At 72.7% G+C, this 453,528-nt stretch carries 391 protein-coding genes, 3 tRNA genes, 1 other RNA gene, 5 pseudogenes and 2 riboswitches (2 of these 402 running past the window's edge); of the genes and pseudogenes, 207 read left to right on the forward strand and 193 right to left on the reverse strand.

Features of this window, described 5'->3' with window-relative positions; translation table 11 throughout:
* The 4 genes from MMF93_RS08905 to ctaC form a co-directional block, all read right to left on the reverse strand.
* Nucleotides 1–1,239, reverse strand: the 5' portion of a protein-coding gene (locus tag MMF93_RS08905; protein WP_242750655.1) for a L,D-transpeptidase. 63 nt of this gene lie to the left of the window's left edge; 1,239 of the gene's 1,302 nt are visible here — the first part of the coding sequence; the start codon lies at nt 1,237–1,239; its stop codon lies off the left edge, out of view.
* Nucleotides 1,240–1,364: 125 nt separating this feature from the next.
* Nucleotides 1,365–1,763 carry a cytochrome c oxidase subunit 4 gene (locus MMF93_RS08910; protein WP_114021087.1) on the reverse strand — a complete coding sequence of 133 codons (399 nt, stop codon included), beginning with the start codon at nt 1,761–1,763 and terminating at the stop codon, nt 1,365–1,367.
* On the reverse strand, nt 1,760–3,490 hold the full coding sequence (gene ctaD, locus MMF93_RS08915; RefSeq protein WP_114017234.1) for an aa3-type cytochrome oxidase subunit I: 1,731 nt from the start codon (nt 3,488–3,490) through the stop codon (nt 1,760–1,762). The genes MMF93_RS08910 and ctaD overlap by 4 nt, the downstream gene beginning before the upstream one ends.
* A complete protein-coding gene (gene ctaC / locus MMF93_RS08920) occupies nt 3,487–4,497 on the reverse strand; it encodes an aa3-type cytochrome oxidase subunit II (RefSeq protein WP_423835379.1) in 1,011 nt (336 codons plus the stop codon). The genes ctaD and ctaC overlap by 4 nt, the downstream gene beginning before the upstream one ends.
* A gap of 351 nt (nt 4,498–4,848) precedes the next feature.
* Here ctaC and MMF93_RS08925 point away from each other — a divergent pair, with 351 nt between their 5' ends.
* A complete protein-coding gene (locus MMF93_RS08925) occupies nt 4,849–6,237 on the forward strand; it encodes a cysteine desulfurase/sulfurtransferase TusA family protein (protein ID WP_242750656.1) in 1,389 nt (462 codons plus the stop codon).
* Between the two features lie 172 nt (nt 6,238–6,409).
* Here the strand turns inward: MMF93_RS08925 and MMF93_RS08930 are convergent, their stop codons facing one another.
* Nucleotides 6,410–7,384, reverse strand: a complete 975-nt coding sequence (locus tag MMF93_RS08930) for a carbohydrate kinase family protein (RefSeq protein WP_242750657.1) — start codon at nt 7,382–7,384, stop codon at nt 6,410–6,412.
* A 335-nt stretch (nt 7,385–7,719) separates the two neighbouring features.
* Here MMF93_RS08930 and MMF93_RS08935 point away from each other — a divergent pair, with 335 nt between their 5' ends.
* A complete protein-coding gene (locus tag MMF93_RS08935) occupies nt 7,720–9,156 on the forward strand; it encodes a hypothetical protein (RefSeq protein WP_242750658.1) in 1,437 nt (478 codons plus the stop codon).
* A 108-nt stretch (nt 9,157–9,264) separates the two neighbouring features.
* On the opposite strand, the gene MMF93_RS08940 is transcribed toward MMF93_RS08935, so the two are convergent.
* Entirely contained in the window at nt 9,265–9,618 is a 354-nt protein-coding gene (locus MMF93_RS08940; RefSeq protein ID WP_114017239.1) for a HesB/IscA family protein, read from the reverse strand.
* 256 nt (nt 9,619–9,874) lie between these two features.
* On the opposite strand from MMF93_RS08940, the gene nadA reads away from it, so the two are divergent.
* Both nadA and MMF93_RS08950 read left to right on the forward strand, forming a co-directional pair.
* Entirely contained in the window at nt 9,875–11,062 is a 1,188-nt protein-coding gene (nadA, locus tag MMF93_RS08945; RefSeq protein WP_242750659.1) for a quinolinate synthase NadA, read from the forward strand.
* 10 nt (nt 11,063–11,072) lie between these two features.
* Nucleotides 11,073–11,954, forward strand: a complete 882-nt coding sequence (locus tag MMF93_RS08950; protein WP_242750660.1) for a GNAT family N-acetyltransferase — start codon at nt 11,073–11,075, stop codon at nt 11,952–11,954.
* Between the two features lie 540 nt (nt 11,955–12,494).
* Here MMF93_RS08950 and MMF93_RS08955 read toward each other — a convergent pair.
* The 5 genes from MMF93_RS08955 to MMF93_RS08975 all read right to left on the reverse strand — a co-directional run bounded on the left by MMF93_RS08955 (nt 12,495) and on the right by MMF93_RS08975 (nt 19,036).
* Nucleotides 12,495–15,632: an efflux RND transporter permease subunit gene (locus MMF93_RS08955; protein WP_242750661.1), complete on the reverse strand. Its 3,138-nt coding sequence runs from the start codon at nt 15,630–15,632 to the stop codon at nt 12,495–12,497.
* A 220-nt stretch (nt 15,633–15,852) separates the two neighbouring features.
* On the reverse strand, nt 15,853–16,554 hold the full coding sequence (locus MMF93_RS08960; RefSeq protein ID WP_242750662.1) for a response regulator: 702 nt from the start codon (nt 16,552–16,554) through the stop codon (nt 15,853–15,855).
* Entirely contained in the window at nt 16,551–17,858 is a 1,308-nt protein-coding gene (locus MMF93_RS08965; protein WP_242750663.1) for a sensor histidine kinase, read from the reverse strand. The genes MMF93_RS08960 and MMF93_RS08965 overlap by 4 nt, the downstream gene beginning before the upstream one ends.
* Before the next feature lie 47 nt (nt 17,859–17,905).
* Nucleotides 17,906–18,184 carry a PspA-associated protein PspAA gene (gene pspAA, locus MMF93_RS08970; protein WP_242750664.1) on the reverse strand — a complete coding sequence of 93 codons (279 nt, stop codon included), beginning with the start codon at nt 18,182–18,184 and terminating at the stop codon, nt 17,906–17,908.
* Between the two features lie 45 nt (nt 18,185–18,229).
* Nucleotides 18,230–19,036: a PspA/IM30 family protein gene (locus MMF93_RS08975; protein WP_242750665.1), complete on the reverse strand. Its 807-nt coding sequence runs from the start codon at nt 19,034–19,036 to the stop codon at nt 18,230–18,232.
* 241 nt (nt 19,037–19,277) lie between these two features.
* Between MMF93_RS08975 and MMF93_RS08980 the strand changes: the two genes are divergently transcribed.
* Together MMF93_RS08980 and MMF93_RS08985 are read left to right on the forward strand one after the other, a co-directional pair.
* Nucleotides 19,278–19,874, forward strand: a complete 597-nt coding sequence (locus MMF93_RS08980; protein ID WP_423835380.1) for a DUF3043 domain-containing protein — start codon at nt 19,278–19,280, stop codon at nt 19,872–19,874.
* A 56-nt stretch (nt 19,875–19,930) separates the two neighbouring features.
* A complete protein-coding gene (locus MMF93_RS08985; protein ID WP_242750667.1) occupies nt 19,931–20,614 on the forward strand; it encodes a class I SAM-dependent methyltransferase in 684 nt (227 codons plus the stop codon).
* A gap of 183 nt (nt 20,615–20,797) precedes the next feature.
* On the opposite strand, the gene MMF93_RS08990 is transcribed toward MMF93_RS08985, so the two are convergent.
* The gene (locus MMF93_RS08990) at nt 20,798–21,235 is read right to left on the reverse strand and encodes a hypothetical protein (protein ID WP_242750668.1); all 438 of its coding nucleotides are present in this window, start codon (nt 21,233–21,235) and stop codon (nt 20,798–20,800) included.
* 209 nt (nt 21,236–21,444) lie between these two features.
* Nucleotides 21,445–21,714 carry a hypothetical protein gene (locus tag MMF93_RS08995; RefSeq protein ID WP_242750669.1) on the reverse strand — a complete coding sequence of 90 codons (270 nt, stop codon included), beginning with the start codon at nt 21,712–21,714 and terminating at the stop codon, nt 21,445–21,447.
* A gap of 84 nt (nt 21,715–21,798) precedes the next feature.
* Here MMF93_RS08995 and MMF93_RS09000 point away from each other — a divergent pair, with 84 nt between their 5' ends.
* The 8 genes from MMF93_RS09000 to aceE (MMF93_RS09035) all read left to right on the forward strand — a co-directional run bounded on the left by MMF93_RS09000 (nt 21,799) and on the right by aceE (MMF93_RS09035) (nt 34,166).
* Nucleotides 21,799–23,013, forward strand: a complete 1,215-nt coding sequence (locus MMF93_RS09000) for a bifunctional adenosylcobinamide kinase/adenosylcobinamide-phosphate guanylyltransferase (RefSeq protein WP_242750670.1) — start codon at nt 21,799–21,801, stop codon at nt 23,011–23,013.
* Nucleotides 23,014–23,111: 98 nt separating this feature from the next.
* Nucleotides 23,112–24,212, forward strand: a complete 1,101-nt coding sequence (locus tag MMF93_RS09005) for a nicotinate-nucleotide--dimethylbenzimidazole phosphoribosyltransferase (protein WP_242750671.1) — start codon at nt 23,112–23,114, stop codon at nt 24,210–24,212.
* A gap of 86 nt (nt 24,213–24,298) precedes the next feature.
* The gene (locus tag MMF93_RS09010) at nt 24,299–25,072 is read left to right on the forward strand and encodes an adenosylcobinamide-GDP ribazoletransferase (protein WP_242750672.1); all 774 of its coding nucleotides are present in this window, start codon (nt 24,299–24,301) and stop codon (nt 25,070–25,072) included.
* 181 nt (nt 25,073–25,253) lie between these two features.
* Complete coding sequence (locus tag MMF93_RS09015) at nt 25,254–26,807, forward strand: leucyl aminopeptidase (RefSeq protein ID WP_242750673.1); 1,554 nt, start codon at nt 25,254–25,256, stop codon at nt 26,805–26,807.
* 247 nt (nt 26,808–27,054) lie between these two features.
* Nucleotides 27,055–28,461, forward strand: coding sequence for a dihydrolipoyl dehydrogenase (gene lpdA, locus MMF93_RS09020; RefSeq protein WP_242750674.1), 1,407 nt, complete (start codon nt 27,055–27,057; stop codon nt 28,459–28,461).
* Nucleotides 28,462–28,524: 63 nt separating this feature from the next.
* A complete protein-coding gene (gene sucB, locus MMF93_RS09025) occupies nt 28,525–30,339 on the forward strand; it encodes a 2-oxoglutarate dehydrogenase, E2 component, dihydrolipoamide succinyltransferase (RefSeq protein ID WP_242750675.1) in 1,815 nt (604 codons plus the stop codon).
* Between the two features lie 180 nt (nt 30,340–30,519).
* Entirely contained in the window at nt 30,520–31,146 is a 627-nt protein-coding gene (locus tag MMF93_RS09030) for a GntR family transcriptional regulator (protein WP_114021066.1), read from the forward strand.
* Nucleotides 31,147–31,469: 323 nt separating this feature from the next.
* Complete coding sequence (aceE, locus tag MMF93_RS09035) at nt 31,470–34,166, forward strand: pyruvate dehydrogenase (acetyl-transferring), homodimeric type (protein ID WP_242750676.1); 2,697 nt, start codon at nt 31,470–31,472, stop codon at nt 34,164–34,166.
* Between the two features lie 294 nt (nt 34,167–34,460).
* Here aceE (MMF93_RS09035) and MMF93_RS09040 read toward each other — a convergent pair whose 3' ends face one another.
* Together MMF93_RS09040 and MMF93_RS09045 are read right to left on the reverse strand one after the other, a co-directional pair.
* On the reverse strand, nt 34,461–34,565 hold the full coding sequence (locus tag MMF93_RS09040) for a methionine/alanine import family NSS transporter small subunit (protein ID WP_242750677.1): 105 nt from the start codon (nt 34,563–34,565) through the stop codon (nt 34,461–34,463).
* The gene (locus MMF93_RS09045) at nt 34,565–36,073 is read right to left on the reverse strand and encodes a sodium-dependent transporter (protein ID WP_242750678.1); all 1,509 of its coding nucleotides are present in this window, start codon (nt 36,071–36,073) and stop codon (nt 34,565–34,567) included. Before MMF93_RS09045 ends, MMF93_RS09040 begins: the two co-directional genes overlap by 1 nt.
* 74 nt (nt 36,074–36,147) lie before the next feature.
* Between MMF93_RS09045 and MMF93_RS09050 the strand changes: the two genes are divergently transcribed.
* On the forward strand, nt 36,148–37,197 hold the full coding sequence (locus MMF93_RS09050; protein WP_242750679.1) for a helix-turn-helix transcriptional regulator: 1,050 nt from the start codon (nt 36,148–36,150) through the stop codon (nt 37,195–37,197).
* Nucleotides 37,198–37,200: 3 nt separating this feature from the next.
* Here the strand turns inward: MMF93_RS09050 and MMF93_RS09055 are convergent, their stop codons facing one another.
* Nucleotides 37,201–38,151: an SDR family oxidoreductase gene (locus MMF93_RS09055; RefSeq protein WP_242750680.1), complete on the reverse strand. Its 951-nt coding sequence runs from the start codon at nt 38,149–38,151 to the stop codon at nt 37,201–37,203.
* A gap of 247 nt (nt 38,152–38,398) precedes the next feature.
* Here MMF93_RS09055 and MMF93_RS09060 point away from each other — a divergent pair, with 247 nt between their 5' ends.
* From MMF93_RS09060 to MMF93_RS09080, 5 genes are all read left to right on the forward strand, one after another.
* Complete coding sequence (locus tag MMF93_RS09060; protein WP_242757393.1) at nt 38,399–38,920, forward strand: DUF4240 domain-containing protein; 522 nt, start codon at nt 38,399–38,401, stop codon at nt 38,918–38,920.
* A 58-nt stretch (nt 38,921–38,978) separates the two neighbouring features.
* Nucleotides 38,979–39,866, forward strand: a complete 888-nt coding sequence (locus MMF93_RS09065; RefSeq protein ID WP_341483240.1) for a TIGR01777 family oxidoreductase — start codon at nt 38,979–38,981, stop codon at nt 39,864–39,866.
* Nucleotides 39,867–39,992: 126 nt separating this feature from the next.
* Nucleotides 39,993–41,603 (forward strand): FAD-dependent oxidoreductase, encoded by a 1,611-nt coding sequence (locus tag MMF93_RS09070; RefSeq protein WP_423835381.1) that lies wholly within the window; start codon nt 39,993–39,995, stop codon nt 41,601–41,603.
* Between the two features lie 192 nt (nt 41,604–41,795).
* Nucleotides 41,796–42,032, forward strand: a complete 237-nt coding sequence (locus tag MMF93_RS09075; RefSeq protein WP_242757397.1) for a hypothetical protein — start codon at nt 41,796–41,798, stop codon at nt 42,030–42,032.
* A 141-nt stretch (nt 42,033–42,173) separates the two neighbouring features.
* On the forward strand, nt 42,174–43,256 hold the full coding sequence (locus MMF93_RS09080) for a DMT family transporter (protein ID WP_242750682.1): 1,083 nt from the start codon (nt 42,174–42,176) through the stop codon (nt 43,254–43,256).
* Here the strand turns inward: MMF93_RS09080 and MMF93_RS09085 are convergent.
* Entirely contained in the window at nt 43,151–45,409 is a 2,259-nt protein-coding gene (locus MMF93_RS09085) for a terpene synthase family protein (protein ID WP_242750683.1), read from the reverse strand. The genes MMF93_RS09080 and MMF93_RS09085 overlap by 106 nt on opposite strands.
* 169 nt (nt 45,410–45,578) lie before the next feature.
* On the opposite strand from MMF93_RS09085, the gene MMF93_RS09090 reads away from it, so the two are divergent.
* From MMF93_RS09090 to MMF93_RS09125, 8 genes are all read left to right on the forward strand, one after another.
* A complete protein-coding gene (locus MMF93_RS09090; protein ID WP_242750684.1) occupies nt 45,579–46,310 on the forward strand; it encodes a DUF7873 family protein in 732 nt (243 codons plus the stop codon).
* A gap of 490 nt (nt 46,311–46,800) precedes the next feature.
* Nucleotides 46,801–46,980, forward strand: a riboswitch (cobalamin riboswitch).
* 67 nt (nt 46,981–47,047) lie between these two features.
* Nucleotides 47,048–48,106: an ABC transporter substrate-binding protein gene (locus MMF93_RS09095; protein WP_242750685.1), complete on the forward strand. Its 1,059-nt coding sequence runs from the start codon at nt 47,048–47,050 to the stop codon at nt 48,104–48,106.
* A 65-nt stretch (nt 48,107–48,171) separates the two neighbouring features.
* Nucleotides 48,172–49,221 (forward strand): FecCD family ABC transporter permease, encoded by a 1,050-nt coding sequence (locus tag MMF93_RS09100; RefSeq protein ID WP_242757399.1) that lies wholly within the window; start codon nt 48,172–48,174, stop codon nt 49,219–49,221.
* Nucleotides 49,218–50,021 (forward strand): ABC transporter ATP-binding protein, encoded by an 804-nt coding sequence (locus MMF93_RS09105; RefSeq protein ID WP_242750686.1) that lies wholly within the window; start codon nt 49,218–49,220, stop codon nt 50,019–50,021. Before MMF93_RS09100 ends, MMF93_RS09105 begins: the two co-directional genes overlap by 4 nt.
* Nucleotides 50,018–51,052, forward strand: a complete 1,035-nt coding sequence (locus MMF93_RS09110; RefSeq protein WP_242750687.1) for an ABC transporter substrate-binding protein — start codon at nt 50,018–50,020, stop codon at nt 51,050–51,052. Before MMF93_RS09105 ends, MMF93_RS09110 begins: the two co-directional genes overlap by 4 nt.
* A gap of 4 nt (nt 51,053–51,056) precedes the next feature.
* Nucleotides 51,057–52,073: a FecCD family ABC transporter permease gene (locus tag MMF93_RS09115; protein ID WP_242750688.1), complete on the forward strand. Its 1,017-nt coding sequence runs from the start codon at nt 51,057–51,059 to the stop codon at nt 52,071–52,073.
* Complete coding sequence (locus MMF93_RS09120) at nt 52,070–52,870, forward strand: ABC transporter ATP-binding protein (RefSeq protein WP_242750689.1); 801 nt, start codon at nt 52,070–52,072, stop codon at nt 52,868–52,870. Before MMF93_RS09115 ends, MMF93_RS09120 begins: the two co-directional genes overlap by 4 nt.
* On the forward strand, nt 52,867–53,760 hold the full coding sequence (locus MMF93_RS09125) for a (2Fe-2S)-binding protein (RefSeq protein ID WP_242750690.1): 894 nt from the start codon (nt 52,867–52,869) through the stop codon (nt 53,758–53,760). Before MMF93_RS09120 ends, MMF93_RS09125 begins: the two co-directional genes overlap by 4 nt.
* Nucleotides 53,761–53,830: 70 nt before the next feature.
* On the opposite strand, the gene MMF93_RS09130 is transcribed toward MMF93_RS09125, so the two are convergent.
* From MMF93_RS09130 to MMF93_RS09140, 3 genes are all read right to left on the reverse strand, one after another.
* Nucleotides 53,831–54,235 (reverse strand): hypothetical protein, encoded by a 405-nt coding sequence (locus MMF93_RS09130; protein ID WP_242750691.1) that lies wholly within the window; start codon nt 54,233–54,235, stop codon nt 53,831–53,833.
* 29 nt (nt 54,236–54,264) lie between these two features.
* Entirely contained in the window at nt 54,265–55,500 is a 1,236-nt protein-coding gene (thrS, locus tag MMF93_RS09135; protein WP_242750692.1) for a threonine--tRNA ligase, read from the reverse strand.
* A 229-nt stretch (nt 55,501–55,729) separates the two neighbouring features.
* Nucleotides 55,730–56,092, reverse strand: a complete 363-nt coding sequence (locus MMF93_RS09140) for a hypothetical protein (RefSeq protein WP_242750693.1) — start codon at nt 56,090–56,092, stop codon at nt 55,730–55,732.
* 147 nt (nt 56,093–56,239) lie between these two features.
* Between MMF93_RS09140 and MMF93_RS09145 the strand changes: the two genes are divergently transcribed.
* A complete protein-coding gene (locus MMF93_RS09145; protein ID WP_242750694.1) occupies nt 56,240–57,601 on the forward strand; it encodes a DUF5685 family protein in 1,362 nt (453 codons plus the stop codon).
* A 115-nt stretch (nt 57,602–57,716) separates the two neighbouring features.
* Nucleotides 57,717–58,583, forward strand: a complete 867-nt coding sequence (locus MMF93_RS09150; RefSeq protein WP_423835382.1) for a DUF1206 domain-containing protein — start codon at nt 57,717–57,719, stop codon at nt 58,581–58,583.
* A gap of 87 nt (nt 58,584–58,670) precedes the next feature.
* On the opposite strand, the gene MMF93_RS09155 is transcribed toward MMF93_RS09150, so the two are convergent.
* Nucleotides 58,671–60,890, reverse strand: coding sequence for an NADP-dependent isocitrate dehydrogenase (locus MMF93_RS09155; protein ID WP_242750695.1), 2,220 nt, complete (start codon nt 60,888–60,890; stop codon nt 58,671–58,673).
* A 404-nt stretch (nt 60,891–61,294) separates the two neighbouring features.
* The gene (locus tag MMF93_RS09160) at nt 61,295–62,749 is read right to left on the reverse strand and encodes a glyceraldehyde-3-phosphate dehydrogenase (protein WP_242750696.1); all 1,455 of its coding nucleotides are present in this window, start codon (nt 62,747–62,749) and stop codon (nt 61,295–61,297) included.
* Nucleotides 62,750–62,838: 89 nt separating this feature from the next.
* On the opposite strand from MMF93_RS09160, the gene MMF93_RS09165 reads away from it, so the two are divergent.
* From MMF93_RS09165 to MMF93_RS09185, 5 genes are all read left to right on the forward strand, one after another.
* Nucleotides 62,839–63,651, forward strand: a complete 813-nt coding sequence (locus tag MMF93_RS09165; RefSeq protein ID WP_242750697.1) for a thioesterase family protein — start codon at nt 62,839–62,841, stop codon at nt 63,649–63,651.
* Nucleotides 63,652–63,875: 224 nt separating this feature from the next.
* A complete protein-coding gene (locus tag MMF93_RS09170; protein ID WP_242750698.1) occupies nt 63,876–65,000 on the forward strand; it encodes a tetratricopeptide repeat protein in 1,125 nt (374 codons plus the stop codon).
* A gap of 160 nt (nt 65,001–65,160) precedes the next feature.
* On the forward strand, nt 65,161–65,931 hold the full coding sequence (locus MMF93_RS09175) for an ABC transporter ATP-binding protein (RefSeq protein ID WP_242750699.1): 771 nt from the start codon (nt 65,161–65,163) through the stop codon (nt 65,929–65,931).
* A 10-nt stretch (nt 65,932–65,941) separates the two neighbouring features.
* Entirely contained in the window at nt 65,942–68,542 is a 2,601-nt protein-coding gene (locus MMF93_RS09180; protein ID WP_242750700.1) for an ABC transporter permease, read from the forward strand.
* Nucleotides 68,543–68,804: 262 nt separating this feature from the next.
* Nucleotides 68,805–69,584, forward strand: a complete 780-nt coding sequence (locus MMF93_RS09185) for an NAD(P)-binding domain-containing protein (protein WP_242750701.1) — start codon at nt 68,805–68,807, stop codon at nt 69,582–69,584.
* Between the two features lie 324 nt (nt 69,585–69,908).
* Here MMF93_RS09185 and glnA (MMF93_RS09190) read toward each other — a convergent pair whose 3' ends face one another.
* Complete coding sequence (gene glnA / locus MMF93_RS09190; protein WP_114021046.1) at nt 69,909–71,324, reverse strand: type I glutamate--ammonia ligase; 1,416 nt, start codon at nt 71,322–71,324, stop codon at nt 69,909–69,911.
* Between the two features lie 336 nt (nt 71,325–71,660).
* Here glnA (MMF93_RS09190) and MMF93_RS09195 point away from each other — a divergent pair, with 336 nt between their 5' ends.
* Nucleotides 71,661–72,131, forward strand: coding sequence for an RDD family protein (locus MMF93_RS09195; protein WP_242750702.1), 471 nt, complete (start codon nt 71,661–71,663; stop codon nt 72,129–72,131).
* A gap of 258 nt (nt 72,132–72,389) precedes the next feature.
* Here MMF93_RS09195 and MMF93_RS09200 read toward each other — a convergent pair whose 3' ends face one another.
* From MMF93_RS09200 to lipB, 4 genes are all read right to left on the reverse strand, one after another.
* Nucleotides 72,390–73,079, reverse strand: coding sequence for a DUF4191 domain-containing protein (locus MMF93_RS09200; protein ID WP_242750703.1), 690 nt, complete (start codon nt 73,077–73,079; stop codon nt 72,390–72,392).
* Nucleotides 73,080–73,225: 146 nt separating this feature from the next.
* On the reverse strand, nt 73,226–73,453 hold the full coding sequence (locus tag MMF93_RS09205; RefSeq protein ID WP_242750704.1) for a hypothetical protein: 228 nt from the start codon (nt 73,451–73,453) through the stop codon (nt 73,226–73,228).
* A 248-nt stretch (nt 73,454–73,701) separates the two neighbouring features.
* Nucleotides 73,702–74,649, reverse strand: a complete 948-nt coding sequence (gene lipA / locus MMF93_RS09210; protein ID WP_114018596.1) for a lipoyl synthase — start codon at nt 74,647–74,649, stop codon at nt 73,702–73,704.
* Nucleotides 74,650–74,763: 114 nt separating this feature from the next.
* A complete protein-coding gene (lipB, locus tag MMF93_RS09215; protein ID WP_242750705.1) occupies nt 74,764–75,582 on the reverse strand; it encodes a lipoyl(octanoyl) transferase LipB in 819 nt (272 codons plus the stop codon).
* 231 nt (nt 75,583–75,813) lie between these two features.
* On the opposite strand from lipB, the gene MMF93_RS09220 reads away from it, so the two are divergent.
* Nucleotides 75,814–77,523 carry an NsdA family TPR-like regulatory protein gene (locus MMF93_RS09220; RefSeq protein WP_242750706.1) on the forward strand — a complete coding sequence of 570 codons (1,710 nt, stop codon included), beginning with the start codon at nt 75,814–75,816 and terminating at the stop codon, nt 77,521–77,523.
* A gap of 111 nt (nt 77,524–77,634) precedes the next feature.
* Here MMF93_RS09220 and MMF93_RS09225 read toward each other — a convergent pair whose 3' ends face one another.
* On the reverse strand, nt 77,635–78,963 hold the full coding sequence (locus tag MMF93_RS09225) for a sensor histidine kinase (RefSeq protein WP_423835383.1): 1,329 nt from the start codon (nt 78,961–78,963) through the stop codon (nt 77,635–77,637).
* A 489-nt stretch (nt 78,964–79,452) separates the two neighbouring features.
* On the opposite strand from MMF93_RS09225, the gene MMF93_RS09230 reads away from it, so the two are divergent.
* Nucleotides 79,453–81,732, forward strand: a complete 2,280-nt coding sequence (locus tag MMF93_RS09230) for an MMPL family transporter (protein WP_423835384.1) — start codon at nt 79,453–79,455, stop codon at nt 81,730–81,732.
* A 79-nt stretch (nt 81,733–81,811) separates the two neighbouring features.
* On the opposite strand, the gene MMF93_RS09235 is transcribed toward MMF93_RS09230, so the two are convergent.
* From MMF93_RS09235 to MMF93_RS09245, 3 genes are read right to left on the reverse strand one after another with little or no spacing between them, the layout of a single operon-like run.
* Nucleotides 81,812–83,299 (reverse strand): APC family permease, encoded by a 1,488-nt coding sequence (locus MMF93_RS09235; RefSeq protein WP_242750707.1) that lies wholly within the window; start codon nt 83,297–83,299, stop codon nt 81,812–81,814.
* Entirely contained in the window at nt 83,299–84,849 is a 1,551-nt protein-coding gene (locus MMF93_RS09240) for a GMC family oxidoreductase (RefSeq protein ID WP_242750708.1), read from the reverse strand. Before MMF93_RS09240 ends, MMF93_RS09235 begins: the two co-directional genes overlap by 1 nt.
* Nucleotides 84,850–84,877: 28 nt before the next feature.
* Nucleotides 84,878–86,344, reverse strand: a complete 1,467-nt coding sequence (locus tag MMF93_RS09245; protein ID WP_242750709.1) for an aldehyde dehydrogenase family protein — start codon at nt 86,342–86,344, stop codon at nt 84,878–84,880.
* Between the two features lie 312 nt (nt 86,345–86,656).
* Between MMF93_RS09245 and MMF93_RS09250 the strand changes: the two genes are divergently transcribed.
* A complete protein-coding gene (locus MMF93_RS09250) occupies nt 86,657–87,574 on the forward strand; it encodes a Gfo/Idh/MocA family protein (RefSeq protein WP_242750710.1) in 918 nt (305 codons plus the stop codon).
* A 99-nt stretch (nt 87,575–87,673) separates the two neighbouring features.
* Here the strand turns inward: MMF93_RS09250 and MMF93_RS09255 are convergent, their stop codons facing one another.
* Nucleotides 87,674–88,507, reverse strand: coding sequence for a putative protein N(5)-glutamine methyltransferase (locus tag MMF93_RS09255; protein WP_242750711.1), 834 nt, complete (start codon nt 88,505–88,507; stop codon nt 87,674–87,676).
* Between the two features lie 644 nt (nt 88,508–89,151).
* Here MMF93_RS09255 and MMF93_RS09260 point away from each other — a divergent pair.
* The 6 genes from MMF93_RS09260 (at nt 89,152) to MMF93_RS09285 (ending at nt 98,553) form a co-directional block, all read left to right on the forward strand.
* Nucleotides 89,152–89,973, forward strand: coding sequence for a S1 family peptidase (locus MMF93_RS09260; protein WP_242750712.1), 822 nt, complete (start codon nt 89,152–89,154; stop codon nt 89,971–89,973).
* A gap of 256 nt (nt 89,974–90,229) precedes the next feature.
* On the forward strand, nt 90,230–90,877 hold the full coding sequence (locus MMF93_RS09265) for a LuxR C-terminal-related transcriptional regulator (protein ID WP_114021037.1): 648 nt from the start codon (nt 90,230–90,232) through the stop codon (nt 90,875–90,877).
* Nucleotides 90,878–90,954: 77 nt separating this feature from the next.
* Entirely contained in the window at nt 90,955–94,167 is a 3,213-nt protein-coding gene (locus MMF93_RS09270) for an alpha-N-acetylglucosaminidase (protein ID WP_242750713.1), read from the forward strand.
* Nucleotides 94,168–94,231: 64 nt separating this feature from the next.
* The gene (locus MMF93_RS09275; protein WP_242750714.1) at nt 94,232–95,353 is read left to right on the forward strand and encodes a sensor histidine kinase; all 1,122 of its coding nucleotides are present in this window, start codon (nt 94,232–94,234) and stop codon (nt 95,351–95,353) included.
* 1,140 nt (nt 95,354–96,493) lie between these two features.
* The gene (locus tag MMF93_RS09280; protein ID WP_242750715.1) at nt 96,494–97,789 is read left to right on the forward strand and encodes a hypothetical protein; all 1,296 of its coding nucleotides are present in this window, start codon (nt 96,494–96,496) and stop codon (nt 97,787–97,789) included.
* Nucleotides 97,790–97,848: 59 nt separating this feature from the next.
* Nucleotides 97,849–98,553: a response regulator gene (locus tag MMF93_RS09285; RefSeq protein ID WP_242750716.1), complete on the forward strand. Its 705-nt coding sequence runs from the start codon at nt 97,849–97,851 to the stop codon at nt 98,551–98,553.
* A 10-nt stretch (nt 98,554–98,563) separates the two neighbouring features.
* On the opposite strand, the gene MMF93_RS09290 is transcribed toward MMF93_RS09285, so the two are convergent.
* The 5 genes from MMF93_RS09290 to MMF93_RS09310 form a co-directional block, all read right to left on the reverse strand.
* Nucleotides 98,564–99,583, reverse strand: a complete 1,020-nt coding sequence (locus MMF93_RS09290; protein ID WP_242750717.1) for a LacI family DNA-binding transcriptional regulator — start codon at nt 99,581–99,583, stop codon at nt 98,564–98,566.
* Nucleotides 99,580–101,226, reverse strand: coding sequence for a glycoside hydrolase family 13 protein (locus MMF93_RS09295; RefSeq protein ID WP_242750718.1), 1,647 nt, complete (start codon nt 101,224–101,226; stop codon nt 99,580–99,582). Before MMF93_RS09295 ends, MMF93_RS09290 begins: the two co-directional genes overlap by 4 nt.
* 117 nt (nt 101,227–101,343) lie before the next feature.
* On the reverse strand, nt 101,344–102,273 hold the full coding sequence (locus MMF93_RS09300) for a sugar ABC transporter permease (protein ID WP_423835385.1): 930 nt from the start codon (nt 102,271–102,273) through the stop codon (nt 101,344–101,346).
* A 2-nt stretch (nt 102,274–102,275) separates the two neighbouring features.
* Nucleotides 102,276–103,202: a carbohydrate ABC transporter permease gene (locus MMF93_RS09305; protein WP_242750720.1), complete on the reverse strand. Its 927-nt coding sequence runs from the start codon at nt 103,200–103,202 to the stop codon at nt 102,276–102,278.
* Nucleotides 103,203–103,260: 58 nt separating this feature from the next.
* On the reverse strand, nt 103,261–104,532 hold the full coding sequence (locus MMF93_RS09310; RefSeq protein WP_242750721.1) for an extracellular solute-binding protein: 1,272 nt from the start codon (nt 104,530–104,532) through the stop codon (nt 103,261–103,263).
* A 243-nt stretch (nt 104,533–104,775) separates the two neighbouring features.
* Here MMF93_RS09310 and MMF93_RS09315 point away from each other — a divergent pair, with 243 nt between their 5' ends.
* From MMF93_RS09315 to MMF93_RS09325, 3 genes are all read left to right on the forward strand, one after another.
* A complete protein-coding gene (locus tag MMF93_RS09315) occupies nt 104,776–106,500 on the forward strand; it encodes a glycoside hydrolase family 13 protein (protein WP_242750722.1) in 1,725 nt (574 codons plus the stop codon).
* A gap of 25 nt (nt 106,501–106,525) precedes the next feature.
* On the forward strand, nt 106,526–107,536 hold the full coding sequence (locus MMF93_RS09320) for a LacI family DNA-binding transcriptional regulator (protein ID WP_274709439.1): 1,011 nt from the start codon (nt 106,526–106,528) through the stop codon (nt 107,534–107,536).
* A 103-nt stretch (nt 107,537–107,639) separates the two neighbouring features.
* The gene (locus tag MMF93_RS09325; protein WP_242750724.1) at nt 107,640–108,506 is read left to right on the forward strand and encodes a phosphatase PAP2 family protein; all 867 of its coding nucleotides are present in this window, start codon (nt 107,640–107,642) and stop codon (nt 108,504–108,506) included.
* Between the two features lie 16 nt (nt 108,507–108,522).
* On the opposite strand, the gene MMF93_RS09330 is transcribed toward MMF93_RS09325, so the two are convergent.
* From MMF93_RS09330 to MMF93_RS09345, 4 genes are all read right to left on the reverse strand, one after another.
* Nucleotides 108,523–111,522 carry a bifunctional [glutamine synthetase] adenylyltransferase/[glutamine synthetase]-adenylyl-L-tyrosine phosphorylase gene (locus MMF93_RS09330; RefSeq protein WP_242750725.1) on the reverse strand — a complete coding sequence of 1,000 codons (3,000 nt, stop codon included), beginning with the start codon at nt 111,520–111,522 and terminating at the stop codon, nt 108,523–108,525.
* 302 nt (nt 111,523–111,824) lie between these two features.
* The gene (glnA, locus tag MMF93_RS09335; RefSeq protein ID WP_114018578.1) at nt 111,825–113,186 is read right to left on the reverse strand and encodes a type I glutamate--ammonia ligase; all 1,362 of its coding nucleotides are present in this window, start codon (nt 113,184–113,186) and stop codon (nt 111,825–111,827) included.
* A gap of 204 nt (nt 113,187–113,390) precedes the next feature.
* Nucleotides 113,391–114,662 carry a M20 family metallopeptidase gene (locus MMF93_RS09340; RefSeq protein ID WP_242750726.1) on the reverse strand — a complete coding sequence of 424 codons (1,272 nt, stop codon included), beginning with the start codon at nt 114,660–114,662 and terminating at the stop codon, nt 113,391–113,393.
* Between the two features lie 53 nt (nt 114,663–114,715).
* Nucleotides 114,716–115,738, reverse strand: a complete 1,023-nt coding sequence (locus tag MMF93_RS09345; protein WP_242750727.1) for a LacI family DNA-binding transcriptional regulator — start codon at nt 115,736–115,738, stop codon at nt 114,716–114,718.
* Between the two features lie 153 nt (nt 115,739–115,891).
* Here MMF93_RS09345 and MMF93_RS09350 point away from each other — a divergent pair, with 153 nt between their 5' ends.
* The 6 genes from MMF93_RS09350 (at nt 115,892) to MMF93_RS09375 (ending at nt 122,575) form a co-directional block, all read left to right on the forward strand.
* The gene (locus MMF93_RS09350) at nt 115,892–116,644 is read left to right on the forward strand and encodes a glutamine amidotransferase (RefSeq protein WP_242750728.1); all 753 of its coding nucleotides are present in this window, start codon (nt 115,892–115,894) and stop codon (nt 116,642–116,644) included.
* Nucleotides 116,645–116,888: 244 nt separating this feature from the next.
* The gene (locus MMF93_RS09355) at nt 116,889–118,274 is read left to right on the forward strand and encodes a DMT family transporter (RefSeq protein ID WP_242750729.1); all 1,386 of its coding nucleotides are present in this window, start codon (nt 116,889–116,891) and stop codon (nt 118,272–118,274) included.
* Nucleotides 118,271–119,353, forward strand: coding sequence for a phosphotriesterase family protein (locus MMF93_RS09360; RefSeq protein ID WP_242750730.1), 1,083 nt, complete (start codon nt 118,271–118,273; stop codon nt 119,351–119,353). Before MMF93_RS09355 ends, MMF93_RS09360 begins: the two co-directional genes overlap by 4 nt.
* 177 nt (nt 119,354–119,530) lie before the next feature.
* Nucleotides 119,531–120,682 carry an LLM class flavin-dependent oxidoreductase gene (locus tag MMF93_RS09365; protein ID WP_242750731.1) on the forward strand — a complete coding sequence of 384 codons (1,152 nt, stop codon included), beginning with the start codon at nt 119,531–119,533 and terminating at the stop codon, nt 120,680–120,682.
* Nucleotides 120,679–121,314 carry an FMN reductase gene (locus tag MMF93_RS09370; RefSeq protein WP_242750732.1) on the forward strand — a complete coding sequence of 212 codons (636 nt, stop codon included), beginning with the start codon at nt 120,679–120,681 and terminating at the stop codon, nt 121,312–121,314. Before MMF93_RS09365 ends, MMF93_RS09370 begins: the two co-directional genes overlap by 4 nt.
* 463 nt (nt 121,315–121,777) lie before the next feature.
* Entirely contained in the window at nt 121,778–122,575 is a 798-nt protein-coding gene (locus MMF93_RS09375) for an endonuclease/exonuclease/phosphatase family protein (protein ID WP_242750733.1), read from the forward strand.
* 55 nt (nt 122,576–122,630) lie between these two features.
* On the opposite strand, the gene MMF93_RS09380 is transcribed toward MMF93_RS09375, so the two are convergent.
* The 3 genes and pseudogenes from MMF93_RS09380 to MMF93_RS09390 all read right to left on the reverse strand — a co-directional run bounded on the left by MMF93_RS09380 (nt 122,631) and on the right by MMF93_RS09390 (nt 123,867).
* A complete protein-coding gene (locus MMF93_RS09380; RefSeq protein WP_479685622.1) occupies nt 122,631–122,813 on the reverse strand; it encodes a DUF397 domain-containing protein in 183 nt (60 codons plus the stop codon).
* A 42-nt stretch (nt 122,814–122,855) separates the two neighbouring features.
* A pseudogene (locus MMF93_RS09385) lies at nt 122,856–122,984 on the reverse strand (DUF397 domain-containing protein); the annotation flags it as partial.
* Nucleotides 122,938–123,867: a helix-turn-helix domain-containing protein gene (locus MMF93_RS09390; protein ID WP_341483241.1), complete on the reverse strand. Its 930-nt coding sequence runs from the start codon at nt 123,865–123,867 to the stop codon at nt 122,938–122,940. The pseudogene MMF93_RS09385 and the gene MMF93_RS09390, both read right to left, overlap by 47 nt.
* Nucleotides 123,868–124,008: 141 nt before the next feature.
* Between MMF93_RS09390 and MMF93_RS09395 the strand changes: the two genes are divergently transcribed.
* Nucleotides 124,009–124,200, forward strand: coding sequence for a hypothetical protein (locus MMF93_RS09395; RefSeq protein ID WP_242750735.1), 192 nt, complete (start codon nt 124,009–124,011; stop codon nt 124,198–124,200).
* A gap of 169 nt (nt 124,201–124,369) precedes the next feature.
* Here MMF93_RS09395 and MMF93_RS09400 read toward each other — a convergent pair whose 3' ends face one another.
* Nucleotides 124,370–124,969 carry a TetR/AcrR family transcriptional regulator gene (locus tag MMF93_RS09400; protein ID WP_242750736.1) on the reverse strand — a complete coding sequence of 200 codons (600 nt, stop codon included), beginning with the start codon at nt 124,967–124,969 and terminating at the stop codon, nt 124,370–124,372.
* 81 nt (nt 124,970–125,050) lie between these two features.
* On the opposite strand from MMF93_RS09400, the gene MMF93_RS09405 reads away from it, so the two are divergent.
* Nucleotides 125,051–126,016: an aldo/keto reductase gene (locus MMF93_RS09405; protein ID WP_242750737.1), complete on the forward strand. Its 966-nt coding sequence runs from the start codon at nt 125,051–125,053 to the stop codon at nt 126,014–126,016.
* Nucleotides 126,017–126,051: 35 nt separating this feature from the next.
* Here the strand turns inward: MMF93_RS09405 and MMF93_RS09410 are convergent, their stop codons facing one another.
* Nucleotides 126,052–126,450 (reverse strand): VOC family protein, encoded by a 399-nt coding sequence (locus tag MMF93_RS09410; protein ID WP_242750738.1) that lies wholly within the window; start codon nt 126,448–126,450, stop codon nt 126,052–126,054.
* Between the two features lie 107 nt (nt 126,451–126,557).
* On the opposite strand from MMF93_RS09410, the gene MMF93_RS09415 reads away from it, so the two are divergent.
* Entirely contained in the window at nt 126,558–127,628 is a 1,071-nt protein-coding gene (locus MMF93_RS09415) for a helix-turn-helix transcriptional regulator (RefSeq protein WP_242750739.1), read from the forward strand.
* Between the two features lie 104 nt (nt 127,629–127,732).
* Here the strand turns inward: MMF93_RS09415 and MMF93_RS09420 are convergent, their stop codons facing one another.
* Entirely contained in the window at nt 127,733–128,947 is a 1,215-nt protein-coding gene (locus MMF93_RS09420) for a S8 family peptidase (RefSeq protein WP_242750740.1), read from the reverse strand.
* 228 nt (nt 128,948–129,175) lie between these two features.
* Entirely contained in the window at nt 129,176–130,252 is a 1,077-nt protein-coding gene (locus MMF93_RS09425; protein WP_242750741.1) for a helix-turn-helix transcriptional regulator, read from the reverse strand.
* A 134-nt stretch (nt 130,253–130,386) separates the two neighbouring features.
* Between MMF93_RS09425 and MMF93_RS09430 the strand changes: the two genes are divergently transcribed.
* The 3 genes from MMF93_RS09430 (at nt 130,387) to MMF93_RS09440 (ending at nt 134,586) form a co-directional block, all read left to right on the forward strand.
* On the forward strand, nt 130,387–130,980 hold the full coding sequence (locus tag MMF93_RS09430; RefSeq protein WP_242750742.1) for a hypothetical protein: 594 nt from the start codon (nt 130,387–130,389) through the stop codon (nt 130,978–130,980).
* Nucleotides 130,981–131,118: 138 nt separating this feature from the next.
* A complete protein-coding gene (locus tag MMF93_RS09435) occupies nt 131,119–132,759 on the forward strand; it encodes a multicopper oxidase family protein (RefSeq protein ID WP_242750743.1) in 1,641 nt (546 codons plus the stop codon).
* Between the two features lie 75 nt (nt 132,760–132,834).
* On the forward strand, nt 132,835–134,586 hold the full coding sequence (locus MMF93_RS09440; RefSeq protein ID WP_242750744.1) for an NAD+ synthase: 1,752 nt from the start codon (nt 132,835–132,837) through the stop codon (nt 134,584–134,586).
* A 57-nt stretch (nt 134,587–134,643) separates the two neighbouring features.
* Here MMF93_RS09440 and MMF93_RS09445 read toward each other — a convergent pair whose 3' ends face one another.
* The 3 genes from MMF93_RS09445 to MMF93_RS09455 form a co-directional block, all read right to left on the reverse strand.
* Nucleotides 134,644–134,916, reverse strand: a complete 273-nt coding sequence (locus MMF93_RS09445) for a hypothetical protein (RefSeq protein WP_242750745.1) — start codon at nt 134,914–134,916, stop codon at nt 134,644–134,646.
* 414 nt (nt 134,917–135,330) lie between these two features.
* Complete coding sequence (locus MMF93_RS09450) at nt 135,331–136,530, reverse strand: MFS transporter (RefSeq protein ID WP_242750746.1); 1,200 nt, start codon at nt 136,528–136,530, stop codon at nt 135,331–135,333.
* A gap of 298 nt (nt 136,531–136,828) precedes the next feature.
* Nucleotides 136,829–137,887 carry an endonuclease/exonuclease/phosphatase family protein gene (locus MMF93_RS09455; RefSeq protein ID WP_242750747.1) on the reverse strand — a complete coding sequence of 353 codons (1,059 nt, stop codon included), beginning with the start codon at nt 137,885–137,887 and terminating at the stop codon, nt 136,829–136,831.
* Nucleotides 137,888–138,376: 489 nt separating this feature from the next.
* Between MMF93_RS09455 and panB the strand changes: the two genes are divergently transcribed.
* The 3 genes from panB (at nt 138,377) to MMF93_RS09470 (ending at nt 141,216) form a co-directional block, all read left to right on the forward strand.
* A complete protein-coding gene (gene panB / locus MMF93_RS09460; RefSeq protein WP_242750748.1) occupies nt 138,377–139,204 on the forward strand; it encodes a 3-methyl-2-oxobutanoate hydroxymethyltransferase in 828 nt (275 codons plus the stop codon).
* A gap of 132 nt (nt 139,205–139,336) precedes the next feature.
* On the forward strand, nt 139,337–140,338 hold the full coding sequence (locus tag MMF93_RS09465) for an ATP-binding cassette domain-containing protein (RefSeq protein ID WP_242750749.1): 1,002 nt from the start codon (nt 139,337–139,339) through the stop codon (nt 140,336–140,338).
* Nucleotides 140,335–141,216 carry an ABC transporter permease gene (locus tag MMF93_RS09470; RefSeq protein WP_423835386.1) on the forward strand — a complete coding sequence of 294 codons (882 nt, stop codon included), beginning with the start codon at nt 140,335–140,337 and terminating at the stop codon, nt 141,214–141,216. The genes MMF93_RS09465 and MMF93_RS09470 overlap by 4 nt, the downstream gene beginning before the upstream one ends.
* A gap of 42 nt (nt 141,217–141,258) precedes the next feature.
* On the opposite strand, the gene MMF93_RS09475 is transcribed toward MMF93_RS09470, so the two are convergent.
* The gene (locus tag MMF93_RS09475) at nt 141,259–144,696 is read right to left on the reverse strand and encodes an AfsR/SARP family transcriptional regulator (RefSeq protein ID WP_242750750.1); all 3,438 of its coding nucleotides are present in this window, start codon (nt 144,694–144,696) and stop codon (nt 141,259–141,261) included.
* A 210-nt stretch (nt 144,697–144,906) separates the two neighbouring features.
* Between MMF93_RS09475 and MMF93_RS09480 the strand changes: the two genes are divergently transcribed.
* Nucleotides 144,907–145,311 carry a ChaB family protein gene (locus MMF93_RS09480; RefSeq protein WP_242750751.1) on the forward strand — a complete coding sequence of 135 codons (405 nt, stop codon included), beginning with the start codon at nt 144,907–144,909 and terminating at the stop codon, nt 145,309–145,311.
* A 218-nt stretch (nt 145,312–145,529) separates the two neighbouring features.
* Here the strand turns inward: MMF93_RS09480 and MMF93_RS09485 are convergent, their stop codons facing one another.
* Both MMF93_RS09485 and MMF93_RS09490 read right to left on the reverse strand, forming a co-directional pair.
* On the reverse strand, nt 145,530–145,895 hold the full coding sequence (locus tag MMF93_RS09485) for a hypothetical protein (protein ID WP_242750752.1): 366 nt from the start codon (nt 145,893–145,895) through the stop codon (nt 145,530–145,532).
* Nucleotides 145,896–146,035: 140 nt separating this feature from the next.
* Entirely contained in the window at nt 146,036–147,055 is a 1,020-nt protein-coding gene (locus tag MMF93_RS09490; RefSeq protein WP_242750753.1) for a LysR family transcriptional regulator, read from the reverse strand.
* A 205-nt stretch (nt 147,056–147,260) separates the two neighbouring features.
* Here MMF93_RS09490 and MMF93_RS09495 point away from each other — a divergent pair, with 205 nt between their 5' ends.
* Nucleotides 147,261–148,226, forward strand: a complete 966-nt coding sequence (locus MMF93_RS09495) for an EamA family transporter (protein ID WP_242757408.1) — start codon at nt 147,261–147,263, stop codon at nt 148,224–148,226.
* Nucleotides 148,227–148,345: 119 nt separating this feature from the next.
* The gene (locus MMF93_RS09500) at nt 148,346–149,143 is read left to right on the forward strand and encodes a site-2 protease family protein (protein WP_242750754.1); all 798 of its coding nucleotides are present in this window, start codon (nt 148,346–148,348) and stop codon (nt 149,141–149,143) included.
* A gap of 62 nt (nt 149,144–149,205) precedes the next feature.
* Here MMF93_RS09500 and MMF93_RS09505 read toward each other — a convergent pair whose 3' ends face one another.
* The 4 genes from MMF93_RS09505 to npdG form a co-directional block, all read right to left on the reverse strand.
* Complete coding sequence (locus MMF93_RS09505; protein ID WP_242750755.1) at nt 149,206–149,415, reverse strand: hypothetical protein; 210 nt, start codon at nt 149,413–149,415, stop codon at nt 149,206–149,208.
* Nucleotides 149,416–149,460: 45 nt separating this feature from the next.
* Nucleotides 149,461–151,002 (reverse strand): MFS transporter, encoded by a 1,542-nt coding sequence (locus MMF93_RS09510; protein WP_242750756.1) that lies wholly within the window; start codon nt 151,000–151,002, stop codon nt 149,461–149,463.
* Nucleotides 151,003–151,233: 231 nt separating this feature from the next.
* A complete protein-coding gene (locus MMF93_RS33335) occupies nt 151,234–151,920 on the reverse strand; it encodes a hypothetical protein (protein ID WP_274709440.1) in 687 nt (228 codons plus the stop codon).
* Between the two features lie 81 nt (nt 151,921–152,001).
* Entirely contained in the window at nt 152,002–152,715 is a 714-nt protein-coding gene (npdG, locus tag MMF93_RS09520) for an NADPH-dependent F420 reductase (protein WP_423835387.1), read from the reverse strand.
* A 294-nt stretch (nt 152,716–153,009) separates the two neighbouring features.
* Here npdG and MMF93_RS09525 point away from each other — a divergent pair, with 294 nt between their 5' ends.
* Complete coding sequence (locus tag MMF93_RS09525; RefSeq protein ID WP_242750758.1) at nt 153,010–153,405, forward strand: VOC family protein; 396 nt, start codon at nt 153,010–153,012, stop codon at nt 153,403–153,405.
* A 261-nt stretch (nt 153,406–153,666) separates the two neighbouring features.
* Here MMF93_RS09525 and MMF93_RS09530 read toward each other — a convergent pair whose 3' ends face one another.
* The 5 genes from MMF93_RS09530 to MMF93_RS09550 form a co-directional block, all read right to left on the reverse strand.
* Nucleotides 153,667–154,230: a hypothetical protein gene (locus MMF93_RS09530; protein ID WP_242750759.1), complete on the reverse strand. Its 564-nt coding sequence runs from the start codon at nt 154,228–154,230 to the stop codon at nt 153,667–153,669.
* 43 nt (nt 154,231–154,273) lie between these two features.
* Nucleotides 154,274–156,676 carry a DUF6571 family protein gene (locus MMF93_RS09535; RefSeq protein ID WP_242750760.1) on the reverse strand — a complete coding sequence of 801 codons (2,403 nt, stop codon included), beginning with the start codon at nt 156,674–156,676 and terminating at the stop codon, nt 154,274–154,276.
* Between the two features lie 10 nt (nt 156,677–156,686).
* On the reverse strand, nt 156,687–157,193 hold the full coding sequence (locus MMF93_RS09540) for a hypothetical protein (RefSeq protein WP_242750761.1): 507 nt from the start codon (nt 157,191–157,193) through the stop codon (nt 156,687–156,689).
* 82 nt (nt 157,194–157,275) lie between these two features.
* Nucleotides 157,276–158,103: a TrmH family RNA methyltransferase gene (locus tag MMF93_RS09545; protein ID WP_242750762.1), complete on the reverse strand. Its 828-nt coding sequence runs from the start codon at nt 158,101–158,103 to the stop codon at nt 157,276–157,278.
* Nucleotides 158,104–159,066: 963 nt separating this feature from the next.
* Complete coding sequence (locus MMF93_RS09550; RefSeq protein WP_242750763.1) at nt 159,067–160,167, reverse strand: sialidase family protein; 1,101 nt, start codon at nt 160,165–160,167, stop codon at nt 159,067–159,069.
* Between the two features lie 332 nt (nt 160,168–160,499).
* On the opposite strand from MMF93_RS09550, the gene MMF93_RS09555 reads away from it, so the two are divergent.
* From MMF93_RS09555 to MMF93_RS09600, 10 genes are all read left to right on the forward strand, one after another.
* Nucleotides 160,500–160,694 carry a hypothetical protein gene (locus tag MMF93_RS09555; RefSeq protein ID WP_242750764.1) on the forward strand — a complete coding sequence of 65 codons (195 nt, stop codon included), beginning with the start codon at nt 160,500–160,502 and terminating at the stop codon, nt 160,692–160,694.
* A 214-nt stretch (nt 160,695–160,908) separates the two neighbouring features.
* A complete protein-coding gene (locus MMF93_RS09560; RefSeq protein WP_242750765.1) occupies nt 160,909–161,715 on the forward strand; it encodes a biotin/lipoyl-containing protein in 807 nt (268 codons plus the stop codon).
* 164 nt (nt 161,716–161,879) lie between these two features.
* A complete protein-coding gene (locus MMF93_RS09565) occupies nt 161,880–163,997 on the forward strand; it encodes an NHLP family bacteriocin export ABC transporter peptidase/permease/ATPase subunit (RefSeq protein WP_242757410.1) in 2,118 nt (705 codons plus the stop codon).
* 122 nt (nt 163,998–164,119) lie between these two features.
* The gene (locus MMF93_RS09570) at nt 164,120–166,918 is read left to right on the forward strand and encodes an NHLP bacteriocin export ABC transporter permease/ATPase subunit (RefSeq protein ID WP_242757411.1); all 2,799 of its coding nucleotides are present in this window, start codon (nt 164,120–164,122) and stop codon (nt 166,916–166,918) included.
* 206 nt (nt 166,919–167,124) lie between these two features.
* Nucleotides 167,125–168,255 (forward strand): substrate-binding domain-containing protein, encoded by a 1,131-nt coding sequence (locus MMF93_RS09575; RefSeq protein ID WP_242750766.1) that lies wholly within the window; start codon nt 167,125–167,127, stop codon nt 168,253–168,255.
* Nucleotides 168,256–168,410: 155 nt separating this feature from the next.
* Nucleotides 168,411–169,778 carry an ABC transporter substrate-binding protein gene (locus MMF93_RS09580; protein WP_242750767.1) on the forward strand — a complete coding sequence of 456 codons (1,368 nt, stop codon included), beginning with the start codon at nt 168,411–168,413 and terminating at the stop codon, nt 169,776–169,778.
* The gene (locus MMF93_RS09585; RefSeq protein ID WP_242750768.1) at nt 169,775–170,776 is read left to right on the forward strand and encodes a carbohydrate ABC transporter permease; all 1,002 of its coding nucleotides are present in this window, start codon (nt 169,775–169,777) and stop codon (nt 170,774–170,776) included. Before MMF93_RS09580 ends, MMF93_RS09585 begins: the two co-directional genes overlap by 4 nt.
* Nucleotides 170,773–171,720, forward strand: coding sequence for a carbohydrate ABC transporter permease (locus MMF93_RS09590; RefSeq protein WP_242750769.1), 948 nt, complete (start codon nt 170,773–170,775; stop codon nt 171,718–171,720). Before MMF93_RS09585 ends, MMF93_RS09590 begins: the two co-directional genes overlap by 4 nt.
* A 161-nt stretch (nt 171,721–171,881) precedes the next feature.
* Nucleotides 171,882–172,859, forward strand: a complete 978-nt coding sequence (locus MMF93_RS09595) for a hydroxyacid dehydrogenase (protein WP_242757413.1) — start codon at nt 171,882–171,884, stop codon at nt 172,857–172,859.
* Between the two features lie 68 nt (nt 172,860–172,927).
* Nucleotides 172,928–174,862 (forward strand): DUF2264 domain-containing protein, encoded by a 1,935-nt coding sequence (locus MMF93_RS09600; RefSeq protein WP_242757415.1) that lies wholly within the window; start codon nt 172,928–172,930, stop codon nt 174,860–174,862.
* A 165-nt stretch (nt 174,863–175,027) separates the two neighbouring features.
* Here MMF93_RS09600 and MMF93_RS09605 read toward each other — a convergent pair whose 3' ends face one another.
* Together MMF93_RS09605 and MMF93_RS09610 are read right to left on the reverse strand one after the other, a co-directional pair.
* A complete protein-coding gene (locus tag MMF93_RS09605; protein WP_423835388.1) occupies nt 175,028–175,816 on the reverse strand; it encodes a LysM peptidoglycan-binding domain-containing protein in 789 nt (262 codons plus the stop codon).
* Nucleotides 175,817–175,820: 4 nt separating this feature from the next.
* A riboswitch (cyclic di-AMP (ydaO/yuaA leader) is annotated at nt 175,821–175,995 on the reverse strand.
* A 496-nt stretch (nt 175,996–176,491) separates the two neighbouring features.
* Nucleotides 176,492–176,725 (reverse strand): hypothetical protein, encoded by a 234-nt coding sequence (locus MMF93_RS09610; protein WP_242750771.1) that lies wholly within the window; start codon nt 176,723–176,725, stop codon nt 176,492–176,494.
* Nucleotides 176,726–176,788: 63 nt separating this feature from the next.
* Between MMF93_RS09610 and map the strand changes: the two genes are divergently transcribed.
* Nucleotides 176,789–177,646 (forward strand): type I methionyl aminopeptidase, encoded by an 858-nt coding sequence (gene map / locus MMF93_RS09615; protein WP_242750772.1) that lies wholly within the window; start codon nt 176,789–176,791, stop codon nt 177,644–177,646.
* Between the two features lie 162 nt (nt 177,647–177,808).
* The gene (locus tag MMF93_RS09620; protein ID WP_242750773.1) at nt 177,809–178,516 is read left to right on the forward strand and encodes a biliverdin-producing heme oxygenase; all 708 of its coding nucleotides are present in this window, start codon (nt 177,809–177,811) and stop codon (nt 178,514–178,516) included.
* Nucleotides 178,517–178,562: 46 nt separating this feature from the next.
* Here MMF93_RS09620 and MMF93_RS09625 read toward each other — a convergent pair whose 3' ends face one another.
* From MMF93_RS09625 to MMF93_RS09640, 4 genes are read right to left on the reverse strand one after another with little or no spacing between them, the layout of a single operon-like run.
* Nucleotides 178,563–179,120, reverse strand: coding sequence for a hypothetical protein (locus MMF93_RS09625; protein WP_242750774.1), 558 nt, complete (start codon nt 179,118–179,120; stop codon nt 178,563–178,565).
* A gap of 18 nt (nt 179,121–179,138) precedes the next feature.
* On the reverse strand, nt 179,139–179,690 hold the full coding sequence (locus MMF93_RS09630) for a hypothetical protein (RefSeq protein WP_242750775.1): 552 nt from the start codon (nt 179,688–179,690) through the stop codon (nt 179,139–179,141).
* A complete protein-coding gene (locus MMF93_RS09635; protein ID WP_242750776.1) occupies nt 179,687–181,846 on the reverse strand; it encodes a hypothetical protein in 2,160 nt (719 codons plus the stop codon). Before MMF93_RS09635 ends, MMF93_RS09630 begins: the two co-directional genes overlap by 4 nt.
* Before the next feature lie 15 nt (nt 181,847–181,861).
* The gene (locus MMF93_RS09640; protein ID WP_242750777.1) at nt 181,862–182,311 is read right to left on the reverse strand and encodes a hypothetical protein; all 450 of its coding nucleotides are present in this window, start codon (nt 182,309–182,311) and stop codon (nt 181,862–181,864) included.
* Between the two features lie 290 nt (nt 182,312–182,601).
* On the opposite strand from MMF93_RS09640, the gene MMF93_RS09645 reads away from it, so the two are divergent.
* Nucleotides 182,602–183,795, forward strand: coding sequence for an RtcB family protein (locus MMF93_RS09645; protein WP_242750778.1), 1,194 nt, complete (start codon nt 182,602–182,604; stop codon nt 183,793–183,795).
* Nucleotides 183,796–184,034: 239 nt separating this feature from the next.
* Here the strand turns inward: MMF93_RS09645 and MMF93_RS09650 are convergent, their stop codons facing one another.
* Nucleotides 184,035–184,403, reverse strand: coding sequence for a MerR family DNA-binding transcriptional regulator (locus MMF93_RS09650; protein WP_242750779.1), 369 nt, complete (start codon nt 184,401–184,403; stop codon nt 184,035–184,037).
* 56 nt (nt 184,404–184,459) lie between these two features.
* Nucleotides 184,460–185,257 carry an SDR family NAD(P)-dependent oxidoreductase gene (locus MMF93_RS09655; RefSeq protein WP_242750780.1) on the reverse strand — a complete coding sequence of 266 codons (798 nt, stop codon included), beginning with the start codon at nt 185,255–185,257 and terminating at the stop codon, nt 184,460–184,462.
* A gap of 341 nt (nt 185,258–185,598) precedes the next feature.
* On the opposite strand from MMF93_RS09655, the gene MMF93_RS09660 reads away from it, so the two are divergent.
* Nucleotides 185,599–187,209, forward strand: coding sequence for a sugar transferase (locus tag MMF93_RS09660; protein WP_242750781.1), 1,611 nt, complete (start codon nt 185,599–185,601; stop codon nt 187,207–187,209).
* Nucleotides 187,210–187,269: 60 nt separating this feature from the next.
* Here MMF93_RS09660 and MMF93_RS09665 read toward each other — a convergent pair whose 3' ends face one another.
* A complete protein-coding gene (locus MMF93_RS09665; protein WP_274709441.1) occupies nt 187,270–188,421 on the reverse strand; it encodes a GDP-L-fucose synthase family protein in 1,152 nt (383 codons plus the stop codon).
* A 156-nt stretch (nt 188,422–188,577) separates the two neighbouring features.
* On the opposite strand from MMF93_RS09665, the gene gmd reads away from it, so the two are divergent.
* From gmd to MMF93_RS09685, 4 genes are all read left to right on the forward strand, one after another.
* On the forward strand, nt 188,578–189,666 hold the full coding sequence (gene gmd, locus MMF93_RS09670) for a GDP-mannose 4,6-dehydratase (protein ID WP_242750782.1): 1,089 nt from the start codon (nt 188,578–188,580) through the stop codon (nt 189,664–189,666).
* 142 nt (nt 189,667–189,808) lie between these two features.
* Entirely contained in the window at nt 189,809–191,863 is a 2,055-nt protein-coding gene (locus MMF93_RS09675) for a CBM96 family carbohydrate-binding protein (protein WP_423835389.1), read from the forward strand.
* Nucleotides 191,860–192,351 (forward strand): hypothetical protein, encoded by a 492-nt coding sequence (locus tag MMF93_RS09680; RefSeq protein ID WP_242750783.1) that lies wholly within the window; start codon nt 191,860–191,862, stop codon nt 192,349–192,351. Before MMF93_RS09675 ends, MMF93_RS09680 begins: the two co-directional genes overlap by 4 nt.
* 47 nt (nt 192,352–192,398) lie before the next feature.
* Nucleotides 192,399–193,271, forward strand: coding sequence for a glycosyltransferase family 2 protein (locus MMF93_RS09685; protein WP_242757419.1), 873 nt, complete (start codon nt 192,399–192,401; stop codon nt 193,269–193,271).
* Here MMF93_RS09685 and MMF93_RS09690 read toward each other — a convergent pair.
* Nucleotides 193,204–194,433 (reverse strand): glycosyltransferase, encoded by a 1,230-nt coding sequence (locus MMF93_RS09690; protein ID WP_242750784.1) that lies wholly within the window; start codon nt 194,431–194,433, stop codon nt 193,204–193,206. The two genes, MMF93_RS09685 and MMF93_RS09690, sit on opposite strands and share 68 nt — an antisense overlap.
* 150 nt (nt 194,434–194,583) lie before the next feature.
* Here MMF93_RS09690 and MMF93_RS09695 point away from each other — a divergent pair, with 150 nt between their 5' ends.
* Nucleotides 194,584–196,116: a hypothetical protein gene (locus MMF93_RS09695; protein WP_242750785.1), complete on the forward strand. Its 1,533-nt coding sequence runs from the start codon at nt 194,584–194,586 to the stop codon at nt 196,114–196,116.
* Here the strand turns inward: MMF93_RS09695 and MMF93_RS09700 are convergent.
* The 3 genes from MMF93_RS09700 to MMF93_RS09710 form a co-directional block, all read right to left on the reverse strand.
* Nucleotides 196,070–197,290 carry an MATE family efflux transporter gene (locus MMF93_RS09700; protein WP_242750786.1) on the reverse strand — a complete coding sequence of 407 codons (1,221 nt, stop codon included), beginning with the start codon at nt 197,288–197,290 and terminating at the stop codon, nt 196,070–196,072. The genes MMF93_RS09695 and MMF93_RS09700 overlap by 47 nt on opposite strands.
* A 161-nt stretch (nt 197,291–197,451) precedes the next feature.
* The gene (locus MMF93_RS09705; protein WP_242750787.1) at nt 197,452–199,131 is read right to left on the reverse strand and encodes a lipopolysaccharide biosynthesis protein; all 1,680 of its coding nucleotides are present in this window, start codon (nt 199,129–199,131) and stop codon (nt 197,452–197,454) included.
* Nucleotides 199,128–200,459, reverse strand: coding sequence for a glycosyltransferase (locus MMF93_RS09710; RefSeq protein WP_242750788.1), 1,332 nt, complete (start codon nt 200,457–200,459; stop codon nt 199,128–199,130). Before MMF93_RS09710 ends, MMF93_RS09705 begins: the two co-directional genes overlap by 4 nt.
* Nucleotides 200,460–200,702: 243 nt before the next feature.
* On the opposite strand from MMF93_RS09710, the gene MMF93_RS09715 reads away from it, so the two are divergent.
* Nucleotides 200,703–201,164, forward strand: coding sequence for an FAD synthase family protein (locus MMF93_RS09715; protein ID WP_242750789.1), 462 nt, complete (start codon nt 200,703–200,705; stop codon nt 201,162–201,164).
* Here the strand turns inward: MMF93_RS09715 and MMF93_RS09720 are convergent.
* Complete coding sequence (locus MMF93_RS09720) at nt 201,133–201,879, reverse strand: CDP-alcohol phosphatidyltransferase family protein (protein ID WP_242750790.1); 747 nt, start codon at nt 201,877–201,879, stop codon at nt 201,133–201,135. The two genes, MMF93_RS09715 and MMF93_RS09720, sit on opposite strands and share 32 nt — an antisense overlap.
* A gap of 110 nt (nt 201,880–201,989) precedes the next feature.
* Here MMF93_RS09720 and MMF93_RS09725 point away from each other — a divergent pair, with 110 nt between their 5' ends.
* Nucleotides 201,990–202,988: an SCO2278 family lipoprotein gene (locus MMF93_RS09725; RefSeq protein WP_479685623.1), complete on the forward strand. Its 999-nt coding sequence runs from the start codon at nt 201,990–201,992 to the stop codon at nt 202,986–202,988.
* 62 nt (nt 202,989–203,050) lie between these two features.
* On the opposite strand, the gene MMF93_RS09730 is transcribed toward MMF93_RS09725, so the two are convergent.
* Nucleotides 203,051–203,986: a bifunctional DNA primase/polymerase gene (locus MMF93_RS09730; RefSeq protein WP_242750792.1), complete on the reverse strand. Its 936-nt coding sequence runs from the start codon at nt 203,984–203,986 to the stop codon at nt 203,051–203,053.
* 396 nt (nt 203,987–204,382) lie between these two features.
* Here MMF93_RS09730 and MMF93_RS09735 point away from each other — a divergent pair, with 396 nt between their 5' ends.
* Nucleotides 204,383–205,198, forward strand: coding sequence for a glycerophosphodiester phosphodiesterase (locus MMF93_RS09735; RefSeq protein WP_242750793.1), 816 nt, complete (start codon nt 204,383–204,385; stop codon nt 205,196–205,198).
* A gap of 22 nt (nt 205,199–205,220) precedes the next feature.
* Here MMF93_RS09735 and MMF93_RS09740 read toward each other — a convergent pair whose 3' ends face one another.
* Nucleotides 205,221–205,829, reverse strand: a complete 609-nt coding sequence (locus MMF93_RS09740; protein WP_242750794.1) for a TetR/AcrR family transcriptional regulator — start codon at nt 205,827–205,829, stop codon at nt 205,221–205,223.
* A 153-nt stretch (nt 205,830–205,982) separates the two neighbouring features.
* On the opposite strand from MMF93_RS09740, the gene MMF93_RS09745 reads away from it, so the two are divergent.
* From MMF93_RS09745 to MMF93_RS09755, 3 genes are all read left to right on the forward strand, one after another.
* Nucleotides 205,983–206,156, forward strand: coding sequence for a DUF6243 family protein (locus MMF93_RS09745; protein ID WP_242750795.1), 174 nt, complete (start codon nt 205,983–205,985; stop codon nt 206,154–206,156).
* 135 nt (nt 206,157–206,291) lie between these two features.
* Nucleotides 206,292–207,098: a dimethylargininase gene (gene ddaH, locus MMF93_RS09750; RefSeq protein WP_242750796.1), complete on the forward strand. Its 807-nt coding sequence runs from the start codon at nt 206,292–206,294 to the stop codon at nt 207,096–207,098.
* A gap of 148 nt (nt 207,099–207,246) precedes the next feature.
* A complete protein-coding gene (locus tag MMF93_RS09755; RefSeq protein WP_242750797.1) occupies nt 207,247–207,705 on the forward strand; it encodes a carboxymuconolactone decarboxylase family protein in 459 nt (152 codons plus the stop codon).
* 150 nt (nt 207,706–207,855) lie between these two features.
* On the opposite strand, the gene MMF93_RS09760 is transcribed toward MMF93_RS09755, so the two are convergent.
* Entirely contained in the window at nt 207,856–208,893 is a 1,038-nt protein-coding gene (locus MMF93_RS09760) for an ABC transporter permease subunit (protein ID WP_242750798.1), read from the reverse strand.
* Nucleotides 208,890–209,912 (reverse strand): ABC transporter ATP-binding protein, encoded by a 1,023-nt coding sequence (locus MMF93_RS09765; RefSeq protein ID WP_242750799.1) that lies wholly within the window; start codon nt 209,910–209,912, stop codon nt 208,890–208,892. The genes MMF93_RS09760 and MMF93_RS09765 overlap by 4 nt, the downstream gene beginning before the upstream one ends.
* A gap of 309 nt (nt 209,913–210,221) precedes the next feature.
* Between MMF93_RS09765 and MMF93_RS09770 the strand changes: the two genes are divergently transcribed.
* The 3 genes from MMF93_RS09770 (at nt 210,222) to MMF93_RS09780 (ending at nt 212,859) form a co-directional block, all read left to right on the forward strand.
* The gene (locus MMF93_RS09770) at nt 210,222–211,454 is read left to right on the forward strand and encodes a sensor histidine kinase (RefSeq protein ID WP_242757421.1); all 1,233 of its coding nucleotides are present in this window, start codon (nt 210,222–210,224) and stop codon (nt 211,452–211,454) included.
* The gene (locus tag MMF93_RS09775) at nt 211,451–212,107 is read left to right on the forward strand and encodes a response regulator (RefSeq protein ID WP_274709442.1); all 657 of its coding nucleotides are present in this window, start codon (nt 211,451–211,453) and stop codon (nt 212,105–212,107) included. The genes MMF93_RS09770 and MMF93_RS09775 overlap by 4 nt, the downstream gene beginning before the upstream one ends.
* Nucleotides 212,108–212,292: 185 nt before the next feature.
* Entirely contained in the window at nt 212,293–212,859 is a 567-nt protein-coding gene (locus MMF93_RS09780; protein WP_242750800.1) for a GNAT family N-acetyltransferase, read from the forward strand.
* 28 nt (nt 212,860–212,887) lie between these two features.
* Here MMF93_RS09780 and MMF93_RS09785 read toward each other — a convergent pair whose 3' ends face one another.
* From MMF93_RS09785 to MMF93_RS09795, 3 genes are all read right to left on the reverse strand, one after another.
* A complete protein-coding gene (locus MMF93_RS09785; protein WP_242757425.1) occupies nt 212,888–213,880 on the reverse strand; it encodes a small ribosomal subunit Rsm22 family protein in 993 nt (330 codons plus the stop codon).
* A 124-nt stretch (nt 213,881–214,004) separates the two neighbouring features.
* On the reverse strand, nt 214,005–215,264 hold the full coding sequence (locus tag MMF93_RS09790) for a serine hydrolase domain-containing protein (RefSeq protein WP_242750801.1): 1,260 nt from the start codon (nt 215,262–215,264) through the stop codon (nt 214,005–214,007).
* Nucleotides 215,246–216,619 (reverse strand): multidrug effflux MFS transporter, encoded by a 1,374-nt coding sequence (locus MMF93_RS09795; protein ID WP_242750802.1) that lies wholly within the window; start codon nt 216,617–216,619, stop codon nt 215,246–215,248. The genes MMF93_RS09790 and MMF93_RS09795 overlap by 19 nt, the downstream gene beginning before the upstream one ends.
* A 175-nt stretch (nt 216,620–216,794) precedes the next feature.
* Between MMF93_RS09795 and MMF93_RS09800 the strand changes: the two genes are divergently transcribed.
* From MMF93_RS09800 to rnpB, 3 genes are all read left to right on the forward strand, one after another.
* Nucleotides 216,795–217,598, forward strand: a complete 804-nt coding sequence (locus MMF93_RS09800; protein WP_242750803.1) for an SDR family oxidoreductase — start codon at nt 216,795–216,797, stop codon at nt 217,596–217,598.
* A gap of 220 nt (nt 217,599–217,818) precedes the next feature.
* Nucleotides 217,819–218,973 carry an alpha-hydroxy-acid oxidizing protein gene (locus MMF93_RS09805; protein WP_242757427.1) on the forward strand — a complete coding sequence of 385 codons (1,155 nt, stop codon included), beginning with the start codon at nt 217,819–217,821 and terminating at the stop codon, nt 218,971–218,973.
* 81 nt (nt 218,974–219,054) lie between these two features.
* An RNA gene (gene rnpB / locus MMF93_RS09810) (RNase P RNA component class A) lies at nt 219,055–219,467 on the forward strand.
* Nucleotides 219,468–219,817: 350 nt separating this feature from the next.
* On the opposite strand, the gene MMF93_RS09815 is transcribed toward rnpB, so the two are convergent.
* The 3 genes from MMF93_RS09815 to MMF93_RS09825 all read right to left on the reverse strand — a co-directional run bounded on the left by MMF93_RS09815 (nt 219,818) and on the right by MMF93_RS09825 (nt 221,917).
* The gene (locus MMF93_RS09815) at nt 219,818–220,345 is read right to left on the reverse strand and encodes a carboxymuconolactone decarboxylase family protein (RefSeq protein WP_242750804.1); all 528 of its coding nucleotides are present in this window, start codon (nt 220,343–220,345) and stop codon (nt 219,818–219,820) included.
* A 386-nt stretch (nt 220,346–220,731) separates the two neighbouring features.
* Nucleotides 220,732–220,896 carry a hypothetical protein gene (locus MMF93_RS09820; RefSeq protein WP_242750805.1) on the reverse strand — a complete coding sequence of 55 codons (165 nt, stop codon included), beginning with the start codon at nt 220,894–220,896 and terminating at the stop codon, nt 220,732–220,734.
* A gap of 130 nt (nt 220,897–221,026) precedes the next feature.
* Nucleotides 221,027–221,917, reverse strand: a complete 891-nt coding sequence (locus tag MMF93_RS09825; protein WP_242750806.1) for a LysR family transcriptional regulator — start codon at nt 221,915–221,917, stop codon at nt 221,027–221,029.
* A 171-nt stretch (nt 221,918–222,088) separates the two neighbouring features.
* Between MMF93_RS09825 and MMF93_RS09830 the strand changes: the two genes are divergently transcribed.
* A complete protein-coding gene (locus MMF93_RS09830) occupies nt 222,089–223,408 on the forward strand; it encodes an MFS transporter (RefSeq protein WP_242750807.1) in 1,320 nt (439 codons plus the stop codon).
* 211 nt (nt 223,409–223,619) lie between these two features.
* Here the strand turns inward: MMF93_RS09830 and MMF93_RS09835 are convergent, their stop codons facing one another.
* Nucleotides 223,620–224,348, reverse strand: a complete 729-nt coding sequence (locus tag MMF93_RS09835; RefSeq protein ID WP_242750808.1) for a TetR/AcrR family transcriptional regulator — start codon at nt 224,346–224,348, stop codon at nt 223,620–223,622.
* 88 nt (nt 224,349–224,436) lie between these two features.
* Here MMF93_RS09835 and MMF93_RS09840 point away from each other — a divergent pair, with 88 nt between their 5' ends.
* Nucleotides 224,437–225,297, forward strand: coding sequence for an SDR family oxidoreductase (locus MMF93_RS09840; RefSeq protein WP_242750809.1), 861 nt, complete (start codon nt 224,437–224,439; stop codon nt 225,295–225,297).
* A gap of 261 nt (nt 225,298–225,558) precedes the next feature.
* Here the strand turns inward: MMF93_RS09840 and MMF93_RS09845 are convergent, their stop codons facing one another.
* Entirely contained in the window at nt 225,559–226,587 is a 1,029-nt protein-coding gene (locus MMF93_RS09845; RefSeq protein ID WP_242750810.1) for a CPBP family intramembrane glutamic endopeptidase, read from the reverse strand.
* Nucleotides 226,588–226,641: 54 nt separating this feature from the next.
* On the reverse strand, nt 226,642–227,346 hold the full coding sequence (locus tag MMF93_RS09850) for a response regulator (protein WP_242750811.1): 705 nt from the start codon (nt 227,344–227,346) through the stop codon (nt 226,642–226,644).
* 847 nt (nt 227,347–228,193) lie between these two features.
* Between MMF93_RS09850 and MMF93_RS09855 the strand changes: the two genes are divergently transcribed.
* On the forward strand, nt 228,194–229,387 hold the full coding sequence (locus MMF93_RS09855) for a sensor histidine kinase (RefSeq protein WP_242750812.1): 1,194 nt from the start codon (nt 228,194–228,196) through the stop codon (nt 229,385–229,387).
* Nucleotides 229,388–229,816: 429 nt separating this feature from the next.
* Here the strand turns inward: MMF93_RS09855 and MMF93_RS09860 are convergent, their stop codons facing one another.
* On the reverse strand, nt 229,817–230,557 hold the full coding sequence (locus MMF93_RS09860) for an SDR family oxidoreductase (protein ID WP_242750813.1): 741 nt from the start codon (nt 230,555–230,557) through the stop codon (nt 229,817–229,819).
* 144 nt (nt 230,558–230,701) lie between these two features.
* Here MMF93_RS09860 and MMF93_RS09865 point away from each other — a divergent pair, with 144 nt between their 5' ends.
* Nucleotides 230,702–231,274 (forward strand): TetR/AcrR family transcriptional regulator, encoded by a 573-nt coding sequence (locus MMF93_RS09865; RefSeq protein WP_242750814.1) that lies wholly within the window; start codon nt 230,702–230,704, stop codon nt 231,272–231,274.
* A 312-nt stretch (nt 231,275–231,586) separates the two neighbouring features.
* Here MMF93_RS09865 and MMF93_RS09870 read toward each other — a convergent pair whose 3' ends face one another.
* From MMF93_RS09870 to MMF93_RS09880, 3 genes are all read right to left on the reverse strand, one after another.
* Entirely contained in the window at nt 231,587–232,288 is a 702-nt protein-coding gene (locus MMF93_RS09870; RefSeq protein ID WP_242750815.1) for a hypothetical protein, read from the reverse strand.
* 42 nt (nt 232,289–232,330) lie between these two features.
* Complete coding sequence (locus tag MMF93_RS09875; protein WP_242750816.1) at nt 232,331–232,699, reverse strand: DUF4190 domain-containing protein; 369 nt, start codon at nt 232,697–232,699, stop codon at nt 232,331–232,333.
* A gap of 231 nt (nt 232,700–232,930) precedes the next feature.
* Nucleotides 232,931–234,433 (reverse strand): SulP family inorganic anion transporter, encoded by a 1,503-nt coding sequence (locus tag MMF93_RS09880; RefSeq protein ID WP_242750817.1) that lies wholly within the window; start codon nt 234,431–234,433, stop codon nt 232,931–232,933.
* A 411-nt stretch (nt 234,434–234,844) separates the two neighbouring features.
* On the opposite strand from MMF93_RS09880, the gene MMF93_RS09885 reads away from it, so the two are divergent.
* Nucleotides 234,845–235,246 (forward strand): MerR family transcriptional regulator, encoded by a 402-nt coding sequence (locus tag MMF93_RS09885; protein WP_242750818.1) that lies wholly within the window; start codon nt 234,845–234,847, stop codon nt 235,244–235,246.
* A 298-nt stretch (nt 235,247–235,544) separates the two neighbouring features.
* Here the strand turns inward: MMF93_RS09885 and MMF93_RS09890 are convergent, their stop codons facing one another.
* The 6 genes from MMF93_RS09890 to MMF93_RS09915 all read right to left on the reverse strand — a co-directional run bounded on the left by MMF93_RS09890 (nt 235,545) and on the right by MMF93_RS09915 (nt 240,239).
* Nucleotides 235,545–235,961, reverse strand: coding sequence for a Dabb family protein (locus MMF93_RS09890; protein ID WP_242750819.1), 417 nt, complete (start codon nt 235,959–235,961; stop codon nt 235,545–235,547).
* 284 nt (nt 235,962–236,245) lie between these two features.
* Nucleotides 236,246–236,839: a TetR/AcrR family transcriptional regulator gene (locus MMF93_RS09895; protein WP_423835391.1), complete on the reverse strand. Its 594-nt coding sequence runs from the start codon at nt 236,837–236,839 to the stop codon at nt 236,246–236,248.
* A 42-nt stretch (nt 236,840–236,881) separates the two neighbouring features.
* Nucleotides 236,882–237,739 carry a class I SAM-dependent methyltransferase gene (locus MMF93_RS09900; RefSeq protein WP_242750821.1) on the reverse strand — a complete coding sequence of 286 codons (858 nt, stop codon included), beginning with the start codon at nt 237,737–237,739 and terminating at the stop codon, nt 236,882–236,884.
* Between the two features lie 93 nt (nt 237,740–237,832).
* The gene (locus MMF93_RS09905) at nt 237,833–238,243 is read right to left on the reverse strand and encodes a nitroreductase/quinone reductase family protein (protein ID WP_242750822.1); all 411 of its coding nucleotides are present in this window, start codon (nt 238,241–238,243) and stop codon (nt 237,833–237,835) included.
* Nucleotides 238,244–238,485: 242 nt separating this feature from the next.
* Entirely contained in the window at nt 238,486–239,283 is a 798-nt protein-coding gene (erm, locus tag MMF93_RS09910) for a 23S ribosomal RNA methyltransferase Erm (protein WP_242750823.1), read from the reverse strand.
* Nucleotides 239,284–239,696: 413 nt separating this feature from the next.
* Nucleotides 239,697–240,239 carry a hypothetical protein gene (locus tag MMF93_RS09915; protein ID WP_242750824.1) on the reverse strand — a complete coding sequence of 181 codons (543 nt, stop codon included), beginning with the start codon at nt 240,237–240,239 and terminating at the stop codon, nt 239,697–239,699.
* Nucleotides 240,240–240,482: 243 nt separating this feature from the next.
* Between MMF93_RS09915 and MMF93_RS09920 the strand changes: the two genes are divergently transcribed.
* The gene (locus MMF93_RS09920; RefSeq protein ID WP_242750825.1) at nt 240,483–240,686 is read left to right on the forward strand and encodes a hypothetical protein; all 204 of its coding nucleotides are present in this window, start codon (nt 240,483–240,485) and stop codon (nt 240,684–240,686) included.
* A 160-nt stretch (nt 240,687–240,846) separates the two neighbouring features.
* Complete coding sequence (locus MMF93_RS09925; RefSeq protein WP_242757429.1) at nt 240,847–242,223, forward strand: radical SAM protein; 1,377 nt, start codon at nt 240,847–240,849, stop codon at nt 242,221–242,223.
* 127 nt (nt 242,224–242,350) lie between these two features.
* On the opposite strand, the gene MMF93_RS09930 is transcribed toward MMF93_RS09925, so the two are convergent.
* Nucleotides 242,351–242,869 (reverse strand): DinB family protein, encoded by a 519-nt coding sequence (locus MMF93_RS09930; RefSeq protein ID WP_242750826.1) that lies wholly within the window; start codon nt 242,867–242,869, stop codon nt 242,351–242,353.
* Nucleotides 242,870–243,013: 144 nt separating this feature from the next.
* Between MMF93_RS09930 and MMF93_RS09935 the strand changes: the two genes are divergently transcribed.
* The 3 genes from MMF93_RS09935 to eda all read left to right on the forward strand — a co-directional run bounded on the left by MMF93_RS09935 (nt 243,014) and on the right by eda (nt 246,173).
* A complete protein-coding gene (locus tag MMF93_RS09935; protein WP_242750827.1) occupies nt 243,014–244,534 on the forward strand; it encodes an FAD-binding oxidoreductase in 1,521 nt (506 codons plus the stop codon).
* A gap of 135 nt (nt 244,535–244,669) precedes the next feature.
* Nucleotides 244,670–245,470: a peroxide stress protein YaaA gene (yaaA, locus tag MMF93_RS09940; protein ID WP_242750828.1), complete on the forward strand. Its 801-nt coding sequence runs from the start codon at nt 244,670–244,672 to the stop codon at nt 245,468–245,470.
* Between the two features lie 70 nt (nt 245,471–245,540).
* Nucleotides 245,541–246,173: a bifunctional 4-hydroxy-2-oxoglutarate aldolase/2-dehydro-3-deoxy-phosphogluconate aldolase gene (eda, locus tag MMF93_RS09945; protein WP_242750829.1), complete on the forward strand. Its 633-nt coding sequence runs from the start codon at nt 245,541–245,543 to the stop codon at nt 246,171–246,173.
* Between the two features lie 45 nt (nt 246,174–246,218).
* Here eda and MMF93_RS09950 read toward each other — a convergent pair whose 3' ends face one another.
* From MMF93_RS09950 to MMF93_RS09960, 3 genes are read right to left on the reverse strand one after another with little or no spacing between them, the layout of a single operon-like run.
* Nucleotides 246,219–247,499, reverse strand: coding sequence for a bifunctional RNase H/acid phosphatase (locus tag MMF93_RS09950; protein WP_242750830.1), 1,281 nt, complete (start codon nt 247,497–247,499; stop codon nt 246,219–246,221).
* Nucleotides 247,496–248,239: a zinc ribbon domain-containing protein gene (locus MMF93_RS09955; RefSeq protein ID WP_242757431.1), complete on the reverse strand. Its 744-nt coding sequence runs from the start codon at nt 248,237–248,239 to the stop codon at nt 247,496–247,498. The genes MMF93_RS09950 and MMF93_RS09955 overlap by 4 nt, the downstream gene beginning before the upstream one ends.
* A complete protein-coding gene (locus MMF93_RS09960; protein WP_242750831.1) occupies nt 248,236–249,165 on the reverse strand; it encodes a Nif3-like dinuclear metal center hexameric protein in 930 nt (309 codons plus the stop codon). Before MMF93_RS09960 ends, MMF93_RS09955 begins: the two co-directional genes overlap by 4 nt.
* 318 nt (nt 249,166–249,483) lie before the next feature.
* Here MMF93_RS09960 and MMF93_RS09965 point away from each other — a divergent pair, with 318 nt between their 5' ends.
* Nucleotides 249,484–251,055, forward strand: a complete 1,572-nt coding sequence (locus MMF93_RS09965) for a hypothetical protein (protein ID WP_242750832.1) — start codon at nt 249,484–249,486, stop codon at nt 251,053–251,055.
* 344 nt (nt 251,056–251,399) lie between these two features.
* On the opposite strand, the gene MMF93_RS09970 is transcribed toward MMF93_RS09965, so the two are convergent.
* The 3 genes from MMF93_RS09970 to MMF93_RS09980 are packed head-to-tail and all read right to left on the reverse strand — an operon-like array spanning nt 251,400 to nt 254,349.
* Complete coding sequence (locus MMF93_RS09970) at nt 251,400–252,344, reverse strand: 3-oxoacyl-ACP reductase (RefSeq protein WP_242750833.1); 945 nt, start codon at nt 252,342–252,344, stop codon at nt 251,400–251,402.
* Between the two features lie 31 nt (nt 252,345–252,375).
* Entirely contained in the window at nt 252,376–253,458 is a 1,083-nt protein-coding gene (locus tag MMF93_RS09975; RefSeq protein WP_242750834.1) for a Zn-dependent alcohol dehydrogenase, read from the reverse strand.
* A 33-nt stretch (nt 253,459–253,491) separates the two neighbouring features.
* On the reverse strand, nt 253,492–254,349 hold the full coding sequence (locus tag MMF93_RS09980) for a MaoC/PaaZ C-terminal domain-containing protein (protein WP_242750835.1): 858 nt from the start codon (nt 254,347–254,349) through the stop codon (nt 253,492–253,494).
* Between the two features lie 281 nt (nt 254,350–254,630).
* Between MMF93_RS09980 and MMF93_RS09985 the strand changes: the two genes are divergently transcribed.
* Together MMF93_RS09985 and MMF93_RS09990 are read left to right on the forward strand one after the other, a co-directional pair.
* Nucleotides 254,631–255,956: a sensor histidine kinase gene (locus tag MMF93_RS09985; RefSeq protein ID WP_242750836.1), complete on the forward strand. Its 1,326-nt coding sequence runs from the start codon at nt 254,631–254,633 to the stop codon at nt 255,954–255,956.
* The gene (locus MMF93_RS09990) at nt 255,953–256,558 is read left to right on the forward strand and encodes a response regulator transcription factor (RefSeq protein ID WP_242750837.1); all 606 of its coding nucleotides are present in this window, start codon (nt 255,953–255,955) and stop codon (nt 256,556–256,558) included. The genes MMF93_RS09985 and MMF93_RS09990 overlap by 4 nt, the downstream gene beginning before the upstream one ends.
* A 31-nt stretch (nt 256,559–256,589) precedes the next feature.
* Here the strand turns inward: MMF93_RS09990 and MMF93_RS09995 are convergent, their stop codons facing one another.
* The 3 genes from MMF93_RS09995 to MMF93_RS10005 form a co-directional block, all read right to left on the reverse strand.
* On the reverse strand, nt 256,590–258,023 hold the full coding sequence (locus MMF93_RS09995) for an MFS transporter (RefSeq protein ID WP_242750838.1): 1,434 nt from the start codon (nt 258,021–258,023) through the stop codon (nt 256,590–256,592).
* An 85-nt stretch (nt 258,024–258,108) separates the two neighbouring features.
* Complete coding sequence (locus MMF93_RS10000) at nt 258,109–259,302, reverse strand: lipid-transfer protein (protein WP_242750839.1); 1,194 nt, start codon at nt 259,300–259,302, stop codon at nt 258,109–258,111.
* Nucleotides 259,303–259,383: 81 nt separating this feature from the next.
* Nucleotides 259,384–261,708, reverse strand: coding sequence for an acyl-CoA dehydrogenase family protein (locus MMF93_RS10005; RefSeq protein ID WP_242750840.1), 2,325 nt, complete (start codon nt 261,706–261,708; stop codon nt 259,384–259,386).
* Nucleotides 261,709–261,909: 201 nt separating this feature from the next.
* On the opposite strand from MMF93_RS10005, the gene MMF93_RS10010 reads away from it, so the two are divergent.
* From MMF93_RS10010 to MMF93_RS10025, 4 genes are all read left to right on the forward strand, one after another.
* Nucleotides 261,910–262,572 (forward strand): class I SAM-dependent methyltransferase, encoded by a 663-nt coding sequence (locus MMF93_RS10010; RefSeq protein ID WP_242750841.1) that lies wholly within the window; start codon nt 261,910–261,912, stop codon nt 262,570–262,572.
* A 123-nt stretch (nt 262,573–262,695) separates the two neighbouring features.
* Nucleotides 262,696–263,577 (forward strand): N-acetylmuramoyl-L-alanine amidase, encoded by an 882-nt coding sequence (locus tag MMF93_RS10015; RefSeq protein ID WP_242750842.1) that lies wholly within the window; start codon nt 262,696–262,698, stop codon nt 263,575–263,577.
* Between the two features lie 104 nt (nt 263,578–263,681).
* The gene (locus MMF93_RS10020) at nt 263,682–264,560 is read left to right on the forward strand and encodes a DUF5336 domain-containing protein (protein ID WP_242750843.1); all 879 of its coding nucleotides are present in this window, start codon (nt 263,682–263,684) and stop codon (nt 264,558–264,560) included.
* A gap of 126 nt (nt 264,561–264,686) precedes the next feature.
* Nucleotides 264,687–265,697: an LLM class F420-dependent oxidoreductase gene (locus tag MMF93_RS10025; protein WP_242750844.1), complete on the forward strand. Its 1,011-nt coding sequence runs from the start codon at nt 264,687–264,689 to the stop codon at nt 265,695–265,697.
* 33 nt (nt 265,698–265,730) lie between these two features.
* Here the strand turns inward: MMF93_RS10025 and MMF93_RS10030 are convergent, their stop codons facing one another.
* The 3 genes from MMF93_RS10030 to MMF93_RS10040 all read right to left on the reverse strand — a co-directional run bounded on the left by MMF93_RS10030 (nt 265,731) and on the right by MMF93_RS10040 (nt 269,045).
* The gene (locus tag MMF93_RS10030; RefSeq protein WP_242750845.1) at nt 265,731–266,798 is read right to left on the reverse strand and encodes a prenyltransferase/squalene oxidase repeat-containing protein; all 1,068 of its coding nucleotides are present in this window, start codon (nt 266,796–266,798) and stop codon (nt 265,731–265,733) included.
* Complete coding sequence (locus tag MMF93_RS10035; protein WP_242750846.1) at nt 266,795–267,583, reverse strand: class I SAM-dependent methyltransferase; 789 nt, start codon at nt 267,581–267,583, stop codon at nt 266,795–266,797. The genes MMF93_RS10030 and MMF93_RS10035 overlap by 4 nt, the downstream gene beginning before the upstream one ends.
* 76 nt (nt 267,584–267,659) lie before the next feature.
* The gene (locus MMF93_RS10040; RefSeq protein ID WP_242750847.1) at nt 267,660–269,045 is read right to left on the reverse strand and encodes a glycosyltransferase family 4 protein; all 1,386 of its coding nucleotides are present in this window, start codon (nt 269,043–269,045) and stop codon (nt 267,660–267,662) included.
* Nucleotides 269,046–269,304: 259 nt separating this feature from the next.
* On the opposite strand from MMF93_RS10040, the gene MMF93_RS10045 reads away from it, so the two are divergent.
* On the forward strand, nt 269,305–270,015 hold the full coding sequence (locus tag MMF93_RS10045; protein ID WP_242750848.1) for a TetR family transcriptional regulator: 711 nt from the start codon (nt 269,305–269,307) through the stop codon (nt 270,013–270,015).
* Between the two features lie 11 nt (nt 270,016–270,026).
* Here the strand turns inward: MMF93_RS10045 and MMF93_RS10050 are convergent, their stop codons facing one another.
* The 3 genes from MMF93_RS10050 to MMF93_RS10060 all read right to left on the reverse strand — a co-directional run bounded on the left by MMF93_RS10050 (nt 270,027) and on the right by MMF93_RS10060 (nt 272,432).
* Nucleotides 270,027–270,896, reverse strand: coding sequence for a 5-oxoprolinase subunit C family protein (locus MMF93_RS10050; RefSeq protein WP_242750849.1), 870 nt, complete (start codon nt 270,894–270,896; stop codon nt 270,027–270,029).
* Nucleotides 270,889–271,572, reverse strand: coding sequence for a 5-oxoprolinase subunit B family protein (locus MMF93_RS10055; protein ID WP_242757433.1), 684 nt, complete (start codon nt 271,570–271,572; stop codon nt 270,889–270,891). The genes MMF93_RS10050 and MMF93_RS10055 overlap by 8 nt, the downstream gene beginning before the upstream one ends.
* Before the next feature lie 89 nt (nt 271,573–271,661).
* Nucleotides 271,662–272,432, reverse strand: coding sequence for a LamB/YcsF family protein (locus MMF93_RS10060; protein WP_242757435.1), 771 nt, complete (start codon nt 272,430–272,432; stop codon nt 271,662–271,664).
* Between the two features lie 143 nt (nt 272,433–272,575).
* On the opposite strand from MMF93_RS10060, the gene MMF93_RS10065 reads away from it, so the two are divergent.
* From MMF93_RS10065 to MMF93_RS10085, 5 genes are all read left to right on the forward strand, one after another.
* Complete coding sequence (locus tag MMF93_RS10065) at nt 272,576–273,274, forward strand: GntR family transcriptional regulator (protein WP_242750850.1); 699 nt, start codon at nt 272,576–272,578, stop codon at nt 273,272–273,274.
* A gap of 162 nt (nt 273,275–273,436) precedes the next feature.
* Complete coding sequence (locus MMF93_RS10070; RefSeq protein WP_242750851.1) at nt 273,437–274,195, forward strand: DUF969 domain-containing protein; 759 nt, start codon at nt 273,437–273,439, stop codon at nt 274,193–274,195.
* On the forward strand, nt 274,192–275,160 hold the full coding sequence (locus tag MMF93_RS10075) for a DUF979 domain-containing protein (RefSeq protein WP_242750852.1): 969 nt from the start codon (nt 274,192–274,194) through the stop codon (nt 275,158–275,160). Before MMF93_RS10070 ends, MMF93_RS10075 begins: the two co-directional genes overlap by 4 nt.
* An 11-nt stretch (nt 275,161–275,171) precedes the next feature.
* On the forward strand, nt 275,172–275,867 hold the full coding sequence (gene pcp, locus MMF93_RS10080; protein WP_242750853.1) for a pyroglutamyl-peptidase I: 696 nt from the start codon (nt 275,172–275,174) through the stop codon (nt 275,865–275,867).
* Between the two features lie 86 nt (nt 275,868–275,953).
* Complete coding sequence (locus MMF93_RS10085; RefSeq protein WP_242757437.1) at nt 275,954–277,072, forward strand: DUF2891 domain-containing protein; 1,119 nt, start codon at nt 275,954–275,956, stop codon at nt 277,070–277,072.
* A gap of 17 nt (nt 277,073–277,089) precedes the next feature.
* On the opposite strand, the gene MMF93_RS10090 is transcribed toward MMF93_RS10085, so the two are convergent.
* The 6 genes from MMF93_RS10090 to MMF93_RS10115 all read right to left on the reverse strand — a co-directional run bounded on the left by MMF93_RS10090 (nt 277,090) and on the right by MMF93_RS10115 (nt 282,835).
* A complete protein-coding gene (locus MMF93_RS10090) occupies nt 277,090–277,971 on the reverse strand; it encodes an LLM class flavin-dependent oxidoreductase (RefSeq protein WP_242750854.1) in 882 nt (293 codons plus the stop codon).
* A gap of 81 nt (nt 277,972–278,052) precedes the next feature.
* Nucleotides 278,053–278,733 carry a response regulator gene (locus tag MMF93_RS10095; RefSeq protein ID WP_242750855.1) on the reverse strand — a complete coding sequence of 227 codons (681 nt, stop codon included), beginning with the start codon at nt 278,731–278,733 and terminating at the stop codon, nt 278,053–278,055.
* Nucleotides 278,730–279,896, reverse strand: coding sequence for a sensor histidine kinase (locus tag MMF93_RS10100; protein ID WP_242750856.1), 1,167 nt, complete (start codon nt 279,894–279,896; stop codon nt 278,730–278,732). Before MMF93_RS10100 ends, MMF93_RS10095 begins: the two co-directional genes overlap by 4 nt.
* Nucleotides 279,893–280,708 (reverse strand): hypothetical protein, encoded by an 816-nt coding sequence (locus MMF93_RS10105; RefSeq protein ID WP_242750857.1) that lies wholly within the window; start codon nt 280,706–280,708, stop codon nt 279,893–279,895. The genes MMF93_RS10100 and MMF93_RS10105 overlap by 4 nt, the downstream gene beginning before the upstream one ends.
* 278 nt (nt 280,709–280,986) lie before the next feature.
* Nucleotides 280,987–281,226 carry a ferredoxin gene (locus MMF93_RS10110; RefSeq protein WP_242750858.1) on the reverse strand — a complete coding sequence of 80 codons (240 nt, stop codon included), beginning with the start codon at nt 281,224–281,226 and terminating at the stop codon, nt 280,987–280,989.
* Nucleotides 281,227–281,383: 157 nt separating this feature from the next.
* Complete coding sequence (locus tag MMF93_RS10115; RefSeq protein ID WP_242750859.1) at nt 281,384–282,835, reverse strand: aldehyde dehydrogenase; 1,452 nt, start codon at nt 282,833–282,835, stop codon at nt 281,384–281,386.
* 201 nt (nt 282,836–283,036) lie between these two features.
* Between MMF93_RS10115 and MMF93_RS10120 the strand changes: the two genes are divergently transcribed.
* The 7 genes from MMF93_RS10120 (at nt 283,037) to MMF93_RS10150 (ending at nt 292,338) form a co-directional block, all read left to right on the forward strand.
* Nucleotides 283,037–284,257 (forward strand): Strvi_7410 family MBL fold metallo-hydrolase, encoded by a 1,221-nt coding sequence (locus MMF93_RS10120; protein ID WP_242750860.1) that lies wholly within the window; start codon nt 283,037–283,039, stop codon nt 284,255–284,257.
* Nucleotides 284,258–284,776: 519 nt separating this feature from the next.
* Nucleotides 284,777–286,159, forward strand: a complete 1,383-nt coding sequence (locus MMF93_RS10125) for an SCO2321 family membrane protein (protein WP_242750861.1) — start codon at nt 284,777–284,779, stop codon at nt 286,157–286,159.
* A gap of 152 nt (nt 286,160–286,311) precedes the next feature.
* Nucleotides 286,312–287,007: an SCO2322 family protein gene (locus MMF93_RS10130; protein ID WP_479685629.1), complete on the forward strand. Its 696-nt coding sequence runs from the start codon at nt 286,312–286,314 to the stop codon at nt 287,005–287,007.
* 3 nt (nt 287,008–287,010) lie between these two features.
* Nucleotides 287,011–288,354: an energy-coupling factor transporter transmembrane component T gene (locus tag MMF93_RS10135; protein ID WP_242750863.1), complete on the forward strand. Its 1,344-nt coding sequence runs from the start codon at nt 287,011–287,013 to the stop codon at nt 288,352–288,354.
* Entirely contained in the window at nt 288,351–290,003 is a 1,653-nt protein-coding gene (locus MMF93_RS10140; RefSeq protein ID WP_242750864.1) for an ABC transporter ATP-binding protein, read from the forward strand. Before MMF93_RS10135 ends, MMF93_RS10140 begins: the two co-directional genes overlap by 4 nt.
* Before the next feature lie 200 nt (nt 290,004–290,203).
* Nucleotides 290,204–291,037: an ECF transporter S component gene (locus MMF93_RS10145; RefSeq protein ID WP_242757440.1), complete on the forward strand. Its 834-nt coding sequence runs from the start codon at nt 290,204–290,206 to the stop codon at nt 291,035–291,037.
* Nucleotides 291,038–291,678: 641 nt separating this feature from the next.
* Nucleotides 291,679–292,338, forward strand: a complete 660-nt coding sequence (locus tag MMF93_RS10150) for a TetR/AcrR family transcriptional regulator (RefSeq protein WP_242750865.1) — start codon at nt 291,679–291,681, stop codon at nt 292,336–292,338.
* Nucleotides 292,339–292,444: 106 nt separating this feature from the next.
* On the opposite strand, the gene MMF93_RS10155 is transcribed toward MMF93_RS10150, so the two are convergent.
* Nucleotides 292,445–292,885, reverse strand: a complete 441-nt coding sequence (locus tag MMF93_RS10155) for a hypothetical protein (RefSeq protein ID WP_242750866.1) — start codon at nt 292,883–292,885, stop codon at nt 292,445–292,447.
* A gap of 150 nt (nt 292,886–293,035) precedes the next feature.
* Here MMF93_RS10155 and MMF93_RS10160 point away from each other — a divergent pair, with 150 nt between their 5' ends.
* Together MMF93_RS10160 and MMF93_RS10165 are read left to right on the forward strand one after the other, a co-directional pair.
* Entirely contained in the window at nt 293,036–294,295 is a 1,260-nt protein-coding gene (locus MMF93_RS10160) for a sensor histidine kinase (protein ID WP_242750867.1), read from the forward strand.
* On the forward strand, nt 294,280–294,927 hold the full coding sequence (locus tag MMF93_RS10165; protein ID WP_242750868.1) for a response regulator transcription factor: 648 nt from the start codon (nt 294,280–294,282) through the stop codon (nt 294,925–294,927). Before MMF93_RS10160 ends, MMF93_RS10165 begins: the two co-directional genes overlap by 16 nt.
* A gap of 90 nt (nt 294,928–295,017) precedes the next feature.
* Here MMF93_RS10165 and MMF93_RS10170 read toward each other — a convergent pair whose 3' ends face one another.
* Nucleotides 295,018–296,187, reverse strand: coding sequence for a steroid 3-ketoacyl-CoA thiolase (locus MMF93_RS10170; RefSeq protein WP_242750869.1), 1,170 nt, complete (start codon nt 296,185–296,187; stop codon nt 295,018–295,020).
* A 343-nt stretch (nt 296,188–296,530) separates the two neighbouring features.
* On the opposite strand from MMF93_RS10170, the gene MMF93_RS10175 reads away from it, so the two are divergent.
* Complete coding sequence (locus tag MMF93_RS10175; protein WP_242750870.1) at nt 296,531–297,778, forward strand: cytochrome P450; 1,248 nt, start codon at nt 296,531–296,533, stop codon at nt 297,776–297,778.
* Nucleotides 297,779–297,793: 15 nt separating this feature from the next.
* Here the strand turns inward: MMF93_RS10175 and MMF93_RS10180 are convergent, their stop codons facing one another.
* Nucleotides 297,794–298,654 (reverse strand): AraC family transcriptional regulator, encoded by an 861-nt coding sequence (locus MMF93_RS10180; RefSeq protein ID WP_242750871.1) that lies wholly within the window; start codon nt 298,652–298,654, stop codon nt 297,794–297,796.
* Nucleotides 298,655–298,765: 111 nt separating this feature from the next.
* Between MMF93_RS10180 and MMF93_RS10185 the strand changes: the two genes are divergently transcribed.
* Nucleotides 298,766–299,176: a DUF2000 family protein gene (locus MMF93_RS10185; RefSeq protein ID WP_242750872.1), complete on the forward strand. Its 411-nt coding sequence runs from the start codon at nt 298,766–298,768 to the stop codon at nt 299,174–299,176.
* A 195-nt stretch (nt 299,177–299,371) separates the two neighbouring features.
* Here the strand turns inward: MMF93_RS10185 and MMF93_RS10190 are convergent, their stop codons facing one another.
* Entirely contained in the window at nt 299,372–301,660 is a 2,289-nt protein-coding gene (locus MMF93_RS10190) for a bifunctional glycosyltransferase 87/phosphatase PAP2 family protein (RefSeq protein WP_423835392.1), read from the reverse strand.
* Nucleotides 301,661–301,916: 256 nt separating this feature from the next.
* Here MMF93_RS10190 and MMF93_RS10195 point away from each other — a divergent pair, with 256 nt between their 5' ends.
* On the forward strand, nt 301,917–302,273 hold the full coding sequence (locus MMF93_RS10195; protein ID WP_242750873.1) for an antibiotic biosynthesis monooxygenase family protein: 357 nt from the start codon (nt 301,917–301,919) through the stop codon (nt 302,271–302,273).
* A 212-nt stretch (nt 302,274–302,485) separates the two neighbouring features.
* Here MMF93_RS10195 and MMF93_RS10200 read toward each other — a convergent pair whose 3' ends face one another.
* From MMF93_RS10200 to MMF93_RS10215, 4 genes are all read right to left on the reverse strand, one after another.
* The gene (locus MMF93_RS10200; protein WP_242750874.1) at nt 302,486–303,154 is read right to left on the reverse strand and encodes an HAD-IA family hydrolase; all 669 of its coding nucleotides are present in this window, start codon (nt 303,152–303,154) and stop codon (nt 302,486–302,488) included.
* Nucleotides 303,155–303,344: 190 nt separating this feature from the next.
* A complete protein-coding gene (locus tag MMF93_RS10205) occupies nt 303,345–304,325 on the reverse strand; it encodes a peptidoglycan-binding protein (protein ID WP_242750875.1) in 981 nt (326 codons plus the stop codon).
* 440 nt (nt 304,326–304,765) lie between these two features.
* Nucleotides 304,766–306,766, reverse strand: coding sequence for an MDR family MFS transporter (locus tag MMF93_RS10210; protein ID WP_242750876.1), 2,001 nt, complete (start codon nt 306,764–306,766; stop codon nt 304,766–304,768).
* A 233-nt stretch (nt 306,767–306,999) separates the two neighbouring features.
* Nucleotides 307,000–307,581: a TMEM165/GDT1 family protein gene (locus MMF93_RS10215; RefSeq protein ID WP_242750877.1), complete on the reverse strand. Its 582-nt coding sequence runs from the start codon at nt 307,579–307,581 to the stop codon at nt 307,000–307,002.
* 594 nt (nt 307,582–308,175) lie between these two features.
* Between MMF93_RS10215 and MMF93_RS10220 the strand changes: the two genes are divergently transcribed.
* Entirely contained in the window at nt 308,176–308,856 is a 681-nt protein-coding gene (locus MMF93_RS10220) for an HNH endonuclease family protein (protein WP_242750878.1), read from the forward strand.
* A 201-nt stretch (nt 308,857–309,057) separates the two neighbouring features.
* Nucleotides 309,058–310,776 carry an alkaline phosphatase D family protein gene (locus MMF93_RS10225; protein ID WP_242750879.1) on the forward strand — a complete coding sequence of 573 codons (1,719 nt, stop codon included), beginning with the start codon at nt 309,058–309,060 and terminating at the stop codon, nt 310,774–310,776.
* Between the two features lie 105 nt (nt 310,777–310,881).
* Here the strand turns inward: MMF93_RS10225 and MMF93_RS10230 are convergent, their stop codons facing one another.
* Nucleotides 310,882–311,886 carry a superoxide dismutase family protein gene (locus MMF93_RS10230; RefSeq protein WP_242750880.1) on the reverse strand — a complete coding sequence of 335 codons (1,005 nt, stop codon included), beginning with the start codon at nt 311,884–311,886 and terminating at the stop codon, nt 310,882–310,884.
* A 181-nt stretch (nt 311,887–312,067) separates the two neighbouring features.
* On the opposite strand from MMF93_RS10230, the pseudogene MMF93_RS10235 reads away from it, so the two are divergent.
* A pseudogene (locus tag MMF93_RS10235) lies at nt 312,068–312,739 on the forward strand (DedA family protein); the annotation flags it as partial.
* Between the two features lie 343 nt (nt 312,740–313,082).
* Here the strand turns inward: MMF93_RS10235 and MMF93_RS10240 are convergent.
* A complete protein-coding gene (locus MMF93_RS10240; protein ID WP_242750881.1) occupies nt 313,083–314,084 on the reverse strand; it encodes a chitinase in 1,002 nt (333 codons plus the stop codon).
* 207 nt (nt 314,085–314,291) lie between these two features.
* Complete coding sequence (locus tag MMF93_RS10245; RefSeq protein WP_242750882.1) at nt 314,292–314,840, reverse strand: DinB family protein; 549 nt, start codon at nt 314,838–314,840, stop codon at nt 314,292–314,294.
* A 461-nt stretch (nt 314,841–315,301) separates the two neighbouring features.
* On the opposite strand from MMF93_RS10245, the gene MMF93_RS10250 reads away from it, so the two are divergent.
* Nucleotides 315,302–315,697: a peptidase inhibitor family I36 protein gene (locus MMF93_RS10250; RefSeq protein ID WP_242750883.1), complete on the forward strand. Its 396-nt coding sequence runs from the start codon at nt 315,302–315,304 to the stop codon at nt 315,695–315,697.
* 519 nt (nt 315,698–316,216) lie between these two features.
* Here the strand turns inward: MMF93_RS10250 and MMF93_RS10255 are convergent.
* Complete coding sequence (locus MMF93_RS10255; RefSeq protein WP_242750884.1) at nt 316,217–316,390, reverse strand: hypothetical protein; 174 nt, start codon at nt 316,388–316,390, stop codon at nt 316,217–316,219.
* 162 nt (nt 316,391–316,552) lie between these two features.
* A tRNA-Val gene (locus tag MMF93_RS10260) sits at nt 316,553–316,624 on the reverse strand.
* Between the two features lie 173 nt (nt 316,625–316,797).
* Between MMF93_RS10260 and MMF93_RS10265 the strand changes: the two genes are divergently transcribed.
* Both MMF93_RS10265 and MMF93_RS10270 read left to right on the forward strand, forming a co-directional pair.
* Nucleotides 316,798–318,054, forward strand: coding sequence for a coiled-coil domain-containing protein (locus MMF93_RS10265; protein ID WP_423835588.1), 1,257 nt, complete (start codon nt 316,798–316,800; stop codon nt 318,052–318,054).
* Nucleotides 318,055–318,280: 226 nt separating this feature from the next.
* The gene (locus tag MMF93_RS10270; protein WP_242757444.1) at nt 318,281–318,931 is read left to right on the forward strand and encodes a DUF4383 domain-containing protein; all 651 of its coding nucleotides are present in this window, start codon (nt 318,281–318,283) and stop codon (nt 318,929–318,931) included.
* Nucleotides 318,932–318,962: 31 nt separating this feature from the next.
* Here the strand turns inward: MMF93_RS10270 and MMF93_RS10275 are convergent, their stop codons facing one another.
* From MMF93_RS10275 to MMF93_RS10285, 3 genes are all read right to left on the reverse strand, one after another.
* Entirely contained in the window at nt 318,963–319,724 is a 762-nt protein-coding gene (locus MMF93_RS10275; RefSeq protein ID WP_242757446.1) for an HAD family hydrolase, read from the reverse strand.
* 74 nt (nt 319,725–319,798) lie between these two features.
* The gene (locus tag MMF93_RS10280) at nt 319,799–322,255 is read right to left on the reverse strand and encodes a phosphoribosyltransferase (RefSeq protein ID WP_242757448.1); all 2,457 of its coding nucleotides are present in this window, start codon (nt 322,253–322,255) and stop codon (nt 319,799–319,801) included.
* A 26-nt stretch (nt 322,256–322,281) separates the two neighbouring features.
* Nucleotides 322,282–323,448 carry an HpcH/HpaI aldolase/citrate lyase family protein gene (locus tag MMF93_RS10285; protein ID WP_242750886.1) on the reverse strand — a complete coding sequence of 389 codons (1,167 nt, stop codon included), beginning with the start codon at nt 323,446–323,448 and terminating at the stop codon, nt 322,282–322,284.
* Nucleotides 323,449–323,676: 228 nt separating this feature from the next.
* Here MMF93_RS10285 and MMF93_RS10290 point away from each other — a divergent pair, with 228 nt between their 5' ends.
* Nucleotides 323,677–324,918 (forward strand): TerD family protein, encoded by a 1,242-nt coding sequence (locus MMF93_RS10290; protein WP_242750887.1) that lies wholly within the window; start codon nt 323,677–323,679, stop codon nt 324,916–324,918.
* A gap of 174 nt (nt 324,919–325,092) precedes the next feature.
* Here MMF93_RS10290 and MMF93_RS10295 read toward each other — a convergent pair whose 3' ends face one another.
* The 6 genes from MMF93_RS10295 to MMF93_RS10320 form a co-directional block, all read right to left on the reverse strand.
* The gene (locus tag MMF93_RS10295; RefSeq protein ID WP_242750888.1) at nt 325,093–325,851 is read right to left on the reverse strand and encodes a TerD family protein; all 759 of its coding nucleotides are present in this window, start codon (nt 325,849–325,851) and stop codon (nt 325,093–325,095) included.
* A 129-nt stretch (nt 325,852–325,980) separates the two neighbouring features.
* Entirely contained in the window at nt 325,981–327,135 is a 1,155-nt protein-coding gene (locus tag MMF93_RS10300) for a DUF475 domain-containing protein (RefSeq protein ID WP_242750890.1), read from the reverse strand.
* A 153-nt stretch (nt 327,136–327,288) separates the two neighbouring features.
* A complete protein-coding gene (locus MMF93_RS10305; protein ID WP_114018375.1) occupies nt 327,289–327,867 on the reverse strand; it encodes a TerD family protein in 579 nt (192 codons plus the stop codon).
* Nucleotides 327,868–328,309: 442 nt separating this feature from the next.
* Nucleotides 328,310–328,885: a TerD family protein gene (locus tag MMF93_RS10310; RefSeq protein ID WP_114018374.1), complete on the reverse strand. Its 576-nt coding sequence runs from the start codon at nt 328,883–328,885 to the stop codon at nt 328,310–328,312.
* A 207-nt stretch (nt 328,886–329,092) separates the two neighbouring features.
* On the reverse strand, nt 329,093–329,551 hold the full coding sequence (locus MMF93_RS10315; protein WP_242750891.1) for a peroxiredoxin: 459 nt from the start codon (nt 329,549–329,551) through the stop codon (nt 329,093–329,095).
* A 1,493-nt stretch (nt 329,552–331,044) separates the two neighbouring features.
* On the reverse strand, nt 331,045–331,482 hold the full coding sequence (locus tag MMF93_RS10320) for a DUF3052 domain-containing protein (RefSeq protein ID WP_114018372.1): 438 nt from the start codon (nt 331,480–331,482) through the stop codon (nt 331,045–331,047).
* 507 nt (nt 331,483–331,989) lie between these two features.
* Here MMF93_RS10320 and aceE (MMF93_RS10325) point away from each other — a divergent pair.
* Complete coding sequence (gene aceE / locus MMF93_RS10325) at nt 331,990–334,737, forward strand: pyruvate dehydrogenase (acetyl-transferring), homodimeric type (RefSeq protein WP_242750893.1); 2,748 nt, start codon at nt 331,990–331,992, stop codon at nt 334,735–334,737.
* Between the two features lie 142 nt (nt 334,738–334,879).
* Here aceE (MMF93_RS10325) and MMF93_RS10330 read toward each other — a convergent pair whose 3' ends face one another.
* Together MMF93_RS10330 and MMF93_RS10335 are read right to left on the reverse strand one after the other, a co-directional pair.
* The gene (locus MMF93_RS10330; RefSeq protein WP_423835393.1) at nt 334,880–335,386 is read right to left on the reverse strand and encodes a peptidase inhibitor family I36 protein; all 507 of its coding nucleotides are present in this window, start codon (nt 335,384–335,386) and stop codon (nt 334,880–334,882) included.
* Nucleotides 335,387–335,730: 344 nt separating this feature from the next.
* Nucleotides 335,731–337,263 (reverse strand): MFS transporter, encoded by a 1,533-nt coding sequence (locus tag MMF93_RS10335; protein ID WP_423835589.1) that lies wholly within the window; start codon nt 337,261–337,263, stop codon nt 335,731–335,733.
* Between the two features lie 275 nt (nt 337,264–337,538).
* Between MMF93_RS10335 and MMF93_RS10340 the strand changes: the two genes are divergently transcribed.
* The 6 genes from MMF93_RS10340 (at nt 337,539) to MMF93_RS10365 (ending at nt 344,466) form a co-directional block, all read left to right on the forward strand.
* On the forward strand, nt 337,539–338,123 hold the full coding sequence (locus MMF93_RS10340; RefSeq protein WP_341483242.1) for a TetR family transcriptional regulator: 585 nt from the start codon (nt 337,539–337,541) through the stop codon (nt 338,121–338,123).
* A gap of 155 nt (nt 338,124–338,278) precedes the next feature.
* Entirely contained in the window at nt 338,279–339,538 is a 1,260-nt protein-coding gene (locus MMF93_RS10345) for an alpha/beta hydrolase (RefSeq protein WP_242750899.1), read from the forward strand.
* 134 nt (nt 339,539–339,672) lie between these two features.
* A complete protein-coding gene (locus MMF93_RS10350; RefSeq protein WP_242750901.1) occupies nt 339,673–340,554 on the forward strand; it encodes a DUF4429 domain-containing protein in 882 nt (293 codons plus the stop codon).
* On the forward strand, nt 340,551–342,206 hold the full coding sequence (locus tag MMF93_RS10355) for a sensor histidine kinase (protein ID WP_242750903.1): 1,656 nt from the start codon (nt 340,551–340,553) through the stop codon (nt 342,204–342,206). The genes MMF93_RS10350 and MMF93_RS10355 overlap by 4 nt, the downstream gene beginning before the upstream one ends.
* Entirely contained in the window at nt 342,203–342,937 is a 735-nt protein-coding gene (locus MMF93_RS10360; RefSeq protein ID WP_242750904.1) for a response regulator, read from the forward strand. Before MMF93_RS10355 ends, MMF93_RS10360 begins: the two co-directional genes overlap by 4 nt.
* A 341-nt stretch (nt 342,938–343,278) precedes the next feature.
* Nucleotides 343,279–344,466 (forward strand): alpha/beta hydrolase, encoded by a 1,188-nt coding sequence (locus MMF93_RS10365; protein WP_242750905.1) that lies wholly within the window; start codon nt 343,279–343,281, stop codon nt 344,464–344,466.
* Nucleotides 344,467–344,733: 267 nt separating this feature from the next.
* Here MMF93_RS10365 and MMF93_RS10370 read toward each other — a convergent pair.
* Nucleotides 344,734–345,183: pseudogene (locus MMF93_RS10370) on the reverse strand (MerR family transcriptional regulator); the annotation flags it as partial.
* 90 nt (nt 345,184–345,273) lie between these two features.
* Here MMF93_RS10370 and MMF93_RS10375 point away from each other — a divergent pair.
* Nucleotides 345,274–346,089 carry a serine hydrolase domain-containing protein gene (locus tag MMF93_RS10375; RefSeq protein ID WP_242750906.1) on the forward strand — a complete coding sequence of 272 codons (816 nt, stop codon included), beginning with the start codon at nt 345,274–345,276 and terminating at the stop codon, nt 346,087–346,089.
* 37 nt (nt 346,090–346,126) lie between these two features.
* On the opposite strand, the gene MMF93_RS10380 is transcribed toward MMF93_RS10375, so the two are convergent.
* Nucleotides 346,127–346,807, reverse strand: a complete 681-nt coding sequence (locus MMF93_RS10380) for a pirin family protein (RefSeq protein ID WP_242750908.1) — start codon at nt 346,805–346,807, stop codon at nt 346,127–346,129.
* 91 nt (nt 346,808–346,898) lie between these two features.
* On the opposite strand from MMF93_RS10380, the gene MMF93_RS10385 reads away from it, so the two are divergent.
* The 5 genes from MMF93_RS10385 (at nt 346,899) to MMF93_RS10405 (ending at nt 351,904) form a co-directional block, all read left to right on the forward strand.
* A complete protein-coding gene (locus tag MMF93_RS10385; RefSeq protein ID WP_242750910.1) occupies nt 346,899–348,083 on the forward strand; it encodes a PucR family transcriptional regulator in 1,185 nt (394 codons plus the stop codon).
* A gap of 100 nt (nt 348,084–348,183) precedes the next feature.
* Complete coding sequence (locus MMF93_RS10390) at nt 348,184–349,125, forward strand: ACP S-malonyltransferase (protein WP_242750911.1); 942 nt, start codon at nt 348,184–348,186, stop codon at nt 349,123–349,125.
* A 26-nt stretch (nt 349,126–349,151) separates the two neighbouring features.
* Nucleotides 349,152–350,189 carry a ketoacyl-ACP synthase III gene (locus MMF93_RS10395; RefSeq protein ID WP_242750913.1) on the forward strand — a complete coding sequence of 346 codons (1,038 nt, stop codon included), beginning with the start codon at nt 349,152–349,154 and terminating at the stop codon, nt 350,187–350,189.
* A 72-nt stretch (nt 350,190–350,261) separates the two neighbouring features.
* Nucleotides 350,262–350,507, forward strand: coding sequence for an acyl carrier protein (locus MMF93_RS10400; protein ID WP_242750914.1), 246 nt, complete (start codon nt 350,262–350,264; stop codon nt 350,505–350,507).
* A gap of 131 nt (nt 350,508–350,638) precedes the next feature.
* Nucleotides 350,639–351,904 carry a beta-ketoacyl-[acyl-carrier-protein] synthase family protein gene (locus tag MMF93_RS10405; protein ID WP_114021849.1) on the forward strand — a complete coding sequence of 422 codons (1,266 nt, stop codon included), beginning with the start codon at nt 350,639–350,641 and terminating at the stop codon, nt 351,902–351,904.
* A 122-nt stretch (nt 351,905–352,026) separates the two neighbouring features.
* Here MMF93_RS10405 and MMF93_RS10410 read toward each other — a convergent pair whose 3' ends face one another.
* Together MMF93_RS10410 and MMF93_RS10415 are read right to left on the reverse strand one after the other, a co-directional pair.
* The gene (locus MMF93_RS10410; RefSeq protein ID WP_242750916.1) at nt 352,027–352,944 is read right to left on the reverse strand and encodes an NAD(P)-dependent oxidoreductase; all 918 of its coding nucleotides are present in this window, start codon (nt 352,942–352,944) and stop codon (nt 352,027–352,029) included.
* Nucleotides 352,945–353,088: 144 nt separating this feature from the next.
* Nucleotides 353,089–353,583: a DUF3145 domain-containing protein gene (locus tag MMF93_RS10415; protein ID WP_114021851.1), complete on the reverse strand. Its 495-nt coding sequence runs from the start codon at nt 353,581–353,583 to the stop codon at nt 353,089–353,091.
* 306 nt (nt 353,584–353,889) lie between these two features.
* Here MMF93_RS10415 and MMF93_RS10420 point away from each other — a divergent pair, with 306 nt between their 5' ends.
* Nucleotides 353,890–354,858 carry an SGNH/GDSL hydrolase family protein gene (locus MMF93_RS10420; RefSeq protein WP_242750918.1) on the forward strand — a complete coding sequence of 323 codons (969 nt, stop codon included), beginning with the start codon at nt 353,890–353,892 and terminating at the stop codon, nt 354,856–354,858.
* A gap of 137 nt (nt 354,859–354,995) precedes the next feature.
* Here MMF93_RS10420 and MMF93_RS10425 read toward each other — a convergent pair whose 3' ends face one another.
* Nucleotides 354,996–355,424 carry an organic hydroperoxide resistance protein gene (locus MMF93_RS10425; RefSeq protein WP_114021853.1) on the reverse strand — a complete coding sequence of 143 codons (429 nt, stop codon included), beginning with the start codon at nt 355,422–355,424 and terminating at the stop codon, nt 354,996–354,998.
* A 186-nt stretch (nt 355,425–355,610) separates the two neighbouring features.
* A complete protein-coding gene (locus MMF93_RS10430; protein ID WP_242750919.1) occupies nt 355,611–356,660 on the reverse strand; it encodes an NADP-dependent oxidoreductase in 1,050 nt (349 codons plus the stop codon).
* Between the two features lie 88 nt (nt 356,661–356,748).
* Here MMF93_RS10430 and MMF93_RS10435 point away from each other — a divergent pair, with 88 nt between their 5' ends.
* A complete protein-coding gene (locus tag MMF93_RS10435) occupies nt 356,749–357,255 on the forward strand; it encodes a MarR family winged helix-turn-helix transcriptional regulator (protein ID WP_242750921.1) in 507 nt (168 codons plus the stop codon).
* A 67-nt stretch (nt 357,256–357,322) separates the two neighbouring features.
* On the opposite strand, the gene MMF93_RS10440 is transcribed toward MMF93_RS10435, so the two are convergent.
* Both MMF93_RS10440 and MMF93_RS10445 read right to left on the reverse strand, forming a co-directional pair.
* Nucleotides 357,323–358,549, reverse strand: coding sequence for a PucR-like N-terminal domain-containing protein (locus MMF93_RS10440; RefSeq protein ID WP_242750923.1), 1,227 nt, complete (start codon nt 358,547–358,549; stop codon nt 357,323–357,325).
* 4 nt (nt 358,550–358,553) lie between these two features.
* Entirely contained in the window at nt 358,554–358,883 is a 330-nt protein-coding gene (locus MMF93_RS10445; protein WP_242750925.1) for a hypothetical protein, read from the reverse strand.
* A gap of 383 nt (nt 358,884–359,266) precedes the next feature.
* Here MMF93_RS10445 and pgfA point away from each other — a divergent pair, with 383 nt between their 5' ends.
* The 9 genes from pgfA (at nt 359,267) to MMF93_RS10490 (ending at nt 371,443) form a co-directional block, all read left to right on the forward strand.
* Nucleotides 359,267–360,241 (forward strand): cell envelope lipid trafficking protein PgfA, encoded by a 975-nt coding sequence (pgfA, locus tag MMF93_RS10450; protein WP_242750927.1) that lies wholly within the window; start codon nt 359,267–359,269, stop codon nt 360,239–360,241.
* 287 nt (nt 360,242–360,528) lie between these two features.
* Nucleotides 360,529–361,839, forward strand: coding sequence for a glycosyltransferase family 4 protein (locus MMF93_RS10455; RefSeq protein ID WP_242750929.1), 1,311 nt, complete (start codon nt 360,529–360,531; stop codon nt 361,837–361,839).
* Between the two features lie 8 nt (nt 361,840–361,847).
* A complete protein-coding gene (locus tag MMF93_RS10460; RefSeq protein ID WP_242750930.1) occupies nt 361,848–362,576 on the forward strand; it encodes a class I SAM-dependent methyltransferase in 729 nt (242 codons plus the stop codon).
* Entirely contained in the window at nt 362,573–367,060 is a 4,488-nt protein-coding gene (locus MMF93_RS10465) for an alpha-(1->3)-arabinofuranosyltransferase domain-containing protein (RefSeq protein WP_242750932.1), read from the forward strand. Before MMF93_RS10460 ends, MMF93_RS10465 begins: the two co-directional genes overlap by 4 nt.
* Complete coding sequence (locus MMF93_RS10470; protein ID WP_242750933.1) at nt 367,057–368,559, forward strand: condensation protein; 1,503 nt, start codon at nt 367,057–367,059, stop codon at nt 368,557–368,559. The genes MMF93_RS10465 and MMF93_RS10470 overlap by 4 nt, the downstream gene beginning before the upstream one ends.
* 13 nt (nt 368,560–368,572) lie before the next feature.
* Nucleotides 368,573–369,391, forward strand: coding sequence for a class I SAM-dependent methyltransferase (locus MMF93_RS10475; RefSeq protein WP_242750935.1), 819 nt, complete (start codon nt 368,573–368,575; stop codon nt 369,389–369,391).
* Complete coding sequence (locus tag MMF93_RS10480) at nt 369,391–370,440, forward strand: DMT family transporter (RefSeq protein WP_242750937.1); 1,050 nt, start codon at nt 369,391–369,393, stop codon at nt 370,438–370,440. The genes MMF93_RS10475 and MMF93_RS10480 overlap by 1 nt, the downstream gene beginning before the upstream one ends.
* 2 nt (nt 370,441–370,442) lie before the next feature.
* Nucleotides 370,443–370,679, forward strand: a complete 237-nt coding sequence (locus MMF93_RS10485) for a Trm112 family protein (RefSeq protein ID WP_242757452.1) — start codon at nt 370,443–370,445, stop codon at nt 370,677–370,679.
* Complete coding sequence (locus MMF93_RS10490) at nt 370,676–371,443, forward strand: FkbM family methyltransferase (protein ID WP_242750939.1); 768 nt, start codon at nt 370,676–370,678, stop codon at nt 371,441–371,443. The genes MMF93_RS10485 and MMF93_RS10490 overlap by 4 nt, the downstream gene beginning before the upstream one ends.
* A gap of 56 nt (nt 371,444–371,499) precedes the next feature.
* Here MMF93_RS10490 and ku read toward each other — a convergent pair whose 3' ends face one another.
* Entirely contained in the window at nt 371,500–372,570 is a 1,071-nt protein-coding gene (ku, locus tag MMF93_RS10495) for a non-homologous end joining protein Ku (protein ID WP_242750940.1), read from the reverse strand.
* A 30-nt stretch (nt 372,571–372,600) separates the two neighbouring features.
* On the opposite strand from ku, the gene ligD reads away from it, so the two are divergent.
* A complete protein-coding gene (gene ligD, locus MMF93_RS10500) occupies nt 372,601–373,512 on the forward strand; it encodes a non-homologous end-joining DNA ligase (RefSeq protein WP_242750942.1) in 912 nt (303 codons plus the stop codon).
* A gap of 103 nt (nt 373,513–373,615) precedes the next feature.
* On the opposite strand, the gene MMF93_RS10505 is transcribed toward ligD, so the two are convergent.
* On the reverse strand, nt 373,616–373,903 hold the full coding sequence (locus tag MMF93_RS10505) for a YtxH domain-containing protein (protein WP_242750943.1): 288 nt from the start codon (nt 373,901–373,903) through the stop codon (nt 373,616–373,618).
* 191 nt (nt 373,904–374,094) lie between these two features.
* Here MMF93_RS10505 and MMF93_RS10510 point away from each other — a divergent pair.
* The 6 genes from MMF93_RS10510 (at nt 374,095) to MMF93_RS10535 (ending at nt 377,228) form a co-directional block, all read left to right on the forward strand.
* Nucleotides 374,095–374,167 (forward strand) — tRNA-Asn (locus tag MMF93_RS10510).
* Between the two features lie 278 nt (nt 374,168–374,445).
* Nucleotides 374,446–374,519 (forward strand) — tRNA-Ile (locus tag MMF93_RS10515).
* Nucleotides 374,520–374,940: 421 nt separating this feature from the next.
* Nucleotides 374,941–375,174 carry a hypothetical protein gene (locus MMF93_RS10520; RefSeq protein WP_242750945.1) on the forward strand — a complete coding sequence of 78 codons (234 nt, stop codon included), beginning with the start codon at nt 374,941–374,943 and terminating at the stop codon, nt 375,172–375,174.
* A 5-nt stretch (nt 375,175–375,179) separates the two neighbouring features.
* Nucleotides 375,180–375,794, forward strand: coding sequence for a Clp protease N-terminal domain-containing protein (locus MMF93_RS10525; protein ID WP_242750946.1), 615 nt, complete (start codon nt 375,180–375,182; stop codon nt 375,792–375,794).
* A 190-nt stretch (nt 375,795–375,984) separates the two neighbouring features.
* Complete coding sequence (locus MMF93_RS10530) at nt 375,985–376,515, forward strand: hypothetical protein (protein ID WP_242750948.1); 531 nt, start codon at nt 375,985–375,987, stop codon at nt 376,513–376,515.
* A gap of 179 nt (nt 376,516–376,694) precedes the next feature.
* A complete protein-coding gene (locus MMF93_RS10535) occupies nt 376,695–377,228 on the forward strand; it encodes a hypothetical protein (RefSeq protein WP_242750950.1) in 534 nt (177 codons plus the stop codon).
* 125 nt (nt 377,229–377,353) lie between these two features.
* Here MMF93_RS10535 and MMF93_RS10540 read toward each other — a convergent pair whose 3' ends face one another.
* Complete coding sequence (locus MMF93_RS10540; protein WP_242757454.1) at nt 377,354–378,442, reverse strand: MalY/PatB family protein; 1,089 nt, start codon at nt 378,440–378,442, stop codon at nt 377,354–377,356.
* 381 nt (nt 378,443–378,823) lie between these two features.
* On the opposite strand from MMF93_RS10540, the gene MMF93_RS10545 reads away from it, so the two are divergent.
* From MMF93_RS10545 to MMF93_RS10555, 3 genes are all read left to right on the forward strand, one after another.
* On the forward strand, nt 378,824–380,230 hold the full coding sequence (locus MMF93_RS10545) for an FGGY family carbohydrate kinase (RefSeq protein ID WP_242750951.1): 1,407 nt from the start codon (nt 378,824–378,826) through the stop codon (nt 380,228–380,230).
* A gap of 264 nt (nt 380,231–380,494) precedes the next feature.
* Nucleotides 380,495–382,228 (forward strand): ABC transporter ATP-binding protein, encoded by a 1,734-nt coding sequence (locus MMF93_RS10550; protein ID WP_242750954.1) that lies wholly within the window; start codon nt 380,495–380,497, stop codon nt 382,226–382,228.
* Nucleotides 382,228–384,147, forward strand: coding sequence for an ABC transporter ATP-binding protein (locus MMF93_RS10555; RefSeq protein WP_242750956.1), 1,920 nt, complete (start codon nt 382,228–382,230; stop codon nt 384,145–384,147). Before MMF93_RS10550 ends, MMF93_RS10555 begins: the two co-directional genes overlap by 1 nt.
* 210 nt (nt 384,148–384,357) lie before the next feature.
* Here the strand turns inward: MMF93_RS10555 and MMF93_RS10560 are convergent, their stop codons facing one another.
* From MMF93_RS10560 to cutA, 7 genes are all read right to left on the reverse strand, one after another.
* Nucleotides 384,358–385,149: a S1 family peptidase gene (locus tag MMF93_RS10560; protein ID WP_423835394.1), complete on the reverse strand. Its 792-nt coding sequence runs from the start codon at nt 385,147–385,149 to the stop codon at nt 384,358–384,360.
* A gap of 178 nt (nt 385,150–385,327) precedes the next feature.
* Nucleotides 385,328–386,587, reverse strand: a complete 1,260-nt coding sequence (locus tag MMF93_RS10565; RefSeq protein ID WP_242750958.1) for an RNA polymerase sigma factor — start codon at nt 386,585–386,587, stop codon at nt 385,328–385,330.
* A 225-nt stretch (nt 386,588–386,812) separates the two neighbouring features.
* Nucleotides 386,813–388,726: a DNA primase gene (dnaG, locus tag MMF93_RS10570; protein WP_242750960.1), complete on the reverse strand. Its 1,914-nt coding sequence runs from the start codon at nt 388,724–388,726 to the stop codon at nt 386,813–386,815.
* 63 nt (nt 388,727–388,789) lie between these two features.
* Complete coding sequence (locus MMF93_RS10575) at nt 388,790–390,532, reverse strand: pyruvate dehydrogenase (protein WP_242750962.1); 1,743 nt, start codon at nt 390,530–390,532, stop codon at nt 388,790–388,792.
* A 194-nt stretch (nt 390,533–390,726) separates the two neighbouring features.
* Entirely contained in the window at nt 390,727–391,992 is a 1,266-nt protein-coding gene (locus MMF93_RS10580) for an NAD(P)/FAD-dependent oxidoreductase (RefSeq protein ID WP_242750964.1), read from the reverse strand.
* Between the two features lie 180 nt (nt 391,993–392,172).
* Nucleotides 392,173–393,507 carry a deoxyguanosinetriphosphate triphosphohydrolase gene (locus MMF93_RS10585; protein ID WP_242750965.1) on the reverse strand — a complete coding sequence of 445 codons (1,335 nt, stop codon included), beginning with the start codon at nt 393,505–393,507 and terminating at the stop codon, nt 392,173–392,175.
* Between the two features lie 48 nt (nt 393,508–393,555).
* Entirely contained in the window at nt 393,556–393,906 is a 351-nt protein-coding gene (gene cutA / locus MMF93_RS10590) for a divalent-cation tolerance protein CutA (RefSeq protein WP_242750967.1), read from the reverse strand.
* Between the two features lie 149 nt (nt 393,907–394,055).
* Between cutA and MMF93_RS10595 the strand changes: the two are divergent.
* Nucleotides 394,056–394,205, forward strand: a pseudogene (locus tag MMF93_RS10595) (VOC family protein); the annotation flags it as partial.
* 298 nt (nt 394,206–394,503) lie between these two features.
* Here MMF93_RS10595 and MMF93_RS10605 read toward each other — a convergent pair.
* Nucleotides 394,504–395,502 carry an AraC family transcriptional regulator gene (locus MMF93_RS10605; RefSeq protein WP_423835590.1) on the reverse strand — a complete coding sequence of 333 codons (999 nt, stop codon included), beginning with the start codon at nt 395,500–395,502 and terminating at the stop codon, nt 394,504–394,506.
* Between the two features lie 152 nt (nt 395,503–395,654).
* Between MMF93_RS10605 and MMF93_RS10610 the strand changes: the two genes are divergently transcribed.
* Both MMF93_RS10610 and MMF93_RS10615 read left to right on the forward strand, forming a co-directional pair.
* Nucleotides 395,655–395,795: a hypothetical protein gene (locus tag MMF93_RS10610; protein WP_341483243.1), complete on the forward strand. Its 141-nt coding sequence runs from the start codon at nt 395,655–395,657 to the stop codon at nt 395,793–395,795.
* 127 nt (nt 395,796–395,922) lie between these two features.
* Nucleotides 395,923–396,246, forward strand: coding sequence for a cupin domain-containing protein (locus tag MMF93_RS10615; RefSeq protein WP_242750969.1), 324 nt, complete (start codon nt 395,923–395,925; stop codon nt 396,244–396,246).
* A 108-nt stretch (nt 396,247–396,354) separates the two neighbouring features.
* On the opposite strand, the gene aroQ is transcribed toward MMF93_RS10615, so the two are convergent.
* A complete protein-coding gene (gene aroQ, locus MMF93_RS10620; protein ID WP_242750970.1) occupies nt 396,355–396,870 on the reverse strand; it encodes a type II 3-dehydroquinate dehydratase in 516 nt (171 codons plus the stop codon).
* Nucleotides 396,871–397,049: 179 nt separating this feature from the next.
* Between aroQ and MMF93_RS10625 the strand changes: the two genes are divergently transcribed.
* Together MMF93_RS10625 and MMF93_RS10630 are read left to right on the forward strand one after the other, a co-directional pair.
* Nucleotides 397,050–397,970: an oxidoreductase gene (locus MMF93_RS10625; RefSeq protein WP_242750972.1), complete on the forward strand. Its 921-nt coding sequence runs from the start codon at nt 397,050–397,052 to the stop codon at nt 397,968–397,970.
* Nucleotides 397,967–398,770, forward strand: coding sequence for a response regulator transcription factor (locus MMF93_RS10630; protein WP_242750974.1), 804 nt, complete (start codon nt 397,967–397,969; stop codon nt 398,768–398,770). Before MMF93_RS10625 ends, MMF93_RS10630 begins: the two co-directional genes overlap by 4 nt.
* Nucleotides 398,771–398,807: 37 nt before the next feature.
* Here MMF93_RS10630 and MMF93_RS10635 read toward each other — a convergent pair whose 3' ends face one another.
* Nucleotides 398,808–400,373 (reverse strand): glycoside hydrolase family 20 zincin-like fold domain-containing protein, encoded by a 1,566-nt coding sequence (locus MMF93_RS10635; protein ID WP_242750976.1) that lies wholly within the window; start codon nt 400,371–400,373, stop codon nt 398,808–398,810.
* Nucleotides 400,374–400,620: 247 nt separating this feature from the next.
* Between MMF93_RS10635 and MMF93_RS10640 the strand changes: the two genes are divergently transcribed.
* Both MMF93_RS10640 and trxA read left to right on the forward strand, forming a co-directional pair.
* On the forward strand, nt 400,621–401,145 hold the full coding sequence (locus MMF93_RS10640; protein ID WP_242750977.1) for a MerR family transcriptional regulator: 525 nt from the start codon (nt 400,621–400,623) through the stop codon (nt 401,143–401,145).
* Nucleotides 401,145–401,486, forward strand: a complete 342-nt coding sequence (gene trxA, locus MMF93_RS10645; RefSeq protein ID WP_274709443.1) for a thioredoxin — start codon at nt 401,145–401,147, stop codon at nt 401,484–401,486. The genes MMF93_RS10640 and trxA overlap by 1 nt, the downstream gene beginning before the upstream one ends.
* 169 nt (nt 401,487–401,655) lie before the next feature.
* Here trxA and ppdK read toward each other — a convergent pair whose 3' ends face one another.
* Entirely contained in the window at nt 401,656–404,400 is a 2,745-nt protein-coding gene (gene ppdK, locus MMF93_RS10650) for a pyruvate, phosphate dikinase (protein ID WP_242750979.1), read from the reverse strand.
* A gap of 412 nt (nt 404,401–404,812) precedes the next feature.
* On the opposite strand from ppdK, the gene MMF93_RS10655 reads away from it, so the two are divergent.
* Nucleotides 404,813–405,322 (forward strand): gamma-glutamylcyclotransferase family protein, encoded by a 510-nt coding sequence (locus tag MMF93_RS10655; RefSeq protein WP_242750980.1) that lies wholly within the window; start codon nt 404,813–404,815, stop codon nt 405,320–405,322.
* Nucleotides 405,323–405,376: 54 nt separating this feature from the next.
* On the opposite strand, the gene dusB is transcribed toward MMF93_RS10655, so the two are convergent.
* Both dusB and MMF93_RS10665 read right to left on the reverse strand, forming a co-directional pair.
* Nucleotides 405,377–406,528, reverse strand: coding sequence for a tRNA dihydrouridine synthase DusB (gene dusB, locus MMF93_RS10660; RefSeq protein ID WP_242750982.1), 1,152 nt, complete (start codon nt 406,526–406,528; stop codon nt 405,377–405,379).
* A gap of 146 nt (nt 406,529–406,674) precedes the next feature.
* Complete coding sequence (locus MMF93_RS10665; protein ID WP_242750984.1) at nt 406,675–407,517, reverse strand: helix-turn-helix transcriptional regulator; 843 nt, start codon at nt 407,515–407,517, stop codon at nt 406,675–406,677.
* Nucleotides 407,518–407,620: 103 nt separating this feature from the next.
* Here MMF93_RS10665 and MMF93_RS10670 point away from each other — a divergent pair, with 103 nt between their 5' ends.
* Nucleotides 407,621–409,090, forward strand: a complete 1,470-nt coding sequence (locus MMF93_RS10670; RefSeq protein WP_242750986.1) for an MFS transporter — start codon at nt 407,621–407,623, stop codon at nt 409,088–409,090.
* 115 nt (nt 409,091–409,205) lie between these two features.
* Here the strand turns inward: MMF93_RS10670 and MMF93_RS10675 are convergent, their stop codons facing one another.
* Both MMF93_RS10675 and MMF93_RS10680 read right to left on the reverse strand, forming a co-directional pair.
* A complete protein-coding gene (locus MMF93_RS10675; RefSeq protein WP_242750988.1) occupies nt 409,206–409,895 on the reverse strand; it encodes an MOSC domain-containing protein in 690 nt (229 codons plus the stop codon).
* Nucleotides 409,895–411,709: a GNAT family N-acetyltransferase gene (locus MMF93_RS10680; protein ID WP_242750990.1), complete on the reverse strand. Its 1,815-nt coding sequence runs from the start codon at nt 411,707–411,709 to the stop codon at nt 409,895–409,897. The genes MMF93_RS10675 and MMF93_RS10680 overlap by 1 nt, the downstream gene beginning before the upstream one ends.
* 242 nt (nt 411,710–411,951) lie before the next feature.
* Between MMF93_RS10680 and MMF93_RS10685 the strand changes: the two genes are divergently transcribed.
* Nucleotides 411,952–412,521 carry a hypothetical protein gene (locus MMF93_RS10685; RefSeq protein WP_242750992.1) on the forward strand — a complete coding sequence of 190 codons (570 nt, stop codon included), beginning with the start codon at nt 411,952–411,954 and terminating at the stop codon, nt 412,519–412,521.
* A 294-nt stretch (nt 412,522–412,815) separates the two neighbouring features.
* On the opposite strand, the gene MMF93_RS10690 is transcribed toward MMF93_RS10685, so the two are convergent.
* Nucleotides 412,816–413,916: an NADH:flavin oxidoreductase/NADH oxidase gene (locus MMF93_RS10690; RefSeq protein ID WP_242750995.1), complete on the reverse strand. Its 1,101-nt coding sequence runs from the start codon at nt 413,914–413,916 to the stop codon at nt 412,816–412,818.
* Nucleotides 413,917–414,014: 98 nt separating this feature from the next.
* Here MMF93_RS10690 and MMF93_RS10695 point away from each other — a divergent pair, with 98 nt between their 5' ends.
* The 3 genes from MMF93_RS10695 (at nt 414,015) to MMF93_RS10705 (ending at nt 415,901) form a co-directional block, all read left to right on the forward strand.
* Nucleotides 414,015–414,359 (forward strand): ArsR/SmtB family transcription factor, encoded by a 345-nt coding sequence (locus MMF93_RS10695; protein ID WP_242750997.1) that lies wholly within the window; start codon nt 414,015–414,017, stop codon nt 414,357–414,359.
* A gap of 105 nt (nt 414,360–414,464) precedes the next feature.
* The gene (locus tag MMF93_RS10700) at nt 414,465–415,133 is read left to right on the forward strand and encodes a Uma2 family endonuclease (RefSeq protein ID WP_341483244.1); all 669 of its coding nucleotides are present in this window, start codon (nt 414,465–414,467) and stop codon (nt 415,131–415,133) included.
* A 30-nt stretch (nt 415,134–415,163) separates the two neighbouring features.
* Nucleotides 415,164–415,901: an SAM-dependent methyltransferase gene (locus MMF93_RS10705; protein WP_242751001.1), complete on the forward strand. Its 738-nt coding sequence runs from the start codon at nt 415,164–415,166 to the stop codon at nt 415,899–415,901.
* 87 nt (nt 415,902–415,988) lie between these two features.
* Here the strand turns inward: MMF93_RS10705 and MMF93_RS10710 are convergent, their stop codons facing one another.
* Nucleotides 415,989–417,371, reverse strand: coding sequence for a glycine--tRNA ligase (locus MMF93_RS10710; protein WP_242751003.1), 1,383 nt, complete (start codon nt 417,369–417,371; stop codon nt 415,989–415,991).
* A gap of 193 nt (nt 417,372–417,564) precedes the next feature.
* On the opposite strand from MMF93_RS10710, the gene MMF93_RS10715 reads away from it, so the two are divergent.
* From MMF93_RS10715 to MMF93_RS10730, 4 genes are all read left to right on the forward strand, one after another.
* Nucleotides 417,565–418,572, forward strand: coding sequence for a metal ABC transporter substrate-binding protein (locus tag MMF93_RS10715; RefSeq protein WP_242751006.1), 1,008 nt, complete (start codon nt 417,565–417,567; stop codon nt 418,570–418,572).
* 12 nt (nt 418,573–418,584) lie between these two features.
* On the forward strand, nt 418,585–419,385 hold the full coding sequence (locus tag MMF93_RS10720) for a metal ABC transporter ATP-binding protein (protein ID WP_242751008.1): 801 nt from the start codon (nt 418,585–418,587) through the stop codon (nt 419,383–419,385).
* Nucleotides 419,382–420,362, forward strand: a complete 981-nt coding sequence (locus MMF93_RS10725; RefSeq protein ID WP_242751010.1) for a metal ABC transporter permease — start codon at nt 419,382–419,384, stop codon at nt 420,360–420,362. Before MMF93_RS10720 ends, MMF93_RS10725 begins: the two co-directional genes overlap by 4 nt.
* 109 nt (nt 420,363–420,471) lie before the next feature.
* Nucleotides 420,472–420,885, forward strand: coding sequence for a Fur family transcriptional regulator (locus tag MMF93_RS10730; RefSeq protein WP_242751012.1), 414 nt, complete (start codon nt 420,472–420,474; stop codon nt 420,883–420,885).
* Nucleotides 420,886–420,971: 86 nt separating this feature from the next.
* Here MMF93_RS10730 and MMF93_RS10735 read toward each other — a convergent pair whose 3' ends face one another.
* Nucleotides 420,972–421,742, reverse strand: coding sequence for a TetR/AcrR family transcriptional regulator (locus tag MMF93_RS10735; protein ID WP_242751015.1), 771 nt, complete (start codon nt 421,740–421,742; stop codon nt 420,972–420,974).
* A 109-nt stretch (nt 421,743–421,851) separates the two neighbouring features.
* Between MMF93_RS10735 and MMF93_RS10740 the strand changes: the two genes are divergently transcribed.
* Nucleotides 421,852–422,802: an ATP-binding cassette domain-containing protein gene (locus MMF93_RS10740; RefSeq protein WP_242751017.1), complete on the forward strand. Its 951-nt coding sequence runs from the start codon at nt 421,852–421,854 to the stop codon at nt 422,800–422,802.
* Entirely contained in the window at nt 422,795–423,541 is a 747-nt protein-coding gene (locus tag MMF93_RS10745) for an ABC transporter permease (RefSeq protein ID WP_242751024.1), read from the forward strand. Before MMF93_RS10740 ends, MMF93_RS10745 begins: the two co-directional genes overlap by 8 nt.
* Before the next feature lie 45 nt (nt 423,542–423,586).
* On the opposite strand, the gene MMF93_RS10750 is transcribed toward MMF93_RS10745, so the two are convergent.
* On the reverse strand, nt 423,587–424,234 hold the full coding sequence (locus MMF93_RS10750) for a TetR family transcriptional regulator (RefSeq protein WP_242751025.1): 648 nt from the start codon (nt 424,232–424,234) through the stop codon (nt 423,587–423,589).
* A gap of 116 nt (nt 424,235–424,350) precedes the next feature.
* On the opposite strand from MMF93_RS10750, the gene MMF93_RS10755 reads away from it, so the two are divergent.
* Nucleotides 424,351–424,512 carry a hypothetical protein gene (locus MMF93_RS10755; RefSeq protein ID WP_181860889.1) on the forward strand — a complete coding sequence of 54 codons (162 nt, stop codon included), beginning with the start codon at nt 424,351–424,353 and terminating at the stop codon, nt 424,510–424,512.
* A gap of 83 nt (nt 424,513–424,595) precedes the next feature.
* Entirely contained in the window at nt 424,596–424,883 is a 288-nt protein-coding gene (locus tag MMF93_RS10760; RefSeq protein WP_242751028.1) for a DUF4190 domain-containing protein, read from the forward strand.
* A gap of 28 nt (nt 424,884–424,911) precedes the next feature.
* Here MMF93_RS10760 and MMF93_RS10765 read toward each other — a convergent pair whose 3' ends face one another.
* From MMF93_RS10765 to leuA, 7 genes are all read right to left on the reverse strand, one after another.
* A complete protein-coding gene (locus MMF93_RS10765) occupies nt 424,912–425,745 on the reverse strand; it encodes an isoprenyl transferase (protein ID WP_242751031.1) in 834 nt (277 codons plus the stop codon).
* Nucleotides 425,746–425,796: 51 nt separating this feature from the next.
* On the reverse strand, nt 425,797–426,555 hold the full coding sequence (gene recO, locus MMF93_RS10770) for a DNA repair protein RecO (RefSeq protein WP_114021914.1): 759 nt from the start codon (nt 426,553–426,555) through the stop codon (nt 425,797–425,799).
* A 57-nt stretch (nt 426,556–426,612) separates the two neighbouring features.
* Nucleotides 426,613–427,257, reverse strand: a complete 645-nt coding sequence (locus tag MMF93_RS10775; RefSeq protein ID WP_242757460.1) for a response regulator — start codon at nt 427,255–427,257, stop codon at nt 426,613–426,615.
* Between the two features lie 176 nt (nt 427,258–427,433).
* Nucleotides 427,434–428,726, reverse strand: coding sequence for a sensor histidine kinase (locus MMF93_RS10780; protein WP_423835591.1), 1,293 nt, complete (start codon nt 428,724–428,726; stop codon nt 427,434–427,436).
* A gap of 185 nt (nt 428,727–428,911) precedes the next feature.
* Nucleotides 428,912–430,279: a GH1 family beta-glucosidase gene (locus tag MMF93_RS10785; protein ID WP_242751032.1), complete on the reverse strand. Its 1,368-nt coding sequence runs from the start codon at nt 430,277–430,279 to the stop codon at nt 428,912–428,914.
* Nucleotides 430,280–430,379: 100 nt separating this feature from the next.
* Nucleotides 430,380–431,048: a TerB family tellurite resistance protein gene (locus tag MMF93_RS10790; RefSeq protein ID WP_242751035.1), complete on the reverse strand. Its 669-nt coding sequence runs from the start codon at nt 431,046–431,048 to the stop codon at nt 430,380–430,382.
* A 195-nt stretch (nt 431,049–431,243) separates the two neighbouring features.
* Nucleotides 431,244–433,043: a 2-isopropylmalate synthase gene (gene leuA, locus MMF93_RS10795; RefSeq protein ID WP_242751038.1), complete on the reverse strand. Its 1,800-nt coding sequence runs from the start codon at nt 433,041–433,043 to the stop codon at nt 431,244–431,246.
* A gap of 382 nt (nt 433,044–433,425) precedes the next feature.
* Here leuA and MMF93_RS10800 point away from each other — a divergent pair, with 382 nt between their 5' ends.
* Together MMF93_RS10800 and MMF93_RS10805 are read left to right on the forward strand one after the other, a co-directional pair.
* Nucleotides 433,426–434,523 carry a M4 family metallopeptidase gene (locus MMF93_RS10800; RefSeq protein ID WP_242751041.1) on the forward strand — a complete coding sequence of 366 codons (1,098 nt, stop codon included), beginning with the start codon at nt 433,426–433,428 and terminating at the stop codon, nt 434,521–434,523.
* Nucleotides 434,524–434,589: 66 nt separating this feature from the next.
* Nucleotides 434,590–434,865, forward strand: a complete 276-nt coding sequence (locus tag MMF93_RS10805) for a protealysin inhibitor emfourin (RefSeq protein ID WP_242751043.1) — start codon at nt 434,590–434,592, stop codon at nt 434,863–434,865.
* Nucleotides 434,866–434,907: 42 nt separating this feature from the next.
* On the opposite strand, the gene MMF93_RS10810 is transcribed toward MMF93_RS10805, so the two are convergent.
* Nucleotides 434,908–435,714, reverse strand: coding sequence for an HAD family acid phosphatase (locus tag MMF93_RS10810; RefSeq protein ID WP_242751046.1), 807 nt, complete (start codon nt 435,712–435,714; stop codon nt 434,908–434,910).
* A 616-nt stretch (nt 435,715–436,330) separates the two neighbouring features.
* On the reverse strand, nt 436,331–437,575 hold the full coding sequence (locus MMF93_RS10815; protein WP_242751049.1) for an MFS transporter: 1,245 nt from the start codon (nt 437,573–437,575) through the stop codon (nt 436,331–436,333).
* 143 nt (nt 437,576–437,718) lie between these two features.
* On the opposite strand from MMF93_RS10815, the pseudogene MMF93_RS10820 reads away from it, so the two are divergent.
* Nucleotides 437,719–438,325 (forward strand): annotated as a pseudogene (locus MMF93_RS10820) (LysR family transcriptional regulator); the annotation flags it as partial.
* Between the two features lie 327 nt (nt 438,326–438,652).
* Here the strand turns inward: MMF93_RS10820 and MMF93_RS10825 are convergent.
* The gene (locus MMF93_RS10825) at nt 438,653–438,943 is read right to left on the reverse strand and encodes a hypothetical protein (RefSeq protein ID WP_242757891.1); all 291 of its coding nucleotides are present in this window, start codon (nt 438,941–438,943) and stop codon (nt 438,653–438,655) included.
* On the opposite strand from MMF93_RS10825, the gene MMF93_RS10830 reads away from it, so the two are divergent.
* The 9 genes from MMF93_RS10830 to MMF93_RS10870 all read left to right on the forward strand — a co-directional run bounded on the left by MMF93_RS10830 (nt 438,860) and on the right by MMF93_RS10870 (nt 447,457).
* The gene (locus MMF93_RS10830; protein ID WP_423835396.1) at nt 438,860–440,098 is read left to right on the forward strand and encodes a carbohydrate kinase family protein; all 1,239 of its coding nucleotides are present in this window, start codon (nt 438,860–438,862) and stop codon (nt 440,096–440,098) included. The two genes, MMF93_RS10825 and MMF93_RS10830, sit on opposite strands and share 84 nt — an antisense overlap.
* A 263-nt stretch (nt 440,099–440,361) precedes the next feature.
* Nucleotides 440,362–441,426, forward strand: coding sequence for a PhoH family protein (locus tag MMF93_RS10835; protein ID WP_242751052.1), 1,065 nt, complete (start codon nt 440,362–440,364; stop codon nt 441,424–441,426).
* A gap of 12 nt (nt 441,427–441,438) precedes the next feature.
* Complete coding sequence (gene ybeY / locus MMF93_RS10840; protein ID WP_114021925.1) at nt 441,439–441,939, forward strand: rRNA maturation RNase YbeY; 501 nt, start codon at nt 441,439–441,441, stop codon at nt 441,937–441,939.
* Nucleotides 441,936–443,273: a hemolysin family protein gene (locus tag MMF93_RS10845; protein ID WP_242751055.1), complete on the forward strand. Its 1,338-nt coding sequence runs from the start codon at nt 441,936–441,938 to the stop codon at nt 443,271–443,273. The genes ybeY and MMF93_RS10845 overlap by 4 nt, the downstream gene beginning before the upstream one ends.
* Nucleotides 443,274–443,363: 90 nt before the next feature.
* On the forward strand, nt 443,364–443,726 hold the full coding sequence (locus tag MMF93_RS10850; protein ID WP_242751057.1) for an MmcQ/YjbR family DNA-binding protein: 363 nt from the start codon (nt 443,364–443,366) through the stop codon (nt 443,724–443,726).
* Between the two features lie 175 nt (nt 443,727–443,901).
* Nucleotides 443,902–444,666, forward strand: coding sequence for a hypothetical protein (locus MMF93_RS10855; RefSeq protein ID WP_242751059.1), 765 nt, complete (start codon nt 443,902–443,904; stop codon nt 444,664–444,666).
* A 280-nt stretch (nt 444,667–444,946) separates the two neighbouring features.
* Entirely contained in the window at nt 444,947–445,321 is a 375-nt protein-coding gene (locus tag MMF93_RS10860) for a cytidine deaminase (protein WP_242757466.1), read from the forward strand.
* A gap of 66 nt (nt 445,322–445,387) precedes the next feature.
* On the forward strand, nt 445,388–446,359 hold the full coding sequence (gene era / locus MMF93_RS10865) for a GTPase Era (RefSeq protein ID WP_242751060.1): 972 nt from the start codon (nt 445,388–445,390) through the stop codon (nt 446,357–446,359).
* A 96-nt stretch (nt 446,360–446,455) separates the two neighbouring features.
* Nucleotides 446,456–447,457, forward strand: coding sequence for a pyridoxal-phosphate dependent enzyme (locus MMF93_RS10870; protein ID WP_242751062.1), 1,002 nt, complete (start codon nt 446,456–446,458; stop codon nt 447,455–447,457).
* A gap of 156 nt (nt 447,458–447,613) precedes the next feature.
* On the opposite strand, the gene MMF93_RS10875 is transcribed toward MMF93_RS10870, so the two are convergent.
* The 7 genes from MMF93_RS10875 to hrcA form a co-directional block, all read right to left on the reverse strand.
* Nucleotides 447,614–448,582: a hypothetical protein gene (locus MMF93_RS10875; protein WP_242751064.1), complete on the reverse strand. Its 969-nt coding sequence runs from the start codon at nt 448,580–448,582 to the stop codon at nt 447,614–447,616.
* A 235-nt stretch (nt 448,583–448,817) separates the two neighbouring features.
* On the reverse strand, nt 448,818–449,738 hold the full coding sequence (locus tag MMF93_RS10880) for a ribonuclease Z (RefSeq protein ID WP_242751065.1): 921 nt from the start codon (nt 449,736–449,738) through the stop codon (nt 448,818–448,820).
* 46 nt (nt 449,739–449,784) lie between these two features.
* Nucleotides 449,785–450,171, reverse strand: coding sequence for a histidine triad nucleotide-binding protein (locus MMF93_RS10885; protein WP_242751067.1), 387 nt, complete (start codon nt 450,169–450,171; stop codon nt 449,785–449,787).
* A 116-nt stretch (nt 450,172–450,287) separates the two neighbouring features.
* Nucleotides 450,288–451,025 carry a 16S rRNA (uracil(1498)-N(3))-methyltransferase gene (locus MMF93_RS10890; RefSeq protein WP_242751070.1) on the reverse strand — a complete coding sequence of 246 codons (738 nt, stop codon included), beginning with the start codon at nt 451,023–451,025 and terminating at the stop codon, nt 450,288–450,290.
* The gene (locus MMF93_RS10895) at nt 451,022–452,113 is read right to left on the reverse strand and encodes a nitronate monooxygenase (protein WP_242751072.1); all 1,092 of its coding nucleotides are present in this window, start codon (nt 452,111–452,113) and stop codon (nt 451,022–451,024) included. The genes MMF93_RS10890 and MMF93_RS10895 overlap by 4 nt, the downstream gene beginning before the upstream one ends.
* A gap of 135 nt (nt 452,114–452,248) precedes the next feature.
* Nucleotides 452,249–453,379, reverse strand: coding sequence for a molecular chaperone DnaJ (gene dnaJ / locus MMF93_RS10900; RefSeq protein WP_242751075.1), 1,131 nt, complete (start codon nt 453,377–453,379; stop codon nt 452,249–452,251).
* 1 nt (nt 453,380) lies between these two features.
* A protein-coding gene (gene hrcA / locus MMF93_RS10905; RefSeq protein ID WP_114018276.1) for a heat-inducible transcriptional repressor HrcA crosses the window boundary here: on the reverse strand, nt 453,381–453,528 show its final stretch. It continues 869 nt past the right edge of the window; 148 of the gene's 1,017 nt are visible here — the last part of the coding sequence; its start codon lies beyond the right edge, outside the window — the gene reads right to left on this strand; its stop codon occupies nt 453,381–453,383.

Genomic DNA, 453,528 nt, shown 5'->3' on the forward strand with positions numbered 1-453,528 from the left:
GACGGCGCTGCCGGCGCGCCACTTCTTCCAGTCCATGTTCCAGTCCCCGAAGCCGTTGCCGAAGGGGGCCATGGTCTCGCCCGAGGTGTTGACGTGCTGGACGATGTCGCCCTCGTTGACGAGGTCGAAGAACCACTTGGCGTTCGAGCTGCTCATGCCCGTGCAGCCGTGGCTGGTGTTGGAGACGCCCTGGGACCCCACCGACCAGGGGGCCCCGTGCACGTACTCGCCGCTGTTGGTCAGCCGTGTGGCCCAGTGGACGCCGAGGTCGTAGAAGTCGCCGGCGCCGATGCTGGCGCTGGTCATCCGCACGTACGGCTCCTTGGTGAGGATCACCTTGATGCCGTTGCGGGTCTCGTAGCCCGATTTTCCGGTGGTGATGGGCACCGAACGGATGGTTTTGCCGTTCTTCTTGACCGTCATCTCCAGCGAGGAGGCGTCCGCGACCGCGACTATTCGGTCCCCGGTCTTCATCCGGACGGGTTTCGACTTACCGCCGTAGAGCCCCTCACGCACCTTCAGCCCTTTGAGTGAGGAGCGCAGCGTGATGCTGGCGTGCGCGGGCCAGTAGGAGCGCGGCCGGTAGTGGAGCTCCTTGCTGTTCACCCAGTGCCATGAGCCCTCCACGTGGGGCTTGGAGTCCACTCTGAGGGCCCGCTCGACCATCTCGCGCTGCGCGGGCTTCTTGACGGGGTGGCTGAGCTCGGCCGTGAGGGGCATGCCGACGCCGTAGGTGCCGTTGGAAGGGCCGAGCTTGACGTCGAGGTGCTTGGCCTCGGCGGCCTTGGTCCCGAAGCGCAGGGAGCGCCGTCCCGGGGCGCCGTCCTGGTTCTCCGTGCTGACCTGGAGGGTGTAGCGGGCGCCGGCGGCCAGCGGGCCGGTGCTGTGCCAGCTCTTCCCGTCGGCGGACAGTTCGCCGGGCACCACGCGCCCCGAGGCGTCGGTGGCGAAGACGTCGGTGAGGGTGTCGCCGTGCTCGGCGGTGACCTTCAGCGGCTTGTCGGGGTCGACGTCGGTGCTGTCGGCCGCGGCGCTGACGGACACGGCGTCGGTGGCGTCGTAGGGGGCCGAGGCGAGCGAGCCGTCGCTGCTGTCCCCGGTGCCGCAGGCGGCGAGCCCGACGGTCAGGGGCGCCAGCAGCAGGGCGCAGCTGCGCACCATGCGGCGCTTGTGCTTGCGGGTCAGGGTTCTGGGGGCGAGCGCCCCTCGGGATATCGCGGTGTGCGGCCTGTGACTCATAGGCCCAAAATATGAATAATCGTCACTTCGGGCGCGCGGAGTGCGTACAAACGGGTCGGCCCCCCGGCGTGTCGGGGGGCCGATCCTTGTTCTTCGTCTGTCGCCGTGCTGGGCGGCCGCGCTACCTACTGGGTGCGGTTCTGCCCGTGGTAGTACTCGAACACCCAGCCGAACAGGCCGATCAGCAGCAGCGGTGCCGAGAAGTACACCAGCCACCAGCCGACGGCCACGCCCAGGAAGGCGAAGGCTCCGCCGAGGCCGAGCGCGAGCGGCTGCCAGCTCCACGGGGAGAAGAAGCCCAGCTCACCGGCGTCATCCGCGACATCGGCGTCCTGCCGGTCCTGCGCCCCGGTGTCCACCCGGCGCGCGGTGAACGCCAGGTAGTAACCGATCATGATCGACAGGCCGAAGGCCAGGAAGAGGCCGACCGTGCCGACCGGCTCCTTCGACCAGACGCCGTAGGTGATGGCGACCGCCAGCAGGAAGACCGACAGCCACAGGAACATCTTGCCCTGGATCTTCACTTCCCGGCCTCCTTGCTGCCGGCGAGCGCCTTCTCGTCCCGGTCCACGTTCTCCAGCTCATCGAGCGCGGCGATCTCCGGGTGGTGCAGGTCGAACGCCGGGGCCTCGGAGCGGATGCGCGGCAGGGTGAGGAAGTTGTGCCGCGGGGGCGGGCAGCTGGTCGCCCATTCGAGCGAACGGCCGTAGCCCCACGGGTCGTCGACCTCGATCTTCTTGCCGTACTTGTGCGTCTTCCACACGTTGTAGAAGAACGGCAGCATCGACATGCCCAGCAGGAACGAGCTGATCGTGGAGATGGTGTTCAGCGCGGTGAAGCCGTCGGCCGCCAGGTAGTCGGCGTACCGGCGCGGCATGCCCTCGGCGCCCAGCCAGTGCTGCACGAGGAAGGTGCCGTGGAAGCCGACGAACAGCGTCCAGAACGTGATCTTGCCGAGCCGCTCGTCCAGCATCTTGCCGGTGAACTTGGGCCACCAGAAGTGGAAGCCGGCGAACATCGCGAAGACCACGGTGCCGAAGACGACGTAGTGGAAGTGCGCGACGACGAAGTACGAGTCCGAGACGTGGAAGTCCATCGGCGGCGAGGCGAGGATGACGCCGGTGAGGCCGCCGAAGAGGAAGGTGATCAGGAAGCCGATCGTCCACAGCATCGGTGTCTCGAAGGACAGTGAGCCCTTCCACATCGTGCCGACCCAGTTGAAGAACTTCACGCCCGTTGGTACGGCGATCAGGAACGTCATGAACGAGAAGAACGGCAACAACACGCCGCCCGTGACGTACATGTGGTGGGCCCAGACCGTCACGGACAGGCCCGCGATGGCGATGGTGGCGCCGATCAGGCCGACGTAGCCGAACATGGGCTTGCGGCTGAAGACCGGGATGACCTCGGAGACGATGCCGAAGAACGGCAGCGCGATGATGTACACCTCGGGATGGCCGAAGAACCAGAACAGGTGTTGCCACAACAAGGCTCCGCCGTTGGCCGCGTCGAAGACGTGCGCCCCGAATTTGCGGTCCGCCTCCAGGGCGAACAGCGCGGCGGCCAGCACCGGGAAGGCGAGCAGCACCAGCACACCGGTGAGCAGCACGTTCCAGGTGAAGATCGGCATGCGGAACATCGTCATGCCGGGTGCGCGCATGCAGATGATCGTGGTGATGAAGTTGACCGAGCCGAGGATCGTACCGAAGCCGGACAGCGCCAGGCCCATGATCCACATGTCGGCGCCGACGCCCGGCGAGCGGACCGCGTCCGAGAGCGGCGAGTAGGCGAACCACCCGAAGTCGGCGGCACCCTGCGGGGTGAGGAAACCGCCCACGGCGATGAGCGAGCCGAAGAGGTAGAGCCAGTAGGCGAACATGTTCAGCCGCGGGAAGGCCACATCGGGCGAGCCGATCTGGAGCGGCATGATCCAGTTCGCGAAGCCGCTGAACAGCGGGGTGGCGAACATCAGCAGCATGACGGTGCCATGCATGGTGAACGCCTGGTTGAACTGCTCGTTCGACATGATCTGCGTGCCCGGACGGGCGAGTTCGGCACGCATGAACAGCGCCATGACGCCGCCGATGATGAAGAAGACGAACGACGTGATCAGGTAGAGGCTGCCGATCGTCTTGTGGTCCGTGGTCGTCAGCCACGAGACCACGACGTTGCCGGGTCGCTTACGGCGTGTCGGCGATGCCGCCTCGGCCGTCGCGGCGGCGGCACCCTGGGGTTCGTTGAGGATGCTCACGGGTTATTCGTCTCCGCATTCTTGGCGCCGCCCGTGGTGGCGGTGCCCGCCGGGATGTAGCCGGTCTGGCCCTTCTTCGCCAGGTCCTCCAGGTGCTTCTGGTAGCGCTCCGGGGAGACGATCTTCACGTTGAAGAGCATCCGGGAGTGGTCGACGCCGCACAGCTCGGCGCACTTGCCCCGGTAGGTGCCCTCCTTGCTGGGGGTCACCTCGAAGCGGTTGACATGGCCCGGGATGACGTCCTGCTTCATCAGGAACGGCAGCACCCAGAAGTCGTGGATGACGTCGCGGGAGGTCAGGATGAACTGGACCTTCTCACCCTTGGGCAGCCACAGAGTCGGACCCGGGTTGCCGTTCTGCGGATTCCGCTCGCCCGGCGTGCCCGCCTCGTACACACCCTCGGCGCCCTTGGGGAAGCCCTTGGTCATCCGGTCCGGGATGGCGCTGAGCTCCTTGTGGAGGCTGTCCTTGGTGTTGACGTCGGTCTTCGGATCGCCGTCCACGTCCTCGACGTAGTTGAAGCCCCAGCTCCACTGGTACCCCACGACGTTGACGACGTGGGTGGGCTTCTTCGAGGTCGCCATGAGCTTGGTCTCATCCCGGGCGGTGAAGTAGAACAGCACCGCGACGATGATGATGGGGACCACGGTGTACAGCGCCTCGATGGGCATGTTGTACCGGGTCTGGGCGGGGATTTCGACCTTGGTCCTGGAGCGCCTGTGGAAGATGACGCTCCAGATGATCAGACCCCACACCAGCACGCCCACGGCGAGCGCGGCCGCCCAGGAGCCCTGCCACAGGGAGAGGACGCGCGGCGCCTCGTCCGTGACGGGAGTGGGCATTCCGAGGCGGGGGAAATCCTTTGACGTGCAACCGGTCGCGGTCGCCAGGACCAGGCCAGCGGCCAGCGCCTGCGGTAGCGTCCGCCGCATCGGGCGCCGCGATGTGGGGGTACCACCCGCGGCCGTCCTGCGGCCGTGGGGGAGGTCGGAGCCGTTGGGACTCACGTAGCGCCTTCCCGAGAGTCTCGCCCGCGTCGCGGTCGGGCGCGGCCCTCTTACGTGGTCGGGCGCCGGCCCAGCGCGGGCAGGGTTTGGATGTTTATGCGGACCAAACCCTAGCCGACGCCATTTGGGGTCGCGCGGGGAGGGGGCGTAACGCGCCGCTCACCCCCCCGATGGGGTGGGAGAGCGCCTGAGCGCGCCGGAACTGACGCACCGACGCCTGCGGGGTCAAAGGCCGCGCGGTGCGGCGGAAGGCGCCCCACGATCCGCCGCGACAGGCGGAACGGCGCCCGGTGCCGGGGGCCGTTCGCTCGCCGCCCGGGCTCCCCGGGGCCTCGGCGGTAGCGTACGCGGGTGTCCTATTTCGATGCCGCTTCCTCGCTCCCGCTCCACCCCGTCGCGCGGCAGGCGCTGCTGGCGTCGCTGGACGAGGGCTGGGCCGATCCCGCGCGGCTGCACCGTGAGGGGCGCCGGGCCCGGATGCTGCTGGACGCGGCGCGGCAGAGCGCCGCCGAGGCCGTCGGATGCCGTCCCGACGAGCTCCACTTCACCCCTTCGGGTACGCACGCGCTGCACGCGGGGATCGCGGGCGCGCTCACCGGGCGGCGGCGGACGGGCCGGCGGCTGGTCGTCTCCGCGGTCGAACACTCCGCCGTCCTCCATGCGGCCGAGGCACACGAGAGAGACGGGGGCACCGTCCACCGCGTCGATGTCGACCGCACGGGCCGGGTCGACGTACAGGAGTGGGGAGAGGCGCTCGGTGCGGACTGCGCGCTGGCCTGCCTCCAGTCCGCCAACCACGAGGTGGGGACCGTCCAGCCGGTGGCCGAGGCGGCCTCTCTGTGTGCGCGGACGGGGGTTCCGCTGCTGGTGGACGCCGCGCAGTCACTGCCCTGGGAACCGGTGCCGGGCGACTGGTCGCTGCTGACGGGGAGCGCGCACAAGTGGGGCGGGCCTCCCGGCGTCGGTCTGCTGGTCGTTCGCAAGGGTGTGCGGTTCGCGCCGGCCGGTCCTGCCGACGAGCGCGAAGCCGGCCGCGCGCCCGGCTTCGAGAACATTCCCGCCGTCGTCGCCGCCGCCGCCTCACTGCGCGCCGTACGCGCCGAAGCGGACGCCGAGGCCGCCAGGCTGCGGGCGCTCGTGGACCGGATCAGGGCGCGCGTGCCCGCACTGGTGCCCGACACGGAGATGGTCGGCGATCCGCTGCGGCGGCTGCCGCACCTGGTGACCTTCTCCTGCCTGTACGTGGACGGCGAGGCGCTGCTGCACGCGCTCGACACCGCCGGGTTCTCCGTCTCCTCCGGCTCCTCCTGCACCTCCGGCACCCTGACTCCGAGCCACGTCCTGCGGGCCATGGGCGTGCTGTCCGAGGGCAACGTGCGCATCTCGCTGCCCGCGGGGACGGGGGATGAGGAGGTCGAACGGTTCCTCGACGCACTGCCCGGCGTCGTGGAGGGCGTACGGGCTCAGGTGGAGGCTCCGCCCGCCGCTGCCGCCACTGCCGCCACGTCCGTCGCGGAGACCGCTGACGAGGTCACCGTCGACGCGCGGGGCAAGCTCTGCCCGGTCCCCGTGATCGAGCTCGCGAAGGCCATCGGCGAGGTGCCCGCGGGCGGCGTCGTGCGGGTGCTCGCCGACGACGAGGCCGCGCGGCTCGACATCCCGGCCTGGTGCGAGATGACGGGCCACACGTTCGAGGGGGCCGCGGGGGTCGTTTTCCGGGTGCGGCGGGCCGGGGGCTGACGCGAGCGGCATGCGCCCTTGCCGCTCTTCCGGACTCCTCCCCCAGCCTTCGGCCGGGCGGTGCCCCCGGACCCCCGGTCCTCAAATGCCGGACGGGCTGATTTCAGCCCGTCCGGCGTTTGAGGTCGAGCGGAGCGACGCAGCGGGATGCGGGGCACTCCCCGAGAAAGGGTCAGCTCAGGTGGGCTTCCACCTCGGTGGCGGCGTCGTGGCCGTAGGCCTTGGTGAACCGCTCCATGAAGTGGACGCGCCGCAGCTCGTACTCCTGGGTGCCGACCGTCTCGACGACGAGCGTGGCCAGCATGCAGCCGACCTGCGCCGCGCGCTCCAGCCCCACGCCCCAGCTCAGCCCGGACAGGAAGCCCGCGCGGAAGGCGTCGCCGACGCCCGTGGGGTCGGCCTTCGTACGCTCCTCGGCGACGCCGACGACGATGGGCTCCTCGCCCGCACGGTCGATGCGCGCGCCGCGCTTGCCGAGCGTGGTGACGCGCGTGCCGACCTTCTGGAGGACCTCCTCGTCGCTCCATCCGGTCTTGGTCTCGATGAGTTCCTTCTCGTACTCGTTCGAGAACAGGTAGGTGGCGCCCTCGGTCAGCTGCCTGATGCCCTCGCCGTCCATGCGGGCGATCTGCTGGGAGTAGTCGGCGGCGAAGGGGATGCCGCGGGTACGGCACTCCTCGGTGTGGCGGATCATGCCCTCGGGGTCGTCGGCCCCGATGAGGACGAGGTCGAGGCGGCCCGCACGGTCGGCGACGTGCTGGAGCTCGATGTGCCGGGCCTCGCTCATGGCACCGGTGTAGAACGAGCCGATCTGGTTATTGTCCGCGTCCGTGGTGCAGACGAAGCGTGCCGTGTGCGCGACCTCGGAGATGCGGACGGAGTCGGTGTCCACGCCGTGGCGTTCGAGCCAGACGCGGTACTCGTCGAAGTCCTCCCCCGCCGCGCCGACAAGGACTGGGCGGGCCCCCAGCTGGCCCATGCCGAACGCGATGTTGGCACCGACACCGCCGCGGCGGATCTCCAGGCGGTCGACGAGGAAGGAGAGCGAGACCGTGTGCAACTGGTCGGCGACCAGTTGGTCGGAGAAGCGCCCCGGGAAGGTCATCAGGTGGTCGTTTGCGATGGAGCCGCAGACTGCGATACGCACGACGAATTCTGCTCCTGAGAGACATCGGGTACCCCCGTACGCCCAGCGCACGAGGGAAAGGCGCCAGTAACGCTACCCGCTGGGGTCGCCGAGTCGAACAGGACACAATCACCTCATAGCACGGCTTTCCCGGCAGACCGCCGAAGCGATGGCGCTCCCGGCACCGCCGCGAGCGCCCCGCCGCCGGCCGCGCGGCGCCGTCGGACAGGCGCGATCATCGGCAGTGCGGCACGGCGGTGGAACCGTCCACTCATCCATCCCGTCCCACTCATGTCCCCCGCATGAGGGGACCGCCTGGCAGGACGCTCAAGAACGCGGAGCCAAAGGAGTTTTCGGTGAGTACAGACCAGTCCCCCCAGAAAGAGGACCGGCCGGCACCCCGGAGCAGGCGACGGCAGCTGGCGGTCGTCTCCGTGGCAGCCGCTGTCCTGGTGGCCGGCGGCGGCGGCGCGTACTGGGCCTCCACCGCCTCTTCCGACAACGCGGACGGCTCGGACAGCGCCGCGCCCGCCGGGAGCCCCCCGAAACTGGCGCTGGACGGCACCGCCGCCTCCGCGCACGACGACGAGGGCATCGCCCCCGGCGAGCCGATGGGCCCGCGCGGCTACCGCGCCGAGGGCGAGCTGCCCGGCGGCCCCGACTCCGCCGCCGTCCGCCGGACGGGCCACGAGGTGCACAGGGACCAGGTGGCGAAGCTGGCCGAGGCGCTGGAGATCAAGGGCGGCGTCAAGGCCGAAGACGGCCGCTGGCGGGCGGGCGGAGACCAGCAGGGCAAGGGCCCCAGGCTGACCGTCGACCGCGGCGAGGACGGCGGCGCCTGGACGTACCAGAACGGCGACACCGTGCCGCTGGACGCCGACGCCTCCCCCGAAGCCGACCCCGCGCCCGACGGGAAGCCGCTCTCGCCGAAGGAGGCCGAGGAGGCCGTGAAGCCGGCGCTGCGCGCCCTCGGGCTCCAGGACTCCGGACTCAAGGCCGGCTCGTCCGTCGGCGGCACCCGCACGGTGACCGCCTCCCCGAAGGTGGACGGCCTGCCGACGCACGGCTGGGACAGCACCTTCGTGGTGGACGACGACGGCGCCGTCACCCGCGCCCAGGGCAGCTGGAAGGCGACCCGCAAGGGCGAGACCTACCCCGTCATGAGCGCCACCGCGACGCTCGACCAGCTGAACAAGGCGAGCCAGTCGCGGGGCGGCCACGGCGCCGGGGCCGGGAAGAAGGACGAGCCGACCGCCGTGGGGGACGCCACCTTCGGCCTGTCGCTGGAGCGCTCGCACGGCGAGCCGCTACTCGTCCCGGCGTGGATCTACGAGGTGAAGCGGCCCGGCGGCGGCGACATGGAGGTCACCCACCCGGCGCTGGACCCCAAGTACCTCAAGCCGGCCAAGACCTCGGGGCACCAGCCCTCGCAGCCGGGCAAGGACCCCTCGAAGCCGGGCGAGGCACCCTCGAAGCCGGGCAGGGAAGAGGGCAAGGGCGACGTCGGCACGGGCGCGGGCAAGGGGCCGGCGCAGGCGGTGGAGTCGTACTCGGCCGACGGGCGCACCCTGAAGCTGCGCTTCTGGGGCGGGGTGTGCGACACCTACAAGGCGACGGCCGACGAGTCCGCGTCCTCGGTGAAGGTCAAGATCGACGCGAAGCCGAAGAAGAAGGACCAGGTCTGCGTGAAGATCGCCAAGCGGCAGACGGTCGAGGTGGAGCTCGACAAGAAGCTGGGCGACCGCAAGGTCCTCGACGCGCGGGACGGCGAGAAGCTGCCCCGCAAGGAGTGAGCGGCGGCTGCCGCCCGTGAACCGACAAGGGCGGCGGACTCCTGGTGGGGGGAGTCCGCCGCCCTTGTCATGCCCGGTGCGGCCGCACGAGCGATACGGCCGACGGGATCAGTTGAAGGAGTCGCCGCAGGCGCAGGAGCCCGTGGCGTTCGGGTTGTCGATGGTGAAGCCCTGCTTCTCGATGGTGTCGACGAAGTCGATGGAGGCGCCGCCGAGGTAGGGGGCGCTCATCCGGTCGGTGACGACCTTGACGCCGTCGAAGTCCTTGACCACGTCGCCGTCGAGCGAGCGCTCGTCGAAGAAGAGCTGGTACCGCAGGCCCGAGCAGCCACCCGGCTGGACGGCGACGCGCAACGCCAGATCGTCGCGGCCCTCCTGCTCCAGCAGGCTCTTGACCTTCGCGGCGGCGGCGTCGGACAGGATGATGCCCTCGCTTACAGCGGTCTCGTCCGAAACGGACATCTGCTTCTCTCCCGGGTTGTACGGACTGCTCTCTTACCGTCGGCTCAACCGACGGCATCCCGGATTCATTCCAGGAGTGGTCACTTCATGCTCGCACACCGCCGAAGCGATCGGGAATGCGTCACATCGACGCGATCGGCATCGTCAAAGTGACGTGAAGCGGCTATGATAGATAACGTCACATAGACGAGAAGCCTGTCCGTCCCGGCTTCCCCGTGGCACCCAACGACGCTCGACAACAGAAAGGGCAGGTCCTGTGAGTGCCGCCCAGCCGCTGGACGTACAGCCGACCCCGCTCGCGCTGCTGCTGCTCGGCCGCGAGGCCGACCCGACGAGCGAGCGCGGAGTCGAGTGCCCCGGCGACCTCCCCGCCCCGTCGGACCCCGGCCTCGTCGCACGCGCCCGCGCCGCCAAGGAGAAGCTCGGCGACCGCGTCTTCGTCCTCGGCCACCACTACCAGCGCGACGAGGTCATCGCGTTCGCCGACGTGACCGGCGACTCCTTCAAGCTCGCCAGGGAAGCGGCGGCCCGCCCCGAGGCCGAGTACATCGTCTTCTGCGGCGTGCACTTCATGGCCGAGTCCGCCGACATCCTCACCCACGCCGCCCAGCAGGTCGTCCTGCCCGACCTGGCCGCGGGCTGCTCCATGGCCGACATGGCCGGGGCCGAACAGGTCGCCGAGTGCTGGGACGTACTGACCGACGCCGGCGTCGCCGAGACGACCGTGCCCGTCTCCTACATGAACTCCTCCGCCGACATCAAAGCCTTCACCGGCGCACACGGCGGCACCATCTGCACCTCCTCCAACGCCAAGCGCGCCCTGGAGTGGGCCCTGGAGAAGGGCGAGAAGGTCCTCTTCCTCCCCGACCAGCACCTGGGCCGCAACACCGCCGTCCGCGACCTGGGCCTGTCCCTCGACGACTGCGTCGTCTACAACCCGCACAAGCCAGGCGGCGGTCTGACCCCCGAACAGCTCCGCGCCGCCACGATGATCCTGTGGCGCGGCCACTGCTCCGTACACGGCCGCTTCTCGCTCGACTCCGTCAACGAGGTCCGCGCGCGCATACCCGGCGTCAACGTCCTGGTCCACCCCGAGTGCAAGCACGAGGTCGTCGCCGCGGCCGACCAGGTGGGCTCAACCGAGCACATCATCCGGGCCCTTCAGGACGCGCCCCCCGGCTCCAAGTGGGCCATCGGTACGGAGCTCAACCTCGTCCGCCGGCTGGCCCACCGCTTCGCCGCCGAGTCCGAGGGCGGCAAGGAGATCGTCTTCCTCGACCGCACCGTCTGCTTCTGCTCCACCATGAACCGCATCGACCTCCCCCACCTCGTCTGGGCCCTCGAATCGCTGGCCGGCGGCACCGTCGTCAACCGCATCGAGGTCGACACCGAGACCCAGAAGTACGCCCAACTCGCCCTGGAGCGGATGCTCGCCCTGCCGTAATCTGCGGCGAATGCTGCTGCGACCGGTCAGGGACACCGAAGAGGACGCCGAAACCGTACGGAGACTCGCCGAAGCGGCCTTCGGGGAGTCGCACGCGCTCAAGGGCGAGGCGCCCGGCGGGCCGGTCCCCGCCGCGCGCGCGGCCCGCAGCCGCGAGAAGATCCGGCACCTGACCCGGCACGACCCCGCAGGCAGCTGGATCGCCGAGGACGGCAGCGGGCAGGCCGTCGGCGCCGCCCAGTCCTCCCTCCGCGAAGGCACCTGGGGGCTCGGCCTCCTCGTCGTCGCGCCCGGCGCCCAGGGAAAGGGCGTCGGGCGCGCCCTGCTCCAGCGCACGCTGGAGTACGGGCGCGGCTGCCTGCGCGGCATCATCTGCTGCTCGCGGCACCCGGCCGCCGCACGCGTGTACCGGCAGGCCGGGTTCGCGCTGCACCCGACCATCCGGATGCGCGGCATCGTCGACCGCGACCGGCTCGGCCCCGTCGACGGCCCCGCGGTCGAGGGCACCCCGCGCGACCAGGACCTCCTCGACTCCGTCGACCGCCGCCTGCGGGGCGGCGCCCACGGCCCCGACCACGCCTACCTGATGCGCCACAACCGGCTCGTCGTCGCGGACGATCTCGCCGGAAGCGGCTACTGCTACATCGGCGCGGACGGCAAGGTCGCCCTGCTGGCAGCGACGTCACGCCGGCTGGCATCCCGCGTCCTGCGCGCCGCCCTCCTCGGCGGCGAGGAGGGCGGGGTGGTGGAGGTGCACGATGTCACCGCGGAGCAGCAGTGGGCTGTCGACGTGGGCCTTGCGGCGGGGTTGGAGCTTCACTCCGAGGGCTTCGTCTGCTTCCGGGGCATGCGGCCCCCCACCCCCTACATCCCTTCCGGGGCCTTCCTCTAGGCCCCAGCACCTGGGGCGGGCCCCCAGACCTCCCCCTCTTCCTGTGGGGCCAGCCCACCCCCGAAGGGCTGCTCTCTCCCTGAGGGGCTCCGCCCCCAGACCCCCGGCCCCTCGCCGGGGAGGCTTTGGGGCGGCTCCTCCCCCAGACTCCGTCCGGGGGGACCCCCACCCCAAAGGCCCCCCGCTACGGGGGCTCCGCCCCCTAGGAACCCCCGCCAAGGGGCTCCGCCCCCTGGACCCCCACGCCAGAGAGCACCACAGAACCTCAGTGCTGGGCCGACTCACGCAAGAGAGGGACCGACGCTCCTCCAGGGGGCTCCTAGGGGGGACGGAGTCCCCCGTAGCGGGGGGCCGTTGGGGGGCGGAGCCGCCCCAACGCCCGGCCGGCGAGGCCACGGGGGTATGGGGGCGGAGCCCCCACCACGGCCGAGGGCACCTCAGAGCAAGAAGGGGAAGACCATGGGGGGCCAGGGGCGCAGCCCCGAGGAGGGGGGCCGGGGCCCGGCGTGACCCCCCACGGGTCACCCGGGCCCCAGCCGCTCAAGAGGAGGCGGAGCTCTCCGCCATCTCGCGCTCCCGCACATCGACGGAGCCCCCATCCACCGGCGCGCCACCGCGCCGCTTCGCGGCGCGCCGCTCCTTACGGAGCTCGACCATGGCGTACAGCGTGGGCACCAACAGCAGCGTCAGCAGCGTGGAGGTGATCAGCCCGCCGATCACGACGACCGCCAGCGGCTGTGAGATGAACCCGCCGTCGCCGGTGACGGCGAGTGCCATCGGTGTCAGCGCGCAGATGGTGGCCAGTGCCGTCATGAGGATGGGCCGCAGCCGGTGCCTACCGCCCTCGATGACGGCGTCGATGACGCCGTACCCCTGCCGCCGGTACTGGTTGATCAGGTCGATCAGCACGATGGCGTTGGTGACGACGATTCCGATGAGCATCAGCATGCCGATCATGGCGGGGACGCCCATGGGGGTGCCGGTCGCCACGAGCAGCCCCAGCGCACCTGTGGCGGCGAAGGGGATGGAGACCAGCAGGATCAGCGGCTGGATCAGCGACCTGAAGGTCGCCACCAGGAGCAGGAAGACGACCGCGATGGCCGCCAGCATGGCGAGGCCGAGCGAGGCGAAGGCCTCGTCCTGGTCCTGGGAGAGGCCGCCGATCTCGGCGGTGGCGCCCTCGGGCAGGTCGAGGGCATCGATCTCGGTCTGCAGCGCGGTGCTGACCGCTCCGGTGTTGTCCCCCGTCGGCTTGGCCGTGATCGTCGCGGCGCGGGCGCCGTCGATGCGGGTCATCTGGACGGGTCCGTCGACGGTCGCGACGTCGGCGACCTCGCCGAGCGTCGCCTTGCCGACCGGCAGCTTCTTCAGTTCGGCGACGGTCTCGGCGGGCCGCGGCGAGCGCACGACGACGTCGCGCTCGGTGTCGTCGAGCACCGCGGTGCCGGACTTGGTGCCGCTGACGGCCTGCGCGACGGCCTGGCCGAGGGCGGCGTCCGAGAGACCGTACGCGGCCGCCTCGGGCTTGGCCCGGACGGAGACGCGGGGCACGGACTGGGAGAGGTCGGACTGGACGTCGGTGACGTCGTCGAGCTTGGCGACCTTGGCCCGCACCTGTTCGGAGGCCTTCTTGAGGACGTCCTGGTCGCCGGCCTTGACGACGACGCTGAGGTCCTGGCCGCCGAAGCTGTCGCCGGCGCTGACGGTGGTGTCGCCGATGCCGGAGCCGAGCTTGTCGAGTCCGTCGTTGACGGCGTTCTCGACCGCGGAGCTGTCGGCGGACTCCTCCAGTTTGATCTGGTAGGAGGCCTGGTTGGCGTCGGTGCCGCCGCCGAAGGCCGCCATGAGGCCCGCGGAGCCGACGGTGACCTGGTAGTCCTCGATGCCGTCGACGCCGGAGAGCATCTTCTCGACCTTCTTGGCCTGCTCGTCGGCGGCGCCGAGGCTGCTGCCCGGCGGGAGTTCCTGCTTGATGGCCAGCTGCTGGGCGTCGCCCTGGTCGAAGAAGTTGGTCTTGAGCAGCGGCGCCATGCCGAAGGTGGCGACGAGCACGACGACCGCGATCAGCAGGCTGGTGAGGCGGCGGCGGGTGGCGAAGCGGAGGATGGGCACGTACAGCTTCTGCAGCGGGCTGCCGGCCTCTTTCTCCTCGGACCTGCGGCGCTGTTCGGCGGGGTCGAGCCCGCGCAGGGACTTGGGCGCGCGCAGGAACCAGTAGGAGAGCACCGGCACCACCGTCAGGGACACCAGCAGCGAGGCGAGCAGCGCGACGGTGATGGTGAGGGAGAAGCCGCCGAAGAGGGCGCCGACCATGCCGCCGACGAACGCCATCGGCAGGAAGACGGCGACGGTCGTCAGTGTGGAGGAGGTGATCGCGCCTGAGACCTCCTTGACGGCGTCGAGGATGGCGGTGGTGCGCTCCTTGCCGTAGGCCAGGTGTCGCTTGATGTTCTCCAGGACGACGATGGAGTCGTCCACCACCCGGCCGATGGCGATGGTCAGGGCGCCCAGCGTGAGCATGTTGAGCGACAGGTCCTGGGTCCACAGCACGATCAGCGTCAGCACGACGGACAGCGGGATGGAGACCGCGGTGACCAGGGTGGAGCGCAGCGACAGCAGGAAGAGCAGGATGACGACGACGGCGAAGATCAGGCCGAGCAGGCCCTCGGTGGTCAGCGAGCTGATCGAGTCGGAGACCTGGGGGCCCTGGTCGGCGACGACGGTCAGCTCGGCGTCCTTGCCGAGGTCGGCGCGGAGCTGGGGCAGTTCGTCCTTGACGGCGTCGGAGATGTCCACGGCGCTGCCGTCGTTGTCCATGGTGACGGCGACGGAGAGGCTGCGCTCGCCGTTGGTGCGGGTCAGCGAGGTGGCCTTCTCGGGGCGCTCCTCGACGGTGGCGACATCGCCGAGAGTGACGGGTTTCCCGGCTCCGCCCTTGCCGGGGATGGCCAGCTCCTCGATCTCCTTGAGGGAGGTGAAGCCGTCGCCGACCTGGACGGTTTTGCTCTCGCCGCCCTCGTCGAAGGATCCGGCGGGCACCGAGGCGCCGCCCGCCTCCAGCGCCTTGGACAGGTCGGCGGGGGTCAGCTTGGCCGCGGCCAGCTTCTTGGCGTCGGGTGTGACGGCGACCTGGAGGTCCTGCACGCCGTCGACGGTGACCTGGCTGACGCCGTCGATGTCCTTCAGGACGGGCACCACCGAGGTATCCAGCGCGTCGGCGAGCGCCTGCTGGTCCTTGTTCTTCGCGGAGGCGGCGAGCACGACCGTGGGAATGTCGTCGGTGCCGCCGGAGACGACCTGCGGGTCCACCCCGTCGGGCAGTTCGGCGCGGGCCCGGTTGACGGCCTGCTGGACGTCGGCGATGGTCTGCTCGGAGCCGTCGCCGTAGTCGAACTGGGCCATGACGACGGCGGAGCCCTCGCTGGCGGTGGAGTTGACGCCGGTGACGCCGTCGACGCCCTGGATGTTCTCCTCCAGGGGCTCGACGACCTGCTTCTCGACCACGTCGGGAGAAGCGCCCTGGTACGGCGCGATGACCGAGACCATGGGCAGGTCGATGGAGGGCAGCAGCTGCTGTTTGAGCTGCGGGACGGCGATGGCGCCGAAGACGACGGCGACGAGCGCCATCAGACCTATCAGCCCACGCTGAACGAGGCTGAGGCGGGACAGCCAGGACATGGTTGCCGGGTCTCTCTCTCGGGAAAGGATGGAGCGGGCGCCGCCTTCGTGCGGGCAGACACCGGTGCCGTCTATACCTTCGCCCAGGATCGGCGCCGGTTTGTCCCCCGCAGGTCCCCTTCTGCCGAAGGCCGCGTACTCCGGCCGTAGTACGCCGCCGCCCCCGCTCTCCACCGAGGGGATACGCCGTCCCCTCCGGGTCCGCCGCCGAGCGGCGCCCTCACGCTCCCGGCTCTGAGCCGTAGGGCCGCACCAGGCCGCTCTCGTAGGCGGCCACCACCAACTGCGCCCGGTCGCGGGCCCCCAGCTTGGCCATCGTGCGGTTGACGTGGGTCTTGATGGTGAGCGGGCTGACGTCGAGCCGGTCGGCGATCTCGTCGTTGGACAGGCCGGCCGCGACCTGGGTCAGCACCTCGCGTTCGCGTGCGGTCAGCGCCGCGAGCCGGGACGACTCGGCGCCGGCTCCCGGCAGGTCGCCGCCGGACCCGCCGTCGCCCTGGGCGAGGAACCTGGCTATCAGTCCCTTGGTCGCCGCGGGCGACAGCAGCGCCTCGCCCTGCGCCGCCGTCCGTATCGCCGAGAGCAGTTCGCCCGGCTCCGCGCCCTTGCCCAGGAACCCGGAGGCGCCCGCGCGCAGCGCACCGACGACGTACTCGTCCGCCTCGAACGTGGTGAGGATGACGACGTGGACGTCGGTCAGTTCCGGGTCGGTGCTGAGGGCGCGCGTGGCGGCCAGGCCGTCGGTGCCGGGCATCCTGATGTCCATCAGCACCACGTCGGCGCCGTGTTCGCGCACCAGCGCCACGGCCTCGTCGCCGTCGGCCGCCTCGCCCACGACCTCCATGTCGGCCTCGGAGTCGACCAGCACCCGGAACGCGCTGCGCAACAGCGCCTGGTCGTCGGCGAGTACGACACGGATCATGCGGGGGTCTCCTTGCGTGGCGCCGTCGTGCGAAGCGGCAACCGTACGTGGACGCGGAAGCCGCCACCGGACAGCGGCCCCGTCTCGCACGCGCCGTGCAGCGCCGCCGCCCGCTCCCGCATGCCGACCAGACCGTGCCCGCCGCCGGCCTCGCCGCCGCCGGTGGGCGCTGGGGCGTCGGACGCGTCCGGCTCCCGCTCCACCGCGCCGCCGCCCGCGCCGTCGTCGACGACGCTGATGTCCAGCACCTCCGCGTCGCGCCGGATGCGCACCTGGGCGAAGGCGCCGGTGCCCGCGTGCTTCTGCACGTTGGTGAGCGCCTCCTGGACGACCCGGTAGGCCGTCAGATCCACCGCGGAGGACAGCGGGGCGGTCCCGGGGGCGAGCGCGGGCGCGGCCACCGAGACGGAGAGCCCCGCGCGCCGGAAGCCTTCCACCAGCTCCTCCAGCACCTCCAGACCCGGCGCCGGCTCGGTGGGGGCGATGCTCTCCCCCGACTGGCGCAGCAGCCCGACGGTGGTCTGGAGCTCGGCCAGCGCGTGCCGGCTGGCGTCCCTGACGTGGGCGAGGGCCTGCTTGGCCTGGTCGGGCCGTTTGTCCATGACGTGCGAGGCCACACCGGCCTGCACGTTGACCAGCGCGATGTGGTGCGCGACCACGTCGTGCAGCTCCCGGGCGATGCGCATGCGCTCCTCCGCCACGCGGCGCCGCGCCTCCTCCTCGCGGGTGCGCTCGGCCCGCTCGGCGCGCTCCCGGATCGCGTCGACGAAGGCGCGCCGGTTGCGGACCGCCTCGCCGACGGCGGCGGCCAGCGCCGTCCAGGCCAGGACGCCGAGGTTCTCCTGCGCGTACCAGGGCCGGGCGCCGAAGATCATGGCCACGGCGGTGAGCGCGCCGACCGTGACCGCGCCGACCTGCCAGCTGGTGCGCCGGTCGGTGGTGTTGCTGACGGTGTAGAGCGCGATGACCGGGGCCACCACCAGCGAGGCCTGGCGGTCCGAGCTGGAGGCGGATCCCGGGCTGCCGGCGATCAGGGCGACGACCGAGACCAGGCTGGTCAGCAGCAGCACCGGCATCGGGGCGCGGCGGCGCAGCGCCAGCACCCCGCAGGAGAGCGCGGCCGACAGCGCGGTCTGCGCCGTGACGTCACGCTCCGCGAAGCGGGGCTGGCCGTCGGGCCCGTGCGGCTCGGTGGCGGCGCCGAGGAGGATGCAGACCAGCGCCCCCGCGGCGATGAGGGCGTCGACCGCGTAGGGGTGCGCCCGCAGGCGCTCGCGGATCTCGCGCAGTGTCACGGCAGGCACCGTCAGGCCCGGCTCTCCTGGTCTCTTCTTGTGCGCGGGGGCGCTGGTCAGCCGGGGATGAGTCCGTCGTCGCCCAGCATCTCCCGCACCTCTTCGAGAGTGGCGTCCGGGGCCGGCAGGATCAGCTCGGAGGGCTCCAGCGCGTCGTCGGGCAGCGGGCTGCCCAGCCTGCGTACCGCGTCCAGCAGCGCGCCGAGAGTGCGGCGGAAGCCCGCCTCGTCGCCGTTCTCCATCTCCTCCAGGAGCTCGTCGTCCAGCTTGTTCAGCTCGACGAAGTGCCTGTCGTCCAGCTGCACCTGGCCTTCGCCCATGATCCGCACGATCATGTCGCTCTCCTCCTCGGGCTGCGGGGGATGCCGCTCACGCCCGGCTCAGTCCTTGTTGAACCGGGGCGTGTCCTGCTGCTGGGCGCTGCTCGCCTGGCCCCCCTCGCCCTGGCCGCCTTCGAGGGCCTGCCGGCCGCCTTCGCTGCTGCCGCCGGCCAGCTCGGCCTTCATCCGCTGGAGCTCCAGCTCCACGTCGCTGCCGCCGGAGAGGCGGTCGAGCTCGGCGGTGATGTCGTCCTTGGCCGTCCCCGACTGGTCGTCCAGAGCGCCGGAGGCCAGCAGCTCGTCGATGGCACCGGAGCGGGCCTGGAGCTGTGCCGTCTTGTCCTCGGCACGCTGGATGGCCATGCCGACGTCGCCCATCTCCTCGGAGATGCCCGAGAAGGCCTCGCCGATCCGGGTCTGGGCCTGGGCGGCCGTGTAGGTGGCCTTGATCGTCTCCTTCTTGGTGCGGAACGCGTCGACCTTGGCCTGGAGCCGCTGCGCCGCCAGCGTCAGCTTCTCCTCCTCGCCCTGGAGGGTCTGGTGCTGCCCCTCCAGATCCGTGACCTGCTGCTGGAGCGCCGACTTGCGGGACAGCGCCTCCCTGGCCAGATCCTCACGCCCCAGAGCCAGGGCCTTCTTGCCCTGCTCCTCCAGCTTCGAGGACTGCCCCTGCAACTGGGTCATCTGCAGCTCGAGGCGCTTGCGGGAGGTCGCGACGTCGGCGACGCCCCTGCGCACCTTCTGCAACAGCTCCAGCTGTTTCTGGTACGAGTAGTCGAGCGTCTCGCGCGGGTCCTCAGCCCGGTCCAGGGCCTTGTTGGCCTTCGCGCGGAAGATCATCCCCATACGCTTCATGACACCGCTCATGGGCCTCGCGCGCCCCCTTCGTAACGGACTCAAACCCTCGGCAGATCTACTGGTCCCCAGAGTACGGGGCCCTCTTCCATTACCGCACCGTTCGGGCACTGATGCGCTCCTCCTGGAGGACGATCAGTTGCGTGTCCTCTCCGGCGCAGGGAGTAGATGTCTCCCAGCGGCGGGGACCGGTCTCCTCCGGTCTCCCCCCAGGGGCTGGGGGACACTCACCCGCACACCGTACTCTTGAGGTGTGTTCCGTAGCCGTTCGAAAGAAGGGCAGGCCGTGAAGTCCCCCGAGGACCGGGCCGAGCCCAGACAGCCCCGCGACCCGCAGGCCCCCAAGGGCCGGCCGACCCCCAAGCGCAACGAGGCGCGCGGGCCGCGCCGCCCCATGTCCAGTGGCCCGATGACCCGCAAGGACGCCGCCAAGCGGCAGCGGGAGGCCCGCAGGGCCGACGCGGTCAAGCAGCGTGAGGCGCTGGCGGGGGGTGACGAGCGCTATCTGCCCGCCAGGGACAAGGGCCCGGTGCGGCGGCTGGCGCGCGACTTCGTCGACTCGCGCTACAGCGTGGCCGAGTTCTTCCTGCCCCTGGCCGTGCTCATCCTGGTGCTGAGCATGCTGCCCTCGCCGCAGCTGCGGAGCATCTCGCTGCTGCTGTGGCTCGTGGTGATCATCCTGATCGTCCTCGACTCGATCGGCATCGCCGTCCGGCTGAAGAAGAAGATCGCCGAGCGTCACCCGCAGGAGAACCGCAGGGGCGCCGTCGCCTACGCGCTGATGCGGACCCTCCAGATGCGCCGCATGCGCCTGCCCAAGCCGCAGGTCAAACGCGGCGAGAAGCCCTGATCAGGCACGAGCTGGTCGCCCGGCAGCTCGAGGAGCGGATCGCGACGCACTTCGAGGTGGGGCGCCGGCTGCGGGTGCTGGACGTCGCTCTCGGCGACGGCGCGCAGGCGCTGCGGCTGGCCCGCGGCGGACACCAGGTGACGGGTCTCGAATCCGATCCGGGGCGGCTGGCCGCGTTCGCCTCCGCGCTGGAGGCGGAGCCCGAGGGCATACGGGCGCGCTTCCGCGCGCTGGCGGGCAGCGGCCAGGACACCGGGGCGCACTTCCTGCCCGGCACGTTCGACGTGGTGCTCTGCCACGGCGTGCTCGACCGGGCGAAGGACCCGGACAGCACACTGGCCGGGCTCGCCCGGGTGCTGGACACCGGGGGGCTGCTGTCGCTGGTGATCCCGAACACGGCGGCCCGCGCGATGCGCCCCGGGCTCGCCGGGGACTGGCGGGCGGCTCGGGCGGCGCTCGTGGCCCAGCCCGAGGAGAGCGACCGCTTCCTGCGGCTGGAGGCCCTGACCTCGTTCCTGGCGCGGATCGGGGTGCCGATGGAGTGCTGGTACGGCGTGGGCGTCTTCGCGGCGGACGGCTCCCACGGGGGCGCCGGACCGGCGGCCGGGCGCGAGCAGGCCGCCGACGGGGCCGACGAGGCCGCTGCCGAGGCGGCTGCCGCCGTGGAGGAGCTCGCCTGCCGGATGGACCCCTACCGGGGCGTCGCCCCGTCACTGCATATGTTCGGCGTACGCGGCTGAGACGGCCTCCGGCGTACGCGGCCCGGACAGCCGGCGGGGACAGCCTGTCCGGGCACGCGGGCCGAGACAGGCAGTGGGGGTACCCCCGGCCGGGTGTGCCCCCCGGCGGCGCGCGTCAGGAGCCCGTGTCCGCTCTCCTGCCGCAGGCGAGCGGACAACCGGGCGGGGCGGGCCGCTCCGGGCTCAGACCGCCGGGAGCCGGCTCTCCGGCGGCTCGCGGAGCTCTATGTCGGCGACGTCGATGCCCTGCTCGCGTGCCAGGTGCGCCAGCGTCTCGGCCCGGGCCTCCTCGGGAGCCTCCGTGTCGATGAAGGCCCCCAGCCACTCCCCCGTCCGCCGGTTGTAGGCGAGGCGGCGGGACGCGGCCGCGCTGCTGATGGTGCCGGTCTCCTCCACCGCGAAGTCCGTGCCGATGAGCGCCTTGCCGACATGGGACGCGCAGACGTCCATGAAGCGGGGGCTGGGACGCTCGTCGCCGCCGTAGAAGAATGCCTCGATATGCTCGGGCCCGCGCACGGACCGCTCGGCGAAGATCCCCGCCTTCTTCAGCGTCGTCAGAGCCTTCTCGCGTTTGTCGGCCGGGCCCCGCAGGACCACGTAAACAGCGCCACGTACGTTCATGCGCACCGAGGGTAGCGGCTCGGTGCGGGTTTCCGCGCAACGCGTCGCGGGCGCACGGAAGTTGACGGGCGCACGGCGCCGCTGCCCCCAGCACGGCGCCGCGCCCCACAGCACCGGGCGGCGGTCCGCAGCACCGGGCCGCGGTCACGCAGCGCAGGGCCGCGGCCCTGCGCACCGGGCGGCGCGCGCGTGGCGCCGCCCGGCGTGGCTCACTCCTCGGCGGCGTCCCCGTCCTCGCCGTCCTCGCCGTCCTGGCCGTCCTGGCCGTCCGCGCCGGAGGCGTCGTGCAGGCTCATCGGACCGTAGACCGTGGAGCCGTCCTCTTGGAGGGTCACCTGATCGGTGCCGCCCTCCAGCAGCTCCCGCCAGACCTCGCCGATCCACGACTCGGCGTCCGACTGGGTGGGGAACTCCTCGGGCTCGACCGCGGGTTCCGTCTGCGAACCGTCGGCCTTCTCGAACCGCCACGTCCACGCCATCGATGCCTCCGTCAGATCGGCAGTTGCTCCCGGAAGCGTAGTCCCCTGTGCGCGTCCGGCGGCAGGTCAGGAGACGATCGGGGGGTGGAACTCACTCTGCTCGGCACCGGCTCACCCGCAGGACTCCCCGTACCCGGCTGCCCCTGCGCGCGCTGCGCCGCCGCGAGCGGCGACCGGGCGCGCGCCGCGACCGCGCTGCTGGTGGACGGCACGCTGCTGCTCGACCTCACCCCCGGGCCCGCCTTCGCCGCCGCCCGCGCCGGAGCGTCGCTCAGCGGCGTACGCCAGGTGCTGCTGACGCACCCGCACGACGGGCCCGCGCTGGAGGTGCCCGCGGGGCTGCCCTCGCCCGTACGGGTGCCCGAACGGCAGGAACTGGCGCTGATCAGCGGACACCGCGTCCAGGCGCTCGCCCTGGACACGCCCGGCACCGGCTACCTGGTCACGGGCCCCGACGCCCGCAGGCTGCTGTATCTGCCGCCGGGCGCCGCGCCCGCGGGCGCGGGCACCCCGCACGTGTACGGCGCACCCTGCGACCTGGTGCTGCTGGACGTCCTGGGCCGGCCCGACGCGCTGGCCGCGCTGCGGGACGCCGGAGCCGTCGGCCCCGCCACGGACGTGCTGGCCGTCCACCTCGGGCACGACGTGCCGCCCGGGGACGAACTGCACCGGCGGCTGGCGGCGGCGGGCGCCCACACCGTGCCCGACGGTACGACGCTCGCCGTCGGCGAGTACGACAGCGCCCTGGACCTGCCCCAGGTCCCCCGGCGCACCCTCGTACTGGGGGGAGCCCGCTCGGGCAAGTCCGTGGAGGCCGAACGGCGGCTGGCCTCCTACCCCGGCGTGGTCTACGTGGCCACCGGCGGCAGCCGCGACGGCGACCCCGAATGGGGCGCGCGGGTGGCCGAACACCGCGAGCGCCGCCCCACCTCGTGGCGCACCGAGGAGACCTGCGACCTGGTGCCCCTGCTCGCCGATCCGGGACCGCCGCTGCTGATCGACTGCCTGTCGCTGTGGCTGACCCGCACGATGGACGAGATCGAGGCCTGGGACGACACCCTGTGGGCGCGCGGCGGCGCCACCGCGCTGGCCGAGCGGGTGGCGGCGCTGGTGGCGGCGGTCAGAGCGACCCCGCGGCGGCTGGTCGCGGTCAGCAACGAGGTCGGCTCCGGGGTGGTGCCCGCCACCCCAGCGGGGCGCCGCTTCCGCGACGAACTCGGCCGCCTCAACGCCCGGTTCGCCGACGAGTGCGAGCACGTCCTGCTGACCGTCGCCGGCGTGCCCGTGCCCCTGCGGTGAGCCCGCCGGCGGCCCGGGGAACGGCGCCTGACCCCGCCCGGATCCCCGCGCCGGCCGAGGGATGAAGCGTGCGAGGGACTCACGTACGCTCCCAGATCATGAGCGAGCGCAGCCTGGACCTTGACGACTTCTCCGACCTCATCGAGCGGCCGCACGGCGCCCTGCGGCGGCAGGCCGAGGAGCGGCGGACCCGGACCGGGCTGCCCCCGCAGGCGCTCGGCCGCCTCGATGACCTGGGCGAATGGCTCAGCTCCGCGCAGGCCCAGGTTCCGGTACGGCCCGTCGCCAACCCCCGGCTCGTCGTGTTCGCCGGCGACCACGGCGTCGCCGAGCTCGGCGTCTCCACGCGCGAGGCGGGCACCGCAGGCCACCTCGTGCGCGCGCTGCTCGACGGCGCCTCCCCCGCCGCCGTACTGGCGCGGCGCTTCGAGGTGCCGGTGCGCGTCGTCGACATGGCGCTGGACTGCGACCCGGCCGAGCTGCCCGCCGAGGTCACCCGGCACCGGGTCCGCCGCTCCTCGGGGCGGCTCGATGCCGAGGACACCCTCACGCTCCCGGAAGCGGAGGAGGCCTTCCGCGCCGGAATGGCCGTCGCGGACGAGGAAGCCGACGCGGGATGCGACCTCGTCGTCCTCGGCGACCTCAGCGTCGGCGGGACCACCGCAGCCGGCGCCCTGGTCGCCGCCCTGTGCGGCACCGACGCCTCCGTCGTGACGGGGCGCGGCGGCGGCCGCATCGACGATCTGACGTGGATGCGCAAGTGCGCCGCCATCCGGGACGGGCTGCGCAGGGCCCGCCCCGTGCTGGGCGACCAGCTCCAGCTGCTGGCCACCGTCGGCGGCGCCGACCTGACCGCCATGACCGGCTTCCTCCTCCAGTGCGCGGTGCGCCACACCCCCGTCATCCTCGACGGCGTCGTCTCCGCGGCCTGCGCGCTGGTCGGCCAGCGGGTGGCCTTCCGCGCGCCCGACTGGTGGCTCGCCGGGCAGCTGGGCGGCGAGCCGGCCCACGCCAAGGCGCTCGACCGGCTCGCCGCCGACCCGCTCCTGGAACAGGGCGTCGCCGTCGGCGGCGGCACCGGGGCGCTGCTGGCCCTGCCGCTGGTTCGGGCCGCCGCCGCGCTGGCAGCCGAGCTGCCCGTAGACGAGAGCGAGCCTGCGGCCTCCCCCACCGAGCAGAGCGCTCTCGACGCCACCTGAGCCCTGCCGTACGGGCACCGGCCCTCACGCGTGTGCGGGACTGGTGGACCCGCCCCTGTGTGGCGGGCCCGGTAACGTGCTCGGCCATGGATCGTTCCCCCACACCCGGCGACGGCATACGGTTCGCTCTCGGCACCTTGACGGTGCTGCCCGTGCGGGTCACCCGCTGGGACCGGGCAGCGGCCCGTGCGGGCATGGCCTGCGCGCCGCTGGCCGGCGCGGTGGTCGGTCTGGCGGCCGCCGCGGTGGGCGGCGTACTCCTGGCGTGCGGCGCGTCCGCGCTTCTCGCGGCCGTCGCCACCGTGGCGACCGGCGCCGTGCTGACCCGCGGTCTCCACCTGGACGGCCTCGCCGACGTCGCCGACGGACTGGGCAGCGCGAAGCCGGCGGACGAAGCCCTGCGGATCATGAAGCGGTCGGACATCGGCCCGTTCGGCGTCGTCACCCTCGTGTTCGTGCTGCTGGCCCAGATCGCCTCCGTGGCGCGGTTGTTCGGCGTGAGCTGGACCGTGGGGGCCGCCGCCGTGGTGATGTCCGCGCTGGTGGCGCGCGGCGCGCTCACGCTCGCCTCGCGCGAGGGCGTCGCCGCCGCGCGGCCCGAGGGCCTGGGCGCCGCGGTCGCCGGCACGGTGCCGCGGGGCACCGCGTGGGGTGTCGCCGTCCTGGTGGTGGCCGCGGCCGTGGTGGCCGGGCTCGCCGGGCCCCTCGCGGTGTTCGCGGTGGGCGCCGTAGCGGGGCTGTGCGCCGCCGAGTTGCTGCTGCGGCACTGCGTGCGGCGGTTCGGCGGGGTGACGGGTGACGTGTTCGGCGCGCTGGCCGAGGCGGCGGCGACGTGCGCGCTGGTGGTGGCCGCGCTCTGAGGCGTGCTGTGTGACGGGCTCACAGTGTGCGACGGGTCCGGAGGCCGGTGTGTGACGGGTTGGGTGCAAGTGCCAACCGTCCCCGGTCCGGCGGAGGGGGCGGGCATACCATGCCCGGAGCGTCCTGAGCCGGAGGCGGCTTCGCACTCCGCGCCCTGTCAAGGAAGAAGGTCTCTCCCACGTGTCTGCACTGACTCTCAGCTCCTCGTCCGCGGCGACCCTGCGCGCGGACGCTGTCGTCGTCGGCGTCGCCACAAGCGGCTCCGCCGGCAAGGCGGGCAAGAAGGCCTCGCTCGTCCTCGCGCCCGGCGCGGAGGCCGTCGACAAGGCGTACGACGGCAAGCTCGCCGCGACGCTGGAGACGCTCGGCGCGAGCGGCGGCGAGGGAGAGGTCACCAAGCTCCCGGCGCCGGCTGCCGGGGTGAAGGCTCCGGTCGTGGTGGCCGTCGGTCTCGGCGAGGCGACGGACCGCAAGGAGCCCGTCGAGCCGGAGGTGCTGCGGCGCGCGGCGGGTGCGGCGGCCCGGGCGCTGGCGGGCACCAAGAAGGCGGCCTTCGCGCTGCCGGTCCAGGACCCGGAGGCCGTCGCCGCGGTCGCCGAGGGCGCGCTGCTGGGCGCCTACTCCTTCACCTCGTACAAGGGCAAGGACAGCAGCGCGAAGAAGGACGCCAAGAGTGCGCCGCTGGCGGAGATCGCGCTGGTCGGCGCGAAGGCGCGGGACAAGGCGCACAAGGCGGCCGCCGAGCGTGCCGTGGTGGTCGCCGAGGAGGTGCACCGCGCCCGGGACCTGATCAACACCCCGGCGAACGGTCTGGACCCGAAGGGGTTCGCCGCCGAGGTCCGTGCCGCGGCCAAGGAGTACGGCCTCACCATCGAGGTGCTGGACGAGAAGGCGCTGACCAAGGGCGGCTACGGCGGCATCCTGGGCGTCGGCAACGGGTCGACGCAGCCGCCGCGCCTGGTGCGGGTCGGCTGGTCGCACCCGAAGGCGAAGAAGTCCCTGGCGCTGATCGGCAAGGGCATCACCTACGACTCGGGCGGCATCTCGCTCAAGCCCGCCGGTCACAACGAGACGATGAAGTGCGACATGAGCGGCGCCGCCGCCGTCTTCTCGACCGTCGTGGCGGCGGCCAGGATGGGGCTGCGCGCCAACGTGACCGGCTGGCTGGCGCTGGCCGAGAACATGCCGTCGGGCTCGGCCACCCGTCCGGGTGATGTGCTGACCATGTACAGCGGCAAGACCGTGGAGGTGCTCAACACCGACGCCGAGGGCCGTCTGGTGATGGCGGACGCGCTGGCCAGGGCCGGTGAGGAGCAGCCGGACGCGCTGGTGGACGTGGCGACGCTGACCGGCGCCATGATGGTGGCACTGGGTGCCCGGACGTTCGGGATCATGGCGAACGACGACGCCTTCCGCACCGCCGTGCACGAGGCGGCCGGTGAGGCGGGCGAGGACGCCTGGCCGATGCCGATGCCCGCCCACCTGCGCAAGGGCATCGACTCGCCGGTCGCCGACATCGCCAACGTGGGCGACCGGATGGGCGGCGGCCTGCTGGCCGGGGTGTTCCTGAAGGAGTTCGTGCCCGAGGACATCCCCTGGGCGCACCTGGACATCGCCGGTCCGGCCTTCAACGAGGCGGCGCCGTTCGGCTACACGCCCAAGGGCGGCACGGGCTCGGCGGTCCGTACGCTGGTCCGACTCGTGGAGCGCACGGCGGACGGCGACCTGGGCTGAGACGTCCGCCACATCGCCGACGGGCGTGTGGGCCCCGCTCGCCGCGGCGAGCGGGGCCCGCGGCTCGCGGCCGTACCTTCAGGTAACCGGCCCCGCGTCCCGGTTTCCGTCAACAAGTGCGAAGATGGGTCACTGGCAGGACAGGGCCCCGCACGGCTTGACAGAAGCCGACTGACAAAGGGCCGAGCAGACACAAGCGGCCGAACCTGAAGCCGCCCGGTCACAGGAGACCGGCTACGGCGTACCCATGCATGGAGGACGTGACGTGGCGAACGACGCCAGCACCGTTTTCGACCTAGTGATTCTCGGAGGCGGTAGCGGCGGTTATGCCGCTGCCCTTCGCGCCGCACAGCTCGGTCTGGATGTCGCTCTCATCGAGAAGGACAAGCTGGGCGGTACCTGCCTGCACCGCGGCTGCATCCCGACCAAGGCGCTGCTGCACGCCGGCGAGGTGGCCGACCAGTCGCGTGAGAGCGCCGAGTTCGGTGTCAAGACCTCGTTCGAGGGCATCGACATGGCCGGCGTCCACAAGTACAAGGACGGCGTGATCTCCGGCCTCTACAAGGGCCTGCAGGGGCTGGTCGCCTCCCGCAAGGTCACCTACGTGGAGGGCTCCGGCTACCTCTCCTCGCCGACCTCCGTGGAGGTGAACGGCCAGCGCTACGAGGGCCGCCACATCCTGCTGGCGACCGGTTCGGTGCCCAAGACGCTGCCGGGCCTGACCATCGACAACGACCGGATCATCAGCTCGGACGACGCCCTGGTCATGGACCGGGTGCCGAAGTCCGCGATCATCCTGGGCGGCGGCGTCATCGGCGTCGAGTTCGCCTCCGCGTGGAAGTCCTTCGGCGCGGACGTCACCGTGATCGAGGGTCTCAAGCACCTGGTGCCGGTCGAGGACGAGAACAGCTCCAAGCTGCTGGAGCGCGCCTTCCGCAAGCGCGGCATCAAGTTCAACCTGGGCACCTTCTTCGACAAGGCCGAGTACACGAACGACGGCGTCAAGGTCACCCTCGCCGACGGCAAGGAGTACGAGGCCGAGGTGCTGCTGGTCGCCATCGGCCGCGGCCCGGTCTCGCAGAACCTGGGCTACGAGGAGGCCGGGGTCGCCATGGACCGCGGCTTCGTCACGGTGGACGAGTACTGCCGCACCAGCGTGCCCACCATCTCCGCCGTCGGCGACCTGATTCCCACGCTCCAGCTCGCGCACGTCGGCTTCGCCGAGGGCATCATGGTCGCGGAGCGGCTGGCCGGGCTGAACCCGGTGCCGGTCGACTACGCCGGTGTCCCCCGCGTGACCTACTGCAACCCGGAGGTGGCCTCCGTCGGCCTCACCGAGGAGCAGGCCAAGGAGCGGTACGGCGCGGACAAGGTCGTCACCCTGAAGTACAACCTCGCGGGCAACGGCAAGAGCAAGATTCTCAAGACGTCGGGCGAGGTCAAGCTCGTCCAGGTCCGCGACGGTGCCGTGGTCGGCGTCCACATGGTCGGTGACCGCATGGGTGAGCAGGTGGCCGAGGCCCAGCTCATCTACAACTGGGAGGCGCTGCCCGCCGAGGTGGCCCAGCTCATCCACGCCCACCCGACGCAGACGGAGGCGCTCGGCGAGGCGCACCTGGCGCTGGCCGGCAAGCCGCTGCACTCCCACGACTGACCGCCGAGCAGTCACTCAAGGGCGCGACCCATCCGCACAGTTCGTTAAGGAGCAACAGGAACCATGGCGGTTTCCGTAACCCTGCCGGCGCTCGGCGAGAGCGTGACCGAGGGCACCGTCACCCGCTGGCTGAAGGCCGAGGGTGAACAGATCGAGGCCGACGAGCCGCTGCTCGAGGTCTCCACCGACAAGGTCGACACCGAGATCCCCGCACCGGCCTCCGGGACGCTGTCCTCCATCAAGGTCGCCGAGGACGAGACGGTGGAGGTCGGCGCCGAGCTGGCCGTCATCGACGACGGCTCCGGCGCCCCCGCTGCGGCCGAGCCGGCCGCCGCCCAGCCCGAGCCCGCGCAGCCCGAGCCCGCGCAGGCCCCGGCGCAGGAAGAGCCCGCCCAGGCCGAGGCGCAGCCCGAGCCCGCCGCGGCCCCGTCCGGCGGCGGCTCCGCCGAGGGCACCGACGTGACGCTGCCCGCGCTGGGCGAGTCCGTCACCGAGGGCACCGTCACCCGCTGGCTCAAGCAGGTCGGCGACGAGGTGGAGGCCGACGAGCCGCTGCTGGAGGTCTCCACCGACAAGGTCGACACCGAGATCCCCGCACCGACCTCCGGCACGCTGCTGGAGATCGCCGTGGGCGAGGACGAGACCGCTGAGGTCGGCGCCAAGCTGGCCGTCATCGGTGCGGCCGGTGCCGCTCCCGCCGCCGCCACTCCGGCGCCGTCGGCCCCGGGCAAGCCCGCCGAGTCGGCGCCCGCCCAGCCCGCTCAGGAAGCCCCGCAGGCCCCGGCTGCCCCGGCGCAGCCGGCGGCACCGCAGACGCCTCCGGAGCCCTCGCAGGCCCAGCCCGCGCCCGCACAGCCCGCCGCTCCGGCCCAGCCTGCTCCGGCGCAGCCCGCCCCCGCGGCGCAGGCTCCGGCTGCTCCGGCTGCCGCGCCGGAGAGCGACGGCGCCTACGTGACGCCGCTGGTGCGCAAGCTGGCGGCCGAGCAGGGCGTGGACCTCACCTCGGTGCGCGGCACCGGTGTGGGCGGCCGCATCCGCAAGCAGGACGTCATCGAGGCGGCCGAAGCGCGAAAGGCCCAGCAGGCCCAGCAGGCTCCGGCCGCCTCGGGCGCCGCCGCCTCGGCGGCGCCGAAGTCGCCGAAGCTGGAGGCCTCGCCGCTGCGCGGCCAGACGGTGAAGATGCCGCGCATCCGCAAGGTCATCGCCGAGAACATGATGAAGGCGCTGCACAACCAGGCGCAGCTGTCCACGGTCGTCGAGGTGGACGTCACCCGCATCATGAAGCTGCGGGCGGCGGCGAAGAGCTCCTTCGCCGCGCGGGAGGGCGTCAAGCTCTCCCCGATGCCGTTCTTCGTGCAGGCGGCAGCCGAGGCGCTGAAGGCCCACCCGGCCGTCAACGCCCGCCTGAACGACGACGGCACCATCACCTACCACGACGTCGAGAACATCGGCATCGCGGTGGACTCCGAGAAGGGGCTGATGGTCCCGGTCATCAAGGAGGCCGGAAACCTCAACCTGGCGGGCATCGCCCGCAAGACCGCCGAGCTGGCCAAGAAGGTCCGCGAGGGCGGCCTGGGTCCCGACGACATGTCCGGCGGCACGTTCACGATCAGCAACACCGGGTCGCGGGGCGCGCTCTTCGACACCATCATCGTGAACTACCCGCAGGTCGCGGAGCTGGGCATCGGTGCGACGGTCCGTCGTCCGATGGTCATCGACCACCCGGAGCTGGGCGAGACGATCGCGATCCGCGACATGGTCTACCTGACCCTCTCCTACGACCACCAGCTCGTGGACGGCGCCGACGCCGCCCGCTACCTGGCCGACGTCAAGGCCCGCCTGGAAGCCGGCGAGTTCGAGGGCGAGCTGGGGCTGTAACCCCTCGGCCACCTGGTCCGGAAACGGTGCCCCCGCCACGGGTGTGGCGGGGGCACCGTCGCGTCGCGGCACGTGCCCTCCGGGGCGGTGACGGATCCCTCACGGACCGCAGTGGCACCGCGTGCCTGCCCACGCCGTATCGTCTAGGGGCCCCACCCCCTCGTTGCGAGGAGCATTCTCATGACGCCGCCCGTCGTCCAGTCGCTGCGCGAGCAGATCCGGGAGCACATCGTCGAGGGGATCGTCAGCGGGCGCTGGAAGCCGGGCGAGCGGATCGTGGAGCGGCGGATCGCGGTGGAGCTGGAGGTGAGCCAGACGCCCGTGCGGGAGGCGCTGCGCGAGCTGGAGGCGCTGCGGCTGATCGAGTCGGCGCAGAACAAGGGCGCGCGGGTGCGGGAGCTGTCGCCCGCCGACCTCGAGGAGATCTATCCCGTGCGGGCCGGCCTGGAGCAGATCGCCGCGGAGCTGGCGGTGGCCCGGTTGGCGGGGGACGTCTCCGCGCTGCGACCGCACGTGGAGGCGCTGTATGAGGCGGACCGGCTGGGGGACGGAGAAGCGCAGGTGCGGCATACGGTGGCCTTCCACAGGGAGCTGGTGCGCGCCGCCGGCAACAGCGTGCTGCTGCACACCTGGGAGGGGCTGGGCATCGAGGTGTGGACGGCGCTGTCGATCCGCTGGCTGGGCACGGTGCAGCAGTCGTATGCGGAGGAGCATGACGCGGTGCTCGCCGCGATCGAGCGGTGTGATCCGGAGATCGGTCCGTTGGTGAAGGAGCACGTGTTGGGGTGCGCGCCGGCGCCCCGATAGCACCCGCTGCTGGGCGGCAGCCCACCGTTGCGGCGGCGGAAGCGGCCGTGTGCGGGTCCGTTGTGGCTGGTCGCGCAGTTCCCCGCGCCCCTTCGGGCCGACCCCTGCGCCTGGCATTCCGTGCCTTGTTTCGAGGCACGGAATGCCAATTTCGGGTCGTGGGCGGTTTTTACCTTCCGATCCTTTGATCGATCATCGATCACGGGCGTAGAGTCCTTGTGTTGGGTGCCCCCTGTCCTGCCCGTTCAGGGTTGCAAAGCCCACTCGCACAACCGCCCTCCCGACCCGTTTGGAGGGGCCTACACGTCCGGAAGGTGGCCACCATGCCCGACCCCGTACGCCCGCCGCATCCGAGCGAGCTCGACCAGCTCCCGGACCGCGATCCGCAGGAGACCGGCGAATGGCGTGAGTCGCTCGACGCCGTCTCCTCGCACGCGGGCGGCGAACGAGCCGCGTACCTGGTGCGTCGCACCGTCGAGCACGCCCAGCACAGCGGCCTGGCCGTGCCAGGGCTGCTGGAGACGGAGTACGTCAACACCATCCCCACCTCGGCCGAGCCGGCCTTCCCCGGCGACGAGGCGATGGAGTCCCGCATCACCGCGTGGAACCGCTGGAACGCCGCCGCCATGGTCACCCGCGGCAGCCGCTACGGCCTCGGCGGCCACATCGCGACGTTCGCGTCGGCGGCGTGGCTCTACGAGACCGGCTTCGAGCACTTCTTCAAGGGCAAGGAGGGTGCGGACGGGGGCTCGGGCGACCAGCTCTACGTCCAGGGCCACGCCTCCCCCGGCGTCTACGCCCGCGCGTTCCTCGACGGGCGGCTCACCGAGGACCACCTCGACCGCTTCCGCCAGGAGTCCGGCGGTGACGGGCTGCCGTCCTACCCGCACCCGCGCCGCCTGCCGTGGCTGTGGGAGTTCCCCACGGTCTCCATGGGCCTGGGCCCGATCTCCGCGATCTACCAGGCACGCTTCAACAACTACCTGACGAACCGGGGCATCAAGGACACCTCCGCCTCGCACGTGTGGGCCTTCCTCGGCGACGGCGAGATGGACGAGCCCGAGTCGACCGCAGCCCTCGCCCTGGCCGGACGCGAGCAGCTGGACAACCTCACCTTCGTCATCAACTGCAACCTCCAGCGCCTCGACGGCCCCGTCCGCGCGAACTTCAAGATCGTGCAGGAGCTGGAGGCCCAGTTCCGCGCCGCTGGATGGAACGTCATCAAGTCCCTGTGGGGCTCCGCGTGGGACGAGGTCTTCGCGCTGGACACCACAGGAGCGCTCACCCGCAGGCTGCGCGAGGTGCCGGACGCCCAGTTCCAGACGTACGCCACCCGGGACGCGGCCTACATCCGCGAGCACTTCTTCGGCGCCTCCCCGGCGCTGGCCGAGATCGGCAAGCTGCTGGGTGACGACAAGATCACCGAGCTGTTCAAGACCTCGCGCGCGGGGCACGAGCCGCGCAAGGTGTACGCGGCGTACAAGGCGGCCGTCGAGCACAAGGGCGCGCCGACGGTGATCCTGGCGCAGACGGTCAAGGGCTGGACCCTGGGCCCGGGCTTCGAGTCCCGCAACGCCAACCACCAGATGAAGAAGCTCACCGGCAAGGAGTTCCGCGCCATGCGGGACCTGCTGGAGCTGCCGATTCCGGACAGCAAGCTGGACGACGAGCTGGTGCCCTACGTGCACCCGGGCGCCGACTCGCCCGAGGTGCGCTACCTCCAGGAGCGCCGCGCCGAGCTGGGCGGCCCCGCGCCGGCCCGCCGCGTCCACGCGGTCGGCCTGCCGGCACCCGCCGACAAGCCGTTCGAGGCGCTCAAGAAGGGCTCGGGCTCGCAGGAGATCGCCACCACCATGGCGTTCGTCCGCCTGGTCAAGGACCTGATGCGGGAGAAGGAGACCGGCAAGCGCTGGGTGCCGATCGTCCCCGACGAGGCCCGCACCTTCGGCATGGAGTCGCTCTTCCCCTCCGCCGGCATCTACTCGCCGCTGGGCCAGAACTACGACCCGGTCGACCGCGACCAGCTCCTGTACTACAAGGAGGCCGAGAACGGCCAGATCCTCAACGAGGGGATCACCGAGGCGGGTTCGCTGGCGGACTTCACCGCGGCCGCCACGTCGTACGCGACGCACAGCGAGCCGATGATCCCGTTCTACATCTTCTACTCGATGTTCGGGTTCCAGCGGACCGCCGACCAGTTCTGGGCGCTCGCCGACCAGCTCGGCCGCGGCTTCGTCATCGGCGCCACCGCCGGCCGTACGACGATGACCGGCGAAGGCCTCCAGCACGCCGACGGCCACTCCCACCTGCTGGCCTCCACCAACCCCGCGGCGCTCTCCTACGACCCGGCGTTCGCCTATGAGGTCGGCGTCATCGTCAAGGAGGGCCTGCGCCGGATGTACGGTCCGGAAGCGGACCAGCAGGAGGACGTCTTCTACTACCTCACGGTCTACAACGAGACCAAGGTCCAGCCGCCCATGCCGGAAGGCGACGGCGTGGAGGAGGGCATCCTCAAGGGGCTCTACCGCTTCCGCGAGGCGGACAGCGCCCCCAAGGACGCCCCGCGCCTCCAGCTGCTCGCCTCCGGCACCGCCATCCACTGGGCCCTCGACGCGCAGAAGATCCTCGCCGATCAGTGGGGTGTGGCCGCCGACGTGTGGTCGGCGCCGTCCTGGACCGAGCTGCGGCGTGAGGCCATGGAGTGCGACGCGGCGGCGCTGCGCGGTGAGGAGCGCGTGCCGTACGTGACCCGCGCGCTGGAGGGTGCGCCAGGACCCGTGCTGGCCGTCAGCGACTGGATGCGGGCCGTGCCCGACCAGATCAGCCAGTGGGTCGAGCAGGACTGGTCCTCGCTCGGCACCGACGGGTTCGGCCTCTCCGACACCCGCGAGGGCGCCCGCCGCCACTTCGGTGTCGACCCGGAGTCCGTGGTCGTCGCCGCGCTCTCGCGTCTGGCACGGCGCGGCGAGGTCAAGTCGGAGGACGTCCGCAAGGCTGCCGAGAAGTACGGCCTGGCGTAAGGACATCCGTCCGCGCCCGACGGGCAGACAAGGGGCCTCCGCCACGCGGCGGAGGCCCCTTTCCGCGTGGGGTGCCCCGGGGGCCGGATGTTTCAGGTCCGCAGCGCCCCAGCCGCCGGCCGCCGTCCCCGTCGGCCCTGACGCCGGCCACCGTCCCCGTCGGCCCTGCCGCGGGTTGCGGCGCCGCACGCCCGGGTCCTGGAGCAGCTCGGCTGCCGGGGCGCCCCGGAACACGGCGCAGGGCCCGCCGCGGACGACGCGGCGAGCCCTGCGCTGCACTTGGTTCCGGCCGTGCTACTCCGGGTCCGGGTGCCGCCGCAGACGCAGCACGGCGGCGATCAGGCCTCCCCACACGATGAGGATGGCGGCGGCCATCATCACCACGGCTCCTGCCGACATCAGCGCACCTCCTCCCGCTCGGCTCGCGGCGCGGTGCGCCAGGGGACGAGGGCGATCAGGACGCCGACCACCAGCGCACCGCCGGCGATCCCCCATCCCGCCCAGGCCAGGAACGAGGTCGGGTATCCGCCGTAGTTCTCGTCGAACTCGGCGCGCAGGCTGTCGACCATCATCCAGCCGAGTACCAGCGGGGTGACCACTCCGAGGCAGACGCGCCACCACAGGCCCAGCCGGATCGCGGAGGTCTCGTCCGCGTGGGCCTGGAAGGCCGGCAGCCGCCGCAGTACCCAGCCCATGACGACGAGGAAGACGAGCGCGGCCAGCGCGATGCCGTACTGGTTGATGAAGTGGTCGGCCGAGTCGAGCAGGGCCAGACCCGCGTCCGTCGGGAACAGCAGCAGCGAGACGACGGCGACCAGGCCGCCGACGCCCCACACGGCGGGCAGCCGCCGCATGCCGGTGCGGTCCTGCACCGCGGAGATGATCACCTGCACGATGCTGACCAGTGAGGTGATGCCCGCGATGGCCAGGGAGGCGAAGAAGAGGAAGCCGAAGAGGCCGCCCATCGGCATCTGGGAGATCACGGCGGGGAAGGCGATGAAGGCGAGGCCGACCCCGTCGGTGACGACCTCGCCGACGGCGACGCCGTTGGCCTGCGCCATGAAGCCGAGGGTGGCGAACACCCCGATGCCCGCCAGGATTTCGAAGGAGCTGTTGGCGAAGCCGGCCACCAGCGCGGAGCCCGTCAGGTCAGAGCGGCGCCCCAGGTAGGAGGCGTAGGTGACCATGATGCCGAAGCCGATGGACAGGGAGAAGAAGATCTGCCCGTAGGCGGCGACCCAGACGCTTCCGTCGGTGAGCGCTCCCCAGTCGGGTGAGAAGAGCGCGTCGAGGCCCTCGGCCGCGCCGTCGAGGGTGACGGCGCGGATCACCAGGACGACGAAGAAGACCACCAGCAGAGGGATGAAGACCTGGTTGGAGCGCTCGATGCCGCGGCGTACGCCCAGGGCCAGGATGAGCAGGACGACGAGCCACACGGCCAGCAGCGGCCAGAAGACGCCGCCGACCCAGCTGGTGGGCAGCCCCGGCTCGGATCCCGCGTGCAGGAAGTCCGCGGAGAAGAACGTCTCGGGGTCCTTGCCCCAGTCCTTGCCGAAGGAGAAGCCCGCATACCGTAGGGCCCAGGCGACGATCACGGCGTAGTAGCTGGCGATGACGAAGCAGATGGCGACCTGCCACCAGCCGATGACGGAGGCGGGCTTGGATATCTGCCGGAAGGCGACGGGCGGTGACTTCCGGTACTTCCTGCCCACCGAGTACTCGAGGATGAGCAGGGGCAGGCCCGCGGTGAGCAACGCGACGAGATACGGCAGGAGGAAGGCCCCGCCACCGTTCTTGTACGCCTCCGCGGGGAAGCGCCAGATGTTGCCCAGTCCGATGGCGGAGCCGATGGCGGCCATCAGAAATCCGGTTCGCGAGCCCCACTGTTCGCGAGTTTGCTGAGACATGACCGATTCCTTGTTCGCTGTATAACTGGCGGAACGTTAACAGCGGGACAAAGACCGCGGGAGGGGTATTCACCATGCGGGCAGCGCGGCTGATCAAAATGGTGCTGCTGCTGCAGGCGCGCAGGGAGATGACCGGCGGCGAGCTGGCCGCCGAGCTGGAGGTCTCCGAACGCACGGTCGCGCGGGATGTCCTCGCCCTGTCCGAGGCAGGCGTGCCGGTGTACGCGGACCGGGGGCGCGCGGGGGGCTACCGGCTGGTCGGCGGCTACCGCACGCGGCTGACGGGGATGGGCCGCAGCGAGGCGGAGGCGCTGTTCCTGTCCGGGGTGCCCTCGGCGCTGCGTGACCTGGGTCTGGAGGACGCGGCCTCGGCGGCGCGGCTGAAGGTCTCCGCCGCGCTCGATCCCGCGCTGCGGGACGTGCACGAGGGGTCTGCGCAGCGCTTTCACCTGGACGCGCCCGGCTGGTGGCAGGCGCCCGGGGCACTGCCGCTGCTGCCCGCGCTGGCCGACGCCGTGTGGTCGGACCGGCGGGCCGCGGTGCGCTACCGGCGCAAGGACGAGCGCGGCGGCGGCGAGGTGGAGCGGGAGCTGGAGCCCTACGGGGTGGTGCTGAAGGCGGGGCGGTGGTATCTGGCGGCCCGGGTGCCGGCCGACGCGGCGCACCCGGGCCGCGAGGCCTGGCGGGTGTACCGCGTCGACCGGTTCACCGAGGTCGCCGTGCGGGACGCGCACTTCGTCCGCGAGCCCGCCTTCGACCTGGCGGCGTTCTGGGCGGAGCGCGCGGCGTCGTTCGCGCGCTCCCTGCTGCGCTCCCAGGTGACGCTGCGGCTCACCGCGGCGGGCACCCGGCAGCTGCGGCACGTCACCGACAGGGCCGCGGCCGACGAGGCGCTGGCGGCCGGCACAAGCGAGGCGGACGGGCGTACGACGGTGGCGCTGCGGGTGGAGAGCCAGGAGGTCGCCTTCGGCCAGCTCTCCGGCCTCGGCCCGGAGTGCGAGGTGCTGGCGCCGCCGTCGCTGCGCGCCAGGTTCGCCGCGGCGGCGCGCCGCGCTGCGGCGCTGTACGGGGACCTGCCGGCGGCCGGGGACCTGCCGCGAGGCCGGGATCTGCCGCCGGCTTGACGGTCAGCGGTAACCGGTCACGTCGGCCGGTTTCCCCGCGAACTGCACCTCGGCCAGGTAGCGCCAGGCGTCCGGCGCGGAGCCGTCCGCGTCGGTGAAGCCGTAGACCTGGGCGAGTCCGCCGCTGGAGAGGGACTGCCCGTTCCAGCGCGCCACGTCAGGGTCGGCGGCGAGGGCTGCCACGGCGCGGCCGACGAAGGCCGGGGTCTCGGAGATGGCGAAGTGCGGGTCGGTGGCGCAGCCGTCGCGCCAGTTCTCCTCCGTCACGTGGAAGTAGGTGTCGAGCATCGCCTCCGAGCGCAGCCAGCCCGGGGTCAGGCACACCGCGGTGGTGCCGTACTCGGCCGTCTCCTGGGCGAGCGCGCGGGCCATCCTCAGGGGCGCGGCCTTGGCCAGGTCGTAGGAGAGGGGCTCGCGGTAGTTCCGGTTGGACTCCTCGGTGCCGTCGGTGACCTCGATCAGCAGCCCGCCGGGGCGTCGGGTCAGCAGGGGAAGCGCGCAGGCGCTGGTGATCAGATGGCTGTCGATGCCCAGCCGCAGGACGCGGAGCGTATCGGCCAGATCGTGCTCCCACAGCTTCTTGCCGAAGCCGACGAGGTGGTCGCCGCCCCACAGGTCGTTGACGAGGATGTCGAGCCTGCCCTGCTCACGGTCGATACGGGCGATCAGGTCGCGCACCTGTTCGGCTTCGAGGTGGTCGACGGCGACGGCGATGCCCGTGCCCCCTCCTTCCTCGCGGCCCGCCTCGGTCGCCAGTTCGGCCGTCTCCTCGATCGTCTCGCTCGCCCGGCCGACCTCGCTGGTCCGCTTCCTGGTCGTCCTCCCGGTCGCGTAGACGGTGGCCCCCGCGCGGCACAGCTCCACGGCCATGGCCCGCCCCGCTCCCCTGGTCGCCCCCGCCACCAGGGCGACCTTGCCGGCCAGCCGGCCGCGGGCGCTGTTCGTCTCCGGCACCTGTTCCTCCTCGCGTCACGGACGCACGCGCGATCGGCACGTGCGAGGGATACGGCGACCACGCTGACAGCGATACCTGACATCCCCTGTCGGATATGCCGACAGCGCGCCGAGGAGCGGCACACACAACGAGCGCGCACGGCGAGCGCGCACGGCGAGCGCCGAGAACGAGCGCGCATAACGACACAGCCGCATCTGGCGTACTCCGCGTGCGCTGCGGCCGCGCAGGCCCGATGCTGGGGGCGTGATGGACGAGACGGAGTTCTGGGCGCTGATCGACTCCACACGCCGGGAGGCGGACGGCGACCCCGAGGAACAGGCCGACCTGCTCGTCGAGCGGCTCACCCAGCTCGACCCCGACGCCGTGACCTACTTCGCCCGCCACTTCGAGTCCCGCTACAGCCGCGCCTACCAGTGGGACCTGTGGGCCGCCGCATGGATCCTGCTCGACGGGGCGAGCGACGACGTCTTCGACGGGTTCCGCTGCTGGCTGATCGGCCAGGGCAGAGAGGTCTTCGAGGGCGCGGCGCACGACGCGGACGCCCTCGCCGGGCTGCTGGCCGACTTCGACGAGGAGTTGGACGGGGACGGCGAGGAACTGGGCTTCGCCGCCGACGAGGCGTACGAGCAGCTGACCGGCACCGTCCTGCCCGAACTGGGCCTTCCCGAGGCGCCGGCCGACCCCGCGGGCGTCCCCCTCGACCTGGAGAACCCCACCGCGCTGGCCGAGCGTCTGCCGAAGCTGTGGGACCGCTTCCGGAACGACTGACGGGCCGCGAGGGGCCCGGCGCCCGGGCCCGCGCGGGGGCATGCGCCAGGATGGGCCCATGCGAATCGCGGTCACCGGTTCCACCGGACTCATCGGCACTGCGCTCACCCGGTCGCTGCGCGCCGAGGGACACGACGTCCTCCGGCTCGTGCGGCGCCCCGCCTCCGCCGCCGACGAGGTCACCTGGCATCCACAGGAGGGCCACGTCGAGACCGCGGGACTCGTCGGCTGCGAAGCCGTCGTCCACCTCGCGGGCGCCGGCGTCGGCGACCGCCGCTGGACGGAGGCGTACAAGCGCGAACTCCGCGACAGCCGGGTGCGGGGCACCCGCACGCTGGCCACCGCCCTCGCCACGCTGGAGAACCCGCCGCACACCCTGCTGCTCGGTACGGCGATCGGGTACTACGGCGACACCGGGAACCGCGCCGTCGACGAGTCGGCAGGGCCCGGCGACGGCTTCCTCGCCGACCTGTGCCAGGACTGGGAGGCCGCGGCCAGGCCGGCGACGGACGCGGGCATCCGCACCGTGTCGGCACGCACCGGCCTGGTCGTCGCCCGCGGCGGCGGCGCGTGGGGACGGCTCTTCCCGCTCTTCCGCGCCGGGCTCGGCGGGCGCCTCGGCACGGGCCGCCAGTACTGGAGCCACATCGCCCTGCACGACCACGTGGCGGCCCTCCGCTTCCTGCTCAACCACGCCGACCTCTCCGGTCCCGTCAACCTGACGGCCCCCCACCCCGCCACCAACCGGGAGGTCACCGCCGCCATGGGTCGCGTACTGCACCGCCCCACTCCCTTCGCGGTGCCCGCGCCCGCCCTGCGGTTCGCGCTCGGCGAGTTCGCCGGGGACGTGCTCGGCAGCCAGCGGGTGCTGCCCCGCAGGCTGCTCGACGCCGGTTTCCGGTTCGCCTTCCCCGACGTGACCGCGGCCATCAGGGCAGCGCTGTGACCCTCCCGTCCTCCCGGGCGCCCGCGGCCATGCATCCGGGCGCCCCCCGCGCGACGTACCGCGCACGCTGTTCCCACACCAACCCTCGAACACGGGTATGAGCCACGCGCACCGGGGCATCAGGCAATGAGCAACCGGACCCGCACGCCGTCGACGTCGGGAGGGACAGTGCCGATCAGCAGCGCACAGACGAACCGCGCAGGCACGGGTGGTGGGCCTCGGGCGGACGAAGTCGGCCGGGAGCAGACCGCGGACGTGGTCGTCGTGGGTGCCGGCCTGGCCGGGCTGACGGCCGCCTACCGGCTGACCCGCGCGGGCCTGCGCGTCGTCGTCCTGGAGGCGGCGCCCCGGGCCGGGGGACGGCTCGCGACCGACGTGGTGGACGGCTACCGCCTCGACCGCACGCCCGGGGTGCTGGACCTGGCCCAGGACGGTGCGGCGTTCGCTGGGCTGCCCGCGCTGGACGCGCTCGACCTGCGCCCGTTCGCGCCGGGCGCGCTGCTGCACTGCCAGGACCGTACGCACCGGGTCGCGGCACGGCCCTGGCCGCGCGGCGCAGGGCGCGCACCGGACGGCGAGGGCCCGTATCCTCCGCAGGGCCCGCGAGGGGGCGAGGGTCAGGACTGCGCGCCCCGTACCGCGCGCCTCGACCGGCGCACGAGGGGCGCACAGAGTGCGCGAGGCGCGCTGTCGACCGCCCGCGCACTTGGCGGCGCGCGCAGCCGCGCCGACATGTCCGACGCGTTCGGGCTGGCACGGCTGCGCGGGGCGCTGGGCCGCTTCGCTTCGGCCCCCGCGCAGGGGCTGCTGCTGCGCCCCGAACTGACGGCAGCCCAGGCGCTGTCCGCGCGCGGGCTGCCGTCCCGGGCGGCGCGGACGCTGATGCGTCCGCTGCTGACGGCGCTGCTGTCCGACCCGGAGCTGACGACCTCCAGCCGGGTCGCCGACCTGACACTGCACGGCTTCGTCCGCGGCGGCCTGGGCGTCCCCGCGGGCGGTCAGGCCCAGGTCTGCGCACTGCTGGCCGCGGCGCTGCCACCGGGCACGGTACGCACAGGTGTCCGGGTGACCTCGGTGAGCACGCACGCCGTCGGGACCGAGCGGCACGGCACGTATCCGTGCGAGGCGGCGCTGGTGGCCACCGGTGCCCGGTCGGCCGCCGGCCTGCTGCCGGGGCTCAGGGTGCCGGACTTCCACCCGGTGACGGTGTTGCACCACGCCGTGGAGGAACGGCTGCCGACCGGCGCGGCGGGCGCCTCCTTCACGGTGTGCGCGCAGCGGCGGGGCGGTGCGGGGTCGGGCGCGGGGGAAGCCGGGGCCGAGACCGATCCGGTGAGCCACACCTGGGTGGCGTCGGCCGTGGACCCCTCGCGCGCCGGTCACGGGCGCACGCTCGTCACGTCGGTGGTGCTGGGCGAGCGGTCGGCCTCCCCCGCCGCGGCGCTGGACAAGGCGGCACGCGCGCAACTGGCGGGCGTCTACGGCACGTCCACGGACCGGTGGGAGCTGCTGGCGGCGTACCACGACCCGGAGGCGGTCGTGGCGATGCCGGCCCCGCACGATCCCCGGCGTCCCGTGCGGGTGCTGTCGGGCCTCTACGTGTGCGGAGAGCACCGGGACACCAGTACGCCGCGTGGCGCGGTCGGTTCGGCGCAGCGCGCGACGGAGCAGATCCTGCGCGACTTCCGGCTGCCGGCGCCGCCGCCGGGAGCGGCGCAGGAAGAGACCGCAGCCTAATCGAACAGGCGTCCCGAACTCCGGGGTGACCAGCGGGTTTTGTCAGTGGGGGCGGGTAGAATTCAAGGAGTTGCCAGGGAGCGCACCGACGCATCGAAGGAGCCGTCGATGACTGCTGTCCGTACCCGTACCTCCCGTTCCCACACCCGCCCCACCGGCCGCCCGCGGCACCAGCAGCCGCAGCTGCCGGCCATGTCCACGCTGCCGACTCTGCCGAAGAAGCCGCTGCCGGCAGGGCGGCCGCGCGCGTGGTACGTGGCGCACAACCGCCAACTGAAGGCCATGCGCATCGCCATAGCCCTGCTCGACACCGGCGTCTACACCGCCGAGCAAGCCTGCGACCACACCATCCACGCGACGGCGCAGCGCATCGGCGTGCACCCGCCGTCGCCCGTCACCTGCCGCCTGGTCCGCTCGTTGCTGCCCTGAACACCGCTGCCCGCCCCGGAGAGCCCCCGGGGCGGGCCCGCAGGACGCCGTCGCAAAACCGCTGGCGTCACTACCATCCATGACTTACGGTCCTGACACGGACGAGCGGGCAGGGCCCGTGAGCCACGGAGGGAGCCTGGAATGGGGGCAGGGACGGTGGCGGGGAAGACGAGATGCGAGGCCGCGGCGCTGGCGGCGGCAGCGGTCACGGTCGTGCTGTGGGCCTCCGCGTTCGTCTCCATACGGAGCGCGGGCGAGCACTACTCCCCCGGCGCCATGGCCCTGGGCCGGCTCGGCGCCGGAGCCCTCGTGCTGTGCGCGGCGCTGCTGCTGCGGCGCGAGGGGCTACCGCCGCGGGCCGCGTGGCCCGGCATCGCCACCTCGGGCGTGCTGTGGTTCGGCGGCTACATGGTCGCTCTCAACTGGGGCGAACGCCTGGTCGACGCGGGGACGGCCGCGATGGTCGTCAACGTCGGCCCCATCCTGATGGCGCTGCTGGCCGGCCGGTTCCTCAAGGAGGGGTTCCCGCCCCGGCTGATGGCCGGCATCGCGGTCTCGTTCGCGGGCGCCGTGACCGTGGGCCTGTCCGTGTCGCAGGGCGGCGACTCCTCCCCGCTGGGAGTGGTGCTGTGCCTGCTGGCCGCCATCGCCTACGCCATCGGTGTCGTCAGCCAGAAGCCGGCCCTGCGGCACGCCTCACCACTCCAGGTCACCGCGTTCGGCTGCCTCATCGGGTTCGTCGCCTGCCTGCCCTTCAGCGGCCAACTCCTCACGCAGGCCGGCGACGCGCCGCTGCCGGCGACGCTCAACGTCGTCTATCTGGGCCTCTTCCCGACCGCACTGGCCTTCTCCACCTGGGCCTTCGCGCTCTCCCGCACCACCGCGGGCCGCATGGGCTCCACGACCTACGTGGTCCCCGTCCTCGTCGTGCTGATGTCGTGGCTCGCCCTGGACGAGGTGCCCGCCCTGATCACGCTCGCGGGCGGCCTACTGTGCCTGGCCGGAGTGGCGGTCTCCCGCTCGGGCCGCACCTCCCCCACCGCCCGGCGCCCCGAAGGGGCGCGGGGAACGGCGCGAGAAGCCACAACCGGCCCGCGGACCGCACACGGCGAACGGTCTCACCCCCGTGCCGGAACAGGCCCCCCGGAAGAAGCGCCGAGCGCGGGCCTGGCCGCCGACGTGCCCAGCCCCGCGGGGCCGTCGAACGGCCAGCCCGGCGCGTAGTGCCGCCGCAGGTCGCTCTCGGTGTAGCGGCGGCAGTCGCGGTGCCACACGAGGATGCCCGACATCCAGTTCTCCAGCTCGCGCACGTACCCGTCCAGCGCGGCCCGGCCGTCCTCGTCCAGGGCGAAGTCGTCGTAGAGCACGGGGAACTCGTGCGCCGCCACGTGCTGGAACTGCCTGATGCGGGAGGTCATCAGGTCGTCGACGATGCGCAGCGCCGTCGGGTAGTCGCAGTCGAAGAAGTCGCGGACGACGAGCAGCCCGTTGTGGATCTCCCCCTCGTACTCGATCTCCTTCTGGTACGAGAAGACGTCGTTGAGCAGGCAGGCGTAGTCGGCCGCCGCGTTCTCCAGCGACTTCATGGGGCCGCTGCGGTAGATCTCCGCGGGGATGCTGTCCGGATGGGCCAGCCGGCACAGGCTCATCGTCAGGTCGGAGCCGAAGGTCCTGCGCCGCATCTCGACGTAGTCGACGGGGTCGGGGATGCGGTTGGCCGCCTGGTTGCCCAGCTCCCACAGCCAGCTCTCCGCCATGGTCTCGATGGCCGCGCGGAAGCGGCGGCGCTTGGCCACGGACATCGGGCCCGCCGTGCGCGCCCACAGGTCGGCCAGCGAACGCTCCAGCGGGCCGGCGGGTGGCGGAGCGGGCTCGCCCTCGACGGGCATGAACAGCGACAGGCGCTCGGTGCACTCCTTGGCGCCCGCCAGGTCGCGGGTGCGGCCGAAGCGGACCGGATAGTAGTCGTCGCCCCACGTGCCCCAGGCCAGCCAGGCGGAGGAGAGGTCGAGTTGGTCCCGGGTGGCGTCGGGGTGAATGCCGGCGGCGCACAGCGGCAGGTCGTTGTCGCGGATCAGCTCCTCGTCCCACACCCGGCCGCCCGGCACGTCAGGCTGCCAGTCCAGCAGCCCCATCGCGCGGGCCCAGGTGACGACCCGTTCGCGCGCGCCGTCCAGGTGGGGGCTGAGCTGAGGCGTGAAGGGCATCTCGAAGGCGGGCAGCACCGAGGGGCCCGTGCGCTCGTGCGGTACGTGGGTGAAGGAGCGGACGCGCTGCGGGGCGGTGCGCGCGATGCTGGCGAGGATGTCCGTCGCGGAGGTGCCCAGACCCTCGGGGACGAACGGCAGGCGGGCGGCTGCCGGGCCCGTGTCCCCGGCGGCGGCCGCGCCGCCGTTCATGTAGCGGCTGGAGCGCATGTGCCACTCGTGGCCGCCGGACTGCCAGTCCTGGAGCCCCTTGACGTACGCGGCGACGGCGGCCTGCTCCGCCGGGTCGAGGCCCTTGTCGGCGCAGAGCGCGGGCAGTTCGGTCAGTGCGGTGTGCTCGAACTGCTGGAGGCGGGAGGTCAGCAGGTCGTTGACCGCCTCGGCCGACTCCTGGGTGGTGCAGTCCAGGAACGTCTCCAGGACGAGGACGCCGTTGGACAGCTCGCCCTCGTCCCCGATCTCGCGCTCGTAGGAGAACAGGTCGTTGCGCAGGTGGACGGCGTCGGAGAAGGTGTCGCGCAGCACGCACAGCGGGCGGGATCCCGCGACGGCGGCGGGCACCTCGGCGTGCGCGGCGAACTCCACGAGCCCCGCCGACCAGGGGGCGCCGCCGACCTTGCGGCGCATCTCGATGTACTCGACCGGGTTCGGCACCCGGCCGATGTTGATGTTGGACAGCTCCCACAGCGACTCGTTGAGCAGGTTCTCGGTGCTCACGGCGAACCGGGCGCGCCAGTCACGGGACATCGACGGCACGGTGCGCGCCCACAGGTCGGCCAGCCCGGCCTCGACCGGGTTGGTGGCCTCGGGCACCGCCGCGGTGTCCTCCAGCGGCATGAACAGCGGGAGCCGGTCCAGGTACGCCTTGCCGCCCGCGCGGTCCTGGGTGCGCTTGAACATCTCCAGGAAGTGGTCGTCGAAGAAGAAGACCCACACGTACCAGTCGGTGACCAGCGCCAGGTCGTCCTCGCTCGCGTCCGGGTGCGTGTAGGCGCACAGCAGCGCGTAGTCGTGCGCGTCCAGGTCCGCGGTGTCCCATACCCCGGAGCCCTCCAGCATCCCCTGCCGCGCCGCCCACTCGCGGGAGTGGGCCCGTGCCGCTTCCAGGTGCGGGTTGAGGCGGGCCGGGTACGGCACGTAGAAGTCGGGCAGTTCGAAGGGTTGCGACAACGTCCGGTCCCCCAGTCGCTCGATTGGCTGGCGGACTTGGCCTACCCGGGGCGAAGCGATCGACATCCTTTTTCACCCGGACGTGGGACACGGCGCGGACAGTGCCGTGACGAGGCTGTCGAACAAATCCCGTGGTGGGCGGGGAGGTTGGGCTGCTAGGTTCGCGAACGTGGCGAAGCTGAATCAGATCATCGCAGTCGAGAAGGGCGTCAAGTCCAAGGTGGCCCAGGACCTGGCGCAGGCGCAGCACGGGCTGGGGAAGCCGCAGATGCTCGCCGGTATCTCGCGTACGTACCAGCCCAAGGACGAAGAGGGCGAGCAGCTTCCGCCGGAGTCGACGCGGGTGCAGGTCAAGGCCGAGGATGTGCTGAAGGAAACGGCGAAGATCCTCACGCGGCTGTTCGACGTGACGGCGACGAAGGACTGGTCGAACCTCACGGCCCGCGCGGACATCGCCGTCGACGGGCGCACCGTGCTCGCCGAGGTGCCGGTCTCCTACCTGCTCTTCCTGGAGAAGCAGCTCGGCGAACTGGGCACCTTCCTGCGCAGGCTGCCCGTGCTGGACGGCGCGGAGGCCTGGGAGCGGGACCCGTCCACGGACTGGTGGAAGACCGAGCAGGTCCGTACGGTCCGTACCAAGAAGGTGCCGCGCAACCACGTGAAGGCGGAGGCCACCGAGAAGCACCCGGCCCAGGTCGAGGTCTACTACGAGGACATCCCCGTCGGGTACTGGACGACGGTCAAGTACTCCGGCGCCCTTCCCGCGCGGCGCGTCAACGAGCTGCTGGAGCGGCTGGAGAAGCTCTCCGCCGCGGTGAAGTTCGCCCGCGAGGAGGCCAACGCCACGGAGGTGACCGACCAGCGCGTCGGAGACGCCGTCTTCGGCTACCTCTTCTCCTGAGCACTTCTCCTGACCGCTCAGGTGTGCCGAGCGCGCACCGACACCCTCAGACTCCCCGGGCAAAGATTCAGACTCTTGCCGCCCGGGGTGCGCCAGGAGCGCAAAGCTGAAACTGAAGCTGATGTGTGAACCCCCGGCGGCACTGCCACAGTCAGGCCCCGGTCAGTCTCAACCTCTCGCTCCACGCTCAGCATCGCCGTTCATCGTCCGGCAACCGGGGCGGTGACGACCTCGAGACGCCGGTTCGAACCCGGCCGGCCGTTCTTCGTGCGGCCGTGGTGGAGTGGCTCCACGCGAGGACATCGCCGAACGATCCGCCCATCAACCGCTGGGGACGTGCGAACGAACGGCACCCAGGACCCCGGGGCCGGGCAAAGCCCCGGGGTCCCTTCTGTCACTTCTCCCCCCTTCCTCCCCCTAGCGCCCCCTAGCACCCCCTAGCACCCCCTAGCTCCCCCTAGCTCCCCCTGACTCCGGTCCGCTGACCGCGTGGTACGTTGCAGCCGCCAGTCAAACCCTTGAACGGGTCAGGGAATCCGGTGCGAATCCGGAGCTGACGCGCAGCGGTGTGGGACTGGGGTGTGCACGAGGCCACTGGGGCGCGGTCCCTGGGAAGGCGCACACTCCGAGAGTCCCGAGTCCGAAAACCTGCTGGCACCCGCACTCCGGGACCTCGGAGGCGGTGGCACGCCGGGCTCCGCGACTGAGCCTTACGACGGAGAAGGACACAGCTGGCCATGCGCCGAACGCGCCGTGGGGCCCTGCGGGCCGCGGTTCCCGCCCTCGCCCTCACCCTCCTGCCGGCCGTCGCGGGCTGCGGAACGGCGCCCCCGCCGGGAACCGCCGCGGACAAGGCCGGGCAAGCGGGCTCTCCGCGCACCCTGCACAACTGCGGGCACGAGGTCGCCCTCAAGCACCGCCCCCAGCGCGCCGTCTCGCTCGACCAGGGCTCGACGGAGATCCTGCTGGCCCTCGGCCTCGCCGACCGCATGGCGGGCACCGGCACCTGGACCGACCCGGTGATGAAGGGGCTGGAGAAGGAGAACGCGAAGGTGGAGCGGCTGGCCGACGGCTACCCGGCCATGGAGAAGGTGCTCTCCGAAGAACCCGACCTGGTGACCGCCTCGTTCTCCGCCACCCTCGACAAGGGCGGGGTCGCCCCGCGGGAGAAGTTCGCCGGCCTGGGCGTGCCCACCTACCTCTCCCCCGCCGACTGCGCCAAGAAGTCCGGGTCGAACGGCGACGGAGCGCGCCGCGCGCCGCTGACCATGGACACCGTCTACGGCGAGGTCCGCGACCTGGCGAAGGCGTTCGGTGTCCAGGAGCGCGGTGAAAGGCTCGTCGCGGACCTCCGGGCCAGGATGCGGAAGGCTACGGAGGGCGTGGACGCGCACGGCACCTCCGTCATGTACTGGTTCGCCAACTCCGAGTCCCCCTACGTGGCCGGCTGCTGCGGGGCGCCGGGCGTCATCACGCGGGCGGTCGGCGCCGAGAACGCCTTCGCCGGCACGCACGACGAGTGGCCGCAGGTCGGCTGGGAGGCCGTGGCAGACCGCGACCCCGACGTCATCGTGCTGGGCGACCTGACCCGCGAGAACCAGACCGCCGAGACGGCGAAGGCCAAGATCGAGAAGCTGGAGTCCGACCCGGTCACCCGCCACATGACGGCGGTGCGCCACAAGCGGTACGTGCTGCTGCCAGGGGCGGCGATGAACCCCTCGATCCGCACCGTCGAGGGGGTGGAGAAGGTCGCACGCGGTCTGCGGGACCTCCACCTCACGGAGCACGCGAAGTGACCGCAGGGCCCATCCTGCGGTCGGCCGCGCCAGGTGCGGGGCGCTCCCGGCGGTGGACGCTCGCGCTGCGCAGCGGGCGGGGCACCGCCGTCGTGTGCGTGCTCGGGGTGGCGGCCTGCGCGGTGTCGGTCGCGCTGGTCATCACCGTCGGGCAGGCGGGGATCGGCGTGGCCGACGTGTGGCGCGTCGTCGTCGCGCGGCTGGGCGGAGCGGACGCCGGGCTCACCCCGATCCGCGAGGGCATCGTGTGGGAACTGCGGCTGCCGCGCGCGCTGCTGGCCGCCGTGTGCGGTGCCGGTCTCGGGCTGTGCGGTGCGGTGCTCCAGTCCTTGCTGCGCAACCCGCTCGCCGACCCGTTCGTGCTGGGCGTCTCCTCCGGCGCCTCGACGGGCGCGGTGAGCGTGGTCGTCCTCGGCGTCGGCGGCGGGGCGCTCTCCCTGTCGGCCGGCGCCTTCGCCGGCGCCGCCCTCTCCTTCGCGCTGGTGCTGCTGCTCGCGCACACCTCGGGCGGTACGACGGACCGCGTACTGCTGTCGGGTATCGCCGCCATGCAGCTCTTCTCGGCGCTGACCTCGCTGATCGTCTTCCTCTCCGCCGACGCCGAGCAGACCCGCGGGGTGCTGTTCTGGCTGCTGGGCTCGCTCGGTTCCGCGGGCTGGGGCGAGGTGGCCGTGGGCTGCGGGGCGCTGGCGCTCGCCCTGGTGGTGTGCCTGGCGCGGGCCCACGCGCTGGACGCCTTCGCCTTCGGGCCCGAGGCGGCGGCCGCGCTGGGTGTGCGGGTGCGGCGGCTGCGGCTGACGCTGCTGCTGGTGACAGCACTGCTGACGGCCGTCCTGGTCAGTTCGGCGGGCGCCATCGGCTTCGTCGGGCTGGTGCTGCCGCACGCGGCGCGCGCACTGACCGGGCCCGCACACCGGCGGCTGCTGCCGGTCACCGCGCTGCTGGGCGCCGTGTTCCTGGTCTGGGTGGACACCGCGGCGCGCACCCTGCTGGCCCCGCGCGAGCTGCCCGTCGGAGTGGCGACCTCGCTGCTCGGCGTGCCGGCTTTCGTGCTGATCCTGCACCGGGGGCGGCGCGGCCGCAGCACCCACGACGCGGCGGGGGCGGGCCTGTGAGCCTGAGCGCACAGAACGTCTCGTGGCGGGCCGGCGGACGGCTCGTCGTCGACGGGGTGAGCCTGGACCCGTGCCCCGGGCAGACCGTGGGGCTGCTGGGCCCCAACGGGTCGGGCAAGTCGACGCTGCTGCGGCTGCTGGCCGGCATCAGGGCCACCGCCTCCGGAGTGGTCGCCCTCGACGGCAGGCCGCTGCGCGAGGTCGGCCGCAAGGCCGTGGCGCGGCGGGTCGCGGTGGTCGAGCAGCACGCCGAGACGGGTGTCGAGCTGACCGTCGGGGACGTGGTGCGACTGGGCCGCATCCCGCACCCCGGCGCCTGGACGGGGCCACGGGCCGAGGACGAGGCGGCCGTACGGGAAGCGGTGGAGCGCACCCGGCTGGCCGACCGGCTCGACCAGCCCTGGCACAGCCTCTCGGGCGGCGAGCGGCAGCGGGTGCAGATCGCCCGCGCGCTGGCTCAGCGGCCGAGCGAGCTGCTGCTGGACGAGCCCACCAACCACCTGGACGTGCGCCACCAGTTGGAGCTGCTGGCCCTCGTCGCCCGCAGCCCGGTCACCAGTGTGGTCGCGCTGCACGATCTGAACCTGGCGGCGATGTTCTGCGACCACCTGGTGGTGCTGCGCCGGGGCCGGGTGGAGGCGGCGGGCCCGCCGGGCGAGGTGCTGACCCGGGAGCTGATCGCCCAGGTGTACGGGGTGCGCTCGGTGGTGACCGCCGAAGGCCCGGGCGGGCGGCCCTCGGTGCGGTTCCTGCCCGAGGAGGAGACGGAACCGGGGAACACTGCGGAGGAGGCCTCATGATCCGGACCAGACGGGCGGATACGGCACGCGCCGCGACCAGGCGGGCCGGTGCGGGACGCGCCGTGCGCGGGCTGCTCACCGCGCTGCTGCTGATACCGCTGGCCGCGTGCGGGAGCGGCACCCGTGCCGACGGCGCCACGGGCGAGGGCGCGCCCGAAGGGTTCCCTTACACGGTCACCAACTGCGGTGTGAAGACGACCTTCACGGCGCCGCCCGAGCGGGCCGTGACCATGAACCAGCACGTCACCGAGGTCCTGCTCGCCCTCGGCCTGCAGGACAGGATGGCCGGCACCGCCTACCTGGACGACGCGATCCTCCCCCGCTACCGCAAGGCGTACGAGGGCGTGAAGGTGCTGGCCGGCAAGTACCCCTCCAAGGAGGTGCTGCTGGCCGCCAACCCCGACTTCGTCTACGGCGGATACGCCAGCGCCTTCGACAAGACGGAGGGCCGCGACCGGGCCGCGCTCGAAGACGGCGGCGTCTCCACGCGCCTGAACCTGGAGGCGTGCACCGACCACACGGACATCGCCACCCTCCACAAGGAGATCCGCCAGGTGGCCCGCGTCTTCGGAGTGCCCGAGCGCGGCGAGGCCCTCATCGCGGCGCAGGACAAGCAGTTGGCCGCCACCGCGAAGCGGCTCGAGGACACCGGGAAGACGCGGGTCTTCGTCTACGACAGCGGCGAGGGCTCGGCGTTCACCGCGGGCGGCACCGGCATCGGCAACGAGATCCTGCGCAGAGCCGGTGCCCGCAACGTCTTCGCCGACGTCGACAAGCCCTTCGCCGACGTCTCCTGGGAGAAGGTCGTGCAGCGCGCGCCGGACGTCGTGGTGCTCTACGACTACGGCGGGACGACTCTCGCCCAGAAGAAGAAGCGGCTGCTTCAGGATCCGGCGCTGGCCGACGTGCCCGCCATCAAGCACCGGCGGTTCGCGGTACTGCCGCTCTCCTCCGCTGTGCTGGGCCCGCGCGTCCCCGAAGCGGTGGACGACCTGGCACGCCAACTCCACCCGCGACACAACGGTGCCTGAGCCCGTGCCCCGCACCTCACCGCTGCGGCGCACCCTGGTGTGCGCCGCGCTGGCCGCCGTGCTGCTCGCCGGCGCCGTCGCCGGACTGGCCCTCGGCTCGGCGCGCATCCCCGTCAGCGAGGTGCTGGCCGCGTTGACGGGCCGCTCAGGTCCTTCGCCCTTCACCACGATCGTGCTGGACGTGCGGCTGCCCCGGGTGCTGCTGGCCGCCGTCGTCGGCGCCGGACTCGCCCTGGTGGGCGCGGTGTTGCAGGCACTGGTGCGCAACCCGGTGGCCGATCCCTACCTGCTGGGCATCTCCTCCGGCGCCTCGACGGGCGCCGCGCTCGTCGTCGTGTTCGGGATCGGCGCCGTCTCGATGTCCGCGGGCGCGTTCGCCGGGGCGATGGTGGCGCTGCTCGTCGTGTACGCCATGGCGCGGCGCGGCGGCACGATGACGACGGGACGGCTGGTGCTGGCCGGGGTCGCGGTGCAGTACGTGCTCTCCGCGCTGACGAGCCTGGTGCTGGTGACCTCCTCCGAGAAGGAACACCTGCGCGCCCTCCTCTTCTGGACTCTCGGCGGGCTCGGCCAGGCCCGCTGGGACACCCTGGCGCTGCCCGCGCTGGTGCTGCTGGCAGGGCTGGCACTGCTGCTGGCGCTGGCCAGGCCGCTGGACCTGCTGCTGGCCGGCGAGGAGGGCGCCACCACGCTCGGCCTGGAGGTGGGCCGCTTCCGCGCCGCCGCGTTCGTCCTGGCGTCCCTGGTCACCGCGGTGCTGGTGACGGCGAGCGGCTCCATCGGGTTCGTCGGCCTGATGGTGCCGCACGCGGCCCGGATGGTCGTCGGCGCCGCGCACCGCGCCCTGCTGCCCGTCGCCGCGCTGGGCGGAGCCGCCTTCCTGGTGCTGGCCGACCTGGCCGCCCGCACGGTCGCGGCCCCGCAGGAGATTCCCGTCGGCGTGCTGACGGCGCTGACCGGCGGCCCGTTCTTCCTGTGGCTGCTGCGCCGCTCCCAGCGCGGCGAGGGGGCGTGGGCATGACGCGCGCCTGCGCGCTGCGCGCCGAGGAGGTCACCTACGAGGTGGAGCAGGGGCGCGCCCTCCTCCAGGAGGTGACGCTCCAGGCGCGGCCCGGCGAGACCGTCGGGATCGTGGGCCCCAACGGCAGCGGCAAGACCACCCTGCTGCGGTGCGTCTACGGCACCCTGCGCCCCACACGGGGCAGGATCCTGCTCGACGGCGACGACGGCGCGGCACTGAGCGCCAAGGCACGGGCCCGCAAGGTGGCGGTCGTACCGCAGGACGGTGGCGGCGGATTCGGGCTGACCGCGCGGCAGGTCGTGGCGATGGGCCGCTCCCCGCACAAGCGGTTCTGGGAGGGCGACACCGCGCGGGACGCCGCCCAGGTGGCCGAGGCGCTGGAGCACGCGGGCGCCGCCGCGCTGGCCGCCCGCCCGTTCGAATCGCTGTCCGGCGGCGAGCGGCAACGCGTCCTGGTGGCCCGCGCGCTGGTCCAGGGCCCGGGGCTGCTCGCCCTGGACGAACCGACCAACCACCTGGACGTGCGCTACCAGTGGGAGCTGCTGACGCTCGTACGGGACCTGCCCGCCACGGGGCTCCTCGCCCTGCACGACCTCAACCTCGCCGCCTACTTCTGCGACCGGCTGTACGTGCTGGACGCCGGGCGGACGGTGGCGTCGGGGCCGCCCGGCGAGGTGCTGACCGAGGAGCTGCTGGCCCGGGTGTACGGGGTGCGTGCCGAAGTGCGCGTGCACCCCCGTACCGGCGCGCCGACCGTGGTCTACCTGCCGCCGGACCTGGAGGACGTACGCCGATGAGCGCCCCGTACGAGCCCGTGCTCGTGGACGAGTTGACCGCGCTGTCCGCCCTGACCGACCTGGCGTCCACGTACGGCCCGCGCTACCACATGCTGCCGGGCGAACCGACCGGGCCCGAGGCCCGGTCGGAGACCTGGCTGCCCGCCGACCGGCTGCTGGCCCCTTACGCCGACGGGGGCGCTCGGGGGTGCGGCGGCGGTGGCGCCCGGGGGCGCGCCGACGGGGGCGCTCGGGGGTGCGGTGCCGGGGTGGGCGGCGGCGGGGAGCTGTCGCGGCTGCTCGGCGCCGAGTGGCGGGGCAGCGGCCACCGCACCGCGCACGCGGCGGCCCTCACCCTCGTCGCCGTCTACGCGGGGCGGGTGACGGCGGCGGCGATGCTGGGCTGGGTGCTGCACGGCGGCGTGTGGGACGTACGGCCGCACAACGTGCTGGTGCGTCCCGGCAGCCACGGCATCACGGGGGTGCGGCTGCGTGAGCCGCGGCTGCTCGCCGCCCCTGCCCGGGAGCGGGCCGCCACTTTGCCCGCGCTCCACGAGGCGGTGCTGAACACCCACCTGCTGCCGCTCGCCCGCGCGCTGCACGGCGCCACCAGAGCGGGGCTGCGGCAGCTGTACGGCGGCGTCGCACACGGCTGTGCGACGGCGCTGAGCGCGGCGGCTCCCCGGCCGAGCGCGGAACTGGCCGCGCTCTGGGCGAAGTTCGTCCGGCCCCTCCCCGGGCTCGCCCGGCTCGGTGACCTCGCCGAGGTCACCCACCGCGACGGCAGCCGCCGCCTCCACTACCTGCGCAACACCTGCTGCCTCTACTACACCAGCGCCGAGGCGGTCCGCTGCGCCAGCTGCTGCCTCACCCCGCGTGCGGAACGCCTACGGGCGTACGCGGCCCGGTGACCCCCGGGCGCCGCAGACCGCCCGGGGGGGCTCGCCCGCCCCCGGGCGGTCTGCGGCGCCCGGAAGCTGCTCAGGGCAGGTCGGTGCGCCCCAGCCAGGCCGGTTTCACCGGCACCCCGTCGGTGTACCGCTCCGGCGAGGGGGCGGGCGTCGGTTCGGGCTCCGGTGCGCTCCGGTCCGGGGCCGCCGTCTCCTGTGGTGCGTCGGAGTCCTCGACCAGTTCCGCGATCGAGTACCGCGTGCAGAAGGACTCCCAGGACCCCGTCACCACCAGCAGGTAGCCGTCCCGCTCCCTGAACAGCCGACGGCGCTTGGGGTTCCACGGGCGCGACGGCTCGTAGCGCCGCGCGCGGCTCCGCAACTCGGCCAGCGCCTCCTCGCGGGTCCCGTCGAAGTGTCCGAGCAGCTCCGGCATCAGGTACTTGTGCTGCCCCGCCCCCCTGCTCGCCTCCCTCATGAGGCCCCATGTCGGCATGTGTTCCCCTCCCGTGGCTCACGGCCAGCCTAGGGCTGGTCCCACAGCCCGGTGCTGCGGGCCCCGACGCGCCCTGACAGCCGCGCGACCGCCTCGTCGGCCGGCATCGGGGCCAGGCGCCGACCGTCGCGCAGGCGCAGGGCGACGGCGTGGGCAGCGGCCTCGCGCTCCCCGATGACCGCCTGGTACGGAACGAGCCGGTCCGCGCGGATCCTGGCCGAGAGACTCCCCGCCTCAGGTCCTGCGACCCTGGCCCGCAACCCCGCGTCGTCACAGCGGCGTACGACGTCCTCGGCCTCGCCGAGCTGCCCGTCGGCGACCGGCAGAGCGACCACCTGCACGGGGGCCAGCCACGCGGGGAACGCTCCCCCGTGCACCTCGATCAGCTGGGCGACGGCGCGCTCGATGCTGCCGATGACGGCGCGGTGCACCATGACGGGCCGGTGCCGGGCGCCGTCGGCGCCGACGTAGCGCAGGTCGAAGCGTTCGGGCTGGTGGAAGTCGACCTGGACGGTGGAGAGGGTCGCCTCACGGCCCGCCGCGTCGGCGACCTGCACGTCGATCTTCGGCCCGTAGAAGGCGGCCTCGCCCTCGACCGCCTCGTACGGCAGCCCCGTCCGCTCCAGCACGTCGGCCAGCACAGCGGTGGACCGCCGCCACCCCTCGGGCGCCGCCACGTACTTGCCGCCGGGCCCCGGCAGTGAGAGGCGGTAGCGGGCGGCGGAGATGCCCAGCGCACGGTAGGCGTCGCGGATCATCTCCAGCGCGGCATGCGCCTCGTCGGCGACCTGGTCGAGAGTGCAGAAGATGTGCGCGTCGTTGAGCTGGATCGCCCGTACGCGGGTGAGCCCGCCCAGCACCCCGGACAGCTCGGAGCGGTACATGCCGCCGAGTTCGGCGAACCGCAACGGCAGCTCACGGTAGCTGTGAGCGCGGGAGCGGTAGAGAACGGCGTGGTGCGGGCACAGGCTGGGCCGCAGCACCACCTGTTCGCCGTCGCCCAGCTCCATGGGCGGGAACATGGCGTCGGCGTAGTGCGACCAGTGCCCGGAGGTCTCGTAGAGTTCGCGTTTGCCCAGCACCGGTGAGTACACGTGGCGGTATCCGGCGCGGCGTTCGGCCTCCGTGATGTACTCCTCCACGGCGTGCCGGACGGCCGCACCGTCCGGCAGCCAGTACGGCAGTCCCGCGCCGATGAGCGGGTCGGTGTCGAAGAGGGCCAACTCGCGGCCCAGGCGGCGGTGATCGTGCTGTGCGGTGTTCATCCGGGCTCCCTGGTTCTTCGGGGCCGGGCCGCCACGTGGGCCGCCACCACGACGAAGCCCCGGGCGCTCGGCCCGGGGCTTCGTCGTTCAGTACGTCACTCAGCGCGCCGGGGCCTGCTCCGGCGTCGTCGTCAGGGCAATGCGTGCGTCGGCACTGCGCGGGGCGCGGTTCATGCCGTCGAACGTAACAGCGGGGCGGGCGGCGCGCACCCGGTTTCCGGCCGCACCGTCAGGGTGCGGCCGGAAGCCGGCGCCGGGCCGCCTCGAAGGTGTCGCCGACACCGGAGTTGAAGGCCAGGGCCGCACCGGGAGCGTGTTCGCGGACCAGGTTGACGACCTGCTCGAAGAAGAGCAGCGCGCCTTCCGGCTTGCGGATGCCGCCCCCGATGACGACCACGTCCCACTCCCGCTCGGTCAGCGCGGCCACCGCCACCGAGACGGCCGACGCGTCGGCGGGCAGCAGCGTCACCGACGCGTCGAGTGCGTGGTCGGCGAACCGGGCCAACTCCCCATCGAGCGCCACCCGGAGTGGCGCACCGTCCGTACCGGGTACCGCGTGCGGATCGAATCCGAGAATGAGCACACTGGACATGCGCACCATGGTGCACCAGCGGTGTGAGGGCCGGGGCCGGGTTTCGTGCACAGGTGCGGGACAGGATGGACGGCCGTGCCGGGCGGCTGGGTACGATCGGCGCACTGCCCGAGCACCACGGCAGGAGTCACATGTACGGGGGATCTCGTGTTCGGAATCGTCAGGCCGTGTCAGCACCGGCTGTCCGAGGGGCTGCGGGCCGAGTGGATGGCGCACCTGTGCGGGCTGTGCCTGGCACTGCGGGGTGACCACGGGCAGTTCGCACGGGTGGTGACCAACTACGACGGCCTCCTCGTCTCCGTCCTCACCGACGCGCAGACCGGCCGCGCCGACGCGGCCCGCCGCACCGCGGGGCCCTGCCCCCTGCGCGGCATGCGCACGGCGTCCGTCGCGCAGGGCGAGGGCGCGCGGCTGGCCGCCTCCGTCTCCCTGGTGCTGGCCTCGGCGAAGGTGCGGGACCACATAGCCGACCGGAACGGGATGCTGCGCCGCCGTCCCGTGGCCGCCGCCGCCCGTCGGATAGCGGCGGGCTGGGACAGGGCCGGCGCCCGCGCGGGCGGGACCCTCGGCTTCGACACCGCGGTCCTGGTGGACGCCGTTGACCGGCAGACCGGTATCGAGCACGCCTCGGGCCCCGGCACGCCGCTGACGACGGTGACCGAGCCGACCGAGACCGCGACCGCGGCGGCGTTCGCGCACACCGCGATCCTCGCGGGCAAGCCGGGCAACGCCGCGCCGCTGGCCGAGGCGGGCCGCCTCTTCGGACGCCTGGCCCACCTCCTGGACGCCGTTGAGGACCGCTACCAGGACGCGGCCGAAGGCGCCTGGAACCCCCTGACGGCGACCGGCGCGACGGTGGCCGAGGCGCGGCGCCTGTGCGACGACGCCCTGCACGGCATCCGACTGGCCCTGCGCGACGTGGACTTCGCCGAGGCCAAGCTGGCCCACGTGCTGCTGGTGCACGAACTGCCGCGCGCGGTCGACCGCGCGTTCGGCACCACCCGGTGCGCCCACCCGGGCCCGGGCCAGGCACCGGGCCCGTACGACGGCAGCGGCAACCCGTACCACCAGAACCCGTACGGCCCCGGCCCCGGCCCCCACGGCCCGTACAGCCAGAACCCGTACGCGCAGAACCCGTACGGGGCCAACCCTTACGGCCAGGCACCGTACGGTCAGACGCCGCAGGGTCCGGGCGGGCGGCAGCACCCGCACCGGGGCGGCGGCGAGGTGCCGCCCGGCGGCGGAGGCGACGGCTGGGGCGGTTGGGGCGGCGGCGGCCCGGACGGCCCCGACGGCTCGGGCACCCCCGGCGGGCACCAGGGCCGCAAGCCCCCGCGTGGCTTCTGGGCCGGCTGCGCCGCCTTCATCGGCCTGTGCTGCACCTGCAAGCTGTGCTGCGCCGACGAGTACGAGGGCCCCTGGTCCCGCAAGAAGCGCGCGGGCTGCTGCGAGAAGTGCGAGTGCTGCGAATGCTGTGAGTGCTGCAGCTGCTGCGACTGCGGCCTCTGACTCCCGTCCCCCCCTGAGCCGGTGACGCCCGAATCGCCCAGCCCTCACACGCCGCCTCGTTCCGTTCGCCGGGAAACGGGGCACCCGCTCGGCAGGAGCGAACAGGGAGGGTCCGATGGACATGTCCGTATCCGGTGTCCGAGGACGCGGCGGCGCGCGGAAGGCGACCGTGCGGGCGAAGGCGCGGGCGCGGCCCGTGTTGGGCTGGGCGGCGCGGGCCGGGTTCGTGGGGCGCGGGTTCATCTATCTGCTGGTCGGCGTGCTGGCGCTGCAGGTGGCGTTCGCCGACGGGAAGAAGGGCGGCGGGCAGGCGGACCGCGGCGGGGCGCTGCAGGAGGTGGCCGGCAGGCCGTTCGGGGCGTTCGTACTGTGGGCGTTGGGGCTGGCGCTGGCGGGCATGGCGCTGTGGCGGCTGGCGGAAGCCGCCTGGGGTGTCAGCGAACCCGAGGGGCACAGGGTGCACAAGCGGCTGCTGTCGGCGGCGCGCGGGGTCTTCTACGGGTTCGTGGCCTACTCGGTGCTGGCGTTCGCCGTCGGCGACCGCGGCAGCGGCAGCGGCGCCTCCGACAAACAGTCGAGGGACGTGACGGCCGAGGTGCTGGGGCTGCCCGCCGGGCAGTGGCTGATGGGCGCGGTGGGCGCCGGCGTGGTCGTCGCCGGGGTGGTGATGGCCGGGCGCGCGGCACTGCGCACCTACCACGACCAGCTGCGGACGGGGCGGATGCCGCGCCGCGAGCGCAGGTTCGTCGACGTGACGGGTATCGCGGGCGGGGTGGCGCGCGGTCTGGTGTTCGCCGCCGCGGGCGTCTTCCTCCTGCGGGCCGCCTACGCGTACGAGCCGGAGAAGGCCAGGGGCATGGACGACACCCTGCGCTCGTTCACCGAGACTCCGGCGGGGCCCTGGCTGCTGGTCGCCGTCGCGGTGGGGCTGGGACTCTTCGGCCTCTACTCCTTCGGCGTCGCACGCTGGCGCAGGACCTGAGCCCACCGGTCGGAGCGGGCGAGGGCCCCGGGGGCGGCGTGGTGCCGCACCCCCGGGGCCCTCCGAAGCGCCGGGCGGTCGGGCGCCTCAGCTCAGCGTCGCCAGCGCCTCGTTGAGGGTCTTCGACGGCCGCATGACGGCCGACGCCTTCTGCGGGGCCGGCTGGTAGTAGCCGCCGATGTCGGCGGGCGAGCCCTGGACGGCCGCCAGTTCGTCGACGATCGTCTGCTCCTGCTCGGTCAGCGTCTTGGCCAGGCCGGCGAACGCCTCGGCGAGCTGGGTGTCCTCGGTCTGCCCGGCCAGCTCCTGTGCCCAGTACAGGGCGAGGTAGAAGTGGCTGCCGCGGTTGTCGAGGCCACCGATCCGGCGGGTCGGGGACTTGTTCTCGGTCAGGAACGTGCCGGTGGCGCGGTCGAGGGTGTCCGCCAGGATCCGGGCGCGCGCGTTGTCCGTCTTGAGCGCCAGGTGTTCGAAGCTGACGGCCAGCGCGAGGAACTCGCCCAGGCTGTCCCAGCGCAGGTAGTTCTCCTTGACGAGCTGCTGCACGTGCTTGGGCGCCGAACCGCCGGCCCCCGTCTCGAACAGCCCGCCGCCGTTGATCAGCGGCACGACCGACAGCATCTTGGCGCTGGTGCCCAGCTCCAGGATCGGGAAGAGGTCGGTCAGGTAGTCGCGCAGCACGTTGCCGGTGACGGAGATGGTGTTCTCACCGCGGCGGATGCGCTCCAGGGAGAAGGTCATCGCCTCGGCCGGGGACATGATCTCGATGCGCAGGCCCTCGGTGTCGTGCAGCGGCAGGTACTCGCGCACCTTGGCGATGAGGTTCCTGTCGTGGGCGCGGGTCTCGTCCAGCCAGAAGACCGCCGGGTCGCCGGTGGCGCGGGCGCGGGTGACGGCGAGCTTGACCCAGTCCTGGATCGGCACGTCCTTGGTCTGGCACATCCGGAAGATGTCGCCCTCGCCGACGGCCTGCTCCAGTACCAGGGTGCCCTCGCCGTCCAGCACGCGGACGGTGCCGGTCGCCGGGATTTCGAACGTCTTGTCGTGGCTGCCGTACTCCTCGGCCTTCTGCGCCATCAGACCGACGTTGGGAACGGAACCCATGGTGGCCGGGTCGAAGGCGCCGTTGGCCTTGCAGTCGTCGATGACGGCCTGGTAGATGCCCGCGTAGCTGCTGTCGGGGATGACCGCGAGGGTGTCCTGCTCCTGGTCGTCCTTGTTCCACATGTGGCCGGAGGTGCGGATCATCGCGGGCATGGAGGCGTCCACGATGACGTCGCTGGGCACGTGCAGGTTGGTGATGCCGCGGTGCGAGTCGACCATCGCCAGGTCGGGGCCCTGGGCGAGCTCGGCGTCGAACGAGGCCTTGATCTGCTCGCCCTCCGGCAGCGACTCCAGGCCCTTGAAGATGCCGCCGAGACCGTCGTTCGGGGTCAGGCCCGCGGCGGCGAGCTTGTCGCCGTAGGCGGCGAAGGTCCGCGGGAAGAAGGCCCGCACGACGTGCCCGAAGATGATCGGGTCGGAGACCTTCATCATCGTCGCCTTCAGGTGCACCGAGAACAGCACGCCCTCGGACTTGGCCCGCTCGACCTGCGCCGTGAGGAACTCGCGCAGGACGGCGACGCGCATCACCGAGGCGTCCACGACCTCACCGGCCTTGACCGGCACCGACTCGCGCAGCACCGTCTTGGAGCCGTCGTCGCCGTGCAGCTCGATGCGCAGGGCGCCGTCCTCGGCCAGCACGACGGACTTCTCCGTGGAGCGGAAGTCGTCGTCGTCCATGTGGGCGACGTTGGTCTTCGAGGTGGCCTTCCACTCGCCCATGCGGTGCGGGTTGGCCTTGGCGTAGTTCTTGACCGAGGCAGGCGCGCGGCGGTCCGAGTTGCCCTCGCGCAGTACCGGGTTCACGGCGCTGCCCTTGACCTTGTCGTAGCGGGCGCGGACCTCGCGCTCCTCGTCGGTCTGCGGGTCGTCCGGGTAGTCCGGCAGCGCGTAGCCCTGCTCCTGGAGCTCGGCGATGGCCGCCTTGAGCTGCGGGATGGACGCCGAGATGTTCGGCAGCTTGATGATGTTGGCCTCGGGGGTCTTGGCCAGCTCGCCGAGCTGTGCCAGGGCGTCCTCGACGCGCTGGTTCTGAGCCAGGCGCTCGGGGAAGCCGGCGATGATCCGTCCGGCCAGGGAGATGTCGCGGGTCTCGACAGCGACACCGGCCGTCGAGGCGTAGGCCTCGACGACGGGCAGGAAGGAATAGGTCGCCAGGGCCGGGGCCTCGTCAGTGTGCGTATAAATGATGGTCGAGTCAGTCACCGCTACTCCGCTTCGCGTCTGCGCGTCTCGCGTTTACATCGTCTCGATATCAAGATATCCCGTCCGGCCGCGCGGGGGCACAGCGGCCCGCGTGTGGCCGCGGCAACGGCTCTTCCCTCTACCCGACCCCGGAAAACCCCTGGTCGGAGGCCGTCCCCTCACACGGCGTCCGCCCGTGGCGCGGGCTGCCCGCCCGTGGGCCGAGACACGCGGCCACCGCGTGTCACCCCGGCTGACTCCCCGTGCCGCTCCCGCCGCCACGTGACGGACTCCGTGGAGCAGCACCGGGATCTGCCCGCCTGACGGGCTGACGGGCGGGCGCGGCAGGTCCCGTCAGCGGGTCGGCCACCCCGCCCTCCGGGCACGTGACCGCCGTCAGGTTCCCGGACGTGGCGTGCGCGTCGTCAGGCCACCGGAGCCGGGTACGTCGGGTACTCGGTGCCGGAGACGTACTGGACGACGCGGACGACCTGGCAGGAGTAGCCGAACTCGTTGTCGTACCACAGGTAGAGGATGGCGTTGTCGCCGTCGACCTTGGTGGCGCCCGCGTCGACGATCGAGGCGTGGCGCGAGCCGATGAAGTCGTTGGAGACGGCGTCGGGCGCGCTGGTGAAGTCGATCTGACGCTTGAGCGGCGAGGTGAGCGAGACGTCGCGGAGGTGGTCGAGGACCTCCCTGCGGTCGGTCTCGCGGGCGAGTTGGAGGTTGAGGATGGCGAGGGAGACGTCGGGCACGGGCACCCGGATCGAGCTGCCGGTGATCTTCGCGTCCAGGTCGGGCAGCGCCTTGGCGACGGCGGAGGCCGCGCCCGTCTCGGTGAGGACCATGTTGAGCGGCGCCGAGCGCCCGCGGCGGTCCGACTTGTGGTAGTTGTCCAGCAGGTTCTGGTCGTTGGTGAAGGAGTGGACCGTCTCCACGTGGCCGCGCACCACTCCGAACTCGTCCGCCATCGCCTTCAGCGGCGGCACGATCGCGTTGGTGGTGCAGGAGGCGCACGAGATGATCTGCTCGTCCGGCTTGATCATGTCGTGGTTGACGCCGTGCACGACGTTGGGGACGTCGCCCTTGCCCGGTGCGGTCAGCACGACCTTGTCGATGCCGGGGCGCAGGTGCTGGGAGAGCCCCTCGCGGTCCCGCCACCTGCCGGTGTTGTCGATGAGGACGGCGTCGTTGATGCCGTAGCCCGTGTAGTCCACCGACGCCGGGTCGTCGGAGTAGATCACCTTGATCTCGTTGCCGTTGGCGACGAGGGTGCTGTTGGCCTCGTCGACGGTGATGGTGCCCTGGAACTGGCCGTGGATGGAGTCACGGCGCAGCAGCGAGGCCCGCTTGACCAGGTCCTGCGCCGGCCGGCCCGCGGCCTCGCGTACGACGATGGCCCGCAGCCGCAGGCCGTTGCCTGAGCCCGCCTTCTCGATCAGCAGACGGGCCAGGAGGCGGCCGATACGCCCGAACCCGTAGAGGACCACGTCCCGCGCCTGGCGGCGGTCGATCTTGTTGGCGCCCGTCGCCCCCGCCACGGCCTCGGCGGTGAACTCGGCCACCGACAGGCCGCGGTCGTCGGCCCTGTGGGTGGCGGCGAGCATGCCGATGTCGATCTGCGCAGGGCCCAGGTCGAGCGCGGTCAGGGCCTGCAGGAACGGCAGCGTCTCGGTGACCGACAGCTCCGCGCCGGCGATCTGCCGGGCGAACCTGTGGGTCTTGAGGATGCTGATCACCGACTTGTTCACCAGTGAGCGGCTGTGCAGCAGAACGGTGACGTCCCGCTCGCGGTGCAGCTTCCCGATGATCGGGATCATCGACTCCGCGATCTCCTCGCGGTGCTTCCAGTTGGTGAACGCGTCCTCGTTGACAGTCACAGTTCTTATCTTTCGAGCTAGGCGGTGCTCATATGCTAACCCCCGCCATCCCGATCATGTGATCGGCCCGTCCCCGAGGAGACACCCCGTTGCAGTCCGGCACGCCGACCCCCGACAGCTACTACGAACCCGTCGACGAGCACCGCTACAAGCCCACCGCGCACGCGAGCGGAGCGTGGAACACCGAGGAGCAGCACTTCAGCCCGCTCGGCGGCCTGATCGTCCACGCCATGGACCGCCACCTGGCGGCCCGCCCCGGCACCGGACTGCTCCCCGCACGGATCAGCTTCGACATCCTGGGCCGCCTGGCCCTCGACGAGTGTGAGATCCGGGTGGAGAGCATCCGCCCGGGCCGCACCATCGAACTGCTCGAGGCCGTCGTCCTCATCGCCGACCGCCCGGTGGTACGCGCCCGCGCCTGGCTTCTGGCCGCGGCCGACACCACGGCCGTCGCCGGCGGCGGCGCCGCCACGCTCACCCCGCCCGAAGAGCTCGCGCCCTGGCCGCTCGACTCCGTGTGGCCCGGCGGCTACATCGCCTCACTGGACATCCGGCCGCTCGCGCCGCCGCAGCCCGGCCGCACCACCGCCTGGATCTCCACCGGGGTCGACCTCGTGGCGGGCCGGCCCAGCAGCCCGCTGGCTTCCTTCGTCGCCCTGGTCGACACCGCCAACGGCATCGCCGTACGCCAGTCGCCCACGGACTGGATGTTCCCCAACGTCGACCTCACCCTCCACCTCCACCGTCAGCCCGAAGGCCCCTGGACAGGCCTGGACACCACCGTCGTCTTCGGGCCCACGGGCCAGGGGCTCACCAGCACCGTCCTGCACGACCTGAGCGGCCCGGTCGGCCAGGCCCAGCAACTCCTGACCGTGCGCCCCCTGCCGGCCACCGGCGGATAGCGGGCTTCGGGCGCCGCGGGCAGGCAGCGGGCGCCACGGCCACCGGCAGGCAGCGGGCGGCGCTCGTCCCGTACGTCTCGCTCGGGAGTGGGCGCCCGCGCGTAGCACTCAGGTATGACCCGTTGACCAGCGCGGAGACGGATTCGGCGGCCCCCGCCACGCTCATAGCGTCGAACCGGCAAGGACGAAGGACGGACGAGCGATGGAGCGTGGCGGTGCGGCACATGACACGGACGACGCGGCAGGACCCGACGCGGACCCACCCGGCGGGGGCCAAGGCGTTCGCCCCCGAGTACCAGGGCGCCCTGGGCGCCCTGGGCGCACTGTCCGTCAACTCGTCCCTGTCCGACGTACTGGTCCAGGGGGCGACCCAGCTGCGGGCAGCCGAGCAGGCCGGGGAGGAGAAGGAGATGGCGCACTGCGGGCTCGCCGTCGCGGAGGCCCACCGGCGCCTCGGAAACGTCACCGAAGCCGACCGGGCGTGGAAGGCGAGTTACCGGGCGGCCCGCTCGGCGAGGGACGTCGGGGCCATGGCATGGGCCCTGTGGAGCGGCGGCACCCTCGCCCGCCAGCGCGGCGCACTCCCGCTCGCCTACCGGCTGCTGCGGCGCGCGGCCGACCTGGGCGAACGCGGCGACGACGTGCTGGCCCGCGGCTACTCGCTGGCCGGGCTGGCGGAGACCGGCCGGATCCAGGGCGACTACGAGGCCGTCGGCGCGATCCACGACCAGCTCCTGACCGAGGCCCGCAGCCGCGGCGAGGTGCGGCACACGGTGTGGGCGCTGGAGGGCATAGCGCAGATGCACCGCAACACCGGCTCCTACGACAGGGCGCTGGAGCTGTTCGAGGAGGCCGCCCGCACCGCCGCGGCGGGTGACGACCGCAGGGGGCGGGCCTGGGCGCTGAGGGGCATCGCGGACGTGGTGTCCGTACGCGACGAGGACACCGAGCGCGCCCTCGCGCTGCTTTCCGAAGCCGAGGCCGACTGCCGCGGGATGCACCTGTCGAGCGCTCTGGCCTACAACCACAAGATGCGCGGCAACGTTCTCTACCGCGCCGGCCGGTACACGGAAGCCCGCGACATCTACCGGCAGGCGCTGGGGCAGTTCGCCGCGATGGACGAGCAGCGGGGGACGGCGCTGTCCCGGCTCGGCCTCGCCAAGTCCCTGGCCCGCCTGGGCAGGCCCCGGTCCGCGACCAGCGCGGAGCTGGCCGGACTGCGCGACACGTTCGCCCGCATCGGGCTGCACCACGCGCGCGCCATGGTCGAGAGGGCCGCCACCGAACTGGGCACTGGGCCTCTGCCCGACACCTCGGCCTCACGCGCGCACGCCCCCTCACACCCCTGACGCACAGCGGGAGGTGAACCGGTACGGACCCCGCGCCGTGGAGTGCGCAGCACCGTGATGGTGTAGCAGGCACCACCATCGATACGGGATCCAGGGCGTTCGTGGCCCCGTCGGCGGTCTCATACGGTGAAGCTGCCGACAACCGGAAAGGGCAAGGAAAATGACATCGGAATGGGGAGCGTCCGCAGCCGCGGTGGCGACGCGGGCAGCGGCCATGAGGCTGGACTCCGTCACGAAAACGTACGGCACAGGGGAGAATGCCGTGACCGCGCTGCGGGGAATCTCCCTGGATGTGCCGCGCGGCACCTTCACCGCTGTCATGGGCCCCTCGGGTTCCGGCAAGAGCACCTTCCTGCACTGCGTCGCGGGACTCGACCAGCCGACCACCGGCCACGTCTACCTCGGTGACACGCAGCTGTCCGGCCTCAAGGAGGCGGCGCTGACGGCCATCCGCCGCGAGCGGATCGGCTACGTCTTCCAGGCCTACAACCTGATGTCGGCGCTGACGGTGAGACAGAACGTCACGCTCGTCGCGCGGCTGGCGGACATGGCCGTGGACGAGGCCTGGCTGCAGGAGGTGCTGACCAGGGTGGGGATGAACCAGCACGTCGACCGCCGGCCCAACCAGCTCTCCGGCGGCCAGCAGCAGCGCGTCGCGATCGCCCGCGCGCTGGTGACCCGGCCCGACGCGCTGTTGGCCGACGAGCCGACCGGCGCGCTGGACACCCGCACCAGCCAGGAGGTCCTCAAGCTGTTCCGGCAGATCGTGGACGAGATAGGCCAGACGGTGCTGATGGTGACCCACGACCCGGTCGCCGCCTCCTACGCCGACACGGTGCTCTTCCTCGCCGACGGGCAGCTCGCGGGCCACCTGAACCGGCCCTCGCCGGCCCAGGTCGCCGAGCACATGACGCACCTCGGCGACTGGTGAGGCAGAGCTCGTGTTCGACATAGCCTGGAGCACCATCAAGAACCGCAAGGGCGGCTTCATCGCGGCGTTCATCGCCGTGATCTGCGGCTCGGCCGTCATCACCGCCTGCGGCGTACTGCTCATGTCAGGACTGCTCTCGGGCGTCGCCCCCGAGCGGTACGCCGGCGCGACCGTGATGGTCGGCGGGAAGCAGACCAAGGACGTCAAGGAGAACTTCGACCCGCACTTCCCCGATCGCGTCACCGTCCCCGCGTCGACGGCCGAGCAGGTCTCCCGCGTCGACGGCGTCGAGAAGGTCGTGCGCGACCGCACGGTCGAGATGAACCTGCACAAGGACAACGGCAGCGCACGGGGTGAGCCCGTGCGGCTCGACCAGCCGCTGTACGGCCACGGCTGGTCCTCCACCGCGCTCGGCCCCTTCGAACTGACCGAGGGCAGCAGGCCCAGCAGCGCCCGGGAGACCGTGCTGGACGCCGGCCTCGCCCGCAGCGCCGGACTCAAGGTCGGCGACACCGCGCGGCTCTCAATCGGCACGACACCGCACGTCTACCGGATCGTCGGCCTGGTCGACGCGCCCGCGAACGGCCTGGACCGGCAGTCGGCCGCGTTCTTCACCGACGCGCAGGCCACCGCTCTCTCCCCGCGCCCCGACCGGCTGACGGCGATCGGCGTCCTGGGCGAGGACGGGGCCGACGCGGACGACCTCGCCGGGAAGATCGAGGACGCCCTCAGCGGCGCGGACGCCGCCACCGGGGCGCATGCCGACCCGGGGGCGCACATCGTCACCTACACCGGTGACGGGATCGGCGACCTGGAGTTCCTGGACGTCGGCGCCTCCCGCGGCTTCCTCGTCCCGCTGTCCGCCTCGTTCGGCGGCACGGCGCTCGGCGTCGTCATCTTCGTCGTCTCCTCCACCCTCGGCCTGGTCGTCCACCAGCGCCGCCGGGAACTGGCGATGCTGCGCGCCATCGCGGCGACACCGCGCCAGGTGCACAAGCTGATCGGCAGCGAGGTGCTGCTGGTGGGGGTCGCCGGGGCGGTGCTGGGCGCGGCGCCCGGCTTCCTGGCCGCCGGGCTGCTGCGGGACGCGTTCGCGCACGCCGGCGTGTTGCCGCAGGACTTCGAGCTGTCGTTCAACCCGCTGCCTGCCGTCGCCGCCGTGCTGCTGACCGTGCTGGGTGCCCGGCTGGCGGGGTTCATCGCCGCGTTCCGCATCGCGCGGATCCAGCCGGTGGAAGCGCTGAGCGAGTCCGAGGCGGAGCAGGAGGAGTTGGGCAGCACCCGCAAGACCGTCGGTGTGAGCCTGCTGCTGCTCGGCCTGGTGGCGTCGATCGTGGCGCCGCTGGTCATCCCGGGCCAGGTGGCGATCGCCGGGGCCGGCGGAGCGCTGGTGGTACTCATGGTGGGCAGCGCGCTGATCTCCCCCATCCTGGTGCAGGCGGCGACCCGGATGCTGACGCCACTGTTCAAACGCTCCCGCGTGAGTGGCTTCTTGGCCAGTGCCAACAGCAGTGCCAACGCCCGCCGCCTCAGCAGCGCGGTCGTGCCCCTGGCGCTGGGCACCGCGATGGCGCTGATGCAGCTGTCCATGCTCAACACCGTCGAGGCGACGGCCCAGGAACAGGCGGCGACCGGTGTCGTCTCCGACTACGTGATCACCAGCGACACCACGGGGCTGTCCACCGGCCTGGCCGGGAAGGTCCGCGCCCTCGACGGCGTCGAGACCGTCACCCCGGTGACCCGCTCGCAGGTACTGCTCAACTACATCGAGATCGACAAGCCCGCCTCCAACCCCTTCAGCGCCCAGGGCCTGGACGGGCGCGACCTGGAGAGCACGCTCGACCTGGACGTGCGCGAAGGCAGCATGGACAAGCTGACCGGCGACACGGTGGCGCTCAGCTGGATGGCCGCCGACACGGCGCGGGTGGACGTCGGTGACACCGCCGACATCAACCTCGGCGACGGAGTGCACAAGAAGCTGAAGGTCGTCGCCGTCTACGGCAACGGCCTCGGCTTCGGCGACATCACCCTCCCGCACCGGATGCTGACCGAACACACCGCCAACCAGCAGGACACGGCACTGCTCGTCAGCGCCGGCAGCGGCGGCGCGTCCCCGCAGGTGGAGGCCGGTCTGGAGAAACTGGCCGAGCACACGCCCGGCCTCGCGGTGCAGAGCCCGCAGGAGTTCAGCGCCGTCCAGCAGGGCCAGTTCGCCCAGCAGTCCTGGACGAACCTGATCGCCAACGGGCTGCTGATGCTCTACGTCCTCATCGCCGTGGTGAACACCCTGGTCATGGCAACGACGGGCCGCAGCCGCGAGTTCGCCATGCTGCGACTGATCGGCACGAGCAAGCGGCAGACACGGCGGATGATGTTCCTGGAATCCTGGGTCGTGATCGTCACCGCCGTCCTCATCGGCGTGGCCATCGCCATCCCGCCCGCCGTGGGCTGCGCCCTGGGCCTGACAGGCCAGCCGATCCCCCACATCCAGCCGCTGGCCTGGATCGGCATCATCGCCTTCGTGACCCTGCTGGGCTGGCTCTCCATCAGCCTGCCGACCCGCTCGGCGCTCCGCAGCCGCCCCATCGAGGCGGTGTACGCGGGAGAGTGACGGCTGCCGCCGTGCACGCGGCGCGGTGACCACCCGGAGCGCCAACAGCTCACGGGCGGTCACCGCCGTCTCACGACGGCCGGCGCCGCCGACGCCGACGGTGCGAGGGGACGTCAGTCCCTCTCACCAACCGGGCCACCGCCCTGTCGTGGCGAAGGAAGTGCTCCTCCGGCGGTTGCCGACGGAGTCACGGCACCCTCGTCACTGACTCACCGGCCCGGACCAGCACCATGGAGCAGCGCGACCACCCCGCACCGCGGACATGGAGGAACGCACAGTGGAGCGCATCGGCATCATCGGAGTGGGCGAGATCGGGCGGGCCCTCGTGCTGGGGCTGTACCACGGAGGCGACGAGTCACCGCAGGTGTTCCTCTCTCCCCGCGGAGCCCGCACGGCCGCTGAACTGTCCTCGCGCTACGAGGGCGTACAGGTCTGCGCCACCAACCAGGAGGTGGTGGACCGCTCCGAGGCGGTGCTCATCGCCGTACGCCGCCAGGACCGCCACGAGGCACTGAGGGGCCTGCGGGTGGACGACGACAAACTGGTGGTCAACGTGATGGCCGGCGTCGCCAACGACGACCTGCGCCGGACACTCGGCACCGACGCCCCGCTGGTACGGGCCATCCCGCTGCCTTCCGTACGCGAACGCCGCTCCGTCACGGTGACGTTCCCGTCGCACCCGGACGCCGACGCGCTCTTCGCACGCCTGGGCGGGGTGCTGCCGGTCGCGGACGAGGCGGCCTTCAACGTCTTCTCCGCACTGACGGGCACGTTGACCACCCACTACGCGTATCTCGCCACGCTCACGTCGTGGGCCACCGCTCAGGGCACCGCCCCCGAAGACGCCGACCGCTACGTCCGCGGCCTCTTCCAGGGCGTCGGCCGCGCGTTGAGCGACGAAACCCGCTCCCTGCACCAACTCGCCGCCGACCACGAAACCCCCAACGGCAACAACGAGCGCATCCGCACCACCTGGTTCGACTCCCCCAACTCCGCAGCCCTCCACAAGGCCCTCGACAACCTCCTCACCGACCTCCAGTAACCCCGGCCACCTCACGGCCACACTCCGGGTACCTGTGTGCAGTCGTCACCAGCTCAAAGGGTGACGACCCCGCACGGGCCACCCCGTTCCCTTCACCGGAGCACGGAGCGCCCACTCAGGAGGAGCGGGCAGGGAACCCGGTGCCCGGGGACGTGGCGGTGACCACCGGGCAGCCGACCGCCCGGGACAGATGCCACACCTCGCACCGACACGAATCCGTCGGCCAGGGGTCGGTCCAACAGCCGTGGGCTGTGCCTCCCGACGAAGGAGAACACGGCCCACGGAACGTCTACCGTCACAGCGCCACATGACGCCGTGCGCTTTTTAAAGATCGAAGTACAGCTCGAACTCGTGCGGGTGGGGGCGCAGCTGCATGGGGGCGATTTCGTTGGTGCGCTTGTAGTCGATCCAGGTCTCGATGAGGTCGGAGGTGAAGACGCCGCCGGCCTGGAGGTACTCGTTGTCGGCCTCGAGGGCGTCGAGGACGGCCGGGAGGGAGGTGGGGACCTGGGGGACGCCGGCGTGCTCCTCGGGGGCGAGCTCGTAGAGGTCCTTGTCGATGGGCTCGGCCGGTTCGATCTTGTTCTTGATGCCGTCCAAGCCCGCGAGCAGCAGCGCCGAGAAGGCGAGGTACGGGTTGGAGGACGGGTCGGGGGCGCGGAACTCGACGCGCTTGGCCTTCGGGTTGGAGCCCGTGATCGGGATCCGCATCGCGGCGGAGCGGTTGCGCTGCGAGTAGACCAGGTTGACCGGGGCCTCGAAGCCGGGGACCAGGCGGTGGTAGGAGTTCACCGTCGGGTTGGTGAAGGCGAGCAGCGAGGGGGCGTGGCGCAGGATGCCGCCGATGTAGTAGCGGGCGGTGTCGGAGAGGCCCGCGTAGCCCTGCTCGTCGTGGAAGAGGGGCTCGCCGCCGGTCCACAGCGACTGGTGGACGTGCATGCCGGAGCCGTTGTCGCCGAAGATCGGCTTGGGCATGAAGGTGGCGGTCTTGCCGTTGCGCCAGGCGGTGTTCTTGACGATGTACTTGAAGAGCATCAGGTCGTCGGCGGCGGCCAGCAGCGTGTTGAACTTGTAGTTGATCTCCGCCTGGCCCGCGGTGCCGACCTCGTGGTGTTGGCGCTCGACCTCCAGGCCCGCCTTGGTCAGCTCCAGGGAGATCTCGGCGCGGAGGTCGGCGAAGTGGTCGACCGGCGGGGCCGGGAAGTAGCCGCCCTTGTAGCGGACCTTGTAGCCGCGGTTGCCGCCGGACTCGATGGCGCCGGTGTTCCAGGCGCCCGCCTCGGAGTCGATGTGGTAGTAGCCGGCGTTCGCCTTCGTCTCGAAGCGGACGTCGTCGAAGACGTAGAACTCGGCCTCCGGGCCGAAGAAGGCGGTGTCGGCGATGCCGGAGGAGGCGAGGTAGGCCTCGGCCTTCTTCGCCACGTTCCGCGGGTCACGGCTGTACTGCTCGCCGGTGATCGGGTCGTGGATGAAGAAGTTGATGTTGAGGTGCTTCTCGGAGCGGAACGGGTCCAGGCGCGCGGTGGACAGGTCGGGGACGAGGGCCATGTCGGACTCGTGGATCGCCTGGAAGCCGCGGATCGACGAGCCGTCGAACATCAGGCTCTCGGTCGGGTCGAAGGTATCCGCCGGTACGGCGAAGTGCTGCATGACGCCGGGCAGGTCGCAGAACCGGACATCGATGAACTTGATGTCGTTGTCCGCGATGTACTTCTTGGCCTCGTCGGCGTTCTGGAACATCCATCCTCCTAGTCCCGCCGCGTCGGGACGGGCTTGCTCCGGCTCCGGCTGCGGCACGGGGCCGCTCGCCTGGCACCGACCCTAGGCAGGGGCCATTTCTCCAGCATGACTCATTTGTTTCGCCGATGTTAATCGCCGGGCGACCTCTCCGACCCTCACCATGCGGAGTTCCGCGCTCACGATCAGCAGTGCGGCCCGACACCGTGCGGCCCGACACCATGCGGCCCGACACCGTGCAGCCCGACACCGTGCAGCCCGACGCCATGCGGCCCGACGCCGAGCAACCCGGCGTCGGCCGGAAACGGCGGCCGGAAATCGGCGCGATACCGTTGACGGGTGGACAACAGGGAAGCAATCGGGTCGTGGCTGTCAGGACCGCGGGCGGCGGCAGCGGACATGGGGGCCGACTTCGGCTACCGCGGCAAGCGGCTCGGCCTGCCCGAGGAGGGGCCCGGTTCCCTCGCTCCGGTCGGCCGCCGGATCGGTGCCCTCTTCATCGACTGGGCACTCTGCGCACTCATCGCCTTCGCTCTGCTGGCCGGCCGGAAGCTGGAGGGCACCAGCGACTGGGCGCTGGTGGTCTTCGTCGTCATGAGCGTGCTGACGGTCGGTACGGTCGGCAGCACCCCGGGCAAGCGGCTGCTGGGGTTGCGCGTCGTGGCTCTCGACGGGCTCGGCAAGCTGCCGGTGTGGCGCACGGTGGTGCGGACGGTGCTGCTCGGCATCGCCATCCCCGCGCTCATCTGGGACCGCGACAACCGGGGCCTCCACGACCGGCTCTCGGGGTCCGTGCAGGTACGCGGCTGACAGCGCAGTCGCGCACGCTCGCGGTCCGGCCCACCCGGCGCGTGCCCGTGTACGAGCCCGTGTACCAGTATCCGGCAGGCACGACAGCGTCCGGGCAGGCACGACAGCGTCCGGGCAGGCACGACGGGGGGCGGGGACCGCGCGGTGCGCGGTCCCCGCCCCCCGTCGTGGCAGTCGCCGTAGGACTCGGTCGTCGGACTCGCCGTAGGGCTCCGTCGTGGAACTCGCTGGGGAAGCCCACCGTCGGGTGGGGCCCCGTCAGCGGCCCTGCGGGCCCTTCGGGAGCTTCATGCCCTTGGGCATCGGCCCCTTCGGGATGGGCATGTTGCTCATGAGGTCGCCGAGCGCGCGAAGCCGGTCGTTGATCTGGGTGACCTGCTGGCCCTGGAGCGTGCGGGGCAGCTTCATCATCTTCACGCGGAGCTTCTTGAGCTCGACCTGGTCCTCACCGTCGCCGACGACCATCGTGTGCACCGGCACGTCGCCGACCACGCGGTTCATCTTCTTCTTCTCGGACGCCAGCAGACCGCGCAGCCGGTTCGGGTTGCCCTCGCCCACCAGGACGATGCCGGCCTTGCCGACGGCCCGGTGGACGATGTCCTGGCTGCGGTTCATCGCCACGGCCGGGGTGACCTGCCAGCCCCTGCCGATGTTCTCCAGCACGGCGGCCGCGGCCCCCGGCTGGCCCTCCATCTGTCCGAAAGCGGCCCGCTCGGCACGGCGTCCGAAGACGATCGCGCACGCCAGCAGGCCGAGGAGCACGCCCACGATGCCCAGGTAGACCGGGTGACCGATCAGGAAGCCGATCGCGAGGAGTACACCGAAGGTGACAAGCCCCACGCCGGCCAGGATCCAACCGATCTTCCGGTCCACGCGCCGGGTCATCTTGTACGTCTGGGCGATCTGCTTGAGCCGCCCAGGGTTCTCGGTGTTGTCCTTCCTCGCCATGCGGTGAAGTTTACGTGGGGCCGCGGGTGGTGTGCCGCGCGGCCGGGGGTACGGGGGCCGCCGTACCCCTCCGTGCAGGTACGGGCGCCGGTGGCGGGGTCGGCACCGGGGCCGGAGTTCCGGGGTCAGCCCCGGGAGGCCGCGGCTCAGCCCCGGGAGGCCGCGGGCGCCGGGCGGTCGGCCGCCGCGTGCACCACCGCCTCCGCTTCCAGGGCGGCCGCCGCCGCGTTCCGTACCGACTCCGCTTCCAGCCGGGACCTCGCCCTGTCGCGGTCCTCCAGGACCGCCGTCCACGCGTTGCGGCACGCGACCCGCCGGCCGCTGCCGAACAGGATGTGCTCCAGACCTTCCAGTGCCCACAGGGTGGTCCGCACTGTGCCCCTCCGTCAGTCCTCGCCTCGTTCGAACCGTGCGCGGTGCGCGGTGACAGCGTCACGCAACGGTGTTACCAGGCGGTGGCCGGGGGGTCAAAGCCGGAAGAAGCATGTGCGGCGAAGCTCACTGACCGCTTCGCCGCACAGCGCTCTCAGCCCGCCCGGAGGACGCCCGCCGAGCGCTCCCGCGGACGCCGCCAGGCGTCAGGCGCTAAGGCGCCAGGCGTCAGGCGCCAAGGCGCCAGGCGCTAGGCCGCGGAGGTGTTCCCCGTCCTGCGGGCCTCGATCGCCTGCTTGTAGAGGCGTCCGGCGCGGTACGAGGAGCGCACCAGCGGGCCGGACATGACGCCGGCGTAGCCGATCTCGTCGGCCTCGTCCTTGAGCTCGACGAACTCCTGGGGCTTGACCCAGCGCTCCACGGGATGGTGGCGGGGGGTGGGCCGCAGGTACTGGGTGATGGTGATCAGCTCGCAGCCGGCCTCGTGCAGGTCGCGCAGGGCCTCGCTGATCTCCTCGCGGGTCTCGCCGAGGCCGAGGATGAGGTTGGACTTGACGACGAGGCCGTCCTCGCGGGCGCGGGTGAGGACCTCCAGCGAGCGCTCGTAGCGGAAGCCGGGGCGGATGCGCTTGAAGATGCGGGGCACCGTCTCGACGTTGTGGGCCAGCACCTCGGGGCGGGAGGAGAAGACCTCGGCGAGCTGGTCGGGCTCGGCGTTGAAGTCGGGGATCAGCAGTTCGACGCCGGTGTCGGGCATCAGGTCGTGGATCTGGCGCACCGTCTCGGCGTAGAGCCAGGCGCCGCCGTCGTCGAGGTCGTCGCGGGCGACCCCGGTGATCGTCGCGTAGCGCAGCTCCATCGTGCGCACGGACTCGGCGACGCGGCGGGGCTCGTCGCGGTCGAGCTCGGCGGGCTTGCCGGTGTCGATCTGGCAGAAGTCGCAGCGACGGGTGCACTGCTCACCGCCGATGAGGAAGGTCGCCTCGCGGTCCTCCCAGCATTCGAAGATGTTGGGGCAGCCGGCCTCCTGGCAGACCGTGTGCAGGCCCTCGCTCTTGACCAGGTTCTGGAGGGCGTTGTACTCGGGGCCCATTTTCGCCCGGGTCTTGATCCATTCGGGCTTGCGCTCGATGGGGGTCTGGCTGTTGCGGACCTCCAGGCGGAGCATCTTGCGACCGTCGGGTGCGACAGCGGACACGTCCGGCTCCCTACGTACTTTCGATTCAGCGGCGGGTATCAGGCTACGCCTGCGGTTGTGAGCTTCCGAACCGGCCGGAACCTGTCGAAGAGCTCCGGCCCGTGGCGGAAGGGGTCAGACCGCGCGGGGCAGGGGCGTCGAGGACTCCAGCACCTCGCGCAGGTGCTTCTCCATGAGGGGAAGCACCTCGGAGACGGGAACATTCCTGCCCAGCTCCTGGGAGAGCGAGGTGACGCCCGCGTCCCGGATGCCACAGGGGATGATCTGGTCGAAACCGGTCGTGTCCGGGTCGCAGTTGAACGAGAAGCCGTGCATGGTCACGCCCTTGGCGACCCGGATGCCGATCTGCGCCATCTTGCGGTCCACCCCGCGCTGGCCCGCGTTGGAGGGCGCGTACTCGGGGCCCATCAGGCGCGGGTCGTACTCGTCCTGGTTGAGCCGGGGGTCGAGGTCGAGCGCGAGCCCGGTGGCGGCGGGCCCGGACGCCCTGCCGAGGTCGTCGCCGAGTACCCACACTCCGCTGCGGCCCTCGACGCGGGTGGTCTCGACGCCCAGCTCGGTGCACACCCGGATCATGGCCTCCTCGAGGCGGCGCACGTGCGCGACCACGTCCACGGGGCGGGGGAGCTTCAGGATCGGGTAGCCGACGAGCTGCCCTGGGCCGTGCCAGGTGATCTTGCCGCCGCGGTCGACGTCCACGACGGGGGTGCCGTCAAGCGGGCGCTCGCTGTCCTCGGTGCGCCGCCCGGCGGTGTAGACCGGGGGGTGCTCCAGCATCAGGCAGGTGTCGGGGATCTCGTCGGCGAACCGCGCGGCGTGCACCCGCTTCTGTTCCTGCCAGGCGTCGAGGTAGTCGACCGCGTTGTCGCCGAAGCCCAGGTGGACGAAGCGCAGCTCGCCCTCCACCGGACCGTCCAGCCGGGGTTCTCCCATGCCTCATGTCTCCTTCGTCACGCCCGCGGTGGCGGGCTGCTCCGCGCTCGCGCCCGCCGCCACTCTACGGCGGTCACCCAGTGTCGTCGCAGGTGGTCACCTACTCACACGTACGGATGAATACACGACGAAGGGGGCGAACGAGGTACGGCGGACCGTTACATTCGCGCCGTTCCAGCAGGGCGCCCCGGCGTCTGACACAAGCCGTGAGGGCAGGAGACCGTGAAGCCGATGACGATGGAACGATCTGGGGAGTCGGTGAACGACACGACCCAGCCATCCCAGCAGCGCATCCCCAACCGTCAGCTCGCCGCGCTGATCGCCGAGGCGGGCTTCTCCAACGCCGGTCTGGCCAGGCGCGTCGACCAGCTCGGCCTCGAACACGGTCTCGACCTGCGTTACGACAAGACGTCGGTGACGCGCTGGCTGCGCGGTCAGCAGCCGCGGGGCACCACACCCGCGCTGATCGCCGAGGTCTTCACCCGGCGCCTCGGGCGGCGGCTGACGGCGCAGGACCTGGGGCTGGACGCGTGTGCGCCCGTCTACGCGGGTCTGGAGTTCGCGGCGACGCCCGCCGAGGCGGTCGACATCGTCAGCGGTCTGTGGCGCAAGGACTCGGGCAGCCACGCCGAGCTGCGGAAGATCGCCTTCACCCCGGCGGGGCTCGTGGTGCCGAGCCGGGACTGGCTGATCGGCAGGGCCGACGAACGGGTGGCGCGCGGCCCCGAGCCCGACGGGCCGCTGAGCCCTCCGCCCGGCGGCGCGGGCCCCGGCGCCCTCGCCGGCACAGGGCCGCTCGCCGCGGGGCTCGGGGCCGGCACAGGACCGGCCCGCGGGCCCGGCGCCGGGCCGGGGCGCGGTGCCCCTCCGGGGCCGGCCGCCGGGCGCGGAGCCGTGGGCGGGTCCGTGGGCGGCGCGTCCCCCGGCGGCGGCCTGCGGGTCCCGGCGCAGTCCCGGATCGGCGGCGGGACAGGCGTCGCCACCAGGCCGCCGTCGCTGGCCGCCGCGCGCCTCGACCGGGTCGAGCGGGGCCCGGGCCAGCGGGTCTCGGGCGGCGACGTGGCGGCGCTGCGCTCGGTGTGCGAGCTCTTCCGCGCTCTCGACCACGCCTACGGCGGCGGCCACGCCCGGCAGGCTCTGGTGCGGTATCTGGAACACGAGGCCGAGCCGATGCTCCGCGGTGTCTACAGCGAGCAGCTCGGCAGACGCCTCTTCGGCGCGGCCGCGGACCTGACCAGGCTGGCGGGCTGGACCTCCTACGACATCGCCGCGCACGGCCTGGCCCAGCGCTACTTCGTGCAGGCGCTGCGGCTGACGCAGGCCGCGGGCGACCGCGCCTTCGGCGCCTACGTGCTGGTGACGATGAGCAGGCAGGCCGTCTACCTGGGGCACGGCAGGGAGGCGGTGCAGCTCGCGCGGGTCGCCCAGCAGGGCGTGGGCACCTCGGTGCCGCCCGTCGTGCAGGCGCTGCTGCACGCGGCGGAGGCGCGCGGGCACGGTGTGCTGGGTGAGGTGCGGGCCTGCGCGGCGTCACTGGCCCGCGCGGAGCGCGCCCTGGAGGCAGCGCGCCCCAGCGAGGACGTACCCGTCTGGGCGCGCTTCTTCGACGACGCGCAGCTCGCCGACGAGTTCGGCCACTGCCACCGGGACCTCCAGCAGTACCGGGCCGCCGCGCAGCACGCCGAGCGCTCCCTCCAGCTGCGCGGGGCCGGGTTCGCGCGCAGCAGGCTCTTCTGCCGGGTGGTGCTGGCCACGGCCCGGCTGGGGCTCGGCGAGATCGAGCAGGCCTGCCAGCTCGCCGCCGAGGCGGCCCACCAGGCGGCGGAGATGCGCTCGGTACGGGCCCACGAGTACGTACGGGACTTCGAACGCCGCCTGGAACCGTACCGGGACGCGGCGCCGGTCCGGCAGTACCGGGAAAAGGTCTCGGCCCTGGTGTGATCCCGAGGCGCACCGCGCCTGACAACGGAACGGAGCCCGCACCGCCGCCGCCCGCGCCCGGCGGGCGCTGCCGCCCCGGCCCCGGCGAGGGGCGTGTGCCCGGCGCTCGTGTCACGGGCGCCGGGTCAGTGGTCGGCAGGGGATTTCCATGGTGACCATGGTGGGCCCGCCAGGGGGGCTGGTGAGGGCGAGGACGCCGTCGAACTGGCCGAGGCGGCGTTCGATGCCCGCGATGCCGGAGCCGCGGGAGACGTCGGCGCCGCCCTGCCCGTCGTCGGTGACGGCGATCCGCAGCATGCCGCCGTCGAGTTCTGTGTGGTGGATGTCGACCCAGATGTGGTCGGCGTCCGCGTGCTTGGCCGCGTTGGTGAGGATCTCGCTGAGGGAGAAGTAGGCCGCGGACTCGACGGGCTCGGGGAAGCGCCCCGGCAGGTCGATGTCGACGTCGACGGGCATCCCCATCCGCAGGGCGAGGGCCTTGGCGGCGTCCCCGAGACCGCGTTCGGCCAGTACCGGCGGGTGGATACCGCGCACCAGGTCGCGCAGTTCGGTCAGGGCCTCGGCGGAGGTCTCCCTGGCGTGGGCGAGGAGTTTCTTGGCCTGTGCGGGGTCGTGTTCGACGAGGGCTTCGACGGCGCCGAGGCTCATGCCCATGGAGACCAGCCTGGCCTGTGCGCCGTCGTGCAGGTCCCGTTCGATGCGGCGCAGCTGAGCGGCCGAGGTGTCGACGGCGTCGTGCCGGGTCTCGTACAGCCGCTCGACGCGCTGGGCGAGCTGGGCGCCCCTGGTGGGGGAGAGCAGGGCGCGGGCGAGCTGGAAGTGGCCGTCGATCAGGTACGGGTTGGCGTGGAGGCCGATCAGCAGGACGAAGGTGCCGAGCGCGGCGGCCGCCAGCGCGTCGCCGAAGGTGTCGATGTGGATGAAGCCGTACCAGTAGTCACCGGCGACGGCGTGCCACAGGCCCGCGAGCAGTACCCACCCTTCCAGGCTCCAGGCGATCAGCGCCGCCGGCAGGAGGGCGAGGAGGAAGCCCGCCACGGCGTCGCAGAGCAGCCAGGCGAGGTCCCGCCAGGTGGCCGGGTCCTTGAGCATCAGCACCGTGCGTTCGACGTGCCCGGTGATCCCCGAGGGGCCGGGTGGCAGCGGCCTGTAGGGGTCCAGGATGCGCAGGCCCGCCCAGTGGCCGGCGAGTGCGCGGCGCTGGTTGGCGTGGATGCGTACGGCGTGCACGACCCAGGGGGTGGTGAAGAAGCCGATGCCCAGCAGCAGGAAGACGACCGACAGCACCGTCACGATGAACAGGGCGAGGGAGAAGCCGAGGGAGAGCAGCATCAGCGGGATGCCGCGTACGGCGGCGAGCAGTGCGCTCGCCGCGCGGCCCCTCCGTGCTCGGGCGGGCCCCGGCGCCCCCGCCCGCTCCATGCCGTCCTGCGGTGTCATGCCCGTTCCCCTCTTCTCGGCCACCGCCCGCCCGGCCCCGTGCCCGGGCGGTGCTGGATGCCCACTTTCCGGGCACGGTGACCAGTCTGCGCGCGGCGGCCCTTCCGCACACTCGTCTCCGCGCCCGTCTGCGGGGTGCACCTAGCACCACCTCCCGGGTCTCGTTTCGTCCCCTCCTGCTGGGGGTTTCGGCGGCTGGGGCGCGCGGTCGCGCGCTTCTAGCGTCGTTTCCGCTCGATCCAGGTACGTCCGACCGACACCTCCGAGATCAGAAGCGGGGATCCCGTGACCAGACCACCGACCGGCTCACCGACCAGACCGCCCACCGCGCCCGAGACCGGCGGACCGGCCGGACCGCCGGCCTCGGGCACCACTCCCCGCCCGCCCCGCCCGCCCCGCTCGACACGCCCGCCCCGTCCAGCGGGCGGGGCCCGCCCGGGGCTGGCCGCGCGGCTCGGCGGGTGGAGCACCCGGCACCGGAAGACGGCGGTGTTCGGCTGGCTGCTGTTCGTGGTGCTGACCGCGACGCTCGGCGGGATGGCCGGGCTGACGGAGCCCACCGGCGCGGAGCAGTCCGTGCGGGACTCGGCCCGCGCGACCGCGATCCTGGAGGAGGCGGGTATTGAGGAGCCGCCCGCCGAGTCGGTGATGGTGGCGAGCCGGACCGAGGGCGGCTGGCGGGCGGCCGCGGCGGATGTCGTACGTGCCGTCGAGGACACCGGCCGGGTCAAGGACGTGCGCGAGCCGCTGCCGTCCGCGGACGGCAGGGCGGCCCTGGTCGGGTTCCGGATGCGGGGCGCGGGGGACTCGACGGACGAGAAGCCGATCACCGAGGTCCTGGACGCGGTCGAGAAGGTCCGCGAGGGGCACCGCGGCGAGGGCGTCGAGATCCACCAGTACGGCGAGGCCAGCGCGGGCAAGTGGCTGAACGAGATCCTCGGTGACGACTTCGCCAAGGCGGAGTGGACGGCCGTGCCGCTGGCCCTGGGCATCCTGCTGGTGGCGTTCGGTGCGCTGGTGGCGGCGCTGCTGCCGGTCGCGCTGGCGATCACCGCGTTCCTGGCCGCGAACGGCATCCTCGCGCTGGTCTCCAGCCGGTTGCACATCGACGAGCAGACCAACTCCGTGATGCTGCTGATGGGGCTCGCGGTCGGCGTCGACTACTGCCTGTTCTATCTGCGCAGGGAGCGCGACGAGCGGGCAGCGGGCCGGGACGCGCAGACGGCCCTGCGGATCGCCGCCGCCACCAGCGGGCGCGCGGTCCTCGTCTCGGGCCTGACGGTGATGGTGGCGATGGCGGGCATGTTCCTGTCGGGGCTGCTGCTGTTCCAGGGGTTCGCGGTGGCCACGATCCTGGTCGTCTTCATCGCGATGCTCGGCTCGGTCACGATCCTGCCCGCCGCGCTCTCCTGGCTGGGTGACCGGGTGGAGAAGGGCAGGCCGCGCCTGTTCGGCAGGCGCGGCGGCGGCCGCGCGCGCATGCGGGCAGCCGGAGGGGCCGGGCAGCCAGGAGTGGCCGGACAGGCCGGGTCCACGGGGCGGCGCGCGCCCGGTGGGCGGATCTCCGGCGCGCTGCTGCGGCCGGTGCTGGCGGCGCCCGGGCTGTTCGCCGTCCTCGCCGCCGTGGCGATGCTCGCGCTGGCCGCGCCCGCGCTCGGCATGAAGACCGAACAGCTCTCCCTGGAGCAGCAGATGTCCGAGGACGCCGAGCTGCGGGTCAGCGCCGAGAAGATCAGCGAGACCTTCCCCGGTGGTCCTTCCCCGGCGCGTGTCGTGCTCAAGGCCGACGATGTGCGCTCCGCGAAGACCCGCACCGCGCTGGCGGACTTCCGCAGCGCCCTGCGTGAGGAGGGCGCCCGGTTCGGCAAGGGCGTCGAGACGCGGGTGTACGCCGACTCCGGCGTCGCCGTGATCGACGTGCCGCTGGCGGGGAACGGGACGGACGAGACCTCGCTCGCCGCGCTGGACACCCTGCGCGACCGGCTCGTCCCCGACGTCCTGGAGCCGGCCGCAGCCGACGGCCAGGCGTACGTCACGGGCGAGCTGGCGAGCTCGACGGACTTCAACGACCAGTTGCGGGACGGCATCGTGCCGGTGTTCGCGTTCATCACGGCCGTCACCTTCCTGCTGATGCTCGTCTGCTTCCGCTCGCTGCCCATCGCGCTCGCCTCGGTCGTGCTGAACCTCTTGTCGGTCGGCGCGGCGTACGGGGTGATGACGGCGGTCTTCCAGCACGGCTGGGGCGACAGCCTCTTCAGCACGCAGGCGGTGGGCGCCATCGAGTCGTGGATGCCGCTGTTCGTGCTGGTGGTGCTGTTCGGACTGTCGATGGACTACCACGTCTTCGTGGTCTCCCGGATCCGCGAGGCCAAGGACCGGGGCGCGGCCACGCGGGAGGCCATCCGTGAGGGCGTGCGGGCCACGGCCCCGGCGGTGACGGGGGCGGCCGTCATCATGATCGCTGTCTTCGCGGTGTTCGCGACGCTGTCGATGCAGGACATGAAGCAGATGGGCGTGGGCCTGGCCGTCGCCGTCCTGCTGGACGCCACGCTGGTACGGATGGTGCTGCTGCCCGCGGTGATGATGCTGCTGGGCGAGCGCAACTGGTACCTGCCCTCGTGGCTGCGGTGGCTGCCCCGCGTGGAGCACGGGGAGGCGGACTCCGCGCAGGGAGAGCACGTGGAGGGGGCGACGGGGTCCGTGGTGGTGGCGCCGGCCGTCGAGGACGAGACCCCCGGCGGCGGCCGCGACCGGCAGCACGTGGGGTGAGGCACGACCGGCGGCGCGTCGGGTGAGCGCGACGGTGGTGCCCGCCGGGTGCGGCGGGCACCACCGTCGTGGCGTGGTGTCAGCGGGCGCCGTGCGGCTGCGGGATCGCGTCGCCCGAGGGGGCGTCGCCGCGCCCGTAGTGGTGGGTGGTGAACATGTACAGCAGGCCTGTGCCCACGACGATGCCGCCGCACAGCAGCACGATGTAGTTGGAGTACCAGGGCTCTTCGGGCGTGCGGGCCCAGCAGATGTTGACGATGGCGAAGATGCCGTAGGCCAGGGCCGCGCTGTTGACCAGCAGGCCCCAGCGGCCGAGCGTGAACTCGCCGGTGGCGCGCCAGCCTTTGACGCGGGCGCGCAGCGCGGCGAGGACGACCATCTGGAAGGCGCCGTAGATGCCCAGGATCGCGAAGGACACGATCTTGGTGAGGGCGTCGGCGGAGATCAGCGAGCCGAAGGCGATGAGTCCGGGGATGACGGCGGCCACCAGGAGCGCCACCTCGGGCACGGCCCGCTTGTGGGAGAAGCGGCGCAGCAGCCGGTGTCCGACGACCATGCGGTCGCGGGCGTAGGAGTAGATGAGGCGTCCGGCGGCGGCCTGGAGGCTGATGGTGCAGGAAAGGAAGGAGATGAGGACGACGGCCATCACCAGGCGCGCGCCCACGGTGCCCAGCGCGTCGAAGAGGAGGTTGACCACGGGGTCGGAGTTCTCACCGGAGATCACCGCGCCGTAGTCGGTGACCGACAGCAGCAGCGAACCGCAGGTGAAGGTGGCGGCGGCGCCGCCCACGTAGATCGTGCGGCGCATGGCCTTGGGGATGACGCGGCCGGGGTGGGCGACCTCCTCGGCGGTGTCGCCGCACGCCTCGAAGCCGTAGTACTGGTAGAAGCCGATGATGGCCGCGGCCAGGAAGACCGGCGCGTAGGAGCCGCTGCCCTGGGTGTCGTAGGTGTCGAAGATGACGCCGAGCCCGTGCATGCGGTGCGTGGACAGCAGGTAGACGCCGACGATGAGGGCGCCGACCAGCTCGGCGCCGAAGCCGATGAGGGCGGCCCAGGACAGCGCCCTGGTCCCGGCGTAGTTGATGAGCGCGGCGACGACGATGAGGATGACGGTGCAGATCACCGTGGTGTGCACGCTGGCGTCGAAGCCGAACAGGATGGCGACGTAGGGGCCCGCGCCGTACGCCACGCTGGTGATGGTCACCAGCAGCGCCCACATGTAGACCCAGCCCGTCATCCACGCGTACCGCATGCCCCACAGGCGCCGCGCCCACGGATAGACGCCGCCCGCGATGGGGTACTGGGCCACGATCTCCCCGAACACGAGGGAGACCAGGAACTGCCCGCAGCCCGCCAGCAGGAACGCCCAGATCATCGGCGGCCCGCCCTCGGCCAGCGCGGAGCCGAAGAGGGTGTAGGTGCTCACGACGGGCGAGAGGTAGGTGAAGCCGAGGGCGAAGTTGGCCCAAGGCCCCATCTCCTTGCGGAACTCCGTGCCGTGCTCGCCGTGGCCCCCGCTTCCCGCGTCGCCGCCGGAGGCGGGCGCGGCGGCGGCGCCGGCCATCAGCGTTCGCTCCCGTCCGGTTCGGGCCCCGGGCGCCCGGTGAGCAGGTCGGCGGCGCGCTCGGCGGCGAGCAGCACGGTCACCATCGGGTTGACGGAGGGCATGGTCGGGAAGACGGACGCGTCGACGACGCGGACGCCCTCCTGGCCGCGCAGCCGCAGTTCGGGGTCGACGACGGCCCACGGGTCGTCTGCCGCGCCCATCCGGCAGGTGCCCGCCGGGTGGTAGACGGTGTGCGCGGCGCGCCGCCCGTACTCCGACAGCTCCTCGTCGGTGACCAGGCCCAGGCCCGGCGCGACCTCCCGGAACAGCCAGTCGCGCAACGGCGCGGTGGCCGCCACCTCGCGGGCCATGCGCAGCCCGTCGACGAGGGTGCGCTCGTCGTGGCCCTCAGGGTCGGTGAAGTAGCGGAAGTCCAGGGCCGGGTGCGCGGCCGGGTCGGCGCTGCGCAGCCACATCCGCCCTCTGGAGCGGGCGCGCGGCACGTTCGGCGTCATGCACACGCCGTGCGGGACGGCGGGGTAGCCGAGGCGTTCGGTGTTGACGGTGAACGGCACCTGGTAGAAGTGCCACATCAGGTCGGGTCTGGGCCGGCCGGTGTCCCGGCGGACGAACAGCCCGGCGTCGGAGTCCATCGCGGAGTTCGGCGGCAGCGGCTCTCTGGTCTCCCACACGATCACCGACTCGGGGTGGTCGAGCAGGTTCTCGCCCACCCCCGGCAGGTCGGCGCGGACGTCGATGCCGAGGGCGCGCAGTTCGTCGGCGGGTCCGATCCCGGACAGGAGCAGCAGCCTGGGCGTGTCGATGGCGCCCGCGCACAGCAGCAGTTCGCGCGCGGCGTGCACGGTGCCGGTGGAGCCGTCCTCGTACCGGACGGCGACGCGGGTGAGCCGTCCGGCCGCGTCGGGCTCCAGCTTGTACGCCCACGTGCACAGCTTCAGCGTCAGGTTGGGCCGGTCCATGACGGGGTGCAGGTAGGCCACCGAGGCCGAGGAACGCTTGTTCGTGGCCGGGTCGTAGGCGAGGGAGAAGAATCCGGCGCCCTCGGGGAAGGGCGCGCGGTTGAAGTCCTCGATGACGGGCACGTGCAGCGCCTCGGCGGCGGCCGTCACGAAGTCCCGGGCGATCGGGTTACGGTCCTCCTCGCCGACGGGCACGATGGTGTTCTTGAGCCGGTGCCGGTAGGGCAGGATCGTCACCGGGTCCCAGCCCGCGCACCCCTTGGCCACCCACTCGTCCAGGTCCTGGGGGAAGGGCAGGAAGCTGATGAGGGTGTTGTGCGAGGAGCAGCCGCCCAGCACCCGGGCGCGCGAGTGGACGATGTGCGAGTTGCCGCGCGGCTGCTCGGTGGTGGTGTAGCCGTAGTCGTAGTCGGTCTCCAGCAGGTTGATCCAGTTGCGCAGCCGCAGCACGTTCTCGTCGCCGACGTCGCTGGGGCCGCCCTCGATGACGCAGACCCGGCAGTCGGGGTCCTCGGTCAGCCGCGCCGCCAGCACGCAGCCCGCGGTGCCGCCGCCGACGATGACGTAGTCGTACGCGCTCTCGCTCATCAGGTGCTCCTCGTCCACCCGGCGCCCCTCAGCCCTTGAACCAGCCGGAGGGGACCGGCCTGAGGTTCTGGTAGATGTGCTTGGCCTCCTGGTACTCGCGCAGCCCCGTGGGGCCCAGCTCGCGGCCGATGCCCGAGCGGCCGAAGCCGCCCCACTCGGCCTGCGGCACGTACGGGTGGAAGTCGTTGATCCACACCGTGCCGTGCCGCAGCCGGTTCGCGACGCGCTGGGCGCGGCTCGCGTCGCTGGTCCACACCCCGCCCGCCAGGCCGTAGCGGGTGTCGTTGGCCAGCTCGACGGCCTCGTCCTCGGTGCGGAACCGCTCGACGGTGACGACGGGCCCGAACACCTCCTCCTGGACGACGCGCATCGAGCGGTCGCAGTCGGCGAAGACGGTCGGCAGCAGGAAGAAGCCGTCGGCGAGTTCGGGGTCGTCGGGGCGGCGGCCCCCCGTGACCAGCCTGGCCCCCTCCTCGCGGGCGATCTCCAGATAGCCCTCCACCTTGGCCCGGTGCTCGGCCGAGGACAGCGGCCCCGACTCGGTCATCGGCTCAAGGCCGTTGCCCAGCCGGATGGCGGCGGCCCTGGCGCCCAGCTCCTCCACGAACCTGTCGTGCAGGCCTTCCTGCACGATCAGCCGGGAGCCGGCCGAGCAGACCTGGCCGGAGTGCAGGAACGCGGCGTCCAGCGCGTAGTCGAGCGCCGCGTCGAAGTCGGCGTCCTCGAAGACCACGTTCGGGTTCTTGCCGCCCAGCTCCAGCGCCAGGTTCTTCACGTCGGGCGCCACGCTCTCCATGATCCGCCGCCCGGTGGACAGCCCGCCGGTGAAGGAGACCAGGTCCACCTCGGGGTGCGCGGTCATCGCCGCGCCCACGCTCGCGCCCGAGCCCAGCACCAGGTTGGCGACCCCGGGCGGGGCGCCCGCCTCCGCGATGAGGCGGACCATGGCGAGCGTGGACAGCGGCGTCGTCTCGCTCGGCTTGAGGACGAAGGTGTTGCCCGCGGCCAGCGCGGGGGCGACCTTCCAGGACGCCTGGAGCAGCGGGTAGTTCCACGGCGCGATCAGCGCGCACACCCCGACCGGGTGGTAGACGACGCGGCTGAGCACGTCGGGCCCGACGTCCACCACCCGGCCGCCGTCCTTGCCCGCGAGCTCCGCGAAGTAGCGGAAGGCGTTGGCCACGTCCTCGATGTCGATGCGGGCCTCGGCCAGCGTCTTGCCCGTGTCGAGGGTCTCGGTGCGGGCGATCTCCTCCTGGTCGCGCAGGAGGAGATCGTGGACGCGGTGGAGCACGTCGGCGCGGCGCCGGGTGGGGGCGCCGGCCCACTCCTCCCGCTCGAAGGCCCGCTTGGCGGCCCGTACCGCCATGTCGACGTCGGTCTCGTCCGCCTCGTCGACCGTCGTGATCACGGAGGCGTCGAACGGGTTGACCACCTCCCGCCGCCCGCCCGCCGCGGCCTGCCGCCACTCCCCGTCGATGAACAGCTCCGCCATGACGTCCGTCTCCCTCGCTCGGACCCGGCCGCTACCGGCCGGGCGTCGTACGTCCCCGGCCGTTCCCGGCCGGGTGTCGGCCCCGGCTTCCGTTCCCGACCGGGGAGGGGACCGGTCCCGGCCGGGCGTCACCATGACGCGGGGCGGCGCCGACGGCCACGGGACGCACCGGACGTGCACACGGGAGAGGCGATAGTCGGCTCTGATGGGGCAATGCGGTGATCCCCCGTACGGACGCGGCCCCACCGCGTGCGAGGGCCCCGCCGCCGACGCCCTCTCCCCCACGCGGCCGGCCTCTCCTACGCTGCGGGCATGAAGTTCGGACTCCTCGGCACCGGGCCATGGGCACAGCGCACCCACGGGCCCGCCCTCGCCGCTCACCAGGACGTGGACCTCGTCGGCGTCTGGGGACGCCGCGCGGAGCCCACCGGCGCCCTCGCCCAGCAGCTCGGCACCCGGGCCTACGCCGACATCGACGCGCTGTTCACGGACTGCGACGCGGTGGCCGTCGCCCTGCCACCCGACGTGCAGGCGCCCCTCGCCGTACGCGCCGCCGAGGCCGGCTGCCACCTGCTGCTCGACAAACCCGTCGCCACGACACCCGAGGCGGCGCGCGCGGTGACCGAGGCGGTGGAGCGGGGCGGTGTCGGCTGCGTCGTCTTCTTCACCCTGCACTTCTCCGACACGACCGGCGACTGGCTGCGCGAGACGGCCCGGCGCGGAGAGGCCTCCCGCGCACAGTCCACGGGAGACTGGCAGGTGGGGCGCGCCGACTGGCTCTCCCCCGTCTTCGGCGGCGCCGACTCCCCCTACACGGCCTCGCCCTGGCGCCGCGAGAAGGGCGCGCTGTGGGACGTCGGCCCCCACGCGCTGTCCGTACTGCTGCCGCTGCTCGGCGAGGCCGAGAGCGTGACCGCTGCCCGCGGCGGGATCGGCGACACCGTGCACCTGGTGCTGCGGCACGCCTCCGGCGCCTCCAGCACGTGCACGCTCAGCCACTCGGTGACCCCTGCGGCGGCCGGGGTCACCGCCGAGGTGCGGGGCGGAGCGGGGATCGCCGAACTCCCGCTCCGCGAGGAGGACCCTGCCGTCTCCTTCGGCCGCGCCCTCGACGCGCTGCTGGAGACGGCCCGCGCGGGCGGCGACCGCGACCACCCGTGCGGGGCGCGCTTCGCGGAGGCGGTCACCTCGGTCCTGTACCGGGCCCAGGAGCAGCTGACGGGCGGGTGAGCGTCCGGTGTCCTGACCGCCTGTTCCCGTGCCCTGCGGGCGGCCGGAGGCGGCGTACCGCCGGTGGGAGGAGAAGGGTCGCCCGGGGTTGGGCCGGGCTCACTCGCGGCGCCGGGCCGTGAGGACCGTCGCGTACAGGTCGGGGTCCTCGGCGACGGTCGGCGTCAGCCCTGCCGCCGTCAGCAGGTGGGCGGCCGGCTCGGCCTGCCGGGTGCTGGTCTCGGTCAGCAGCGCTCCGCCCGGGGCGAGCCATGCGGCGGCCTCGGCGGCGACGCGGCGCAGCAGGGCCAGCCCGTCGGGGCCGCCGTCGAGGGCGGGGCGGGGCTCGTGGTCGCGGGCCTCGGGCGGGAGGAGTGGTATCTCGTCGGTCGGCACGTAGGGCACGTTGGCCGTCAGCACGTGCACCCGGCCGCGCAGCGCGGTCGGCAGCGCGGCGAACAGGTCGCCCTGGTGGACGTGTCCGCCGGCCCCCGCGAGGTTGCGGCGGGCGCAGCGCACGGCCGCCGGATCGATGTCGGCTGCGTGCAGTTCGCCGCGGTCCGGCAGCGCCGCGTAGACCGCCGCGCCCACCGCGCCCGTGCCGCAGCACAGGTCCACGACGAGGGGCGGCGTCCCGGTGGGGACGGCGTCGGCCGCGCACCGTGCCGCGCACCGTACGAGGAACTCCGTACGGCGCCGGGGGACGAAGACGCCGAGTTCGACGGCGACGCGCAGGCCGGCGAACTCGGCCCAGCCCAGTACGTGTTCGAGGGGGTGCCCGGCGATGCGCCGGGCGGCCATGGCGTCGAGTTCGGCCGCGTCACGTGCGGTCTCCCTCAGCAGGCGGGCCTCGTCCTCGGCGAAGACGCAGCCCGCGGTGCGGAGCCGTACGACGAGGTCGGCCTCCGCGCGGGAGGGGTCGGCGAGGGGGAAGTCGTCGGATCGAGCGTGCATGGGAGCCTTTCCGGTTCTCAGCGCTCCCGCTGTCCCCGGCGTCCGCTCAGCGCGTCGCGGGCCGCCCGGTACGGGGCGAGAGCACCTTGCCTGTCACAGCGGAAATGCTTCTCACCTCCCTCTCTCCGCGTCGCTCGGACGTTCGGTACTGGTCGGCAAGCCTACCCGACGGCGGCCCCGCGCACGGCGTGAACCCGGGCTCTCGCGCCGGTCGGCGGAGCCCGGAGCCGGGGCAGGACGACACCGGCGCCCGGACCGCCGCGCCGGTGCGCGAACGATGAGCCGCCGATGCGCCGCCGAGGGGCCGCCGATGCGTCGCCGATGCGTCGCCGAGAGGCCGTCAGCAGGTCAAAAAGCTCCGGACACAGACAAGTTGAGGGCGGTGAGATGGGAGCGCCACATCTGACGGGGAGATGCTTGTGTCATCTGGTGAGGCGAACGGCATCGAAGGTGCTCGAGGGGGCCGGGCGCCGCGCGCGCCCTTGTCGTCCCCGGGCGGCCCCGCGCCCATCCCCAGCCCCCGCCGGAGTCGGAGCAGCGGCGGCTGCCCCCAGACGGCGGCGGGCCGAAGAGGAAGCAGAAGGGACAAGCTCATCAGGTACAGCAAGCACGCCTTCACGAGCCGCCTCGCGCGCACGGTGCTGGTGCCGGCTCTCTCCCTGGGGCTCGCAGCGGCGGGCACGTCCGCCTACGCGGCCCAGGTCTCGGACACGCCCGGGGACCCGGGAGACCAGACGAAGATCATCGGTGGCCACGAGTCGACCGAGGCGTACTCGTTCATCGCCTCCCTCCAAAAGCAGCGCGGCGACGATCCGGACGGCCACTACTGCGGCGGCACCCTGATCGCCGCCGACTGGGTCCTGACGGCCGCGCACTGCGTCACCACCGACACGCCCCAGGACCCGAGCGCCTACCACGTGCGGATCGGCTCCCTGGACCGCACCAAGGGCGGCGAGGTCGCCCAGGTGAAGAAGTTCGTGGTGCACCCGGACTACCGCTACGCGGACGAGGAGGGCAGCGCGCACGACCTCGCGCTGGTCCAGCTCTCCTCCGAGGTCTCCAAGGAGCCCGCCCCGCTGGCCTCGCAGACCCCGGCGGCCGGTGACACCGTCAGGGCCACCGGATGGGGTTACACCAAGGCGACGGGGAACGACCCCTCGCAGCTGCCCGTCAAGCACCGCGAGATCGACCTTCCTGTGCTCTCCCCCGACACGCCCAAGTGCGCCTCCAACGAGACGGACGGGGACGCCTGGGGCATCCGCGAGGGTGACTTCTGCACCGACAATCCGGACGGCGAGGCCGGGACGTGCGGAGGCGACTCCGGCGCGCCGGCGCTCACCAGGGCGGCGGGCCGCTGGCAGCTGGCCGGTGTGACGAGCCGGTCGGTCGGTGACTGCGCCTCGACGCCCGACATCTACCCGAGCGTCGCCGAGCACGCCGACTGGATACGCGAGGTCACCGGCTGATCCCGCCGCCGAGCCCACCGCACCGGCTGCTGAGCCGCTTGGGCCGCTGAGGCGGGCCACTGAGGCCGCTGAGGCTTCTGAGGCCGCTGAGCCTCTGAGGCCGCTGAGCCGCGACTCGGCAGCTGGTGGTGCGCCGCACCGCGCCGCGCGAGGGGCCCCCGCTCCGACCGGACCTGGGGCCCCGACGGGCCCGTACGGGTAGATTCATGGCTCCACCGCCATACGGCCCAGCCGGCCACCGTGTTTGGAGATTCCCGTGCGTGTCGTCATCGCTGAGGACCTCTTCCTGCTCAGGGACGGGCTCGTCCGCATGCTGGAGGCGTTCGACTTCGAGATCGCGGCGGCGGTCGACAACGGCCCCGAACTGAGCCGGGCGCTCGCCCGGCTGGAGCCCGACGTGGCCGTGGTGGACGTACGGCTGCCGCCCTCGTTCACCGACGAGGGGTTGCAGTGCGCGCTGGAGGCGCGCCGCAAGCGTCCTGGGCTGCCGGTGCTGGTCCTCTCCCAGCACGTCGAGCAGCTGTACGCGCGCGAGCTGCTGGCGGACGGGAACGGCGGCGTGGGCTACCTGCTCAAGGACCGGGTCTTCGACGCCGACCAGTTCGTGGACGCCGTACGGCGGGTCTCCGCGGGCGGTACGGCGATGGACCCGCAGGTGATCCAGCAGCTGCTGACGCGGCGCTCGCAGGACGCGCCGATGGGGAACCTGACGGCACGGGAGAAGGAGGTGATGGAGCTGATGGCGCAGGGCAGGTCGAACGCGGCCATCGCGGCGCAGCTGGTCGTCACCGAGCGGGCCGTCGCCAAGCACACCTCGAACATCTTCGGAAAGCTGGACCTGCCGCCCTCCGACGACGACAACCGGCGCGTACTCGCCGTGCTCGCCTACCTCGACCGAGGCTGACCGCTTCGTTACCGTGCCTCACCGTACGTGTCTTTGGTCACATACGGCAGAACACCCCTCAGGTGGAGGCGCCCCCCATGCACGAGCCGATCGACGAGCGCAGAAGATACGACGAATACGAGCAGTCCGGTGAATCCGCGGTGCCGTCGGCCCGCGCACCCCTCGACAGGCGGGCCGTGCTGGGCACGACGGGCGCGCTCGGCGCGGGTCTCGCGCTCTGTGGCGGGTACGTCCCCGCCATGGCGGCTCAGCGGACGGACGGGCAGCGCACCGGCACGGCACGGGCCAAGGCGCCGGGCATCGACGCGGCGCAGCAGGCGCTCCAGCGGCTGCTGCCGCAGCACGCAGGGCAGGTCACCTTCCAGCAGATCGGCGGACCCGAGCGGTTCAAGGTCACCGGCAAGGCGGGCGGCGTGCGGGTGGCGGGCACGGGCCCCGTGGCCATGCTCATGGGCCTGCACTGGTACCTCAAGTACAGCTGCGACGCCCACGTCTCCTGGTCGGGCAGCCAGCTCGACCTCCCCGCGACGCTGCCCGCGCCCCGGGCGCAGCACGCGCAGAAGGCCACCGTCGCCCACAGGTTCGCCCTCAACGACACCCACGACGGCTACACGGCCCCCTACGCCGACTGGGAGCACTGGGAGCGCTTCCTCGACGTGCTGGCCCTGCACGGCTTCAACGAGGTGCTGGTCACCGCGGGTCAGGAGGCCGTCTACCACCGGGTGCTCCAGGACTTCGGGTACAGCGAGGCCCAGGCGCGCGCCTGGATCCCGGCGCCCACGCACCAGCCCTGGTGGCTGCTGCAGAACATGGCCGAGTACGGCGGGCCGATCAGCACCGCGCTGCTGAAGACCCGGACCGACCTGGGCAAGCGCATCCTCGCCCGGATGCGCGAGCTGGGCATGAAGCCCGTGCTGCCCGGCTACTTCGGCACCGTCCCCGCCGACTTCGCCAAGCGCAACAAGGGCGCCCGCACCGTGCCGCAGGGCAAGTGGAACGGGCTGGACAGGCCGCCGTGGCTGGACCCGCGCACGGACGCCTTCCGCAAGGTGGCCGCCTCCTTCTACCAGCACCAGCGGAAACTCTTCGGCGACGTCGGCCACTTCAAGATGGACCTGCTGCACGAGGGCGGCGACCCCGGCGACGTGCCGGTACCGGAGGCGTCGCGGGCCGTGGAGAAGGCCCTGCACACCGCGCGGCCCGGCGCCACCTGGGTGATTCTCGGCTGGCAGGAGAACCCCCGCAAGGAGCTGCTGGACGGGCTCACCGCCAAGGACAAGATGCTCGTCGTCGACGGCCTCTCCGACCTGGACAAGGTCACCGACCGGGAGAAGGACTGGGGCGGGGTGCCCTACGCGTTCGGCTGCATCCCCAACTTCGGCGGCCGCACCACCATCGGCGCCAAGACCCACATGTGGGCCGAGCGCTTCACGGCCTGGCGGGACAAGTCGGGCTCCAAGCTGGTGGGCACCTGCTACATGCCGGAGGCCACGCACCGCGACGCGGCGGCACTGGAGCTGTTCAGCGAGCTGGCGTGGCGCGAGAAGGCCGTGGACCGGGGCGGCTGGTTCATCGGGTACGCGAAGCTGCGCTACGGCGGCCAGGACGCCAAGGCGGAGGAGGCGATGCGGGCGCTGCGGGAGACCGCGTACCGGATCAGCAGCAAGGACGGGCGCCCGCACGACAGCGTCTTCGCCGCCCGGCCCAGCCTCTCGGCGCGCTCCGGCGCCTACTACGCCACCCACACGCCCGCCTTCGACCTGCCCGCCTTCGACGGCGCCTTCTCGGCGCTGCTCGGCGTCGGCGAGGGGCTGCGCTCCAGCGACGCCTACCGGTACGACCTGACCGACATCGGCCGCCAGGTCCTCGCCAACCGCTCCTGGACGCTGATCCCGCAGCTGGAGGACGCCTACAACAACAAGGACGCGGCCACCTTCAAGAAGCTGGCCGCGCTGTGGCTGAAGCTGCTGGAGCTGTCCGACGACATGTCGGGCGGCCACCGGGCCTTCCTGCTGGGCCCCTGGCTCCAGGCCGCCCGCGGTGCGGGAAGCTCGACGAAGGAGGACGCGCAGCTGGAGCACACGGCCCGCGCCCTGGTCACCACCTGGGCCGACCGCCCCACGGCCGACGGCGGCCACCTGGCCAACTACGCCAACCGCGACTGGCACGGCCTCATCCGCGACTTCCACCTCCCGCAGTGGAAGGCGTTCCTCGACGACCTCACCGACGCCCTCGAACAGGACCGCGCGCCCAAGAAGTTCGACTGGTACGCGCGAGAGGAGCCCTGGACGCGGAAGACGAACGACTATCCGACGCGGGCGGCGAATGACCCGTACGCCACCGCGACCCGCGTGCGTGACGTGCTGGCCAAGGCCCCGTACCAGGCGTCGCTGAAGGTCATCGCCGAGCCCCGCGCCGTCCCGCCGGGCGAGCCGTGCACCGTACGGGCCGAGTACCGCAACGAGAACGGGCTGAGCGCCACCGGGAACGTCGAGGTGACGCTGCGCGGCCTCGACGGCGCCGAGGCCCAGGACCCGACCTCCCACCGCGCCATCGAGCCAGGCGGCAGAGCCACCGTCCGCTGGCGGGTCCCCCCGGGGGCGAAGCGGGCGCTGCGCGACCCGCTCGACGCGCTGGAGTACACGGTGGAGGTCCTCTCGGGGCCCTCGGGCCAGGACAGGGTGGCCACCAGCAGATCCGACCGCTTCTACCGGGCCGGCCCGCTGCCCGACGACGTGCGGACGGTGACGACCAACGACGCCGTCTTCGGGCACCTCGACGGCCGGTGGGCCATCGACGGCGCGGGCGCCGACCTGTGGAAGGCGACCGCCGAGTTCGGCGCCCTCTACCGGCCAGGGGCGCTGGCGGACGGCTCCACGGTGACGTTGAAGGTCGTCTCCCAGGAGAACAGCGGCCCGTGGGCACGCGCCGGCATCGTCGTGCGCAACCGGCTGGCCGACGCGGCCTCCGGCGGCTTCGTGAACCTGGCGGCCACCCCCGCGAGCGGCGTCGTGCTCTCCTGGGACAGCAACGGCGACGGCACCCTCGACACCTACCGGCGGATCACCGGCGTCACGGCCCCCGTCACCCTGCGGCTCTCCCGCTCGGGGGGCTCCTTCACCGGGGAGCTGTCCACCGACGACGGAAAGAGCTGGCGTACCGTCTCAACCGTCGAGGTGCCCGGTGCGTCAGGCAGTCAGGACGCCGGCGCGTTCATGACGGCGACCAACGGCGGCGGCACGGCCCGCGGACTCGCCGAGTTCGCCGGCTGGAAGACGGGCAAGCGCTAGCCGCGCGGCCGCGGGCGGTGGGCCCGCGGCGCGGGCGAGGGGCAGTACGGGGAGGGAACGGGACGTGACGGACGAGCGACCGCGGGCCGCGGTACAGACGCACGAGCTGATGCTGGCGCTCGTGAGGGGGCCCGCGCTCGCCGTCGTCACGCTCCCGCTCTCCATCCTGCTGTTCGTGCTGTCCCTCGTCTCGCTCGCGCTGCTGCCCATCGGGGTGGGCGTCGTCACCTTCCCACCCGTCCAGCACGCCCTCCGCCGCTACGCCAACCAGCGGCGGAGGCTCGTCCGCCGGTGGGGCGGCATCGAGGTGCCCGAACCGTACCGGCCCCGGCCGCGTCGACGCGGCGGCGGCGTCGTCGGCTGGGTGGAGCAGTGCGTGTGGCTGCTGAAGGACCCCGCGACCTGGCGGGACATCTCCTGGCTGCCCGCCGACATGACGGCCGGCTTCACCACGGCGCTGCTGCCTCCGATGCTGCCGCTCAACCACCAGCTGACCGCGCGGATGCTGGAGCCCACCCGCGAGATGCTGCTCTCCCGCCGCGTCGCGGAGCTGTACGAGACCCGGCACGACGCGGTGGACTCCTCCGCGGCCGAGCTGCGCCGCATCGAACGCGACCTGCACGACGGCGCGCAGGCCCGGCTGGTCGCCATGGGCATGAGCCTGGGCACCATCGAAGCCCTCGTCGAGCGCGACCCCGCCAAGGCCAAGGCGCTGATCGCCCAGGCGCGGGAGAACAGCGCCGAGGCGCTGACGGAACTGCGCGACCTGGTGCGCGGCATCCACCCGCCAGTCCTGGCCGAACGCGGCCTCCCCGACGCCCTGCGCGCACTGGCCCTGCGCATGCAGATCCCGGTGGAGGCCGACATCGACCTGCCGGGACGCTTCGACGAGCCCGTCGAGACGGCCGTCTACTTCGCGGTGAGCGAGGTGCTGACCAACGCCGCCAAGCACGCCGACGCCTCCCGGGTGTGGCTCGACGTGCTCTACACCCAGGACACCCCCGACTCGGGCGCCGTGCGCGTCACCGTGACCGACGACGGCAAGGGCGGCGCCTCCCTCGACACCGGCTCCGGACTGCGGGGCGTACAGCGGCGGCTGGCCCAGTTCGACGGCGTACTGGCACTCAGCAGCCCGGCCGACGGACCGACGATGGTGACACTGGAAGTCCCCGCGCAGCCGGCCTGACACCCCCGGTAGCACGGACGGGTGGGCCGCCACCCACGCGGTGGACAGTGGTGACTCCTTCGACGGGTGCCTCGTTCACGGAGTGTGAGTGAGCGGCCCGCGACGCTGGATGTCGAGCAGGCCGAGGCTGCCCTCCTGCGGCACTACCCTCGGCTGGTCCGGCTCGCCTACGGGATGCTGGGCGGGGCGCCGCGGCGAGCGGTCACGGCGCACGAGGTGACGCGGAACGCACTGCCGCGGCGGTGCACGTCCACGGCGAGGCTGCCGTTGACCGGGGCGGGGGGCGAGGACCCGGTGTACGTGTGGCTGAGGTTGCGTGTGGTGCGCGCGGTGCTGGAGCGGCCGTGGTGGCCGCGCGGCCTTCCCCGCGCCGAGGCCCCCGCCCGCGTTGCGCACGCGCTCCGCCACCTGGAGGGCCTGACCGACCCCGCCATCCGCCAACTCCTGGCCGCCGCCCGGGTACGCGACCCGGACACGGCACTGGCACACGCCGAATCGGGGGCGCACACCGGAGCCCCGGCATGCGCCGAATCGGCGGGGCCTCCCCTGGCGGGGCCTCCCCTGGCGGGGGGCCGCCCCGAACCGGGAGCCCACGCCGAAGCGGAAGGTCACCTCACGGCGGGGAGCCACCCCGAAGCGAGGGCCCACCCAGAAGCGGAAGGCCGGCCCGCGACGGCGAGCCGCACCGAAGCGGAAAGCCACCCCGAAGCGGCGGCCCGCGTCGGAGCGGGGGGCGCGGCGGCCGAGGCCGGTGCGGCGGGGCGGTACGGCTCCGGCGGATCGGCGCGGCCGAGCGGATGTGGTGCCGCCACGCGTCCGGAAGGCTCCGCGCCGGCGCCATCCGGGGGCGAACGCGGCGCGGCCGACCGCCGGTTCGTACCGGCCCCTGGCCCAGCGCCCGGGGCCGGGCAGGCGCCCGGGGAAGGGCGGACGTCCCGGGCCGGACACGCACCCGGGGGCGGGCAGGCGTCCGGGGCCGGGCAGGTAGCCGGAGGCGGGCAGGCGCCCGGGCGCGGGTCCGGGTGTGCTCTGTGTGCTGTCGGGGCGCCGGAGCCCGTTGTCGTCGTTCGGCGGCGGCGGCGGGCGCGGGCGGCGGCGGCCGCGGTGGGGGCGGCGTTGGCGTGCTGTGGTCTGCTGGGGGTGCCGGGGGACACCTGGGGGCCCGACGCGGCGACGCGGGCCCCCCTCGTGCGGGGCACCGACGCGCAGCGGGCGCTCGATCCGGGCGCGTTGGTCCGCGTCGGGGCGGACACCTGGCGGCTGGCCTCCCGTGTGGATCTGGGCACGTGGCCCGCGCGCGGCGCCCTGACGGGCGACGAATCGTTGCTGCGCCGTGCCCTGGTCACCTGGGCACGGCCACGCGCGGACGTGCGGGTCAGCGCCACGCCCGGTACCGCGACGGGTCCGCCTCCGGGGCCGCCCCACCTGCTGTACGCGGGCCGGCTGGACGGTACGGCGGTGGTGGTGCTGTACGACGGGCTGCGGGTGGCGCGGTACACCGAGCCGTGGGACGCCCGGGACGGCTCGCGGGCGGCGCGCGACGGCGTCTCGCTGGAGCTGGCGCGGACGGCGGGCGCGGGCGCGGGCGCCGCGGCGTCCGGGGCGTTGGCCGTCTCCCGTACGGAGGGCGAGGTCCGCTATCTGACGGCGCCGTGGGTCGCCGACGTGGCCCGGGTGGATCTTCTCGATCCGGCCGACCGGGAGGGCCGTGTGCTGTCCAGGGACGAGGCGGGGGTCACCGCACGGGTGCCGCTGCCGGTCACCCAGCCGGGCCACTGCGAGAGCTGGCCGGGGCTGACGCTGGTCGGCAGCCGCGGCGTGGCGGAGGACGTCCAGCTCTACACGGACTTGGGCGAGCCGCTGCCGGCGCGGCTGACAGACGGGAAACGCCGGGATCCGGCGACCGGCGCGGCGGCCCGGCGCCGGCTGGCGCACGTGGTGTGCCGACTGCCGGCGGTGCTCGACGGCGGCGTCGAGACCGTCAACACCTGGGAGTTCGCCCGGCAGCGGCTGCCGGACGGCGCGGGTGAGGCGGCGTGGGTGTGCACGAGGGCGGAGACGTGGCGGGGCACGGGCGCGCGGGTGCTGACCGGGCTCCAGCCGCTCGCGGCGGCTCCGGGACGCCGAGGAGCCCTCTCCTCGCGGGCACGGGACACCCACGCGTGCGGCCCGCGCTCCCACGAGGTCCTCGCCGGCGTGCTGTGGAAGTCGCGGAAGGGCGACTGGTACGTGCTGGCCGCGGCCGACGCGGGGGTGACGCGCCTGCGGGCGCGCGGTCACGGGCTGGCGGAGGGGCCCGTCGCGGTGGCGGGGCACACGCTGGCCGCCCGCGTCGGGGGCGGCGACGCCTCGGTCCGGCTGTCGGGTGAGCGCGCGGACGGCTCCACGGAGCACACCAGGCACGGTTGGGTTAGCGTGACCGGGATACGTGGCTGACACTGCCGACACGGCCTACACGGCCTCGTGCACGGGGCGGGAGCGGGGAGACGGGGACGATGATCCGGGTACTGCTGGCGGACGACGAGGCCATGATCAGGGCCGGGGTGCGGGCGATCCTGGCCTCGGCCGGGGATCTGGAGGTGGTCGCCGAGGCGGGTGACGGCCACGAGGCCGTCGACCTGGCGCAGCGGCACCGCCCGGACGTGTGCCTGCTCGACATCCGGATGCCGCGTCTCGACGGGCTGCGCGCCGCCGCCGAGTTGCGCCGCACGTGCCCGCAGAGTGCCCTGATGATGCTGACGACGTTCAGCGAGGACGAGTACATCGCCACGGCGCTCGGTTCCGGCGTCGCCGGTTTCGTCCTCAAGTCGGGTGACCCGCAGGAGTTGCTGGCCGGTGTGCGTGCCGTCCACGGGGGCGGCGCCTACCTCTCCCCCACGGTCGCCCAGCGCGTCATCGCGCACCTGGACACGGGCGCGCTGAGCCGCCGTACGGACGCGCGGGCGCGCACGGCGGAGCTGACGCCGCGGGAGCGCGAGGTGCTGGGTCTGGTCGGTGCGGGCCTCTCGAACGCCGACATCGCCGCCCGGCTGCACGTGGTCGAGGGCACGGTGAAGACCTATGTGAGCCAGATCCTCGCCCGGCTGGGCATGCGCAACCGCGTCCAGGCGGCGATCCTCGCCCACGAGGCGGGCCTGGTCCCCGCGCCCGGGAACGCGGGGAACGCCGGGCACGCGGGGAACGCCGGGGACCGAGCCTGAGAGCCGCTCGTCAGGGGGGCGGCGCCTGCGCCGTGGAGCCGCGGACGACGAGTTCCGGCTGGAAGACGAACTCCGTGTCGGCCATCGGGCTTCCGCCCATCGGCTCCAGCAGGGCACCCACGGCGGCGTCGGCCATCGCGCGGACCGGCTGGCGGACGGTGGTCAGTGGCGGGTCGGTGAACGCGTTCAGCTCCGAGTCGTCGTAGCCGACCACCGACACCTCGTCCGGCACGGCCGCGCCCCTCTCCCGCGCTGCCCGTACCGCGCCGAGTGCCATCAGGTCGCTGCCGCACACCAACCCCGTACACCCCTCTTCCAGCAGCGCCCCGGCGGCGGCGTGTCCGCCCTCGACCGTGAAGAGGCTGTGCCGGATCGCCGGGGTGATCTCCCCGGGGGCCTCGGCCACCGCCTGCCGGAAGCCCTCCACCTTGCGGCGGGTGGGCACGAACCTGTCGGGGCCGACGGCGAGCCCGATGCGCCGGTGCCCCAACTGGCGCAGGTGGCTGACGGCCAGGGCGGCGGCCGCGCGGTCGTCGGGGGAGACGAAGGGCGCGCTGATGTCGGTGTTGTAGCCGTTGATCAGGACGAACGGCACGCCCCGTGCGGCCAGTCGTGTGTAGCGTGCGGGGTCAGCGGTCAGGTCGGCGTGCAGTCCTGAGAGGAAGATGATGCCGGACACGTCGCGTTCGACGAGCTGGCCGACCAGTTCGTCCTCGGTCGCGCCGCCCAGCATCCGGGTCCCCAGCACGGGCGTGTACCCGTAGCCCGACAGGCACTGCTCGATGACCTGGGCGAACGCGGGGAAGATCGGGTTGGTCAGCTCCGGGATGACCAGCCCGACCAGGCCCGCGCTGCGCTGCCGCACCCGGGCGGGGCGCTCGTAGCCGAGGAGGTCTACCGCGGCCAGCACCCGCTGCCGGGTGGCGGCCGCCACGCCCGGTCTGCCGTTGAGCACGCGGCTGGCCGTCGCCTCGCTGACCTCGGCCTGGGCTGCGATGTCGGCGAGGCGCGCGGTCAGGGCCGTGCTCACCCGCGGACCCACCAGGCGGTGGTGTCCCCGGGCAGCACGGTCTCGCCCGGCGCAGCACCGGTGTCCAGGCCGCCGCTGGCCAGCAGCAGCTCGCCGGTCGCCAGGTCGAGCCGTACGGGGTCGGGGGTGGTGTTGGCCGCGCACACGAACGCGCCGCGCCGGAACGCCAGTACCCCCTCGGGCGCGGGCAGCCACTCCAGGGGGCGGCCGTCGCCCAGTTCGGGCCGCTCGCGCCGCAGCCGCAGCGCGGTGCGGTAGAGCTCCAGGGTGGAGTCGGGGTCGCCGGTCTGCGCGGCGACCGACAGCGCGCCCCAGCCGGCCGGCTGGGGCAGCCAGCTTCCGCCGCCGCCGAACCCGTAGGAGCTGCCCGCCGCCGCGTTCTCCTCCTCGTCCCAGGGCAGCGGCACGCGGCATCCGTCGCGCAGCCCGTCCTGTCCGTTGGCGCGGAAGAAGGAGGGGTCCTGGCGTGCGTCGTCGGGCAGTTCTGTGACCTCGGGCAGCCCGAGTTCCTCACCCTGGTAGACGTAGGCGGAGCCGGGCAGCGCGAGCATCAGCAGCGAGGCGGCGCGGCCGCGTGCGTGTCCGCCGCCCAGCCGGGTGCGGTGGCGTACGACGTCGTGGTTGGACAGGACCCAGGTCGCGGGTGCGCCGACCGCGCCGAGCGAGGTGAGGGAGGCGTCGATGACGGTGCGCAGCGCCTCGGCGTCCCATGCCGTGTTCAGGTAGTGGAAGTTGAACGCCTGGTGGAGTTCGTCCTCGCGTACGTACAGCGCGGTGCGCTCGGCGGTGGGCGTCCACGCCTCGGCCACTCCGACGCGCTCTCCCGGGTACTCGTCGAGCACGGTCCGCCAGGAGCGGTAGATCTCGTGGACCCCGTCCTGGTCGAAGAACGGCAGCTCGGCGGTGCCCAGGAGCCGCAGTTGTCCGCTGCTGCCCATGTCGGGCAGTCCGGCGGCCTTGACGAGTCCGTGCGCCACGTCGATGCGGAACCCGTCGACGCCCTTGTCCAGCCAGAAGCGCAGTACGGAGCGGAACTCGTCGTGGACGGCCGGGTTCTCCCAGTTGAAGTCGGGCTGTTCGGGTGCGAACAGGTGCAGGTACCACTGGCCCGGCTCGCCCGGCACCGGGCTCCAGGCGGGCCCGCCGAAGACGGACTCCCAGTCGTTCGGCGGCTGCTGGCCTCCGGGGCCCTTGCCGGGTGCGAAGTGGTAGCGGCGGCGGGCTGCCGGGTCTCCGGCGAGCGCCCGCCTGAACCACTCGTGCCGGTCGGAGGAGTGGTTGGGGACGACGTCGATGATGACGCGCAGCCCGAGCGCGTGGGCCTCCTCGATGAGGGCCTCGGCGTCGCGCAGCGTGCCGAACATCGGGTCGATGGAGCGGTAGTCGGCCACGTCGTAGCCCGCGTCGGCCTGCGGGGACGCGTAGAAGGGGCTCAGCCACACGGCGTCGACGCCCAGCCTCGCCAGGTGGGGCAGGCGCTCGCGGGCGCCCACCAGGTCGCCCATGCCGTCGCCGTCGCCGTCGGCGAAGGAGCGCGGATAGATCTGGTAGATCACCGCGTCCCGCCACCACCGGGAGGCGGCGGGCGCCCTTTCGGCCCGTGCTGCCGTCTGGAGCGCGGGCGCGTTGCTGTGCTGGTCCATCAGTTCCCAATCGTTGCCCCGCCACCGCGGGGAGGAGGAGGTAACCGGAGCGGGCGGGCGCCGGGTGGGCACCGGCGTCCCGGCCGGGTCACGGAGAGCGGGTAGGCGCGGCGCGGACTAGGCCTTCGTCGCTCCGGCGGTCAGTCCGGAGACCAGGTGGCGCTGTGCGAAGCCGAAGACGAGGCCGGCCGGGACGGCGACGATCACGGCTGCCGCCGTCATGGAGCCCCAGTCCGTGCCGTAGCGGTTGACGAAGTTCTGCAGACCGCCCGCGAGCGTCTGGTTCTCCTCGCCCGTCATGAACGCCGTCGCGTAGGCGACCTCGGCCCAGGCCGTGACGAAGGAGTAGAACCCGGTGACGGCGATGCCCGGCTTGGCCAGCGGCAGGATCAGCCGCCAGAAGGTGCCGAACGGGTTGAGCCCGTCCACCCGCCCCGACTCGTCGATGTCGACGGGGATCGTGTCGAAGAACCCCTTCATCATCCACGCGCAGAAGGGCACGGCCACCGTCAAATACGTGATGATCAGGCCGGCGGGCTGGTTGAGCAGGCCCAGGTTGGCCATGGTGTTGTACAGGGGCACGATGAGGACCGCCATCGGGAACATCTGTGTGATGAGCAGGATCCACATCAGCGGGCGCATGCCGGGAAAGCGGAACCGGCTGAGGGCGTAGCCCGTGGTCGCCGCGATGAATACCCCGATGACGGTGGTGCCGACGACCACGATCAGTGAGTTGCCGAACCACGACAGGAAGTGGGTGTCGGCGACGACGTGCCGGTAGTTGCCGAGGGTGAAGTCCTTGACCAGCGCGGTGGTGAACGACTCGCTCTTCGGCTTGAACGAGGTGACCAGCAGCCACAGCGGGGGGAACAGCGCGCAGACCGTGCCGGTCAGCAGCCCGGCATGCAGCCCTACGGAGGCCGCCGGTGTCCTCGTCCGGCGACGCGGCCCTCCACTGTGCGGTCTCCCGCCGCGCGGGCTCGCCTCGCGCGGGCTGCCGCCCTCCGGCTCCCGGGTGCGTGCCTTGGCGGTTCGCGACGTCGTCATCGTCACCACGCCTCCCCCTGGCGGCGCAGCGCCCGCCGATAGACGACCGTGAACAGCGAGAGCAGCAGCAGGATGAGCACGCCCCAGGCGGCCGAGGTGGCGAAGTCGCGGGGGCTGTTCACGAAGGACAGCCGGAAGGCGTAGGTCACCAGGATCTCCGTCGAGTCCCCGGGGCCGCCCTTGGTGAGCAGGTAGATCACCGGGAACATGTTGAACGTCCAGATGGTGCTGAGCAGGACCACCGTGCTGCTGACCGCGCGTACCCCCGGCAGCGTGATGGTGCGGAACCGCTGCCAGGGCCCGGCGCCGTCCATCTGGGCCGCCTCGTACAGCTCGCCGGGTATCGCCTGGAGCGCCCCCAGCATCGCCACGATCATGAACGGCACGCCCAGCCACACGTTGACCGCGACCACCGACAGCTTCGCCCAGGTCGGGTCGCCCAGCCACGGGACCGCGTCGATCCCGCCGCCCTCCAGCACCTTGTTCAGCAGCCCGTTCTTCTCGTTGAACAGCATCTTCCAGGCGAAGACGGAGACGAACGCGGGAATGCCCCACGGCACGATCATCGCCACCCGGTAGAAGGTGCGGCCCTTCACGCGCCGGTTCAGCATGTTCGCGAGCGTCAGCCCCAGCGCGAAGGTGACGCCGACGCACGCCGCCGTCCACACCGCCGTCCAGCCGAGCCGGTCCCAGAAGACGCTGTCGGACAGGATCGTGCGGTAGTTCTCCAGGCCGATGAAGTCGTAGGTGGCCGGGATGTCGTTCACGCCGATGTGGCGCTCGACGTTGGCCTCGTCGGCGTCGGTGAGGGAGAGGTAGACACCGCGGGTGAGGGGGTAGCCGATGATCAGTCCGATGACCAGGATCACCGGGGCCACCATGGCCCACGCGTACCAGTGTCTCGCCGACAGGGCGATGATCCGCTTCATGTTCCTTCGCTTCCCTTCTCCGCGGGGCGGCCCGTTTCCGGCCCCCGGGAGTGGCCCCTTACTTGTAGTCCTTCAGGAGCTTGCGGAACTCGTCCCCGACGTCCCGCGCGGCCTTGTGGGGCGACCTGCCGCCGGCGAGGACCCCGTCGACGCCGACCCTGATGGGCTCGAACAGCGCGTTGCCCTGGGCGATCCACGGCCGCTGCACCGCCTTGTCGACCGCGGGCCGGAAGAACTCGACCATCTCGTTGCCGCGCACCGCGGGCTTGGCGTACACGGACTTGCGCGTGGGCAGGAGTGACAGCTCCTTCGTGGTGCGGGCCTGCACCTCGGCGCTGCTCATGTACTTGACGAACTCCTGCGAGGCCCGCATGTTCTCGGTGCCGGCGTAGACGGACAGGTTCCAGCCGCCCTGCGGCGCACCCTGCGCCTTGCTGCCGGCCGGGACGGCCGCCACCCCGAGGTTGTCCTTCTTGCCGCCCTTGAACTCCTTGCCCTGGCGGGCGAGGGCGAGGTCCCAAGGGCCGTCGATGATCATGGCGACCTTGCCGTCCTGGAAGGCCTTCATGCCGTTCTCCTGGCCGTCGCTGGTGTCGGTGACCGCCGCACCGGAGTCGACGAGGTCCTTCATGGTGGCGAAGGCGCGCACACCGGGTTCGTCGTCGACGGTGACCTTCTTGTGCCGGGGATCGAGGAGGTCGCCGCCCTCGCCGTAGAGGTAGGGCAGGAACCAGTAGGGGTCGTCGCCGCGCAGGTAGAGCGCGGTGGCGCCGGTCTCGTCCTTGATCTTCTCGGCGTTCTTCTTCAGCTGCGCGAAGGAGGTGGGCACCTTCACGCCCGCCTCTTTCAGCAGCCGCTTGTTGTAGAAGAGCCCGAGGGTGTCGGTGACCTGCGGGACGGCGTACGTCTTGCCCTCGAACTTCGTGGAGCCCGCCGCCGTCTTGAGGTAGTCGTCCTCGTCGTGCAGGGCCGGGGTGCCGTCGAGGGGGGCGAGGTAGCCGAGGTTGGCGAAGTCGGCGACCCAGGCGACCTCGGTGCGCATCACGTCGGGGGCGCCGGAGTTGCCGCCTGCGGCGTTCTTGAACTTCTGGTTGGCGTCACCGAAGTTGACGTGCACGTACTTCACGTCCACCTTCGGGTGTTTCTTCTCGAAGTCCTCGGCGATCTTCTTGTAGGTGTCCTTCTCGCCCTCGTTCGAGGTGTCCCAGAAGGTGACGGTCCCTTCGATCGCGCCGCTGGAGGCGTTGCCGCCGTCCGCGTCGCCGCCGCAAGCCGTTGCCGCAAGAGCCAGTCCCGCTATCAGCGCGGTGGCGCCTATGCCACGCCGCATGTCCGATCCCTCCGCCAGGTGAGAGCGCGCGCCGTGAGCGGCGCTCGGCTGCGGAGGAACGTAACAGCGGCGCCCCGCGATTGAAAGAGCTTGCGGCAAATTTCTGCAAGGGAACGGGTGGGCTGCCGCGCGTGCACGCGGACCACGTAACTCCGGGCACCTGTCCGCGTTGTGACCCTTGACACCGGCTTGCCACACTTCGCCCCCCGCCTCGGCCCCGGTCGCACCCGAAGGGGAACACCCGTGCCCCAGCACGCCACCAACCGGCACACCGACCCGCAGCACACCGGCTCCCAGCACGCCGACTCCCAACGCACCGACTCCCAGCACGCCGTCGACGCGGGTCCCGCGCACGCGGACCACGCCCACACGCGCCCGCGCGGCTGGTGGCGCGACGCCGTCATCTACCAGGTCTACGTCCGCTCGTTCGCCGACAGCGACGGCGACGGGGTCGGCGACCTGCCGGGCGTACGGCAGCGGTTGCCGCACCTGGCCGGGCTCGGCGTGGACGCGCTGTGGCTGACACCGTTCTACGCCTCGCCGCAGATCGACGGCGGCTACGACGTGTCCGACTACCGCGCCGTCGACCCGCGCTCCGGCTCCCTGGACGACGCCAGGCAACTGGTCTCCGAGGCCCACACGCTCGGGCTGCGCGTCCTGCTGGATCTCGTGCCCAACCACACCTCCGACGCGCACCCGTGGTTCAGGCGGGCGCTCGCGGGCGACGCCGGGGCGCGGGCCTGCTACCACTTCGTGCGCGGCAGGGGCACGGCGGGCCAGGAGCCCCCGAACGACTGGGAGTCCCTGTTCGGCGGCCCCGCGTGGAGCCGGGTGCCGGGCGAGGAGGGGCTGTGGTACCTGCATCTGTTCTCCGCCCACCAGCCCGACCTCGACTGGCGCGCACCGCGCGTCCACGAGGAGTTCGACTCGGTGCTGCGGTTCTGGCTGGACACGGGGGTGGACGGGTTCCGCATCGACGTGGCGCACGGCATGGTCAAGGCCGAGGGACTGCCCGACGTCGGCGCGGGCGAGCAGGCCCGCATGATCGGCACCCGGGTGCTGCCGTTCTTCGACCAGGACGGCGTCCACGCCATCCACCGGGCCTGGCGCAGGCTGCTGGAGTCCTACGGGCCCGACCGGATCTGCGTCGCCGAGGCGTGGGCGCCCACGGCGGAACGCCTGGCACGGTACGTGCGCCCCGACGAGTGCCATCAGGCGTTCAACTTACACTTTCTGCAAGCCGGCTGGGACGCGGAGGAGGTGCGCCGCGTCATCGAGGAGTCCATGGCCGCGGCCACCACCGTCGGCGCCCCCACGACCTGGGTCCTGTCCAACCACGACGTGGTGCGCCACCGCACCCGCCTGGGCTCGCTCGCCAGGGCGCGCGCCGCCGCGCTGCTGATGCTCGCGCTGCCCGGATCCGCCTACCTCTACCAGGGGGAGGAGCTGGGCTTGCCCGAGGTGCGGGACCTGCCCGACGAGGCGCGCAGGGACCCCGCCTTCTCCCGCGGCGCCGAGGGCGCCGTCACCGACGGGCAGGAGGGGATGCGGGACGGCTGCCGGGTCCCCATGCCGTGGACGGCCGAAGGCCCCTCGCTGGGCTTCGGCCCGGACGGCGGCTGGCTGCCCCAGCCGGAGGAGTGGCGGTCGCTGTCCGTCGAGGCGCAGACCGGCGACCCGCTCTCCACGCTGGAGCTGTACCGCACGGCGCTGCGGCTGCGGCGGCTGCGGCCGGGGCTCGGTGACAGCGCGATGGAGTGGCTGACCGCACCGGAGGGTGTGCTCGCCCTCTCCCGTCCCGGACTGGTGTGCGTCCTGAACACCCGCGACGAGGCGGTGGAGGCGGCCGCGCCCGGCGAGCTGCTGCTGTGCTCGGCGCCCGGGGAGTCGCGGGAGTCCATGGAGGCCGGGGCGGGTGCGGGGCGGCTGCGGATCCCGGCGAATTCCTGCACCTGGTGGGCAGCGTGAGGCGCTGCCGGTAAGGTCCAGTCCTGTGACCGCACGGCTAGCTGACATCGCAGCGCAGGCGGGGGTCAGCGAAGCCACGGTCAGCCGGGTCCTCAACGGCAAGCCCGGCGTCGCCGCGGCCACCCGCGAATCCGTCCTGGCCGCGCTCGACGTCCTGGGCTACGAGCGCCCCGTCAAGCTGCGCCGCCGCAGCGAGGGCCTGGTGGGACTGATCACGCCCGAGCTGGAGAACCCGATATTCCCGGCCTTCGCGCAGGTGATCGCGCAGGGCCTCACCAGGCAGGGCTACACGCCCGTGCTCGCCACCCAGACGCCCGGCGGCTCCACCGAGGACGAGCTGACGGAGATGCTGGTCGACCGGGGCGTGGCCGGGATCATCTTCGTCTCGGGGCTGCACGCCGACACCACGGCCGACACCGGACGGTACGAGAGGCTGCACGGCCAGGGCGTCCCCTTCGTCCTGGTCAACGGCTACTCCGCGGGCGTGCGCGCCCCCTTCGTCTCCCCCGACGACCGGGCCGCCATGCGGCTGGCCGTCACCCACCTGGCCTCCCTCGGCCACGAGCGCATCGGCCTCGCGCTCGGCCCCGAGCGCTTCGTCCCCGTCCAGCGGAAGATCGAGGGCTTCACCCGGACCATGCGCGAGCGCTTCGCGACGGACTGCGCGCCACTGATCCAGCACTCCCTCTACACGCTGGAGGGCGGCCAGGCCGCCACGGGCGAGCTGCTGGCGCGCGGGTGCACCGCCGTCGTGTGCGCCAGCGACATGATGGCGCTCGGCGCGATCCGCGCCGCCCGGCAGCGCGGGCTCGCCGTTCCCGACGACGTCTCCGTCATCGGGTTCGACGACTCCCCCCTCATCGCCTTCACCGACCCGCCCCTGACGACGATCCGGCAGCCGGTGACCGCGATGGGGCAGGCCGCCGTCCGCACCCTGCTGGAGGAGATCGGCGGCACCCCCGCACCGCACACCGAGTTCGTCTTCCTGCCTGAGCTGGTGGTACGCGGATCCACCGCGTCCCGCAGGCATCCCTGAGAACCCTTCCACGCGCGCCTCCACCGCGGGGTGGAGGCGCGTGGGCCAAGACCCGACCGCAGGATGATCGGCCGGTTCACCCCGTCTGGCAGACTGTCGCTCTATGGGGGTACCGACCACGAGGACCGAAGAAGACACCCGGCACGAGACAGACGAAGCCGCGGCGCAGCACACCCCTGCGCGCTCGGGGACGAGCGAGGACGCCCGCCCCCGCAGAAGCGCCCTGGCCAGGTGGCGCTCCCCCCGGCACCCTCGCCTGTGGTTCGAGATCGCCCTCATCGCGATCAGCTACTGGACGTACTCCCTGATCCGCAACGCCGTCCCGGAGCAGCGTGCCGAAGCGCTGCGGAACGCCGACTGGATCTGGCGCACCGAACACACCCTCGGCATCGCCGTCGAGGCCTCCGTCAACCACGCCATAGGCGGGGTGACGTGGCTGATCGTCTCGATGAACTACTACTACGCCACGTTGCACTTCGTGGTGACCATCGGCGTGCTGGTGTGGCTCTACCGCGCCCACCCCGGGCGGTACGCCGCGACCCGGCTGGTCCTCTTCGCCACGACGGGGTCGGCGCTGCTCGGCTACTACCTCTTCCCGCTGGCGCCGCCGCGGCTGATGGGCGGCGGGCACTTCATCGACACGGTGAACGTCCACGAGACGTGGGGCTCCATGGCCTCGGGGAACCTGGCGCAGATGTCGAACCAGTACGCGGCCATGCCCTCCATGCACATAGGGTGGTCCGTCTGGTGCGGCATCACCATCGCCATGCTGGCGCGGCCCGTCTGGGTCAAGGTGCTGGGCGCCCTGTATCCGGCGACGACCCTGCTGGTCATCGTGAGCACCGCCAACCACTTCTGGCTCGACGCGGTCGGCGGCCTCCTCTGCCTCGCCCTCGGCTTCGCCCTCTCCTTCGCGTGGTACGGCCGCGTCTCCTACCGCCTGCCGAGGTGGGCCGCCGCCCCCGCGTGAGCCTGCCCCGGCGTGGTCACTCCGCGTCGTAGAAGAGGCGGTCGACCACCGCGCGGGCGCGGCGCGTGACGCGGCGGTAGTCGTCGAGCATCTCTCCCACGTGGCCGGGCTCGTAGCCGAGGTAACGGCCGACGGCGGCCAGCTCCCGCGACTCGGAGGGGAAGGTGTCACCCGGCCTCCCGCGCACGAGCATCACCGCGTTGCGCACCCGGGAGGCCAGCACCCACGCCTCGTCGAGCACCTCGGCATCGTCCGCCCCGATCAGCCCGGCCTCCCGGGCCGCGGCCAGCGCCTCCCGCGTCCGGGGGGTCCGCAGCCCGGGCACCTCGGCCCCGTGCCGCAACTGCGTCAGCTGCACCGTCCACTCCACGTCGGTGAGCCCGCCGCGCCCCAGCTTGGCGTGGGTCGTCGGGTCGGCGCCGCGCGGCAGCCGCTCGCTCTCCATCCGGGCCTTGAGGCGGCGGATCTCCCGTACGGAGTCGTCGCCGAGCCCGCCCGCCGGGTAGCGGAGCGGGTCGATCAGCTCCACGAACCGCTCCCCGAGCCCGGCGTCGCCCGCCACGAACTCGGCCCGCAGCAGCGCCTGGCTCTCCCACACCACCGACCAGCGCTCGTAGTAGGCGGCGTACGAACTCAGCGACCTGGCCAGGGCTCCGGACTTGCCCTCGGGGCGCAGATCGGCGTCGATCACCAGCGGCGGATCGGTGCTGGGCAGCTGGAGGAGCCGCCGCATCTCGGTGGCGACCGCGAACGCCGCCTTGCCCGCCTCGTGCTCGCTCACGCCCTCGCGCGGCTCGTGCACGAACAGGACGTCGGCGTCGGAGCCGTAGCCCATCTCGTGGCCGCCGAAGCGGCCGACGCCGATGACGGCGAACCGGGCGGGCAGCTCGTCACCCCACTGCGCGCGTACGGCCGCGCGCAAGGCGCCGGCGAGCGTGGCCGCGTTGAGGTCGGTGAGCGCGTCGCCGACCCGGTCCAAAGCGGCGCCCGGCTCCTGCTGGGCCACACCCTCCGTGCCGTAGGCGCCGATCAGGTCGCCGGCGGCCGTACGGAACAGCTCCCTGCGGCGGACACCGCGCGCCGCCGCGACGGCCGCCTCCGCCCCTTCCGCACGGCCCACCGCGGCCAGCGTCTCCTGGAAGAGCGCGTCCCGGGAGCGGGGCCGCAGCCCGTTCTCGTCCCCCAGCAGAGCGACGGCCTCGGGGGCGCGCAACAGCAGGTCGGGGGCGAAACGCCCGGCGGACAGCACGCGCGCCAGGTTCTCGGCGGCGGCCCCCTCGTCGCGCAGCAGCCGCAGGTACCACGGCGACTTGCCGAGCGCGTCGGAGACCTTGCGGAAGCCGAGCAGACCCGCGTCCGGGTCGGCGGAGTCGGCGAACCAGCCCAGCAGCACCGGCAGCAGGGTGCGCTGGATGGCGGCCTTGCGGCTGACGCCCGAGGCCAGCGCCTCCAGGTGGCGCAGCGCCGAGGCCGGGTCCGCGTATCCGAGGGCCTCCATGCGCTGGCGGGCCGCCCGGGCCGACAGCCGCTCCTCACCGGCCTCCAGCTGGGCGACCGCGTCCAGCAGCGGCCGGTAGAACAGCTTCTCGTGCAGCCGCCGCACCGCCGAGGCGTGCCGCCGCCACGCCTTGTGAAGCTCGGTGACGGGCTCGCTGCGGTAGCCGAGGGAGCGGCCCAGCCGCCGCTGGTCCGCCTCGGAGTCGGGCATCAGGTGGGTACGGCGCAGCTGGTAGAGCTGGATGCGGTGCTCCATGGTGCGCAGGAAGCGGTAGGCCGCGTCGAGCGCCGCCGCGTCCTGCCGCCCCACGTAGCCCCCGGCGGCCAGCGCGTCGAGCGCGTCGAGCGTGTTGGGGCTGCGCAGCGTCGTGTCGCTGCGGCCGTGCACCAACTGCAGCAGCTGCACGGCGAACTCCACGTCCCGCAGGCCGCCGGGCCCCAGCTTCAGCTCCCGCTCCACCTGCGCGGCGGGGATGCTGGCGACGACACGGCGGCGCATCTGCTGTACGTCGGTGACGAAGTTCTCCCGCTCGGCCGCCTGCCACACCAGCGGCGTCACCGCGTCCACGTACTCGTAGCCCAGCTGCGCGTCGCCCGCCATCGGCCGGGCCTTGAGCAGCGCCTGGAACTCCCACGTCTTCGCCCAGCGCTGGTAGTAGGCCAGGTGGCTGCTGAGGGTCCGCACGAGAGGCCCGTTCCTGCCCTCGGGACGCAGGTTCGCGTCCACCGGCCAGATCGTGCCCTCACCGGTCGTGTCCGAACAGATCCGCATCATGTTCGCCGCGACCCGCGTAGCCGCCCTGAGCGCCTCCGCCTCGTCTCGGACACCGCCCGTACCGCACGGCTCCGCCACGAAGATGACGTCCACGTCCGAGACGTAGTTCAGCTCGTTGCCGCCCGCCTTGCCCATGCCGACGACGGCCAGCCGGCAGGCCGCCGCGTCCTCGGGCGCCGCCCCCCGCGCCAGCGCCAGCGCCCTGCGCAACGTGGCCGTGGCCAGGTCGGCGAGTTGCGCGGCGGTGTGCGCCAGATCGTTGGTGCCGCACACGTCGCGGGCCGCGATGCCCAGCAGCGCCCTGCGGTACGCGACGCGCAGCGTGTCGCGGTCACCGGCCTGACGCAGCGCCGCCTCGAACTCCTCGATGCCCGGGTGCAGATCGGCGGACTCGTACGTCGCCAGCGCCTGCCAGTCGTGCGGGTGACGCGCCAGGTGATCGGCCAGCGCGTCCGAGGCCCCGAGCACACCGAGGAGCCGGTCACGCAACGGTTTCGCGGTCAGAAGCGTACCCAGAAGAACCTGCGGGTCCTCCTCCGCCTCCAGCGCCTCGACGAGCCGGAGCAGCCCCAGCAGCGCCAGATCCGGATCGGCCGTGGCCCCCAGCGCGTCCAGAAAAAGAGCGTCGTCGCGCACGGACGCCAACGACGGACTGTCCAACAGCCGCGTGGCCGCGGCGGGATCCGTGAACCCACGCCGCAACAGCCGCCCATAAGCCGTGGGCCTCCGCCCACCTTGTGCCACGCTCACTCCTCGACACCTCTCACCCTGGGTGACCTATTGTTTCCCCCTCCCCAAGAGCCCACCACCCGCCCACAACCACCGCCCCACCTCACTCAAGAGGGAGCCGGCTCTCCCCCAGGGGGCTCCTAGGGGGGGCGGAGCCCCCCGTAGCGGGGGGCAGTTGGGGGGCGGAGCCGCCCCAACGCCCGGCCGGCGAGGCCCCGGGGGTTTGGGGGCGGAGCGCCCCAACCACGGCCGAGGGCACCCTCACGAAAGAAGGGGAAGACCATGGGGCCAGGGGCGCAGCCCCGAAAAGGGCAAACTCACAACACGGGGAGCGACTTGCGGAGCTCGAACGCAGTGACCTCAGACCGATACTCCTCCCACTCCTGCTTCTTGTTCCGCAAAAAGAAATCAAACACGTGCTCCCCCAACGTCTGAGCGACCAGCTCACTCCGCTCCATGGCACTGATGGCCTCGCCCAGATTCTGCGGCAGCGGCTCGATCCCCATGGCGCGCCGCTCCGCGTCGGACAGCGCCCACACGTCGTCGTCGGCCCCGGCGGGCAGCTCGTAGTCCTCCTCGATGCCCTTGAGCCCGGCGGCGAGCAGCACCGCGTAGGCGAGGTAGGGGTTGGCTCCGGAGTCCAGCGACCGCATCTCGACGCGGGTCGAGCCCGTCTTGCCGGGCTTGTACATGGGCACGCGCACCAGCGCGGAGCGGTTGTTGTGGCCCCAGCAGATGTAGGAGGGCGACTCCCCGCCCTCGCCCGCCGTCCGGTTCGCCCCGCCCCAGATGCGCTTGTAGGAGTTGACCCACTGGTTGGTGACGGCGGAGATCTCGCCGGCGTGCTTGAGGAGGCCGGCGATGAAGGAGCGGCCGACCTTGGAGAGCTGGTATTCGGCACCTGACTCGTAGAAGGCGTTGCGGTCGCCCTCGAAGAGGGAGAGGTGGGTGTGCATGCCGGAGCCGGGGTATTCGGAGAACGGCTTGGGCATGAAGGTGGCCTGGACGCCCTGTTCCAGCGCGACCTGCTTCATGACGAGGCGGAAGGTCATGATGTTGTCGGCGGTCGAGAGCGCGTCGGCGTAGCGCAGGTCGATCTCCTGCTGGCCCGGTGCCCCCTCGTGGTGGGAGAACTCGACGGAGATGCCCATGGACTCCAGCATGGTGATGGCCTGGCGGCGGAAGTCCATGCCGACGTTCTGCGGGGTGTGGTCGAAGTATCCGGAGGAGTCGGCGGGGACGGGCCGGGTGCCGTCGACGGGCTTCTCCTTGAGCAGGTAGAACTCGATCTCGGGGTGGGTGTAGAAGGTGAAGCCAAGGTCGGAGGCCTTGGCGAGGGCGCGTTTGAGGACGTAGCGGGGGTCGGCGTAGGAGGGTGAACCGTCGGGCATGAGGATGTCGCAGAACATCCGGGCGGTCCCGGGGGCCTCGGCGCGCCACGGCAGTATCTGGAAGGTGCCGGGGTCGGGCTTGGCGATCATGTCGGATTCGTAGACGCGGGCGAAGCCTTCGATGGCGGAGCCGTCGAAGCCCATCCCCTCGTCGAACGCCTGCTCCAGCTCGGCGGGCGCGACCGCCACCGATTTCAGGAAGCCGAGGACGTCGGTGAACCAGAGCCGGACGAACCGGATGTCCCGCTCCTCCAGCGTGCGGAGCACGAACTCCTGCTGCTTGTCCATCGGCAATCACCCATCCTCGCTGGTCCGGTCAGCCTCCCCGGTCCGTATGGCCGAGGTTGCGTCGGTGACACCTCCTAGCGTCCCGCCGCACAGTTTCCCGCAGGTTGCACACGTGTTGACGGTGCCCCACGCCCATTGCACCAGACACCGGCGTTCCGGGCCGCCGCCGCGTCGCGTCCCGGGTGCTCTACGCGCCGGAGACGCTCAGGCGGCGGGCTGCTCGCGCCACGCGGCGAGCAGCCGGCGGTAGGCGTCGGTCGCCGCGTGGAGCTTGTCCACCGAGCAGGTCTCGTCGGTGGTGTGGGCCTGTTCGGGGTCGCCGGGACCGTGCAGGAGTACCGCAGGTGAGCCGAGCTTCCCGGCGAGCACGGACGCGTCGGTGAAGTAGGTGGCGTAGTCCGCCACCGGCACCCGCCCGTCACGCCCGTCACGGCCACCTGCGTCACCGGCGCCCTCGGCGCCACCTGCGCCGCCCGCACCCGCCGCCGTGCCGTGCAGCGCCGTGCCGTGCAGCGCGGTGGCGAGCCGTGCGACGAGTGGGCCGGACGGGTCGGTGGCGATACTGGGCAGGTCGAGGAGACGCTCGATGCGGGTGCCGGGTGCGGCGAGTGCGCCGACCTTCGCGAGCGCGTCCTCGGTGCCGAAGCCGGGAACGGTGCGGATGTCGAGGTCGAGTTCCGCGTGGTCGGGCACCAGATTGGGCTGCACTCCGGCGCGGAAGGCGCCGGGGTTGACGGTGACCGGGCCGTGCGTGGGGCTGACGGGCCAGGCGTCGTGCGTGTGCAGACGGGTCGCGGTGGCGGCGAGCGCCACCAGCGCGTTCTCGCCCAGCTCGGGGCGGGAGCCGTGGGCGCTGCGCCCGTGCGCGGTGAGCCGCAGCCACAGGGCGCCTTTGTGCCCGAGGACGAGCCGGTTGCCGGTGGGTTCGGCCACCAGCAGCGCGGGGCTGGGCGCCAGGTCCGTCAGGTGCCGCGCCCCGTCGCAGCCGGTCTCCTCACCGAAGGTGAAGACGAGCTGGAGCGCGGCGGCCCGCGCCCCGGCGTGCCCGGCCCCCTCCGGGGCCCCGGCCCCGGCCACGTGATCGAGCGCGGCGCAGACGAGGGCGGCGACCCCGGCCTTCATGTCGCTGCTGCCCCGGCCCCGCAGCCGGTCGCCGTGCACCTGGCCGCTGAGCGGGTCGAAGGACCAGCCGGCGGGGTCGGCGGGCACCGTGTCCAGGTGTCCGGTCAGGGTGAGCGGGGTGCCCGTTCCGTACCGGGCGACGAGGTTGGCCCGGCCGGGCTCCGGTTCGTCGAGGCGCACGGCGAAGCCCGCGTCGTCCAGCAGCGTGGCGAGCAGGGTCGCGGCGGGCTTCTCGTTGCCGCCCCGGGTGTCCAGGGTGATCAGGCGCCGGGCGAGCGCGAGCGGCTCGCGGGGCGGGTCGGCGGAGAGCGCGGCTATGGACTGGGACGGGTGGGGCGGCCGGGTGTCGGGCATGCGGGGCTCCCTTGTCGGTACCGAGGGGGACGGGTGCCGCGGCGGGCCGGCCGTCAGGCGCCGGGCGCCGTGGCCGAGCCGCGGATGACCAGGTGCAGCGGGAAGACGCGGGTGACGCGCTCTCCCGCCCGGTTCTCGACCCTGGCCTGGACGAGGTCGAGCGCGGAGCGGGCGAGGTCGGCGACGGGCTGCTGGAGGGTGGTGAGCTTGGGCCGCAGCCACTCGCCGACGCGGATGCCGTCGCAGCCGACGACGGACAGGTCCTCGGGGATGCGCAACCCGTGCAGTTCGGCGGCCGAGAGCATGCCGACGGCGACGATGTCGCTGCCCGCGAAGACGGCGGTGGGCGGTTCGGCGGCTCCGGTCAGGTAGGGGAAGGTGCTGGCGCCGAACTGTTCGGTGTAGGGGCCGTGCAGGACGAGGGAGTCGTCCACCGGCAGGTCCGCGTGCCGCATCGCGTCGCGGAAGCCGCGCAGCCGGTCGCGGCTGGTGGACAGCTCCGGCGGGCCCGCGACGTGCGCGATGCGGCGGTGTCCGAGCTGGGCGAGGTAGGCGGTGGCCTGGTAGGCGCCGCCGTAGTTGTCCACGGAGATGGCGTCGGCCTGCGAGGTGTCGGCGATCTCCTCGTCCAGGACGACGACGGGCAGTCCGCCGCTGATGGCCTTGACGAGCCGCGGGTTACGGCGGTGGATGCCGACGTAGATCATGCCGTCCACCGCGTCGGTGCGCGCGACGAGTTCGCTCAGACCGGCCTCGCGGCGGGACTGCCGGCCGGTGACCCCGACGACGAGCGAGATCCCGCCGGCGGCGGCCGTGGCGGCGATCTCCTCGGCCAGCTCGGCGAAGAACGGGTTGACGAGGTCGGGCACGATCAGCGCGATGACGGGGCTCGCGGCGGGGGCGGGGGCCTGTGCGGGCTCCGGGGCCGCGGCGGGCGGCGCCTCGTATCCCAGGTCGCGGACCGCGGCGTCGATGCGTCCGGCGGTCTCGGGGTTCACCTTCAGCTGCCCGCGCAGGTACCGGGACACCGTGGACGCCGAGACGTGTGCGTGTTGCGCAACACGGGCCAGGGTCACGCTCTCCTCCTCTTCGCCGGTGTGCGCATGTGGCTCCAGAGTGTACCGACTGTCTTTCTTCCTCCACCCATTGACTGCGCACAACGGCAGTCCTAACGTTGCGCAACAACAAGCAAGACGGCACAAATTTTGCGCAACACCTAGGAGACAAGCATGGCCCGCGTCCTGCTCGCAGGCGAGTCCTGGATCAACGCCTCGACCGACTTCAAGGGCTACGACGCCTTCCCCCACGCCCAGCTCGAAATCGGCGCCACCCCGCTCATCGAGGCGCTGGAGGCCGAGGGGCACCAGGTCACGCACCTGCCCTCGCACGCGGTGGCGACCGACTTCCCCGAGACGCTGGAGAAGCTCGGTGCCTACGACGTCGTGATCCTCTCCGACATCGGCGCCAACTCCCTGCTGCTGCCTCCGCAGGTCTTCGCGCAGGGGCGGCCCTTCCCCAACCGCCTCAAGCTGCTCGCGGAGTGGGTGCGCCGGGGCGGCGGGCTGGCGATGGCCGGCGGCTACCTGAGCTTCCAGGGCTTCCAGGCCAAGGCCAACTACCACGACACCCCCGTCGAGGCCGTGCTGCCCGTCTCGATCCTCCCCTACGACGACCGCGTGGAGTGCCCCGAAGGGGTCACCGGCGAACTGTCCGGCGAGGAGCACCCCGTCACCGCCGGGCTCGACGCCACCTGGCCCCTCCTGCTCGGCTACCAGAAGCTGACCGCCAAGCCGGACGCGCGGGTGCTGGCCACCGTCGAGTCCCGCCCGCTGCTGGCCGTACGGGACGAGGGCGCGGGACGCACGCTCGCCTTCGCCTCCGACATCTCCCCGCACTGGGCCCCCACCGAGTTCATCGAGTGGGCGGGCTACCGGCGGCTGTTCCACCAGGCCGTGAGCTGGCTCGCCGGAAGCACGGAGTGACCCCCCATGGCGCCCACGCGGGGCACGGTGGCGGGCCTCCCCGGGGTGGCCGTGCGGCCGAACACCGCGCGGCCACCCCGTACCGCCTGGCCACCCCGTACCGCCTGGCTACCCCGTACCGCGCGGCCACCCCGTACCGGAGGAACGAGCACGCTCCGTAACGGGGAGGCGAGCGCACCCGGCGGCCCAGAGACGGCCCCGCCGCTGGAAGGCGCGCACACCGCGCGGCACAGAGGCGGTCGCGGTGCCGGCGGACACCGCGCGGCGGACCCGTACGCTGTCCCCGGAAGGGGATCTCGTCGCCCTGGAAGCCGACGGCTGCGCGGTACTGCCGCGCGGCGCCGAGCGGACCGTCCACGGCGCAGCCCGTACCGGCGCCCCTGCCCGCACCGGCCCGGCCGGGGCCACCGCCACGGCCAGTAACAGCTTCGGCACCGCGCCGGCGGACGCGCCGCCCGACAGCGCCGCCCCGCCCGACGCGGGGCCCCCTGGGCGAGCGCCGTGGTCGCGGTCACCCCCTCCGGCAGGGCGCCGCGAGCTCCCCGCCGGCCCCCTCGGACATCCCCGGGTCCCCTTCCAGAACGCAGCGCGAAAGGGCGGCGACACGATGACCCACCTGACTCCCCCGGCCCCGGCCCCCGCCGTGGCCCCCGAACCCCGGCAGCGCACGCCCCGCGGCGCGACCACCGCCCTCCTCGTGGTCGCGACCGTGCTGGCCGGCACCCTCAGCCCGCTCCAGTCCACCGTCAACGGTGCCCTCGGCAAGGAGATCGACGACGGCAACGGTGCCGCCGTCATCTCCTTCGGCAGCGGTCTGATCCTGATGGCCGTCCTCGTCTTCGCCCGGCCCGCCACCCGCCGCCAGGCCCTGGCGCTGCCCCGGCTGATCCGCGGCGGCGAGGTCGGCTGGTGGAACTACCTGGCGGGCCTGTGCGGCGGCGCCGTGGTCCTGTCCGAGGGGATCGCCGTCGGCGCTCTCGGGGTCGCCGTCTTCCAGATCGCCCTGATCTGCGGCATGGTCATCTCCGGCGTGATCTGCGACCGGTTCGGGGTCACCTCCGAGGTCAAGCAGCCCGTCTCGGCGCCCCGGCTGCTGGGCGCCGTGCTCGCCGTCGGCGCCACCACCCTCGCCATCTCCCCCGCCCTGCACGTGCCAGGCGCGGTCGTGATGGCCGTGCTGCCGTTCGCCGCCGGGCTGCTGGCCGGCTGGCAGCCCGCGGGCAACGCGGCCGTCGCCCGCTCCAGCGGCTCCGTGCTGGTCTCGATCGGCTTCAACTTCCTGGTCGGCTTCACGGTGCTGCTGATCGGCTACCTGATCCGGCTGGGCACCGGGTCCGGGCACTTCGCGCTGCCGGACACCTGGTGGATGTACACCGGCGGCGCCCTCGGGCTGCTGTCGATCGCCTTCATGGCGCTGCTCGTACGCGGCCTGGGGCTGCTCCTCCTCGGGCTCTCCTCGGTGGCGGGCCAGCTGCTGGGCTCCCTGATCCTCGGTGCCATCAGCCCGTCCCTGGGGGAAGAGATCCACCTGGCGACCATCGGCGGTACGGTGCTGGCGCTCGTCGCCGCGGGGATCGCGATGATCCCCTCCCGCGCCCCGCGCGGCACGCACGTCGCGGAGCAGTCATGACCACCCCCGCGAGCACAGCCCCGCAGCCCCCGTACGGGCCGGTCGTCCAAACGGTCTCGGGCCCCGTCCCCGCCGACCGGCTCGGACTCGTCCTGCCGCACGAGCACCTGTTCAACGACCTGTCCGGAGTGCGGAACCCGCCCTCCTACGGCTTCACCGAGAAGCTGCCCGAGCGGCCGGTGAGCGCCTCGGTGGCCTGGGCGCTGCGGCACGACCCGTACTGCAACCGCGACAACGTCGCCCCCAAGCCCCTGGCCGACGTGGTGCGGGAGATCGACGCGTTCCGCGACTGCGGCGGCGGGACCCTGGTCGATGTCACCTGCTCCGCGGCGATCGGGCGGAACCCGGAGCTGTTGCGGCAGGCGGCCGAGCGCGGCGGCGTCCATGTCGTGATGGGGTGCGGCGCGTATCTGGAGCGGTTCGAGGGCGGGCGGATCGCCGCCGCGGCCGAGGAGCAGGCGGCGCGGATCGTCGCGGAGCTGGACCACGGCGTCGGCCCGCACGCGGTACGGCCCGGCATCATCGGGGAGATCGGGGTCTCCCCCGCGTTCACCGAGGCGGAGCGCGCCTCGGTGCGGGCGGCCGCGCTGGCGCAGCTGGATCGGCCGCACGTCCCGCTGATGCTGCACCTGCCGGGCTGGCAGCGCCGGGCGCACGAGGTGCTCGACCTGGTGCTCGACGAGGTCGGGGTGGCGCCAGGGCGGGTCGTGCTGGCCCACATGGACCCCTCAGGACACGACGCCGCCTACCAGGAGTCGGTGGCGGCACGCGGGGTGTGGCTGGAGTTCGACATGATCGGCATGGAGGTCGCCTTCCCCGGGGAGGGGGCCGCCCCGTCGGCTCCGCAGACGGCCGAGGCGGTCGCCCGGCTCGTCCGGCGCGGGCATGCGGGGCAGCTCCTGCTCAGCCACGATCTGTTCCTGAAGCAGATGTGGACCCAGCACGGTGGCAACGGGTTCACCTTCGTGCCCACCGTCTTCGGGGAGATGCTGGCCGGCCGGGGGCTGGACCGGGCCTTGATCACCCGCCTGACCCACGGCAATCCCGCCCGCATGCTGGCCCCCGGGGCGGCCGGCTGACCGCACACGGTCACCGCGGGGTCGGGGCCCCCTGGTCAGCAGGGCCTCGGAGGGCGTTCTCACTGGTCGGCAGGGCCTCTCCGGCACGGGGAATGCACACTGGTCCGAGAGCATTGACGAGGATGTAGTTCAACAATCAACTACTTCATCGACGAGCGCACGAGGACGGCGAGCACCATGACGGCCACGGCCACCACCCCCACGCAGTTCGGGATCTTCACCGTCGGCGACGTGACACCCGACCCCACCACGGGCCGGACGCCGACCGAGCACGAGCGGATCACGGCGATGCTGACCATCGCCCGCAAGGCCGAGGAGGTCGGACTCGACGTCTTCGCCACCGGCGAGCACCACAACCCCCCGTTCGTGCCGTCCTCGCCGACGACCATGCTCGGCTGGATCGCCGCCCGCACCGAGCGGCTGATCCTGTCCACCTCCACCACGCTGATCACCACCAACGACCCGGTCAAGATCGCCGAGGACTTCGCGATGCTCCAGCACATCGCCGAAGGCCGCGTCGACGTGATGATGGGCCGCGGCAACACCGGACCCGTCTACCCCTGGTTCGGACAGGACATCCGCCAGGGCATCCCGCTCGCGATCGAGAACTACGCGCTGCTGCGCCGGCTGTGGACCGAGGACGTCGTCGACTGGCAGGGCCGCTTCCGCACCCCCCTCCAGGGCTTCACCTCCACCCCGCGCCCCCTGGACGGCGTCCCGCCCTTCGTGTGGCACGGCTCCATCCGCAGCCCCGAGATCGCCGAGCAGGCCGCCTACTACGGCGACGGCTTCTTCGCCAACAACATCTTCTGGCCCAAGGACCACTTCACGCGCCTGATCAACCTCTACCGCGACCGCTTCGAGCACTACGGACACGGAACGCGACAGCAGGCGTACGTCGGTCTCGGCGGCCAGGTCTTCATGCGCCGGCGCTCGCAGGACGCGGTGAACGAGTTCCGGCCCTACTTCGACAACGCACCCGTCTACGGGCACGGGCCGAGCCTGGAGGAGTTCACCGACCAGACGCCGCTGACCGTCGGCAGCCCGCAGGAGGTCATCGACAAGACCCTGACCTTCCGCGAGTCCTTCGGCGACTACCAGCGCCAGCTGTTCCTGATGGACCACGCGGGGCTCCCCCTCAAGACCGTACTGGAGCAGCTCGACCTGCTGGGCGAGGAGGTCGTGCCGGTGCTGCGCAAGGAGATGGCCGCCGGGCGCCCCGCCGGTACGGCGGACGCCCCCACGCACGCGGCGCGGGTGGCCGCGCACGCGGCGCACGTGGCGCGCACGGGCGCGCGCCACGACGAGCAGAAGGGAGCCGCCGTATGAGGCCCGTGAAACTGGCCGTCGTCTCGGCCGGACTGAGCGAACCGTCCTCCACCCGGCTGCTGGCCGACCGGCTGGCCGAGGCGACCCGCGTCGCCCTGGCCGACCAGGACGCCGAGGCGGAGATCACGACGGTCGAGCTGCGGGACGTCGCCACCGAGATCGCCCACAACTTCACCACGGGGTTCGCCGGCGGGGCGTTGCGCGAGGCGATCGAGCGGGTGACGGAGGCGGACGGCCTGATCGCCGTCACGCCCGTCTTCTCCGCGTCCTACAGCGGCCTGTTCAAATCGTTCTTCGACGTGCTCGACAACGACGCGCTGACCGGCAAGCCGGTGCTTCTCGGTGCCACGGGCGGCACCCCGCGCCACTCCCTGGTACTGGAGCACGCCATGCGCCCGCTCTTCTCCTACCTGCGAACGGTGACGGCACCGACGGCCGTCTACGCGGCGACGGACGACTGGGCCGCGGCGGACGACGGCATCACGCCGTCACTCCCCCGGCGGGTCGCCCGCGCGGGCGGCGAGCTGGCGGGACTGGTCGCACCCCGCACCTCTGACGGACCCCGGCCACAGCAAGAAGAGGTCATCCCCTTCGAGCAACAGCTCGCCGCCCTGCGGGTGGAGGAAGACTGAACGAAGGCCGGGCCCGAGGCGCCTCGGGCCCGGCCCGGCCTTTTCTGAGCCCTGGGCGGTGACCGTGCGAGGGGCCGGAGGCTGATGCCTCCGGCCCCTCGTCCGTCTACGCCCGGGGGAGACGTCACAGTTCCCTTTCGGACGCGTTTTCGCCGTCTCGCCTCGCCGCCGGGCGCGCTCAGCGAGAGGGACCCAGGTGGGTCGGCGTCCGAAACTCTTCGTTCACACTTCTACGAACCTTGCTTCGTGTACATGCCACTGATTACATCGGGGCGCTTCGCACAGCACACGACGAAACGGGGGGATCATGAACACATTCACCAAACGGGGCAAAGCGTTAGGCGGGGCGTTCGCGGCCCTGGCGCTGGCTGCGGCCGCCACGCCGGCCGTAGCCGGCGAGACGGGCACCAACGACGCCTCGAGAAACCACACGTCGTCGCGGGTGCAGTCAATCCCGACAGACGTGCGCGCCATCACCTGGAACATCTGCGGTGCCTCCAAGACCGCGTGCTGGGACTGGTCCTTCGGCGACCGCTACGGGAAAGTCGGCGAACTGGCCGGCTGGGTGCAGCGGGACCCGCGAGTCTCCGTCGTCATGATGAACGAGAGCTGCAAGGCGTACTACGGCAACTACCTCAAGAAGCAGCTCAACGCCACGGGCACCGGCAACTGGCGCGTCAACCACGTCAACGGGCTCGACCTCGAGAAGAAGACGCCGTTCACCTGCGACCCCGACATCAACCAGCCCAAGGACGCCGGGGTGACCATCGCCGTCAAGCAGTTCCCCGGCGGAGACCCGAAGCCCCTCACCCTCACCTTCCCCAGCACCAACGGGCGCCCGGAAGGAACGCAACGGGCCGCCTGCTTCAAGGACGGTCCGAACAAGTTCCTGGCCTGCACGGTGCATCTGCCCGCCGGCGGCGCCGACCCCGACGGACGCCAGCGCGCGGCCACCGTGCAAAGCCTGCACGACCAACTGCTGGCATACCAGGAGAAGGGCTACCGCACCATCGTGGGCGGGGACTTCAACCTCAAGCCCGACGACTCCGAAATCAAGCCCATGTACGAGGACAACTTCGAGGCGGACCCGCAGCACGGGGACACCCAGAAGACGGGAAAGATCGACTACATGTTCTTCTCGGACTACGGGTGGGACCTTCTCAACGGCAACCCGATCCTCACCGGCGGCTCGGACCAGTACAACCAGCACCGCCTGAGCGACCACTGGATGATGCAGGGGACGGTACGGGTCGAGAAATAGCGCGCTACTCCCCGTGCGGTGGCCCCGGAGGCGTCGCCTCCGGGGCCACCGTGGCTCAGCGGCCGGTCCGCTTCACCCCGTTGACGAACGCGGTCCACGCGGACGGAGAGAACGCCAACGGCGTGCGGGCGGTGTCCTTGCTGTCCCGCACGGGGACGCCGCCCCGCCGAACACGAGACCCGGAGCCCACTCGACGCAGTTGCCCCCTTGGCCGTCGCTGTAGCTGGACTTGGTCCACCCCGTCGTCATGGTGAGCTCCTCGTCGCCCGGAGGGCAGGGGTCAGCGCTGGTCGCGCTTCACGTCCTCGATGAAGGCTGTCCAGGCAGACGGTGGGAATGCCAACGGCACGCGGTTGACGTCCTTACTGTCCCGCACCGGGACGACGCCGCCGCCGGACACGAGACCCGGGGCCCACTCGACGCAGTACCCGCCTTGTTGATCGCTGTAGCTGGACCTGATCCATGTCGCGCTCATGTGCGCTCCTTACTGTGCTGATCAGTGCCGCTGAAGCCTGCGGCTCCAACGCTGAGGCTCGCAATTGGTCGAAGAAGGCTGACGCCCTGGAAACGACGTCCGACGCCTCGTAAGACCGCCCACCTTGAGGGCCCTCAACGTGCACAACCGTCTTGTTGCCCGCGTAGTCCAGGATGGCGAATGGTGCCGTCAATGCGACATCCCGCGCGTCGAAGGGCAGCACCTGCACAGTGACGGTCGGGTGTCGCCTTGTCTCATTCAACACGTGTTGCAGTTGCTCCGCCGTGATGCGCGGCGAACCGACCTGCGTCCAGAGGCTCGCTTCATGCAGCACCACCCATAGTCGAAGCGGATTTGCGCGGCCCAGAAGCTCCCGACGTCTCAGGCGAGTGACAAGCAGGGCTTCCCGGTCGAGTTCCGGAGCCCAGTACCGACCGCTTTCCAGCACCGCTTGGGCATACTCCCGCGTTTGGAACATACCCATCATGAGCGTTGTGGAAAAGTCCCGGATGCTGGTCGCCTCTCGCTCGGCTTCAACGTAGGGCGCAAACCAATCCGGATACTCACCGTCGACCACACGGCGGAGCTGGCGGACGAACAGGTCGCCCGTTCCGAACGTGCGGTCGCATGCCTCGGCAAACTTCACGGACGGCAGGATCTTGCCCGACTCCACCTGGCTCACGTAGCTCTGCGTGTAGCCGGTGACCGTCGCGAACGCCGTCTGCGAGATCTTCCGTGCTTTCCGGACCCGTTGGATGTCTGCACCGAGCCCCAGCGAGTTATTAATAGGGTCTAAGCGCTTGCGAGACGTCCCCATGCTGACCAGCCCTCACTGCCCGCAAAGCGGGACTCATCGGTACAGGTGCCATAAAGAATGGCACTTATACCGCGTCATCGTAGCCCTCCACGTGTTGTGCTCACCACAGTGAGTCACCAACTCGACCGCCAGGTGGGAACGATGGAGCAATCGGAAGTCGGGGGCGAGGCACGCCCCTGCGAGGACTGCGCGTGGTATCGCACGATGATCAGCCGCGCGGCGGGCGACCCGCGGCCCAGGGCCGACCTCGAAGCGCTCTTCGGGGCGCACTTGCACCGCAACCACGCGCCGGAGGCACCCGCCGAGGGGCACCGCCGCCTGCGGAGTGTGTGAGGTGTGGGCCGTGGGCGAGCGGGCCCAGGACCGGAAGTCCGGGAAGACGGGGCGGGTGATCCAGGTGACGGGACCGGCCCCGTTCATCTACCGGCTGCTGCTGCACGAGGGCGCCCCGCCCATCGTCGTGTACCGGTACGGAGACCAACTGCGCCGCGTGCCGGCGACGTCAGTCGCCGGGACGAGGGCGGAGGGCGTCGACGATGAGGTCGAGCCGGGGTCCGACCCGGTGCGGAGCATCGCCCGCGGGGGTGGCGAGGAAGAGGCCGAGCAGCAGGGTGAGGACGTCGTCCGGGTCGACGTCACCACGGAGTGAGCCCTCCCGCGCTCCGGCCTCCAGGACGGTCGCGACCGCCGCGGTGAGGCGCCCCCGTGTGTCGGGGGTGGCGATGCTGCCGGAGGCCCAGCCGGCGCGGAGGGTGTCGAGCAGGCCGCGTTTGGCGGCGACGAACGCGGCGTAGCGGTCCAGCCAGGCGCGTAGCGCGGCGTCGGGGGGCAGATCGGCGAGCAGCGCGGGGGCGGCGGCGACGACTTCGTCCAACTCGACGGCGTAGACCGCCTCCACGAGCGCTTCGCGGGTCGGGAAGTGGCGGTAGAGCGTGCCGATGCCGACGCCCGCCTCGCGGGCGACGGCGTCGAGCGGGACGGCGCCCTCCGCGGTGGCGAACACGGTGCGCGCCGCGGCGAGGAGTTTTTCGCGGTTGCGCCGTGCGTCGGCGCGGGCGGGGCGGCCGGGCGCGGGGTCGGGCGGCGGCTCGGGCGGATTCAAAACGGAGGACCCTCCGGTAGTGCTACGGTCATAAGCGGAGCACCCTCCGCTTAGTCCATCGTCTCACGGGAGCCGCACCTCATGACGACCTCCTCGACACCCTCGACGCCCTCGACCCCCTCGTCCGACCCCACCACGGCCGCCGGCGTCCCCCGCGCCGGAGGCCCCGGCCGGCTCGCCGGCCGTACCGTCTCCCGCGTCGGCTACGGCGCCATGCAGCTCGAACGCCTGCACGGCGACCGCGCCTCGGCTCTGGCGATCCTGCGCCGCGCGGTCGAGCTGGGTATGGACCACGTCGACACCGCCCAGTTCTACGGGAACGGCTTCGTCAACGGCCTCCTCCGCGAGGCGCTCCGTCCCGAGGACGGCGTGCTCGTCGTCAGCAAGGTCGGTGCCACCGCCAACCCCGGCGGCCGCTTCCCGCTGCGGCTGGCACAGCGGCCCGAGGAGCTGCGGGCCGAGGTCGAGGCCAACCTCGACGCGCTCGGCCTGGAGCAGCTTCCCGTGGTCAACCTGCGCCGCGCGGAGACCGGTCCGGGGCTGCGCGCCGAGGGCGAGCAGATCGTCGACATCGACGATCAGCTCGCCGTGCTGACGGCCCTGCGCGACGAGGGCAAGATCGGCGGGCTCGGGATCAGCAACGTCGGCCCCGAGGAGTTGCGCCGGGCGCTCCCGGTGGGCCTGGTGTGCGTACAGAACAGCTACAGCCTCGTCTCGCGCGGCGATGAGGACATGCTCAGGACCTGTCTGGCCGAGGGCATCGCCTGGGTGCCGTACTTCCCGCTCGGCAGCGCGTTCCCCGGCATGCCGAAGGTGACCGACGAGCCCGCCGTCCTCGCCGCGGCTCAGGCACTGGGCGCCACCCCGTCGCAGGTCGGGCTGGCCTGGCTGCTGCACCACGCGCCGCACACGCTGCTCATCCCGGGGACGGCCGACGCCGCGCACCTGGAGGCGAACGTCGCCGCGGGCACGCTCGCCCTCGATGACGCGACGCTCGCCACGCTGGACGCGGTCCCGAGCCGGTCGGCGGAGCTCACGTTCGAGTGAGCCCCCTCGCGCACCCCGCGTGAGCTCCCGCCGCCTCAGCGCTCCTGCCTGCGCAGCGCGTCCTCGGTGACGGGGGTGAAGAAGTTGACGAGGTTGCCGTCCGGGTCGCGGAAGAGCAGGGAGCGGTTGCCCCACGGCATCGTCGTCGGCTCCTGGACGATCGCGCAGTCCAGCGAGGACACGCGCCGGTACTCCGCGTCGACGTCGTCGACGCGGAACTCGATGATCACCGAGTGGTTGGCGGCGGGGCGGGCGACGTCCTCGCCGAACAGCGCCAGGGTGCGGGTGCTCGCGAGGGCGAGCGTGCAGGACGGTGTGACCAGCTCGGCGAAGTCGGGCGTCGCCCACCTCGCCGCCAGGGCGGTGACCTGCTCGTAGAAGGCGACGAGGCGCGCGACGTCGTCGGTGATCATCCGGAGGGAGACGCAGTTCATGAGGGTGGCCTTTCGTACGGGCTGAGGACCCCGGGGAGGCGGGGCGTCTCGCACGCTACGGGCGATACCGGGCAGAATCCGCCCGGTATCCGCGAGACACTTTCCGCATGCCGACCTCGACCGCCCGGGTGCTCGCCCTGCTGGAGATCCTCCAGGGCGGCGGCCTGCGCACCGTTCCCGATCTGGCCGCCCGCCTCGGCGTGGACGAGCGCACCGTCCGCCGCTACGTCGGCCACCTGCTGGACCTCGGCGTGCCCGTCGACGCGGTGCGCGGCCGCCACGGTGGCTACCGGCTCGCGCCCGGTTACCGGATGCCGCCGCTGATGTTCACCGAGGAGGAGGCTCTGGCCGTGGCGCTGGGCCTGTTGGCGGGCCGCAGGGCCGGACTGTTCGCCAGTGACGTGGCGGCGAGCGAGAGCGCGGCGGCGAAGCTGCGACGGGTGCTGCCCCGGCGTCTGGGGCAGCGTCTGGAGGCACTGCTTCAGACCGTCGGCTTCACGGAACGGCCCCGCCCCGCCGCAGCGCCGGAGGCGGAGGTGCTGCTCGAACTCGCCGAGGCCGCGCGCCACCAGCGTCCCGTGGCGCTCACCTACAGCGACCGGAAGGGGCGCGCAAGCGACCGCACGGTGCTGCCGTACGGTCTCGTGGCGCATTCCGGGCGCTGGTACCTGACGGCCGCCGACCAGGGGGCCGCCGACCAGACCGCCGGGGACGGCGAGGTGCGTACCTTCCGGCTGGACCGGATCGTCGCGCTGTCCGTGCGGTCAGGTTCGTTCGACGTCCCTGCGGGTTTCGACCCGGTGGCCACCGTGCTCGACGGCATCGCGCGCACGCCCTGGGCCCACGAGGTGGTGGTGCGCGTCCGCGCCGACGTCCCGCACCTCCGCCGCCACCTGCCGGCCGCGATCGCCACGGTGACCCCGATGGCGACCGGAGCCGACGGGGCCAACGGGGCCGACGAGGCCGACGAGGCCGACGAGGCCGACGGAGACACCGGATGGGTGCGGGTGCGGCTGAGCGCCGAGCGGCTGGAGTGGGTTCCGGCCGTGCTCGCCGCCGTGGACCGCCCGTTCGTCATCGAACGCCCCGCCGCCCTGCGCGACCTGGTGCGCGCCCTGGCCCGCCGCCTCGACGCACACGCTTCCGCCGCCGGCGGAAGCGGCCTTCCGCCCGGATGAGAAACGACCGCGGCCCGGTGTGTGTGGGGCACACCGGGCCGCGGAAGGTGGGGGGTTACCCAGCGAACTGGGTGGCGGGTGTCACTCGCGTGGCACCCCGGGTGTCACTCGACGACGTTGAGGAGCAGGTTGGGCGAGCCCTCGCCCGGGTTGCCGACGACGTCCTTGGCGGCGCCGTCCGTCAGCGCCTTGGAGACGGCCTCCGGGGTGGCGTCCGAGTGTCCGGACAGGTAGACCGCCGCGGCGCCCGCGACGTGCGGGGAGGCCATGGAGGTACCGGAGATGGTGTCGGTGGCGTCGTCACCGGTGTTCCAGGCGGCGGTGATGTCCACGCCGGGCGCGTACAGGTCGACGACCTTGCCGTAGTTGGAGAAGTCGGCCTGCGCGTCGGTGTCGTCGGTGGCACCGACGGTGATGGCTTCCGGCACGCGGGCGGGCGAGTTGTTGCCCGCGTCCGAGGACTCGTTGCCGGCGGCCACCGCGAAGGTGACGCCCGCCTTGATGGAGTTCTGCACCGCCGTGTCGAGCGCCTCGTCGGCGCCGCCGCCCAGCGACATGTTGGCGACCGAGGGGGACTTGGCGTTCTTGGTCACCCAGTCGATACCGGAGACGACCTGCTCGGTGGTGCCCGAGCCGTTGTCGTCCAGGACGCGGACGGCCACCACGTCGGCCTTCTTGGCGACGCCGTGCGCCTCGCCCGCCACCGTGCTGGCGACGTGCGTGCCGTGTCCGTTGCCGTCGGAGGCGTCGTCGTCACCGTCGACCGCGTCGAAGCCGCTGGTGGCGCGGCCGCCGAAGTCCTTGTGCGTGGTGCGGACACCGGTGTCGATGATGTAGGCGGTCACGCCCTCGCCGGCGCTGTCCGGGTAGACGTACTTGTCGTCGAGGTTCAGCTCGGGCGTGTCGATGCGGTCCAGGCCCCAGTTGGGCGGGTTGGCCTGCTCGGCACTGACGGTGTGCTTCTGGTTGGCGAAGACCTTGTCGACCGCCGGGTCGGCGGCCAGCTCCTTGGCCTCGCTCGCGGACATCTTCGCCGAGTAGCCGTTGAGGGCCTTGGTGAAGGTTCTGCGGACCTTGCCGCCGTGGTCGGCGATGACCGTCTTGCCCTTGGCGGCGGCGGACTTGGTGCTGACCGCCGACTTCTTCATCGTGACGATGTAGCTGCCCTTGACGGCGTGTGCCGACTTGGCGCCCACGACCGTTCCGGTGGCCGGTGCCTCCGGGGCCGCGCTGGCGGGAAGCGCCGTGACGGTACCGATGGCGGCGGCCGCGACCGCCGCGGATATGCCGAGAGCAACCTTCTTGCGCGTCACTGCCATGGGGAGGGTTCCTCCTCGTGTGGGGGGGTGCGCCTGTGGGGTGCGCGTTCGGCACGCTAGGCGCATTGTCATTGGCGGGACAAGAGGTGGCTTGCCCGGACCGACGAAGGGTCAATTGCCGTACCGGCGGTCATTCTTCGCGGCTCGGTCAGCCGGCGCACGCCCCCGGCCGGACCGCACGTTTACGGCGTTCGCCCTCGCCACTCCGCACCGCCCCCGCGGGACCGCTCAGTTGGCCGGCTCGTGGGCGGTGCCCGCCTCGCCGCGCCCCGCCGCGCTCGGCGTCTGCGGCACCCAGCCGAGGCTCGCCGCGCGCATGCCGAGCTGGAAGCGGGTCGTGGCACCCAGGCGTTCCATCAAGCCGTGCAGCCGCCGCTGGAAGGTGCGGTAGCTGATGCCGAGTTGCCGCGCCATCACCTGGTCGGTCATGCCCGTCGTCAGCAGCGCCAGCAGCCTGGCCTCCTCGTGGCTCGGCCCGTCGGGCGCGCCGGGACGCCGCCCCGCCAGGTACTCCGAGATCGGCAGTGCTCTGCCCCACAGCACCTCGAAGAACTCGCACAGCACCTCCAGCAGCCCGGAGGGGTGGACGACGACGCTGCTGGCCAGTTCGTGGGGCGCGGCCCGCAGCGGGATCAACGCGATGTGATCGTCCGCGATCAGCATCTTCGTCGGGGTGTCGGCCATCACGCGGGCGTCCTCCCCCAGCCGGGCCGCCGCACCGATGTCCCCCTCGAACCGGTGGGAGGCGGCCAGCCCGTCGGTGTCGTAGATGACGCGGTAGCCGACGCCACGGCGCAGCATCTGCGCCTGGACCGGCATCATGCCGGTCTTCGGATCGAGGCGGTCCGGATCGCTGTTGGCGTACGGCGGCCGGTCGATGCCCCGTATCTGGGCGCGTGCGCTGCGCTGGAGCTGGTCCACCTGGCGGATGACGGCCGCCCGCCCGGTGACGATCTCCACCAGGTCCAGCGGGTCGCGGCCCGGCGCGTTGGCGCGGAACCGCGCCGCCAGATGCTGGATGTGGCGGCGGGTCCTGTGGATCTCCTCCTCCCGGGCGAGCAGCAGCGACTCGAAGGCGATCTCGGGCGCCACCGGAAGGTAGCGCGCCTCGCCCTGGCCCCGGTCGGCGGCGAACCGCCCGACCAGGTTGAGCTTCTCCAGCGCGGTGAGCGCCGCACGGACGCGGGCGGCGCTCAGCCCCGCGGCGGTGCGCAGCTCGCCGACGGTCACGGCGCCGTCCACCAGCGCCTCGTAGACCTGCTGCTCGACCGGGTCGAGATCCAGAGCCTCCAACATGCTGGGCATCCTCAGCTCGGTGGCGAGTTCACGTCAATGACCGAACCCCGCCAGCACCGCGCCAAATAGAGAGGAACCCTTCGGAAACCGGCCCCGGGGAGTCCACGCATACCCCGCCAGGGCATCTGGTTAGGGTGGGCGCTATGCCGACGGAGCAGTTCACGCGCCACCCCCGCACCCCCTGGTGCGCCCGCGCGCTGCTGCTCGCCGCCCTGCTCCTGGGCCTGGTCACCATGCACACCCTCGGCCACCCCTCACCCGAGCCGGCGTCGGCCGCACCGACGGCCGCACCGACGGCCGCAGTAGCGGCCTCGACGGCACGGGGCGGCGACGTGACCCCGACGGCACCGGCCGAGGCCGCCGGGCCGCCCGGATACGCCATGCCCGTCGCCCAGGCCGTGCCCGGCGCGGACAGCGCGCCCGCCGGCCAGAACGCGTCCATCGACCAGGCGGCGCACGCCGCGCACGCCGCCGCGCCGCCCCAACCGGGAGGGCACGGCGCCGGGCACGGCGACGGCCACGGCACCGGGATGGACCCCACCTCCGTGTGCCTCGCCGTCCTGGGCGTGTGGTCGGCCGTCGCGCTGCTGGGCCTGCTCGTCCTGCTGGTGCTGCGGCGGCGCCGAGTGGCGGATCTCGCCGCCGCGTACCGCACCCGGCTGCTGCGCACCCTGTGGCCGCTGCCGCCGCCCAGAACCGCCGTCCGTCTCGCACGGTTGTCGATCCTGCGGACCTGACAGGGCCCGCACGCCGCCCACTCACCCCGAGGCAAGCCACCGGCTGCCCGCGGGGCCCGAACGATGCGCGCCGCGGGCGCGCGCGGGCGTGCGTGTGTCCAGGTACGACATCAGGAGACGACCACGCGAGGTATCCCCATGCGTTCCCTTCCCACCCGTCGCACCGTGCTCGGCACCGGTGCGGCCCTCACCGCCGGCGGTCTGCTGGCGGCCTGTTCCGAGCCCCGGAGCGCCGACAGCGCGGGCGGCGGACACCGCTACGTCGAGCCCGACGGAGCCGAGGTACGCGCCGCCGAGGCCGACCGCCCGAAGGGCCGTACCGAGAAGGTGCGGCTCACCGCCACCCCCACCCGTCTGGAGCTGGGCACCGGCACGACCGTTCCCACCTGGGCGTACGGCGACCAAGCACCCGGCAAGGAGGTGCGGATCACCGCGGGCAGCACGCTCGCGCTGACACTCGCCAACCACCTGCCGGAGGCGACGTCCCTGCACTGGCACGGGCTGGCGCTGCGCAACGACATGGACGGGGTGCCCGCGCTCACCCAGCGGGAGATCAAGCCGGGCGCCGAGTTCACCTACCGCTTCGCCGTCGCCCACCCGGGCACGTACTGGTTCCATCCGCACTCGGGTGTCCAGCAGGACCGGGGGCTGTACGCGCCGCTGATCGTGGAGGACCCCAAGGAACCGCTGGAGTACGACAAGGAGTGGGTGGTCGTCCTCGACGACTGGGTGGACGGCGTCGAGGGCTCCACTCCGGACGGCGTCCTGGCCGAGCTGAGCAAGGGCATGGACCACGGCGACAGCGGCACGGACCACGGCGGCATGGACAAGGGCGGTACGGACAAGGGCGACGGCGGCAAGGACGGTTCGAGCTCGTCCGGTGGTCACGGCATGCACGGGACGGGCGGTGGCTCCCGTCCGGCGGGGAAGGGGGACAGTGGGGACAAGGGGCCCTCGCGGATGATGATGGGGGCCACGAGTGAGCTGCTGGGCGGCGACGCGGGCGACGTGAAGTACCCGTACTACCTGGTGAACGGCCGCACCCCGCACGATCCGGAGAGCTTCCGGGCGCGGCCGGGCGACCGGGTGCGGATCCGGCTGGTCAACGCGGGCGGCGACACGGCCTTCCGCGTCGCGCTCGGCGGCCACCGCATGACCGTCACCCACACCGACGGCTACCCGGTCGAGCACGCCACCACGGACGCGCTGCTGCTGGGCATGGGCGAGCGCTACGACGTGCTCGTCACCGTCGAGGACGGCGTCTTCCCGCTCACGGCGCTGGCCGAGGGCAAGAAGGCGCAGGGCCGTGCGCTGCTGCGCACCGGCGGCGGCGCCACGCCGTCACCGAAGGCCCGCCCCGGGGAGCTGGACGGCACGCTGCTGACCGCCGACAAGCTCAGGGCCGCAGGCCCGGTCCGCCTGGAGGCGGGCAGGCCCGACCGTACGGTCACCTTCAAGCTGACGGGCTCCATGGCGCAGTACGACTGGGGCATCAACGGCGAGAGGTACGACCCGAAGCAGCGCCATCCCGTCACGGCGGGCGAGCGGGTGCGGCTGCGGTTCGTGAACACCACGGACATGTGGCACCCCATGCACCTGCACGGCCACACGTTCGCCCTGCCGGACGGAGGTCCGCGCAAGGACACCTCCATCGTGCTTCCCGGCAGGACGCTGGAGGTGGACTTCGACGCCGACAACCCGGGCCTGTGGATGGTCCACTGCCACAACGTCTACCACGGTGAGGCGGGCATGATGACGGTACTCGGCTACCGTAAGTGAGCACCTGGGGCGGGCGCCGGACGGCCGGTCGGGGGCCCGCCCCTAAACGTCAGCCCGACGATTACACTCGGGCCCGTGGCTCAACTACGTCTCGCGCTGAATCAGATCGACTCCACCGTCGGCGACCTGGAGGGCAATGCCGCGGCCGTCCTCCGCTGGACCCGGCACTCCGTCGAACAGGGCGCCCACCTGGTGGCCTTCCCGGAGATGATGCTGACCGGCTACCCGGTCGAGGACCTGGCGCTGCGCCGGTCGTTCGTCGACGCGTCACGCACCGCGGTGCGCGACCTCGCGCGGCGGCTGGCCGACGAGGGGCTGGGCGAGGTGCCGGTCGTCGTCGGCTACCTCGACCGCTGCGCACAGGGGCAGTCCCGCTACGGGCAGCCCGCCGGGGCGCCGCAGAACGCGGCCGCGGTGCTGCACCGCGGCGAGATCGTCTTGACGTTCGCCAAGCATCACCTGCCGAACTACGGCGTCTTCGACGAATTCCGCTACTTCGTGCCGGGCGACACGATGCCCGTCATCCGCGTCCACGGCGTCGACGTGGCCCTCGCCATCTGCGAGGACCTGTGGCAGGAGGGTGGCCGGGTGCCGGCCGCGCGCAGCGCGGGCGCCGGGCTGCTGCTGTCCGTCAACGCCTCGCCGTACGAGCGGGACAAGGACGACACCCGTCTGGAGCTGGTCCGCACGCGCGCGCGGGAAGCGGGCTGCACCACCGCCTACCTGGCGAAGACCGGCGGCCAGGACGAGCTGGTCTTCGACGGCGACTCGATCGTGGTCGACGCGGAAGGCCGGGTCCTCGCCCGGGCTCCCCAGTTCGAGCCCGGTTGCGTCGTCCTGGACCTGGAGCTGCCCGCTGCCGCCGCCACGCCGCCCTCGGGGACCGTGGACGACGGGCTGCGCGTCGAGCACCGGGTGCTGACCGCCGAGCCGCTCGCGGCGTACGAGCCGGAGGCCACCGGCAGCGAGGCGCCGCGCATGGAGGACGACGAGGAGATCTACACGGCGCTCGTCGTCGGCCTGCGCGCCTACGCCGCCAAGAACGGCTTCCGTTCGGTGCTGATCGGGCTGTCCGGCGGCATCGACTCCGCGCTGACCGCCGCTGTGGCCTGCGACGCGGTGGGCGCCGAGAACGTCCACGGCGTCGCCATGCCCTCCCGCTACTCATCCGAGCACTCCAAGGAGGACGCCGCCGAGCTGGCCGAGCGCACGGGCTGCAACTTCCGCACCGTCGAGATCGAGCCGATGTTCGCCGCGTACATGGGCTCCCTCGAACTGACGGGCGTCGCCGAGGAGAACCTCCAGTCCCGGCTGCGCGGCACCCTGCTGATGGCGCTCTCCAACCAGGAGGGCCACATCGTGCTGGCCCCGGGCAACAAGTCGGAGCTCGCGGTGGGCTACTCGACGCTCTACGGCGACTCGGTCGGCGCCTACGGCCCGATCAAGGACGTCTACAAGACGAACATCTTCCGCCTGGCCACCTGGCGCAACCGCGCGGCCCGGGAGCGCGGCGAGACCCCGCCCATCCCGGAGCGCTCGATCACCAAGCCGCCCAGCGCCGAGCTGGCGCCCGGCCAGGTCGACACGGACTCGCTGCCCGACTACGACGTGCTCGACGGCATCCTGAAGCGGTACGTCGACGGGGACCAGGGCGCCGCCGACATCGTCGCGGCGGGCTTCGACGCGGAGACGGTGCGCCGCGTGCTGCGGATGACCGACCGCGCGGAGTACAAGCGCCGCCAGTACCCGCCGGGCACCAAGATCTCCCCCAAGGGCTTCGGCAAGGACCGCCGTCTGCCGATCACGAACGGCTGGCGGGAGGGCTGAGAAGTGGGGCCCGCCCGCCGTGCGGCGGACGGGCCCGGCCTTCCGGCTACCGGGAGGTCACTCCTGGACCATCAGCGCCCAGCCGCGCATCGGGTCCAGCTGGCAGATGTAGTTGCTGTAGCCGTGGCGCTGGTAGTAGGCGCCACCGGTCTGGCACTGCGTCTTGTTGGGGTACCAGGCCACGAACTCCCAGGCGGCGGCCTGCCCGACGGAGGACGTGCCGGCCGTGGTGTGCTGCGGCGCGGCGGCGGCCGGGGCCGCGGCGGCGAGGCCGCCGAGCAGTGCGACGGCTGAGGCGGTGACGGCGAGACGGACCGAACGGGATCTCATGCGGGTTCCTCCCTGGAAACACGGACGGACCCCACGGGAGGACGCGCCGAAACGGCGGCGGGCACGTCTGTCCGACGAACCCGACGCGACGCCTCAACTCGCTGTTCGCGCGGTGTAGTTGGCGACCCCCGTGGTGCTGTCGAAGAGCGTATGCAGCGACGGGGGTGCCTGCCAGCGGCATAACCCGTGACTCAGGTCACACATGCTTCACATCCGTCACCGGATACCCGAACGCCCCACGGGTGGTACGCAACCCCACGGCGGAGTACACAGCCGCACGGCCGCGTACACAGACGGCGCGGTACGCAGCCGCACGGCCGAGTACGCGCGGACGTCCCATGGCGGAGTTGGCGGAGCGCACGCGAACGCCCCGCGGCGCAGCGCGCACGGCGGGGCGTTCACGGGGTGCACGCCTCAGCTGCCCGAGTGGACCTCCACAGGGTGCTCGCCCGCGCGGGCCACCACCCGCGACTCGCCGCGGGCCGCGGCGCCCGCCATGAGCGCGATCGCCAGACCCGCCAGGGCGAGGACCGCGCCGACGAGGGTCGGCGACATCCAGCCCCAGCCCGCCGCGATGACGACACCGCCGAGCCAGGCACCGCCCGCGTTGGCGAGGTTGAACGCCGAGTGGTTCGACGCCGAGGCCAGCGTGGGCGCGTTCGAGGCGGCGCGCATCACCAGCATCTGGACGGGCGTGGTGATCAGGAAGCCGACGGCGCCCAGCAGCCCCACCAGCAACAGGGCCGCCCACTTCACCGGCGCCGCGAAGTGGAAGACCACCATGATGACGGCCATCAGCCCCAGCGCCGCGTACAGGGTGCGGCGCGGTGCCCGGTCGGTCAGCGGCCCCGCGACGAGCGTGCCGAGCGTCATGCCGATGCCGAAGAGGGCGAGCACCCACGTCACGGACGACTCGGCCAGCCCGGTGACCTCCGTCATCATCGAGGCGAGGTAGCTGTAGACGGCGAAGACGCCGCCGAAGCCGAAGACGGCGGTCAGCAGCCCGAGGACGACCTGGCGGTTGCCCAGGGCACGCAGCTCGTGCCGGACCCCGCCCTGGTGCTCCAGAGGCAGGCGCGGCACCAGCAGGGCGAGGGAGACCATCGCGACCAGGCCGATGAGGGTGACGACCACGAAGGTGGCGCGCCAGCCCAGCTGCTGGCCCAGCGCGGTACCGCCGGGGACGCCGACGATGTTCGCGACGGTCAGCCCGAGGAACATCGTGGCCACGGCGCGGGCGGCCCGGCCCTCGCGCACCAGGCGCGCGGCGACCACGGCGCCGACACCGAAGAAGGCGCCGTGCGGCAGCCCGGCCAGCACCCGCCCCGCCAGCAGGGTGCCGAAGCCGGGCGCGAGGGCCGAGGCGAGGTTGCCGAGCGTGAACAGGGCCATCAACAGCAGCAGCATCAGCTTGCGCGGGACGCGCGCGCCGACGGCGGTGAGCAGCGGGGCGCCGAGGACGACGCCGAGCGCGTAGGCGGAGACCAGGTAACCGGCGGTCGGTACGGACGTGCCGAGATCGTCGGCGACGTTCGGCAGCAGGCCCATCATCACGAACTCGGTGGTGCCGATCCCGAAGGCGCCCACAGCGAGTGCGAGCAGAGCCAGAGGCATGCGGTAAGAACCTTTCGGGAGAATTTCGAGCTATGTCGAGCTAGACGGAACGATCAGGGGGTGCGCGGGCACGCGCGAGCCAGGCAGGGCGGCGCGGCGCTGGGCGCCCTGCGGGGTGTGCCGGCACTGAATGTTTTGCCGAAGAACAAAGTCTCGCAGCCAGATGTTCCGCGGCGCAAAACACGGCGTTAAGGGCAGGCGAAACCGGCCGCGGCCCCTGCCCGGCGCCCTCCTGTCGCGAGCGCACTGTCGCGAGCGCGCTGTCGCGAACGCGTGCACGCGGGGTGGGCGCCCGTGCTCACCCGGCGAGGTTCAGCTTCGCCCCGATCGGCAGGTGATCGCTGCCGGTGGACGGCAGGGTCCACGCGGAGACCGGATCCGGGCCCTTGACCATGATCTGGTCGATCCGCGCCATCGGGAACGAGGCGGGCCAGCTGAAGCCGAACCCGTCGCCCGCCGCGCCCTGCGCGGAGCGCAGCTGCGAGGTGATGGGGGCGAGCGCACGGTCGTTCATGGTGCCGTTCAGGTCGCCGAGGAGGACCACGTTGTCCGCCGGGTCGTCGGAGAGCGCGTCACCGAGCGCGTTGGCGCTGCCGTCCCGCTGCCCGGCCGTGAAGCCCGCGCGGAACTGCACGCGCACGGACGGCAGATGCGCCGCGTAGACGGCCACGTCCCCCTTGGGCGTCTTGACGGTGGCGCGCATGGCACGGGGCCAGCCCATCTTGAGGTCGATGGGCCGGGTGTCGGTCAGCGGGTACTTGCTCCAGATCCCGACCGTGCCGGTGAGCTTGTGGTACGGGTGGGACTTGTCCAGGCCCTCCTCGTACGAGGCGGCCTGCGTGCGGGAGACCTCCTCCAGCGCGATGACGTCCGCGCCGGAGGCGGCCAGCTTCCTGGCCGTGCCCCGGGGATCGGGGTTGTCCGCGTTGACGTTGTGGGTGACGACCGTCAGATCACCCGCCGCGCTGGTCGACTTGTCACCGAAGACGCCGCCGAACAGGTTCAGCCACACGAGCGAGGGCAGCACCAGGGCGAGCAGCGCGGTGGCCGATCGGCGCAGCACCCCCACGATGAGCAGCACGGCGATTCCCAGGCCGCCCCAGGGCAGGAACGTCTCCCACAGCGAACCGATGTTGCCGATGGAGTTGGGGATCTCCGCGTGCAGGAGGAACACCAGGGCGAGGACGACCGCGAGCGCCGCCGGCACCCAGCCGCGCCGCCACTTGCCCGGTCCCGACCAGCCGGGAAAGCCCCGGCCCTGGCGGCCGTCCGGCCGCCGTGCGAGCCGGGAGAACAGTCCCGCCCGCCGGTCGCCTTCCTCGCTGTGCGTGGCCTCCGACGTGTACGCGCGCGCCATCCGCCGTCCTCACTTGCCTGTGCTGGTGCCCGATGAACGATAGGTGATGCCGGTTCTCGACCAGTTAAACGCTTCGGTCCAACTGCTGTTTTCGCCCAGAAACCGGTGGGGTCGCCCGGAACCCGGTGGGTTGGGTGGAGAGTCTGCTGGGAGGACGAGGGGAGGGGCCTGCCGGGTTCCGGCTGGTCGAGGCGGTTTCGCGGCTGTGACACAACGCCCGTCCCACCGACTGCGCATGCAGAAAGGTACACGGCTGCGCACGCGGAGCGCACCCGGCTCCGCACGCAGAGCGTACGCGGCCGCACACGCAGAGCGCATCCGGCCGCACACGCAGAGCGTACGCGGCTGCGCGCGCAGGGGCAGACGGCCTGAGCCCCCGGTCCGCCGAGGTGGCGCACCCCTACCGGGGCCGCCGGGTGCGTGCCAGCATGGGCCCTGATCCGGAGACGCCGTCAGGGCGCTTCGAGACGACATTTTGGAGACAGAGCCATGCCACAAACGCTCTACGGGGGAACCCGGAATCGCCGTGTGACCGTGCGCGACCTCGCACTCGCCAAGGAGCGGGGCGAGAGGTGGCCGATGCTCACCGCGTACGACGCGATGACCGCCTCGGTCCTCGACGAGGCCGGCATCCCCGTGCTGCTCGTCGGCGACTCGGCCGGCAACTGCCACCTCGGCTACGAGACGACCGTCCCCGTCACCCTCGACCAGATGACCCTGCTGACCGCCGCCGTCGTCCGCGGCACCAGCCGGGCCCTCGTCGTCGCCGACCTGCCGTTCGGCTCGTACCAGGAGGGCGAGGTCCAAGCCCTGCGCAGCGCCACCCGGCTGGTCAAGGAAGCCGGGGCAGGCGCCGTGAAGCTGGAGGGCGGCGAGCGCTCCGCCGACCAGATCGGGCTCCTCGTGCGCTCCGGCATCCCCGTGATGGCGCACATCGGACTGACCCCCCAGTCCGTGCACGCCATGGGCTACCGGGTACAGGGCCGCGGCGAGGAGGCGGCGGACCAGCTGATGCGGGACGCCAAGGCCGTCCAGGACGCCGGGGCCTTCGCCGTCGTCCTGGAGATGGTGCCCGCGTCCGTCGCCGCACAGGTCACCCGGGCGTTGCAGGTGCCCACCGTCGGCATCGGCGCGGGGGCCGACTGCGACGCGCAGGTCCTGGTGTGGACCGACATGGCAGGTCTCACGCCCGGCAAGCTGCCCCGCTTCGTGAAGCGGTACGCCGACGTGCGGGGCGCGCTCAGCGACGCCGCGCGCGCCTACGCCGAGGACGTCGTCTCCGGGGCGTTCCCGGCAGCCGAGCACTCCTACGAGTGACCCTTCAACCCCGCCGTCTCCCGCCCGTCCGCCGCCTCCCGGTGGCGGGCGGGCGGCAACCGACAGCGCCCCGGGCCGGGCTGTCGGCGGCGTGTCGGTGGTTTGTCGGTGGCACCTGGCATCTTGACAGGCATGACGAGCGAGAAGACGACGAACGCGGTCGAGGTCCGCGGACTGGTCAAGCACTTCGGGGAGACGAAGGCCGTCGACGGGATCAACCTCGACGTGCGCGAGGGCACGGTCATGGGTGTCCTCGGCCCGAACGGGGCGGGCAAGACGACGCTGGTGCGGATGCTGTCCACGCTGTTGCCGCCGGACGCCGGCACGGCGGTGGTCGCGGGGTACGACGTGGTGCGCCAGCCCCGCCAACTGCGCCGCACGATCGGCCTCACCGGGCAGTACGCCTCGGTGGACGAGAAGCTGTCGGGTTGGGAGAACCTCTACATGATCGGGCGCCTGCTCGATCTGCCCCGCTCCGAGGCGCGTAAGCGCGCCGACGAGCTGCTGGAGCGGTTCTCCCTCACCGAGGCGGCCCGGCGCCCGGCGAGCAAGTACAGCGGCGGCATGCGCCGCAGGCTCGACCTGGCCGCTTCCATGATCGGCCGCCCGAAGGTGCTCTACCTCGACGAGCCCACCACCGGGCTGGACCCGCGCACCCGTAACGAGGTGTGGGAAGAGGTGCAGAACATCGTGGCCGAGGGCAACACGGTGCTGCTCACGACGCAGTACATGGAGGAGGCCGAGCAGCTCGCCAGCGAGCTGACGGTGGTCGACCGCGGCCGGGTCATCGCCGAGGGCCGGGTGCCCGAGCTGAAGGCGAAGGTGGGCGGCCGCACGCTGGAGATCCGTCCCGGCGACCCGGGCGAGCTGACGCGGATGGTCGGCGCCCTCGCGCAGGCGGGTCTGGACGGGGTGGCGGGTGCCACGGCCGACGAGGCCCAGGGCGTGGTGAGCGTCCCGATCGTCAGCGACGAACAGCTGACCGCCGTGGTGGGGCTGCTGGGGGCGCGCGGTTTCGCGCTCGCCGACATCGCCACCCACCTGCCCAGCCTGGACGAGGTGTTCCTGGCGCTCACCGGCCAGAAGGCCACCCACAAGGACGACGAGAACGCACTCGAGGAGGTCGCGGCGTGAGTACCGCCACCATCAAGGCCCCCGCGTCGGGGAAGACCCCGCCGGCGCCGGGCGAGGGTCAGGCGCCAATGAAGCCGGGAGCGGACGACGGACGGATCGGGCTGCGCGCCAATCTGCGGCACATCGGCGCGCTCGTGCGCCGGTGCGCCCTGCAGATCAAGCAGGACCCGGAGTCGATGATGGACGCCCTGCTGATGCCCATCGTCTTCACACTGCTGTTCGTCTACGTCTTCGGCGGCGCGATCGGCGGCGGAGGCGGCGGCGCCAGCAGGGACCAGTACGTGCAGTATCTGATCCCCGGGATGATGGGCATGATGAGCATGTCCATCGCGATGGCGGTGGGCACGGGCATCAACGAGGACTTCCGCAAGGGCGTGATGGACCGCTTCCGGTCCATGCCGATCGCCCGCTCCTCCGTGCTGATAGCCAAGTCGCTGGTCGAGGTCGGCCGCATGCTGGTGGCCATCGTCGTGCTGCTGGCCGTGGGCCTGCTGTGCGGGTTCGACCTGAACGGCCACTGGCTGGGGATGCTGGGGGCCGTCGGCCTGACGGCGCTGTTCGGCGCGTCCCTGCTGTGGATCTTCATTCTGGTCGGGCTGTCGATGGAGACGGCGCAGGCCGTCCAGGGCATCTCGTTCCTGGTGCTGATGCCGTTGCAGTTCGGCTCCTCGGTGTTCGTCTCGACGGACACGATGCCCGGCTGGCTTGAGGCGTTCACCAAGGTCAACCCGCTGACACACGTCGCCGACTCCGCCCGCGGGCTGATGCTGGGCCAGGGCGCGGTGGCCGGCCCCGTGATGTGGACGGTGATCTGGGCGGTGGGGCTCACCGTCGTCACGGCACCGTTCGCCATCGCGAAGTTCCGGAAGAAGGTCTGAGGCGGTGCCTGGCGGCGCCCTCCGTCAGGCACCCGCCCGTGCTCAGGCCCCCTGGACCAGGGCGACGGCCTCCTCGATGGTGAGGCCGCCGCCCTCGCTGTGGGCCTCGGCGTACGCACGAGGCGACAGCACGGCGCGCACCGCCTCCTCGGCGGCCTGGCGCGCCTCGCGCTCGACCGGCGGAAGAAAGGGCCCGCTCGGCCGGGTGGTCAGCGTGTCGGCGGCACCCAGCAGCCGCCCCGCCTCGGCTCCCCGCCCGAGCGCGGCCAGCGCCCGTACGGCCGTGACGAGCTGACTTTGGGTCAGCTGCGGACTGACCACGTCCGCCATCGCCTCGCGGGTCCTGCCGATGGACACCCGGAGCTTGGCCAGCGCCTCGCCTGGCCTCCCCGCCACGACGTGCGACCAGGCGAGCATGCCCTGCACCATCCCCGCGAAGAGCTGCGGCACCCTGTCGGCGAACTCCCGCTCCAGCGGCTCCAGCAGCGCTCGGCCCGCGTCCGGCTCTCCCGTGCGGATCAGGTGGGCCGCCAGCTGGATCGACGCGAAGTTGGGACCGTCCCCTCCGGCGCGCTCGGCCTCCTCGGTCGCCTCCCGCATCAGATGGTTGCCCTCGGCGACCGACTCCGGGTCCGCCAGCTCCACGAGCACGGAGCCGAGCCGGGACTTCAGCCGCGGCACCTGGCTGTGCGCGCCCAGCTCCTGGGCGCGGGCGATGGCCAGTCTGCAGTCGGCCGCCGCGCGCGCGAACTCGCCGCGCGCGCTGAGCGCTTCACACCGGCCCGCGAGCGCTTCGGCTTCTCCCCAGGCGTCCCCGAGCCTGCGGAAGATCTCCAGGCTCTCGTCCGCGTCGACGCCGGTCTGGTCCCACGCGTCGGGGACGTCCGCTCCGATCTTGGAGCGCAACTGGAGCGCGAAGCCCAGCTCCCACTCGTAGCCCAGGTCGCGGCAGCCCTGGACCTGTGCGTCGGTCAGGTCGTGGAGGGCGTCGTAGTTGCCGCTGTGGAGCCAGGCGAACATCCACATGCAGCCGGGGATACGGCAGACCTGGGGCATCCCGGGGGTGTAGGAGCGCATGACGGTGGCCAGTTCGGCCTGCCGCTCGGGGCTCCGCAACCGCTCGACGTCCTCCTCGGCGTCGGCCAGGACCATCAGCCGCACCCCGCGTCTGGCCTCCCACAACTGTTCCTCGCTCATGGGCGGCGGGTGGTGGGTGGCCGACTCGTACAGCGGCGGCACCGGGCGCTGCTCCGCGAAGGGCGCGGGTCCCAGACGCAGGGCCGCCTCACCCCAGACGAGGGCGTCGGCGCGGTGCCCGCGCAGCTGCCAGAACCAGCCCATGGACAGGACCAGGCACAGCGCCTCCTGCTCCTCGCCCGCGGCGACGGCACGGCGCAGCGCGGTGCGGATGTTGTCGTGCTCGCGCTCCAGCCGGTCCAGCCAGACGGCCTGCCGGGGCCCGCGCAGCAGCGGGTCCGCGGTGCGGGCCAGCTCGCGGTAGGCGACCAGGTGGCGGGCCTCGGCACGCTCCCGCTCGCCGGGCAGCGCGTCGAGCTTCTCGGCGGCGTACTCCGCGACGGTCTCCAGCAGCCGGTAGCGCATCCCGGCCGTGCGGCCGTCGCCGGGCTCGGCCACCACCAACGACTTGTCGACAAGGGAACTCAGGAGCGCGGTGGTGTCGACAAAGCCGGCGCCCGCGTCGCCCTCCCCCGCTGCCGCGCACACCTCCTCGACCTGCTCCAGCCCGCAGCCGCCTGCGAAGACCGACAGCCGCAGCAGCACCGTGCGCTCCGGCTCCTCCAGCAGCTCCCACGACCAGTCGACGACCGCCCGCAGGGTCTGCTGCCGTGCACGTACGGTACGGCTGCCGCTGGTCAGCAGCCGGAACCGGTCATCGAGGCGCCGGGCGAGCTGCCCGGGGGTGAGCGAGCGCAGCCTGGCCGCTGCCAGCTCGATCGCCAGCGGCAGCCCGTCGAGGCGGTGGCAGATCTCCGCGCACGCCTCGGGGTCCTCGTCCGTGCGGAACCCCGCACGTGCGCGGGCGCCCCGGTCGGCCAGCAGCCGCAGCGCGACGGGCTCGGGCAGCGGACCCACGGGCCGCACCGACTCCCCTGGTACGCCCAGCGGTTCGCGGCTGGTGGCGAGGACGGTCACCCCTGGGCACTCCACGAGCAGCGTCTCGACGACTCGCGCGGCCGCGTCGATGACGTGCTCGCAGTTGTCCAGCACCAGCAGCATGCGGCGCGCCGCGCAGTGCTCGACGAGCTGGGCCACCGGGTCGCCGGCCGTGGGGTCACTCGCCGCGTGCAGGCTCTCCGCGGTGGAGCCGATCAGCAGGGTCTCCCGGCCGCCGAGCGCGGTCAGGACGGCCTCGGCGACCTCGGCGGGCCCGGTCCGCCCCCGTACGGACGCCAGTTCGGCCACCCACACGCCGTCCTTCCACGCGCCGTCCTGGCAAGCGGGGCCGCCATGCTCCGCACCGGTGCGCGCCGCCGTCTCCAGCGACAGACGGGTCTTCCCGGCGCCGCCGGGCCCGGTGAGCGTCACCAGCCGCGCGCCGCCGAGCTCCTTGCCGAGCGCGCCGATCTCCTCCTCCCGCCCGACGAAGGAGGTCAGCCCGGCCCGCAGGTTGCCGACGGGCCGGACGGCGCCGGCGCGCGCGGAGGACGGAGACGGCGCGGAAGACGGGGACGGCGGGCGGGGAGGGGAGAGCGGGGAGGGCGACTGCGGCACGGGGTCGTCGGCGGCCAGCAACCTCGCGTGCAGCGCGCGGAGTTCGGCGCCGGGGTCGGCGCCCAGACGGTCGGCGATCCTGGCGCGGACGGTCTCGTACGCGGCCAGCGCCTCGGCGGTGCGGCCCGCTCCGTGCAAGGCGCGCACCAACACGGCCTGGAGGGACTCGTCGAGGGGGTGCGCGGCGGCCAGCTCGCGCGCACCGGGCAGCACCGCCTCGGCACGGCCGAGGGCGAGCGCGGCCCGCATCCCGTCGCGGCGCGCGGTCAGTTCGCGGTCCGCCGCCCGCACCGCGGCGGGCCCGCCCCCGTCGGGCAGGTCGGCCAGCGCGGGGCCCCGGCACAGCGCGAGGGCGTCGTCGAGCAACGCCGTGGCCTTGACCGGATCACCGTCCGCGAGCGCCTTCGCGCCCTCGTCGGCCAGCCGTTCGAACCGGAAGAGATCGATGTCGTCGCGCGCCACCGCCAGCCGGTAGCCGCCCTCCACCGAGGCGAGGGCGTCCCGGCCCAACGCCCTGCGCGCCCTGCCCACCAGCGCCTGTACGGCGGCCGTCTCGTCCGCGGGCGCGTCCTCGTCCTGAGCCCACACGGCGGCGGCCAGTTGCCCGGTCCGTACGGCGCGTCCTCCACCCAGGGCCAGCGCGGTCAGCAGCGCACGCAGCCGCGCCCCGCCGACCGGCACGGCCGTGCCGTCCTCGCGGAGAACCTGCGTGGTACCCAGAACGCGGTAGCGGTAGCGCACCCCCACATACTGCCACCGGGCGGGCGGGGCTCCGGCGGCAGCCGTGTGCCTGGCACACCGGGCTCCTCTCGGCCCCTTCCCGAGGGACGCGCCTCGCCCCGGGAGCCTGTGCCACCGCGGCGGCCCGGCGAGGTCGTACGGGCGGTTTTGCCTGGTGTGCGGCAGGGCACTCGGCGGTCGGCACAGGCACGCGCACCGTCAGCGGAGGTACCCCGGATGCCCGCTCGCGAGGAGCTGCCCTCGACGCTCCGCCGTTCTCCCGACAGCGCCCGGCGCACCTGGTCGAAGGCGCACGACTCGGCCGTCAAGGAGTACGGCGAGGGGCGGCGCGCCCACCAGACGGCGTACGGCGCGCTGAAACACACGCACGAGAAGGTCGGCGACCACTGGGAGCGCAAGAAGGGCGCCCGCAAGGGGCCGTCCGACCCGCAGTCCGCACTCCCGCGCGGCCGGGGCGGACGCAGCGGACAGGGCGTGGACGAGGGCGCACCGAAACAGCACTTGTACGACGTGGCCAAGCGGCTTGGCGTGGAGGGCCGGTCGCGGATGACGAAGCCGGAGCTGGAAGAGGCCATCCGCAAGGCCAACCGGTCCAGGACACGGCAGGCCCGGTCGGGCTGAGCGCGGCAGCGGTGCCAGCACCGCGACGGCTGCCGTCGCCACAGCGGCGCGGGCCGCTTGCCGCGGCCCGCGGGCGTGGCGCCCGCGGGTGCGGCAAGCGGCCTGGGGCGTCCGGCCTGGGGCGACCGGGCCGCGTCGACCGGTGCACGTCGACCGGGTTGCGGCAGGCGGTCTGTTCAGGCGGTCTGCGGCAGGCGGCTTACCGTCGAGGCGCCGTCTCAGGCGCGGTGGCAGCTGGCTCCGCGCACCCACTTGGGCAGATTCGCGTAACCGGAGACGTGCCCCCGCTTGCTCGTGCAGACCACCCGGTAGTGCGTGCGGCGGCTCTCGATGACGAAAGCGTCGCGGACGTGGCCGTGGCGAGGCGTACGCACCGCGCGGCAGTCGCCGCTGCCCACGCCCGCACCCCGGTCGTGCTCCACCCGGTCACACACGTAGCCGCGGTGCGGCAGGCGGCTGTCAGCGCCGGGCCCGTCGTCGGCCGCCGACGACGCCGCCGCCGGCAGTACGCCCACCAGAGAGGTCACCGCCGCCGCGACCACCGTCAGCGCCCGCGCGCGGCGCGCCGCCTTCCACTTCGTCATGGAACTGTCCTTTCGGCCTGCCCTGCCCGCTGCGCCACCCTGGCGCGCTTCGGGGCATGCGCGTCCCCGCGCGCTGCCGCGCGGGGCGCACATGTGAGAGGGCTGCGACATTCCCCCGCCGGGACGCCTCCTCCCACGGGTCACCCACCCGGCGAGCCGACACCACCCTCACGGCCCACCGAGGCGGCCGCACGGCGGCTCACGGCAGCGTCCGCGCCGCCGCCCGCGGCCGCCCGCCGCAGCGCGGCCAGTGCGGCCCGGATCGCCGGGCGGTGGGACACACCGGCGCGGGTGAGCGCGAACAGGTGGCGGGTGGGCGTCGGCTCCAGCCGGCGGACCACCACGCCCTCCGGCAGCGGGCCGCGCCCCAGGCGCGGCAGGAGCGCGATCCCCAGGCCCGCCGCCACGAGAGCGACCTGGGTCTCGAACTCGGCGACCTGGTAGGCGACGTCAGGCTCCTGTCCGGCGGCGCGCAGCGTCGTGTGGAGCCAGTCGTGGCAGACCGTGCCGGGAGGTTGGCACACCCAGCGCAGGCCCGCCAGGTCGGCGGTGACCAGCGCCCCGCGCCCGGCCGGCTCGGAGGCCGCTGGTTCGTACCCGGTCACCTCGTGCCCGGCCAGTTCGTGCCCGGCCGGGAGGAGGACGTCGCAGTGGTCGTCGCCCAGCGGTGTCCTGCGCACCCCCTCGGGCGCCGAGGCGGGCGCCACGTCCCAGTCGTGGGCGAGCGCGAGATCGATCTCGCCGCGGGCCACCAGGCCGACCGACAGATGCGGATCGACCTCCGACATCCGCACATCGAGAGCGGGATGGTCGGCACACAGTCGGGCCAGGACGCCGGGCATCAGGCCGCGCGCCCCGCTGGGGAAGGCCGCCAGCCGCAGCCGGCCCGCCGGGCGGCCCCTGCGCTCTTCCAGCGCCACCTCGGCCCGCTCGGCGAGAGCGAGCATCTCGCCCGCCGTGCGGACGAGCATCAGCGCGTCGTCGGTCAGGGCGATACCGCGGCCCTGCCTCTCCAGCAGCCGCGTGCCCGTCTCCCGCTCCAGCTTGGCGATCTGCTGCGAGACGGCCGACGGGGTGTACCCGAGGGCCTGCGCCGCGCCGCCGACCGAGCCGTGTGTCCGCACGGCGTGCAGCGCACGCAGCCGGGACAGATCGAGCATGACGCACCCTCCCGGGCTCCGACCGGCCTGTCGACCGGCCTGTCGACCGGCCTGTTGAGTACCGCTGGCTGTTTCAGTACCGCTGAGCGCCCCCGCCACCGCGGACCGTTCAGTACACGCGGACCGTTCAGCATTGCTGAATCCAACCATGCAGGAAGCCGTGCTGGTGCTGAACGGTCGGTGCGGTGACGATCGGATCATGCGCCTGTCTCCCCTCCACCTCGCCCTCGCCGTCCTGGTCGCCGCCCTGTGGGGCGTCAACTTCGTCGTCATCGAAGTCGGCCTGCGGCACTTCCCGCCGCTGCTGTTCTCCGCGCTGCGCTTCCTCCTCGCCGCCCTGCCCGCCGTCTTCTTCGTCCGCCGCCCCCGCGTCGCCCTGCGGTGGGTGATCGGCGTCGGGCTGTCGCTCGGAGTGGCGAAGTTCGGCCTGCTCTTCATCGGCATGGAAGGCGGCATGCCCGCCGGGCTGTCCTCCCTCGTCCTCCAGTCCCAGGCCGTCTTCACAGCCGTTCTCGCCGCCGCCACGCTGGGCGAACGACTGGGCCGCATCCGGCTGCTCGGCATGGCCGTCTCGCTCGCGGGCATCGTCGTCGCCGCCGTCGGCCAGGGCACCGCGGGACCGCTCGGCGCCTTCGCGCTCGTGGTCGCCGCCGCGTTCGCCTGGGGCGTGGCCAACGTGCTGACCCGCAAGGCCGCCCCCGAGGACGCGCTCTCCTGGATGGTGTGGGTCAGCCTCGTGCCGCCGCTGCCGCTGATCGCGCTCTCGCTGCTGTTCGAGGGGCCCTGGGCCGATCTGGCCGCCCTGCGCTCGCTGGATGCGTCAGGGCTGGCCGCCCTCGGCTTCGTCGCCTGGGCCGCCACCCTGTTCGGCTTCGGCGCCTGGGGCCACCTGCTGCGCCGCTACGACGCCTCCGCGGTCGCCCCCTTCTCCCTCCTGGTCCCCGTGTTCGGCATGACCTCCGCCGCCCTGCTGCTGCACGAGGGCATCTCCCTCGCCGACACCGCAGCGGCGGCCCTCCTGATCGGCGGCGTCGTCCTGGTCTCCCTCACCCCGGGCGAGCGGCACACGCACCTCCCGGACGAGCGCGGCACGGACGCCACGGGCGAACGCGGCACGGACACGACGGGCGCGGCCCACCCGCACGGCGAGAACGGCCCGGTCCGCGCGTAGGAGCGGCACGCGGAGCGACGCGGGGAGAGGCACTCGCGGGCTCCGGGCCCCGGCGTCGCGCGGAAGGCGCCGCGCGCGGGGTTCGCGGGGCCCGCGTCCTGCCGGTACGGTCAGGGCCCATGACCAGCGCAGCTTCCCATCCGGAACACCACCGGATCAGCCCGGTCTTCCTCGGGCTCGTCGCGATCATGGCGGTCTCCGGCTGGGCCGTCTGGTACGGCTGGGCGGACGTGACGGGTGTCTCCGTCTTCTTCTTCGTCGTCGCCGGATGGATCGTCTCCCTGTGCCTCCACGAGTACGCGCACGCGCGCTCCGCACTCGGCGCGGGAGACGTGTCGGTCGGCGCGAAGGGCTACCTGACCCTCAACCCGCTGCGCTACACCCACGCGCTGCTCAGCATCGTGCTGCCCGTGATTTTCGTGATCCTCGGCGGCATCGGGCTCCCCGGCGGGGCGGTCTACATCGAACGCGGCCGCATCACCGGACGCTGGAAGCACAGCCTCATCTCCGCCTCGGGCCCGGCCGCCAACGCCCTGTTCGCCGGGGTGCTCACCGCGCCGTTCTGGCTGCACGGCGTGCACGACGTGCCCGTCGCGTTCCGCAGCGCCCTCGCGTTCCTCGCCCTGCTCCAGGTGACGGCCGCGCTGCTGAACCTGCTGCCCGTGCCGGGGCTGGACGGCTACGGGGTCATCGAACCCTGGCTCTCCCCCGCCGCCCGCAGGCAGGCCGAGCCCTTCGCGCCCTTCGGGCTCCTCATCGTCTTCGGATGCCTGTGGATTCCCCAGGTCAACGAGGTCTTCTGGGACGTCGTCGACACCATCCTGCGCGGCATGGGCGTCTCCGAGCTGGAGACCTACCTCGGCCTGGAGTACTTCCGCTTCTGGCAGGGCGAACCCCAGAACGTACTGCTCCCCTAGGTCCCCCGGGTCCCCTGGGTCCCCTGGGCCTCAGGCACCCTGGGCCTTCCGCCGGCCCGTCCTCAGCCGGCGCTCTTTGTCGGCGCGGACGACGGCCGGCGGCGGTGGTAGTACCAGGCCATGTTGGAGGTCAGACCGGCCACCAGCACCCACAGCACGCCGAACCACTTGCCGTTCGCGAACGAGACCACGGCGGCGACGACGGCCAGCAGGCACAGAACGGTCGCGTAGAGGGCGAGGCCCCTGGGGGCACGGCGGGCTGGGGCTGACATGGCGCGGGCTCCAATGCGAGACGGGTGTGCGCCCGCCATTCTCCCTCACCCCTCACGGCGGGCCAGCCGCCGCCCGTACACCACGTCCACCAGGGCCACCACCAGCGCGGCCGCGACGAAGCACAGCGCCGTGAGCAGCCCGTAGTCCAGCGCCGTCGCCCAGTTGCGGCTGCTGGCGAGCCAGGCGAAGAAGACCGCACCGACAGCGGCGATCCCGGCGGCGGAGCCGATCCGCTGACCGGTCTGGATGACGCCTCCCGCGGCACCCCCCTGCGCGACGGGCACCGACTGCAGGGCGAGCGTCTGGTTCGGGGAGATCACCAGCCCCGAGCCGAACCCGGCACACAGCATCGGCCCCACCAGAGCCCAGCCGACGGCGCTGTTCTGCACCTCGTGCACGGCGAGGCTCGCGCCCCCGAGCCCCAGCAGCACCAGGACGAGACCGGCGGCGATCAAAGGACGCCCGACACGGGTGATGAAACGACCCCCGACAGCGGCCGAAACCGCGGAGCCGACAGCGAACGGCGTCAGCGTCAGCCCCGCCTGGAGGGCGCTGTAGCGCATCCCGTTCTGCAGGAAGAGCGTGAAGATGAAGAAGATCGTCGTGAAGCCGGCGAAGTAGAGCAGCCCCAGCAGCGCGCCCAGCGAGTACGACCGCTCGCTGAACAGCCGCAGGTCCACCAGAGGCGCCTTGCCGCGCCGCGGATACCTGCGCTCCCACCACAGGAACGCCACGGCGAGCAGGATGCCCAGCGGGACGAGCAGCCACTTGCTCTGACCGTGCCACTGCCGCTCCTGCACCAGCGGCAGCATCACGGCGATCACCCCGGCCCCCAGCAGCAGGACGCCGACCGGATCGAGCGACTGCCGGTGCGCCATGTCGCGCTCCGCGCACGCGGGCGGCACCAGGCGCAGGGCCAGGAGAAAGGCCACCACCCCGATGGGCAGATTGACGAAGAAGACCCACCGCCAGCCCTCGGACGCGCCGAAAGCCTGGATCAGCAGCCCGCCCAGCAGCGGCCCGACAGCCGTCGACAGACCGATCGTGGAGCCCAGCAGCCCGAACGCCCTGCCGCGCTCGGCCCCCCGGAAGAGCTGCTGGATCATGCCGGAGATCTGCGGCATGATCAGGCCGCCCCCGACGCCCTGGCTCAGCCGCGCGATCACCAGCCACGTGGGCCCCTGCGCGAAACCGCAGGCCATCGACGCGGCGGTGAACAGGACGAGCCCGCCGAGGAAGGCCGTACGGCGGCCCAGCGCGTCACCGATCCGCCCCGAGGGCACCAGCACGAGACCGAAGGTCAGCGCGTACCCCGACACCACCCACGAGAGGGCGGACTCGGAAGCCCCGAGCCCCTGCTCGATCGCGGGAAGCGCGACGTTCACGATCGAGACGTCCAGCAGCGACATGAAGCCGACCAGCAGGCACACCGACAGCGCCTTCCAGCGCCGTGGGTCAGGCGTGTACGCCTCGTCACCCGCACCGTGAGCGCCGCGTGCGCCGCCTGCCCCGTTCGCGCCGTCACCGTTCGCCGTCGTCCCGCTCGCCCCGGTCCGCCCGGTGGCGGGCGCCGGCTCCTGTCCCATCCGTGCCTCCTGGCGGGCGCGCACGCCCCTGTGGCCGGTTCACCGCTCACCCCATCATGGGCGGGGCACGCGTGACCCGCATGTCCGACGACAGCGGGTTCCCGCACCCCCGCGGCTGATACGTGCTGCCGTGCGGGCCCGTGCGGGCCCGTGCGGGGCGGGGCCGTGCGGGAGCCCGGGTCCTGCCTCCGCCGGAGGCGATCCCCACGAGGGCGATCCGGACGAGGGGCCTCAGCTGTGTGTCTGGTGAGCCTGGTGGGTCAGGCGGGCCTGGTGGGCCAGGTTCCGCGTCAGGGCGCCGACCCGGTGGCGGGACAACCGGGTCCTGCCGTCGTCGCCGACCGTGACCACCAGGGCCATGTCCCCGCCGCCGGCCACCGGAAGCCGGACAGCGGCGACGTTGCCGCCGGGCACGACAAGCGGAGCGTCGCCGGGCTCGGCCTCGTGGACCTCCTCCGCGTACCGGCGCAGCACGTCCCGCCCCATCCGGGCGTCGTGCTGGATCTGCGGCAACATGACGTCGACCGCGTACCCCCGGGCCACGCCCACCGTGAACAGGCGGGCCCGCTCGGCGCCGACGCGGTAGCCGCAGCCGACGAGTGCGCCGTCCGCCCGCGCCAGCGGGGTATCGAGGTCGTCGGGCAACTCGCCGTCCACGGACCCCGACTCGACGCGATCGGCCTCCACGCCGGCGGCACGCAGCGCGGCAGGCACGTCGTAGGGCACGGGACAGCTGGTACCGGGCTCGGCCGCCAGCTTCCGCAGGGCGCCGACGCTCAGCGGCGACCGGGCCGGCTTCCTCTCCTCGCCGCCCCCATGCTCGTCCTTCGCACCGCCGTAACCCGAGCACGCCGCGAGGACGGCCGCCACCACGGCGGCGACCGTCAGACCGCCGCCGGGGATTCTGCGCTTCCCCACCCCACCCGCACCCGCACCCATGCCCGCGCCCGTATTCGTATCTGTGTCCGTACTCCCCGCCGTCGTTGCGTGCGCGGCGGCTCAGATGTCGGTGAGACGGACGCCCGCGTGCGCCTTGTAGCGGCGGTTGACGGAGATGAGGTTGGCCACCAGCGACTCGACCTGGTGAGCGTTGCGAAGCCGGCCCGCGAAGACGCCCCGCATCCCGGGGATACGGGCGGCGAGCGCCTGCACGATCTCGCAGTCCGCGCGCTTCTCGCCCAGCACCATCACGTCCGTGGCGATCTCCTCGACCTCCGGATCGGAGAGCAGCACCGCGGACAGGTGGTGGAAGGCCGCGGTGACCCGCGACTCCGGCAGCAGCGCCGCGGCCTGCTCGGCCGCACTGCCCTCCTCCGGGACCAGCGCGTAGGCGCCCTTCTTGTCGAAGCCGAGGGGGTTCACGCAGTCCACGACCAGCTTGCCGCGCAGCTCCTCGCGCAGCGACTCGATGGTCTTGGCGTGGCCCTCCCACGGGACGGCGACGATGACGATGTCGGAGCGGCGCGCGCACTCGGCGTTGTCGGCACCCTCGACGCCGTGCCCGATCTCCCCGGCCGCCTGCCGGGCCCGCTCCGCGGCCCGCGAGCCGACGGTGACGGCCATGCCGCCCCGGGCCAGCCGGTACGCCAGCCCCCGCCCCTGGTCCCCGGTCCCGCCGAGCACCCCGACGGTCATCCCGGACACATCAGGCAGGTCCCACGGGTCCTTCTTCGGTGCGGTGTTGCCGGCGGCGTCAGAGGCAGCTGCATTCATACGCCGCATACTGCCACCTTCCGCGCCGCGCGCGGCCGACAGCCACCGTGAAGGTGATCACGCCCCCACCTGCCCCTCACCCGTCCGCGCACGACAGCTCCGTCACGGCCCCGGACGATACGAGGTCGCCGCGTGGGGAAGGGGGCCGTCGTGGGGGTCGACTGTGCGCGGTAACTTCCCGGGTCCGTCGGCGGGCTCGTGTCCATGACGGCTTCTTGTCCCCAGACAGGCAGATCTCGGATCGGTCGGACGGGCGGCATACTCTGAGCCTCGTCCGCACTGCCTGGGAGAGTCATGACAAGTAGGTTCACCGAGTTGGCCGTTGACTGCCAGGATCCGGAGAGGCTCGCGGCCTTCTGGTGCGAAGTCCTGGACTTCAAGGTGATCGACCGGAGCGAGGGCAAGGTCGAGATCGGCTCCTGGGGACCGACCGTCGAGGACGTCCTGGCCCGCCAGATGCCGCCCACCCTGCTGTTCATTCAGGTGCCCGAGGGCAAGACCGTGAAGAACCGGCTTCACCTCGATGTCAGCCCGATCGACGGCAGCACCGAGGACGAGGTGACCAGACTGCTCGGCCTCGGCGCCACCAGGACGGACGTGGGCCAGGGCCCAGACCGGAACTGGGTGGTCATGGCAGATCCCGAGGGCAACGAGTTCGACGTCCTTCGCACGCTGGCACCGCAGAACTAGGCCACAATCGGACCCGCACCCGTCAGAGACCGCCCCTGTCGGGTTGCCGAGAACCCCTTATTCTCCCGAGACGTATGCCGTGCGTATGCCGTCGACCTCTAGTAACACCCCTGCGAGGGTGCCATTTTGCTTCCCAGGTTCACGTAGTGATCGTCACGGGTGGCCGTCTAGGCGGACCCGAACAGCGGAGCGTAATTCCTCTTCGGCATCCCCGAACCGCACAGCCGGAAAGGACAGACAGGTCCACAAGGCAGCGCATGGTCACTGCCCCTCGCAGTGGAACTCGCTTGCCACCTCGGTCATGGCAGATTGGGCCAGATCACCAAACACTTTTCGGGAACGGTCGGGATCGTCAGTGAGCGGGGTGTCATTAGCGTGGACATCGAGGATGAACCTGGTGAAATCAGCGTGCAGGCCACCTTCGGGGCGTGAACAATCCACAGCAGCGACGGCGCCGCCAGACCAGGTGGCCACATCGTAGCGGCCTGCGTATTCACGTGACGTGTTCCGAGCACCGTAGGACTCGATCACCTCAAAAGGAGTCGAGGGCTCTACCTCGTCTCCCTTTTTTACCCAGTTTCCGGACAGCGAAACGACAGGCAATCCATCGACCAGGTACGTGCACCCTTGGGCAGCCACCCGCAAACTCCCCAAGTCGTTCTGCTTGTCCTGTCGCGACAGTCTTTCACCCGGACCAAAAAGAGCAGAGTAACTCTTTTTCGGTAGATTCAGCCCGCAGAAGGTGTCAGGAACAGCGTATTCCCGCTCCGGCTGGTGAGCGCACGCGGAAACAAGCACGACGCAGCAGGCCAGAAGGGCGAACACTCGGATACATCGTCCACCGTGCGAAAACCGATTCATTGTCAGCCTACTCTGTGGGCTCGACAGTCGCGTGGCCGCGAGACGTTCCTGCGCCGTCCTGGAACCCGGCAATGGACTCCCTTCGCGCACCGGCAATCGCCCCTTCAAGGATTTCCGCTCTCAGGCCCGAGTCCCTGCCAAAGTCTTCAGCCCAGCCCCGGTAAAAATCCCTCACACTCTCCTGAGTGCTCGTGAAATTATATTTACTTTCCGCCTCGCCCTTCGCCGCCTCTTGGGGCAGGTCCCTCTTGATATGCTCCACAATCGCGGAAGACAGTTCCTCCTGAGCCCAACCAACCGGAGTTGACACAAGGGCCCCGCCCCCTCCGTCGCCTCCCAGGTTTCCGGTCCCGAGACCTACAAATCTGTTCACCCACTCGCTCGCTTCTTCCGCCTTCTCGTTGAAGTCCCTGGCCTCCGCGACCTTGTCGTCAAACAGCGCGTCCGCTCTAGCCTCACTGAGAACTCCGTTGACATATGCCCCGCCCGCTACGGCGTCGCCGACATAGTCGCGGACATCGCTGGCATCGGCTCCATGAGGGAGGTCGCGCATCACTGCCTGCAAGTGCTCCACTGTGTACATCTGCTGGGATGCCTGAACCACCCCGTACCCGTACGGGTCGCGTCCCACCTGGTTCAGGTACTCGTGAAGTGCGCCCACGTCGAAGTTCGCCGCGTGACCTCTTACGGGGAGGTCATCGTCACCGTACATCTCTCGCTGCACGTCGCCGGGGTAGTCGGCGATCATCTCGCCGAGCGTTCCGCGGAATCCGGTGAAGTCCTCTCCCTTGGCGAGCGGTGAGACTTCGCCGTCCCCGGCAGGACCGCCGAAAACCCGCACGGCTTCTTCCATGACACCGGCGTTCTCAGCCGAGTGCAGCGGAGCGTCCTTGGTCACCACGGCATCCGGGAGGCGTCCCGTGGCGCCGGCCTTCAGCGCGGCCTCGAAACCTTCCCGAGCGTCCTTGTCGAGTTTGCCGTGATCGTCGTAGCGACCGGTATCGACGATCTTCCAGTCCCGGTCGTGGACGAGGTACTCCATACGGTCGTTCTTGTCGACCTCGTCGTCACTCAGGTCTGCGTCGGAGGCGGGATCCAGGTAACCCGCGGCGGTCTCCGGGTCCTTCGACATGATCTTCAGAAGACCGTCATAGGGATCGTTCTCGAAGGTGCTGTTCCTCATCTCCGGAAGAAGACTTCCTTCGGAGACTCCCTTGTCGAATCCTCCGTGGTCCCAGATGTCGGAATCCTTTTCCTCTGCGGCACGGATGTCGTCGCCCAGGTCGTAGAGCATCTGCGGGGAGTAGCCGTCGCCGTGCTTCATGAGGGTGATCAGGCTCTGATAGCCGCGGCCATGGTAGGAACTGCCGCCGACACCACCGACGTCCCGCAACTCGTAGGACCACTCGTCGGCGCCCGCTTTTCGCATGCCCTCGCGCCACTTGTCGTAGAAGGCACCGTCCCGACTGGCGAGCCAGGCTGTGTACTTCTTGCCGTACTCCGGTGAACTCAGCTTGACCTTCTTGCCCTCCCCGTCGCGGAACACCGGGACTCTCGTCGCCGAGGCGAGCGACGTGGCCAGCGATTTCTCCATGCCCAGGTAGACGCCCTGGTTGTCCTTGTCGACGCGGTAGGCCAACGCGTTCAGCTGGTTCGTCGCATCGATGAGCCCGTCGGGCTGCAGCGAGTTGAGCAGGGTGCGGCTGAACTGCTTGTCCTCGGGATCCGTGCGGAGAAGTACCTGCAGTTCGTGCCGTTCCGCGGGGCTCAGTCCGCCGTCCCCTTCGCGCGAGTCGAGGCGTTCGATCAGGTCGGCGGCGCGCTTGCCGGCGTACTTCTCGACATCCCCGGCGGCCGCGCTGTTGAACCCGCCGTCCTCGCCCTTGCCGTCCTTGTCCGTGGCGGCGGCCTTGAGGGTGAGCATGTTCTCGTAGTCCACGTCGTCGACGTGTTTGACCGCGTCCCTGATGCGGCCGTTCCACTTGGTTTCCTCGTCGGCGCGGCCGGGGTCGCGCAGCGCGCTCTGCGCCTCGCCGCTCGTCATGCCGCTGGTGTCGAGGTTGCACTTGCCGTACGCGTCGACCTTCATGCCGCCCTCGTGGACGGCTTGGTCGCGGACCTTCTTGAGGTGTTCGCGGGCGGCGGTGAGCCGGTGGTGGCAGTCGTCCAGCAGGTCCGCGATCTTTCCCGCCTGCTTCTTGGCCGCGGCGAACTCGTGCGCGGTGATCTTCGACGACTTCCAGAAGGCGTCCGCCGACTCTCCCGACCAGCCTTTGAGCTTCTTGCGGACGTTGCCGTGGTAGGCGTCGTGGAAGATGTCGCAGCGGTCCCTGAGGATGCGCCAGTTCTTGGCTGTTTCGGAGAGGGAGGAGAAGTCGGCGTTCATGATGTCGTGGTAGGTCAGTTCCACGTCGTCCGCCTCACAGGTCGTTGAGACGGCTGCCGTGCACCGGCTCGAGAGCCTCGTTGAGGCTGCGGACCCGGTCGGCCTCCGAGACTTCGAACGCGGTCTTGGTGCCGTACAGGGCGTTCATCTCGCCACGTAGGCGGTGGGAGATCTTCTGCCACGCCTCGCCCCAGCGTTCCAGGCAGAAGTCCAGGCCTTTGCGGGTGTCCCAGCCGCGCAGGACGCCGTGGGTCGTGTTGCTGCTGCCGAAGACGCTGGTCGAGGCGAGTGTCGCCTTGCCGCCCTCGTAGGTGGCCGCCGGGCCGAGGTCTTCCCTGATGAACTTGGCAGCGGCTGCCTTGTCTGAGGGCGTGACGACCAGGTCCGCCCTGCCTCCGCCCCCGGTCGGTGCCCTCTCGGCCCCGTTGAGTCGCATGGCGGTCTCACTCGCGCGGGACCATTCCTGTTCGAAGGACATGCCTTCCCCCCAGTCGTCGGCGAACTCGATCCCCCGTGTTCGCGCACCGCGGGGTGTGTCCACGTCGGTGCGTACCGTAACGAAGGGTGACCATACAGTCCCCCGGACACCCGGCGTCAACCGTTGCCGGCCGGTGCCTTACGGACTACGGGGCTCCGGTGCGGCCGGCCATGTGGCGTTGGCGGGCTGCCTCGTAGAGGACGGCCGTGGCGGCGTTGGCGGCGTTGAGGGAACTGGCGGCGCCGTGCATGGGGATGCGGGCGGTGCGGTGGCAGCGGTCGCGCCAGGCGTTGCTGAGGCCGGTCGTCTCGTTGCCGATCAGGAGGAGGGTCGGTCCTGTCAGGTCGGTGTCGTGGAGGAGGTCGTCGCCGGCTTCGTCGGTGCCGACGAGGGTGATGTCGTGGTCCGCCAGCCAGGCGTCGAGGTCGCGGGGCGAGGGGACGCGGACGGCGGGGAGGGAGAAGAGGGATCCGGTGGAGGCGCGGACGGACTTGGGGTCGTAGACGTCGGCGGCGTGGCCGGTGACGACGAGTCCGTCGGCACCGAAAGCGTCTGCTGAGCGGATGAGTGTGCCGATGTTGCCGGGGCTGGTGGGGCGGTCGAAGAGGACGCCGAGGAAGGAGGGGCCGACGGGGATGCGGGCCAGGTCGTCGTCGGGCATACGGGCCACGCCGACCAGTTCGGCGTCGCCCTCCTCGCGTTCGCTCAGTTCGGCGAGGAGCTCGGGGGCCATGGCGACGCGGTCGCCGGGCACGTCGGGCGCCTCCAGGAGAGAGCGCGCCCAGTCGGTGAGGCGGCGGCCCGCCGGGTGGAGGAGGGCGGTGAGCGGCCAGCCGTGTTCGACGGCCAGCGTGAGGGGGCGTACGCCCTGGACGAGGAACTCCCGGCCGCGTTGCCGCTTGGTGCGGTTGGCCAGGAGGGCGTGCCACTGCTGGAAACGGGCGTTACGGGTCGTGATCCGCACGGTGTGCATCCGGGGAGCGTAGCCGTCGGCCGGCGGCCCGAGCGGGCGGGCCTGCGCGGCCGGCGGTCCACGGTCCGCGGCCCGCCGGAGCGGGTGGGCGGGCGGAGCCGACCGCCCATGGCCCGCCCCGCGGCCAGCGGGCACAGCCGCCCAGCGGCGGCCCGATCACACAGACGGGCGTGGCCGTCGGCCGGCGGTCCGATCACGGGGGCGTGTGCAGTCGGCGCCCCGAGCGCATGCGCGGCCAGCGGCCGATGGCCCGAGCAGACGGGCGTGCGTGGCCAGCGGACGGCGGCCCGAGCAGGCCGACGTGCGCGGCCGTTGGCCGGTGGCCCGCCAAGGCGGGTGGGCAGGCGGAGCCGACCGCCCCTGGCCCACCCGCAACCAGCGAGCACAACCGCCCGGCGGCAGCCCGACCACGCGGGCGTGCGCGGCCGGCGGCCGGCGGCCCGCCGAGGCGGGCGGGCGGAGCCGACCGCCCCCGGCCCGCCCGCAACCAGCGGGCACAGCCACCCGGCGGCAGCCCGACCACACAGACGCGCATGGCCGTCGGCCAGCGACCCGACCACGCGGGCGTGCGCGGCTGGCGGCCGGCGACCCGACCACGCGAACGTGCGCGACTGGCGGCAGGTGGCCCGAGCAGGCCGGCGGGCGCGGCCGTTGGCCGGTGGCCCGCCGAGGCGGGCGGGCGGAGCCGTCCGCCCCTGGCCCACCCCGCAGCCAGCGAGCACAGCCGCCCAGCGGCAGCCCGACCACACAGACGCGCATGGCCGTCGACCGGCGACCCGACCATGCGAACGTGCGCGGCTGGCGGCCGGTGGCCCGGCGCGGCTGGCGGGCGGAGGCGGCCGCCCATGGGCCGCCCCGCGGCCAGCGGGCTCAGTCGGCCCGCGGCGGGTCGGCCACACGTGCCCACGACCGCTCATGTGGGGGCGCACAGGCAGGTGTGTGGGACAGGTCGGGAGGGGGTGGTCAGGTCGGTGTGGCGAGGGCTTCGATCGGGATGCGGCGGAAGGTGAGTGTCTCGTAGGCACTGTCCTCGCCCGTCTCGTAGAGGAGGCCGACGGTGTGGTCGTCCGCCCGTACGAGGTCGCTGTAGGCGGCCGGGCGCTTGTCCACGGTGTGGGCCTCGCGCCAAGTGGCGCCGCCGTCGGTGCTGGCGCGTACTGCCATGCGGTGGCGGGTGCGGGGGTTCGACGGTGCGGAGAAGAGGAGGAGGTCGGGGTCGCCCAGGTGCAGGACGCCGGCTTGGACGACGGGGGTGGTGAGGCCGTCCTGGGGGGCGAAGGGCGCGGTCAGTGTCGCGCCGCCGTCGGTGGAGCGGGCGTCGGCGCGGTGGGCGGGGAGGCTGGAGTCGTTGCGGGTGTTGAAGTAGACCGTGCCGTCGGGCAGTTCGGCCGCGGTGGTCTCGTTGACGTTGATGCGGCCGTCGGGGTCGTCGTCGCGGTAGCCGATCCGCCAGGTGGCGCCGCCGTCGTCGCTGAGCAGGTCGTGGCCGCCGTTGTAGCGGCCTTCGGTGCCGTCGTCGCCGGGCGCGGTGGGAGGGGTGGAGTGGTTGGCGGGGACGACGATCCTGCCGGTCGCGGGTCCGGTCGCCAGTTGGAGTGCGTGCCCAGGTGTGGTGGCGTACCAGCGCCATGCGGGGTCCTTGGCGGCGCCGGTGATCTCGCGGGGCGCGCTCCAGGCGTGCCCGCCGTCCTCACTGTGCTGGAGCCAGACGCGGCGGCCGTCCTGGTCTGCGACCTCGCCGCGGCGGATGCGTTCTTCCGTGGCGTCGGCCGCGGCGCGGACGTGGACGAGGAGGACGCGGCCGTCGTCGAGGGCGACCGGGGCGGGGTTGCCCGCGGTGCCGTCGCCGTTGGTGGCGGCGGCGAGGAGCGGGCCCCAGGTGCGGCCGCCGTCCGTGGAGCGTTTGAGGACGATGTCGATGTCGCCGCTGTCGTCGGCGGAGTCGGCACGTCCTTCGGCGAAGGCGAGGAGGGCGCCGTCGGGCGCCTTCACGAGTGCGGGGATCCGGAAGGCGGCGTAGCCCTCGCTTCCGGCGCGGAACGGTACGGAACTCTCGTGCGGCATCGAGTGACCCCAACTGCCAGAGGTAGGACGTCCCTTGTCCTGAGTGAAGGTAGGGACACGGCGGGGAGCCGTCAAGAAGAGGGTGTGCCGGTCCATAAACGTCGGGTGCACCATGTGGAGATCTTGAGACGGCTGGTCCCTCAAGTGGCGAGCGGCCTGACTGACGTGTTCTGCTCTTCGCACAGTCGGGCGGAACCGCTGCTACCGGTTTCGGATGTGCCCGTTTTTCCAGGCCTGTCCTGGCCCGGCTGATGAGCGCCCCGAGCGGTTATTCATGCCGCCTGGGGTGATTCCCCCTCATAAAACCGGAAGCAATGAAGGGAAACGCATTCATGCGTCACCACATCGAGACCGCCGAGCTTGCCGACGCCGAGCTGGACGCCGTTTCCGGCGGCATCCTCAACGAGGCCGTGAGTGAGGCCGGCGCGACCGTCGGCGGCGTGGAAGGCCTGGTCGGCAACACCGTCAACGGCGTCAGCACCGACGGCCTGCCCAGCGTCGGCGTCACCCTGGGCGCCCAGTCCTGAGCCGGCCGCCCGGCGAAATAAAGGTGTCATCGGCTGACATCAGCGTGTCACTGACCGGCACCTTCACCGCGCCGTACCGGAACCGCTCGTCATTCCGGTGACGCGGGCCCGAACCATAAGCCCCGGACTCGTTCCGGGGCTTATGTGTTACGGTCATGCGCCGTTGTCGCCCGCCCTGTGGCCGACTTCGGTGAAACAGTGAAGGAAAGGTGACGTGGAGTTCCGGAAAAAGGCGCTGGCAAAACTGCAGTCGCCGGAAGAACTCGACGTTCCGGTGCGGTTCGCACGGCCGCAGGGCCTGCTCGTCCTCCTGGTCACCCTGCTCGTGATGGCGGCCGGCTGCGTGTGGGCGGTCACCGGCACGGTCTCCTCCAAGCTGACCGCGCCCGGCGTACTCACCCACGCGGAGGGCAGCTACGTGCTGCAGAGCCCGGTCGCGGGCCAGGTGACCGCCGTGCACGTGAAGGAGGGCGAGACGGTCGCGGACGACGCGGCCGTGGTGAGCGTGCGGACCGACCGCGGCGTGCGGGCGGTGCGCACGGTGGCGCGTGGCCGTGTCACCTCGCTGGCCGCCGAGATCGGTTCGGTCGTCACCACAGGTGCGGACGTGGCCACCGTCGAGCGGGTCAGGAGCGCGGACGACCCTCTCGTCGCGATGCTCTACGTCCCCGCCGACAAGGGGGCGGCTCTCCCGGTGGGAGCCACCGTCGACCTGAGTGTCGGCTCGGCGCCCGCCGACCGGTTCGGGCACCTGCGCGGCACCGTCGAGGCCGTCGGGCGCGTGCCGCGTACCGCACAGCAGATCAGCGGCTTCTTGGGCGACCGCGAGCTCGCCGAGCGGTTCACCCGCGGCGGCAAGCCCCGCGCCGTGCTGGTCTCCCTGGAACGCTCGTCGGCGACCCGGTCGGGCTACGCGTGGTCACGCGAGGACGGACCGCCCTTCACGCTCGAGACGGCGACACCGGTCAGCGGCGCCGTCCACCTCGCCGCGCAGCGGCCCGTCGACTGGCTGCTGCCGTGACCGGCGCACCCCGGCCGCCCGGGCCCCGCACCGGAGAGCGGGACCGCGACCGTGCCCGCGACCCGCGGCGCAGCCGGCACCGCAGCGAGCACCGGGCCCGCCCCGCGGCCAAGGCGCCCAGGTCCAGCGCACGCGGGAGTGTCCGTACGCCCACGGTGCTCCAGATGGAGGCCGTCGAGTGCGGCGCCGCGGCGCTGGCCATGGTGCTCGGCCACCACGGGCGCCATGTGCCGCTGGAGGAGCTGCGGATCGCCTGCGGCGTCTCCCGGGACGGGTCGCGGGCGAGTAGCCTGCTGAAGGCGGCGCGCGGCTACGGGCTGACGGCCAAGGGCATGCAGATGGAGCCCGCGGCGCTGGCCGAGGTGCGGGCGCCCGCCGTGCTGTTCTGGGAGTTCAACCACTACGTCGTCTTCGACGGGATGGGCCGCCGCTTCGGGCGCCGCGGGGTGCACATCAACGATCCGGCGCGCGGGCGCCGCTTCGTGCCGATGGAGGAGTTCGACACCGCGTTCACCGGGGTGGTGCTCACCTTCGCGCCGGGCGAGTCGTTCCGCAAGGGCGGCCGGAAGCCGGGCGTCCTGGGTGCCGTGCCCGCGCGGCTGCGCGGCACGTCGGGGGCGATGCTGGCCGCGGTGGTGGCCAGTTTCCTGCTGGTGGTCGTCGGCGCGGCGGTGCCGGCGCTGAGCCGTACGTACATCGACACGTTCGTCTTCGCCGGGCAGGACTCGCTGCTGGGTGTGCTGTTCGCGGTGATGGGCGCGGCTCTCGTACTGACGGCGGTGCTCACCGGGATCCAGCAGGGCAACCTGCTGCGGGCCCGGCTCATCTCCTCGACGCTGACCAGCGCGCGCTTCCTGCGGCACCTGCTGCGGCTGCCCGTGACGTTCTTCGCGCAGCGCAACCCGGCCGACCTGGTACAGCGCCTGCAGTCCAACGACACGGTGGCCGAGACGCTGGCCAGGGACCTGGCGGCGGCGGGCGTGGACGCGGTGGTCGTCGTCGCGTACGCGGTGCTGCTGTGGACCTACGACCCGCAACTGACGCTGATCGGCGTCGGGATCGCGCTGCTGAACGTCGTCGCCATGCGGATCGTGATCAGACTGCGCGCCACGGGGACGCAGAAGCTGCGCGCCGACCGTGCGCAGCTCACCAACACCTCCTACAGCGGTCTCCAGCTCATCGAGACGATGAAGGCGACCGGCGGCGAGGCGGGTCACTTCCGTCGCTGGGCCGGACAGCACGCCACCACCCTCGACGTGCAGCAGCGGCTGGGGGTGCCCAGCGCGGCGCTCGCCGTCGTGGCACCGACGCTGGCCGCGCTCAACAGCGCCGCGATCCTGCTGATCGGCGGAGAGCGCGCCGTGGACGGTGCCATCACGGCGGGCCTGCTGGTGGCCTTCCAGGCGCTGGTCACCAGCTTCACCGCGCCGCTGACCCGGCTGAACGCGGTGGCGGGCCGCATCCAGGACTTCGCCGCCGACGTCACCCGCCTCAAGGACGTCGAGACGTTCCCCGCCGACCCCCTCTACACGCGCCGCGAACCACCCGCCGGCACCCGCCGGCTGGCCGGGCACGTGACGCTGGAGAACGTCACCTTCGGCTACAACCCGCTCGACAAGCCGCTGCTGACCGGGCTGTCGCTGGCGGTCGGCCCCGGCAGGCAGCTCGCGCTCGTCGGCGGTTCCGGCAGCGGCAAGTCCACCGTCTCGCGCCTGCTGGCCGGGCTCTACACGCCGTGGGAGGGCGCCATCCGCATCGACGGGCAGCGTCTGGAGGACCTGCCGCGCGGCTCGCTTGCCGCCTCCGTCTCCTTCGTCGACCAGGACGTCTTCCTCTTCGAGGGCACCGTGCGCGACAACGTGGCGCTGTGGGACCCGTCCCTGACCGACGAGGCGGTTTCGGCCGCGCTGCGGGACGCCGCACTGCACGAGGACGTCGCGCGGCGGCCCGGCGGCATCCGCAGCCGCGTCGAGCAGGACGGCCGCAACTTCTCCGGCGGGCAGCGGCAGCGGCTGGAGATCGCCCGCGCCCTGGTGCGCGACCCCAGCGTCCTGGTGCTGGACGAGGTGACCAGTGCGCTGGACGCCGAGACGGAGGCCGTCATCATCGACAACCTGCGCCGCCGCGGCTGCGCCTGCGTGGTGATCGCCCACCGGCTGAGCACCGTGCGCGACAGCGACGAGATCGTGGTGCTCGAGCGGGGCAGCGTCGTCGAGCGGGGCCGTCACGAGGAACTGCTGGCCGCCCAGGGGCCGTACGCGCGGCTCGTGCGGGAGCACTGAGTCCGACCCAGGAACCGAGGTACCAGGTGACGTACGCACAGCCGGCCCACCCGCAGCCGCAGCCGCCGCAGCCGCAGCCGCAGCCGCAGCCGCAGCCGCAGCAGGTCTCCCCCGCGGCCGACGTGGTGCTCGCGCACTTCGCGGGGCTCGGCACGGCGGTGTGGCACACGCCCGGCAGCGGCATGTCGCTGGAGGGGCCGCACGTGCTGTGGCTGGTGGCCGAGGGCGCGATGGACGTCTTCGCGGTGGACGCGGGCAGGGACGGGCACTGGCACTTTCTGGGCAGGCTGGAGGCGGGCACGCTGCTGCTCGGCCCGGTCCAGGGCCCGCGCCACACCCTGGTGGGGCGGCCGGTGCGCGGCGGGGTGCTGCGCCGGATACCGCTGCGGGAGCTGGCCTGGGACGGGTACGCGGATCCGTGGGCGCAGCAGGTGCTCGGGCCGCTGGAGGACGCGTTCGCGCGAGGCGTCGGGCGGAGCCTGCGGGTGCTGTTCGAGGCGCCGTTGGACGGGCAGCCCCAGCAGGGGTCTCCCCACGAAGCGCCGTACGGCGGCGCCGGGGGCGTCGGCGGCGATGAGGACATCCTGTGGATGCCGCTGGCCCCCGGCTGCGTGCGGTACGGCACCGACGCCGCCGCGTTGTTGATCGACGGGCCGACCTGGCAGCACATGGTCGACCAGTTGACGAGGCTGCTGCTGACCCTGGACCGCTGGATCGAGCGGCTGGAGCGCGCCCACGAGGACCGTGCGGCCGCCGGCATCGAGGCCGGCGAGGCCGTGCGCGAGGAGGCCGACCAGGCGCTGCTCGCCTCGCTCGGCGGCGCGGGCCGTCACCAGGGCGGTGCGGGCGGCGGCGGTGGGGACGACGCCGTGGTGGCCGTCTGCCGGGCCGTCGCCGAGGCCGCGGGGGTCACGCTGCACGTCCCCGACGACGGCCTGCCTTCCGAGGAGCGTACGGATCCCGTCGAACGGCTGGCGCACCACTCGCGGCTGCGCACCCGTCCCGTGCGGCTCACGGGCACCTGGTGGAAGCAGAACGCGGGGCCGCTGGTGGGCAGGCGGGCGGCCAGCGGCGCCCCGGTCGCGCTGCTGTGGCGGCGCGGCCGGTATGAGGCGGTGCAGCCGGGCAGCGGCAGCCGGTGGCGGATCGGCAGCCGGAACGCGGCCACGCTCGCGCCCCGGGCGCAGATGTTCTACCGCCCGCTGCCGGAGGAGCCGCTGCCCGCGCGGCGGCTGCTGCGGTTCGCGCTGCACGGCGCCCGCGGCGACCTGCTGACCCTGGTGGCGTGCGGTCTGGTGGCCGTCGGCCTGGGCGCGCTGGTGCCGGTGGCCACCGGGCAGGTGCTCGGCGTGTACGTGCCGAACGCGGAGAAGGGGCTCATCGCGCAGGCCGCGGCGGCGCTCGTGGGGACGACGGTGATGGCCGCGGCGTTCATGCTGGTGCAGAACACGGCGCTGCTGCGCCTCGAAGGGCGGATCGAGGCCTCCTTGCAGCCGGCCGTGTGGGACCGGCTGCTGCGGCTGCCGACCCGGTTCTTCGCGGAGCGCTCCACCGGCGAGCTGGCCAGCGCGGCGCTGGGCGTCAGCTCGATCAGGCGGGTGCTGTCGGGCATCAGCTCCGTCGTGGTGCAGTCGGGCACGGTGGCCGCGGTCAACCTGGTGCTGCTGCTGGTCCACAGCGTGTCGCTGGCGCTGATGGCGCTGGGCGTACTGGCCGTCATCGCGGCGGTGTTCGCAGGGCTCGGCCTGTGGCAGCTGCGCTGGCAGCGGCAGTTGGTGGCGCTGAACAACAAGCTCAACAACCGGGCCTTCCAGACGCTGCGCGGGCTGCCGAAGCTGCGCGTCGCGGCGGCCGAGTCGTTCGCGTACGCGGCCTGGGCCACCGACTTCGCGCGCAGCCGCGAGCTCCAGCGGCGGGTGGGCCGCATCCGCAACCTCAGCACGGTCGTCAACGCGGTCTACCTGCCGCTGGCGATGCTGCTGCTGTTCGTGCTGCTGGCGGGCCCCGCGCGGGGCGCCCTGAGCCCCAGCGGGTTCCTCACCTTCACCACGGCCATGACGATGATGCTCACCTCCGTCACGCAGCTGACCAACTCGCTGATCTCGGCCGCCGCCACGCTGCCGATGTACGAACAGCTCAAGCCCGTGCTCCGGGAGGCGCCCGAGGTAGGCGGCGGCAGCGTGCGGCCAGGGGAGCTGAGCGGGTTGATCGAGGCCCACGAGGTGACCTTCCGCTACACCGAGGACGGGCCGTTGGTGCTGGACGGGGTCACCCTGCGGGTGCGGCCCGGCGAGTTCGTCGCCGTCGTCGGGCCCAGCGGCTGCGGCAAGTCGACGCTGCTGCGCATGCTGATCGGCTTCGAGAGGCCCACCTCGGGCGAGGTCCGCTTCGACGGGCAGGACCTCGCCGCCCTCGACCAGGCGGCGGTGCGGCGCCAGTGCGGGGTGGTGCTGCAGAACGCGCAGCCGCACGCGGGCTCCATCCTGGAGTGCATCTGCGGCGCCGAGACGTTCGAGCTGGAGGAGGTGTGGGAGGCGGCACGGATGGCGGGGGTGGCCGACGACATCAAGGCCATGCCGATGGGCCTGCACACCGTGCTGTCCGACGGCGGCGGCACCGTCTCAGGCGGCCAGCGGCAGCGTTTGATGATCGCCCAGGCCCTGGTGCGCCGCCCCCGCGTCCTCTTCTTCGACGAGGCGACCAGCGCGCTGGACAACGAGACCCAGCGGGTGGTGGCCGAGTCCACGCGTGCCCTGCGGGCCACCCGGGTGGTGATCGCCCACCGGCTGTCCACCGTCATGGACGCCGACCGCGTCCTGGTCATGTCCGAGGGGCGCGTGGTGCAGGAGGGCGCCCCTGCCGCCCTGCTCGCCGACACCGCGGGTCCCTTCCACGACCTGGTGCGGCGCCAGAGGTACTGACACGTCGCCGAGTCTTCCACCCCCTCGGGGGGGTTGGTGACGGTCACACACCCCCAGGGGCGGGCGCCCGGCTGCTCCTGGTGCGCGAGGCCGGTTCCCGGGACGCCGGTTTCCGGAGCGCCGGTTTCCGGAGCGCCGGTTTCCGGGACGCCGGCGCGGGGCGACCGTATCGTAGGGAGAAACGGTCAAACGAAAGGGATACCGCCGTGCGCGAGGGGGCCGCCGCCAGGCGGGAGAGGGTGCTGGAAGCGGTACGGGCACGGGGTCAGGTGCGGGTCACCGCGCTGGCTGAGGAACTCGGCGTCTCCGTCGTCACCCTGCGGCGCGACGTGGAGGAGCTGGCGCGCCGGGGCGAGGTGCAGCGGGGGCACGGGGTGGCGCGGTCGCTGTCCGCCGTACCCGAGCAGCGCGGGGCCCCGCCGGTGGACGCCTCGGCTCCGGCGGTCGGGCTGATCGTGCCCGAGCACCACTCCTACCTCTTCGAGGCGGTACGCGGCGCCCGTGCCGCCCTGGAGGAGGCCGGGGTGCGGATGGCCCTGCACATCGCCCGGCACCATCCCGGCGCCGAAGAGGCCATGGCCCGCCAGGCGTTGGAGCAGGGCGCTCGCGGCCTGCTGGTCTCGCCGCGCTGGCGCGGCGCCGAAGCGGCCGCGCTCGACGCCCAGTGGCTGGCCGGACTTCCCGTACCCGCCGTGCTGATGGAGCGCAGGCCCGCGCCGGGCTCCCCCTTGCACGCGCACGACTCGGTGTGCAGCGACCACTGGTACGGCGCGCACCTGGCGCTCGACCACCTGGTCTCGCTGGGGCACCGGCGGATCGTGCTGGCGGCGCGGGACGACAGCCCGACCGCCCGCACGCTGCGCGCCGCCTTCGCGCAGATCGCCGCACAGTGCCCGGAAATCGAGGAGTGGGCCGTGGTGCTCACGGCGGGCTCCGCGGCCGCCTCGGCGCCCGACCCGACGCGCAGGCCGGGGACGGACGAGCACGAGGCGTCGCTGGTGGACCTGCGCGCCGTGCTGCGCGAGTACGGCGCGACCGCCGCGGTGCTGCACGCGGACGTGGACGCGCTGATGCTGGTGCAGCAGTTGCGCGAGGGCGGCGTGCGGGTGCCCGAGGACTGTTCGGTGGTGGCCTACGACGACGTGGTGGCGGCGCTGGGCAGTCCGCCCCTGACGGCGGTGGCCCCGCCGACGGAGGCGATCGGGCGGGCGGCGGCCGAGCTGCTGCTGCACCGGGTGGGGCGGCCGACGGGCGCGGCGCCCGAGGCGGTGCGCCGGGTGGAGCTGCTGCCCGAGCTGAAGGTGCGCGGTTCGGCCGTGCGGGCCCCGGCGGGCTGAGCGGGAACGGCCCCGCGCGGGCCGCCCTCCGGTCAACACCCGCCGTCACCCGATCGTTTGACCGCTTTCCTTTCCTCTGATCGTTCCATTGACCTCATTCGTTCGAGCGATCAGGATGCCGGTGTTCCCCTCCTCTCCCGAAGGAGGCACCCACCGTGCACGGCCGACGTTCTCCACGGCACCCCCGCACTACCCGCACCCCCCGCACCGCCCGTTCCCTCCTGACGGCGCTCGCCGCGCTGCCGCTGCTGCTGACCGCCGCCTGCTCGGGCGGCGGCGCCGGCGCGGTGACGGAGCGCGCCGACGCGCCCGTCCACCTGACCTTCTGGTCGGCCCTGCGCGGCAGCCAGGAGGTCGTGGACGCCTACAACAGCAGCCAGGACCGCGTCCACGTCGACTTCGAGCAGGTTCCCTCCGGACAGCAGGGCGGCTACGCGAAACTGAGCAACGCCGCCCGCGCGGGCAACGCACCCGACGTCGCGACGATCGAGTACCCCCAGGTGCCCGGCTTCGCCATCGACGGCGTGGCCCGCGACCTCACCGACCTGGTCGACGACGGGCTGCGCGAGAAGCTGCTGCCCCAGGCGCTCGACCTGACCACGTTCGAGGGCCGCACCTTCAGCGTGCCGCTGGACGTCGAACCGATGGTCTTCCTCTACCGCCGCGACCTGTTCGACAAGCACGGCATCGAGGTGCCCCGCACCTGGGCCGAGTTCGAGGAAGCCGCCCGCGAGGTCAAGCGGGCGGCGCCGGGATCGCGGATCGCCACCTTCCCCACCGACGGCGGCCACCACCTGGCCGGACTCGCCTGGCAGGCCGGCGGCCGCTGGTTCGACACCCGCGGCGCCACCTGGACCGTGTCCATGACCGACGGGCCGACCCGCCACGTGGCCGCCTACTGGCAGCGGCTCATCGACCGGGACCTGGTCTTCCTCAACCCCGTCGACACGCAGGCCGGCACCGCGCAGGTCGGCCGCGGTGAGGTCTTCGGCAAGGTGACCGCGGCCTGGGACGCGGGCGGGATGATGTCGGCCCAGCCGGGCCAGAAGGGCAAGTGGGGCGTGGCCCCGCTCCCCCAGTGGGACCCCCGCCACCCGCGCCTGGGCGTGATGGGCGGCTCCACCTTCGCCGTCACCAAGGACAGCGCCCACCCGAAGGCGGCCATGGACTTCATCGCGTGGCAGGTCTCCAGCCCCGACTCGCTCAGGGCCCGGCTCTCCAGCGGGATCAGCACCCAGTACCCGGCCGTCGGCGGCCTCGTGCCCGTCGCCCGCGAGGCGATGGACACCAGCTACTTCGGCGGGCAGGACATCTACGCGCTCTTCCAGCGCGAGGCGGCGCACATCTCGCGGCGCTGGAGTTGGGGCCCGCGCATGACGGCCACCCTCAAGACCGTGCAGACCGGGCTGGCCCGCGCGGGCGACGGCAAGGGCACCGTCCTCGCCGCCCTGCGAGAAGGACAGCGCTCGACGATGCCGGACCTGAAGTCCCTGGGGCTCGACGCGCGGGAGGGAGCGCGATGAGTACCGCACCGGCGCCCGCCGCCCCCGCGGGCACCCTCGCGCCCGCGGCGACGTCCCAGGGCCGTACCGCGCGGACACGCGGAACGGCGCGGCGGCGCGCGAGAGGAGCGTGCGCCGCGCTGATGGCGCCGTTCTTCGTGCTGCTGGTCCTCGTCTTCCTCGTCCCCGTGGGCGGCGCCGTCTATCTGAGCTTCTTCAGCGACGACCAGCCCGGGCTCGGCTTCGGCCCCGAACGCACCGTCTTCGCGGGGCTGCGCAGCTACGAGGCGGTCCTGACCGACCCCACCTTCCTGGCGGGACTGGGCACCACGGCGCTCTACTGCCTCATCTACGTTCCAACCATGGTGGCGCTGGCGCTCCTGTTGGCCCTGCTGCTCGACTCGGGAGCGGCCAGGCTGCGGCGCACCGCGCAGCTGTCGCTGTTCCTGCCGCACGCCGTGCCGGGCATCATCGCCGCCGTCATCTGGCTGTACCTGTACACGCCGGGGCTCAGCCCGGTCGTCGAACTGCTCGGCAAGGGCGGCATCTCTCTCGACCTGCTCGGCGTGGACACCGTGCTGCCGTCCCTCGTCAACATCGCGATGTGGAGCAACCTCGGCTACAACGTCGTCATCTTCTACGCCGCGCTCCAGGCCGTGCCGCGCGAGTTGACGGAGGCGGCGCTCGTGGACGGCGCCGGGCCCGTGCGCACCGCGCTGCGCGTCAAGGTACCGCTGGTGCGCAGCTCCGGCGTGATGGTCGTGATGTTCACGCTCATCTGGTCCCTCCAGCTGTTCACCGAGCCGATGCTGCTCAGCCAGGCCACGCCGGTGGTCGGTGGCCGCTACACGCCGAACATGTACATCTACGACGCCGCCTTCACCCGCAACAACTACGGCCTCGCGGCGGCGGCCTCGGTGGTCCTGCTCGCCGTCACCGTCGCCCTGTCCTACGGGCTGAGCCGGTGGAGCAACCGCGACAGCCGCACGGGCGGCCCCGGCGAGGAGGGTCTTGGATGAGCGCCCCCACCACCCCGCGCACGCCGCCGGCGCCCGGCGCCCCGCGCGGGCCCCGCGCCCGGCGTACGCGCCGCGCCGCGGGCGCCCCGCACTCGGCGGCGTCGGCCAGGCCCAGGCTGCTGGGCCGGGTCGCCGTCAACGCGGTCGTCGGACTCTCCGTCCTCTACACGCTGCTGCCCGTCCTGTGGCTGCTGCTCGCCTCCGCCAAGAACCGCGGCGCGCTCTTCCGCAGCGACCTGCTCTCCCTGGGCGACTTCTCCTTCGCCGACAACCTCGCGGCCCTCTTCGCCATGGAGGACGGCATCTACGGCCGCTGGTACCTCAACAGCCTGCTGTACGCGGTGGTCGGCGCGGCCGTCTCCACGATGATCAGCGTCGCCTGCGGGTACGCCTTCGACAAGTACCGCTTCCGCGGCAAGGAGAAGCTGTTCGGACTCGTCCTGGCGGGCGTGATGGTGCCGCCCACGGTGCTGGCCCTCCCGCTGTACCTGATGGCGTCCGAGGTGGGGTTGGTCAACACCTTCTGGTCGGTGTTCATCCCCGTCCTCTTCAACCCCTTCGGCGTGTACCTGGGACGGGTTTTCAGCCAGGGGTACGTGCCCGACGAGGTGCTGGAGGCCGCGCGGGTGGACGGCGCGGGCGAGTTGGCCTCCTACTTCCGGGTGGCCCTGCGGATGCTGGGGCCCGGACTGGTGACGGTCTTCCTGTTCCAGCTCACGGCCATCTGGAACAACTTCTTCCTGCCGATGGTGATGTTGTCCGACCAGAAGCTGTTCCCGGTCAGCCTCGGGCTGTACGTATGGAACAGTGCCGCCGTGGTGACGCCCGACTACTACCCCGTCGTCATCTCCGGCTCGCTCCTGGCGGTCCTGCCGCTGATCGCCGCCTTCGTCCTCCTCCAGCGCCACTGGAGGTCCGGGCTGACGGCGGGCAGCGTGAAGTGAGACCACCCCCGGCCCACCGAAGCGACCACCCACCCGACGCCAGGAGCCCCATGCCCGACCCCGGCACCGCCCCCACCCACGCCACCGGTCCCGGACCCGCCACCGGCCCCGCCCCCACCGCGGGGCCCGGCCGTGCCACCCGGCCCGCCGCGGCCCTCGCCATGGGCCACGAGGCCGCGGACGCGGTACTCAAGCCCGCGGCCAGGCGCCGCCTCGCCGAGGCCGTCGACCTGGCCCCCGCCCTCCTCACGGACTTCACCACGGCGACGGCCAGGGAAACCCTCGCCACCACCGAACTGCTGGTCACCGGCTGGGGCTGCCCGCCCCTGGACGCGACCGCCCTCGCCCACGCACCACGGCTGCGTGCCGTGGCGCACACGGCGGGCAGCGTCAAGGGTCACGTCACACAGGAGTGCTGGGACCGGGGCATCGAGGTCTCCTCTGCGGCCGCGGCGAACGCCGCACCCGTCGCCGAGTACACGCTGGCCATGATCCTGCTGGCGAACAAGCGCGTCCTGCACACGGCCCGCGCGTACGCCGCGCGGCGAGGCCGCCAGGAGTGGCTCTCGGCCGACCCGACGCTGGGCAACTACCGGCGCACCGTGGGCATCGTGAGCGCGTCCCTCGTCGGCCGCCGGGTGCTCGCGCTGCTGCGCGCGCACGACCTGCGGGTGCTGCTCCACGACCCGTACGTCACCGAGGCGGAGGCGGCGGCGCTGGGCGCGGCCAAGACAGAGCTGCCAGAACTGTTCGCCGCCGCCGACACGGTCAGCGTCCACACCCCGCTCCTGCCGGCGACCCGCGGCCTGGTGAGCCGTGAACTGCTGGCCCTCCTCAGGGACGGCGGGACGCTCGTCAACACGGCGCGTGGCGCGGTGCTCGACCAGGAGGCGCTGACCGACGAGGTGCTGGCGGGCCGCCTGCACGCGGTGCTGGACGTCACGGAACCCGAGGTGCTGCCCGCGGGACATCCGCTGTGGGAGTGCGAGAACGTGCTGCTCACCCCGCACCTGGCCGGCTCGCAGGGCAACGAACTCGACCGGCTGGCCGAGTCGGCCGTCCGGGAGGTGCACCGCTGGGCGGCGGGCGAGGGGTTCGCCCACGCGGTGCCGCCCGAGCAGCGGGAGTTGCTGGCGTGAGCGGCGTGAACGGGGCGGGCGGCGTGAGCGGCGTGAGCGGGGTGGGCGGCGGGAGCGGGGCGGGCGGTGTGAGCGGGGCGGGCGGCTCGCCACCGCTGACCCTGCCGGCACACGACCGTGCGCTGAGCCCGTACACCGGCTACACCCGCGCCCACTGGGAAGCGGTGGCCGACGGCCTGCTGCGGGCCGCCCGGCGGTGGGCCACACCCCGCGGCGCGCTGCTCCACCTGCCGGGGCGCGCCTCCGTGTCGGGAACGCGTTCGGACGGTCTCGAAGGGTACGCGCGCACGTTCCTGGCCGCCGCGTTCCGTGTCGCGGGCGCGGGCGGCCGCGACCCGGCGAACCTGCTGGAGCGGTACGCCGACGGGCTGCGCGCCGGGACCCGCACCCCGGGGCACGGGGACGCCGAGTCGTGGCCCGAGGTGCTGGACCACACGGTCGCCGGACAGCCGATGGTGGAGGCGGCGTCGGTGGCACTGGCGCTGCGGCTGACCAAGCCGTGGCTGTGGGACCGGCTGGAGGAACCCGCACGGGACAGCGCCGAGGCCTGGCTGCGGGGCGCGCTGCGGCGCTCTCCCGCGCCGAACAACTGGTACCTCTTCCCGCTCTCGGTGGCCGGGTTCCTCGACGCGGCCGGGCGCGGGGACGCCGAGACGCAGACGGCGATCGAGCGGGGGCTGGACCTGCTGGAGGGCTGGTGGCGGGGCGAGGGGTGGTACGCCGACGGCGACGGGCGCGCCTTCGACCACTACAACGGCTGGGCCCTGCACCTGTACCCCCTGCTGCACGCACACCTGGCCGGCGAGGAGGACCTTGCGGCGCGGTACGGGGCACGGCTGCGCGCGCACCTGGCGAGCTTCGCGCTGCTGTTCGGCGGCGACGGCGCCCCTGTCCACTTCGGCCGCTCCCTCACCTACCGGTTCGCGGCGGGGACCGCCGTCGGCCTCGGCGCGCTGACCGGGCACACGCCACTGGCGCCCGGTGTCTCGCGCCGCCTGCTGAGCGGAACACTGCGCTACTTCCTGGACCGGGGGGCGCTCGACGCGGACGGGCTGCTGTCGCTCGGCTGGCACGGCGCGCACGCCCCCACCGTGCAGCACTACTCGGGCCCGGCCTCCCCCTACTGGGCGTCGAAGTGCTTCGTCGCGCTGCTGGTGCCCCCCGAGGACCCGCTGTGGACGGCCGTCGAGGAGGCCGCGCCGAGCGAGGGTCCCGACCGCGCGCTGGCGGTGGCGGCGCCGGGCTTCCTCATCCAGTCGACCGGCGGGGACGGGCTCGTGCGGCTGCACAACCACGGCAGCGACAACGTGCACCCGGACGAGGGGGAGGCGCACGAGCGGGAGGATCCGCTCTACGCGCGGTTCGCGTACTCGACCAGGACCGGGCCGACCGCGCGCGACAACCCGCCCGACAACCACCTGGCGCTCGCCCTCCCCTCCAGGCCCGGGCGGTGGAGCGCCCGCAGACGCATCCATCCGCTGGGGGCGGGCTCGGCGGCGGACGGCGGCTGGGGCTGGGCGGCGTCCTGGCACCGCCCCGCCTTCCCCGCGGACGTACCCCGGGTGCCGGGGCTGCGGGTGGAGAGCGTGACGGTCGTACGCGGCAGCTGGGAGGTGCGGGCACACCGCGTCCTGGGCGCCCCCGCCGGTACCCGCCTGCGGCTGACGGGCTGGGCGGCCGGTGACGAGGTCGCCTCGGCGCTGCTGCCCGCGCACGGGCTGGAGACGGTGGAGCCGCTGCCCGCTCCGCACGGCACGGCGTACGCGCGGTGGCTGCGGGTCCCGGCGCTGGAGGGCGAGGTGACGGGCGCTGGGGTGTGTGTGGCGCTGGTGTCGCTGGGCGTGGGCACCGCCCGGACCCCGGCGCCCGACGTCTCGGTCGCGGACACCACGGTGACGCTCAGGTGGGGGCCCGGGACAGACAGGTCCGTCCCGACGAGGATCAGGATCGGATTCGACCCACCGGCGGCCGAGGCCGCTCAGACGGCTGCCGGGGCCGGATGACCGGCCCGCAGCCCGCATGCCGACTGCCCGCCACCCCGGGGGAAGGTGGCGGGCAGTCGGGGTACGGGTCCGCACGGGCCGTACGGACCCGTACGGACCCGTACGGATCAGCGGGGATCAGCGGGGATCAGTACGGCCGGTACGGCTCGGTACGGTCGGTGCGGCTCAGTACGGGCCGTTGACGTTGTCGATCGAACCGTACTGGTCGGCCGCGTAGTTGCACGCGGCGACGATGTTGGCGACCGGGTCGCGCAGGTCGTTCGCGGTGCCCTCGACGTGGTAGGCGTCGAACGTGGGCTGGATGACCTGGAGCAGGCCGATCGACGGCGTGCCGTTCTGGGCGTTGATGTCCCAGTTGTTGGCGATGTCCGGGTTGCCGCCGGACTCCCGCATGATGTTGCGGTGAATGCCCTCGTAGGTGCCCGGGATGCCGTGCTGCTTCATGACACCCAGCGCCTCGTTGATCCAGCCGTCCAGGTTGTCCGACTGGGTCGTGTGGACCTCACCGGAGGGCTGGGCGGGGGTCTGGCCGGCGCCCTGGGTCTCCTCGCCCCCGCTCTCGTCCTGCTTCGCGTCGGCGGACGCGGACAGGCTCAGCTCCTGACCGGGGCGGATCAGGTTCGGGTCGTCGCCGATGGTCTGCCGGTTGGCCTCGTAGACGGCCTTCCAGCCGCCCTCGACGTCGTGGGTGGTGGCGATGCGGTACAGGGTGTCGCCGCCCGCGACGGTGTACTCCTGCGAGGCCTCGGACTTCTGCTCGCTCTGCACCTGCTGGGTCGCGGCGGAAGGCGCCTGGGCGTGCGCGGCGGCCGGAGCCGGCGCGGCGCTGGCGCTGCCCGCGGTCAGCAGCGGAGCCGCAATTCCCGCACCGCTCGCGGCGAGCACGAGAGAAATCCGGGAAAGGCGACGGGTGTGGAAGGTGTGACGCACGCGGCCATGAAGGTCACGGAACATGGGGGTGTCCTCTCCTGGCGCCTGCGAGGTGAGCTGTCGGATTCGGGCTGGAGTTGCCCGGCCATTTCCGCGCACCGAGTACGCGGAGCTGACTTCACCCCAAGCCGGGCCGCGGTGTGCGGCACGGCACTTACCTGGGTCCCCCGCTCCTGCCGAAAAGGGTCTGGTGAGCATTCCACCGGCCGGGCGGCAGGATTCGGCGCCCCGGTAGTGGATCTCCCGACGGGCGTGGTTGTCGGAAGCGAGGACACGGAAACACAGCGAATTCGTTTTGAACAAGACGATCAGTGGGAATTACTAAAAAGCCTAGTAATTGATCAACGAATTTCTCCACGCTGCGCTGTCGATCATTTTCTCAGCGTGAAATGGGGTCGTGCGCCGATTTCTTCGAAATGGCCCTGCACGTAAGGTTCTTGACGCCCTGAGGCACTTCGTGGCGCCACTCGGGGACGTAGCGGTGTGATTCGCGACACGAAGACCACAGAAACCGGGCAAAACGCCCCTAGTAGGCCATGGCGGGCCTTGTGACCATAAGTTGAGGGATTACCCGGCGGTGGCGCAGGCGACGCGGACAGCGCGGGGGAAAGCGGCGGGCTCCTCCGCGGAGCCCGCACAACAGAGCCCCCTCACGTGAGCCAAGGCGCACGTGAGGGGGCCGGCGGGATCGGCCGTCGCCTACCCCGCGTCCTCGTCGGAGCCCCGGCCGCGGTCGTGCCAGCGCGGGTCCTGCTCCCACTCGGAGGTGCGCTCCCGCGCCGTCTCCAACGCGCGTTCCGCCTCCTCGCGGCTGGCGTAGGGGCCCATCCGGTTCTTGCCCGGGGACTGCGGCCCCTCCTCCACCGTGCCGTTGTCGACGTTGAAGAACCACTCACCGGGCCTGCCGACCGTCTTGCGCTTGAACAAAGCCATGGGTCCATCGTCGCGCACGGGAGGGCCTGATCTCAGTGGACAGGCCCGATTAGACTCGCGGACATGTCTGGCCAGTCACTCCTCGTCCCCGGCACGCTCTCCCCGCCCCGGGGCGTACCCACCTCGATCCCGCGCCCCGAGTACGTCGGCAAACCCGCGCCCACCCCGTACGACGGGCCCCACGTGCAGGACGCCGAGACGGTCGAGAAGATGCGCGTCGCCGGACGGATCGCGGCGCGCGCCATGGAAGAGGCCGCCAAGCACATCGCACCCGGCGTCACCACCGACAAACTGGACGAGGTGGCGCACGCGTACATGGTCGACCACGGCGCCTACCCCTCCACGCTGGGCTACCGCTCCTTCCCCAAGTCGCTGTGCACCTCGGTCAACGAGGTGATCTGCCACGGCATCCCCGACTCCACGGTGCTGCGCGACGGCGACATCGTGAACCTCGACGTGACCGCCTACCTGGACGGCGTCCACGGCGACAACAACGCCACCTACCTGTGCGGCGAGGTCGACGAGGAGTCCCGCGCCCTGGTCGAGCGGACGCGGGAGTCGCTGAACCGCGCGATCAAGGCCGTCAAACCGGGCCGCCAGCTCAACATCATCGGCCGCGTCATCGAGTCCTACGCCAAGCGCTTCGGCTACGGCGTCGTCCGCGACTTCACCGGGCACGGCATCAACAGCTCCTTCCACTCCGGGCTGATCGTCCCGCACTACGACGACCCCCGCGCGACGACGGTCATCCGCCCCGGCATGACCTTCACCATCGAGCCGATGCTCACGCTGGGCACCCACGAGTGGGACATGTGGGAGGACGGCTGGACGGTCGTCACCAAGGACCGCAGGCGCACCGCGCAGTTCGAACACACGCTGGTCGTCACGGAGACGGGCGCGGACATTCTGACGCTTCCGTAGAGCGCGCCCCGGCGCACTCCGGCGCGCTCCGGCGCGCTCCCGCAGGGCGCGCTCCGGCGCATTCCCGCTCGGACAGCGGGGTACGGGTTTCCCGACAGGGTGTCGGCAACTGCTTGACTTAGGTAAGCCTAAGTAGCAGGATCGCTCCCTGTCGGCGCACCCATGCCCGACGCCGTCCACCCACGGGAGCCAGCTGTGTCCTCCGCCCCCTCGCCCGCGACGGACTTCTCCACCCTCATCCGCACCGCCTCGCAGGAACTGCACACCGAGGCCAACACCTCGACCTTCATGAGCGACATGCTCGGCGGCGGGCTGGGCGTGGCCGCGTACACCCGCTACACCGAACAGCTCTGGTTCATCTACAGCGCACTGGAAAACGCCGCCCCTGCGCTGGCCGACGACCCGGTGGCCGGACCCTTCCTCCGCGACGAACTCCGCCGGCTGCCCGCGCTGGAACGCGACCTGTCACACCTGCACGGAGGCGACACGGCCTGGCGCCGGACCCTCTCGCCCCTCCCGGCCACCGCCGCCTACGCCGACCGCATCGCCGAGGTCGCCCGCGAGTGGCCCGGCGGCTACGTCGCCCACCACTACACCCGCTACCTCGGCGACCTCTCCGGCGGCCAGGTCGTCCGCGCCACCGCCGAGAAAACCTGGGGGTTCGCACACAAGGGCGACGGCGTCCGCTTCTACGTCTTCGACGCCCTCGACAACCCCGCCGCGTTCAAACGCGCGTACCGCGCGCTGCTGGACGCGCTCCCCTGCGACGAACTGGAACAGCACCGCATCGTCGACGAGTGCAAGCACGCCTTCACCCTCAACGTGGCCGTCTTCCGCGAGCTGAGCACCCGCTTCCCCCTGTCCGCCTGAATCCCGTCCTCCGCCTGGACCCCGCCCTCACGGGAGGGCTGCCCGCTCACCGCGCGGTGCAGCCCTCCTTCTTCTGCTCTCCCGGAACGAATTCCTTGATGAACCGGGCCCCGGCCGCGCGGCGCTCCTTCACGTCCTCGGGGTTGTCCGTCTGGAACGGGAAATGGAAGACGAGCGCCTCGGCCTCTCCCCCGCACTCCGCGGCCGCCGAGACCGTGTCGTCGCTGACCGTCGCCCAACCGGAGAAGGGCAGGTCCTCGATCTCCTCCACGTCGTCATTGTGCTCGGGATTGTCCTTGCCCCGCCGGAGCTTCGGCAGATGGTGCGACTCGGACACCTTCACGTACAGCGCGCCCTTGCCGTCCACGTCGACGTCACAGTTCACGAAATGGCGGTCCCGGAAAGGACGCCTCTCCCGCTCCTGCTCCACCTTGTCCCCGTCCGGCAGCAGTGGCTCCACCACGTCCTCGGACATCCGCACCCCGCAGATCTCCTCCGGCACGGCGTAGTCCCTCCCACCGGCACAGCCGGAGAGAGCGAGCAGCGCGGCGGCGACAGCGGTGGCGCACGCTGTCGGCCGGCGAGCCAGATGGGTGACGGTCATTTCCGCGAGCACCACGCGCTACGACGCGGTGCAGCCCTCCTTCTTCTTTTCTCCCTGGACGAATTCCTTCGCGAACCGGAGGGTGGTGTCGCGAGTGGCCTTCGTGCCTTCTGCTTCCTTGGCGAAGGAGAAGCGGAAGGAGAGGGAGTCGGCCGCTTTCGTGCCGCACGGGGTGGACAGATGGAGACGGCTGTCTCCCTGTACGGCCCAGTGGGTTCCGCTCATGTGGATGTTCCGGGCGTGCTCCAGTGATTCCAGGGAGCTGTGCCGGTCGTCCTCGGTGAGCGGTTTGTCCAGCTCGGTGATGTCGACGCTCACGGCGAGCGGACCGTCGACGACGGCTGTCTGGCAGCCGGTCACGGTTCCGTCGTCGTCGATCAGGCGCCGGGACTGGTGCAGCTTCTCCCCGTCCGGGAGCAGCGGCTCGACCGCGCTGCTGGGCATCGGCACGTCGCAGATCCGGTCGGGGACGGCGTACTCGCGTCCCCCGCCGGAGCAGCCGACGAGGGAGAGAAGGCCCGCGGCGGCGAGTGCCAGCGCTGCGGTCTTTCGTGGGGTGGGCGTGTTCACTGGTCTCCCGAATCCTCCCGGGCGTTGGCCTTGCCGTCGTTCGCCGCAGCGTCGATCTTGGACCAGGATCCGTGGTCCTCGGAGTATCCGTCGTTCTGGCGCGCCCAGTCGGAGTTCGTGCGGTACCACTCGTCCTTGAGCCCCTGCAACCGCTGCTGCTGGAGCTCGGCGACGTCCTTGTTGTCGCCCGAGACGCCCGCCTCGATGCGGGCGGTCTCGTCCTCGACGAGCATCTTGCTGAGGCCGAACGCCGCGTTGGCGGCGTGCCCGCCGCCGGGGAGGAACGATGCCGCCTCGGCGAACACCAGGTAGCCGCCGGTGCCCGTGGGGCCCCAGCCGGCGTCCTTGAGATCGGCGGCCTTCTTGTCGCCGATCGCCTGGTAGCGGGCCTCTTCCAGGAATCCGACGGTGCGGCCCGAACGGTCGAGGCTGTCCTCGGGGTCCTTCGTCTCCGCGTGGATGTCCCGGACCATCGCGGCGTTCATACCGTCGTTGAGGATCTGGTAGCTCTGCGGGTCCCGGGAGACCTGCTTGGAGACCTCCAGAAGGTCGCTCCGATCGAGCGTCTGCTCCTCGTTCGAACCGCCCATCGTCAGGTGCGCGTCCGTGCCGTGGTTGCCGATGAGTTTGGCCATGTCGTCGCGGAGTTCGGCCGGCATCTCGTCCTTCTGGCCGGCCAGCCGCTCCAGGGCCTTGTCGAACACGTCGTCGTGCGCGGTGGTGTGTTTGACGTACTCGGCGGCCGGGTCGTCGGGGTTCATGCCGCTGCCCGCGGCGAACAGCGCGTCGCCGAGGGCCTCGCGGGAGGGCAGCTTGACGCCGTCGTCGGGGCCCGTGCTGTCGGGCTGGTCCTCGTCGAACCAGACGCGGCCGCCGTGGTCCTGGTCCTTGAGGAAGTAGTCGGCCTTGTCGGGGTCGTTGAAGACGTGGGTCGCCGCGTCGGGGTTGTGGCTGAGCGCCTTGAGGTAGCCGGTCATCGGATCGGCCCCGGTGGACTTGTCGCCGGGGTCGAGGTCGGTACCCATGCCGACCAGCCCCCACGCGGAGGGAGCGTCCGGCTTGCTGCGTTCGAACTTGTAGACGGCGTCGCCGTACTTGTCGAGGAAGCCGTCGTCGAACTTGCCCTTGCCCATGAGACTGCTCATGATCTGGAAGCCGTAGGGCTTGGCCATGATGCCCTCGTGGCCGAACTGCTTGGTGCCGGCGTTGATGATGTCGTTCTCCCACTTGGCCATCGCGGGGCTGTCGACGCGGGTGGCGTTGGCCAGGGTCATGCTCAGGTTGCCCTGGATGTGGTCGAGCAGCTTGGCGCGGTCGCCCGTGGGGGTGTCGCCGTGGCCGGGGTCGGCCAGGTCGCGCCAGAACTGGAGGGTGCCCTCGGCGCCCATGCCGGTGGCGAAGTTCTCGGTGAAGGCGGGGTTGTCGCGCTGGTCGCGGAGGGTCTCGTTGAACTTCTCGAGTTCCTTCTCGTCCAGCTCCCACACCTTGACGTCGCCGTCCTTGAGGCGCTTCGTCCAGTACTGGGCGTCCACCTCGCCCTGTCTGCGGTCGGCCTTCTTGAGGGAGTTGGCCGCGGACCCGGAGAAGTCGTGCTTGCGTTTGGCCATGGCGCGCAGTTCGCGGGCCGCGATGCGGTTGCTCTCGCCGGCCTCCCACAGCACTCTCTTGACTCTCTTCTCGGCCGCGTCGAGCTGTGCCTGGGTGGGGGGTTTGATGTCCGCGTCGCCCGCGGCGGCTCCGGAGGGCACCGCGCCCTTCACCGTGTTGTTGTCGTGGACGTAGACGTTGTCCTTGGCGACGTCGGTGACGACGGTCTCCAGGTCTTCCTTGTGCTGTTTGAAGGCTTTGCGGGCGCTCTTGAGGATCCCGAGGACGTCTTCGGCCTCATCGACCAGTTCGGAGAACTGGGTGGCCGTCTTGGTGACGAACCCCCTGGTGACGGTGGCGTTCTTGCCGGTCCAGGTGGCCTTGGCCGCGGCGGAGTTGAGCCCGATGGCGGTCACCCCGGCGCCTTTCGAGCCCGCGCCACCGCCCTTGCCTCCCTCGCCGGTGGCGAGGGTGCGCAGCCGTTCGACCGTCTCCGTCCAGTCGGTGATCGCGGTGTTGAGCTTGCCCAGCCGCAGATCACGCAGCTGCCCCACTGTGGGTATGTCCATGGCGCCCGTCGCCCCCTACTTGTCGTACTTGAGGTACTCGTCGAGTTTCGCGATCGAGGACATCTGCGAGGTGATGCGGTCCTCGTCCTTGGCGTGGGCGCCTCGCGAGTAGTCGAGGTGGTTGGAGATCTGGCCGCAGGCGTCGCCGAGTGTCTTGAGCTTGGTGTCCCAGGAGTCGCACGCCTCGCTCAACGCCGTGCCCATGTCGAAGCCGTCGTCGGCCAGTGAGCCGGCGGCCTCGTAGCTGGCGGTACGCGCGTGCTTGCCGTCGACGCCGAGTTGGTGCCGCAGGTCGTACGCCATGTTGCCGAGCTTGCCCAGTTCGTCGTCGTGGACGACGAGGTCCGACGCGCCGCCGTTCCCGCCCGGGCCGCCCGGGGCCGGGCGTCCGGCGAGCTGCATGCGGGTGCCGTCCCCCGCGGCGGCGGCGTTCGCCTTGGCCTGCTCCCACTCCTCGAAAGCCACTGTTGCCTCCCCCGTCACTCTGCCATTACCTAGAAGATCCGTTTCAACCTAGAGAGACACCCCTGCACAAGGCAACGGTTCCGGTCCGCCGGTATCCGTGCCGCCCACCGCCGCCCCGGGACGAAAATCCTTTGCCGTCGCGGGTGCACCGGAGCGCACAATGGGTGAGCGCCGAGCCGCAGGAGTGCGGGGGCGCCTGGCAGTTCACGCGTGGTGCACGCGTGTGTTTGCTCGTTTGCGCGGACGTCGCGCGGGAAGTCTTCGAGCGGTTTCGGGGGAGTTGGTCGGTCATGAGTCACGTCGAGATGCCCGGGGCGCGGGTGCCGATCCGGATGTGGGCGGACCCGGCGTCCGTGGAGGACGCGGCCCTGCGGCAGTTGCAGAACGTCGCGACCCTGCCCTGGATCAAGGGGCTCGCGGTGATGCCGGACGTGCACTACGGGAAGGGCGCCACGGTCGGGTCCGTCATCGCGATGCACGGGGCGGTCTGCCCGGCGGCGGTGGGTGTCGACATCGGGTGCGGCATGTCCGCCGTGCGGACGTCGCTGACGGCCAACGACCTGCCCGGTGACCTCTCGCGGCTGCGCTCGCGGGTCGAGCAGGCCATTCCGGTCGGCCGCGGGATGCACGACGATCCTGTGGATCCTGGCCGCGTCCACGGGCTGCCGACCACCGGGTGGGAGGACTTCTGGGCGCGCTTCGGCGGCGTGGCCGAGTCCGTACGGTTCCGGCAGGAGCGCGCCACCAAGCAGATGGGCACGCTCGGCGGGGGCAACCACTTCATCGAGGTGTGTCTCGACACCGAGGACCAGGTGTGGCTGATGCTGCACTCCGGTTCGCGCAACATCGGCAAAGAGCTCGCGGACTTCCACATCGGTGTGGCGCAGAAGCTGCCGCACAACCAGGGTCTGGTCGACCGCGACCTGGCGGTCTTCGTCGCCGACACCCCGCAGATGGGGGCCTACCGGCACGACCTGTTCTGGGCGCAGGAGTACGCCAAGCACAACCGTGCGCTGATGATGGGTCTGCTCAAGGACGTCGTGCGCAAGGAGTTCAAGAAGGCGAAGCCGGTCTTCGACGAGACGCTCTCCTGCCACCACAACTACGTGGCGGAGGAGCGCTACGACGGTATGGATCTCCTCGTCACCCGTAAGGGCGCCATCCGTGCGGGCGGCGGCGAGTACGGGATCATCCCCGGTTCCATGGGCACCGGCTCCTACATCGTCAAGGGTCTGGGGAACGCGGCGTCGTTCAACTCGGCCTCGCACGGTGCAGGGCGGCGCATGAGCAGGAACGCGGCCAAGCGCCGCTTCTCCGAGCAGGATCTGGCGGAGCAGACCCGGGGGGTCGAGTGCCGCAAGGACGCGGGGGTGGTGGACGAGATCCCCGGCGCGTACAAGCCGATCGAGCGCGTCATCGACCAGCAGCGCGACCTGGTGGAGGTCGTCACCAAGCTGAAGCAGATCGTGTGTGTGAAGGGGTGACGCGGGGCCGCCCGGCGTGAGAGGGCCGCGCCCTTCTCCGAGGCGTCACCCCCTCGGGAGGTGACGCCTCGGAGAAGGCACCCGGCGAGGGGGCGCTGCGAGGAGGGGGCGCTGCGAGTGCGTCACCCGCAAAAGGGTGCCGCCCGCGAAGGGGTGCATCCCGCGAAGGGGTGCACCCCGCGAAAGAGTGCACACCGCAGAAGAAGGGGGCGGCCCGCCGGGGGGGTGGGCCGTGCCCCTCAGGCGGCTGCCCGCGTCACGGCGGCCGCCCGGCTCAGTGCGTCGCGCAGCCGGTCGCGGGCTTCGGTGTGGGCGGCGATGCGGGCCTCCAGGACGGCGAGCCGTTCCTCGACGACGCGCAACCCCTCCGGGGAGGGCTCACCGGCGGCGATGTCGCCGTCCAGGCAGGCGGCGAAGAAGCCGACGTCCTGAAGCGTCAGCCCGGCCTCGATGAGGTAGCGGATGTTGCGGACACGCACTTCGGCGGACGCGTGGTAGACGCGGTAGCCGTTGGCGGCACGCTCCGAGGCGAGGAGACCCGCCTGCTCGTAGTGGCGCAGGGCCCGCGCCGAGGTCCCCGTCCGCCGTGCCAGTTCACCGATGCGCACCGTGACTCCCCCTCCGGGCCCAGTGGAACGTACGGAGGACAGTGATACCACGGGCCTCACGCCACCACCGCGCCGCCGTCCACGGGCAGCACGACACCGGTCAGGAACGAGGCCTTGTCCGAGGCCAGTTGGACGAGCACGGAGGCGACCTCCTCGGGCCTGCCGACGCGGCCGAGCGGGGTGTGGTCGATCTGCCACTTCCTGAGGGCCTCCCGCCGCTGGGCATCGAGGCCGCGGTGTTCGCCGATGGGGGTGTCGATGGCGCCCGGCGCGACGGCGGCGACCCGGATGCCGTCCGCCGCCAGGTCCACCGCCCAGCCGCGGGTGAGCACTTCGAGGGCGCCCTTGGTCGCGGCATAGAGGGAGTTGCCCGGCCAGGCGCGCTGCCCGAGGGCGGTGCTGACGTTGAGGATCACACCGCCCGCCGGCGCGGTCCGCAGCGCGGGCAGCGCCGCCTGCGTCAGCAGGACGGGGGCGGTGAGATTGGTGGCGAGCTGCCGCTCCATTCCTGTGGGGGTGTAGGTGCCCAGGCTCTCGTCGCTGACCACGGCGGCGTTGTTGACCAGCACGTCGAGCCGGCCCGTCGCCTGGAGCGCCGCCTCGACGATGCGGTCCGGGGCGTGCGCGGCGGTGATGTCGGCGGGAACGGGCGTGATCGTGCCGGAGCCCGGTTCGGTGGCCGTCTCGTGCAACGGCTCTTCCCTGCGCCCCATGGCGATGACGTGGGAGCCGAGGGCGGCGAACATGCGGGCGGTGGCCCGGCCGATACCGGTGCCGGCGCCGGTGACGACGACGGTGCGCGGGCCTTCGCCGGGACGGAGGGCAGAGCTGGAGGCTGAGGTGTTCTCGGTCATGTCCGCATCCTCGAACCCTGCCGCTGGCGTCAAGGTCAAGCGCTGAATCAGGGTCAAGCACCGCGTCGAGGTCAAGCGCCGCGTCGAGGCCAAGCGCCGCGTCGAGGTTCAGCGCTCAGCACGGCGGTGAGCCCCGGCGGCGATCTTCTACGACGAATCACCCGGAATATACGCGCACTGTGCTACAACCCCCACCGCACTCTCCGCACTTCTAGCGAGGAAGTGAGCAGATGGCCACGCAGCGTACTCATATGCCTTAAGGTCTGGTGGATGTCGGCGCCTCACCACAAACGTGGCGGTTCTGTGCGCTGTGTGGGGGTTCCGCGTACCTGGGGGGGTTCATGCGGCGCGACTTCGCGTTTGTGTCCGAGGTGGGGGAGCCGGCCGAGCCGGAGCCCGGCAGAGGGGCCGGAGCCGTACCGGCACCGCTGCGCAGCGCACGGGCAGGCAGCATCCGCACCGGCGGCGCACCGGCCGAGACCCTCCGCACCGGTGGCGGACACAGCGGTGACCTGCCGGCCGGAGACGTCACCGCCAGCCGGGAGAAGTCCGGTTGGTACCGGCCCGCGGCGCTGGCCGCCGACGCCCTGGGGAGCGCGCTGCCCGTGGCGCTGCTCTTCCACCACGCGGGGCAGCCGCACACGGCCGCCGCCTCGATGACGGTTGGCATGTGCTGGCTGGGCGTACTGGCCGCCCATCAGCGCTACGGCCGCCGCTGGCTGGGTGAGACCAGGGGGCTGCTGGCGACGGTGCACGACTGGCTCACGCTCGTCGGGGTGCTCGCCGTCGTCCGCGTGGTGACCGGCGAGACCTCCCCGCCCGCTGTCGCCCTGGCGGCGCTGACACCCGCGCCGCTCCTCACCGCGGCATGCCGTTCGATGACGCACCGGCACCTGACGGCACAGCGCCGCCAGGCGCACGCCGTGCGGCGGGCGCTGGTGGTCGGCGAGGGCGGCGCCGTGGACCGGGTGGTGGAGCAGTTGGCCAGCCGCACGGACCACCCCTACGTCGTCATCGGTGCCGTGCCGGTCGGCGGAGCGGCACCCCGCAGCGGCGTTCCCGAGGCCGGGCAACTGGAAGCCGCACCGCCCGGGAACGGCGAGGACAACGGCGCGCTCGACGGTGCGGCCGTCCTGGCGGCCATCCGGCTGCACCGGGCCGAGACGGTGCTGGTGGTGCCCGGGGCGCTGCTGTGCGGCGAGCGGTTGCGCACGCTGACGTGGGCGGTGCAGGACGCGGGGCTGCCGCTGGTCATCGCCTCCGGGCTGGCGGATGTGGCGCTGCGCCGGGTGCGACCCTCCACCGCTGCGGGGCTCCATCTGCTGCACGTCGACCCCCCGGTGCGGCGCGGCCCGCAGCTCGCGCTCAAGTCCGTGCTGGACCGGGTGGGTGCGGCGCTCGGACTGGCGCTGCTGGCACCGCTGTTCGCGCTCGTGGCGCTGGCCGTACGGCTCGACTCCCCCGGGCCAGCGCTCTACCGGCAGACCCGCGTCGGCCACCGCGGCACGCCGTTCACCATGTGGAAGTTCCGCTCCATGTCCGTGGGCGCCGATCGGCTGCGGCCGCAGCTGGCCGCCGCCAACGAGGTGGACGGGCCGCTGTTCAAGATGCGGGCCGACCCGCGCGTCACCCGCGTGGGCCGGGTGCTGCGGCGCACCTCGCTGGACGAACTGCCGCAGCTGGTGAACGTGGTGCGCGGGGAGATGTCGCTCGTGGGCCCGCGGCCTCCGCTGCCTGAGGAGGTGGCGGACTACGGGACGACGGCGCTGCGGAGGCTGGCGGTGCGGCCAGGGCTGACCGGGCCGTGGCAGGTGAGCGGCCGCTCGGACCTCTCGTGGGACGAGAGCCTGGCGCTTGACCTGCGCTACGCGGACAACTGGTCGCTGACGACGGACCTGGACCTGCTGGCCCGCACCGTGCGGGCCGTGGTGGACGGAAGAGGCGCATACTGAATGGACCCCCGAACCCCCGAAGCGTTACGCACCCGGGAAGGGTCGCGCACCCCCGAAGCGTTACGCACCCGCCGCAGCCCCCGGCCGACCCGGCCGACCCGGCCGACCCGGCCGACCGGGCCGACCGGGCCGTCCCGGCTCTCCCCGCCCTCCCTGCCCGCCGTGCCCTTTCCGCAGGGTGGACACCTCCGCCTCCTGCCACCACTGGTACGTCGCGCGGATGCCCTCCCGCAGCGGCACCTTCGGCCGGAAACCGAGCGCGAACAGGCGGCTGACGTCGAGAAGTTTGCGCGGGGTGCCGTCAGGGCGGTCCGTGTCCCAGGTGACGCGCCCCCGGTAGCCGACCACGTCGCGCACGGTCTCGGCGAGCGCGGCGATGGTCAGATCCTGCCCGCAGCCGACGTTGACCGGCGCGGGATCGTCGTAGTCCCGCAGCAGCAGGACGCAGGCCCGTGCCAGGTCGTCGACGTGCAGGAACTCGCGGCGCGGCGTGCCGCTGCCCCACAGCACCACCTCGGGCGCCCCGTCCCGCTTCGCCTCGTGGAAACGGCGCAGGAGAGCGGGCAGCACGTGCGAGGTCTCCAGGTCGAAGTTGTCGCGGGGGCCGTACAGGTTGGTCGGCATCGCGCTGATGTAGGCGGCGCCGTACTGCTCACGGTAGGCGCGGACGTGGGTGATGCCCGCGATCTTGGCGAGCGCGTACGGCTCGTTCGTCGGCTCCAAGGCGCCGGTGAGCAGGGCGTCCTCGGTGATCGGTTGCGGGGCGTGCTTGGGGTAGATGCAGGACGAGCCCAAGAAGAGCAGCCGGGGGACGCCCGCGGCGTGGGCGCCCGCGATGACGCTGAGCTGGATGCGCAGGTTGTCCTCCAGGAACGGCACAGGATGCGTCTTGTTGGCCATGATGCCGCCGACCTTGGCGGCCGCCAGGACGACCGCGTGGGGACGCGCCTCGCGCAGCCAGCGCGCGGTGGCGGCCGCGTCGCGCAGGTCGAGGGTGGCGCGGTCGCGGGTCAGCACCTCGTAGCCGTCGGCCGCCAGCCGGCGGGCCACGGCGGAGCCGACCAGTCCGCGGTGGCCGGCGACGACCACACGGGCGTGGTCCGGCAGCAGCGTCCCGGGGGCGGGGACGGCGCCGGGGGCGGGGACAGCGCCGGGAACGGGGGCGGATCTCGGGGTGGTGTGCGCGGGCGTCGTGCGTGGCGTCGGCGTCATGGCGTCGCATTGTGCCACCCAACAGCCTTGTACAGACAGATAAACGGCAAAGAGTACGAAACTCGCGTACCAGGTGAGACCGTCATCCAGGGGCCGGCCGCGAGCACGGCAGGTCTCCCCACCACCACGGACACACACCACTGAGGGCGGCGCCACATGGGCAAGAGCGTGGGCAACAGCGTGGGCCCGAGCGCGGACGACAGCACGGGCGAGAGCCTGGGCGACAGCACGGGCAAGAGCGCGCTGATCACCGGCATCACAGGCCAGGACGGCTCGTACCTGACCGAGCTGCTGCTGGAGAAGGGCTACACGGTGCACGGCCTGCTCCGCCGTTCCTCCTCCTTCAACACCGGCCGCATCGACCACCTGTACGAGGACCCGCACGACGAGGGCCGCTCCCTCGTCCTCCACCACGCCGACCTCGCCGACGGCGTCGCCCTCGTCAACCTCCTGCGCGACCTGCGCCCCGACGAGGTCTACAACCTCGGCGCCCAGTCCCACGTGCGCGTCTCGTTCGACTCGCCGCTCTACACCGGCGACGTCACCGCCATGGGAACCCTGCGGCTGCTGGAGGCGATCCGGGCCAGCGGCATCGACACCCGCATCTACCAGGCCTCCTCCTCCGAGATGTTCGGCGCCGCCCCTCCCCCGCAGAACGAGGCGACGCCCTTCCACCCGCGCAGCCCGTACGGCTGCGCGAAGGTCTTCGGGTACTGGGCCACGGTCAACTACCGGGAGGCGTACGGCCTGTTCGCGGCCAACGGCATCCTCTTCAACCACGAGTCCCCGCGCCGCGGCGAGACGTTCGTGACCCGCAAGATCACCCGGGCCGTCGCCCGCATCAGGGCCGGGCTGCAGCACCACCTCTACCTCGGCAACCTCGACGCGGTGCGGGACTGGGGCTACGCGCCCGAGTACGTCGAGGCCATGTGGCTGATGCTGCAGGCGGAGCGGCCGGACGACTACGTGGTGGCCACGGGGTCCGCCACGACCGTGCGGGCCTTCCTGGAGGAGGCCTTCCTCGCCGGCGGGCTCGACTGGCGCGCGCACGTGCGGTTCGACCCCGCCTACGAGCGGCCCAGCGAGGTGGACGCGCTCATCGGTGACGCGGCGAAGGCGCACGACCTGCTCGGGTGGAAGCCGCGCGTCACGTGGGCGGAGCTGGCGCGGGTCATGGTCGAGGCCGACATCGCCGCGCTGGAGGCGGAGTTGTCGGGTGAGTCGGTGCGCGTCGACCGCCGGTGACGCGGGGTGCCCCCGGACCGGGGGCACGCAGCACCGGTGACACCGGGTGTCCCCGGCCGGGGACACGCATCAACCACAGCAATTGGGGAGCACAGTGAGACGAACGAGGACCCTTCGCACGGCGGGGGCTCGCAAGGCGGCCGTGGCCGCGACCGTGCTGGCCGTGGCGGCGGCCACGACGGCGGTGCCCGCGCTCACCGAGCGGGGCGCCCACCAGGCGGCGGCCCTCACACCGCCGGTGGCGATGACCGCGGACACCTTACCGACGTGGCAGACGAACGGCGTCGTGTGGGCGATGGCCCAGTCGAACGGCACGGTCTTCGCGGGCGGCACCTTCTCCGCGATCCGTCCGCCGGGCGCGGCGCCGGGCGCGAAGGAGCGCGAGGCCGTCAACTTCGCGGCGTTCGACGCGGCGACCGGCGAGCCGACGGACTGCCGCCTGAACTTCACGGTGGGCAGCGGCACGGCCACCGTGCGGGCGCTGACGGTCTCGCCGGACGGGAAGACGCTGTACGCGGGCGGGAACTTCGCCGCCGTCAACGGGACGAACGCCAGCCGGGTGGCCGCCATCGACCTGCCCTCCTGCAAGGTCAAATCCGGCTTCCAGCTGACGGTCTCGGCGCCGGTGCACGCGCTGGCCGCCACAAACGACACCGTCTACCTCGGCGGTGACTTCACCACGGTGGAGGGGGAGAAGCGGGCCAAGTTCGCGGCGGTCGGCACCGAGGGGCAGCTGAAGTCCTGGAAGGCGGACGCGGACAAGACGGGCCGCGCGGTGGAGGTCACCCCGGACGGGAAGAGCGTGGTGCTGGGCGGCGACTTCGAACGGGTGCGCGGAGCCGACTCGCACGCGCTTGCGGTCGTGGACGCCTCGTCGGGCGCGCTGCGGAAGAGCTACCCGAACCGGTTCGTGCCCCGCAACAGCGTGGTCAAGGGCCTCTACGTGGACGAGACCGGGATCTACACCGGCAACGAGGGCACGGGCGGCGGCGTGTTCGACGGCCGGATCGCGCTCGACCTGGACGACTTCGAGCAGCGCTGGCGCGACACCTGCCTGGGCGCCACCCAGGACCTGACCGTCTACAAGGGCGTGCTCTACAGCAGCTCGCACGCGCACAACTGCGAGAGCATGGGCCAGTTCCCCGAACTGCACGAGCGCCAGCACCTGTTGGCGGAGTCGGTCGACGATCCGACACCGCTGCTGTCGTGGTTCCCCGACACCGACGACGGGCCGCTGAACGTCGAGCAGGTCGGGCCGCGCGCCATGGTCGTCTCCTCCGGCGGCGGAAAGGACTACATGTGGGTGGGCGGGGCGTTCACCCGCATCACCAGCGACGGCAACAGGCTCCAGCAGGGGCTGGTGCGCTTCGCGAACGGCCCGGACACCGGGGCGCCCTCCGTGCCCGACGGCGTGAAGGCCGCCAACACCACCAAGGGTGTGCGGGTCAGCTGGCCGGCGAGCACCGACCTGGACGACCGGAAGCTGACCTACCGCGTCTACCGCAACGGGGACGAGGAGCCTGTCGGCACGGTCACGGCCGACTCCACGTTCTGGGAGAGGCCCACGGTCACCTTCACCGACACCTCCGCCAAGCCGGGCACCGACTACTCCTACCGGATCACGGCGAGCGACGCCGACGACACCAACACCAGCGCCCGCTCCGAAGCGGCGAAGGTGAAGACGCCCGGTACCCCGACGGAGACGACGCTGGAGCGGGAGGCGACGGCCGACGCGTACGTGAACGGCGCGGCCGTGAACGCCACCTACGGCACGCACCAGCAGCTCGCGGTGCGCGGCTCGTCGCCGTACGCCAGTTACGTGCGCTTCGACGTGCCGTCGCCGCCCAGCGGGATGGCGCTGGAGGAGGCCACGCTGACCGTCACGACCAGCAGTGAGCCGAGCGCGGCGAGCGGCGACACCGTGGACGTCGTACCGGTGACCGGCGCCTGGTCGGAGAAGGAGGTGACCTGGGCGAAGCGTCCCGCCGTGGGCGAGACGCCGCTGGGCAGCCTCGACGGCGCGGCCGACGCCCGTACGGACTACGACGTACCGCTGCGTGCGGGCGCGGTCCAGGACGCGGCGGGCGACACCCTCGACCTGGCCCTGACCTCCTCCGGCAGCGACAGCCTGTGGCTGTGGGCCCGCGAGTCGGGCGGCACGGGTCCCAAGCTCACGCTGACCTACAGGAAGCCGTGAGCACCGTCAAGGCCGCACGTGCCGCGGCGGCCGCCCTGGTGGCGGCCGCCCTGGCGCTGACGGCCGGATGCGGCGGGGACGACGACCGGCAGCACGGCGAGGGCGCGGGATCCGGCCACGCGGGCCGCCCCGGCGCCACCGCGACGGCCTCGCCCGGCGCGAGCGCGGCCCCGCACGCGGAGGACGACGGGGGCGCACCCGGCGGCGAGGCCACAGCGAAGGTGCCCCGCTCCCGGCTGACGCCCGCCACCGGGTCCTTCACCAAGAAGGAAAAGGACTACCTGGTCGACCGGGTGCCGCGGGGGCTGGAGCCCGCCGCCGTGCTGGAGGCGGGACGCACCGCCTGCGAACGGATCGCCACGACGGCCGACAGCAGCGAGAAGGACGCGATCAGCGCCCTGAAGGCGGGCGAGATCGACCAGGCCGAACCCGCGATCCGGCACCTGTGCCCGAAGTTCGCCCCGCTGCTGGAGGCAGCGGGCAAGTGACCCCGCCCCGCGCCCCCAGGAGACCGAACGCCATGGAGAGAGCCGCCGTGGACAAGCTGCCCGTCGTCGTCGCGATACCGACCAGGAACGAGGCTCACAACATCGCGGGCACCGTACGGTCCGTGATCGACCACTTCGCGCACGTCGTGGTGGTCGACTCCGACAGCACCGACGACACCCGTGCCCTCGCCAAGGCCGAGGGCGCCGAAGTGGTGCCCTACACCTGGGACGGCCGGTACCCGAAGAAGAAGCAGTGGTGTCTGGACCACGTCCACCCCGAGGTCGACTGGGTCCTCTTCCTCGACGGTGACGAGACGCCCAGCGAGGAGCTGCTGCGCGAGATCCGGCGCGTCTTCACCCCGCCGCCGGGCCGCGCCGTACGCCCCGCCGCGTTCGACATCCCGCTGGGCTACTGGTTCGCCGGGCGCCGGCTGCGGCACGGGTACACGATCGTCAAGCGCGTGCTGCTGGACCGCACCCGCTGCCGCTTCCCCGAACCCGACGACCTCGCCGCACCCGGCATGGGCGAACAGGAGGGCCACTACCAGCCGCTCGCCCCGACGACCGCCCGTCTGACCGCGCCCCTCGAACACCGGGACCTCGATCCGGTCCGTACCTGGTTCGAGCGGCACAACCGCTACTCGGACTGGGAGGCCTGGCTGGAGGGGCATCCGCGGGTGCGGGAGCAGATCCGGCAGGCCAAGACCCGCCAGGGCCGCCTCTTCCACCGGGCCCCGCTCAAGCCGCTGGTGTCCTTCGCCTACGCCTACGTCTACCGGCGCGGCTTCCTCGACGGACGCGCCGGGCTCGACTACGCGCTCGCGATGAGCTTCTACCGGTGGCAGATCGGGCTCAAGGCACGCGAGGCCGCCGATCCGCAGGACGCCGGTGCGGGGCCCGGGACGAGGGGGCGGCACTGACCCGCTCACACGCCGCCGCGTACACCCCGCGCAGCGTCTCCACGACCGCGTCCAGGGTGAAGCTGTCGCGCGCCAGCCGCCACGCCGCGCGGGAGGCGGCCTCGCCCGCCGCCGGGTCCAGCAGCTCCAGTACGGCCCGGCCCACCCTGGCCCCGTTCTCCGCGGCGCCGGGTCCTTCCGGTGCGCTGTCCACCAGCCGGCCCGCCCCGGCCGCCGCCACGTCGGGCGCCAGACCGCTGGTGCGGGTCACCACGACGGGCAGCCCCACCGACAGCGCCTCCAGCACCGAGACGGAGAACGCGTCCTTGACGGAGGGCAGCACGAACACGTCGCTGGAGCGGAGCCGTTCCATGACGCCCGCGTGGTCCAGCGCGCCGACGTACTCCAGCGCGTGGCCCACGCCCAGCGAGTCGGCCAGCGCCAGCAAGGCGCCGGCCAGCGCCCCCGTGTCGGGGCCCGCGAGGACGAACCGGGCCTCGGGGCACGCGGCCAGCACCGTGGGCATCGCCCCGACGAAGTCCTGCGGCCGCTTGCCCTCCTGGACCCGCGCGCAGTACAGCACCGTGGGCGGCCGCCCGGCTCGCGGCCGGGGGCGCGGTGGCTGCGGCGCCACCCCGTTGACCAGCCGGTACGCGGGCCCCATCGGGCCGGGCGCCGCCACGGCCTCGGTCAACTCCCGCTCGGTTCCGGTCAGGTGGAGCACCGCGTCGGCCTGTCCGAGCACCCAGCGCAGGCCCAGCACGTCCACGGCCTTCGCCACGCGTTTCTCGGTCGGGTCGATCATGCCGTGTGTCTGCAACACCAGCGGGCGGCCCATGCGGGCTGCCATCATCGCCACGGGAAGCGTGACCAGATCGCGCATCAGGTGGACGTGCACCACGTCCGCCGAGCGGAGCAGGCGGGGGGCCGCCGCGAGCAGAGCGGGGGACGTGATGCCGCTGACCTCGAACCGGGGCAGCACGTGCCGGGCCGGGAAGAGCCTGGCGGGTACGCCGTCCACCGTGCGGGGCAGCGCACCCGGTGGGAAGCCGTCCCCGAGGGCGACCAGGGCCGCGCCCTCGCCCGCCTCCCGTAAGCCCCGGCACAGGTTGAGGGCCACGCGCGTGGGCCCTCCGAAGTCGTGCGTGGGCGTGTGCAGCGTCACGACGTGCAGCGCTTTCATCGGTGTCCCCTCCCTCGCCACTGGCAGGCATATTACCGGCTTTGCCCGCAATTGCTCCGAGCTTTCCCGTTTCTCCTCGGGGGCACGGTCCCGTTCCTCCTCGGGGGCACGGTCCCGTTCCTCCTCGGGGGTACGGCGGGGGCGGGAAGCATGAGCGCGCCTGCCGGCACCGCCGCGCCACCCGACCACCTCCCCTCCCCCACCGCCCCGCGCGCCGTCCTCTCCCGCGCCCTCGCCATTCCGCTGGTCGCGGCGCTCGTGGCGGTGCTCCCCGCGGCGGTCGCCACCCAGCCGGGCCCTGGACCCCACGACGCGGTCTACTGGTTGCAGACGGCCACCTGCGCGTACGCGGGCACCCGCCTGGCGGCCATGGTGCTGACCGCGCACCGGCGCCTGATCCAGGGCGCGTTCTGGCTGTTCGGCTACATCGCGATGGGCATCGCACCCCTGGCGCAGACGGTGCTGGACCGCACCCCCACACCGGTGGTGGGCCCGCGCGCGGACACGGTGCTCGCCTCGGCGCTCGTCCTGGCCGGGATGGTGGCCTTCGACGTGGGCGCGCTGGTGGCGCGGCACCGGCCACCGCTGCGCGGCCGCATGCAGGAGCGCCGCAGGCCGCACGCGCGGGTCCACACCCGGCGCCTGTACGCGCTGTGCGCACTGGCGCTGGCGTGCAGCGGCCTGCTGATCGGCACGCTGGGCGGGCCCGCGGTCTTCTTCTCCAACCGCGAGGAGCTCAGGGAGAGTCTGGGCGCGGCGAACGCGGAGGCCGCCTCGCAGGCGGGCTCGGCGTTCCTGCGCGGCTTCGGCACCGTGCCGGCGCTGCTGGCGCTGCTGTTCCTCACGCGCTGGCTGGTCGTCTCCCGGGCGGCGCGCCGCCGCCCGCTGGTGCCCGTGCTGTGGCTGGCGATGCTGGCGCTCAACGTCGTCGTCAACAACCCGGTGTCCAACCCGCGTTACTGGTTTTTGACGGTGCTGTTCTCGCTGCTGTTCACCGCGTTCCCGCGCAGCCCCGTGATGTACCGGGCCGCGCTGGCCACCGGGGTGGCGATCGCGCTGGTCGTCTTCCCCTTCGCCGACCGGTTCCGCTACGAGGAGGGCACAGACCGGCCCAGCCGCTCGACGGACTCGCTGCTGGAGCCGCTCACCATGAAGGACTACGACCAGGTGGGCATGGTCGCCAACACCGTCACCTTCGTCGGCTCGGGTGAGGGGCACAGCTTGGGGCGTCAACTGAGCGGCACCGCGCTGTTCTTCGTGCCCCGCTCGGTGTGGAAGGACAAGCCCCACGACCCGGGCACCCGCGTCGGCACGTGGATGGGCATGCCCTACCCGAACCTCTCCTCCCCGCTGTGGGCGGAGCTCTGGCTCGACTTCGGCCCTTACGGCATGGCGCTGGGCTTCGCCGCCGTCGGCTACGGTGCCGCACGCGCGGACCGGCGCTACGCGCGGCGCACGGCCGAGGACGGCGCCGCCGCGACGTCCCACCCGGGTGCGCCCGGGAGCCGGGCCGGTCCCGGCAGCATCACGGCCGTCGTCGTGCCCCTCGTCGCCGGGTACAGCTTCATCCTGCTGCGCGGCTCGCTGCTCCAGGGCATGGGCCGGGTGGCCATCGCCGCGCTGTGCGTCCTGTTCGTCACGACGCTCCGCGAGGACCGCCGGGCGCGGCGCTCGCCGAGGTGAGGGCCCCGGCCTCGGCCCGCTCCCCCGCGCGCAGCACCCGCACGGCCCGCGACCAGCTCGCCGCGCACTTCGCCGCCGAGCCCGCGCACAGTCCCCAGGCGGCGCCGAGCACCCCGCCGAGCGCGTACCCGCCGAGCATGCAGCCGACGGACGCGAGGGAGAAGACGAGTTGGATGGGCAGCGTGGTGCGCGGACGCAGCACCCGCAGGGCCAGCAGCCCACACGTGCCCAGCGCCATCGCCGCGTACTGGCTGCCCGTCGCGGGCAGCAGCCGGGCGGCGGCCGACCACGTGTCCCCCAGCAGCGCCCGCCCGTACGCGCCGGGCAGCAGTACCAGCACCGCCGTCCACGCGGCCGCCGCCACGGCCAGCACTCCCCCGGCGGCGCACGCGGTGCGGGCGGCCCGCCGGTCGCCGCCGGCGCGGTGCAGGAGCGGCGGGCCGAACCCGGTGGCCGCGTTGAACAGCACGTTCAACGGGCCGTAGAGCGTGGCCGCGCCGCGCAGCGCGCCCACCGCGAGCGGATTGGCCACCAGTCCCAGGCCGATGATCGCGAGCTGCGTGCCCGCGTTGCCGACGCCGAACTCCACGGCGAACCTGCGTCCCAAATGCCCGGCGCGCAGATAGCGGGCCGGGTCCTGGCCCGCGCCCCGGGTGTGCCGGCGCAGCAGCAGCGAGGCCGCGGCCAGTGCCGGCAGCGTGGCCAGTCCCCAGACCAGCAGCAGCCGGTGCGCGCTCGCGCCGTGCGGCTGGACGGCCAGCGCGGGCACCGCCACCGCCAGGCGGAGCAGGTCGGCGCCGAGCGCGTGGTGGGGACGGTGCAGGGCGGCGAAGGCGTAGCGGGTGGTCTCGTGGGTGAGGACGAGCGGCAGCACGAGCGCGAGTGCGGCCAGCGCCGTGGCCGTTCCGCCGCCGCCCGCGGCCCACAGCACCGCTGCCGTGGGCAGGCCGAGCGCGGCCGAGGCCGGTGCGGTGAACGCCACCGCCGAGCGGCACGCTCCGGCCACGCCGGTCGGGTCGCCCTTCTCCAGGACGAGGGCCTGGCCCACGTACGCGACGGTGAGGCCGAGCACGACGGTGAAGACGGTGTAGACGAGGGAGAACGTGGCGAAGGCGTGCACCGTCGACTGGCGGGCGGCGACGACGAGCACCGCGATGTTGGTCAGAGCCGCCACGCCCTGGTCGGCGACGCTGCACGCGAGGGCGGCCGTGCGGGTGGGCCGCCCTCGCCGCGGTGTCCCCGCTCCCGCCCGCCCTCCCGTTCCGCCCCGGCCCCCCGGGGCTTCGCGCGCGTGCCCTGGCCGTCGCTCGGGGCGCGGTGCTTCCCCGGGCCGCGTCACCGGCCCGTCACGCGCAGGGCGACACCCTGCCGGGTCAACTCGGCCTCGCGCGGGCCCGCGTGGGCCCTGCGCGCGGGCGACGAGGGCGGCGGCGCCGCACCGCCGCGCGGGGCGGCGGGCCCCGCGCCCTCCCCGTGCAGCAGCGCGCCCAGCACGGAGCCGCCCGCCCCCGCGACGAGTTCCCGCACGCGCGCGAGGTCGTCCCGCCGCACCTCGCGCGGGTCGCACACGATGAGCACGCAGTCGACCCGGTCGATGAGCGCGATGGCGTCGGCGTACGAGAGCACGGCGGGGGCGAGGACGAGCAGCACCCCGTCGCGCTCGTCGGCGTGCCCTATCAGCTGGGTGACGGCGGAGGAGGTCAGTGCGCGGGAGACCTTGCTGACGCGGTAGCCGGGGACGAGGTCGAAGACGCCGGACTCGCCCGCGTCGATGGGGATGCGGTGCCCCGCGGGCCAGCCGATGGTGCCGTGCCCGGGGGCGCGGGCCCACCCCGGCTGGATGCCGTCGGCCTGCCGCAGCCGTTCGGTCAGCGAGGGAGTGCGCAGGTCGGCCTCCAGGAGCAGCACCTCCCTGCCCATTTCGGCGAAGGAGGCGGACAGGTTCACGGAGGCGGCCAGTGCGGTGGCGATGCCGCCGCGCGGCGAGACGACGAGGACGCGGCGGCGGCGCGCGAACGTCTCGTCGTAGGCCAGCCGGAAGGCGACCGAACGGTACTCCTCCGCGAGCCGGCCGTCGGCCAGCAGGGAGCGCCGCTCCTGGCGGCGGCCGCGGCGTCTGCGGCGCGGCAGGGTGCCCAGGACGGGGGCGTGCAGGGCGCGCACGACGTCGCCCGGGGTGCGGACGGCCGGGTCGAAGACGAGCCGTACCCAGGCGGCGAGCAGGCCAAGGCCGACGCCGACGGCGGCACCGAGCCCGAGCATCAGCGGCAGCCCGGGGCCCGAGGGTGCGGTGGGCGGGGCGGCCTCGGTGACGACGCGGCCCGGTGTGGTGTCCTCGGCGCGCAGGTCGCTGATCCGGCCGTTGATCTCGGCGATGCGGCTGACGACGGAGGAGTGCGCGGACAGGGTGCCGTCGAGCGCTCCCTCCTTGCCGGATGAGGCGATCTCCTCGGCCAGCCGGTCGCGTTCCTTGGTCAGCGGTGCCCGCTGCTTCTCGTAGCGGTCGACCATGTCGGCGACGCGGTCGGCCGCGTCCTTCTCGCGGTTGTCGAGGTAGGCGTGCGCGAAGGCGTCGGCGCCGCGTGCGGCGGCGCCCGGGCTGTGCGCGGTGTAGGCGAAGCGCAGCATGCGGGTCTCTGGCGGGTTGGTGACCTGGAGGTCGTCGAGCAGCCGAGCGGGCTCGGCGCGGGTGTCCAGGGCGCGGGCCGCGCGCTCGGCGACGACGCTGCTGGAGGCCGTGCGCCGCTCGGAGCCCATGCTGATCTCGCCGGCCGAGGTGCTCTCGCCGCTGCTGTCGGTGGGCAGCGGGCGGACGGTGATCTCGGTGGTGGCGGCGTAGGAGTCGGCGCCGCGCAGGCCGAGCCAGCCGCCGCCGAGCAGCCCGAGGACGACGCCGAGCGCGATGAGCCAGCGGTAGCGCAGGAGTTGGCGGAACTGGTCGCGCAGCAGGTCGGGTTCGTCGTACGCGGGCGAGCCCGCCGCCTCGTCGCCCGGGTGCCCGTCACGGGCGGTCATGCCGCGGCGCCTTCCCCGCGTGCCGCACCGTGCGCGGCCGGCGGCCTGGGTCTCGCGGACCGTCTGGCGCGCGACGGCCGTGCCCTTCGCATCCTGAGCGCCTCCTCCAGCAGGTCGGTGAGGCGGGCCAGGCCCGCCTCGCGGCCGAGGTGCCCTGCGGCGTAGGCGCGGCCGGCGCTGCCGAGCGCGGCGGCGCGGGCCGGGTCGGCGGCCAGGGCGCGGGCGGCATCGGCGAGCGCGGCCGGGTCCTCGGGCGGCACGAGGACTCCGGCGGCGGAGCGGCGCACCTCGTGCGCGGTGCCGCCCTCGGCGGCGACGGAGGCGAGGACGGGGCGTCCTGCGGCGAAATAGGAAGTGAGCTTGGAGGGCACGCTCATGTCCAGGACGGAGGCCCGCTGGGTGACGGCGAGTGCGTCGGCGGCCGCCAGGACGTCGGGGAAGTCGGCCTCGGCCGCGGGCGGCAGCAGGTCCACGTTGGACAGCGGGGCCGCCAGTTCGGCGAGGCGGGCGCGCTGGTTGCCCTCGCCCATCAGGACGACCCGTAACCCGGGGGCCAGGCGGGCCGCCTCGATCAGAACCTCCAGGCCCTGCTTGAGCCCCATGTTCCCGGAGTGCAGCACCACCGTCTCCTCCTCGCGCCAGCCGAGCCGGGCCCGGGTGGCGGCACGCGCGCGTGCGGGCGAGGCGATGTGCGTCCAGTTGGGGACGGTGCGTACCCGGGCCTCCTGCACGCCCAGTGCGGTGACACGGGCGGTGAAGCTGTCGTGGATGACGCCGACGAGCGCCGCGGAGGCGAGGACCCGGCGTTCGATCCCCGCCGCGAGCGAGGCGGCGCGGTCACCGCCGCGGATGCCGCTCTGGGCGGCGGCGGCCCCCATCAGGTCCTGCACGACGGGGACGAACGGCACCCCGGCGGCGCGGGCCAGCCGGGCGGCCAGCACGCCCCCGGCGAGGCTCGGCAGCTGCGCGACGACCACGTCGGGGCGGCCCGCGAGGCGGGGCGGGGCGAGCAGCCCGTGGGCGAGGATGGACGTCTCGTACAGCGCCCGCCGCGCCGCGGTCTGCCGCGCCGGGACGGTGTGCCTGCGGCGGTGGACGTGTACCCCGCCACGCACTTCCGTCGCCCGCCACACGCCCCGCCAGGCGGGATCGGTACGCCAGGCGGGGTAGTGCGGCATCCCCGCCATGACGTGCACCTCCCAGCCGTCCCGTGCCGCCCAGTGCTCGGCGAGTTGCGCCGCGTAGGGCCCGATGCCCGCCTGCTCGGGTGCGTAGTTGGTCGACACCAGCAGCACCCGGCGTGCGGGCGCGGCGAAGCCGTTCACCATGGAAATCCCCCCATACGTCCGCCTCTCGTTCCCCTGAGAGCTCCCCCCGCGTCCCCCTCCGGCAGGGTAGCGCCTGCGGTGCGCGGTTTCCCCAACATGTCCCCGTTTCCTGTGGGTTGTGGTTGCATGCAGCGTGCTCGCATGCGGCGTGGTCGCATGCGGCGATGCGACCCGCGGCCGTGCAGGGCGGCGGGCACCGCCCGGCCGTCGCCGGGCAAGGCACACGTCCTGGGGGGACCAGCCATGACGCACACCGTGGGCTACGCGCCCGGCGCCTACGACCTCTTCCACGTCGGCCACCTCAACCTGCTGCGGCACGCCCGCGCACGCTGCGACTACCTGGTCGCGGGCGTGGTCTCGGACGAGATGGCCGAGCACGCCAAGGGCAGACCCTGCGTCATCCCGCTCGTCGAACGCCTCCAGATCGTGCGCAGCATCCGCTTCGTGGACGCCGCGTTCGTGGAGACGGTGCCGGACAAACTGGTCACCTGGCAGCAGATCCGGTTCGACGTCCTGTTCAAGGGGGACGACTGGCGGGGTACGCCCAAGGGCGACAGGCTGGAGGCGGACTTCCGTACGGTCGGTGTCGAGATCGTCTACTTCCCGTACACCATGCATACCTCCTCCACTCAGCTCCGCCGCGCCCTCGACGCGCTGGCCGGACCCGAGCCCGTCACGCCCGAGTCGGCGCGGACAGCTCCCTGAACCACTTGCCGCCGAACGCGACGAGGAAGAGCGCGTAGCACCCGAACAGCGCGGCGTAGGCGGCCCGGAACAGCTCCGGGCCGCCCAGCAGCAGGAACAGCAGGCAGAAGACGCCGTAGTCGACCGGCAGCAGCGCCACCGCGCGCCACCTCGAAGGGGGCCGCGCCGCACGCGCCGGCCCGCCGCGGGGCCGCAGCTTGTCGGTGAGCAGCCCGCCGAAGAACACCAGCACCGCCACCAGCTGGAAGGCCAGCGGCAGCACCAGCCAGCCTTCGCCGGGGAGTTCACCGAAGCGGTGGAAGGAGATCAGCACGGCGGCGTGCACCGCCACGATCTTCGCGCAGTCCACGACGTGGTCCAGCCACTCACCCGCCGGGCTGCCACCGCCGCGCAACCTGGCCAGCTGCCCGTCCGCCGAGTCCAGCGCGAACCCGGCGACGAGCGCGCCCCAGACCGCCACCCCCAGCCCCCACGAAGGCCGCACCAGCGCCACGGCCGCGATCCCCGCGAAGCTGCACACGGCGCTCGCCAGCGTGACCAGGTTCGGCGTCAGCCCCACCCGGTGCGCCGCGGCGGCCAGGACGCGGCCGAGGGGCCGGTTGACGTACCGCGAGTAGAGGGAAACCCCTTTCGACGTCTTCTGCGCGGCCCGTAACGCCGAAAGAGCGGCACGGAATCCCCCCGAGAACGCGCCCGCTCGTGTGGTCGACGGCATGTGTCCCCCTCGCTCGGTGTGCCGCGCTTACTGTGCCAGGCACCGCGCGAGGTGCCACACCCCGCAAGGTAGGGTCACGTTCGCCAACAGCACCGGGAGGGGTTGAACAGGTGAAGGGGACGAGGACTCGGGGGCCGGCGCGCATACCGTTGGCGGCGACCGTGACGGCCGGGGCGCTGCTCGCCTCGCTGACCGGCTGCGTCACCGTGCACGGTGCGAGCGCCGTGGTCCCCGCGCTGAGCAAGACCGAGGCGGCCGACGTCCTCGCCGCGTTCGTGAAGAAGAACAACCGCGCCAACACCGCCTACGACGTCGAACTCAACGCCACGATCGAGACCGGCGCGCTCGGCGCCATCGACCAGGCGGGGCTCACCTCGCGCAAGAAGGTCAGGCCCAAGGGCAACCCCGACTACAACCGGCTGAAGCTGACCGACACCCGCTATCTGATCCCCGAACAGGCGGGCTGGCCCAAGTTCTTCGTCACCGACTCCCGCAGCAACCGCGAAGGGCAGGGGCGCTGGCTGTTCGTCTTCCAGCGCGACCGGGCCGACGGGCCGTGGAAGGCCTCCTACCTGTCCGTGATCGACCCCGACGCGGTACCCGAGTTCGCCAGGGACGAGCACGGCCACGTGAGAACCGTCCCGGTCGCCGGCGGCGACGCCGGCCTGACCGTGCCGCCCGACGAGCTGAGCCAGCGGTACGCCCGCTACCTCCAGGAGGGCGCGGGCGACGACTTCGCCGCGGGGCCGCACACCAGCGAGCAGCGGGAGGAGCGCGTCGAGGAGGCGAAGCGCAAGAACGTGCGCAACGAGTTCGCCGACCAGGCGGCGAAGCCGCCGCGGTACGCGCCCTTCGGGCTCCGCACCGAGGACGGCGGCGCCCTGGTCTTCTTCGCCACCCGCCACCACCACAAGCAGACGCTGCCGCGCGGCTACCACCCCGACATCAAGAACCCGCTGGTCAAGGCGTTGATGAAGGGGAAACCGAAGCAGTCGGTCACCTATGTGCGGATGTCGGAGCAGGCCGTTACCGTGCCGACCAAGAAGTCCAACGGCAAGGTGACCTTCCTCAGCCGCGTCGAGGGCCTGACCTCAGCGCACGGCAGCTGAGCCCTCCGCACCCGTCCCCGCGCCACCGGTCCGGCCCCGCGGTCCCGGGCGGAGCGCGGCGCTCAGCGTGCCGGCCAGGGCGCCCGCTCCTCCAGGCCGTCCACGGTGATGGCGTACTCCGCGCAGGCGTCGGTGAGGGTCTCCAGGAGCGTGAGGGGTTCGGGAAGCTGCGCACCGGCGGCGGGGGGCCGCAGCCAGCGCACCCCCTCGTCCTGGTCGGGCAGCCGGGAGGGCGGCAGCAGCACGTAGCTGCCCCGGCAGTGCCAGCGCAGCCCGGGGTGCTCCTCCATCGTCTCGGGGTGGCTGTCCAGCTCGCAGGGCCACCACTCGTCCTCGTCCTCCGGCCTGCCCCGGGTCCTGGTGAAGAAGAGCATCCGGTCCTCGCCCAGCAGCGCGACGGGTCCGAGCACGGGCTCGGCGGCGGCGCCGGATCCGGTGTCGCCTTCGGGGCCCGAGCCGGCGCCCGCGGGGTCGCCGGAGTGGGCCTCGCCGCCCGGGGCGCCGTCCGCGGCCGCGTCGCGCTCCCGCTCCTCCAGCCGGGCCAGCGCCGCGTACCCGGCTTCGGCGGGCACGTCCAGGACGTCGTGGGCACGGCCCGTGGCGGTGACGAAGTTGGCCTGGGGCTCGGCGCGCAGCCAGCGTTCGATCTGGGCGCGGTCGGTGGTGGCCTGGGTCTGCCAGGCGAAGGAGACGGGGTGCCGTCCGGGGGTGGGGCAGCCGATCCGTACGCAGGAGCAGCCGTATCCGGAGGGGTGGGCCGCGGGGGCGAGGGGGAAGCCCGCCTCGGCGGCTGTGAGCAGGAGGTCCGCGCGCTCTTCGGCGGCCTCGCCGGCGCCCGCGGCCGCTCGGCCGCCGCGTGGTGACCAGCGGCGTGACCGGGGCGCGCGCCCGTCGGCCGACTGCGCGGGAGACGCGGGGGAACCGTCGCCGCCGCGCGCGGCTTCCGCCCGGGTGGCCCGGCGGCGCAGCCACTGGGCGATCCTGCTCTCGCGTTCCATCTACCGCCTCACTCCGCGACTGTGGTGCCAGGGCGCATCGTGCATTCCGAGGGTACGCAGCGCGTCGGCGCGCTGAGGGGGAATCCGCGGATCACGGATGACTCCCCCTATCCTGCGCTGTCCGTCGCGCGATCGGGCACGCGGGGTCGGCCGCGTCACTCGTGAGGACCACCCGGGCGGGCGCCCTGCCCGGCGAATCGTCCGGGTCCCCTCTAGCTTGGGTCCATGGTCACAAAGGCGGTTTTCGTCCCTATGGTGCGGTTGGTCCCCGTGGCGCTCGCGGTCGCGCTGGCGGCGCCGGCGGTGGGGGCCGACGAGGCGACGGCGGCTATGGCTACGGCTACGGCTACGGCTACGGCTACGGCTACGGCTACGGCGGAAGCCTCCGGGGCGGCCGTGCCTGCGGAGGCCGGCCGGGACCGGCCGGGGCCCGAGGAGGCCGGCGCGGACAGCGACGGCGGGGCCGGCGCGCGGCTGCCGGGCACCCCCCAGCTGACCGGCACGACCGTCACGGCGCACCGGGGCGGCGCCAAGGAGGTGCCGGAGAACAGCATGCAGGGGCTCGCCGCGACGTTCCGGCGCGGCTATGCGCGGGTGCTGGACACCGACATCCGGCAGCTGCGCGACGGCACGCTCGTGGCCATGCACGACGCGACGCTCGACCGCACCACCGACAAGAGAGGCAAGGTGAGCGCGCTGGACTGGAACGACTGGCAGGACGTCAGGATCACCCCCCAGCGCGGGCTGCCGGGACACTGGCGCCCCGAGCGGCCGCCGTCGGTGCGCGAGATCCTGGAGCGGTTCGGCGGGAAGGGCCTGCTGATGCTGGAGCTGAAGGACCCGGCCGGGCTGCCGCGGCTGGCGCGGCTCATCCGGGAGCGGCACCTGTCCCACTCCGTGCTGGTGGAGTCCAACGATCCCCAGGTCGCCGAGCGGGCGCACGCACGGGGTCTGCTGACGGCCGTGTGGCGCTCGGCGCGGCAGATGGCCGAGGACAGACCGGAGCGCTGGAAGTCGTACGTGACCATGCTCAGCGTCGACCACGAGACGGCCGACCGGCACGTGCGCAAGGCGGTGCGCTCGGGCATCCCGTACGTGTGGTCGCACACGGTCAACAGCCGCGCCGACCGCGACCGGATGCTGAAGCTGGGCTGCGAGGGCATCGTCACGGACAAGCCGGGCAGCCTGGCACCGGCGGCCGCCCGTCCGTAGGCGGGCGACGGCGGGGGCGGCGTCATCCGCGGGGCGCGAAGGACCGCAGCGCCAGCTCGACCAGCCGGTCGGTGAACTCGTGGGTGAGCGGACCCGAGCGGGTGAGCCAGCGCTGCTGGAACGGGCCGAGCAGCATCTCGACGGCGAGGCCGAGATCCAGGCCGGGGTCGATCTGGCCGGCCTCCTGCCCGGCGCGCAGCCGCCTGACGTAGACCTCCAGGCCGGGTTCCTGGAGCCGGGCCACGAACTGTTCGGCGAGGGCGGCGTCGGCGGCGGAGGCGACCGCCAGTGCGCGGTAGGGCGCCTCGAACGCGGCGTCGGAGAACTCGTCGGCGGTGGCACGCAGCACGGTCTTGAGATCGGCCTCGATGTCGCCGGTGTCGGGCAGACCGCCCTGGTAGTCGTCGTCGTGGACGACCTCGGTGAACGCGTCGAGCAGCACGGCCGCCTTCGACGGCCACCAGCGGTAGATCGTCTGCTTGCCGACGCCCGCCCGGGCGGCGATGGCCTCGATGGTCAGCTTCGGGTACCCGACGTCCCCGACGAGCTCCATGCTGGCCCGCAGGATCGCCGTGCGGGAGCGTTCGCTGCGGCGGGAGACGTCGGGGGTCTTCGCGGTCGTGGGTGACATGGCTCGAATCTAGCAGCGGACAGAGACGAGACGAACCGTCTTGACAAGACGAGACGTCTCGCCGCATCCTCGGAGGGTGACAGGGCGAGACGATACGTCTCGGCCCCCCGTTGCCTGACGGACCACCCGTGGACACGACGAGAGGAGACCCTCATGAGCAAGGGACGCGGCGGAAAGATGCTGGGCGTCGGCGGGACCCGCTCCCACCTGTCCCGCACGCAACTGCGCGGCGACGGCGGGCACGGCGGCCACGGCCCCGGCGGCACCGCCGATCCGCTCACCCAGAAGCGCGAACTGCTCCGCAGACTGCGCGAGTCGCGCGACTGAGACGGGACACCCGCGAGCGAGCCCGCACAACAGGGCCGCCCCGGCGCTCAGTTGTCCGACTACCCGCGCAAAAGGGCTCCTCAGGGGGAATCATCGGCATACCGCATCGTGTGCACCGCCCCTGAGGAGCCCGAGATGTACGCAACCCGTCGCTATCTGATGTGCCCTCCGGTCCACTTCCGCGTCACGTACTCCATCAACCCCTGGATGGACCCCGCCAAGCCCGTGGACCTCCCCCTCGCGCTCGCCCAGTGGGAGGCGCTGCGCGACCGCTACCGCACGCTCGGACACACCGTCGAGCTCCTCGACCCGGTGCCAGGGCTGCCCGACATGGTGTACGCCGCCAACGGCGCCACCGTCATCGAGGGCCGGGTACTGGGCGCACGGTTCGCCCACCCCGAACGCGCCGCCGAAGCCCGGGCCCACCGCGCCTGGTACCGCGCGCACGGCTTCGGCGACGTCACCGAACCCGCCCATATCAACGAGGGCGAGGGCGACTTCGCCGTCACCGCCTCCTGGCTGCTGGCCGGGCGCGGCTTCCGCAGCAGCCCGCTCTCCCACGGGGAGGCACAGGAGTTCTTCGGACGGCCCGTCATCGGCCTCGACCTGGTCGACCCCCGCTACTACCACCTCGACACGGCGCTGTGCGTCCTCGACCCGGACACCGAGGACGTGCTCTACCACCCGGCCGCGTTCTCCTCCGGCAGCCGGGCCGTGCTCGCGCGGCTGTTCCCCGACGCGCTGCTCGCCGACGAGTCCGACGCGCTCGCGCTCGGCCTCAACGCCGTCAGCGACGGCCACCACGTCTTCCTGCCCGAAGCGGCCACAGGCCTCTTCGCACCGCTGCGCGCCCGGGGTTACGAACCCGTGCCCGTCGCGCTCACCGAACTGCTCAAGGGCGGCGGCAGCGTCAAGTGCGTGACGGCCGAACTGCGGCCGTGAAGAGCCGCCGTGCCGGCGCCGTGCCGGAATGTGCGGGGTACCGGCGCCGTTACCCGGGGGCCCGTCGGCTCGTCTCCCTGACGAGAGGGCGCGGCGCCCCGGGCAACGGAGGGGGCGCCGCGCCGTGGCGCACGAGCGAGGAGTAACGATGGCACGTCTCGACATGGGGAGGGCGGCTCCCGAGCCCTACAAGGCGCTCGGCCAGGCCCAGGGCGCGCTCGACGCCGGGCCGCTGGACGCGACGGTGCGCGAACTCGCCAAGATCCGCGCCTCCCAGCTCAACGGCTGCGTCTTCTGCGTGGACCTGCACACCCGCCAGGCGCGCGGGGCGGGCGAGAGCCAAAGCCGGCTCGACCACCTGCCGGTGTGGGAGGAGTCGGAGCTGTTCACCGCGCGGGAGCGGGCCGCCCTCGCCTACACCGAGGCGGTCACCCGGCAGGTACGGGTGGCCGACGCGCTGTGGCAGGAGGTGTGCGAGCACTTCCCCGACGAGGCGGAGCGCGGCCACCTCGTCGCCCAGGTCGCCCTGATCAACGCCTTCAACCGGCTGGGCGTCCCGCTCGAGATGAGGCCGGCGCCGGCGCCTGGCGGCTCGCAGCGGGCCTGAGCGGACGGCCGGACGCCGGTGCCGGTGCCGGCCCGGGCCGGGCCGGGCAGCGGCGGGACGCGGCGGGACGCGGCCGGTGCGGGGCGCGGGCCAGGACGCGCCGAGGGGCCGGCTCGTCGCCGAGCCGGCCCCTCGGTGCCCTGGCATGTGTCACAGCAGTCGCCCGCGGCCCCAGGTCAGGACGAAGGCGACGACGGCGGCGGTGACGGCGAGCATGAGGCCGGCTCCGAGCCACTGCATCGTGTGCATCTGGGAGACGGGCAGGTAGTCGACGGCCCGGCCGATGACGTCCTTGGACTCCAGGCACGCGGTGTGCGCCTTGGTGTGCTCCTGCTGAGCCAGGCACGTCGTCCAGTCCAGCTTCTGGCCCGAGCTGGTGAGGAAGTACGCGCCCTGGCCCTGCTGCACCGCCTGGTCGGGCAGGGTCGGAAGCCCGCCGTCGCCGCCGTTGTGCGTGGTGGCCGTCATGACGTGGCCCAGGTCCAGGCGGAACCGGTCCCACACCACGCTGAGCGCCCCGACGACGCCGAGCGTGACCACCATCGAGACCAGCGTGCGGCGCAGCACCATGCCGACCGCCACGCCCACCGAGAACGTGAGCAGCGCGTAGGCCACGGGCACGGGCCCCGTGCCGTCGAAGAAGACGTTGCTGGTCCACTCCAGGGTGTCGGCGCGCCCCCTGAGCGGGCCCCACCACCAGGTGAAGACCGCGCCGAGAACAGCGGTGCACAGCGCGATCAGCCCGGCGGTCATGACGAGCTTCGTGGTGAGCCACCGCAGTCGGCTGACGGACTGGGAGGTCACCAGCTTGGCGGTGCCGGACTCCAGGTCACCGGCGATCAGCGGGGCGCCGAGGAAGACACCGAGCAGGACGGGGACGTAGCCCAGGAAACTTCCGAAGGTGAACAGGCGGTTGGTGTACTTCTCGAAGTCGGGCGGCAGTCCTTCCGACTTCCGCCCGGACGCGTCCAGGGCGTTCAGCTGGTCCATCAGCTGCCCGCGCAGCCAGACCATGGCGACCACGCCCACGAGGGTGAGGCCGATGAGGGTCCAGTACGCGGCCCGGTGCTGGCGCCAGACGAGCCAGGCCGTACCGGAGAGCCGGGGTACGGACCGCCGGGAGGCGCGTCCTTCGCGGGGCGGCACCGCGGGTGCCGAGGGGGTCGGATCAAGGGTGGGGGTCGTCATGCTGTCACCGTCTCGGGCTGGTCGCGGGTGAGGATGTCGTGGATGTCGCCGGGCTGGGCGCTGGGGGCGATCAGCGCAGGCACGTCGGGCGACCGCAGATAGCCGAGGAGAAGCTCCTCCAGGGTGGGTGGCGCGGCCGGCGCGCCGTACTCGACCGGCCCGCCGAGGCGCACCAGGACGCCGGTCCTGCCCTCCTCGCCCCGGGCCCCGACGGCGCCCCGGGCCCCGACGGCGCCGCGGGACTCGATGACCCGGTGCGGTGCGAGGTGGGGCGACGGGCCGCCGTCCGGGGCGGCGAGCAGGGCGTGCGCGGCGCGCAGTTCGTCGACCTCGCCCGCGAGCCGCAGTCCGCCGTTCGCGACGACGAGGAGGTAGTCGCAGATGTACTGGAGCTCGGCGAGCATGTGCGAGGACACCAGTACCGTCGTGCCGTGCTGCGCGGCCTCCGCCGTCAGCGTCTCCATGAGTTCACGGCGGACCAGCGGGTCGAGATCGGACATCGGCTCGTCGAGGATGAGCAGGTCGGGGCGTTTCCCGAAGGCCAGCGCGAAGGCGACGCGGGTGCGCTGCCCGCCGGAGAGAGTCCCGATCCGCGCCGTCAGCGGCACCTGGCCCGCGCTGACGATCCCTTCCGCGACACCCTGGTCCCAGCGGGGGTTGAGCTCGCGGCCGAGCCGCAGGGTCTCGGCCACGGTGAAGCGCCGGAACAGCGGCTTCTCCTGGGACAGGAACGCGGTGCGCCGGACCGCCCCCTGCGAACCCGGTGCCTCGCCGAACACCCGCAGGGCGCCGGTCGTCGGCTGGATCATGTGGGTGACCAGGCTCATCAGGGTCGACTTGCCCGCCCCGTTGGGGCCGACGAGGCCGCACACCCGCCCCGCGGGCAGCCGGAAGGACACCTCGCGCAACGCCCAGCCGCGCCGGTACTTCTTGCCGAGCCCGTGGGCCTCGATCGCCGACGTGCCGGCGGGGTGCGCGTACCCCGCCGGGCCCGGGTGGTGGGTGGCTGAGTGGTTCACGTGGGGCTCCTGAACGTACATGCGTGCGGGTGGGGCGCAGCAGGGACTGCCTGAGGTCTGCGCAGCCGACTGCCTGAGGTCCGCGCGGCCGCCGTCGAAGCCGAGGGCCCGGCGGCGGGACGCGGCGTGCGGCGTCCCGCCGAACCAAGGTGGGCCGTGACCATGACATGCTCCTCGGGTGAGGGAAGGCGAACGCCGCCCGGTGAGCACCACTCTTCTCCGCCGCGCCCCGCGGCGGATCGGGCGAAAGACAGATCTTGCGCGACCGGCTCCGACTTTCGGCCGGTCGGCGGGGAGCAGGTGAAGACGATGGCGGAGGCGGCGGACGGAGCGGCCGCACCCACGGCCGCGCGTGGCCAGGTTCGAGCGCGGGTACTGCCCGTTCCGGTATGGACGCTGCTGATCGTGGGCCTGGCCGGCCTCGTGGCGCTGGACTGGGCGGCCGGTTTCTACTGGATCGTGGACCACGGCCCCGCCAAGCTCGTCGGCGCGCTCCTGGCGGTCGGCCTCGTCGTGGCCTCGCCCCGGCTCGGCAACCGGACACTGCCGGTGGCCGCCTGCGCACTCGCTGCCGTGTCGCTGTGTCTCTCGGTGTGGCTGCGCCTGGAGATGCCGACCGGATCGCAGACGATGGGGTTCGCCGAGCCGGCGGCGCTGGTGTGGCTGCTGCTGCTCGTCGCCCGCCGCGGGCAGCCGTCGTGGGCGACGGCCGCCGCCCCCGCGCTGTGGCTGGCGATCGTGCTGCGGCCCGTGTCGGTCACCTTCCGGCAGTCCACCCTCATCATGGCGCTGCTCTTCGCGCTGGCAGCGGTCACGGCGCTGGGCATCGGCCTCGGGATGCGCCTGCTGCTGGCGGACCGGCGCAGGCAGGCGGCGGCCCTCAGACTGGAGCAGCGGACCGAGTTCGCCAGAGACCTGCACGACTTCGTCGCCCACCACGTGACCGGCATCGTCGTCCAGGCGCAGGGGGCCCAGGTGGTGGCGGACCGGCGGCCCGAACTCCTGCCACCCGCACTGGAACGCATCGAGCAGGCCGGAACGGAGGCGCTGACCTCCATGCGGCGCATGGTCGGGATGCTGCGCGACGCCGAGTCGGACGTGGCGCTGACCCCGCTGGCGGGCATCGACGAGGTGCGCACGCTCGTCGAGGAGTTCTCGACGATCGGTGGCGCCCGAGCCCGGCTGGAGTCGGAGGGCACCTTCGACGACCTGCCGGTGGAGGTGACCACCACCGCCCACCGGGTGGTGATGGAAGCCCTCACCAACGTGCGCAAGCACGCACAGGGCTGCACCGAGGTGCGGGTGCGCGTGGTCCGCTCCGCGGACCGGGTCGCCGTACGGGTCAGCGACGACGGACGGGCGCGCCACGTGTCCGACAGCGGCTTCGGGCTGCGGGGCCTGGCCGAGCGGGTGGGACTGATCGGCGGGGCCGTCCAGGCGGGCCCGGTGACCGCGGGCGGCTGGTGCGTCGAGGCGACGCTTCCTGTGGCACCGGCCTCCACGGCGGCCACGGCGTTCTCGAAGCGGGTGGCGGCCTCGTGACGATCCGGGTGCTGATCGCCGACGACCAGGCCATGGTCCGTGCCGGGTTCGCGATGGTCCTGGCCGCGGAGGACGACATCGACGTCGTCGCGGAGGCCGAGGACGGGGTGCACGCCGTGGAACTCGCCGAGCGCCACAAGCCCGACGTGGCGCTCATGGACATCCGTATGCCCCGCATGGACGGGCTGGAGGCGCTGCGCAGACTGACGCGGCCCGGCACCGTGAACCCACCGAAGGTCGTCGTGGTCACGACGTTCGACGACGACGCGTACGTGCAACGCGCCCTGAGCGAGGGCGCCTCCGGCTTCCTGCTCAAGGACTCGGGGCCCGCTCTCCTCGTCGAGGCCGTCAGAGCGGCGGCCTCGGGCAAGGCCCTGGTGAGCCCGGCCATCACGGTCCGGCTGCTGGAGCGCCTCAACAGCGCGGGGCCGTCCCCGCGCGCGCCCCACACGGCGCTCTCCCCACGGGAGGAGGCCCTGGTGCGGCTGGTGGCCAGAGGACTCACCAACGCCGAGATCGCCACCGAACTGACCATCTCGGTGGGCACGGTGAAGACCCACCTGACCAACGTGCAGACCAAACTGAGCGCCCGCAACCGCGTGGAGATCGCCGCCTGGGCCTGGGAATCAGGACTGGTGGACGGACGGGGGTGAGCAGAGGAAAAGCCCTTGCCGAGGACGCGACGCGGTCACTACGGTCGCGCCGACGCGAAGGACGCGTGCTCATGGGGAGGGGAGGTTGATGAATATGGCCGCCGTCGGCCCTCATCGGCATGCCCCCGTCCGGACCGCACGCTGACGCAGCGCGGCCCGGGTCGCTCAACGACCAGGAGTAACGCGTGTCTTCCTCCGCCTCACCCGCTCAACCCACCCCGCCCGCCCACGCCGACGTGCTCACCGAGCGCCTGGCACTGCGCCCCTGGACCACGGCCGAGACCGCCGCGGTCCTCGACGGCACCCGGCTCGCGCACTGGGCGCACGACTTTCCCGCCGACGGCGACCGCGTGATCGCGGGGTTCCTCGGTGAGCACCCCGCCTGGCGCGGCGCGCACGGCCATCGCTTGGTCGTCGAGCGCGAAAGCGGCCTGGTGGTGGGCTCGATCGGCTTGTTCTGGCCGCCCAGCGAGGGCGCCGTCGAGATCGGGTACGGCATCGTGGCCTCCCGCCGCGGCCGGGGCTACGCGCCCGAAGCCGTCCGGGCCCTGGCCGGGTTCGCCTTTACCGCGCCCGAGGTCCACACCGTGTGCGCCCGGGTGGAAGGGGCCAACTCCCCCTCGGTCCGCGTACTGGAGAAGGCCGGCTTCAGCCGGTGGGACGACGGGGACGGCGAGGGCGTCGGGGTTGGCGGCGAGGGTGTGGTCCGGTTCGGGGTCGCGGTTACCGATGTCGACCGCTCGCGGTGGTGACCTTCGGGGCCCGGGGGGCGCGACCGGTTCACCAGGTGCCGCCCCAGTCGGTCTTGCGGGCGGCGCGGTAGGTGTCGGCGCCGTCGCGCTTGGTGACGGTGCGGCGGGTGAGGCCGCCCTCGGGCGCGCACAGGTCCAGGAGCACCTGGCCCTTGCGCAGCAGCGGCTTGCGGACCACGCGCGCGGGGCCACCGGCGCCCGCGGCCTGGCCGAGGCCGTCCCGGACGGCTGCCACGTAGCTGTACTTCTCGTCCTCGTAGGCGAGTTCGCCTCCCTTCACCCGCCGGTGGAGGGAGGAGCGGGCGACCCGCACGGCGAAGTGGCACCAGTCCTGGCCGGCCACGAGCGGGCAGGCGGCACCGTGCGGGCAGGGCGCCAGCACGCGCAGCCCCGCCGCCAGCAGCGCGTCGCGGGCCTCGCGGATGCGCAGGTAGCCGTCCGGGGTGCCGGGCTCCACGAGGACGACCGCGCCCCGCGCCGCACGGGCCGCCGCGTCCACGACCGCGCGCCGGTCCTCGGCGTCCAGCTCACCCAGCACGTACGAGGCCGTCACCAGGTCGGCAGGCTCCATGGCCGGCACCGCACCGCGCAGCGACCCGGCCCGCCAGGCGGTCTCCCGTACGGCGTCGGCGGACGAGGCCAGCTCGCGGCCGAGAGCGAGTGCGGGCTCCGCCCAGTCGAGGACCGTCGTCGCCCGCGGTGCCGTCCGCGAGGTCTCCCACACGTGCGCCGCGGCCCATACCGCCGCGCCGGTACCGCCGCCGATGTCCAGGTGGGAGGCGGGTGCCCAGTCCGGGGCCCGGGCGGCGAGGGCGTCCAGCGCGGCGGAGGCGGCGGCGAAGGTGGCGGGCATGCGGTAGGCGGCGTACGCCACCGCGTCCGCGCGCCGGCGCAGTACGGGCGCGCCGGTGGGCGTCTCGCCCCGGTAGTGGCCGATCAGCCGCTCCACGGCGGCCGACGCCTGCCGCGCGGGCAGCCCGTCCACGAGGGCGGCGAGCGCGCCGCGCAGTTCTTGCTCCATCACGACGCCAGTGTAGGAAGTCGCGGCGTGTCGCCCGCCGCCTCGCCCCGGCGGCCCGGTACCCCGCTCCGGGATCCCGCCGCCTCCCCCGGGCAGCCCGGTACCTCGCCCCGGCGGTACGCGCTCAGCGCACCGCTCGGGCCAGCCTGGTGGCCGCCGCCGCGCGGGGGCGGTTGTCGGCGGGCCTGCGCACCGGGTGCACCGTGTTGGCCAGCAGTACCAGGAAGGTGTCGGTCACGGGGTCGAGGACGAGGCTGGTGCCGGTGAAGCCGGTGTGCCCGGCGGCCCGGGAGACGGGGGCCGAGGCGGCCCCGGCCCCTGGCCCGCCCCCGGTACCTGGCTCGGCCTCGTTCTCCGACGCCGGGCCGGACGCGGGCCCGGGGGGCGGTGTCGCGAGTTCGCCCATGAACCAGGCGGCGCCGGTCTGGAAGCCGAGGCCCGGCGGGTCGAGCAGGGCGGACACCGAGGAGGGGGCCAGGATGCGGGCCGGGCCGTAGGCGCCGCCGGTCAGCAGCGTGCGGCACAGGACGGCCAGGTCGTGGGCGGTGGAGAAGAGCCCGGCGTGCCCGGCGACGCCGCCCATGGCGTAGGCGTTCTCGTCGTGGACGCGTCCGTGCACCAGGCCCCGGTTGAGCTTGGCCCAGGGTTTGCGCTGGTCCTCCGTGGCGGCGATGCGGGGGCGCCAGGAGCGGGGCGGGCTGAAGCGGGTCCTGGTCATGCCGAGCGGCTTGGTGATGCCGTCGCGTACCAGGGCGTCCAGGGTCCGGCCCGTGACCTGGTAGAGCACCCGTTCGAGCAAGAGCAGGTTGAGGTCGGAGTACAGGTGCCGGCCGCCGGGCTCGGTGAGGGGCTTCTCCGACCACAGCAGCGCGGCGTGCTCGGCGGTGTTGTGCTCGTAGAAGGGCAGCTCGGCCCGTAGCCCCGAGGTGTGGGTGAGCAGGTGACGCACGGTGATGCCGTGGTCGGTGACCAGCCCGGCACGCGGGTCGGCGTACTCGACGACGAGCGCGTCCAGGTCGAGGGCGCCGCGCTCGACCTGCTGGAGGGCGGCGACGGCGGTGAACAGCTTGGTCACAGAGGCCACGTCGAAGACGGTGCCGGGCCGCATCGGCAGCCACTTCTCCCGCGGCAGTTCGACGGGCCGCCCGGCCTCGGGATCCCAGGCGGCGTACCGCAGCGCCCATCCCGCCGCGTGCTCGACGGCGACGTACGGGCCGCGGCCGGCCAGCACGACGGCGCCCGCGCACCATCCGGTGGCGGGCAGCCGGTCGATGTCGCCGGTCAGGTCGGCCAGGTGTTCGGTGGCGAGCCCGGCCTTGCGCTGGAAGCGGCGCCGCTCGGCGCCCTCCAGCGAGGCCGCGCTCTTCAGTCGCGTACGCGCCATGGGCGGCAGAGTCCCACGAAGGCGAGCGCGGCGAGTGCCACCGCGCTGAACTGGACGAGCGCCATGGGCACGGCCGTCTGCTCCCCCGCGACGCCCACGAGCGGCGAGGCGAGAGCGCCGACGAGGAACTGCGAGGTGCCCAGCAGCGCCGAGGCGGACCCGGCGGAGTGCGGGGTGCGCATCAGGGCCTGCGAGTTGGCGTTGGGCATGATCAGACCCATCCCCGACATCAGCACGCACAGGCCCGTCGCCAGCGGGGCGAGTCCGACCTCGCCGAACACGCCGGTCGTCATCACCAGCAGCGCCACCGTGGCGGCGCCCACCATGCACAGCCCGAAGGCCAGCACCCGGTCCAGGGAGACCCGGCCGACCAGCACCTTGCCGTTGAGCTGTCCGAAGGCGACGATGCCGATCGAGTTGACCATGAACAGCAGGCTGAAGGTCTGCGGCGACGCACCGTAGATCTCCTGCATGACGAACGGCGACGCCGACACGTAGGAGAACAGGGCGGCGAAGGCCAGGCTGCCGGTCAGCAGGTAGCCGGCGAAGACCCGGTCGGCCAGCAGTGCGCGCATGCTGCGCAGCGCGTCGGCCAGCCCGCCCTTGTGCCGCTGCTCGGCCGGCAGCGTCTCCGGCAGCTTGCGCGCAACGACCAGGACGAGCAGCAGCCCGATGGCGGAGAGGATGACGAAGACGCCCCGCCAGTCGGTGAAGCGCAGCACCTGTCCGCCCAGGACGGGCGCGAGGATCGGCGCGACACCGGAGATCAGCATGAGGGTGGAGAAGAAGCGGGCCATCGCCAGCCCGTCGTACAGGTCGCGGACCACGGCCCGCGCGATCACCACCCCGGCCGCACCGGCGAGCCCCTGGACGAGCCGGCAGACGGTGAGCGTCGCGGCGGTCGGTGCCAGCGCGCACGCGACACCCGCGACGACGTAGGCGCCCATGCCGATCAGCAGCGGGCGGCGGCGCCCGAACCTGTCGCTCATCGGGCCGACGATCAGCTGGCCGACGGCGAGCCCGATCAGGCAGGCCGTGAGGGTGAGCTGCGCGGTGGCGGCGGGCACGTGGAGCGCGCCGCCGACCTCCGGCAGCGCCGGGAGGTACATGTCGATGGACAGGGGCGGAAGCGCGGTGAGCCCGCCGAGGATGAGGGTGATCAGCAGCCCCGCGCGGCGGCGGCGCGTCAGGCCCGGCACGGAGGGGACTGCTCCGGCGGAGGCCGGTGGGCGGGGGGAGGAGGCGGGAGACGGGGACGCGGGTGCGGACTGCGGGTGGAGCGGGGGTTCGTGGTGCGGGGGCTGCGAGGTCTCGGCGGGTATTGCGGCCGGTTGCTGGGGGCCGGGGCTGGTCATGCACCTCTCCAGGAGATTGTCACGGGCGCGAACATTCTCCCAGGCTTTCCGGCAACGGCCCATATCTTTGTTCGCCCGCCCCTCCCCCACCTGGCCGGAAACGGACCCGGAAACGGGCCCGGTGACGAACCCCACACCGGACGGCGGCGCGCAGGACCCCGCGTACGCTGCGCCCATGACGCAGGAGCACCAGCAGCAGCACGACAACCACGACGCGCCCGCCCCGGCCCCCCGGCACAGCACCGCGGTGGTCACCGGCGCGGGCTCCGGCATCGGGCGGGCCGTCGCTCTGGAGCTGGCCGATGCCGGCTGGTCGGTGGCGCTGGCCGGCCGCAGGCACGCGGCGCTGGAGGAGACCGCTGCACTCGCAGGCGGCAACGCGACCACCCTGTGCGTGGCCACCGACGTCACGGAACCGGCGGCGGTCGCCGCCCTCTTCGAGACGGTGCGCGACACCTGGGGGCGGCTCGACCTGCTCTTCAACAACGCGGGCACCTTCGGGCCCGGCGTGCCGCTGGAGGACCTCACCTTCGAGCAGTGGCGCACCGTCGTCGACGTCAACCTGCACGGCGCCTTCCTGTGCGCCCAGGGCGCCTTCCGGCTGATGCGGGATCAGCACCCCAAAGGAGGCCGCATCATCAACAACGGCTCCCTGTCCGCGCACACCCCGCGCCCCGGCTCCGTCGCCTACACCGCCACCAAGCACGCCGTCACCGGCCTGACCAAGTCCCTGTCCCTGGACGGCCGTCCGTACGACATCGCCTGCGGCCAGATCGACATCGGCAACGCCGCCACCGAGATGACCGCCGCCATGACCCGGGGCGTGCCCCAGGCCGACGGCACCGTCGCGGCGGAACCCACCATGGACGCCTCCGACGTCGCCCGCACCGTGCGCCACATGGCCTGCCTGCCCAGGGAGGCCAACGTCCAGTTCGCGACGGTGATGGCCACGAAGATGCCCTACGTCGGGCGCGGCTGAACCGGATACGAGCCGCGCACGCCGCCGTCGGACCTGAGGCCGAGATCACGTTCCCCAGGCCGTCCCTGCTGTGGCCTGAGCGGGCCGCGGCGCAGCAGACTCGGCGCGCAGCGACCCGTGAAGGAGCCCCACCGTGACCGACCCCGCACCCACGTCCTCCCCCGGCCCCACTCCCACCCCGGCCCCGGCCCCCGCGCACTTCGCGAACTACCAGAACGAGATCTACCTGCACGGCCTCGAGGACCGCGTACCCCCGTTCACCACTGACGGCACGGCCCTCGGCGCCTCGGCCCGCGCCCACCTCGACGCCGGCGCCTTCGGCTACCTCGCGGGCTCCGCCGGCTCCGGCGCCACCCACCGCGCCAACCGGGAGGCGTTCGACCGTCACCGGCTCGTCCCGCGCATGCTCACCGACGCGACCCACCGCGACCTGCGCACCACCGTGCTGGGCACCCCGATGCCCGCGCCCGTGCTGCTCGCGCCGCTCGGGGTGCAGTCGATCGTGCACCCGGACGCCGAGCCGGCCACCGCGCGCGCCGCGGCCTCGCTCGGACTGACGATGACGCTGTCCACCGCCTCGTCCCACACCCTCGAAGACGTCGCGGAAGCCGGCGACGACAGCGGCGCAGACGGCGCGGGGGCGTCGCGCTGGTTCCAGCTCTACTGGCCGAACGACGACGAGGTGTGCGCCAGCATCCTCGGACGGGCGCGCCGTGCGGGGTACACCACGCTCGTCGTCACCCTCGACACCTGGACGCTGGCCTGGCGTCCACAGGACCTGGACCGGGCCTACCTGCCGTTCATCCGGGGCGTCGGCACGGCGATCCCGTTCTCCGACCCGGCCTTCCGCGCCGGCCTGGCCAAGCCTCCCGAGGAGGACCTGGCCGCGGCGGTGCTGCGCTGGGTGCCGATGTTCACCGGGACGGACAGATCGTGGGACAGGCTGTCGTTCCTGCGGGAGCACTGGGACGGGCCGATCGTCCTCAAGGGCATCCAGCACCCGGACGACGCCCGCCGCGCCGCCGACGCGGGCATGGACGGCATCGTCGTCTCCAACCACGGGGGCCGCCAGGTCGACGGCGCGATGGCGTCACTGGACGCGCTGCCCGCAGCCGTACGGGCGCTCGAAGGCACGGGCGTGGAGGTGCTGTTCGACTCGGGGATCCGCACCGGCGCCGACGTGCTCAAGGCGCTCGCGCTGGGCGCCCGCGCCGTGCTGGTCGGCCGGCCGTTCGCCTACGGTCTCGCGCACGGCGGCGAGGAGGGCGTACGCCACGTGCTGCGCTCACTGCTGGCCGATCTCGACCTCACGCTGGGCCTGACGGGCCACCGCACACCGGACGAGCTCACCCCCGACGACCTCCACCTGCGCTGAGGCCCCCGGGAGGCCGGCCGCGGCGGGCGCCGGGCGTGCGGTGCCCGGCCGGTCGCCGGGTAGCATGGGCGGCACGGCGGACGAGCCGGCCGGACGGTCGCGTCGAGGAAGCGAACCGCTTTCTCGCCGAGGAACGTCCGGGCTCCACAGGGCAGGATGGTGGGTAACGCCCACCCGGGGTGACCCGCGGGACAGTGCCACAGAAAGCAGACCGCCGGTGCCGTATCCGTACGGCTGCCGGTAAGGGTGAAACGGTGGTGTAAGAGACCACCAGCGCCCAGGGCGACCTGGGCGGCTCGGTAAACCCCATCCGGAGCAAGGTCAAGAGGGGCCGCACTCGCGGCTCTGCGCGGACGACCGAGGGCTGCCCGCCCGAGTCCGCGGGTAGACCGCACGAGGCCGGTGGCAACACCGGCCCTAGATGGATGACCGTCGCCTCCGGGCGCCGCAAGGCCCCGAAGGAACAGAACCCGGCGTACAGGCCGACTCGTCCGCCCCCACCTGGGGCTTCACCCTGGGGCTTCCCCCTGGCACGGGCCTCTGACCTGCGTGCGTCGAAGGCCAGGCCCTTCCCGGGCTTTCACGCCCTTGCCGCTTCACGCGGCTCGGTGGCCCCAGGGCGTGCCGTGTCTCTGCCGCACGCAGAACCTCAGACCTACGCATTACGCGCACGTCAGCGCCCATGCTGCGGCGTGGTCTCATCGCGGTTCGAGGGAACGAGGGGCGGGGCGGGGAGCGGGCGCGGCCTTCGGGGACCGTATCGAGGGCCTGCTGCGCGTCCTGGAGCGGGAAGGTCTCTCCCCAGGGCCGGACGCCGGAGGTGACGGCCTTCCGTCCCGCGAAGTCAGATGGCCAGCGCCACGAGAAAGCGGGAAACCATGTTGTAGGCCGACACGGTAGCGACCGCCTCGACTGTCTGCTTTTCGCCGAACAGACGCTTCAGCTCGTCGATGACCGCGGCTTCCACCTCAACCCGTTGTGTGGACTGGTCGGTGAGCGCGAGCAGTGCACGCTCCTCTTCGTTGAAGAGGTCGTCCGGCACGCTCTGCCTCCCCAGCGCTTCTGCCTTTTCTTCCGTGCCGCCCGCCTGCAGATACGCCGGGTGGTGCACTCCCCATTCGAAGTCCGCGCCGTTCAGGGCGGCCACCCGCAGCATGACGAGTTCGCGGTACTCCAGCGCGAGGTCGAATTCGGCGCGAACCCGTCCCAGCAACTCGTTCCAGCCTGTGGCGAGCGGGAAGCTCCGGAGAAGGACACGGTCGATCCCGATCAGCTCGCCGTTTGGTCGACGCCCCCGCATGCCCGCGAGCAGCTCGGGCGGGGGAGCGGGAAGGGTGTCGTCCTGCCACGGGGTGACGCGCACATCGCTCATTTTGCACTCCCAGGGTGGGGGGGGTCCGCACGAGATCGGACCCGGTTCGATGGTGGAATTCTTCTGCCCGTGAGACTCAGCTGCAGGGCTGACGACAGTGCCCACTCACAGGCGCGGGCTTGCGGCGGGGACATAGGTATTCCTGGCTGGTCCCCGCGAGAAAGGGTGCCGCACACGGCGTCCGGCGGACGGTATCCGCACGCCACGGCCGGGCCCGCGCCTGCACGGACGGTATGGCGGGAGGCCCGGCCCGCGTGCCGGGTGAAAGTTCAGGCGGTGCCGTAGACGCGGACCTCCGGGTCCGACTCCAGCAGCGGCGCGAGTTCGCGGACCACGTCCTGGGTGAACAGCTCGCTGTCCAGGTACGCGTTGGCGTCCGCGACGGACTAGAAGCCGTGGAGCACCTGCACGTCCTCGTCCCGGACGAGGAGTTCCTTGCTGACGGCGCCGGTGATGGTGCCCAGGAACGGCTGCTTGTACTTCTCATACACACCGGCGGCAGCGGCGCGGTTGTCCGCAGCCACCTGGAGGGTGACCTCAAGATATGCCATGGTTATGCCTCACTCCTGTGGGGGCCGGGGGTCAGAGCGGCGTCTACCGCGCTCCACCTGTCACGTTAGGCACCCCGAGGGGCATCAGGTAGAGGAGCTCAGTGAATCCCGGCATAAGCAATACGCATGGCTAGCGAGGGGCGGCCGCGAGGCTGTCGGCCAGGCTCAGCAGATCTTCCGCGAGCGGGGAGCCGGAACTCCAGACGGCTTCGAAAGAGATTTGCACCTCCCGGCCCCCGTCCATCAGGGAGCGGTGGGGCACATCGGGTGAGGCGAGCTTCGAGCGGGGGACCATGGCTGAGCCGAGGCCGAGCTTCGCCCAGTCCTCCAGGACTCGGTAGCTGGCCGCTTCTCCCGGATAGGTGCGCAGGGGCATCTCGTGGGCTTGGAAGAGCTGGGTGGTGAACGTGGTCAGGCCGCAGGTGTCCGGAACGAGGATGAACTGCTCCTTGCCGGCCTCTTCGAGCTCGACGGTTTCCGGCTCCGCGGTTCGGGGGCTGACGACGACAATGGGTTCGACATCGATGACCCGATGCTCGTAGCGCGGCATCGCGGCCACGGCCGGGATCAGGATGATGTCAAGCTCTCCGGCGCGCAGCTCGGCCCGCAGGGTCTCCATGTCCGCCTCGCGCAGCACAAGGTCACGGGCCACGGGCAGGTCCCGGACCATTCCGAAGGATCGCGCCACCAGGTCGGCGGCGATCAGCGGGGAGACCCCCATCCGGATCCTCCGCTCGCCGGGGTCGGTCAGCCGCTTCGCCTCCGCCACCACGGCGTCCAGGGCCGCCACGGCAGAGGAGATCAACGGCAGCATCCGCACGCCGAAGGCGGTCAGGGTCACCCCGCGAGGGGAGCGGTCGAACAGCTTGTCCCCCAGTCGTTGCTCCAGCTTGGCGATCCCGTTCGAGAGCGCGGGCTGCGTCACCCCGTACGCCCGGGCGGCGGCGCTGAACGACTTGGTCTCACCCACCGCCTGCGCGTACCGCAGCCCTTCGAGATTCAGCCGTTCGGCCATAGACATCGCCTATCCCCACATTCACCGTTCTGCCCTACCGGGCGTCCTGTCCTGTCCTTACGGTGGGCCACCGTCTATTCAACATAACCAAAGGCAATGCACGAGATGCCCCGCTCGGCCGCCGGGGCCAGGGGTTCCTTGCACCACCGGGCGGACATCCGGAAGGAGTACCGGTACGTGACCGCGTCGCAAGAGATACGTGCCGTGCCCTGGCAGGCAGAGGCGCGAGTGGCCGGCGTGCAGAAGCGCACCGTCCGGCTCCTGGCAGCGGCCCAGGTCGTCGGCGGGATCGGCATCGGGGTGTCCGTGTCCGTCGGTGCCCTGTTGGCCGAGTCCGTGGCCCACAGCGAGACCTACGCAGGGCTGGCCCGCACCGCCATGACAGCGGGCGCCGCCGCGATCGGCATACCCCTGGCACTCCTCGCCCAGCGGCGAGGACGGCGGACCGCTCTGTCCACCGGATGGCTCACGGCCGCTGTCGGCGGAGTCGTCCTCATCGCCTCCGCGGTGATCACGTCGGTACCGCTGCTCGTCATGGGGATGCTGCTCTTCGGCGTCGGCAGCGCCACGAACCAACAGAGCCGCTACGCCGCCGCCGACCTGGCCGCCCCGCACCGCCGCGCCCGGGCACTGTCCACCGTGGTATGGGCGACGACGATCGGCTCCGTCATCGGCCCGAACCTCGCCGACCCAGGCGCTGCGATCGCCTCCGTACTGCACCTGCCCTCACTGACCGGGGCGTTCGTCCTGGCCACCCTCTGCATGGCGCTGGCAGCTCTCCTGCTGTGGGCCGGCCTCCGCCCCGACCCGCTGCGGCTCGCCCGGCAGCAGGCGGACACCGATCAACAGCAGGGAGCCGGCACCCACGCCCACGCCACCTCCGGCGCACCCACTCCGGCACGGGAAGAACAGACCGCAACCGTGGGCAGGGCCCTGCGCCACCTCCGCCGCTCGCCGCATGCCGCCTTCGCGTTCGTGAGCATCGTCGTGGCCCACACGACGATGGGGGTGATCATGACGATGACCCCCGTCAGCATGTCCGAGAACGGGGCCGGCCTCTCCATCGTCGGAATCACCATCAGCGGCCACCTGCTGGGAATGTACGCACTCTCGCCCCTCGTCGGCTGGCTCGCCGACCGGTTCGGACACCTGCCGACCGCAGTGGCGGGGCAAGCGGTCTTCCTCGTCTCGGCGCTGCTGTCAGGCCTGAGCCACGGCTCGGTCCCCTTGATGATGACCGGACTGTTCCTGCTCGGCCTCGGCTGGTCCTTCAGCCTGGTCGCCGGCTCCGCGATGCTCACCGAAGCCACACCCACCGCCCTGCGGCCCGGCCTCCAAGGCACCACGGACACCGCCATGAACGTCGTCGCCGCCCTCGGCGCCGGCCTCGCCGGACCCCTCATGCACAGCATCGGCTTCGCCGGACTCAACCTCGCCGCAGCGACCCTCGTCCTCCCCGTAGCACTCTTCTGGCTCCTCCTCGCCCGGGCCCACTGACCAATTCCAGCCCACCACCCGAGCCCGACAGAAGAAGAGATCGGCCGAGCCGCACGTAGACGCCCGAACGAGCACACGATCCAGACATGATCATGACGTCTCCCCTCGCCCCTTGCTGCTTCACGCGGCCCGAAGTCCCTCACAAGTCCCTCGGATCATGCCCCAGGTGTATTGACCACGAGCGTTGTCAACAGTGGGCGGCGGAGCGTGATCAGGCCTGCGGCGTGCCACCGTCCACCGCCAGGCGCGTGAGCCACTCACGCAGCAGGCGCTGCTCGGCGTCGCTCAGGACATCGGCGTCGTCGGGGAGGGCGGCACGCAGCGCGCGGGCCGCTGCGGCGGGACCGGACTCCGCGGCGGGGACCGCCGGCTCGGCGCGGGTGACGGCCGCGACCATCGACTCACGCAAGACGGTCAACAGCGCCGGATTGCGGCGGTCCGCGGGGACGGAGTGCCAGGTGGTGACCGCGCCCTGGCCGGTTGCCTGAATGATTTGGGCGGCCAGTTCCTCGTCGACCCGCAGCCATCCTCCGGCCGCCAGCCGACGCACCCGCCCATGGAGGATCTCCAGACCCGCGCGGTGTGCCACGTCCGATCCCCGGCCGGTGGCCTGGTTCATCACCGCGAACAACTCGGGACGGGAGACCCCGAACTCGACCACCATGTCCCAGCCGCGGCGCAGCTCCTCCACCGGGTCCTGCGGGGCGGGGTCGAGTTGCGCGCGCTTTCTCTCCAGGAACTGCGCGTAGCCGTGCTCGGCGACGGCCGCAAGGAGTCCCTCCTTGTCGCCGAAGAGGCGGTAGATCGCCGGCGGCTGCATTCCGGCCGCGGCGGCGACCGCGCGGGTGCTCACCGCGTCAGGGCCGCCGTTCTCCAGCAGCTCGACGGCCGCCTCGACGATGCGGCGCTGAGGGCTGTCGGTGGAGTCGCGCGTAGCCATGAACCGATGATACCGAGAATTGATTCCACCGGCATTTCCAGTGTTACCGTTGAAATGATTCCGCTGGAACTAGCGTCGGGAGAACCCCATGATCATCGTGACCGGAGCCACCGGAAAGCTCGGCCGCCGCACCGTCGAGCGCCTCCTGGAGCGCGTCCCCGCCGACCGCGTCGGCGTCAGCGTCCGCGACCCCCGCAAGGCCCAGGACCTCGCCGACCGCGGCGTCCGCGTCCGGCAGGGCAGCTTCGACGACCCCGCCTCGCTCGCGCACTCCTTCGAAGGCGCCGAGCAACTGCTCCTGGTCTCCCTCGACCGCACGGGCCCAGAGTGCGTCGCAGGCCACCGCGCCGCCATCGACGCCGCTGTGCAGGCCGGCGTCGGACGCATCCTCTACACCAGCCAGATGGGCGCCGCCCACGACGCTCGGTTCCAGGCATGCCGCGACCACGCCCAGACCGAGGACCTGCTGCGCGCCACCGGGCTGCGCTGGACCGCACTGCGCAACGGCTTCTACGCCTCCAGCGCCCTGCAGTTCCTGGAGTCCGCCCGCCACACCGGCGACATCGCCCTCCCCGCCGACGGCCCCGTCGCCTGGACCGGCCACGACGACCTCGCCGAGGCCACCGCGGTGATTCTCGCCGAGGAGGCGCGCTTCGAGGGGCCCACCCCGCCACTCACCGGCCCGGCGGCGCTCGACTTCGACGCCGTCGCCGAGATCGCGTCCCAGGCCACCGGACGGCCCTTCACCCGCACCGTCGTCCCCGACGACGCCTTCCGCGAGCAGGTCCTGGCGCACGGCGCCCCGGCCCCGATCGTCGACCTGATGCTGAGCATCTTCGCCGCGGCGCGGAACGGCGAGTTCACCGCCGTCGACTCGACGCTGGCCGAGCTGATCGGGCACGAGCCCGCCACCTTCCGCACCCAGCTGGAGCATGCCTGGGCCGAATAGATCCAGTGGGGCGCGCAGACGGCCCCGGCCTGACTCGCCGCCCACAAAGGTCCTGACGGACTTCCTCCACACCTACACCTACACCTACACCTGCCACCGATGCGACACCGTCTACGGCACGGCCGGTTCAGTCCCGCCCAGGGGTCGTCGTCAGGAGTCCTCAGGCACGCTCGTGATGGTCGTCCAGAACGGACGAGGGTGACTTCCCAGGTCGTGGACCTGGGGAGTCACCCTCGTCCGTCAGCTGAGCATGTTCCGTGATCAGGCAGCCGTCCCGGAGGTGGCGGCGGAGCGGATCCGGCGCCGGGTGTGGAGGTGTCCACGCCGCTTCGCCAGGCGCAGGAACACGATGGTGGGGATGGAGCACACGAAGATGGCAACCACACTGGCCTCGGGGCCGACGCCGCCGCCGGTGAGCGCATCGGAGCCGGACAGCACTCCGTGGAGCAGGCCGGTCTGGCCGTTCGCGTTGCCCGAAACACTCACACCGAAGATGCCGCCCTCGGCGAAGTTCCAGCCCAGGTGCAGGCCGATGGGCAGCCACAGGGTTCGGGTAGCCGCATAAGCGGCACCGAGCATCAGGCCCGCCTCGATGGCGATGGCCAGAGCACCCCACACCGTGGTGTGGGCGTTGAGCAGGTGAATCGTCCCGAACAGCAGACCCGAAGTGATCAACGCGCCCCACGTGCCGGTGAGTTCCTCCAAGAGGCGGAAGACGACGCCGCGGAAGAGGAGTTCTTCGGTGAGCGCGACTCCCGCCATCGTCGCGAAGACGGCCAGAGCACCACTGACGGACACCCCGCCCTCGGTGCCGTAGCTCCCGAACAGGGCAATCACCACGAGGGTGAAGGCGAAGAGGACGACACCGACGAGAGTACCGTCACGCAATGTCGCGCCGGCCACGGCAGGATCCAGTTCCGACACCGGCCGCTGCTCCAGCAGCCGTACGCTCTTCGCGTAGAGCACGAGCGCGCCCAAGACGACAACCGCGCCGCCGGGCACGGCCAGGACCGCGCTGTCCCCCGCCATTGCCCGTATCCCGGCAGCGAGGGCGATCACCACCAGAAACAGAGCGGCCATCACCGCCAGCCTCACCCAAGCGGACCGCACCCGGCGCGACGCCCCGGTGAACGGTGCCTGGGAGAACAGGTTCTTCAACGACCTCAGCGACTGCGCGTTCCTGAACGACATGCCCATCCTCTTCTGCCGGCGCCGGCGGCCGGTCGCCGCCGCGTTGACAGGAACGCTATGGGCGCGGGCTGCCGCGCATCGTCGCCCTGTGGGGGACATCCGGGATAGCTCTCATGGGGGATGCCACGCCGGGCCGGACGCCTGCCGAGCCGGTCAGCCAGGGACGGTGACCAGGCCGATTCGGTGGGCCAACACCACCGCCTGGACACGGTCACGGAGATCGAGCTTGGTCAGGATGCGGGACACGTAGGTCTTGACCGTCTCGCGGCTGATGACCATCTGTTCGGCGATCTCGGCGTTCGACAGACCTTCGGCGACGAGTTTCAGGACTTCGGTCTCGCGAGGTGTCAAAGCGGACAGCGCCTCTGTCGCGGCAGGCTTACGGGGTTGACTGATCCGGTCCGCGAACCTGCCGACGAGTTGCCGGGTGACAGCGGGAGCCAGGAGGGACTCACCCGCGGCGATCGTCCGGACCCCGTGCACCAAGGCGGACGGCGATGAATCCTTGAGCAGGAACCCGCTCGCACCGGCCCGCAGGGCCTCGTACACGTATTCGTCCACATTGAACGTCGTGACCACCAGGACCTTCACCGGCGCCGCGACGTCAGGACCGGCCAGCAGCCGCGTCGCCTCGATCCCGTCCAGGCCGGGCATCCGGATGTCCATCACCACCACATCGGGACACAGCCACCTGGCGGTCTCCACCGCCGACCTGCCGTCTCCTGCTTCTCCCACCACCTCGAGATCCGGTTGTGCCGAGAAGATGGTGACGTAGCCGGCACGCACGAGCTCCTGGTCCTCACAAACCAGAACCCGGGTCGGCGCTCCCGCACCGGATTCGGGTCTGAGCTCGGTCACGCCTGCTCCCCAGAAGCCATCGAGGCACCGGCACCAGCACCGGCACCGAAGCCGCCGTTCCGCGGACTGTCGGCCGACAGCCCGGCACCGAAGAACGCCCTCGCCCGATCGGGCATCCCGACCACAGCACGCCCGACTCCAGGGCCAGTAGGTGCGAACCGGGTGGAAGTCGCCGCGGCGGGGGCGTCTTCCATGGTCACGCCGGCCTCCGTCTTCTGGTGACTGACGTGCCGACGGACAGGCGTCCGATGTACCGGAGCGTGGTCGCACACGTTGATCAGCGTCCTCCACACCAGCCTGAATGCAGTCAATTCCACCGCCGAGCCATAGGCCACCACTCTCCCTCATGCTCTCCTCCATTACCAGCGGAAGCAGCCCCTGACCTTCGTGGACGTGGACGAACTCCGGGGTCGCCCGGGCAGCCTGCCGCAGGGAGTCGTCACTGTCCTCGTCCTCTCCATGGCCCCGGTACGGAGGCGCCTCGGATCGGCGCGACACGAAAGCCACGCGGCCGAACCGGCACGGATCGTCACCGCACAGTGGGCACTTTCCGGGGACGACACCCCACGCGCGGTACCGGAACTGTCCACTCACGGGGGATGCCGACGGCACCGTACGCGCATACCTTCGACGGGCACCTGTCCGTGTCCTCTTCCACCGTGGCCGCCTGTACCGCGTCACGGCCCAACCCGTAGGAACACCAGTGAGAGCCGTGAAATCCGAGAACACCGACAGCACGCCGTCTCCGGAACCGGACGCCACAGCCGGCTCACCCGGTCCGACCGCGCCCCGCGGCCTCGCCTTTCTTTCGCGCGCGACGGCGGCATGCACCGGGTCGTGGCGGGCCGTGACCGCGTGGTGGGGCGGGCGCCCGCGTGACGCGCGGGACCGGGAACTGGCGCTCGTGATCGCCGTGCTCTCCTTCGTCGAACCGCTGGCGGGCGTCGGCGCGCGGTTCGGCGACCTGTCACCCCGGCACGCACCCGCGCTCGCGATCCTGCTGACGCTCGGACAGACACTGCCGCTGGCCTTGCGCACCAGCCGCCCCGCGCTCTGCCTCCTGCTCGTGAGCCTCTGCTTCGGAGTGCACCAGTCGCTGGGGTTGCCGCAGACGTTCGGCAGTACGGGGCTCTACCTCGCGTTGTACTCGGTGGGCGCGCACGCGGAGCGCGGGCGGCGGTTGCTCGTAGCGCCCACCGTGGTGGGGTACGGCGTTTTCTGCGTTGTCCTGCACGCGCTCGGATCGCCGCAGCAACTGCCGGACTACGTCGTCATCGGGCTCGTGCTGGCCACCGTCTGGGCCGCAGGCAGCGTCGTCCGGGGCCGCCGGGCGACCGAGGCCGAGCGGCGGCGCCTCGCAGCGTTGGCCGCCACAGCGGCGGAACGGAGCCGCTTGGCACAGGAGTTGCACGACGTGGTCACCCACCATGTGACGGCGATGGTGGTGCAGTCCGACGCGGCACCGTTCCTCGTCACCTCCCCGGAACGGGTGACCGAGGCGCTCGCCGCCATCAGCGGGACCGGGCGGCGCGCGCTGGCCGAACTCCGGTACCTGCTCGGTGTGCTGGAGGCCACGGGCGAGTCCGCGTCGGACGAGTCCGCGTCGGGCAGACGCGCACCTGCCGGTGGGGATCTGCGCGACCTGGTCAACCAGACCTGCATGAGCGGGCAGCCCGCTGAACTGGTGGAAAAAGGCGAACGAGTACCACTGCCGGCCGGCGCCGACCTGTCCGTGTACCGGCTCGTACAGGAATCGCTCACCAACGCCGTGAAGTACGCACCCGGGCGGCCCACCCGCATCACGGTCGGCTACAGCGGCGACCACGTCGAGGTCGAGGTCGCCAACGAGGGCCCCGATCGCGGGGACGCCCCCTGTGACGACTCACCCGCGGCACCCAGGCCGGGGCACGTGTCCGGAGGCCGGGGTCTGGGCGGGCTCCGGGCACGTGTCGACATGCTCGGCGGTGAGTTCGCCGCGGGCCCGCGCGCCGACGGGGGCTTCTCTGTCCGCGCCCGTATCCCCATCAGAGGCGGTACGTAACCCTTGCACCTTCTTCACTTGCCTCGCCTCGGCCGGTTGGGAGACAGCCGAGTACGACAGCGACTCGTAGTCGGCGCGCAAGCCCTCGCGTGCGCGGGCGCTGTGGGCGTCGATGCGGACCGGGAACATGCTTTCCTCGATGACCGTCAGCCGTATCTCGTACGCCTTGCCGATACGGCAAAGCGTACGCCGAGCCCGGTCTGGTCCTCATCACCGACTGCCATCCGGAGACCTCGCCTTGCGGCCCACCCGCCGGCAGAGACGTCAGCTTCTACGGAGGGCCGGCGAGGAAACCGTGATCTTAGGGGCTTCGTCCGCTGGTCCGCGGCCTCGGAGCACGCCGATCCCCTCGCCGCGCATCAGCCGGACCACATCCCCCACCAACGCCATCCGGCACTACGCACACCGGGCCCGCAGCCCGGCTCGCCACTATGAGGCTTGCACGGTGGGGCGGACGACGATCTCGCTGACATCGACGCCGTCGGGTTGTTCGATGGCGTAGCCGATGGCAGAGGCAATCGCCGAGGGCGGCATGGCGATCTCGTCCCGCTGCCGGATCATCGGGGCCGCGGCTTCAAGACCGGCTCCCTTGCCGATGCCTTCGGTGTTGGTGAAGCCGGGTGAGACGAGGGTGACACGCAGGTCGGGTCCCGACTCCTGACGTAGGCCCTCGGTAAGCACCTTCACCGCCGTTTTGGTGGCCGCGTAGACCGTCTGAGGGGGTTTGACGACATAGGCCGCAGTGGAGCCGACATTGACGAACTGGCCGAAGCGCTGCCGCCGGAAGACAGGCAGAGCAGCCCCGATGCCGTTGAGTAGGCCCGTGATATGGGTGGAGACCATGGCGTCCCAGTCATCCTGGCGCAGGTCGTCAAACGGCGAGACGGCCATCGTGCCTGCGTTGGAGACGAGGACGTCGAGTCGACCGTACTGATGGAGGGCTGTCTCAGTCAGGCGCTGGAGGTCTCCGCGGCGTGTGACGTCGGCGATGACGCCGGTGGCGGTGCCGCCCTTCGCCGTGATGCCGTCCACGACGGCATCCAGTCGGTCCTCGCGCCGGGCTCCGAGCACGAGCTGGGCGCCCTTTCCGGCGAGGTAGGCCGCGGTTGCCTCACCGATGCCGCTGCTGGCACCTGTGATCGCGATGACTTTGCCCTGGATGCCCGTCATGATCGGCTTCCCTTCTCGGGGTGCGCGCAGGTCGGCGCAGTGACCTACAGTGAAACCGGAGGGTTCCCCAGTTAGGGCACATTAAGTGGGGGCGTACCCGGTTAGCAAGTTCGGAGGACTTCGAAGAGAGGATGGCGAGCGCCGATGACCGACGGAACGCTGCGGCCGCTGCGGGCTGACGCACGGCGGAACAGGGAGAAGATCCTTACAGCGGCCGTACGCGTCTTCACGGCAGAAGGGCTGGATGCGCACCTGGAACGCATCGCCAAGGAGGCAGGCGTGGGCAGTGCGACCCTGTACCGCAACTTCCCCACCCGGGAGGCCCTGATCGAGGCGGTCTACCGCAACGAGGTGGCCCACTTGTGCGATGCCGCCCCCACTCTGCTTGCGCAGAAGCCGCCGGCAGAGGCCCTGCACGCGTGGACACTACTGTTCCTGGACTACGTCACCGCCAAGTACGGCATGGTCGACGCACTGCGCGCCATCGCCGCGGCGGGAAGCAATCCTTATGGTCACAGCAGGGGAATGATCCAGGCCGCCATTACCTCACTCATGGACGCTTGCACGGCCGCCGGGGCGATCCGCACTGATATCCAGCCCACCGACATCGGCGCTGCCCTGGAAGGCATCGCCCTCACCTCGGCGGGTGCCGAACACCGACAGCAAGCGGAGCGCCTGCTCGCCCTCACCCTGGACGGCCTCACGGTCCGCCCGTGAGGGCTCAAGCGTAGGTCCGCTCCCTCACCGCGGGGCCCCGCACGGTCATTCCTCGCTGGCGTCGTCCTCGTCCAGCTTCGGCGCCTCCGGGTCGCGCAGCGGGCACAGGGCGCCGGCGGCCGGGCACATGACATCCTGCGGATGCAACGGCGAATCGACGCGGAATTCCCTATACACCCGCAAGTTAGCGTCGGTCGGCAGCCCGCCTCCCCGTCGATACCGCATGCTTCACCCTGCAAGGGATTCTGGCCTGCGTCGGAGGCTCTTTCGCAGACAGGCGACAACACGCGGTAGACGCCGAGGACGTCGGTGTCATCCCTGTTGCAGGACCGCCAGTGCGAACGCGAGGCGGCGCTCCAGCCACCTCGCCTGCGGCACGTACAACGTGCTGCCCTGGGTGTCCCCGGCCGTCAACACGGCCTCCTCGTCGGCATGCCAGGTGACGGGCTTCCTCGGGCGTGCGGTGCTGGTGTCGTCTGCCGCGTCTCCGTAGAGCACGGAGTCGACGACGCTGGTGGCCAGGCCGCTCGCACCTCGCACCGCGGCGTCCCGGCCGCGGGCCGCGATCTGTCTGGCGCTGCCTTTGGCCCAGTGGTAGCGGGCCACGACGTCGGGGTGCCCCGGCTGCCGCAGCCACCAGCCGTGCTGCACCGCCCGCTTGGCGGCCGGGGTGCGGCAGACCAGGCCGAGTTCCCGGCCGGCCTGGTCCCGTACCTGATACCGCTCACCGTTCCTGCCGCCGCTCGCGGACGCGACGGTGCACAACAGCTCTCCGGTCTCCGTCGCGTCGTACAGCTCGTACGACCGGACCTCCGGGTCCCGCTGTTCGATGAACGCGGCGGCGGCGAAGTACCGCGCCCCGTCGAGCGTCACCGGCATACGCACCGCACGGCGCCCGATCAGTTTCTTCCGCCGGGGCGCGGACGGGCGCACCACCTCGCCGACCGTGAAGCCGCCTTCGGTGTCCCACCGCACCGGGAGGACCGGCGGGTCCTCCTTCTTCCTGCCGAACACTCCGGTCTCCTCCCCGCGCCTCGCGCCCCGAGGGCGGAACGCTCAGCTCAGGGCCCCGGACAGCACGGCGAATCCGGCAAGCACACCGACGACCACCAGCGCCACAAGGACCGCGTACAGCAGGCACACCCAGCCTGTCACGATCGCGGCGAGTGCCCACCAACGGCCGGGCAGGCTCTGCCGCTTGGCACGCCGACGCGCCACGTGCCCCGAGACGACCGCCGTCAGCGCGGACAGCGTCACGAAGGCGAACCAGCCGATCGTCGCCGGAATGTAGAAGCTCACGCCCGAGGCCCACAGGCTGCCGCTCGCCACGATGACTGCCGCGAGGGCAGCCCCCACGCTGACCCCGGCGGCCCGGTTCTCCGGCGCCGTCCGTACCTCTTCCCCGATTTCCCCCGTCTCGATCACGGCGGAGAGCTTAACAACGCGGGCATGCACCCGACGTGTATGCCCTGGCGAAGTCCGGTGGCTGCTGGGCCGTGTCGAAGAGGCCGGCGTACAGGGCGCGGCCCAGGCCGTCGGCGGCGCCGGACAGGCCCCGGGCTGCCGACGGGAGAGGACACCACGCAGCGCCCTGCGGGCTGTTCCCTCCGAGCTGTTTCCTCCGGGTTGTGATCGCCTTCGCGCCGTCCCGGGCCCTCAGTGGCTGCCGGTCAGTTGTCCTGCCAGGCGGCGGCGCATGTCGGCGCTGGGCTCGTTCAGGCCGACGAGGGTGACCTTCTTGCCGCGCTCCGCGTACTTGGTCTCCACCGCGTCCAGCGCGGCAACGGAGGAGGCGTCCCAGATGTGCGCGTCGGAGAGGTCGATGACGACGTCGTCCGGGTCGCCCTTGTAGTCGAACTGGTAGACGAGGTCGTTGGAGGAGGCGAAGAACAGTTCGCCGGTGACGGCGTAGACGACCTGCTTGCCCTCCGGGTCGACGACACCGGAGACCTCGGCGAGGTGGGCGACACGCCTGGCGAAGATCACCATGGCGGTGACCGAGCCGACGACGACACCGATGGCGAGGTTGTGGGTCGCGACCACGACGATGACCGTGATCACCATGACCGCGATCTCACCCACCGGCATCCGCCTGAGCGTCTTCGGCTGGATGGAGTGCCAGTCGAACGTGCCGACGGAGACCAGGATCATGACGGCGACGAGGGCGGCCATGGGGATGTCGGAGACGACGGGGCCGAAGGCGATGCACAGGACGAGGAGGAAGGCGCCGGCCAGGAAGGTGGACAGGCGGGTGCGCGCGCCGGACGTCTTCACGTTGATCATGGTCTGGCCGATCATGGCGCAGCCGCCCATGCCGCCGAAGAAGCCGGTGACGATGTTGGCGACGCCCTGCCCGATCGACTCGCGGGTCTTGTTGGAGTGCGTGTCGGTGATGTCGTCGACCAGCTTGGCCGTCATCAGCGACTCCATGAGCCCGACCAGCGCGAAGGCGAGCGCGTAAGGCGCGATGACGGTCAGCGTGTGCCAGGTGAACGGCACGTCCGGGACGCCGGGGACCGGCAGGGAGCCGGGGAGCTTGCCCTTGTCGCCCACGGTCGGCACGGCGATACCCGCGGCGAGGGTGACGACGGTGAGGACGACGATCGAGACCAGGGGCGCCGGAACGACCTTGGTGACCTTCGGGAAGAGGATCATCAGCACCAGGCCCGCGGCGATCAGCGGGTAGACGGGCCACGGCACGTCGCTCATCTCCGGCACCTGCGCCATGAAGATCATGATGGCCAGCGCGTTGACGAACCCCACCATGACGCTGCGCGGAACGAAACGCATCAGCTTGGCGACGCCGAGCGAGCCGAGGATCATCTGGAAGGCGCCGCCGAGGAGGACGGTGGCGATCAGATAGCCCAGCCCGTACTCGTGGTTGAGCGGCGCCACGACCAGAGCGACCGCCCCCGTCGCCGCCGAGATCATGGCCTTGCGGCCACCCACGAAGGAGATCACCACGGCCATGGTGCAGGCCGCGTACAGGCCGACCTTCGGATCGACCCCGGCGATGATCGAGAAGGAGATCGCCTCGGGGATCAGCGCGAGGGCGACCACCAGACCGCCCAGCACCTCGGTGCGCAACACCCGGGGAGAGGCGAGCCATTCGGGCTTGGACAGGCGCAGCTGGGAGGCCGCGGACAGCGGTGAGGACATGCAACCGTTTCTGCTCGGGCGTGACGTCCATGCCGCGGACGCACACGCGTCGTACTGGCTCCGTGAGGAGTGGGACCGCCTCGGCGGCCCCCCGGCCGCCCCGCGGGGCCTGCCGGGCCGGGCCGGCAACCGGGCGGTTGCCGATCGGGCATCATTGCCCGGAAGACCTGGTGCCGCCGGGACCAGGTACAAGGCCCTCGCTGCGGCGGGATCGCCTCCGCCCCGTGCTGGACAGCGGAGGCGCAACGTCGAAACTCTACCCTGACGTAAGGGAAGAGTGCGACTGGTGATCCAGGAATGAGAGGCGAAATCGGCCCGACATCCGGTGATACGCCTCACGGCATCAGGGCCTCATGACACGTTCGAACCAGGCGGACGACAGAGCGGACGACAGAAGGAGAAGGCAGGCCGATGGGTGAGCGGCAGATGCAGATCGGCGAGGTCGCCGAGCGGACCGGCTTGTCGCTGCGCACCATCCGCCACTACGAGGAAGTCGACCTCGTCGTCCCCTCCGCCCGGAGCAAGGGCGGCTTCCGGCTCTACACGGAGGCCGACGTGGAGCGCCTGATGGTCATTCGGCGGATGAAACCGCTGGACTTCTCCCTGGAGGAGATGCGCGACCTGCTCCAGATCACCGACCGGATCGCCGCCACGCAGGATCCGCCCTCGGACGAGGAGCGGGAGCGGCTCAGGGAGCGCCTCGACGCCTACCGCAAGGTGGCCGACGCCCGGTGCGAGACCCTGCGGGCCCGGCTGGAGATGGCCCAGGACTTCGCCGCGACGCTGCGCCACCGACTGGGAGCGGGCGGCTGACACCCGGCGAAGCGCTGACGGCGCGGTCCCGAGGTCGGGACGATGCCGCACCGCCATGGAGGTGACGGATTGGATGGTCTCACCCCGGAAGGGAACAGCGCGGCGTCGCAAGCGGCGTTACCGGTCGTGGCGTCGTCGTCCGAGTCGTTCCCGCTCGGCAACTGAGAATCAGAGGAGCCCCGTGAGACCTCCTTGAGCTTCTTGGCCTCCCAGCCCGCACCCAGGCCCACCGGGGCGGAGGACGGTGTCCCGTCTGCTCGCCCCGACGCGGGCCGGGTGTGGGCCGGGCGGGGTGGGGTCAGGCGCCGTGGGGGCCGGGTGCCGCGCTGCCCGTGTACGCGCTGAGTTCCGAGACGAGCCGGGTCAGATCAGGGTCGGCGTCGAAGCGGCGCTGGTGCAGGGCGGCGATCTGCCGGCCGACCTCCGGGTCCGTGTCGTCCGTGAGGTCGAACGACACGAACTTGTCCACCAGCGGCAGACCGATCTCGTCCGTGCGACGGTGGGCGGGGTGCATCAAGTACTCCCGGTAGCCGTCGAGATCGTCCAGCTGGAAGGTGGCACCCCACTCGTACGCACCGCCGTGGTCACGGCCGACGAGGAACGACCGTACGGAGGGGATGACCTCGCCCTGGTGGCGCAGACTGGCCAGGGCCTCTTCGAGCTGGTGCGGCGCGGTGCCGGGCTTGATGGTGAAGCGGACGCAGTGGTGGATCATTAGGGTTGTTTCCTTCCGGGTGTGTACATCGGCCGGTTGTTCCGGTGGGTGTGGTTCCGCCGTCGTCTGTGGATTCCGTGTCCGTCTTCCGTGTTCCGTCTTCCGCGTTCGTCTTCGTCCTCTCGATTCGTGTTGTGTGTGGTTGACCACTCACTCCTGTGACCGAAAAAAGAGCCGCGGAGCGCGGCGGGCCATGGCATCAGGGACGGCCGGGAGGCCGGCGGAACCAGCCAGGGCCGGTCGGCCGGCCGCGACGCCGCGGTCGGCCCCCTGCGAGCGGAACCTCAGTAGTGGCGGAGCCCGTCGGACAGTGTGCGCGCCCACGGCGCGTCGACCTCGTGCGCGTCCGTGGCGACGACGAGATGACAGAGCATGCCCACGGCGAAGAAGCGCTGGACGTCGGCTTCCGGTGCGCCGGACACACCTCGCACGTACTCGACCAGCCGCGCGTAGCCGGTGCGCACCACCTCGCGAATGGCCGGCTCAGCCGCGGCCGCGCACTGGGCGTGCAGCTGGAGCAGCAGCAGGTCACGGTCCGCGATGAGCTGGGCGTACGCGTCACCCATCGCGTCCAGAACTTCCCGTGGCCCGCTCCCCCGCGCGGCGGCGGCCCCGTCGCCGAGGCTCTCGCGGATATGGGCGAAGCAGTGCTCGACGACCGCGACGAACAGGGCCTCCTTGTCGGGGAAGAGCCGGTAGACGTAGGCCTGCGAGATGCCGGCGCGCTTCGCCACGTCCGTGGTCGTGGTGCCGAAGTATCCCCGGTCTGCGAAGGCGCTGACCGCCGTCCGGAGGACGGTCCTCCGTCGTTCGTCGGCGGTCGAAAGCTGTCGCTGAGGCGCGGGAGTGGGCATGTGAGTAATAAACCACTCACACATTGGACTGTCAACCGCTGCCATCGGCGGCAGCGGTCGCTCACGTCAGGTGGTGGCCAGCAGCCAGTCCTCCCCACTGGAGGGGCGGAGGCCGTCGGTGCGCCCGGTGAAGTAGCGCTCGGCGAGCGCGGCTCCCGGCAGGTGCCGTGCCTGGGCGAGGCCCGCCTCGCGGGCCAGTGCGAGCATCTCGGGCGGGGTGTAGAAGCTGACGAACGGCGTCCCCGACGCCTGAGCCCCCTCTTTGCTCGTCCGGAGACCCGGGCGGTCTTCGCCGTCGAGCAGGTCGGCCGGCAGCATGAAGGTCATGGCGAGCGTCGAGCCCGGCGCGAGATCGGCGACCCGGCGCAGGGTGGCCGAGGTCGTGTCCTTGGTGAGGTAGACGGTGACGCCGGTGGAGACGACGACCGCCGGGCTGGAGGCGTCGAAGCCGGCCGCGACCAGTTTCTCCAGCCAGCCCTCGCCCGCCTCGAAGTCGACCGGCACCAGGTGCAGCCGGTCGGGGACGCCGTAGCCCAGTTCGGCCAGGCGGCGGCGCTTCCACGCCTGGGTGCCGGGCTGGTCGATCTCGAAGATCCGCAGGCGGGCGGCGAGTTCCGGCCTGCGCTGCGCGAAGGTGTCGAGGCCCGCTCCCAGGACGACGTACTGGCTCACGCCCCGGTCGGCCTGCTCGGCGACCAGGTCCTCGACGAAGCGGGCGCGCGCCACGATGGATGCCCTGAACCCGCTGGTGGCCTGCGGATCCATGTCAGGACGGGATTGCCAGTCGTCTCCGGGAGCGGCCAACCGCAGGCCGATCTCGTCCTCGACCACGTGCGGGGGCGCGTCGACCCGCAGGTGCAGCGCCCGCCAGAGCGCGGTCCGCACCGCGGTGTTGTCGGGCACCCGCGTCGGCTCGTGCGCCATCCGGTTCCTCCTCCTGCCGAAGCCGCACCACGCGTGCGCTTCCGTCTGCCGTGCGGTCTTCCTCCGTGTGTGCCGATGCGCCGTGCTCCGCGCTCAGTCGCCGTCGAGGTCCACCCTGACCGTCAGCAGCTGCGTGCCCACTGCGCGGACCACGGCGCTGTTGAGCAGCGGCAGGGATCGGAGCCGGGCGCGCGCGTCGTCGTCCGGGAGGGGGTGGGCCGTACCCGCATACCAGCGGCCCCGCACCCTGACCCGGACGCGCGGATCGGCCCGGATGTTGCGGACGTACTGCGCCGCCTCGCCGTGCTCTGCCACCAGCCAGAACCGGTCACCCATGCGGCGCCCGCCGAGCGGCGTACGGCGCGGGCGGCCGGAGACGCGGCCTGTGGTCTCCAGGAGCACCTGCCCCGGCAGCCGCGTGGTGAGCGGGTTGACGACATACCTTTGGAGCGCCGTGACGGCGCGGAACTTCCGTCCGCCGCCGCGGCCTTGCGCGTTCGCCATGCTGCCCCTGCCCGCCCTTCCGTCGCCGTACGTCCTGAGGTGAGCGGCCCCGCCGCGCTGCCGGCGGGGCCTTCCGTCCACACGCAGCCAGCATGATGGATACGGAGAAGACGAGTCTCGCACCGGGCACTGACAACGGTCCGGAGAAGCCAGGGCGCCCTCATGGTCCGCGGCGGAAAGCTGTGGTCCGGCCGTGGTCCGGCCTCCGGGCCGCGTTGCTCCGGGCACCCCTGCGTGGCGCCTCAGGAGCACTCCTGAGCCAGCCGGAAGAGTTCCGCCCACTGCGGGGCCGTCAGCGACTTGGGGAGGGCCGAGGGGGACAGGCCCTGGCGGCGCAGCCACGGGACGGTCCGCCGCCGGGGCAGGCCGCGTGTGGCGAGCGGCAGGATCTCGGCCAGGCCGCGGCCCCGGCCGGTGAAGACCCGGTGGACGAAGTCCTGGTAACGCAGGCGCGCGCCGGCCGCCAGCAGCGGCTCGGGGCGGCGGGTGACGGTCATCAGGCCGCCGTCGACCCCCGGCCTGGGCCTGAAGGCCCCCGCGGGAACGCGCTCGGCCAGCCGGAAGTCGTACCAGGGCCACCACTGGGCCGTCATCATCGTCGCCCCGCCCACGCCGGCGCGCCGCCGCGCGACCTCCCACTGGACGAGGAGGACGGCGTCCGTCCAGCCGGGTGCGTGCAGGATGTGGCGGAACATGGCGGTGGTCCGGTGGAAGGGGAGGTTGCCGACCAGGACGTGCGGGGTGCGGGGTGCCTTCCAGCGCAGGAAGTCGGCCTGGCGCACGGCGGTGGCGTCCGTCACTCGCCGGCGGAGCCGGGTGGCCGTGCGGCCGTCCACCTCCAGGACGGTCAGCGGCCGGCCGAGCCGCTCCAGCGGCACCGTCAGCGCGCCGTCGCCGCCGCCGATCTCGACGACAGGGCCTCGGGTGCGGGCGACGAGGGAGACGATCCGCCGGATCGTCGCGGGGTCGGTGAGGAAGTTCTGGCCGAGTTCGTGGCGGCCGTCGTGGAAGGTCGTGTGTCGTGTGCTGTGCCTGGGCACGGGAACTCCGCGGCTTCGGAAGGGAAGCCGGGCAGCACGAAGAGCCGCCCGGCGCTGACGCGCTGGAGCGGCGGAGCTTCTCGCTGGGAGAGACGGCCGCCGCTACGGGCGGCGGGGGCGCGTCATGGCGGCGCACGCGGCGCAGGCGCAGGCCGCGAAGGCGCAGGAGCAGGCACTCATGGCGCGCACTCTAGGCGGCGCGCTCGGGAGCGCCAACCGCATTACCCGGCCGGACCGGGCGGGGGCTGACCGCCCGGCCGGGCCGGACGGGGGCTGACCGTGCCGTACCGGGTCGGTACGTTGCCGTGCCCGACCGGGGCACACGGGAAGGGCGCGGCTCCCACGTTGGCCGCGCCCTTCGTCCGTGGTGGCTGCCCTCGCGGCGCAGCCTGGCCCGCACGGGCCGAGCGTGCTCACATGGCGAACATGCGGCCCATGCTCTGCGGGCTCAGGAGGCTTCCCGTCTCGGTGCCGTCGACGGGGCGCACGGTCTCGCGCATGTCCTGCGGCCGCCCCTGCCCTTCGCCGTCCACCCGTCCCTGCTGCTGCGGCCCGGCCTGCTGCGGCCTGGTCTGCTCGACCTGCTGGGGCCCGGCCTGCTCGGGCCGGGCCTGGTCCGGCCCGCCCGGCTGCTGGGGTCCGGCCTGTTCCCGAGCGCTCTGCTGCTCAGGCCCCATCGGCCGCTGGGGCTCCATCTGCTGCTGGGGCCCGCCCGGCTGCTGGGGCCGCAGCTCCTGCTGGGGCGCACCCTGGTGCTGAGGCCCCGTCTCCTGCGAGGGGCGCATCTCCTGCCGCGGCCCACTCTGCTCGTGCGGCCGCAGCCCGTGGGAGTGGGGGGCGCCGCGGCCGTGGTCGCGGCCGCCCTCGTGCGCGGGGCAGGCTGCGGCCGTTCCCGCTGCGGCGAGCAGCACGGTGGCGGTCAGTGCGGCGGTGGCGAGCGCGGTGCGCTTGAGCATGGGGTGCCTTTCTCGTGTGCGCGGCGGCCAGACCCGGTGACGGGGCGTGGCGTCCACCCGGACGGGCGGATCCGGACACGTGCGGGCTGCCCGGGGTGTGGTCGGGCCATTCGGGATGTATGCGCACTTCACTCGATATACCGGCGCCGAGGTGAGGCGTGCTGACGCCCCCGGGCCCGGGAGCCGAGGGCGCGGGGAGCCGGAAGAGGTGCGGGGCGTTGGCCTGGGCTGCACGCTGGGGGTATGACTCCACCGATCGTCGTACACCCTCCGTCCGCCACCGGGGGACGGAAGGTGACCGCCCACGCGGAGAGCCTCGGGTTCGCGCACCGTTCCGAAGACGTGGTCGAGTTCCTGCGCCGCGCGGGGCTCGACCCCGCCGACATCCAGCTCGACGACCCGAACCTGATCGAGTGGCGCGGCGGCGGCCCCGACGTGTGGGAGTGAGCGGGACGGCGGCCCGAGCACGTGTGGGAGTGGGCGCCCGAAACCGAACCAAGAGGGCAGGTGTGCGGCTCATTCGGACGCGGGAGTACCGTCGGGTACGCCCCCGGGCCGCGAAGTGAGGAGCCGATCGCACATGCCGCCAACGCCCACTCCCCTGCCGATGCCGTCCCGCCTGCCCTCGGGCAGGCCCCCGCACGAGCAGGAGCAAGGCAACAGGACCGCCCTGATCGAGGACCTGATGCAGCGCTTCGAGCACATCCCGCGGGAGGCCGTGCTCAAGGAGGACCTGCTCCGCGGCGGGATGGCCTTCGACGACTCGGCGCTCAGCGACACCACCGACGAGGCCACCGGCGAGGTGAAGCCGAAGTCGTACTTCATCTTCTCCTTCGACCACCGCACCCTGCCCGAGCTGGGTGAGGCCGCGCTGCGCCGCCCGCCGGAGGAGGTCGTGCTGACGGGCGGTCCCTACGATCTGCGCCGCACCGTCGTCTCCGTACGGGTGAACCCGGACTCGCCGTACCGCGTGAAGGCGGGCGAGGACGGCGCTCTCGGGCTGTACCTGGACGGGAAGCGGATCGCGGATGTCGGGCTGCCGCCGATGCCGGACTACTACCGGCACGCGCTGGCGAACGGGAAGTCCGTGATGGAGGTGGCGCCGACCATCCAGTGGGGCTACCTGATCTACCTGACCGTCTTCCGGGTGTGCCAGTACTTCGGCGCCAAGGAGGAGTGCCAGTACTGCGACATCAACCACAACTGGCGGCAGCACAAGGCGGCCGGGCGCCCCTACACGGGCGTCAAGCCGGTCGAGGAGGTGCTGGAGGCGCTCCAGATCATCTCAGACCACGACTCCCTCGGCGCCTCGCGGGCTTACACCCTCACCGGCGGCTCGATCACCTCCAAGGTGCAGGGCATGGACGAGGCGGACTTCTACGGCCGGTACGCCAAGGCCATCGAGGAGCGCTTCCCGGGGCGCTGGACGGGCAAGGTGGTGGCCCAGGCGCTGCCCAAGGAGGACGTGCAGCGCTTCCACGACTACGGCATCAGCATCTACCACCCCAACTTCGAGGTGTGGGACAAGCGGCTGTTCGAGCTGTACTGCCCCGGCAAGGAGCGCTACGTCGGCCGTGAGGAGTGGCACCGCCGCATCCTCGACTCGGCGGACGTCTTCGGCCCGCGCAACGTGATCCCGAACTTCGTCGCGGGGGTCGAGATGGCGGCTCCGTACGGCTTCGGCTCGGTGGACGAGGCGATCGCCTCCACGACCGAGGGCCTGGACTTCTTCATGTCCAACGGCATCACCCCGCGCTTCACCACCTGGTGCCCGGAGCCGACCACGCCGCTGGGCAAGACGAACCCGATGGGTGCGCCGCTGGAGTACCACATCAGGCTGCTGGACGCCTACCGCAGCGCGATGCAGCGGCACGGGCTGTCCTCGCCGCCCGGATACGGTCCCGCGGGCGCGGGCCGTGCGGTCTTCTCCGTCAGCTCGTTCATGGACACGCTCCCGGCGGAGGAGGGCGCGCCCGTAGCGTAAGGCGTTCCCCGCGCCCCGGAGGGGCGCGGGGAACGGCGCGACAAGCCACACCCCACCCGGCAGCCCGCACACTGCGAGCGGTGTCACTCCCTGCCGGAGCAAGCCCGAAAGGCCCAGCGCCTAGCGTCTAGCGCCCCGTCGCTCCGTCGGTCTGCTCGCGGAGGATGTCGGCGTGGCCCGCGTGGCGGCCGGTCTCCTCGATCATGTGGACGAGGAGCCAGCGCATCGTCGGGCCTTCCGCCCCCGCGCGCAGCGAGCGCGCGCCGCGGCGGCCGAGGTCGTCGCAGGAGGCGATGACCTCGTCCGAGGCGCGGATCGCCTCCTGGTAGGCGGCGATCAGCGCCTCGCCGGTCTCCCCCGCCTCCGGCGGCGCGTCGTCGTCCAGGGGCTGTTCACCGCCGTCGCCCGCGTAGCCCCACACGAACCAGTTGTGCTCGACCCGGGTCAGGTGCTTGACGAGGCCCAGCAGGCTGGTGCCCGACGGCACGCCCGGCGCGAGGCCGACCTCGTCGGTGAGCCCGGCGGCCTTCGCGATCACCGCCTCCCGCATATATCCGAGGAAGGCCGTCAGCGTCTCCCTCTCGCCGCCCTCCGCCTGGGGCGGCCCTACATCTCCACGCGCGGAAAACCCGGTCACATCAGTCATGCGCCCGACTGTAACCACAATTGGCTGGCGGGCGCCCCCGCCTGCTGGTTGGCTACGGTGATGACTCCCCCGCACCCGCCCCTTCCCGTGGCCGGCACGAGTGGTGAGGCGGGGCGGCCACCGGGGGGAGTCGGGGGCGCGGGTGTGGCACGGGGGCACGGCGCGCGCGGGGGCGGCACACGCGGGTCCGTCGGCCCGGAGCGGCTCGGCGAGGCGACGTGGGCGGCGCTCGGCGCGGGCATGGACGGCACGTTGCTGCGCCCTGGGGACCGGGACTTCACCGCCGCGCGCAAGCTGGCCAACCCGCGCTTCGACGCGGTCCGTCCGGCCGCCGTGGCCTACTGCGCGGGCCCCGGGGACGTCGCCGAGTGCCTGGCGTTCGCCCGCAGGTTCGGGGTGCCGGTGGCCGTCCGCAGCGGCGGGCACTCGTCCGCGGGCTGGTCCACGGGCTCGGGCAGGCTCGTCGTCGACGTGCAGAAGATGGCGGAGGTCAGCGCGTCGGGGCGCAGCGCCACGGTCGGCGCCGGGGCGAAACTGCTGGACGTGCACGCCGAGTTGGCCTCGCACAAGCGGACCATACCGGCCGCCGCCGCGCCGACGGTGGGGATCTCGGGGCTGGCGCTGGGCGGCGGGATCGGGGTCGTGGCGCGCGCCTACGGGCTGACGTGCGACAGCCTCACCGGGGCGACGCTCGTCACGGCCGACGGGCAGGAGCGCCGGGTGGCCGAGGACGGGGACGCCGAGCTGTTCTGGGCGCTGCGCGGCGCGGGGAACGGCCAGTTCGGCGTCGTCACCTCGCTGGAGTTCCGCACCCATGTGGCGCCCTCCTGCCTCACGTTCTTCCTGACATGGCCTTGGGAGCACGCGGCCGACGTGGTGCGCGAGTGGCAGCGGTGGGCGCCCGTGGCGCCGGAGGAGATCTGGGCGAACCTGCACCTGTCGGCTCCGGCCGGCGGCCGCCCCGGCAGCGTGCGGGTCTCGGGCCTGTCGCTCGGGGCCCGCCGCGAGCTGGAGAACCACCTCGACCGGCTGGTGGGCCGCGCCCGCAGCCCGCGTCGCGGTCCGCGGACGCAGGGGATGCCGGCGGACCTCTCGCTGCGGCGGCACTCGTTCCTGGACGCCGTCAAGGTGCTGGGCGGCGTCTCGGGGTGGACCCTGGCGCAGGCACACCAGCGGGGCACGCTGCCCGGCCGCAGGAAGCGCGGCAGGGTGCCCCGCCAGTCGTACGCGGTGCGCTCGGACTTCTGCACCCGCCCCCTGCCGCCCGAGGGCATCCGCGCGCTCGTCGCACGCGTCGAGCAGCTGGTCCGGCTGCGCGGCGACGGGTCGGGCAGCGTCACGCTGCACGCGCTGGGCGGCGCGGTGGAGCGGCCGCGCCCTGACGCCACCGCGTTCGTGCACCGCGACGCGCGGTTTCTGGCGCAGTACGCGGCCGGCTGGCAGGAGACCGCGGGCGCCGAGACGGTGGCGGGTCTCCGCGGCTGGCTGGACGCCACGCACGCGGCGATGCGGCCATGGGCCAGCGGCTTCGCCTACCAGAACCATCCGGACCCGGCGCTGCGCGACTGGCGGCACGCCTACTACGGCAGCAACGCCGAGCGGCTGGCCAAGATCAAGGCCATGCACGACCCCGACCGGCTCTTCTCCTTACCGCAGGCGCTGTGAGCCCCACGCCTCTCCTTACCGCGAGCAGCGTGAGCCTCGCACGCCCGGCGGCGCACGGTTCCGTACGCTGGCTCTCACACCGTCACCCCGCTTCCGGACCTTGGCCCGGGAGCGCCCCGGACAAGGAGAAGTGCCGTGCTCGTGCTGTTGCCGCCGTCAGAAGGGAAGGCCGAGGGCGGGCAGGAGGGCCCGCTGGAGTTGGCCTCGCTCTCCCTTCCCGCGCTGACGCCGGCCCGCGAGACGGTGCTGGAGGAGCTGGTGGCGCTCTGCCGGGCGGACGAGGAGAAGGCCCGGGAGGTGCTCGGGCTCAGCGAGGGACTGCGCGGCGAGATCGCCAAGAACGCGGGGCTGTTCACGGCGCCCACCAGGCCGGCGGGCGAGCTGTACACCGGGGTGCTCTACGACGCGCTGGACCTTGGCGGTCTCAGCGCCGCGGCCGCCCGCCGTGCCGCACGGTCGCTGCTGGTCTTCTCCGCGCTGTGGGGCGCGGTGGGCACCGGGGACCGCATCCCCTCCTACCGGCTCTCGGGCGGCGTGAAGCTGCCCGGCACGGGGCCGCTGGGCCGCTACTGGCGCGGGCCGTTGGAGTCGGCGCTGCCGCAGGCCGCCGGTGAGGGCCTGGTGCTCGACCTGCGCTCGTCGGCGTACGCCGCGATGTGGAAGCCCAAGGGCGACACGGCGCGGCGGACGGCCACCGTGCGGGTGTTGCAGTCGAAGACCGTGGACGGTGTGGAGAAGCGGTCGGTCGTCAGCCACTTCAACAAGGCGACGAAGGGCCGCCTGGTGCGGGCGCTGCTGGAGGAGGGCGCAGAGCCGCGGACCCCGCAGGAGCTGGCCGACGCGCTGCGCGACCTCGGCTATGTGGTGGAGGGCCCGCAGGGCGAACCCAGGCCGGGGGCTTCGAGCGCGCTCGACGTGGTGGTGACGGAGCTGTAGTGGAAGGCTCCCGTTGCAGGGGGCGCAACGCCTGTTGCGCGGCGTGCGCGAGGAGGGGCAGCATACGCGTATGAGCAGCCCCGCCACGTCCTCCGTCCTCGATCTCGCCCCCGTCATCCCCGTCGTCGTGCTGGACGACGTCGAGGACGCCGTGCCCCTCGCCCGGGCGCTCGTGGCGGGCGGGCTGCCCGCGATCGAGGTGACGCTGCGCACCCCGGCGGCGCCCGCGGCGATCCGGGCGATCGCCGAGGCCGTCCCCGAAGCCGTCGTCGGCGCGGGGACCGTGCTCGGACCGGACAACGTGCGCGAGGCGGTGGAGGCGGGCGCCCGCTTCCTGGTCAGCCCCGGGTGGACGGACACGCTGCTGGAGGCCATGCGCGCCTCCGGGGTGCCGTTCCTGCCGGGCGTCTCGACGACCTCCGAGGTCGTCGCCCTCCTGGAGCGCGGCGTGCGGGAGATGAAGTTCTTCCCCGCCGAGGCGGCGGGCGGCACCGCCTACCTCAAGTCGCTGGCCTCGCCCCTCCCCCAGGCCCGCTTCTGCCCCACGGGCGGCGTCTCGGCCGCCAACGCGGGCTCGTACCTCGCCCTGCCCAACGTCGCCTGCGTGGGCGGCACCTGGATGCTCCCGGGGGACGCTCTCGCCGCCAAGGACTGGGACCGCGTCGAGGCGCTGGCGGCGCAGGCCGCGACGGCGGGCCGCTGACCCGCCGCCCTCCGTACGGCCTTCCGTGCCTCCTTCCGGCGGGGGTTACCGCAGGTGGGCCGTGTCGTTGAGGAGGCGCAGCGAGGCGTTGCCGTCGGCGTAGTAGGCGACGGCCGTAAGGGAGGCGGCGGCGAGTTCCATGCGGAAGAGGGACTGCACGGGCGCGCCGAGCGCCAGCCTGACGAGAGTCTTGACCGGGGTGACGTGGCTGACGACGAGCACGGTGCGGCCCGCGTAGCGGGCCAGGAGCTGGTCGCGGGAGCGCGCCACCCGCCGGGCCACGGCGTCGAACGACTCGCCTCCTCCGGTGGGCGAGACATCGGCCGAGCCCAGCCAGGCCTGCAGGTCCTCGGGGTGGCGTTCGCGGACCTGGGCGAAGGTCAGCCCCTCCCAGGCGCCGAAGTCCGTCTCGCGCAGCCCGTCCTCCGTGCGGACGCTCAGCCCGAGGCGCCCGGCGACCGCCGCGGCCGTCTCCTGGCAGCGGCGCAGGGGTGAGGCGACGACGGCCTCGATGGTGCCCCGCGCGGCCAGCGTGTCGGCGACGGCGGCGGCCTGCCGCCGCCCGACCGCGGAGAGTTCGGGATCGCTGCCACCGCTGCCGGAGAACCGTTTCTCGGGGGTGAGCACCGTCTCGCCGTGCCGCAGCAGCACGAACGTGGTGGGCGTGCCCATGTCCGGGCCCCAGCCGACGCGGACGGCGGGAGCGGTCGGCCCCGGGTCGGCGGAGGTCGTCGGCCCCGGGTCGGCGGAGCCGGCGTCGGCGGAGTCCGTGTCGGCTGACTCCGCGCCCGCGGAGCCCGCACCGGCGGTGGCCGGTGCCGCGCCGGCCGTGTCGAGTTCGGCGGTGGAGGCGCCGGGCTGCCAGCTGACGCCGCGCTTGCCCGCGTCCATCGCCTCGTTGGCGAGCCGGTCGGCGTGCTTGTTCTCCGCGCGGGGGATCCACTCGTAGGTGACGGCCTGAGGTGGGAAGACGGAGCCGGCCTCCAGCGCGAGGGGCCGCATGTCCGGGTGTTTGATCTTCCAGCGCCCCGACATCTGCTCGACGACGAGCTTGGAGTCCATCCGCACCAGCACGGCGGCGTGGGGGTCCAGCTCGTGGGCGGCACGCAGCCCGGCCAGCAGACCGCGGTACTCGGCGACGTTGTTGGTGGCATGGCCGAGGAACTCGGCGGTCTCGCGCAGGGTCTGCCCCGAGGCGGCGTCCCGGACGACGGCGCCGTAACCCGCCGGACCCGGGTTGCCCCGGGAGCCGCCGTCGGCCTCGACGACGAACGTCCGGCGGACCGGGGCACCGCCGGTCTCCGGCCGGGGGTGCCCCCAGCTCACAGGCCGGACTCCGGGGTCCGCACCAGGATGCGGCGGCAGTTCTCGCAGCGGACCACGGTGTCGGCGGGCGCCTCGCGCACCTCGTTGAGCTCGGTGATGTTCAGCTCCAGGCGGCAGCCCTCGCAGCGGCGCTGGAAGAGCTTGGCGGCGCCGACGCCGCCCTCGCGCTCACGGATCTTGTCGTAGAGCTTGATGAGGTCGTCGGGGACGGCGGCGGCGATGGTCTCGCGCTCCTTGCGGACGCTCTCCGCCTCCGCGTCGATCTCGGCGAGCGCCGCGTCCCGGCGGGCGGTGGTCTCCTGGACCTTCGTACCGACGGACTCGACGCGCTCGCCGAGTTCGGCCGCGCGCCCTGTGGCGGACTCGCGGCGCTCCATCACCTCCAGCACGACGTCCTCCAGGTCGCTCTGACGCTTGGCCAGCGAGGCGATCTCGCTCTGGAGGTTCTCCAGGTCCCTGGGGTTGGTGACGGCGCCGGAGTCGAGGCGCTGCTGGTCGCGGGTGGCGCGCTGGCGGACCTGGTCGACGTCCTGCTCGGCCTTGGTCTGCTCGCGCGCCGTGTCGCTCTCCTCGGTCTGCGCGGCCACGAGCAGGTCGCGCAGCTGGGCGTGGTCGGCCTCCAGCCGCTGGATCTCCTCGTGCTCGGGCAGGGTCTTGCGCTTGTGCGCGAGCTGCGACAGGCGGATGTCGAGTGCCTGGACGTCGAGCAGGCGGATCTGATCGGCGGGCGCGGCGTTCAGTTGGGGGCTCCCGGGGTGAGGTCGTGGGCGGTCGGTGCGGTGGGGCTGGGCGCGGCGGGCGACGTGAGCGGGGACGCCTGCGGCAGCGACGGCGCGTGCGCGGTCCACGGGTCGGTCACGGTGCGGGAGACCCGGGTGCGCAGGTCCCAGCCCTCCCGTTCGGCGATCGCGTCGAGCTGGGCTGCGGCCTGCTCGCACCAGGGCCACTCGGTGGCGAAGTGGGCGGCGTCCAGCAGGGCGAGCGGCGCGTGTTCGCGGGCCTCGGAGGCGGGGTGGTGGCGCAGGTCGGCGGTGAGGTAGGCGTCGACCCCCGCGGCGCGTACGGCGTCGAAGAGGCCGTCGCCCGAGCCGCCGCACACCGCGACGGTCCGCACGGTCGCGGTCGGATCGCCGGCGACGCGGATGCCCTGCGCGGTGACCGGCAGCGCGGCGGCGGCCGCCTCGAGCAGGTCGCCGAGGGCGAGCGGCCGGTCGAGCGCGCAGATCCTGCCCAGCCCGCGGCGCCCCTCGGGGTCCGTGGGGTCGGGTACGAGGGGGCGCAGCACGCGCAGTCCGAGCGCGGAGGCGAGCGCGTCGGAGACGCCCGGGTCCGCGGTGTCGGCGTTGGTGTGGGCGACGTGCATGGCCACTCCGCCGCGGATCAGGGTGTGCACGACGCGGCCCTTGAAGGTGTCGGCGGCGACGGTGGTCGTCCCGCGCAGATAGAGGGGGTGGTGCGTGACCAGGAGTTGGGCGCCCGTGGCGACGGCCTCGTCGGCGATCCGCTGCACGGGGTCGACGGCGAACAGGACGCGGCTGACGCGGGCCTCGGGATCGGTGACGTCGCCGCACACGGTGCCGACGGCGTCCCACTGCTCGGCGCGCTCGCGCGGCCACAGGGCGTCGAGCGCTGCGATGACTTCGAAGAGGGCGGGCTGTGCTGGCACGGGGGCAAGGCTACCTGTCCCGCCTGAGGTCTCCCCCAGCCCCTGCGGCCCCTTCTTTCCTGGCGCCGGGCCCGGAGGTTGTCCGGGCGCCCCGGGGCCGGCGGTCGCGTGCGGGTGGGCGCCCTCCGCGCGCGGACGCGGCCGTTCCCGGCACGGCGCGGACCGCCGTCGCCGGCGTGGGCCGCGGGTCCCAGCACACCGCGGGGCGCCGTCGCAGGCGAACTCCGCCTTCGGTCACCCTTACGCGTGAAGCGCCTCGGTCCCCGCCTGCGTCCGCGACGGCGCCCCCTAGTTTCGGTCACCGGAGGTGATCGAGGCATGACGGCGAGTGTCGCGAAGGTCATGAACGAGAGCTTCACGGTCGCGGCGGACGGCTCGTATGCCGCCCGTCTCACCACGCGCGCCGGCACGGAGCTGTGGTACCCCGAGCGCTGGACGCTCGGCGGTCCCGAACCGTACGCGGTGCCGCTGCCCGTGAAGCAGCCCGAAGACCCCGGCAGCGGCGTGCTGCCGCTCGCGGACGGGCGGGTGCTCATCGCCCGCCCGGCGCCGGGGCACCACTCCCTGGCCCTGCTCTACCCCTCAGGGCCCGACACCGGCGAACTGCGCCTGGGCACCGTGGAGACGGACGAGCTGCGGCTGCTGCCCCCCGCCCCCTGCGGCATCCGCGCCTACGCGCTCGCCACGGCAGCGGGCGGCCGCGCCACCGACGTGTGGCGGGTGGCACCCGGCGCCCCGCGTGCGCTCGAACGCGTCGCGCGGATCGAGGCCCGCTGCTCGGGCGGCGCCTGGCTGGACCCGGAGGGGCGGCTGCTCGCGGTCGAGGCCCGGGGGCCCGGGGGCGAGGGGCCGGCCAAGACGGTCGCCGTCGATCTCGCCGCGGGCGGCGCGGTCTCCCCGCTCCTGCAGATCACCGAGAAGAGCAACGACCGCCTGCTGCTGGCCGACCCGGACAGCGGGCTGCTGCTCGTGAGCTCCGACGCGCCCGGCGAGGAACGGCTGGGCTGGGGCGTGCTGGGCAGCCACCGCCCGGTCCGCTTCCCCGAGGTGCTGCACCCGGCCGGGACCCGGCTCACCCCGATCGCCGTGCAGCCGGGACAGACGCTGCTGCCCGAGCGGTGCGGGGTGGCGCTGCGCGTCGACGCGGCGCAGGGCACCTGGCCGGCCGTGTGGCGCCCGGGGCTCAAGGAGTTGCGGCATGTGGCGAGCCCGCCGGGGTGGCTGACGGGCAAGGGTCTGTGGACGGCCGACGGCGAGCTGCGGGTCCCCTACTCCACCGCACACAACCCGTGCGGGCTGGCCCGCATGCGCGCGCCGCTGCCGGACGGTCAGGAGTCGGCGGCCGGGAGCGAGCGGCGGCCCGAGGACCCCACCAAGGGGGCCGGCACGCCCGCACCGGGTGCGGACACCCCACCGCTCGGGGCCCCGCCGGCGCCCCGGACCCCGACGCGGGCAGCGGCCCCCTCCCCGGCCTCGCGGCCCTCCCCGCCCCCCTCGCCCGTCTCGTCCCCACCGTCCTCCCCACCACCGTCACCGCCACCGTCGCCGCCCTCGTCGGAGTCGCAGCCCCCGTCGCATGCACAGCACCCGTCCGCGCATGCGACGCCCCCGTCCGCGCATCCGGCTCCTGCTCCGCCCTCCCCGGGGGCCGGCGAGCCACCGCGCCAGGCCGAGCCCCAGCCGCAGGCCGGACCGCCGGCTTCCGACGCGGGCGGTGACGTCACGGGTCTACAACATCGAGGTCACGGAGGGTCGCCCTCCGGGCTGCTGGGTTCCCTGGTCCGCCGGGCCGTTTCCGCAGGCGGCACGGGCTCGTTCGGGGCCCTGGGGGAGACGGCGCGCAAACCGGTGCCGCTCCAGCAGGCTCCGCTGCCCAGCGGCACGGCGTGACCAGCGGCTGAAACGGCCTGAAGTCGGCTGCTCCCGGTCGTTAAACTCCGCCGGGTACGACGGCAGCAAGCGATTGACGGAGTGACATCACGATGTCCGACACCCAGACCGAGACGCCGAGCGACACGCAGACGGCCGGCGAGGGGGCTCACCGGGGGAAGCACAGGGGGGAAGCCGCCGCACGAGAGGAACAGACCGTACCCGCGCAGGGACGCCACCGCCGTCCCGAACCCGCGTAGTGCCCCGTGCCGCGCGGCGAGGTCCGCCGCGCGGCACGGCGAAGCCCCGGCCGCCCGCCCGACCCGCGGCGGCCGGGGCTTCGCCGTACGGCCCTTCCCGCGCGCTCAGCCCTTCGTGAGGCCGAGCACCTCGCCCGCCGCGAACGTCTCCCGCGGGGAGCGCGCGCCGAAGAACGGGGTCAGCTTCTCGTCCAGTTCCTCGACGGTGAAGACCTCCTTGTCCGTGTCGAACTTCGCCGCCACCTTCGGCCTCTCCAGCAGCGCCACCATGCCGCCGTGCGCCACCAGGAGCTGCCCGTTGACGCGGGAGGCGGCGGGCGAGGCCAGGTAGCCCACCAGCGGGGAGACGTGTTCGGGCGCCAGCGGGTCGAGCCCCTCGTCGGGCACCGCGAAGCCGGCGAAGACGTCCTCGGTCATCCGGGTGCGCGCCCGGGGGCAGATGGCGTTCGCCGTCACGCCGTACTTGGCCAGCGCGCCCGCCGTCGAGGTGGTGAGGCCGACGATGCCGCCCTTGGCCGCCGCGTAGTTGGGCTGGCCGGCCGAGCCCGCGACGAACGCCTCGGAGGAGGTGTTGACGATCCGCCCGTAGACCGGGCCGCCGGCGGCCTTGGACCTCTCGCGCCAGTGCGCGGCGGCGAAGCGCGTGGTGTTGAAGTGCCCCTTGAGGTGGACGCGGACGACCGAGTCCCACTCCTCCTCGCTCATCGAGAAGACCATCCGGTCCCGCAGGATGCCGGCGTTGTTGACCAGGATCTCCAGCGAACCGTAGGTGTCCAGGGCCAGCCGCACCAGCTCCTCGGCCTGCCGGAAGTCGGCCACGTCGCCCTGGTGGGCGACGGCCTCGCCGCCCGCCGCGCGGATCTCGGCGGCGACCTGCTCCGCGGGACCGGCCGACGCCTCGCCGCTCCCGTCCCTGCCGGGCCGCCCGAAGTCGTTGACGACGACGCGGGCCCCGAGGCGGGCCAGCTCAAGCGCCTCGGCGCGGCCCAGTCCGCGCCCGGCACCGGTGACGATCGCGGTCCTGCCCTGCAAACAACCCGCCACTGACATGTCCGTCCTCTCGAAGTCGCTGCGGTGGCCGTCAGAGAGAGATGCTGGTGCGCAGCGCCTCGCCGGTGCGCATCTGGTCGAGCGCGTCGTTGATCTCGCCGAGGCTGACCCGGTGGGTGATCAGCGACTCCAAATCGATGCGGCCGGCCCGCCACAGCTCCACCGCGCGGTCGTAGGAGCGCAGCACGTCGCCGCCGCCGTAGAGGGAGGGCAGGATGCGCTTCTCGTCGAAGAACAGCTCGAACATGTTGAACTGGAGCTGGTCGTCCATGGCGCCCGCGCCCACCACGCACAGGGTGCCGCCGCGCCGGGTGGTCTCGTAGGCGGTACGGGCCGTCGCCGACCTGCCGACCACCTCGAAGACGTAGTCGAAGCCCTCGTCGCCCGTCAGGCGCTGCTTCGCCGCGGCCAGTTCATCGGGGGCGACGGCCTCGGTCGCGCCGAACCGCAGCGCCGCCTCGCGACGGGAGGCGACGGGGTCGACGGCGACGATCCGCGCGGCGCCGCACGCCCTGGCCCCCTGGATCGCGCTGACGCCGACACCGCCGCAGCCGAGGACGGCCACCGACGAGCCCGCCTCGACCCGCGCCGTGTTGAACGCCGCGCCGAGCCCCGTGGTGACCCCGCAGCCGATCAGGGCGGCGATCTCGAAGGGCACGTCGTCGGGGATCGGCACCGCGCACGGCGCGTCGAAGACGGCCTCCTCGGCGAAGGTGCCGGTGCCGGCGAAGCCGAAGACGTCCGTGCCGCCGGTGGTGCGGCGGAAGTTGGCGGTGCCCGCGTTCATGAACCCGGTCAGGCACAGGTGCCGCTGGCCGCGCCGGCACGAGGGGCAGCTGTTGCAGGCGGGCAGCCAGCACACCAGGACCCGGTCGCCCGCCCGTACGTGTGTGACGCCGTCCCCCACCTCCAGCACCTCGCCCGCTCCCTCGTGGCCCGGCACGAACGGGGCGAGCTGCGGGAGTGTCCCGTTCATCGCGGACAGGTCGGAGTGGCACAGTCCGGTGGCCCGGATGCGGACGCGTACCTTGCCGGGGCCGAACCCGGCGGGCTCGACGTCGTCGACGACCTCCAGCTTGTCCTGACCGGTCTCGTGCAGTACCGCTGCGCGCATCTCGGACTCCTTCTCAGGGGTAGGGGTACCGGCTCAGGTGTGCGTGACCACGGCGTCCCCCAGCACGGCGGCGTCGTCCCGCTCGAGAGCCGTGGCCGTCAGCTGGAGGCGTGCCTCGTCCAGGCGCCAGACGCGCACCCGCAGGGTCTCCCCCGGGTAGACGACCCCGGCGAACCTGACGGCGTAGGAGGAGACGCGGGTGACGTCCCCGCCGAGCACCTCGTCGACCACGGCCTTCAGCGCCATCCCGTACGAGCACAGGCCGTGCAGGATGGGCCGCTCGAACCCGGCCAGCCGGGCGAAGTCGGGGTCGGCGTGCAGCGGGTTCCAGTCCCCGGAGAGGCGGTAGAGCAGCGCCTGCTCCTCGCGGATGGGGCGGTCGGCGACGTGGTCGGGGTCCCGCTCGGGAAGCTCCATGCGGGCCGAGGGGCCGCGCTTGCCGCCGAAGCCGCCCTCACCGCGGACGAAGAGCTGGGCCTCGCTGGTCCACAGCGGCCCCTCCGCGTCGGTGACGTCGGTGCGCAGGACGAGGACGGCGGCCTTGCCCTTGTCGTAGAGGTCGGCGAGGCGCGAGGTGGAGGTGGCGCGGCCGCCCACGGGCAGCGGCCTGTGGGTGACGACGGACTGGGTGCCGTGCAGCACCGCCGCCAGGTCGACCTCGATGCCGGGCGCGGACAGGCCGCCGACGACGCCCATGCCGGCGCCCGCGACGGTGGCGAACGAGGGCAGGACGTGCAGCCTGCTCTCCAGCGTGTAGCGCAGCTCGGCCGGGTCCGTGGCGGGTACTCCGGAGCCGAGGCCGAGGTGGTAGAGCTGGACGTCCTTGTGATCCCAGGAGATCTCGGTGCTGCGGGGTTCGGCCGCGAGGGCCTGGCGTGCGTCGATGGGCATGGGGTGGCGGGCTCCTTGCGTCCTACGGGCTGCTCTCGGCGGGGCCCTGGCCCGGTCGTCCGCACCGTCGGCCGGGCCAGGACCGCTTCGGGCCGGTCGGAATGAGAACACGTTCTAACCAATCCGGGGGCTACCTGTATAACGCAGCGTCCCGCACATGGGAAGACCTGATGCCCCGTCAGCCAAGCCGGGATCCGGGCCAGGCCCGTGACATTCGTCCTGCTCGGCCGCCCACATCCGGATCTGCACCGCCGGCCGCCCGGCGCCGTACCGTCGTCGCCATGACGACAGTCGCAGGCACACCCACAGCGCGGCCGGGGACACCGGCCGATCCCGTGGCCGAGCGGCACCGGGAGCGGGCCGCCCGGGGCAGGGGACCCGGCAAGTACACCTTCCTGCCCTGGCTCCTCATGGGGCTGGGCGCCCTCTCCCACGTGATCCAGGGAAAGTCCGGCAACCCCTGGATCGGCGGGGCCGCGCTGCTCGCCTTCAACAGCCTCTACATCCTCGTCGTCTTCACCGCCTTCGACCCCCGCCACCGCGACCGGCGCACCCCGCTGTACGGGCTCGCCGGGCTGACCGCGCTCACCCTCGCGGTGGCCGTCGGCTACGGCGGGGCGTGGACGCTGTTCTTCCCGCTGCTCTCGCTCGCCTCCGGCGCCGTACGGCAGCTGCGCGGCAGGCACCTGGGCGGGTGGCTGATCGCGCTGAGCGGCACCGCCGGATTCGTCACCGGCTGGGACCACGGCCACGGCGACATCTCCAGCGCCGTGGGCGTCGGCTACGGCACGTTCGTCTCCGGCATGGTGACCGCGGCGGTGCTGGGGCTCTTCGACACCGTGCGGCAGCTGGAGGACACCCGGCAGGAGCTGGCACGGACCGCCGTGGAGCGCGAGCGGCTGCGCTTCTCCCGCGACCTGCACGACCTGCTCGGCCACACCCTGTCGGTGATCGTCGTCAAGGCGGAGGCCGTCCGCAGGCTGAGCGCCCGCGACCTGGACGCCGCGCTCGCGCAGGCCTTCGACATCGAGGCCGTCGGCAGGCAGGCGCTCACCGAGATCCGCGAGGCGGTCAGCGGCTACCGCGAGGGCAGCCTGGCCACCGAACTGGAGCGGGCCCGCTCCGTGCTGGAGGCGGCCGCCATCACCCCCGAGGTGCGCTGGTCGGGCCCACCGCTGCCACCGCAGACCGAGGCGCTGCTGGGCTGGGTGATCCGGGAGAGCGTCACCAACACGGTGCGGCACAGCCGTGCAGGACGCTGCGAGATCGAGGTGCGGACGACGGCGGACCTGGTGCGCGTGACGGTCACCGACGACGGACGCGGCCCCGCACAGGACGGGTGCGGGGCCGGCGCGGAGGGCCGCGGGCCGGGTACGCCGGTCTCCGGCGTACGCTCCGGTGACGCACAGCGCGGCGCCTTTGGCCCGCGGACCGCCGCCGGCCCGAGAGCCGGTACCGGGCTGAGGGGGCTGGCCGAGCGGCTGGCGGCGGCGGGCGGCACCCTCGACGGCGGCGCCGACGGGCGGCGCGGCTTCCGGGTGGTGGCCGAACTGCCCGTGGACGTCGAGACGGCCGAGGCCACGACCGAGGAGAGGACGGGCCGGTGACCAGGGTCCTGCTGGCGGAGGACCAGGGCATGATGCGCGGCGCGCTCGCCCTGCTGCTCGACCTGGAGGAGGACATGGAGGTCGTCGCCCAGGTCGCCTCCGGCGACGAGATCGTCCCCACCGCGCTGGAGGCGGGGCCCGACGTCGCGCTGCTCGACATCGAGCTGCCGGGGCGCAGCGGTCTTGACGCGGCCGCCGAACTCCACGAGAGGCTGCCCTCGTGCACGGTGCTCATCCTGACCACGTTCGGCCGGCCCGGCTATCTGCGCCGCGCCATGGAGGCGGGTGCGGGCGGCTTCCTCGTCAAGGACGGCCCCGTCGAGGAGCTGGCCTCAGCCATCCGCAGCGCCCTGGCCGGCGAGCGCGTGATCGACCCGACGCTGGCGGCCGCCGCGCTCAGCGCCGGGCCCAACCCGCTGACCCGGCGCGAGTGCGAGGTGCTCTCGGCCGCGGCCGACGGGTCGACCGTCGCCGACATCGCCGCACGGCTGCACCTGTCGGGGGCGACGGTGCGCAACTACCTGTCCGCCGCCATCGGCAAGACCTCCACCCGCAACCGTATGGAGGCCGTCCGCGCGGCCCGCCAGAACGGCTGGCTGTGACGGCGCCCCGCAGCAGCGGGTGCCCGCGCCCTCAGGGAAGTTCGGGCGCCGGAGCCGGCTCCCGCTCCGGCACCACGAGGGCCTTCTTCAGCGTCCTGGGCAGTGCCGCCAGCATGAACAGCGTGCACGCGCCCAGCAGGACCGCCCCGACAAAGAAGGCCATGCCGTAGCCCGCGGCCAGCGAGGCGGCGTCGTGCCGTCCGCCGGTGCGGGCCGCGGCGGCCGTGGACAGCACGGCCAGTCCCAGCGCCCCGCCCATCGTGCGTCCCGTGCCGAACAGCCCGGACAACAGGCCCGCCTCGCCCGGCTTTTCCGTCGCCGTCGCGATGGTGGCCAGCGGCGTCGCGGCCAGCCCCGCGCCGAGCGCCATCACCACACCGGGCGCCAGGATCGCCGTCACGTATCCGCCCTGCGCGTCCATGGTGCCCTGCCACAGGTAGCCGAGCCCGGCCATCGCCGCGCCGGCCACCGCCAGATACCGCTCGCCCACCCGCGCCATCAGCAACGGCGCCACCTGGGAGCCCAGCACGATCGTCAGCGAGTGCGGGACCAGCGCGAAGCCCGCCTGGAGCGGCGTGTAGCCGAGCACGTTCTGGGTGTAGAGCGACAGGAAGTACCACATGGCGAACATGGCCAGGCCGTTGATGAAGATGGCGGCGTTCGCGGCGGAGACGGCGCGGTTGCGGAAGAGCCGCAACGGCACCAGCGGCTCGGGCGACCGCGCCTCGACCAGGACGAACAGCCCCAGCAGCACCAGCCCCGCCACCAGCGGGCCCAGCGCGCTGAGCGCCGCCCAGCCCGCGCTGTCGGTCCGCACGATGCCGTAGGCCACCGCGCCCAGGCCCACCGTGACCAGCAGCGCGCCGGGCACGTCGAGCCTGCGCACCGTCTCCTCGCGGCTCTCGGTGAGCCAGACGGCGGCCGCCGCGACGACCAGCGCGCCGATGGGCACGTTGATCAGCAGCACCCAGCGCCAGGAGAGCGCGTCGGTGAGCACCCCGCCCACCAGCCCGCCCGCGGCGCCGCCGCCCGCGCCCACCGCCGACCACGTGGCGATCGCCTTCGTCCTGGCCGGGCCCTCGGGGACGGACGTCGTCAGCAGCGTCAGCGTGGCGGGGGCCAGAATGGCGGCCCCCATGCCCTGGATGCCGCGGGCCGCCAGCAGGTGCCACGGCTCCTGCGCGAGGCCGCCCGCCAGGCTCGCCGCCGTGAACAGGGCGAGGCCCGCGAGGAAGACCTTCTTGCGCCCGAACAGGTCGGCGGCCCGGCCGCCGAGCAGCATCAGCCCGGAGAAGGTGAGGGTGTAGGCGTTCACGACCCACTGCAGGCCCGTCTCGGACAGCGCGAGGGTGTCACGCATCGAGGGCAGGGCGACGTTGACGACGGACACGTCCAGCACAACGAGGAACTGGCCCGCGCAGGCGGCCAGTACGACCGCCCAGAGGCGGGGCGCGGAGAGGGGCATGCGCGCAAGTGTGTCATTTTCACCGGCCCCTCCCCCGCGGTTTTCCGCCCCGGCGACGGTGCGGACAGGCAGGGGCCGGAGGGGCTCAGCGCCGCAGCAGCGTCACCACCGCGGCGCCGCCCAGGCCGATGTTGTGGGCCAGGCCCACACGCGCGCCCGCCACCTGGCGGGGCCCCGCGGTGCCGCGCAACTGCCAGACGAGCTCGGCGCACTGGGCGAGGCCCGTCGCCCCGAGGGGGTGCCCCTTGGAGATCAGCCCGCCCGAGGGGTTGACCACCCACCGGCCGCCGTAGGTCGTCGCCCCCGACTCCACCAGCGGTCCCGAGTCGCCCTCCGCGCACATGCCCAACGCCTCGTAGGTGAGCAGTTCGTTGACCGAGAAGCAGTCGTGCAGCTCGACCACGTCGACGTCCTCGATGCCCAGGCCGCTCTCCTCGTACGCCTGGCGCGCGGCGGCCCGCGCCATGGGGCGGCCGACGACGTCGATGCACGAGCCGGTGGCGAAGGAGTCCTCGGTGTCGGTCGTCATGGCCTGCCCGACGATCTCCACGGCGTGCTCCGTCAGGCCCCTCTCGCGCACGAAGCGTTCGGAGGCGACCAGCGCGGCCGCCGCGCCGTCGGAGGTGGGTGAGCACTGGAGCCGGGTCAGCGGGTCGTGGATCACCTTGGCGGCGAGGATCTCGTCCCGCTCGTAGACGTCGCGGAACTGTGCGCGCGGGTTGCCCGCCGAGTGGCGGTGGTTCTTCTCGCCCACCGCGGCGAGCTGCCCGCGCGTGGTGCCGTACCGCTCCCTGTGCTCGCGGGCCGCGTTGCCGAAGATCTGCGCGGTGGGCGGGCTCGCCTCGAAGCCGTGCCCGGCCGCCATGACGCCGTAGTGCCGGGCGACGGGCGAGGTGGCGAAGTCGCCCGCGTCCGCGCCCGCGCCCAGCGCGCCCCTCGTCATCTTCTCGAAGCCGAGCGCGAGGACGCAGTCGTTGACGCCCCAGGACACGAACTGGCGGGCCAGCATCAGCGCGGTGGAGCCCGTGGCGCAGTTGTTGTTGACGTTGTAGACGGGGATGCCGGTGAGGCCGAGTGCGTAGACGGCGCGCTGCGCCGCGGTCGAGGGCTGGTGGCAGTGGCCGACGGCGGCCTGTTCGACGGCGTCGTAGGCGAGTCCCGCGTCGCTCAGCGCCGCGCTGCCCGCCTCCTGGGCCATGTCCCAGTACTGCCACTCGCGGGTTTCGGGCTTGACGAAGGGGGTCATCCCCACGCCGATGACGAACGCCTTGCCTGTCATGGCTGCTCCTTGCGTCTCGGGAGAGCGTTCGGACGAGTGCGCCGGACGCGTACGGATGAGCGAACGAGCCCGGGTACGAGGTCAGAGGAGGGGGCGCGGCTCCGGGTCGCGGGGCAGGCCGAGGAGGCGTTCGGCCACCACGTTGAGCTGCACCTGGGTGGTACCGCCCGCGATGGTCAGACAGCGCGACATCAGGAACTCGTGCACGGCCCGCTCACCCGCGCCCTCGCACACCGCGCCGCCCGCGCCCAGCAGTTCGAGGGCCAGTTCGGCGATCCGCTGCTGGTGCGGGGTCTGGATGAGCTTGCGGACACTGGCGCCGGCGCCCGGATCCAGGCCCTCGACTTGCTGGAGCGTGGTGCGCAGCCCGATGCAGGCCAGCGCGTGCGCCTCGGCCGCCAGCGCGCCGATCCGCTCGCGCACCGTGTCGTCGATGCCCTCCTGTGCGCCGCCGCCCGGATCCAGCCGGGCGAGGAGCGCTTCGAGCCCCGTACCGAAGGTGAGCTGATCGGCCATGTGGACGCGTTCGTTGCCGAGGGTGTGCCGGGCCACCCGCCAGCCGTCGTTCACCTCACCGACCACCGCGTCGGCCGGCAGCACGACGTCGTCGAACCACACCTCGTTGAACAGCGCGTCGCCCGTGATCTCCTTCAGCGGGCGCACCGTGAGCCCGGGGGTGTGGGCCATGTCGACGAGGAAGAACGTCAGCCCCTCGTGCTTGGGCGCCTCCGCTTCCGTGCGCGCCAGCAGAATGCCCCACTGCGCCCACTGCGCCGCCGACGTCCACACCTTCTGCCCGTTGATCCGCCAGCCGCCGTCCCCGGTCCGCTCCGCGCGGGTGCGCAGCGAGGCCAGGTCGGAGCCCGCCTCCGGCTCGGAGAAGAGCTGGCACCACAGCACCTCGCCGCTCAGCGTCGGCATCAGGTGGCGCTCGCGCTGCTCCTCGGTGCCGTAGGTGAGCAGGGAGGGCACGACCCAGGTGGCGATCCCCAGGTCGGCGACCTTGACGCCGTGCTCGTCCAGCTCGCGCTGCACCGCCAACTGGCGCACGGGCCCCGCGCCCAGGCCGTACGGGTGCGGCAGGTGCGGGGCCGCGTAGCCGGTCGGCGCCAGTGCGCGGCGGACCGCCGCCGGGTCCTGCCCCCGCAGCGGCGCGATCACCTCGCGCGCCTGCGCGCGGTAGCCCTCCGCCTCGGACGGCAGCCGCATCCGCAGTCTGCGGCGGGCGCCCGCGCCCGCGAGCCGGGCGGCGCGCAGCCGGTGCGTCGCGCCGGTGCCCAGCAGCTGCCGGGCCACCACGGCGCGGCGCAGGTACAGGTGCGCGTCGTGCTCCCAGGTGAAGCCGACACCGCCGAGGATCTGCACACAGTCCTTGGCGCACGTGTGGGCCGCCTCCAGCGCGGCCGAGGCGGCGAGCGCCGCCGTCAGAGCGCGGACCGCCGCGGGGTCCTCCTCGCCGTGCTGCCCGCCGGCCGCCTCCGCCGCCCGCGCCGCCTCCTCGTCCGGCGTGCGGGAGGCGCGGGCCGCGTCCCAGGTGAGGGCCCTGGCCTGTTCGAGGCGGACGAGCATGTCGGCGCACAGGTGCTTGACGGCCTGGAACTGGCCGATGGGCCGCCCGAACTGCTCGCGGGTCCTGGCGTACTCGGTCGCGGTCGCCAGCGCCCAGGCGGCGAGGCCGCACGCCTCGGCGGAGAAGAGGACGGCGGCGACCTCGCGTACGCGGTCGTCGTCGAGAGGCAGCGCGCGGGCCGCCGGCACCTCAAGGCCGCGGGCGGTGACCTCGGCGGTGGGGCGCAGCGGGTCGGCGCTCTCCTGCGCGCGGATGTCGAGCGCTTCGGCGTCGACGGTGAGCCACACGGTGCCGGACGGGGTGCGCGCGGCGAGAAGCAGCACGTCGGCCTGGGCTCCGCCGAGAACGGGTGGGGCGGTGCCGTCGAGCACGTAGGAGGGGCCGTCGCCGTCCCCGGGCGCCGCGGTGAGGGAGCCGGGGGTGAGGGCGAGGGCGGCGACGCGCGCGCCGGTGGCCAGCGCCCCGAGCAGTGCGGTGTCCACGCCGCCCGCCGCACGCAGGAGTTCGGAGGCGAGCACGTGCGGCAGGTAAGGACCCGGAAGCGCGGCCCTGCCGGTCTCCTCCACGACGACGGCCAGGTCGAGCAGGGAACCGCCCGCGCCGCCCGCGTCCTCGGGCAGGTGGATGCCGCACAGGCCCTGCGCCGCGAGCCCCTTCCACCAGTCGGGACGCTCCCGGCCCGGCGGCGCCTCCAGCGCCGCGCGCCGCTCCGCACCCGGGACGGCGCGCGCCAGCCAGCCCCGTACGGACGCGGCCAGGTCCCGGTGCTCCTGGGTCGTTCCGATGCCGCCTGCGATTCCGGTGCTTGCGCTGCTCACGGTGGACCCGTCGGTCATGCGGGGCACAGTAGAACACGTTCCACCAAGAGGGAAGGTGTGCGCCGACGGCGGGACGGACGCCGGAAGCCGCCCGCCGAGGACCCCACGGCACCTCCCCCCGGCAGGACAGCGGCGGTAGGGCAGCATGACCCGGTAGCGCTCCGGCCGGGCAAGGGCCGCGCAGCGCGGGCGCGCGTCCACGACAGGTAAGGAACACCGATGAACCAGCCCTCCCCCACCCCCGGTGGCGGCGTCGCCGCCCCGCAGCCGCGTACGCTCGCCGCGTTCGAGGCGGCGAAGGGCTTCATGCCGCGGGACGAGGGCCTGGCGCTGTACGCGGCGGCAGCGGAGGCGGGGGCGCTGGGGCTGCCCCTGCTGGAGGTGGGCACCTACTGCGGGCGCTCCACGCTGCTGCTGGCGGACGCGGCGCGGGCGGCCGGGGTGGCGGCGCTCACGCTCGACCACCACCGCGGGAGCGAGGAGCAGCAGCCCGGCTGGGAGTACCACGATCCCGAGGTCGTCGACCCGGTCGTGGGCGCGATGGACACCCTGCCCACCTTCCGGCGCACGCTGCACGCGGCCGGCCTGGAGGAGCACGTGATCGCGCTGGTCGGACACTCGCCGCGGGTGGCCGCGCTGTGGGGGACGAAGCTGGGTCTCGTCTTCATCGACGGCGGCCACACGGAGGAGCACGCGAGCGCCGACTACGAGGGCTGGACCCCGCACCTGGCACCCGGCGGACTGCTGGTGATCCACGACGTCTTCCCCGACCCGGCGGACGGCGGACAGGCGCCGCACCACATCCACGAACGCGCCCTGGCCTCGGGCGCCTACGACGCGGTTTCCGCGACGGGTTCCCTGCGGGTCCTGCGGCGGCGCTGAGCGCGGCCCCCCTCCGCGCCCCCGCGGCCCCCGCGCCGGAGGCGGCGCGGGGGCGAGGGCCTACCATCTACGCCCGTGTCGAATGGAGGCTACGTGAGGCGACGGCGGCGGACGGGTCAGCGGATGGCGGCGGCGGTGACTGCCGCGCTCGTGTGCCTGGGCACCGCCGGATGCGGCGCGTTCGGCGGCGACGGTGACGAGGACGGCAAGCCGCGCGCGAAGGACGGGGACCACTCCGCCGGGTCCTCCCCGGCCTCCCCCAGCACACGGGGTGAGCAGGGCGACGACGCGCGGGGAGGGGAGAAGCCGGCGGACGAGCCGCTGCGCGGCAAGGTGATCGTCGTCGACCCCGGCCACAATCCGCGCAACCGCGACCAGCCAGGCAAGATTTCCCGGCGCGTCGATATCGGCACGGGGAAGAAGGAATGCGACACCACGGGCACCGCGACCAATTCCGGTTACGCGGAGGCCGACTTCACTCTCGATCTGGCGCACCGGGTCCGTACGCGGCTTCGGGAGCGCGGGGCCACCGTCAGGTTCACCCACGACGGCGACGAGCCGTACGGCCCATGCGTGGATGAACGCGCGGAAAAGGGAAATCAGGCGCAAGCGGACGCGGCCATTTCGCTCCATGCGGACGGCGCACCCGCGGGAAGCCGCGGTTTCCATGTGATTCTTCCCGCATCCGTCCACGAGGGGGCCGCTGACACCCGCGACATCGTCACGCCTTCTCGACGGTTCGGTACCGATCTGCGCGACGCTTTCCGCGCGGCCACCGGCGAACAGCCCGCCAACTATCTTGGTGACGGCAACGGCCTGGACACCAGAGGGGACTTGGGGGGCCTCAACCTGAGTAAGGTGCCCAAGGTCTTCCTCGAATGCGGCAACATGCGTGATCCGCGCGACGTCGCCCACCTCACGTCGGCGAAGTGGCGCGAAAAGGCGGCACGCGGGGTCACGGACGGGATCACCGCTTTCCTCGCAGCCGGGAAGGGGAAACCGTGAAACCGGGGAGCGAACCCCCACGGCCCGCCCGTAGTCTCATCCGTACGATGGGGTGCTCACCCCCGGCAGACTTCAACCATGACCAGACCGATTAAGGACCCCACGTGAACATCCGCTCGCTCACGCGAGGCGACGGTGCGGTGATAGGAGCAGCGGTGCTGCTGTTCATCGCTTCGTTCCTCGACTTCTTCTCCATCGAATGCTCCGGTTCGCTGTGCGACGAGGTACCGAACGCCTGGGACACGGAGAAGCTCCAGCTGATCCTGCCCTCGATCTTCCTGACCGGGATCCTCGGTGCCGCGGCGCTGGTCGGTGGCCGTTTCCTGCCGGAGGGCCGCAAGTTCGGCGCCGTCACCCTGCCGCAGTTCGGTGCGAGCCTGATCGTGGTCTCGCTGTGGTCCATGATCTGGGAGTTCATCGTCGCCCCTGACGGCGCGGACATGGGTGCCGGGGCCATCCTCGGGCTCATCGCGGTGCTGATCGGTGCCGCCGCGGCGCTCATCACCCCGGTCGTCCCGGCGCTGGCGGCTCCGCTGGTGCCCGCCGGCGGTGCGGGCGGTCCCGGCGCGGGTGCGGCGCCCTACGGCTACCCGCAGCAGGGCGGCGGCTACGGCTACCCGGGCGGCCCGCAGGCCGGCCAGCCGGGCCCGTACGGCGCGCAGGGCGGTCAGCCGGGCCAGCCGCAGTACGGCCAGCCGGGTGCGCAGCCGGGTCAGCCGGGTCAGCCGGGCCCTGGCCAGCCGCACGGGGGCGCGCAGGGCGCCCCGGGCGCTCCCCAGGACGCCGGGTTCCAGCCGTTCTGGTTCGCCGTCCCGATGGCGCGTCCCCTCTTCCCGGAGGACGGCTCGCCGCAGCCGATCGCCGAACTGGCCCCCGGTACCTGGTACCTGGCGGTCGAGCAGCGCGGCCAGGCGCTCATCGCCCAGACGCAGGACGGCCGCCGCGGCATCCTGCAGGACACCTCCAACATCCAGCGCGGCTGAGCCTCCGGGTCTCCCGCACGGGTCAGCGGCCCCTCGCCCTTCCGGGCGGGGGGCCGCTGACGTACGCTGCCCCGGCGACCTGACGGCTTGTCAGTTGCCGGGGTGGGCGGACGAGAGGGGCGGGCGATGCGGCTCGGACTGGCGCTCGGGTACTGGGGCCGCGGCCCCGACCCCCGCCACCTGGAACTCGCCCGCGCGGCGGAGGACCTGGGCTACCACTCGGTGTGGACCGCCGAGTCCTGGGGCTCGGACGCGTTCACGGCCCTGACCTGGATCGCCGCCCACACCACCCGCATCCGCCTGGGCACCGCCGTCGCACAGATGGCGGCCCGCACCCCCACGGCCACCGCCATGCACGCCCTCACCCTCGACCACCTCAGCGGCGGCCGCGTGCACCTCGGGCTGGGCCTGTCGGGACCGCAGGTGGTCGAGGGCTGGTACGGGCGGCCCTTCCCCTCCTCGCCGCTGACCCTGACCCGCGAGTACGTGGACGTCGTGCGCCAGGTGCTGCGCCGCGAGGCCCCGGTGAGGCTGGAGGGGCGCTACCACACGCATCCGTACGCGGGCCCCGGCTCCACCGGCATGGGCAAACCCCTGCGGTCCCTCACCCACCCGCTCCGCGGCGACCTGCCCGTCCTGCTCGGCGCTGAGGGCCCCAAGAACGTCGCCCAGACCGCGCGCATCGCCGACGGCTGGCTGCCGCTGTACTGGTCGCCGACGCGCGCCTCGATGTACGAGGCCGCGCTCGCCAAGGCGCCGCCCGGGTTCCTCGTCGCGCCCCTGGCCCAGGCCAGGATCTGCGACGACGTCGCCGAGGGCCTGCTGCCCGTCAAGGCCATGCTCGGCTTCTACGTCGGCGGCATGGGCCACGCCCGCCGCAACTTCCACGCGGAGCTGATGGCGCGGATGGGGTACGCATCAGACGCCGAGCGCGTCCAGGCGCTGTTCGCCCAGGGGCGGCGCGAGGAGGCGGTGCGCGCCGTACCCGACGCGTTCGCCGACGAGATCTCGCTGGTGGGCCCGCGCGCGAGGGTCGCGGAACGGCTGGAGCTGTGGCGCGCGGGTCCGGTGACCGACCTGCTGGTGCTGGCGCCCGACCCGCACACGCTGCGGGTGCTGGCCGAGCTGGCCGGGTAGTTCCCGGCCCCTCTCGCGCTCCGGGGAGAACCCTCAGCAGCAGTCGGGGTCCAGGCCCGCCGGCAGGGCGTCGCCGCGGAAGACCTGGACCGTCGCGTCGTCACCGCCCAGCGCCGCGACGGCCAGCAGCAGCGCCCCCGCCGTCCAGGTGGTGCGCTCGACGGGCCAGACGGCCTCGTTCTCGAAGACGTACCCCGTCCAGTACATGCCGTCGTCGGCGCGCAGGTGGCCCATCCACTGGAGCACGTCCAAGGCCCGGTCCGACTCGCCCATCGCCCACAGGGCGAGGGCGAGTTCCGCGCTCTCCCCGCCGGTCACCCACGGGTTGGGGACGACGCAGCGGCAGCCGAAGCCGGGCACCACGAAGCGGTCCCAGCCCTCCTCGACGCGCTCCTTGGCCGCGGTGCCGCGCAGGGCGCCGCCGAGGACGGGGTAGTACCAGTCCATGGAGTAGCGGCTCTTGTCGAGGAACCGCTCGGGGTGGCGGCGGATGGCGTGGCCGAGCCAGCCCGCGGCCAGTTCCCAGTCGGGCTGCGGTTCCTCGCGGTGCTCGGCCATCGCCAGCGCGCAGCGCAGCGCGTGGTGGATGGAGGAGGACCCGGTCAGCAGCGCGTCGGTGTGGGCGGTGCCGTCGGCCTCGCGCTTCCAGCCGATCTGGCCGCCCGGCTGCTGGAGTTCGAGCACGAACGCGACGGCCGCGGTGACGACGGGCCACATGCGGTCGAGGAAGGCGTCGTCCCCTGTGGCCAGGTAGTGGTGCCAGATGCCGACGGCCGGGTAGGCGCAGAAGTTGGTCTCCCGTGCCCGGTCGGTGGGGGCCGCCGCGTCGCCGTCGGCGTAGGCGGCGTACCAGGAGCCGTCGGGCTGCTGGTGCGCGGCGAGCCAGCGGTAGGCGGCCTCGGCGCGGTCGTGTTCGCCCGCCGCGTCCAGGGCCATGGCCGCCTCGACGTGGTCCCACGGGTCGAGGTGGTGGCCGCGGAACCACGGTATGGCGCCGTCGTCGCGCTGCTGGGCCGCGATGCCGGCGACGGTCTGCCGGGCCTGCTCCGCGGTCAGGACGCCGGGCAGTACGAGCCGCTCGGTGCGCTCGGGGCTGGTCACTTGGCCGCCGCCGCGCTCTCGCTGGCGCGGTCCCTGAGGTCGTCGGCCGCGGTGAGGTGCGGAAGGTGCGGCTTGGTCGCGTAGGCGACGAAGCTCTTGCCGATGACGGGGTCGAGGGCGCGCTCGGCGAGCCGCGTGGCCAGCGGGCGCTTCATGATGTCCCACACCAGCAGCTTGTGGTAGGCGCGCACCGGGAGCGCCGCCTCGTCGCCGTCGCGGTCCACCCCGAACGCGCACTTCAGCCACCAGTACGGCGCGTGCAGGCCGTGGGCGTGGTGGCTGCCGTAGGGGCGCAGCCCGGCCCCGCGCATCTTGGCCAGGAGTTCGGTGGCGCGGTAGATGCGGATGTGGCCGCCCTCCACCTCGTGGTAGGCGTCACTGAGCGCCCAGCAGACCTTCTCAGGGCCGTACCTGGGCACGGTGACCGCTATCCGGCCGCCGGGCCGCAGGACGCGCACCATCTCGGCGAGGACGCCCTTGTCGTCGTGGATGTGCTCCATGACCTCGGAGATGATGACGACGTCGAAGCTGTCGTCGGGGAACGGCAGGGCGAGCGCGTCACCCTCCATGGCGGTGGCGGTGGCGCCCTCGGGGGCCTCCCCCTCCTCGGCCATGGCGGCGAACCAGGTGGCGACCTCGCGGATCTCCTCGGCGTTCCGGTCGAGCGCGACCACGCGTGCGCCGCGCCGGTAGCACTCGAAGGCGTGCCGTCCCGCCCCGCATCCCAGGTCGAGCACGCGGTCGCCGGGGGCGAGCGGGAAACGGGCGAAGTCCACGGTCAGCACGGGCGATCAGCCTTCCAGAAGGTCATGCGGGGCGGGAGTGGGCCGACGGGGCGGCGGGTCGGCGGGTCGGCGGGGTTCAGCGGCTTTCAGCGACCTGTGTCGGCTTTCGGCGGCTTCCGGCGGCGGCGTGCGCCGGCTCGACGGGCGGCCGCGCCACGGGCGGCGAGGTCTCGCGCGCGGGCGCGCCCATGGCGGCGCGGTAGCGCTCGACGGTGCCGAGCGCCGCCTTCTCCCAGGTGAACTTCCCCAGCACCCGCTCCCGTCCGGCGGCCCCGATCCTGGCCCGCAGCGCGCTGTCGGACAGCAGCCGTACGAGCCCGGCGGCGAGCGCCCCGGCGTCGCCCGGCGGCACGGCCAGGCAGGTGTCGCCGTCCCGCCCGGCGACCTCGGGGATGGCGCCGCCCGTGGTGGCGAGCAGGGGGGTGCCGGTGGCCATGGCCTCGGCGGCGGGCAGGGAGAAGCCCTCGTACAGGGAGGGGACGCAGGCGACCTGGGCCGAGCGCACCAGCGCGGCCAGCTCGGCGTCGCTGATGCCCTTGACGAACTCGACGGCTCCGTCCAGGCCGTGGGCGGTGAGCGCGTCGGCGACCGGACCGTGGGCGGGGCGTTTGCCGACGACGACCAGGTGGGCCTCGGGCTGCTCGGTGCGCGCCTTGGCCAGTGCCTCGATGAGGAAGACGAGCCCCTTGAGCGGCACGTCGGCGCTGGAGGTCGTCACGATCCGGCCCGGCGTCTCGGGCACGGACGGGTCGGGCGAGAAGAGGCGGGTGTCGGCGCCGATGGGCACGACGTGGACGCGGTCGCGGCGCACACCGAGGTCGTCGGCGATCTCCTGGCGGGAGGAGCCCGAGACGGTGACCACCGAGGGCAGCCGGCGGGCGACCCGGCGCTGCATGCGGGTGAAGCCGTACCAGCGGCGCACGGAGGCCTGCTGCCGCCAGCCGGCCGCCGCCTCCAGCTCCAGCCTGCGGTCGACGGTGATGGGGTGGTGGATGGTGGTCACGAGGGGCGCGCCGAGCGCCCCGGGGCCGCCCAACAGGCCGTAGCCGAGGGTCTGGTTGTCGTGGACGACGTCGAAGGCGCCGCGCCGCGCGGCCAGGTGGCGGCGTGCGCGCAGCGAGAAGGTGAGCGGCTCGGGGAAGCCGCCTGTCCACATGGTGCCGACCTCCAGCAGGTCCACCCAGTCGCGGTACTCGCCGCGCTTCGGGGTGCGGAAGGGGTCGGGCTGGCGGTAGAGGTCGAGGCTGGGCAGCTCGGTGAGGGTGAGGCGCCCTGAGGCGTCGGGGACGTCGTCGAGCACCGGGTAGGGCTGGGCGCCGATGACCTCGACGGTGTGGCCGAGCCGGGCGAGTTCGCGGGAGAGGTGGCGTACGTAGACGCCCTGGCCGCCGCAGAAGGGGTTGCCCTTGTACGTCAGCAGCGCGATGCGCAGCGGGCGGTCCGTTACGGCCTGACCGGTCACTCGCGGCCCCCTTCGTCACTGCTTTCCGCCGGAGCGTAGCCGCTCGCGCTAACCTAGAACAAGTTTCAGGTTGCTGTTCGGGAGGACGGCACCGGGCGGTGACACCACCCGGGACGCGTCCCGGACTGAGAAATTTACCGGCCAGTCACTTCGGACGAACCACCGGAGCAGGTGATTCGCGCCACCCCTGCGAGGCCTGCAACAATGCACGGCTCACCCCAGGGCTTCACGACGCCACGGAAACGGGACGAACAACGCGATGCCGACACCGCCGCAGCCCAAGCCCCCGCACACGGCCCGCGCCAAGCGGCCGTCGCGCCCGCAGCCGCTCACGCACCCGCTGACGCAGTCTCCGCCGCTGACCGAGCGCCAGGAGGCGAGGCGCAGCCGCATCCTGCACGCCAGTGCCCAGCTGGCCAGGCGGGGCGGGTTCGACGCGGTGCAGATGCGCGAGGTGGCCGACTCCTCGCACGTCGCCCTCGGTACGCTCTACCGCTACTTCCCCTCCAAGGTGCACCTGCTGGTGGCCACCATGCAGGACCAGTTGCAGCACATGCACGAGACCCTGCACAAGCGGCCCCCGGAGGAGATGGAGGCGGCGGCCCGCGTCGCCAAGACGTTGATGCGCGCCTTCCGCGCCCTCCAGCGCGAGCCCCAGCTGGCCGACGCGATGGTCCGCGCCCTCAACTTCGCCGACCGCTCCGTCAGTCCCGAGGTGGACACCGTCTCCCGGCTGACGACGGCGATCATCCTGGACGCCATGGGCCTGGAGGGCCCCGCCACCCCCGAGCAGCTCTCCGCGGTCCGCGTCATCGAACACACCTGGCACTCGGCGCTGATCACCTGGCTGTCGGGGCGCGCCTCGATCGCCCAGGTCAAGATCGACATCGAGACGGTCTGCCGGCTGATCGCGGTGACGGCGCCCGCGCCGGAAGGGGAAGAAGGCGTAGAGGCCGGCGAACAGGGCTGAGGCGCGGCCCCTCACACCCCCGCGGGGGCGAAGCGGACCGGGGTCCCCGGCGGGGCCTGGGCGGCCGCGTCGAGCGCCTCGCGGGGAACGACGCCGACGACGGGGTAGCCACCGGTCGTCGGATGATCCGCCAGGAAGATCACCGGACGGCCCTCGGGCGGCACCTGCACCGCCCCCAGCGGCATGCCCTCGCTGGCCAGTTCGCCCTCCCTGGCCCGCTCCAGCGCGGGGCCCTCAAGGCGCAGCCCGATCCGGTTGCTGGCCGCGGAGACCCGGTAGCCGCACGACAGCAGGGTGCGCAGCCCGCCGGGGGTGAACCAGTCGTGCCGCGGCCCCAGGACCACGGGCAGCAGCAACTCGCGTGGCGGCCCCGCCCAGGCGGCGGCGTCGCAGCAGACCGGGGGCCGGTGCGCGGGCGGTGCGCCGAGTCCGAGCACCGCGCCCTCGCACAGGGGCGCGGGCCCGAGCCCGGAGAGCAGGTCGGTGGCGCGGCTGCCCAGCACCGGGTCCGCGTCCACGCCGCCGTCGAACGCCACGTACGAGCGGACGCCGTGGGTGGCGGCACCGACGTCCAGGACGGCGCCCGCGGGGACGTGGACGGGCTGCCCCCAGGCGGCGGGCCGCCCGTCGACCGTCACCGGGCAGGGTGCGCCGGTGACGGCGGCGACGGTGGGGCGCAGGGCCCGCACGGCGCATCCCGTCAGCGTGGTCTCCAACGTCGCGGCCGTCTCCGGGTTGCCGAGCAGCCGGTTGGCGAGACGGTGAGCGCCCGCGTCGAGGGCACCGGAGCGCGGTACGCCCAGGTGCGCGTATCCGGCGCGGCCCAGGTCCTGGACGGTGGTCAGCACCCCGGCCCGTGCCGTCTGCAGTCCGTCAGCCATCACGGCCGCCTCCCGGGGGCCGGTCCGGCCCGTCGCTTTCCGTGCCGGGCCCGTCCGGGTCCAGCGGGACGAACCGGACGCGCGTTCCGGGCGCGAGGAGGGCGGCGGGGGTGCGGTCCGCGTCCCACAGCACGGTCTCGGGTGCCGTGCCGATCAGCTGCCATCCGCCGGGTGAGGAGCGCGGATAGACACCCGTGTACGGGCCCGCGAGCCCGACGGCACCGGCCGGGACGCGGGTACGCGGATCGGCGCGGCGCGGCACGTGGTAGCGCTCGTCGAGCCCGGTCAGGTAGCCGAAGCCGGGGGCGAATCCGCAGAAGGCGACGCGGAAGGTGGCAGCCGCGTGGATGCGCGGCACCTCGTCCTCGGCCACGCCCCACAGCGCCGCCACGTCGGCGAGGTCGGGGCCGTCGTAGCGGACGGGGATCTCCAGGGCGCTCTCGGCAGAGCCGGCCGGCGGCGGCACGTCCCAGCCGGGCAGCTCGGCGGCCAGTGCGCGGGCCGCGTCGGCGCTCGGGAAGCCGTCCAGCAGCACGGTCGTGGCCCCCGGGACGATCTCGGCGACGGGCGGCAGGGTGCCCAGGGAGCGGCGGCGCAGGAGTTCGGCGTGCAGGGCCTCGGTCTCCTTTGCGGTGCCGAGTTCGACCAGCAGCCCGTCACGGCCCACCGGCAGCACGGCGGCACGGCCCTGACCACGGCCCGCGCCGCCTTCCCGCCCCGTGCCGCGTTCCCCGCTCGCCTCGCGCACCTCGTGTGCCCTCCGGTTCACGCGAAGGCCCGGACGGTGACGCCGGCCGCTGCCAGCTCCTCGCGGACGCGCCGGGCCAGTCGCGCGGCGGCCGGGGTGTCGCCGTGCACGCACAGCGAGCGGGCGGTGCTGCGCAGCAGTCCGCCGTCGGCGGCGACCAGCTCGCCGTCCCTGGCCAGGCGCAGCGACCGCTCGACCACCTGGTCCGGGTCGTGGAGCACGGCGTCAGGCTCGGTGCGGGGTACGAGCGTGCCGTCGGGGCGGTAGGCGCGGTCGGCGAACGCCTCCTCGACGGTGGGCAGTCCGGCCTCGGCGGCCGCGGCCAGCAGCCGGGAGCCCGGCAGGCCGAGCACCGGCAGCGGGGGGCCGGACCCGCGCGCCGCCCGGGCCAGCCGCACGCCCTCGACGACGGCGGCGGCCTGCTCGCCGTCGCGGACGGCGCGGTTGTAGAGCGCGCCGTGCGGTTTGACGTAGGCGACGGCGGAGCCGGCCGCGCGGGCGAAGACCTCCAGCGCCCCGATCTGGTAGGCCACTTCGGCGGCCAGCTCGGCGGCGGGCACGTCCATGGCGCGGCGGCCGAAGCCGGCCAGGTCGCGGTAGGAGACCTGCGCGCCGATGCGGACGCCGCGCTCGGCGGCCAGTTCGCAGACGCGGCGCATGGTGGCGGGGTCGCCGGCGTGGTAGCCGCAGGCGACGTTGGCACTGGTGACCGAGGCGAGCAGGGCTTCGTCGTCGGTCAGGTGCCAGCGCCCGAAGCCCTCGCCGAGGTCGGCGTTAAGGTCGATCATCCGGTCCATCGCCAGCAACGTAAGCGATTGTTGAACAATCCGGCAAGGGGGCCCGGCGTCCGGTTCGCCCGGATGCCGCCACCCGACCGTCCCACCGCGCCCCCGGCTCCGCGCCGGCGCGCGCACCCACCCGAGGGAGACCCATGACCGCCGACCCGCCCGCAGGCCTGTCCGCCGCGCTGTCGGACCTGGCCGCCGACCGCGCGCTGCTGGGACGCACCAGCACGGCCGAACGCGTGGCGGCCATCCTGCGCGAGCGGATAGCGCAGGGCTCCTTCCCGCCCGGCACCCGGCTCTCGGAGGAGCGCATCTGCGGCGCCCTCGGCGTCTCGCGCAACACGCTGCGAGAGGCGTTCCGGCTGCTGACACACGAGAGGCTGCTCGTCCACCGGCTCAACCGGGGCACGTTCGTGCGCGTACTGACCGACACCGACATCGTGGACATCTACCGGGTCCGCCGCCTCGTCGAGTGCGCGGCGCTGCGCGGGCTCGGTGAGCCGCCGTACGACGTGGCCGAGGTGCGGGCGGCCGTCACGGCGGGCGAGAAGGCGGCGGCCGACGGCGACTGGCAGGAGTGCTCGACCGCCAACATCCGCTTCCACCAGGCGCTGGCCGGGCTCGCCGGCAGCGCGCGCACCGACGAGATGATGCGCGGCGTGCTGGCCGAGTTGAGACTGGCCTTCCACATCATGGGCGACCTGCGCCGCTTCCACGACCCGTACCTCACGCGCAACCAGGAGCTGGTCCAGGCGCTGGAGACGGGGCGCAAGGGCGTGGCGGAAGCGCTGCTGGCGGCCTATCTGGACGACTCGCTGCGGCAGCTGCTGGAGGCGTACCCGTAAGGCGCGCCTCCGCAGGCGCGGGTTCCGCCGGCCGCGCCGTGACGAGCTCCACGTGACATGGCTCACTCTTGTCGGATCGTTCAACAATCCTCTAGCCTCCCGTGGAATTCGCTTCACTGGAATCCGCTTGGCGGAAGTCGCTTCATGGAAGGCGGAGGCGACATGATCGTTCTCCTCGGCGTCCTCGTGGTGGTCCTCGGATTCACGACACGCCGCAACCCGCTGCTCGTCGTCGGAGTGGCGGGGATCGTCACGGGACTGCTCGGCAAGCTCTCCCCCGTCGAGATCCTGCGGACCTTCGGCGAGAGCTTCGCGTCCAGCCGCTCGGTGACGATCTTCGCGATCACGCTCCCCGTCATCGGCCTCCTGGAGCGCAACGGTCTCCAGCAGCAGGCCCGCACCCTCATCGGCAAGCTCGGCACCAAGCTGACCACAGGCCGCTTCCTGACCCTCTACCTGCTGCTGCGGCAGCTCACCGCGGCCGTCGGCCTGCAGACCATCGGCGGGCCCGCACAGAGCGTCCGCCCGATGATCGCGCCGATGGCCGAGGCCGCCACCGAGCGCATGAACGAGGGGCGCCCGCTGCCGGGGAAGATCCGCGAGAAGGTGCGCTCCCACGCCGCGGGCACCGACACGGTCGGCCTCTTCTTCGGCGAGGACTGCTTCCTCGCCATCGGCTCCATCCTGCTGATCACCGGCCTGGTCAACAGCACCTACCACACCCACCTGGAGCCGCTGCACCTCGCGCTGTGGGCCATCCCCAGCGCCGTGTGCGCCTTCTTCATCCACGGCGGCAGGCTGCTGCGCCTCGACCGGAAACTGGAGCGCGACCTGGTGACCGCGAACGCCGAGATGGCCGTGGCGCGTGAGGACGCGCAGGGGCGCGACGCGGACAGCACAGAAGGCGGGGCCGTCAAGTGATCAAGTCCGAGTGGTTCTTCTGGCTGGTCGGCGCCGTCTTCGTCATCATGGCGGCCCAGATGCTGCGCGACCGCACCAACCCCAAACGCCACGGCACGGCCGCCTTCTGGGGCCTGCTGGGCGTCTGCTTCTTCTACAGCACCTGGGTCAACGAGAAGTCCCTGCCCGCCGAGCCCCTGGGCGTGGCCGTCCTCGGCCTCATCTGCATCGGCGGCTTCAACCTGACCGGCAAGGGCGTCCCGCAGACCACCAGCGAGTCCGAACGCGCCTCGCTTGCCGCCCGCTTCGGCGCCAAGCTGTTCATCCCCGCGCTGACCATCCCGCTGGTCGCCATGGTGTGCGCCGTCCTGGTCGCCAAGGTGAGGATCGGCGGCAGCCCCGTACTCGAAGAGGGCAGCGAGACCATCCTCGGGCTCGGCCTCGGCGCCATCGTCGCGCTGGCCGTCGGCATGTGGGTGCTGCGCGAGCGGCGCGTCAGCGTGCCCCTGCACGCCGGGCGCGGACTGCTGGAGTCCATGGGCTGGGCCCTGCTGCTGCCCCAGCTGCTGGCCGTACTGGGAGCGATATTCGAGGCCGCGGGCGTCGGCACCCAGGTACGCAAGATCACCGAATCCATCCTCCCCGACGGCCAGAAGCTGGCCGCCGTCGCGCTGTACTGCGCGGGCATGTTCGTCTTCACCGTCATCATGGGCAACGCCTTCGCCGCCTTCCCCGTGATGACCGCGGCCGTCGGCTGGCCCGTCCTGATCGAGCAGATGAACGGCGACCCGGCCGCCGTCCTCGCGGTCGGCATGCTCGCCGGATTCTGCGGCACCCTGTGCACGCCCATGGCGGCCAACTTCAACCTCGTCCCGGCCGCCCTGCTCGAACTCAAGGACCAGTACGGGCCGATCAAGGCCCAGGCGCCCACCGCGGTGGCGCTGCTGGCCTGCAACATCGCCATCGTCTACCTCTTCGCCTTCTAGGAGCGGCCCCCGTGACTGCGCCCCCACCCGCCGCACCCGCCCCCTCCTCCCCCGTGAACGTGCTGGTCACCGGCTTCGCCCCGTTCGACGGCGAAGAGGTCAACCCCTCCTGGCAGGCCGCCGAACTGCTCGCCGCCGACCCGCCACCCGGGGTCCGGGTCCGGGCCGTGCGGATCAGCTGCGTCTTCGGCACGGCCCTGGAGGAGCTGCGCGCCGCCGTCGAGGACGCAGGGGCCGACCTCGACCTGGTGGTGTGCCTGGGCCAGGCGGGCGGCCGCACCGACCTGACCGTCGAACGCGTCGCCCTCAACGTCGACGACGCCCGCATACCCGACAACGCGGGCCGCCGGCCCGTGGACGAGCCCGTGGTGGCGGGCGGCCCCGCCGCCTACTTCAGCACCCTGCCCCTCAAGGCCTGCGTCGCCGCGGCGCGGGACGCGGGCGTCCCCGCCTCCGTCTCCCAGACGGCGGGCACCTTCGTGTGCAACCACCTCTTCTACGGACTCGCGCACCTGCTGGCCACCGAGCACTCCTCGGTGCGCGGCGGGTTCGTGCACGTCCCCTACACACCCCGGCAGGCCGCGGCCCACACCCCGACCCCGCCCTCGCTGTCCGTACGCGACGCCGCGCACGGGCTGGCCGCCATGGTGGCCACGGCGGCACACACGACGGTGGACCTGCGCGTGACGGGCGGAGCGACCCATTGAGCGGCACGACCGGGCCGAAGAGCGGCATCCAGGGCTCCGGGAGCAGCGCCGAGGGCGTGCGGAGCCGGCGCGAGCGGTGGGAGGCGCTGGTGGAGCGGCTGCCCCACTTCGCCGAGGTCGCCCTCGCCAACGTCACCCGGGAGTATCCGAACGCCCCGGCACACCTGCTCGCGGGGCGCGAGGAACTGGTGGAGCCGCGCCGGTTCCACCCCGCCTTCTACGGCGCCTACGACTGGCACTCGTCCGTCCACATGCACTGGCTGCTCCTGCGGTCGCTGCGGCTGCCGTGGAACGGTGCCGAGCCCGCCGTGCGGGACGCGGTGGTGCGCACCCTCGGCCGGCACCTGACACCCGAAGCGCTGACGGCCGAGAGCGCCTACCTGCGGGCCCATCCCTCGTTCGAGCGGCCCTACGGCTGGGCCTGGCTGCTGGCACTCGCCAGTGAGAGCGCCGCGTACGCGGAGACGGGCACCGGCCTCACGGCGGAGTCACGCGCCGGGGCGGAGCGGCACGCCGGGACGGAGCAGCGCCCCCGGGCGGAGCAGCACGCCGGGACGGAGCCGCACGTGGGGGCGGCGACGTGGCGGGCGGCCCTCGTTCCGGCCGCCGGAACCGCCGCCGAGCTGATCCTCGGCTGGCTGCCCAAGGCCACCTACCCCGTGCGGCACGGCACCCACGCCAACAGCGCGTTCGCCCTCGGCCTCGTGCTGGACAGCGCCGAACGGGCCGGCCAGCCGCACCTCGTGGCGCCGGTGGCCGCGAAGGTCCGCGAGTGGTACGTGCCCGACCACGGCGCCGCCACCCGTTGGGAGCCGTCGGGGCAGGACTTCCTCTCCCCGCTGCTGTGCGAGGCCGACACCGTGCGCCGCGTGCTGCCGGCGGAGGAGTTCGCCGCGTGGCTGGGCCGGTTTCTGCCGGAGCTGGACGACGCGAGCGGGGCGGGTCTCCTCCCGCCACCGCGCATCTCGGACACCGCTGACCCCCAGATCGGCCACCTCCTCGGCCTCTGCCTCAGCCGCTCGGCGGCCCTGCGCGGCATCGCCGGCGCGCTGCCCTGCGACGATCCGCGTATCGCCGCGCTGCACGCCTCCGCCGACGCCAACCTCGGTGCCGCTCTCCCCGCCACCACCTCGGGAGACTTCACCACGGACCACTGGCTGGCGACGTTCGCCGCCCTCGCCCTGGGCAGCGGCATCCCGGACTGAGGGCGAGCCGCTCGCGGTCAGTCCAGGAGCGGCCGCACCTCCCGGGCGGCGAAGCGGACGAACGCCTCGGGGTCGGGCTCGTCCGCGGTGGGCTGGAGGACGACGGTGTCCGCACCGGCCGCGACCGCTTGCCCGACCGCCTCGGCGACCGCGGCGGCGTCACCCGCGATCCCCGGCCCCGTCTCCGGGTCGTGGCCCTCGCGCAGCCGCTCGGCGCGCAGCCTGGCCGCCGCGTCGGGTCCGGTGGCGGTGCTGAGGTAGTGGACGATCTCGTGGTGTCCCGTGCGGGAGGCCGCCGCGCGGCCCTCCTCGACGAGGTGCCGCGCGTGCCGGATGCCGTCCGGTGCGGTGTTGGCGTCCAGCACCGTGCCGTCCGCGGCCTCGCCGCTCAGCCGCAGCGAACGCGGCCCGCGCGCGCCCGCGAACACAGCCCAGTCCGCGGGGTCGTCGGCCGGGGGCCAGTCCAGGGCGACCTCGTCGAGCCGCACGTACCGGCCCTCGGCCGTGACCCGCTCCCCGCGCAGCAGCGCCCGCATGGCGTCGAGGTGCTCCCGCAGCAGCGTGACGGGCGAGTCGGCACGGGCGCCGACCTGCCCCATCCACTCCTGCACCCCGTGGCCGAGCCCGACGGCGAAGCGGCCGGGGAAAAGCCGGCGCAGGGTGGCCGTCTCCATGGCGGTCAGCGCGACGTTGCGCAGCGGGACGGGGAGCAGGCCGACACCCACCCGCAGCCGCTGCGTCCAGGCGAGCGCGGCGGCGGCGGTCGCGACACCGCTCTCGAGGAAGCAGTCCTCCCACAGCCACAGTTGGTCCAGTCCGGCCTCGTCCGCGGCCTGGGCGACCTTCCGCAGGTGTTCCGGGGGGAGTTGGGGACGGAAGACAGCACCGAGAGACGTCATGCCGCTGTTCCTATCCCGCGTGGCGCCTCTCCGGCAACGGAATACCGGCCCGCCCGGACACGAACAGCACGGGCGTGCCACTCACGGCGCGGGCATGTCGGTACTCCACCAGCCGGAGTCGCGGACAAGAAGCGCTATCTGCACCCGGTTGGACAACCCCAGCTTGGTGAGCGAACGGCTCACATGAACCTTGACGGTGGTTTCGGTCATTCCGAGCTCCCGGCCGATCTCGGCGTTGGCGAGTCCGCGGGCGACCGCCCCCACGACGGTGCGTTCGCGGTCGGTGAGGACGGACAGCCGCGCCCTGGCCGCCTGGGGGTCCGCCTGGGGGTCCGCGGGCCGTTGCTCGGCGAAAGCGTCGATCAGCCGCCTGGTGACCGTCGGCGAGAGCATGGCGCTGCCGTCGGCCACCGTGCGGACGGCAGCGATCAGGTCGCGCGGGGCGGTGTCCTTCAGCAGGAACCCGGCGGCCCTGGCGCGGAGGGCGCTGTGGACGTACTCGTCACGGTCGAAGGTGGTGAGCATGACCACGGCCGGTGGGTCAGGCAGCCGGTTGATCTCCCTCAGCGCGGCCACGCCGTCGATGCCTGGCATCCGTACGTCCATCAGGACGACGTGCGGCCGGTGACCGACGACCGCGGTGACGGCCGCCGCCCCCGTGTCCGCGTCGGCGACCACCTCGATGTCCTCAGCGGCTTGCAGAATCATCCGCAGCCCCGTCCTGACGAGGGCCTCGTCGTCGACGATCAGTACCCGGATCATGCCGGCAGCCTCGCGGTGACGACGAATCCCCCACCGGGTTTTGAGGCGGCGGTGAAGTGGCCGCCGAGCAGCTCGACCCGCTCTTGCAGGCCGAGGAGCCCCAGTCCGCTGCCCGGCATGGTCCGGGTCTGGCCGCTCGCGGCGTCGTTCGTGATCGTGACCTCCAGCGCCGAGGGCAGGTGCCGCACCACGACCCGGGTGGCGGCCCGGCCGGCGTGTTTGTGGATGTTGGTCAGTGCTTCCTGCACGACCCGGTAAGCGGTGTGTTCCACCATGGCGGGGACGCCGCCGCCCGCCGCGCCCTCGTCACGCCGTTCGACGGGAACACCTGCCGACCTGGACTGGTCGAGCAGGCGATCGAGATCGGCGAGCGTCGGTCGCGGCCGGAAGGACTCCCCGTCCGGCTCGCTCAGTATCCCCAGTACGGCTCTGAGTTGGGTGAGCGCTTCTTTGCCCGTGGTCCGGATGAGTTCCGCTTCCGCCGCGGTCTTCTCCTCGGTGGCGTTGATCTCCATCGCTCCGGCGCGGAGCACCATCAGCGAGACCCGGTGGGCCACCACGTCGTGCATGTCCCGGGCGATACGGGCGCGTTCCTGTGCCCGGGCCTGCTCGGCGCGTGTGGCCTGCTCCCTCTCCAGCCGCTCGGCCCGCTCACGCAGTCCGGCGACCACTTGCCCGCGGGCGGCCCGCCACAGCCCGGCCGTGACGGGAAGCCAGACGAACAGCGCCACGCCGCCGAGCGCGGAGGCGAACTCGACACCGGGCCGCGGTACCGCCACCAGCACGCTCGCGACCGAGGTGAAGAGCACCACGTCGCGGGGGCGTCGGCACGTCGTCGCCGCCACATAGGAGGCGACCGCGACCAGCAGTCCCGGCGCCCTGACCACCGCGTCGACGCCCGTGACCAGAAACAGCGGCCACCTCCGCTTCGGCACCCTCACCATCGCCACCGCCGCCAGGACCCCGACCACGGCGCTCACGGCGTGGCCGGGCACGGCGGCCGGCCCTGACAGCCCGGGCCCGTACAGGGGCGCTCCGGGGAGGGCCGCAGGGAAGAAGGCGCCGCAGAAGGCGACAGCAGCAGGCAGCCACGGGGCCGGCAGCAGACGCGACAGCCTGGTCGGTACCGATGCCGGACCACGGTCGCAAGCACGATATGTCACCAGCTCAGGATCCTCAAGGGGCCCCGGTCGGTCGCGGGCGGCCCCTGGGTGGGCAGCTCTGGCACACCGCCACGCAGCACCCGGATGCCAAGGGGCACCAGCACCGGGCACAGGGCGGCGGCCGAGACGACGCCGTCGAAGAGGCCGCTCTCCTTGAGCACGCCGGTCCACAGCGTCCCCGAAAGGAGGAACAGCAGCAGCCGCGCCGTACCGAACGTTCCCGCTCGGTAGGCCCCCACGGCGAGTACCAGCGTTCCGATGTAGAGGCCGAAGGCGGCCGTGACGGGGACCCGCCATGGCCCGTAGGAGATGTCCCCGTACATGTCCAGCACCGTGCTGGTGGCCTGGTCGAGGCCCAGCTCCTCGACCAGCTGGAAGGCGGTGTGGTCGGTCCCGGCCCAGTACAGGCGGGAGAAGAGACCCACGACGACGAGTGTGCCGCCGACGCGAGCGAGTCCCGGGCACCGTGGGGCGACGATCCTGGCGAGTGTGATGAAGGCCGGGCACAGCACAACGGCTCCGCCGGCGAAGCACGCGTAGCCTGCCGTGACCAGTGCGGGGTGCGCCTGGTACGCCGCCAGTTGGGCGGGAGCGGCGAACGGCTGCTGGTCGAACCACGTCTGCTGCTCCGGTGAGAAACCTGCCGCCCGGGTGGCCAGATGGCGCAGGAGCAGACCGGCGAACCACACGAGTGGGCCGAGGACGAGCGCTGCTCCTCCGATGCGCCTCCCGGGGAACCAGGCGTCGCGGTGGACATGAGCGGGGGTTGGCCGTGTGCCGTCCGCCAAGACGGGCGTGTGGTGTCTGGACATGGCCGCCAGCCTGGGCGCCGGGCAGCGCGAGCACATCCCTCGATCGAGACGGGCGGGCGTCTCTTTGGTTGCAGCTGTCCGACCGGTAACCGCCCAGCAGCCCCACAGCGCCGTGGGCGGCGACCGTCCGGGCGCTGTGGCGCGAGGTCCGCGACGAGGCCGGGCGCTGTGGCGCGAGGTCCGCGACGAGGCCGGGCGCCGTGGCGCGAAGGTCCGCGACGAGGCCGGGCGCCCGGTGCGAGAAGGTGCGGGGACCGGGGCCGGCGGTGGGAGCCGGGTCACTCCTCCGGTGGGAAGACCGCTTCGCCCGTGTCGGCCAGGGTCACGGTGATGGCCTCGACGGGGCACCCCTCGGCGGCGGACAGCACCTCCTCCGAGGGGGCACGCTCCGGGGCCACGGGCCGGGACTGGCGGGCGGCGTCCAGCCGGAACGCCTCCGGTGCGCCTGCGGTGCACATTCCCGAACCGATGCACAGGTCCCTGTCCACCTCGATGTGCCAGCGGTCCGCCGTGGCCATGGGCGCTCCCCCTTCGCTACTCGTGTCCCGGATTCCGGCGGTCGCGTGCCTGCGCCCCGCAGCGCCGCAACCCCGCAGTCCCTTAGCCCCGCAGTCCCTTAGCCCCGCAGCCCCTTAGCCCCGCAGCCCCGTACGCAGGGGGCCTGCGGGCCGGTGCTCACGCCTCGGCCGGCAGGTGGATCATCTTGTGCTCCAGGTACTCCGCGTATCCCTCGGGGCCGAACTCGCGTCCGATGCCGGAGTTCTTGAAGCCGCCGAAGGGTCCGAGCATGTCGAGGCTGAAGGTGTTCACGGAGTAGGTGCCGGTGCGCACGCGGCGGGCGACGTCGACGCCGCGTTCGGTGTCGGCCGTCCACACGCTGCCGGAGAGCCCGTAGTCGGAGTCGTTGGCGATGCGGACCGCCTCGTCCTCGTCGTCGTACGGCAGCAGGCAGATGACGGGGCCGAAGATCTCCTCGCGGGCGATCCGCATGGAGTTGTCGACATTGCCGAAGAGGGTCGGTTCGACGTACCAGCCGGTCGGCATCGCCTCGGGCGTCCCCCCGCCCGTCAGGACCTGTGCGCCCTCCTTGCGGCCGAGGGCGATGTAGTCGAGGGAGCGCTGCCGTTGGCGCGCCGCGACCAGGGGGCCGAGCTCGGTCGCGGGGTCGAGCGGGTCGCCCACGGTCAGCGCCTCGGCGGCGGCCCGGAAGCGTGCGGCGATCTCGTCGTAGCGCTCGCGCGGTGCCAGGATGCGCGTCTGGGCCACGCAGGCCTGGCCGTTGATCATCCAGGCGAACGGGGTGATGCCCGCCACCGCCGCGTCCAGGTCGGCGTCGGGCAGGATGACGGCCGCCGACTTGCCGCCCAACTCCAGCGTGACGCGGGTCAGGTTGCGGGAGGCCACCTCCATCACGCGCTTGCCCGCCGCGACCGATCCTGTGAAGGAGACCTTGTCGACCCCCGGGTGGCCCACCAGGTACTCGCTCACCTCCCGGTCGGCGGGGAGGATCGACAGCACGCCGGGCGGCAGCCCGGCCTCCTGCGCGATCTCGGCCAGCACGTAGGCGTCCAGCGGGGTCTCGGGCGAGACCTTGAGCACCACGGAGCAGCCGGCCAGCAGCGCGGGGGCCAGCTTGGCCGCGGCCGTGAACTGCGGCACGTTCCAGGGCACCACGCCCGCCACCACGCCCACCGGCTCCCGCCGCACCAGCAGCGGGCCGAGCGCGCCCGCCCTGCGCTCCTCGTAGGGGTAGTCGGCGGCGACTCTGAGCGCCGCGTCCCACACCATCATCGCGGCGAGCGACTGCACCATCACGCCCGAGGTGTAGGGGGTGCCGTTCTGCGCGCTGATGAGGTGGGCGATCTCCTCGCTGCGCGCCGCGAAGGCGTCCTTGACACGCGTGACGGTCTCGATGCGCTCGGCCTGCGAACGCCCCGACCACACGCCCGAGTCGAAGGACTCGCGCGCGGCCCGCACCGCGCGGTCGACGTCGGCGCGTGAGGCGTGCGGTACGCGCCCGATGGGCTGCTCGGTGTGCGGGGAGACCACCTCGATCGTCCCGTCGCCGGCGGGGTCGGTGAACGCGCCCCCGATGTAGAGCTGCTGGTGTTCGACGTACATGCCCATGCCCTCCTCGGCCTCCCTCTCCCACCCGCGCGGCCACGCGCCGCGCGGTGCCGTGTGACGCCCGACACCCCGCTGACAACGCATCAGAACTAGTACCAGTTCTAGTTCTAGGGAACAATGCCTGTGCCAGCCCTCGTCTCCAGGCCGGCCGGACCTCCCGGCGGCCGGACTCGCGTACGCAATCCTCCGGGAGCCACCGCCATGACGGACGCGCCGCACGCGCCGCGGACCACCGGGCCCCAGCCGGGCGTCGGCCCGCGGCGGGCCACCGAGCCGCAAGCGACCGCCGAGCCCCGGCGATCCGCCGAGCGGGCCGCCGAGCCGCAACGGGCCCCGGAGGGGTCCGCCCAGCCGCCACGAGTCACCGATCACAGGGGCGGGATCTGGAGCATCCCCGTCCCCATTCCGGACAACCCGCTCGGCCACACCCTCGTGTACGTGATCGACACCGACGCCGGACCCGTCCTGGTCGACACCGGCTGGGACGACCCGGCCTCCTGGCAGACCCTCGTCGACGGACTGGCCGCCTGCGGCACCTCGGTGGGCTCCCTGCACGGCGTCCTGGTCACCCACCACCACCCCGACCACCACGGGCTGTCGGCGCGCGTACGCGAGGAGTCCGGCGCGTGGATCGCGATGCACGCCGCGGACGCCGCCGTGGTGCGCCGCTCCCGCACCTCCGACAAGCGGCAGTGGCTCGGCTACCTCGTCGGAAAACTCGCCGCGGCCGGCGCCCCCGAGGAGCACACCGCGCCGCTGCGCGCCGCCCTGGCCGACGGCTCGGGCGGGCCGCTGCCGGGCGCACGGGCCGCACTGCCCGACCGCGAGATCGAGCCGAACGCGCTGCTCGCCCTGCCCGGGCGCCGCCTGCGGGCGCTCTGGACCCCGGGTCACACCCCCGGGCACGTGTGCCTGCACCTGGAGGAGCGGCATCCTCAGCAGCGACCGCAGCCGGGCGCAGCCGCCACGGACCACGGCGGCGGCCGGCTCTTCTCCGGCGACCACCTGCTGCCGGGCATCAGCCCCCACATCGGCCTGTACGAGGACCCCGACAGCGACGAGATCACCGACCCGCTCGGCGACTACCTCGACTCCCTGGAACGGATCGCCAAGCTCTCCCCCGCCGAGGTGCTGCCCGCCCACCAGTACGCGTTCACCGGGGCCGGGGCCCGCGTGGACGAGCTGACCTCCCACCACGCGGAGCGCCTCGCCGACCTGCGCGCGCTGCTCGCCGAACGGGAGCTCACCCCCTGGCAGCTCGCCGAGTCCATGCGCTGGAACCGGCCGTGGGAGCAGATCCCCTTCGGCTCCCGCAACATCGCCGTGGCGGAAGCCGAGGCCCACCTGCGGCGCCTGGTCACACTCGGCCACGCGGAAGCCGTCCCCGGCAGCGCCCCCGTCACCTACCGCGCCACCGGCTGACGCCGACTGACACCGGCTGACACCGGATGACGCCGGATGACGCCGACTGACACCTGCTGACACCGGCACCGAAACCCCACCGGGACCGGCCCCGAAACCGGCCCTGCGCGGTGCAGGCGCGGGCCGCTCAGGGCCGAGGGGGTCGCCGGGTGCCCGGTCCCGCTACAGTGGCCGACAGACGAACAACGCCTCCGACCGGGGGAAGCCGGTGCGAATCCGGCGCTGACCCGCAACCGTGAGCGGACCACCGCAGCGTCGTCGTCCGTACCGCCGTGCGCCGCAGCAGCAGCCGTCGCCGCAGCCGCACGGCGTACGCACGTGCGACGGCCGACGGGCGGACGCGAGCCGGGGCACCCGGTCGAAGGTGGGCTCTCGTGGCCGGACAGGCCACCGGCACCGTCGAGGTATACGGAGCCGAGCCCGGTGCACCGTGGTGCGGACCGCGCGGTCGTGCGGACCCGTACGGCGGGGCGGCCGTGCCCGGCTGCGGTCCGCTCCCGTCACCGAAAGGCACCCGCAATGTCACCGCGTCGCCGCCGCGCCACGGTCCTCGCCGCCGCCACCGTGCTGTGCGCGAGCGCCGCACCCGTGGCATCCGCCACCGCACCCGCGGCCCCCTCCCGCGCCGTCGCGGCCTCCGGCCCGGCACAGCACGCGAAGCCGTCGGACCTGCCGGACGGGCTCTACGGCGACGCCGACCCCCAGTACGACGGGGTGTGGCGGCAGTCGATGGCGCTGCTCGCCCTGGACGGTGCCGGGGCCGTGCCCGCGAAGAAGGCCGTGGACTGGCTCACGGGCCAGCAGTGCGCCGATGGTTCGTTCACGGCCTACCGGGCGGATACGGCCAAGAAGTGCGATCCGGACACCGCCCCCTCCGACGTCAACGCCACCACCCTCGCCGTGCAGGCCCTCGCGGCGATCGGCGGGCGCGGCGAAGAGGTCCGCGAGGGGGTGGAGTGGCTGGTGTCCGTGCAGAACAAGGACGGCGGCTGGGGCTCGGCGGACGGCGAACCCTCAGACGCCAACTCCACCTCGCTGGCCATCGGCGCCCTGCACGCCGCGGGCAAGAACCCGGCGAAGACAACCGCGCCGGGCGGTGAGTCGCCGTACGACGCGCTGCTGTCCCTCCAGCTCACCTGCTCCTCCAAGGGCATCGAGGACGCCCCGGGCCAACAGGGCGCCTTCGCCTACCGGCCGGACAAGAAGGGCAAGCTCACCCCGAACAACGACGCCACGGCCGCCGCCTCGCTCGCGGCCCTGGGCCAGGGCGTCCTGGTCGACCCGCAGCACGCCGGCCCGAAGGACAAGGGCGCCAAGAGCAAGCCGGTGACGCCGCTGAAGTGCGCGACCGGCACCGGGGACGGCGACGGCGACGGCGACGGTGACAGCGGAGGTGTACCCGGCGGGCGCGAGGAGGCCGCGGGCGCGGGCGCGGCCTACCTGGCCTCGGTCCTGAAGAAGAACGGCGGCCACTTCACCACGGTCATGCCGGGCGACGACAAGGAACAGCCCGACTACGCCAACACCGCGGACGCCGTGATCGCCCTGGCCGCGGGCGGCCACCGCGACGAGGCGAAGTCCTCCCTCACGTGGCTGGCGGACAACCTCGACAAGTGGGACAAGTCCAAGAACGATCCCGCCGCCCTCGGTTCCCTCATGCTCGCCTCCCGCGCCACCGGCGGCGACCCGGCGAAGCTCGGCGGCACCGACCTCCTCGCCCGCCTGACCGACACGGGGCCCCGGCCCGCCCAGCTGCCCGACGCGGACGACGGCTCCTCGAAGTCCGAGAAGAAGGACGACGGCGGCACCATCCCCGTCTGGGCCTTCGTCCTCGTCGGCCTGGCCGTCGGTGCCGGCTTCGGCATCCTGCTCAGCGGCCGCCGCAAGAGGCAGCAGCTGTGAGGGGCCGCACGGTGCGCGCCGCCATACGGACGAAGGCCGGGCCACCCTGCTCGCCGGGCGCCGGGGCCCTTGCCGGCGCCCGGCGCGCGGGGGCGGCGCTCCTGGCCACCGCCTTCGCCACCATCGCCGCCTTCGCCGTCGCGGTCTTCGCGCTGCCCGTCCCGCAGGCGCACGCCGCCGACTCCGTGCGCCCCGCGGCCGGGACGGGCTACCGCTACTGGTCCTTCTGGCAGCGGGACGACTCCGACTCCGGCTCCTGGGCCTACGCCACCGAGGGCCCGGCCACCCAGCGCCCCGACGACGGTGACACCCTCGGCTTCCGCTTCGCCCTGAGCGAGGACTCCCAGCAGGCCGCGAAGCCGCGCGGCACCCCGACGTTCGCGGCCGCCTGCGAGAAGACCGAGCCCGAGGACGGCAGCAAGCGCGTCGCCGTCCGCATCGACTTCGGCACCCGCGCCGACGCCCCCGCGAGCGAGTCAGGGGCGCCGCCCGCGCCCAGGACCCGGTGCGCCCTCGTACCCGAGAAGGCGTCCGCCGCCGAAGTCCTGGCCGAGGTCGCCTCCCCGCTCCGTTACGGCTCGGGATCCCTGCTGTGCGCCATCGACCACTACCCCGCCAAAGGGTGCGGCGAGCAGGCGGGCGGCGACGCAAGCTCCGAGAACGGTGACAACGGCGAGAACGGCGGCGACGGACAGGGCGGTGACCGCGGCACCCGGAGCGACGAGGGCAGCGGCAGCCACGCCGGCGGCGAGGGCATGTCCTCCGGCCTGGGACTGACCGCGGGCGTCGCCGCCGTCGCGATCCTGGGCCTTGCGGCGTTCTGGCAGGCGCGCCGCCGAAGGCGCTGACCGATGCGCCGCTCCCTGCCGGAAACACCGCACACCCCAGGGCGTCGGTTCGCCGCCCGCCCCCTGGTCAGAGCGCCGCTCACCACCCGCAGCACCGCTCTCCACCCCGGCGCCTGGTGGCTGTGGGCGCTGGGGCTGGCAACCGCCGCCTCCCGCACCACCAATCCGCTCCTCCTCGCGCTGGTGATCGCCGTGGCGGGGTACGTCGTCGCCGTGCGCCGCACCGACGCCCCCTGGGCCCGCTCGTACGCCGCCTTCCTCAGGCTGGGCATCCTGGTGCTCGCCATCCGGCTCGTCTTCGCCTTCTTCCTCGGCTCGCCCGTACCCGGCACCCACCTGCTCGTCGAACTGCCCGAGGTGCCGCTCCCCGAGTGGGCGCAGGGCGTGCGGATCGGGGGAAGAGTGACGGTGGAGGGCATGGTCTTCGCCCTGTACGACGGGCTCAAACTGGCGACCCTGCTCGTCTGCGTCGGCGCTGCGAACGCCCTCGCCAACCCCGCCAGGCTGCTCAAATCGCTGCCGGGCGCCCTCTACGAGGCCGGGGTCGCGGTGGTGGTCGCGATGACGTTCGCGCCCCACCTCGTCGCCGACGTGCGACGGCTGCGGGCGGCGCGCCGGCTGCGGGGGCGCGGCGCGCGCGGGCTGCGCGGCGTGGTCCAGGTCGGGCTCCCGGTGCTGGAGGGCGCGTTGGAGCGCTCGGTGGCGCTCGCGGCGGCGATGGACGCGCGCGGATACGGCCGCACGGCACGCGTACCGGTCGCGGTACGGCGCACCACCACCGCGCTCACCCTCGGCGGACTCCTGGGCGTGTGCGCCGGCACCTACGGCCTGCTGGCCGCGCAGGGCGCCGGTTTCGGGCTGCCGGTGCTGCTGGCCGGGCTGGCACTCGCGCTGGCCGGGCTGTGGCTCGGCGGCAGGCGAACGGTCCGCACCCGCTACCGCCCCGACCGGTGGGGCCCGCGCGCCTGGCTCGTCGCCGCGTCGGGGGCCGCCGTCGCCGGACTGATGATCAGCGCCGCCGACGCGCTCCCCGCGGCGCTCGCGCCTCCCGCCGTCCCGCTCCAGGCCCCCGCACTGCCCCTGTGGCCCGCCGCGGCCGTTCTCCTCGGCCTGCTCCCCGCCGCCGTCGCCCCCGCACCCGCCCCAGCGACCGGAGGCAGCCCCGACTCCAGTTCCGGTTCCGGGTCCTACGTGGCGACCGCCGCGGATACCGGGAGCCGCAGGAGAAAGGCGGGGCGCCCCCAGGGCGACGCCCCCTCGCCCCATCCGGGCAGCGAAGACGGTGGCCCCCGCCGGACCGCGCGAGCACTGTGGGGCCGGAACGACGACGAGGAGCGCACAGAGTGATCCACTTCGACCACGTCTCGGTCGTCTACGAGGACGCGCGGCAGCCCGCCCTCCCCACCGTCGACGCCCACCTCCCCGAAGGGGAACTGTGCCTGCTGATCGGCGCGAGCGGATCGGGCAAGTCCACGCTGCTGGGCACCGTCTCGGGCCTCGTCCCGCACTTCACCGGCGGCACCCTGCACGGCCGAGTGACGGTGGGGGGCCGCGACACCCGCACCCACAAACCCCGCGAACTCGCCGACCTCGTGGGAACGGTGGGCCAGGATCCGCTCGCCCACTTCGTCACCGACACCGTCGAGGACGAGCTGGCCTACGGCATGGAGTCGCTGGGGCTGCCCGCGGCCACCATGCGCCGCCGCGTCGAGGAGACCCTCGACCTGCTCGGCCTCAACGACCTCCGCGACCGCCCCATCGCCTCCCTCTCCGGCGGCCAGCAACAGCGCGTGGCCATCGGCTCGGTCCTCACCCCGCACCCCGAGGTCCTGGTACTCGACGAGCCCACCTCGGCTCTCGACCCGCCCGCCGCCGAGGAGGTGCTCGCCGTCATCCAGCGCCTGGTCCACGACCTGGGCACCACCGTGCTCATGGCGGAACACCGTCTCGAGCGCGTGGTGCAGTACGCCGACCAGGTGCTGCTGCTGTCCCCCGACTCCACCGCGCGCCTCGGTGACCCGGCCGCGATGCTCGCCGTCTCACCCGTGCGGCCACCCGTCACCGAACTCGGCGCCCTCGCGGGCTGGGACCCCCTCCCCCTCTCCGTACGCGACGCCCGTCGCAGGGCGCACGACCTCCGGGAACGATTGGCGACCCGGATACCTGGGGGAGGCGCGGCCCAGGCGGCCCCCATCCCATCGGCCTCCGTCCCACCGGACTCCGCCGTCCCACCCGACGACTCCGCTCCGCCGCTCGCCGAGACCTCGCGGCTCGGGCTCGTCCGCGGTCGGGTGACGGCCCTGCACGACGTCAGCCTCCGCATACGCGCGGGAGAGACCGTCGCGCTGATGGGACGCAACGGCGCCGGAAAGTCCACCCTCCTCAACACCCTCGTCGGCATGCACCGCCCCACCTCGGGCCGGGTCACGGTGGAGGGCCGAGTGCCGCACCGGACGCGCCCCGCGGAGCTGCTGCGCCACGCCGGACTCGTGCCGCAGGAGCCACGCGATCTGCTGTACGCCGACACCGTCGCCCGGGAGTGCCGGACAGCCGACGCGGACGCGGGCGCGGACCCCGGCACCTGCCGCGCCCTCGTCTCCCGGCTGCTGCCCGACATCCCCGACACCGCACACCCCCGCGATCTGTCGGAGGGCCAACGGCTCGCCCTCGCCCTGTCCCTCATCCTCACGGCCAGGCCACCGTTGCTGCTGCTGGACGAGCCCACGCGCGGTCTGGACTACGCCGCGAAGGCCCGGCTGGTGGCGCTGCTGCGCGAGCTCGCGGATGAGGGGCACGCACTGGTTCTGGCCACCCACGACGTCGAGTTGGTGGCCGAGATCGCCCACCGGGTCGTCATCCTCGCGCAGGGCGAGACCGTGGCCGACGGGCCCACCCACGAGGTCGTCACCTCCTCTCCCGCCTACGCCCCGCAGGTCTCCAAGATCCTCGCCCCGCAGCCGTGGCTGACGGTCGCCCAGGTCAGGGAGGCGCTGTGAGACGACGCTCGGACCCGGCGGCGGAGCCGGGGCCCACCGACACACCTGCGACCGCGGCCCCGACACCGGAGCGCTCCACCCCGTCCACGGCACCCGCACCTCCGGCCCGGACATCCGCACCGGCACCCGCGCATGCGTCCGGGGCCGGGCCCGCACCCACGCCCGCACCTGCGTCCGGGCCCGGGGCGAAGGTCAGGGCGATTCGGCTCGGGCCGCGGTCGATCGCCGCGCTCGCTCTCACCAGCGCCACCGGCCTGGCCGCCTTCGCCTGGCCGCTGTTGGCCGGGCGGGGCTCCGGGCTGGCGCACTCGCAGGACGCGCCATGGCTGTTCGCCGCGCTGCTTCCCCTTCTGCTCGCGGTCGCCGTCGCGACCGTGTCCGACACCGGGCTGGACGCCAAAGCCGTGGCCATGCTCGGCGTACTGGCCGCGGCCGGTGCCGCGCTGCGGCCGCTGGGCGCGGGCACCGCCGGGCTGGAGCCGATGTTCTTTCTGATGGTGTTGTCGGGCCGGGTCCTCGGGCCCGGTTTCGGTTTCGTGCTCGGTGCCGTCTCGATGTTCGCCGGGGCCCTGCTCACCGGCGGGGTCGGGCCGTGGATGCCGTTCCAGATGCTGTCCATGGGCTGGGTTTCCATGGGGGCGGGGCTGCTGCCTGGCGCGGCCACGCTGCGAGGCCGCAGGGAGCTACTGCTTCTCGCCGCGTACGGGGCGGTCTCCGCGCTGCTCTACGGGTTGGTCATGAATATGCAGGGCTGGCCGTACATCGCCGGGCTCGGTTCCGGTCTCTCCTTCGTGCCCGGCGATCCGGTGCACGAGAACCTGGCAAGGTACGGGGCCTACGTGGTGGCCACCTCCCTGGGGTGGGACGTTCCGCGGGCTCTTCTCACCGTCGTGCTGACTGCCACGTTGGGAGGCACGGTGCTGCGGGCACTGCGCCGGGCCACCCGGCGTGCCGCCTTCGACGCGTCAGGCGCGTTCGCGGCGCCGCCGGAGAGAGACGGAACCGGCGACGACCGGGCGCGGCCCCGGGCGTGAGGCGGTCCTGGCGGGCGTGGGCTCGGGCCGCCTGACGGAGTTACCGCGTTCCTGCCCGACCCCGACGGGCAGGAACGCGGGGTCTCGGATGAGGTCCCGCCGACGGGACCTCTCAGCGCGTGCGGCGACGCGGACTCGCCGCTCTTCTCCGTTCGAGGCGACGCCCTCGCCGGAGGGAGGGCACGGAGGAGGGCTCCGTTTCCCGAGCCGCGGCAGCGGCGCGCGGAGGGCCGCTGCCTCAGCCGCGCTCGGCGAGCGGCCGACCGGACGCGCCGACCCGTCTCGGGTGCAGGCGTCTTGCGTTCAGGCGTCTTGCGTGGCGGCGTCTCGCGCGGAGGTCTCTGAGGCGGAGATGTCTCGCGCCCTGGCAGGAGATGCCGACAGGTCTGTCGACAGGTCGCACGGCGGCACCCGGCCTCTCGGCAGAGGCGCGCGGGATGTGCGCACCGACGACGGCCGGGGCTGCACTCAGCCCGGCCCCCGCCAGCTCACCTAAGCGTGTCCCTCGCGACGTCGTGCGCTCGGCCATGCTTCGGCCCCCCGTTCACTCCCCGTTACGGACACGAGAACGCTCGTTCTCGATTCCGGTAAGACCGTATCGTAGAGAACGGCGGTTCTCAAGACCTGGGGAGAACGGAAGCATGAACGTCGACAACACCATCGAGACCCGCATCCTCAGCGCTGCGGACGCCCTCTTCTACGAGTACGGCGTGCAGTCCGTGGGGATGGACAGGATCCGTGACGCTTCCGGCGTCTCGCTCAAGAAGATCTACCAGTGCTTCCCCTCGAAGGGGGCGCTCGTGGAGGCCTATCTCCGCCGCCGCGACCGGTGGGCGCGCACCGCGCTGGAGGAGCGCGTGGCCGACCACACCGACCCGGAGTCCCGGGTCCTGGCGGTCTTCGACTGGCTCTACGACTGGGTGGACGGGCCCGACTTCCACGGCTGCGCGTTCATCAACGCCTTCGGCGAACTGGGGGCGGGCTCCCAGGGGGTCGTCGAGGCGGTCCGCGAGCACAAGTCGGCGGTCCGCACCTTCCTGCGCGGTCTGGCGTTCGAGACGGGCGCGACCGACCCCGACTGGCTGGCCTCCCAGCTGTCCGTGCTGCTCGACGGGGCGATGAGCAACGCGTCCATCAGCGACTCCCCCACCCCGGCGCGGCACGCGCGCTCCGCGGCGAGGACGCTGCTGCACGGTGCGGCCACGGCGGGAGACGCGCCGGCGGAGGCGGCGGGGCACGAGGAGCCGGCAACGGGCCCGCGGGAGCCGGCGAGCACCGCGAGCGCGGCGTCGGGCAGCTGACGGCTCACGACCGGCGACCGACCGCTCACGGTCGACGGCCGGCCGGAAGATCAGGGGCAGACGCGGGTCCCCCGGTCAGGCGCGCGGAGCGGCGCCCGACGCCCGGTCAGTGCCCCTCGGGGAAGGCGGCGCGCAGTGCGGAGCCGCGGGTGGTGAACGCGACTCGGATGACGGGCAGCACGCAGACGACCTGCATCGCGGCGTACCACGGCGGACAGACACCCGGGATCAGGTCGACGCCGATGATCGCTGTCGGCATGATGACGGCGAGAGCCCTTACTCGCTCGAAGGCCGGTCGGGATCCCCGGGAAGCGGAGACGGTCATCCGGTGGATCAGGACGGCGACCACGGGCAGCAGCACTGCCCGGACCCACATGAACGTGTTCACCGTGTGGCCGCTGATCGACACCGCGACGACCGCCAGGACGGCGACGGCGCTCAGCGCGCCGTACACCTTGACGCAGCTCCTCGCCGTGTCGAACGCCCCTTGGGCGCGGGGGGTGTTGAGGAGTGCCGCATCGGCCGCGGTGTGCGCGTTGGTTTCCATGCTCACGACGCTATGAAGTGCTTGACCGACGCGGTATCCGTCTGGACGCACAGGCAGGTGGGGGTAGCCCCACTCCTTTCCTGAACAGGGAAGGAGCGGGCTCAGCGCGGTGCACAGTGGGAGCACCGAACGGTGAGCGAAGGATGCGTCATGAGACAGGTGGGTTCGTGGGTGGCACGTGTCGGCGTGGGGTTCACGCGGGCATGCGTCGTGACGGTCGTCAGCATGCTGGTCCCGGCCGTGTGGGCCGCCGCCGTGGCGCTGGGGATCTGGTGGGGTGCGGCGAACCCCTGGTCGTGGGTGGCGCCGCTCGTGCTGGTGTGCGGGGGGACGCTCGCGTTGTCCCGCCCGGTCTGCCGGATGGTCCGCTTCCTCGTCGCACGGTGGACCGCCACCGTCGTCCCCGCCGGATACCGGCAGGCCGCACCGGTGACACGGATGTCCACCGGGTACTGGTGGAACGGCTTCTCCTACGAGCGCACCCGCCGGGACGCCCTTCTGGATCAGAAGGGGCGGCTCCGGTGGAAGGACCCCGCCACCTGGCGCGACCTGCGCTTCACGGGGATCGTGCCGCTCACCGCGGGCGTGGTCGCCGCCGTCCCGCCCGCCGGGGTGGCCGCGGCGGTCCTCGGGCTCAGCCGGCCCGGGCTCGTCGCGCGTCTCGTCGGGGCACTCGGCCTGGCCCTGGCCGTCGCCTCCGCCCCGTACGCTTGGCGGCTCGTCGAGCCGGTGGCCGTCCGCTTCCTGCGTCTCTCGCCTGCGATGGTGCTGGCGGGCCGGGTGGAGGAGCTGACCGCCCAGCGCGCGGACTCGACGGTCGCGCAGGCCGCCGAGATCCGCCGGATCGAGAGGGATCTGCACGACGGAGCGCAGGCGCGCCTGGTTGCGCTCGGACTCTCCCTGGCCACCGCGGAGAAGCTGATGGAGACCGACCCGGAGCGGGCCAAGGAACTGATGCGGGACGCGCGGGTCGGCGCCACCGCCTCGCTGGCCGAACTCCGCGAGCTGATCCGGGGGATCAGTCCCCCCGTGCTGAACGAGCGCGGCCTCGTCGACGCAGTGCGCGCCCTCGCCCTGGACATCCCGCTCGACGTGACCGTCAGCGCTGACGGCCGGCTGACCCTGGACCCGCCGATCGAGTCGGCCCTCTACTTCGGCGTCGCCGAACTGCTGACCAACGCGGTGCGGCACGCCCACGCCTCGCGGGCGCGCGTCAGCCTCGCCAGAAACGAGGCCGACCTCGTTGTCGAGGTCGAGGACGACGGCCGGGGCGGGGCCGACGAGCGAGCCGGCGGCGGGCTCGCAGGCATGCGACGCCGCCTCGCGGTCTTCGACGGCACCCTGGAGATCACCAGCCCACCGGGCGGACCGACCCGTGTCAGGATGGCGCTGCCATGCGAATCGTTGTAGCCGAAGACCTCTACCTCCTGCGCGACGGGATGGTCCGCCTGATCGAGGCGTACGGGCACCAGGTGGTGGCGACCGCGACCACCGGACCTGAAACGCTCGACGCGCTGCGGGCGTGGCGCCCGGATGTGTCCGTCATCGACGTCCGCATGCCGCCGGACCAGTCGGACGAGGGCCTGCGGGCAGCCCTCGCCGCCCGCAGCGAGGTGCCCGGACTGCCGGTTCTCATCCTCTCCCAGCACGTCGAGCAGCTGTACGCCCGCGAGCTCCTGGTCGACGGCTCCGGCGGTGTGGGCTACCTCCTCAAGGAGAGCGTGTTCGACGCCGACCAGTTCCTCGGCGCCCTTGAACGCGTCGCGGGCGGCGGGACCGCCATGGACCCGGCCGTCATCGCGAAACTGCTGTCCGGCAGATCCCCGAGCCGGGGGCTCGAACGGCTCACCGAACGCGAGTACTCCGTGCTGGCCCTCATGGCCGAGGGACTGTCCAACCAGGCCATCGGCCGCCGCCTCTTTCTCAGCGAGAGCGCCATCAGCAAGTACACCACCTCCATGTTCGGCAAGCTCGGCATCTGTGATGACGACGACACCAACCGCCGTGTCCGCGCCATCCTCACCTACCTGAACAAGCCTTAGCCTGTTCCCGCAGCAGGGCTTTCCGGCCGGGCCCGGAGCAGGCGCAGGACGCACCCGGGAGCCCCCGGGGTCCGTGCGCCCCGCGCGTCCTCACAACCGCTGCAGGATCGTCGCCGTGGACAGCGCGCCGCCCGCGCACATGGTGATGAGGGCGAACTCCTTGTCGCTCCGTTCCAGTTCGTGCAGGGCGGTGGTCAGCAGCCGGGCGCCCGTGGCGCCGACGGGGTGTCCGAGTGCGATGGCTCCGCCGTTGACGTTGACCTTGGCCAGGTCCTGGTCGAAGACTTGGGCCCAGGACAGGACGACGGAGGCGAAGGCCTCGTTGATCTCGACCAGGTCGATGTCCTTGAGGGACATGCCCGCCTTGCCCAGGACGGCGCGAGTGGCGTCGACGGGGCCGTCGAGGTGGAAGTGCGGGTCGGCGCCGACCAGGGCCTGGGCGACGATCCGTGCCCGCGGCCGGAGTTTCAGCGCCCGTGCCATGCGCTTGGAGGCCCACATCACGGCGGCGGCCCCGTCGGATATCTGCGAGGAGGAGCCGGCGGTGTGCACGGCGGTGGGCAGGACGGGCTTGAGCCGGGCGAGCGCCTCCAGGGAGGTGTCGCGAAGCCCCTCGTCCCGCTCGACGGAGCGCCACATGCCCTCGCCCGCCGCCTGTTCCTCCTCGGTGGTGGGCACCTGGACGGCGAACGTCTCGCGCTTGTAGCGCTCCTCCGCCCAGGCGGCGGCGGCGCGCTGCTGGGAGAGCAGGCCGAGGGCGTCGACGCGTGCGCGGGTCAGTCCGCGGTGGCGGGCGATGCGCTCGGCGGCCTCGAACTGGTTGGGCAGGTCGACGTGCCACTCCTCGGGCCAGGGTTTGCCGGGGCCGTGCTTGGAGCCGCTGCCCAGGGGCACGCGGGTCATCGCCTCGACGCCGCAGCCGATGCCGATGTCGATGACGCCGGCGGCCACCATGTTGGCGACCATGTGGTTGGCCTGCTGGGAGGAGCCGCACTGGCAGTCGACGGTGGTGGCGGCGGTCTCGTAGGGCAGCCCCGCGGCGAGCCAGGCGTTGCGCGCCGGGTTCATGGACTGCTCGCCCGCGTGCGTGACGGTGCCGCCGACGACCTGTTCGACGCAGTCGGCGTGGATGCCCGTGCGGCCGAGGAGTTCGCGGTAGGTCTCACCCAGCAGGTAGGCGGGGTGCAGGGTGGCGAGGGCGCCGGAGCGCTTGCCGATGGGGGTGCGTACTGCTTCGACGATGACGGGTTCGGCGGCCATGAGTCGTCCTCTCCAGCCCGGCTGGCTCCCCACCAGCACGACGAACACAACTAGTACGCGTTCTAGTTCTTCGGACAGTGTGAGGAGGCGGCTCCCCGCCGCGCAAGGGGCGTGCACGAGTCCGGCGTGCGCCCCGTACGCAAGTTCCGCCGCCGTGGCCCTTGCCACTTGTAGAACCCGTTACTACCTTCGGGGCGATTCTGATGGCCCGTCAGCACCACGCGGTGGCGCCCTGGGCGCCTCCCGCCTCGACGGCTCCCCCGGTGCCCGTGGTGCCGGGGCTGCTTGGGGTGCCGCCTGTGCCATGAGGGCCCGAGACCCGACAGAGGGAGTGGAGCCGCCGATGTCCTCCTGCCCCGCGCTGCCCGACGGGTTCGACTTCACCGATCCGGACGTCTACCAAGAGCGTGTCCCCCTGCCCGAGTTCACCCTGCTGCGCGAGACGGCCCCGGTGTGGTGGAACCCGCAGCCGCACAACGTGGCCGGATTCGCGGACGACGGCTACTGGGTGGTGACGCGGCACGCCGACGTCAAGGAGGTCTCCACCCGCCCGGAGCTGTTCTCCTCGAACCTGAACACCGCCGTCATCCGCTTCGCCGACCACATGACGCGCGACCAGATCGACATCCAGAAGCTCATCATGCTGAACATGGACCCGCCCGAGCACACCCGGGTGCGCCAGATCGTGCAGCGGGGCTTCACCCCCCGGGCCATCCGCGCGCTGGAGGACGCACTGCGCGAGCGCGCGCGGCGCATCGTGAGCGGCGCGAGGGAGGCGGGAAGCGGCGACTTCGTCACGGACATCGCCGTCGAACTGCCCCTCCAGGCCATCGCCGAGCTCATCGGCGTCCCACAGGAGGACCGCTCCCGCATCTTCGAGTGGTCCAACAAGATGGTCGCTTACGACGACCCCGAGTACGCCATCACGCAGGAGGTGGGCACCCAGTCGGCGGCCGAACTCGTCTCGTACGCGATGACGATGGCGCAGGCACGCAAGGAGTGCCCCGCGCACTACGCGAACGACATCGTCAGCAAACTCGTGGCCGCCGAGGGCGAGGGCAATCTGAACGCGGACGAGTTCGGCTTCTTCGTGATCCTGCTGGCGGTGGCGGGGAACGAGACCACACGCAACGCCATCAGCCACGGTATGCACGCCTTCCTCACGCACCCCGAGCAGTGGGAGCTGTTCACCCGCGAGCGGCCCGCCACCGCGGCCGAGGAGATCGTGCGCTGGGCCACGCCCGTGGTCTCCTTCCAGCGCACCGCCACCCAGGACACCGAACTGGGCGGGCGGAAGATCTCCGCCGGGCAGCGCGTCGGCCTCTTCTACTCGTCGGCCAACAACGACCCGGAGGTCTTCGCCGATCCGCACGTCTTCGACATCACCCGCGACCCCAACCCGCACCTCGGGTTCGGCGGCGGAGGGCCGCACTTCTGCCTGGGCAAGAGCCTCGCCGTGCTGGAGATCAACCTGATCTTCCACGCCATAGCCGACCTGGTACCCGGCATCTCCCTGGCCGGCGCCGAACCCCGCAGGCTCCGCTCGGCCTGGATCAACGGCATCAAGGAGCTGCGGGTCCACTACGGATGACGGCCACGCGCAGCCTCACGCGGCGCGCGTGTACGCGCCCGGCGTGATGCCGTAACAGCGGACGAACCAGCGGTGCAGATGGGCCTGGTCGGCGAAGCCGCAGCCCGCCGCCGCCTCGGCCGCCGTGGCGCCGCCCGCCAGCATTCGCCGGGCCGCGCGCAGCCGCAGCTGCCGCTGGTAGTCGCTGGGCGGCATGCCCATCTCGGCGCGGAACGCGCGGTAGAGGGCGAAACGACTGCACCCGGCCGCCCGCGCCAGCCGCTCGGCCGGGACCTCCCCCGCCCAGTCGTCCTCCAGCAGCCGGCGGGCGCGGCGTACGGCAGCGGTTCCGGCGCGCGCTTCGGTGACGCGCGCGGGGCTGTGCGCGCCCCGGCGCACCATGGCGAGAACGGCGTCCGTCAGCCGCTCGTCCCGCGCCAGCGCACCCGCTGCGGCGCCGGCCGAGACGGCGGCGTTCAGCCGCAGCAGCGCGCGCCGCAGCACCGGATCCTCGCGCACCGGCTGCGGGAACAGCGGCATGGGGGCGTCGCGGCCCGCCGCGTCGGTGAGGACGGAGCGGACGAGGCCGGGGCCCAGGTGGACGATGCGGTAGGTGAAGCCCTGCTCGACGGCCGACTCGCCGTCGTGCGGATCGTCCGGGTTGAAGGCCATCACCATGCCCGCGCCGCTGGTGTGCCGCCCGCCACGGCAGTGGAAGCGCTGCGCACCCGTCTCGGTCACGGCGAAGGAGTAGGCATCGTGGCTGTGCCGGTGGAAGACGTGCCCGGTGAAGTGTGCGCGCATGGCCTCCACCGGCTGGCCGGGCGCCCGCCAGTAGCGGACCCAGTCGCCCGCCGCGGTGCCGTCTGAGACCTCCCGGCGCGCGCACTCACCCATGGCGTCAGTCTGCCAGGGCCACCCGCCGCGCCGCGGAGCCGTCCACGAGGTGGGCACAGCTCGCGCACGAGCGTTCAATACGGCCGTCCGCGGCGCCCGCAACCTGGGCTCATGCGTTTCGATACGAAGATCGCCGTCGTCGTCCGCGCCGACCTCGCGGACTGGCAGAAGCTCAACGTGACCGCGTTCTTGGCCAGCGGGATCGCGCACGCCTCTGACGAGGTGATGGGCGAGCCCTACGAGGACGGCTCAGGCAACCTGTACCTGGCACTGGCCCGCGAGCCTGTGCTCTGTTTCGCGGCGGACGCGGACGGGCTCGCGACGACGCACCGGCGTGCGCTCTCCCGCGGTCTGGCCACCGCCGTCTACACGGACGAGATGTTCGCCACGGGCAACGACGCGGACAACCGCGCCGCCGTCCGGGCGGTCGAGGCCGACAAGCTCACCCTCGCGGGGCTGGGGCTCTACGGCCCGCGGAACGCGGTGGACCGTGCGGTCAAGGGTCTGAAGCTGCACGGGTGACGCGGCGGGCCGGCCGCCGCGTCACGCGCGGCGCGGTGCGCCGGCGGCCGCCGCCCCGCCCACCGGCGGCAACCCCGTCCACCAACGGTCAGTCGACGACTGTCCCGCCCTCCGACCGCCTCGCCCCTCCGACGGGCCTCCGCCGGCAGTCTCGTCCACCGGCGAGCCCCCGACGGCCGCCTCGGCCATCGGCAGTCAGCCGACGGTTGTCCCGCCGGGCGGCGAACCGGAAGGGGCGTTCTCGGCCGAAGGACCGGCAGCGTCCCTTCCGCCCGGCGGAACACCGTCGTCGCTCCCCGCCGACGGACCGGCAGCGCTCCTCTCGCCCGGCGGAACACCAGCGGCGCTTCCGTCCGAAGGACCCGCAGCGGAACCGGTTTCCGGCGGCCGCGGCCGGCCGTCCGTTCCGCCCGGTGGCGGTCCCGCGGCGGGCGCCCCGCGTTCCCGCAGCCGGGCCAGCCACCGCGCGCCGGCGAAGCCCGCCACCACGGCCAGGACGCCGCCCACCGCGTCGAGCAGGTAGTGGTTGGCGGTGGCCATCACCACGAACGTGGTCATCAGCGGGTAGAGGACGCCCAGCGCCCGCAGCCAGAGGTTCCGCGTCATCATGAAGACGACCACGGCGCACCACAGCGACCAGCCCACGTGCAGCGAGGGCATCGCGGCGTACTGGTTGGACAGCGAGGTGAGCGCGCCGAAGTCGGGGTCGGACAGGTCCTGCGGCCCGTGCGCCGTATCGACGTAGCCGAGGCCCGGCATCAGGCGCGGCGGCGCGAGCGGGTAGAGCCAGAAGCCCACAAGACCCAGCAGGGTCGCGCAGCCCAGCGCCGTGCGCGCGCCGCGGTAGCGGGGCACCCGGCGGGCGTACAGCCAGGCCAGCAGGGCGATCGGCACCAGGAAGTGGAACGTCGAGTAGTAGAAGTCGCAGGCGTCGCGCAGCCACTGGGTGCGCACCGCCAGCCTGTTGAGGCCGTGTTCGACATCCAGGTGCAGGAAGGACTCCGCGCCGAGGATCTGGTGTCCGTGGCCCTCCGCGAGGGAGCGGGAGTCGGGCGCGTGCCCGCGCACCCAGGAGTAGGCCCAGTACCAGACGCGGATCAGCAGCAGCTCCAGCATCAGGTTGGGCCGGCTGAGAGCGCCCATGGGTTCGGGCGCGTCCCACACGGCCGCGTCGCGGCGCATGAAGGGGACGACACAGGAGGCGAGCAGTGCCGCGAGCAGCACCGCGTTCTCGCCGAACACCCCGAAGACGGCGACCTTCGGGACCAGCGCGCTGCCGTCCAACGTCATCACCATGGCGACGAAAACCGGCCACACCAGCCGGTCCCCTGTGCGTCGGCCCACCCGGCCGACCACGGCCAGCAGCACCCACAGCTGCTGGTGCTGCCAGGCGACCGGGGAGGCCACCACGGCGGCGCTGCCGACGATCGCCGCGGCCAGCAGCGGCTGCCCGTCCCGCGCGTAGCGGACCGCGCGGCGCAGCGCCAGCCAGCCCACCGCGGCCGCCGCCAGCGCGAACAGCACGATCTCGGCAGGTCCGTGCAGTCCCGCGCGCAACAGGGCGCCGTGCAGCGACTGGTTGGCGCTCGCGTCGGCGGGCCCGCCCAGCCCCGCGCCCGCGAGGTGGTGGATCCAGTACGCCGTGGAGTCGCCGGGCATCACGACCCAGGTGGCGAGCGTGCACAGCAGGAAGGTGCCTGTGCCGGTGACCGCCGCCTGACGGCGGCCGGTGAACCACAGCAGCGGCAGGAACAGCACGGTGGCCGGCTGCAGCGCGCACGCCACACCGATCAGGGCACCCCCCGTCCCCGCGCCCAGGAGGGCGCGGCCCGTGCCCGACAGCGCGACGGGCCGCTCGACGGATGCCTTGTCCGCCCGGTGGGACGTTTCCGGCTCTCCTCGCGCGCCGCCCAGCAGCCAGCCGGCCAGCACCAGCAGCACGGGCAGCACGCTGGTCTGGCCCAGGTGGAAGGTGTTGCGTACGGGTATGGAGAGCGCCAGCAGGCTCAGCGCGGCCGGTACGGCGCACAGCGCGGCACGCCGCGAGACGGGCCCCGGCAGCGCCCTGGCCGCCAGGACGCCGACGGCGGCGACCAGCAGCATCGTGCCGAACGTCCAGGCGACGCCGAGCGTCTGCTCGGCGGCGCGGGTGAGCGGTTTGAGTACCAGCCCGGCGAACGGCGTACCGGTGAAGGGCTGGTCACCGTCGTAGAGCGAATCGTGCAGGCGCAGTACGCCGTTGTCGCCGAGCCAGGCGAACAGGTCGACCAGCCGTTCCTCCTGCGGGAGCCGCAGCACGGCGGTGGCCTGCCGCACCGCCAGGCCGAGTGTGAGGACCCACAGGCCCGCCAGGAGCACGCCAGGACGGAAGCCCGCGCGGCTCCACGGCCGTGTGGCACCCTGTCCTGGGCCGTTCCCGCCCCCGGACCACTTCCCGCCGCGGTCGGGGCCCTTGGACCCCTCCGCCACCGATTCCGCCGCCACGCCCCGCCGTCTCCGTCCTGTCCGCCGGTCAGCTCACCGCCGGCCCCCCGCGCTGTACCACTGTGTCCGGGCCGCACCGCACGGATGTGCGCCCGCGACCTCCTCACGTCAGACGCGAGAAACCTACTCGCTACCTGACAGCCGCGCCCGGTCGGTTGACCAGAACGGGACAAGCCTTTCCGCGCACGGAGAGGCAGCGGCCGGGGCACGGGTGCCGGGCCGCCGGTACCCGCGGCAGGTGAGGCAGGATGGGGACATGAGCATCGTCAAGATCAACGCGCTGACCGTGCCGGCTGAGCAGCGGGAGGTGCTGGAGCAGCGCTTCGCCGCCCGTAAGGGGTTCGTGGAGAGCGCCGACGGCTTCGAGTGGTTCGAACTGCTGCGCCCCCTGGAGGGTTCGGACCGCTACCTCGTCTACACCCGCTGGCGGGACGAGGAGGCGTTCCAGGCGTGGATGAACGGCCCCATGAAGGAAGCGCACCAGCGCGCGAAGGGCGACGACAGCGAGAACGGCGACAGCGGCGCCGAGAGCGCGGAGCGCCCGAAGCCGGCCGCGACCGGTTCCGAGACCTGGTCCTTCGAGGTCGTGCAGCAGGCCCCGCCGAAGAAGTGAGCCGGCCCGGGACGCCCCGGGACGGCTCCGCCGAGCGTCCGGCAGGACGGTGGAGTGGGCGTCCGGATGGACGGTCAGAGGGGCGTCCGGCAGGACGGTGGGAGGGGCGACCGGCAGGACGGTGAGGTGACCGTCCGGCGGAGGCGGTCACACGAGGCGTCCGAGGGTCGGTCAGAGGGGCGCCGGGCGGACGGGCCGGTGAGGGCGGCGGATCAGGCGGCGGCCGCGGTGGCGGTGAGCCGGATGCGGCCGTCGGCGAGCGGTTCGAGGCGGAGGTGTTCCAGGTCCGGCACGTGGAGGGTGGGCCGGTGCTCGGGGGCGCGGGGACCGACGCCGATGACCGGCATGCCGGCGGCCAGACCGGCGGCGATGCCCGCGGCCGAGTCCTCGAAGACGGCACACTCGGTCGCGGGGAAGCCCAGCTCGGCCGCGCCCTTGAGGAAGCCTTCCGGGTCCGGCTTGCTGGCGCTGACGTCCTCGGAGGTGACGCGCAGCTGGGGCATCCGCAGTCCGGCGGCCGCCATGCGGGCCGTCGCGAGACCGGGGGACGCGGAGGTGACGAGCGCGTGGGGGAGGTCCCGGAGCGCCGCGAGGAAGGCCGGGGCGCCGGGCACGGGCACGATGCCGTCGGTGTCGGCGGTCTCCTTGACGAGCAGGGCGCGGTTCTCCGCGTAGTTGACCTCCATGGGCCTGTCAGGGAGCACGGTGGCCATCGTCAGGTGACCCTGGCGGCCGTGGGCGACGCGCAGGACCTCATCGGGGTCGAGGCCCTTCTCGGTGGCCCACCCCCGCCAGATCCGTGCGACCACGGCGTCGGAGTTGACGAGCGTGCCGTCCATGTCGAGCAGCAGCCCGCGAACGGTGATGGAGGGGGTCGTCATGCGGAGCTCCCTGGGGCGCGGGCGGTCGCGGACGGCTCTGCCGAGCCGTCCGGCGCGTACGGCCGGGTCGGCGAACGAGGACAGATGGCCCGCCCGCCGGTCAGGGACGCCCCTTCCAGATGCGGGGGGCACGGGCGGGACCATTTGTTCCTCCATCATACAAACTGAGCGCCGCGCCCCGCCAGCCCGTTCACCCCGACGTACGGGACTCCAGGTGGCGGCGGGTGGCGGGGCCGTAGTCGCCGGGCGGGTCGTCCCAGAGGCGGTAGTGCGCTTGGTAGCGGAAGACGCCCTCCTGCACGCCGGAGGAGTAGACGCCGTCCTCCTCCGCGCCCCTGTCGTAGTACCCGGCCTGCTTCAGCCGCCGCTGCAACTCGGCGACCTCGGGCCCCGAGTCGCCGGGGCGCAGCGTCTCGCCGGACGACGTGTCCGGCCGCACCTGATCCGCACGGCCGTGCCGGTGACCGCCCTCCGCTGACCCGTCCTGACGCCTCTTCTTCCCGCCTCCCTCACGGGACGGAGAGGGCGAGGACCGCGTGGTGTGCTCGTCGCCGCCACGGTCGGCGCGGGGCGTGCCCGGTTCGCCCGTACGGGACGGTGCCAGGCGCGGCCGCTCGCTCCGGCTCGGGGCCTGCGACGTCGAGGGCGAGGCGGTCGGCAGCGCGTGGGTGGGGGCGTCGGTCGGCAGGGGGCGCATCGCGCGGCCGTCGTCCGCGCTGCGGCCGTCGTCGGTGAGGATCTGGGTGGTCAGCAGGCCCGCCCCCAGCACGGCCGCCACACCGACACCGGCGAAGACCGCGGTGCTGGGCCGGCGGCGCTCAGTGCCGGCCACCTGACGCCCGGTGGTCAGGTCGGCGGATCCCGCGGCCCCGCGCCCCGCCCTTCCCCACGGCACCGGCAGTCCACCGGTTCGCTTACGGCCGTGCCGCCGTCCACCGTCGGTGGCGGCGGGCAGTTCGGCCGTCTCCTCGGTGCCCCGCGCGGCGAAGGGCGTCAGATCGGGCAGCGGCGCGGGGACTTCGTCGCCCGCTCCCGGCCTGGTCACCCGGGGCGGCTCGTCCTCGGGCGAGCCGGGCACGGGCCCCTCGGGCGTCGGCCCCGACGTTCCGCACTCCCCTGCCGACCCGGCCGGTCCCGCCTCGTGCAGCCGCACGTAAGGACGTATGTGCAAAGGGTCCGCCTGCTGGTGCTCCGGCCGTCCCTCCGCACGCTCTTCGGGTCCGCCCTCCCGTGCGCCGGGTCTCTGCCCGTGCGCGCAGCACAGCGCGCTCCCCCCGCACTCGGGGCAGCGTTCGTCCCCCCTCATCCCGATCCCCTCCCCTGGTACGGCCGCGTCCCCCGCGAGGGCCGTACTGTCCGGATCACGGCAGCCGCCGTGCCCGAATCGCCTGCAACTGTCCAGTGGTGGACCCTACGCGGTCCGGGTCGGTCAGGGTCAAGCACCCGTGAAAAGTCGATACATCCATAGACGGGCACAGAAAGGGGCAGAGGGGGACGTCGCACCCGGACGGACCTCGGCCGGTCTGGGTGGCTCGTCCCGCCGTGCCGCTCGTGATGCTGTGCGCCCGTGCCGCCGTGACGCCGTGCCGCCGTGCTCGTCACGCCGTGACGCTAGGCCGCCCTGGGCGGCTCCGCGCGGCCCGTCTCGGCGTTCAGTTGCCGCACCAGTTCGGACAGGTCCGAGGGGCGGTCCGGGGTCCACCAGTCGCCCAGCAGGTCGGAGAGGAGCTGCTGGCGGGCGTCGGTGAGCTCCCGCGCGGCCTGCTCGCCGCGCGGGGTGGCCACCAGCTCCAGGCCCGCCCTGGTCGCCAGACCGCGCTCCTCCAGCTCCCTGGAGCCGTCCACGACCACGCGGCGCGGGACGACCCCGGCGTCCTCCAGCAGCGCGGGCTCGACGGGCCCGTCGTGGTGGACGCGCAGCAGCAGCCACGTGGCGGCAGGCGCCAGCTCGATCCCGGCCGTCGCGGCGATGCGCACGTACAGGTCCCGGCGCCCCTCGATGGTGCACAGCCGGGACAGGGCGCGGGTGACCTCGTCGGCGGAGCTGCGCTCGACGGGGCAGGGACCCAGCGTCTCGCTCTCGTCCGGCACCTGCACGCTGCGGCGGAGCTTCTGCTCGTGCAGCAGCCACGTCAGCACGAAGGCGAGGGCGGCGAGCGGTGAGGCGTAGAGGAAGACGTCCGTGATGGAGGAGGAGTAGGCGTCCAGCACCCCGCGCCGGGCCTGGGGAGGGAGCCGTCCGATGGACTGCGGGTCGTGCTTGAGGCTCTGCGGCGTCACGCCCGAGGGGAGGCGGCTGCCGCGCAGCGCGTCGGCGAGTTTGCCGCCGAGCCGGGAGGCGAAGATCGCACCGAAGACGGCCACGCCGACCGAGGCGCCGACCGAGCGGAAGAAGGTGACGCCCGAGGTGGCCACGCCCAGATCGGCGTAGCGGACGGCGTTCTGGGCGACCAGCACGAGCACCTGGAGCACCAGACCGAGCCCGAGGCCGAAGACGGCGAAGTAGGCGCCCATCTCCCACTGCGAGCTGTCGGGCGTCATCCGGTGCAGCAGCACCATGCCGACCGTGGTGATCGCCGTACCCAGCACGGGGAAGACCTTCCAGTGCCCCGTGTGGGTGATCAGCTGACCCGACAGGGTGGAGGAGACGAGCACACCCAAAACCATCGGCAGCATGTGGACGCCCGACATGGTCGGGGTGATGCCGTGCACGACCTGCAGGAAGGTGGGCAGGTAGGTCATGCAGCCGAACATCGCGAAGCCGATGACGAAGCTGATGGCCGCGCAAAGCGTGAAGTTGCGTACGGCGAAGATGCTCGGCGGCAGCACGGGTTCGGCCGCCCTCCGCTCGACGGCGACGAAACAGGCCAGCAGGACGGCGGCCAGCACGGCCAGGCCGTAGACCTGCGCGGAGTTCCACGGCCACGAGGTGCCGCCCAGCGAGGTGACCAGCACGACACAGGTCGCGACGGCCGCGATGAGGAACGTGCCCAGGTAGTCGATGGTGTGCGGGTGGCGGCTGACCGGGAGGTGCAGCGCGAGGGCGATCACCACGAGCGCGATCACGCCGATCGGCAGGTTGATGTAGAAGACCCAGCGCCAGTTGAGGTGTTCGGTGAAGAATCCGCCCAGCAGCGGCCCCAGCACGCTCGTCGTCCCGAACACGGCTCCGAACAGGCCCTGGTAGCGGCCGCGCTCGCGGGGCGGCACCAGATCGCCGACGATCGCCATCGACAGAGTGATCAGCCCGCCGCCGCCGACGCCCTGCACGGCGCGGTAGCCGATGAGCTGCGGCATGTTCTGGGCGATGCCGCACAGCGCCGAGCCCACCAGGAAGATGACGATCGCCGTCTGGAAGAGCCTTTTCCGCCCGTACTGGTCGCCGAGCTTGCCCCACAGCGGGGTGACCGCCGTGACGGCCAGCAGGTAGGCGGTGACCACCCAGGACAGGTGCTCCATGCCGCCCAGGTCGCTGACGATGGTGGGCAGCGCGGTGGCGACGATGGTCTGGTCGAGCGCGGCCAGCAGCAGGCCCAGCAGGAGCGCACCGATCGGCAACAGGACCCCGCGCGTGCCGGTGTCTGCCGGTGCCGCCGCTTCTTCCCCGCTCATGGGTCCACGGTGCCCCGCCGCGCGCTCCGGGGCGCGGCGGCCGGGTCCGTCCGGGGGAGCGGCGGGCGGCGCCCCGCGGAGCGCCGCCCTTCGCCATCACCCCATCGAGTGACGGCCGGTCCCGGCCGGCTCCGACCGGTCCGGCCGGGGCCCTGGAGGGGCCAGGCGGCTCGGAGGGGCCAGGCGGCTCGGAGGGGCCAGGCGGCCTGGAGGGGTCAGGCGGCCTGGCGGAGTCAGGCGATGGCCTCGTACAGGCTGAAGGCCGCCAGGGCCAGCATGAGCAGGGCGGCGACGCGGGTGATCAGCCGCAGCGGCACGTACTTCATGAGGGTGCGGCCGCCGAGAATGCCCAGCGCGGCCACCGCCCACAGGGCGAGGACGGCTCCCAGGCCCACCGAGAGGGGGTCGTCGTAGCGGGCGGCGAGGTTCGCCGTCATGATCTGCGTCAGGTCGCCGAACTCGGCGACCAGGATCAGCATGAAGCCGCTGCCCGCGACCTTCCAGAAGGACTGGTCGGCGGGCTTGCGTGCCTGCTCCTCCTCCTCGTCGTCCTTCTTGAGCAGCAGCACGGCCGCACCGATGAGGAACAGCACGCCCACGATCGCCTGCACGAGCCGGTGCGGGAGCAGGGTGAGCACGCTGCCCGCCGCGACGGCGATCACGACGTGGAGCGCGAACGCGGCGGCGACCCCCGCGAAGACGTACGACGCGCGGTAGCGGGTACCGAGCATCAGCCCGGCCAGGGCTGTCTTGTCGGGCAGCTCGGCGAGGAAGACGACGCCGAAGACGACGGCGACGACGGTGAGGCTGAGCACGGGGACTCCCAAGTGGTCGGGCTGCCGCACCGGCGCGAGCTCACTTCGGCACGGCAGCGTCGCTGGCTGCCCGTGCACGGCGCACGGACGCGGACACTGCGGCCGAAGGTCTCGCTGGCGCGGCGCCGCCACGCAGTGGCGGGCACCCCGCTCCGGGCGCCGGGCCCGCGCGCGGCGGGCCAGTGTGTCGACGGTCCGGCGAAGAGCTACTCCCCTTCAGACGCGTATGAGGGTACGTGATGCCTCCGCCGCGACGCGATCGACTCCCGGGGTGGGGTAGGCCACGCCATGCGCCCGCCCCCGGTCGCCGGGGCCGACGAGACCACCGGGCCCTGCCGCGCCAACGGTCCCAAGAAAACGCGTGGAGCCGGCCGCACCGCCGGGCCCGACGGGACCCCTCGGAGCCGGCCGGATGACCAACTCCCCTCCCGCGTCCGTCGTGTGGGTGTATCGCGTGTGGCCGGGAGGGCTTTCCCGGGCAGGCTCTTGAAGTGACGTGCACACGACCGTCACGCTGTGAACCGCACCACCGACACCATCCGCACCACGATTCGGCACCATCGCACAACTTCCCCCCACACACAGGGAGTTCGCATGCCGCACGAACACCGCACGGGCCGCCGCCTCTACGCGCGTCGACGCTGGTCGGCCCTCCTCGCCGCCCTCGCGGCTCTCGTCTCCGCCCTGCTGGTCGGCCTCACACTGGGCGCCTCCCCCGCCTCCGCCGAGCCCCCCACCCCGCCGAGCGCCGAGGAAGCCACCACCATGCTCGGGGACCTCACCGAGGCGGACGAGGGCTCCATGGACGGCTACTCGCGCGAGAAATTCCCCCACTGGATCGACCAGGGTGACAACTGCAACACCCGGGAGGCCGTCCTCAAGCGGGACGGCGAGGGCGTCGAGACGGGCAACGACTGCTACCCGACGAAGGGCTCGTGGACCAGCCCGTACGACGGCGAGAAGTGGACCGAGCCCTCCGACCTGGACATCGACCACGTCGTCCCGCTCGCCGAGGCGTGGCGCTCCGGGGCCTCCAACTGGACCCAGGACAAGCGTCAGGAACTGGCCAACAATCTCGAGATCGCCCAGCTCCTCGCCGTCACCGACAACGTGAACCAGGAGAAGAGCGACCAGGACCCCGCCGAGTGGATGCCGCCCTCCTCCGGCTACCACTGCGAGTACGCGCGCATGTGGGTGTGGGTCAAGCACACCTACGACATGACGGCCGACGCTCCGGAGAAGGCGGCCCTGAAGAAGGCCCTGGCGACCTGCTGACCGTCCTGCCCGCTCGCGGGCAGGACGGGATCCGGCCAGGAAACTGGTCGGAGTGCTCCCTCGTTCCGTACGGTGCGGGTCGTAAGCCCGCACCGTACGGCGCCGCCGGTCCGACGACGCCGGTGCGGCGCGCGCTACGGCACCGCCCACAGGGACGCGCCGTGGGGCGCGACGGGCACGAGGGACGCAAGGGAGAAGGGCATGACCGGCCTCCGACTGGGCCCACTGCTGCGCTACGTCGATCAGGACACCGCCACGGTCTGGCTGGAGACGGAGGGCCCCTGCGAGGCCGAGGTGCACTGCGAGGGCTCCACCGCGGGGGGCGCGGCGCGTACCTGGCAGGTCGCCGGGCACCACTACGCGCTGGTCACCGTCGTCGGCCTGGAGCCGGGCAGCCAGACGCCCTACCGCGTCACGCTGGACGGCGAACAGGTGTGGCCACTGGCCGACTCCGCCTACCCGACCAGCACCATCCGCACGCTTCCGCCGCCCGAGGCCTCGCCCAGCGGAACCGAGCCGTTCCGGATAGCGTTCGGCTCCTGCCGCTGGGCGGCCCGCCCCGCCGGCTCCCGGCACGACCCGGTGGGCCCCGACGCGCTGGACGCACTGGCGCAGCAGGCCATCGCGGGCGGCCCGCTGCCGGATGTCCTGCTCCTGCTGGGCGACCAGGTCTACGCGGACGAGACCTCCGAGCGCGTGCGCGCCAAGCTCGCCGAGCGGCGCGACGTGGCCAAGCCCCCGTGGGACCAGGTGGCCGACTACGAGGAGTACACCGAGCTCTACTACGAGTCCTGGCTGGACCCGGAGGTGCGCTGGCTGCTGTCCACCGTTCCCAGCTGCATGATCTTCGACGATCACGACGTGATCGACGACTGGAACACCAGCGAGGCGTGGCAGCGCGAGATGCGCGCCACCGACTGGTGGCGCGAGCGCATCCTGGGCGGGCTGACCTCCTACTGGGTCTACCAGCACCTGGGCAACCTCTCCCCGGCGGAGCTCGCCGAGAACCCGGTCTTCGCCGCCGTACGGCACGCGGAGGACGGCACGCCGGCGCTGCGCGCGTTCGCCGAGCGCGCCGACGCCGACCCGGCCGCGGCCCGCTGGAGCTACCGCCGCGACTTCGGCCGCATCCGGCTGCTGATGGTCGACACCCGCGCGGGCCGCGTCCTGCCCGAGGCCGAACGCCGGATGGTCGATGACGAGGAGATGGACTGGCTGCACGAGCAGGTACTGGACGGCGGCCCCGGAGCCGTCGACCACCTGCTGCTCGGCAGTTCGCTGCCCTGGCTTCTGCCGCCCGCCGTGCACGGCCTGGAGACCTGGAACACCGCGCTGTGCTCCGGCGCCCGGGGCGCGCGCTGGCTCGGGTTCAGCGAGAAGCTGCGGCAACGCGCCGACCTGGAGCACTGGGCGGCCTTCCCCCGCTCGTTCCAGGCGCTGACAGAACTCATCCAGCGCGTGGCCGCCGACCAGGAAGCGCCCGCCTCCGTCAGCGTCCTGTCGGGCGACGTGCACCACGCCTATGTGACCCAGCCCCAGTTCGACGACCTCAAGGTGTCGGGGGGCGGCCGGCCCGCGCGGGTGACGCAGCTGACCTGCTCACCCATACACAACAGCATCCCCGCCGCCATGCGGACGGGCTTCCGCTTCGGCTGGAGCCGGATCGGCCGCGGGCTCGGACGGGCACTGATCCGGCACGCACGCGTCGAGGAACTCCCCTTCCGCTGGCGCCGCACGGGCGGCCCCTGGTTCGGCAACATGCTGATGACGCTCACCATGCACGGCAGGGAAGCCACCTACGTGCTCGACCGGGCGAGCGCCGCGACCTCGGCGCCGGACGGCACACCCCGCTCCGGCCTCGAGCGGGTCTTCAGCGGCCGACTCAGCGGGACAGGACCGGCCGCCAGGAACGACGGTTGAGGCACTGACGTCCCCACGCCTCGCGCCGACGGTCGACGCGGGGCGTGGGGGCGCGGCGCGGCGCGGGATGGGCTCAGGCGACGCGGGATGGGCTCAGGCGACGCGTCACCGCCCGGCCAGGGGCACCGTGAAGCAGGCGAGCCGGGCACCCGCCTCCCCCGCGTGGCCGGCTTCCGTGCGCGTGCCCGACTCGTGCAGCACCACCGACCTGGCCTCCCCCTTGCGGAACGTCCAGTCGTGGCGCGAGACGGCCTTCCCCTCGCCCTTCGCGTTCGTGGTGAAGTCCAGCCACACCTCGTTGCGCGGGTTGGCGTAGCGCGGGTCGGTCGAGGGCCGCACCGGATCCTTCTTGTCCTGGTAGTGCGAGCCCGCCTCCTCCGGCTTGGCCCCGCACGGCTCGGTGTGCACGTGCGCCCCGTAGGTGCGGTTCTTCGGCAGACCGCCGACCTCCAGCTGCACGCTGGTCGCCCCGTCGGTGACCGTACGGGTGACCCCGATGCTCGCCCCGGCAGGCACCTTGGCGCGGTCGTAGGTGACCGCGTCGGGGCGCACGAACGCGTTGGCCGGGGAGAACTGGTCGTAGCGCACCAGAATCGACCGGTTGCTCACGTCGGCGGCGCCGGCCCCCGTGCCGCCGAGCCGGAAGACACGGTGCGCGCCCTCCCCGTCGGTCACCCTCAACTCCCGGGTCAGCCGGCCCTCTCCACCGTCCCCCTCACCGCCGTCGTCACCGCGCTTCTCCGCGCGGTCTTCGCCAGGGTCCTCGCTGCTGACGATCTCCACCGTGCCGGAGCCCACGCGCAGGCTGAGGTCCCGCAGGTCGACCCCCTTGCCCCGCTGGAACGACCGCAGAATCCGCGCCCCCTCGTTGTCCCCGAGATCTCCCAGGTCCGCCAGGTCCGCCAGGGCCGCCAGGCCGTCCAGATCCACGGGGTTTTCCGGTCCCCGGTTCGCCGGTTCCCACAGGTTCGGCAGGACCTTGAGCCCCTGAAGATCCCTGGCAGCGGGTACCTCGCTCGCCGAACTCGGCTCGCTCCCCGCGAACAACGCCGTCACCATGGTGACGGCGGTCACTCCCCCCACCCCCGCCGCGCGCATACGTGCCCTCATCGTGCTGGCCTCCACCGATTCACGTTGTCCTATGGTCTGATTCAGTGCATCTGTAACCAGCCACGGTGCGAGAGCGTCGCCACGGCCACCCAGCGGCCCTGAGCGGGGGACCCGGGCGTACGCTGTACGGCGGTAACGCGCCAGCCGACGACAGCCGGGCAGGGGAGAAACGGGGACAACAGTGCCGGACATCCTGGGGTCGGTGACCGGATCCCCATGGATCTACGCGGTCATCGCCGTCTCCGTGCTGCTCGACGTCTTCGTACCCGTCCTGCCCAGCGGCGTCCTCGTCATCACGGCGGCCACGGCAGCCGCGGGCACCACGGCGGCCGACGCCGCCGACCTGCCCAGCGCCGCCGCACGGCACGCCGCCCAGAGCGGCCACCTGCTGGAAGTGCTCTCGCTGGTGCTGTGCGCGGCAGGCGCCTCCGTCCTCGGCGACCTGGCCGCCTGGCGGCTCGCCTGGCGGGGCGGCGACCGCTTCGACCGCGCCCTCGCCCGCTCCCCCAAACTCGCCTCGGCCCAGGAACAGCTCGGCCGCGCGCTGTCCAAGGGCGGCGGCACCCTCGTCATCCTCGCCCGCTTCGCCCCCGCCGGACGTTCCGTCGTCAGCCTGTCCGCGGGCGCCGCGCACCGCAGGGCCCGCGACTTCGTGCCGTGGTCGGCGCTCGCCGGCGTGGCCTGGGCCGCCTACAGCGTGGGGCTCGGCTACCTGGGCGGCCAGTGGCTCGGCACCAGTTGGCTCGGCACCGCCGTCTCGGTGCTCGCGCTGTTCCTCGCCGGAGGCTTCGCCGCCTACCTGATACGGCGCGAACCGGACGCCGCGCAGGCCGCCGGTCCTGAACCGGCCGACCAGGAGACCCTCACGGCAGCGGGCGCGACGCTCCCGGGACCCGCGACGTTCCCCGTACTGCCGCTGTTCCTGCCCGCCATGCGCGTGGTCGGCGTCCCCGACGCCGCACCCGGCTTCTCCGGCGTCGAGCCGAGCTTCTCCGGCGCGGAGCCGAGCTTCTCCGGCGCGGAGCCGAGCTTCTCCGGCGCGGAGCCGAGCTTCTCCGGCGTCGCGAACGAGGCAGCGACGAGCGACGTGGCGACACACGAAGTCAGGACGCCCGAAGCGATGACGCACGACGTGGGGAGGGCACACAGGGCACACGACGTGGCCGCGGGCGAGGCGGTGGCGAGCGGCGAGGGCGTCACGAACGCCGCTCCGGTGACGTCAGCGCCCGCGTGAACTCCCACGGCCGCTGCGGCACGCCCGAACAGCGGTCCTCGGCCGGGTAGGGCAGCTTCCCGCACGGCCGGTCACGGTTGACGGACCAGAAGGCGAGTCGGGCCAGCCCGTGGCCGCGGGCGTACCGGGCGATGGTACGGAAGTCCTCCACCGAGACGACCTCCTGATGGCCCGTGATCCCGTTCATGGTGGAGATGCCGCTGTGCGCGTAGGCGTCCGCTCTGTCGTAGCCGTACGCCGACCGCAGCCGTGCGACCAGCCCCTCGGTCGCGCTCACGGTGGCACGGGCCATGTCCACCCGACGGGCCTGCTGCGCGGCGGCCTCGTCCCGGGGCGGCTTCCCGAAAGCGAACGGCATGATCGTCCACGCGTCCGGTTCCAGCCCGGCACGGGCCGCCGCGTCGATCAGCCGCGCGTCGGGTCCTGTGCGGGCGCTGGGCAGCGTCACGTACAGCGAGAGCCCCGGTACGGCGGCCTTGACCTGCTTCAACGCCTCGACGGTCTTACGGCGCGCCGCGGCGCTCGCGTACGCGCGCGTCTCGATGTCGACATCGATCGTGCGCAGCCCGTAGGCGCGGATCACCTTGCGGTACGCCCCGGCGAGCGCGGCGGCGTCGGGACAGTCCTGCTCCAGCGTGCGGCCCGCGCCGCCGCCGAACGACACGATGGGCTCACCGCCCGCCGCACGCACGGCCCGCACCGCGCGCTCGTCGGCTCCTCCGGTGAGCGGCCGCACCCCGTCCCAACGCGGTGCGCAGCCCGAGGCACTCAGCACGAAAGCGAACGTGAACCCGTCCACGCCGGTGGACCGCAGCAGCCGGCCGGGCGCAGGCGGGTCGCCCCAGCCCAGGGAGAGGTACGGCGCCACTTCGGGGCCGGGCGCGGCTGGCCGGGGGACGGGCGCGGTGGCACCGCCGGGAAGGTTCAGCCCCAGCGCGGCGAGCCCCAGCAAGGGAACCGTCACGGCACGCGCGGCACGTCCCCGACGGCGCCGCTCGCTCCGGCGGCACGATCCGATGACGGTCATACCGGCCATCCCTGTCCCTGAGGCGCACCGCCTCCCGCCCGACAAGGGAGCGTTCATACCATCTGATGACCGCAGCCGGGCGAACCGTGCCCCCCCCTCTCCGCCCTCTTCCCCCGTCTCAGGACACGCAGGCTCGCTACCTGGTCACATTCCGGTAGTGCCGTCGATGCGCTCGCGGAGCAGATCGGCATGGCCGTTGTGCCGCGCATACTCAGCGATCATGTCCACCAGGATCCTCCGCAGCGAGATCGGCTCGCCGGTCCCCTTACGGATCCCCGTTTCGTCCAACGACGCGGCAGCGGCGATGATCTGCCTCGAATACTCGCACTCCGTCCGCCAGACGGCGAAGGCTTCGTCGACGTCACCGCCCAGGTCGTCGAAGTCCTGGTCGGGGTCGTCGTCGGAGTAGTGGAGCAGCGGAACGTCCTCGCCGGCGAACTGGATACGGAACCACCACCGCTCGACACCGGCCAGGTGCCGCACGATGCCGTGCAGGGACAGAGCGGACGGGGGCACCGCCCGTTCGGACAGCCGCTGCGCGGGCAGACCGGCGCACTTGAGCTCGAAGGTCGCCCGGTGCCAGTCCAGGACGGCGCTCAAGGTCTCGGCTTCGCCACCGACGGCGGGCGGGGTCGGCCGTGTGTCGTCGGCCCACCGGGGCGAACGGTGCGCGGGGGCTGGGGTTCCGGTCATCATCTGCCTTCCTGGTCGCGAACGGCCGAGTCTGGCAGGCCCCACTGACACTGGGCCGAGAGAAGAACGGCCTCGCAGACCGGCCGCCCCGGGCCCGTGAGCCGGAACCGCCCGCGAGCCCGCCCCTCCTGCCGCCGGAGGGCTGGCACCACCTGCCGCCGCGGGCCGCGCCGGTCGAGGTACACGTCCCTGTCGCCGCGTTCGCCACCTACTTCGCGTTCGGGGGCGACATGAGGCGGAAGAGGGGCGTCACGCTGGGGCGGGCGAAGCCCTGGCCTAGGCATTTTCAGCGTTGACGATCGGCCTCATGCTGTCAGATTGCAATCCACGGACGGCCTGTAGTTCAACCTATCGATCATATCGCCGCACTCACGGGTGGTTTGCCCGACTTTCCCTGGAATTCGGTGCGTCGCGAGCCCACCATGCGTATCGCCAGCAGCTATACGACCACGGGAGATCGTATGAAAGCTCGTCTCGCCCTTCTGGCCGTCACGGTCATGCTCGCCGGTGCCGCCGCCGCGCCCGCTTATGCGGCCAATGCGGCACCGCGGTCGGTGAACGTGACGACCGGTCAAGGGCCCAGTGCCTGCGACTGGGGGCAAATCTGCCTGTACCGCGACTACGGCCTCAACCGCAGCGGCCCCGCACCGATCCTCAAGGCCAACGAAGACGTCCCCTGGTTCGGCGACTACAACTTCAACGACACGACCAGTTCCGTCTGCAACTTCTCCGGACGGTTCGCGGCCGTCTTCAGGGACAGCAACTACGAAGGCCCGAGCGTCCCAGTAGCGTCCGGGCAGTGCACGGACGTCCCGACGTGGTTCAACGACTCGGCGTCCTCCGTCAAGCTCTACTGACGAGGACCCCGAGTCCCCTCCGCAATACGCGTGCGAGCTGCCCAGGCATCTGTGCAGCTCGCACCCTGCTGTCAACCGCACCCTGACCAGACCGAACGGGCTCCGTACACAGCACTACCGCCCAACAGTCCACTCCCGCGCGCCTGCCGCCCTTGACGCCGATGCCCCCACCAGCAGGTCAGCCTCGGCAGTGGCCGACTTGACCCTCTGATCACCGTTCCGCATCGCAGCCACCATCAACAGCCTCAGCGCCACCAGCGCGCCCACACACCACCCAGCCCCCCGGCCTACTCACCGGGGGTTTCGTCGTTCTACACCGGGGGAATAGCCGCGTACATGAGCTGGCACTCGACGACGGCACAGGACGCCTGTCGTTCCCCGGCCGGCAAGCCGCCGTCTTCCTCAGCCGCAGCGTCCAGACGAGCTATCCCTGAGGGAACGCCGCGGCTCCCCACCGCCCCCGACGCGACGAGCACGGCCGCCGCCACCGCACCGGGGCGGCGTGCAGGCGGCGGCCATCTACTTCCCTGACTGGCTGATCCGCTGCTGGACCCACCACATGCCCAGCAGCACCACGCCTATCGAGACGGCCATACTGATGGAGTCCTGCCAGGAGTCGTACCAAAGGCGGGACACGGCGGCTACGAACAGCGCCCAGGCGAGGGCTAACCCGATCCGCTTCAACCAGATCATGCGCTCCGTATACCCACTCCGGTCCCGCTGATCCGCCACCGGAGCCGTCGCGTCCCCGGACGACAGCGGGCATCGGTGGGGAGTGGACTCTGCTCATGACAACGCCCCCGTCGGTACTCCCGACAGGGGCTACTGTCCTGCTGCGGCCTGTTCTCGGATCGGTGGGCACAACTGGGATCGAACCAGTGACATCCTGCTTGTAAGGCAGGCGCTCTACCGCTGAGCTATGCGCCCGGAGTGGTGGGACGACAGCGTACCCTGCCGGGCGGTGGGCGGCGCAAACACGGGGTGGGGCGGGGAGGGCGGGCCGTGAACGAATCGACGCGTGTGTTCGTTGACCTCGGGTGGGAGAATGACAATCGGTCGATGAGTGAGCGGCACACACGGGGAGAGGTTGCGTGGCGGCGATGAACGGCGGCGGTACCCGTCGCTGGGGCTGGGGCAGTGGCCGTGCCGAGCAGTCGCGGACCGAAGCGCAGGCGGCGAAGGACGCCGCGGCCGCCGCTTTCTACGAGCTGGACACCGCCCAGCGTGACCTGCGCATCTCCATCGAGACGATCACCGCGGTCGACGCCTCCCCCGCGGGACGCAAGGCCGCGGCGGACTTCGCCGACTTCGGCAGACGCATCGACAGTGTCAGCCACGCGTACATCACCACCGTCGACGCGCACGACCTGGACGGGGACGACCTCGACGCCGCCGCGGCCTCCCGGGCCCGCGCCGAGCTGGACCGGGCCCGGCAGGAGCTGGAGCGGGTCAAGGGAGAGCTCGACCGGTTCGCACAGGGCCTCGGTTCCCTGCTGACGCGGGCCGAGAACCAGCTCGCCCGCCTGGCCCCCGCCGTGGAGCGGGCCCGCCAGGGGCTGCTGGCCGCGAGCAACGCGCTGGACGCGGTGCGGGCCCAGGGCCTGAAGGCGGACGCTCTGGCGGCCCGGCTGGCTGCGCTCTCGCCCGAGCTGACCAAGCTCAACGAGGGCGCCGGCACCCACGGGGTGCAGGAGACCCTGCAGCGCGCCGACCGGGTCGTACGGGAAGCGGAGGCGGTCCGCGCCGAGGCGGAGGGGCTGCCGCAGAAGGCGGCGGACATCGACAAGCGGCTGGCGTCCCTGCGCACCCGTACGGAGGCGCTCCAGACCCGCGCGGGGCAGGTGGAGCCGGTCCTCAGCGAGCTGCGCCGCCGCTTCAGCGTCGCCTGCTGGCAGGACCTGCAAAACGTGCCGCAGCAGGCCGAGCACTCGGCGCGGCAGGCGAACGAGAAGCTGGGCGAGGCCCGCACCGCGCGGGCCGAGCAGCGCTGGCCGGATGCCACGTCGCTGCTCTCGACGGTGCGGGCGCTGCTGAACACCACCGACGAGGCGGTCAAGGCCGCGGGGGAACGGCTGCGGCGGCTGAACGAGGTGTCGTTCGACCACAGCGAGGAGGTCGAGCGCACCCGCTTCGCGATCCGTGACGCGCAGCGCCTCGCGATGGCCGGACGCAGCACGCCCGATCCGCGGCACGCGCAGCCGCTGGACAACGCGGTGGAGCGGGTGGACCGCGCGGTCGCCTCGCTGAGCGGCCGCCACCCGGACTACTGGCACCTGCTCACGGAGCTGGACGCGGTGCGCGAGACGGTCCAGCAGGTGGTGGAGCGGATCCGCCACGAGCGGGCCTCGGGCGGCTGACCCGTCGGTGGCCGTGCGGAGTCGTCCGGTCACCCGGCGCCGTGTTGAGTCCGCGTCGCCACGGGAGGATGCTGGAGGGTGAGTACCGAGCGCCTCCGATCGCTTCGAGGAGGCCCCCGTGGCCGCTTCTCCCGCCCGTTCCGGCCGTCAGCAGCCCCGGGGCCTGCTGCCCCGGCTGTCCCGGTCGCCCCGGCCGTCGCTCGGGCGGCGCATCCTCGACGAGCACATGCCCGCGCACCACAGGCTCAGCCGGATCTACCGGGCGGGCGCCGGGCTGGTGGGGCTGGCGCTGACCGCCTTCGGCGTCCTCGGCCTCACCGACAGCATCGGCTTTTTCGACACCGGCGGCGCGCAGGTCGGCGGGCTCAACACGAACGGCGCGCTCAGCGTGCTGTCGATCCTCGTCGGGCTGCTGCTGTTCTCCGGCACGGTGCGCGGGGGCAACTTCGCCTCCAGCCTCAACATCGTTGTCGGTGGTCTGTTCGTCCTCAGCGGCTTCGTCAACCTGGCGCTGCTGGAGACGGGTTTCAACCTCCTGGCGTTCGAGCTGCAGAACGTGCTGTTCAGCTTCGTCGTCGGCCTGCTGCTGCTCGTCTTCGGGATGTACGGGCGCGTGGGGAGCGCCCTGCCGCACGACAACCCGTACTGGCAGCAGCGCCATCCGGAGCAGAGCGAACGCGCCCGGCGCGCCCGGGACGTGCGCGCACGGCAGGTGCGGGCGCGGGCACGCGGTGAGGAGCTGCGGCGCCGGGCCTCGCTGTACGGCGGCGAGGCGGAGCCGCACGCCCCCGGCGCGGAGGCCGAGGCGAAGGCGGCGTCCGCCGCGCAGGAGGCGGCGGTCGACGAGCGGGGCTACGGTCGCGGCACGCACGAGTGATCTCGGGGCCGCCTGCCCTGCGGCCCTCGCCTCAGTGAGGCGGGGCGTTCGGTTCCGTATCCGCCGTCGCCGTGTCCTTCATCTCGCGCAGGATCTGTTCGCCCGCGAGCACGCCGCGCTGCGGCAGCACCCGCAGGTGCGGCAGCTGCCAGCCGCTGTCGGCGAGTTCGCCGTGGGCCGGGCGCCAGGCCAGGTCGGCGGCCTGGAGGAGGTCGGCGTCCAGCAGTGAGTCGCCGGCCGCGTGGACGCGTTCCGTACCGGCCCTGCGGGCCACCTCCGCCACGGCGGCGCTCTTGGTCAGTGGGTGGGGCACCGCGTAGATCTTGCGGCCCTGGAGGGAGATGCCCCAGCCGTGCGGGCCCGCCCAGTCGGCCAGCTCCTTGACCCAGGTGTCGGGCAGCAGGGCGCGCTCGACCACGAGGTAGGCGAACAGGTCGTCGGCGACCCTCTCCCTGAGCAGCCATTCGGGCCGTGCCTGCCGCAGCATGTGCGCGCGGACCTGCGCTAGCGGCGCGCAGGCGGCCAGCTGTGCGTGCACGTGGGCGCGCCAGTCGGGGTCGCTGTGGCCGTCGATCAGGAGCCGGCCTCCGTTGGAGCAGACGGCGAAGCGGGGCGGCGGTCCTGGCAGCCGGATGCGGCGGTACTGCTCGGGCGTACGCGTGGTGGCGGGCACGAAGACGGTGCGGGAGGTGAGGTCCTCCAGCAGTGCGGCCGCTTCCTCGGTCATGTAGGAGAGCGGCTTGTGCTCGTACGTCTCGACGCACAGCAGGCGGGGCGCTCGGGGGTCGGGCATGGTCAACTCCAGCGCGGGGGCGGAGTAGATCAGGGTGCGGTCGAGGTCGCTGGCGAGGAGCACCCGGCCTGGCGTCACCTGGCGGCCTTTCCGTCGGCGCCGGTGGCACCGCGCGTGTAGCGGGGGTGGATGATCCCGACGCAGGTGTAGGGCAGGTCGTCGGTCTCCTCGACGGGGACACCGCGCTGCTGGGCCAGGAGCCGTACGTGGTCGAGGTCGGCGCCGGCGCCGCGGCGGGCCAGTACGCGCCAGGGGACGCGGCGCAGCAGTACGCGTGTGGTCTCTCCGACGCCCGGTTTGATCAGGTTCACGTCGCCGATGCCGTAGTCCTCGCTGATGTGCTCGACGGCGCGCCAGCCGTCCCAGGTGGGGGTGCGGTCGGCGGCGGCGAGGGCCGCCACGTCCCGCAGCACGCCCTCCCGGACGTCGGGGAAGCGCTCGGCGACGGTGTCCACGAACAGCTGTGAGAGGTCGCTCGCAGCCAGCTCACGGTAGAACTTGGCGCCGTGGAAGTCGTGCGGGCCCACCAGGTCGGCGCGGAGCACGGTGCGGGATATCAGCCCCGAGACGGTCGAGTTGAGGCACGCCGAGGGGATCAGGAAGTCCTCGCGGGTGCCGTAGGTGCGCACACAGGAGCCGGGGTCGGCGAGGACGGCGGGCTCCGGGTTGAAGCGGGGGTGCGCGGCGAGCGCCTGGGCCAGCTCCCTGGTGATGGCGCCCTTGCCGGTCCAGCCGTCCACGAAGACGACGTCGGCCGGGTCGTGGTGGGCCGCCAGGTGGGCCAGCGCGCCGACGTCGATGCCGCGCCCGCGCACGATCGAGACGGCGTAGTGCGGCAGGTCCAGGCCGTGTGCGCGCTGTGCCCAGCGGCGCATCAGCACGCCGACGGGCGTGCCGGCGCGGGCCAGCGACACCAGAACGGGGCGGGGCCCGCGCTCGGCGAGCACCGTCTCGGTCACCGTGCCGACCGCGCGGGCCAGCCGCTCGGCCGAGGTCTCCAGCGCGCTGTGGAAGAGGCGCTGGTAGGCGGCGGAGGGCTGGTACTCGACGGGGAGCGACTCGGCGTAGTGGGCGCCGCCCGCCTGGATGGCCTCCTCGCGCTCCTCGGTGGGCGCCTCGAGATCGACGTCCGAGAGGTCGCGCAGCAGCCAGGCGACGTCTTCGGCTGCGTACGAGGAGAAGGCGGGCCCGTACAGCGGAGCGGGCGGGCGCTGCGGCTGCGGGGAGGGGGCGTGGGCGGGGACGACGGCCAGCAGCACGGTGGACGCGCATCCGGTGAGCTGGTCCAGCAGTCCGCCGGGCGCGTGCAGCGCGGGTGTGTCGCCCTCGCTGTCGACGACGGCGACGACGGCGTCGAAGCCCCCTCCCGCCACGTTGTAGGCGTACCGCTCCTGTGGTCCCGCGTGTGGGGGCGTGTCGTGCGCCGGGAAGCGCAGCGCCGTACGGATCGCGTAGCCGGGGTCGTCCACGGGCAGGACGGGCGAGCGGGTCGTGGTCGAGAAGCGGATCTCGGCGCGCCCCTCGGTGCGTTCCTCCACCGCGCGGGCGAGGAGCAGCGGCGTGTACATCAGCTCCTCGTTGCCGAGGAAGAGGACCCGGGCCGGTTTTCCGGCCGCCTCCGGGAGGGCGAGCGCGGAGCGTATCCGCTCCGCCATGGCGGGCAGCGCCGCCTCGAGCCGTGTCTGTGCGCGCGGGCCGAAGCCGTGGCGTCCGCCGTCCGGCAGCTGAGCGGGCCAGCCGAGCTCCACCCGCTGGGGCGTGCCCCTGGCCGGCGCCGTCGGCGCCGCGGGCGCTGCGCCGTGGGCCTCGACCAGTGCGCGGCCACGCGCCAGCACGTCGTCGGGGAGTTCGACCCGGCCCGAGGCGAGGGCCACCACGTCGACGCGGGCCCCCAGGTCGGCGGCGCACTTGTCCAGCGCGGCCACGTCCGCCTCGGCACGGGTGTCGACCAGGGCGGCGACGACGTACCGGGCGCGCGGTGCCGCGGCGTGCAGCGCCGCGATGGTGTTGCGCACCGTCCTGCCGGTGGACAGCTCGTCGTCGACCAGGACCAGCGGGCCGCCCGTGCGCAGCTGCTCGGGATCCTCGGGAAGCAGCAGGTGGGAGGTGGCGTGGCTGTGCTCCTCCTCGAAGCCGCCGAACCGCTCCACCCCCTCGACAGCGCGCCGGGTGGAGTGCAGGGCGCCCACGCGGCTGCCCATGGCGTGCGCGACGGTCAGTCCGAGCCCGGTGGCCGTCTCCGCGAAGCCCAGCACGGCGGAGCGTGCGGCCTCGTCGGCACCGAGCAGCGCGCGCACCTGTGCGCCCAGGCGGCGTCCCGCTCCCAGGACCGCCGCCGGACTCTGCGGCACGTGCTTGCCCAGGACGGTGGAGACCAGCAGGTGCGCCCGCTTGGGGTTGCGGCGCAGGGCGAGGCCCAGCAGTCCCCGCAGCCCCTCGTCCAGGCGCACGCCCAGCCGTTCTGACACCCACTCGCCCGGCCAGGCAGCGGCTTCCGCGCCGCCCGCGGCCCTCTCGCTCCGTCCGCGCACGTCCGCGTCACCCGGTGCGTTTCCGTTCACTTGACTCCCGCCGCCAGCAGTTCGACGAAGCTCACGCCCTCGCGCGCCACGCCGAAGACCTCGCCGCGCAGCAGCGTGCGCTCGGCCCAGGCGCGGTGCGGCTTCACCTCGTTCATCTTGTTCGTGTACGCGGAGCGCAGCACTCCGCCTCCGCCGCGCTCGGGGCGCAGCACGTCGGTCGCGTCGCAGAACTCCTCGTGGCTGACGACCGACAGCGCGTGCACGGGAGCCACGTGCGAGGGGTGGATGCAGGTCTTGCCGAGCAGGCCGTTGGCGCGGTCGAGGGCGATCTCGCGCAGCAGCCCGTCCATGTCGTGCTCGATCAACGCCGTGCGGATCTCCTCGGCGCGACCGCTCCGGAACGGACTCTGCCGCAGCTGCGGCTTGAACATTCTCTCCTGTGGCCGGAAATACTCCCACACGGGCCCGGTGACGGTGAACCCGGTGCCGTCGGCTCGGCCCAGCACGTTCACCACGTCCCCGATGACCGAGGCGACGATCTGCACGTCGTAAGCGGTCATGTCGGGGGTGCGGCGCAGCCCGTAGGCGGAGCAGAAGTCGGTGACGCCCAGCCGCAGTGCCAGGATCCGCTCGCGGTACTTCTCCAGCATGCGCGCGATACCCGCCAGGGTCGCCGGACGGGTCTCCCTGTGCAGCAGCTGCGGCGACTCCAGGACGGGCATCGCGAACAGCCGCCGCCCGCACGACGCCTCGGCCTCGGTGAGCGCCTCGAGGAACACCATCGAGTGTTCCTCGGTGAACTTGGGCAGCACGAAACCCGACAGCAGCCGCACCGCGGGGCCCAGCCTGCGCACCAGCCCGGTGATCTGCTCCGCCGCCCGCACCCGCACGAACAGCAGCGGAAGCTCCTCGCCGCCCGGTGCCTCGGCCAGCGCCCCCAGCTGGCGCACCAGATTCTCCTCGGCCCACGGCACGTCGGCGTCGGCTATCGAGTCCTCCAGGCACAGCACCATCGAGACCACGCCCCGGGCTGCCTGTTTGCGCACGTCGTCGGCCAGCTCCTCGCGGGTGGCCGGGCTGTAGAGCGTCGCGCCGAGCGCCACCGCCAGGGTGCTCACGGGCGCGTCCGCCGTGAACTCCGCCGGTGGGCGGTGGAAGAGCGCCCCAAGACGCTCGGGCGTCAGGTGCCGGAAGTGCCGCATGAAGTCCCCGTCTCGCCGATCTCGCGTGCCGCGCGGCCGTCCGCAGCCGGCTCCGTGCGCTCCTCCCGCGGGGTGCCGCGGTGGCCGTACGGCTGCTCATCGTACGTACGAGGACCGCGGCGGAGTTCCCCGCTCCGCCCTTCACACCGCGGACACGTACGGGTGGCCGCCCCGCCCGGTGCCCGTCCCGCGTTGTCGCGGCCGTGTCCGCGGGGGCAGGATGAAGACATGACGCACGCGATGACGAAGGGTTCGAACATCCAGCTGGAGACCACGGCCGTGCGTGCCGTGCTCTGCTGGGCGCCCGGTACCGGCGTGCCCGACGTCGATGCCTCAGCGCTGCTGCTGGGCGCGGACGGCCGGGTCAGAACCGACGACGACTTCGTCTTCTACAACCAGCCCCGGCACCCCTCGGGGCTGGTACGGCACCTCGCCAAGAAGCGCGAGCCGGAGGGGCTGCGGGACACCGTCGAGGCGGACCTGGCGGCCCTGGACGAGACCGTGGACCGCGTACTGCTGGCCGCCTCGGCGGACGGCGGCACCTTCGCCGCCGTCCGCGAGCTGCGGCTGCTGCTGCACGACGCGGGAGCGCGGAACGGCACGGCGGACACCGCCAGCGGCACGGGAGGGAGCGCGCACATGAACGGCACGGCAGGGGCACAGCTGCTGGCACGCTTCGACATCGAACCGGAGACCGGCGCGGAGACGGCCATGGTCTGCGGCGAGCTGTACCGGCGCGGCGACGGATGGAAGTTCCGGGCCCTCGGACAGGGGTACGACACGGGGCTGATCGGCCTCGCCACTCAGTTCGGCATCTCCGTGGACGAGACGGACGGCGCCGAGGGGAACGCGCCGGGACAGGCCCGGCGCCCCGAGCGGGACCCCGACGCCACGGTCGCCCACGTACCGGGCCCCGACACCGTCGGCGCCGACGACTTCGCCCTGCGGCCGCCCGTCGGCACCGTCCCCCAGCCGCCGCCGGAACCGCACCCCGAGCCCTCACCGCACCCGGTGCCGCCCGAGCCGCAGCCCGAGCCGTCGCCCCGGCCCGAGCCCGGGCCACCGCCCGGACCTCCGGGACCCGGGCCCCGGCCCGAGCCGGTGCCGCCGGGACCGCCGCCGGGGCCCACCCCGGGCCCCGGTCCCGCGCCCGATCCTGGCCCGCCGCCGCAGCCGCCCTCCCCCGAACCGCCGCAGCCCACCCCGCAGCCGGACCCGGCGGGGGTGGCGGCGGGCGTCGCCACGGCGTCCCTGCCGCCGCAGGGAGCCCCGCCGTTCGGTCCGCAGGGTGCCCAGTCCATCCCGGCCCCGCCTGCCCACCAGCCCGCCTACGGCTACCCCCAGCCGCCCCAGCAGCCTCCGACGACCCAGCCTGCGTACGGTTACCCGCAGCCCACCTACGGTTACCCGCAGCCCGACCCGGCGTTCGCGCTGCCGCCCCAGGGGCCGCAGTTCCTCACCCAGCGCTGAGGGCTCCCCACACGCGGGTGCGCGTCCTCGCAGGGACCCGAGCATGAAGGGCCGAGGTCTCGGTCTTACCCGTGTCACCAGCGCGTGAGTGCGCCCCCAGCCCGCCCGTACCAGCACCAGGGCCCCGGCCAGTACCGGCCGGGGCCCTCACGCGTGTTCCGTACCGCCCGTGCCTCAGACCTTCTGCGTCTTGTAGCCCCGGCCCCACTGGAGACCCCAGCCGTAGAGCCGGTCCAGCTCGGCCTGGAAACCGTAGACGTAGCGCACCTCGCGCCGTACCCGCAGCTCTCCCTTGACGTTCTCCATCAGCAGCACGGCACACGAACGCGCCTGCGGCGCCCGCTCGTCCAGCCCGACCTCCACACGGGGGCCATTGCTCGGGAAGATCGAGACGATGGCGTGCGTACGGTCGAACGCCGGGGTGCCGTCGTAGATGTAGACGAAGAACAGCAGCCGCCTGATCTCGTCCTTGTGGTCGAGGTTGATGTAGATGGTCTCGCCCGACGGCGAGCCGAACCGGTCGTCACCGGTGAGCTTGACGTAGGGCGGCGCGTTCCAGTCCCCCAGGAAGTTGCCGAGCGGCTGGACGACGCCCTTGCTGCCGTCCACCAACTCGTACATGCACGCCAGGTCGAGGTCGACGTTGACGACCCCCTGCGTGTGCCCCTGCACGGCGTGCGGCCTCAGCGCCCGCAGGGGATGCCGCAGCGAGCCGCTGCTCCGTGAGCGCCCGTCCAGATCCGAACTGCGCATCCGCCACGACAGATTGACCCGCATGCTGCCGCTGTCCGCACCCTGCTTGGTCAGCGACAGCTCGGAGTGCCGTTTGGTCAGCTCCACCGCGTACGTCGAAGGACCGCCGACCGTGTCGAACTTCGGTCCGCGCCGGGACATGCCCACACCGCGCCGCCAGTTCTCCCACAGGGAGACCATCCCGCACCCCCAACTCCTGCTCGGAACGCCCACTCACGCCACGGGGCGGCTCCGGGGCGCCGCGGACCCGACAGGGTCCGCACCACCGCGAAGCCGCCCCGCTGGGAGCGTTCCTCGTTCTTCAGCCGGTCACACGCGCGAGGCCGCCTCGGATTGCTCGCTCTCGTCCCCGTCGCCGCCTTCTCCCCCAGCAGCCTCGATGGCACGGTTGCGCCGCACCGAGGACCAGAACGACAGGGCGATCAGTACGACACCGACCAGACCGGTGACCACCTCGTTGATCTGGAACTTGATCGTGACGAGCAGGATGACGGACAGGGCACCGATGGCGTAGTGCGCGCCGTGCTCCAGGTAGACGTAGTCGTCCAACGTCCCCTGGCGCACCAGATAGACCGTGAGCGACCTGACGTACATCGCGCCGATGCCCAGACCGAGCGCCATCCAGAAGATGTGGTTGGTGATCGCGAAGGCGCCGATGACCCCGTCGAAGGAGAACGAGGCGTCCAGCACCTCCAGGTAGAGGAACATGAAGAAGGCGGCCTTGCCCGCCAGCCCGACGGCCGTCGGCTTCTTCCCCGCGCGCTTGGCCGCTTCCTCCTCTTCCTGCTCGCGCTCCTCTTCCTCCTCCAGCTTGTCCTCGAAGTGCCCGGAGAGGCCGCCGACGATCAGATACGTGATCAAGCCCGCGATACCGGCGAGCAGCACCGTGCCGGACTTGTCGGCGTGCGCGCCGGCGTGCTGGTGGGCTGCGGTGGCCAGAGTGGTGGCGGCCACCAGCAGCGCGATCAGCGCGATGCAGACGGAGAGGCCGTTGACCTTACCGAGCCGCGAGAGCGGACGCTCCAGCCAGCTGATCCACGTGTGTTCCCGCTCGTCGAAGATGAAGTCCAGGAAGATCATCAGCAGGAACATCCCGCCGAACGCGGCGATGGCCGGATGCGCGTCCGTGACCAGCTGCTCATAGCGGTCCGGATTGTCGAGCGCGACCTGCACGGCCTCGATCGGGCCTACCTGGGCGGTGATCGCGACGATAATGACCGGAAAGACCAGCCGCATGCCGAATACCGCGATAAGAATGCCGATCGTGAGGAAGATCTTCTGCCAGAAGGCGTTCATCTTCTTCAGCACGCCGGCGTTGACGACCGCGTTGTCGAACGACAGCGAGATCTCCAGGATGGACAGGATCGCCACGAGGGCGAACGCCTCCCACCCCCAGAAGAACGCCGCTGCGGCAAGTCCGACGGCTGTCACGCCGAAGGACCAGCCAAAGGTTTTCAGGAGCACTGGCTTCCCAATCCGGTATCCGGTCTACGTGTGTTCACAAAACGCCATGACGGCCGAGCCGGCCGTGACGACAAAAGCGCCCGAAGACGACAGAGATGTCGAAAACGACCAAGGCATCGAAGACGACCAAGGCGTCGAAGACATCAGTGGCCCTCAGGCGACATTGACGCCGAAGTCTAGAGCGATGCCCCGCAGCCCTGAGGCGTAACCCTGGCCGACTGCACGGAATTTCCACTCCCCGTTATAGCGATAGAGCTCCCCGAAGATCATCGCCGTCTCCGAGGACGCGTCCTCCGTCAGGTCGTAACGGGCCAGCTCCACACCGTCAGCCTGATTGACGACCCGGATGTAGGCGTCGGTGACCTGCCCGAAGGTCTGGTGGCGGTTCTCCGCGTCATAGATCGAGACGGGGAAGACCACCTTGTCGACCTGGGCGGGGACCAGCGACAGGTCCACCAGGACCGTCTCGTCGTCCCCACCGCCCGTGCCACCGACCAGCTCGTCGCCGGTGTGCTCCACAGAGCCCTCGGGGCTCTTGAGGTTGTTGTAGAAGATGAAGTACTCGTCACCCATGACCCGGCCGCCCGAGCACAACAGCGCACTGGCGTCGAGGTCGAAATCAGCACCCGTCGTGGAACGGGCCTTCCAGCCGAGACCGATCTGGACCTGGGTCAGATTCGGTGCGGCCTTCGAGAGGGAGACGTTTCCCCCCTTGGCGAGCGTCACGCTCATGTTCGATGTTCCTCTCCCCGGCTCTTCCGGCTAGCCCCGGCTCTCCCGTTCCCGGCCCACGGCCGGCTTTCTCGTTCCCGGCCCACGGCCGGCTTTCTCGTTTCCGGCCCACGGCCGGCTCTTCCGTCTCCCGGCCCGACGGCCGGCCTTCTCCGCCTCCCGACCCACAGCCCGAGCGGCGTGCGCGTCTGTGGGCCCACACTCGTTGCGGCGCTTTGCGTCTGGCGGCCACTTCGGTCCACTCCGGTCCGCGTGCGGCCGGAGCGGTGCCCCGTGGTGCCCCGCGATGCCCCGCGGTGCCCTCAGTGTGTCCGTACCAGCGGGCGCCGCACACCTCCCGGTTACGGAAGCCTGCGGCGCCCGTGGCTGCCGGTCCCTGGCAGCGCGCCCCGCCGGCCCGACACTCGGGCCGGCGGGGCGCGAGGTACCCGCCCTGGGTTCCTCAGACGTTCACGCCGAAGTCCTGCGCGATACCGCGCAGGCCCGAGGCGTAGCCCTGGCCGATAGCGCGGAACTTCCACTCGGCACCGTGCCGGTAGAGCTCCCCGAAGACCATGGCCGTCTCGGTCGACGCGTCCTCGCTGAGGTCGTAGCGCGCCAGCTCGTTGTTGTCCGCCTGGTTGACGACGCGGATGTAGGCGTTGCGCACCTGGCCGAAGCTCTGCTGACGGCTCTCCGCCTCGTAGATCGAGACGGGAAAGACGATCTTGTCGACGTCGGCAGGCACTCCCGCGAGGTTCACCTTGATGACCTCGTCGTCGCCTTCGCCCTCACCGGTGAGGTTGTCACCGGTGTGCTCGACCGAGCCGTCGGGGCTCTTGAGGTTGTTGAAGAACACGAAGTTCTGGTCGTTGCCGACCTTGCCCTCCGGATTCGTCAGCAGGGCGCTCGCGTCGAGGTCGAAATCGGCGCCGGTGGTCGTGCGCGCGTCCCATCCCAGACCGACGATGACCGCCGTCAGGTTCGGGGCCTCCTTGGTCAGCGAGACGTTGCCGCCCTTGCTGAGGCTGACTCCCACGAGTCCTCCTGGTCAGTTGTTCGTGAGGAGCACTGCGTGCCCCCGTTTTCGGATGCCGTCAGATCAACGATTCGATCCTAGTGAGCGGTTCCCCGGGACACAGCCCTCTTACCGAGCTGATCCGGGTTGCACCGGGCGTCACCGGGGGCGCCCGGAAGCGCCGTCCCGGCGCGGCGAGACGGCGGTGGCGTGCGGTGACGCACGTACTCAGAGGCTCTCGAGAGCCTTGACGTAGTCGTTGAGGTCCCGCGCGTCGGGCAGACCGTTCACCACGGTCCAGCGGACGACGCCCTCCTTGTCGATGACGAAAGTGCCACGCACCGCGCAGCCCTTCTCCTCGTCGAAGACGCCATAGGCGCGCGAGGCCTCACCGTGCGGCCAGAAGTCGGACAGCAGCGGGTACTCCAGACCCTCCTGCTCCGCGAAGACACGCAGCGCGAAGGGCGAGTCGTTGGAGACCGCGAGCAGCTGCACCTCGTCGTTGACGAACTGCGGCAGCTCGTCCCGCAGGGCGCACAGCTCACCAGTGCACACCCCGGTGAAGGCGAAGGGGTAGAAGAGCAGGACGACGTTCTTCTTGCCCTGGAAGTCCGAGAGCCGCACGGCCTGGCCGTGCTGGTCCTTGAGCTCGATGTCGGGGGCCTTGGTGCCGGCCTCGATCGCCATTGGCACATTCCCTTCGGTGGACGGGACAAAGTTGCCCCCACCCTATGCACCAGCCCCTGACCGCCGGGCGGCGGTCAGGGGGGACGGAGGGGCGGCAGCCCCGGTCCCCCCCCCGGCTGCCACCCCGGGTGCGGCCTAGCTGCCGCGGCGGGCCCCCTGGCTCGCGGCCAGGGGCCCGCCGCCGCCTGGGGCAGGGCCTGTGGCTTGCCGCCAGGTGGCCGCCCGGGACGTGGCCAGGTGGCCGCCCGACTGCCATCCGGGGCGAGACCTGGTCGCCGCCCGGGGGCCCATTGCCACCTGGGGCGCGGCATGGCTCGCCACCCGGGACGGGACCTGACTCGCCGGCCCACCCGAAGCGCGGCCCGGTGGCCGCCCAGCTGCCATCCGGGGCGAGACCTGGTCGCCGCCCGAGGACCCGCTACCACCTGGGGCGCGGCATGACTTACCACCCGGGACGGGGCCTGACTCGCCGGCCCACCCGAAGCGCGGCCAGGTGGCCGCCCGGGGCGCGGCCAGGTGGCCGCCCGAGGCTGGACCCGGCTGCCACCCGAGGCGCGGCGCGGCCCGGTGGCCGCCCGGGACGTCAGCTGGCTGCCACCCGGGGCACGGGCCTGGCTGCCGCGCGAGGTGGACCCGGCTGCCACCCGGGGCGTGGTCTGGCTGCGCCCGGGGCGGGGCCTGGCTTGTCGTCCGGGACGCGGCCCGGTTGCCGTCCGGGCGCGGTCAGGGTCGATGTCGGGAATCAGGCGCTGCGGAGCAAGCACCGGGCTAGCGGGGGGAGACCGCGCACCACAGGGAACAGAGAGATCGGTGCCGGAGCCACACGCCGCAGGTTCGCAGTCGGGGCGGGAAGTCGCAGCCTCGGGGCGGTCGGGTGCTCGACGGCGGAGCCTCGGTGAGGAGACAGCTCTGAGCCAGCGCTCCGGCCCGAGCCGGTGCTCACACCGAGCAGGTGCCCGCGCCGAGCGCGCTCGCGAAGTGGGGTCCGGGGCTGGTCAGCACCGCCCCGGTCGGCGCGGCCAGGCGTCCGGGGCACTCGTGCGGGGGCACGGGCGCTGCCGGGTCGGTCCGTGCCTCGTTCGAGTCACGGGGCGCCCGCTCGCAGGGGCGCGCTCAACCACGACGCGGACGGCCGGCGCGAGGCCGCCGCCTCAGCCTTCCGGAGGCGTCACCGCAGCCGCCGGGCGGCGACTCGGGCCGGATCGGCTCAAGATCCAGTGCCGGGCCTCTCAGGGACAGGGGCTCCGGGAGCGAAGCACCGCGACGTCTCGATCACCACGTGCTGTCCGGACGTGGACGCCCGGTGGCCCGGGCTACCGGGGCCGACGGGCGCGGAGGGCCCGCCCCAAGGCGCCGAGGTCCGTGGCGCTCGGGGCACACGTCGGGCCCCGGTGCGGCGCGGAGGGATCCGAGTCGCACCGGGGCCGGCTCGCATGCACGGACATGCACAGGGCGGGGTGCCCGCGGCGACGGGGGCGCTGTCGCGCCGTCGCTCAGCGCTTGTTCGGAGCGCCCTTCGGGGTGACCAGGCGGCTGCCCGTCCAGTCCTTCGCCGCGTTGAAGCTCTTGGTCTGGGACAGGCCCGCGGTCTTGGACGCCTCGCCGATCTCACTGGGCTCGACGTAGCCCTCGCGCCCCGTCTTCGGGGTCAGCAGCCAGACGGGTGCGCCTTCGTCGATCATCGTGATCGCGTCCACCAGCGCGTCCGTCAGATCACCGTCCTCGTCGCGGAACCACAGCACCACGGCGTCGGCCACATCGTCGTACTCCTCGTCGACCAGCTCCGTGCCGGTGCTCTCCTCGATGGACTCGCGGAGCTCCTGGTCGACGTCGTCGTCGTAGCCGATCTCCTGGACCACCTGTCCGGGCTGGAAACCCAGCCTTGCGGCGGGGTTGGTCCGCTCCTCCGCGTGGTCCGCGGTCGCGCTCACGGATTGCCTCCAGTCATGTCTTGCGAATATGGGGTTGAGCCTCGCGCGTACGCGAAGCATGGGCCGTAGTCCACACGGGCGGGCCGGATCACGCAAGTACCCGGCCGTCGATCCCGCACAAACGTTGACGTGTCATCCCACAATGCCTGATCGAGAGTGGTTCGGGCCACATTGCGATCGCCGCGATCCGCCAGGTTTGCCCCGGCTGTGCCGGGGGAGCCGTAGGGGTGCACCCGGGGCCGAACGGACGTTTGGGGTGGTCGGAGCGGAGAGCGGGCCCGCATCCCCGATGGGCTTAAGGTGGCGGTTTGACCGCCTCGTCGCCCGAGCGCGACCCGGCTGCCGGCCCGTCTCAGGATCCGCCGGGTTACCTCTCGGTACAGATGACGTCACAGCACCAGCGGTACACGATGGAGGCGGCGCGAGGCCCCCTCCGGCAGGAAGGCACGGCGTGCGCCGCCGCCCGGCTCGCAGAGCACCACACGACCGATACAGCGAAGGAACAGCGTGGCTTCCGGATCCGATCGCAACCCGATCATCATTGGCGGCCTTCCCAGCCAGGTCCCGGATTTCGATCCCGAAGAAACCCAGGAATGGCTCGACTCGCTCGACGCCGCCGTCGACGAGCGAGGCCGGGAACGCGCCCGCTACCTCATGCTCCGGCTCATCGAACGCGCCCGCGAGAAGCGCGTGGCCGTTCCGGAGATGCGCAGCACGGACTACGTCAACACCATCGCGACCAAGGACGAGCCGTTCTTCCCCGGCAACGAGGAGATCGAGCGGAAGGTCCTGAACGCGACCCGCTGGAACGCGGCCGTGATGGTCTCCCGCGCCCAGCGCCCCGGTATCGGGGTGGGCGGGCACATCGCCACCTTCGCCTCTTCCGCCTCCCTGTACGACGTGGGCTTCAACCACTTCTTCCGGGGCAAGGACGAGGGCGACGGCGGCGACCAGGTCTTCTTCCAGGGGCACGCCTCCCCCGGCATCTACGCCCGCGCCTATCTGCTCGACCGGCTCTCCGAGGCGCAGCTCGACGGGTTCCGGCAGGAGAAGAGCAAGGCGCCCCACGGCCTCTCCAGCTATCCGCACCCGCGGTTGATGCCGGACTTCTGGGAGTTCCCCACCGTCTCCATGGGCCTCGGCCCGATCGGGGCGATCCACCAGGCGCGGATGAACCGCTACATGGAGGCTCGGGGAATCGCCGACACCTCCACGTCGCGGGTGTGGGCCTTCCTCGGGGACGGCGAGATGGACGAGCCCGAGTCCCTCGGACAGCTGTCCCTGGCGGCTCGCGAGGGACTGGACAACCTCACCTTCGTCATCAACTGCAATCTCCAGCGCCTCGACGGGCCGGTGCGCGGCAACGGCAAGGTGATCCAGGAGCTGGAGTCCTACTTCCGGGGCGCCGGCTGGAACGTGATCAAGCTGGTGTGGGACCGCTCCTGGGACCCGCTGCTGGCGCAGGACCGGGACGGTGTGCTGGTCAACAAGCTGAACACCACGCCGGACGGGCAGTTCCAGACCTACGCGACCGAGAGCGGCGCCTACATCCGCGAGCACTTCTTCGGCGGTGACCAGCGGCTGCGCTCGATGGCGGAGAACATGACCGACGACCAGCTGCTGCATCTCGGCCGCGGCGGACACGACCACCGCAAGGTCTATGCCGCCTACAAGGCCGCGGCCGAGCACAAGGGGCAGCCGACCGTCATCCTGGCGCAGACGATCAAGGGCTGGACGCTGGGCCCCAACTTCGAGGGCCGCAACGCCACGCACCAGATGAAGAAGCTGACGGCCGACGACCTCAAGCACTTCCGCGACCGGCTGCACCTGCCGATCCCGGACAAGGAGCTGGAGTCGGGGGCGCCGCCCTACTACCACCCGGGCCGGGACTCGGAGGAGATCCAGTACATGCACGACCGCCGCCAGGAGTGCGGCGGCTACGTGCCGACACGGATCAACAGGGCCAAGCCGCTCCAGCTTCCGGACGAGAAGGCCTACGCCGCGCTGAAGAAGGGATCCGGGCAGCAGGAGATCGCCACGACCATGGCGTTCGTACGGCTGTTGAAGGACCTCATGCGGGACAAGGAGGTCGGCAGGCGCTTCGTGCCGATCGCGCCCGACGAGTACCGCACCTTCGGGATGGACTCCTTCTTCCCCTCGGCGAAGATCTACAACCCGCTCGGGCAGCTGTACGAGTCCGTGGACCGCGAGCTGCTGCTCGCCTACAAGGAGTCGCCCACCGGGCAGATGCTGCACGACGGCATCTCCGAGGCGGGCTGCATCGCCGCGGCCATCGCCGCCGGGTCGGCCTATGCCACCCACGGCGAGCCGCTGATTCCGATCTACGTCTTCTACTCGATGTTCGGTTTCCAGCGGACCGGCGACCAGTTCTGGCAGATGGGCGACCAGCTGGCACGCGGTTTCGTGCTGGGTGCCACCGCCGGGCGCACCACGCTGACCGGCGAGGGTCTGCAGCACGCCGACGGCCACTCGCAGCTGCTCGCCTCCACGAACCCGGCCGTCGTCGCCTACGATCCGGCGTTCGGTTTCGAGATCTCCCACATCGTCCAGGACGGGCTCCGGCGGATGTACGGCTCCAGCGAGGAGCACCCGCAGGGTGAGGACGTCTTCTACTACCTCACCGTCTACAACGAGCCCATCCGGCAGCCGGCCGAGCCCGAGAACGTGGACGCCGAGGGCATCCTCAAGGGCCTCTACCGCTACCGGGCGGGCGAGCGGGGGACCCACTCCGCGCAGATCCTCGCCTCCGGGGTGGCGCTGCCCTGGGCGCTGGAGGCGCAGCGCCTCCTCGCCGACGAGTGGGACGTGAAGGCCGACGTGTGGTCGGCGACCTCCTGGAACGAGCTGCGGCGCGAGGCCGTGGCGGTCGAGGAGCACAACCTGCTGAACCCGGAGGAGGAGCAGCGCGTCCCCTACGTCACGCGCAAGCTCCAGGGGGCGGAAGGCCCCAAGGTGGCGGTCTCCGACTGGATGCGGGCCGTGCCCGACCAGATCGCCCGCTGGGTGCCGGGCACCTACCAGTCGCTGGGAGCGGACGGCTTCGGCTTCGCCGACACCCGTGGCGCCGCCCGGCGCTTCTTCCACATCGACGCTCAGTCGATCGTGCTCGGCGTGCTGACCGAACTGGCCAGGGAGGGAAAGGTGGACCGCTCCGCCCTCAAGCAGGCGATCGACCGCTACGACCTGCTCGAGGTGGCGTCGGCCGACCCGGGCACCGCGGGCGGCGACGCCTGAGTCCGCCGCGCGGTGCGGGAAGCCGGCCGGCTTCCCGCACCGGCCTGGCGGCCGGGCGCGCTCCCGTGCTGGATCACACCCGGCCGCTCGGCCAGGCGCCGCGCCGAGTGCCACGGCGGCAGCCCTGCGCGCGGTGCGCATCTCAGTGCTCCCACACCTTGAACGCGCGAGCCTTGTAGGGCAGCTCGGGCGTCCAGGAGCCGGACGGGTAGGTGTCGAACTCCGCCGTCTCCGCGCACTCCTCGCTCTGGTAAAGCGTGACGGGGCGGCCTGTGCGGTTGGCCGCCGACTCGACGGCGGCCCCGTCCGGCACCGGCGTGCAGCTCTCGATGTCGATCCCGCGCAGCTCGTAGGTCCGCGGCTTGCCCTTGAACCGGGCCTGCTTCCACAGGCACAGCTCTCCCGTCCCGCACTTGCCCAGCTCGGGCCCCGCGCCCGCCCGGGCCGGTGCCGCGGCCTGCCGCGCCCCGGCCTGCTCAGCGGCGGCCGTCTCGGCACCGACCGGCTGTGCCGCGACCGCGAGCGCGGCCGTGGCGAGCGCGGCCACCGCCGCGGCTCCCGCCCCGACCCTGGCGCTGCGGCCCCCTCCGCGCGGGCTCCGCGGGCCACCCTGGGCTCGCAGGTCACTCACGCCTCGCGTACTGCGCATGCCTCGCATGCTGATCACTCCCCCCGCTCAGGGCCGGGCACTCGATCGCCCGGCGCCTGACCAGCATCTCCGTGCCGGGAGGAGCCCGCCAAGAGCAAACGGCCCGGTTCACCGGGACAGGTGGCGGAGTTATCCACAACTTGCGAGTTATCCACCGTCCCGGTGCCACCGGGCCGCCCTGACCAGGGCGCGCACCGCGATGTCGGGTGCGCGCCATGACCTCGGGTGCGCACCATGACGTCGCATGCGCGCCATGACCTCGGACGCGCGTCATGACCTCGGACGCGCGCCACCGCGCCGGGTCCATGCGGCGGCGCCGTACCGCGCCGCCGCCCCGTACCGCGTCAGATGTGGACCGAAGGCCCCGCGTCGTTCGTGCCCCGGCTGGTGAAGACGGCGACGCCCGCGGCGAGCACCGCGACGATGCCGGCGCAGACGAAGGCCAGGCCCATGCCGGAGATGAACGAGTCGTGCACCACGCGCTCGATCGCGTCGGCCACCTGCGCCGGGGTGCCCTTGGGCGCGGGCGGGGCCATGCCCACCTCGGCGGCCTTCTTGAGCGCCGCCTCCTTCTGCTCGGGCAGCGGCGGCAGCTTGGCCTCGGCCCACTTCTGCGGCAGTTCGCTGCCGACACGGGAGGCCATCACGGCGCCGAGCACGGCCGTACCCAGGCTGCCGCCGACCTGCATGGCGGCCTGCTGGAGACCGCCGGCGACACCCGCGTGCTGCAGCGGCGCGTTCCCCACGATCACCTCGGTGGCGCCGACCATGACGGGGGCGAGCCCCAGGCCCAGGAGCGCGAACCAGACGGCGGTGATGCCCATGCCGCTGTCGGCGTTCAGCGAGGAGAGGCCGAACATGGCGATGGCCGTGAGCACCATGGCGGCGACCAGCGGGATGCGCGGCCCCACTTTGGTGATGACCGTTCCGGCCAGGGGCGAGGCGACGATCATCATGGCCGTCAGCGGCAGCAGCCGCAGCCCGCTGTCCACCGGGGAGAGGCCGTTGACGTTCTGCAGGTAGAACGTGACGAAGAAGAGGCCGCCCATGAAGCCGAAGGCCATGAGCACCATCAGGACCGTGCCGGCGGTCAGCGGGATCGAGCGGAACATGCTCATGGGCAGCAGCGGTTCCTTGGCCCGGGTCTCCCAGAAGCCGAAGGCGGCGAAGGCCAGCACGGAGACGGCCAGGAAGCCGATCGTCTTGGGGTCGCCCCAGTGCCATTCGGGGGCCTTGATGATGGCCCACACGAGGCAGAACATCGCCACGGAGAGCAGCACGACGCCCAGCAGGTCGAAGGAGCGTGGGGCGTTCTCCGAGCGCCGGTCGAGCAGCAGCACGAGGCCCATCACGAGGGCGAGGGCGCCGACGGGGACGTTGATGAAGAAGACGGATTCCCAGTTGACGTGCTCGACCAGGAGGCCGCCGACGATGGGTCCGGCGGCGGTGGAGGCACCGATGACCGCGCCCCAGATGCCGATGGCCGCGTTCAGCCGCTCGGCGGGGAAGGAGGCGCGCAGCAGTCCCAGGGCCGCGGGCATCAGCAGCGCCCCGAATATGCCCTGCAGCACACGGAAGGTGACCACGAGCGCGACGCTGCCCGAGACCCCGATGGCGGCGGAGGCGGCGGCGAAGCCGACGACACCGACGAGGAACGTCTGGCGGTGGCCGAAGCGGTCACCGAGCTTGCCTGCGGTGATCAGCGCGACGGCGAGTGCGAGCAGGTATCCGTTGGTGATCCACTGGACGTCGGAGAGCGAGGCGCCGAGGTCCTTTTGGATGGCGGGGTTGGCGATGGCGACGATGGTCCCGTCGAGGGCGACCATGGTGACGCCGAAGGCGACGGTGACGAGGGTCAGCCACGGGTGCCCGCGCATCCCCTTCCGGGTGCCCCCTTCTCCGCCTTCGAGGCCGGCTGGGTCCGGCGCGTCGGGCGCGACGGTGCTGGTCTGGGTGCTCATGAGCGCGAGCGTAATGACAGTCGCTGACAATTGACAAACGGAATTATTCGCCGGTAAATGTCAGTCAGCGCTCACGTATCGTGAGCGGACCGTTGGCGTCCGGCACGGGAGAGGAAGTCCGGTACGGGAAGGAAGTGACATTGACGGGCCTGCGTGAACGGAAGAAACAGCGCACAAGGGACGCTCTGGTCGTGGCGGCCCACGAGCTGTTCGTCACGCAGGGATACGACACCACCACCGTGGACCAGATCGCGGAGGCCGTCGACGTCTCCCAGCGCACCTTCTTCCGCTACTTCACGAACAAGGAAGAAGTCGCGCTGTTCGTGCAGGACATGGTAGAGGCCTGCTTCTACGAAGCCGTGTGCACGGAACCGCCCGGCACTCCGCCCCTGGAGTGCCTGCGCCGCACCCTCAACGACGTCTGGGACGAGGCCGGCCGCGCCGTCGAGGAGATCGTCCCGCTCGACCTGCACCTGAAGATGTGTCAGGTCGTTGAGACCACTCCCTCGCTGCTGGCCGCACACCTGCGGCACTCGCTGCTGATGGAGGAGAAACTCGTCCAGGAGATCGCCCGGCGCACCGGGGTGGACGCCGAGGTGGACCCCCGTCCGCGCGTTCTGGTGGCGGCGTTCTCCGGAGTGATGCGCACCGCGGCACGGCAGTGGGGCACGCGGGAGGGCGCCTCGCTGGAGACCGCCCGCGAGGTCACCCGCGACTACGTGGCGCAACTGGGCCCCGCGCTGACAGGCGACTGGGGCCGGGAACGCCGCCCGTAAACCGCCCGGACCAGGGTCCCGATTGCACAGGGTGAGCACTTCCCCGTACGGATGCGCCACCCTGACCCGAACGCCTTGTAGGAAACGTGAGATGACTCACGCGGGCCTCGTCCGTGCCGGGTCGGACATCGCGCATCTCCTAGGGTGTCGCCCCAGTGACTTACTTCTCCGCTCTAGGCAACCCGCTGTCCGGATCAGGCCTCCCCCCGTCGGGAGCCCCGGGCTCCACCGCCTGGCGCGCGCTGCTCGCCCTGGCCGTCGTCCTCGTGCTGCTGGCGACGACCGGCTGGACCGCTGTGCGCAAGCACCACGCGGACGCGGGGCCCCGCGCGGCGGCCCTGCTCGCCTGGGAGAAGGGCAGCCTCGCCGGGCGTCCGCTGCCCGACCCCGACGCGTCCGCAGGCCGCATCTCCCGCTACTTCGCGCGCCTCGACGCGGCGCAGCGGCGCACACTCGCCGAGCGCTATCCCCTGGTCGTCGGCAACCTCGCGGGCGCCCCCGTGAAGCTGCGCTACCGGGCCAACCACACCGCGCTCAGGCAGGCACGCGCCGTCGAGACCAGGCGGATGACGGACGAGCGGCTGACCGACGAGGGCCGCCAGGACGCGGGGCGCCGGATGCACCGCTTCACCTCGATGCTGGACGACGGGCGGCAGATCCTCGCCTTCGACCCGACGGGACGCGGTCGTGCCGCCGAGGTCTTCGGGGACCTGGCGCACGCCCAGCGCGTGTCCGTCGTCGTTCCCGGGGTCGACACCGAGCTGCTGACCTTCGAGAAGTCCGCGCGCGAGTACTCGGCACCCGCGGGGATGGCACGCGCGCTGCACAACCAGCAGCGGGACGAGGCGCCAGGGGTGCGCACCGCGACCATCGCGTGGGCCGACTACACCGCGCCCGTCGGGCTCGGTGTCGACGCGGCGTCCGGCGAGCTGGCCCAGGACGGTGCCGTACGGCTCAACCGCCTGGTGCGCACTCTGCCCGTCGCCTCGGACGAGGCCTCCCCGAAGGTCTCGCTCCTGTGCCACAGCTACGGCTCCGTGGTCTGCGGCCTGGCCGCGGACCGGCTGCCGCACAGCGTCACCGACATCGCCGTCGCGGGCAGTCCCGGCATGCGCGCGGACAGTGCCTCGGAACTCGGCACCGGCGCGCACGTGTGGGCGATGCGGGATCGCGACGACTGGATCGCGGACGTGCCGCACATGGATGTGGGCGGCCTGGGGCACGGCGCCGACCCGGTCGCGGACGGTTTCGGCGCGCGCCGTCTGTCGGCCGCGGGCGCCGTCGGGCACACCGGGTACTTCGTGCCGCACACCCGCAGCCTGCACAACCTCGCCGCGGTCGGTACCGGCTCGTACGAGGACGTGACGTGCGCCCCGTCCGACCCGGAGTGCTCCTTCGTGCCTGAGCCACACTGAGGTGTCCACGGATGCGGCGGCCCCGTCCGAGCGGGCGGACCCGGCGCCGCCCCGGGACGTGTCACCACCGCGACGGGGGCGCGGAGCAGGCCGAGACCAGCGGAAGGGGGACGCGCGGGCGACCGCCGCATACGATGACCCACATGGGTGACGTACTGGCTGGAATTCACTCCACCTGGGAGTTCGCAGCGGACTCCGTGCTCATCCGCTTCGAACGGGGGATTCGCACGCCCAAGCTCTTCCAGGTGCTGTCGGAGCGGCGTGTTCCGTACGAGGCGCTGAGCGCCGTCGAGCTGTCCCCGGGCAGCAAGCGCGGCACCGTCGTGCTGCGCGCCGTGCCCCGCCAGGGCGCCGATCCTCTGCTGGAGGCGGCCGCCGGGCAGCTCAAGGAGGGCAGCGACCCCTACCGCCTGGTGCTGCCCGCCGAGCGCGAGACCCTGGCCGACTACTACGCGACCGAGCTGCGCGCCGTGCTGCCCGAGGAGGCCGCCAAACCGGCCGAGCAGTATCTGGTCGCCGCACCGTCCGCGCCGCAGAGCTTCAAGGCCTACGACGGGAAGGCCTCATTCGACGGCAGCGTCGTCGCCTTCCGCTGGTTTTGGACAGGCGCCTCCACCGCCAAGTGGAAGGCGGGTGACCAGTTCTTCCCCGTAGAAGAGCTGGAGGGCATCGAGTGGCGCTCCCCCGAGGGCGCCGGCGGCCACCTGCGGCTGCGTGCGCGCGGCGCCGAGGTCCTCGTGGACGCCGACCACGACCCGGCCTCCGTGGTGTTCGGGCTCGGCTACGGGCCCGTCTACGAATCGCTGCCGTTCGCCGCCTCCGTCCTGGAGGCGGTACGCGCCGCCGATCCCGCACCGGAGAGCGTCTGCACGAGCACGCCGACGGTCACACGCCAGCGCTCCGACCCCGCAGACGTGGCGACACGCATCCGCCACCTCGGAGAACTGCACGACGCCGGGCTGCTGACCGACGAGGAGTTCACGGCCAAGAAGGCTCAGCTCCTGGCGGAGCTGTGAGCGGGCGCAACCTCGCGTCCTCCCTCACCGAAGGGCTGCGCGGCCTGGGCTCAGCGCTGGCCACCCCGGCGGCCTCCCGGGAACCGCTGCTGCGCCACGCGTCGTCGCGGTGGGTCAGGTCGCTGCCCTACGCGCTGGCGTTCGGCTTCGGCGCCGCCCTGCTCCCCTCCACCGCGCAGCTGCTGTCCACCGACTACGGGCTGCACGGCAGCTGGGCGGGCGCGCTCGGGGTGGCCCAGGTGGTGCCGCTGCTGCTCGCCGTGACCCGGCCGCTGCCCGCCTGGTGGCTCATCTTCACCGCCGACGTCCTCGGCGCACTGCTGCTGCTGGTCACGGACCACACCGCGGGCCGCCCCTGGCCATGGACGCCGATGGTCCTCGTGGGCTACCTGCTGCTGTGCCTGGCACTGGCGCTGCGGGAGAGCCGGCGCACCCTGCTGGCCGTCTGGCTGGTCACCGTCGTCGCCTCCCTCGCGCTCGGAATCGTCGCCCCCGAGCGCAGCGAGGGATCGAACGTGCTGCTGATCGTGCTCAGCGGCGCGACACTGCTGCTCGGCGCCACCCTGCGGGAGCGGGCCGAGGCCCAGCGGCGGCTCGCCGAGCAGGAGACCATCAGCGAGACCGAGCGCGCCCAGCGCACGCTCCTGGAGGAACGCACCCGCATCGCCCGCGAACTGCACGACGTCGTCGCCCACCACATGTCGGTCATCACCGTCCAGGCGGACAGCGCCCCCTACCGGATCGCGGGCCTGCCGCGGGAGGCGAGCGAGGAGTTCGGAGCCATCGCCGCGGCGGCGCGCGAGTCGCTGACCGAGATGCGGCGCCTGCTGGGTGTGCTGCGCAGCGAGAACGCACACTCGGAGCGCGCACCCCAGCCCGGCCTGGAACGGCTGGAACAGCTCGTGGAGGCCACGGTGCGAGCAGGCGTCCCCGCCGAACTGCACCTCGACCTGGCCGACGGACAGGACGGTGCGCCCGGTGGCGGCCCCGGCCCCGCGCAGACCGTCACGCTGTCGGCGTACCGCATCGTCCAGGAGGCGCTCGCGAACGTCGTGCGGCACGCGCCCGGGGCAGCCACCCGCATCTCGGTGACCGTCCGGGAAAGCGGGAGGAGCGGACGAGAAGGGAACGGCGGGGACGGCGGGGACGACAAGAGCGGCGCAAGGGAGAACAGAAGCGGCGCAAGGGAGAGCGGAAACGGCGAGCGTCCGGACGCGAAGGGCGCAAGGGAGGACGAAAGCAGCGGGCCGGAGGACCGGAACGGCGAGCCGGAGGACCGGAACGGCGAGCGGGACGACGAAAACCGCGGGCCGGAGGACGAGAACGGCGGCCGGGAGGCCTCGCTCTTCGTCCTCGTCGTCAACGGGCCCTCCCCCGCACCCGAGGGGCCGCCGCTGGAGACGTCCGGCACCGGGCACGGCCTCGTGGGCATGCGCGAACGGGTGCGGCTGGTGGGCGGGGCGCTGGAGGTCGGCCCGCTCCCGGACGGAGGTTTCCGTGTCGCGGCCCGGCTGCCGCTGCATCCGCCCGCCGGAACGCCGATGGAGCCGTCCGGCGTCCTCGGCGACGAGCGGCACCACGGCGCGAAGGACGCCCAGAAACGCGCCGCACTCTCATCCGCACCGCACACGAAGGACACTCCCCCGGCATGAACGGCACCGGCACGCCAGGATCCTCCCCGACGGACACGGTGACCCGCGTGGTCATCGTCGACGACCAGGCCATGGTGAGGGCGGGATTCGCCGCGCTGCTGGCCGCGCAGAGCGACATCGACGTCGTGGGCGAGGCGGCGGACGGCACAGCGGGCGTGGAGGTGTGCCGTACCGTCCATCCGGATGTGGTCCTGATGGACGTGCGGATGCCGCGGCTGAACGGCCTGGAGGCGGCGCGAGCGCTCCTCGAACCTCCCCGCGGCGTCGTCCACAGGCCCAGGGTTCTGATGCTGACCACGTTCGACGTGGACGACTACGTCTACGAGGCGCTGCGGCTGGGCGCGAGCGGCTTCCTCCTCAAGGACGCGCCGCCCGCCGACCTGATCGCCGCCGTACGGGTGGTGGCCGAGGGTGAGGCCCTGCTGGCGCCGTCGGTGACCCGGCGGCTGATCGCGGAGTTCGCCCGGCAGCGGCCGCCCTCCGTCACCCGCAAGGGCCGTTCCCCGGCGCCACAGCTGCGGCTAGGGGACCTCACCGAGCGGGAGACCGAGGTACTGGGGCTGCTGGCGCGCGGACAGTCCAACCAGGAGATCGCCGCCTCGCTCGTCCTGGCGGAACAGACGGTGAAAACTCACGTGAGCCGCATCTTCGCCAAGCTGGCCCTGCGCGACCGCGCCCAGGCGGTCATCTTCGCGTACGAGTCCGGTCTCGTGGCGCCCGGCGAGCAGTAGCCGGGCCGCCGCCCGGCACGGGCCCCGGGCACCACGCTCCGGGCACCACGCTCCGGGCTCCGGCGCCGACTCCGAGTGCCGGCTGCCTGAGGGGGACACGGAACGCCGGCCCCGGGCCCCGGAAGGAACTCGGGACGCCGGCCCCCGGAGGGAACACAGGGCACCGGGCGCGGCTCGGGTGTCCCCTACTCTCGTACCTCCCCCTACCCCCGTAGCACGCGCGGAGTTGGCTCTCCGGCGTGACGCCCCGGGCGCGAGCGGGCCCGCACCCTCTTCCTCTCTCCCGCCGACGCGTCTCCCGCCGACGAGACGGGCGGGAGACAGGAGGAGAGGGACCTGTCATGAAGCGCCGCCGCAAGCGTGCCCTGCTCGCCGCCCCGCTGGTCGCGGCGGTCTTCGCGGGAACGACGGGCGTCACGAGCGGTACGGAGCAGACCCCGGTCACCGGGCCGCCCCCCGGAGCCGCCGCCTGGCGCGCGGACCATTCGCTGGGGCGCACGCTGCCCGACCCCGCTACCGCGGGACCCGAACGGGTCGCCACGTTCTTCGCCGGGCTGGACGAGGAGGAGCGCGGGGCGCTGGTGCGGCGGCATCCGTTGACGGTGGGGAACCTGGACGGGGTCCCCCTGGGCATCCGGTACCAGGCGAACCGGGTGGCGCTCAAGAGGGAGCGGGCGCGGGCACGGGTGCTGGCCGATGCTCCCTCGGGGACGCGAGGCGACCACAGCCAGGCGCGCGAGAAGGCCGAACGGTACGGCGAACTCCTCGCGCCGGGGCGGCAGATCCTCGCCTTCGACCCGCGCGGGCGCGGGCAGGTCGCCGAGGTCTACGGAGATCTCGCGCACGCCGGGAGGACCGCGGTCGTGGTGCCGGGATCCGACATCGACCTGCACAACTTCGACGACGGCGGCGCCAACCGCTACGGCAGACCCGCAGGAATGGCCGCGTCCCTGCGGGCGGGGATGGCGCGGCGCGCGCCCGGCGCCCGCGTCGCGGTGGTCGCCTGGGTCGGTTACACGACCCCGGTCGGACTCGGTACGGACGCGGCGACCGGGCGGCTGGCCGAGGCGGGCGCGCCGCGCCTGACCCGTTTCCTGCACGGCCTGACCCGCACCGGGGTGACCCCGCCCGCCGTGCTGTGCCACAGCTACGGCTCCGTGGTCTGCGGGCGGGCCGCGCCCGGGCTGGGCAGCGAGGACGCCACGGGTCTGCTCGTCTTCGGGTCGCCGGGGATGCGCGCGGGATCGGTCTCCGCGCTGCGCACCCGTGTGCCGGTGTGGGCCGCGCGCGCTCCGGGGGACTGGATCGCGCGCGTGCCCCACGTGCGGTTCCTGGGCCTGGGGCACGGTGCCGACCCGACGGGCGCCGCTTTCGGCGCCCGTGTCGTGACAGCCGACGAGGCGGAAGGGCACAGCGACTATCTGCGTCCCGGCACCGACTCGCGCGCCAACTTCGCCGCCATCGCCGTGGGGGCGTATGACGCGGTGCGCTGCGCGCCGTCCTCGCGCCAGTGCGCCGACGCCCGTTAGCCCTTCTCGCGCCGGGCGCGGACTCCCGCCCCGGCTTCGGTCGCCCGGCCGGCTGTCCGCCGGGCTGCGGTCCTACCCGGGCACGGTGGTCCTGCCCGCCGGCACCTCGCTCGTCCGACCGGCCGACACCTGGCCCGTGGAGGCGTGGCCCGCACCCGAAGAGGCGTGGCCCGCGCTCGTGGCGGGCGGCGTCGCGGTCCCGCGCTCGGAGGTCTCGCGGGGGGACGGTTGCGCCGACACCGTGCGGGCCGCGGGCAGGCGGCCGGTCTTCCGGGAGTAGTGGTCGATCTTGTAGTCGAGCACGTCGAGGGTGTCGCGCAGTTCCGCGATCCTGGCCAGTACGCCCTCGCGCGTGTCCTCCAGGAGGGACTGGCGTTCCGCTACGGTCCGCTCGCCCTGGCGCACCAGCTCCGCGTAGCGCACCATGTCCGCGACCGTCATGCCGGTCAGCCGCAGTTTGCCGACCAGGTCCAGCCAGTCCAGGTCGCGGTCGGAGAAGCGGCGCTGCCCCGTGTGGGATCTGTCGACGTGCGGCATCAGGCCGATCCGCTCGTACCAGCGCAGGGTGTGCGCGCTCAGTCCGGTGAACGCCGCGACCTCGCTGATGGTGTACCTGTCGCTGCCGTCCGGCCGCGGGCGGCCCTCGTGCCGGGCGGCACACTGCGCGGGCGGTGCCGCTTCCGGACTCGTCCGTCTCTGCGTCTCGGTCACACTCACCAGTGAACGGTACGAAGTTGGAGTGCACTCCAGGCAAGAGCAAAGGGAGGCCAAAATCGGCGGCGGAGTGCTGCCGTTAGGCTCGTGAGCATGGAGAGCCTGCGGATGATCGAGACCTGGCCGGTGCCGAGCGCGGCGGCGGCCGTCGTACGGGCGGACGGCAGCGTGGCCGGGAGCCAAGGGCCCGCCGCGCAGCGTTTCGCTCTGGCCTCCGTCACCAAGCTGCTGTCCGCTTACGCCGTGCTGATGGCGCTGGAGGAGGGCGCCGTCGAGCTGGAGGAGCCGGCGGGGCCCGAGGGGGCGACGGTGCGGCACCTGCTGGCCCACACCTCGGGGCTCGCCTTCGACGAGCACCGCACGCAGGCCGATCCCGGCACCCGGCGGATCTACTCCAACGCGGGTTTCGAGGCGCTGGCCGCGCACGTGGCCGAGGCCACCGGGATCCCTTTTTCCGCGTACCTGCGGGAGGGGGTGCTGGAGCCGCTGGGCATGGCCTCCACCGAGCTGGACGGGTCGGCAGCCAAGGACGCCGTCTCCAGCTGCGCCGACCTGACGCGGTTCGCCGCCGAACTCCAGTCCCCCACGCTGCTGGACCCTTCGACGGTGCGGGAGGCGACCTCGGTGGTCTTCCCCGGTCTGAACGGTGTGCTGCCCGGGTACGGCAACCAGAAGCCGAACGACTGGGGGCTCGGATTCGAGATCCGTTCCGCCAAGTCGCCGCACTGGACGGGTGAGACGTCCTCGCCGCGCACGTTCGGGCACTTCGGGCAGTCCGGAACGTTCCTGTGGGTGGACCCGGAGGCGGGCGCCGCCTGTGTGGCGCTCACCGACCGGGCCTTCGGCCCGTGGGCGGTCGAGGCGTGGACGCCCTTCACGGACGCCGTCCTCGCCGAACTGCGCGGCTAGCGTCTGCGCCCGGTCTGGCACAAACCTCGCGCGGAGTTCAGCCGTAACGGGGCTCCGCGTGCATCTCCCACAGCAGCAGTTCGGCTCCGCCGCGGGCGCACAGCTCCCGCTCCCGCGGGTCGGTCAGCCGCGCCGCGTCGCCCTCGTGCAGCACCGTGTCGCCACCGTCGAGCAGCGCCTGGCCGCGGGCCACGTGCACGTAGCCGAAGGCCGCGTCCGGCACTGCCGTGCGCTCCCCGTCGGCCAGCCGCCGCACGTGCAGCACCGCTTCGGTGCGGGGCAGCGCGAAGGGGGTGTTGTCCGCGATGCCGCGCACGACCTCGTACTCGGGTTCGGTGCCGAAGGCGCCGGGCACCAGCCACATCTGTACGAACCGCAGGGGTCCGCTCCCGGCGTTGCGTTCGGTGTGCCTCACGCCGCTGCCCGCGCCGAGCCGTTGCACGTCCCCGGGGCGCACGACCGCGTCGCGCCCGGCCGAGTCGCGGTGTTCGAGCTCGCCTTGGAGGACCCAGGTGACGATCTCGATGTCCCGGTGCGGGTGCTGCGCGAATCCCGCGCCCGGCGCGAGGCGTTCCTCGTTGCAGGCCACGAGCAGTCCGAAGCCGACGTTGCCGGGGTCGTAGAACCCGGAGAAGGAGAAGGCGTGCCGGGTTTCGATCCCGGCCTCCGCCTCGCCGCCGCGGTACCGGTCAGCGGCCCGCCACACCACCTGTGCCATGCGCCCCACCGTAGTCCCGGACGCGGGGAGGGTGCGGCTGCCGTCCGCCCCCCGCAGCCGCGCGGCGCGCCCGGTAAGGCAGGCTTGTCCCGTGCCCGAAGCCACAGATCCACCCCAGCACCCGCATCTGGCGACCCTGCGCAGGCTGGAGCAGTCCTCCGGGAAGCTCGCCGCCGCCGCCATCGCGCGCATGGACGAGCAGTTGCCCTGGTACCGCGCGATGCCGCCGGAGAACCGCTCCTGGATCGGCCTGGTGGCGCAGGCGGGCATCGCGGCCTTCACCGAGTGGTTCCGGCATCCGGAGACCCCGCAGGCCATCAGCACCGACGTCTTCGGGACGGCGCCGCGCGAGCTGACGCGGGCGATCACGCTGCGGCAGACCGTGGAGATGGTGCGCACCACCATCGAGGTCGTCGAGGCGGCCATCGACGAGGTGGCCGCGCCCGGTGACGAGGCGGTGCTGCGCGAGGCGCTGCTGGTGTACGCCAGGGAGATCGCCTTCGCCACGGCGCAGGTGTACGCGCAGGCGGCGGAGGCGCGCGGCGCCTGGGACGCGCGCCTGGAGTCGCTGGTGGTCAACGCGGTGCTCTCCGGGGAGGCCGACGAGGGCGCCGTGTCGCGGGCTGCGGCGCTGGGCTGGAACTCGCCCGAGCACGTGGCCGTCGTGCTGGGAACGGCGCCCGACGGGGACAACGAGCTGACCGTCGAGGCGATCCGGCGGGCGTCCCGGCACGCCAAGCTCCAGGTGCTCACGGGGGTGCTCGGCAGCCGCCTGGTGGTGATCGCGGGCGGTTGCGACGATCCGCTCAAGGCCGCCAAGTCGCTGATCGGCCCGTTCGCGGCGGGGCCTGTGGTGGCAGGGCCCGTGGTGGGCGATCTGCTGGCGGCTCCCCGTTCCGCGCAGGCCGCGATGGCCGGGCTGAAAGCGTGTGCGGCCTGGCCTGACGCCCCCCGGCCCGTGCTGGCGGACGATCTGCTGCCGGAGCGCGCGATGGCCGGTGACCCGGTGGCGCGGCAGCTGCTGGTGGAGGAGATCTACAGGCCGCTGGAGGAGGCGGGATCGGCGCTGCTGGAGACGCTGAGCGTCTATCTGGAGCAGGCGAGTAGTCTGGAGGGTGCCGCGCGGATGTTGTTCGTGCACCCCAACACCGTCCGCTACCGGCTGCGACGTGTGACGGACGTCACCGGCTGGTCGCCGTCTGATGTGCGTTCCGCCTTCACGCTGCGTATCGCGTTGATCCTGGGGCGTCTCGCCGACTCCGGCGGCCAGCCGTAGGCTTGCGGGCACGTTTTGTGGAAGGCCCACAAAACCCCTCACCGTTCTTCGTCTCGGTCCCCACCGGTCGAGACGCCTGTTCACAGGAGAGAGTGAAAGAGTGCTCGTACTCGTCGCTCCCGGCCAAGGTGCCCAGAAGCCCGGCCTGCTGACCCCCTGGCTGGAACTGCCCGGCGCCGCCGACCGGCTCGCCCAGTGGTCCGCCGCCATCGATCTCGACCTGGTGCACTACGGCACCGAGGCCGACGCCGACGCGATCCGCGACACGGCCGTCGCCCAGCCGCTGTTGGTCGCCACCGCCCTGTTGTCGGCCTACGAACTGCTGGAAGGCGAGCCCACCGCGCAGGCGCCGGGCAAGGCCGCAGGCGTCGGCGCGTTCGCGGGGCACAGCGTGGGTGAACTGGCCGCCGCGGCGCTGGCCGGGGTTCTCACCCCCGTCGAGGCGCTGCGCGTCGTGCGGGCCCGCGGCACGGCGATGGCCGAGGCCGCCGCCGTGAGCGAGACCGGCATGTCGGCCGTACTGGGCGGCGACCCGGAGGCGGTCACCGCACACCTGGACAAGCTCGGGCTGACCCCCGCCAACAGGAACGGCGCGGGACAGATCGTCGCCGCCGGCACCGTCGAGCAGCTCGCCGCGCTGGCCGAGGACCGCCCGGAGGCGACGCGAGTGCGGCCGCTGCAGGTCGCCGGCGCCTTCCACACCGACCACATGGCGGGCGCCCTGCCCGCCGTGGAGGCGGCCGTCGCGGACGTCACGCCCGGCACCCCGCTGAGCCGCTACGTCTCCAACTTCGACGGCTCCGTCGTCACCAGCGGGCCCGAGGTCGTGCGCCGGCTCGTGCGCCAGGTCTCCGCGCCGGTGCGCTGGGACCTGTGCATGGACACCTTCCAGGAGCTGGGCGCCACGGCGCTGATCGAGCTGTGCCCCGGCGGCACCCTCACCGGACTGGCCAAGCGCGCCCTGCCGGACGTGGAGAGGCTGGCGCTCAAGTCGCCCGACGACCTCGCCGCGGCGCGGGACCTGCTCGCCGCCCACACCTGAGTCCGAGACCAAGGAGTCCCGAGAGCATGACCGCGAAGATCAAGCCCGCGCAGGGCTCCCCCTACGCGCGCATCCTCGGTGTCGGCGGATACCGTCCGACCCGCGTCGTGGAGAACGAGGAGATCCTCAAGCACATCGACTCCTCAGACGAGTGGATCCGCTCCCGCTCGGGCATCGCCACCCGGCACTGGGCAGGCCCCGACGAGACGGTCGCCGAGATGACCCTGGAGGCCGCGGGCAAGGCCGTCGCGGACGCGGGGATCACGGCCGCGCAGGTGGGCGCGGTCATCATCTCGACCGTCTCCCACTTCAAGCAGACCCCCGCCATCGCCACCGAGATCGCCGACCGGATGGGCGCGGGCAAGGCCGCCGCCTTCGACATCAACGCGGGCTGCGCGGGCTTCGGCTACGGCCTCACCCTCGCCAAGGGCCTGGTCGTCGAGGGCAGTGCCGAGTACGTGCTGGTGGTCGGTGCCGAGCGGCTCTCCGACCTGACGGACCTGACGGACCGCTCCACGGCCTTCCTGTTCGGGGACGGCGCCGGCGCGGTCATCGTCGGCCCCTCCGACGAGCCCGCCATCGGCCCCTCGGTATGGGGCTCGGAGGGCGACAAACGGGACGTCATCTCGCAGACCGTGCCGTGGGACGACTACCGGGTGGGTGACGTCTCCCAGTTGCCCGTCGACGAGAAGACCGGCGAGCTGAGGTTCCCCGCGCTGCGCCAGGAGGGCCAGACGGTCTTCCGCTGGGCGGTCTTCGAGATGGCCAAGGTCGCCCAGCAGGCACTGGACGCCGCCGGGATAGCGGCCGAAGACCTCGACGTCTTCATTCCGCACCAGGCGAACATGCGGATCATCGACTCGATGGTCAAGACTCTCAAGCTGCCCGAGCACGTCACGGTCGCCCGCGACGTGGAGACCACGGGCAACACCTCGGCCGCCTCCATCCCGCTGGCGATGGAGCGGCTCCTGGCGACGGGGAAGGCCAAGAGCGGCGACACCGCACTGGTCATCGGCTTCGGGGCGGGTCTCGTCTACGCAGCCACGGTCGTTACTCTCCCCTAGTCACCATCCGAGCAGCCCCGCACGACAGGGTCGGGCGCTGCGGACTCACCGCAGACACGAAGGAGCGCCGCAATGGCCACTCAGGAAGAGATCGTCTCGGGCCTCGCCGAGATCGTGAACGAGATCGCCGGTATCCCCGCCGAGGACGTCAAGCTGGAGAAGTCCTTCACCGACGACCTGGACGTGGACTCGCTGTCCATGGTCGAGGTGGTCGTGGCCGCCGAGGAGAAGTTCGGCGTGAAGATCCCGGACGACGACGTCAAGAACCTCAAGACCGTCGGCGACGCGACCGACTACATCCTCAAGCACCAGGACTGACCGACGCGGCAGCGCCCGCCCGTACGGCGGCGCTGCCCGACGCGGCAGAACTGGCAAGACCGTTGACGCGTTTGTCGCCACCCGGCTCCGGGTGGCTCAAACGAGTCACCCCTACCGTGGAGAGAAATCCAGTGAACGCGACCAAGACTTCCGTGGTCGTCACCGGTATCGGCGCAACCACACCGCTGGGTGGCGACAGCGCATCGACCTGGGAAGGACTCGTCGCCGGACGGTCCGGTGTCGCACGCCTCCAGGAGGAGTGGGCCGCCGACCTGCCCGTGCAGATCGCCGCCAGGGCCGCTGTCGAGCCGGGCGAAAGCATTCCCCGCCCCCAGGCGCGGAGGCTGGACCGCTCGGCGCAGTTCGCGCTGATCGCCGCCCGTCAGGCGTGGGCCGACGCCGGCTTCACCGCCCGGGCCGGCGAGGAGACGAGTGTGGACCCCGACCGGCTCGGAGCCGTCGTGGCGTCCGGCATCGGCGGGGTCACCACCCTGCTCGACCAGTACGACGTGCTCAGGGAGAAGGGCGTCCGCCGCGTCTCCCCGCACACCGTGCCGATGCTGATGCCCAACGGCCCCTCGGCCAACGTGGGCCTGGAGGTCAACGCGCGCGCCGGTGTCCACACACCGGTCAGCGCCTGCGCCTCGGGGTCCGAGGCCGTCGGCTACGCGATCGAGATGATCCGCAGCGGCCGGGCCGACATCGTGGTCGCGGGCGGCACCGAGGCGGCCATACACCCGCTGCCGGTCGCCGCGTTCGCCAACATGATGGCGATGTCCAAGAGCAACGACGACCCGCAGGGCGCCTCCCGCCCCTTCGACACGGACCGCAACGGTTTCGTGCTGGGCGAGGGCGCGGGCGTGATCGTCCTGGAGTCGGCCGAGCACGCGCGGCGCCGGGGCGCGAGGGTCTACGTCGAGGCCGTGGGCCAGGGCATCTCCGCCGACAGCCACGACATCGTGCAGCCGGAGCCCTCGGGCAACGGCATCGCGCACGCACTGGAGAACCTGATCTCCAGGAACGACATCGACCCGGCCGAGATCGTGCACATCAACGCGCACGCGACCTCCACCCCGGCGGGCGACCTGGCGGAGCTCAAGGCGCTGCGCAAGGTGTTCGGAGACGACATGGACCACATGGGCATCTCCGCGACCAAGTCGATGACCGGCCACCTGCTGGGCGGCGCGGGCGGTGTCGAGACGGTGGCCACGCTGCTGGCGCTGCACCACCGCACGGCCCCGCCCACGATCAACATCAAGAACCTGGACCCGGAGGCCGACGGCGACATCGTGCGTGACACCGCGCGCGAGCTGCCAGACAGCGGCAGGATCGCCGCGCTGAACAACTCCTTCGGCTTCGGCGGCCACAACGTGGTGCTGGCCTTCCGCACGGTCTGACGCACACCTCCTGCGACGGGTGGGGGCGGTCTCCGGTGAGACCGCCCCCACCCGTTCCACGTTCACGACACCCGTTCCGCGTTCACGACACCCGTTCCGCGTTCACGACACCCGTTCCGCGTTCACGACGCGCCGCGGGCGTCGCCCCTGCCGTGGTCGGAGGAGGTGAAGGACGCGAAGAACGAGGCGGCCGCGTCGTCCGCGCCGTGCCCCTGCGCCTCCGCCCTGCGCAGCCGCTCGGCGAGCGCCGGGGTCGCGTCCAGCCGCACGCCCGCCTTCTCGGCGGCACGGGAGATGAGGTCGGCGTCCTTGCGGGCCCCCGAGAGCGGGAAACTCGCCTCGTAGGCGCCCTCCAGGATCAGCCGGGCCTTCGCATGCAGGTACGGGACGTCCAGCGGGCCGCCCGCCACCGCGCCGAGTACGTCGCGCGGGTCCACGCCCAGCCCCTCGGCGAGCGCCAGCGTCTCGGCCGTGCCGTTGATGAGGGTGAGGACCCAGTTGTTGAGCACGAGCTTCAGCCGGCTCGCCGCCCCCGGCTCCTCCCCCAGCCACCGGGTACGGGCACCGATCGCGTCGAGGACCGGCGCGACCCTGGCCTCAAGAGCCGAAGGGCCGGAGACCAGCACGGTCAGCTCCCCCGCCTCGGCGGGCTCCCTGGTGCCGAGCACCGGCGCGTCCAGCAGCCGCAGCCCGTGCTCCTGGGCGAACTCGGCCAGCGGCACCAGCCCCTCCGGGCCGACCGTGCCCGCCTGGATCCACGGCGTTCCCTCGGCGGCGCCTGGCGCGGCGGCGCGCATGACCTCCAGCGCGGCGGGTCCGTCGGTCAGGACGGTCAGGACGGCGTCGGCACCCCGTACCGCCTCGGCCGCCTCATGCGCGACGGTGACCCCGTCGCCGGCCAGCGGCTCGGCCCGCCCCCTCGTACGGTTCCAGGCGCGGACCTGAAGCCCGGCGGCGGCCAGGTTGCGGGCCATGGCGGCGCCCATGATGCCGGTGCCGAGCACGGCGACCGAGGACAGTGGAGAAGTTTCGTCAGCCATGCGGGAACCGTAGAGGCTGCGCCGCGCGCCCGCCCCGGCGGCACGCACCCCACGACGGTCAGGCCGGCAGGCGAGCGTCACACAACGCGTGCGGTCACCGGCACAGCCACCCGAAGGGGTGAGGGCGCTCGGGGGAGTGCGGGGTCAGACGACCTGGTGCAGCCAGCGGACCGGGGCGCCTTCGCCGGCGTAGCGGAACGGCTCCAGTTCGTCGTCCCAGGGCTTGCCCAGCAGCTTGGCGATCTCGGCCGCCAGGTCGCTCTCGCCGCGTCCGGCGCGGGCGACGGCGGCGCGCAGCCGGTCCTCGGGGATGAGGATGTCACCGTGCATGCCGGTGACGGCGTGGAAGATGCCGAGTCCCGGCGTGGAGCTGTAGCGCTCGCCCTCCGCCGTGGGGCAGGGCTCGGAGGTCACCTCGAAGCGCAGCAGGTGCCAGCCGCGCAGCGCGGAGGCCAGCTTGGAGGCGGTGCCGGGATCGCCCTGCCAGGAGAACTCCGCGCGCCAGGTGCCGGGCGAGGCCGGCTGTCTGATCCAGTCGAGATTGACGCGGGCGCCCAGGACGCCCGCGACGGCCCACTCGACGTGCGGGCACAGGGCGCGGGGCGCCGAGTGGACGTACAGGACTCCACGTGTCGTCACCGGGACCTCCAGTGCGCTGCGAAGGTCGCCACCGGGCGGCCTCGATCATCTCTCGGTCACGCGCCGGAAGAGCGCCTGACATTTTGCACCACCGGTCACTTCCCTACCAGCTCCCGAGGTTACGAATAGTAAACACCACTGCGCCCAATTCTCCCCGAAAGGGACAGGTTATGACGCGAGGTAATATGTGTTCCGTCGCTGTGCCCGCGGTCGCTCCGGCTTCACCGGCTGCGGAACAAGCTACCGCGCGGCGGCGCACGGTAGGTGACGTACCGTCGGTAGGGCACCAGCGAAACAGGGGGTCGCATGCCGGACAGTCACGAGGCGGCGAACACGCGTCCCAGCCGGCCCGAACCTCCCCGCCCACGGCGCTCCCGCACCGCTGCCATCTGCGCTTTCGTCCTCGTCACCGTCGCCGGTCTCGTGCTGGCCGTGGCCTGCGGCGGCACCCCGGACGGAGGCGACCGGGACGGCGCACAGCGCGCCGACGGCTCCACGCGCCCCCCTGCCAAGCCCAGCCCGCGCCGCGTCTGGGACCGCTCGCCCGCCTCGCTGGCCGCCGTGGGGGACTCCATCACCCGCGGCTTCGACGCCTGCTCGCTGCTCTCCGACTGCACGCGGGTCTCCTGGGCCACCGGAGAGGCCGACGACGTCGACAGCCTCGCCCGGCGGCTGCTGAGCGACCCGAAGGGCAAGAGCTGGAACTACGCCGTCAGCGGCGCCGTCGTCGCCGACCTCCCGCAGCAGATGCGCAAGGCCGCCGCGAAGGAACCCGACATGGTGACGGTGATGAGCGGCGCCAACGACGCCTGCCGCCCCACCGTCGAGCAGATGACCGGCGTGGCCGACTTCCGCGCCGACTTCCGGGAGTCCCTGCACGTCCTGCGCTCGGCCTCACCCTCCACGCAGGTCTACGTCTCCAGCGTCCCCGACCTCAAGCGGCTGTGGCAGCAGGGCCGCACCAACCCCATAGGCCAGCGGGTGTGGGGGCTGGGCATCTGCCAGTCGATGCTCAAGGATCCGCAGTCGATGGAGGCGGCGGACAAGCAGCGGCGGCAGCGGGTCCACGACCGGGTCGTCGCCTACAACACCGTCCTCGAGCAGGAGTGCGCGAAGGACCTGCGCTGCCGCTACGACAACGGCGCCGTCTTCGACTACCGCTTCACCCCCGCCGAGCTGAGCGACTGGGACTGGTTCCACCCCAGCAAGGAGGGCCAGCGCAGCCTCGCCGAGCTCGCCTACGAGGAGATCACCGAGAAGCGCCCCACGGGCTGAGACGCGGTGCGCCCCACCGGATGACACCGGTGGGGCGCTGCTCGGACAGTCCGCCGTGCGGGCGGGGGACGCCACCCACGCTGCGGCGTCCCCGCCCCGGCGCCCGACGGGCGTTCCGGAGCCGGGCGAGCCGGGGCTCAGCCGACGTGGAGCGTGACCTCGATGTTGCCGCGGGTCGCGTTGGAGTACGGGCAGACCTGGTGGGCCTTGTCCAGCAGGTCCTTGGCCGTGGCCTCGTCCACGTTCGGGATGGTGGCCTTGAGCGCGACGGTGAGGCCGAAGCCGCCCTCGGGAAGGTTGCCGATACCGACCTCGGCCGTGACGGTCGAGCCGGTGATGTCGGCACCCTCCTTGCGGGCCACGACACCGAGCGCGCCCTGGAAGCAGGCGCTGTAGCCCGCCGCGAAGAGCTGCTCGGGGTTGGTGCCCGCGCCGCTGCCACCCATCGACTTGGGCGGGTTGACGACGACGTCGAGCTGACCGTCGTCGCTGGCGACGCGGCCGTCACGGCCGTTCTCCGCGGTGGCGACGGCGGTGTACTTGACGTCGATGGGCTGGATTGCCATGAATGTCCTCCTGTTGGTGGCACAGCCGGGGGAACTCGCGCCCCTGTCCCCGCCGGTGCGATGACCAGCGTATGCGCTGTGTCCACCGGCGCGGCAGCCAGCCCCGTGCCTCCTCAGCGGCCCCGTGCTTCCCGTGTGTCCCGGGCGGCCCGTGCGTTCCCCGCAGCCGCCCGCGTCCCCGGTGGCTCAGTCGCCGAGGGTGACGATCATCTTGCCGATGTTCTCCCCGCGCAGCAGGCCCAGGAAGGCGTCCAGGGTGTTCTCCACGCCCTCGACCACCGTCTCGCGGTACGCCAGCTCGCCCGAGCGCACCCAGGCGGAGACCTCCTGCACGAACTGCGGCTGGAGGTCCTGGTGGTCCATGACCAGCAGACCCTCCATCCGGAACCGCTTGGCGATGATCTGGGACAGGTTGCGCGGCGCCGGAGTCGGCTCGGTGGCGTTGTACTGCGAGATCATGCCGCACACGGCGATCCGGCCGTGGAGGTTGAGGGCACCGATGGCGGCCTCCAGGTGTTCACCGCCGACGTTGTCGAAGTAGACGTCGATACCCTCGGGCGCCGCCTCCCTCAACTGCTCGGCGACCGGGGCCTTCTTGTAGTTGATCGCCGCGTCGAAGCCGTACTCCCCCGTCAGCACCTCGACCTTCTCGTCCGAGCCGGCGGAGCCGATGACCCGGGAGGCGCCCTTGAGTTTGGCGATCTGGCCCACCTCGCTGCCGACCGCGCCGGCGGCGCCGGAGACGAAGACCGCGTCGCCCGGCTGGAAGCCGGCCACCCGGACCAGACCCGCGTACGCCGTCAGGCCCGGCATCCCCAGCACGCCCAGGTACGTCGTGAGCGGCGCGGCCTCGGGGTCGACCTTGGTGGCGCGCTTGGCGGCGAGCGTCGCGTACTCGCGCCAGCCCAGGTCGTGCAGCACGTGATCGCCCGGCGCGAAGCCGTCCGCGCGGGAGGCGAGGACGACACCGACCGCGCCGCCGTACATCGGCTCGTTCAGCTTGTAGGGCGCGACATAGGACTTGGCCTCGCTCATCCGACCGCGCATGTACGGGTCGACGGACAGGTGGATGTTGCGCACCAGGATCTGGCCGTCGGCGGGCTCGGCGACCGGCTCCTCCCGCAGGGCGAAGTCGTCCGGAGTGGGCCAGCCCTGCGGGCGCGCCGTCAGGTGCCAGGCACGGCCGGTCTCCGGGAGGCGGCCGGTGCCGGAGTGGGCGGAAGCGGGTGGGGTCACGGTGGCGCCCTTCCTCGTTGTTTCAGGTGCTGAAACAACCTTGCGCCTGAATATTTCAGGTTGTCAAGCAATGCGTTAGGCTGGTCGTATGGCAGCGGACACTCCTGTTGGGGACGTACGGAGCACCGAACAGGCCGGGGACGCGCTCGATGTCGAGGTGGCCGGGCTGATCGGCACGGTCGTCACGCGCTACCACGAGGAGTACGAGCTGGCCGCCTCCGCGCACGCGTTGACCGGCGCGCAGGCCCGGGTGCTCACCCTGCTGGCCCGCGGGGCCACCCCGATGCGACGGCTCGCCCGGCAGCTGAAGTGCGAGCCGTCCAACGTCACCGGCATAGTCGACCGCCTGGAGACGCGCGGGCTGGTCGAGCGCAGGCCGGATCCGGCCGACCGCCGGGTCAAGCTCGCCGCCGCCACCGACGAGGGGCTCGCCACGGCCGCCCGGCTGCGCGGCGAGCTCGGCTTCGCCGGGAAGCCGCTCAAGGGGCTCACCCCGGTCGAGCGGACCCTCCTGCGTGACCTGCTCAGACGCATGCTGGCAGAGGAAGGCGGCGGGGAGCAGCCGCACGACGGGATGCCCGAGGCCGACCGCTAGCTCGCCTCCCGCGGGCCTGCTGCCCTGGCTCCCGCGGACCGACCGGACCGAGCGGACCGGCCCTCGGTCAGGGCGCTTCCAGCTCGCCGCGCAACCGCATGGAACGGAGCACCAGTTCGAGCTCGAAGCGGCTGTCGGGATCGTCGATGTCGTCACCCCACAGTTCGCGGATCTGCCGCAGCCGGTAGCGGACGGTCTGCGGGTGCACCCCGAGGCGCGCTGCGACCTCCGGGGCGCCGCCGCGGGTCTCCAGCCAGGCCAGCAGTGTCTCGGCCAGCCTGCGGCTGTGGGCGGGACCGCAGGTCTCCAGCGGAGCGAGCCGGCGCCGGCCCAGCCCCGCGATCAGTTCCTCGGGCGGCAGCAGCACCAGGGCCTCCGTGTGCTCGGTGCAGTGCAGCAGCGCCCCGCCCGGCAGCAGTCCGCGCTCGATGAGGGCGACGGCGGTGACGGCCCAGCGCAGCGACTTGGCGGCCTCGGCCAGCGGCACCGGAGGCCCCACGGCGCCCGACCAGCCCGCGGTCGAGCGGCGCAACAGCTCCGGTCTGCCGGGTGCCTCGGGATCAGGTACCACCATGCGGGGCTGCTCGCACTCCATGTCAAGCAGCACCTCGTCGCCCACGGCGGGTGGCACGGCGGAGCGGGCAGGGCGCAGCAGGACGGCGACGGCGACGGTGCCCGGCACCCGCCAGCCGATGCGGGCGGCGCGGTCGGCGAGCAGGTCTGCGCGGTCGGCACCGCCGCGCGGCGGGTGCTCGGACAGCAGCAGGTCGAGCAGTCTGCGCTGGAGACGCAGCCGCTCCCCCGCCTGCCGGGCCGCTGCCTCGGCGTAGCCGCGTACCGACTCGGCGACCAGCCCGTCGAGGTACTGGAACCCGGATTCGGCCAGCTCGTACATCGCGGGCGGCGGAATCTCCATCTGGGTGCCGATCTCGGCGAGCCGGCGCCAGGCCAGCCGGATGCCCAGCCGGTAGACGGCCTGGAGGGAGTCGAGGCTGCGCCCCTGGAGCACCTCGCCGCGGCCGAACTCCTGGAAGACCTGCGGCGGCACGTGCGGCGCCTCAAGCCCCGTGGCCAGGTTCTCCACGAAGTGCTCCAGGGCCCGCCGGATGCCGACGAGGGCCATGGGCTCGCCCGTCTCGTCCAGTATCAGGGGCAGCGCGGGGTACTCGCGGCGGATGGCGGAGAGGATGTCCTGGGCGAGCACCGGCACCTCGCCCATGGCACGCCTCGCGAACTGCCGTACGCGCAGCGGTGGTACGTCCTGCCACGCCGAGCGGGCGGGTGCGGTCGGCACGGTGTCAGTTCCCCGGCGCGGCGGAGACCGGCGCGGGGTCGCCGGTGCGTTCGGTGTCGTCGTCGGAGGGTTCGGTGCCTCCGGAGGGTTCGGTGTCGGCGGAGGGTTCGGTGTCGCCAGCGGGCCCGGTGTCTTCGGAGCCCTCCGGGGAGGGCGACGGGAGCGCGGACTCGCCGAGGCCGGGGATCTCGTCGGGGGACGAGTGGAAGTGCACGAGCGGCACGTTGGGCTGCTCGGGGGTGGCGTTGAGCGCGGCGACGATGCCGAGGCCGGCGCCGACGGCGAGGCCGGCGGCGAGTACGCAGGTGAGCGCGGCGGCGAGGAGTCTGTGCATGGCGGAGGCGAACCTCTCTTCGTCGGTGCCGTGACGGCCGTGTGTGTCACGCGCGCACACGCCGGCCCGGTGCGACGGCTCCGCCCCAGGAGCCAACCCCTTGTGAGTTGCTGAGTGTCGGTGGGCATTGACTCCGTGTCAAGGTGCGGCCTACGGTTTCCGGCCCATACGGACCGTCCACACGAACTCCTCGTTCTCTCCGTCCCGTTCGCCTTCTCTCCGCACGGCTTTCGCTCGACCCGTCTTCGCACGGGCCGTCTCGCACGGCCCTGGACGGACGGCCCGGTTCCCGCACGCGCACTTCCCCGCCTCAGCGCCGTACCCGCTCCCCCTGGGACACCGCCCTCGGGGCGCGGGTCAACACACCCTCGGAGTGCCCCGTCATGCGCCGTTCCGCCTCACCCCTCGCCCTGGTCCTGCTGGGCCTCGGTGTCTTCCTGCTCGTCCTCGCGCCGATGCTGGCCTGGTACGTCGAGCCGCGGGCCAAACGCACCCCCACCGACGTGGACGTCACCTCCGTCTTCACGGGCCAGGGCAGGTACTTCGACCAGCAGGAACTCAAGACCAGAAGCGGCCAGAAGCTCACCGTCACGCGGCGCGTGCTGGGCGACGTCGCGGCCGGCGAGAAGAGCGGCCGCGCCGTGTGGGACGTCTCGCAGACCATCGACAACCCCAGGACGCGCAAGCTGGACGACCCGCGCAAGTCGTTCCAGTGGACGACGGAACGGCTGGTGACCGACCGCGAGACCAACCGCCCTGTGGACTGCTGCGGCTCCAAGCCCGACGACATCGCCGGGGAGGCGTATCTGAAGTGGCCGTTCGACGTGGAGAAGCGCGACTACGCCTGGTGGGACAGCAGCCTGGGCGGCACCGTGCCGCTGCGCTACAAGGGCGAGGCGACGGTGCACGGTCACAAGGGGCTGCGTTTCGCGGGAACGGTCGAGCCCACCCGGGCCGGCACCCGGCAGGTGCCGGGGCTGCTCGTGGACGAGCCGGAACGCGGCCAGGTCAACGCCGAGCAGTGGTACTCCAACACCGGCCTGGAGTTCGTCGTCGACCAGCGCACGGGGCGCATCCTGTACGCGGCGACAGGGCCGAAACTCGCGCTGCGCGCACCCGGCGGCAGGACCGACAAGGTGACGCTGCTGCAGAGTGACAAGCTGGAGTTCACCGACAAGACGCAGCGAGAGGCCGTCGAGCTGGCCGAGGACGACAACGCGCGGCTGCGGCTGGTGGGCAGCGTGGCGCCGGTCGGCGCGGCCGCTGCCGGCGCGGTGTGCGCGGCGGTCGGTGCGGTGCTGGTGGTCAGGGGCCGCCGGTCGCCGGCGGCCCGGACCGGGCCCGCCACCCATGGTTGAACACGCGACGGAGCGCGAAGTGATGAAGCTTCGGCCCGGCTCCGGGCGAAAATTGTCACTTCGGTGAGTAGCCACCCGCGAACGCTGCGGCGAACACTGAGCCTCCGACGTGCACCGCCCCGCACGCCTCCGGCACCTCCCCTGCGCACAACCTCCGCACCTCCTTCGCATGAGTTCCGCAAGGTTCCGCACTGCCCGCAAGCGCACCCGTAAGGTCCCGCAGGCTCACTCGCAACGTCTCGCACGGTCGGGTATCCCCCGCACCTCCGAGACGAGTTGGAGCACCCATGCCCCAGCACGTACGCGCATCACTGGTTTCCCCGCACGGCCCGCACACCGGCCTCCCGTCCGTCCCGGCGGGCGGACGGGAGGCCGGCCCCCGCAGAGCGCGGCAGGTCGCCGCGGGGTCACCCCGCCGCATCGTCTTCCTGGCACGGCGCGACCTGGACAACCCGGCCGCGGGCGGCTCCGAACTGCTGGTCGACCGGATCGCCGAGGGGCTCACCCACCACGGCCACCAGGTCACCCTGTTGTGCGGCGGCCCTGCCGCCTACCGCGACTACCGCGTCGTCTCGGCGGGCGGCGACGCGGCCCACTTCCTGCGGGCCCGGCGCGCCTTCGCGCAACAGGTGGGCGACTGCGACCTGCTGGTCGAGGTCTGCAACGGCATGCCGTACCTGGCTCCGCTGTGGCACAGCGGTCCGACACTGTGCCTCGTCAACCACGTGCACACCGACTTGTGGGGCATGCGCTACCCCGCGCCCGCCGCACGCCTCGGCCGGCGGCTCGAACACTGGGCGCTGGCCCGCAACCACCGGCACAACCTCAAGGTCGCCGTCTCGGGGTCGACCGCGACGGCGCTGGCCCGCATCGGCGTACCCCCCGGCGAGATCAGGATCGTGCACAACGGCGTCGAGGATCCGGGACCGCTGCATCCCGCCTCACCCGAGCCGCTGTTCCTGGCGATGGGCCGGCTCGTCGAGTACAAGCGCGTCGATCTGCTGCTGCGCCTGTGGGAGCGGGTGCGTCCGGTCACGGGGGGCCGGCTCGTCATCGTGGGCGAAGGCCCGGAGCGGCCCGCGCTGGAGGCGAGAGCGGGCGAGGGCGTCACCTTCGCCGGACACGTGAGCGAAGCCGACAAGCACCGGCTGCTGTGCCAGGCGTGGCTGCTGCTGCACCCCTCGCTGGTGGAGGGGTGGGGCCTGGTCGTGATGGAGGCCGCCGCGCGGTCCACTCCCACCCTCGGTTTCGACATCCCCGGGCTGCGCGACTCGGTCGAGGACGGGGTGACCGGGCTGCTGGCACGCGGCGAGAGCTCCTTCGCCGCCCACTGGTGCGCCCTGGCGCTCTCGGCGCGGCGCCGCCTGGCGCTGGGAGAGGCGGCGCGGCGCCGCGCCGACGGGTTCCGCTGGGCGCACACGGTCAGCGGGTTCCGGGCGGTGGCGGCGGAAGCGTACGCGCGCGCCACCGGAGCCGGCCGCGCTCCGGCGGCGGCGCCACTGCCAAACCCCGCCGCCCCCGCCGCCTTCGCCGACCCCACCGACCACGCCGACCCCGCCGATCACACTGCCCCCCACCCTGCCGCCACGGGGCGGTGACACCGGCCGTGCGGGACCCCTCCCTCAGACGCTCCCTCGTCCTCTTCCGCGCCTTCCTGCGCGAACAGTCGCACCCGGCCCACTGCTACGGCCTGCTCGCACGGGACGCCGTCGCGCAGGTGGAGCGCTACGTCCCGCTCGGCGGCCGCACCGTGGTGGACGTCGGCGGCGGCAGCGGGCACTTCACCGAGGAGTTCCGCCGCCGGGGCGCCGACTGCTTCTTGTTCGAGCCCGACCCGCGTGAGCTGCACGCGGGCGGGCGCAGCCCCGCCGGCGCGGTACTGGCCGACGGCTACCTGCTGCCGCTGGCCGACGGCGCGGCCGACGTGTGCTTCTCCTCCAACGTGCTGGAGCACGTGGCCGACCCGGTCACGTTCCTGTCCGAGATGGTCAGGGTGACCCGTCCCGGCGGGCTGATCTACGTCTCGTTCACCAACTGGTACTCGCCCTGGGGCGGCCACGAGACCTCCCCCTGGCACTGGTTCGGCGCCGAGCGCGCCCGCGCCCGCTACCTGCGGCGCACCGGACACGCCGCCAAGCACGCGCTCGGCGAGAACCTGTTCGCCGTCCACGTCGGCCCCACTCTCAGACACGTGCGCGCCCTGGACGACGTGCGGATCGTCGCGGCCCGCTCCCGCTACTGGCCGTTCCTCGCGCACGCCGTCACCCGCGTCCCCGTGCTGCGCGAGCTGGCCACCTGGAACCTCCTCCTCATCCTCCGGCGGTGTCCCTCATGACCACGACCGTCCAGGCGCCACCCCAGGCCCCGGCCCCCGCACCACGGACGGGACCGCCCCACGGAGCACCGAGGGGCCGGCGCTGGCTGTTCGGCTTCTGGGCGGCCGTGCTGGTCGCCTTCCTCGCCCCCTCGCCGGGGAAGATGACGTTCGAGACGAAGCTGGGCGTGGCCGCCGACCCGGGAAGGTTCCTCGGCGACCTGGGGCAGTTGTGGCACTCCAGAGGCGGCTTCGGCGGCATCTCCGACCAGTACGCCGGATACCTCTTCCCCTCGCTGCCCTACTACGGGCTGACCGACCTCGCGCACCTGCCGACCTGGCTGGCGGAACGGCTGTGGATGTCGCTGATCGTCGCGGCGGCGTTCTGGGGAGCACTGCGGCTGGCCGAGCGGCTCGGCGTGGGCACCTCACCCACCCGGCTGCTGGGCGCCGTGGTGTACGCGCTGTGGCCCACCTTCACCATCGTGATCGGCTCCACCTCCGCGGCCGCGCTGCCGGGTGCCGTGCTGCCGTGGGTGCTGCTGCCGCTCACCTCGCCGACGTCCGCACCACGGGTGGCGGCGGCCCGCTCCGCCCTGGCGATCCCGTTCATGGGCGGCGTCAACGCGGCCTCCACCCTGGCGGCGCTGCTGCCCGCCCTGCTGTACGTCGCCACCCGTACGGGCCGCAGGCGGCGCGCCCTGCTGGCCTGGTGGCTGCCCGGCGTCGTGGTGGCCACCCTGTGGTGGTGGGTGCCGCTGCTGCTGCTCGGCGCGTACGGCGAGGACTTCATGCCGTACGTGGAGAACGCCGAGACCACCACCGGCACCATGTCGGCCACCGAGATGCTGCGCGGCGCCGGCAACTGGACGGCCTATCTGCACTTCGGCGACCCCTGGCTGCCCGCGGGATGGACGGTGGCGGCCGGATGGCTCGCCATCCTGGGCGGCGCTGCCGCCGCCGCCCTCGGACTGGCGGGCCTGGCACGGCGCGACCTGCCCGAGCGGCGCTGGCTGCTGCTGTGCGTGCTGACCGTCACCGGCGTCGTCCTGGCGGGGTACGGGGGCGCACTGGGCGCGCCGTTCTCCGGCACCGTGCAGGACTGGCTGGACGGCTGGCTGCGTCCGTTCCGCAACATCTACAAGTTCCAGCCGGGGCTCGCCCTGGCGCTGGCCTTCGGGCTCGCCCACCTGTGCGCCGTGGCCGTCTCCACCCGCGGCACCCGCGCACTGCCGGGCCGCCCCCTGCTTCCGTGGGTGGCCGCACTGGCGGTACTGCCGGGACTGTGCCTGCCCTACCTGGGCGGGAACGTCCTCCAGCCCGGCGCGTTCGACAAGCTCCCCGCGCACTGGCAGCAGACCGCGGCGTGGCTGGAGGAACACTCCCCGCACACCCGCGCCTACGTCACCCCGGCGACCGCGCACGGCCTCTACACCTGGGGCTCTCCCATCGACCAGCCCCTCGACGTACTCGCCGCGTCCCCCTGGGCCCAGCGCGACTACGTCCCCTTCGGCAGTCCGGGAAACCGCAGGGCCACCGACGCGGTCGAACAGGCACTCATGAGCGGCGGCGAGGTCCCGGGGCTGGCCGACTTCCTGGCGCGCGCGGGCCTCTACTACGTCGTCGTACGCGGGGACCTGGACCCCGACCAGCTCGGCTACGTACCACCGCAGACCGTCAAACGGACGCTGGAGGAGTCGGGTTACGAGAAGGTCGAGGCGTTCGGGCCGCAGCTGACCGGGGGCCGCATCCCCGAGGGCACGCCCGTGCAGGTGGCCGGTTTCTATCCGCGCGGACAGGCCGTGGAGATCTACCGGCCGACCGGCGTCGAGCGGCCCGAACGGGCCACCGTGCAGCCCGTCTCGGACACCGCCGAGGTCAGCGGCGGCCCCGAGTCACTGCTGCCGCTCGCCGGCGACCCGCGCCTCAAGGGGCGGCCCGCCGTGCTGCGCGGCGACAGCCACCCGGGGCTCGGCGCGCCCGCGCTCCGGGTCAGGGGCGACGGGCTGCGCCGTGCCGACACCCGGTTCGGGCTGGTCAACACCAACACCTCGTACACCTACACGGCCACCGAGCGGAACCATCCCGACAGCCTCCAGCAACCCGGCGAGGAGCCCAAACAGATCCTGCCGACCGACGGCGTCCGGCATCAGACCACGTCCGTCCTGCGCGGCGCGGCCTCGGTGACGGCCTCCAGCAGCGGCAACTGGCTCTTCCACCTGCCCCAGTTCGACCCCGTGGGCGCCTTCGACGGCAACCCGGACACCGCCTGGGCCGAGGGCACGGCAGGAGAGCCCGAAGGGCAGTGGATCAAGGCGGAGTTCGACGACCGTGTCGACCTCCCCGCCTCGATCGAGGTGACGCCGCTGCCCGGCGACGCCACGCGCGCCGCGCCCACCCGCGTCACCGTGGAGACCGCGCACGGCAGCGAGTCCAGCTTCCTGCGCCCCACAGGAAAGACGCAGAAGGTCACGGCACCGCGGGGCGCGACGTCGTGGCTGAAGCTGACCATCACCGACGCGCAGACCCCACGGCCCGGGCTCTCCGGCGCCGGATTCGCCGACATCGGCATCCCCGGCGTCCAGGTGACCCGGCTGCTCAAGCTCCCCACCGACAGTGGGGGCAGCGGGAGCGGCGGGGATACCGGAGACGCCGGAGCGGACAGCGAGCTGATCTCCCTCCACCGCGGAGACGACCCCGGCGGTCTGGCACCTGCCGCCTCCGAGGCGGGGCTGCACCGCACGTTCTCCACGGAGCGCGAAGGCGACTACGACGTGCGCGCCCGCGCCCTGCCCGTGGCGGGCGACGCGCTCGACCGGCTGCTGGACGAGGCCGCCCCAGGACCCCGCGAGCGGATCACCGCCACCGCCGACTCGACGGCCAGGACAGGACGCTCGCTGAGCGCGCGCAACCTGGTGGACGGCAACCTGTCCACCGCGTGGATCGCCGGGGACAAGCCGACGATCCGGCTCAAGTGGCCCGAGAAGAAGGAGATCGGCGAGATCGTCCTGGCACCTGCGGGCGGCATCTCCGCCGCGGCCGAGGAAATCCGCATCAGCTCACCGGACGGCGCGGCGACCGCCGGCGTCGACAAGAACGGCCAGGCCCGGTTCGAACCCATCGAGACGGACCAGCTGACGCTCACCGTCACCAAGACGCGGAAGGTGACCGTCCACAATCCGCTCGCCGACCGCGAACTCCCCCTGCCCGTCGGGCTCAACGAGGTGTACCTGCCCGCGCTCGACGAGTACCGCGTGACCGCGCCCAGCGCGGACCAGACGTTCGGCCTGCCCTGCGGCAAGGGCCCGATGCTCGCCGTCGACGGGACGCTGCACGCCACCAAGGCGTCCGGCACCGTGCGCGATCTGACGTTGCGGCGGCCCGTCGACGTGGAACTGTGCGCGGGGGAAGCCGAGGACGGCAGCCTGCGGCTGGACGCGGGCCGGCACACGGTGGAGGCCGGCGACAGCGGGCCGCTGGCCCTCACCCAGGTGACCCTGGGAACCGGCGAGCAGGGCGCCGCCGCCGCGCCGCGGGGCGCCGAGGGCGAGACACCTGCCGCGTCCCGTGCCTCCTCCGGTTCCGCCGCCCCGGACTCCGAGGCCTCCCGCGCCGGCAACGAGCGCGAGAGCACCGTGCGCGACTGGACGGGCGACGAGCGCACCGTCGAGGTCGCCGGCGGGCCGGCCTCCTACCTCGTCCTGCACGAGAACGCCAACGAGGGCTGGAAAGCCACCCTCGACGGCAAGGAACTGCGCCCGCTGCGGCTCGACGGCTGGCAACAGGGCTTCCTCGTCCCGGCCGGCGAAGAGGGCACCGTCGAGCTGGAGTACCGGCCGGCCACCTGGTACACGGCAGGACTCGTGGCCGGCGGCCTGGGCATCGCCGCGCTGCTCGGCCTCGCCTTCCTCGCCCCCCGGCGCGGCAGGCCGCTGGGGGCGGACGACGAGGGCACGGTGCCCGCACCCGGCCCGGTCCTGGGCACGGTGGCGCTCACCTGTGTGGTCGCCCTCGTGGCAGGTCCGTACGCGCTGATCGTGCCCGCACTGGCGGTGCTCGCCCGGCTCAGGCCCGGCATCCTCGTGCCGGTGGCGCTTGTGGCCATGGCGGGCGCCGGGGTGGTCGCGGCCCTCGGCGCGGGGTCGGCCGTCGCCGAGGGCCGGGGCGCCTTCGGGCACGCCGCACAGGCACTGGCGCTGCTCGCCCTGACCGCCGCGCTGGTGACGCTGCCCGCACGGGAGCGCGGAGCCGCCCCTGGGACGGAGCCCGGCACGCCGGTGCTCGGGCCCCCGCACCCGCCGTTCGAGCAGTCCGAGCAATCGGTGCAGTCCGTGCAGTCCGGGCAGTCCGTGCAGTCCGCCCAGTGGGGGCCGAAGCAGCCTCCGTCCGCACCGTACGAAGGGACGCACGATACGGACGAGGGGACGCACGGAGGGACGCACGATACGCGGGGAGGGACGCGCAGAACCGGCGCGCCGCGCGAGGGGGAGGGGACGGCCCCATGACAGCACCGCACATGGGCGCTGACAGCGGCGCGGGCGCGCACGCGCGCGACAGCGTCAGCGCTCCGGAGTCGAGGGCCGCCGGGGAGCGCCCTGGCTCGGCGATCGTCTCCGGCGGCGGTGCCGGCCCGCCGTCCGCGGGGCTGCCCCACCCGCCGGCACCCGGTGAGCGCCGCATCCCCTTCCCCACCGTCGACGAGATCACCCGGCACTGTCTGGACGACGACGAGCCGGAAACGGTGCACGTGGAGATCCACTTGCCCGCCGTACCCGACCCCGACCGGCTGCGGCAGGCGTTCGGTGAGGCGATGCGACGGCATCCGCGCATCCTGATGCGCCAGTCGCCGTCGCGCTGGTGGCGGTCGCGCTACACGTGGGTGCTCACGGGCGAGCCCGACCGCGACCCGGTCGCCTTCCCCGGCGGGACGCTCCAGGAAGCGCGGCGACGCGCGCTCGCCCAGTGCCCTCCGCTGGACGCCTCCCCGCCGTTCCGCGCCGAGGTGATCGAGAACCTCCAGGGCGCCGAGAACGGAGGCGGCTGCGTCCTGCTGGTGACGATCAACCACACGGCGCTGGACGGCCCGGCCTGTCTGCGGGTCATCGCCACGGCGGCGCACCTGTACGGCGGCGCGGACAACGCCCCCGCGCCACCGCCCGTACGGGCGCCCCGCACTCCTGGGCGCACGAGAGCCGGCACCGAAGCGCCCGCCCGCTCCTGGACGCGGCCGGCGCGCGTCGCGGCGCACACCCGCCACCCCGACGCCCCGGGCAACGGCATGCTGATCGCCGACCTGCCGGTGCCGGCCCGGCCGCCCCGCGCCGCCGGGGAAGCCGGCCCCTACACGGTCAACGACCAACTGCTGGTGGCCACCTGGCTGATGGTCGCCCGGTGGAACAGCGCGCACGCGGCGCCGGTGCGTCCCGTCCGCGTCACCATGCCCGTGGACGACAGGCCCCGCACGGCAGACATGCCCATCGGCAACGGCACCCGGCTGGTGGAGGTCGGCTTCGGGCCCGAGGAACGCGCGCTGCACGCGTCGCTGGTGGCGCCGGGAGCGGCCGGCCGGAGCGCGGTCGAACAGCTGCTGCGGGCCACCGCCGTCCGCACCCGCGCGCTGAAGTCCGCCGACCGCCCCCAACTCGGCTTCAGCGCCGGCCTGCTGACCACTCCCCTGCTGCCCGTCGGGCTGCGCGCGGCCGGCACCCGTGCCCTGCGCGGCGCGGCCGCCCCGTGGGCCTCCAGCGTGCTGCTCTCCAACATCGGGCGCGTGCCCTACCCGCTGGACTTCGGCGACGCGGGGCGTGCCCGCGCCGTGTGGTTCTCCGCACCGGCGAAGCGCCCGCGCGGCCTGTCGGTCACCACCGTCTCCACGGGCGGGCGGCTCCAGTTGGCGCTGCGCTGGTCGCACGCCCGGCTGGACGACGAGGCGGGCCGGCGCCTCGGGGACCTGTTCACCGACGCGCTGGCGGAGACGGCGCACGTGGCGGACGAGCCGAGCTGAGGGAGGAACCGCGATGAGCGGCGGCACAGTACGCACCGGGCACCGGCACGACGGGACGCACGAGAGGACGTACGACGCGGAAGGCGGTCTGCGGGAGTTGTACGAGGATCCGGCCACTCCGGTCGCCTCGGGGCCAGAGCGCGCACGCCGCCAGGCGGCCGTCCTCTCCCGCGCGCTGGGGTCCGTCCCCTCCACCGTGCTGGACATCGGCTGCGGCGACGGCACCGCGGCCGCCGCCGCGGCCACCGCCCTGGCCCGGCACCGGATCGTCGGCGTCGACTGGTCGCAGGACGCGCTGCGCCGCGCCGCCGCACACCTGAGCGCCGTACGCGGCGAACTGTCCGCGCCCGGGCTCCCGTTCGCGACCGGCGCAGCGGACGCCGTGCTCTTCTCCGAGGTGATCGAGCACCTGGTCGATCCGGACGCCGCCCTGGACGAGCTGCACCGGGTACTGCGCCCCGGCGGGCACCTGCTGCTGTCCACCCCTAACCTCGCCGCCTGGTACAACCGCCTGCTGCTGCTGTGCGGCACCCAGCCGGTGTTCTCCGAGGTGTCACTGCGCGGCATACACGGCCGCCCCGGGTCCCAGGTCGTCGGACACCTGCGGCTGTACACGGCGCGGGCGTTGCGCTCCCTGCTGCCGGCCGCCGGTTTCCGCGTCGTACGGATCACCGGGGCGCCCTACCACGACGTACCGCGCCCGTTCCGCCCGCTGGACCGCGTCGCCTGCCACACGCCGTCCCTGGCGTCCATCCTGCTGGTACACGCCCGCGCGGTGCCGGGACGCGAGCGCGGGCCACACGCCGAACCCGCCCCGCGGGAGGGCGGCTGATGGCCGTCGGCGTCGCGGCGGCGCTGCTGGCCAACCTGCTGTTCAGCATGGGCTTCGTCATCGAGAAGCGGGCGCTGTCCGCCCTCCCGCCGCTGTCCGCCGGGCGGCCGGCGCGGCTCGTCTCGCACCTGCTGCGCAGCCCGCTGTGGCTGGTCGGCGCCGCCTCGCTGCTGCTGGGCTTCGCCGCGCAGCTCGCCGTCTACCGCACGCTGCCCCTCGTCGCCGCGCAGGGCCTGTTCGTGACCGGACTCGTGATGCTCCTCCTGCTGTCCACGGCTCTCCTGGGCGAGAAGCCCGGCCGGCGCGAACGGATGGGGATGGCGGCGATCCTGGCGGCGCTCGTGATGAGCGTCGCGTCGCTGCGGGACAGCTCCGAGACGATCAGCGCTCTGGCGCCCGCGCCCCTGCTGCTCGCCCTGAGTCTGCCGTCCCTGGCCGTGGGCCTCGGGCTGTTCCTGACCGCCGAGCGCCGCTCACGCCGGCGCCACCGGCTGCCCACCGCCGGCGTGCCCTACGGGGTGGCGGTCGGCTTCCTGTACGGGGTCAGCTCACTGGCCATCAAGGGCGTCGCGGGGCTCCTCGACCCCGGCGACGTGCGCGGCACCGTGGTCTCACTCGCCACCTCCCCGTACCCGTACCTGCTGGCCTTCACCGGCACGACGGGACTCGTCCTGTCCCAGACCGCGCTCCAGCGCTGCCGCGCCTCCCTGGTGGTGCCCGTGTGCACCACCGTCAACTTCCTCTACGCGTCGGTCAGCGGCACCGTCGCGTTCGCCGAGCCGCTGCCCGACGAGCCGCTGCGGCTCGCCCTGCGACTGGGCGGCGCCCTGCTCGCCATCTGCGTCCTGGTGGCCCTGCCCCGTCACGACGCCGGCCCCCGCCCCGACCACGCCCCCGCCGCCGGCACCGCGGCGAACAGCGCGCCGGAAGAAGGGCTCCCCGCGGGCGGCCACGGGCCCAGGGCGCTGCCACCGGCCGGGCGCCCGCTGTCGGCGACGCTGCCGCCCGCCCGCCCCGAGAGCCCCCACCACGCACCCGAAAGGCCGTGACCATGCCCAGCCTCTCCGCCGACGACCCCCTCCTGAGGATCCTCGCCTGTCCCCTGGACAAGGGGCCGCTCGTCTGGATCGAGCCGGACCAGACGCTCTACAACCCCCGGCTGCGCCGCCGCTATCCCGTTCTCGACGGCATACCGCAGCTTCTTCCGTCCTCCGGCGAACAGGTCGCGGACGAGGAGCATCAGCGGCTCATGGAGGCGACGGCCGCCCCGGAAGAGCCGGCGCCATGACGCTCGCCTCCCGCCTCGGCCCCCACCTGCCCCGGCGCCTGCTGACCGCGGGCACCGACTGGCTCTACCCGCGCTTCGAACCGGAACTCGGCCGCCTGTGCGACTACTGTCCGCCCGGCGGTACGGCGGTCGACGTCGGCGGCTGGTACGGGCCGTGGACGCGCCGGCTGGCACTCCGCGCCGACCGCGTCGTCACCCTCGAACCCGTCCCGCACCTGGTCCGCCACCTGCGGGCCACGGCGCCGCCCAACGCGCGGATCCTCCAGGCGGCGGCCAGCGACCACGCGGGCAGGGCGACCCTGTGGCTGCCGCCCGACGGGCGCGGGGACCGGGGCGTGTCCTCCCTGGTGCGCCGCGAGGTGCACGCGGCCTCGCTGGACGTGCCCTGCCTCCCACTGGACGCGTTGGGGCTGACGGACGTCTCCCTCGTCAAGATCGACGTGGACGGCGGTGAGCGAGCCGTCCTGCACGGCGCCGAGGCGACCCTCGCCCGGGAGCGGCCCGCGCTCTTCATCGAACTGGAAGCGCGTATCCAGCCGCTCCCCCCGGTGCTGTCACAGCTGGCCGCGCTCGGCTACAGCGGCTGGGTGCTGCCCGCGGACACCTGGGTGCGGCTGGCCGACTTCGACCTGGCGGCACACCAGCGGCGCACCGTGCACGTCGCCGACCACGGGCTGCTGCGACGCTCCCTCGCACCGCACCGCCGCTACGTGAACTCGGCCCTGTTCCTGCCCGAGGGCCGCAGACCGCAGCGGCACGGGTAGCCGCCGCCCCTGCCGAGCCCCACCGCCGTTCAGACGGTTCAGGCGGTTCAGGCGGTTCAGGCGGTCTTGCGGGGGCGGGCGGCCTTCTTGGCGGCCGTCTTCTTCGTGCTCTTGGAGGCGGCCTTGTCCGTGCTCGTGGACGCGGACCGCTTCGTGCTCTTGCCCTTGCCCGCAGACCCCTTCGCGGCGGGCTCCTTCGCCGCGGACTTCTTCGTGGCGGACTTCTTCGTGGCCGTCTTCTTCGACGCCGCCTTCTTCGACGCCGCCTTCTTGGCCGGGCGCTCGCCCGAACGGCGCTCCGCCAGCTCGTGCACCGTCGCCTCGCCGTCCTCCCCCGCGTCCCGCCCGCCGCGCGCCTCCTCCACACTGCGCTCCAGCACGGCCATCAGGTCCACCAGCTTCCCGCCGCCGGCCTCCGTCCTGCGGCGCAACTCGTCGGGCGGCGGCTCCACGCCCTCGGCCTTGGCCCGTACGAGCTCCTCGAGCGCCTCCCGGTACTCGTCGCGCAGGTCGCTCCAGTCGAGCTCGCCCAGCGTCTCCATCAGGGTGTCCGCCAGATCCAGCTCCTGATCCCGCACGGCGACCTCCCCCTCGGGCGCCACACCACTGGCCGACCTGATCTCGTCCGGCCACAGCATGGTGTGCAGGGCGAGCGCGTCCTCGTACACGCGCAGCATCCCCAGGCTCTCCCGCGCACGCAGCGCCAGCTTGGCGACGGCGACCTTGCCCGATCTCTTGAGGGCCTCGCGCAGCAGCACGTACGGCTTGTCGGCGCGCTGCCCGTCCGCGGCCAGGAAGTACGAGCGGTCGAGCTGGATGGGGTCGATGTCCTCGGCGGGGACGAAGCCGAGGATCTCCACCGTCTTGGCGGTGGGCAGGGGGAGCGCCGCCATGTCGTCGTCGGTGAGGAGGATCGTGCGCCCCTCCTCCGTCTCGAAACCGCGGCCGATCTCCTCGCGCGGGACCTCCTGCTCGTCCAGCTCGCACACCTTGCGGTAGCGGATGCGGCCCCCGTCGTCCGTGTGCACCTGGTGGAAGGAGACGCTGTGGTTCTCGGTGGCGGACACCACCTTGATCGGGATCGAGACCAGCCCGAAGGAGACGGTCCCTTTCCAGATTGAACGCATACTTTGTCCCTTCTATGGGACTCTCAGGTTATGCCGCACACGGAGATCGGGGGCCACCGGCTGGCCCTCAGCAACCTCGACAAGGTGCTCTATCCGGCGACGGGTTTCACCAAGGGAGAGGCGATCCACTACTACGCCTCGATCGCCGACGCCGTCCTGCCTCACCTCGACGGACGCCCGCTCTCCTTCCTGCGCTACCCGGACGGCGTGGAGGGCGAGAAGTTCTTCACCAAGCACGTCCCCCCTGGCACGCCCAGCTGGGTGACGACCCGCAAGATCAACGTCGTCAGCAAGGAGCCGCTGCACCAGGTCCTCATCCAGGACGAGGCGACGCTGGTGTGGGCCGCGAACCTCGCCGCGCTGGAGCTGCACACCCCGCAGTGGCGCTCCGACCACCAGGCCAAGGCCGACCGCCTCGTCTTCGACCTCGACCCCGGCGAAGGCGCCGACATCCTGGACTGCCGCACCCTCGCCGACTGGCTGCGCGCACGCGCCGCCGACGACGACATCACCCTGCTGCCCAAGACCTCCGGCTCGAAGGGCCTGCACCTGATCGCCGCCCTCGAACGCACGCCCTCGGACCAGGTGTCGGCGTACGCGAAGAAGCTCGCCCAGGAGGCCGAGGCGGACATGCCGGAGCAGGCGGTCAGCAAGATGGCCAAGAACCTGCGTGGCGGCAAGGTCTTCGTGGACTGGTCGCAGAACAACCAGGCCAAGACGACCGCCGCGCCCTACACCCTGCGCGCCAAGGACCGGCCCACCGTCTCCACGCCGCTGACCTGGGACGAGCTCGCCGCTGCCCGGAAGCCGGAGGACCTCGTCTTCCTCACTTCCGACCTCCCTGCCCGCGTCGAGGAACACGGCGATCTGCTGGCGCCGCTGCTCGCGGAGGAGAAGAAGGGCAGCGGCAAAAAGAACGCGCGCGGCCGGATTCCCCGGTAGCGGCGGCAGCGCCGGGGAACGTGCCGCGGGAGCGCCGGGGAGCGGGACGCACTGCGGCAGCCCCGGCCGCCCGGGGCCGGGGCTGCCGCAGTGCGCCGGGGGTCTAGCGACCCTCGGCGCCCCACTCGTCGCCGGAGCGGGCGCGGTGGTCCCGGACCGTGCGCACACGGTCACCGAGCGAGGAGGGGAGCCGGTCCTGGACACGGTCGGCCGCCTTGGAGGCGGCCTGCCGCCCGCTGAGGGCCGCCGCCTCTCCCGCGTTGCGCACCGCCGGGTTCTCCGAGATCCTCCGCACGCTCTTCCTGATCTGCTCGTAGCGCTCGCGTCCCGCGCGGGCACCGAGCAGGTAGCCGACGGCCAGTCCGGACACGAACGTGAGCCGGTAGCGCATAGCTTTGCCCCTTCTCTCGGCCTTGAGGTCCATCTCCCGGCGTCCCGGCCGCGTCGGCCGCCGGGACGCCTCAAGGGGTACCGCGCATGCGCGGCGGCAATACCGATTTCGGAGCACCCCCTGGCATGCGCTAATGTATTCCCCGTCGCAAGGGAGCGCCCCGGCCACCGGGAGCGCGACCGGCGGGACATTCCCGTGTAGCTCAATCGGCAGAGCAGCCGGCTGTTAACCGGCAGGTTACTGGTTCGAGTCCAGTCGCGGGAGCAACAGTGGAAGGGGCCCCGGAGGGGCCCCTTCTCTTCTTCCGGCCCATGCCCGTCGCCGCCCTCCCCTTCGCTCCTCCTTTCGCCTTGCTCCTCGCCCACGGCCCCCTGGTCCGGGCGCTCGCGGGCCACTTCCGGGAAAGTGACGCCGACCGGGAACCGATCACCCCTGGTTCGGGGTCCTCACCTGCGTAGATCTCCCCCGGCGCGGGCGGGAGATCCTATGAACGGTTATGCTGCGGCAGACGGCGCGCACAGATGTGCGCGGTGCGCCGTTACGGGGCGGTAGCTCAGCCGGTTAGAGCAGCGGACTCATAATCCGTCGGCCGTGGGTTCGAGTCCCACCCGCCCCACGGGCGCAGGTGTCCGAAAAATCGGCGCCACCTGCACCTGAGCGCCCCACCCGGCCCCGGCCTGGTGGGGCGCTCAGGTATGTCAGGGGTGACTCGCGCGCACAGAAGGCGAGCCGGAGCGCCCCACCAGCCCCTCTTTCGAGTGAACCTCGGCATCACTCCTTCGGGCACCCGCTGGGCGCCCCCTTCCGCACCCCGGGCGGCGAACGCCCGCCGGGACCGGCCATGGTGAAAAGTCGTCACCCTCCCAGACCGGTGACGGCCGCACACCGGGTGCCCCCACCGGCCCCGCCCAGCCCGACTCGGCCGACCCAGCCCGGCTCGTCCGGCCCGACCCGGCCCGACCCCCGGAATCGAGACGGGCAGCAGGCGAGCGTCAACAATGGTTGACAGTTCCTCCGTGTCACCCTACGTTGACGTCATGGCAGGTACCGAAGCGCAGGAAGCGGTGCATACCGCTCAGGCCGCTCTGAACAGCGACCCGGCAGTCGGCCTGCGGGCCATCGCCGCGCTGCGGCGGCTCGCCGAGCGACTGGAGGCGCTCCAGGTCGACGGCGCCCGGCGCCAGGGCTGGTCCTGGGACGAGATCGGGGCGGCCCTGGGCGTCAGCCGACAGGCGGTGCACAAGAAGCACGCGAAGCGGAAGGGAAGGTGAGGCCGGTGTTCGAACGGTTCAGCAAGGAGGCGCGGGAGGTCGTGATCCGCACACAGGAGGAGGCCGAAGCACTGGGGCACGAGTGGATCGGCACCGAGCACCTGCTGCTCGCGGCGCTGCGCCACCCCGAGCAGCCGGGTGCGGCGACACTCACGCGACTCGGCGTCACCCCCGCCTCGTGCCGGGCGGCGGTCGCGGAAGTGGTGAGCGGGACGGGCGACGACCTCGGGCCGCAGGACGCCGCCGCGCTGCGGGCGTTCGGCATCGACCTGGAGGAGGTCCGCCGACGCGCGGAGGACTCGTTCGGCCAGGGCGCACTGGACGGCCCGGCGGGCACCGAGGACAGCGGCGCCCACGGACCGGCCGGGCGGCACCGGACCCGCGGCGGCCGGGCGCTGTCCCGGCACCTTCCGTTCGCCGCCCGGGCGAAGAAGGCGCTCAAGGACGCGCTGGGCGAGGCGCTGGCGCGCAAGGACCGGCGCATCGGCGTGGAGCACGTCGTGCTCGGCCTGTCGCGCTCCGACGACGCCCTCTCTCTGGGCGTCTTCGCCCGGCTCGGCGTCGCGCCCGAGATCCTGAGAGAACGGGTGCTCAGCGACCTGCGGGCGACCGCCGCCTGACACCGCCGGGGGCCGGGGGGCAGACGGGACGGATGTGGCTGACGTGACGTCAACTCGCCCCGTGTGCTCCCCGCGAGGAGTACAACCCCGGGCGGGGCCAACGTGTCTTACTGGGTATCCGGCGCATCGACCACATGCCTCGGATGTCTCGTATCCGACCGTTGTTCAGGAAAGAGGGGGAAAAATCTCCATGGGTTCCACTCGTTTCTCCAAGGGCGCACTTGTCGCGGCCACCACGGCACTGGTGCTGTTGCCGGCCGGCGCGGCGTACGCGGGCAGCGGCCCGGCCACCGGTCCTTCGCAGAAGCTGACCCGCACCTCGGCCCCCTCCCCGGAGGGGAACCCGGCGAGCAAGCGGGCACAGGCCTCGGGCGTCTGCGACGACGCGGTGCAGATCGGCGAGCGCGCGCTGATCAAGCGCGGCTCGGAAACACTTGCCTCCGTCAAACAGTTCTACTCGAAGAAGTGCCACGAGAACTACGCCTACCTGTGGGTGTGGGAGAGCTTCCGCAAGACCGCCGCGCCCTACGACGTGACCCTGGGCGTCTACAGCTACGACGACGACTCGGTGCACGCCGCCAAGGCGTGGAAGGCCACCAAGCAGCAGGAGTTCTGGTCCGAGGGGGCGAACACGGTCGAGGCCTGCACGTCCGCCGTGGGCTCGCTGCGCCCGGCGGGCTCGCCGCAGGCCTACCAGGCGTTCTCGCAGAAGCGCTGCTGAGCTCGGGGGCGACCGGGGGCCAATGACCGGGGTCCGGCACCGCGTTGGCGGGCCGGGCCCCGCTCGTACGACCCGCCGTGACGGGTGAATCCCGGCCGTGGACGCCGTGGGATCTTACTGTGATGCCCGATCCGGCCTTTTTGTCCGGAAGATCACGCTCTCCCTGAGGAGGAGACCCCATGCGTACCCTTCCGCCCGTCAAGGGCGCCCTCGTAGCCGCGGCCTGCGCACTGGCCCTGCTGCCCGCCGGTGCCGCCCAGGCCGGTTCCGGTCCGGCTCCCGCCCCTGGCGCCGACCGCGGGGCGACGGCCATGAACGCCGCCCCCGAGTCCGACGCCGCCGAGGGCTCGGCCCAGCAGGCACGCGTGTGCGCGGACGCCTACCAGATCGGCTCCACCGGCCACATCAAGCGCAAGGGCCACGTCATCGCGTCGGTGAAGCAGTTCTACTCGCCGCGCTGCAACCGCAACTACGGCTACCTGTACGTGTGGCAGAGCTTCCGGCAGAAGCACCCGCACTGGTCGACCAACATCGCCGTGTACGACTTCAAGACGCACAAGCTGGTGGGTCTGCGCAGCTGGAACCGCACCAAGGCGGCGTCCTTCTGGTCGTACCCCGCGGACACGGTGCGCCACTGCACGGCGGCCCGCGGCGTCGTGCGCGCCCCCGGCGACAGCAAGCAGAACTTCGCGTACTCCTCGAAGCGCTGCTGACGCGACCGCGCGCCCGCACCACCCCGCAGCACCCCGGACCCGTGACCGTACAGACCGGTCACGGGTCCGCCGCGTGCCCCGGGACCCGCCCCGGGCCCGCTGCTCCACGACCCGCACCGCGGCGCTCAGACCGCCGACGCCATCCGGCGCACGGCCTCGTCGAGAATGTCAGGCGAGGTCGCCAGATTGAGCCGCACATGCCCGGCTCCCCCGGTGCCGAAGGCGGGCCCCGAGTTGAGAGCCACCCGCCCGCGCTCCAGGAAGACGGCGGCCGGGTCGTCGCCCAGCCCCAGGGCGCGGCAGTCGAGCCACGCCAGGAAGGTGCCCTCGCCGGGGCGGTAGCCGACGTCGGGCAGGTGGCGCTCCAGCAGGCCGGCGAGCAGCCGCCGGTTGTCATCGAGCCCCTCCAGCAGGCTGTCGAGCCAGCCGGTGGCGTGCCGCAGCGCCGCGGTGTGGGCGAGGACTCCCAGATGGCTGGGCCCGTGGCCGACCTCTTCGGGCATGCGGGCCAGCTCGTCGGCCGCCTCGCTCCCCGCGAGGACGAGCGCGGCCTTGAGCCCGGCCAGGTTCCACGCCTTGGAGGCGGACATCAGGCTGAAGGCGTGCTCACCGCCGGGCACCGAGAGGTAGGGCACGTGGTGTGCGCCCGGCAGCACCACCGGCGCGTGGATCTCGTCGGCGACCACCCGTACGCCGTGCGCCCGTGCGCGAGCGGCCACACCGGTGAGTTCGCCGGCCGTGTGCACGGTGCCGGTGGGATTGTGCGGACTGCACAGCAGGTAGGCGGCCCGGCGGCCGCCCTCGACCGCCCGGGCGAAGGCGGTCTCCAGGGCGGCGGTCTCCAGCCGCCCCGCCCCGTCCAGCGGGGCCTCGACCACCCGGCGGCCCAGATGCGTCACGAACTGGTAGAAGGGCGTGTAGACGGGGGAGTTGACCACCACGGCGTCCCCAGGGCCGGTGATCAGCTTGAGCACCTCGACGGCGCCGAGCATCACGTCGGGGACGAGTGCCGTGCGCTCCGGCGGCACCTCCCAGCCCCAGCGGCGCCGGGTGAAGCCGGCGAGTGCCTGTGCGTAGACCGTGCCGGCCGGATAGCCGGTGTCGCCCAGGCGCACCGCCTCGGTGATCGCCTCGGCGACCGGTTCCGCCAGCGGCACGTCCATCTCGGCCACCCACAGGGGCAGCACGTCGGGTGCGTAGGTGCGCCATTTCATGCTGGTGCGGCGGCGCAGTTGGTCGAGGGTCAGGCGCCGCAGCGGGTCGGGCTCGGTCGCACGGGTCACAGGGGCTCCCTTCACGGCAACAGCAAGAGCAACAGCAAGAGCAACAGCAAGAGCAACAGCAAGGGCGACGGCAGCGGCAACAGCCACGGCGTCCGCGGTGCGGGCTTCCGGGGCGTCTCCCGGTGCGGAGGCGGTACGCGACGCACGACGGTGACCGGTCTCACGCTAGGACGGCCGGGCGCGATCCGCGACAGTGCGCGCGTGAGGGAAGGCATGCAGACAGGCAAGCAAGCAGCAGGGCGGGATGAGGCGTGGGTCACGGGTGCGGGGGGCCGGGTCCGGTACGGGCCCCTATGAGGCATCATTCCGGCCATGGGGATAGTCGCCGGACTGGACAGCTCAGCCGAGTACACAAGCATCGTCGTCTGCGACGCGGAGACGGGCGCGATCCTGCGGCACGGCCACGCCGCACATCCCGGGGAGCGCGACGATCCGCAGTCCTGGCTGCTCTCGCTCGGTGAGGCGGCGGGCGGCGGGCAGCTCGCCGACGTGCAGGCCATCGGCGTCTCCGGACAGCAGCAGGGCCTCGTGGCGCTCGACGAAGCGGGGGCCCCTGTCGGGCCCGCGCTGCTCGGCAACGACCAGCGGGTGCAGACCGCGGCCGCCGACCTGGTGGACACGCTGGGCGGACGCGAGGCGTGGGCGCAGGCCGTCGGCACGGTCCCGCAGGCCTCCCACCCGGTCTCGAAGCTGCGCTGGCTGGCGCGCGAGCAGGAGGAGGCCGCCCGTCGGGTGGCCGAGGTGATGCAGCCGCACGACTGGCTGGTCTGGCAGTTGCTGGGACGCCCGGAGCGCCGGGTGACCGACCGGGGCGACGCCTCGGGCACCGGCTACTGGTCGGCCGCGACCGAGTCCTACAGGACCGACCTGGTGGAGCTGGCGCTGGGCCGTCCGGCGAGGCTCCCCGAGGTCGTCAGCCCCTCCCAGCCGGCCGGGCACACGCCCGAGGGGCTGCTGATCTCCGCCGGTACGGGGCAGACGATGGCCGCCGCCTTCGGACTGGGGCTCGGGCTGGGCGACGCGGTGATCTCGCTGGGCGCCACGGGCTCGGTCTGCGCCGTCCACCACGAGGCGCTGGGCGATCCGAGTGGCACCATCACCTCGTACGCGGACGCGACCGGAATGTACCTGCCCGTGGTGCGCACGCTGAACGCCACCCGGGTGCTGCGGGGTGCCGCCGGGATGCTGAGCACCGATCTGGAGGGCCTGTCCGACCTGGCCTCGGAGTCGACGCCCGGTGCCTCGGGGCTGGTCCTGCTGCCGTATCTGGAGGGTGAGCGCACTCCGCAGCTGCCGCACACGGCGGGCTCACTGCACGGGCTGCGGCGCGAGAGCATGAAGCCCGAGTTCCTGGCGCGGGCCGCCGTCGAGGGCATGCTGTGCGGGCTGGCCGACGCGCTGGAGGTGCTGCGCAGCCGCGGGGTCTCGGTGCGCCGGGTCTTCCTGCTGGGGCAGGCCGCGAACCTGCCGGCCGTGCGGACGGCGGCGCCCGCGCTGCTGGACGCCCAGGTGGTGGTACCCGAGCCCGCCGACTACGCCGCGATCGGTGCGGCGCGGCAGGCGGCGTGGGCGCTGTCAGGGTCGGGTTACCCCCCGCAGTGGCCCGCCGCTGCCTGCCAGGTGTTCGAGGCGGGCGAGGAGCGCGCCGTCGGACAGGCCGTGCGGCAGCAGTACGTCACGGTGCGCGAGGAGACGTATCCGGGCGCGCTGCCGGTGTAGTCGCCGAAGCGACGGTCCCGACACGACGAGCAGCCCGCCACGGCGAGCAGTTCGCCACAAGCGGTCCGCCGCCGCGACGCCCCCACCGCGATCCGGCGCGGCTCCGCCCGCACCCCGGCACAGCGCGCCCGTAGTCCCCTCCTTTTGCCAGGACTTGACCGGGGTTGCGGTGGAAAAACTCAAAAGGAGAGGCGGCCGCGTGCCGCACGCAGTTACGCTCTTCCACTTCTGCTTCCCACCCTCACTGACCACGAGGACATCCGTGTGCTGATCCGCCTACTGAGCGCCCGGTTGCGCCGCTACCAGCGGCCGATCGCGCTCCTCGTCCTGCTCCAGCTCATACAGACGAGCGCCACGCTCTACCTGCCCACCCTCAACGCGGACGTCATCGACAACGGTGTCGTCCTCGGCGACACCGGCTACATCCTGCGCCACGGCGGCCTGATGCTGGCGGTCTCGGTGGTGCAGGTCGTCTGCAACATCGGTGCCGTCTACCTCGGGGCGCGCACCGCCGCGGCGCTCGGCCGGGACATCCGGGCGGGTGTCTTCGACCGGGTGCAGTCCTTCTCGGCCCGTGAGGTCGGTCATTTCGGCGCCCCGTCGCTGATCACCCGTACCACCAACGACGTGCTGCAGGTCCAGATGGTGACGCTGATGGCGTTCACGCTGGTGGTCACCGCGCCGATCATGTGTTTCGGCGGCATCTTCATGGCGCTCGGCCAGGACGTGCCGCTCTCCTCCGTGCTGCTGGGCGTGGTCCCGGTGCTGGGCATCGCCGTCATGCTGATCGTGCGCCGGATGCGGCCGCTGTTCCGCACCATGCAGGAGCGTCTCGACCAGGTGAACCGGATCCTGCGCGAGCAGATCTCCGGGGTCCGCGTCATCCGCGCCTTCGTCAAGGACGACTTCGAGCGGCGCCGCTTCCACGGGGCGAACACCGACCTGACCGACCTGCAGGTGCGCACGGGACAGCTGATGGCGCTGATGTTCCCCGTCGTGATGACGGTCGTGAACGTCTCCAGCGTCGTCGTGGTCTGGTTCGGCGCCCACCGCATCGACAACGGGGACATGGAGATCGGCGCGCTGACCGCGTTCCTCTCCTACCTGATGCAGATCGTGATGTCGGTGATGATGGCCACCTTCATGTTCATGATGGTGCCGCGCGCCGAGGTGTGCGCCGAGCGCATCCAGGAGGTGCTCGACACCGACTCCAGCGTCGTGCCGCCCTCGGCACCCGTCAGCCGGCTGCGCCGCCACGGCCATCTGGAGCTGCGCGGTGCCGGGTTCGGTTTCCCGGGCGCCGAGGCACCCGTGCTCCAGGGCGTCGATCTGATGGCGCGTCCCGGCGAGGTGACGGCCGTGATCGGCTCCACGGGCAGCGGCAAGTCGTCCCTGCTGGGGCTGATCCCTCGGCTCTTCGACGCCACTGAGGGCCAGGTCCTCGTCGACGGGGAGGACGTGCGCACCCTCGACCCCGACCTGCTGGCCTCGACCGTCGGGCTCGTGCCGCAGCGTCCTTACCTGTTCTCCGGCACGGTCGCCTCCAATCTGCGCTACGGCCGCCCCGACGCCAGTGACGAGGAGCTGTGGCACGCGCTTGAGGTGGCACAGGCCAGGGACTTCGTCGAGCGGATGGAGGGCGGCCTGGAGGCGGAGATCGCGCAGGGCGGCAGCAACGTCTCCGGCGGGCAGCGGCAGCGGCTGGCGATCGCGCGGGTGCTGGTGCACCGCCCGGAGATCTACCTGTTCGACGACTCCTTCTCGGCGCTGGACTACGCGACCGACGCGGCGCTGCGGTCCGCGCTGGAGAGGGAGACCTCCGAGGCCACGGTGGTGATCGTCGCCCAGCGGGTGGCGACCATCCGGGACGCGGACCGCATCCTCGTCCTGGACGAGGGACACGTGGTGGGCACCGGACGGCACGACGCACTGATGGAGAGCAACGAGACCTACCGGGAGATCGTGCTGTCCCAGCTGACCGAGAGCGAGGCCGCCTGATGAGTGGTGGGGGAATGGGCGGAGCGCCGCCGCGGCGGTCGCTGGACTTCAAGGGGTCGGGCAAACGGCTGCTGGGCCAGTTCCGCCCGGAGCGCGGCAGGCTGTTGCTGATGCTGGCTCTCGTCGTCTGCAGTGTCGCCCTGAACGTGATCGGTCCGAAAATCCTCGGGCACGCCACCGACCTGGTCTTCGGCGGCTTCATCGGGGGCAAGCTGCCCGAGGGGATCACCAAGGAGCAGGCGCTCGAGGGGATGCGCGAGCGCGGGGACGGCGGGGCCGCCGACATGCTCTCCGGTATGGACTTCACCCCGGGCCACGGCGTCGACTTCGGCGCCGTGGGCGGCGTGCTGCTGGCGGCGGTCGCCGTGTACGTGGCCGCCGGGCTGCTGATGCTGTGGGGCACCCGGATATCGGTGCGGGCCATCAGCCGCACCGTTTTCCGGCTGCGTGAGCAGGTGGAGGCGAAGCTGTCCCGGCTGCCGCTGTCCTACCTGGACAAGCAGTCGCGCGGTGAGGTGCTCTCCCGGGTCACCAACGACATCGACAACCTGGGGCAGACGCTTCAGCAGACGATGGGCCAGATCGTCAACTCGCTGTTGACGATCGTCGGTGTGCTCGGCGTGATGTTCTGGATCTCGCCGCTGCTGGCGCTGGTCGCGCTGGTGACCGTGCCGCTCTCGGCGCTGGTCGCCACGCGGGTGGGCAAGCGCGCGCAGCCGCAGTTCGTCGACCAGTGGAAGTCCACGGGCACGCTGAACGCGCACATCGAGGAGATGTACACGGGCCACTCGCTGGTGAAGGTCTACGGGCGGCAGCGGGAGTCGGCCGCCGTCTTCGCCGAGCAGAACGAACAGCTGTACAAGGCCGGGTTCATGGCGCAGTTCATCAGCGGCATCATGCAGCCGGCGATGATGTTCGTCGGGAACCTCAACTACGTGCTCGTGGCGGTCGTCGGCGGGCTGCGGGTGGCGTCCGGCGCGCTGTCGATCGGTGACGTGCAGGCGTTCGTGCAGTACTCGCGGCAGTTCAGCCAGCCGCTCAACCAGGTCGCCTCGATGGCGAACCTCATCCAGTCGGGGGTGGCCTCGGCCGAGCGGGTCTTCGAACTGCTCGACGCCGAGGAGCAGTCCGCAGAGCCGGACGAGGCCCACGTCCAGCGCCCTGAACAGCTGCGGGGCCAGGTGGAGCTGCGGCGCGTCTCGTTCCGCTACGCCGAGGAGACGCCGCTGATCGAGGACCTGTCGCTGGCGGTGGACCCAGGGCAGACGGTGGCGATCGTCGGCCCCACGGGGGCGGGCAAGACGACGCTGGTCAATCTGCTGCTGCGGTTCTACGAGGTCCGCTCGGGCCGCATCCTGCTGGACGGCACCGACATCGCGGCGATGTCCCGCGAGGAACTGCGCGCGGGCATCGGCATGGTCCTCCAGGACACCTGGCTGTTCGGCGGCACCATCGCGGAGAACATCGCCTACGGCGCCCAGGGGGCGAGCCGCGAGCAGGTGGAGGAGGCCGCGCGGGCCGCGCACGCCGACCGGTTCATCCGCACGCTCCCGGACGGCTACGACACGGTGCTCGACGACGAGGGCGCGACGGTGAGCGCCGGCGAGAAGCAGCTCATCACCATCGCCCGTGCCTTCCTCTCGGACCCGGTCATCCTGGTGCTGGACGAGGCGACCAGTTCCGTGGACACCCGCACCGAGGTGCTGATCCAGCGCGCGATGGAGCGTCTCGCCTCCGAGCGGACCAGCTTCGTGATCGCCCACCGCCTCTCCACCATCAGGGACGCCGACGTCATCCTGGTGATGGAGAACGGCTCCATCGTGGAACAGGGCGACCACGAGGCCCTGCTGGCCGCGGACGGCGCGTACGCGCGGCTGTACAGATCCCAGTTCGCGGAGGCCGTGGTCGAGGTGGACTAGGGCCTCTCGTCCGGATCTGGCCGGACCAGCCGAGCCGGGCCGGCGTCTTCCCGCCCGCAGCGCGCCGGCCGCGGTACGGGCTGGGTGCCCGACCGGTCGTGGCCCGCGGTGCCTCACCAGCGGGCCACGGCCGATCGCGTGCGGAGGGGAGCAGCCGCCCGGCCGGAGCCGGGTCAGCCGGCCCAGCGGAGCCGGGCTAGCGGAGCCGGATCAGCCGCCCAGCTGCGCTGCGGCGTCCTCGATGTCGGCGGCGAAGGTGCTGACCTCCGTGTAGACGCCGGGCTTGCCCGGCCGCGCGCAGCCCTCGCCCCAGCTGACGATGCCCACCTGGACCCACTCGCCGGCGTCGTCCTTGCGGAACATCGGGCCGCCGGAGTCGCCCTGGCAGCTGTCGACGCCGCCGGTGTCGAGCTTGCCCGCGCACAGCTCCTCGCCCTCGACCAGGTCGGGGTAGGCGCTCTTGCAGGTGGCGTCGTCCACGAAGGGGACCTCGGCCTTGAGCAGGTAGCGCTGCTGGTCGCCGCCTTCCTGGTCGGCGCCCCAGCCCGCGATGGTGAAGTCGCCCTCGTTGTAGGCGTCGTCCTTGGCTATGGGGAGGGTGGGCTGGTCGAGCGCCTTGTCGAGCTTGATCAGCGCCCAGTCCTTGCCCTGCCCGTCGTAGCCGGGGGCCTGGAGAACCTCGGTGGACGTGGCGGTGACGGCCGCCGGGTCCTCGAGGTCCACGACGCCGCCGGTCGCGGTGATGCTGGTGTCGGAGCCGCTGCCGTCCACGCAGTGGGCGGCGGTCAGCACGATGTCCTTCTCCAGCAGCGCACCGCCGCAGCCCATGGACAGCCGCACCATGAAGGGGAACTCGCCCTGCTCGGCGGGGGTGCCGCCGACGATGGTCGTCCCGGGTTCGCCGTCGCCTGCCGGGTTGCCCGAGGGCAGCGCGGAGGCGGCGGCGGGGCTGAGGCTGAAGGCGGCGAGCGCGACGGCACCGACGGCGGTGAGTCTCTTCATGCTCTTCGTGGGGTTCTTCAACGTGCTTCCTCTCGTGGGGGGTTACTCGCACACACGGCACCCGCGTGACGGGCGCATGCCAAGCGAATGCCGTGATTATGGAGAGGAAGGGAACACGCTGACAAGGGCGCACCGGCCGCCTCGGTCCCCTCGGCCGCCGCACGCCCCCTCAGTCTCCTCAGTCCAGGTAACCCCGCAACTGGTCGGCGAAGGCGTGCTCCCGCAGCTTGGTGAGGGTCTTCGACTCGATCTGCCGGATGCGCTCCCGCGTCACACCGAAGAGATTGCCGATCTCCTCCAGCGTGCGCGGGCGGCCGTCGATCAGCCCGTACCGCAGTTGGACAACCCGGCGTTCGCGCTCCTGGAGGGTGGAGAGCACGGCCTCCAGGTGCTCGCGCAGCAGCAGGAAGGCGGCCGACTCCACGGGTGAGGCCGCGTCACCGTCCTCGATCAGGTCGCCGAGGTTGACGTCGTCCTCCTCCCCCACGGGCGCGTGCAGGGAGACCGGTTCCTGAGCGAGCCGCAGCACCTCGCTCACCCGCTCAGGAGTCAGCCCGAGCTGGGATGCGACCTCCTCGTGCGCCGGCTCGTAACCGCGCTCCTGGAGCAGCCGGCGCTGGATGCGCACCACCCGGTTGATCAGCTCGACGACGTGCACCGGGACGCGGATCGTCCGGGCCTGGTCGGCCAGGGCGCGGGACATGGCCTGGCGGATCCACCAGGTCGCGTACGTCGAGAACTTGTAGCCGCGCGCGTAGTCGAACTTCTCCACCGCGCGGATCAGCCCGAGGTTGCCCTCCTGCACGAGGTCGAGCATCGTCAGCCCCCGCCCGATGTAGCGCTTGGCGACGGAGACGACCAGCCGCAGGTTCGCCTCTATCAGGCGGCGCTTGGCCACCCTGCCGAGCACCACGAGCCGGTCGAGATCGAGGGCGAGCGCGCCCGCCAACTCGGGGGTGTTGCCGAGCTTCTCCTCGGCGAACAGTCCCGCCTCCACGCGGCGGGCCAGCTCCACCTCCTCGGCCGCCGTCAGCAGGGGTATGCGGCCGATCTCGCGCAGGTACTGGCGGAAGAGGTCCGCCGAGGGCCCGGTGGTGGCCGGCTCCCGGCGCGCGGCCGGCTCAGGACCGGCCGCCGGCGCGGTCTCCTGGTCGGGGAGGGGCTCGGGCACCGGGGGCTCGGGCACCGGCTGGGGCGGCGCGACGAGGGGAACGGTGTGCGGGGCGAGGGGCGTTGCCGGGGCGGCGGCGGGCGCCGCGTTCAGGGTCCGGGTCTGCACGGGGGCGACCTCCATGGTGATCGCTGCCGGTTCGGGGGCGGCGTGCGAGACGGGGACGGCTGCGGCCGGGCCGCGCTCCATCCCGTTCGATATGTGCGCATCCGCGGGGGATCGCGACCCGTCCTGGCCGACACCGCCCCGCTCCGAGGACTCAGGCACCGCTCACCAGTGTGGGGCAGGACACAGCCCGGCCACGAGGGGCGTGCGCGCAGTTTTTCCACCGAATGTGACCCTCAGCGCACGGCCCGCTACACATGGAAGGGGTGGGTGAGGCGCGGGCGCACCAAGGGGACGGAACCTGGGGTTCCGCTCCCGCCGCAGCCCGTACGCGGTCAGCGGACCAGCTCCCGCCCCAGCCCCTACGCCGTCAGCGGGCCAGACGGATCAGAGTGCCGCCGCGCCCCGCTCGCGCAGCGCCGTGCCGTACTGCTGGAGCGTCCAGATCTGCTGCCGCATCCCCGTCGACTGCTCGTACTCCCCACGGGCCTCCAGGCGGCGCGCCGCGCCCTCCAGCTCGGCGATCCGGGCCAGCACGGCGGCGCGCCGCACGGCGACCAACTGCTCCCCCGCGTACGCCTCGTCGACATCGCGGCTGCGCGAGCTGCGCAGCGGCTCGACGGCCAGCTCGGTCACCAGCGACCGCACGGTGTCGTCCGGGGCGGCGTCCCGCACCCGGCCCAGGAAGCCGGTGTCGGAGATCCCCGCCTCGGCGCCACCCGCCGACTCCAGCGCCTGCCGCACCACGGCGTAGGGCGGCGCGGTGAACTCGTCGGCCCCGTAGGCGTCGAACGCGGGAGAGACCAGCTCCGGGCGCTGAAGCGCCAGCTTGAGCAGCTCCCGCTCGACCCGGTGCGCCGGACTGCGCAGGTTCAGCGCCGGACCGCGCGGCACGAACGGCGCCTGCACGGCCGGGGTCTCGTGCCGCCGGGCGCCCTGGGGGGCGCGCGGGGAGGTCTGGCCGCGCTCGCGCGCCCAGCGGGCGAGCTGGGCGACGCGGCGGACGACGAACTCCTCGTCCACGATGCCCAGCAGGCCCGCCAGGCGCACCGCGTAACCCCGCCGGATGGAAGGGTCCTTGATCTGGACGACGACCGGGGCGACCTCCTCCAGCGCGGCCGACCTGCCCTCCGCGGTGTCCAGGTTGTGCCGGTCCACGATCGAGCGCATCGCGAAGTCGAAGAGCGGGGTGCGGCCCTCGACCACCTTGGCGACCGCCTCGTCGCCCTCGGCAAGCCGCAGGTCGCACGGGTCCATCCCGCCGGGCGTGATCGCGATCCAGGTGCGCGCGGCGAACTTCTGGTCGTCCTCGAAAGCGCGCAGGGCCGCCTTCTGGCCCGCCGCGTCGCCGTCGAAGGTGAAGACGACCTCCGACTGCGCGTTGTCCATCAGCACCCGGCGCAGGATCTTCACGTGCTCCCCGCCGAAGGCGGTGCCGCAGGTGGCGATGGCCGTGGTGACCCCCGCCAGGTGGCAGGCCATCACGTCCGTGTAGCCCTCGACGACCACGGCGCGGTTGGCCTTGGCGATCTCCCGCTTGGCCAGGTCGATGCCGTAGAGCACCTGGGACTTGCGGTAGATCGGCGTCTCGGGCGTGTTCAGGTACTTCGGGCCCTGGTCGTCCTCGCGCAGCTTGCGGGCGCCGAAGCCGACGACGTCACCCGTGATGTCGCGGATGGGCCACATCAGCCGGCCGCGGAAGCGGTCGATGGGCCGGCCGTTGCGCGCCTCCTGGGCGAGCCCCGAGAGCGTCAGCTCCTTGTCGGTGAAGCCCTGCCCGCGCAGATACCGCACCAGGTGGTCCCAGCCCGCCGGGGAGTAGCCGATGCCGAAGTGCCGGGCCGCCTCCTGGTCGAAACCGCGCTCCGCGAGGAAGCGGCGGGCGATCTCGGCCTCGGGCCCGTCCAGCTGCTCGGCGTAGAACCGGGCGGCGCTCTTGTGGGCCTCGACCAGCCGGGTGCGCTCGCCCTGCTGCGAGGCGCGGCCGTAGCCGCCCTCCTCGTAGCGGAGGGTGATGCCGGCGCGGGCCGCGAGCCGCTCGACCGACTCGGAGAAGGACAGGTGGTCGACCTTCATCACGAAGTCGAGGGTGTCCCCGCCCTCCTGGCAGCCGAAACAGTGATAGAACCCCTTGCTCGGGCTGACGTGGAAGGAGGGGGACTTCTCGTCGTGGAAGGGGCACAGGCCCTTGAGGTTGCCGCCGCCCGCGTTGCGCAGCTGGAGGTACTCGGAGACGACGGAGTCGATCGGGACCGCGTCCCGTACCGCCTTCACGTCCTCGTCATTGATCCTTCCAGCCACACGGAAAGTCTACGGCGCGCCGGTGACAGTCCCGCCCCGCGGTCCGGTCCGCGTCCTCCGTGGTCAGGGCCGCGGGACGTTGCGCAGGTTGGACCTGGCCATCTGGACCATCCGGCCCACGCCGCCGTCCAGCACCGTCTTCCCCGCCGAGAGGGCGAAGCCGCTCACCTGTTCCCGGGTGATCTTCGGCGGGAGCGAGAGGGCGTGCGGGTCGGTGACCACGTCGATCAGCGCGGGACCCTTGTGCCCCAGGACGTCCTTGAGGGCGCCCCGCAGGTGCTTGGGCTTCTCGACGCGGACCGCGTAGGCGCCCGCGGCCTGCGCCAGCGCCGCGAAGTCCGGATTGCGGTTGTTCGTCCCGTACGCCGGCATGCCGTCCACCATCATCTCCAGCTCGACCATGCCCAGCGAGGAGTTGTTGAACAGCACCACCTTGACCGGCAGGTCGTACTGGACCAGCGTGAGGAACTCGCCCATCAGCATGGCGAAGCCGCCGTCGCCCGACATGGAGATGACCTGGCGGTTCCGGTCCAGGAGCTGGGCGCCGACGGCCTGCGGAACGGCGTTGGCCATCGACCCGTGGCTGAAGGAGCCGATCACCCGGCGCCGCCCGTTCGGGGTGATGTAGCGGGCCGCCCACACGTTGCACATGCCCGTGTCGACGGTGAAGACGGCGTCGTCGGCGGCCTCCTCGTCCAGCAGCGAGGCGACGTACTCGGGGTGGATCGGGGTGTGCTTGTCGACCTTGCGGGTGTAGGCGCTGACGACGCCTTCCAGCGCCTCCGCGTGCTTCTTGAGCATCCGGTCGAGGAACCTGCGGTTCGTCTTGACGGGAACCCGCGGGGTGAGGCAGCGCAGCGTCTCGCGCACGTCGCCCCACACGGCGAGGTCGAGCTGGGTGCGGCGGCCCAGGTGCTCGGGCCGCACGTCCACCTGGACGATCTTGCAGTCCTTGGGCAGGAACGCGTTGTACGGGAAGTCGGTGCCCAGCAGGATCAGCAGGTCGCACTCGTGGGTGGCCTCGTAGGCGGCGCCGTATCCGAGCAGTCCGCTCATGCCGACGTCGTAGGGGTTGTCGTACTGGATCCACTCCTTGCCGCGCAGCGCGTGCCCGACCGGGGACTTGATCCGCTCGGCGAACTCCATGACCTCCGCGTGCGCGCCCGCGGTGCCCGCGCCGCAGAACAGGGTGATCTTCTCCGACTCGTCGATCATGCGCACCAGCGCGTCGATCTCCACGTCCCCCGGACGCACCGTGGGACGGGAGGTGACCAGCGCGTGCTCCACCGGCGCCTCGGGCGCCGGCTGGGAGGCCAGGTCGCCCGGGAGCGCGACGACGCTGACGCCCTGCTGTCCCACCGCGTGCTGGACGGCCGTCTGGAGGACCCGCGGCATCTGCTGCTCGCTGGAGATCAGCTCGCTGTAGTGGCTGCACTCCACGAAGAGCCGGTCGGGGTGGGTCTCCTGGAAGAAGCGGGTGCCGATCTCACTGCTGGGGATGTGCGAGGCCAGCGCGAGCACGGGTGCCATGGAGCGGTGCGCGTCGAAGAGTCCGTTGATCAGGTGCAGGTTGCCCGGGCCGCAGGAGCCGGCGCACGCGGTGAGCTTCCCGCTCAGCTGCGCCTCGGCCCCGGCGGCGAAGGCGGCGGCCTCCTCGTGCCTGACCTGGATCCAGTCGATGGCCGGGTTGCGCCGGATGGCGTCCACGACCGGGTTGAGACTGTCCCCCACCACCCCATACAGGCGTTCGACGCCGGATCGCACCAGCGTGTCGACGAACTGCTCGGCCACCGTCTGCTTCGCCATCGCTCACTCGTCCTTCGCTCGCCGCGGCAGGGCGGCGCCGAGGGTCCGCCGTCCGGCACCGGCACGGCCCGCCGTTCCTTTCCGCAACATATCCCCCACGCGCCGCTCCGGCATCACGCCGCGGCGCCCGGCATCACGCCATGGCGCCCAGCATCACGCCGCGCCGCCCCAGCATCACGCCATGGCGCCCGGCATCACGCCGTGGCGCCCAGCGACTCCAGCGGCACGCCCGGATCGGCCAGCGCCTCCGGGTCCACCACGACACCCGAGCGGACCAGGTCCTGGATCGCTCCCGCGACGTCCCAGACGTTGACGTTCATCCCCGCCAGCACCCGGCCCCCGCTCAGCCAGAAGGCGACGAACTCCCGCTTGCCCACGTCCCCCCGGCACACCACCTGGTCGTAGGAGCCCGGCGGCGCGTAACCCGAGTACTCCATGCCCAGCTCGTACTGGTCGGAGAAGAAATAGGGCACCCGGTCGTAGGACACGTCCTTGCCGAGCATCGCGCGGGCGGCGGCCGGGCCGCCGTTCAGCGCGTTGGCCCAGTGCTCGACCCGCAGCCGCGTGCCCAGCAGCGGATGCTGCACGGCGGCGGCGTCACCCGCCACGAAGACATCGGGGTCGCTGGTGCGCAGCGAGGCGTCCACCGCGATGCCGCCGCCGGGCCCCGGGGCCGTCTCCAGGCCCGCCGCCTCGGCCAGCGCCGTGCGCGGCGCGGCCCCGATGGCGGCGACGACGTCGTGCGCCGGGTGCTCGTCGCCGTCGTCGGTGTGCACCGTCTGCACCATCCCGTCAGCGCCCGCGATCCGGGTGAGCCGGGCGCCGAAGTGGAACCTGACGCCCTTCTCGCGGTGCAGGTCGGCGAAGAGCGCCCCCAGCTCGGGGCCGAGCACCGTGTGCAGCGGGGTGGGCTCCGCCTCGATGACGGTGACCTCCGCCCCGTACGTACGCGCCGCTGCCGCCACCTCCAGGCCGATCCAGCCCGCCCCCGCGATCACCAGATGGCCGTTCTCCTGGCCGAGCGCCGTCAGCACCCCGCGCAGCCGCTCGGCGTGCGCGAGGCGGCGCAGGTGGTGCACGCCCGCCAGGTCGGTGCCGGGGATCTCCAGCCGGCGCGGCTCGGCACCGGTGGCCAGCAGCAGCTTGTCGTAGTGGACACGGGTGCCGTCGCCCATCCTGACCGCCCTGCTCTCCAGGTCGAGCTGGACGGCGGGCTGGCCCAGGTGCAGCTCGATGTCGGCCGCCGCGTACCAGGCGGGCTCGTGCACGAAGACGCTGCCGCGTTCGGCCGAACCGGTGAGGAAGCCCTTGGAGAGCGGGGGACGCTCGTAGGGATGCTCACGTTCGTCACCGATCAGGATCACGCGGCCCGTGAACCCCTCGGCGCGCAGGGCCTCGGCGGCTTTCGCCCCCGTGAGCCCCCCGCCGACGATGACGAACGTACGGTGTGCGTCCACCACTTGAAGCTCCTCCTCGAATCCCCTTGAAGAGCCGGCCCCCACGGGCCGTGCTGTCGTCCCCCGTCATCCAGCTGTGCGCGTTCACCGTGAGCGTCCCTCATCGCACCATGCGCGGGAAGAGGCAGGGGTGCGTAAGGGACGTGCGGGCACCGTGGCGGGTTCCGCACCGCTCGCTCACCCTCACGTCCTCGTGCCCGCCGTCATCACCTGATGGAGGGAGCGGGCCGCGGCGTCGGTGAGTGTGGAGATCTGGTCGACGACCACGCGCAGCCGCGCCGCGGCCACCCCCTCGGCGCGGGACGCCTCCTCGTACAGGTCCGCGTACTGCGCGTCCAGCCCCTCGGGCGCGCGGGCCAGCAGCGCCTCGGCCAGCTCGCGCAGGACAGCGCGCTGCTCCACCCGCAGCCGCTCCAGCTCCGGGCGCTGCATCACGTAGCAGTCGACGACCGCCTTGAGGACCGCGCACTCCAGCCGGGCGGGCCCGGGCACGATCAGCTCGGCCCCGTACCGGGTCAGCGGCCCCGAGCCGTAGGCGGCGCGGGTCGCCGCCTCGGCGGCCAGGGCGAAGCGGCCGATCAGCTGGCTGGTCGCGTCCTTCAGCCCGGCCTGCGCCAGCGCCGTGCCGTCGTGCTCGTGCGGCCACCACTCCTGGGCGAGCAGCCGGTCCAGCGCGGCGGCCAGCTCCGCCTCGTCCGCGCCCGGCGCGTAGCGGGCCGCGGCGCAGGCGAAGACGTCGCCGCGCTCGGGCCCCGACCGCAGCGACCGCGGCTGAAGGTGCCCCGCCCTGATGCCGTCCTCCAGGTCGTGCACCGAGTAGGCCACATCGTCCGACCAGTCCATGACCTGCGCCTCGAAGCAGGTGCGGCCCCTGGGTGCGCCCTCGCGCAGCCAGCGGAAGACCGGCAGGTCGTCGTCGTAGACGCCGAACTTGCCTGAGGCCGGGTCCGCCGGATGTGCGCCCCGGCGCCACGGGTACTTCGTCGCGGCGTCCAGCGCGGCCCGCGTCAGGTTCAGCCCCACGGGCGCCTGCCCGTCGGGCTCGGCGGAGAACCGCTTGGGCTCCAGCCGGGTCAGCAGCCGCAACGACTGGGCGTTCCCCTCGAAACCGCCCGCAGGCGCGGCGATCTCGTCGAGCACGGCCTCGCCGTTGTGCCCGAACGGGGGGTGCCCGAGGTCGTGCGCCAGACACGCGGTCTCCACCAGATCCGGGTCGCAGCCCAGCGAGGCGCCCAGCTCGCGGCCGACCTGCGCGCACTCGAGGGAGTGCGTCAGCCGGGTGCGCGGCGACGCGTCCCACGAGGGTGCCGCGGTCTCGGGCGCGACGACCTGCGTCTTGCCCGCGAGACGGCGCAGCGCCGCCGAGTGCAGCACCCGGGCGCGGTCCCGCTGGAAGGCCGTGCGCCCCGGGCGCTTGTCCGGCTCCGGCACCCAGCGTGCGATGTCCGACGGCGCGTACCTCGGCCCCTGGCGGGTGCCGGGGCCCTGTGCTGCGGGTGTGCCGTACGTGGCGTGCATACGCCGACGGTAACCGGAGGAGGGGCCTTCCCAAGCCCCCTGGGGCTCCTAAGCCTCCCGGGACTTCTGGGACTCCTGGGTCTCCTGGGTCTCCTGGCGGACCCACTCCAGATACGCGGCGCCGCCGCGCACGACCGGGGTGGCGATGATCTCCGGGACGTCGTACGGGTGGGCCTCGTTCAGGTAGGACTCCAGCGCGTCGTAGGAGCCGGCGGCCGTCTTGAAGAGCACCTGCCACTCCGGGTCCGTCTGCACGGCGCCCTCCCACCGGTACACGGAGGTGACGGCGCCGCTGATCTGCGCGCACGCCGCGACCCTCCGCTCCACGGCACCCGCCGCGAGCACCCGCGCCTCCTCCTGCGACCCCACGGTCGTCAACACGCTCAAAACCTCAGCCATGCCGCCACGGTAAGCCCCCGGGGGCCGGTCCGAGCGGCCGGACCGAGGGCCGGCTCAAGGGGCCGGCCGAGGGGTCCGCCCAAGCGGCCGGACCGGAGGCGTCCGATTCATTCAAGAGCCCGCGCACGCCCCGCGCCTAGCGTGCGCGTATGACACCTCGACTCGACCTGATCGGCCTCGTCACCGCTGACATGGCCGCCTCGCTGGCCTTCTACCGGCGGCTGGGACTCGACATCCCCGCGGACGCGGACACCGAAGCGCATGTGGAGGCCGCCGGGCCCGGCGGGCTGCGGCTGGCGCCCCGAACACCGGCAGTCCCCGGCGCTCCGTGGTCACATGCGCGCGGGTGTCGGGGCCCGCGACGACCAGCTCGCCGTTCCACAGCAGCAGATCCATGCAGCCGTCGGGCAGCACCCGCCCGCTCGTGCCGGGCGGGACCGCGGCGCGGGACCACGCCACGGCTCCCGGCACCCGCGAAGCCCTCTCCTGGTACATCCGCCCAGCATGCCTGCCGGCACCGACATCCGGGCCCGCCAGGGGCGCGCGAGCGGTCTCAGCCTCGGACGTCTCTGCCCCGACCGTCTCCGCCCCCAACTCTCAGCCTCGGACGGGCCACCCCGCGCGGTACTCGGCGGGGCTGACCCCCCGCACGCGTTTGAAGGCGGCGCTGAGCGCGAAGCCGTCCGCGTAGCCCACCCGGCGGGCGACGGCTCCCAGCGTGGCCCCCGGCTCCCGCAGCAGCCGTGCGGCCAGGTCGATGCGCCGCTGCGCGAGGTAGGCCATGGGCGGCTCGCCCAGCAGTTCCGTGAACCGCCGGGCGAAGTTCGCGCGGGAGACCCCGGCCTTGGCGGCCAGTGAGGCCACCGTCCAGGCGTGCCCCGGCTGTTCGTGCAGCAGCCGCAGCGCGACGCCGACCACGGGATCGCTCTGGGCGCGGTACCAGGCGGGCGCGTCCGCCTCGGGGCGGGCGAACCACGCCCGCAGCACCGACACCAGCAGCAAGTCGAGCACCCGGTCGAGCACCAGCTGCTGGCCGGGCGCGTCCCTGACGATCTCCTGCTCGACGAGCGCCATCAGCCCCGCGTCCCACTCCGCGGCGCGCAGCACCAGCACCGGCGGCAGCGCGTCCAGCAGCCGGCTGCTCAGGTCGCCGTGCAGCTGATAGCCGCCGCTCAGCAGGACGGTGGGGGCGTCCGGGTCGCGGCCGTAGGTGCGGACGCCGAGGGCGATCTCCTCACACAGGTCGACGCCGTCCACGCTGGTGCAGCAGTCGCCGGGCTGGATCAGCAGGTCGGGCGGGGTCGCCGGGTCGTCGGCGAGCACGTAGGGGGCGGGCCCGCGCAGTACCGCCACGTCACCGGGGGCGAGCGGTAGCGGCCCGGGCCGGTCCCCGGGTTCGGCTCCGGGCCCGGGGACCGGCCACGGATCCGCGACGGCGGAGGGGAGGACCCAGCCCTCACCGCGCACCAGGGAGGCGACCGCCAGCGGCGCACCGTCCTGGACGCGTACGCCCCAGGGCGGCGTGAGCACCGCCCGGTGCAGCAGCCCGCCGGACGCCCGGGCCCCGCTCAGCACCTCGGTCAGTGCCTCGGCCAGCCCGTCCCCGCCGCCGGACCGCACAACCTCCCCGGCCCCCGCACCGATCCCCACACCGCTCGTCCGCCCGTTCCCCACCCCGGTCGCCGTCACGGAAGGCAGCTTAGACGCGCGGACATGAGCAGGGAGAGCCGCCGCAGCCGGCGGCGTTCTTGGACGAGATGTCCGCCCAACTGCTGGACGGGCGGAACGCCAACGTCACCGACGGGGTACGCCAGGTGCTGGGCCGACCCCCGCGCGGCGTGGCCGGCCTCGCCCGGCGGGCGGCGGCGCAGGGCGTCTGGAACCGCTGACCCGGGCCGACGGGCGCGGGCCCGGCAGCGTCCCTTCGGCTTACGGCAGAGGGAGCGGAGGGAATCGCACGTGCTCCCGCGCGGGTCGACCGGTTGCATCGTGTGGCGTGCGAGGCACGATGGACGCATGGATGATACGACCGCACTGGCAGCCGAACACCTGGCCCTGGCGAGGAAAGACCCGCACGGCCGCAGCGCGTACCTCTTCTTGCACGACGGGCCGCTGCGGCAGTCCGTCATCGCGCTGACGGAGGGTTCGGCCCTGGAGGAGCACAATGCTCCCCCGGCGGCGAGCCTGCACGTCCTGCAGGGCAGTGTCAGGATCACCGAGGGCACCGCCGACCAGGACGTCGCCGCCGGGCAGATCCAGCGGATTCCGCACCTGCGGCACGGAGTGCTGGCGCTGGAGGACTCGGTCTTCATCCTCACGACGGTGACGGGCACCGAGTGAGGCCCACCGGGTGAGCGGGGCGGCCCGCCGGCAGGGCCCGCCGGGTGAGCGGGGCGGCCCGCCGGCAGCGGGCCGGGTGAGCGGGTGAGGCGGGCGCGGTGAGGCGGCTCAGACCGCCTTCCGGCTGCCCCACTCCCCGATCCGGTGCAGGACGGAGCGCAGCGCCAGTTCGTACCCGAAGACGCCGTGGCCCGAGACCATGCCCTGGCACACCGGTGCCGTCACGGAGGTGTGCCGGAACGGCTCGCGGGCGTGGACGTTGGAGATGTGCACCTCCACGCAGGGGATACCGAGCCCGGCGACGGCCTCCAGCGCGTCGCGCAGCGCGTAGCTGTAGTGCGCGTAGGCGCCCGGGTTGAAGACGATGCCGTCGTCGCTGCCGCGGGTGGCGTGGATCAGGTCGATGAGCGCGCCCTCGCTGTTGCTCTGGGCGCAGCGCACCTCGGCGCCGAGCTCCTTGCCGAGCGCCGTGGTGCGTTCCTCGACGTCCCGCAGGGTCGTGCTGCCGTAGGTGTCGCGGTCGCGCTCGCCCAGCAGGTTGAGGTTGGGGCCGTGCAGCAGCAGCACGTGGGGCGCCGCGAAAGCCGACGTATCGGCGGAGGACGGGGAGGAAGTCGCGTTCATGGAGGCAGCCTAGAGCCCGCCCCGGGCCGGGGTCTCGCGCAGAGCCGGCCGGGCTCGCGGCCCCCGGCGCGCCCCGCCGCGGGTACCGCCGACCTCGACCGGGGGTGGAGGTGCCGCTAGCCTCCGAAGGAGAGCCCCCGCACGGACGGGCGCGAGCGAGGCGAGGAGCAGGGCGAGCGATGGGCTGGACAGCGCGGAACATCCCCGACCAGAGCGGCCGCACCGCGGTGGTGACCGGCGCCAACAGCGGGCTGGGCTTCGTCACGGCCAGGGAGCTGGCGCGGCGCGGCGCGCGCGTCGTCCTCGCCTGCCGCGACGAGGAGCGTGGACGCCTGGCCCGCGACCGGCTCGTGCGGGAGCTGCCGGAGGCGGGGCCGCGCGCCGAACTGCGCCTGCTCGACCTGGGCGACCTGGCCTCGGTGAGCGCGTTCGCCAAGGAGCTGCCGGACGAGCGGGTGGACCTGCTGGTCAACAACGCGGGGGTCATGGCGCTGCCGTACGGCCGTACGGCGGACGGCTTCGAGAGGCAGTTCGGCGTCAACCACCTGGGGCACTTCGCCCTCACCGGGCTGCTGCTGGACAGGCTCCTGGCCTCTTCCGCCCCCCGGGTGGTCACCGTCTCCAGCGCTCTGCACCTGCTGGGCAACATCGACATCACCGACCTGAACAGCGAGCGCTCCTACCGGCGCTGGATCGCCTACGGACGGTCCAAGACGGCCAATCTGCTCTTCACGCACGAGCTGGCCGGGCGGCTGGCGGACACGCCGCTGATCGCCGCGGCGGCGCACCCCGGCTACGCGGCGACGAACCTGCAGAGCGCGAGCCCGCGCATGGAGGGCAGGAGGGCGGCCGAGCGCGTCATGCGGCTGGGCAACCGGGTGGTCGCGCAGTCCGCCGAGGTAGGCGCGCTGCCGACGCTGTACGCCGCGACGGCGCCCGGCGTGGGCGCCGACTCCTTCACCGGGCCGCGGCTGGCGAGCTGGCGGGGCGCGCCCGCACCCTCGCTGCGGGCACCCTGGACGCTCAACGACGCGGCGGCCCAGCGCCTGTGGGCGGCCTCGGAGGAGCTGACGGGGGTCGCCTACGGGGTGCCCTCGTGATCCGCGTACTGGTCGTCGACGACGACTTCATGGTGGCCCGCCTGCACAGCACGCTGGTGTCGAGGGTGCCGGGCTTCGAGGTGAGCGGGGTGGCGCACAGCGGCGCGCAGGCCCTGTCCCTGGTGCGGGAGCTGGCCCCCGACCTGGTGCTGCTCGATCTGTACCTGCCGGATGTGAGCGGTCTCGAGGTGCTGCGGCGGCTGCGGGGTGACGGCGCGCCCGGCGGCGGCCCCGACGTGCTCGTGATCACGGCGGCGCGGGACGCGGCCAGTGTGCGGGCCGCGCGGCACGGGGGTGCGGTGCAGTACGTCGTCAAGCCGTTCGAGGGACGGCTGCTGGTCGAGCGTCTCGAACGGTACGCGCGCGACCGGCGGGAGTTCGAGGAGCTGACCTCGCCCGGGCAGGACGAACTGGACCGGGTCTTCACGGGCGCCGGTACGGGCGCGCCGCAGCGCACGCCCGCTCCCGTGCGCCCGCCCACGCCCACGCCCGCGCCCGGGTCCGTGGGCGCGCCCGTGCCCTCCCCGCAGGGTGAGGTCCTGGCGGGAGGGGCGCTCGCCACCCGCCGGGGCCCGCTTCCCAAGGGGCTGACCGAGCAGACGTCGGCCCTGGTACGTGCGACGCTCGACGCGAGCTGCGCCCAGGCGGGCCTGTCCGCCTCCGAGTGCGCCCGGCACAGCGGCCTGTCCCGGGTGAGCGCGCGCCGCTACCTGGAGCACTTCGTGGCCACCGGCACCGCGCGGGTCACCCTCAGATACGGCACGACGGGCCGCCCGGAGCGCCGCTACCACCCGGTGTGACCGTCCGGCCGGCACGGCACGGCACGGCACCTGATGGCTAGGGCCTCTCGTGTGCTCCCAGCAGTTCCAGGCCTGGGCCCAGGCCCAGGGAGGCGACGCCGCGCTGGAAGGTGTCGTAGTCGGGCCCGCTGTCGTCCGCGTGCCACATGCGCCGGGCCAGGACACCGAGTGTCTTGTCGACCAGGCCGTACACGTCCCTCTCGGTGTAGTCCTCGTGCACGAGGTCGTTCCAGACGGCGAACATCGCGCCCCGCGGCGCCGGGTCGAGAGGTGTCACGCTCTGCCCGTCGGGGAAGACGTGCGGGGCCCACTGCTCGTACAGGTACCGCCCGTCGAGGCCCTGCCCGTGGTAGTAGTCCGCGAACGGCACGATGTAGAGGGTGGCGTCGTTGATGTTGACGAACTCGAAGCCGTCCTTCTTGATGGCCTGCGGCCCGTACCAGCCGTTGTTCCAGCTGTAGACGCGCACGTCGCGGTCGTATCCCTCGGCGGTGCCGCCGAGCCGGCTGAGGCTGCCCCAGGCCGCGGGCCGCTTGCCGAGCTGTTTCAGGTGGGCCGCCATGGCGTCGAAGTAGGCGTGGTAGTGCTCGACGGGGCCGCCGTACTCGTCCGCGCCGAAGTGCACGACGGGGCTGCGGAACCACGGGGTGAAGTGGCTGAAGAGGTCCTTCATGTAGGCCGTGGCCGCCGGGTTGCCCAGGTCGAGGTGGTCGGAGTCGCCGCCGTCCAGGCCGATGTCGGGGCGGTGGGCGACGAAGGCGCGGGAGTGCGCGGGGGCGTCGAACTCGGGGGTGAGCCGCACGGCGCATCCTTCGGCGAGGTCTTCGAAGGAGTTCCAGGTGGCGCGGTCGTAGGAGCCGTCGCGGGCGGTCAGCCCCGCCCACCTGGGCGCGTCGCTCGCGAGGCGGAACGCGGACTGTGCCTTGCTCCAGTCGCCGCCGGGCGGCTGGATCTCGTTGTCGTTGAGGTGGATCTGGAAGTCGTTGAACTTGAACCAGCCGAGCAGCCGTATGACATCGCGGAGGAAGGCCGGCGTGAAGTAGCGGCGCCCCACGTCCAGCATGAAGCCGCGGCGCGGGTAGTCGGGCCAGTCGACGGCCTCGCCCGCGGGGACGGTGCGGGCGCCGGATCCGGTGAGGATCTGCAGGAGGCTGCGGGTCGCGTGGTACACGCCGGCGTAGGCGGGGGCTTCCAGGCGCAGGTGATCGCGGGTGGCGGTGAGGCGGTAGCCCTCCGCGCGATAGCGCTCGCCCGCGGGCGGGTGGTGTGCGGAGCCGTCGAGGACGAGGCGGATCTCGCCGTGCCGCGGGCGGCGGCCGTGGTCGCCGCCCGGGGCGCGGGTGCGCACCCCGGTGGTCTCCTCCAACTCCTCGCGCAGGGTGCGTGCGAGCCGCAGCAGCCTGCGGTCGCCGCCCTCGGCCACGACGCGGGTGGCGGGGGTGAGGCGGAACTCGCCCGCTCCCGCACGCCATGCGCGCAGGGCCGGTACGACGAAGGGGGCTTCGCCCGCGGCCGCCTGGCACGGGGCCGCGGTGGCGCGGGACGCGAAGGGTCCTGTGAGCCCTCCCGCGGCCACGGCTGTGACGCCCGCGGCTGTCACCATCCGACGTGTCGGTCGGGTAATCCCGTCTTCTGTCATCGCAGCTCCCTTGAGAGAACACGAACGAACATCGGACACCATGCGGTCAGTGGTGTATACCACTCGCGTCGTGTGCGGCAATACCCTCCGCACACCGTTGCGTTGACGTCGGCGTCAACGCATAGCGTGCGCAGCACCGCACACACAGAGCGTGCGGAGCACCGCGCACGACAGCGGTAACGGCGAAGGACAACGGAGGGACGCGGGCCTGATGCGTATCGGGGAGCTGGCCAAGCGCGCGGGTACCACCACCAGGACACTGCGCTACTACGAGGCGCGGGGCCTGTTGCAGGTGGCCCGCGACGCCCACGGGCACCGCACCTTCGGCGAGGACGACCTCGCGGTGCTGCGGCAGATCAGGACGCTGCGGGACCACGGCTTCGAACTGGAGGAGACCCGGCCCTTCGTGGAGTGTCTGCGCGCGGGGCACCCGGCGGGCGACTCCTGCCCCGACTCGCTGGAGGTCTACCGCCGCAAACTGGCCGAGCTGGACGCCTGCATCGCCGAACTGCGCCTGGTGCGGGACGAGGTCGACGCGCGGCTCGCGCGCGCCGAGGTCGAGGCGGCGGCCGGGTTGCCGCACGGCCCGCACCCGCGCTGCGAGCTGGCACCGCCGCCGCACCCACCGGCCGCGCCGCAACCACCGGCCGTGCCGCACGCGGCGACTCCGCCGCACACACCGGCCCCGCCCCACACACCGGCTCCGCCGCACCCGCACGACGTCGAGGGAGAATGATGAGTACGAGGACCGCCCACCTGCCCGAGGTCACCGACGAGACGTTCGCCGCGGAGGTGCTCCGCTCCGAGGTGCCGGTACTGGTGGACTTCACCGCCGACTGGTGCCCGCCGTGCCGCATGGTCGCCCCGGTGCTCGCCCACATCGCCGCCGAGCGCGAGGGCACCCTGAAAGTGGTTTCCCTCGATGTGGACCGCAACCCGGCCACGCAGGCCGCCTACAGCGTCCTGTCGATGCCGACCCTCGTCCTGTTCCGGAACGGCGAGCCCACCCGCTCGGTGGTCGGCGCCCATCCCGAACGCCGCCTGGTGGAGGCGCTGGGCCTGGAGGAGACGCGGTGAGCCCCGCGGGCTCCCGCGCCCGGCTCCCCTGACACAGGACGCACGAAGGCCGGCCCGCGCACACGAAGGAGGCGGCACCCCCGCACGGGTGCCGCCTCCTTGGGGACCGGGACCCTTCCGCGGTGAGGGTGGAGAGCGGAAGGGAGCCCGGGGTGGGTGCCGGCCGGCGCTACGCGGAGGTCTCCTGCCGGGCGGCCGCGCGACCGGCCTCCAGCCGTGCCACCGGGATGCGGAACGGCGAGCAGGAGACGTAGTCGAGGCCGACCTCGTGGAAGAAGTGCACCGACTCGGGGTCACCCCCGTGCTCGCCGCAGACGCCGAGCTTGAGGTCGGGACGGGTGGCCCGGCCCGCCTCGGCGGCGCTGCGGACCAGCGAGCCGACGCCGTCCTTGTCGATGGTCTCGAACGGGGAGACGCCGAAGATGCCCTTCTCCAGGTAGGCCGTGAAGAAGCTGGCCTCCACGTCGTCACGGCTGAAGGCCCACACCGTCTGGGTGAGGTCGTTGGTGCCGAAGGAGAAGAAGTCGGCGCACTCGGCGATCTGGCCCGCCGTGAGCGCGGCCCGCGGCAGCTCGATCATGGTGCCGAGGGACAGCCCCAGGTCGACGCCCCGCTCCCGCTCCACCTCGTTGATGACCTCCTCCGCCTCCTCGCGGACGAGTTCGAGCTCCTGCACGGTGCCCACCAGCGGAATCATGATCTCGGCGCGGGGGTCGCCGCCGCCGGCCTTGCGCTCGGCCGCGGCCTCGGCGATGGCGCGGATCTGCATGGTGAACAGCCCGGGGATGACCAGCCCGAGGCGGACACCGCGCAGGCCCAGCATGGGGTTCTGCTCGTGCAGCCGGTGCACGGCCTGGAGGAGCCGCAGGTCGTTCTCGTTGGCGTCCTTGCGGGACTCCGCGAGGGCGACCCGTACGGACAGCTCGGTGATGTCCGGCAGGAACTCGTGCAGCGGCGGGTCGAGCAGCCGCACCGTCACGGGCAGCCCGTCCATCGACTCGAACAGCTCGACGAAGTCGCCCTGCTGGAGCGGCAGGAGGGCGTGCAGCGCCCGCTTCCGCTCCTCCTCGGTGTCGGCCAGGATGAGCCGCTCGACCAGCTCGCGCCGCTCGCCGAGGAACATGTGTTCGGTGCGGCACAGGCCGATGCCCTGGGCGCCGAACCTGCGGGCGCGTGCGGCGTCCTCGGCGTTGTCGGCGTTGGCCCGCACCCGCAGACGGCGCACCCGGTCCGCGTAGGCCATGATCCGGTGCACGGCCTTGACCAGCTCGTCGGCGTCGTCGGCGCCGGCGTGCATGCGGCCCTCGAAGTACTCCACGACCGGGGAGGGCACGACCGGCACCTCGCCGGCGTAGACCTTGCCGGTGGAGCCGTCGATGGAGACGACGTCGCCCTCCTCGACGACCTTCCCGCCCGGGGCCTTGAGGCAGCGCCGCTTGGTGTCGACCTCCAGCTCCTCGGCACCGCACACGCAGGTCTTGCCCATGCCGCGGGCGACGACGGCGGCGTGCGAGGTCTTGCCGCCGCGCGAGGTGAGGATGCCCTCGGCCGCGAGCATGCCGTCGAGGTCGTCGGGGTTGGTCTCGCGGCGGATGAGGATGACCTTCTCGCCGGAGCGGGACCACTTGATGGCGGTGTAGGAGTCGAAGACCGCCTTGCCGACGGCCGCGCCCGGCGAGGCGGCGATGCCCCAGCCGATCTGGTCGGCGTTCTTGACGCCCCCATTGGAGTCGAAGCGGGGGAACATCAGCTGGGCGAGCTGGCTGCCGTTGACGCGGCGCAGCGCCTCGGCCTCGTCGATGAGCCCCTGGTCGACGAGTTGGGTGGCGATGCGGAACGCGGCCGCCGCGGTGCGCTTGCCCACCCGCGTCTGGAGCATCCACAGCTTGCCGCGCTCGATGGTGAACTCGATGTCGCACAGGTCCCTGTAGTGGTTCTCCAGGGTCTCCATGATCTGCATGAGCTGGTCGTAGGACGCCTTGTCGAGCGCTTCGAGGTCGGCGAGCGGCACGGTGTTGCGGATGCCGGCGACGACGTCCTCGCCCTGGGCGTTTTGCAGGTAGTCGCCGTAGACGCCCTGCTGGCCGCTGGCGGGGTCGCGGGTGAAGGCGACGCCGGTGCCCGAGTCGGGGCCGAGGTTGCCGAAGACCATCGAGCAGATGTTGACGGCGGTGCCCAGGTCGTGCGGGATGCGCTCCTGGCGGCGGTAGAGGCGGGCGCGGCTGCCGTTCCACGAGTCGAAGACCGCGCGCACGGCCAGGTCCATCTGTTCGCGCGGGTCCTGCGGGAAGTCGCGCCCCGTCTCCTCGGAGACGATGTTCTTGAACTTGGTGACCAGTTCCTTCAGCGCCTCGGCGCTCAGGTCCACGTCGGTGGTGGCGCCGCGCGCGGTCTTGGCCTCCTCCAGCGTCTCGGCGAAGCGTTCGCCGTGGATGCCGAGCACGGTGTCGCCGAACATCTGGATGAGGCGCCGGTAGGAGTCCCAGGCGAAGCGCTCGTCGCCCGACTGGGCGACGAGCCCGTGCACGGACTCGTCGGACAGGCCGATGTTGAGGACCGTGTCCATCATGCCGGGCATGGAGAACTTGGCGCCGGAGCGCACCGAGACGAGCAGCGGGTCGTCGGCCTGGCCGAGTTTCTTCCCCATGCGCTCCTCGAGTGCGCTCAGGTGAGCGCTCACCTCGTCCCGCAGCTGGGCGGGGGCCTCGCCGGAGTCGAGGTAGGCCTTGCACGCCTCGGTGGTGATGGTGAAGCCCGGAGGGACGGGCAGGCCGAGGTTGGTCATCTCGGCGAGGTTGGCTCCCTTGCCACCGAGGAGGCCCTTGAGGTCCTTGTTGCCCTCACTGAAGTCGTAGACGTACTTGGTCTGCTGCGCGTCTACCGCGGACTTTGTGTTCTTCGCGTGAACCGGCACCGGACTCGGCTCCTCGTGGTCGGTTGCCCTGACGGCGGGGAGCGTACCCAGATCAAAGGCTTGCGAGTACGTCCAGCGGCATGTCACACGGCTGTAACCACCCGTCTGCCGAGAGATCGAAAGTACCGACCGGTTGAGGCTGATTGGCCGCTGCATTCAGAAGCCGAACGGATTATGACGCTGAGGAGCGCGGCGGGCCGCCTTGCGGACGGAACGCGACGCCTGCGTACGACCTCGGAACCAAGGGCCGGTAAAACCGCCACCCGCTCCTTGGAGACATGCAGCACTCATTTGAGCGCGGTCTTCCCGCTCATGTGAGCGGACCCCTTATCAAGGTGGCGCGAATCACGCGGCCATTCGAGTGAACGTCTCACCATGCGGACAGCCTCCGCGCCGCCGTACGGTGCCCCGCATGCCCCTTCCGCACAGCACCCGGCGCCCCCGCCTCGACCCCGTCGACACCGGCGCCGACGCCCTCTTCGTCTACGGCACCCTGCGCTTCCGCCGGATACTGACGGCACTTCTCGGCCAGGTTCCGCCCGCCGCCCCCGCCACGGCCTCCGGCTGGCGCACCGCCGCGCTGCGGGAACGGCCCTATCCCGGCCTCGTCCCGGCCCCCGGACGGACCGCTCACGGCCTGCTGCTGACGGGGCTGACCGCGCGCGCCTGGCGGATACTGGACGACTTCGAGGACGACGCGTACGAGCTGCGCGCCCTCGACCTCGACCCGGCCGGCGGCCCGGAGAGCGCCGGCGGCCCAGGTCGGGCGGCACCGCACCAGGCCTGGGCGTACCTGTGGGCGAGCCCGCCCGAGGTCCGCCCCGCCGACTGGGAAGCCGACACCTTCGCTGGGACACGGCTCGACGGGTACGCGGCGCGCCTGGAGGCGGCGGCCGCGCGCCCGCAGGCCGGGCGGCGGTGAGCGCGGGCGGTGCGCCCCGCGCCCCCGCACGGTGCGCACCGGGGAAGGGCGCGGTCAGCCCCCGGAGGTGTCCAGTTCGGCGTCCGCGCCGACGTCCGTGCCGTACTCGTAGGGGTCGTTCAGCCAGCCGTCGGGCAGCACGACCTTGTTGCGGGAGTGAGTGCGGCCACGGGGCCCGTCGGCGCCCTGCGGCCACTCCTGGGACAGGTCCAGCTCGTCGAGCAGGCCGCGCAGCTCGTCCAGCGAGCCCGCGACGGCGAGCCTCCGGCGCAGCTCGGAGCCCACCGAGAAGCCCTTGGTGTACCAGGCGACGTGCTTGCGGAAGTCGATGACGCCGCGCCCCTCGTCCCCCAGCCACTCTCCCAGCAGCCGCGCGTGCCGCACCATCACCTCGGCGACCTCGCGCAGGGTGGGCCGGGCGAGCCCCGTCCCGCCCTCTCCGGTGAGCGCGGCCACCAGGTCGGCGAACAGCCACGGCCGTCCCAGACAGCCACGGCCGACGACGACACCGTCGCAGCCGGTCTGCCGCATCATCCGCACGGCGTCGTCGGCCGACCAGATGTCGCCGTTGCCCAGCACCGGGATCTCTCCGACGGTCTCCTTGAGGCGCGCGATGGCGTCCCAGTCGGCGGTGCCGCCGTAGTGCTGTGCCGCGGTGCGGCCGTGCAGCGCGATGGCGGTGATGCCCTCCTCGACGGCGATGCGGCCCGCGTCCAGGCAGGTGAGGTGGTCCTCGTCGATGCCCTTGCGCATCTTCATGGTCACCGGGAGGCCGCCCGCGTTGCCCACGGCCTCGTGCAGGATGGCGCGCAGCAGCGGCCGCTTGTACGGCAGCGCCGAGCCGCCGCCCTTGCGGGTCACCTTGGGCACCGGGCAGCCGAAGTTGAGGTCGATGTGATCGGCCAAATCCTCGTCGGCGATCATCCGCACCGCCTTGCCGACGGTCACCGGATCCACGCCGTAGAGCTGGATGGAGCGCGGCTTCTCGCTCGCGTCGAAGTGCACGAGCTGCATCGTCTTCTCGTTGCGCTCCACCAGCGCCCGCGTGGTGATCATCTCGCTGACGAACAGGCCCCGGCCCCCGGAGAACTCCCGGCACAGGGTACGGAACGGCGCGTTGGTGATCCCCGCCATCGGCGCCAGCACGACGGGCGGCCAGACGGCGTGCGGTCCGATGTGCAGCGGCTGCGCGGCGGGCTGGGTCATGCGGCGGCGGTCCTTCGGGTGACGGGGTGAACGGGGCGACTCCCCATTGTCCCCCATCCGCCGACGTCCCCCGCCAGCCCGCGCTCCGCACCCGGTCCGCTCCCCGTCCCCGCTCCGCCTGGACCGCTACCGCCCCGCCCGGCCGCCTACCCGCCCGCGATGATCAGCTCGTGCAGGCGCTCCACGCCCTCGCGGGTGCGCTCGTCGCACGGCACGTACGTGCCCAGGCGGGCGCCCTCGGCCGGGTTCAGCCACAGCCCGTGGTACGTGAACGAGAGCATGCCGACCAGCGGGTTGGAGAAGCGTTTCGACTTGTCGACCGCGCGGGCCACCTCGTGCCGCTGCCACAGCTCGCGAAACTCCCCCGACGCGTGCTCGAGCCGCTTGAGCAGTGCCTTCCACGCCGGTTCCGCCAGGTGTCCGGCCATCCGGGAGCGGAAGCGGGCCGTCATCAGCCGGACCGTTTCCTTCCGGTCGGGCATGGCGGCGCACCACTCGGGGTCGGTGAAGGCCAGCCACATGCAGTTGCGGTCCTCGGCCGGGAGCGCGTCCAGGTCGCTGAGCAGACGGCCGTAGGTGCGGTTGTAGGCCAGGATGTCGTACCGCGCGTTCTGCACACAGGCCGGGAACGGCTCCAGCTGCGCGAGCATCTGCCGGATACCGGGGGGCACCACCGTCGTCTGGTCGGCGGGTGTCGGATCGGCCGTGCCCGCGAGGGCGAACAGGTGGGCCCGCTCGCTCGCGTCCAGCATCAGGGCGCGCGAGAGCGCGTCCAGCACCTGCGCCGACACCTGGATGTCACGGGCCTGCTCCAGCCACGTGTACCAGGTCACACCGACGGTCGACAGATGCGCCACCTCCTCGCGGCGCAGCCCGGGTGTGCGGCGGCGCGGGCCGCGGGGCAGCCCGGCCTGCTCGGGGCTGATCCGCTCGCGTCTGCTGCGCAGGAACGCGGCGAGCTCTCCCCTGCGGACGGTCTCGGCGCTCATGGTGGCCATCCTGCTCCAGCCGCCCAGCCTGTTGCCAGGTAGCGCCGGTACCAGGATGAGGAGCGTCTGGTACCAGGCTGATAGCTCGCCGAGGCTCGTGCCCATGAGCCACGATCTCGCCGCCCGAGAGCCCGACCCCACCCCGGTGGAGCCGCCCGCGGCGCGGGCGGCGCCGCACCCGTCCGCACCCGCGGCCCTGCGCCCCCTCGGCCTTGCCACGCTGCTGCTGGGCGCCGCGCTACCCATGATCGATTTCTTCGTCGTCAACGTCGCGTTCCCCAGCATCCAAAGCGACCTCGACGCCTCCCCCGCCGCCCTGGAGATGGTCGTCGCCGGTTACGCCGTCGCCTACGCCGCGTTCCTCGTCCTCGGCGGGCGGCTCGGCGACACCTTCGGGCGGCGCCGGCTCTTCCTGTGGGGCGTCGCCGCCTTCGGCCTCACCTCGCTCGCCTGCGGCTTCGCGCCGGGCGTCGGGTGGCTCATCGGCGCGCGCGTGGCCCAGGGCGCCGCCTCCGCGCTGATGTTCCCGCAGGTCCTCGCCACGATCCACGCGACGACCTCGGGTCGGGCGCGGGCCCGTGCCGTGGGCCTGTTCGGCTCGGTCGGCGGGGTGTCGGTCGTCGCGGGGCAGGTGCTCGGCGGGGCCCTGGTCGCCGCCGACCTGGCGGGCAGCGGATGGCGGGCCGTCTTCTGGGTCAACGTGCCCGTCGTGGTGCTCGCCCTGGCCTGCGGGCTGCGTCTGGTGCCCGACAGCCGCGCGGAGGCGCCCGCGCGCGGCGATGTCGCCGGGACGGTCCTGCTCGCCTGCTCACTCGCCGCCCTGCTGCTGCCGCTGACGGAGGGGCGCGCGGCCGGATGGCCCTGGTGGTCGCTCGCCCTGCTGGTCGCTGCCGGGCCGACCGGCTGCGCCTTCCTCGCCGTCGAGCGCCGCAAGGAGCGCGAGGGCGGCAGCCCGTTGCTGCCGCCCTCACTGCTCGGACAGGCGGGCGTGCGCCGGGGGCTGCTGGCAGGGGTGCCCATCTTCCTCGGCTTCAGCAGCTTCATGTTCGTCAGCGCGCTGGTGCTGCAACAGGGGTTGCACTACGGAGCGTTGGCCGCGGGGCTCGCCCTGGCGCCGATGGGGGTGGCGCAGTTCGCCGCGTCGGTCGCCGCGCCCCGGGTGACCGAACGGCTGGGCGCCGGGCGCGTGCTGGCGCTCAGCGCCGTCGTCCAGGGCACCGGGCTGGGGACCCTGCTGCTCACCCTGTCCGCCGGGTGGCCCGGGCTGCCGCCCCTCGCCCTGGCTCCCGGCCTCGTGCTGTGCGGCGTGGGCCAGGGCCTGCAACTGCCGACCTACTACCGCGTCCTGCTCGGCGACATCCCCGCCTCGCGCGCCGGAGCGGGCAGCGGCCTGGCCGCGACGGCGCAACAGTCCGGTCTGGCGGTGGGCGTGGCCACGCTGGGCTCGCTGTTTTTGGCACTGGTGCCGCAGCTGGGAATGCGCGGGGCACTGGCCGCGGTGTTCACGGTCCACTCCTGCGGACTTGTGGCCCTGGCGGCGACCGGACTGCGGGCAGCGCGCGGAGCGCGGTAACGAGTGGTGAAGAAAGGGGACGAATGGTGGCGAATGGTGGCGAGTGGGGCCGGGGAGGCGCGGTGCGGGGCGGGAGGGACGGCGGCCCGAGTCGGCCCCCGCGCGGGCGGAGCGGTCAGCCGGTGCCGTACTTGGCGACGTACTTCTCGGCGATCTCCCGCTGCTCCCGTTCCATCCACGCGGCGGCCGCCAGGACGTCAGGGAGCCGCTTGCGGTCGGTCGTCACGGCGCGGAAGAGGCCGCCGACCGTCACGTGGTGGCCGGGCCGGTGGAGGACCTCCACCTCGTCGCCCGCCCGCAGAGTGCCGGGGTGGACGACGCGGAACATGGCACCGGGCGAGCCCGCCAGGGTGAAGCGGCGCAGCCAGCCCTTGGCGGTCGTCCAGCCCTGTTCGGCCACCCAGCCCGCGAACGTGCGGCACGGGATGCGGCTGCCGGTCGCCTCCAGCACGAGTTCGGGGCCGACCCGCCAGCGCTCGCCGACCAGAGTCTCGCGCAGGTCGGCGCCGGTGGTGGTGAGGTTCTCCCCGAACGCGCCGTGCGGAAGGACGCTGCCCAACTCCTGCTGCCAGGCGTCGAGGTCCTCACGGGCGAACGCGTAGACGGCCCTGTCGTCGCCACCGTGGTAGCGCAGGTCGCAGACCGCGTCGCCGGCCACGCCACCGGCGCCCGCGCCGGACTCCGACGGCGCGGCCACCCAGACGGGCGTGTCCACGGGGCTCTTGCCGATGCCGGTGGCGCCCGAGGGTGCGTCGGTGTACTCCACCCCGCGTGGCGGGCCGACGTTCACGCTGAGGATGTGCATCAGCGGACGGTAACCCGCGCTCCTGGCATCTCGGTCACCGACCCTCCATGTGAGACCCCGCGCAGGCGGTAGTGGTAGCTGTAGGCGTAGCCGAAGCCCGCGCGGGCGTAGAGGGCGCGCGCGGCCGGGTTGGACCGCGCCACCTGGAGGTAGAGACCCCGGATGCGCCGGCGGGACGCCCACAGGGCGCCGGCGCGCAGAACGGCGGCGGCCACGCCCTGCCGCCTGGCCCGTGGGTGCGTGACCATGCAGTAGACGCCCGCCCACCGCTCGTCCCCGCCGACGAACAGGCCCAGCCCGACGGGTCGCCGGTCAGCGCCCAGGGCGCTGACGCACGCCACCGGGGAGCTGATCCGGGAGACGACCTGCTCGGCGAGGTCGCGGCTGTCCTCGTGCCCGTCCAGGTCGGTGAAGGCCTCCAACCACTGCGGGCTGAGCGCCTCGTCGACCCGCAACCGCCACCCGCTGCCGCCGTCCGCGGCGCCCGGAGCGCCCACGGCGTGCACGGCTTCCACGGCGTCCTGGGCTGGCGCACGCCCCCCGTTGCCGGGCGGGGCGTGGACCGGGCTGCCGGGCGACGCGTGGACCGCGCTGCCGGGCGGGGCATCCGCGACCGCTTCCGCCGGCGCGGTGAGCACGTGGATGGGCTCGCCCAGCGTGTAGCCGAGAGCGGCCAGGTGTTCGTCCAACGCCATGTGCCGGGCCGCGGGAGAGACCTGCACGGCCGCGGGCAGGCCGCGCGCCGCGTAGAACGCCTCGACCTCGTGCAGGGTGGACGCGTGGGCGGCGGCCCCGCGGGTGGCCGAGCCGGTGGCGGGCGGCAGCGGCAGCGCCGTGTTGCCCGAGCGCAGCCGCCGCATGCCCGGGGTGTGCCGGAGCAGCCAGCCGCCCGAGGTGCGGCGCACCGGCGCGGGCCAGGCCTCCAGAGCGTGCCGTTCGATGCGGCGGACGTCCTCGCGGGCGCACTCGGAGACGGTGTCGGCCAGCGCCCGGACGAGCTGGTCGAGGACCGCCGCGTCGGCCGCGCGGGCGGCGCCGTCCTCGGCGGGCTCGTGTTCGGTGACGCCGAGACCGGCGAGCGGGAACCTCGCGGCCAGCGCGCGCACGGCGGCGGCGAGCCGGTGCGGGGTCAGGCCGTCGGGCTCGGGTACGCCCACGGAGGAGAAGGCACCGGGATCGAGCACGTCGAGGTCGAGGTGGACGTACACCGCCTCGGCACCCGTCGCCGCGACCGCTTCGACGAGACCGCGCGGATCGGCCAGTTCCGCGACGCGAAGGTGCCGGACGCCGTGCGCGGCGATGTACCGGCGTTCGGCCGGGTCGAGCGCGCGCGCCCCGGCCAGGACCACCTGCCCGGGCGACAGCGGCCACCGGCACCGCAGCGCCTCGGGTCCCTCTCCCAGGAGGGCCCGGAGCACCATGCCGTGGAAGGCTTCGGAGGGTGAGGAGGAGGCGGTGTTGAGGTCGGCGTGGGCGTCGAACCACACCACGGCCAGCCGCTCGCCGTGCAGCCGGTGCGCCCGCTCGACGGGGGCGAGCTCGACGCCGCAGTCCCCGCCGGCCGTCACGACGAGGGGCGCGTCCGCCTCGTCCAGCGCCGCGCGGACCGCCGCCAGGTTCGCGGCGAGCGCGTCGGGTGCGCGTACGCCCCGCGTCGTCCGTCCGCTCCCCTGGGAGGCGTCCGTGCGCGGGGTGAGACGGCGGCCGAACGGCAGCAGGTCCGCCAGCGCCTTGGCACCGGCAGGCAGCCGCCGCGCCGTCGCGGACGACGACCCCTGCCACTGCGGCACCTCCAGCACGAGCGGTTCCGGCACGGCGAGCGCTCCTTTCGGCGACGGGCAACAGGCAAGGGGCGACGGCCGCCGGGGTACGGCGGGCACGCGCGCGCCACCGTCACGTGTTACCCGGCCGACGCGTGCCCCGTCCAGCGCTCGGGCGAGGCGCGCGCGGGCCCGTCCACCCCGGGGAGCCGCTCCCGCCCCCTACCGGGGTACGGGGGCGGGATGGCTCCGTGGTGTGTCGTGGGGGACATGGGCGCCGCCCTAGCGTCCCGCCCATGAACGTTGCGGAGAATTCCTTCCCTTCCTCGCCGGTGCCGGCGGCACGGGAGTCCTTCCTACGGCGGTTGGGGCGGGGGGTGGGACAAGCGGCCGTACTGCTGCCCATGGGCCTGCTCGCGCTCGTCGCCACGCTCTCGGGGCGGGCAGCGAGCGCGCTGCGGCTGCTGCGGGTGCGGGCGGAGCCGGGCGACCCGCGCCCCGGGGCGGCACGGCTGGTGGCGCACGCCGCCCTCACCGTGCTGCTCGGTGTCGTCGCGCTGATACCCGTCGGGATGCTGGTGCTGTTCGTCGCCCGCGGGGTGCTCTACGGGTTCGTCGACGACGGGCCCTACGACACGTCCTGGGGCGGTCCCAGCAGGGCCGGTGCCTGGCTCGCGCACTTCGCGGTGAGCTGCCCCGTCGCCGTCGCGGCGACGGCCGTGCTGTACGGCCTCGCGGGGCTGCACCGCCGGATGACGGCCCCCCTGCGGGGCGAGCGCCGTGGCGGCTGGGTACTGCCGACGGTGTGGTTGAGCTGCCTGGCCGGTGCGCTGTTCCTCGTCGCCTTCGTACGGCAGCTGAACTGACGTCCTCCGAAGGGACGTCCGGTAGGGCGGGCGCGGGCCGTGACCGGCGCGTCGCGGTGGAGCACCCTCGGGGAGCGGCCCGACAGCGGTGGCCGTGCCTGCCGTGCGCCGGCCGACGTCTTCTCGCCACCGTCGGCCGGCCCTCGTTCCCTCGACGGCGGCGATACCGAGCCGGGCGCGGTCGTCATCGGCGCCGGGTCCAGCCCGGGCCCCAGACCGCACCGACCGTTCAGGCGGCGGCCCGGCAGTCGGCCGCCGCCTGAGAGCGTCCCGGTGGGGCCGTGCCCCGGGGGCTCACGCCCGGTGGTACTGCACCGGGCGGCGCGGCTCGGCGCCCAGTTCGACGGCGGCCTCGTTCGCCCAGTACGGGCGGCGCAGCAGCTCGCGGCCGAGCAGCACCGCGTCGGCCTGGCCCGAGGCGACGATCTCCTCGGCCTGGCGCGGCTCGGTGATCAGGCCGACGGCGCCCACCGGCAGGCCGGTCTCCTTCCTGACCCGCTCCGCGAAGGGCACCTGGTAGCCGGGCACGGCCTCGATCCGGGCGTCGGGCGCGTTGCCGCCCGTGGAGGTGTCGAGCAGGTCCACACCGCGGGCCAGCAGCTCCTTGGCGAGCCGCACGGTGTCCTCGCCTGTCCAGCCCTCGCGGCCGTCCTCGGCGTTCTCGCTCAGCCAGTCGGTGGCGGAGACGCGGAAGAACAGCGGCAGCTCCTCGGGCCACACGGCGCGCACGGCGTCCACGACCTCCAGCGCGAAGCGGGTACGGCCCTCGAAGGTACCGCCGTACTCGTCGGTGCGGCGGTTGGTGAACGGGGAGAGGAACTCGTTGATCAGGTAGCCGTGGGCGCCGTGGATCTCGACGACCCGGAAGCCGGCCGCGTGCGCGCGGCGGGCGCTGTCGGCGAACTGCCGCACCAGCGTCGCGATCTCGTCCCGTGACAGCTCGGTGGGCGTGGTGTGCCGCTCGTCGAACGAGAGCGGGCTGGGGCCGACGGGCTGCCAGCCGTGGTTCTCGCCCGGGGCGAGGGGCGCGCCGCGCTCCACCCAGGTGCGCTCGGTGGAGGCCTTGCGGCCGGCGTGCGCGAGCTGGATGCCGGGGACGGTGCCCTGCTCGGTCAGGAAGCGGGTGACGCGGGCGAAGGCCTCCTGCTGGCGGTCGTTCCACAGGCCCAGGTCGTAGGGGCTGATCCGGCCCTCGGGGGTGATGCCCGTGGCCTCGACCAGCGCCAGGCCGAGACCGCCGGAGGCGCGGGCGCCGAGGTGGGCGAGGTGCCAGTCCGTGGGCGCGCCCTGGTCAGGACCCTCGGGGACGGCGGAGTACTGGCACATCGGCGCCATCCAGACGCGGTTGGGCACGGTCACCGACCGCAGAGTGAGGGGCTCGAACAGTGCGCTCACGGCGCTCTCCAATCGGTCAGGGGGCCACTCGGCACTAGTACGATAACCACCGTATTACGAGAGCTGTCAAATTTCGACGCCTGCCGTACTATGACCCTGTGCCGACGACTACAGCCGTACGCGAACTCCCGCACCCCGCCCGCGAGGAGATCCGCCTCGACGCCGTGCTGCACGCGCTCGCCGACCCCATGCGGCTGCGCATCGTCACCGCGCTGAACGGCTACGGAGAGGGCGAGGGCCAGGGCGCCACCTGCTCGCAGATCGAGCTTCCCGTCGCCACGTCGACCTCGACCCACCACTTCCGCGTCCTGCGCGAGGCGGGCGTCATCAACCAGTGCTACCGCGGCACCGCGAAGATCAACTGCCTGCGCCGCGCCGACCTCGACGCCCGCTTCCCCGACCTGCTGGACGCGGTCCTGCGGGCGGCGGCCTCCCCCGTGTGACCCTTTCGGGGGACCTGCCCCCCGCACGCGCTCCGATTGTCAGAGCGCGTCGCTACGGTGAGTTGCGACTGGCTCACCGCACCGGGAAGGCGCATCATGACAGTGATGCTCGATCGACCGACGGCCATAGAGACCCCCGAGGTACCCGAGGACAGCTTCCAGGCGCTGTTCCGGACACTCATGACCATGGAGGTGCCCGACGGCTACCGGGCGGAGATCATCAGGGGAAACATCGTCATGTCGCCGTGGTCGCGGGGGTACTACCTCGACGTCATGGACGCACTCGTCGAACAGCTCATGCCGCGGCTACCGGAGAGCGAGCGCGTCTCCTACGCCCCGTTCCTCTTCGCCCTGCCCGGCCAAGAGCGCGCGTACGGCCCGGACGTCTACGTAGCCGCTCGCCAGGCGTTCCGCACCACAGAGCGCTTCATCGACGGCGAGGCCCTCACTCTGGCCGCCGAATTGACCTCCAGTTCCACCCGCAACGCCGACTGGCTGGACAAGCTCCCCGTCTACGCCAGAGCGGGCGTCCCCGTGTACTTGGTCCTCGACATGCAGGTACACACAGCGTCCGCCTTCTGGGAGCCGACACCGGAGGGATACGCGAAGCGCAGCGTGGCCAAGTTCGGAGAGAAGCTGCGGCTGCCCCCGCCCTTCGCCTTCGACCTGGACACCACCGGGTTCGGTACGGTCCCGGAACACCCAGAGAACCCAGAGAACCAAGGGAACGCAGCGAACTCCGCAGACCCCGAAACCCCCGAAAACCAGGAGTGAGCAAAGGGGGCCGTCTGCCACAGTGCCCGGATGGACCGACAAACGCGCTCCCTCCTCGCCCACGCCGGCCACCCCGTCGCGGCGCCGCTCGACGACTCCTCCGTGGACGGACTGCTCGCGCGCGCCCTCACCCCTGGAGACGCGCGCGTGCTCGACCTCGGCTGCGGTGAGGCCGCCTGGCTGCTGCGCGCCCTCCGGCAACACCCTGGAGTGACAGCCACCGGCGTGGACATCTCTCAACCGGCGCTGGAGCGGGCCCGGCAGCGGGCCGAGCAGGCGGGCGTGGCCGAGCGGCTGACGCTGCACCGCGCCGAGGCCGACGCGTTCACCGCGCCGCACGCCTACGACGTGGTGCTCAGCGTGGGCGCCACGCACGCGTTCGGCGGCCTGCCGCCCACTCTGGACGCCGCCGCCCGCCACCTGGCCCCCGGCGGGACCGTGCTGGTGGGCGACGCCTACTGGGAGGGCGAACCGAGCGCGCGGGCACGGGAGTTGCTGGGCGAGTACCAGGACCTGGCGGGCACGGTGGACGCGGTGACCGCGGACGGCTGGACGCCCACGTACGCCCACCTGTCCACCCGCCACGAGTTGGACGACTACGAGTGGAACTGGACGGGTTCGCTCTCCCGTTGGGCACTGGACCACCCCGACCACCCCGACAGCGCGGAGGCGCTGCGCGCGGCGGCCGAACACCGGGACGCGTGGCTGCGCGACTACCGGGACAGCTTCGGTTTCCTGTGCCTGCTGCTGCGCCGCACGGCGGACTGACGCGCACGCGCGAACGCCACGGCGACGGCGAAGGGCCCGGCCCCCTGGTGGGGAGCCGGGCCCTTGGCGCGCGCGAGGTGAGGGCGCTCAGCAGCCGAGAAGCCGGGCCGCGAGGTAGCCCTCGATCTGGTCGAGGGAGACCCGCTCCTGCTTCATCGTGTCGCGCTCACGCACCGTGACGGCGTTGTCGTCGAGGGTGTCGAAGTCGACGGTGACGCAGAACGGCGTGCCGATCTCGTCCTGACGGCGGTAGCGGCGGCCGATGGCGCCCGCGTCGTCGAACTCGATGTTCCAGTTCCTGCGCAGCGTCTCGGAGAGGCCGCGCGCCTTCGGCGAGAGCTTCTCGTTGCGGGACAGCGGCAGCACCGCGACCTTGACCGGGGCGAGCCGCGGGTCGAGGCGCATGACGGTGCGCTTCTCCATCTTGCCCTTCGCGTTGGGCGCCTCGTCCTCGATGTAGGCGTCGAGCATGAAGGCGAGCATGGCGCGGTTGACACCGGCCGCAGGCTCGATGACGTACGGCGTCCAGCGCTCGCCCGCCTCCTGGTCGAAGTACGACAGGTCGTGCCCGGACGCCTTGGAGTGCGCCGTCAGGTCGTAGTCGGTGCGGTTGGCGATGCCCTCCAGCTCACCGAACTCGCTGCCGCCGAACTGGAAGCGGTACTCGATGTCGGCCGTCCGCTTGGAGTAGTGGGACAGCTTCTCCTTCGGGTGCTCGTACCAGCGGATGTTCTCCTCGCGGATGCCGAGGTCGCGGTACCAGGCCCAGCGCTGGTCCATCCAGTACTGCTGCCACTCCTCGTCCTCGCCCGGCTTGACGAAGAACTCCATCTCCATCTGCTCGAACTCGCGGGTGCGGAAGATGAAGTTGCCCGGCGTGATCTCGTTGCGGAACGACTTGCCCGTCTGCGCGATGCCGAACGGCGGCTTCTTGCGCGAGGTCTGCTGGACGGCGGCGAAGTTGGTGAAGATGCCCTGCGCGGTCTCGGGGCGCAGGTAGGTGACCGAGCCGGAGTCCTGGGTGGGGCCGAGGTGGGTGGAGAGCAGCCCGGAGAACTGCTTGGGCTCGGTGAAGCCGCCCTTGTTGCCGCAGTGCGGGCAGTTGAGGTCGGCCAGGCCGTTCTCGGGCTCGCGGCCGTGCTTGGCCTCGTACGCCTCGATCAGGTGGTCGGCACGGAAGCGCTTGTGGCACGAGGTGCACTCGGTGAGCGGATCGGTGAAGGTGGAGACATGGCCCGATGCCTCCCACACCTCGGGGGCCAGGATCACCGACGAGTCGATTCCCACCACGTCGTCGCGCGAGGTGACCATGGAGCGCCACCACTGGCGCTTGATGTTCTCCTTGAGCTCCACGCCCAGCGGTCCGTAGTCCCAGGCGGCACGCTGACCGCCGTAGATCTCACTGCACGGGTAGACGAAGCCACGGCGCTTGCTGAGGCTGACAATTGTGTCGATCTTGTCGGCGGCCACGGTGCTCTCTTCATTGACGGCGAGACGGAACCCTCAGATTACTGGGGAGCGAGGGGTGCTCAGCAAATCGGTTCGCCGCTCATCCCGGGCGCGTGGGGCCGCTTACCCGCGACCCGTCGCGACCCTCCGTATCGGTCACGTAGCGCTAAGTTCTAGTTGACAATCGTTTCCATTTCTCGTGAAAATGAGTGTCATGAACACCGGTCCTCGTCTCCCCCGCCTCCCTCGCCTCATACGTACCAGCGCCGCTCTCACCGCCCTCGGCGCCGGCTCCCTCACCCTGGCCGCGTGCGGCAGCGGGGCGGGGGACGACGGCAAGGTGCACGTGGCGGCCTCCTTCTATCCGATGGCGTACCTCGCGCAGCAGATCGGCGGGGACCGCGTCGAGGTCGAGAACCTCACCCAGCCCGGCACCGAGCCGCACGACCTGGAGCTGAGCCCGAAGCAGACGGGGCAGCTCAGCGAAGCCGACCTGATCGTCTACCTCAAGGGGCTCCAGCCCGCCGTGGACGAGGCCGTCGAGCAGTCGGGCGTGGAGAACATCGCCGAGGCCACCTCCTTCACCACCCTGGAGAAGCACGGCACCAACGTGCACGGGGAGGAGGGCCACGAGCACGGCGGCGAGGAAGGACACGAGGGCCACGACCACGGCCACGAGGGGCACGACCACGGTGACGAGACCGGCGGAGACCCGCACGTGTGGCTCGACCCCGTCCGCTACGCGGAGGTCGCCGAGGGCGTCGGCAAGCAGCTGCAGAAGGCCGACCCCGACCACAAGGACGAGTACAAGAAGAACACCGAAGCGCTCGTCAAGAAGCTGGGCACGCTGGACGAGGAGTTCAAGGACGGCCTCAAGGGCAAGGAGACCGACACCTTCATCACCACCCACGCCGCCTTCGGCTACCTCGCCGAGCGGTACGGCCTGCACGAGGAGGCCGTGGCCGGCATCGACCCCGAGTCCGAGCCCAGCGCGGCCCGGATGAAGGAGCTGCACGACGTCGCCAAGAAGGACGAGGTGGACACCGTCTTCTTCGAGAACAACGCCAGCGACAAGACCGCCAAGACCCTCGCGGGCGACCTCAACCTGAAGACGGCGGTGCTCAGCCCCCTGGAGAGCGTCAAGAACCCCAAGACACAGGACTACTTCTCCGTGATGCACCAGAACCTGACCGCGCTCAAGACCGCGCTCGGCGCGCAGTGAGGACATGAAGGCATGACGACGAAGCCGACGGCGGACCGCGACAGGCCCGCCATAGCCGACGCCCCGCCCGCCGTGGCACTGCGCGGGGCGACCGCCTCGCTGGGCGGGCGGCCCGTGCTGCGCGGCGTGGACCTGACGGTGGCGCGCGGCGAGACGGTCGCGCTGCTGGGGGCCAACGGCTCGGGCAAGTCCACCACCATCCGCGCCGTCCTCGGCCAGGTGCCGCTCACCGGCGGCACGCTGGAGCTGTTCGGCACCCCCTTCGCCCGCTTCCGCCACTGGCAGCGGCTCGGCTACGTACCGCAGCGCTCCACCGCGGCGGCCGGGGTCCCCGCGACCGTCCGCGAGGTGGTGGCGGCCGGCCGGCTCGCCCGGCGCCGCTTCGGCCCGCTCGGCCGCGAGGACAAGGCCGCCGTGCGGCACGCCCTCGACCAGGTGGGCATGGCCGAGCGGATCAAGGACCCGGTGGACGCGCTCTCCGGCGGCCAGCACCAGCGGGTGCTGATCGCCCGCGCGCTGGCCGCCGAGCCCGAACTGCTGATCATGGACGAGCCGTTGGCCGGTGTGGACGTCGGCAACCAGGAGGCGCTGGCCGACACCCTGCGCAAGCAGGTGGAGGCGGGCACCTCCGTGCTGCTGGTGCTGCACGAGCTGGGCCCGCTCGCGCCGCTCATCGACCGGGCCGTGGTGCTGCGCGACGGACAGGTCGAACGGGTGGAGAACCCCGACCGGCTGCACGACCTGGCCTGCCACCCGCACGGCGCCGAACCCGCCGAGGCCGCACCGAAGATCGAGACGGGGCTGCTCACATGATCGAGATGCTGAACTTCGCCTTCATGCAGCGCGCGCTGCTCGCCGCGCTGCTCGTGGGCATCGCCGCGCCCGCCGTGGGCATCTATCTGGTGCAGCGGCGTCAGGCCATCATGGGCGACGGCATCGGGCACGTCGCGCTGACCGGCGTGGCGCTGGGCTTCCTGCTGAGCGCCAATCCGGTGTGGATGGCCGTGCTCGTCTCCTCGCTGGGCGCGATCGCGATGGAGCTGATCCGCTGGTACGGCAAGGCGCGCGGGGACATCGCGCTGGCCATGCTGTTCTACGGCGGCATGGCGGGCGGCGTCATGATCATCAATCTGGCCCCGAACGGGTCCAACGCCAACCTGACCACGTATTTGTTCGGCTCCATCACCACCGTCTCCGCCGAGGACATCGTCGCCATCGTCGGCCTGTCGGTCTTCGTGCTGCTCGTCTCCCTCGGCCTGCGACGGCAGCTGTTCGCGATCTGCCAGGACGAGGAGTTCGCGCGGGTCACCGGGCTGCCCGTGCGGCTGCTGAACCTGCTGCTGGCCGTGACGGCCGCGGTGACGGTCACCGTGGCGATGCGGGTCGTCGGGCTGCTGCTGGTCAGCGCGTTGATGGTGATTCCGGTGGCCGCCGCGCAGCAGGCCACCCGCGGCTTCGCGGCCACCCTGGGGCTGTCGGTCGGCTTCGGCGTCGTCGTCACCCTCTCGGGGACGGTGACCTCCTACTTCGTCGACGTGCCGCCGGGGGCCAGCATCGTCGTCCTGGCCATCGTCCTGTTCGGCGTCGTCACCGCGCTCGCCGCGCCACTGGCCCGGCGACGCTTCCGGACCACGCATTCCGGGGGCATCGGCGGGAAAGGCTCCCGAGAGGGCCTGAGGGGGGAGGGAGAGGATTCCCTGGAGGCGGACGGCGGTAAGGCCGCCGCCGGCACCCGTGGCGGTGTGCGCACCGACGGCGCGGCCGGCACGGATCGTCCCTCCAGGGTGTAATACCCGCGCTCCGGGTGCGCCTGGCACAATGGGTCGTCGCGAACGCCGTGCAGCATCGGAGTCCCCGCCCGGCGACTCCCCGGAGCCGACGAACGTAAGGAGCCAGAGCGTGACCACCGCAGGTCCCCCTGTACGCGGCCGGTCGACCCGGCAGCGCGCCGCCGTCTCCGCCGCGCTCGCAGAGGTCGAGGAGTTCCGCAGCGCCCAGGAACTGCACGACATGCTCAAGCACCGGGGCGATTCGGTGGGGCTCACCACGGTCTACCGCACGCTCCAGTCCCTCGCCGACGCCGGCGAGGTCGACGTGCTGCGCACGGACGAGGGCGAGGCCGTCTACCGCCGCTGCCACAGCGACGACCACCACCATCACCTGGTCTGCCGTGCCTGCGGCAAGGCCGTCGAGGTCGAGGGCCCCGCCGTCGAGAAGTGGGCCGCCGCCGTGGCCGCCGAGCACGGCTTCGTCGACGTCGGCCACACGGTCGAGATCTTCGGCACCTGCGGGGAGTGCGCCGCGGGACGCTAGCGCGCGGGGCCCGCCACAAGGCGGTAGCGCGCGGGGCCCGCCACAAGGCGGTGGCGCGAGGTGTCCCCCACCGGACGGTGGCGCCGTCAGGCCCGGCGCTCGATGAGGGCCTGCGTCCCGTCCAGGACCATGGCAAGGCCGAACTCGAAGTCGGCGCTGCCCTCGCCCTCCTCCTCGAAGGCCGTCTCCACCTCGCCCGAGGCGAGCATCTCCTTGATGGCGGGGAAGTCACCGGTCGCGGTCAGCTGCGTGAGCAGCCTCCAGTAGCGGGGCTCCAGCTTCTCCCAGTCGGCACCGCCCTCCCCGCCGGCCGACTCGGCGATGTCCGCGAGCAGTGAGACGCTGCTGCGGACGTAGCCGTTGAGCGTGATCAGCACGCCCAGCTTCTCCTCCGCGTCGAGCCCCGTTCCGCGCAGGCACCCCAGCGCCAGCTCCATCCACTCGACGCTGTGGGGGCTCAGCGGAGGGGTGGAGATCGGGATGCGGACCATCCACAGGTGGCGGCCGAGCACGTCGCGGTGCGCGCGGGCCCAGTGCTCCAGTCCGGCGCGCCAGCCCTCCTCGGGCGCGGGCCCCGGCGGCGGGGTGCCTGCCGCTTCGTCCTCCATGAGGATCAGCAGGTCGTTCTTGCCCTCGACGTAGCGGTAGAGCGCCATCGTGGAGACGCCGACCTCGGTGGCGACACGGCTCATGGACACGGCGCCCAGTCCCTCCGCGTCGGCGACCGCGATGGCCGCCCGCACGATCCGCGCCACGTCCAGACCGCGCGCGGGCCCTCTGCCAGGACGCTCGCGCAGGCCCCACGCGGCGGCCACTCCGGCCGGGAGACCGTTCTGCGCGGTCCGCTGCTTCGCCATTCTCCGCCTTCCGCTTGCTTCCCGACCCCCGCACCGTGTATAGCATACGCTGTAACGTATATGGCATACGCAGTAGCGCGTATGGGATACACAAAGAGGGGGGTCTGTCGTGACTGCCACGCATGCACGTCCTGACGCCGACTGGGCGATAGAGGCCCGGGGGCTGAGCAAGGCGTACGGCTCCGTGTCCGTACTGGAAAACCTGGACCTGCGGGTCCCACGCGGCAGCGTCTACGCGCTGCTCGGGCCGAACGGGGCGGGCAAGACCACCACCGTGCGCATCCTCGCCACGCTGACCCGCGCCGACGCGGGACAGGCGCGCGTCGCGGGCCACGACGTGGTCTCCGAGCGGTCGCGGGTGCGCCGCTCCATCAGCCTGACCGGGCAGTACGCGGCGCTCGACGAGGAACAGACAGGGCGGGAGAACCTGCGCATGATGGCGGCGCTGCGCGGCCACTCACGCAGAGCCGCCGCCCACCGCACCGGCCAGCTCCTGGAGCGGTTCGGCCTCACCGAGGCGCAGGACCGCCGGGTCGCCACCTACTCGGGCGGCATGCGCCGGCGGCTGGACATCGCGGCAGGCCTCGTCGGCGACCCGCAGGTGGTCTTCCTCGACGAGCCGACCACGGGGCTCGACCCGCGCAGCCGCCGCACGATGTGGAAAGCGGTCGGAGCGCTCACGGCGGCCGGCGTCACCGTCCTGTTGACCACGCAGTACCTGGAGGAGGCCGACCAACTGGCCGACCGGGTGGCCGTACTCGACCGGGGCCGAGTGAGCGCCGAGGGCACCCCCGCAGAGCTGAAGAAGACCGTCGCGGCCCAGCGCCTCGACCTGACCATGGCGGGCCACGAGGCGTACGAGGCGATGGCCGCGCGGCTGGCCGGGCGGCTGCTGCACAAGGCGCCGGAGGAACTGCTGCTGGGCGTCGCGACGGACGGCAGCGCCGCGCACGTGCGGTCCCTGCTCGACGAACTGGACCCCGCGCGCGCCGAGGTGGAGCGCTTCGCCCTGCACAGCGCCACGCTCGACGACGTCTTCATGGAGCTGACCCATGAGTGAGTACGCCATCCTCGCGAGCCGGTCCATCCGGCTGACCCGCCGCAACCCGGACGCGGTGATCACGGCCCTGGTGCTGCCGGTGCTGCTGATGCTGGTGTTCGTCTACTTCTTCGGCGGCGCCATCGAGACGAGCACCGGCACGTACGTCACCTACGTGGCCCCCGGCGTGCTCATCCTGTGCGCGGGCTATGGCGCGTCCATGACGGCGACCACCGTCACGAACGACATGACAGGCGGCATCATCGACCGCTTCCGCTCCATGGACACCAGCAGCACCGCCGTACTGGCCGGACACGTCGCCGCCAGCGTGGCCCGCAACGCGGCGGCCACGGCCGCCGTTCTGGGCGTCGCCTTCGCCATCGGCTTCCGCCCGCACGCGGACACCGGCCAGTGGCTGGCCGCCGTCTCCATCCTGCTCGCCTACATCACCACCCTCTCCTGGCTCGGCGCGGCGGCGGGGCTCTTGGCCAAGACCCCGGAGGCAGCGGGCGGCTTCACGTTCGTGATGCTCTTCCTGCCCTACCCCAGCAGCGCGTTCGTACCGGTCGAGACGATGCCCGCGTGGCTGCACGGCTTCGCCGAGAACCAGCCGGTGACCCCCGTCATCGAAGCCCTGCGCGCGCTGCTGCTGGACCAGCCGGCCGGCAACAGCCCCTGGCTGGCCCTCGCGTGGTGCGGCGGGCTGCTCGCGGTCGCCCTGCCGGTGTGCGCGGCGCTGTACCGCAGGCGTACCGCCTGACGGGGGCGGCGGCCCGCGCTTGCCAGGGCCCCGGGGGGCGGGGGTTCACGCGCCGGAGGTCTGCCCGGACGCCGTCCAGTGGCGGCGGCCCAGGCTGATGAGATGGAGCTGGCGGCGGGCCGTGTGCGCGACCGCCTCGGGCGCGGGGCCCTCGCCCTGGGCGGCCTCCAGGAACGCGGAGGCCGTCATCACCATGTTGTCGACGTACGTCTCCCCCAGCATGCGCAGGTCCTCGGCGCTCCAGCCGCGGGAGACCTCGTCCTCGGCCAGCAGCCCGGCCACCTCCGCGGCGAAGCGGTCGAGTTCGGCGGCGATGGCGGTGCGGACGGCGGCCACCCCGCCGTGCCGCTCGCTGGCCACGAACCGGATGTGCTCGGGATGCGCCCGCACGTACGCGGCGATGGCGCCGACGAGGTGGTCGATGCGCTCGGCGTCCTCGGTGTGCTCGGTCAGCCCGCTCCGTATCACCTCGTGCAGGCTGCCGAGCGACTCCTCGACGAGGGCGACGCCGAGATCGGAGACGTCGCGGAAGTGCCGGTAGAACGCCGCGGGTGAGATGCCCACGGCCCGGGTGATCTCCCGCAGACCGAGGCTGCTGAGGCTCTGCTCCCTGAGCAGGGCGAGGCCCGCGTCGAGCAGGGCACGGCGCGTCCTGGCCTTCTGGAGGTCCCGTTGCGAGGGGGTGGTGCTCATGGGCTCAGTAAACAGTTGTGTGCCGGGCGCCGCAATGGGGTACTCTCAGACTCAGTGAACAGTTGTCACCACACTTGTTCACTGGAACTTCCGTATCCGTTCGGAGAGAGGGACCCATGCTCTTCCTCGTCGCAGCGTTCCTCCTGCTCGGCGTCCTGGTGGGCCCACCCGCGCACCTGCCGCCGGCCGTGAGCCTGACCGCGGCCGCGGTCATCGCCGCCTGGCTGCTCGTCTTCGCCGTGCGTGAGCGCCACCGCCGCCACAGGCGACACAGCTGAGGCCCCGGGAACCCCGGGCCCAGTAGACACCGGGCCACCGCACCTCGGCCCGAGCCCCGAGAGACCAAGGAGCTGAGCCGACCATGAGCACGACGAGCACCACCCCCCACACACTGACCAAGGGCCGCACCCGCCGGGCCGACGCGAACGACATGGCCGTGGCCTCGTTCGTGCTGGGCCTGGTCGGACTGCTGGTCTTCAACATCGTCCTGGGCCCCTGCGCTCTGGTCCTCGGCGGACTGGCGCTCGCCCGCCACACCAGCAGGCCCCGCCGCGCCCTGCTCGGCCTCGCCCTCGGCGCCGCCGACCTGATCGTGCTGGCCACCCTGGTGACCACGGGCGGCACGGTCTCCTGGAACTTCGCGGGCTAGTCCCCGCCCACGGCTCCCCGCCGCCCGCTCAGGACTTCCCCGACGCGGCCCGTCCGCCCTCGTTCGGCAGGGCGCCGCCGAAGCGGCGGTCGCGCTGGGCGTACTCCAGGCAGGCGGCCCACAGGTCGCGCCGGTCGAAGTCCGGCCACAGCACGTCCTGGTAGACCATCTCCGCGTAGGCGCTCTGCCAGATCAGGTAGTTGGAGGTGCGCTGCTCCCCCGAGGGGCGCAGGAAGAGGTCCACGTCCGGCATGTCGCGGTAGTACAGGTACTTCGCGAACGTCTTCTCGTTGACCTTCGAGGGGTCGAGCCGGCCCGCGGCGACCTCCTCGGCGAGGGCGCGCGCCGCGTCCGCGACCTCGGCGCGGCCGCCGTAGTTGACGCAGAAGTACAGCGTCATCGCGTCGTTGTCCTTGGTCTGCTCCTGGGCGACCTGCAACTCCTGGACGACCGACTTCCACAGCTTCGGCATCCGGCCCACCCAGCGGATGCGGATGCCGAGGGCGTCCATCTCGTCGCGCCGCCGGCGGATCACGTCCCGGTTGAAGTTCATCAAGAAGCGCACCTCTTCCGGTGAACGCTTCCAGTTCTCCGTCGAGAACGCGTACAGCGACAGGTTCTTGACGCCCATCTCCAGGCAGCCCTTGAGGACGTCCATCACGACGCCCTCACCGACCTTGTGCCCCTCCGTGCGCGGCAGACCGCGCTGCTTGGCCCACCGGCCGTTGCCGTCCATGACGACCGCCACATGACCCGGGACGAGCTCACCCGGGATCTTCGGCGGCCTGGCCCCCGACGGATGCGGCTCGGGCGCCTGGTACTCGCGCTGCTGCGACCAGGACAGCATTCCGCGGCGTGCCATTCGGTACTCATCTCCAGCGGGCGGGGCAAGGGACAGCTGACCCGCCCGAGCCTAACCGTTCGACGCCTGCCGCACGTACCGCAAGGAGCGCAGCCCCCGCTCCAGGTGCCAGTGCAGATACGCCGAGACCAGCCCCGAGCCCTCCCGGCAGTGCCGCCGCTCGGCGGCGTCCGCCGTCTCCCAGTCGCCCGTCAGCAGCGCGCCCAGCAGCCGCAGCGCCTCCGGGGACGGCACGACGCTGCCCGGGACGCGGCAGTCGCCGCACACCACGCCGCCCGAGGCCACCGAGAAGAACCGGTTGGGCCCGGGCATCCCGCACTTGGCGCAGTCCGCGAAGCTGGGCGCGTAGCCGCCCATGGCCAGGGAGCGCAGCAGGAAGGCGTCCAGCACCAGGCCCGCGCCGTGCTCGCCGGAGGCGAGGGTGCGCAGCCCGCCGACCAGCAGCAGGTACTGCTGCACGTTCGGCTCGCCCTCGTGGTCGGTGAACCGCTCGGCCGTCTCCAGCATGGCCGTCCCCGCGGTGTAGCGGTCGTAGTCCGCCACGATGCCCCGGCCGTACGGGGCGATCGTCTCCGTCTGGGTGCACAGCGGCAGACCGCGCCCCACCAGATCGCTGCCCCGCGCGAAGAACTGCACGTCCACATGGCTGAACGGCTCCAGCCGCGCCCCGAACTTCGACTTCGTCCGCCGCACCCCGCGCGCCACCGCGCGCACCCGCCCGTGCCCCCGAGTGAGCAACGTGATGATGCGGTCGGCTTCGCCGAGTTTCTGCGTGCGCAGAACGATCCCGTCATCGCGGAACAAGCTCACGCGGCCACCGCCACGTGGGGGGAAGAGCACATGGGGCCATTGTCCCGTACCGGGGTGTCAGTCGGGTGGCTGCGGGGCGGCTCCGGGGGTGACGAGGCCCGATTCATAGGCGACGATCACCAGTTGTGCGCGGTCGCGTACGGAGAGCTTGCCCATGATGCGGCTCACATGGGTCTTGGCCGTCAGCGGCGACAGGGCGAGGGCGTGGGCGATCTCGGCGTTGTTGTGGCCGCGCGCCACCAGGGCGAGGACTTCGCATTCCCGGGCGGAGAGCACGTCCAGTAGGCCGGGGGCGGGCTCGGCGCGCTCCGCACCGGCGCCGGGCTCCGGCGTGCGCAGCACGCGGGCGATCAGCCGTGCCGTGGGTCCCGGGGACAGGAGGGAGTCGCCTGCGGCGACGGTGCGGATCGCGTCGAGCAGCTCGGCGGGCCTGGTGTCCTTGACGAGGAAGGCGGACGCCCCGGCGCGCAGGGCCTCGACGACGTGCTCGTCGGTGTCGTACGTCGTCAGGACGAGGATCTTCACCTGGTCGAGGTCGTCGGCGGCGGCGATCAGCCGGGTGGCCTCGATGCCGTCGAGGTCGGGCATGCGGATGTCCATGACGACCAGGTCGGCGCGTGCCGACCTGGCCAGCGCGACGGCTTCGCGTCCCGTGCCGGCCTCTCCGACGACGGTCATGCCGGGCGCCGAGGCGATGAGCATGGCGAAGGCGGAGCGGACGAGCGTCTGGTCGTCGGCGAGGACGATCCGCAGGGGGGTGTCGGTGCCGCGCGGTGCGCCCGGCGTTCTATCACTCGTCGACGCGCTCGCCGAATCGTTCGACGGCTCGTCCGACGACTCGCTCGACGGCTCGCTCGCCGGGCCCTGGGTCTGGCCGCTCATCGAGGTTCCTTCCTTCCAGGGGCGTCTTCCGTGGACGGAGCGGGGGACGGGACGGGCGTGCGCCGCGCCGGCAGCAGGGCGGTCACCGCGAATCCGGCGCCGCCGGTGCGCGGCCCGGCTTCGAGGGTGCCGCCGACGCTGCGCGCCCGCTCCCGCATGCCGACGATGCCGAACCCTCCCCTCTCCCCCGCCTGCTCGGCGCCGGCTGCCCGGGCGCCTGCGGCGCCGCCGTCGTCGACGACGCTCACCCGCAGCGCGGTGCCGGCGCCCTCCACCGCGGCCCGCACGCCGACCGAGGCCCCGGCGTGACGTACGGCGTTGGTCAGTGCCTCCTGGACGATGCGGTAGGCGGCGGCTCCGACGGCGGGCTCGGGCGCCAGGTCGTGCGCGGCGCGGTCCACGGACAGTTCGACGTGGGCGCCCGCGTCGCACGCCGCCCGCGCCAGGTCGGGCAGTGAGGACAGGCCCGGCAGCGGTTCCCTGCCGTCGGCGTCGCCGGCGCGCAGCACCTCCAGCGTGGTCCGCAGTTCGGTGCGGGCGCCGCGGCAGGTGTCGGAGATGCCGTCGAGCGCTTTGGCGACGGCTTCGCGGTCGAGCCGGCCGGGGTCGGCGACGAGCACGTGTGCGGCCACCGAGGTCTGCACGCCGATCAGGGTGATGCTGTGGGCGAGCAGGTCGTGCAGGTCGCGGGCGATGCGCAGCCGTTCCTGGACGACGCGGCGCGCGGCTTCCTCCTCGCGGGTGCGTTCGGCCCGCTCGGCGCGCTCGACGACGGCGGCGACGTAGTTGCGGTGGATGCGGATGGCTTCACCGACGAGGACGCACACCACCAGCCATCCGGAGGAGCGCAGCATCTCGCCCAGTTGCCGGGTGGCGCCGAGGCTGCCCATCACCGTCGCCATGATGCCGACGAGTACGCCGAGCGTGGTGAAGGTGCGCCACGGGGGTCCGGCCGCGGCCATCGTGTACAGGGCGACGAGGGCTGCGGGCACCGCCGCGTAGTGGGAGAAGTCCTGGGCGTGGTAAGGGCCGACGCACGCGACGATCGCGACGACGGTCAGCCACGGAGCCCTGCGTCTCAGCGCGAGCACGGCGCCGGAGCAGGTGAGCAGCGCCCAGCCCAGCACCGTGGGGGCGCGCCCGTCGGAGGGCGGCGCGGTGGCGGCCATGGCGGTCTGGACCAGGCACATGCCCAGCGCGAGCAGCAGGTCGTTCCGGGCGACGGGCACCGAGGGGCTCCGGGGCCGCAGGAGGCGGTCCATGACGGTGTTCATCGGGTCCCGTGGCATCCGCACACGCCCAATCCTGCGCCGGCGGCGGCGGGTTGAGGCAACCGGGGGGTGCCGTCCGCGGGCCCGGGGCCAGCGGACCCCGCGGATGCGCAGTACCAGGAGGGCGCCGGCGAGGCCGACGGCGGCGGGGCCGGCGGGGCCGCCGACCCCGCCGGAGGGAGGGGGACCTTCACCGGCCGGTCTCACGCCCCGGGGCGCTGTGCGCGCAGCGCGTCCCGCAGCCAGCGGAAGGAGTCCTTGGGGGTGCGCTCACCTGTCGCGTAGTCGACGTGGACGAGCCCGAAGCGCTGCTCGTACCCTTCGGCCCACTCGAAGTTGTCCAGCAGCGACCAGACGAAGTAGCCGCGGACGTCGGCCCCCTCTTCGAGGGCGGCGTGCAGCTCGCGCAGGTGTGCGTCGTGGAAGGCGATCCTGCCGGCGTCGGCCACCGGTTCCGGGTAGGCGCAGCCGTTCTCGGTGACGAGGACGGGAGGCAGCCGCTCGCCGTACCTCTCGCGCAGGGTCCGCAGGGTTTCGCGGAGCCCTTCGGGGACGACGGCCCAGCCGGATCCGGTGCGTTCCCTGCCGGGTATCTCCCTGATGCCGAAGGGGAGTTCGGCGGGCATGCCGATGCCGGCGAACTCGTCCGCCTGGGCGTGCGGGTCGGGGGCGCCCACGAGGGTGGGCTGGTAGTAGTTGACGCCGTACCAGTCCAGGGAGCCGCCGATCAGGCCGAGGTCGTCGGCGACGGGCCCCGGCAGCATGGCGGCCAGCCCTTCGTCGGGGTAGCGGCCCAGCAGCAGCGGTTCGGCGAACAGCAGGTTGGTGAGCAGGTCGTAGAGCGCGGCGGCGCCGGTGTCCTGTTCGCTGGAGGACACCGGCCAGACGGGTCCGTGCGAGTTGGCGACGCCGATCGAGCGCACGCCGCGGGCGCGCAGCGCGCGGGCGGCGAGGCCGTGGCCGAGCAGTTGGTGGTGGGCGGCGGGCAGCGCGTCGAACAGCAGCCTCTTGCCGGGCGCGTGGTCGCCGAGGCCGTAGCCGAGGAGGGTGACCTCGGCGGGTTCGTTGAGCGTGATCCAGCGGGTGACGCGGTCGGCGAGGCGGGCGGCGACCGCGTCGGCGTAGTCGGCGAACCACTGTGCGGTGTCCCGCTCCAGCCAGCCTCCGCGCTCCTCCAGCGGCAGCGGGGTGTCCCAGTGGAAGAGGGTGGGCACCGGCTCGATGCCCGCTTCGCACAGCGCGTCGACGAGCGCGTCGTAGAAGTCGAGTCCGGGCGCGTTGACCTCTCCCCTGCCGGTGGGCAGGACGCGGGGCCAGGAGACGGAGAACCGGTAGGCGCCCACGCCCAGCTCGCGCAGGAGTGCGACGTCCTCGCGCCACCGGTGGTAGTGGTCGGTGGCGACGGCGGCGTCGCCGCCGTCCTTGATCCGGCCCGGCTGCCGCGTGAAGGCGTCCCAGACGGAGGGGCCCCGCCCGTCCGCCTCGACGCCCCCCTCGATCTGGAAGGCGGAGGTCGACGTCCCCCACAGGAACCCGTCGGGGAAGGCAGGCAGCGGCTGATGGCTCGTCATGCGGCCAACTCATCAGCGCGGGCGTGCACCCGTCAATACTCGTGCGTAACAACGGCGTTGGCGTCCCGCTCGGCGGGGCGGACCGCGCCGTGGCGGCGGGTCAGGAGGGGGTGTGCGCCTGGGCGAGCAGCCGGTCCACGTCCTGCGTGGCGATCCGCAGGGCCTGCCCGACGGTGGTCAGCACCTCGCGCTCGGCCGCGCAGTACACCCCGTCGGCGAGCGCGATCCGCGCCCCCTGGAGCAGCAGGCTCTCGCGGCCCGGCACGGCCAGGTGCGGGGCGAGCGGGGCCAGCACCTCGTGCAGCTCGATCTCCCGCGACACCGGGCCGCGCTCGCCTGGACCGCTCTCCTGCGTGAGCGCGGTAAGCAGCGTCATCAGCTCTTCCTCACGGCAGCCGGGGAAGCCGGCCGTGCGCACCGTCTCCACAGCCGTCTCGCGCACCGCACGCGCCTGGGCGCCGCCGGCGGCCAGCACGGCGAGCGCCACGCTGTGCACGGCCTCGCGGAGCATGGTGGCGAGCCGGTCCGTGGTGGGGTGGTCGAGCGCGCCGACGGCGAAGTGGTCGCGGCAGGCGACGCATTCGACGACGGGCCCGGCCGGGCCGCGGGGGATCAGCGGGACGCCCAGGAGTACGAAGCGGCGCCTCCCCGTGCGTCTGCGGTAGCGGCGGTCACCTCCGCAGCCGGGGCAGAAGAAGTCGCCGTCGTCAAGGGTGCGCCAGCTCGTGCGGACCCCTGCGAGACGTACACGGAAGGGTCGTTGGCGCATGGCCTCGCACCTCCATCACGATTCGGCAACGTCGCCGGATGGACGTGATGTTAACCACAGTCGTGCGGCCGAGTCAGCCCCACGGCCGACGATTCGCTTCCGCGTCGCGCATTTCGGCCACCGCCGAGGCGGCGGCCGGCCCCGCCGCCGGGGGCCGACAGGCGGCTCCCAGCAGCGGTTTCGGCCGCTTCACCCTCAGCGGTATGCGCGGTTGACCGCCGAGACGGCTGCCTTGATCGATGCGCGCACGATGTTGGCGTCGATGCCCACGCCCCACAGCACCTGCCCGTCGATGGCGCACTCGATGTAGGCGGCGGCCTGGGCGCCGACGCCCTCGCTCATGGTGTGCTCCACGTAGTCGAGCAGCCGCACGTCCACGTCCAGCGCGTGCAGCGCGTCGAAGAAGGCGGCCAGCGGCCCGTTCCCCGTACCGCTGAGGGTCACGGGCTCACCGTCGACGACGGCTTCGACGGTGAGCGCGTCGGCGCCCTCGCTCGTCGTCGACGTCTGCGCCCCGCGCAGCGCGATGCGGCCCCAGCTCTTCTCGGGCGTGGGCAGGTACTCGTCCTGGAAGGCCGCCCAGATGTCGGCGGAGGTCACCTCGCCGCCGTCCGCGTCGGTCTTCTCCTGGATGATCCGGGAGAACTCCACCTGCATGCGGCGCGGCAGGTCCAGGCTGTGCTCGCCCTTGAGCACGTAGGCGATGCCGCCCTTGCCCGACTGCGAGTTGACCCGGATGACGGCCTCGTAGGAGCGGCCCACGTCCTTGGGGTCGATGGGCAGGTAGGGGACGGCCCACTCGATGTCGTCCACCGTCTTGCCCGCCTTCGCCGCGCGGGCCTCCATGGCCTCGAAGCCCTTCTTGATGGCGTCCTGGTGGGAGCCGGAGAAGGCCGTGTAGACCAGGTCGCCCACGTACGGGTGGCGCGGGTGGACCTCCATCTGGTTGCAGTACTCGTAGGTGCGGCGGATCTCGTCGATCTGCGAGAAGTCGATCATCGGGTCGACGCCCTGGCTGAGCAGGTTCATCCCCAGGGTGACCAGGTCGACGTTGCCGGTGCGCTCGCCCTGCCCGAACAGGCACCCCTCGACGCGGTCGGCGCCCGCCATCACGGCCAGCTCGGCGGCGGCCACGGCGGTGCCGCGGTCGTTGTGCGGGTGCACGGACAGGCAGACGTGCTCGCGCCGCGACAGGTGGCGGCCCATCCACTCGAAGCGGTCGGCGTGGGTGCTGGGCGTGGAGCGCTCGACGGTGGCGGGCAGGTTGAGGATGATCTCGCGGCCCTCCTCCGGCTGCCACACGTCCATCACGCCCTCGCAGACCTCCAGCGCGAAGTCCAGCTCGGTGTCGGTGAAGATCTCCGGGCTGTACTGGTAGCCGAACGCGGTGCGGTCGTCCAGCAGCTTCTCGGCGTACTCCAGCACCAGGCGGGTGCCGTCCACGGCGATCTGCCTGACCTGGTCGCGGCTGCCGCGGAAGACGACCTCGCGGAAGACGGGGGCCGTCGCGTTGTACAGGTGCACGGTGGCGTGGTGGGCGCCCTTGAGCGACTCGACGGTGCGCTCGATCAGCTCCTCGCGGGCCTGGGTGAGGACGGAGATCGTCACGTCCTCGGGGATCGCGTCCTCCTCGATGATGGACCGCACGAAGTCGAAGTCCGTCTGGCCCGAGGAGGGGAACCCGACCTCGATCTCCTTGTAGCCCATGCGCACCAGCAGATCGAACATCTCGCGCTTGCGGGCCGGGGACATCGGGTCGATCAGCGCCTGGTTGCCGTCGCGCAGGTCGGTCGACAGCCAGCGGGGCGCCTTGGTGATCCGGTTGCCCGGCCAGGTGCGGTCGGGGATGTCGACGGCCTCGTACTGCCCGTACCTGTGGACCGGCATCCCGGAGGGGCGCTGGCGTACCGAGGCGGCGGTGATCGGGGTGGCGCGGCTGATGGGGGAACGCGGTGCGCGCTCCGCCTGATTGTCCTGGTCAGCCTGGGATGTCATGACGCGAAGGCTCCTGCGGATGTCTCGCCGCCCGCCGGGTCCGCCGAGGTGATGAGGCTCGGCCGGGGACGCATGCGCGGGCAAGAGGCGAAGGTTTCGTAAGGACCGACGACAGCATCGAACTCCGCGGGGAGGGGGTCGGCCTTGCGGTGGCTACAGACCCTCGCCGCGGCAGCTAAGAAGAAGCAGCCCGAAACGCATGATGTCAGCAGCATAACGGAGGCCCGCCGTGCCGACAGCGGCGTATCACCATGCGGGATACCGGAGTGCGACGGCGAGACAGGCACGAAAGGGACGTTTCAGCATCCCGTTCACCACCGTTTCGCGGGAAATCATGACACCAGTGGTGACAGGATGGTGACTCAGTGCCACATTGCTTTCTATGAAGTCACAACGCGCGCGCTCCCCGCAGTCCCACCCCGTCTTCTGCACGATCGTGCCGCCTCACCTCCTCGACCAGGTATCGAGGCATGGCGACGACCTCTTCTCCCGGCCCGCCCGGCGCACTCTCGAGCGGGACGCGACCCAGCGCACCCGACGCCAGATCACTACCGTGCGTCACGGTCTGCTCGCCGCGGCGCCCGCCCCGGCCGACGTCGACCCCGCCGAGCGGAAGCCGCAACGCACCATCTACGACGCACAGCACACCGAGCAGCTCCCCGGCACCAAGGTCCGCGAGGAGGGCGGCGCGCCCTCCCAGGACGCCTCCGTCAACCGGGCCTACGCCGCGCTGGGCGCCACCTTCGAGCTCTACCTCAGCGTCTACGAGCGCTGGTCCATCGACGGCGCCGGCCTGCCGCTGAACGCCACCGTCCACTACGGCGAGGAGTACAACAACGCCTTCTGGGACGGCGAACAGATGGTCTTCGGCGACGGCGACGGCGAGGTCTTCCGCGACTTCACGCTGCCCGTCGACGTCATCGGCCACGAGCTCACCCACGGAGTGACGCAGTACACCGCCAACCTGGAGTACTTCGGCCAGTCCGGGGCGCTCAACGAGTCGGTCTCCGACGTGTTCGGCTCCCTCATCAAGCAGCACAGCCTCGGCCAGAGCACCCAGGAGGCCGACTGGCTGATCGGCTCGGGGCTGTTCACCGACCAGGTCGAGGGCGAGGCGCTGCGCTCGATGAAGGCCCCCGGCACCGCCTACGACGACGACGTCCTCGGCAAGGACCCGCAGCCGGCGACCATGGACGACTACGTCAACACCAGCTCCGACAACGGCGGCGTGCACATCAACTCCGGCATCCCCAACCACGCCTTCTACAAGCTGGCCGTCGACCTGGGCGGCAACGCCTGGGAGCGGGCCGGACAGATCTGGTACGACACCCTCACCGGCGGCACCCTCCAGGCCGACACCGACTTCGCCGCCTTCGCCAAGGCGACCGCCGAGGCCGCCGAGTCCCGCTACGGCGACGGCAGCGACGAGGTGGAGGCGGTACGCAAGTGCTGGTCCGAGGTGGGTGTGGAAGCAGCGTGACCACGAGTGCGTAAAGCCGGCCGCCCGGCCCTTAACGTGCGGCCGGATGGCCGGGAAGATGGAAGCATGCGTATCACCGTCATCCGCACGGGTGGCTTCGGCGGACTCACCCGCCGGGCCACCCTCGAGACCACCGGACGGCCCGACGCAGACGAGGTCGCGTCCCTGGCCGACCGGGCACTGCGCGAGGGCCTCAGCGAGGCCCCCATGGGGGTGCCCGACGGGTTCCACTACGAGCTCGACGTCGAGGGCGGCGCCCACGGCACCGCCCACTTCGCCGACCCCAAGCTCACCGAGGCGCAGTCCGCGCTGGTGAGAAAGGTCCTCAAGGAAGGAGCGTGACGCCGCGGGCGGGCCGCGGCGGCTCCGGCCACGGGGGCTCCGCTACGGGAGGTAGTACATCGGGTTCGGCAGCTTGACCTCGCGGGCGGCGTGCCCGCCCGCGAGGTCGCTGTACTGGTCCCCGAAGTTGGCCAGGATGTCGTACCCCTGGTCCTCGATGTGGGCGCGGGTGCCCGACTTGTACTCCACCGTCGCGCAGTCGCTCCCGCACTCCAGGTAGGCGGGCGGGTTCTTCTCGTCCTTGAGGAAGAAGTGCTCCTTGTCGACGGGCATGTCATACCCCGCCTTCTCCAGGTTCCGCACGCTCCAGTCCCGCTGGTATTCCGCGCGCCCCGTCACCAGGAAGACCGTGACCCCCTTGCCGTGGGCCCAGTTGACGAACTTCCGCATGCCGAACACCGGCGCCATGTCCTCGGTGCGCAGGTAGTCGTCCTGCGCCTCGGTGCTGAAGTTGTAGCCGATGCGGCGCTCGAAGTTGTAGGTCAGCAGCGTGGTGTCGTCCACGTCCAAGACGATGGCCGGCTTGTTCTTCCCGTGACCGCCGCCATGGCGGTGGTGGCCGTGCCCGGCCAGGTCCCGCTCGATGTCCTTACGGGCCTTCGCCGCGATACCGCGCGTCTGCTTGGCGTAGTTGCTGCGCCCGGAGGCGTAGTGCTCGCCGTCCTCGGTCTCGATGTCGCCGTAGTACGCCTCGATCTTCGTCTTCACCTGGTCGAGGTTGGGGATCTCCTTGTCGCTCCTGGGCACCGCGTGCTCGGCGGTGGCCTGGCCGACCCCGAAGAACGCCGTACCGGCGAGGGCTGCGACGGCCACGAGAGGCAGGACGGTGCGGACGGACCGACGGGACATACCGGCTCCTGAGAAAGCGGGGGCTTGAGGAACCCCGGGAACGTAGCAGTGCCGCGAAGTCGTTATCTACGCGCGGAGATTCAACAGTGGGCAAAAACCGCAGCCCCGCGGGGCGGAACTGCGGGCGACTCGCGGTCCGACTCGGGGCCCGCCCCGCCCCGCCGCGCCGCGCCGCGCGGGCGACGGCGGGATCGCCGGGCGGGACGCCGGGGCTATCCCGGCGGTGACGTGTGCACTGGTCACCGGATCTCAGGGTGCCAGGAGACGTAACGCCGGATGAGGCTGCGGCGGCGACGAGTGGCGGGCGGGTGCGGGTAGGCGGCGGTGAAACTGCGCACGATGATGTCGCCGTCCTGGGAAGCCAGGCGCTCGTGGACGGCAAGCGGCAGGTTCCTCGTGCTGCATGACGCGGTGCTGGGGCCAGCGGGGCGAAGGATTGGTTCGAGGCCGGGATCGCGGGCTGCTCGTCCATGACGAGAGGAGCTGTGGGCGCGGGGTCAAGTAGGGGGGCAGTGCTCACGCGATGTTCTCCTTGCCGGTGGGGTGCCTGGCCGACGCGGACGCGCACCGGTGGGCCGGCGGAGGGCTGCGTGCTTCAGTGGTGAGTTGCGGCGTCTCATGAGTGGCTGCGGGACAGTTCCGGCTCGTGCTGCGACGTCTGCTCGTGTCGGGGAAGCAGGAGCGGTGTGGTCAGGATGAGTAGTCCTGCGACCGTGAGAGCGGTGCGTGGACTGGTGATGTCGGCGAGCAGCCCCGCGAGTGCGGTGAGGACGGCGATGGCCGCCTGCTGCCCGATCGACCAGGCCGACAGGGTGCGCGCGACGAGATGCTTGGGAGTGTGTTCGAGCCGGTAGGTGGCGAGCACCGGGCTGTAGAGGCTCATGCTGGTGATGATCGCCAGCTCGACGGCCATCACGGTAACGAGGCCGACCACGCCGGGACGGACAAAGGCCAGACCGATCAGCCAGATGGCGCGCAGGGTGCCGACTGTCCGGAAGACCCAGTGCCGGCCGAAGCGGGCTACGACACGGCGGGCCAATCGCGAGCCGATGAGTCCTCCGAGGCAGGGGGCGGCGAAGGCAAGGGCGTACTGCCAGGGTGGGAACCCGAGCTGGCGGAGCAGGAGCACGGCCAACAGCGGCTCGGTGGCCATGATCAGACCGGCGACGAGCATGTGGTTGAGGTAGAGCGGCCGCAGACCGGGGTGGCCCAGGATGTGTCGCCAGCCGTCGAGCAGTGCGCCCGCCCGGAGCGGGCTCTTGTCGGTCGTTCGCGGCGCTTCTTCCTGACCGCGGATCGCGGTGATGCCCAGCGCGGAGAGCAGGTAGCTGAGCGCGTCGGCCACCACGGTGGTCACCGGCCCGAACAGGCCGATCGCCGCCCCGCCCAGCGGTGGCCCCACCGCGATGGAGCTCCAGTTCGTGGACTCGAACCGCGCGTTGGCGACGAGCAGGTCGTCCGGCCGCACGAAGGCCTTGAGGTAGGCGCCGCTGGCCGCGTTGAAGGCGATCTTGGCTGCGGCGACCACGGCCGAGACTACGAGCAGTTGGGCGAAACTGAGCCATCCGGAGGCGTAGGCGACGGGGATCGTCGCCATGGCCGCAAACCGGGCCAGGTCCATCGTGATCATGACCGGGCGCTTGCGCCGGAACTCCACCCACGGCGCGAGCGGCACCGCGATCAGCGCACCCACCGCAGGCCCCACCGCGGACAGCGCGGACACCTCAGCGGGTCCGGCGTGCAGCACCAGCACGGCGATCAGCGGCAACGCCCCGAACCCCAGCCCGGACCCATACGCGCTCACCGCATATGACGCCCACAGCCAGCCGAACTTCCGGCCCAACCGTCTCCTGCCCACCATGCTCAGCGCACTCCCCTGGAGGTCCCACCCGAACAAACCGACGTTGACCGATGAGAGATAAGCGGGCAGGACAACAGCAGGTCAAACAACCAACTGCCGGCAATGCACAACACTCAGCTGTTCACCACGGTGGGTCGGCGTGGATCTCTGAGCAATTACGTACCTTCGTCGCCGTCGCCGTCGCGGAAGCGGGCCAGCTCCAGAAAGCCGCCGCCGACCTGTCGCTCACCCAGCAGGCCGTCTCCCGACGCATCGCCGCGCTGGAGCGCACCCTCGGCACGCGGTTGGTTCACCCTTGCCGCACGCGGCGCTGAGCCCACCACCGATGGTCAGGCGTTCCTGCCCCACGCACGCGAGCTGCTGCGCGTCGCCAAGCGTGCGGGCGCGTCCGCGCGCCCCGGCCACCGTCCGCTGCGTGTCGACGTGATCGCCTCGCGCAGCGCGCAGTCGAACCTGATGCGCGGTTTCCACCGCGCACACCCCGAGATCGACCTCGACGTGATGAAAATGTTCGACAGCCAAACGGCCGTCACCGCCATTCTCTCAGGTGCGATCGACGCGACCTTCCGCGCCGTCGCCGCGCCCGGCCGGCCTCTTCCCGAGGACATCGCCTCCGTCCGGGTCCTCGACGAGCCGCTCCAACTCCTCACCGGCCCCGCCCACGCACTGGCAGGCTCCCCGTCCGTGACCGTGGCCCAGCTCACCGGGCACCGGATCTGGATGCCCGGCCTCGCCGCCGGTACCGAGTGGCCGGGCACCCCAGCGACTGGGCTGGAGCAGCGCGTGGCCCAGGGTGCGCGCGGACCGGTGTTCTGGGGGATTCGTCCCGCGCCGGGGCGTCGGCGCGGGTACGCAGGCACTATCGTCGATGGCACGCTGCGGCGGGCGTACCGCGCGGCGACGGGCGTTCGGCGCCTTGCGGCGTTCTGCTTCGTGGCGGGCGCTTCCCGCCACGACGGGCGGCCCGGCCCGTGGCGGGCGTTCCGCGCCATGGCGGAACGCGCACGGTGAGTTGACGGAGAAGGCACGGTGAGCACGGTGAGCACGCGCAGGAGCCCCGAGTCCGGCCCGTCGGCATCAGGCGGCCACGACCGGCCGCCGCTGCCCGGACAGCCGGGCTCTGGCATCCCGCACCCGGCCCCGACGCGAGCGGACGCGGCCCGGCCTGAGCAGCCGGCTCCCGGCGACGGGCAACCGGTGCCCGGTGACGGGCAAGGCGGCGGGCAACCGGCGCCCGGCGACGGGCAACCGGCGCCCGGCGGCGGGCAAGGCGGCGGGCAACCGGTGCCCGGCGATGGGCAGGTGCCGCCGTGCGGTGAGCAGCCGCCGGCGCACGGCGCGGGGGCGGTCGGGGGCGGGCTCGCGCATCCGTGGCAGGCGCCCCGGGCCGCGCTCTCGCGGCCGTTGCTCGATCCGCTGGCCGCGGTGCGCGCGCCGGACGGGCCTTCCCGGGACGTGTATCTGACCGGGACCGTCTTCCTCGACATCATCTTCACCGGGCTCGACTCGGCTCCGGTGCGCGGCACCGAGTCCTGGGCGCGAGGCATGGGTTCCTCGCCCGGCGGCATCGCCAACATGGCCACCGCGCTCGCCCGGCTGGGGCTGCGCACCTCGCTCGCGGCGGCGTTCGGCGACGACATGTACGGCGACTACTGCCGGGAGGAGCTGGAGTCCGGGGAGGGCATCGACCTGTCGCTGTCCCACACGGTGCCCGGCTGGCACTCGCCCGTCACCGTCTCGATGGCCTACGAGGGCGAGCGGACGATGATCTCGCACGGGCACGAGGCGCCGCCGCGGAAGGCGGGGTCCTTCGAGGGCGCGGGGGCGCACGGCGGGGCGTACGACCCGGAGGCGCCGGAGTGCCCGCCGCCCTCCACCGCGTGTGTGTCGTCGCTGGTCCCTGGCCGCGCCCAGGAGTGGATCGCGGCGGCGGCGCGGCGCGGGAGCCGGATCTTCGCGGACGTCGGCTGGGACGAGACCGGCCGCTGGGACCTCGCGGCGCTGGCCGAGCTGCCCCACTGCGAGGCGTTCCTGCCGAACGCGGTCGAGGCGATGCGCTACACGGGCACCGAGTGTCCGCGCGCCGCCGCGCACGCTCTCGCGGAGTACGTGCCGCTCGCGGTGGTCACGCTGGGCTCCGAGGGGGCCTACGCCGTCGACGCCCGTACCGGTGAGGCGGCCCACGTGCCCGGGGTGGCCGTGGAGGCGCTGGACACGACCGGCGCGGGGGACGTCTTCGTCGCCGGTTTCGTCACCGGCAGCCTGGCGGGCTGGCCGCTCGCCGAGCGGCTCGCCTTCGCGGGGCTGACCGCCGCGCTGTCCGTACAGGAGTTCGGCGGTTCGCTGTCGGCGCCCGGCTGGCCCGAGATCGCCGCCTGGTGGCGCGGAGTGGGCGCGCACGGGCCGCACCGCACGCGCTACGCCTTCCTCGAGCGGATCCTGGCGGGGTGCGCGGCGTCGGCTCCGCCACGGCGGGCGGTCCCCACGCTGGGTTTCCGGCCACCGGAGCAGCCCCCGTCCTGACCCGGCCCGGCGCACGGCCCCGCCCGGCCCAGGACGTACGCGCCCCCGAAGCCGCGGGGACAGCGGCGGTCAGGGCGCGACGACGTACGGGTGCGGCGGACCGGTCCGCCGCACCCGTACGCACCGGGCACGCCGGCGGCACCCGGCGCTGCCCGCTCTCGCCCTCGGCAAAACCGGTGAGCCCCACGGGAGGGGCGTCGTACCCTGGAAGCCGTAGCAACAACGGCGCAGAGAGGGAGATGAGCAGGCCCCAGAGGCCGCCCATGACGCAGACAACACCATCCCAGGCCGGATCCGGGCAGGAAACAGCCCGCTTCACCGTGCCTCCCAAGCACCCGATGGTCACGGTGCTGGGCTCCGGAGACTCCCTGCTGCGCGTCATCGAGGACGCGTTTCCCGACACGGACATCCACGTCCGGGGGAACGAGATCAGCGCGACCGGCGACCCGGCGGAGGTGGCGCTCGTCCAGCGCCTCTTCGACGAGATGATGCTGGTGCTGCGCACCGGCCAGCCGATGACGGAGGACGCGGTGGAGCGCTCCATCTCCATGCTCCGCGCACAGGAGAACGGCACGGGGGGCGCCGAGGAGACGCCCGCCGAGGTGCTCACCCAGAACATCCTCTCCAACCGCGGCCGCACGATCCGCCCCAAGACGCTCAACCAGAAGCGGTACGTGGACGCGATCGACACGCACACGGTCGTCTTCGGCATCGGCCCGGCCGGCACGGGCAAGACGTATCTGGCGATGGCCAAGGCGGTGCAGGCGCTCCAAGCCAAGCAGGTCACCCGGATCATCCTGACGCGCCCTGCCGTGGAGGCGGGAGAGCGGCTCGGCTACCTGCCGGGCACGCTCTACGAGAAGATCGACCCGTATCTGCGGCCGCTGTACGACGCGCTGCACGACATGCTGGATCCGGACTCGATCCCCCGGCTGATGGCGGCGGGCACCATCGAGGTGGCTCCGCTGGCCTACATGCGGGGCAGGACGCTCAACGACGCGTTCATCATCCTGGACGAGGCGCAGAACACGAACCCCGAGCAGATGAAGATGTTCCTCACCCGGCTCGGTTTCGACTCCAAGATAGTGATCACCGGTGATGTGACCCAGGTGGATCTGCCCGGCGGTACGAAGAGCGGGCTGCGCCAGGTGCGGGAGATCCTGGAGGGCGTCGAAGACGTCCACTTCTCGCAGCTGACCAGCACCGACGTGGTCCGGCACAAGCTGGTGGGCCGTATCGTCGACGCGTACGAGCGCTACGACAGCGCCCGCGAGGTCCAGGGTGAGGGCGAAGCCCCGCCCAGGCGGAACAACGGCAAGAGGAAGTAGTCGACACCCACCATGTCGATCGACGTCAACAACGAGTCAGGGCACCAGGTCGACGAGCAGGCACTGCTCGACATCGCCCGTTACGCGCTGGCCCGGATGCGCATCCATCCGCTCTCGGAGCTGTCGGTCATCTGCGTCGACCCCGAGACGATCGAGCAGCTGCACCTCCAGTGGATGGACCTGCCGGGGCCCACGGACGTGATGTCGTTCCCGATGGACGAGCTGCGCCCGCCCTCCAGGGACGAGGAGGAGCCCCCGCAGGGACTCCTCGGGGACATCGTGCTGTGCCCCCAGGTCGCGACCAAGCAGGGCGCGGACGCGCCGACCAAGCACTCCATGGACGAGGAGCTCCAGTTGCTCACCGTGCACGGGGTGCTGCACCTGCTGGGCTACGACCACGAGGAGCCCGCCGAGCGGGCCGAGATGTTCGGCCTCCAGTCCGCGATCGTCGACGGCTGGCGCGCCGAGCAGGGCCTGACCGGACCGTCTCCCGCCCCCACCACCACCTCGTGAGCACGCCGCTGATCGCAGCCGTCGTGCTGCTGGTGATCGTGGCCTGGCTCGCCGCGTGCGCCGAGACGGGCCTGGCCCGTACGACCAGCTACCGCGCCGAGGAGGCGGTCCGCCAGGGGCGGCGCGGCAGCGACAAGCTGGCGGCCGTGGCCGCCGACCCGACCCGCTACCTCAACCTCGCCCTGCTGCTGCGGGTGGCGTGCGAGGTGGCGGCCGGGTCGCTGGTCACGTACGCGTGCCTGCGGGCCATCGACGGCACCTGGCAGGCGCTGGCCGTCGCGATAGGGGTCATGGTCTTCGCCTCCTACGTGGCGATCGGCGTCTCGCCCCGCACCATCGGCCGCCAGCACCCTCTCAACACGGCGACGGCCTCCGCCTTCGTACTGCTCCCGCTGGCCCGCATCCTGGGCCCCGTGCCGCAGTTGCTGATCCTGCTGGGCAACGCGCTGACGCCGGGCAAGGGGTTCCGCAAGGGCCCGTTCGCCAGCGAGGCGGAGCTGCGCGCGATGGTCGACCTCGCCGAGCAGGAGTCGCTGATCGAGGCGGAGGAGCGGAAGATGGTGCACTCCGTCTTCCAGCTCGGCGACCGGCTGGTGCGCGAGGTGATGGTGCCGCGTACCGACCTGATCACCATCGAGCGGTTCAAGACGATCCGCCAGGCGCTGACGCTGGCGCTGCGCTCCGGCTTCTCGCGGATCCCCGTGGTGGGCGAGAACGAGGACGACGTCGTGGGCATCGTCTACCTCAAGGACCTGGCGCGGAAGGTGCACATCAGCCGCGACGCGGAGAGCGAGCTGGTCTCGACCGCGATGCGCCCGGCCACGTTCGTGCCCGACACCAAGAACGCCGGTGACCTGCTGCGCGAGATGCAGCAGGACCGGATCCACGTGTCCGTCGTCATCGACGAGTACGGCAGCACGGCGGGCGTCGTGACCATCGAGGACATCCTGGAGGAGATCGTCGGGGAGATCACCGACGAGTACGACCGCGAGCTGCCGCCCGTCGAGGACCTGGGCGAGGGCCGCTACCGCGTCACCGCGCGTCTCGACATCGCCGATCTGGGCGAGCTGTACGGGCTCACCGGCTGGGACGACGAGGACGTGGAGACGGTCGGTGGGCTGCTGGCCAAGTCGCTGGGCCGGGTCCCGATCGCCGGGGCCGCCACCGTCGTGGACGTCACCGAGGACCACTCGGATCCGACACTGACGGGGCTGCGGCTGACGGCCGAGTCCCCGGCCGGGCGCCGCAACAAGATCGTGACGGTGCTGGTCGAGGCGGTGCGCGAGCCCGTGACGACCGACGGCGAGCAGAGCACGGCCGTCGGCGAGGGCTGAGGCGCCGGCGGGAGCCCTCTCCCGCCGGCCTCCCGCCGGTGCTGTGACCGCTCCCGCCGCGTTGTCGTACCCCGTCCCTAGGCTTGTTCCATGACGCCGGAGGAGCTCAGAGCCTGCTGTCTGGGACAGAACGACGCGTGGGAGGACTTCCCGTTCCCCGCGAACCCAGGGCTGTCCACGTTCAAGGTCAAGGGGCGGATCTTCGCCTTCAGTTCGCTGGACGAAGCGCCACTGCGGGTCAGCCTCAAGTGCGAGCCTGAGATCGCGCTCCGGCTGCGCGAGACGTATCCGGCGGTGCGGCCCGGCTGGCACCTCAACAAGCGGCACTGGAACACGGTCACGCTCGACGGCAGCCTGCCGGACCGCGCGGTACGCGAGATGGTCGAGGACTCCTGGGACCTGGTGGTCGCCGGGCTGCCCCGCTGGGAGCGGCTGCGGCTCGGCGGCAGCTGACCGCCCGCCCGTCGCCCGTTCGGCGCAGGTGGGGTGGTGGCCGGCGCGGGCAGCTGGTGCGGTGGGGGGAACCCTCGTCGAAAGGCCTCCCGCCATGCCGCGTCCTCGCCCCTCGTGCCGCCGTGCCCCGCTCGGCGGTGCCCGGCACCGCCGCCGTGCCCCGCTCGTCGGTGTCGTGTCCGCCGCCGTCCTGTTGTCCGTCGCCGGATGCGGTGGCGACAGCGAGTCCAACTCCGGCGGGGACTCGCCCTCGCCCTCGAAGTCCGACGCGACTCCCACGGGCTCGCCCTCGAAGGCGGAGGGCCCGCTCAGCGAAGAGCAGGCGCGCGCGGCGCTGGTGGTCGAGCAGAACCTGCCGGCGGGGTGGAAGAGCGCGGATCTGGACGACACCACGGCGGCGGGTGACGCGCCCGACGATCTGAGCACCAAGGACCGCAACTGCAAGAAGCTGATGGACGCGCTCGGCGGCGATCTGGACAAGCACGAGGCACGGACCGACGCGTCGCGCGACTACAGCAAGTCGGCGAGCGGCCCTTACCTGTCCAGCGAGATCGCCTCCTACGACGCCACCCGCGACGCGAAGCGGGCGTTGAGCACCTTCAAGAGCGTGCGGGACAGCTGCAAGAAGGTCACCACCCGCAACAACGCGACCACCGTCGAGTGGAAGGTCTCCGAACTGAAGCCGAAGACCGGCGCGGACAGCGCGGGCGCCCGCCTGCGGGGCAGCGCCAAGGGCGGTTCGGCGGACGGGAAACAGCTCACGCTGGACCTCGTCCTCACCCGCGCGGAGCGGTCCACCACCGGTCTCGCCCTGCTGACCACGGGCAAGGGCGACACCGGGATGACCACCGAGGTGGCCAAGGAGGCGGCCAAGCGCCTCAAGGCGGTCACCAAGGGCCGGACGCCCACTCCGACGGTGCCGCCGGAGCAGGACGACTGATCCCCAGGCCCAGTGCTCTGGCCCCTGTCCCCCTGCCGGGGGCCATCCGGGGGCGGCCCACCGTCAGGGCGACGTGTGCCGGCCGGGCCGGCGGCTCAAGGAGCTGGACCACCCGGTGCTCGGCGCCCTGCACTTCGAGACGACGACGCTCCAGGTGCCGGCCCGCCCCGACCTGCACCTGATCCCGCACAACCCCGTGGCCGGCACCGGGTCGGCGCCCAGGGCACGAGCCGGCCGCCGGGTCGCGGGGCGCCCTCTCGCGGGCGCTCGCGCACCGCATATGCTCGCCGTCATGAGTGACCTGAGCAGCACGGACGGGCTCGACCCGGAAGACCGCAAGATCCTCACGCTGGCACGCAGCGCCCGCGCACGCAACGCCGTCCCCGAGGGTGCCGCCGTACGGGACGAGACCGGCCGCACCTATGTGGCGGGCTCCGTCGCGCTGCCCTCGCTCCAGCTGTCGGCGCTGCGCACCGCCGTGGCCATGGCCGTGGCCTCGGGCGCGAAGTCGCTGGAGGCGGCGGCCGTCGTCGCGGACGCCGAGCGGGTGCCGGACGAGGACCTGGCGACCGTACGCGACCTGGGCGGCCCCGCCACACCGGTGCTCCTGGCCGGTCCGGACGGCACGCTCCGGGCGACCGTGACGGCGGGCTGAGCCCCGCGCCCTGACGCCCGGAGTCGGCGTGCGGGCCCGTACCGGCCATCGGGGACAATGGAGCGCATGAACGCTTCCTCCACCGCCCCCGGTGCCGCCGCAGGCAACGATCCGGACGCGGCCGAGTACCGCTCGGGCTTCGCCTGCTTCGTCGGCCGCCCGAACGCGGGCAAGTCGACGCTGACCAACGCGCTGGTGGGCACGAAGGTCGCGATCACCTCCACCAGGCCGCAGACCACCCGGCACACGGTGCGCGGCATCGTGCACAGGTCCGACGCGCAGCTCGTCCTGGTGGACACCCCCGGGCTGCACAAGCCGCGCACGCTGCTGGGCGAGCGCCTCAACGACGTGGTGCGCACCACCTGGGCCGAGGTCGACGTCATCGGCTTCTGCGTCCCGGCCGACCAGAAGATCGGTCCGGGTGACCGGTTCATCGCCGGTGAGCTGGCCGAGGTGCGGAAGAAGACACCGAAGGTCGCCGTCGTCACCAAGACCGACCTGGTGACGAACGAGGCTCTCGCCGAGCAGCTGATGGCCGTCGACCAGCTCGGCAAGGAGCTGGGCATCGAGTGGGCCGAGATCGTCCCGGTCTCCGGCACCGCGGGCACCCAGGTGGAGCTGCTGGCCGACCTGCTGGTGCCGCTGCTGCCCGAGGGCCCGCCGCTGTACCCGGACGGCGACCTGACGGACGAGCCGGAGCAGGTCATGGTGGCCGAGCTGATCCGCGAGGCCGCGCTCGAAGGCGTCCGTGACGAACTGCCGCACTCGATCGCCGTGGTGGTGGAGGAGATGGTGCCCCGCGAGGGCCGCCCGGCGGACCGTCCCCTGCTGGACGTGCACGCCAACATCTTCCTGGAGCGGCCCAGCCAGAAGGGCATCGTCATCGGGCCCAAGGGCAAGCGGCTCAAGGAGGTCGGCTCCACCTCGCGCCGCCACATCGAGGCGCTGCTGGGCACGCCCGTCTACCTCGACTTGCACGTCAAGGTGGCCAAGGACTGGCAACGCGACCCCAAGCAGCTGCGCCGGCTCGGCTTCTGAGGAGCCTTAGCTTGTGAGGAGCCCCGTGCCTGCCGCCCGGCGGCAGGCACGGGCCCTCTCCCGGAGGGTGTCGTACCCCTGGGATACGGTCACAAGGTGACCAAGACCACCGATCCCGTCCTGACGCTGGACGACATCCGGCAGGCGGCCGCCCGCATCGAGGCGGGGGTGCACCGGACGCCCGTCGTGCGCTCCCGCACACTCGACCGGCTGGTCGGGGCCGAGGTGTTCCTCAAGTGCGAGAACCTCCAGCGGGCCGGCGCCTTCAAGTTCCGCGGGGCCTACAACTGGATGACGCAGCTCACCCCGCGCCAGCTGGAGCACGGCGTGGTGGCGTACTCGTCGGGCAACCATGCGCAGGCGGTCGCGCTCGCCGCCCGCGAGTTCGGCACCGGCGCCGTCATCGTCATGCCCGCCGACGCCCCCACCGCCAAGCTGGACGCGACAGCGGGGTACGGAGCGGAGGTCGTCACCTACGACCGCTACACCGAGAGCAGGGAAGCGATCGGCGAGCAGCTCGCCGCCGACCGCGGGCTGACCCTCATCCCGCCCTACGACCACCCGCGCACCATGGCGGGCCAGGGCACCGCGGCCCTGGAGCTGCTGGAGGAGGTGGGCGAGTTGGACGCGCTGCTCGTCCCGGTGGGCGGTGGCGGGCTGGCCGCCGGATGCGCCACCGCCGCCAAGGGGCTGTATCCCGGCATGCGCGTGCTCGGCGTCGAGCCGGAGGCGGGCGACGACACCGCCCGCTCCCTGGCGGCCGGCGAGCGGGTGAGCGTTCGGGTGCCGCACACCATCGCCGACGCCCTGACCGCCACCACGCCCGGCGCCCTGACGTATCCGATCAACCGGCGGCTCCTGGAGAGCGTGCTGCTGGTGAGCGACGACGAGCTGCGCACGGCGATGCGGTTCGTGCTCGAACGGCTCAAGATGCTGGTCGAGCCGGCGGGCGCCTCCGCGCTGGCCGCCCTGCTCGCCGACCGCCTCGACCCCCCGCCCGCGGGGCACACGGAGGGCGCGGGCCCGAGAAGGGTGGGCGTCATCCTTTCGGGCGGCAACATCGGCCTGGAGCGGCTCACCAGCGTCATGACCGGCTGACCCGGGCTGCGGCCAACATCCGAGGAGCCCGCCAGGGCCGACGGGCACCGCCAGGCGGACGTCGCCTGTGGCGCACCACGCCTGTGGCGCACCTCGCCTGTGGCGCGTCGAGCACGAGGAGCCGGGCGAGAGGCGTAGGGGCGCGCCCCCTGCCGACTACGGCACCGGCGATCCACGGTGCAGTGCGTACTGGTCGAGGGAGTCCGGGTCGCCGATCCAGTAGTAGAGGGTGGGCTGTGCCGCGGTGCCGCCGAACTGCCAGCCGATGTCCTCCACGCAGCCGCTGACACTGAGGTCGAGCCGCGGGGTCGCGGACGGCGCATGGCCCCGCGCCCACGTGCCGGAGCCGCTGCACCGCTCGGGTGCGTCTCCGTCGCGCGCCGCCTGCGCGGTATGGACGTCCAGACCGTCGGCGACCGCGGTGCCATCAGCCCGGAGGGTGAGGGTGCCGCCCCGGCCGTCGGTCCACGCGCCGACGAGCTGCGCTGCGGTGAGCCGTGGCGGCTCGTACCTCTGGAGCAGGCCGGTCCCGTAGGCCGCCAGACCACCGACGAGCATCACAGCCGAGAGCGTCAGACCGCAGACGAACACCACCCCGGCCAGCCCGAACCGCGTACCGGTGCGGCGCAGGACGGTCACGGCCCGCGTGCACAGAACGGCGGGGACCAAGCCCAGGAAGACCGCGAGAAGCACCAGCGGAAGCACCGTCCAACTGCCGCCGCGAAGCCCGGTCGGCACCCCGGTGCACACGGCGGCCGCCGTGGCGATCGCCCCGCAGACAGTCAGGCACCAGCCGATCGTCTCCGCCCGCCCGATCCTGCGGGCCGACCAGCGCGACAGCCGCACGACCGGCAGGACGGCCGCCGCCGAGCCGATCAAGCCCGCCAGGCCGAGCGCGGCCGCGGCGACCACGGCCGCGAGGAGATACCCGACGTAGGCGGGGATCCCGGCGGCGACGTAGTGCTCCTCGCGCAAGCCCGCGAGGAAGAAGACGATCAGCGCGAGCGCGCCCTCCGCGGACAGCGTCACGGCCCCCGTCAGCCACGCGGCCGTCCAGCCCGCGCCGCCGACCCGCTCCGCCCCCGCGGGAGCCGCTCCCTGTCTGCCCACCGTCCAGTGCGCCATCCCCCGCCCCTTCCCTCCCACGCCTGCTTCATCATGCACCCACCCGGCAGGGCCGCCGCAGCAGGGATGCCACGCTCGGGATCGGCGAGCTCACGCCGCCACCAGCGGGCCGGGAGCCGCGGGGAACCGGCGGCGGCCGCCGGCGCGAGCTCGCCAGGACGGAGCCCGGGACCGGCGCCGGCCGCCCCGGCGGGGGCGTCATGGCCGGCTGCACCGGCGAGGCCACGGCGGGGGCTCAGCGCCGCTTGGGCACCGGTACCCGCGTCAGGTCCTCCGCCGCGGTCAGCGTCCCCTCGAACCCGGCGGCACGGGCCTCGGCGGCGAACAGCGAGGTGTCCTGGTAGCGCTGCGAGAAGTGCGTCAGCACGAGGTGGCGTACACCGGCGCCGGCGGCCACCCGGCCCGCCTGGTAGGCCGTCAGATGTCCGGAGATCTCGGCGAGTTCCGCGTCGGCGTGCAGGAACGTCGACTCGATGACGAGCATGTCGCAGCCCTGCGCCAGCTCGTACACCCCCTCGCACAGCCGGGTGTCCATCACGAAGGCGAACCGCTGCCCGGCGCGGGGCTCGCTGACCTCCTCCAGGCGCACCCCGCGCAGCTCCCCGCGCCGCTGGAGCAGCCCCACGTCCGGGCCGCTGATGCCCCGCTCGGCGAGTTTCTCCGGCAGCATGCGGCGGGTGTCGGGTTCGGTGAGCCGGTAGCCGAACGCGTCGATACGGTGCGAGAGTTCCCGCGCCTCCAGCGTGAACGGCACCTCGGGCTCGTCCGCACCGCCCGCGATCACGCCGGGCCCTGTGACGGGCGCCTGGCGCAGCGCCACCGTGTCGTGGAACGGCGTGGCGTGGCGCAGGCGGGCGAAGTAGGTCTGTCCGCTCGCCGGGTAGTGGGCACTCACCTCGTGCGGCACCCCGTCGAGGCTCATGTGCTGGATGACGCCCGGCAGGCCGAGTGTGTGGTCGCCGTGGAAGTGGGTGAGGCAGATCCGCGTCAGGTCGTGTGCGGCGACCGACGTGTGCAGCATCTGGCGCTGCGTCCCCTCGCCGGGGTCGAAGAGGATGCCTTCGCCGTCCCACAGGAGTACGTACCCGTTGTGGTTACGCTGCCGCGTGGGCACCTGGCTGGCGGTGCCCAGAACGACCAGTTCACGCACGGACAAGGCGCGTCACCCGGTATCCGGTCCGCATCCGCTCACCGCCGGCCGGTCAGCCGGGCGGCCATTCGAGGCCCCGGCCGCCGAGCACGTGCGCGTGCGTGTGGAAGACCGTCTGCCCGGCTCCCGAACCGGTGTTGAAGACCACGCGGTAGCCGGTGTGGGGCCCGCCGCCCTCGGCCGGGGTGATCTTCTCCAGCGCCGCGACCTCGCCCGCCTCGCGCACCACGTCGGCCATCAGCTGCGGTGCGGCGGCCGCCAGGGAGGCGGCGTCCTGATAGTGCGCCTTGGGGATGACCAGCACGTGCGTGGGGGCCTGCGGGTTGATGTCGCGGAACGCGACGGTGGTCTCCGTCTCCCGCACCAGCGTCGCGGGGACCTCACCCGCGACGATCTTGCAGAACAGGCAGTCCTGCTGCGGTTCTCCGTTGGAAGCCATGCCCGGATGTTACCCGAGGCCGCCGCCTGGCCCTTTCACCGTTTCCGCTGGGTGACCCACCGCCGAGGCGGGGCCGGATCGGGACGCGCCGGGCCTCTCCCCCGGCGGCCGCGCCCTCAGCCCCAGCGTCCTGACCGCGCCAGCACCACCGCCGCCGCGGCCGTCCCCGCCGTGGACGTCCGCAGCACGCTCGGCCCCAGCCTGAACGGCTCGGCACCCGCCTGCGCGAACAGCTCCAGCTCCTCCGGCGCGACCCCGCCCTCGGGCCCGACCACCAGCACGATCCTTCCCGAGGACGGCAGCGGCGCCGTCGCCAGCGGCACCGCGCCCTCCTCGTGCAGCACCCCGGCGAAGTCGGCTTCGGCGAGCAACGCGGCCACCTGGGACGAGGAGACCTGCTCGGCCACCGCGGGGAACCGCAGCCGCCGCGCCTGCTTGCCCGCTTCCCGCGCCGTGCCGCGCCACTTGCCGAGCGCCTTGGCGGCGCGCTCCCCCTTCCACCGGGTGACGGCCCGCGAGGCGGCCCACGGGACGATAGCGTCCACACCCGTCTCCGTCATCGTCTCGACGGCCAACTCGCCCCGGTCGCCCTTGGGCAGGGCCTGGACAACGGTGAGCGCGGGCTGCGGCTCCGGCTCCACACGCACCTCGCGGACGGTGACCTCCAGCCGGTCCTTGCCCTCCACGGCGGTGACGCTGCCGTAGGCACCGGTGCCCGCGCCGTCGGTCAGGACGACCTCTTCGCCAGGACGCAGCCTGCGCACCGAGACGGCGTGCCGCCCCTCGGGCCCGTCGAGCACGACCGTGCCGCGGCTCAGCAGAGCGGTGTCGGCGAGGAAGACGGGAGCGCTCATGCCAGCGCCTCCCGCGCGGCGGCGATCTCGGCGACGAGGACCTCCACGAGCTGCCCCGCGGGCAGCTCGCGCGCGAGCCTGTGTCCCTGCCCTGCCCACAGCGCCATGGCCTGCGGGTCGCCCGCCCGGGCCGCCGCCTTGCGCAGCCCGGCCGTCAGGTAGTGGACCTGCGGATAGGCGGCGGGCGCGTAGGGGCCGTGCTCGCGCAGGAAGCGGTTGACCAGCCCGCGTGCCGCGCGCCCGGAGAAGGCGCGGGTGAACTCGGTCCTGGTGAACGTCGGGTTGGTCATGGCCTGCTTGTGCAGCGGATCGGCGCCGGACTCCGGGGTGACGAGGAAGGCCGTGCCCAACTGGGCGGCCGTGGCGCCGGCCGCCAGCACCGCGGCGATCTGCCCGCCGCGCATCAGCCCGCCTGAGGCGACGAGCGGCAGCCTGACCGCCTCCCTGGCCTGGGCGACGAGACAGAGCAGCCCGACGCCGCCGCTGCCGGGCTCGCGCTGCGGATCATCGCGGTGCGAGCCCAGGTGGCCGCCCGCCTCGATCCCCTGGACGCACACGGCGTCCGCGCCCGCTTCCTGCGCCGCCTGTGCCTCCGCGACGGAGGTCGCCGTCACGAGAGTGCGGGTGCCCGCCTTCGCCAGCCGTTCCAGGTCGGCGGCCGAGGGGCAGCCGAAGGTGAAGGAGACGAGGGGCACCGGATCCTCCAGCAGGACCGCCAGCTTCGCCTCGTAGGCGTCGTCCGTCGTGCCTTCCGTGTCCCCCAGTTCCGTCTCGTACCAGGTGGCCTCGCCGGCGAGCTGTTCACGGTAGACGTCGACAGCGGCGGGGTCCGCGATGCGCGGCTGCGGCAGAAACAGGTTCACGCCGAAGGGGCGGCCCGTGAGCCGACGCGTCTGTTTGATCTGCTCGTACATCGCCTCCGGCGTCTTGTAGCCGGCGGCGAGGAAGCCCAGACCCCCCGCCTCGCTCACGGCCGCGGCCAGCTCGGGGCCCGCGGCCCCGCCGGCCATCGGGGCCTGGATGACGGGGTGCTCAACCAGCTCGGACAGCGAACACGTCGAGGCGTACGAGGGGTACGGGGTGGGCATGACGCCATCCTGTCACGCCCCGCAAGACGGCCTCACAGCCCGTCGCCGCACCCCGCTCGCCCCTTCCCGCGAAGCCCGCGGAGGAACTCACCCCTTCCCGCGAAGCCCGCGAAGGAAGGGGCGCCGCCGCCCGGGTCACCGCCCGTTGAAAGCGTCCTTGAGGCGGGAGAACAGGCCCTGCTGGCCCGGCTGGAACTGGCCCGTGGGCCGCTCCTCACCGCGCAGCTTGGCGAGGCGGCGGAGCAGCTCCTCCTGCTCCGGCTCCAGCTTCGAGGGCGTGGTGACCTCGACGTGGACGATGAGCTGGCCGCGTCCGCCCCCGCGCAGGTGGGTGACGCCGCGCTCGTGGAGCGGGACCGACTGCCCCGACTGGGTGCCGGGACGGATGTCGATCTCCTCCATGCCGTCCAGCGTCTCCAGCGGCACCTTGGTGCCCAGGGCCGCGGCCGTCATGGGGATGGTGACGGTGCAGTGCAGGTCGTCACCGCGCCGCTGGAAGGTCGGATGGGCGTTCTCGTGGATCTCCACGTACAGGTCGCCGGCGGGGCCGCCGCCCGGACCGACCTCGCCCTCACCGGCGAGCTGGATGCGGGTGCCGTTGTCGACACCGGCGGGGATCTTCACCGTCAGGCTGCGCCGCGAGCGGATGCGGCCGTCACCCGCGCACTCGGGACAGGGCGTGGGCACCACGGTGCCGAAGCCCTGGCACTGCGGGCAGGGCCGCGAGGTCATGACCTGCCCCAGGAAGGAGCGGGTGACCTGGGAGACCTCGCCGCGGCCTCGGCACATGTCGCAGGTCTGCGCGGAGGTGCCGGGGGCCGCGCCCTCGCCGCTGCAGGTGTTGCAGACGACGGCGGTGTCGACCTGGATGTCCTTGGTCGTGCCGAAAGCGGACTCGTCCAGATCGATGTCGAGGCGGATCATGGCGTCCTGGCCGCGGCGGGTGCGCGAGCGCGGGCCGCGCTGCGCCGCGGTGCCGAAGAAGGCGTCCATGATGTCGCTGAAGTTGCCGAAGCCGCCGCCGAAGCCGCCCGCTCCGCCGGCCGCGCCGGAGGCCGGGTCTCCGCCCAGGTCGTAGACCTGCTTCTTCTGCGGGTCGGAGAGCACCTCGTAGGCGGTGTTGATCTCCTTGAACCGCTCCTGGGTCTTCGGGTCCGGGTTGACGTCCGGGTGCAGCTCGCGGGCGAGCCTGCGGAAGGCCTTCTTAATCTCGTCCTGCGAGGCGTCGCGCTGCACGCCGAGGACCGCGTAGTAGTCCGTCGCCACCTTATGACTCCGCCAGGATCTGTCCGACGTACCGTGCCACTGCGCGTACAGCTCCCATCGTTCCGGGGTAGTCCATGCGGGTCGGTCCGACCACGCCGAGTTTGGCGACTGCTTCGTCGCCCGAACCGTAGCCGACGGAGACGACCGAT

The organism is Streptomyces tubbatahanensis, from assembly GCF_022699385.1.
Classification (GTDB): domain Bacteria; phylum Actinomycetota; class Actinomycetes; order Streptomycetales; family Streptomycetaceae; genus Streptomyces; species Streptomyces diacarni.

Excerpts from the sequence above, each read along its gene's own strand:
- MMF93_RS10265 (WP_423835588.1), top strand. The coding sequence starts at position 316,798 with ATGAACGGCGGCGGTACCCGTCGCTGGGGCTGGGGCAGTGGCCGTGCC.
- MMF93_RS10705 (WP_242751001.1), top strand. The coding sequence starts at position 415,164 with ATGGACCGACAAACGCGCTCCCTCCTCGCCCACGCCGGCCACCCCGTC.
- MMF93_RS10175 (WP_242750870.1), top strand. The coding sequence starts at position 296,531 with ATGTCCTCCTGCCCCGCGCTGCCCGACGGGTTCGACTTCACCGATCCG.
- MMF93_RS09430 (WP_242750742.1), top strand. The coding sequence starts at position 130,387 with ATGCCGACGGAGCAGTTCACGCGCCACCCCCGCACCCCCTGGTGCGCC.
- MMF93_RS10555 (WP_242750956.1), top strand. The coding sequence starts at position 382,228 with ATGAGTGGTGGGGGAATGGGCGGAGCGCCGCCGCGGCGGTCGCTGGAC.
- MMF93_RS09255 (WP_242750711.1), bottom strand. The coding sequence starts at position 88,507 with ATGCACGCTCGATCCGACGACTTCCCCCTCGCCGACCCCTCCCGCGCG.
- MMF93_RS10490 (WP_242750939.1), top strand. The coding sequence starts at position 370,676 with ATGACGCTCGCCTCCCGCCTCGGCCCCCACCTGCCCCGGCGCCTGCTG.
- MMF93_RS09140 (WP_242750693.1), bottom strand. The coding sequence starts at position 56,092 with ATGTCCAGTGTGCTCATTCTCGGATTCGATCCGCACGCGGTACCCGGT.
- thrS (WP_242750692.1), bottom strand. The coding sequence starts at position 55,500 with ATGAACACCGCACAGCACGATCACCGCCGCCTGGGCCGCGAGTTGGCC.
- MMF93_RS10585 (WP_242750965.1), bottom strand. The coding sequence starts at position 393,507 with ATGCACGCCACGTACGGCACACCCGCAGCACAGGGCCCCGGCACCCGC.
- MMF93_RS09545 (WP_242750762.1), bottom strand. The coding sequence starts at position 158,103 with ATGCACACCGTGCGGATCACGACCCGTAACGCCCGTTTCCAGCAGTGG.
- MMF93_RS09720 (WP_242750790.1), bottom strand. The coding sequence starts at position 201,879 with ATGCCGTCGACCACACGAGCGGGCGCGTTCTCGGGGGGATTCCGTGCC.
- MMF93_RS09500 (WP_242750754.1), top strand. The coding sequence starts at position 148,346 with ATGACCAGCGCAGCTTCCCATCCGGAACACCACCGGATCAGCCCGGTC.
- MMF93_RS09270 (WP_242750713.1), top strand. The coding sequence starts at position 90,955 with ATGCACGAGCCGATCGACGAGCGCAGAAGATACGACGAATACGAGCAG.
- MMF93_RS09605 (WP_423835388.1), bottom strand. The coding sequence starts at position 175,816 with ATGTTCCGTGACCTTCATGGCCGCGTGCGTCACACCTTCCACACCCGT.
- MMF93_RS09295 (WP_242750718.1), bottom strand. The coding sequence starts at position 101,226 with ATGGACCAGCACAGCAACGCGCCCGCGCTCCAGACGGCAGCACGGGCC.
- MMF93_RS09625 (WP_242750774.1), bottom strand. The coding sequence starts at position 179,120 with ATGACCGTCACCCATCTGGCTCGCCGGCCGACAGCGTGCGCCACCGCT.
- MMF93_RS09245 (WP_242750709.1), bottom strand. The coding sequence starts at position 86,344 with ATGGCGGAGCTGTTCATCGACGGGGAGTGGCGGCAGGCCGCGGCGGGC.
- MMF93_RS10685 (WP_242750992.1), top strand. The coding sequence starts at position 411,952 with ATGAACGTTGCGGAGAATTCCTTCCCTTCCTCGCCGGTGCCGGCGGCA.
- MMF93_RS08990 (WP_242750668.1), bottom strand. The coding sequence starts at position 21,235 with ATGAACGTACGTGGCGCTGTTTACGTGGTCCTGCGGGGCCCGGCCGAC.
- MMF93_RS09985 (WP_242750836.1), top strand. The coding sequence starts at position 254,631 with ATGACGACAGTCGCAGGCACACCCACAGCGCGGCCGGGGACACCGGCC.
- MMF93_RS10455 (WP_242750929.1), top strand. The coding sequence starts at position 360,529 with ATGCCCCAGCACGTACGCGCATCACTGGTTTCCCCGCACGGCCCGCAC.
- MMF93_RS10615 (WP_242750969.1), top strand. The coding sequence starts at position 395,923 with ATGGATGATACGACCGCACTGGCAGCCGAACACCTGGCCCTGGCGAGG.
- MMF93_RS10520 (WP_242750945.1), top strand. The coding sequence starts at position 374,941 with ATGGCAGGTACCGAAGCGCAGGAAGCGGTGCATACCGCTCAGGCCGCT.
- MMF93_RS10165 (WP_242750868.1), top strand. The coding sequence starts at position 294,280 with ATGCGAATCGTTGTAGCCGAAGACCTCTACCTCCTGCGCGACGGGATG.
- MMF93_RS10005 (WP_242750840.1), bottom strand. The coding sequence starts at position 261,708 with ATGACCGACGGGTCCACCGTGAGCAGCGCAAGCACCGGAATCGCAGGC.
- MMF93_RS10010 (WP_242750841.1), top strand. The coding sequence starts at position 261,910 with ATGAACCAGCCCTCCCCCACCCCCGGTGGCGGCGTCGCCGCCCCGCAG.
- MMF93_RS09730 (WP_242750792.1), bottom strand. The coding sequence starts at position 203,986 with ATGGAACGCGAGAGCAGGATCGCCCAGTGGCTGCGCCGCCGGGCCACC.
- MMF93_RS10395 (WP_242750913.1), top strand. The coding sequence starts at position 349,152 with ATGACCGCGAAGATCAAGCCCGCGCAGGGCTCCCCCTACGCGCGCATC.
- ku (WP_242750940.1), bottom strand. The coding sequence starts at position 372,570 with ATGCGTTCAATCTGGAAAGGGACCGTCTCCTTCGGGCTGGTCTCGATC.
- MMF93_RS09710 (WP_242750788.1), bottom strand. The coding sequence starts at position 200,459 with ATGGTGAACGGCTTCGCCGCGCCCGCACGCCGGGTGCTGCTGGTGTCG.
- MMF93_RS09285 (WP_242750716.1), top strand. The coding sequence starts at position 97,849 with ATGATCCGGGTACTGCTGGCGGACGACGAGGCCATGATCAGGGCCGGG.
- MMF93_RS09880 (WP_242750817.1), bottom strand. The coding sequence starts at position 234,433 with ATGTCCTCACCGCTGTCCGCGGCCTCCCAGCTGCGCCTGTCCAAGCCC.
- MMF93_RS09510 (WP_242750756.1), bottom strand. The coding sequence starts at position 151,002 with ATGGGACAGGAGCCGGCGCCCGCCACCGGGCGGACCGGGGCGAGCGGG.
- pspAA (WP_242750664.1), bottom strand. The coding sequence starts at position 18,184 with ATGATCGTGCGGATCATGGGCGAAGGCCAGGTGCAGCTGGACGACAGG.
- MMF93_RS10800 (WP_242751041.1), top strand. The coding sequence starts at position 433,426 with ATGAAGTCACAACGCGCGCGCTCCCCGCAGTCCCACCCCGTCTTCTGC.
- MMF93_RS09970 (WP_242750833.1), bottom strand. The coding sequence starts at position 252,344 with ATGTCAGTGGCGGGTTGTTTGCAGGGCAGGACCGCGATCGTCACCGGT.
- MMF93_RS09525 (WP_242750758.1), top strand. The coding sequence starts at position 153,010 with ATGACAAGTAGGTTCACCGAGTTGGCCGTTGACTGCCAGGATCCGGAG.
- MMF93_RS09325 (WP_242750724.1), top strand. The coding sequence starts at position 107,640 with ATGGGGGTACCGACCACGAGGACCGAAGAAGACACCCGGCACGAGACA.
- MMF93_RS09795 (WP_242750802.1), bottom strand. The coding sequence starts at position 216,619 with ATGACCAGCCCCGGCCCCCAGCAACCGGCCGCAATACCCGCCGAGACC.
- MMF93_RS10335 (WP_423835589.1), bottom strand. The coding sequence starts at position 337,263 with ATGCGCGGGCACCCGTGGCTGACCCTCGTCACCGTCGCCTTCGGCGTC.
- MMF93_RS09905 (WP_242750822.1), bottom strand. The coding sequence starts at position 238,243 with ATGGCGAACGCGCAAGGCCGCGGCGGCGGACGGAAGTTCCGCGCCGTC.
- MMF93_RS10445 (WP_242750925.1), bottom strand. The coding sequence starts at position 358,883 with ATGCACAGACTCCTCGCCGCCGCGCTCACCTGCGTACTCGCCGCCGGC.
- MMF93_RS10155 (WP_242750866.1), bottom strand. The coding sequence starts at position 292,885 with ATGGAAACCAACGCGCACACCGCGGCCGATGCGGCACTCCTCAACACC.
- MMF93_RS10230 (WP_242750880.1), bottom strand. The coding sequence starts at position 311,886 with ATGAGGGCACGTATGCGCGCGGCGGGGGTGGGGGGAGTGACCGCCGTC.
- MMF93_RS08950 (WP_242750660.1), top strand. The coding sequence starts at position 11,073 with ATGCTGCTGCGACCGGTCAGGGACACCGAAGAGGACGCCGAAACCGTA.
- MMF93_RS09590 (WP_242750769.1), top strand. The coding sequence starts at position 170,773 with ATGAGCGCCCCCACCACCCCGCGCACGCCGCCGGCGCCCGGCGCCCCG.
- MMF93_RS10715 (WP_242751006.1), top strand. The coding sequence starts at position 417,565 with ATGAACACCGGTCCTCGTCTCCCCCGCCTCCCTCGCCTCATACGTACC.
- MMF93_RS10360 (WP_242750904.1), top strand. The coding sequence starts at position 342,203 with ATGAACGGCACCGGCACGCCAGGATCCTCCCCGACGGACACGGTGACC.
- leuA (WP_242751038.1), bottom strand. The coding sequence starts at position 433,043 with ATGACATCCCAGGCTGACCAGGACAATCAGGCGGAGCGCGCACCGCGT.
- MMF93_RS10425 (WP_114021853.1), bottom strand. The coding sequence starts at position 355,424 with ATGGCAATCCAGCCCATCGACGTCAAGTACACCGCCGTCGCCACCGCG.
- MMF93_RS10420 (WP_242750918.1), top strand. The coding sequence starts at position 353,890 with ATGCCGGACAGTCACGAGGCGGCGAACACGCGTCCCAGCCGGCCCGAA.
- MMF93_RS10655 (WP_242750980.1), top strand. The coding sequence starts at position 404,813 with ATGCCCCTTCCGCACAGCACCCGGCGCCCCCGCCTCGACCCCGTCGAC.
- MMF93_RS09815 (WP_242750804.1), bottom strand. The coding sequence starts at position 220,345 with ATGAGCGATGTGCGCGTCACCCCGTGGCAGGACGACACCCTTCCCGCT.
- MMF93_RS09550 (WP_242750763.1), bottom strand. The coding sequence starts at position 160,167 with ATGCCGCACGAGAGTTCCGTACCGTTCCGCGCCGGAAGCGAGGGCTAC.
- MMF93_RS09915 (WP_242750824.1), bottom strand. The coding sequence starts at position 240,239 with ATGCTCAAGCGCACCGCGCTCGCCACCGCCGCACTGACCGCCACCGTG.
- MMF93_RS09620 (WP_242750773.1), top strand. The coding sequence starts at position 177,809 with ATGCCCGACGCCGTCCACCCACGGGAGCCAGCTGTGTCCTCCGCCCCC.
- MMF93_RS09690 (WP_242750784.1), bottom strand. The coding sequence starts at position 194,433 with ATGAAAGCGCTGCACGTCGTGACGCTGCACACGCCCACGCACGACTTC.
- MMF93_RS10295 (WP_242750888.1), bottom strand. The coding sequence starts at position 325,851 with ATGGTCTCCCTGTGGGAGAACTGGCGGCGCGGTGTGGGCATGTCCCGG.
- MMF93_RS10315 (WP_242750891.1), bottom strand. The coding sequence starts at position 329,551 with ATGGCGATCGAGGCCGGCACCAAGGCCCCCGACATCGAGCTCAAGGAC.
- MMF93_RS10895 (WP_242751072.1), bottom strand. The coding sequence starts at position 452,113 with ATGCCCACCCCGTACCCCTCGTACGCCTCGACGTGTTCGCTGTCCGAG.
- MMF93_RS09235 (WP_242750707.1), bottom strand. The coding sequence starts at position 83,299 with ATGGCCGGCGCCGCCGCCGCGCCCGCCTCCGGCGGCGACGCGGGAAGC.
- MMF93_RS10890 (WP_242751070.1), bottom strand. The coding sequence starts at position 451,025 with ATGAGCGCTCCCGTCTTCCTCGCCGACACCGCTCTGCTGAGCCGCGGC.
- MMF93_RS10745 (WP_242751024.1), top strand. The coding sequence starts at position 422,795 with ATGAGTGAGTACGCCATCCTCGCGAGCCGGTCCATCCGGCTGACCCGC.
- lpdA (WP_242750674.1), top strand. The coding sequence starts at position 27,055 with ATGCATGGAGGACGTGACGTGGCGAACGACGCCAGCACCGTTTTCGAC.
- MMF93_RS10125 (WP_242750861.1), top strand. The coding sequence starts at position 284,777 with ATGTCACCGCGTCGCCGCCGCGCCACGGTCCTCGCCGCCGCCACCGTG.
- MMF93_RS09835 (WP_242750808.1), bottom strand. The coding sequence starts at position 224,348 with ATGGCTACGCGCGACTCCACCGACAGCCCTCAGCGCCGCATCGTCGAG.
- MMF93_RS09170 (WP_242750698.1), top strand. The coding sequence starts at position 63,876 with ATGACACGGACGACGCGGCAGGACCCGACGCGGACCCACCCGGCGGGG.
- MMF93_RS09785 (WP_242757425.1), bottom strand. The coding sequence starts at position 213,880 with ATGGAGCAAGAACTGCGCGGCGCGCTCGCCGCCCTCGTGGACGGGCTG.
- MMF93_RS09705 (WP_242750787.1), bottom strand. The coding sequence starts at position 199,131 with ATGACCGCCCGTGACGGGCACCCGGGCGACGAGGCGGCGGGCTCGCCC.
- npdG (WP_423835387.1), bottom strand. The coding sequence starts at position 152,715 with ATGAATGCAGCTGCCTCTGACGCCGCCGGCAACACCGCACCGAAGAAG.
- MMF93_RS09005 (WP_242750671.1), top strand. The coding sequence starts at position 23,112 with ATGAGCGAGCGCAGCCTGGACCTTGACGACTTCTCCGACCTCATCGAG.
- MMF93_RS10575 (WP_242750962.1), bottom strand. The coding sequence starts at position 390,532 with ATGGCGAAGCAGACGGTGGCCGAGCAGTTCGTCGACACGCTGGTGCGA.
- MMF93_RS10735 (WP_242751015.1), bottom strand. The coding sequence starts at position 421,742 with ATGGCGAAGCAGCGGACCGCGCAGAACGGTCTCCCGGCCGGAGTGGCC.
- MMF93_RS10170 (WP_242750869.1), bottom strand. The coding sequence starts at position 296,187 with ATGGCCGCCGAACCCGTCATCGTCGAAGCAGTACGCACCCCCATCGGC.
- MMF93_RS09350 (WP_242750728.1), top strand. The coding sequence starts at position 115,892 with ATGGCCCGCGTCCTGCTCGCAGGCGAGTCCTGGATCAACGCCTCGACC.
- MMF93_RS10275 (WP_242757446.1), bottom strand. The coding sequence starts at position 319,724 with ATGCCCGACCCCCGAGCGCCCCGCCTGCTGTGCGTCGAGACGTACGAG.
- MMF93_RS10885 (WP_242751067.1), bottom strand. The coding sequence starts at position 450,171 with ATGGCTTCCAACGGAGAACCGCAGCAGGACTGCCTGTTCTGCAAGATC.
- MMF93_RS10070 (WP_242750851.1), top strand. The coding sequence starts at position 273,437 with ATGATCGTTCTCCTCGGCGTCCTCGTGGTGGTCCTCGGATTCACGACA.
- MMF93_RS09410 (WP_242750738.1), bottom strand. The coding sequence starts at position 126,450 with ATGAACTGCGTCTCCCTCCGGATGATCACCGACGACGTCGCGCGCCTC.
- MMF93_RS10015 (WP_242750842.1), top strand. The coding sequence starts at position 262,696 with ATGGCGGCGGCGGTGACTGCCGCGCTCGTGTGCCTGGGCACCGCCGGA.
- MMF93_RS10720 (WP_242751008.1), top strand. The coding sequence starts at position 418,585 with ATGACGACGAAGCCGACGGCGGACCGCGACAGGCCCGCCATAGCCGAC.
- MMF93_RS10810 (WP_242751046.1), bottom strand. The coding sequence starts at position 435,714 with ATGTCCCGTCGGTCCGTCCGCACCGTCCTGCCTCTCGTGGCCGTCGCA.
- MMF93_RS09665 (WP_274709441.1), bottom strand. The coding sequence starts at position 188,421 with ATGACGCCGACGCCACGCACGACGCCCGCGCACACCACCCCGAGATCC.
- MMF93_RS10540 (WP_242757454.1), bottom strand. The coding sequence starts at position 378,442 with ATGAAATGGCGCACCTACGCACCCGACGTGCTGCCCCTGTGGGTGGCC.
- aceE (WP_242750676.1), top strand. The coding sequence starts at position 31,470 with ATGCCCGACCCCGTACGCCCGCCGCATCCGAGCGAGCTCGACCAGCTC.
- MMF93_RS10530 (WP_242750948.1), top strand. The coding sequence starts at position 375,985 with ATGGGTTCCACTCGTTTCTCCAAGGGCGCACTTGTCGCGGCCACCACG.
- MMF93_RS10675 (WP_242750988.1), bottom strand. The coding sequence starts at position 409,895 with ATGCACATCCTCAGCGTGAACGTCGGCCCGCCACGCGGGGTGGAGTAC.
- MMF93_RS10160 (WP_242750867.1), top strand. The coding sequence starts at position 293,036 with ATGAGACAGGTGGGTTCGTGGGTGGCACGTGTCGGCGTGGGGTTCACG.
- MMF93_RS10635 (WP_242750976.1), bottom strand. The coding sequence starts at position 400,373 with ATGGTGACAGCCGCGGGCGTCACAGCCGTGGCCGCGGGAGGGCTCACA.
- MMF93_RS10400 (WP_242750914.1), top strand. The coding sequence starts at position 350,262 with ATGGCCACTCAGGAAGAGATCGTCTCGGGCCTCGCCGAGATCGTGAAC.
- MMF93_RS09860 (WP_242750813.1), bottom strand. The coding sequence starts at position 230,557 with ATGACGGGCATCCAGGGCAAAGTCATCGCGATCACAGGTGCCAGCAGC.
- MMF93_RS10380 (WP_242750908.1), bottom strand. The coding sequence starts at position 346,807 with ATGGCACAGGTGGTGTGGCGGGCCGCTGACCGGTACCGCGGCGGCGAG.
- lipB (WP_242750705.1), bottom strand. The coding sequence starts at position 75,582 with ATGGGAGAACCCCGGCTGGACGGTCCGGTGGAGGGCGAGCTGCGCTTC.
- MMF93_RS09585 (WP_242750768.1), top strand. The coding sequence starts at position 169,775 with ATGAGTACCGCACCGGCGCCCGCCGCCCCCGCGGGCACCCTCGCGCCC.
- MMF93_RS09900 (WP_242750821.1), bottom strand. The coding sequence starts at position 237,739 with ATGGCGCACGAGCCGACGCGGGTGCCCGACAACACCGCGGTGCGGACC.
- MMF93_RS10755 (WP_181860889.1), top strand. The coding sequence starts at position 424,351 with ATGCTCTTCCTCGTCGCAGCGTTCCTCCTGCTCGGCGTCCTGGTGGGC.
- MMF93_RS10255 (WP_242750884.1), bottom strand. The coding sequence starts at position 316,390 with ATGATCTGGTTGAAGCGGATCGGGTTAGCCCTCGCCTGGGCGCTGTTC.
- MMF93_RS10120 (WP_242750860.1), top strand. The coding sequence starts at position 283,037 with ATGACGGACGCGCCGCACGCGCCGCGGACCACCGGGCCCCAGCCGGGC.
- MMF93_RS10640 (WP_242750977.1), top strand. The coding sequence starts at position 400,621 with ATGCGTATCGGGGAGCTGGCCAAGCGCGCGGGTACCACCACCAGGACA.
- glnA (WP_114021046.1), bottom strand. The coding sequence starts at position 71,324 with ATGTTCCAGAACGCCGACGAGGCCAAGAAGTACATCGCGGACAACGAC.
- sucB (WP_242750675.1), top strand. The coding sequence starts at position 28,525 with ATGGCGGTTTCCGTAACCCTGCCGGCGCTCGGCGAGAGCGTGACCGAG.
- MMF93_RS09635 (WP_242750776.1), bottom strand. The coding sequence starts at position 181,846 with ATGGACATACCCACAGTGGGGCAGCTGCGTGATCTGCGGCTGGGCAAG.
- MMF93_RS09555 (WP_242750764.1), top strand. The coding sequence starts at position 160,500 with ATGCGTCACCACATCGAGACCGCCGAGCTTGCCGACGCCGAGCTGGAC.
- MMF93_RS09405 (WP_242750737.1), top strand. The coding sequence starts at position 125,051 with ATGACGACCTCCTCGACACCCTCGACGCCCTCGACCCCCTCGTCCGAC.
- MMF93_RS09790 (WP_242750801.1), bottom strand. The coding sequence starts at position 215,264 with ATGGCGCGTACGCGACTGAAGAGCGCGGCCTCGCTGGAGGGCGCCGAG.
- map (WP_242750772.1), top strand. The coding sequence starts at position 176,789 with ATGTCTGGCCAGTCACTCCTCGTCCCCGGCACGCTCTCCCCGCCCCGG.
- MMF93_RS09565 (WP_242757410.1), top strand. The coding sequence starts at position 161,880 with ATGGAGGCCGTCGAGTGCGGCGCCGCGGCGCTGGCCATGGTGCTCGGC.
- MMF93_RS10465 (WP_242750932.1), top strand. The coding sequence starts at position 362,573 with ATGACCACGACCGTCCAGGCGCCACCCCAGGCCCCGGCCCCCGCACCA.
- MMF93_RS09040 (WP_242750677.1), bottom strand. The coding sequence starts at position 34,565 with ATGTCGGCAGGAGCCGTGGTGATGATGGCCGCCGCCATCCTCATCGTG.
- MMF93_RS10250 (WP_242750883.1), top strand. The coding sequence starts at position 315,302 with ATGAAAGCTCGTCTCGCCCTTCTGGCCGTCACGGTCATGCTCGCCGGT.
- MMF93_RS09595 (WP_242757413.1), top strand. The coding sequence starts at position 171,882 with ATGGGCCACGAGGCCGCGGACGCGGTACTCAAGCCCGCGGCCAGGCGC.
- MMF93_RS09975 (WP_242750834.1), bottom strand. The coding sequence starts at position 253,458 with ATGCGCGCAGCGGTACTGCACGAGACCGGTCAGGACAAGCTGGAGGTC.
- pgfA (WP_242750927.1), top strand. The coding sequence starts at position 359,267 with ATGCGCCGTTCCGCCTCACCCCTCGCCCTGGTCCTGCTGGGCCTCGGT.
- MMF93_RS09800 (WP_242750803.1), top strand. The coding sequence starts at position 216,795 with ATGACGCAGGAGCACCAGCAGCAGCACGACAACCACGACGCGCCCGCC.
- MMF93_RS10375 (WP_242750906.1), top strand. The coding sequence starts at position 345,274 with ATGGAGAGCCTGCGGATGATCGAGACCTGGCCGGTGCCGAGCGCGGCG.
- MMF93_RS10105 (WP_242750857.1), bottom strand. The coding sequence starts at position 280,708 with ATGTCCAGACACCACACGCCCGTCTTGGCGGACGGCACACGGCCAACC.
- MMF93_RS09365 (WP_242750731.1), top strand. The coding sequence starts at position 119,531 with ATGACGGCCACGGCCACCACCCCCACGCAGTTCGGGATCTTCACCGTC.
- MMF93_RS10195 (WP_242750873.1), top strand. The coding sequence starts at position 301,917 with ATGAGCATCGTCAAGATCAACGCGCTGACCGTGCCGGCTGAGCAGCGG.
- MMF93_RS08960 (WP_242750662.1), bottom strand. The coding sequence starts at position 16,554 with ATGATCCGTGTCGTACTCGCCGACGACCAGGCGCTGTTGCGCAGCGCG.
- MMF93_RS10760 (WP_242751028.1), top strand. The coding sequence starts at position 424,596 with ATGAGCACGACGAGCACCACCCCCCACACACTGACCAAGGGCCGCACC.
- MMF93_RS09225 (WP_423835383.1), bottom strand. The coding sequence starts at position 78,963 with ATGACACCGCAGGACGGCATGGAGCGGGCGGGGGCGCCGGGGCCCGCC.
- glnA (WP_114018578.1), bottom strand. The coding sequence starts at position 113,186 with ATGGACAAGCAGCAGGAGTTCGTGCTCCGCACGCTGGAGGAGCGGGAC.
- MMF93_RS09120 (WP_242750689.1), top strand. The coding sequence starts at position 52,070 with ATGACGCGCGCCTGCGCGCTGCGCGCCGAGGAGGTCACCTACGAGGTG.
- MMF93_RS09080 (WP_242750682.1), top strand. The coding sequence starts at position 42,174 with ATGGGGGCAGGGACGGTGGCGGGGAAGACGAGATGCGAGGCCGCGGCG.
- trxA (WP_274709443.1), top strand. The coding sequence starts at position 401,145 with ATGAGTACGAGGACCGCCCACCTGCCCGAGGTCACCGACGAGACGTTC.
- MMF93_RS10825 (WP_242757891.1), bottom strand. The coding sequence starts at position 438,943 with ATGCGCGAGCCCGCCCCCGACCGCCCCCGCGCCGTGCGCCGGCGGCTG.
- MMF93_RS09050 (WP_242750679.1), top strand. The coding sequence starts at position 36,148 with ATGCGGGCAGCGCGGCTGATCAAAATGGTGCTGCTGCTGCAGGCGCGC.
- MMF93_RS10750 (WP_242751025.1), bottom strand. The coding sequence starts at position 424,234 with ATGAGCACCACCCCCTCGCAACGGGACCTCCAGAAGGCCAGGACGCGC.
- MMF93_RS10470 (WP_242750933.1), top strand. The coding sequence starts at position 367,057 with ATGACAGCACCGCACATGGGCGCTGACAGCGGCGCGGGCGCGCACGCG.
- MMF93_RS09770 (WP_242757421.1), top strand. The coding sequence starts at position 210,222 with ATGGCGGAGGCGGCGGACGGAGCGGCCGCACCCACGGCCGCGCGTGGC.
- MMF93_RS08940 (WP_114017239.1), bottom strand. The coding sequence starts at position 9,618 with ATGTCCGTTTCGGACGAGACCGCTGTAAGCGAGGGCATCATCCTGTCC.
- MMF93_RS10305 (WP_114018375.1), bottom strand. The coding sequence starts at position 327,867 with ATGAGCGTGACGCTCGCCAAGGGGGGAAACGTCTCCCTCTCGAAGGCC.
- MMF93_RS09130 (WP_242750691.1), bottom strand. The coding sequence starts at position 54,235 with ATGCCGACATGGGGCCTCATGAGGGAGGCGAGCAGGGGGGCGGGGCAG.
- MMF93_RS10060 (WP_242757435.1), bottom strand. The coding sequence starts at position 272,432 with ATGATCGACCTTAACGCCGACCTCGGCGAGGGCTTCGGGCGCTGGCAC.
- ddaH (WP_242750796.1), top strand. The coding sequence starts at position 206,292 with ATGTACGCAACCCGTCGCTATCTGATGTGCCCTCCGGTCCACTTCCGC.
- MMF93_RS10110 (WP_242750858.1), bottom strand. The coding sequence starts at position 281,226 with ATGGCCACGGCGGACCGCTGGCACATCGAGGTGGACAGGGACCTGTGC.
- MMF93_RS09760 (WP_242750798.1), bottom strand. The coding sequence starts at position 208,893 with ATGACGACCCCCACCCTTGATCCGACCCCCTCGGCACCCGCGGTGCCG.
- MMF93_RS09075 (WP_242757397.1), top strand. The coding sequence starts at position 41,796 with ATGTCCACGCTGCCGACTCTGCCGAAGAAGCCGCTGCCGGCAGGGCGG.
- MMF93_RS10545 (WP_242750951.1), top strand. The coding sequence starts at position 378,824 with ATGGGGATAGTCGCCGGACTGGACAGCTCAGCCGAGTACACAAGCATC.
- eda (WP_242750829.1), top strand. The coding sequence starts at position 245,541 with ATGAGCAGCCCCGCCACGTCCTCCGTCCTCGATCTCGCCCCCGTCATC.
- MMF93_RS10225 (WP_242750879.1), top strand. The coding sequence starts at position 309,058 with ATGACCGGCCTCCGACTGGGCCCACTGCTGCGCTACGTCGATCAGGAC.
- MMF93_RS10270 (WP_242757444.1), top strand. The coding sequence starts at position 318,281 with ATGCCCGCGCACCACAGGCTCAGCCGGATCTACCGGGCGGGCGCCGGG.
- MMF93_RS09360 (WP_242750730.1), top strand. The coding sequence starts at position 118,271 with ATGACCACCCCCGCGAGCACAGCCCCGCAGCCCCCGTACGGGCCGGTC.
- MMF93_RS10835 (WP_242751052.1), top strand. The coding sequence starts at position 440,362 with ATGACGCAGACAACACCATCCCAGGCCGGATCCGGGCAGGAAACAGCC.
- MMF93_RS09485 (WP_242750752.1), bottom strand. The coding sequence starts at position 145,895 with ATGACGAAGTGGAAGGCGGCGCGCCGCGCGCGGGCGCTGACGGTGGTC.
- MMF93_RS10090 (WP_242750854.1), bottom strand. The coding sequence starts at position 277,971 with ATGACGTCTCTCGGTGCTGTCTTCCGTCCCCAACTCCCCCCGGAACAC.
- MMF93_RS10200 (WP_242750874.1), bottom strand. The coding sequence starts at position 303,154 with ATGACGACCCCCTCCATCACCGTTCGCGGGCTGCTGCTCGACATGGAC.
- MMF93_RS10625 (WP_242750972.1), top strand. The coding sequence starts at position 397,050 with ATGGGCTGGACAGCGCGGAACATCCCCGACCAGAGCGGCCGCACCGCG.
- MMF93_RS09420 (WP_242750740.1), bottom strand. The coding sequence starts at position 128,947 with ATGGCAGTGACGCGCAAGAAGGTTGCTCTCGGCATATCCGCGGCGGTC.
- MMF93_RS10875 (WP_242751064.1), bottom strand. The coding sequence starts at position 448,582 with ATGGCGCACTGGACGGTGGGCAGACAGGGAGCGGCTCCCGCGGGGGCG.
- MMF93_RS08995 (WP_242750669.1), bottom strand. The coding sequence starts at position 21,714 with ATGGCGTGGACGTGGCGGTTCGAGAAGGCCGACGGTTCGCAGACGGAA.
- MMF93_RS09300 (WP_423835385.1), bottom strand. The coding sequence starts at position 102,273 with ATGACGACGTCGCGAACCGCCAAGGCACGCACCCGGGAGCCGGAGGGC.
- MMF93_RS09370 (WP_242750732.1), top strand. The coding sequence starts at position 120,679 with ATGAGGCCCGTGAAACTGGCCGTCGTCTCGGCCGGACTGAGCGAACCG.
- MMF93_RS09885 (WP_242750818.1), top strand. The coding sequence starts at position 234,845 with ATGGGTGAGCGGCAGATGCAGATCGGCGAGGTCGCCGAGCGGACCGGC.
- MMF93_RS09655 (WP_242750780.1), bottom strand. The coding sequence starts at position 185,257 with ATGACCGAGAACACCTCAGCCTCCAGCTCTGCCCTCCGTCCCGGCGAA.
- MMF93_RS09925 (WP_242757429.1), top strand. The coding sequence starts at position 240,847 with ATGCCGTCCCGCCTGCCCTCGGGCAGGCCCCCGCACGAGCAGGAGCAA.
- MMF93_RS10560 (WP_423835394.1), bottom strand. The coding sequence starts at position 385,149 with ATGAAGAGACTCACCGCCGTCGGTGCCGTCGCGCTCGCCGCCTTCAGC.
- MMF93_RS09250 (WP_242750710.1), top strand. The coding sequence starts at position 86,657 with ATGAAGTTCGGACTCCTCGGCACCGGGCCATGGGCACAGCGCACCCAC.
- MMF93_RS10790 (WP_242751035.1), bottom strand. The coding sequence starts at position 431,048 with ATGCGCCAACGACCCTTCCGTGTACGTCTCGCAGGGGTCCGCACGAGC.
- MMF93_RS09445 (WP_242750745.1), bottom strand. The coding sequence starts at position 134,916 with ATGAGATCCCGTTCGGTCCGTCTCGCCGTCACCGCCTCAGCCGTCGCA.
- MMF93_RS09110 (WP_242750687.1), top strand. The coding sequence starts at position 50,018 with ATGATCCGGACCAGACGGGCGGATACGGCACGCGCCGCGACCAGGCGG.
- MMF93_RS09930 (WP_242750826.1), bottom strand. The coding sequence starts at position 242,869 with ATGACTGATGTGACCGGGTTTTCCGCGCGTGGAGATGTAGGGCCGCCC.
- MMF93_RS09965 (WP_242750832.1), top strand. The coding sequence starts at position 249,484 with ATGACGGCGAGTGTCGCGAAGGTCATGAACGAGAGCTTCACGGTCGCG.
- MMF93_RS09030 (WP_114021066.1), top strand. The coding sequence starts at position 30,520 with ATGACGCCGCCCGTCGTCCAGTCGCTGCGCGAGCAGATCCGGGAGCAC.
- MMF93_RS09490 (WP_242750753.1), bottom strand. The coding sequence starts at position 147,055 with ATGCTCGATCTGTCCCGGCTGCGTGCGCTGCACGCCGTGCGGACACAC.
- MMF93_RS09845 (WP_242750810.1), bottom strand. The coding sequence starts at position 226,587 with ATGTCCCCCACAGGGCGACGATGCGCGGCAGCCCGCGCCCATAGCGTT.
- MMF93_RS10135 (WP_242750863.1), top strand. The coding sequence starts at position 287,011 with ATGCGCCGCTCCCTGCCGGAAACACCGCACACCCCAGGGCGTCGGTTC.
- MMF93_RS09070 (WP_423835381.1), top strand. The coding sequence starts at position 39,993 with ATGAGCAACCGGACCCGCACGCCGTCGACGTCGGGAGGGACAGTGCCG.
- MMF93_RS09740 (WP_242750794.1), bottom strand. The coding sequence starts at position 205,829 with ATGTCACCCACGACCGCGAAGACCCCCGACGTCTCCCGCCGCAGCGAA.
- MMF93_RS10065 (WP_242750850.1), top strand. The coding sequence starts at position 272,576 with ATGACCGCCGACCCGCCCGCAGGCCTGTCCGCCGCGCTGTCGGACCTG.
- dusB (WP_242750982.1), bottom strand. The coding sequence starts at position 406,528 with ATGACCCAGCCCGCCGCGCAGCCGCTGCACATCGGACCGCACGCCGTC.
- MMF93_RS10290 (WP_242750887.1), top strand. The coding sequence starts at position 323,677 with ATGACGCACGCGATGACGAAGGGTTCGAACATCCAGCTGGAGACCACG.
- MMF93_RS10725 (WP_242751010.1), top strand. The coding sequence starts at position 419,382 with ATGATCGAGATGCTGAACTTCGCCTTCATGCAGCGCGCGCTGCTCGCC.
- MMF93_RS10780 (WP_423835591.1), bottom strand. The coding sequence starts at position 428,726 with ATGCCACGGGACCCGATGAACACCGTCATGGACCGCCTCCTGCGGCCC.
- MMF93_RS09390 (WP_341483241.1), bottom strand. The coding sequence starts at position 123,867 with ATGGGGACGTCTCGCAAGCGCTTAGACCCTATTAATAACTCGCTGGGG.
- MMF93_RS09695 (WP_242750785.1), top strand. The coding sequence starts at position 194,584 with ATGAGCGCGCCTGCCGGCACCGCCGCGCCACCCGACCACCTCCCCTCC.
- MMF93_RS10805 (WP_242751043.1), top strand. The coding sequence starts at position 434,590 with ATGCGTATCACCGTCATCCGCACGGGTGGCTTCGGCGGACTCACCCGC.
- gmd (WP_242750782.1), top strand. The coding sequence starts at position 188,578 with ATGGGCAAGAGCGTGGGCAACAGCGTGGGCCCGAGCGCGGACGACAGC.
- MMF93_RS10535 (WP_242750950.1), top strand. The coding sequence starts at position 376,695 with ATGCGTACCCTTCCGCCCGTCAAGGGCGCCCTCGTAGCCGCGGCCTGC.
- MMF93_RS09980 (WP_242750835.1), bottom strand. The coding sequence starts at position 254,349 with ATGCCCATCGACGCACGCCAGGCCCTCGCGGCCGAACCCCGCAGCACC.
- MMF93_RS09660 (WP_242750781.1), top strand. The coding sequence starts at position 185,599 with ATGCGGCGCGACTTCGCGTTTGTGTCCGAGGTGGGGGAGCCGGCCGAG.
- MMF93_RS10045 (WP_242750848.1), top strand. The coding sequence starts at position 269,305 with ATGCCGACACCGCCGCAGCCCAAGCCCCCGCACACGGCCCGCGCCAAG.
- MMF93_RS09745 (WP_242750795.1), top strand. The coding sequence starts at position 205,983 with ATGAGCAAGGGACGCGGCGGAAAGATGCTGGGCGTCGGCGGGACCCGC.
- MMF93_RS10665 (WP_242750984.1), bottom strand. The coding sequence starts at position 407,517 with ATGAGCGCCGAGACCGTCCGCAGGGGAGAGCTCGCCGCGTTCCTGCGC.
- MMF93_RS10095 (WP_242750855.1), bottom strand. The coding sequence starts at position 278,733 with ATGATCCGGGTACTGATCGTCGACGACGAGGCCCTCGTCAGGACGGGG.
- MMF93_RS10220 (WP_242750878.1), top strand. The coding sequence starts at position 308,176 with ATGCCGCACGAACACCGCACGGGCCGCCGCCTCTACGCGCGTCGACGC.
- MMF93_RS09995 (WP_242750838.1), bottom strand. The coding sequence starts at position 258,023 with ATGCCCCTCTCCGCGCCCCGCCTCTGGGCGGTCGTACTGGCCGCCTGC.
- MMF93_RS10485 (WP_242757452.1), top strand. The coding sequence starts at position 370,443 with ATGCCCAGCCTCTCCGCCGACGACCCCCTCCTGAGGATCCTCGCCTGT.
- MMF93_RS10505 (WP_242750943.1), bottom strand. The coding sequence starts at position 373,903 with ATGCGCTACCGGCTCACGTTCGTGTCCGGACTGGCCGTCGGCTACCTG.
- MMF93_RS09435 (WP_242750743.1), top strand. The coding sequence starts at position 131,119 with ATGCGTTCCCTTCCCACCCGTCGCACCGTGCTCGGCACCGGTGCGGCC.
- MMF93_RS10475 (WP_242750935.1), top strand. The coding sequence starts at position 368,573 with ATGAGCGGCGGCACAGTACGCACCGGGCACCGGCACGACGGGACGCAC.
- MMF93_RS10410 (WP_242750916.1), bottom strand. The coding sequence starts at position 352,944 with ATGGCTGACGAAACTTCTCCACTGTCCTCGGTCGCCGTGCTCGGCACC.
- MMF93_RS09095 (WP_242750685.1), top strand. The coding sequence starts at position 47,048 with ATGCGCCGAACGCGCCGTGGGGCCCTGCGGGCCGCGGTTCCCGCCCTC.
- MMF93_RS09755 (WP_242750797.1), top strand. The coding sequence starts at position 207,247 with ATGGCACGTCTCGACATGGGGAGGGCGGCTCCCGAGCCCTACAAGGCG.
- MMF93_RS09200 (WP_242750703.1), bottom strand. The coding sequence starts at position 73,079 with ATGGCGAGGAAGGACAACACCGAGAACCCTGGGCGGCTCAAGCAGATC.
- MMF93_RS09060 (WP_242757393.1), top strand. The coding sequence starts at position 38,399 with ATGGACGAGACGGAGTTCTGGGCGCTGATCGACTCCACACGCCGGGAG.
- MMF93_RS09505 (WP_242750755.1), bottom strand. The coding sequence starts at position 149,415 with ATGTCAGCCCCAGCCCGCCGTGCCCCCAGGGGCCTCGCCCTCTACGCG.
- MMF93_RS09920 (WP_242750825.1), top strand. The coding sequence starts at position 240,483 with ATGACTCCACCGATCGTCGTACACCCTCCGTCCGCCACCGGGGGACGG.
- MMF93_RS10785 (WP_242751032.1), bottom strand. The coding sequence starts at position 430,279 with ATGACGAGCCATCAGCCGCTGCCTGCCTTCCCCGACGGGTTCCTGTGG.
- ybeY (WP_114021925.1), top strand. The coding sequence starts at position 441,439 with ATGTCGATCGACGTCAACAACGAGTCAGGGCACCAGGTCGACGAGCAG.
- MMF93_RS09465 (WP_242750749.1), top strand. The coding sequence starts at position 139,337 with ATGACGAGCGAGAAGACGACGAACGCGGTCGAGGTCCGCGGACTGGTC.
- MMF93_RS10350 (WP_242750901.1), top strand. The coding sequence starts at position 339,673 with ATGACCCACATGGGTGACGTACTGGCTGGAATTCACTCCACCTGGGAG.
- MMF93_RS09310 (WP_242750721.1), bottom strand. The coding sequence starts at position 104,532 with ATGCGGCGTGGCATAGGCGCCACCGCGCTGATAGCGGGACTGGCTCTT.
- MMF93_RS09840 (WP_242750809.1), top strand. The coding sequence starts at position 224,437 with ATGATCATCGTGACCGGAGCCACCGGAAAGCTCGGCCGCCGCACCGTC.
- MMF93_RS10860 (WP_242757466.1), top strand. The coding sequence starts at position 444,947 with ATGCTCGCCGTCATGAGTGACCTGAGCAGCACGGACGGGCTCGACCCG.
- aroQ (WP_242750970.1), bottom strand. The coding sequence starts at position 396,870 with ATGAACGCGACTTCCTCCCCGTCCTCCGCCGATACGTCGGCTTTCGCG.
- MMF93_RS10480 (WP_242750937.1), top strand. The coding sequence starts at position 369,391 with ATGGCCGTCGGCGTCGCGGCGGCGCTGCTGGCCAACCTGCTGTTCAGC.
- MMF93_RS10285 (WP_242750886.1), bottom strand. The coding sequence starts at position 323,448 with ATGCGGCACTTCCGGCACCTGACGCCCGAGCGTCTTGGGGCGCTCTTC.
- MMF93_RS09220 (WP_242750706.1), top strand. The coding sequence starts at position 75,814 with ATGACGATGGAACGATCTGGGGAGTCGGTGAACGACACGACCCAGCCA.
- MMF93_RS10330 (WP_423835393.1), bottom strand. The coding sequence starts at position 335,386 with ATGCGCAGTACGCGAGGCGTGAGTGACCTGCGAGCCCAGGGTGGCCCG.
- MMF93_RS09305 (WP_242750720.1), bottom strand. The coding sequence starts at position 103,202 with ATGAAGCGGATCATCGCCCTGTCGGCGAGACACTGGTACGCGTGGGCC.
- MMF93_RS10185 (WP_242750872.1), top strand. The coding sequence starts at position 298,766 with ATGCGTTTCGATACGAAGATCGCCGTCGTCGTCCGCGCCGACCTCGCG.
- MMF93_RS09715 (WP_242750789.1), top strand. The coding sequence starts at position 200,703 with ATGACGCACACCGTGGGCTACGCGCCCGGCGCCTACGACCTCTTCCAC.
- MMF93_RS09185 (WP_242750701.1), top strand. The coding sequence starts at position 68,805 with ATGGAGGAACGCACAGTGGAGCGCATCGGCATCATCGGAGTGGGCGAG.
- MMF93_RS10150 (WP_242750865.1), top strand. The coding sequence starts at position 291,679 with ATGAACGTCGACAACACCATCGAGACCCGCATCCTCAGCGCTGCGGAC.
- MMF93_RS10115 (WP_242750859.1), bottom strand. The coding sequence starts at position 282,835 with ATGGGCATGTACGTCGAACACCAGCAGCTCTACATCGGGGGCGCGTTC.
- MMF93_RS10775 (WP_242757460.1), bottom strand. The coding sequence starts at position 427,257 with ATGCTCATCGCCTCGGCGCCCGGCATGACCGTCGTCGGAGAGGCCGGC.
- MMF93_RS09065 (WP_341483240.1), top strand. The coding sequence starts at position 38,979 with ATGCGAATCGCGGTCACCGGTTCCACCGGACTCATCGGCACTGCGCTC.
- MMF93_RS09340 (WP_242750726.1), bottom strand. The coding sequence starts at position 114,662 with ATGCCCGACACCCGGCCGCCCCACCCGTCCCAGTCCATAGCCGCGCTC.
- MMF93_RS09425 (WP_242750741.1), bottom strand. The coding sequence starts at position 130,252 with ATGCCCAGCATGTTGGAGGCTCTGGATCTCGACCCGGTCGAGCAGCAG.
- MMF93_RS09415 (WP_242750739.1), top strand. The coding sequence starts at position 126,558 with ATGCCGACCTCGACCGCCCGGGTGCTCGCCCTGCTGGAGATCCTCCAG.
- MMF93_RS10435 (WP_242750921.1), top strand. The coding sequence starts at position 356,749 with ATGGCAGCGGACACTCCTGTTGGGGACGTACGGAGCACCGAACAGGCC.
- MMF93_RS09045 (WP_242750678.1), bottom strand. The coding sequence starts at position 36,073 with ATGTCTCAGCAAACTCGCGAACAGTGGGGCTCGCGAACCGGATTTCTG.
- MMF93_RS10670 (WP_242750986.1), top strand. The coding sequence starts at position 407,621 with ATGAGCCACGATCTCGCCGCCCGAGAGCCCGACCCCACCCCGGTGGAG.
- MMF93_RS09480 (WP_242750751.1), top strand. The coding sequence starts at position 144,907 with ATGCCCGCTCGCGAGGAGCTGCCCTCGACGCTCCGCCGTTCTCCCGAC.
- MMF93_RS10700 (WP_341483244.1), top strand. The coding sequence starts at position 414,465 with ATGCTCGATCGACCGACGGCCATAGAGACCCCCGAGGTACCCGAGGAC.
- MMF93_RS10000 (WP_242750839.1), bottom strand. The coding sequence starts at position 259,302 with ATGACAGGCAAGGCGTTCGTCATCGGCGTGGGGATGACCCCCTTCGTC.
- MMF93_RS10245 (WP_242750882.1), bottom strand. The coding sequence starts at position 314,840 with ATGACCGGAACCCCAGCCCCCGCGCACCGTTCGCCCCGGTGGGCCGAC.
- MMF93_RS10050 (WP_242750849.1), bottom strand. The coding sequence starts at position 270,896 with ATGGCTGACGGACTGCAGACGGCACGGGCCGGGGTGCTGACCACCGTC.
- MMF93_RS10765 (WP_242751031.1), bottom strand. The coding sequence starts at position 425,745 with ATGGCACGCCGCGGAATGCTGTCCTGGTCGCAGCAGCGCGAGTACCAG.
- MMF93_RS10180 (WP_242750871.1), bottom strand. The coding sequence starts at position 298,654 with ATGGGTGAGTGCGCGCGCCGGGAGGTCTCAGACGGCACCGCGGCGGGC.
- MMF93_RS09890 (WP_242750819.1), bottom strand. The coding sequence starts at position 235,961 with ATGATCCACCACTGCGTCCGCTTCACCATCAAGCCCGGCACCGCGCCG.
- MMF93_RS08975 (WP_242750665.1), bottom strand. The coding sequence starts at position 19,036 with ATGAGCGGTGTCATGAAGCGTATGGGGATGATCTTCCGCGCGAAGGCC.
- era (WP_242751060.1), top strand. The coding sequence starts at position 445,388 with ATGAACGCTTCCTCCACCGCCCCCGGTGCCGCCGCAGGCAACGATCCG.
- MMF93_RS10850 (WP_242751057.1), top strand. The coding sequence starts at position 443,364 with ATGACGCCGGAGGAGCTCAGAGCCTGCTGTCTGGGACAGAACGACGCG.
- MMF93_RS09450 (WP_242750746.1), bottom strand. The coding sequence starts at position 136,530 with ATGCCTCTGGCTCTGCTCGCACTCGCTGTGGGCGCCTTCGGGATCGGC.
- MMF93_RS09825 (WP_242750806.1), bottom strand. The coding sequence starts at position 221,917 with ATGTCTATGGCCGAACGGCTGAATCTCGAAGGGCTGCGGTACGCGCAG.
- MMF93_RS09150 (WP_423835382.1), top strand. The coding sequence starts at position 57,717 with ATGGACATGTCCGTATCCGGTGTCCGAGGACGCGGCGGCGCGCGGAAG.
- MMF93_RS09610 (WP_242750771.1), bottom strand. The coding sequence starts at position 176,725 with ATGGCTTTGTTCAAGCGCAAGACGGTCGGCAGGCCCGGTGAGTGGTTC.
- MMF93_RS09865 (WP_242750814.1), top strand. The coding sequence starts at position 230,702 with ATGACCGACGGAACGCTGCGGCCGCTGCGGGCTGACGCACGGCGGAAC.
- cutA (WP_242750967.1), bottom strand. The coding sequence starts at position 393,906 with ATGGCTGAGGTTTTGAGCGTGTTGACGACCGTGGGGTCGCAGGAGGAG.
- MMF93_RS09125 (WP_242750690.1), top strand. The coding sequence starts at position 52,867 with ATGAGCGCCCCGTACGAGCCCGTGCTCGTGGACGAGTTGACCGCGCTG.
- MMF93_RS10815 (WP_242751049.1), bottom strand. The coding sequence starts at position 437,575 with ATGGTGGGCAGGAGACGGTTGGGCCGGAAGTTCGGCTGGCTGTGGGCG.
- MMF93_RS09010 (WP_242750672.1), top strand. The coding sequence starts at position 24,299 with ATGGATCGTTCCCCCACACCCGGCGACGGCATACGGTTCGCTCTCGGC.
- MMF93_RS09395 (WP_242750735.1), top strand. The coding sequence starts at position 124,009 with ATGGAGCAATCGGAAGTCGGGGGCGAGGCACGCCCCTGCGAGGACTGC.
- MMF93_RS10025 (WP_242750844.1), top strand. The coding sequence starts at position 264,687 with ATGCGGCTCGGACTGGCGCTCGGGTACTGGGGCCGCGGCCCCGACCCC.
- ligD (WP_242750942.1), top strand. The coding sequence starts at position 372,601 with ATGCCGCACACGGAGATCGGGGGCCACCGGCTGGCCCTCAGCAACCTC.
- MMF93_RS10210 (WP_242750876.1), bottom strand. The coding sequence starts at position 306,766 with ATGAGCGGGGAAGAAGCGGCGGCACCGGCAGACACCGGCACGCGCGGG.
- MMF93_RS08955 (WP_242750661.1), bottom strand. The coding sequence starts at position 15,632 with ATGTCCTGGCTGTCCCGCCTCAGCCTCGTTCAGCGTGGGCTGATAGGT.
- panB (WP_242750748.1), top strand. The coding sequence starts at position 138,377 with ATGCCACAAACGCTCTACGGGGGAACCCGGAATCGCCGTGTGACCGTG.
- MMF93_RS09175 (WP_242750699.1), top strand. The coding sequence starts at position 65,161 with ATGACATCGGAATGGGGAGCGTCCGCAGCCGCGGTGGCGACGCGGGCA.
- MMF93_RS09820 (WP_242750805.1), bottom strand. The coding sequence starts at position 220,896 with ATGGCATATCTTGAGGTCACCCTCCAGGTGGCTGCGGACAACCGCGCC.
- MMF93_RS09645 (WP_242750778.1), top strand. The coding sequence starts at position 182,602 with ATGAGTCACGTCGAGATGCCCGGGGCGCGGGTGCCGATCCGGATGTGG.
- MMF93_RS09895 (WP_423835391.1), bottom strand. The coding sequence starts at position 236,839 with ATGTGTGAGTGGTTTATTACTCACATGCCCACTCCCGCGCCTCAGCGA.
- MMF93_RS09455 (WP_242750747.1), bottom strand. The coding sequence starts at position 137,887 with ATGGCGCGCGCGTACACGTCGGAGGCCACGCACAGCGAGGAAGGCGAC.
- MMF93_RS10365 (WP_242750905.1), top strand. The coding sequence starts at position 343,279 with ATGAAGCGCCGCCGCAAGCGTGCCCTGCTCGCCGCCCCGCTGGTCGCG.
- MMF93_RS09240 (WP_242750708.1), bottom strand. The coding sequence starts at position 84,849 with ATGAGCGAGAGCGCGTACGACTACGTCATCGTCGGCGGCGGCACCGCG.